This window comes from Specibacter sp. BI4 (genome assembly GCF_056680095.1).
The window spans coordinates 3,726,987-4,187,185 of the sequence record NZ_CM155265.1; the positions used below are offsets into that span (position 1 = coordinate 3,726,987).

The window sequence follows — 460,199 nt, forward strand, 5'->3', positions numbered from 1 at the left end:
GCCATGAACCAGCCACACCCGCAGGAAACCACGACGCCGCCCGCCGGCCCCCGCAAGGTGGTGGTGGTCGGTGGCGGTCCCGCCGCGCACCGCTTTGTCGAGGCGATGCAGTCCCGCGGCCTGGACAACTGGCACATCACAGTCCTCACCGAGGAAGTCCACGCCCCGTACGACAGGGTGGCACTGAGCCAGGCGCTCACGGACGTCGGGGTCGACCTGACACTTGGTGAACTTTCCATGTGGGAGCACCCTTCAGTCGCCCTTGTCCGCGGCGCCGAGGTGGCCGGCATCGATCCGGCCGCCGGCACCGTCCAGACCATGAACGAGGGCGCCGTGACCCACTACGCCTACGACGAACTGGTCCTGGCCACGGGCTCCGACGCCACCCGCCTGGGCATTCCGGGGGCCGAGCACACCCATGTGTACCGCACCCTGGAAGATGTGTGGATGCTGAACCAGCAGGTGGCGGCCCTGACCGAGAAACTCGGCCGCACGGTCAAGACGGCCGTGATCGGCGGCGGCCTGCTCGGCCTGGAGGCCGCCGCCGGGCTCATCAAGCTCGGCGCCGATTCCGTGGTCATCAACGGCGGCCGCTGGCTCATGAACGCCCAGCTCGATGAGGGCGCCGGCCAGGCCCTGGGTCGTTTGGTTGCCGCCAAGGGCATGGCCGCCTCCATAGGCTCCTACCCCGCCGAGATCCAGACGGACGACGCCGGCCAGGTCACCGGGGTGCTCCTGGCCAACGACAAAGTGGTTGCCGCGGACCTGGTGGTTGTCTCAGTAGGTGTGCGCCCCCGCGATGAGCTGGCCCGCGACGACGACGGCGTGGCCCACAACGGTTTCGAGCTGGGCCCGCGCGGCGGCCTTGTCATCACCGACGGCTGCGCCACCACGGTTCCTGGCGTGTGGGCCATAGGTGAGGTGGCCAACTTTGACGGCATGTGCCTGGGTCTTGTGGCTCCGGCCAACACCATGGCCGAGATCGTTGCCGACAGGCTCCACGGCGGAAACGCCACCTTTCCCGGGTTCGACACGGCAACCAAGCTCAAGCTTTCCGGCGTCGACGTGGCCAGCTTTGGCGACGCGTTTGCCCGCACGGAGGACAGCCTCGAAGTTGTCTATGCCGATCCGGCCCGCGGCGTCTACCAAAAGATCGTCACCAGCCCCGATGCAAAGACCCTCCTGGGCGGGATCTTCGTTGGTGACGCTTCGCCGTACACGAGCCTGCGCCCGCTCCTGGGCCGGGAGTTGCCGGCCGAACCGGGCGCGTTCCTTTCGGCAGCCGGCGGTGGTGACGCTCCCGCCGTCGAACTTCCCGACGACGCCATCCTGTGTTCCTGCAACAACGTCTCCGCCGGCAGCGTCCGCGACGCCGTCAACGGCCGCGGCAGCTGCGAGGGCGCCGCACCCGTCCAGGACCTGCCCGCCCTGAAGGCCTGCACACGGGCCGGAACCCAGTGCGGATCCTGCGTGCCGCTGCTCAAAAAGCTCATGGAAGGCGAGCTGGCAAAATCGGGCATCGCCGTCTCCAAGGCCCTGTGTGAACACTTTGACATGTCCCGTCCGGAGCTCTTCGAGGCGGTGCGGGCACTGGAATTGACCAGTTTCCCCGACATCCTGGCCCGCTTCGGCGTCGATGAGACGGCCAGGGCCGGGCGCGGCTGCGATATTTGCAAGCCCACGGTTGCCAACATCCTGGCCAGCCAAAACAGCGCCTACGTCCTGGACGAGGGCCGCGGCACCTTGCAGGACACGAATGACCGCGCGCTGGCCAACATGCAAAAGGACGGCACCTACTCGGTTGTCCCGCGCATCCCGGGCGGGGAGATCACCCCCGACAAGCTGGCAGTGATCGCCAAGGTGGCCCAGGACTACAGCCTGTACACCAAGATCACCGGCGGGCAGCGGATCGACCTCTTCGGCGCCCGGCTGGAACAGCTGCCGGAGATCTGGAAGATCCTGGTGGACGCCGGCATGGAATCCGGGCAGGCGTACGGCAAATCGCTGCGCACCGTGAAGTCCTGCGTTGGTTCCTCCTGGTGCCGCTACGGCGTCCAGGACTCGGTGGCCATGGCCATCAAGCTGGAGCTCAGGTACAGGGGCCTGCGCAGTCCGCACAAGTTCAAGCTTGGCGTGTCCGGCTGTGCCCGGGAGTGCGCCGAGGCGCGCGGCAAGGACGTGGGCGTCATCGCCACCGCCGACGGCTGGAACGTCTATGTAGGCGGGAACGGCGGCGCCACACCCGCCCACGCGCAGCTGCTGGCCAAGGACCTCGACGACGCCACGCTCATCAGCTACATCGACCGCTACCTGATGTACTACATCCGCACGGCCGACCGGCTCCAGCGCACGGCCCGCTGGCAGGAAGAGCTCGACGGCGGCCTGGCCCACGTGGTCGATGTGGTCGTCAACGATTCCCTCGGCATCGCCGCGGATTTGGAGGCGGCCATGAATGCGCACGTTGGAAACTACGAGGACGAATGGGCCGCCACCTTGGCCGATCCCGAACGGCTGCGCCGTTTCCGCTCCTTCGTCAATGCCCCGGACACCGTCGACGACTCAATTGTGTTTGTCCCGGAACGCGGCCAGATGCGCCCGGCCACCGAGCTTGAAAAGGCCGGCGCGGACACCCCCGGCGGCCCGGTCCTGATCGCCACCCACATCCCCGTCCGCGGCGCCGGCCCGGGCCTCAACGAAGGGTGACACCCGTGTTACGCACCCGACGCACCCGACGCTCCGGACACATCACGCTCGTCGGCGGCGGGCCCGGCCCCGCCGACCTGCTCACCCTTCGCGCGGCCAAGGCACTGGCGGCGGCCGACGTGGTTTATTTTGACAGGCTCGGCCCCACCGAGGGCCTGGCCGAACTGGCGCCGCGGGCCACCTTTGTCGATGTGGGCAAGACGCCCGGACACCACAAGGTCCCGCAGGAGGAGATCACGGCCAGGATGATCGACGGCGCCCGGAACGGCCTGCATGTCGTGCGGCTCAAGGGCGGGGACCCGTTCGTCTTTGGCCGCGGCGGGGAGGAAATGGCCGGCGCCGTGGCCGCCGGCATCGCTGTCACGGTGGTGCCCGGCATTTCCAGCGCCATCTCGGTCCCGGGAGCGGCGGGCATTCCCGTCACGCACCGCAACGTCAGCCACCTGTTCACTGTTGTCTCCGGCCACGCACCGCTGGCCGCCCATGAATACACGCACCTGGCAGGGCTCGGCGGCACCATCGTGGTGCTCATGGGCATCGGCACCCTGCCCTCGCTCGTTGCCGGGCTGCGCCTGGCCGGGCTGGCGAATGTTACGCCGGTTGCCGTCGTGGAGAGCGGTTTTAGTCATGCGCAGCGCACGACCACCGCCACGCTCGATAGCATTGTGGACGCGTCGTCCACGTGCCGCAACCCCGCTGTCATCGTCATCGGGGATGTGGTGAACCTGGCCGGCAGGAACGGCCTGGCCATCCCGAACTTCCTCGCGGATGCCGGTTTGCAATCAGCGTGAAGGAATCCATGAACCAAGCAACACCACTGTCCGGGCACCAGCCGGCAACGCCTGCCGCGCCGCAATCTGCTGCGCCGTTGCGCGGATTCCGGATCGGCGTCACGGCCCACCGCCGGGCCGGCGACTTGATCGAGGCACTGGAACGCCGCGGCGCCCAGGTGCTGCACGCACCCGCACTGAAGATCGCGCCCGTGGCGGACGACGAAGCGCTGCGTGCCGAAACGGCCGCAGTGCTTGCCGCCCGCCCCGACGTCGTCATGGTCACCACCGCCTACGGGATGCGCCGCTGGGTCGAGGCCGCCGACGCCGCCGGCCAGGGCGAGCAGCTGCTGGCCACGCTGGCGGCGTCCGCCATTTACGTGCGCGGCCCCAAGGCCCGCGGCGCCGTCCGTGCCGCCGGGTTGGACGATGCCGGCATCAGCGCCGATGAAACTACGGCCACCCTGACGGAGCTGGTGATTGCCGCCGGCGTCCAGGGCAAGACCGTGGCCGTGCAGGTCCACGGCTACACGGATGTGACTGCGCTGGAGCGGCTGCGCGCGGCCGGTGCCCGGGTGCTGACGGTGACCCCGTACCGCTGGGTCACCGCGGAGGACGCGGACAAACTCCCCCAACTGGTCGAGGCCGTCATCAACCGTGAGCTCGACGTCCTCACGTTCACCAGCGCCCCGGCCGTCGACGCGGTGCTGAGCACCGCCGATGCCATGGGCCGCGGCACCGAGTTTCGCCGGGCGCTGCGCCGGGACCCCGCACGGAAGGACGGCCTCGGCGCCGTGGTGAGTGCCGCCGTCGGACCTGTCACGGCAGCCCCGCTGCTGCATGCCGGCATCACGCCGCTTGTCCCGGAACGGTTTCGCATGGGCGCCTTGATCAGGCTGGTGTGCGAGCATCTCGAAAGCGCCGGGTCGCTGCGGGCGGAAAGTGCCGGGTCCGTGTTGGAGGTGCGGGGGCAGTCGCTGAGCGTCGACGGGATACCCGTGCCGCTGGCGCCAGCCCCACTGCAGCTGCTGAAGGCGCTGATGGCCGGCGGCGGGGCCATCAGCCCGCACAGCGAACTGTCCGCTGCCATGGGCATGGGCGACACCGACCACGCCCTGCACATGGCCATCAGCCGCCTGCGGGCAGCGCTGCCCGACCCGACCATTGTCGAAACGGTGCTCAAGCGCGGCTACCGCCTGCGCAGTTAGCCCAACGCGTATGGCACGATTGGCTAACGGACCGAACACATCTGGAACCACACGCACCTGGAACCACACAGAAAGGCCACACCATGACGCCGCAGACCACATCCACACCCCAGGATGACACCGCCGGACTTGCCGCCTACATCGACCACACCCTCTTGGCGCCCCAAGCCAGCCGGGACGACATCCTGAAGTTGTGCAAGGAAGCCGCCAAGCACCACTTCAAGTCCGTCTGCGTCAACCCCGTCTGGGTGGAAACCGCCAAGAAGGCGCTGCTGGGAACCGGCGTGCTGACGTGCACGGTGGTCGGCTTCCCGCTGGGGACGCACAACACGGATGTGAAGGTTTTTGAGGCCCGCGGCGCCACGATGGACGGCGCCGACGAGGTGGACATGGTCATCAACATCGCCTCGGCCCGCGCACTGGACAGGGACGCGCTCCTGTCCGACATTTCAGCCGTGGCCGAGGTCGTCCACGGTGAAGACTCGTTGTTGAAGGTCATTATCGAAACCGCGCTGCTCAGCGACGCCGAGAAGGTGCTGGCCTGCCAGGCCGCCGTCGAGGCCGGCGCCGACTACGTCAAAACCTCCACAGGCTTCAATGGCGGCGGCGCGACGGCCCAGGATGTGGCGTTGATGCGTGAAACCGTGGGACCGGACATTGGCGTGAAGGCCTCGGGCGCCGTGCGCACACGCGAAAAGGCACTGGAAATGATCGCCGCCGGGGCGACCCGGATCGGCACCAGCTCGGGCATCGCCATCGTCACAGGCGGCGCAGGCACGGCAACATACTAATCCGTACTAGGATTGTCGGTAGATCATCGCGCCGGTCACCCGGTGCTCCCACTCAGCTCCCCACCATGGGGCAAGGAGGAACCGTGTCCAACAGCAGTTACCGTCGCGAAAACAGCCTGGTGCAGTCAGTCGTTTTGTTCGTCGTCTTCTTCGCCTTGTTCCTTGGCGGAATCTTTGCCTTCTCCTACTGGAGCCTGGAGAGCTTTGCGCACGCATTCGTGCCGGCCGGCCTGGGCATCGGACTGTGTTTCCTGTCGTTGTGGGTTCCCATGACGTTCATGGGCCGTTCCAACTCCGCCGGTGAGTAACCAGCCCCGCTTCATCTGGCGCGGCGAAGCCGCCCACCATCTGACCCGCAGAAGTGGTCGCTGAATCAACTAGTCTGAGTTGATTCAGCGACCACGTCTGCGGGTTGGTTTTTTAATGCACGACGGCGGGACGCACCTTTGCGGCCCCGGCGCTTCCGGGATCAGGCGATTCTGATGTCGGGCACCGCCCGGACCGGACTCACGGGCTCCGCAGCAGAATGCGAGGATGCCGCCTCGACGCCCACAACTGTCGCCACCAGATCGTCAATTGTCTCTTCCATCCAGGCAACAGCCTCATCACTTTCACGCAGTGACGATTCGTTGGGTGCGAGCAGTGCGGTAATGGCCAGGTAGCTGCCAAGTTTGCGCTTCAGCTCCGCGACGAGTCGCACGAGATCATCGGACAATTGTTCCTGTTGGTCCAAATGAAGTAGTGCAGGCTCCTCTGCCGCATCGTCTCCAAGCACGCCCGCCGTTGTCAGGGACTGGGCCAAAAAAGTCTGCTTCACATCATCAATGCGCGGCACGCCGGAGACGGCTTCTTCGGTGCCCGTCAGTGGATTCATGACGCGTCACCGGCAGCCGCCAGAAATAAGCCAACGGCTCGTGTTGTTGTGATTTTGAGCAATTCAAACCCCGACATTGCGTCACTCCCCTTAGTAAATTACGACAATGGAACTCGCGCCGGGGTCTGGGGCCGATACTTCACTTTAGTGGAATGCACGCTGCTTGGATAGGGACCGCCGGCATCCGCCTGAACGCGGCGTCGCGGAAGAGGCATAGGCTGTAGTAACACCAGTTGTCCCGCAGTCCGTTCAAAGCACTCTGACAAAGCCCAAGGAGGTGCGGCCCTGTGCCTCGCAATGCCTGCCCAGATGCTGCATCGTGCACCTTCACCGCTGCCGCCGCCGTGCACGAAGGCACCACATGATGGAACCATTTCCGCCGGGATTCGAGCGCTTCGCCGCAGAGTTGTGCGCGAATTTCCTGTTGAAGCTGCCCATATCCGGAATCTCCTTGTCAGCCTTTCCCGGAAATGCCCCGGAGACCTCGATTTGCGCCAGTGACGCGGTCTCCGCCCGGATCGACGAGCTGCAATTCGATTTGGGCGAGGGACCGAGGTGGGAGGCCCTGCAAACCCGCAGGCCGGTGCTGCTCCCGCATGTAAAATCGGATCGACATTCCGCATGGCCCGTCTTTGCCAAGGCTCTTTTGGACTACGACGTCGCAGCCATCTTCGTGTTTCCGCTTCAGCTGGGGGCCATAGACCTGGGTGTCATCGAACTCTACAGCTCAACTCCCGGGTCCCTCAGCCCGGTTGATCATTCGTTGGCGATTCAGCTCGCCGATGCCGCCGCGTGGCAATTGTTGCGGCATATTTTGACCGTCACCCCCGTCGCCCCCGGCGGCGAGGGTGGCCTCGGCGATCCTGCCCGCGAGATGTCCCCGCTGTCGCGCAGGGAAGTCCATCAGGCGACAGGCATGGTCCTGGCCCAAGCGGGCACGTCAGCCACTGATGCGCTTTTGCTGTTGCGCGCCCACGCTTTTTCCCAGGGCCGCACCGTGCGCGAGGTATCACGCGATGTGGTTAGTAGAATATTGGACTTCACACCGCAAGGGGGGGACGATGCCAGCGCTTCCGTGGAGTAGAATCCGAGTATGGCGATCTTAAGCCGCGCCCGGCGCGTGAGTGCCGCTTTCGTAAAGATAGCGGATACCTTGGTGGCTGACTACGATGTCGTCGACCTGCTTCACACCCTTGTTGATGAATCAGTCGCCCTCCTCGATGCAGCCGCTGCTGGTCTCCTGCTGGTGGATCCTGCAGGTGACCTTCAAGTCATGGCCTCCACTAGCGAGGAAAGCCAACTCGTGGAGGTGCTCCAGCTGGAGGCCGGAGTTGGACCGTGCGTCGATTGTTTCCGTACGGGCACCGTTGTCGCGATCAATGACATTGCCTCAGAGGGTGCCCCGTGGCCTCACTTTCAGGCCGCCGCACTTTCCCAGGGCTTCGTGTCGGTTCATGCAGTCCCGATGAGACTGCGGGGCCACACCATCGGCGCCCTGAACCTGTTCCGTCACGAAGCAGGGCCACTCAGCGCCGAGGATGCAGCCATTGCCCAGGCGTTTGCGGACGTCGCCACCATCAGCCTTCTGCAAGAACGTGCCTTGCGGGAAAGCGACGTGGTCAACGAGCAGCTCCAGCGGGCCCTCAACAGCAGAATCGTGATTGAACAGGCCAAGGGCGTCATTGCGCACACAGCCAACGTCACCATCGATGAAGCCTTCACCCTGCTGAGGTCCCATGCCCGTTCACACAGCCAGCCGCTGTCGGAAACGTCCAAAAATGTCGTGGACCGCACCATAACCATCACCGCCTGAGGGCACTGCCTGCCACGTTCGCGGGGACCGTTTCGAAGATCGCCTCCAGCACGCCCTGCGCCCATGTGAGCACCTCGGCGTCGGCCAAATCGCGGCCCCCGATCCGTGCGGTCTTGGGCTTGGGGATCAACACCGAGTTCAACGCCGGCTTCACCATCGATCCGGGGTACATGCGGGTCAGCCGCATGACCTTGGATTCGGGCAGGTCGGCAGGGGCAAACTTGATGAAGTTCCCCTGCAGGGCCACGTCCGACAGTCCGGCGGCCCGTGCCAGGACCTTGAAGTGGGCCACAGCGATGAGGTTGACGGCGGCCGGGGGCAGCTCGCCGTACCTGTCCTCCAGTTCCGCCTGAACCTCGGCTATGCCTTCCACAGTCACAGCCGCGGCAAGCTTCCGGTAGGCCTCAAGGCGCAGCCGCTCCCCCGGCACGTAGTCGTGCGGCAGGTGGGCGTTGACAGGCAGCTCAATCTTCATTTCGGCCAGCCGCTCTTCGCCCTCGCCGCGGTATTCGGCCACCGCCTCGCCCACCAGCCGGATGTACAGGTCAAAGCCAACACCCTGGATATGGCCCGACTGCTCCCCGCCGAGCAGGTTGCCCGCCCCGCGGATTTCAAGGTCCTTCATGGCAAGGGCCATGCCGGCACCCAGCTCGTTGTGGGCAGCCACCGCCTTCAGCCGCTCAAGGGCCACCTCACCCAGGGGCTTGTCCGCCGGATACAGGAAGTAGGCGTATGCGCGCTCCCGCCCGCGGCCCACACGCCCGCGCAGCTGGTGCAGCTGCGAGAGCCCGTAGTTGTTGGCCTGCTCCACAATGAGCGTGTTGGCGTTGGAAATGTCCAGGCCGGTTTCAATGATGGTGGTGCACACGAGCACGTCAAAGCGCTTCTCCCAGAAGTCAACAATGATCTGCTCCAGCCGTGACTCGGACATTTGTCCGTGGGCCACGGCAATGCGGGCGTCGGGAACCAGCTGCTGGATGTGGGCGGCGGTGCGCTCAATCGATTTAACCCGATTGTGCACATAAAACACCTGGCCCTCGCGCATCAGTTCCCGGCGGATGGCGGCACCGACCTGCTTGTCGCTGTGGGCCCCCACATAGGTCAGCACGGGGTGGCGCTCCTCGGGCGGGGTGGCCAGCGTCGAGGTCTCACGAATGCCCGTCATGGACATTTCAAGCGTGCGCGGGATCGGGGTGGCACTCATGGCCAGCACGTCGACGTTGGTGCGCATCTTCTTCAGCGCTTCCTTGTGCTCAACACCAAAGCGCTGCTCCTCGTCAACGATCACCAGCCCCAGGTCCTTGAACGCGAAGTCCTTCGACAGCAGCCTGTGCGTGCCAATGACCACGTCCACGGTCCCCACCCGGACACCCTCCACGATCTCCTTGGACTCCTTGGTCGTCTGGAACCGCGACAGCGGCCGGACCTGGATGGGGAACCCGGAGAAGCGCTCGTTGAACGTCTCGAAGTGCTGCTGGGCCAGCAGCGTGGTGGGCACCAAAATGGCCACCTGCTTGCCGTCCTGGACAGCCTTGAAGGCGGCACGGACGGCAATTTCGGTCTTGCCGTAGCCCACGTCACCGGAGATCAGCCGGTCCATGGGAACTTCCTTCTCCATGTCCGCCTTGACCTCGTTGATGGCCACGAGCTGGTCGGGCGTCTCCACATAGGGGAACGCCTCCTCCAGCTCAGCCTGCCAGGGCGTGTCCGGCCCAAACGCGTGCCCGCGGCTTGCCATCCGTGCGGAATACAGGCGGATGAGCTCGCCCGCAATCTCCTTGACGGCCTTGCGCGCCCTGCCCTTGGTGGCAGCCCAGTCCGAACCGCCCATCTTGGACAGCGCGGGCGCGTCACCGCCAACATAGGCCGTCACCTGGTCCAGCTGGTCGGTGGGCACAAACAGCCTGTCGCCCGGCGCCCCGCGCTTCGACGGCGCATATTCCAGGACCAGGTATTCACGCAGCCCGGCCGCGCCCCCAACACCGGCCCCGGGCACCTTGCGCTGGATCAGCTCCACAAATTTGCCGACGCCGTGCTGCTCGTGGACAACATGGTCGCCCGCCTGCAGCTGGAGGGGGTCGACGGCGTTCCTGCGCTTGGAGGGCATCTTGCGCATGTCCCGGGTCGAGACGGCGGAGGCCCGGCCGAGCAGGTCGGCCTCGGTCAGCAGTCCCAGCTTCAGCGAGTCCAGGACAAAGCCGCGGCCGGTGTCCGCCGTGGTCACCTCGATGATGCCCGGCTGCGGTTCCGCATCCAGGGATTCAACGCGCGACGCCGGGATGTTGGCTTCGTGGAACAGCTCGGCCAGGCGCTGGGCCGGGCCGGGGCCCTGGGTGGCCACGACCACGCGCCACTGGTCCTTGATCCGTGAGCCGATGAACTCCATCATTTCGGCCACGTCGCCGCGGTAGCCGCGGGGTTCGCGGGCGTGCAGGTTCATCACGTCAGTGGTTGTTTCCAGCTCTTCGTCCTGGGCCAGTGCGCTCATGGTCCACCAGCTCACTCCGTGGCCAAGGGCCGCCTCACGGGTTTCGGCCAGGGACTTGAATCCGGCCGAGGCCAGGTCAATGCCGCCCCCGCCGGAGAGGGAGGCCGAGGCCAGGTCCAGGGGTGCGCTGCCGCCGTCGGAAGCCGTGGACCAGGCCGCTTCCAGGAACTCCTCGTTCGTTGATTCCAGGTCGTGTGCCCGGGCACTGACCTTTTCCGGATCCAGCACCACCGTGATGGAGCCGGCGGGCAGCAGTGACGTCATGGCAACCATGCCGTCGACCAGGGCCGGGGCGAGGGACTCCATGCCCTCCACGGCGATGCCGCCGGCAATTTTTTCCAGCATGGCTGCGGCGGCAGGCATGCTGTCCTTGAGCTTCGCTGCCCGGCCCATGACAGTCGGGGTGATCAGGATTTCCCGGCACGGCGGCGCATACAGTTCGGCGGGGTGGGCGATGCTGCCCTTCACCGAGGTCAAGGTGCGCTGGTCGGCGACGCTGAACCAACGCATCGCTTCCACCTCGTCGCCAAAGAATTCGATCCGGACCGGGTGGTTTTCGGTGGGCGAGAAGACGTCAAGGATGCCGCCGCGGACGGCAAACTCGCCGCGGTGGGTGACCATGTCAACGCGGGCGTAGGCGGCATCGGCCAGCCTCTTGATGAGTTCGGTGAACGGGATCTCCTCGCCCACCTTCACCCGCACGGGCACCAGTTCGCCCAGGCCGGCCACCAGCGGCTGCACAACCGCACGGATGGGTGCCACGACCACCCGGAGGCGGGTCCCGGCGTCGAGCTCGGGATGCGCAATCCGGCGCAGCACGGCAAGGCGGCGCCCCACGGTGTCGGAGCGCGGGGACAGCCGCTCGTGCGGGAGGGTCTCCCAGCTGGGGAACTCTGCCACGGAGCCCTCGGGCAGGTAGGAGCGCAGGGCCGCCACCGTGTCCTCGGCCTCGCGGCCGGTCGCAGTAACGGCAAGGACGATCCCCACCCCGCCGGGTGCGGCGGCAGAAGTGGCAGCCGCGGCAGCAGTGGCACGCTCGGCCAGCCCGTCGGCCACCTCGGCCAGGAGCACGGGGCGCATCCCGGCTGGGGCGCTGAAGGCCACGTCGGTGCTGCGCGTGGCAGGATCTGCCGACGCGAAACTGCGCACCCGGGCGAAGACGGGATCAGCTGAAAGTGCGGTCCGCAACCCTGCAAGACTCATGGGCGATATTCTCCTCATTGCTTCCCGTGCCGGACAGCACGAAAGCCCGGAATTCCAAAGAAGTCCCGGGACCATTTCCAGCTTACTCGCAGGAGGCCCGGCCTTGGTATCCTAGGAACTGCCCCAAACACACCCCCTATCTTGGAGGAACCATGGCGCTTGCCGCCTCAACGACTCTCTCGGCCCCGGCCCAGCGTGTGACAGAAGTTTTTGCCAACGCCGATTTCATCAAGCATGTCAGCGAAACTGTGGGCGGGGAGCTGAAGTCGTTCACGATCAGCGGACCGACCACCGGCGCGTTCACCACCAAGACGGTGCGCACGCTGCCCACAGCACGGATGCCTGACATCGCCAAAAAGGTGCTCGGTGAAACCTTGACCGTGACGCAGGACGAGTCCTGGAGTGCGCCGGCCGCCGACGGCTCCCGCACCAACACCATCAAGCTTTCAGTGGCCAAGGCACCCGTGGATGTTTCCGCAGTGCAGAAGCTGGTTGTTGCCGGCGACGCCACGGTGGTTGAGCTCACGGGTGAGGTCAAGTCGAGCGTGCCGTTCCTCGGCGCGAAGATCGCCTCCGCCGCCGAACCCGTCATCGGCCGCGCCCTGAACCTGCAGGCAACACTGGCGCAGGAATGGCTCAACACGCACTCCTGATGTTCCACGCTTAAGCACGACGGCGCCCGGCTCACCCGGGCGCCGCTGCCGCTGGAAAAGAACACAGCAGATGGCGCACAAACCTGGTTTGTGCGCCACAGCTGTTTAAGGGACCCGTGCACCGTGCAAGCAGCCGTGAGAATCAACTGTCCACGCTGCATGGTCCGCCACGCCTGAACACTTGCTTTAATACCCGTTTAACTTTTTTCGGTACGCGTCCTATTGACGCTTGGTTTCCGGCCCGCCATCCTGTAAACAGCACGCCGAGGCCACCTTCACTAAGACTGTGCCAATGGGCTCCACAACCCCACGGAGACACTCGGAAGGCCATCAACTCGGACCAGACAAAAGTCAACGGAAGGCCGCCAAACCTCGGCTCCGAATTCGTGCAGGTTGGCATAGGAAGCGAGTTCCAGATGTTACGCAAGGCAATGCACCACCGTGGCAGTCAAAGACCCTTCACCACGAAGAAACGTGCCCAATGGGCCGCCAAATTGACAGCCTCGGCCATAGTCTTTGCTCTTGCCGCGTTCTTCGTGGGCGCCGTCGCTGCCCCCGCGCAGGCCGCGGCACCGACAGTTGTAACTCTCTCGTTCGACGATGGGAACGCGGATCAACTCACTGCAGCCACCATCATGCAAAACAACGGACTGCACGGAACTTTTTACGTGCCCTCCGGTTATGTCAACCAGCCCGGGTACATGACGGTGGCCAATCTCCAGACCTTGGCCGCTGCCGGGCATGAGATTGCCGGGCACACTGTGACCCACCCGGATCTGGCCACGCTGCCAGCGGATGAGGCGACCCGGCAAGTCTGCAACGACCGCGTCAACCTGAGCAACTGGGGATTCCGCATCACCAGCTTCGCCTATCCCTTTGCTTCCCTGACAGCAGCGACTGAGACCATCGTAAAGAACTGCGGGTACAACAGTGCACGCGGCCTGGGCGACATCTCAACTCGATTTGGCTGCAACGGCTGCCCACTGGCGGAGACCATCCCCCCTGCCGATCCCTACATGATCATGGCCCCCGACGAGGTGGACAACACGTGGAAACTGGCAGACCTGAAAAAAACTGTCACCCAGGCGGAGACGGCTGGAGGATGGGTCGAGCTCACCTTTCACCACATCGGCACAGGCAGTACCGACCCGCTCACCATTTCACCGTCGCTCTTCACCCAGTTTGCCACGTGGCTAAAGACCCGCCCCGCAACCACAACGGTGAAGACCGTTGACCAGGTGATTGGCGGCACCGTCAAGGCCCTGGTCTCCGGTCCTGACGTGTCCGCAAAACCCGTCGGCAGCAACATGGTCACCAATCCCGGGCTGGAAACCCTGACGAACAATGTGCCGCAATGCTGGCAGAACGGCGGCTATGGCACCAATACCGCAGCATTCAGCACGGTGTCTCCCGGCCGGACGGGAACCCGGGCCGCGAAACTGACAGTGACCAGTTACGCAAATGGTGATGCGAAGTGGCTGCCGGCGTTGGATCTGGGAGGCTGCTCCCCCAACGCAACTGCCGGTCACACCTACACATTGTCTGGCTGGTACAAGTCCAACGCCCCCACCCAAATTGAGGTCTACTACCGGACCGGCCTGGGATCATGGGCTTACTGGACGGCCAGCCCATTCTTCACAGCCGCAACCACCTATCAACAGGCCTCGTGGACCACACCGCCGCTGCCCGCTGGAGCCAGCGCCATCAGCTTTGGCCTGAATCTTGTCAGCAATGGAACGATCACCACTGATGACTACGCCATGTTTGACGGCGCCGCAGTTCCGCCACCACCGCCGCCGCCTTCGGGAACCAACCTGGTGCAGAACGCGAGCCTGGAAATCGCCGGAACTGGCACGCTGCCGCAATGCTGGCAAGCGTCAAGCTACGGGACCAACACCCCTGTCTTTAGCGCCAGTACCGCAGCACACACCGGAGCCAAGGCAGAAACTGTGTCAGTGACCGGGTATGCGAACGGCGACGCGAAGCTGCTTCCCAGCCTGGATGCCAGCAGCTGCGCACCCGCGGGAATTGCCGGACACACCTATTCGATGCGGGCCTGGTACACCTCATCGGGTCCCACGCAATTTGCCGCTTATTACAAGGCCGCCAACGGCACGTGGACCTACTGGACATCGAGCCCCTGGTTCGCTTCAACGCAGAGCTACGTGCAGGCCGTATGGGCAACCCCCGCGCTCCCTGCCGGAGCCACCGCCATCAGCTTTGGCCTCAACGTCTTCCAAAACGGGACACTGACCACTGATGACTACGCACTCTATGACACCGTCGGGGCGCCTGCTCCGTAAGGCCGGAACTCACCAGGGGCGCGCAGCACGGCCTAGTGGACCAATCGGTAGCCGACGCCCCGAACCGTTTTGATCCAGCGCGGTTCACGCGGGTTGTCGCCCAATTTACGGCGCAGGTTTGCCATGTGGACCTCAATGGTCCGTTCGTCGGAATCGCTGATGTACGTGCCCACGTCGTATTCTTCCCCGCGAAGCCGGCGCACCAGGTCTGACTTGCTGCGCACCTGTTTGCCGCTGTCCACCAGTGCGTGGAGCAGGTCAAACTCGGTGCGTGTCAGCTCCAGCTCGGTGCCGTCCACCTCCGCGGTCCGGTCCCCGCTGTTCAGGACCAGGCCGTTGACCTCCTGCGCATTGCTTGGCTCTGGACCGCTTGGGGTTTCCTCCAGGGGATCACCGTCGGGTTCCGGATTTCCGGCAGTCACCGTGGCGCTCTCAGCTGCGGCGGCTGGCGAACTGCCACCGGCAACCCGCGGGCGGCGCATCATGGCACTGATCCTGGCGCGCAACTCCCGGGGTCGGAACGGCTTGGTGATGTAGTCATCGGCACCGCTTTCCAAACCGAGCAGGGTGTCCATTTCATCGGCGCGCCCCGTCAGCATGATGATGTAGGCATCGCTGAAAAGCCGGATTTGCCGCGCCACCTCAAAGCCGTCAATGTCAGGCAGGCCCAGGTCCAGGGTCACGACGGAGGGGTTGTTGGCCCGGACCGCTTCCACACCATCAGCGCCGTTGCTGGCAGCATGGACCTCAAATCCTGATTGATTGAGGATCACGCTGATAAGTTCCCGGATATCCTGGTCATCCTCAACGATGACTGCCACACGAGGATTGTCCATTTTTCCCTCACTAAACTTGCTAAGACCGTTTGACATGCGCGCCTGATAGGCGGTTTCCGGGCTCCCAGACCCGGTTGTACCTCCAGTATGGCATCATCGGATGTGGCGGCCTCTTGGTTCTTCCCATTCCGATCATCAAGATTGTGAATCAGCCGCACCAATGTCCCACAGCGGCCAGCGCACCGGCTTCGGAAGAAGTACCTGTCAACGGGTGTAATCCTGATCTCGAACGCCGTGAATTAGGCGCCCGACGGCGGAACGCTCACCGCGCGTGCGTGGGCGGATGGAACCGATCCCTGGTGTCGGGTCAAGGACACCAGCCCCGGCAGGAGAGCTTTCGAACTAGCCGGCGTGCTCAAGAAGTTTTTCCGGGCGGGAACCGCGGCGGCACTTTAACCACGGCGAGCCGACAAGGGGTGGTTGCCACCCTGGGTTTTGTCATTCCAGCGTGTGCCATCGAGTCATGACTGGCTGGTGGTGATCACAAAACAGTGGTTCCGGTGGGCTGATAATCGACTGTTTTGTATACGGGGTCGCCAGCCTGGTTTCCGTTCATGGGCATGATGCGAATCGAATACCGCCCGTAATATGCACCCTGAGGTGCCGGAACTCCCTGCTGGTCAAATACGCGTGGCGGGAAAATAATAGTGACGCCCAGCGTTGCCGGCGCAAACTCCGCCCCGTAGCTTGAGGCCGTAGTTGTGGATTTGACGGTCACCAAATACCTGGTGGCGCCGCTGGCCGCCGTCCAATTGACCTGGAGAACATTGTCATTGGGGCGCGGAGCCATGGCAGCCGTGCTGACCGCGAAAGCACCCAGGGGCGATTGTCCCACAGCGCCCGTGGAGCAGCTCCAAGCTCCCTTGGCTGTGTACAGGAGAGTCGTGTAGATCGGGTCACCGGCGACGGCGCCATTGAGCATCGCCTGAATTCGAAGAACATACTCCCCCGAGTCGGAGGGGTTATTGCCCAGTGAGCGGCTGAAACTTGAAGTAGTAATTGTTTCCGTCGTCGAGTAGCCAGCCGCGGACTTCAACTTGAATGACACAACATAGCTGATGCCGGGGGTGGGGTCCTTGGTCCAGCTGAAGGTAAAGGTGCCAGAATTTCCGTTGGTGCCGCACGTAACTGGATTCGCACTCCACGCCGCAGGCACTGCCGTGTAGCTGGGGTTTGGCAGGATGTTCGCTGCTGGGGACGGCGGCACCGTGGGCGTCGGGGTCGGAGTGGGCGTCGGAGCCGGGCTGGTGGTGGGTGCAGCCCCTGCCGTGATCCCAATGGCAACCGTGGCGCTCTGGTTCCAGGTGGCAATCGCTGCTCCGCCCGCGCCCAACAGGACGATGAGGAGAAAGACCACTGCTGCCGTGGTGAATACGGGCACTCTGCGCAACCCGCGGTTGGCATGCCGTGAACTGCCACCCCTGTTCCCTTCTGGTTGCTGTGGCCCTGCTGAACTCATCTGGTTATGCTCCGTTTTCGAGATATGGCGAATATGTACAAGCATCCGCTGACCGGCACAATCCAGGTCCAGGGGTTGTAAGCAGTGGCTTCCACACTACTTTGCAGCTGGCGGAACACGGAAGGGGGCTTCCGGCAAGCCCAGATCCATGGTCAGACGGAGCACGGCCACAGCGGCCAGCGGCCAACCATCGATGAGCGGAGCGCAGCCGCCGGCGGAGAGAGACGCAGCGGCTGTGGCGCTGTGGCCTGGAGATCGGGCTCGCAAGTGCAATTGCCCTGGCGGGACAGATGTTCTTGCCGTGCCGGTGTTGCGAACGGCGAGGGCGAGGTGTGCTGTTTGGCTGCTGGCGCTGCAGACCCAAATGAGCCCCCGCCGTGATTTTCCTTGAACATGGCCTTTTGTGCTCCTAAACATTGTTGGCATTGCGTCGGTGGCGATGTTGCCACCGACGCGGGACTTTGTGGGTCAGCTGCTGTGTCGATCCGTTTTCTTGTTGCGGCTCTTCTCAACGGCACCCTTGATCATGCTCAAGGCACCAAATCCGATGAATCCCACGGCGAGAATGGGTAAAATGACGTCACGTTGCTGCCCCACCGCGTTGGCAACAAAACCCATGTACGGCACTGCGTAGAACAGCTTGCCCTTGACCTGAACCTCTTGGACGGCCGATGCGTCCGCCAGGGAATTATTGTCGCCCTTGGTGGTCAGGACCCGCGCACCAGCCTGGGTCGCTCCCACGGCGGTGATTCGGTGGGTGATGACATCGGGTTTTCCTGACTCGATCTGGTAGGTAATGATGTCACCGACGCGAAGATCGTCGAATGGTGCGGGCTTGACGACCAGGAAAGTTCCTGGAGCATATTTGGGGGCCATGGAATTGGTCAGCACCGAGTATGTCTGTGATCCGGTGGCCAGCGGAACTACTATCATCACCAGGGCAGCGAGAGCCGCGGCGAGCAGCAGGACATAGGACACTCCGCGGCCAATCATCAGCAACAACCCGTCGCGGTGCTGTTCAGCGGCCGCGTTCCCGCGGCTGGACTCCACTGGGCGGGATCGAGCAGAGGTGTTGGCTGGACTGGTAACAGACACGGTGTTCCTTCTTAAACTTGGTTGACGGTGATCGGGATGGCGATCTGTGCCGTTTGACCGCCGAGGCTGGCCGGCATGCTGGCATCGAGCGTGAGCTGGAAACAGAACACACCAGTGCCTGCCTTCGCGATGTCGGCTGTTGACGTCCCGAACGATGCCGCCCCGACATACAGTTCCGGGTGGTTGCACTCAGCCAGCGATGTCGCGGCCACCACCCTGAGCGCCAGGTAAGGCGCCAGCGGCGATCCGGCATTGTTGTTGATGACAGGTGCCGCTGTGCTTGCACGAACGGTAAATTCCCCGCCGGCATTGGTCACATTGCCCACCTGCACACCTGCGTAGGTGCTTTGTCCCGGGATGACAACCCCGGCGGGTGTGGTGCTCAGCGACAGCGTTGCTGCCGTCCCGTTGTCCAAGGTCATGTTGGTGGTCCGGCTGGTGATGGTGTCCGCCAGGCTGATCCGAAAATCAGCCGCCTGGACAGTCCCGGCGTTGGAACTGGCACCCGAGTTCCAGAGTGCGTAGCTTCCTTGGACGGTGAACAGCGCCAGCATCACCGCAATCAGCACAAGGCCGGTTGCTTTCAGTGCGTGGGTGCTTTTCATGTCTTCTTCCGTCCGTGGGGTGGTGGTGTGCCGAGCGGGCCAGGCACACCACCGGGGTCTGCGTTGCGGCTACTTGGTGTTGCTGTTCACCGGGGCCTGCTGCACGAGCTCGTAGCCGATCCCGCTGAGGTCAGCGGTGGCCTTCACGGAGTTCCGGCCTGTGGTTGATTTGTTGAAGGTGAATGTGGTCGACGCCGTGACGACTCCGCTGTCTGCAGCATGCAGATCGGTTGCCGGCAATACCTCTGTGGTGTCGCTCTTCTTCAAAGTCGTCGCCGACACCGTTGCGTTGGCGCCAAATCCGTCGTCGACGGAGGTGCCTCGAACTGTCAGCTTGGCAACCATCAAGTCACCTGACAACGTCACGTTCAGTGGCTGCGTGTAAGTCAAGGTGTCGCCGGGAACCACTTTGTAGTCGGCAACGGTGACCACAGTGCCGGAAGCATTCGTCCACACACCTGCAGTGGCCGGAACCAGGTTCAAGTCACCGGCAACAACCTTGCCCATGGAAGCGTCGCTCGCCTGGTTCCAGGTAGCCAACGTTCCGCCGCCACCAGCCAGCAGGACGATGCCAACACCTGTTGCAATTGCGCCTTTAGCCATCTTGTTCATTGTGAGACCCCTTGTTTGTGTTCTTCTCAGCAGGTGTGCCTGCCGATGAGAACAACAATGCCGCCACCACATCAAGAAACAGCACCAAAAACCCGGAAGATCTCCCTAAGAAAGCCGCAGGAAACCTGCCCGATCCTCAAGACGAAAGAGGAGATCAAGGCCGCCTCAAGCCTGATCAAGGAAATTTTCAGATTTGCCTTCAAAGACCTAAGGCACCGGAGTCCGATTTTTGCCCAGTGTGACATTATCGATAACGACAGCTCATTGCGCCCGGCGCGCGGTGGCCAAGTTTCTCAAGGTGCCTCACGGGCCGCCGTGTTGTCGCACGGCAGCCACACACTGGCAGAGCAGCAACGTTGAAGGATGGAAGAAATAATTATGCCCACCGGCGTGCGGGACCAATTGGACAGTCATCTTTTCCTGCCGCACGGCGCGCGGAAGCGGGTCTTCCTGACGCAGCTGCCCCTATCCCTGGTCATGGTGGTTGCCGTGATTATTGCCGCTGTTGTCTATCCGCAGTCATTTCAGCAGCCCTTGTTTTTGGCCGCCCTCATGATGCACGTCATCTTGTTGCTGGCAGCTTTTGCCATTCCGTGGGGAAAGCTTCCGAAGAGTGCATTCCTCGTCATCCCGTATTTGGATTTTTTGGCCATTGCCCTATTCCGCGGAGGAAATGAGCAGTTCCTTTCAGCCGTCGGCCTGTTGGTCTTCTTTCCCGTTTATTGGCTGGCGTCGTCAGGGGTGGCCAAACGAACTTCCGTCGTTGTCAGCGTGGTTGCTGCCTTGCTCATCGTGTGGTTTCCGATCCTGACTTCCCCCAGCGGTTTCACGCCGGCACAGCTGGCCAGGCCGCTGCTTTTCCCAATAGTCGTCCTCGCCTACGCCACCACCGTGGTCGCAGTGACGAACGCAATGAACGTCCAACGCAAGGCGCTGGTAGCAAAGGATGGTCTGCTGCGGGCCTCGTTGGAGACGAGCCGGCAGCGCGAGCGGCTATTGGAAACGGTCGTGGATGCGGTTGCGGTCGGCTTGGTTGTGGTGGATGCAGACGGCAATGACATGCTGATGAACGCTACACAGAGAGCCCTCCACCAGTTCGCACTCCCTGACGACATTGCCGATCCGGAGGAAAAGCAGCTGCTGGTTTTCGCCGCGGACGCTGTTACGCCAGTGGTTGCAGAGGAACGTCCTGTTCGCCGCGCCGTTAGGGGTGAAGAATTCACCGACTATCTGGTGTGGCTGGGCTCTGGAGAAAAGGCACGGGCAGTTTCCACCGCGGCACGACCCATGAGGGATGCGCAGGGAAACTTCGACGGTGCCGTGGTCGCGTTCCATGACGTGACGGACATGATGGCTGCCTTGGAGGCCAAGAACGACTTTGTCTCCAATGTTTCCCACGAGTTCCGGACCCCTCTGACGTCCATCCAGGGATATTTGGAAATGGCTCTGGATGATCCAGGGCAGTTGTCTCCGGAAGTCCGCAATTACCTGACCATTGCCTCCCGGAATGTGGACCGGCTAAATTCCTTGGTTGCGGATTTGCTGACCACCGATTCGGTGACGCTTCAAGTGGCGCGGACTGACGTTGCCCAGCTTGTCGCCGACAGCCTGGGTTCGGCGGCTCCGGCGGCAGAGAACAACAGGGTCACACTGGGCTCCCAGGTGCGGGCACCACTGGAGGCGTTCATCGACGGCCGCAGGATTGGGCAGGTACTCGACAACTTGGTGTCCAACGCGGTGAAATACTCCCCCGACGGCGGTGCAGTGACGGTGCGGGCATGGGCGAAAGGTGCCGATCTATGCTGCGAGGTTCAGGATACGGGCATGGGCATGAACAGCGCGGAACAAGCTGAGGTTTTCACCAAGTTCTTCCGATCCAGGTCAGCCGTGCAGCGATCCATTCCGGGGATCGGCCTGGGGTTGATGATTTCCAAGGCGATTATTGCGACGCACGGCGGCACCATCAGCCTGCACAGTGAGCGTGGGGTGGGCACCACCATCAGTTTTGTGCTGCCAGGATGTCTGTCCACTGTCAACGGAAACACCGGGATGCCGCACCCCGTCGAGCAAATCGAACCCTCAAGAAATGCTCAAGATACTGCACAAAGCCGCTAACATCCTGTCCAAAAGGTTAGGGGTTAAAGTCCCGATTCCGGCTCGTTGCTTAAGCTTCACGCAAGTTGCGGACAATTAGCCAAATAACACATCAAATCAACGCTTCGGGGCATTAGAGTTAATAGTCAGCACAAGGTTTAACTCAGCCGCAGCAGACTGTCAGGAGGCATACGGAGAGCATGGTTACCACTAAATTGCCTCTCGTGTGCAGCGCGACTTTGCGCTCACTTGAAGATTCCCTGGACGGCGAGCGGGCCCTATGCCGCAACTTTGTGTGCCGGTACGTAGAAATGTGGCCCGGGCGTTATGAACGCATCCAAGACGCCGTAGCATCCGGCCACACCAAGGATGCCCTGGATGCGGTTCTGAGCCTGCGCAGTTCCAGCACAATGGTGGGGGCTGCCCGTCTGGGAGAACTGGTCAATGACCTCGTACGCTTACTGGAATGTGGGAGTCACGCCGCCGCTGCCACGAAACTGCCGGCGCTCCGGGTGTGCGGGAATCAGACCGCTTGTCACTTGACAGCGTCCTACGTCGACGTGGCCTGACCTCAATATTCGGGCTGCTGGCTACCGGTCTGGCGCCTTCGCGGCTGAGCCCGCTGGCGAGTCAGTGGCTTCGGCCAGAGAAGGCCCAGAATTCCGTCCAGCAAGCCCATAACCGTCGGTAATAGGCCTTCACCAGGCTTCAACGACAGCTTCATTGACTGAACGTTTGCCTCGGCCGCCCAGCCCGTCATCGGCCGTGCGCTGAACCTGCAGGCAACACTGGCGCAGGAATGGCTGGACAAGCACAGCTAAATTTTTCATTGCGCAAACAGATGGCGGCGGGTTGTCAAACCCGCCGCCACCTTTTTGTTTGGCACGGTTTCGGTTTGGACCGACGGCTCCGGTGTCTAGTCAGACAGTCTGACCCTAACCAGGGTTTGCAGAACACGTCAGTCGGTATTCCCCAATCAAGCCAAGCACTATGGGAGTTGTTGCCTTGATCTTTGTAAAGCTCGTGGGCGTAGACACCCAATTGCCGCCGTAGCTAGCGGTTACGGTGATAGTGAAATATGACGTTAGGCCGAGAAGCGCACCAATCAAGGAGCCCAGTAACCCGGAAGTTCCTGCGCCGATTGCAGTCTCAAATGATGTATCGACCCCAGAGATATCCACCGTTTTGGTCATGCCACCTGACTTAATGGCACCGCTGCTGTTGGTTTCGACTGCAACGATCCGATAACCGGTGGGCGACTGGTTCGGGGCTACCCACGTAAACCGTAGCTTGGCAATGTCATTGCCGGCATTCCCACAGTGCATGTTCGTCGGCGCGGCGGGAGTTACGGAAGTCAGAGCCGAAGACGCCGCGGCACTGCTGGCCCAGGCCGCCTGGGTAGCCTCAACCCGGTTCACAACCCCGAGCGGGACCACCACAGCAAGGGCTGTCACGATCGCACCTATCCCCAACCATGCACGACGCCGGGTTCCCGACCGGGCGGGCTCCGGTTCCGTTGCGCCGTGCCCACCACTGCTGGGACGATTGTCACCGCCTTCCTGCGAGGGCCGCGGTGCCGGACGGAAAAACGCCACGTAGACAAGGTAGGCGCAGAACAATCCACCCAACAGGAACATCCAAGGCGAAGCCATCCAGCTGGCAAGATAGCCCAGCCCCGGAATGCTGAACAGCACCCTGTGGGCTGTGGCCCCGGTGTAGGGCTGGAGGTCGGCCACACCATTGGCGTCGCCCTTCAGCACCAGCCCGGCAGAAGGATCGGCGGACACCACCCGGTGCGTGATCCGGGTTCCGTCGGCTGCCACAACGGAGACCACCTCGCCCGGTGAAATCTCGGCAGCAGCCACGGGAACGGCAAGCGCCAGGGAACCCGTGGGAATCGCCGGCCCCATGGAACCGGAGGTAAAAATCAAGGGTTTCAGTCCAAAAACAAGCGCCAGCGCGGCCAGCACCAGGCACAGTGAGCCCAAGACGGCCCCGGCGTTGAACAAGATGCGTTCCACTGTCGTCCGCTGCGATTTCCCGGTCATGGTCCCCACGTCAGTTCAGCCCTGCCGTCGCAGTGAACGTCAGCGTGACAGTGGTTGAGTTGCCCTGCAGTGTGCCGGGTGCCGTCAGCGGCAGCGAATACTGCACACAGAGCGTCTGGTCCATGCCGACTTCCAGCTCCGGGGGTGTTGCTCCAGCGGCAAAAGGACCATTGTCGGCTTTCGTCAGCACAACTTCACCATTGCAGGTGGCTCCACCAACAACGCCTCCGTTGGTCACTTTCACTGCCAGGCCCTTCCCTAGTGTTCCGCTGTCTTTCTCCGTAATAGTTCCGGAAACTGTGTACTGCGCATTCAAGGTGCCGTTGTTCTTCACGCTCACAACAGCGGCCTGGCTCATTCCCGGATACCAATCGCTGCCACCGATGGGCAGTTCATAGTTCTCCGACGCAGTGTCCCCCGTTGCCCCCACGCCGATGCCGACAGTACCCGCAGCAATGGTCGCCGTTGCCGTTGCTCCCCCGGTCCACGCAGCCAACGTTGAGACGGCACCGAAACCGGCCAAGAGGCCCAGAGACAGCAAGGCCTGCACCTGTCGGACGCGCCGCGGGCTGCGCAATGTGAGATTGTTGCGCAGGGACAGACGCCCACTCAGTGGTCGAATTCCGCGCACACTCGGCGCCGCCGCGTCGTCCCTGCTCGCTTCGTGAGTGTTCACAGGCCATCTCCTTCAAATCGTGCCGGCACACCGTCAACGGCTTCGTCTTTCCGGCGGCTCCGCTTGCGCGTGCCGAGCCATGCCCCGGCACCGCCCAGCAGCAGAGCAAGGGCCAGCGGCCACACTCCGGCGGTGGCCCCAGTGTTCCCCAATGTGTCGGGTCCGACAGCATCGGGAACAGCAGCATTGCCTCGTGGTTCCCCACTCCGGCCAGGCACCGACTCGCTTACGTGCACGCGCAGCTGCACGGCTTGGGTCTGCCCCTGGCTGTTGTTGCCCGACGACGCGGGCAGCGACAGCCGGACAAGCAGCGAACCCGCAGCCCCTGGATCCAGCGAGACTTCGGACTGGGGCGCCTGGCCGGCACCCTGCCACGCGGGCTCCCCTGGCGTCAGCGCGGCGACGGAGATGTCGACAGCCATCGCATTGTCGTTGCGCACCCACAGCTTTTCCTCGATGGTCTCCCCGGGCACCAGCTTGGGCGAGTGGGCAAACAAATCCGGTACGGCTGTTGAATAGTCCACGCCGTCGGGGCTGTAGGCAAGGGCGGCTTCATTTCCACCCTGTGCCACATCCACTTCCGATGCCCCGACGAACGTCGCCGCACCCATTTCCACAGCGGCCGGTGGGGTTTGGGCGGAAGCGGGTGCCGCCGTCGTGCTTAGGAGTGCAAGGCCAACTGCCGCCATTGCGGCGCGGTGCCGGCGGGTTGATGGCGTCATCGCTTGGGGCCCTTTCGGAGTCGGTCGCGCAGGGCACTGGCGCACATGAACGCGGCATAGCCCAGCAGGGCGGCCACCGTCAGGCCGAGCAGCAGGGCGCGCTGCTGCCCGGTGATGGCGGAGTTGACGAACCCCAACAGGGGCACCGAATACCAGAGGCGGCCGCGGATCTGCTCGGGCAGGATCGGTGCATCGTTGGTGTTGTTGGCGTCGCCACGGAGGGTGAAGCGCTGCTCCCCGCCGGTGGTTGCCCCGACGCCGACCACCCTGTGGGTAACGACGCCGGGTTCGCCGGATTTGAGTTGGTAGGTGACGACGTCGCCGGGGCGGATTTCCAGTGGGCCAACCGGGCGGACCACGGCCAGGGTGCCCGGCGGCAGGCCAGGACGCATTGAACCAGTCAGAACCGTATACGCCGTCGCTCCGCCAGCCCGCGGGATCACGATCATGACTGCCACCAGCGCCAGCACGACAAACAGCACCAGCCACGACGCCGTCTGGCCGATCCACCACATCACGCCGGTTTTTTCACGCTGTGACTTTGCCGCGCGACGGCTCATGGGTGCGGCGTGTGGTGCTTCTGTCGGGGGTGCCGTGGCGTCCACGAGCGCCGGGGCCGTCATTGCCGGCCGCCCCGGAATTGCTCGGCCCGGAAGGCGAGCTGGAGTTCAAGGGTGCCGCCCGCCGCTGCCTGCTGCGCAGTGTTGGGCAAGGCCACGCGCACGCACAAAATCTCGCTTGCACTGCCGGTGTCAAGGTTTCGGGGCGCGGCAAAGTCAGCTGCCGCGCCCAGCGGTCCTTGGTACAGGGCGGCGCCGGGGTTTGGCGTGCCGGCGTCGCAGTCCACGGCATCGGCCACAACGTGCACCGAAAGCTCGACGGCGGCGGTCAGGGCCGCATCCGCCGCACCCGGCGTCGGTGTGGCAGAGACGGCACCGTTCAAGGTGTAGCGCAGGTCCGCTGTCCCGGTGTTGCTGATGGTCAGCGGCGCCTGGACGAACCCGCCGGGGGCCAGCGTGGACGTATTAAGCTCCGTGAAGACGTAAGTCTGTGAGCTGATTGTTCCGTTGCCCGCTGCCAGCGACAGGGTTCCGGTCTTGATGATGCCGGGTTCGAGCTGCCCCTCGGCACGCCAAAGTGCGGCCGTGCCCTGGGCGCTCATGAAGAGCACCAAAAGCACGGCCGCTGCTATGGCGGCCTTCAGGGGTTTAGGCATGCTGACACCCGGGATTCGCGCCTGGTTACGGGCGGACCTGGTTCAGGTTCAGGGACAGGGCCGTCAGGTCGATGGGCGTGTTCATGGTGGTGTCTGCAGTTGAGCCTGCGGTGCCGGCGGCAAATGCCACGGTGATGGTGACCGGGACCTCATAGCTTCCCGGCACGGCGAACGACACGACACTGCCGGCAACCGTCAGATTCGGGTCGGTGGGTGCGGCGGTAACTGTGACGGTGACGTCATCGGCCAATGCCGCAGGAACTGCGTCAAGTGTCCCCACTGTCAGTTCGCCCTTGAGATTCTTGCCGTCTGCACCGATGGTCACGGTCTGGGCATAGGTAACGGTGTCGCCCGGGACGATGTGGTCCGTAGCCGGATCAAAATCTATGGTTGCCGCGTCGACGCTGGTGTCGGTCCAGACGCCTGCGGCGGTTGCGTCAAGCGTCAGGCTGCCGGTGGTTACAGTGCCCGCGTCAACATTGTCGCTCCCAGTCCAGAGTGCCATCGTGCCGGCTCCCCCAAGCAGCAATGCACCAGCAGCTCCGGCGGCAATGGCAGCCTTCATAACTTTCTTCATGATTGTTTCCTTAAACTAAAAATCATGCCCCCATTAGGCAGTCTGTTCCATTGAAGCCCATCGATGGTCGAAACGTCTGCTGCCAAACGGCTAGACCTTGGCGTCGAATGGCTTACGAATTTACCCGCCCATCTCCTTCGACACGCTCCGGGCTCGCCGGTGGGCCGGCCAGGCCCACCCCCGCTCCCATGTAAAGTGGACAAAAGGTGCGCCGGGAAGTCTGGTCGGCAATGTTATTGGTGAGCCCAAAAGGTTCATCGTCAATCATGCAATCGAAAGCAGCAGCACCTATGAAACCAGCTCACCGTCCCCGCATTTTCAGCCGTGGCAGCTATGGTGAATCCGTTCGGATCAGCACCATCCTGCGTTCCGAAACAGTGGGCGGGGCCCTGTTGCTGGCAGCCACCGTAATCGCCCTGGTCTGGGCGAACTCCCCGCTGGCGGACGGCTATTTCAGCCTCCGCGACTTCCGCATCGGCCCGGAATCCCTGCACCTGAACCTGTCCCTGGGCACTTGGGCGTCCGACGGCCTGCTGGCCATCTTCTTCTTTGTCGCCGGGCTGGAACTCAAACGGGAGTTTGTGGCCGGCGACCTGCGCAACCCGGCCCGCGCCGTCGTCCCCATCGCCGCAGCCGTCGGCGGGGTCATCGTCCCTGCCCTGTTCTTTGTGGTGGTGAACCTTTCCGCCGGCCCGGAAGTACTCAAGGGCTGGGCCATCCCCACCGCAACCGACATCGCCTTTGCCCTGGCCGTGCTGGCAGTCATCAGCACCCACCTGCCCAGCGCCCTGCGTACCTTCTTGCTGACCCTGGCAGTGGTGGACGACCTCATCGCCATCGCCATCATCGCCGTTTTTTACCCGGGCGAAATGCAGTTCCAGTTCCTCGCCCTGGCCGTTCTGCCGCTGCTGGCCTTCACCTGGCTGGCGCAAAAGCGCATCCGCTCCTGGTACCTGCTCATTCCGCTGGCCGCCGCAACGTGGGCCCTGGTCCACGCATCAGGCGTCCACGCCACTGTGGCCGGCGTGCTGCTGGGCTTCGCCGTCCCCGTCATCCGCAGCGCAAAACGCGGCGGACCGGACGCGGGACCCGGCATGGCCGAACACTTTGAACATCTCATGCGCCCCATTTCCGCCGGCCTGGCCGTGCCGCTGTTCGCGTTCTTCTCCGCCGGAGTTGCCCTGGGCGGCATCGCCGGGCTCAAGAGCGCCTTCGCCGACACCGTGGCCATAGGCATCGTGCTGGCCCTGGTGGCAGGCAAGTTCATCGGCGTCCTAGGCACCACCTGGCTTGTCACAAAAACCACCAAGGCAGAGCTCGACGACGGACTGGCCTGGATCGATGTTGTTGGCCTTGCGCTGTTGGCAGGGGTGGGCTTCACCGTCTCCCTGCTGATCAGCGAGCTCAGCTTCGGCAGCGAATCCCCCCACTACAGCCATGCGAAGGTGGCCATCCTGACAGGTTCGGTGATCGCGGCGCTGCTCGCCGCCGTCGTGCTGCGCAGCCGCAACCGGCACTACCGCAAGATTGCTGAACTGGAGGAACTGGATGAGGACAACGACGGCATCCCCGACATCTACCAGCAGCGTCCCGACCAGCAGTAGCTGTCGGCCCTGGATTGGATTGTTGTGAGCACCTTCAGCCACAAAGTGGCCATCATTGTTGCCGTCGTCTACTTTGCCGTGCTGGCGGGCATCCTGTTCTGGCCGTCGCCGGTGGACAGGCCCATCGACAGCGCCCTCACTGCGGTCATCCAGTGGCTGCACACCCACGGCCTGCCGCAGTGGTTCATCGGCTACCGCAAGGTTGAGTTTGCCGCCAACATCCTCTTGTTCGTCCCGTTCGGGATCGTTGCGGTGCTGCGCCTGCCCCGCAGGCGGTGGTGGTTGTCCGTCGTCATTGCGGCCGCCGTCTCCGGGCTGGTTGAGCTTGCGCAGGCCACCTTGCTGCCCGACCGTGTCCCCGCGTTGAGCGACATCATCGCCAACACCTCGGGTGCCTTCATTGGGGCGCTGCTGGTGTTGTTCGTGTGGTCGGTGCGCAGGCGGCGGGCGCTGCGCACCGCACGCGGCACCGTTTAGCCGGGGCTGAACTAGCGTGTCTGGTTCAGCGCGTCCTCGGCTGCAACCCAGGCCAGCATGGCGCACTTGACCCGGGCAGGGAACTTCGAGACACCCGACAATGCGGCTGCGTCACCGAGAATTTCCTCATCCGCCACCAGCTTTCCGCGGGAGCGCATGACCTCGCGGAAGCTCTCGATCAACGACGCCACCTCGGCCCGGCCAAGGCCCACCACCATGTCGCTGAGGATCGAGGCCGACGCCATTGAAATGGAGCACCCGTCCCCCGCCCAGTGAATGCCGGCCACCTCGTCTCCTGCAGTCTCAATCCGCAAGGTGATCTCGTCCCCGCAGACCGGGTTGAGCTGGTGGCACTGGCCGACATTGGCCGGCAGGTGCAGCCCGTCGAGCTGGTCCGCGGGCAGGTCGGCACCGCGGCGGGTCTTCGACTCCTCCAAAATGATCTGCTGGTACAGCGAATCCAACGCGCTCATGCCTGCGCCCCTTCCACGCCAAAGTAGCCGCGCACCCCGGCCACCGAGGCCAGGAACGCGTCAACATCGGCTGTTGTGTTGTACAAGTACGTGCTGGCGCGGGTTGAGGCGCTCAAGCCGAGGCGGCGGTGCAGGGGCTGGGCGCAGTGGTGGCCCACGCGGACGGCGATGCCGGCAGCGTCAAGGTACTGTCCGACGTCGTGCGCGTGCACCCCTGCCACCTCGAAGGAGGCCAGGCCTGCCCTGGGGATGCCCGACGCCGGACCCAGGACCCGGATTCCCGGTATCCCTTCCAGCCCGGCCACCAGGCGCTGGCCCAGTTCCGCTTCCCAGGCATGGATGCGCTCCATCCCGGTTTCCTGCAGGTAGTTGGCGGCTGCGGCCAGGGCCACGGCCTGGGAGATGGGCTGGGTGCCGGCCTCGAAACGCTGCGGTGACGGCAGGTAGGCGGCCTCCTCCATCGTCACTGTGGTGATCATGGACCCGCCTGTGAGGAAGGGCGGCATGGCATCGAGCAGTTCGGCCCGGCCGTAGACGCCGCCAATGCCCGTCGGGGCAAGCATCTTGTGGCCCGAGAACACGGCGAAGTCAACGTCGAGGGCCTTGACGTCAAGGGGCAGGTGCGGGGCCGACTGGCAGGCGTCCAGGACAACCAGGGCGCCAAACTTGTGGGCCATGGCCGTCAGATCGGCAACCGGGTTGATGACGCCTGTGACGTTGGAAACGTGGGTGAAGGCCAGGACCCTGGTGTTCTTGTTAATGAGGGCCGCGGCGGCGTCCATGTCCAGGGTGCCGTCGTCGTGAATGGGGATGAAGCGCAAGGTGGCGCCGGTGCGGCGGCACAATTCCTGCCACGGGATCAGGTTGGCGTGGTGTTCCATCTCCGTCACAAGGACTTCGTCGCCGGCTGTCAGGGCGAACTTCTTCGCAGCCTCGGAGACCTTGCCGACGCTTGCATTTCCAAAGGAATAGGCAATCAGGTTCAGCCCGGCTGTGGCATTTTCGGTCCAGACCAGCTCGTTGTCATTGGCGCCGATGAATGCGGCAACGGCTGTGCGGGCATCCTCAAACGCGTCAGTGGCCTCCACGGCGAGCGAGTGGGCGCCGCGGTGCACAGCGGAATTGCGCTGCTCGTAATATTCCTGCTCCGCCTCCATGACGCTGAGCGGGTTTTGCGAGGTGGCCCCGGAATCAAGGTAGACCAGCGGCTTGCCATTGACTTCTTGGTCAAGGATGGGGAAGTCGTTGCGGATCCGGCCCACTTCCGTATCGGTCAAGGGCCCGGTGTGGTCGTGCACGGTGGTTTCTGTCACCAAAATTGTGCTCCTCGGCAATAGTGCGTCTGGCCGTTGTTCGAACGGCTCCGGACACAACTGAATACGTCACATCCATCTCACCTAATTGTTGCATTGATTGGTTGTGGTGGCATCTGAGGGGTGGCTTACCTTGTCTGCCGCGCCTCGTTGCCGCCGCAACATCCCATCCAGGCGTGGTGGAACTACGCTGGGGTCATGTTGAGACTTTTGGCGCACGGGCAGGGAGCTTCAACGCCTGGCACGGAATTCGGCAAACCGCTGGCTTCCGCGGCCGCGCCGCCGTCGGACCCCACGCCCCTGAAAAAGCACCTCCTCGAAGGGAACGCATTGTGACAAGGATCAGGGCCGCCGTCGTCGGCGGCGGAATCATTGGGACGGCAGTGGCCCGGGAGCTGCTGGTATCCGGCCTGGCCGCCGAGGTGGTCCTGTATGAAAAGGAGGCGGAACTGGCCGCCCACCAGACCGGGCACAACAGCGGCGTGGTCCATGCCGGGCTGTACTACGAACCGGGGAGCCTGAAGGCCCTGCTGTGCCGACGCGGCGGGGACCTGTTGCGTGAACTGGCCGGTCGCAGGGGCGTGCCGTTTCAGGAGTGCGGGAAAGTGGTGGTGGCACGCACCGACACGGAGGTCACCCGGTTGGACGCCATCTTTGAACGGTCGGTGGCCAACGGAGTGCCGGGCGTGCGGATGATCGGCAGTGCTGAACTGGCAACCATTGAGCCGCATGCCCGCGGACTGGCCGCCCTGCACTCCCCCACCACGGCCATCACCGACTACAAGGCGGTGACCCGGGCACTCGCCGCGGACTTCACGGACGCCGGCGGCACCTTGCGGCTGGCCCATGAGGTTGCCTCGGTGGTGGACGCCGGGGCGCAGTCGACAGTGACCGCCAACGGCAAAACCGAGTCCTTTGACCTGGCCATCAACTGTGCCGGGTTGCAGTCCGACCGCCTGGCCGCCAGATCCGGCGACGGCAGGAACCCGCGGATCGTGCCATTCTTTGGCGCCTACTTCCTGCTTCGTCCTGCCAAACGGACGCTCGTAAACGGCCTGATCTACCCCGTCCCGGACCCCAAATACCCTTTCCTCGGCGTGCACCTGACCAAACGCATTGACGGCGAGGTCATGGTGGGTCCCAACGCCTTTCTGGCAGGCGGTCGCGAGGCATACCGGAGGCTGGAATTCTCGGCGCCGGATCTTGCCGAGGTGGCCTTTTTTGGCGGGTTCTGGCGCTTTGCCGCCGGAAACGTGCCGGCGGCATTCCGCGAGGCCAGGACAGTGGTGAGCACTCGCGCATTTGTCGAGGCTGCCAGGGCCTACGTCCCCGAGCTGGCTGTGGCCGACGTCGTGCGGGACCGCAGGGGAATCCGCGCGCAGGCGATGAATCCCGACGGGTCGCTGTTGGACGACTTTGTCATCACCGGCAGCAGCCGTGTCATGCACGTGCGCAATGCGCCCTCCCCCGGCGCAACATCGTCGATGGCAATTGCCGAACACATTGCGGGGCGGGCCGGCGGCAGGAGTTTCACGTAGGGATTGTGTCAGTCGGCGGGCGCAACGCAGCCTTTCCTGGCGCCACTGTCGCGAGAGCACCATTGGCGCAATCGCCGATTCCGGCTACTTGTATTGCCACCATTAAATTGCTCTGGCGCGCCTCAAAAGTGAGTACTGTTCCCGTCGTCGTGTGAGTAGAAAGACACTCAGATCGTGAGTGTGGGACTTAACTTCGAGTAACAAAGCACTCTATCGGCAACATTTTGAACTACCTAACATCCCCAGTAGAGCACCAATGCCGCAGGTGGATTATGCCTACGGACAATGCTCCATTTAAGGGCCGAACAACCGGCCCGAAGTGGATATCCGGGGGTTCCAATGTTTGGCATCAACCTTGTACGCAATCCTGTTGCAGTTCGGAAGAACGGCCGATTAACTGAGGGCCCCACACGGCACACGCGCGCCCAGGACAGTCTCATCTCCCACCCTTCACAGGAACCGCACACCTGGGCCATCATCGGCGGGGCAAACGTGGACCTGCGCAGCTTTGAGGGTGCAATTGCGGAAATCATTGCCGCTGCGGTGGCGCCACGGGCCAAGCCATTGGCCGTGGCATCGGCCAACCTTGACCATGTCCTGCATTTTGGGTCCGGGGGCCGGTGGGAGGGCTGCCTGGATCCGAGCGGGAGCGTCAACTGGTTGTCCCTTCTTGACGGGGCACCGCTGCGGAGTAAGGCTGCGATGCTGACCGGGCACGAGTGGCCGCGACTGGCTGGAAGCGATCTCATTGATCCCCTGCTGGACAGGGCGGAGACCGAAGGACTGCGCGTTGGTTTTCTTGGCGGCAGTGAGCTTACTCAGCAGCTCTTGAAACTAAAGCTGCAGGAATGCAGGCCAGGGCTGCAGGTGTCTGGATGGTGGGCACCTGAGCGTGACGCCTTGGCATCCCGCGAGCTGTCCACAGAGTTGGCCGCGAACATTGCCCGGTCGTCCACCGATATTTTAGTGGTGGGGCTCGGAAAGCCCCGCCAGGAACTGTGGATCAGCCAGTACGGAGCCCTGACGGGCGCCCCTGTTCTGCTGGCGTTCGGGGCCGTCGTGGATTTTCTGGCGGATCGGATCAAACGCGCCCCGGAGGCTGTTTCAGCCGCCGGCATGGAATGGGCTTGGCGCCTGGCCTTGGAGCCCCGCCGCCTGGCCAACCGCTATCTGGTCCAAGGCCCGGAGGCCTACCTACGCATGAAACGGGTCAGCAGCGTGGGCGGGGCACCAACCATCTCCCCGGCTTTCGGATGGTCCGACCCCGACCACCAGAAACAGCTCGAAATCGCGACGTCAGCTCAGTCCCCCATGGCAACCACCGGCCCCAAGACCGGGACTTTTGTTGCCAGGGAGGATCTGGCCGAGGTGACAGTTGTCCTCGTCACCTACAACAATGTTGAAGACATCAACCCACTGCTCGAGTGCCTGCGCATTGAAACGAAATCCCAGTCCCTCAAGGTGGTCGTGGCCGACAACGGCTCAATCGACGGCACCTTGGACCGCCTCGCCGCCCACACCGATGTGATCCTGGCGGAGACGGGCGGGAACCTGGGCTATGCAGGCGGCATCAATGCGGCACTGGTACAGGCGGGCCCGCACCATGACGTGCTCGTCCTCAACCCCGACCTGCGCATCCTGCCCGGCGCCATCAGGACCCTGCGGCGCCGCATGCGCGTTTCCGCGGCCGGCATTGTGGTCCCGAAACTGCTCGATGGTGACGGCACCATCTACACGTCGCTGCGGCGGGAGCCCAGCATCAGCAAGTCACTCGGGGATGCCGTGTTCGGTGCGAGGTTCGCCGGCCGGCCGGAGTGGCTGAGCGAAATCGACTACAACGAGGAAAGCTACCACTACCCGCACCCCATCGACTGGGCAACGGGAGCTGCCGTGCTTGTCTCCGGGGAGGTGGTGGCGAATGTGGGCGATTGGGATGAACGGTACTTCCTGTACTCGGAGGAAACCGACTACTTCCGCAGGGTTCGGGAAACCGGCAGGAGCATTTGGTTTGAACCGGCGGCGAGCATGGTTCACAGTCGAGGTGGTTCCGGTGTCTCCGCGGACTTGGTCGCCCTGATGGAGATCAATCGGGTCAGGTACGCCCGAGCCCACCATTCGGCTGCCTACGCCTTCGGCATCCGGGCCATCACGGCGATGGGTGCCATGGCCCGCAGCTACAAAGCCGGTGAGCGCAAGGCATGCCTCGCCCTTTTAGGTCTCCACGGCTGGAACGGGCTTCCCCACGCGTTCCCGGCGCCCGGGCTGCGGTTGGTGCCCGTTGCACCGGCACCCACAACGTTTCCTGAAGGGGCAGTCATCATTCCAGCACACAATGAAGCAGCCGTCATCGCCCGGACACTGCGCCCGTTGAGCAATTTGGCAGAATCCGGTGCCATTGAAGTGATAGTTGCCTGCAACGGTTGCTCCGATACGACGGCGACCATAGCCAGGTCGTTCCCGGGCGTCAAGGTCTTGGAGCTGGCCGAACCTTCCAAGAGCGCTTCGCTGAATGCGGCCGACGCAATCTGCACCCGCTGGCCCAGACTGTACCTGGATGCGGACATTGAAGCCACCACCGATGCCGTGGCCGCAGTGTTTGAGCATTTGCAGGGTCCGGATTCCTATTCGGCCCGGCCCGCCTTCTCCTACGACACCACGGGTTGCAGCTTTTTGGTGAAGGCCTACTACCGCGCCCGGGCGCGCATTCCCTCCCTGCACGAGCATCTGTGGGGCGCAGGGGCCTACGCCGTGAATGCGGCAGGACACCAACGGTTCCCGCTGTTTCCGTCAGCCACAGCGGATGACCTGTACGTCGATTCACTTTTTGCCGGACGGGAGAAGGCCATCCTGGCAACTGTCCCTGTCATTGTCCGCACGCCAACGTCGGCGAAGGCACTCCTCAAGACGCTGCGACGCATTTACCAGGGGAAGGACGAGCTGAACCCGGGCCAAAGTGAAAGCAGCGGGCTTGGCAACCTGTTCCGTTCCGTCAACGGATTTCAGCCGGCCTTCGACGCCGGCGTGTACGGCTCAGTGGCTGTGCTGGGCAAGCTTCACAAAGGCAAGTCGCTGACACGGAACGGGGGGTGGGACCGGGACGAAAGCAGCCGAAGAGGGTGAATTGTGCGGGCGACCAGGTCATGGCAAACGTTGTCCTGTCACACGTGCTGGCGCCTCGTCACTGTTCCCGATTGATCTGCCGACATCGTGCATCGTGATCACCAAGACGGGCCTCCGCGGCCCATGCCATTGCTCCGTGCGCCTGCGGGACGCCCCTCACGCCAATCAAACCGGGTACCCCACGAATCCAACACGAGTACTGCCGATAAACATCGAGTAGTCCACTACCCTAGTGCCGCACTCGGAGCCAGAATAGGCTCTGTTTCGATAGGTCTCAGCAGTGCTCACTCTCGATATTTACTTCTGTGCGTGGCTGGCCGGGACCCGTCAACAAGAGACGTCCGACAAGGCGGTTTGTCGCTCGACCGAGAGAAGCAAATGAAGAAGTCCATGATGCACCAGCGAATTCGCCTGGATCGAGGCGAGGCCTGCAGTTTTTTTCAGACCGCGGTTTTACAGTCGGCGACAGAGAGCTGTGACCCTGAGATGCCGATGTCTCCATTGCCGCGGACCTGGACAGAATCTCCAGTGCAAAGGCGTCTCAATGTGTAGCCGCTTCAAGGCATCACCCAACTGCATCTCAATTCGTAATCCGTTTGCAGGGGACGGGTGGCGATGAACGACTTGGCCATCGACCATGTATTCATTACCCGCTTCAACGTCCCCACGCCCGGCAGGGAAGGGCTCATCAGGGCCAAGGACGGTTGGCTGAAGGACAGGATCGAACTTTTCGAGCGTTTCTGTGTACCGGCCATGGAGGCGCAGTCACTGCAAAATTTTCACTGGCTGGTGTATTTCGACCCCAATAGTCCCCAGTGGTTTATTGACTGGCTTGAGGAAGGTAAATCCAACCGCCGCTTCAGGGCCGTATTCCGTACGTCCGTTTCGCGCGAAGAGTTGGTCTCCGACCTTAGAGAGACCTCCGAAGCACATGGGAGCGTCCTCCTGACTACCAATCTTGACAACGACGATGGACTGGCAGTGGACTTCGTCCAACGGTTGCAGAATTCTGTCACATCACCGACACGAACAGCCGTCTACCTTGTCCAGGGGCTAATACTCAGTGGCACGTCCACATACTTGAGGTCAGACCCCCGAAACGCTTTTTGTTCGGTAGCCGAATCGTGGGACGAACCAGTCACAGCATGGGCCGACTGGCACAACCGGCTCGAGCTCACCATGCCGGTGCAAGAGGTCTCCGGCCTGCCTGCATGGCTGCAGACAATCCACACCAGAAACGTCAGTAACACAGTCCACGGACGATTGTGCAATTCCACAGCGTTCGTTCAATTGTTTCCCTACGCGCTAAATAAAATGAAGGCGCCAGGCCAAAAGGCACTGCTCATTGACTACATGATTGTCAGTCCGATGCGCGTCCTCAAATGGAAAACACGTACGGTCACCAAACAGTTACTTATTAACCACCTTGGAAAGTCCAACTTCGACAACCTAAAGAACAAAATCGCTGTCATTTATGATGCCGTCACCTCAATATCTAACCGGACGACGAATCCAAGATGGTCTCAAGTTGGTAAGAATCGGGGAAATAATCATGAAATTAGCTGAAACACTTAGAACTTTAGGACGGCGGTGGTACATCGTAGTATTCGGTCTCGTTCTAACTCTGGGGATGACGATGTTTATTGAGGCCAAAGTCCCCACCACATATCAAGCCACGGGCAGCATTCTCCTAATGCCGCCTGAGGCCACCGTCGGCGCCAAGGGAAATCCCTACCTGTGGTTGGGTGGACTCAATACGGCGCTGGATGTTTTGGTACGGCGAACGTCCGCTGTAGAAGTCAGCGCACCCATCCTCAAGAAATATCCAGATAGTGAAATTTCAATTGCTTCCGACCCAACCACGTCTTCTGCGATCATTCTGGTCAGAGCGGATGCGCCAACTGCGGATGATGCTCTCAAATTACGGGATGAAGGCATGGCATCCGTTGTTAGGACCCTGGCTGTCATGCAGGACGAGTCCACAGTTAAGGAGGATTTGCGCATCCACGGCGAATCGTTGGTCATCGACGGGAAGGCAACGCCGAAAACCAAAACTCGCATGCAATTGCTGATAATCGCTGGGGGCGGCGGAATTGCGGGGACTCTATTTTTGGCCAGTTTGATTGACGGCTGGTTCATGGACAAGCGCCAGCGAAAAGCGACCAACGCCAAGATTCCACCACCCGACAAGCCAGCCAAACCTGGCGCGCCCAAACCAGGTCATCCAGCACCGCAACTCACAACTCACCAACTCCCCGTTCCGAATGAAGCTGCTGCAATTCGCAGGCAGGATAGCCGGGTCCTGGCCACACACAACAGCCAAGCCAGGGACGCGGAGTCGGCGGGTACTCCCCTGAAAATTCCATGACCGTCCATAATCTAATGCGTCTCGTCATCCGGCGCTGGTACATTTTTGTGCTGGGCCTGGCCTGCGCCATTACGGGATCGATCGCATTGAAATCCGAGCCTTGGACCTATGTGGCCAACACTGAATTTGTCATGAATTCTCCCGTGAGTTCACTGGACTTCGAAGCTCCAGAAGACACTCGGAACACTCTAATATCATTTGCCGACGTAGTCTCCCGTAAATTCAATGCCGAGGAGTTTACACAGCCTCTGTCTTCACCGTCAGCTACACTCTTCGGAAATGGACTGCGCAAAGGAACCTCCGTGAAATTGTTAAACAGCGGGACACAGTGGCAATCATCCTATTCTGGACCGGTCATTTCCGTGCAAGTAATTGATTCAACCGATGCAGCCGTCCAACAGGAGTTGGACGATATTGCCGTGAAAATTAAAAGAATAACAAAAAACGTCCAAGATGAACTCGGCGTGGCAAATAACTCTCAAATCAGCGCTGAAACCGATCCGACCAGAACCGTCATTAGTGCCTTTGGTCCAACGAAGACAAGCAGAATAAAAGGGGTAGTTCTGCTGATCTGTCTCTCCCTTGGCATCTCAATGTTGATCGCTCGGGGACTGGACAGTTGGGTTTCTCGTAAAACATGCCGTCAGTCCACCGCGACTGGCGAATTATCAGCGAGGAATGCCACGGGGATTAGTCGCCAAAGCGTGGCGGACAAGTGAGTCAGAGCTTGTTCAAGTCGCCCGCAAGACCGCCACGGCACGGCTTTGACGCGGTCAGTTTCCTCTCGATATACCTACTCCTTTTCGCCGCGATTCCCTCATACCTAACAATCCCCGCTCTTGGCTCAATCGGACGACTATCAGTTCTTTGGGGGTTGGCAGGCATCGTATGGTGGGCAACTTACAAGCTTCAACTGACCCGCACCGGCGAAACAACAGCCAATCCTGTCAAGGTGGCTGTCTTGGTCCTCATCTGTGCCTTGGGAATCAGCTTCGCCCTGGCAAATCTCCGCGGGCTGCCTTCATCGTCATCGACGACTGCCGACAGCAGCCTCATCAGGCTCCTCAGTTGGGCAGGAGTTGCCCTGGTCGCTCTCGACGGCATTCACGACCGGGAGCGTCTATATACACTGCTGCGACGGATTTCGCTGGCTGGAGGACTGATGGCTTGTTTGGGAATAGCTCAATTTGTGACGGGCCAAACGCTCGTCGATTCACTCACATTGCCCGGCTTTTCGGTTAGCCAAGAGATCGGCAACGTTCAGGCCAGGGGAGATTTCACCCGCGCCGCAGGCACCGCGACGCACCCTCTCGAGTATGGTTCGTTGCTTTGCATTGTCTTGCCGTTGGCAATTGCACTTGCCATGACCGACCGAAAAAGACCACTGTGGAGACGATCCTGGCCCGCCATCATCATCACGTTGGCAGTGATCCTGTCAGTATCTCGCTCAGCACTCATAGGCGTGTTCGTTGGCTTGATTCTGATTCTTCCGAGCATGCCGCCGAGGCTGCGATGGCTGTCGGTGGCCGCCGGATCAATCGGAATCACAGCATTGGCCTTCGTCGTCCCAGGACTGCTCGGAACCTTGCGCGGCTTATTCGTCTCGATTTCAAGCGATTCCAGCACCCTCTCTCGAACAAATAGCATCGATGATGCGATTCAAATTGCGTTGCGGAACCCCTTCTTTGGCGAAGGCTTCGGAACGTTTCCACCCACTGAGCTTATATTGGATAATCAATATCTATTAATTTTAATTGAAGGGGGCATTATCGGAACTTTGGCCCTTTTGGCGGTTCTGCTGACGGCAATCTTTTCTGCATGGCGCGCCCGGAACCTGAGCAAAATATCTGATCACAAAATGGTTTACTCAGCGGCAGCCGCAGGTACAGCCTCAGGGCTGTTCCTTCTTGCCTTCTTCGACGGACTGTCGTTCCCCATCACTGCTGGCGGGCTATTCGTCATGGCCAGCGTTTGCGGCGTCCTGTTGAAACTGGAAACTACGGAACACAAAACATCGACGAACAACTCGACGTGCGTCGGCGGCGTTGAATAACGGGGCTGAATTGGCGCCTGCAACATTTACGCCGACGGGGCTGGGATCGACGACCTTGTCGTGTTGGACAGCCCTTGGATATCACCGTCGGGAACCCAGTTCCGAGACCTCCAGTGCGTTGAGTCGAATGCGTTCTATGAACGTTTCCAGTCCATGATATTTTTCGACATGTGCCCTACCCCGCCGGCCCATCGCTTCCGCCGCTTCCGGATTGCCCAAAAGCTCCTCAAGGACCCTTCTCAGTTCTGCAACATCTCCTGGCGCAACGAAGCGGGCGTTCTCACCGTCTTTGATTACATCCACTTGACCAGCCGTTTTCGTGGCGACAACGGGGCGCCCCATCGCCATGCCTTCAAGAATCACGTTGACACCAGCATCAATGTCGGAAGGCTGCAATGGGATGACAACAATCTTGGCTGACGAATATGAAGACCGCAGTTGAACAGAGCCCATCTGCTCAATCTCCACGGAATCGCCCGTTCCCAGGGTCTCCCTCACATCCGTCGTATCAATTCTGAGTCCTTTTAACTTGACGACAAGGGAGGCGGCAATGCGGATCGGGAGTCCGAGGACTTCCGCCGCTTCGATAAGGGTCGGGAAGTCTCGCTGCGTCGAACCAGCAGAAAAGATACTCTCTCGCACTGATTCGATGGGGCGGAAAAATTGCAGGTCTACTGGATGATGCACCAGTACGACTTCCTCGGGCTGGAAACCAATGAGATTTACCGCCACCGAGCGTTGCACGGAACTCCATGTGACAATTCGGTCGACACCTTTACGGAATACCCTCAGCGGAAGCCTAACTACGGGTTTGGACATCCAAAACATCATAGCCAGATGCGGTGTGGGTGTCCGAAAAAGTACAAATAGGGCCGCAACGGCGACTGTATGCCGTTCCGACCACGTAATCACTACGTCATAGGAACCTGCACGGCGCCTTGCTTCCAAACCTTGTGCGGCGAACGTTGGGATAAATTTGTACACCCAACCTCGAATGCCCGTCATTGCTTCAATGCTCGCTTCGTCCACCACGTCACACTTAAGTGTTCGTTCAAAGAGAGTGCCCCGAGGCGCTTCACCGCGCTGCTCGCTGGAGACGCGCTCACTGAGATTCGCAGTTGAGCGGCCGCGGGTCTTGACCAACAAGATGCGCAGGGACGTATCCTGAAAGTTCTCCATTATTTGACCTCCGGTGTCAGTCCGGCTGACGAACCTGTCACTCCAGGGATGAAGCCCTTTGCGACCTTCAACTCGTCCGTTTCACTCAAGAAGGAGCGCTCCAGAATCTCTGCAAAGCGAGTACCCACCGATCCCCAACCTTGACGAATGTCAGCGGACTCCCTTCTCGTTTGAAGCGACTCGCGATCCATAAGGACAATTCTTGCCAACCCCAAGGCAATACCTTCCGGAGTTGGACTGACCCACATTGGCCCGTCAATGGTCAAGTCCATTCGCGCCATGACAGAGTCATTTACAACGGGAATGACTCCGGCAGCCAACATCTCTTCCGCGGCCAGCGATATATTCGTGAATGACAGCGCAATGCCGGCAAGCGTTTTTCCATACAGCGAGTTCAATGTCGCCGGCCGGATGCTGCCGTGCACTGTAACTGGAATGTTCCACCCGCTGGGCCGGTCACCGACAACATGTATCTCTTGATCCGGGTGATTGGCGTGGAATAGTTCCAAGGCCCTTTTCGCGAGCCAGTATCCCCGGCGATCAGCGTGCTGCTTGGCGTAAAACACGATGCCGCTTCGGTGGACAGGCTCCACCGAAGCAGTCTTGTAAATGTCGGTGTCACATCCAAAGGGAACGATGTGATCTGGGGCTACGCCAGCAAATGATTCTAAGCTGTGCGCCACCATCTGACCCAACGCAATTGTCGTGAATTCAAAACGATATGTGCTCTCTGCCAACTCCCACAGTGCCCCTCGTGGATAGAAGAATGGCTCATAGTCCTGCACAAAATAGAATCTCCTTAACGAAGCATCTGCTCGGCTGGCAACGACATGAGCTGTTTCCCATGAACTTGCCACAACTGCATCGAGCTCCACGATCCGTGGTCGAGCGCTTCGAATCTCTGCCTTTAGGTCGGGCCAAGCGGACCGGATCGTCTGAGCGTGCCGCTGGACATCCTCAGAGTCACGATCGTAGAGATAGATGAAGCACTCATGCCCGCGTTCCTCCATGGCTTGAACCATGCGAAACAAGGTTGTGTGCCCACCAGAACCCGAGCTCGGCGGCAAACATACCCATCCGATACGCAGCCTCCCGGGTTCCATGGATGTGGGGGCGCTCCCCGGGGAGACGCCTTCACCTTGTACAGCAAAATTGACGTCCTCCCAAAGGAGCGGAAAATCTGTGTTTGGCCACCCATAGAAGGCCTCTGCCCGACGCGAAAATCGTTGCACTGCCTTGCTTGCAACTGCTCGAACACCATCCCGTCGAAGCACGCGCCGGACGGATCTTAGTTGCTCTTTTCCCGACATTGAAGACTCTTCCTCCCATAGTTAAACAAGCCACACCAATAGTTGTTCTCTAGAAGACGCCGGAGCGGTGCCATCGAAACCACTCCAATTCGTTACTCAGCCGAAATCTGAGTCGCCTCCATAGGCTGCCCATGCGGCCAATCGCTGAGAGGCCCTCACGGTCACTGCGTCGTTGAACGTGTTTGTACTCAGGAGTATGTTCAATTCCGGCCGCCGCGCGTACAGCATGTTGTAGATATGGTTCAAAGACGTCCTCCGTGGAGAGCCTTGCATCCAGGGCGTGACTCGCGGCTGACAAAGCTGTCCTGGCCAATGCCCATTGAGCCTGCTCGCGCAGAGTCGCGGCGTTCGACAATTCGCCCGCCTTGCCGGAAAACAGTGCATCAAAGGCCAACATGCGTTGTTCAATGTCCACCATGCTGTCGACTTCCCGTGCCGACAGGCTGTCTTCGTGCTCTCGATGCCAGGCTTGATCCGCCCCGTGAATGTAGGCGACGTCAGAAAAGGCGGAGATCCTCAACCAATGTTCCATGTCGTGGCTGTGTTTCAACGGCGCTTGATATCCGACTTTTTCCACAACCGAACGGCGCATCAAGACTTCAGGTGAGGTGATGACGTTTCGCCCTTGGCGGCATCTCGCCTCGAGCCACTCAAGCCCTGGCCATACGGTCCATTTGGTTGGCGCAGTCCGAGGCTCCGGGAGGTTCACTCCACTGAAATGCAGCGGGTGCCCGTAGACGAGTCCAACCGTTGGGAAGTGTTGCGCCACTGAGACCGCACGGGACAGCGAACCTGGGGTCAACAGGTCATCAGCATCAAGCCGCACCAGGAATTCCCCGGATGCAATGGCCGCGCCGTCATTGAAAGATGCCACCGTTCCACGATTTTCACTATGGGCGATGATAGTGATCGACGACCATTTGCTGGCCAAGGCTTTTGCCACCGCGAGGCTCTCATCAGTTGAGGCATCGTCGACAATGATCACATCAACGACCACACCGTCCTGTGTTCTGGCGCTCGCCACAGCCGCTCCAAGGAAGCGTGCGTAGTTGTAGCAAGTGATCACGACTGTAACTGTCGCGTCGCCGACAGCAAGTGGCAACGCGCGGGACCTTGTCTTGCACGACAGCCCCCGAGTCGGTTCAAGAGTCATTTTTCGTTCTTTTTCCATTGATGGATCCCTTATATTTGAAATGCTTGGCGGCCAGGAAGCGCACTGAACAACTCATCGAAGTGATCAAATTTCAACGCCCAGCTTCTGGCCCCTGCGTCCAATGTCCGGCGCAACATTTTCTGTCGTTTCAGCACCGTTGTTCAAGGCATTCCGGACGATTCGCCAATACCACCGCCCCAGCATGAGGACATAGGCAGCACACCCGGCAAGACCGCCAACGCCCAACGCCAGTAGCGGAGTTGAAATGGCTGCAGCGACAAAATGTGCGCTGGTCCAGGCCGCGATGCCTGCAAGAATGGGCGGCCAAGCTGCATGGGCCAGAGCCTTAAGATTTGCTTCTGTGCCTCGCAGCACCCACAAATACGCTGGCAGTACGACAACGGCCCCGACAATGACATGCGCCCAACCGCCGCCGACGATTCCGAATTGATGCGTTCCCCACACCATGGCTGGAATGAGTGTGCCAAACCAAATTACCTGGACCCACAAGACTGCAACCGATTTTCCGTTGGCCAATAGATATGCCGCCCAGACATCAAAAATCAGGCGCAGGGAACCAAATAATCCCAGCGCTGCCAAGACGGGAGCCGCGGCACCCCATTTTTCACCGTAGATGAATTCAATGAGCGGTTTGGAAAGCACGGCCAGAAGAATTCCTGCGGGCAACCCGATGCCCCAGGTCAGCCCAAGCGCAGTGGTTAAATCTTGTCCACCTTTCCTACCTGCTGAACGAGAAAAGGAGGGTAGTGTTACGGATCTGATGACTTGTCCCAGCGCGCTCATGGGCCAATTGGAAATATTGAACGCTAAGACGTAGAAGCCCAGCGACACCGGGCCGGCCCATCGCGCAATCACCACATTGTCGATGCTCAGCAAGGCCCACGACAATAAATTGGCCGCCGCAATGGGTAGTCCAAACTTGAGGACAGATCCAATAAGTGTCCGATCAATCCCGAACCTGATGGGCTGGCGGGCCAGCATGAATTGGACGACAAGGGCACATGTTTGTGCTGCGAGTCTGGCATAGGCGAGTGAAATTACGCCCATGCCCAGGTTTAGGAGAATCAAGGTGACAACGGTGCTTACCAAGAAATCGACGATTGAAACGGAGAAGAGTTTCTTCTGTTCAAAATTCCGCTGCAATGTGGCGTAGGGCACGACACCGATGCCACTCAGAACCAGGGTAAACGACAAGATGAAGATCACTTCGCTGGCGTCAGGGCTCCCCAAAGTGTTGGCTATTGCTTGGCTCGAGAACGCCATGCTTCCCGCGAAGATCAAGCCCGTAATCAGACCCAGAGATGCCACCGTTGGTGCCCGTTTCGCCGGGTCCGCGCTTCGGATGAGGTCTGCGCTCAACCCGAAATCCGCCAGTGTCATAAGGATTGTCTGGACCGTGAGCGCAATCGCGTAGACGCCAAATTCTTCCGGAGAAAGTATCCGCGCCAGCACGATGCCCATCGACAGAGTTCCCAGCCTCATCACGAGGTTGCTAACGCTGCTCCACGCCAAGGCATTCTTGACCGTGGGCATCGACGGCACCAGTGATCGGTTCATTTCGGACCGCATTCAATGACCTGATTGATGGTTGTCACCAACAGGTGCCTGCGCACGGCCGCATTCAGATCTGTGGATTCACTCATATCCCATACCGCCGCCACAGCCTCCAACGCATGGACCATCTGACCCGGTCGATTGCCAAATACAGTTTTCGGGCGAGCGGGTTGGGGCCCCCGGCCTGCCCTTGCCAACGACTTGCCAGCCACGTCCATCCTCGAGGCTCTGCCCCTTCGTCGTTGAATCCCGCTGCGAGGGCTGTCAGCTCTCGCTGCCCGGCGCCCGCATAGGCCCCGCCGGAGTGGAATGCAACTGTCGCGGTCCGCGACGACTCGCGGGACAGGGCCGACCGGACCTTGGCCTTCATTTTGGGTTCGTTGTGCAATTGGGATCCGTAGGCTGAGAAGAACGCTTCGAACACCCTCGACCTGCCCTGGAAATCATCCACGATCCCGTTGAAATCGGTCATGTGCATGTTGTTTCCGTGCACCCGGTAAAAGGCCTGGTCGGGGCCGTTGACCCGGCCAACGGCCCCGAACATTGCAGCCTGCATCCATAGCAACATGTCTGCTGCGTGCGGGTGGTCTGGGTCGTAGCCAACCAGGTGATCCATTATGTCTCGCCGGACCATTGCCTCGGGGTTGACGATGAGGTTTGTGCCCCTGGTGCAGATTCTCTGAACCCATTCCTCGCCCTGCCAAATTGTCCAGCTTCGAACACGGCTGCGTGGCACGGGGAGGTGGGACTCAAAAGATGGGGCATACCCATAGACAAGCCCAACTTCGGGGTGAGCTTCCATTAATGCTGCAGAACGTCCCAGCGATCCTGGGGCCAGGATGTCGTCTGCCGAGAGCAGGACAACATAGTCACCGGACACTCGCTTGAGTCCATCGTTGTATGTGGCAATGTGTCCTTGGTTGGCCTCATGCGCAACCACCGTGATTCTGGAATCTCCAGCCTCAAGCTCCCGTGCGATCTTGATGCTGCCGTCCGGCGACGCGTCATCGACGATTATTATCTCAACCTCGACTCCTGGTTGGCATAGGACACCTGCCACGGCGTCAGGAAGAAAATGCCCATAGTTGTAACAAGGAATGACCACGGAAACCAGAGGCTTGGACATGGGCAGCTGGGGGCGGACGATTTTCATGCCCTGGCCTCCGTTCCCATCGACGTCCCTGAACTGGCGCAGGCCAGGTCATGGTGCCCAACTTGTGGTTGTCTCTGCCGTGTCGCCTGTGCGAGCGCCTGCACGACCCGCTCCTGCTGCTCCACGGTGATGTGCGGAAAGATCGGCAATGACAGGATCCGGGACGAGGCAGCCTCGGCCACCGGAAAATCTCCCAGCCCCTTGCCTGCATAAGAAAAAGCCTTGGTCAGGTGGATGGGTGTCGGATAGTGAATGCCGGCCCCAATGCCGGCGGCATTGAGCTGTTCCAGGACGGCGTCCCGGTTCGCCACCTGGACCACATACAGGTGCCACGCGTCCTCATAATCAGGCCGGACAGCCGGCACCATGACGCCGGGCACGGCAGCCAGCAGGTCGGTGTATCGGGCGGCAGCTTCGCGCCGCAGCATGTTCCAGCGCGGCAGCCGCTGCAGTTTTGCATTCAGCACCACGGCCTGGATGGTGTCCAGGCGCGAGTTCATCCCCACTACGTCATGGACGTACTTTGCCGAACTGCCATGGGCGCCCAGTACCCGCACCATCGAGGCAATCTCGGGATCGTTGGTTGTCACTCCCCCTGCATCCCCGGCTGCCCCAAGGTTTTTTCCCGGATAAAAGCTCGTGGCCGCGGCGGTGCCGAATGAACCGGAGACCTGCCCTGCCCGCTGTGCTCCCTGGGACTGGGCCGCGTCCTCAATGACCGGTACCCCGGCGGCGAGCGCAAGCTCCATGATCTCGGGCATCGGCGCCAGCTGGCCAAACAGGTGGACGGGGACAATTGCCTGGGTCGCCGGGCCAATGGCTTCGGCAACCTTGACCGGGTCAATCAGCAGGTGCACGGGATCAACATCCACAAACACCGGCACCGCCCCGATGCGGGCCACCGCCTCCGCTGTGGCGACAAAGGAGTTCGCCGGCAGAATGACTTCCCCGCCGGCACGCACCCCGCATGCCCGAAGCGCCAGTTCCAGGGCGTCGGTGCCATTGCCAACTCCCACGCAGTGCCTGGTCCCGGTGAACTGCGCGTAGGCCTTTTCAAAGCGGTCAACGGCAGGGCCGCCGATGAAGGCCGCCGACCACAGCACTTCTTCAATTTCCGCGCTGATTTCGTCAGCGATTTCGGCCTGCTGCACCTGCAGGTCGACCAGGGGGATCAATTCCATGTCAGCGTTTTCCATTCTCAGCAGTCCTGTCCGTCGGTGTTGTCCGGCCACCCAGCCGGCGGGCCGGCACGCCGGCCCAAGTTTCGTCGTCGGGCATGTCCTGCAACACGGCGGCGCCCATGCCCACTGTCGCCCCGGACCCTACCGAGAGGTGCTCCCGCACGCTGGAGTTCATGCCCAGGTAGGCGCGGCGGCCGATGTGGACACCGCCACCCAGGGAAACCCCGGCGGCGAGCGTGGCGAAGTCGTCCACTTCGTCGTCGTGCGTGAACGTTACATTGGGCATGGCCACCACGTGGCTGCCGAGCCTGACACCGGCCGTCAGCACCACATTGGCCAACAATATGCAGCCCGCCCCGATCACCGAATCATCGGAAACAACCACCGACTTGTCCACCACCGAGGTGTACCTGACGCTGCCGATGCCCAAGCCGGCCAGCACGAACGCGATCTTTTCGCGTGTGGCACCCTTTCCGGCACACAGCACAAATGAAGCAGTCGGGTAGGCGGTGGCGTCACTGATCCGCCCCAACACCGGGACCCCGTCAATCCGCTCCCTTGAGAGGCCAGGATCGTCATCCAGAAAACCAACGACACCGTCGATGCCGGAGTTTCGTGTTGCGGCCAACACTTCACGGGCAAGTCCGCTTGCGGCGACAAGAATCAGTGCCGTCATGTCGATTTCTCCCCCGCGGAGCGCACCGCATCAATGACCCTGTCCAGGTCCCCCGCATCCAGCTGGTGATAGACCGGCAGTATCAGCGTGTTGTCGGTGAGCCTGTTCGTATTTGAAAGCTCGGCAGGACCGGTGTCCCTGCCCGCATACGCCGGCTGCCGGTGGGCGGCCATGATGCCGCGGCGGGCCGAAATGCCGCGGTGGGCCAAATGTTCAAGCAGCCCTTCCCGCGTGGTGCCAAATTCCGGGAGCACCTCCAGCCAGAACGACTGGAAGTTGCTGGTGCCGTGGGCCGGGTCGCGGGAGAGCCGAAGCCCCGTCAGGCCTGCCAGCCCCTCCGAGTAGCGGGCGGCAATGTCGCGCCTGCGCTGCACGGCCTCCGGGAGCCTGCCGAGCTGAACAATGCCAACGGCGGCCTGCATGTCTGTCATGCGGAAATTGAAGCCGATCTCGGTGTATTCCTCCGGCGGTGCCAGCACTGATGAGTGTCTGCTGGCGGCCGACGCGCTCATGGCGTGCTCGCGCAGCTTGGCCGCCCGCTGCATCCAATCCGCACGGGATCCCGTGAGCATGCCGCCCTCCCCCGTTGTCAGGATCTTGCGGGGGTGGAAGGACCACGCGGCAAGTTCGGCCCCTGCCCCGACCGGCCGGCCGTGATAGGTGGATCCGGCGCCGCAGGCGGCGTCCTCAATAACTGTTATGCCCAGCGGGTCGCACAGGGCCCGGATCGGTTCAAGGTCAACCGGCATGCCGCCCTGGTCAACAACAATCACCGCCCGTGTTTTCGGCGTCAGTGCCGCGGCAATGGTTGCGGCACTGAGATTCCCGGTTTCAAGTTCGACATCGGCAAAGACAGGCCGCGCCCCCACATAAGTTGGTGCGTTGGCTGTGGCTATGAAGGAAAAGGAGGGAATGACGACGTCGTCCCCCGCCTTGATGCCCGCCACCACCAGGGCCAGGTGCAGCGCCGTCGTGCAGTTGGAGGTGGCAACGGCATGCTGTGCCACCTGCGCCGCAGCAAACTCTGTTTCAAACTGTGCCACTTTGGGCCCCTGGGCAACCCAGCCTGAGGCAATGACATCTGCCACGGCCTCGGCTTCCTCGATGCCAAGCCACGGTTTCATGACGTTGATGCGCGGCAAAGTGGCGGAAGTCGGTGCTGTGGGGGTGGCGGCAATTCCGGCGTCGAGACTCATTGCGCACCAGCCGCCCCGGAGCCCACCAGGCGACCGGCCGCAATTTCATCCCGCAGCGGTTCCCACCACGAGACAAGCTGGCGCAGGCCGTCTTCAAGGCCGGTGGTTGCGGTGAAGCCAAAATCCCGTTGGGCGGCTGAAACGTCGGCCAGGCGGCGGGCCACACCGTTGACTGCCCTGTCCGGACCGTGCTGAACGGGCACGTCCGAACCCATCGCAGCCAGCAATGCCTCGGCCAGGCCAAGGAGGCTGGTTTCGGTGCCGCTGGCAATGTTGTAGGCACCCTCGGTGACGTTGCTTGCCGCAGTCAGAATATTGGCACGGGCGATGTCCTGCGTGAAAACAAAGTCCATTGTCTGCTGCCCGTCGCCAAAGATCAACGGCGGCCGGCCGTCGGCAATGCGCTCCATCCACCGGACCAGCACCTCCGTGTACAGCCCGTGCACGTCCATGCGCGGGCCGTACACGTTGAAGTAGCGCAGGAAGACGCAGTCCAGGCCGTGCATCGCCTTGAAGCTGCGTGCCATGCCTTCGTTGAACGACTTGGCCGCACCATAGAAGGTGTCATTGTTGTGGTGGTGGTGTCGTTCATTTGTGGGGAATTGTTCTGCCATGCCGTAAACGGATGCACTTGAGGCGGCAATGACCTTGTCCACCTTGTGGGCCGCTGCGGCCTCCAGGACGGTAAAAGTGCCATCAACCAAGACTTCCAGTGCCAGCCTGGGCTCTTCGGCGCATTGGGTGATCCGGATGGCGGCCTGGTGGAAGACCAGGTCCTTGCCGCGGGTGACGTCGTGAACCAGGTCCCTGTCGCGCAGGTCGCCCTCCACCAGGTTGACCTTCCCGCTGGCCAGCGCATCGGAGATGTTGGCCCGCCGCCCGCGCACCAGGTTGTCCAGCACATCGATATGTGCGGCTCCTGCCTCCAGCAGCTGGTCGACGATGGTCGACCCGATGGTTCCGGCCCCACCTGTGACAAGTACTGTTGCCCCTTGCAAATCACTCATCGTGTTCCCTCCAATTGAGATTCATAATCAGCAACACGGCTGTGTTCGCCCTCTGTTGCCAAGCTTCTGCTTGCTGCTTCAAGCACTGACAGGACGCGCAGCCCTGACATGCCGCCTGTTCGTGACGGGCGCTGACCGTGGATGCTGTCCGCGAATTCCTGGACCATCAGGCCCAGTGCTTCCTTTTCAGGGAGGGCCGGGGACCAGGTGTCGCCGAGCCGGTAGGACACGGCCTGCGCCTTGCGCTGGGCTGCCGAGGTGGATCCCTTCTCAAAGTTCACTCCCCTGTCGTAGACGCTGATGCGCTGCTGGGGGTTGAGGTCATCCCAGACGAGCGTCCGCTTTGATCCGCCAACAACCAGCTGGCGGATCTTGGTGGGGCTGAGCCAGTTCACGTTGATGTGGGCCATGGCGTTGTTGGGCAGTGCGAATGTCAGGTGCCCCACGCAGGATTTCCCCGTTCCCAGGGGGTCCGCGCCCTGGGCTGCGACAGTTTCGGGCCGCAGGCCGCCAGGGAGGATGAAATCGATCACCGACAGGTCGTGGGGGGCCAAGTCCCAGAAGACGTCAACATCCGGCTGGATCAGCCCCAGGTTGATCCGCACCGAATCAATGAACAAGACCTCACCCAGCGCATCCTCGGCGATCAGTTCCCTGATCTTCAACGCAGCCGGCGTGTAGCAGTAGGTGTGGTCAGCCATGAGGGTCAGCCCCGCAGCTTCAGCAAATTCCACCATCTCCACGCCTTGTGCCCAGTTCGCTGCCAAAGGTTTCTCCACCACCACGTGTTTTCCTGCCCGCATGGCGGCCATGGCCACACCGTGGTGGGTGCGTGCCGGCGTCGCAATGGCAACAGCGTCAACATCAGTGGCTGCCAGCAACTCGTCAAGCGACGCAAACACAGGGACGTCCCCCAACGGCCGGGCGATCTTCAATGCCCGTTCAACATCCATGTCCACAATGGCGCACAGTTCCCATGCCGGGCTTGCCTTAAAATTCCTTGCAAGATTGGGCCCCCAATAGCCGGCACCGATGACGGCAACCTTGAGGGTTGGTTCTTCCTGCAGGAGGTTCAGCTGCTGCAGGGGGTGGGGAATCGAGACCATGGCAGTAATTCCGTTTCTTTTCAGTTGAGGCGTCCACAGCTGCGTGCGGTGGCCTTAATATGCGCCAGCTGGCGCGGTGACGGCTTTGAAAGTGCGCCACAGGATGACGATGTCCCCTGTGAGCGACCAGTTCTCCACGTAGTACAGGTCCAGGCGGACCGCCTCATCCCAGGCAAGGTCGGAGCGCCCCCCAACCTGCCACAGCCCCGTGATGCCCGGCTTGATGAGCAGCCTGCGGTGGGTGGGCCGTTGATACTGGGCCACTTCGGATGCAAGCGGAGGGCGGGGGCCCACCAAACTCATTTGACCTGTCAGCACATTCCAGAACTGCGGCAGTTCATCGAGGGAAAACTTCCGCATCCAATGCCCACAACGGGTGACCCGGGGGTCATTCGACATTTTGAACAACACTCCGGCTCCCTCATTGCCGTCTTTCAACGCCGCAAGCCTCGTCTCGGCGTCGACAACCATGGACCGGAATTTCACCATCTTGAACGCTTCCCCATTGCGGCCCACCCGTTCCTGAAAGAACAAGGCCGGCCCGGGGTTGTCCAGCCTGACAATGATTGTCAGCAACAGCAGCAGCGGTGACAGCACCACCAGGGCGACGGTCGCCAGGACAATGTCCATGGCCCTCTTGAATACATGCTTGCCGCCTGAGTACTGCGGCAGTTCCACGTGCATCAGCGGGAGGCCCTCCACGGGCCTGAAATGCACCCGGGGCCCGGCAACATTTGTCAGGCTTGAGGCCAGCACGAGCTCCGTTGACAGGTCCCCCAAGCGCCAACCAAGTTCCTGGATGGCCTTTGGCCCGCCTGGCAGGGCGCCGGCCACCACCACTGCTTCCGCACCGGTCTTGCTGACGACGTCGGAGATGTCGGCCATGGTGGAAAGTACGGGCACCTCGTACCACGGTGGCCGCAATTCCATCCCGGGCTGCAGGGTTGTCAACGCAGCTCCTGCCACTCGGTAGCCGGACGACAAATGGCTGCGCAAATGACCAATCACATATTCCACATCCTGCGGGTTGCCCAGGACAACCACATTGGACAGGGACTTTCCGGAGCTGCGCTGGCGCCCCAACCACCGGCGCCACGCACACCGGCTGCCGACCAGCAGCACAATCCCCAGGGGAACGGCCACGGCGAAGAAGCCGCGGGAAATTCCAATCTGGAACACCAACATAACCATTGCCATAATGCCAAAGGCCCGCAGCGTTGCGTGGGACACTCGGCGGTATTCAGTCACGCCGACCCCAAAGACGCGCTTCTCCCTTGACCGGCACCACGCCAAGTCCACATTCCACAGGACCACGACGGCAAGGCACAGCCACAGGTACCCGGCTTCGGAGACCGCCGTGGAGCCGTGTGCCCCTGCGGCACCGAATCGCCACAGGTACGCGACAGCAACCACCACGATCGTGACCACTGCATCAGCAAGCCGCAGCCTGTTGGCGTAACCAGCTGACCACGTCGCACGGCTGCCGTGGGTGGTGGCTGAAATATTTGCCGGGTGCGCATCCCATACGCTGTGCTTGGGTCCCATTCCCTTGAACGTGACGTACTTGTCCTTGGCGATGCGTGCCTGGTGGAACGATGGCTTGCGCAGGTGCGGAAGAATCTTCTGCTCCGTCATTGCGCGCACCGCGTCCGAGTTTCCGGCGACCCGGTTCCGCACTGCGTGCATCTGGAAAAGAAAGGAGCCGACGGCGGCTGGGGGAAAGCCTTGGTCTCAAGAGGCTTATCCGTCGCCGGCTCCGAATGTGGAGTCCAACCATTGCTGGCGGACAGTTTGTCTGCTCGCTGGGACCAGCTGAGCGGTGCAGGATATGCAGCGGGGCAGTGAACCTCCAGTGCAAAGGCCTTTCGGCCGTGGGGCATTGCTGTTGAAGCGTTGGAGACCATTGTGAGACCTTCCATGCTGGGACCATCCCAGGTCCTGCTGGGAATAGTTCCAGTCAACGGCAGCGGCAATGGCAATACACGAGTGCTCAACACTCGAACGTTGGCCAATGCAGATACTCTGTTTTGCGCGCAGTACTTGGTTATTCGTCCCAGACAGTAGGCATGCTCCGGAAATTACCTGCAAAATTCCATGGGGAATGCTACTCATGGCAAAGGGGAGCTGCCAGGCGGTTTAGTCAGCGATTCAGTTCGGGTGAAGCTTTTAGAGTGCTTCAGCCAGTTCTTCCCGGGTGGAAATGCCAAGCTTGCTGTAGGACCTGTACAGGTGGCCTTCAACCGTGCGCAACGCCAAGGTGAGCCTGTCGGCAATTTCTCTGTCGCTCATCCCGCTGGCGGCAAGCCGGGCCACTTCATGCTCGCGCCGGGTCAACAGCGCCGGTGTGTGATTGCTGCCGGTGCCCCCGTCCGGGCCAAGGTCGGACGCAATCTTGCGCAGGTCCTTGCGCACACTTGCGGCCTGCGCCCGGGACCCATTGCCGTCCAACAGGAGGGCGGATTTTGACAGTGCCAGCTTGGCGAAGCCGAACACGCCGGCGCGGGCCAGCAGCTCCCCAACACGGGCCAGTTCATGACCGTCATTGCGGCCGAGCGCATCAGCGTAGCTGGCAATGCTGTGGGCCCATGGACCTTCCACGCCCGCACCAACCTCGGCCACCCGCTGCAGAACACCCTGCTCGCCGAGCTCCATGGCCAGGACGAGGGCATTGAACTCAAGCATGGTCGAACCCGCGGCGCGTGCGGCGTCAGCCTGGGCAAGAAGCTCACCCAGCCCGCCGGCGTCGGGCGCCAGAACATGACGGGCGGCAGAAAGATAGGCACGCTCATGCGCCACCACCACGAACATTCCGGTGCTTTCCACATGTTCGCTGATGAGCCGCGCGGCCAGTACCGGCTGACCCACGCGTGCGGCCGCGTAGGCTGCCATCGCGGTGCAATATCCCAACAGCTGTTGCGGGTCACTGAGCTTCAGGGGGTCGAGCCCGGCCCGCAGAATTTTCAGTGCCTCGGAAGTCTGGCCTGTACGCATCAGCACCATGCCCTTGACAACATTGGCACCCCCGCCAAAGCTAAACACTATGGGGCCTGACTCAACGGAGTGTTGATCGAGAATATCCGAGGCTGCCGCCCAGTCCCCGGCACTGAGCAGCCCCGTCAATAGGCGCAGCAGGATGCTCTCGGGCAGGAAGAATACATCGTTTTCCTCGGAGTGCTCGATGGCAAACGCCTCTGCAGCCCGGCGCGCCCCCTGCTCAGGAAGTCCCTGCACAGTAAGCCGTTCCGAGTCCATCGTCAGGGCCATGGTCAGGTTAAGTTTGCCTGCGGCCGTGGGAAGCCCCTGCTGGGCGGAAAGCAGCGTGGTCAAGGCTGTCATCTCCGAGTACCTGCCTGCACGGGAAAGCGCCAGCAATTCAACCATCAAGGCGCCGCTCCCGGCGTACGCACGGATGTCGCCGGCACGATCCGGATCAGCATTGGCGAGTTGTTCGCCAGCGTCGCGCAGCTCCCGGGCATCAGCCAGAAGCGCGTCCACAGGCATGCCCAGGGCCGATCTGGTGGAGGCCCGCAACAAACTGCCGAACAGCATGTCAGCCACGTCTGCGGGGCGGTCCCGCAGCGATTCCATCAGCAGGAATGCCCCTTGGTAGTCGCCAAGGTTGTATTTGGCCCGGGCCTTGACCATGGTGGCACGGAGCTTGAAGCTCTCTCCCTGGATGTGGGCGGCCAGCTCCAGGGCTGTCGCCGACTGAAACATCTTGCTGGCAAGGATCGCGGCCCGCAGCATGATGTCGTCAGGGACCTCAATACCGGCTTCCATCGCCCAAAGCACCCTGCGCAGCAGCGATTCCTTGTTGGCCGGGACGGATTCGAGACCGCCAATCAGCTTTTCATGGAGCAGGCGGCTTTGGGCCACGGGCACCATGGCGCGGACAACCTGGCCATAGATGGGGTTGGCCAGCACCAGCAGTTCGGACGACGGCGGCCGGCGGCTTATCAGCGGCCAGTCCAGGAGTTCCTTGACCGCCGCGGCGGGGACCAGACGGAGGAGCGAGGTCTCGGCCACCGGTTCCGACAGGGCAACCAGGTTCAGCGCCGCCTGCCCGTCCGGGGACAGGCCCCTCAGCATGGCCCTGACGGCCTCGTCCAGGTCAGGGCTGTGCCCGTGCGGCTCGTAGTGGCCCACCCATGTTCCGCTGCGGTTGGACAGCAAGCCTTGTTCCACGGCATCGGTGACAAGCAGGTTCAGAAACAACGGATTTCCGGCCGCAGCGGACCAATAGTGCCAACTCGTTGCGGGCAGCACCGGGCCGTCAAGCATCGCCTCACAATAGGCGTGCCCCTGCTCCTGGTTGAGCGGCAGCAGCACGATATTTTCAGCCATCCCCGTTGCCCATAATTTGGGCAGCGGTGCGGGCAGCTTGTGCCGGCTGGAATGCGAAAGCACCACATTTGCAGTTCCGGCCATGACCAGGCTGACAACGAGCTCAGCTGTTCCTTCATCAATTGAATGGGCGTCATCGATCACTATCAACGGCAGGCTCCAGCTGTCAGGATCAGCCTCTTGGAGATCCTCCTTCAGCCTGTCGATTTCTGCCAGGATTGCTCGCAGCACTCCCAACTTGAAAGCCTCGCTGGGCGTGTCCAGGCCACCGAAATATCGGGCCAGCACTCCGAAGGGAATTTTTGCCAGCGATTGTGAACCGTGCACCGTCAGGACGGGCACATGGCCCTGGGCCGCCAGCACCAATTTGCGCAGAATTGTGGATGCGCCCAGGCCGCTTTCCGAGGTCAGGAAGACGGCCCGGCAGTCTTCTGCACGGATGGCCGAGGCAATGTCCGCCAGCTCCCCGGCCCGGCAAAATGGCCGCTTCAACACGTGGTTCCTGTCCGGCAATTCCCCGATGCGTCCAGTCACAGATCCACCTGGGCTTCCAGCTCCGCGCGCGAGGTGATCCCCATTTTCGCAAACACCTGGTACAGATGTCCTTCAACTGTACGCACGGACACCCCAATTTTGGCGGCAATGTCCCTGTTGCTCATGCCCCTGACGGCAAGTCTGACCACTTGCAATTCCCGCGATGTCAACGGCACCGTTGTGCTCTGGAACGCGGCGGCCTGAACTGGCGCCGAGGCGTTGAGTCTGCGCCTGGCTTCCCGCAACAAACGTGTTTCAGCCTTGCTTTCCGCCAGTTCCAACGCCTGCTCATTGGCGTGCCGTTCAACTGCAGGCAGGTCCAACGACAAGGCAAGATTTGCAGCATCCAATGCCAGCTGTGCGGAGGCTTCGCTGTGGGCCCGCGCCAACAACACGTTGATGCCTGCCAAGTCGCCCTGGCAGTTGACGGAGATCTCCCCCAAAAAACCATATTGTTCCTTGGCACCGGCGATGATCGCAGCCAACAGACCTGTCGCTGCGGGGGTTGCCCGACCTTGGTCATAGTCAATCCCAGCCTTGGCCACCATCCGGGCCGTAGCCCCGGGATCCCCCAGGGCGTGCTGCGCCAGCGACTGAAAGTAGTCGGCCAATGTCCTGTTGATCCAGACGCTGTGCGGGGAGGATGCAGTTGCCATGTCCAAATATTTCCTGGCTTGTTGTTGCTCGTCCAACTGCGCATAAACATATGCCAAGGCGGAATGGACAAGCACCAGGCTCTTGTAGGTGTCCCGGACCTCCAGCTGGGCTGCGGAAACATGCAACAATTCAGCGGCCTGCATGTGCCTGCCCGCAAACGCGTAAACCACGCCCAAGGCCATTTCCACGACCCCGCCCTTGTAGTGCAGGGCGGGGTTGGAGTACTCGATCGCCTGGTTGAGCGCTGCCTCGCAACGGCGCCACTGTCCGCTCCATGTCAGAGCCAGAATGCGGCCATAGAGATGCCAGCTGTTCATGCGCGAAACCAGGTTGTACCGCGTGCCTTCCTCATCGATTGCCTGTGAAAGCTCGACGGCGTCCAACTCGCGGCCCGTGGCTGCCAGGGCCACCGTGAGAAGGCTTGCGCAGTTAAGCTTGTATTCACGGTCACCGGGGTCCTTGCTGGCGACCTCGAGGGCGTCCACCACTTCGGTAAACTCACCACGATGGATCTGAACTTCAAAACGGGCAACGTTGAGGAACTTTTCGGCTTGCCCGCGCTCCGCTGCGGGCGCCTCCTTAATGCGCAGCTCAGCAGCGGCAAGAACCTCGTTGATCCGGGCATAGCCGTCCGGGACCCAAATGAGGGCAATAATCAGGTCCATGGCCCAGGACGCGTATTCCTTGCAGCCAAGGGTTGCCAGCAGGGCCGGCTCAATCTCTTCAAGCATCTCAGCGGCTCTGTCGTAGTTGGCCATCATGTAGTGGGCCCGGCTGCGCGACTGCACAGCCTGCACTGCCAGGGGGTGGTCGGCCGGGACATGTGCACTGCAGGCCAGCGCCTGCTGGGGGTCGAAATAGTGCAGGGCCGACTCTGCCGCAGCGAGCGCCACGTCAGGTTGCATGACCATGCCGGCCTCGCTGATCCATGCGGCAAAGGTCAATAGTTCCTGAATGTCCAACTTGGTCGCATCAAGTGAGAGCACATCTGTCAGCTCCTGGAAGTACGCGGCCTTTTGGGCAACTGAAAGTTGGTTTCGCACCGTCTCGCCAAAATAGGGTTCGGCAAAAGTCACCGTCTTCCTGCGATCCGGCCCAATCGCCAAAAACCCGCGCTCCTCCATCGCGGTGACCGCATCCGTGCCCAGAACACGCAGCGCCAACGACAAAGGGACGTTTTTAAACAGCGAAAACTTCTCAATGCTTCTGCGCACGGCATCCGTTTCCCGCGCCATGCGGGTCTCGACAAGTTCAAGCAAAATGTCGTCGGAAAACTTGTCCAGTGGTCCAAACGGAACCCAGATGCCATCGTTTGCCCGCAGCACGCCACTGCTGCGATATTCGTGGACCAGGGCCTGCAACACCAGCGGGTTTCCGGCGCTGGCCGTGTAGAGCGAGGCGACGACTGACTCTGCAACCGGTCCGTCCAGTGCCTTGACCAAGAGAGTGCGCACTTCCGCCCTGGAAAACGGTCCCAACCTTTGCTGCGCGAGAAGCCCGTCCTTGATCATCCAGGCCAGATCTTCCGGAAAATCCGCCGCGGTCCGGGCCACCACCAGCAGTTTGGCAGTTCCGCCCAGCACCAAATGCATCAAAACACCCATGCTCAAGTTGTCGATCCCGGGCAGTTCATCGAGCATCACGACTACGGGTTTGCCATGGGCGTCTTCGGTGATCTGCTCCACCAAACCGCCAAGAACAGCTGACGGGCTTTCTGTCTGGCGGGCATTCAGCCTGGCCACGTGCACCGAGAAAATTGAGTAGGGAACTTCTGTTGCTGTGTTTGAGCCAAAGAGCCTAACCACATGGGTTGTGGCACCGAGCCGCTGTGCGACATTGCGTGCGAGCGTACTTTTGCCGACACCACGGGGACCCAGGATGACTGTGCCGTACAGCTGCTGTCCGCCCAGGTGGCCCAGAACTGAGTCGACGTAGTCTTGGCGCACGAGTGATGACCAACGACGCCGATCGGCGGCCCCCATGGCCCGCCGCTGGGAACGCTGTCCCCCTTGTGACGATCGTTGAGATGCGGTTGCGCCCCACGCGTTTGTCATACTCGACCATCCTCCGGGCCACGATGCCCATGCACAATCCAGGTTCCAACTCAAATGGACATGGCCTAGGCCGATTCTAACAGCGATTGTGACACCGCTCTCAGCAAAGGCCCAGCAAATTCAGATATTCCCCTACTGCATCGTGGCCAATTGAAAACGTCGCCTTCTGGGCACCACCTGCTGCGTCGATCGGATGTCGCGGCAGCCGGGTTCAGGCCTGCCGCTGCCGGGGCCGAGTTTGGCTCCCACCCTCAGGGCGCTTGCTCCATGTCGGTGCAGTACGCACACACCGTCACCGCCCATCCCAGTAGTTTTATGCGACTGTGCGGGCAGAACGCAAGTAGCCGGCCGTGCAGCTGAGTAGGAGCCAAGTGTTCTCCAGTGCGGACCACGCTTGGCACCGCCGGCCCTGCGGAATAGCGTGATTTTTATGGAAACTAACCAGTTTAACTTTGAACGCGTATGGCACGGAAGCCGCAGGAGCCATCCGGTCGCATCCTGGCCGGCTTATCTGGTCGAGGCCATCTTTGCGGTCCTGGTCATAGCACTGATGGTTCTGGAACTGGTCATAGCCTAGCCCCAGGGTTTCGTTCGGCGCAGCCGGGGATTAGGTTCGGCGCAGCCGGGGATTAGGTACGGCGCAGCTGGAAGCAGCGTGCCGCCGCTGCCCAAAACGTGCCCACCAGCAGCCGCGCCCGGCCCCCTCCAACTCGGGTCGTGTAGAATAGCGGCAAGTGGTTTGGTGCTGCCCGCAAATTCTGGGGAGAAGTCCGAGCAGCAATTTTGTCCAACCGACACCAACCATGCCGTGTCTCGCAGGCACTGGCACCCTAACCGGTGCCTTTGCTTTTTTTATGGCTGAAACCCGTTCATTCGGACGCCATACACGACCATGTCCCCCACAGATTTGATATTTATTTCAATGAAGTATTTGAACCATTTTCTAATTCTCGGCCTGGTTCTGGCTATTGGCGGCGCCATTGCCATCACAGCCAGCACCACATCGGCCGCCGACGCAGTAACAAAATCATTTACCTGCCTGACGCAGCCAAACCAAGCTGATTGCTCGACCGCGTCACCACAGCCGGCACCCGCTTCGAAGGCCACTGCCACATCGAAGCCCAAAGCCACAGTTGCCCCCAAAAGCACGAACGCTGCAAAGCCGACACCCAGTTCGAAGGCCACACCAAAGCCTGCGGCCACGGTGGCCCCTGATCCGGAGCCCACCACAGCTCCTGCGCCAGTAGCTCCGGTTGCCGCAGCACCGGAAGCCAGCGCGGCTCCTGCACCGGCCGCACCTCCCGTTGCCGCAGCACCGGAACCCAGCGCGGCACCTGCTCCAGCCGCAGCTGCGGAACCCATCGCTGCATCCTCATCGACGTACCCCCTGCACACCAACGTGGTCAGCACCACCTTCTGGGTTGGTGAGATCTTCGACGCCTCCCTGGAAGATGGTTCCCAGGTCTGCTCCACATACGACGGTCAGTGGGCCCTGAGCCACACCGGCGTCAACATGGGCACCACGCCGAGCACGGCTGATGGTTGCGCCGGAAGCGTATATGGGGGCTGCGACGGCGTGAGCTCCGGCAGCGGCGCAAACTTCACCTGCGCCACCGAACGCCGCGATGCCTCGAATGGGTTCTTCCCGAAGTCCCAGCCCACGCCGCTGCAGAACCCGTTCTATCTGGACCTGCCGTACGACGATGTCAACGACAGCACAGCGTTCAAGGAACGTTGCCAGGTGATCCCGTGGGCGGCTGCGGACAACGCTGCCACCGGTGTTGACCATTGCGCTGACTCGAACTACAGCTACATGAAAAACCGTTGGGTGGAGATGACCGGCCCGAACGGCAGCACCTGCTACGGCCAGATTGAAGATGCCGGCCCGTCTTCCGGTTCCCTTTACCATGACGCCAACTACGTCTTCGGCAAGTCGGACGCCCGTCCGGCGAACACAGAGTTCTCCGGGGACGCGTCGCAGGGAGCCGGCATGGATGTCTCGCCTGCCCTCAACGGCTGCCTCGGCTTCGCGGACCTGGACGGAGACTCCGACCACGTGTCGTGGCGCTTTGTTGACAGCGAAGATGTTCCTGCCGGTCCCTGGCAGAACGTTGTCACCGCTTCCGGCGTGAAGTGGTAACCCAAGCAACAATCCCTGCCCCCATGGGTGTGTGAGTTTCACTCACACGCCCATGGGGGTTTTGCTTTGTGCCCGGCGTGTGGGGCTGACCCACACGCCACTTGATTTGGACGAGAATGCTGCCTTCAGGGCGCGCAGGCAAACGAACGCGTCCACGATTCTCAGGAGCGGGAAGAAGGGGGCCATCAGCAGGTACAGGGGTTTGCGAACCGAGACAACGGCCAGAAGGGTCAGCAACAGGTCCGGTATGAACACCCCGAGCAACAAATCCTGCGGACGCAAAATACCCGACAGGAATTCCACCGTCGGAGTTGTGTCGCCCAATGACACCATGAGTGCGGTGACCATGGACACCAGGAATGCCGGAATCAACAACACAAAGAAGACGCAGCTTAACACCAGTTCCAGTATGTAAAGGGCCATCACAACCCAAAAGAGGCTGAACCGTTTCTGGTGCCGACGCACGGTTTGCCAAAACCCCAGAATCCAGCGGTGAATTTGTTTGCTGTAGTCACCGAAGTTGTCTGGATCCTGCGTATAGGCGATGGCCGCCTGTGGATGAAAGGCGATCCTCCCAAGCCTTTTGGCATGAACTTCGAACGTCATGTTGAAGTCTTCAATGACCAGCCCGGTGGCCACGACGTCGATCTTCGCCAAGGCGCTGGTGCGGTACATGCTGGCAAAGCCGGGAACGATCGGCACCACATTGGCAAGGCGCGCTGCCTGACCATACTTCAGCATTAGCTGCACCACAACGTACAGCCGTTCGCGGTAATACACGAGGAACTGTCCCAACCAGGTCGGTGCGGGCGGGTCCATGATGGATTTGGCCCGGCCGGCCACGGCCGCCACATCCGGGTCGTCAAAGAGCGGCAGCCCCGTTTCGAGATAGTCGGCGGCTGGCTGCGTGTCGGCGTCGAGCAGCATGACCGCGTCAAAGCGGTCGCAGAGCTCAAAGTGCCGGATGCCGGCAGCAAGGGCGCCGGCCTTTCCCCGGTTTGGGTCGAGTTCGAGCACATTCACTCCCGCCGTGCGCGCAATGGCCGCGGTGGCGTCGGTGGACTTGTCGGAGATGATGTGGATGTTTCGCAGCGGGACAAGGAGGGAAACTGTACGAATGGTGTCGCTGATGACCAATTCCTCATTGTGGGCTGCGATCAAGACGGCCACCCCCGAAGGCTTGATCCGCACCGTCACGGCCCGGTGCAGCGGGCCGCGCCGGCTCGACATATCAAACTGCCTGTTCCGCGCCAACCCAATCAAGGCAAGCACGCGGGTCCTCGACAAAGGCGTCCGGGCCAGGACGCCGCCGGTCCAGTCGGCCACCTGTTCGAACTTGCTGACGGCTGCCCGCATCAGTCCGATGGTGGACCAGAAGATCGTGCTGATTCCCAGGACCAAAATAATGTAAAGGACTATCATGGGGCCGCTTTCTCCGCCGAGGTATCGAACATGGTGTATTCGTCAGTGACTATCGTGCCGTTGGAGAAGAGGTTGAAGCCGAAGCTGAGGGCCGTCGCGTCGGCAGGCACAGGCGGCGTGGTCCAGGTGTGTTGAACGGGCAGAGTCGGGCTGGCGGGGAACCACGGGCTGGCAGTCCAGTATTTCCAGATGCCCGTCTTGTCCCGGAGGTAAACCATGATTTGGGTGGTTCCGGTTGCGGTGAGCTGGGCTCCCAGCGCATAGGCGTGGCCAGGGACCACACTCGGCGAACATTCACCCAGGTCAAGGGTGGGCAGCACCTTGGCGTCACCTGATTCATAATCTGTGACCTGCAAAAGGGCTGAAGTGTCTCCGACCAGACCGGGGCGTGAGTTGTCGAACACTGCGGTGTTATTCCCATACGAGGAAGCCTGCCAGCACTGCGGCCGGTTCCAAGCCCCGGGCGTTTCGAGTCCCGGATTTTGCACTGCATTCTCGCCGGGAGCCGCTGGTTCCTTGACTGGTCCGGCAACGGCCGGTGCAGCCACCTTCCCGATAATTTCGTGCACTGTCCGCACCGAAACACCGTCGGCCTGCTGGGCGGACAACCAGGCACAGAAGGCGTCAAAAACCTCAGGGTCGATGGGCTTGGCATGGTCAATTTCGGCATTCTCGCCAAAGACAAACTGCAGCCAGCTTCCCTTGGATTCACTGGCAGTTACAGCTGCCTGCAGGTCTGCCAGCGACCACCGCCCGTCGATGCTCACCGTCGCCCGTGTCGCAAACGTGTTGGCGGGAACGACTTGTTCTGCCGGTGGACAATTCTCGCACCCAAGCCTTCCCGACAGTGTCCCCATGCTCCGGGCGCTGTTGTAGCCGCACTCCGCCGGGATTGGTTCCGTTGCGGCGTTGACGGCACCAAACGGAAAGGAAAAGGAGGTGGCTTTAAACCCCCAATCAGACAAGTTGACCCGGTCGTTGCACACCTGCCTCTTTGCCTCGTCAACGCTGATGCTGGTCAAATCCGCCAAGGTAAAGGTGTGCCCCCCGATTTCGTGGCCCGCGCTGGCCAACTCCAGGAGATTGTCGCGGCTCATGTAGCCTTCCTTGCCCACAAAACCGCTGTTGATAAAGTACGTCCCATGCAGGGAATACTTGTCCATCGTTCGTGCCAGCAACAGCTGGCCTGTCGTGCCAGTATCAAAGGTCAGGCTGACGTTGGAGATCCCCGGCGCCTTCAAAGACGGTTTCGTTAGGTCAGTGAGCGGGGTTGCCGACGGAGCGGGTCCCTGCGAGGCTGCCAAGGTGACAGCTGTTGCCGTACAGAGCACGACGGTGACAAGGAATGCAGCCCACCTTTTATCGACGCGCCTGAGGGTGCGTTGCCGCCCACCACTGCGAATTGCCTTGCCACCTTCACCGCTTGACTCCACGCTATCCCCCTGCATTATTGGTGTTGCTGCATGGCTTACTCCCGCCGGCCGCCTCGCCGACGTCGGCAACTCACGATCGAGACCTGTCCTTCACGCTGCGAATCGTGGCACTTCGCCGCCATTTCAGTCTAGGGAGGCCCCTCACACGTTTCACGAGTGCCGGCTACCTGTTTATGACGCTCGGCGGCAGGGCTGGGCGGGCGCAACTGGTGGGAATACCCGGCGGACCACTTGCATGCAGGTGTTTCATACTCGAAAACTGCTCTCATCGGGCACCGCACTGGTTGTGCCCTCCTACAGCTGGAACTTCGTACGGCTAGAATGCAGATGTGGTTCCCTTATCAGGACGAGAGGGGAGTTTTTTGTGCCGGGGACCAATCCGCGGCCGAGCCCGCAAGGAGGCAGATTGGCTGAGGGGAGGCACAATCGTGTCGCATTCCTGGACGCCGGGAGATGGTTCAGAACATTGCGTCAGTTCGTTGCCGGCTATTTTGCAGGCCACGGCTTGAGGCACATCCTGCCTGCCACCAGCGCCGCCGTCATCCTCGCCCTGGTGCTTGTTGGATTCCTTGTGTGGCGGGGCAAGGCAATTGACAAAGAAGCATGGTTTGCCGGCTACGTGGACGTCACCGTGAGTCCGGCCTATGAGATCCAGTCACGGGCTTCCGGTATTGCGAAGAATGTGGTGTTGTCCTTCATCGTGGCCGATCCTGCCAATCCGTGCGTGCCGCACTGGGGCACCGAGTACAACCTCGACGAAGCCGGCGCATCACTTGGCCTGGATGCCAACCTTGCACAATTTCGCAAGCGCGGCGGACACGCCGCCGTCTCCTTTGGCGGAAGCACAAATACTGAATTGGCCGTGTCCTGCACCGATGTGCCGTCGCTGCAGGACGCATATTGGACCGTCATGGACCGCTATGAAGTTTCCACCCTCGACTTTGACATCGAAGGGGACGGGCTGGCCGACGCAGCTGCGGGGGTTCGACGTGCCGAAGCAGTCGAACACGTGCAGACAAAACGTCATGCCCAGGGCAAAATACTGGATGTTTGGCTCACCCTGCCGGTTTCACCCCACGGTCTGACCGACGACGGCGTGGCCCAAGTGGAGGCCATGCTCCGGGCGGGCGTGGACCTTGCCGGGGTAAATCTCATGACCATGAATTACGGTGACAGCCGGCCGCCCGGCCAGAGCATGCTCGAAGCATCCGAGGAGGCGGCCCTGGCCGCCCATTCACAATTGGGCATCATCTACCAGCGGGCGGGACAAGACCTCGACAGCCAATCCGTGTGGGCCAAGATCGGTCTCACGCCGATGATTGGGAGCAATGAGATCGCCACCGACGTTTTTGACCTTGAGTCCGCCGGACAGTTCGCGAAATTCGCCGAGGCAAACAAAGTCGGCCGAATGTCCATGTGGTCCCATAACCGGGACACAGAATGCCATCCCGGGGGTCCGGAACCGGCCTCGGCCTCGCATGTTTGCAGCGGGGTGCCCCAAGAGGACGGCGCATTTGCCGAGGCTCTGGGCCCGGCATTCAGGGGCACATTCAGGTAGGGATCCTAGTTATTCACCTGGCTGGTCGTGACAGTGGCCTTCCACGGCCCGTCGGGCACATCCGAGGCTTCCACGAACTGCCAGCTGACAATGTCATTTTGCCCATCCAACTCGTCGAAAGCCAGACAGCCATTGAGCGCAGGCGAGACATCCATGCCGGCGCCGTTGAATTTCTTGTTGACCGGCCGGGCATCATCGGAGCCAAATACATAGGCTTTGTCGTGGTATTGACCGGGACCGGCATCCTCGACCTGACCGTAGCAAACGTGCCCGTCCTTGACTATCCGGACCCAGCGGTTCTTCATGTAACTGAAATCGCTGTTCGTGGCCTGACCGGCGTACCCGGGATCGTTGGCCCACGGAACGACTGAGGCCCGCTCGGCAAACGCCGTCGGATCGTTGACGTCGTCGTAGGGCAAATCCAGGTAGAAGGGATTCTCAAGGGGCGCCATTGAGCTGGGCTGGTAACCATTGGCCGCAACTCTAGGTTCGGTGCTGCAGCCCGGTGTGAGAACGCCGTCGCACCCCCCGTAGCTGGCCTGCCAATCCTTGTCGTAGGTGGAGTACACCTGGCTGCCATCGGCAGCGGTTGGGTCAAACACTTCGCCCACCCAGAAAGTGGTCGCCACGATGCCGGTGTGCAACGGATACTTGCCGACTGAAGCAGGCGGTGCCGAGCACCCAGGCACCATTAGCAGCACCAGGAGAGCGGCATAAAGTGCGGCCCTGCGCAGCCCGAGGTGTGCAAATGATGGCTGGGTGATCGTTTCATGCATCCTGTTCCTCTCCTGAGGTTCTTGCATTCACCTATTTTCCCCTTTTCCTGGAAACAGCAATACGCACCCAGCACTGCTCACTCCCATGGGGCTAGTGGCTGACGATGGGAATTTTTGTTGATGCCGGCTCCGTGGCGGCGGACTTGCGTTGGTCGTCTGCAACACTGAGGATGATCTCGTCAAGTGTGGTTTTGGGGTCAAATCCCACCAGTTGCAGCGACTTGGTGTTGTTCGGCACGCGGCGGCGCATGTCCTCATAACCTTCCGCATAGGCCTCCTCGTACGGCACCAAGATGATCTTGCTGGGACTGCCCAACAGCTCCACTATTCGGTGGGCCATTGCCAAGATCGAAATCTCGTAGCTTCCGCCCAGGTTGTATGCGTTGCCGTAGGCGCTGGGTTCCGCGGAGATCCGGGTGATTGCCGGAACAATGTCCCCAACGAAGGAGAAGCACCGTGTCTGCAGGCCGTCGCCGTATACCGTCAGCGGTTCACCAGCCAAGGCCTGCTTGATCAGCCGGGGCACCACCATGCCATACCGTCCGGTCTGGCGCGGCCCCACTGTGTTGAAAAGCCTGACAATGGCAACGCGCAAACCATACTCACGCCAGTATGAGTGGGCAAAAGCCTCGTCGATTCCCTTGGCCGCCGCGTAGGTCCAACGGGACTTCAGCGCCGATCCGAGGATGCGGTCCGACTCCTCGTCGAGACTGTCCGACGCGTTCTTGCCGTAGATCTCGCTCGTGGAAGCCAGAAGCAGGCTGGCCCCGGAATCAAGCGCCGCATCCAGCACCACCTCCGTGCCATGGATGTTGGTTCGCAGGCTTTCCAGCGGGTGCTCCACGATCAGGTTCACACCCACTGCGGCGGCCAGGTGGAAAACCCTGTCGGCGCCCTGAACCAGATCATCCACGGCTGCCCGGTCGAGGATGTTGCCCTCGGTAAAGCTGAATTTCGGGTGGTCCATCACTCCGCTGAGGTTCTCGATCTGTCCGGTTGAGAGGTTATCCAGAACGGAGACCTCATCGCCGGCAGCCAACAGGTATTCCACCAGGTGCCCGCCAATGAACCCGGCACCCCCGGTAATTGCAGTTTTCATGCTTGTTCCTTCCTTGTAATTGCCAATGTTCGGTGGATTTCTACAGCCTGATGATGTTCTTGGCGTTCGGCAGCTGATAGGTGGTGTCCAGCACCACCGGCACATCGTCGAGCCAAGCCAAGTCCACGCCGGCGTGCCGGGTGTGGACTATCACCAGGTCCGGGCTCCACTCCGCCGGGTCTTCCAGTGAGACCAAGGCTCCCCCGTCGCCGTCGGGCGCGGTGGGGCACCAGTGGTCGACATAAGCCACCTCGGCGTTCTCGGCCCGGAGAGAGGCAATGATTTCCAGCGCCGGGGACTCGCGGAGGTCTTCGACGTCGGGCTTGTACGCCACCCCGACAATCAAGATCCTCGAGTAGCAGAGTCCCTGGTCCCGGTCCGAGAGTATGCGGCGGGCCCGCTCAACGACATGGTGCGGCCTGCCGGAAATGCCGGCCATGGCACTTTCAATCACCGGACTGCCCATCCTGGACTTGCGGAGCTGCCACAGCAGATAGTGGGGATCACAGGGGATGCAATGACCGCCCACACCGGGGCCCGGGGTGAACCGCATGAAGCCGTAGGGCTTGGTTGAGGCGGCATCGATGACATCCATGACCTCAATATTCAGGTTCTGGCAGATGTCGGCGAATTCGTTGGCCAGCGCTATGTTGACTGCGCGGAACGTGTTTTCCACCAGTTTCGTCATCTCTGCAGCGTCGGCGGAGGGGACCACGTGGACGGATTTTGTGACTGTCTTGAGCAAGGCCTCGGCTACTCTGCCGCAATCCTCCGTGACGCCGCCCACCACACGGGGAACATCCTCATGCGAGAAGGAATCAACACCTGGGTTGATGCGCTCGGGCGAAAAAGCCACGGAGATATTGGACCCGGCAATCAGGCCGCGCGCGGCCAACGGCACTGCCAGCATGTCCCTCGTCGAACCAACATAGGTTGTGGAGGTCAGCATGAGCAGCTGCCCCTCAACCGCATGCTCGACCACGGCGGAGCAGGCCGAGCGGAGAATGCTGAGGTCCGGAACCAGGTATGGGTCCACTGGGGTGGGAACACAGACCACAACGGCGGCGGCCTGCGAAATGAGGGACAAATCCGCGCTGATTACAAAACCTGGATCATCCAAGGCCACGCTCAACCGTGCCTTGTCAGATCCCAAAAGGTCTGCTTCCAGGGAACGAATGACAGCCAACCTGCGCTCTGAAACGTCCAGACCCACGACTTTCCTGCCGGAGGCATTAATGGCGAGCGCAGTAGGCAATCCCACATACCCAAGTCCGACGATCGCGACGTCGTACAAGAAGGGGGTGTCGGTCTTCAGCGGCTCTACCAAGCCGGCCGCACCCTCAGGGAACCATTCTGTCTCACCGAGGGTGGTTACTGCTGCGGTTGATTGGTCCGGTGCTTGAGCTGCAAAAACCAACTCGTGCGTCTCGTCCTTTGTAGTGTGTGTCATAGCGTTCCGACCTCCCCTTATTTTTGAATTGCGTCAATTAATGTATTTGATTGACCCCTGAAGACCTGCAATGATTCTCGACGCCAAGCGCCTGGTTGCCTGCCTCATGGATCTTTTTGGTGGCTGCCAGTATTAACTGTTATTGGATGTCGCCTTCAAATAATTGACGATTTTGTAATAACTAACTCATGCGTGGCCGGAGCGATTCTTGCTGCGGCCAGTTCCGGACAATTTCATCCCATGAGTTCGTTGAATTCACCAATAAAATCAGCCTATGAAACGAATTCACCCTGGACACGAGTGCACCGTACCCGTCTTTGGAACGACACTTTCCTTCGTCCACCAGAGATACGCGGCCCACTACCGCCCAGCACTCGCTTCGCTACCTAAGCCCAACTCCGGACATGCCCCCCAGGGCGGCTGCAAAGTCGTTTGGCTGATATTGATGCCGGCCAGCTTGAGTGCTCGGTCGAGGCAGCTGCGGGCTGCGCGTGTGGCTTTGGCGAGGTTGGATTCTCCTTGGCGTCCGAGAATCGTGATGGCGATGTTCCGCAGGCAGGCCATGACTCGTGGTGCTTCACCACTGCAGACCTGATTATGGTCCGCTTGCCAGGTCACGTCGCGGCGGCAGTGGAGCCCGTTTTCGATGATCAAGTGGTCACGGATCCACGACCCTGTCCCTGCCGTTGGCTGTTCCAACGGTCTGGTTCCCGTTGCTGACCCGTTTCCAGGGAAGGTCGGCATGTTTGCGTTGGGTATGGGGTGTATCCGCCGAAACGACAACACCAGCAAGGTCCTTGACACTGTCAACACCGCCGTCCAATGCGCTCTCGTGCCGCCGCCGTTCTTGGCTCCGCAGGCTTCCTTTGCACCACGAGCAATCGCAGACACCGAACACATCATGATGACCAGCAAATGCTCGAAACGGTGAGGAACCCCGCGTTTCTTGCGCGGATCCGGCAGCTCACACAGAGCAGCTAGGACCTTGCCGGGATCAACCTCCACAGCACCCGCGGCGGAGGTTGATGAGCAAGCCAACGAGAGAAGAGGAAATGCGAAAAATCTTGGCAATCCAACAGCTTGGACATCATCTGGATTTACGGGAGTTCTCACTTTTTAATAGCCACGACACTATTCGCCCCACATATTAATATGACGCCCATTCGTAAATGACCAAGCGCGACCCAGGATACGCCCAAGGTGCGGGTGACCGGAGGGCATTTAACCCACTGCTCCCACCGGTCATGGCGTGTCAGTCACTTATCACCGGACTCGTCTGACGCTCGTGACCAACCTGCGTTGACCCATTGCCAATAGCGGCAGGGTCAATTCCCATGGAGTGGTGTAACCGTTTTGCGCTGCATCGAGAAAAATGCGTATCTTAACTGTTGTTTCCTGCCGTCGTCAGGCCGGGCAATCAATCACAAAAGCCACGACTCAGAGGGAGTATTCGCAATCTCTGACCTGTCCGATATGCCAAGCTTGGCGAAGATGCGGTAAAGGTGGCCCTCCACCGTTCGCAAGGACAGCCCGAACTCATCGGCGATCGCCCTGTTGCTTGCTCCGCCCTGAACCAGGACTGCCACTTTCCGCTCACGACGCGTCAGCTGCGGACCGCTGCTCAAGCGTGCCGCCAACGGGCTGCGCCCGTAGATCAACCGTGTCAGACGGCGCTTGGCCAGCCGCTGTGCACCGTGCAGACGATATTTATCCCCGCGCCTGCTCAGGATGGCCACTGCGTTGGCGGCACTTCGGGCGGCGGCCAATTCGCGTCCGTCACTCTCGGCGTCGTCGCTGAAAGCCAGTAGTGCCATGGGATCCTTTTCGGCCAAGGCCTTGGCATAGGCTGCCGCATGTTCGGCATCCGGGCCCTCACACCGCTGCGCAACCGCCTTCAGGCGCAAGGCCAGTCCCACGTCCCCGGCATGGATTCCCAACGTCAGGACGTCCATTTCAATGTGGACCATGCCCAGCGCCGCGGCCTCATCGGCAACTCGTCGCAGGCTGGTGCGTGGATTGCCTTCAAATGCCCCTCGTGCCGCAAACACATAAGCCCTGGACCGGAGGCACGCCGCCAGGTCCCGGCCAGGACCCTCGGCCTCAAACAGTTCGGCGTACCGCTCGGTTACGGATTCCTTGCCGAGCACTGAGGCGGCATATGCCGTTGCTGCCAGTGCCAGCGGCAGATCGTTTCCCGGGTCCGAATTATGCAGGGCTTCAACAGTTTGAATTAATCCACGGAGGGCGTCGTTCATTGCACCTTGGGCCACATCGCAGAGCCCCGCGGCCAGCTGGCATGTCCCGCCATGGAAAAGCAACGAGGGACCATTGCGTTCCAATTCTTCGTCCACGGCGCTCCGCAGGACGCCTAATTCCCCTGCACTGCACAGTGCTGACAGTTGGCGCCGCAACACAAATTCTTGGAAGTAGATGAGCGAGCCACCGTTTCTTTCCAGTATCCCGGCGGCTTCGAGGTAAAATTTGCGTGCTGTGTTCGCCCGTCCGGTCGCTGTCATGCTCTCAGACAAGAGTGTGCAGGCAACCAGCCTGTTTTCGGAGTACGCGTCCGACGCCGCATGAATTTTAGTCAGTTCGTCTTCCGTGGCCAGGTAGCTTCCGGCCGCGTTCATAACCTGGATTTCAAGCAGCCGCACACTCGCCAGATGTTCAGACACCGATTTTTCCTGCAGCTGGCCCTCGCGCTCCAAGCGGTCGACCGCGGCACGCCACGTCTTTGCAGTGTCGGCGAGCGCAGCATCGTCGCTCCCCGGACGCAGCCCCGCATGCCCGGACAGGGCAGCAGCCATGTGGACCACTTCGGGGCTGGGCGACTGGCGCAGGATTTCACGAACAGCTGCTGACAAGGCTTGGTGTTCCCCTCGCCAATACAGGCTCCTGGACTTTTCAAGACGTGCCGCCTCCATGAGCTGCGGCGCCGCCACGGCTGCCGCCGCCCTTTCAGCCAGCTCGGGCAGACTGGAACGGTTGGCGAGCTGCGCTGCCAGCAGGACGTCGTCGTCGGACATCTCTATGCCATCCTGCAATGCCCAGTCAACGTAGTGAATCAGCGCCGCACCGCTTGCTTGGGATGAATTTGCCAGGGAGATCATCCGACGTCGAATGGCAAGGGTCCTTGCCGCCGGCAGAAGGTCTGCGATTACCTCCGCCATGGACGGGACAGCCAGTGAGACAAGTTGGGACGGGAGGGCGGATATTTCTATTAGCTTGGCCTCCTCCAAACCTTCGACTGTGCTCCGGCTTGAGATCTGGTGGATCATGTCCAAGTCGATGGTCCCGGCAAGGGCAACATACTCCAGTGCCTGTCGTTGCGCTTCGCTCAGCTGCTGGAGTCGGTTTCGGACAACATTGTGTATGAGGGTGGTGGAACCCCGCGGTTCCCTCGCAAGCAACCAGACACCGTTATGCTCGGCCAACGTTCCATTTTCGCGTGCATGCTTGATCAGTTCCAGCAGAAACAGGGGGTTGCCCGCCGCTTGCCGGCACAACAGTGCAGTTGTGATTGGAAAAACCTGTGGTCCAAGAGCGAGGATGCAGAGCTCCTGCATGGTCTCGGGAGCAAGCGCCGTTAATTCAACACTTTTGAGAAGGCCATCGGAACACATGGCCCAAAGTTCGTCCGGGGCGGCCGGGAATGGTTCGCAGAGAAAGAGGAATTTGGCCTGGTTGGCTGCGGCCAACTGGGCCAACAAAACTGCGCTGCTGTCATCAAGGAACTGGGCGTCCTCGATAACAAGGACAGCACATTCATCGGCGCCCGTTTTCAACGCTGTGGCCAGTACCCTGAGAACCAGGGAGGGTGGGCTGGTCCGGCCTTCCGGCATCCCGGTGAGGAACGGTGCCAAGGCGCCATAGGGTTCGTCCGACAGCACTGGAGACGCGAAGGCATGAAACGGACGAATCCTTGCACCGCCACGTGCAAGTACAGCGGCCGCCACGGATGTTTTTCCCATGCCTTCATCGCCGACGATCAAGGCGCCGTGCCCTTCAACGTCCAGGAGCGAGCCCAGGACTTCGTCGATGACGTGGCTGCGCCCAAGAAGGCCGTCCTGCATGTGAGGCTTTGCCACTACCATTCCCCCTTGGCCTGTTCCAAGGCGAGCTGCAGCTCGGAGCGTTCGGATATGCGCAGTTTTCCGAAGATTTGATACAGGTGACCCTCCGCAGTCCGGATGGACACATGCAGTCCCGCAGCGATGTCCTTGTTACTCGCACCGGCGGCTGCCATGGCGGCAATTTCCAGTTGTCGGGAGGTGAGCGGCTGTCCGTCGCGTGCCCGCTTGGTGTTGACGTCCATGTTCCGGCGGCTTGAATCCATGAGGCCGGTCAGGTGCCGGTGTTGGCGTTGGTCGACTGACCCCAGTGCCAACGCAGCCTCGACGGCGTCGACCACGGCTGCGTCGTTGCCGTCCTCAGCGGCAAGCTCGGCTGCAAGCGCCAGGACACCAACATCGCCTGTCAGTCTTCCCTCGGCAAACGCCCGGTAAAACGAGCTGCAGCCGGCATCGCACCTGTCAGCGGCAACCATGAGCCGCTCAGTGATGCCGGCGGCACCGAGCCGGAGTGCCAGGCCCAGCGACGCGACTTCCCAACTGTCGCGTCCAGCCTCCAGGTCCGCATCTGCCATGTGTAGCAATTGCGCGATGCTGCCGGCCCGGTCCCCCAACTTTGCCCTGGCTTCAAGTTCAAAGTAGCGCCCGACTCGTCCCATCAGCCACGGTGCACCGCCTCGATAGCGCTTGAATTCTGCAAGGTATCGGGCAGCGGCATCGTTGTCTCCCGAAAGGACCGACGCGTATGCCGCCGCTGACAGTGCCAGACCCAAGGCCCCGTTTTCGTCCCGCAACCGCAACTGGGCGATTTCCGGCAGCAAAAGGGACAGACCGTGGCCGCCGTGTCCGCGGGCAACTGTCAGCAAAGCGACGGAAAGGTCGGTGAAGGAACTGCTGTGAACGCCGGAGTTTTCTGGCGGCTGGTCATGGAATCCACGGGCCAGTTCCTCCGCCGAGTCCAGTCGTCCGGTAGCCAAATTCGTGTAGAACAGGAGCTCTCGTGCCTGTGCGGCACTACTGGGAGGCAGCCCTTCGAAAGCCGCCAGTATTTTGTTCGTGAATCCTGCGGCTTCGGGGGCATGTCCGGACGTGGCCGTGAGCAGGCTCAGGTGGCTCCACAGCAACACCTCAGTGTTATCCCCGGGCTGCCCCTCGCCCGCAAATTCCTGGCTGCGGATGAGATCGGCGATGGCCTCGGAAAAGTTCCCCGTCCAACAGGCAGACTTGGCGCTGGCCAGTGCCAAGTCTCTGCGCAGTGCGCCAATATTTGGTTCGTTTGGCTCTATCCTGAAATCCCGGGAATCGGGATAAAGTTCGCCCCGGACTTTCATCAGATTGGCATCAGCTTCAGCCCACGTGACCTCGGAGGCAACAAGCACCGTCGTCTCCGCCAACAAAAGCCGCACCCATTCAGTAAGTGTGGGCTCCTCGTGTCTGGAGGAATGAAAGGTTTTAAGCGCTTCAGTGGCGGCCTTGCAGTTACCCGAAATCATGAATGCCCTGACCGCCTCGGCCGTCGCATTGATCGTTGCAGGCTGCCGGTCCATGGTCGCAAGGAAACGCAGCGCAAGCCTCGGTCTCATCTCGTTGTTGGCGGTCCGGGCAGCCGACACGGCTTCAACATTGCTTAGCCCACGACCGCATTCCAGCGTCCATTGGGCCATCCCCACACTGTCGGGATCAACAGCAGAACACGCCATGGCTGAAGGGGCGTGGACACTTTCCCAGAGCGAATTGCTACGTCCTGCAGGTACCCGCCCGCGGACAACCAAGGCCAGCAGCGGGCTGCTGGCCTTGACCCTGTTGCCGGCGTCGATGGTGACCATCCCCAATTCCTCCAGGTTATCGACGTCGTGGTCATCGACAATCGCCAAGAGGGCATCGATTGAAATCGACCGGGACAATGCGACAATTTCGAGTGTTCGCCGCTCCGACGGACTGAGCTTGCGCAGCTGATTGACGAACAGCTCGGACGGGGTCCGTTCATTTTCCGCCACCGATTCGTCCAGGCACCACATCCCGTCGAGGCTAACAAGTGCACGTGACTTCGCCATTTCGTCGCTGAGAGCACCCAAGAACAGCGGGTTCCCGCCACTCGTCTCCCACAATTTTCGGCCGGCCAGGCGCGACATGCTCCCGCCCAACCAAGTTTCCAGCGATTTGACCGCTTCACGGAACGAAAAGGGCTCAACGGTTATCTGCCGTACATAGCCGTCCTTCACCAAATTGGATAGTTCACGAGGCAGCGGATCCGAACTTCCACACGTCAACAACAGTCGAATGTGGCCACCTCTGGCAAGTTGGGCCAAGACAACGGCCGAGTGCTCATCCAGGTCATTGGCGTTGTCGACGAGAATACAGACGTCTTTCCCGTTGGACATCGATTGCAGGCGCCCCATGGTGTCCGTCAATACCTGGACCGGGTGACTGGTGTTTCCGGGGTCCGATTCACTGAGGAGGGAGGCCAACGCACCATAAGGCACGGACGAAATTTGAGCACTTGCGTAGAGGCGGACCACCAAGGCAGCCGGCTGCAATGCCTTGACTACTTGTACCGCCAAGTGACTCTTGCCGATCCCGAAAGGTCCTGTCAACAGGATGCCCAGACCCATGGGCGGGTTTGTGCCACAGCCTGCGGCCGGCCCGAACTCTTCAACGATTCCCGTGATCACCGATTCTCGTCCTGCGACCAGCCATTCCATGGGCGTAGCTTGCACCGCGGTCATCTCCCCGTATCTATTCCGCAAAAACTGCACAGGAACTTTCCTTTGCAGCATGCCCCCAATGGAGCGCGATCGTGACTGAGCCGCATGGATTATAGATTCCAAACTTGTTGGACCCTAGAAACCATTCAGTTGTCTGGTCCATGCCAAGCGCGCATGTGTATTTCGACCGACGCTTCACGGTATCCAGTTGCCCACGGGGCTTGCACGAGTACTGGATACCTGTTTCCGAACACTCGAACTACCTGTTTTTGCCCGAAGCTACTTATTTTCAGGCGAAATCTGCAGCCTGGCGGCACTCACGGGAAGTCGTCCACTCGCAAAAACAAGCTGCGGTGCGCATCCGGTCGCATTGGGACCAAGAGGACACCTCCGCCCTGCCGGCTGGCTGTGGCATGGGTGCTTCCTGCAGTGGCGGGGCACATCCACGACACGCGTTCCCCTCTTCGAATCTGAAGTACAGGCTCCACTGCCTGGCAAGGAAAATCTGGACGCCTTCCCGACTAAATTGAGCAGTCTCCAGTCGGGCAGGGTGGAAGCCTTGATCTGACGGACCGCGCGGCCGGAGTCCGAGATCCTGAGTCCGGAGTCCGGAGTCCGGAGTCCGAGACCACCCGGCCACCCCTGTTGCCCGTGCCTGCCACGGAATTTCACGGCGGTGTGGACGGCTTGGAACTGGAAGCCCGTCTGCCCGGCCCCGAAGACTTCGTTGCCGCGGCCGGGTGGTTGACGGCCATGGGAATGCCCGGCTGACACGGCCTGCGTGTTGCACCCCGGGAGACTTGGCAACCTGCCAGCTCGGCAACCAAGTAAATAGTGAGTGTGCAGGCGGGTACTTGGGAGGCGAATGGGCGAACCCTCACAATGTAGTCAAGTAGTGGCCACCCGTGTTTGTCAGGCTCAAAAGGGTTCTACTTGAATTACATTCGGTGGCATGCGGTCGGCTGGACGCGAGCAGTTGGCTTGCAGCGGAACACCAGTCATGTGCCCCGGATGGCGGGCGGCTTCAGGAAGTACTCAGGCAAGTCGAAATGCTGAGAATTCTCCGATGCCACACTCATTACCCTGCGAGGTGCCAGCCACCAAGCTCCCAGTTCGGAACCGGCGGCGGAAAGGCCTTCTGAGACCAAGGCCTTCCCCCAGCCGTCGTCGGTTCCTTCCCCGTCACCTCTCCAATCCAAGGCCGTGCGGACCAACCGCACGCCGCAATCGGCGTCGTGCCGACGTTCCGACATGCCGATTACAGCATCGGGCCAGGCGCCCTCCGCGGTCAGTACGCTGCTGTGCAGGCTGTCCGAATGCCCAGCAGCAGCCATCTTGTCCACGATGAGTTTCACACTTGCCGGCAACACACCGAGGCTCTGGTTGGGTACGTGGACAGTGATTCTCCCCCGTCCACCAAGCCCGAGGCTGCACGTGGCCACCGTCATTTGTCTTTGCAAAGACAAGTAGCGGGTACTCTATGAGGCCCCAATACCCGCACGTACGCTTTTCGACAGATGGCTCGCGTTTCGATGCCAACTGCGGGGGCTTGGGATTCCACAAGAATCGGAAGTTTGATTGGCCGCACTTATCCATCATCCTCATTGCCGACACTGACAGACATCCCCACCTACAGGATTAACGGACGCAACTTGGCGTCCAGGGATGGAACTGCATTGACGGCGTCTTAGAAACTAGGAGTTCCGATGTACCCACGACGAACCGGCCTGATCCCTCAGGCCGACATACCCAAAGAGTCTCGGCCGCTGGTGCGCGGCCCCAACAGTTGGCTCCGCGGCGTCGCGTTTGGCAGTGCTCTGGTCCTCATCACGGGTGTGATGGTCGGTACTGTGGTTGCCGCCCCCGCCCAAGCAGCACCAGGTGACCCCACGGTCATCAGCCTGACTTTCGATGACACCAACCTCGACCAGTTTGCTGCTGCGGCGACAATGACATCGCTGGGCCTGCATGGAACGTTCTACTCGAACTCCGGCTGGATTGGCCTGCCCGAATACATGACTGCCGCCCAACTTCTGCAGTTGCAATCGGAAGGCCACGAAATCGGCGGCCATACGGTCAACCATGCGGACCTGACCGCCGTGTCGGCAACCGAAGCGACAAGGGAGATCTGCAACGACAGAGTGGCCCTGACAAACTTGGGATTCAGGATCACCAGCTTCGCCTATCCCTATGCCAACACCAATGCCGCTGCGGAAGCCATCGTCCAGGGCTGCGGTTATAACAGTGCCCGCGGCCTGGGCGACCTGTTCAGCACCCCAGACCCTGAGGGGGCCGGCTTACCCGCTGCCGAGACCATCCCGCCAGCCGACCCCTATGTCCTGGCGGCCCCCATCGAGGTTGACAGCACCTGGACACTGGCAGACCTGCAGGCTTCTGTCACCAGCGCTGAGGCCAACGGCGGCTGGGTCCCGCTGACCTTCCATCATATTGCCGTCGGAACTGATCCGACGTTGACCATCAGCCCCACCCTGTTCACCGAGTTCGTCACCTGGCTGAAAGCAGAGCAGGATGCCAACCGGGTGAGCGTCAAGACTGTCGACGGCGTCGTTGGCGGCGCAGTCCAGCCCGCAGTTCCCGGCCCGGGGTTGCCCCCGCCACCGCCGGAAGGCACGAACATGATTCAGAACCCAGGGATGGAAACCCTGGTCAACGGCTTCCCCGAGTGCTGGACAGGGACCGGCTTTGGCGTCAACACGGCAAACTACTCGGTTGTCGAGCCCGGGCGTAGCGGAGTCAATGCCGGAAATGCGGTCATGACTGAATACGTCGATGGCGATGGGAAGTTTTTGCAGACCCTGGACACCGGAAGCTGTTCTCCTGCTGGAACACCTGGACACATCTATACGCTTTCGGCCTGGTATAACTCCACAGCTCCGACCCAATTTGAAGCCTATTACCGGTCAGCAGCGGGAGGCTGGGTCTATTGGACAGCCAGCCCGCAATTCCCGGCAACCACCGACTGGACTCAAGTCACCTGGACCACGCCGCCCCTGCCCGCCGGTGCCACCGGCGTCAGCTGGGGCCTGAACATCTTCTCCAACGGCACCATCACCACCGATGACTATTCAATGATCGACGTCACCAACCAGACGGCGTTCACCGCCGCCCCGGTGCCAACAATCACCGGAAATACGGTCTCCGGCCAGCTGCTGACCGCAGTTGCCGGAGCATGGGCCCCGGCACCGGATGCCTTGGCCTACCAATGGAGCTCCAACGGTGCGGCGATCACCGGTGCGACGGCCAGCACTTACACGCTGACCAGCACCGATATCGGCAACACCATCACTGTCACCGTCACGGCCACCAAGGCCGGCTACGCAACGACAGCAAAAACCAGCATAGCCACAGCCGCAGTGACGGCAACTGAGTTCACGGCCGCCCCGGTGCCAACAATCGCAGGAAGCCCGGTTTCCGGCCAGCAGCTGACCGCAGCCACAGGAACCTGGGGCCCGGCCCCGGACGCCTTTACGTACCAATGGAACGCCAACGGTGCGGCCATCACCGGTGCGGCTGCCAGCACCTACTCGCTGACCAGCACCGATGTCGGCAAGACCATCACGGTCACCGTCACCGGCACCAAAGCCGGCTACGTAACGACCGCAAAAACCAGCACGGCCACAGCCGCGGTGACGGCAGCACCGCCGACGGCGTTTACCGCCGCCCCGGTGCCGACCATCACCGGGTCAACCGTTGCCGGACAAAAGTTGACTGCGGTTGCAGGAACCTGGAGCCCGGCCCCGGTCACCCTGACCCTCCAGTGGAAGCGCAACGGTGTAAACATCACCGGCGCGACGGCCAGCACCTACACACTGACCAGCTCCGATGTTGGCAAGACCATCACCGTCACCGTCACCGGAACCAAAGTCGGCTACGTAACGACCGCAAAAACCAGTGCAGCCACCGCCGCAGTGACGGCAGCAGCGCCGAAAGCGTTCACAGCGGCGCCGGTGCCTAAGATCACCGGGCAGCTGGTTTCCGGACAAAGCCTGACTGTGGTGACGGGAACCTGGGGCCCTGCCCCGGTGACCCTGGCCCGCCAGTGGAAGCGCAACGGTGTAAACATCACCGGGGCAACGGCCGCCATCTACAAGCTGACCAGCACCGATATCGGAAAAAACATTACGGTCACCGTCACCGGCACCAAGGCTGGCTACACAACGACCGCAAAAACGAGTGCAGCCGTGGTTCCAAAGTCCCGGGTCACCCGGATCGGAGGGGTCAACAGGTACGCGGTCTCCGCCGCAGTCTCAAAATCGACCTTCTCCCCCGGGGTCAGTATCGCGTATGTCGCCAGTGGAGCCGTCTTCCCTGACGCGCTCTCCGGTGGCGCTGCCGCTGCCAAGACTGGAAGCCCGGTGCTCCTGGCCGCCACCAATGGCATCAGCCCTGAGGTCAACGCCGAACTCGCTCGTCTCAAGCCACAGAAGATCGTGGTCCTGGGCGGCACCGGCACCTTGAGCAACAACGTGCTGAACGTCTTGAAGAAGTACAGCCCGATTGTCACCCGGATCGGAGGGGCCGACAGGTACGCGGTCTCCGCCGCAGTCTCAAAATCGACCTTCTCCCCCGGGGTCAGCATCGCGTATGTCGCCAGTGGAGCCGTCTTCCCTGACGCGCTCTCCGGTGGCGCTGCCGCTGCCAAGTCCGGAAGCCCGGTGCTCCTGGCCGCCACCAACGGCATCACCCGGGAAGTCGCCGCCGAACTCGCCCGTCTCAAGCCACAGAAGATCGTGGTTCTGGGCGGCACCGGCACCTTGACCAACAACGTGCAGAACGCGCTGAAGAAGTACAGCCCGATCGTCACCCGCATCGGCGGGGTCGACAGGTACGCTGTCTCCGCCGCAGTCTCGAAGTCAGCCTTCTCCTCCGGGGTTGATATCGCGTATGTCGCCAGTGGAGCCGTCTTCCCCGACGCGCTCTCCGGTGCAGCTGCTGCAGGGAAGACCGGCAGCCCGGTCCTCTTGTCGGCACCAAATGTCCTGCCTGACACTGTCAAGGCAGAACTCAGCCGCCTTAATCCCAAGAGGATCATCGTCCTCGGCGGTACGGGCACCCTCAGCAACAGCATACAAACTCAGCTGGACGCCTACATCGGTTAGCCCCGACACCGCCGCTGGGTCTGCCAGCGGCGGTGATGGGACCGACTAGCTGGATTACCTCCGGACGTTGGTCACATGCAGTACAAATGCCACGGAACCCGGTGTGGCGGTGGCGCCGTTAGGAGCCGCCACCGCCGTGCCGGACTTGGCGCGGCAGCAGTCGGGCCGTCGCCAGCCCTGAGAATGAGTCTGACAACATTGGGGCTCGCTAATTTTAGTGGTCACTGGTTGGTGGCCAGTCTCACAGATAGGACGCGGACATGGTCAATGAACAGTTTGATCGAATCGCAGTACAGCAGCGCGACTTCTGGGAGGGAGTGATGCGGGAGTCTGATGATTGGGACATCAGAGGGCTAAGTGCCAGCAGGCCCGGTTTGGTGGGCGTAAACGCACGTGAGGTGTCGGCGGACGCATGGTTTTGGTATTGGAATGGATATTGCCCCGCTGATAACCGCCGTTAGTGCATACGGTGTCTGCAAGTGACACGATCACTAACGGCAGCCACTGAAAGGTGTACGGCTCGGTGCAGGGCGTTGTCCATGAAATCCTCGGACCAGCGATATACCTAGTGCAATCATGTCGTTGCTGTTGGGCTTGACTGCTGGTGGAGCCGGGGTTGTTCACCCAACCAGGACTTCACCGAGTCCCGAACACACTGGCCGACGCCCGTTGGCCCCTTGGCTGGGCAGCAACTTGGGCCCTGACTGCGCAGTAACTGGTCTCGACAAAACCCAGTTCAAACAGCCACGCGTTACTTAAATTCGGGGCACATGCTTAGTGGAATTTCTCCTGGGCTGCCAGCAAGCCCTCGGCCACAAGCAGTTCGACAGCGTCGGCTGCGTTGTCTATCAAAAACGGCAGCGCCTTGTTTTCGGTCGACGAGAAGTCGCGCAGCACGTGGCTGGCGGCGTCGGCGCGGCCGGGCGGGCGGCCAACTCCCGCACGGACCCGGTAATAGTCTTTGGTGCCCAGGGTCCGGGAAATGTCCCGCAGGCCATTGTGCCCGCCTTCACCGCCACCAATTTTCAGTTTCACGGTGTCAAAGGGAATGTCGATCTCGTCGTGGACGGCGATGACGTTCGCGGCGGGGAGGTTGTGAAACTTGGCGAGTGCCGCCGTCGGACCTCCATTGAGGTTCATGAAGACGGCAGGCTTGGCCAAAATAAGCTTGTGCCCACCGATCGCCAAGCGGCCGGTGGCAACCAGCGCCTTGGCTTTGTGGGTCTTGAAAGTGGCCCCAAGGCGGGAGGCAAGTTCCTCAACCACCATGTAACCAATATTGTGCCTGTTGCGGCTGTAGCCGGGCCCGGAATTCCCGAGCCCGACTACAAGCCAAGTATCACTCATGTGAGTTGGTGATTACTCTGCAGCAGCTGCTACGGTCTCAACTTCAGCAATGACAACCTGCTCGGCAAAGTGCACGATCAGCAGGTCGACTTCGTTGACAAGCTCAACACCGGCAGGCAGAACCAGTCCGCTGGCCAAGATGTGCTGGCCGGCGGTGCGGCCTTCAATGTCAACCTCAATGCGGCTGGGCACGTTGGTGGCGTCGGCGGAAAGGCTGACTGTCATTTCTTCCTGGTTGACAACTACGGAGGGAGCAGGCTCGCCCGTGAGGTGTACAGGAACGTCAACAATGACCTTCTCACCCTTCTTGACTGTCAGAAGGTCGATGTGCTCAACGATCTGCAGTACGGGGTCGCGCTGGACATCCTTCACCAGGGCGAGGTGCTCAACGCCGTCGACCGTAACGGTCAACAGGGCGTTGGACGCGCGGATGGCGCGAACGGTCAGGCGCTCCGGAAGGACGATGTGCAGGGGGGCTACGCCGTGGCCATAGATAACGGCGGGGATCTGGTCCGCGCGGCGGATGCGGCGTGCCGCGCCCTTGCCGAATTCGTTGCGTGCTTCGCCGATCAGGTTCAAATCTGACATGAAAAAACTCCTTCATACTTTGGGGTGGGCGTGGACTAAACAGGTCAACACAATCCATCAAAGATTCAGGAGCGTAGAAGACCCAGTCGATCACGGACACTCACAAATGGAGCGTCCCTCGCCAAGGTTTACGTCAACAAGTTTAGCAGAAGCACGGAGGGCGGCTGACCGCGGCGTGGGTGATCAACCGGCGCGGAGTTGGCCACCAACTTGGCGCCTGGTGTCACCCGGCGCCAAGTTCAGCATGAACACTGCGCGGAATTTTCAGTTGTCCGCCGTCTTCATTCCCCCACAGCGGTGCGGGCCCCGCATCTTGTCCACATTTTCCTCGACGGGGCTGTTGCCGGCATTGGCGAGTCGACACGATGGCGGGTATGGCAAATGTACGAGCCCCGAACCCACTGTCAGTTGTTGCTGAGATCAAGCGATTCGGCAAAGTTGCCCGCAGAAGGGACCTTCTTGCCGCAGGCTGCACCCCGAAGGCACTTGAGGAAGCGCTCCGGTGTGGACAGGTGAAGAAGGTTGCCCGTGGGCACTACGCCCTGCCCTGGGCAGATCCCCAAGATGTCATTTGTGCCCGCCACCAGGCACGGCCTGCATGCTTCACCATGGCCCGGCAGATGAAGCTTTGGGTCATTAAGGATCCCAAACTCCCACATGCTGCCACCGCCAGTGGACATCCCATTCCTGGATTCGTCGTCCACAGGGTCAGCGGGATCCCGACATTGATGGACGTGCTGCGTCAATGTGTTGCCTGTGGCACAGAAGTGGAAGCCTTGACTGTTCTGGAGTCTGCAGTGGTCAAAAAGCACTGCACCATTCCCGAATTGCGTGCCGAATTTTCGGGGCGCTCGGACGCCCGGGCGCGGGCCATTATTGAGCTACTGGATCCCCAGTCGATGTCGATCATCGAAACGGTGGCCCGCTACTATCTGCGCAAGGAGGGATATAACGTGCAGGGTCAGTATTTCCAGAAGAATGTGGGCCATTTGGATCTGTTGGTGGAGGGCCTGCTTGGAATCGAAACGGACGGGAGGGAATTCCATGACAATTACAACGGCTGGGAGAATGATCTCCAGCGGGACAACTTTCTGGTCATCAACGGACTCTGGCACCTCCGCATTCCCTCATCCGTGGTGTTGCATCGTCCTGACCTGATGATTGAGTGGGTGCGGATGGCCCTGGCCCGAATCACGGGCGGCTGACCGCGGAGTGGGTGATCAACCGGCGCGGAGTTGGCCACCAACTTGGCGCCTGGTGTCACCCGGCGCCAAGTTCAGCATGAACACTGCGCGGAATTTCCGCAAAACGCCAACGGCCGCCGGCCCCTGAGCGGGACAAGCGGCCGTTGGCTGGGAAACAGGGGTTAGGCGTCGCCGTCGAACAGCGAAGTGACCGAACCGTCCTCGAAGACTTCCTTGATGGCCCGTGCCAGCAGCGGCGCAATGGAAAGCACCGTCAGGGTCTCGAAGCGCTTTGACTCCGGGATCGGCAGGGTGTCGGTGACGACGACCTCGCGTGCGCCGCAGTTGGCGAGGCGCTCGGCGGCCGGGTCGGAGAACACGGCGTGTGTGGCGGCGATGATGACATCCTTGGCGCCGGCATCCTTGAGGACGCGCACGGCGCCGGCGATGGTGCCGCCGGTGTCGATCATGTCGTCGATCAAAACGCAGGTGCGTCCCTTAACCTGACCCACCACGGTCTTGGACACAGCCTGGTTGGGGACTGTCAGGTCGCGGGACTTGTGCACGAAGGCCAGGGGCGCCCCACCCAGGCGCTCCGCCCACTGCTCAGCCACGCGCACGCGGCCGGTGTCGGGCGAAACCACTGTGACGGCGTCCTCCCCCACAATCTTGCGAATGTGCTCAGCCAACAGCGGGATGGCAAACAAGTGGTCAACGGGGCCGTCAAAGAAACCCTGGATCTGTGCGGTGTGCAGGTCAACGCTCATGATCCTGTCGGCGCCCGCAGTCTTGTACAGGTCTGCCACCAGTCGGGCCGAGATCGGCTCGCGGCCGCGGCCCTTCTTGTCCTGGCGCGAGTACGGGTAGAACGGGGCCACCACTGTGATGCGGCGGGCGGAGGCACGCTTCATGGAATCAACCATGATCAGCTGCTCCATGAGCCAGTTGTTCAGCGGCGCCGGGTGGGCCTGGATGATGAAAACTTCCTTGCCGCGCACGCTCTCGCCGGAACGGACGTAGATCTCACCGTTGGCAAAGTCGTAGGCCGACATGGGCAACAGCTCTGTCCCCAAACAGCGTGCCACTTCCTCGGCCAGTTCCGGGTGTGCCCGACCGGTTGCCAACACCAGTTTCTTGTCGACGTTATGACTTAGTTCGCTCATGAATCCGCTTTCTCGCAATGGTGGGGTAGTTGAGAAGTTTTAGTTGGCTGCAGTGCCGGCGGCGCTGGGGGCGCCTGCGTTGTTGGCGGCGTCCGCGTTGTTGGCGGCGTCCGCCGAGATGCTGCCGGGCCGGTGTGTCGCGGTCCAGCCCTCGGCGTTGCGCTGCGGGGCCACGGTCAGGCTGAGCGCCCCCGCCGGGACGTCCTTGCGCACAATGGCGCCGGCGCCGGTGAAGGCACCGTCGCCCACGCTTACGGGAGCCACGAACACCGTGTTGGATCCTGTGCGCACGCCGGAGCCGATCTTCGTGCGGTGCTTGTTCACGCCGTCGAAGTTGGCCGTGATGTTGCCGCAGCCGATGTTGGTGTCCTCGCCGATTTCAGCGTCGCCGGCGTAGCCCAGGTGGGAGAGCTTGGAGCCGCGCCCGATCGTGACGTTCTTGGTTTCGTAGAACGCGCCGATCTTGCCGTCCGCGCCCAGAACCGTGCCGGGGCGCAGGTAGGTGAAGGGGCCGACGTGTGCGCCTTCGCCGATGATGGCCCCGGAACCGTGGGTGCGCGTGACTTCGGCTTTTTCGCCGATCTGCACGTCGGTCAAGGTTGAATCGGGACCCACGACGGCGTCGCGCGCCACAGTTGTCGTGCCGTGCAGCTGGGTGCCGGGCAGGATGGTGACGTCCTCGGCGAGCTGCACCGTGGAATCGATCCAGGTGGTTGCGGGGTCAACCACGCTGACACCTGCACGCATCCAGCCCTCAACGATGCGGCGGTTGTGTTCGGTGCCCAGCGCGGCAAGCTGCACGCGGTCGTTGGCACCTTCAACCTGCCAGCGGTCGCTGGTGGAGACCGCGGCGACGCGGCCGCCGTCGTTCCTGGCCAAGGCAAGGACGTCGGTGAGGTACATCTCGCCCTGGTTGTTGTCGGTAGTGACTCTCTTCAGCGCGGTGCGCAGGACGGCCGCGTCGAAGGCGTAGATGCCGGAGTTGATTTCGCGGATTTCACGCTCGGCGTCGGTGGCGTCCTTGTGTTCGCGGATGCCAAGCACTGTGCCGTCACTGGCGTCGCGGAGGATGCGGCCATAGCCGGCGGCGTCGTCGAGCACTGCCGTCAGCACCGTGACAGCATTTTTGTCCTGGTTGTGCGTGGCCACAAGCTCGGCCAGCAGTGCGGTTGTCAGCAGCGGGACGTCGCCGTAGGTGACAATGACGGTGCCGGTGACAAGCGCCTGGGCGTCAAGGGCCTCAAGGGCCTGCTGGACGGCGCGGCCGGTGCCGGGGACGTCGTCCTGGTCCACGATGTGCGCGCTGCCGTCAAGGGTGGCGATATGCGCGGCGACCAGTTCGCGTTCGTGGCGGACAACCACGGCAAGCTTGGCCGGGTCAAGACCCTTGGCTGCTGCAACTGCATGGCCAACCATGGAAATGCCACCAATGGTGTGCAAGATCTTGGGTGTGCGTGATTTCATCCGGGTACCGGCTCCGGCGGCAAGCACAATGACTGCTGCCGGGTTGGTGGTGGGGATGTCTTGGGGGCTCACTAAGTGGCACTCCTGCCCGGACACAAGTCCGTTTTCAAACGTACGCAATGGGAAACTATTCCATGGTACCTGTTTGGCGCAGGTCCCCGAGCTTTTGCCAAGTGGTTCCGCCCACAGGATTCGAACCTGTACTCCACAGCTCCAAAGGCTGGGGTGCTGCCGTTACACCAGGGCGGACCGTGCGCCACTTGCTCTCGCGAGAAGCTCACGAGAATATAGTGTGCCACGGCCATGGCATATTTCGCGACTTGAGAGCCCGCTGGGTTGAGTTTTTTCTGCCGATACGTGGCAAAGGTCACAGGCCAGCGCGGGGCCCTAAAGACGGTTCACCGCATCCCAGGTCTCTGTGCTGAGCGGATCCGGGCCAGGGCTTGCTCCACCCAGCGGAGCATAACCTCGGGCTGGTACATCACCACCGCGGCTGGAATTCTCAATCTCCACATGCCATTGAGGACGTACATGGTGTCGCGACGAAGATCCTCTTTCCACGCTTTCGGGTCATTGTGGTACTTTTCCCCGTCGGCTTCCAACCCCAGAACCCCGTCGACGAGCAGGTCCAGGTGCCCGGCATCCTTGACGTATGCCTGCCCCTGCACGTTGTATCCTGCCCGACGCAGGTGGTATCTGCCGCAAGTTTCAGCGATGGACATGGACTGCGGATCTATCATCGCCACGATTGCCCTGCCGGCAGCACCATCCCTGCCGGCGAATGCGGTGCGGAGGTGGTTGATGGAGCAGTTCTTGTTGACCACCGCCGACTCCAGGATTGCCAGCGCTTCAACTTCGGTGCCACACCGGACACACTGCCGGAGAATGTCCGTCAGCGTTTGGCCTCCTTTGACCCTGTGCACCACACACCCGGGAACCGGCCGCCCGTGGGCTGTGGCAACATGCAGTTGTTTCGGTTCTTCCAGCACCCACAGCCCAAGTTCAGCCGCTTTGCTCAGGCAGGTGCGCCGGGCTTGATGGGCGGCAAGGAAGGTGTCTTGGGCAGAAATTTGCGGAACTGCATATACGCCTCGCGCACGGCGCTGGATCAACCCGTCCGCAACGGCAACCCGGATCTGCCGGCTGGAATATCCGCGAGGCAGCAAATCTTTCTGCCGGGCGATCCCGCCCAGGGAGGCGACAACCGCTTCTATGGGCTGGGGTGCGGTACTTCTGCGGGGACTCATGGCACCATCGTCGGCCAATACCGGCGCTGGCGGCAGCCCCGGCGTCGTCATTGTGGACAAGTGGCGGCGGTGTCTGGGCTGTGGAGGAATTACCCAGCAGCCCCTGTCCCAATCTGCGCAGTGCTGGAGGCTGGCGTGCCGCATAACAGTGTCATGCGGCACGCCAGCCTCTAGTGTTGCGCAGATTAGGACGAGCAGCCCGGAACGCCGCTCAGACCAGGCAAATCAGCGCCACAAAGCCACCAAGTGCAGGCGGCTACTCCAGCACCTCGGAGGCGCCGAGCCATTCAAGCTCCAGGCCTTCGCGTTCCTTGGCGAGCTTGGCCAGCTTGGCGTTGAGGTCTGCCAGGACGTCGTAGTCGCCAACACTGGCAGCCATTTGGGCGTGAACCTTCGCATCGGCGGCGGAGTTCTTGCCCAGCTGGCGCTCCAAACGGTTCAGCACCTTGCGGGCATCGCGCTTCTGCGCCTCGGTGGGCCCGGACGGCGCAGCAGCAGCGGCAGCCCCGGGGCTGGAGGGCGACAGGCCGGCAGCCTCGCGCAGTTCCAGGTACTGGTCAACGCCGCCGGGCAGCCCGCGCAGCTGGCCGTCGCCGAGCAGCGCCATCTGATGGTCGGTGACGCGTTCCAGCAGGTACCTGTCGTGCGAGACCACCACGAGCGTGCCCGGCCAGCCGTCCAGCACATCCTCCACGGCGGCCAGCGTGTCGGTGTCAAGGTCGTTGGTGGGCTCATCGAGCATGAGCACGTTCGGCTCCCCCACGAGCAGGCGCAGCAGCTGCAACCGCCGGCGCTCACCACCGGAAAGGTCCTTCACCATGGTCCACTGCTTGTCCTTGGTGAAACCAAGCTGCTCCACGAGCTGGCCGGCCGTCATGTCCTTGCCGCCCACCTCGAAGGAGCGCTTCTCGCGTTCGATGACCTCGATGACGCGCATGTTCAGGACGTCGTCGAGCTCGTCCACTTCCTGGGTCAGCACGGCTGTCTTCACGGTTGAGCCGGTCTTGACCTTGCCGGACGACGGCGGGACCTCACCGTTGAGCAGCCTCAGCAGGGTGGTCTTGCCGGCACCGTTGACGCCGACGAGGCCGAGCCGCTCCCCCGGGGCCAGGCGCAGCGTGATGTTGTTGAAGAGTTCCTTGTCCCCGTAGCTCAAGGACAGGTTTTCCAGGTCGATGACGTCCTTGCCCAGCCGGGCGGTGGCCATCTTCGACAGCGCCACCGTGTCGCGGGGTTCGGGCACGTCGGCGATGAGGTCGTTGGCGGCCTCGATGCGGAACTTCGGCTTCGCCGTGCGGGCCGGGGCGCCGCGGCGCAGCCACGCCAGTTCCTTCTTGACCAGCTGGACGCGCTTGGATTCCATCACGGACGCCGACCGGTCCCGTTCGGCACGGGCCAGCACGTACGCGGCGTAACCGCCCTCGAACGGGTCAATGATGCCGTCGTGGACTTCCCAGGTGCGGGTGCACACCTCATCGAGGAACCAGCGATCGTGGGTGACCACGACGAAGGCGCCCTCGTTGGCCCGCCAGCGCTGCTTGAGGTGCTTGGCCAGCCAGGCCACACCCTCCACGTCAAGGTGGTTGGTGGGCTCATCGAGCATGATGACATCGTCATCGCCGATCAGCAGCTTGGCCAGGGCCACGCGGCGCTTCTGCCCGCCGGAGAGCGAGTGGATGTTGGCGTGCCAGTCGACCTCGCCCACCAGGGCGCCCATGATTTCGCGGATCTTGGGGTTGGAGGCCCACTCGTGGTCGGCCGCCTCCCCCACGATCGCGAAGCCGACTGTGTCGTCGCCGTCGAGCACGTCAGTCTGGTCAAGGTAGCTGACCTGCACGCCGCCGCGCACGGTGACGCGGCCGGAATCGGCAGTCTGCCGCCCGGCCAGCAGGCGCATTAGCGTGGACTTGCCGTCGCCGTTGCGTCCCACGATGCCAATGCGGTCCCCTTCTTCGAGGCCAACGCTGATGCCGTCAAGGACGGTTCGGGTGGCGAAGGCGACGCTGAGATTTTCCCCGCCAAGCAAATGAGCCACGTGGTACCACTTTCCTTACAAGTATTTATTGCTGATGATCAATTCTTTGCGGCACGGTCTGTCAGGGCACGAGGTGCGCTCCGTGCACGGGCCCTTCCACGGCCCACGCCTCATGACCGTGTTCGGCCAGGGCCGCGGCAAGTTCCCGGGCTTGTTCCGCGCCGGCGGCCAAAAAAGCCACCGTGGGTCCCGAGCCGGAGACCAGCGACGCCAGCGCCCCCAGTTCCTCCCCCTGGGCCAGTACTGCCGTCAGGGACGGGGCCAGTGATTCGGCCGCAGCCTGCAGGTCGTTGTGCAGCCATGTGGCCAGTGCGTGCGGATCCCCTGCCCGCAAGGCCGTCAGGACGCCCGACTCAACCTGCCCGGGCTCATCCACCGTAATTCCGGCAGCCTCCCGCAGATCGTCTAGCGTACCGTAAACCACAGGCGTTGACAGGCCAAAGCGGGCCGGCACCAGCACCCAGTGCAGTGGTGTGGGGGCCAGTGCCGCTGTGAGTTTGTCCCCAATGCCAAGTCCGACGGCGGCACCCCCCAACAGCGCGAACGGCACGTCCGCGCCAAGCTCGGCACCGAGGAGGGACAGCTCCTCGCGGGAAAGTCCCGTGTGCCAGAGCGCGTCGCAGGCGACGAGGGTTGCTGCCGCATCGGCGGAGCCCCCGCCCATGCCGCCGGCGATGGGCACGTGCTTGGTGATTTCCAGGTGGACGCCGCAGGGATCCTCGGCAATGTCCGCCACCAGCATTGCCGCCCGGACGGCAAGGTTGCTGCCGTCCAGTGGAATGCCCGCCAACGACTCAGGGTCAAGTGAACTTGCCTCGCTGATGCTCACGGTAATGTCGGCGGCGGGTGTGCCCGGTTTGGTCGTGGCCGCAATTTCTTCGTAGCGGGAGACGGCCAGGTAGGTGCTGGCCACGGCGTGGTAGCCGTCCTCGCGCAGCGGACCAACCTGGAAGAAGGCGTTGATTTTCCCGGGGGCCCTGACCTTCACGCGGTGCGGTGCCGGCCGCCACAAGGGATCCACAAATGACTCCGCTCCGGATGCTGCGCCGGAGTCGCCTGCCGTTCCTGCGTTGTTCAATGGGTCCATGGGCTAGGCCGTAAAGGGCATCTTGGCTTCGGCGATGCGGGCGAACGCGGCCACGTCAATGACTTCGCCGCGGGCGCTGGGGTCAACGCCGGCCTTGCGCAAATATGTTTCGGCCGCAGCGGCGCCGCCGGCCCAGCCGGCCAGGGCTGCGCGCAGGGTCTTGCGGCGTTGGGCAAAAGCGGCGTCAATCACGGCGAACACGTCCTCGCGCGACGCCCTGGTCACGGGCGGATCGTGCCGGGTGAAGGAGACGAGTCCGGAGGAAATCTTCGGCGCCGGCCAAAACACATTCATGCCAATGACGCCGGCCTTGCGCATTTGTGAGTACCAGGCGCCCTTGACCGACGGCACCCCGTAGGTCTTGGATCCGGGGCCGGCGACCATCCTGTCGGCGACCTCGTCCTGCACCATGACCAGGCCGTGCTGCAGCGACGGGAAATGTTCCAGCAGGTGCAGCACCACGGGCACTGCCACGTTGTACGGCAGGTTCGCGACCAGCGCCGTGGGTTCGCCCGGAAGTTCGGTGATGCGCATGGCGTCAGAGAGCACGACGTCGAGATTGCCGGCCAGGGCGGGGCGGAACGCGGCAACTGTTGACGGCAGTTTCGCGGCCAGCACCGGATCGATCTCCACGGCGACCACGCGGGCGGCTGCATCGAGCAGGCCCAGCGTCAGGGAGCCCAGTCCGGGCCCCACCTCCAGCACTGTTTCAGCGGGGTCGACATTGGCTGCTGCCACAATGCGGCGGATGGTGTTGCCGTCAATGACAAAATTTTGTCCCAGGGTTTTGGTGGGACGCACACCGATTTCCTCCGCGAGGCGGCGGATTTCGGTGGCACCCAGCAGTGGCTGGGTTGCGGGGCTGGGAACAGGGGTGGTCACGCATCCATGGTATCCGCTAACTCGTCCATCTCGTCGCCGCCCGGATGTGAGGTGGGCTGCCCCGGTGCCGGGAAAGTCTCCAGGGTACGACGGCGGGAGGCCACCTTCCCTGGGAAAGTGGCCTCCCGCCGTCGTGCTTCACAAGCACTGCAATGCAGCGTCCGCTAAAAAACGGGCATTGGTGATGCTGGGTTTCTAGCCGGCTGCGTGGGCACAGCCCCAGGGGCTCAGCCCGCGCTGGGCGTAGACCCGGTTGGCGATGTCGATCTGCTGGGCCTTGGTGGCCAGGCTGGCGTTGGGGGCGTAGTCTCCGCCGCCGGAGCCGATCCAGGTGCCGATGTCGAACTGGAGTCCGCCGTAGTAGCCGTTGCCGGAGTTGATGGACCAGTTGCCTGTGGACTCGCACTGGGCGATGGCGTCCCACATGGCTTCGTTGGACATGGCCGGGGCTGCGGCTCCCGTGGGGGCGTCGGCAGCGGCATCGTCACCGGCAGGGTCCTTGGGTGCCTCGGTGGGCTTGGGTTTGGGGAGTTCCTTGCCGCCGACGGAGACCTTTTCGACCACCGGTGCCACGACAACCTTGGAGGCTGTTTCGGTGCGGCTGACGACAACGCCGTCAACCGTCACGGTGCGGAAAGTTTTCTCCAGGCTGCCGGCGACGCCTTCAGTGACTGTTTTCTTCTCGCCCTTGGGCATCTCGGCGTCGACTGTCTGTTCGGTCTCAAACGGGACAGCCTCGGTTTCGGTGGCGGATCCGGCCGGATTGATGCGGGTCACCTTGAGGACCATGTTCTCAACCACGGGTGCGGTGCCGGGTGCGGACAGCTTGTCGGTCTTGGCCAGCTCCACGCCTGCTTCGTCGAGGAGGTCGGAAACGTCCTCTGCAGTGGTTGTCTTGACGGTCTTCTCGCCGTCGGCCACCAGTGTGACCTGCTTGGGCGTGATGATGCTGATGTCTTCGGCGCTGGCAACCAGTGCGTCCGCGGGAACCGAGAGCTTGGCGTTGGCGGCGACACCCAACTGGCTGATCAAGCCGCTGACCTTGGTGGAGGTGGTGGTGACTGTTTGCTCTGCACCATCGAGGCTGACGGTGACGTCCTTGGCCTTGTTGATGGTGATGGTGTCCCCGTCTTCCACTGAGCTGGCCAGTGCCGGGGTGATGTGGTCTTCGGCGGTGACGTTGACGTCGGCCCGCTCGAGCACATTTTCCACCGAACCGCCGAAGGCCCTGACTGAACTTGTCTGGCCGTCAACCACGAGGGTGACTGTCTTGTTGGCGGTGACGAAAGCCATGAGGCCTGCGACGAGAGCCAAAAGGATGGCTGCCTGGCAGGCAAGCTTCAGATAGCTCAATTTGCCATTGACGGTAAGGAAAGAAGACACGAGTTCCCGTAACTACTAGAGCGCCCGGGCACGGAGAAGAGGCGAACAAACGGCAGCACATTTTTACCGCAGAAAGGCACGGATGGCACTGCCAGATTTGCTCTTTCGAACGGTGGCCGCAGACCTGCAGTGAACGGCAGGTCTCGCAGCATTGCATCCGTTGGCCTTCCCCGACCACGGCTAATAGTTCCTCAGCGTAACCTAACCGTGACCTTATGGACAAGGCTTGGTAACGGCGAAGTGATTAACGCTACAGGCTCAGTCGAGCCAGGAGCCGTAGACGGCCTCGGTGTTGTCGCTCAAAAGCTGGCACATTCCGGCCAGCTCCCGGTCCAACAATTCGGCCATGCTTTGCACCGTGTAGGGCAGCATGTAGCTGGCATTGGGGCGCCCCCGGAAGGGGTGCGGCGTCAGGAACGGCGCGTCGGTCTCGGCCAGAAGAAGGCCCGGGTCCGCGACGGCCAGGGCTGCCCGCAGGTTTTTTGCATTCTTAAACGTCACGGTGCCCGAAAAGGACATGTACCAGCCGTTGTCGTTGCATATCTGCGCCAACTCGGCGTCGCCCGAGAAACAGTGGAAGACAAGGCGCGACGGCGCACCCACCTCCCGCAGAATGTCCAGCACATCGACGTGGGCGTCGCGGCAGTGGATCTGCAAGGCCAGGTCGCGTTCCTTGGCGATCTCCAGGTGCCCGCGGAAGGAATGGTGCTGGGCGGATTTGCCGTCCTCGCCGGTCCTGAAGTAGTCGAGCCCGGTTTCCCCAATGGCCCGGATTCTGGGGTGGGCGGCCATGCCGTCGATTTCCGCCAACGCGTCGTCGAGGGCGCCGGCCTGTGCCAGTTCCGGGGCGTCGTTGGGGTGGATGGCCACGGCACCCAACAAGCGCGGGTCTGCGTCAACGGCGGCCACAGTGAAACGTGAAGACGGCAGGTCGCAGCCAACCTGCACGGCACCGGCAACGCCAACTGCCTCGGCGGCGTCAAGTGCCGCGTGCAGATCGACGGGCGAATCACCAAAGTCAAAGTGCGTGTGGTTGTCATACACGGGTATTGGCAACGCCGGCGGGGCCGGCGCGAAGGCAGCCCGGCGGGCGCCGCCTTCCGGCGTGGGCGTTTCCGGCGTGGGCGTTTCCGGACGGTACGGGCGCGGGACGTCTTCAGTGCACATGATTGCCCACTTTACCGGGCCGTTGCCGGGCTGCCGGGACTTTTCCCGGGGCCGGTGGGGCCAAATGCGCGCCAAGCTAGTAGCGTAGGTCACAGCAACCGGTCGCGCCTTGCGCCGGGCACCGATGTGAAAGGTGGGGCATGCACCCGCAGGAGACTTTGCTGGCAAAGGACGGGGCGGCAGCGGCGGGTCCCAAGCCCCCGCTTTTCCGTCCGCGCTCCGCTGCGGCTGAACGCTCCGCAAGCAATGGGGACACGACCGTCGGGACCAGCCCAGGTGCAGGCACGGCAGAAGGCGGCGCGACCATGGATGTGGAGCTATTTGCCCGGTTGAGCGAGAAGATCATGGCCGTGATGAACACCGTCATTGACGGCAAGGACGAATCGGTGCGGCTGGCCTTGACAGTGCTGCTTGCCGGCGGCCATCTGCTCCTGGAAGACGTGCCCGGGGTGGGCAAGACCCTGTTGGCGAAAACCCTGGCCCGGACAGTTGACTGCTCCGTCACAAGGATTCAGTTCACGCCCGACCTGCTGCCCAGCGACATTACCGGGGTGTCGATTTTTAACCAGTCGACGCAGTCGTTTGAGTTCCGCCCCGGCGCCATCTTTGCCAACATCGTCATTGGCGATGAGATCAACAGGGCGTCGGCGAAAACCCAGTCGGCCCTGCTGGAATCCATGGCCGAGCACCAGGTCAGCGTTGACGGCACCACGTACAGCCTGCAGGCACCGTTCATGGTGATTGCCACGCAGAATCCCATTGAGATGGAGGGCACCTACCCGTTGCCGGAAGCCCAGCGGGACCGGTTCATGGCCCGGATTTCCATGGGCTACCCCGACACCGCAGCCGAACTGGCCATGCTGGAATCCCACCAGTCGGTCAACCCGCTGGACTCCGTGCAGGCCGTCGCCACGGATGAGCAGGTTGCCGCCATGATCCAGACGGTGGCGGACATCCATGTGTCCCCGGCCGTGCGCGCCTACACCGTGGCCCTGGGCCAGGCGACCCGGACGAGTTCCGAGCTTCGCCTGGGCGCCAGCCCGCGGGCGCTGCTGCAATTGCTGCGGGCGGCCAAGGCCTCGGCGGCGCTGGCCGGGCGTGGTTTTGTGCTTCCCGACGACATCCGCGATCTTGCGCATCCCGTCCTGGCGCACCGCCTGCTGGTCGAGCGCAGCGCCGCCAGCCAGGGCGTCACCGTCGACATGGTGATCGAGGACCTGCTTGCCCGGGTGCCCGTGCCTGGAGCCGGAGCCGGTTCCGGCAGTGCCGGAACTGCCAGTGCGGTCCGGACGGACGGGCGCGCCGCGAAGGACGCCCGGAACGGCTAGGGGTTCCCTTGTTTGCGATGCGTCCACTCCGTCCCCGGGGCTGGCTGCTGCTGGCCTTCGGGGCGCTGGCCCTGGTGTTGGCCCTGACCCTGGGCCGCCGCGACCTCCTGACGGTGGCCATTTTTTGTTTTGCCCTGCCGGCGGTCGCCTGCACTGTCCTGTATGCGGCCAAGCCCGGCTTCTCGGTCAAACGCACGATCACCCCGAAGTTGGGCCGCGTGGGTGCGCCTGTCGACGTCGTCCTTGATGTGCACGGGCGCAGCCCCGGCGGCTCCCGCACCCATCTGGTCGAGGAACTGCCGTTCAGCTTCCGGGACGTGCCGACCTTCAACCACCCGCAACCCGTGGAGCCGCGCGGACTGCTCAGCCGTTACCACTACACCCTGCACCCCGCCCACCGCGGCGTGTTCACCATCGGACCGCTGCGGGGACGGTTCGCCGACCCCTTCGATGTGGCCTATGTCCCCCGCGCCCTGGACGACGGCGTCCACCTCACCATCGCCCCCACTGCGGTGGAACTGCCCACAATTTCCCTCACCGACGGCAGGGGCCAGGACGGTTCCCAAAGCACCAGGGAACTTGCGCACGCCAGCCACGACGACGCCATGACCCGCGAGTACCGCTACGGTGACCCGCTCCGACGCGTCCACTGGCCGGTGACGGCCCGGCAGGGCAAGCTCATGGTGCGGGCGGAAGAATCTGTCACGACCCCCGAGGCGGCCTTGATCCTTGACCGCCGGGCCCTGGCATTTGGCGAGACGGGCAGGGCGATGGAACGGCTCCAGATTGCCGGCCGCAGCGCTGTGGGACTGCCGGAGCTGCACACGTCGGCCGCCTTTGAGACGGCTGTCGTTGCGGCCCTTTCCGTTGCCACACACTTGCTGGAACGCGGCTATTCCCTGCGCATCCTGGACCATCAGGGGCACCCGGGGTTCGCCTCCTCAGCCTCCGCGGTTGCCCCCGGGCGCGAAGAATTCAGCGGCAGCCAGGGCATGCTCGACGTGGCTGCCGCCCTGGCCGCCCTGGAACTTGCCGAGGCCACGCCCGCCGGCCAGGGCAGCACAGGGCCGGGCCCGGCCGGGCTGGGCAGCACGGGCCAGCGCCTGCCCGGCGATCCCGCACCGGCGCCGGCAGCCACTTTTGGAGACGCCCTGGCCCAAAAACTCCACCACGGCAGGCGGCGCGGACCGCTCGTGGCCGTCACCGGCATGCTCAGCAAGACAGAAGCACTGCTGCTGGCGGGCATGGCCGAATCCTCGCAAAGCTCCTACGCCCTGGTGGTGTGCCAGGGCACCGCCCAGGCGGACGAATCCGTCGGGATCCTGCGCCGTGCCGGCTGGCGGGCCGCAGCACTCACCCCGGAAACGCCTCTTGTGCAGGCATGGATGCAGCTGGGCCAGAACAACGCTGCCTTTGGGCGGACCCGATGACGCGGATGCTCGACGGCAATGGCCCACCCCCTCCCCCACGGGTTTCCGGCCGCGGCGCGCGCAGGCTGTTCGGCGAACCCCGCACCGGCCCCGCACCCTGGGTCCTGGCCTTCGCCGTCTTCGGGGCAGTCATGGGCGCCTCACTGGGCCTGGAGGGAGTGCTGTTTGACCTCAGCTGGTTGCCGCAGGCCGCCGCCGTGGTTGCCGGGACCTTGCTGATTCCGGCAGTGCTGCGGCGCTATCCAACGCTGGGCCCCTATGCCCCGCTGGGGGCGCTGGCCGGCTGGTTCATGAGCCTGACGCTGGTGTTTTTTCCGACCACGGCATTGCTCGGCGTTGTTCCCACCTCGAAAACCGTGACGGCGGCGCTGGAGATGGCGACCGAGGCGTCGAAGGTGATCATGGGCAACAACACCCCGGCGCCCTCGGTGCTGCCCATGTTCTTCTTGATCTGCGCAGGCCTGGGCTTTGCCGCCCTGCTCATCGACACGGTGGCGATTACCGTGGCCATGCCGGCAGCCAGCTCGTTGGGGCTGGTGCTGATCCTGCTGCCGCCGGCCCTGACCACAACGACTGGCATTGGGCCGCTAGGATTCATCGGGGCCGCCGCCGGATTCCTGCTGGTCCTTGGCTGCTGCCGCTGGTATGCGCCGGACGGAAAATTGCGTTCCGGGACGGTCCAGTTCGCCAGCGGCACCCTGTCAAGGGCTGTCGCGCTGGGCGCTGCCGTGGTCGTGTTGATGCTGCTTGCCCTGGCCGCCATTCCCGGATTCACCCAGGGATCGTTCCCGCAGGGATCACGCATTGGCGGGTCGGGCGGCGGGACGCTCCTTGACCCCATGATTTCCCTCGGCGACGACCTGCGGTCACAGTCAAGCCAGGTCAATCTGACGTACCTGAGCAACACCGACGCCGCACAGTACCTGCGCCTGAGCACCTTGGAGGACTTCACCGGGAAGTCCTGGAAACCCTCCGCCTTTCCCGACGGCTTGCAGGCCTCACTCTCCGACCTGAACCCGGAACCGGGCCCGGCCGCCACCGTGCCACGGACAAGCACGCTAACCCAGATTTCCATTGCCGGCCTCGGCAGCGACTGGCTGCCCGCCCCGCTCTCGGCCACCGCCGTCGACGACCTCCGCGGACGCTGGTTGTGGAACCCCGCCACGCAGACTCTCAAGGGCCAAAATGTCTCAACGACCGGGCAGACGTATCTTGTGCGCAGTGAAATGCCCGTCCTCACTCCCGAGATCCTGGACGCCGCAACAAGCGAGCCGAGCGCAGACCTGGACCCGATCTTCACGGCGCTGCCCCGGGACGTACCCCAAATTGTCAGGAGCACGGCCCAAGAGGTCACGGTGTCCGCGCAAACGCCTTATGCCCGGGCCATGGCGCTGCAGGAGTATCTTCGTTCGGGTGATTTCATCTACAGCCTGAGCACACCGGTCGCGGAAGGCTATGACGGTTCGGGCATGGAGGTCCTGGCCAAGTTCCTGGAAACCAAGGCCGGCTATTGTGTGCACTTTTCCGCTGCCATGGCCGTGATGGCCCGCGAGGTGGGGATCCCCTCCCGCATTGTTGTCGGGTACGCGCCCGGCACCCGAACCGCGATGACCGGCGCGTTGGCCGGCCAGGAGCTGCTTGGCTACGAGGCCACCGGCCAAGACGCCCATGCCTGGCCCGAACTGTATTTTGAGGGGCTCGGCTGGGTGCCGTTTGAACCGACTCCCTCCCGCGGTTCTGTCCCTGATTATGCGCAGGAAGACAGTTCCGCTGGGTCGGATCCGCTAAACCCGGTCGCGCCCATCGAGGACGCTGCCGCCACCACGGCCCCGTCGGCGCAGACAAGCACGGCCGCCGGCCCTGCGGGGTTCTCCGAAGCGCCGGCCAGTCCCACCCAGTGGCTGCAGACCACTGTGGCCATCATGCTGGTGCTCCTGCTGCTCGCCGCCCCTGCCCTGGCCCGTGTTCATATCCGACGGCGGCGCCTGGCCCAGGTGCGCGGCGCCGCCGGCCGGGCGGCCGGTCGCCCGGATGACGATGCTCCGGAGGTGGTTGCCTGGCGGGAACTGCTGGCCACGGCGGTCGACTTTGGCTACAGCTGGGATCCTGCCCTGACTCCTGCCCGGCACGCGGAACAAATCGCGGGGTTGCTGGGAACCACCACCCCGGCCGGTCTGGCCTTGATCCTGCACGCTTACGAGCAAAGTGTCTACGGGGCGGGGGCCTCCGGGACGTTGGCAGGGTCCCCGGGCGAGCGGGAGGACCTGGCAGCGGCTGTGGAGACCCTCATCCGGCGTCTGCGCACGGCCGCGACACCCTGGGGCCGAATCCGCGCAGCCCTTGTGCCGACGTCGTTCCTGGAAAAGACGCTCTAGCCCCCCGTCCCAACCCTCTCGCAGCAATGGCGGCCAATTCACAAACGCTCGCGCAGCAATGGCGGCCAATTCACAAACGCTCGCGCAGCAATGGCGGCCAATTCACAAACGCTCGCGCAGCAGACGCAGACGCAGGAGACCGGAAGGCCATGGCTCGGCCTTCCGGTCTCTGGGACTGGCTTCTACTGCGCCTGCAGCCCGCGGATTCCGTCCTGGATGACGAAGGACGCCTTCGTGCTGACGGGAGCTCCGGGCGTTGTGACGTGGTCAAGCGTCCGGAAGTCCGCGGTGAGCGCATCCTTGGTGATCTTGGTGTTCACGTAGCCGCGGTTGTCGTTGTAGAACTTCAGGTGCGGGTTCCAGGCCATGAGCGGATCAGCTGTGGATCCGCTGCCGTTGCCGGTGGACGTGATCGAGGTGCAGACCAGTTCCGAGCCAACCACGGGTGACGCCGGATCCTTGTAATCCACCTTGACGTCGTTGGCCCAGTTGCGGTGCACATCGCCGGTCAGGACGACGGCGTTGCGAACGTTCGCGTCCACCCAGCCCTGGGTGATGCGGCGGCGGGAGGAAGCATAGCCGTCCCAGCCGTCCATGGAGACGTCGTCGATCTCCGGCGCCACGTTCCGGTCCTTCTCGGCGAAGAACACCTGCTGGCCCAGAATGTCCCAGCGCTGTGTGGAGTTCTTGAAGCCGTCCAGCAGCCACTTTTCCTGCTCGGCACCGGTGATGGTGCGGTCCTCGGCCAGGCGCTCGGTGACGTTCTTCTTCCAGCCGTCTCCGGCCAGCTGATCGTCGCGGTACTGTCGGGTGTCCATCATGTGGAAGTTGGCCAGCTGGCCCCACTGGATGGTGCGGTAGATCTTCATGTCGAACCCGGCCGGCACCGATGACGCGCGGAGGGGCATGTTCTCGTAGTATGCCTGGAAAGCAGCTGACCGGCGCTGCCGGAAACGCTCAGTGGTGTCATTGAGCTGCAACGGATCTTGATTTTCGGGAATCTCATCCGCCCAGTTGTTGTCCACCTCGTGGTCATCCCAGACCACCAGCCACGGTGCGACTGCGTGCGCTGCCTGCAGGTCGACGTCGGACTTGTACTGTGCGTGACGCTGCCGGTAACCCTGCAGTGTCGACGTCTCCGGCCCTTCGTGGTTGCGCGGGTTGCCGCCGCCGATCACGTAGCCGCCCTTTTTGTATTCGTACATGTAGTCGCCCAGGTGCAGCACCAGGTCCGGGTGGTCCTCGGCCAGACGCGAGTAGGCCGTGAAATAGCCGTGCTCGTATTGCGCGCAGCTGGCGAATGACATGGCCAACGACGCCGGGGTCTCATGCGGGGCTGGGCTGGTGAGGGTGCGGCCAACCGCGCTGACGTGGCGGCCGGTGCGGAAACGGTAGTAGTACTCGCGGCCCGGGCGCAGCCCGCGCAGCTCCACGTGGATTGAGTGGGCGGTTTCGATCCGCGCATGCTCAACTCCGCGGGCGACGACGGTGCGCATGTTCGCGTCTTCAGCGACTTCCCAGGAGACCGCCACGTTGCGTGAGGGCATGCCGCCCAGGCCGTCTTCGGCCAATGGATCCAATGCCAGCCGGGTCCAGATCACGAAACCGTCCGGCCACGGCTCGCCGGAGGCGATGCCCAGGAGAAAGGGGTCGGTGCGGACGCCGGCGTCGTCAGCCACCGAGGTGGCAAAGGCGGCTCCCGGCACTGCAACAACGAGGCCGGCACCAAGGCCGGCGGACAGTATTGACCTGCGTGAGATGTTATCCATGACAGTGAATTTAATGGCATTAGATTAACACGTTCCGCGGATGTCATGAATGGACGACCAACTGTGCCGCAACATTTACGCCGAGCCTCACTGGCCCGCTCCGAGGGTCTGAATGTGACGCCTGAAACCCTCGATGAGACTTCCAAACGAAAGGACGGCCCGCGGGCTAAATAGAATCGTGCAATGAGTGAGACCATCGCCAATTCCGTGACCCTTCGTTTCCTTGCCGCCCCCACAGACGTTGGGCACAGCGGCTCCGTGGATGCCGGCACCGTGCTCGAGTGGGTGGACAAGGCAGCCTACGCGGCCGCCGTCGGCTGGGCCAAGGCCTATTGCGTGACGGCCTACGTGGGCAACATCCACTTTGCGGACCCCGTCAACAGTGGCGACATGGTGGAAGTTGAGGCGACAGTTGTTTACACCGGACGGTCGTCGATGCATATTCGCACTGTGGTGTCCTCGGGCGATCCGAGGGGCCGCATCCCCACGATGCGCAGTCAGTGCATAGTTATTTTCGTCGCCGTGGATGCGGACGGCAAGCCCATGGCGGTGACATCGTTTGAGCCGGCGACGAACCAGGAAATTCTTCAGCGCAAGGATGCGCTGACCCGGATCAAGGTCCGGGAAGAAATCGTCGATGCCATGAAGGCCCAGGAATATACCGATGCCGGCACAGCCGAGCGTGTTGTCCTGAGATTCCTTGCGGCACCCACGGACGTGAATTGGGGCGGGAAGGTCCACGGCGGGATTGTCATGAAGTGGATCGACGAGGCCGCCTATGTGTGCGCAACCAGGTACTGCGGGAATGACACCGTGGCCGTATTCTCCGGCGGCGTACGTTTCTACCGTCCGTTGCTGATCGGCCAAGTGGTCGAAGTAGAGGCCCGGCTGGTTTACACCGGGACGAAGGGCATGCACATCGCCGTGCACGTCCGTTCGGGAGATCCCAAGAGCGGCGAGATGAACCTGACTACCTACTGCCTGACAGTCATGGTGACAAGGGACGACGCCGGCAACTCGGTTCCGGTTCCACCCTGGGTTCCCGTCGCCGAAGAGGACAAGCGCCTGCACGCCCACGCCCGGGACCTGCTCGAAATTCGTGGCCGGGCACCCGGGAACAGGCTCCCCAACCACTTGTTGCCGGTTGAACGTCCGACGGCGCAGCGCACGGCAGGTGGGTCCGCTCCGGCCTGAAGAACTGCGGCGGCAGCGTGGAAACCCCTTTCCTCCCAAACGCTCGCGCAGCTATGGCGGGTCAAACAGCAACGCTCGCGCAGCTATGGCGGGTCAAACAGCAACGCTCGCGCAGCAATGGCGGGTCAAACAGCAACGCTTCCCCACCTCAAAGTGGGGAAGCGTTGCTGTTGACGATGACTACATGTTGTCCGGGTTCGGGAAGCCGATGTACTGCGTGTACAGGTATTCCTCGATGCCTTCGACGCTGCCTTCACGGCCCAGGCCTGACTGCTTGACGCCGCCGAACGGGGCAGCGGCGTTGGAGATGACGCCGGCGTTCAGGCCCATCATGCCGGTCTCGATGCGGTTGGCCATGCGCAGGCCGCGGTTGTGGTCCTTTGTAAAGACGTAGGCGACCAGGCCGTATTCGGTGTCGTTGGCCAGGGCGACGGCCTCGTCCTCGTTTTTGAACGTGACAATGGGGGCGACCGGGCCGAAGATTTCCTCGGTAAGGATGCGGGCACCGGGCTCGACCCCCGTCAGAACTGTGGGCTGGTAGAAGTAGCCGGGCCCGTCGACGGGTGCGCCGCCGGCAATCGCGGTTGCGCCGTCGGCCAGAGCGTCGGTCACGAGCGAGTGGACCTTGTCCCGGCTCTTGCCGTCGATCAGCGGCCCGACCTTGGTGGCGGGATCGGTGCCGCGTCCGGTCGTCATCCCGGCCATCTTGGCGGCGAACTTGGTGGCGAATTCACCGGCCACGGATTCGTGCACGAGGAAGCGGTTGGCTGCTGTGCAGGCCTCGCCCATGTTGCGCAGCTTGGCGGCCATGGCACCCTCGACGGCGGCGTCCAGGTCGGCGTCCTCGAAGACGAGGAACGGGGCGTTTCCGCCCAGTTCCATGGAGGTGCGCAGGACGTTGGTGGATGCGTCGGCCAAGAGGCGCTTGCCTACGGGCGTGGAACCGGTAAAGGAGAGCTTGCGCAGGCGGGCGTCCTTGATCAACGGTCCGGTGACTCCGCCGGCGTCGGTGGTTGAGACGACGTTGAGCACTCCGGCAGGCAGGCCCGCTTCAATAAGCACCTGGGCAAAGAGGAGGCTGGTCAGGGGTGTGAGGTTTGCGGGCTTGAGCACCATGGTGCAGCCGGCGGCGATCGCGGGAGCGATCTTGCGGGTTGCCATGGCCAGCGGGAAGTTCCAGGGCGTGATCAACAGGCAGGGGCCCACCGGCTTTTTCTGCACCAGGATCTGCTGGGTGCCATCGGGGTTGCCGGAGTAGCGGCCAAAGGAGCGCACGGCCTCCTCGGAGAACCAGCGCAGGAATTCGGCACCGTATTTCACTTCACCCAGGGACTCGGCCAGCGGCTTGCCCATTTCAAGTGTCATCAACAGGGCAAAGTCGTCGGCGCGGGCGATGACCAGGTCAAAGGCGCGACGCAGGATCTCGGCGCGTTCACGGGGAGCCGTTGCGGCCCACCCGTCCTGTGCGGCAACTGCGGCATCGAGGGCGGCCGCGCCATCTACGGCGGCGGCGTCGGCAATTTCCAGGAGCACCCTGCCCGTGGACGGATCCTCAACACTGAATGTCGCACCCGCGGCGGCATCGCGCCATTGACCATTGATCAGCAACCCGGTGGGAACACTTGCCAGCAAGGCGCTTTCGCGCTCATTGAGTTCGGTGGCGGCTGTCACGGTCATGATGACTCCTTTGTCTGGTGCCGCTGCCGGGGCGCTGGACTCGGGGTTTGACCCTGCGGTTCCTGCTGCGGCCCCCGTGGCAGTGCGGCTGCGTATGGTGCGTTCAAGTTCACCGTAGTTCGCGGAAGACAAAAGTGTCTACGCTTGCACGCACTGCCAACAACGGTTTCGCTGTGCATTTGTACAACCGGGCAGGCGGGGCCGCGGACCGGCGCCGGGCACCCGACGCCGGCGCCGAACAGGCTACTTCCGGGCGGCCAGCACGGCGCTGTACAGTTCACGCTTGCTGACGTGGACGTCGTGGGCGATCACGGCAACAGCCTCCTTGAGCCGCATGCCTTGGGCGATGAGTGCGTTGACGGCGGCCACCTGGTCCTCGGGCGTGCCGGGGTCGGAGTCGGGGGCGCCGCCCACAACAATGGCAATTTCGCCGCGGATCTGGGTGGTTTCGGCCCACTCAAGCAGCCCGGAGAGCGGCTTGCGGACGACCTCTTCATAAGTTTTCGTCATTTCACGGCACACGGCGCCCGGGCGGGCAGGGCCAAAGGCCGTGTGCAGCGCCCGCAGCATGGCTTCGAGCCTGTGCGGGGCTTCGAAGAACACCATGGTGCGCTTTTCGACGGCCAGTTCGTGGAGCCTGCTGGCCCGCTCCCCCGACTTGCGGGGCAGGAAACCTTCAAAACAAAACCTGTCGGTGGGCAGCCCCGACAGGGCCAGGGCCGTCAGCACGGCCGAGGGTCCGGGCGCCGCCGTCACCTTGACGCCCGCCTCGACGGCTGCCGACACGAGGCGGAAGCCGGGGTCGGACACCGACGGCATGCCCGCGTCCGTCACCATGACAAGGGTTTTTCCGTCCTGGACCTTGGTGAGCAGCTCGGCAGTCTTGGTGGCTTCATTGTGTTCGTGGTAACTGATGATCTGCCCGCCGACCTTGATGCCCAGGCTCGTCACGAGGCGGTGCAGCCTGCGGGTGTCCTCGGCTGCCACGACGTCGGCCGCCTCCAGCCACGCGATGAGCCGCGACGAGGCATCCCCCATGTTTCCAATCGGGGTGGCGGCCAAAACAATGTAGCCCTCCCCCGGTTTTGCGGCCGGGGCCAAGCTTGAATCAAGGGGTTCTTCGACCATTTCCGTGGCTTGTTCTGCGTTGTCGGGGCCGGGGCCAAAGTCATCTTCCATGACACCAGCGTAGTAGGCACGGGCTGCACGGCGCACATGGGTAGCATTGACTCCGTGCAACCCCACGCAATGGATACCGCAGCGGCGGCCCCGGACCCTGCCGCCGCCGGCGTGCCCGAATCACCGAGCCGTCGCTGGCAGACGTCCGACGGCGGTTCCCCCGGCAGTGCCCCCGGTCCCGGAGGTGCCCCCGCTCCAGCGGCACCCATAAAGAGCGCGGGCCAGCGCTGGGTTCGTGATCCGGCGGCAGCCTTCACCCGGTCAAGCCTTGCAGACAGGCTGCTGGGGACGCGTTTCTCCTTCTTCAGCACGCCTCCCAGCATGCGCCTGTGGTTTTGGCTGGCACCGGCGCTCACGGCACTTATTGGCGGGGTCCTGCGCTTCGTCCGCCTGGGCCAGCCGCCGTCGCTGGTCTTCGATGAAACGTATTACATCAAGGACGCCTACAGCTACCTGCAGAGCGGCTACGAACGCAATTGGGCCGACAAGGCCAACGACCTCTTCAACCAAGGCAACTTCACCAGCCTCGAAAGCACCGCCGAATACGTCGTCCACCCGCCCGTGGGCAAATGGATGATCGCCTTCGGCATGTGGATTTTCGGCCCCGACAGCACCTTCGGCTGGCGCTTCTCCGCCGCCCTCGTGGGCACGCTGTCCATCTTCGTCCTGGCCTTGATCGCGCAAAAGATGTTCCGCTCCACCATTTTGGGAGCCGCCGCGGGCCTGCTGTTCGCCGTCGACGGGCACGCCATCGTCCAGTCGCGCACCTCCCTGCTGGACATCTTCGTCATGTTCTTCGCCCTGCTTGGCTTTGGCGCCGTCCTCATGGACCGTGATGACGGACGACGACGGCTGGCGGCCAGGCTGTCCTCCCTCGCCGGGGCGGATGGCAGGGTTGCGGCCAGGGATCTGCTCTACGGTCCGTGGTTGGGCATCCGCTGGTGGCGCCTGGCCGCCGGCGTGGCACTGGGTTTGTGCATTGGCACCAAGTGGTCGGGCCTGTTTTTCCTTGCCGCCTTTGGCCTGCTGAGCGTTATTTGGGACATGAACGCCCGCCGCATTGCAGGCATCAAGTACTGGATCGCGGGTGCCATCTGGAAGGACGGCATGGTGGCGTTCATGAGCATGGTGCCCGTCGCCGCCGCCACCTACCTCGCCACCTGGACCGGCTGGTTCATGTCTAAGGACGCGTACGACAGGAACTGGGCGGCCGAGAACCCCGCGGGCAGCTGGGGCTGGGTTCCCGATTCCCTGCGGTCGCTGTGGCACTACCACTCAACCGCCTACAACTTCCATACGGGGCTGGGCTCGGACCACCCCTACAAGGCCAACGCCTGGTCGTGGTTTGTCATGGGCAGGCCGACGTCGTTCTACGTCAAGAACTACGAAAACGGCGACGCCGGCTGTGCCGTGGACAAGTGCACGGCAGCCATCACCAGCGTCGGCAACCCGTTGATCTGGTGGGTGGGTTCACTGGCCATCCTGTTCCTCATCGGCGTGTGGATTGCCAAGCGCGACTGGCGTGCCGGCGCGATCCTCCTGGGCTTCGCCGCCGGGTTCCTGCCCTGGCTCTTCTACCCCACGCGCACCATTTTCTTCTTCTACGCCATCGCCTACGAACCGTTCATGATCCTGGCGGTCGTCATGGTCCTTGGCATGGTCATGGGCAAGATCGGCGACCCGCCGTGGCGGCGCCAGCAGGGTGCCATCATCGTCGGCATCTTCCTGGCCCTCGTCGTGGCGGTCAGCGCCTACTTTTACCCCCTCTGGGCGGCGGAAATCATCCCGGAGGAATACTGGCGCCAACACATGTGGCTCCCCAGCTGGATCTAATCCCCGGCGGCGTGGGCCCATCCCACCCGCTTAAAGCAGTACGACGGCGGCCAACCCGGCCGCCGTCGTACTGCTTTAAAAGCCCTTGCAGTGTGTGCCTGGACAGTCGATGTGGTTAGGCGGCCGCGTCCGGCTGGGCGGCCCTGCGGCCCGGACGCTTGGCCTTGCTGACGGCTTGGCGGCGGTCCTTGGTGGGCCAGGTGAAGGCCAGCGTCAGTGAGGAAACCACCAGCACGAACGCGCCGATGAAGATGCCCGCATCCATCCAGAACTGGCTGGGGAACAGTCGGATCAAGGTGTCGTCGGTGAAGAACGTCCAGGTGCCGTTGGCGAAGAAAATCTTGTGGAATTCCGTGAAGAACTGCTCCCAACCGGCCACGGCCAGCACGCCCAGGGCGAGGATCACGACGAGGGTGGCGATGGAGCCGGCGAAAAGGCCGCGGCGGATCCCGCCGGGGGTGCGCCGTGACAGGTACACCATGCCGATCACCATCACGATCGCCAGCACCAACCCCGCGAGGAACGCCAGGACAATGACGCCCTTGACGTCGGCCATGTGGCCAACCTCCCGGGCCAGGAACAGCGGTTTTCCTGCGGCGTCGACAAGGTCGCCCAGATACCGTGGCGCGGCGAAGTTCAGCAGGTAGTCGATCGTGTAGGAACCGTAGGTCAGCCGGTCGTCGGTGGTGAAGCCAAAGGAGTCTGCGGGGAAGCCGGGGCGGTGGTATTCAGCCCAAAGGAAGACCGAGGAGGTGACCAGGCGGATGGCGAGCACCAACAGCACGATCGGATAAAACACGGCAATCAGCACCTGGAACACGCGTGTCAGCACCGGTTTGGTGTTGGCAGCCTTTTCCCTGGCGGCTTGACGTTTGGCCACGTCCTCGGCCGATGGACGAAGCGTGATCATGCTTGTGGGGGTCCGCTCGACGTGCACCGGGGCGGACGTGTCTGCGGCGCTGATGCTCTTTGTCAGTGTGGCGGCAATCTCGTCGTCGCTGGGCAGGCGCGGCATCCTGCCGGCTGGGCGCATGGGTTCGGGATCGGCGTCGGCGGCACCGTCGATCTTGATCCTGGTGGTTGCACCGGTCGCCGAGGGGCTCGTGGATTGCGCGGTGGCGGTACGACGCGGATTGGTCTTGTCGACGGCACGGAATCGTTCGGTGGCCGCAGGCTTTCCCGTGGCTGCGGGCTGTTCGGCAGCCGACTTTCCCGTGGCCGCGGGCTGTGCTGCCGCAGCTTTCTCCGGTGTTGTGGACCGTTCGGCCGCAGCTTCAGCAGCCCGGTCCGACGGGGTTGTGTTCGGTGCCGCGCTGCCGGCTGATTCCTGGGGCTTTGAATTCTCGGTCACAAGTCGAAAGGATACCGGCCACCCGGCACTGCCGGCCGCTGCCACCCCGCGCCGATGCCAAAATGTCACCAGATACCCAGTCCGCACCCAGCTGGGACAGCAACGCTCCCGGATTGCGGGCACGGGCCGGTGGCTACTCCGCAGGGGGCGGGACCGCGTTGCCAAAGATCCTGCCGTGTTTGGGACGCGCGGAGGCAACCGGTGCGGATGCGTGAGGCGCGGATTCGGGCCGCACCGACACTGGCAGGGCCCTGTCGATCGGTGCCGGCACGGGACGTTTGGCGGAGAACCCGGCACTGGGAGATTGGCGCCGGATGCCGTTGATCACCCAGGGCACAAGATACTCGCGGGCCCAGAGGACGTCCCCTGCACGGGCCTCACGCCAACGCTTCTCCGGGAGCGGCTTTGGCAGCAGCGGCACAAGTGAATGGGGCACATTCAGTGTTTCCAGCACCATGGCCGCCACAGCGTGGTGCCCCATGGACGAAGGGTGCAACCGGTCCTGGCTCCACATCCGCGGGTCATGCAAATTCGTCATCACCCACAGGTCGGCGATCAAGGCGTCGTGGTGTTCGGCAATGCTGCGCAGGTTCTCATTGTAGATGGCAATCTTCGTGCGAAATTGTCCCAGCACCGTTGACCTTCCCGTATCAGGGCCGACAAAGATCAACACATTCACGCCCTGGAAGCTCAGGGTTTCAACCGCGCCGTCGACAATGGCCGCCAATTTATCCGGGTCGGCGCCCGTGTGCAACAGGTCGTTGCCGCCTGCCTGGAATGACACCAGGTCCGGTTTCAGTAACAAGGCCCGGCCCAGCTGGCTGTCGACAACCTCGTGCAGCACCTGCCCGCGGACGGCCAGGTTGGCGTAGGCAAAGTCAGCAACACCAACACTGAGCTCCTCGGCAACACGGTCCGCCCAGCCACGATACGCCCCGGGACTGCGCGGATCCGGGTCGCCCAGGCCTTCTGTGAAGGAATCTCCCATGGCAACGAATCGGTGCCATGGGTGGCGTGGCAGCATGCGCGGTTGGCCGCTTCCTCCTCCGCCTTCGGTTTCGAGTCCCATGACCCCATACTCCACCTATCCGGGGCTGGACGGCAGCACGGGTTTTTGCGCAAGCCCGGGTACGTGTCCTCCAGCCCCAAATACACGTTGACAACCGAGCACGTCAGTCAAATACTCAAGGCAAGATGTGTTTAGCATCCGTGACCGGTGAGGACTGCCCTGATGGAACGTATAAATGGCACGGGAAACTCTGGCAGGGTGAAAGAAGTCAAGGTCGGCGGGCTGGCCGGTCGTGCTTCCGGCGTCTTCGATGGACGGCCGCCGCTGGTCCTTTTGCACGGCTTGTCATTCAACAGGGAAATGTGGAACCCCGCCTTGGATCTCCTGTTTGAATTGGATCCCGAGCGCCAAATTCTGGCTCTGGATCTCCCTGGGCATGGACAGTCGGATCCGGCGCCGCGCTACGAAATCGAGGCCGTGGTGGGAATTGTTCATGGCGCCGTGCAAGAGGCCGGTTTCGTTGAACCGATCGTGGTTGGACATTCCTTGGCCGCCATTGTGGCCACCGTCTATGCCGCGACGCTTCCGGTTCAAGGCGTCGTCAACGTGGATCAACCCCTGCAAACCGCAGGGTTCGCCGAGCTGCTGCATTCGCTGTCCGAACAACTTATGGGCCCGGGTTTTATGAATGTCTGGCAGGGTTTCAATGCCAGTTTCCATCTGGAACTCCTTCCCGCGGAAGCCCAGGAACTCCTGCGCAACACGTGCCACCCCACACAGCAACTTGTCTTGGGTTATTGGCGCGAGGTCATGGACCAAACGCCGGAATTCCTGCGCCGCATGACTGACACCATGCTCGGGGAGCTTCGGGCCAAGGCGGTGCCCTATCTGGTCATTGCCGGCACCGAACCCGAGGCCGCTTACCAGCAGTGGCTTGCAGAGCGACTGCCACAGGCAACCATCGAGGTTTACCCGGCAAGTGGGCACTTCCCACACCTTGCCGATCCACACCGTTTTGCAACAGTGTTGGCAGCTACGGCCCCCGCCGCATGAGGTGCTGCGTCCCTGACGGACAAGCCAGCCCCAGCGGCAGCCTCAGGCCGAGCGGACGGAGGCTCCGGCGTCGTCCGCGGAAATATCCCCCGTCTCCCCTGCGCGCACGGCCCGGCCACCCAGGATCAAGGTGTAGGCCCAGTAGCCGGCCAGGACCAGGGCACCGATGGTGATCTTGGCCCAGACCGGCAGCGGGCTGGGCGTGACGAAGCCTTCCACGAGTCCGGAAACAAAGAGGACCAGCACCAGGCCGGCGGCGACGGTGATGAGCGATCGGCCTTCACGGGCCAGCGAATTGAGGCGGGTTTGCGCGCCTGGGCTCACCCACGCCCAGAAGATCCGCAGACCGGCGGCGGCGGCGATGAAGATTGCGGAGAGCTCCATGAGGCCGTGCGGCAGGATGTAGCTGAAGAACACGTCACCACGATCAAAGGCGAACATGACCCCGGCCGTCATGCCGATGTTTTGGGCATTCATGAAAATTGAATACGGGATGAAGACCCCGGTGATCCCAAACGCCACGCATTGGGCGGCAATCCAAGCGTTGTTGGTCCAGACCGCACCGGCAAATGAGGCCGCCGGGTTTTCCGAATAGTAGGCCACGAAGTCGTGGTCGACGAGCTGCTGCAGTTCCTTGTCGCTGCCCATGGCCGCCATGACGCCGGGATTGCCCGCCGTCCACACGGCAAACAAGGTCCCGATGACAACAAAGACAGCGCCAATAATCACCGTCAGCCACCGCAGCCGGTAGAAGGCGGCGGGCAGCGAGATGACAAAGAACCGTGCGGTATCGACAAAGAAATTAGACTTGGCGCCCGTGAACCGGGTCCTGGCATTGGCGAGGGTCGCGGACAACGAGGCTGACAAGGCGCTCTCCGCCGCCACCGAACGGATCAAGGACAGCTGTGCCGACACGCTTTGGTACAGCTCCAGCAGCTCGTCGGCCTCGGCACCGCTCAGGCGCCGCTTCCGGGCAAGCAGCTTCAGCCGTTCCCATTGCGGGCCGTGCACTGTTGTAAAGGCATCCATGTCCATTTGCCCCAGCCTATCGGTCGTGGGCACCGCAGCGTGGATAGACTGGTTGAATGTCCGCCATCATCACCGGCGAAGCCGTCGTCCTTGAGCTTCGGCCCGCATCTTTTGCCGCCCGTTCACTCGCCACCGCCATCGACGTCCTGGCCACCCTCCTCGTTGGTGTGGGACTGTTGCTGCTCCTGGCCGCGCTGCCCTTTGTCGTTGACATGGCCGCCGTCAGGGCGATCATGCTTGTTGCAGTGGTGGCATTGCTTGTCATTGTGCCCATCACGGTGGAGACGCTCAGCCGCGGCAAGTCGCTCGGGAAGCTTGCCATGGGCCTGCGGATTGTGAGGGACGACGGCGGGTCCATCCGATTCCGCCACGCCCTGATCCGTGCTTTGCTGGCAGTTCTTGAAATCTATATGACGTTGGGCTCGCTGGCCTGCATGGTGTCCTTGTTCAACGAAAAGTCCAAGCGCCTCGGTGACATGCTGGCCGGAACGTACGCCATCCGTGACCGCGCGCCCAAGACTGTTCCGCTGCAGGTCGCGGTTGCCCCGCAGCTGGCCCAATGGGCGGCCCTGGCCGACATTGGCCGCATGCCCGACACCCTTGCGCGGCGCATCTCGATGTATCTGCGCCAAGGCCCGGCCATGGCCCCCGCCTCACGCCATTCCTTGGGCGTGGAACTGGCGAATGAGGCAAGCCTTTACGTCGCCCCGCTGCCAGCCGCCGGAACCGACCCGGCAGTCTTTCTGTCGTCCTTGATTGCCGAACGCCGTGAGCGCGAATTCAAGCGCATGAGCGTTGCGGCGCAGCGGGCGGCCTCGGTGCGCGGACAGCTCGAACGCCACGGCGTGCAGGCCAAGTAGGTAGAACCAGTAGCGCCATCCAGCAAGCAAGAAGTGCCTGAGTGGCGCCCTGATGCGTAACAAGTACCTGCTCAATTGCGATGCTGAAAACTGGGCATTTTGTGCCCCGAGGCTTCCGTCTGCCCTCCCAATCCGCGTACTCGGATGACAAAATAGAGTACTCATTTTGGGTAAACCAAGTACCCGGAAACCCTGATGTCGTTTTTGGCGCCCAACACCCCATTTTTCATCCAACGACATCGTAGAAGCGAGCCGTCGGAAAGCGCTTCCCGCCTTTGTTTGAGTGGAACTCTGCGAGGATTCCAGGCCCAGAAAAAATGGCCCGAAAACTAGAAATCCACCACTCTAGACGGGGCCGCCGGCATAGCGTTTAGTTGTTCTCAGCCGGGGGAAAAGATTTCACCGGGTTTCAAATGAAGTACCAAAGCTGGTCTCAAGGTCTCTCGCAAGGTCTCATTAAACGGTCTCTCAAAAGCCTGCATATTTGGTCTCTCGCATTCCCCTTGGACCTGCCTACGGTCTTCGACCAATTGGTCACTCTTATGAAAGCAGACAATCCAATGTTGAAGTTCTACGTAACCTTGCAGTCCATGTTCATCGCCGGCACCGACCGCTTCCGCAGCGACAACGAGAAGGGCGCAACCGCAACCGAGTACGCGCTGCTCGTTGCCTTCATCGCCCTGGTGGTTGTCGGAGGTGTCACCGCGTTCGGCAGTGAGTTGAATGGCTTCTTCAACGAATTGAGCGAGAAGGTGAAAGCGTTCTAGTAACGCTCATCTACCCGTTGGTTGGTGCGCCACATTGTGGCGCACCAACCAACGAACACAATCCTTTCCGCAACATTACTCAACTGTTGCAATTCAAAATAATGATTCAACTATTCGAGCTGTCGGGTGCGGTCCACTAATTACGGACCCGGTGGAATTGACCAACAATTTCTGGGGTGGCGTAATGAAGAACCAACAATCAGAAAAAGGCGCGGCGGCTGTCGAATTCGCCCTCGTGGTTCCTTTGCTAATCTCCCTCATTTTCGGGATCGTGCTCATGGGTGCCGCCTACAACGCGCAGATCACACTCACTCAAATTGCCCGGGCCGGCGCCCGCAGCATGGTGATCAATGGCAACCCCGGAACTGCGCGGACAGCCGCCATGGTCAATGTAGTGGGCCTGTCTGGTTTCAATCCCAGCAGCAACATTCAGTTTACTTCTGGCACGTGCCTAGCCGGCACTGTGATGACGGTGACGGCCACATACCAGGTCCCCGTTCCATTCAGCCCTCCGGGCTCCACCATTCTTGGCAGCAACCCAATTACTCTGACCGGAAAAGCGAGCATGCGATGTGGCGGTTAGCAGCCCTGCGGGTGACAACTCCCCGCAACACCAATCCTGAGCACGGCGCCATCAGCATCCTGACAGCAGTCTCCATGGTGGTGTTACTTTTTGTGGTCGCCCTGGTGGTCAATGTAGGAATCTCCTACACAGAAAAGGCGCAGCTGCAAAATGGTGCCGACGCGGCGGCCCTGGCCGTTGCTAACATGTGCGGTGACCGGGCCACCACCACTCCCTGCGCGGCAGGCGTGGTCGATGCCACTCTGCAGGACGAGGCCAACAAGATGGTGAATGGCAATTCCAATGACGGCAGCAGTTCTGTGGTGCTGACCATGGGTACTGGAACCGTCACAGCTACCGTGTCAACTGTCAGCAGCGACGGCAACAAGATCGTCCTGCCCATCTCCGGCGTCAACGCAACAGTCAGAGCGCTTGCCGCCGCCAGCTGGGGCGGCGTCAAGTCTGGAGCTCCAATCCTCCCACTCACTATTGGTGCCTGTGAACTCAATCCCATGGACGGAACCGACCGGGTGCTGGTGGTCCACGGAAACCAAAAATGCGCGGCCTGGAACACCTCTTCCGGACTCAACATGCCTGGTGGTTTTGGCTGGCTCACAATCGACGGTGGATGCCACCCCACAGTCACGATCAACGATCCATGGGCGGATTCCGACAACGGAAACAGTGTTCCGAATGCTTGCAAGTCCTTATTCACCACCAGTCTCGCCGGCCAAAGCGTCTTGATACCGATTTTTGGATTCGCGGACGGCACCGGAGCCAACGGTAAATACAAGATCATCGGGTGGGGGGTCTTTGTCGTCAAGGGGTGGAATTTCCCAAGCCTGACATACAACTGGACGGCTAACAGCAACGTCAAAGGTCTCTACGGACATTTCATCAAAAAGCTCACCTACGAGGAAGGCTTCACCTTCGGGGGCCCACCTGAATTCGGCGCTATAGGCGTCTCACTAACCAAATAAACAATTGAATGGGGCAACACCATGAAAACACGCCTTCTGGGGGGCATCGCAGCAATAGTATTAGCCATTCTTGGCACTGTGATGTTGGTCAGTTATGTAAGTGGCGCCGATGCTCGCGCAGCGGAAGGAACCGAAACAACAAGTGTTGTGGTGGTTCTGAAGGAGATCGCAGCCGGCACCGCGGTCTCAAGTTTTGGGGATGCAGTATCCACGAAATCCATTCCCAAAAATTTGGTGGTGGACGGGGCGTTGACGGACCTCAAATCGGTCCAGGACAAGGTTTCCGCCATGAAGCTGCTCCCGGGCGATCAGGTGTCTGATCTCCGCCTCTCCGATGCCGCAGCCTATACAGGGAGCAATCCCATCAAGGTTCCCGACACCATGCAGGAGCTGAGTTTCTCCGTTACCGCCGATCGGGTGGTGGGTGGACAGCTCAAGCCGGGCGACAATGCCGCATTGTTCCTTTCGTACAACGCGGGCATCGAACCAGGTACGGGTGAAATCCCCGCGACACAATTGACCCTGCGCAAGTCGTTGGTCGTTTCCATGCAGGCCGCAGTTCAGGGCGCTTCAGATACTCCTGCCGATGGCAGTACACCGGCCCCCTCAACGGCGCCGGAGACAGTTGGACCGGCCAGTTGGGTAGTGACTGTGGCTCTCGCCCCGGCAGACGCCGTCAAGTTGGTGCATGCCGCAGAATTTGGGCATGTTTGGGTAGCCAAGGACGTGTCCGGGGCAACCGGTGCATCGCCGGCAACGCTGTTCAAGGGAGATGTTTTAAAATGAGCCGTTTCAACGTCATCACCACTGTCCCAGAGTTTGAGCGGCGGGTACGGTCAGCAGCCAGTGGAACGTTGACTGGAACAGTGCAGTCCATTCCCAGTGTTCCTTTCCCCGCCGGCCCCGAGGAAATTTTGGAAAGGCAGACCGGAGAGCCCCTGGAAGTCATTGTGGTGGGTCCCGGTGTCCCGTTGGACAAGGCCATCAAGTTGGCTTCCGTATTCGATCTCATGTTCCCGGAAATCAGCGTTCTACTTGTTCACGAGACCACCGAGGCCCTTGCCCTGCAAGCAATGCGAAGCGGCGTACGTGACCTGCTCAGCCCGGATGCAGATGTCGATACGATTCGGGTCATGCTGGAACGTGCCAGCCTGGCCGCGGCCAGCCGTCGACGCGGGATGACGCCGGCTCACGAGCCGGAACGCCAGCAGGGCCGTGTCATTGCCGTCATGTCACCCAAGGGCGGCGTTGGAAAAACCACTGTCTCGACGAATCTCGCCATCGGCTTGGCCAAACTGGCACCAATGTCGGTGGTCCTTGTTGACTTCGATGTCCAGTTCGGTGATGTCGCCTCGGGACTGCAACTCAACCCGGAACATACCCTCTCGGATGCCGTCAACGGTGCTGCTGCCAATGATTCCATGGTCCTCAAGGCCTACTTGTCCGTCCACCCGTCCGGCATCTATGTTCTCGCCGCGCCAATAAGTCCCACTGAATCGGAACATATCAGCGGGGAGCAGGTGGGACGGGTGCTGTCCCAATTGGCCTCCGAGTTCGCTTATGTGGTGGTCGATTCCTCCCCCGGCCTGGGCGAGCACGTCATTGCCACCCTGGAACGGGCCACCGACGCCGTATGGGTCTGCGGCATGGACATCCCCAGCATCAAGGGCCTCCGGGCGGGCCTCGGCGTGCTTCACGAGATCGGCCTGGTGCCTCCGGGGCGTCACGTGGTGCTCAACTTTGCTGACAGGTTCAGCGGTCTGCGGATTCAGGACGTGGAGGAAACCCTCGGAATCCCTGTGGATGTGGTGCTGCCCAGGTCACGGAGCATACCGCTTTCCACCAACCGCGGTGTTCCGCTGCTGCAGGACAACGCCCGCGACGCTGCAGCCAAAGGCTTGCGCAAGCTCGTTGCGCGCTTTGATCCCAAACTGTTGGCCCAGCCACAGAAGAAAGTACACAGGAGGGTGGTCATCTCATGAATCTCACAGAACGTCTTGCCGCCGTACGCGGAGAAACACCCAGTCCCGTCCAACAGATGCCGGCGCCAACGGCCCAAGCCACGGCAGGCTACCCTCATCCGGGCTTGTACCTTCCACCCAGCTCCGGCATTGAAGGTCAGCCGGGATCGGGAGAAGCTGCCGCCAGCCGGCAGCCTCTGGCGGACGGGCTGGCCGGGCTCAAGTCCCGCGCCACCGAATCCCTGTTTGAAAGGCTCGGTGCCCGGCTCAGCGATCCCACCATGGGCGAAGATGAGCTCGACAAACTTGCAGCCTCGGAGCTTGCCGTCATCATTGCCGAAGAGCAGGCTGCGCTCTCAGGCGAGGAGCGGCGCCGGCTAATCAAGGAGGTCTCCGACGACGTCCTGGGCTATGGCCCACTCCAGCAAATGTTGGACGATCCGACCATCACCGAGATCATGGTGAACGGTACGGACGCCATTTACATTGAGCGTCTGGGACAAATTACCCGGACATCACACCGCTTTGCCAACGAGGCCCAGCTGCGCAGGGTCATTGACAAGATAGTCTCCAGGGTGGGCCGCAGAATTGATGAGTCGTCTCCCCTGGTCGATGCCCGATTGGAGGATGGCTCCCGCGTCAACGTGATCATTCCGCCGCTTTCGGTCAACGGACCAACCATGACCATCAGGAAGTTCAGCCACGTTCCACTGACAGTCCAGAACCTCATCGACTTCGGGACGCTCTCAACGGAAATGGCTGAGCTGCTCAATGCCTGTGTCTGGGCGAGAATGAACATTCTGGTTTCCGGTGGAACTGGCACAGGAAAGACAACGCTCCTGAATGTCCTGTCTTCCTTCATCCCGCCCACCGATCGCATCATCACCATTGAAGATGCTGTCGAGCTGCAATTGCAGCAGGAACACGTGATTCGCCTTGAGAGCCGGCCACCCAACATAGAAGGAAAGGGTGAGGTTGCCATTCGCGATCTGGTCAGGAATTCCCTGCGCATGAGGCCCGACCGCATTGTGGTGGGTGAGGTTCGCGGGGGTGAAAGTTTGGACATGCTCCAGGCTATGAACACCGGCCACGATGGCTCCCTCTCAACTGTTCACGCCAATTCCCCAAGGGACTGCATCGCCCGTCTCGAAACGCTGGTCATGATGGCCGGGATTGAGCTCCCCCTCCGGGCAATTAGAGAACAGGTCTCCTCCGCTGTGGACTTGATCGTCCAAATCACGAGGCTGCGCGATGGCACCCGCCGCGTCACCCATGTGACAGAAGTTCAAGGGATGGAAGGCGACGTGGTCACCCTCCAAGACGCGTTCCTCTTTGACTATTCAGCCGGCGTGGATGCAAACGGCAGGTACTTGGGCAAACCAGTTGCCACGGGAATCAGGCCACGGTTTGTGGAGCGGTTTGCTGACTTGGGCATTCAGATCTCACCGCATATATTCGATGTTCCTGTTGAAGGAATAAGACGATGAATCCGGCCTACATCGCTGTCGGCGTTCCACTTTGCCTGACTGCACTCCTCCTTCTCGTGTTTGTGGTGTTCAAACCCAAACACGGGAGGGTCTCCAAGGAACGGTTGGCCAACAGTCAACAAGGCGCCAGACCAGGCCAGGCGGATAAGAAACTTGGGCAAGTCACAGAATCAACCATTGATGCCATCAATGGCTTGCTCGACCGCCGGGGCGTCCGCTACACCACCGGCACGGCGCTGGAACTGGCGGGAATCAAGACCCGCCCGGCGGACTTCATCATCTGGGTCGTCTCCGCCACCGTGGTGGCCGTCCTGGTATTCTTCTTGCTGGAAATTCCAGTACTGGGTTTCTTCATGTTGCCCTTGATTCCACTGCTCGCATGGGCCCTGGTCCGGATCAAGACGGACCGTCGCAGGTCTGCTTTTAACGACCAGCTCGGAGACACCCTGCAACTGCTCTCCGGTGGCCTACGCGCTGGTCACAGCATGATGCATGCCATCGATGCGGCGGCCGCTGACTCCGATGCCCCCATGTCAGAGGAACTTTCCCGAGTGGTCAACGAGACCCGCCTGGGCAGGGACACCGGCGATTCGCTCCTTTCAACCGCCACCCGGATGAAGAGTGAGGATTTCAGCTGGGTAGCCCAAGCCATCGAGATCAATCGAGAGGCCGGCGGAGACTTGGCAGATGTATTGGATCATGTGGGCGACACCATCCGAGACCGCAGCCAAATCAGACGACAGGTGGAAGCCCTGAGCGCCGAGGGCCGCATGTCAGCCCTTGTCCTTTTCTGCCTGCCTTTCGGGGTAGGGACCATCATGTTCTTCATGAATCCAAAGTACTTTTCCGTTCTCTTCGAGTCATTGCTGGGAATTGCATTGATTATTGTTAGCGCCGTGTTGCTGGGTGTGGGCGCCCTCTGGCTCCGAGCCGTCGTCAAGATCAAGTTCTAGGGGGAAATCACATGTCACCCATCGCATTTGCAGCGATCCTGCTCATAACACTTCCGGTTGGCCTGCTTCTGTTTCAGGCCCTCGCGGCTGATACCGGAACCCGCAAACTCGTCCGCCAAAATCTCCTGACCGGCCCCGCGCCGGCCAAATCCAAAAAAGTCAAGACGCCCAACGATAACCTCAACGAAATTGCGCTGCGGTTGGCACCAAAATCGTACGTCGGCTGGCTCAACCAGTTGCTCCACCGTGCCGGACGTCCTGCTGAGCTGCCGCTCCAGCGCTTGTTGGTTATCAAGCCCTTGCTGGCTCTGATGGTTCTTCTGGTCGGATTCCTGTTCTTTTCCAGGGACCCGGGGAAACTTGGCCTTCTGCTCTTGATCGGAGCCACAGTCCTTTCGTATTTCACTCCCGACGTCTTGCTTGATTCGAAAGCCAAGACGCGACAGGAAGCGATCACGCTGGAGCTCCCCAACACCTTGGATCAAATGCTCATTGCGGTGGAAGCCGGATTGGGATTCGAATCGGCCATGGGCCGGGCTGCTTCCACAGGCAAGGGGCCGCTGGCTCTTGAGCTCAAGCGAACCATGCAGGACATCCAGATGGGCAGGACCCGGACTGATGCTTACTGGGCCTTGGTGGAACGAACCCAGGTTAAGGATCTGAAGTCATTTGTCAGGGCGGTTATCCAGGCTGACAAATACGGCATTGCTATCGGCCGCGTTCTACGGACCCAAGCCGACGAACTGCGAATGAAGCGCCGCCAGCGGGCCGAAGAAAAGGCCATGAAGATTCCGGTCAAGATCCTTTTCCCGCTGATCTTCACCATCCTGCCTGTGCTGTTTATCGTGATGCTCAGCCCGGCCATCATCGGCATCGTGAACCTCTTCACCAGTGGCGGAATCTAACCCACCACCAGCGCCACCAGCGCACCGGCAAGCATGAACGGTCCGAACGGGATCTGTGTCTTGCCGGTGCCTTTGCGTGTGACGATGAGCGCCAGGCCCCACACCGCGCCGAAGAGGAACGCCAGCACAGTCCCCCACAACAAGGCGTGCCAGCCGATGAAACCCAGGTAGAGACCCAGCACGAAGGCCAGCTTCACATCCCCGTACCCCATGCTGGACGGGGAAACCAGCCGGAGCACCACATACACGGCCCAGCTCACCACGGCGGCGAGAACAGTGCGCAAGGCGGCTCCGCCGTCGAGCATGAACAGGCTGGCCGACACCAGCAGCACCCCGGCGACTGCGGCCGACGGGAACACGATCCGGTTGGGCAGCAGCTGGTGCTTGATGTCGATCACGGTCAGCTGGGCCGCCATCACCAGGTAATACAGGCCGGCAATCAGGACCAGCCAGAAAGCCACCGGAGTCTCGGTCCACAGGTCCCGCAGCAGGGTGATCATAGGCCCGATGCTACGTTATGGACGCCTGCCGTGCGTTACCGTTACCGTGAGGCGTACTGCTCGAACGGAATGTTCCAGTCACCAAATCCGTCGGTCGGGGCGATTGTCTCGTTGGGTGTGCCGACGGTGTTCACGAGGTCGCCCGGGCGCATGTTTTCAAATACCCAGCCTGCACCCTCCGCCGACAACCCGATGCAGCCGTGGGACAGGTTCGCAACACCCAGGTACGGCATGGCAGATTCGGTGGCCTGGTGGATGAAGATGCCGCTGTTGGACAGGCGGGTGGCGAATTCGACGTCGACCGAACCATAGTCTCCCGGGTCGCCGGGCTTCAGGCCGATGCTTGCGGCCTTGAACGTTGCGTACCGCTGTTTGTCGGCTGTGACCACCATGGTGCCGGATGCCGATGGGAAGTCTGGATCCCCCAAGGTGGCGGGGAAGGTCTGTGCAACCTGGTCGTTAATCAGGATGCTCACGCTCTTGCTTGCCGCGTCAGCCTCCATCACGACCTTGTTGCCAATGTTGACGTTGTAGTTCTTGTTGAAGTTGGCGATCATGCCGTTGCCAATGTCCATGCCCAGCAACTGCATGTCGACATTGATCTGCGAGTTGGCGGGCCAGTAGTCGGCGGCACGGTAACGAACCAGCTGGTCCGTGTACCAGTGGAATGCCCCCACCTGGCCGGTGCTGGTGGTGACCTTGATGGCGTTCTCCACGGCTTCCTTGTTCACCACGGGTTCGCTGAAATTGAATTCCAGCGGTTGGGCCACGCCCACTGTTGAGTCGGCGCCCGGGTACAGGACCGCGTCAGCCACGTGCGATGCCGGAACGGTGTTGAACGTGCTGACCTCGGTGCTCTTGGCCCCTGCAGTGTCAGTGACGGTGACGTCGAACGTGTAGGCAGTGTCAAATTTCAGGGGCGTCGTTGCAGTCCATTTTTTGCTGGCGGGATCCAGCTCGCCGTCGCTGACGGCGCCTGTGGCTGTTTCCTTCAACACCGCCTGGTACACGGTGCCGTTGGCTACCTCGGCAACCACGTCTGAGACCGGATTCACGAAGGTTGCGCCCGTTTCAGGGCTCAGTGCAATCGTGGCCGGGATGGCGGCAACAGTGGGTGTTGGTGGCGCCTCGGGGCTTGCGGACGAGGTGGAGGCAGGATCAGGGGCAGTGCCGGCCGATCCCGGTACCACGGAGCAGCCGGCGCCGCCGGCCGCGATGCCAAAAGCAACCAGGGAGACCAAAGCGACCCGCCAACCGCGACGAGGTGTCCGGGTCTCTCTCAACTGAGCCATGCAATCTCCCCAATTCGGTGGATTTATTCCACAATCGCCAACAGTGACGCATGCAACGCCAACTTATCATTTTACGCCATGGGCACAGCTGAGGGGGCCGCCCACCACTACGACGGCGTCACATTTCCATAACCAATGGGTGTCCGGCGGTAGTTCTACCGCTGTGCGTACTCGGCGAAGGGGATGTTCCAGTCACCAAAACCGTCAGTGGGCGCAATGGTCTCATTGGGGCTGCCCACCACGTGGACCAGGTCGCCGGTGCCCATATTGCTGAACACCCAGCTGGCACCCTCAGCCGACATGCCGATGCAGCCGTGCGAAAGGTTGACCTTGCCAAGGAACGGAGCGGCGCTGTCGGTTGCCTGGTGGATGAACTCACCGCTGGGCGTCAGGCGCGAGGCGTATTCGACGTCGACCTCGCCGTAGTTCGCAGGGTCGCCGGGCTTCAGGCCAATGGTGGAGGCCACAAAGTGGGCGTACCGCTGTTTGTCTGAAAGCACCACCAGATAGCCGGACGCGGAGGGGAAGCGCTCATCCCCCATGGTGACGGGGTATTGCTTCACCAGCGCGCCGTTGATGTAGATGCTGGCTTGCAGATTCGCGGCGTCGGCCACCATTTCCACGCGGTTTCCAATCTGGACGACGTTGGTCTGGTTGAAATTGCCGATCTGTCCTGCACCAAAGTCAACGCCGAAGAGCTTCATGTCGACGGTGAGCTTTGTGTTTGCGGCCCAGAAATCTTCGGCACGGTATCTCAGCAGGGTGTCCGAGTACCAGCGAAAGGCGCCCTTCTGGCCGGAGGAGGCCGTAATGGAGATGGCCTTTTCCACGGCTTCCTTGTCGGTCACCGGTTCGCTGAACGTGAATTGCAGCGGTTGCGCCACACCAACTGTGGTGCCCGTTGCCGGGAACATGGCCAGGTCGGCTTCGTTCGACGCCGGCACCGTGCTGAAGGTGCTGACGGTTGTGTTGCGGTCACCATTCTCGTCTTCGGTGGTGACGTCGAAGGTGTAGTTGGTGTCAAATTTCAGCGGCGCGCTGCTGACCCATTTGCGGCCGCTGACAAACAGCTCGCCGTCAGTGTTTTCGCCTGTGGCTGTTTCCTTCAGCACGGCACTGTAGACAGTGCCGTTTTCGGCCAAGGCCGTGACCTCATCAACCGGGTTGACGAGGGTGGCGCCGGCTTTGGGGGCCAGGGCCAGGTTCACGGGCTTCGCCGCGGGCGTGGTTTGGTCCGCCGATGGCGATGCGGTGGCTGTCTGGCCGGCTTCGGAAGGCGTCGTTGGCTGCCAGGGGTGTGCCGTTGCCGCGCCGACGCCACCGGCGGCAATGGCCACGGTAATCGCTGCGAACAAGGCAATCTTTAAGCCCCGGCGGGGTTTCCTGGACTGATCCGGCTGAGGCATTCGTACTCCCGCTTGGTGGGCTGTCCCACAAGGTTGGCGTCTGTGTCTGGTGGTGTTGCCGTCCAAATCTTACGCCTGCGCGACGGGAAATGCGGTCTCATTCCCTTCCGAAACAGCCGGAGCCCGTATTTTTCCGGCCCAGGAAGCTTGTCAGTTTTCGCTCCGCAGATGGCTTGGTCCGGTCCTCCGGCGGGGAGTCTCAGCCGTGCAGGTATTCCAGCTGCGCCTGAACGGACAGCTCCGCTGCCCCCAGCACATTGGCCGGCACGTCGGCGTACACCACGGCAACCACGTCGGCGGCGCTTGGCTCGGCGCCGTGCTGAGTCCGCAGGACTTCGACAGCCGCGCGCACCTGGGCCAGCCGCTCCTGTCGGTGGCTCTGGTACCCCATCACCGCGGCGGAGAGGTCCGCCAACACGGGCCCGTGCCCGGGCAGGGCGGGCATGGAACCCGTTTGGGAGCCAAGCCGCGCCAGCTTCTCCAGCGATTCCAGGTAGTCCCCCAGCTTGCCATCGGGGTGATCCAGCACCGTTGTCCCCCGACCCAGCACCGTGTCTCCGGTCAAGACCAAGCCGTGGCCGCCGTCGTTCTTCACCACAAAACAAAGAGAATCGCTCGTGTGTCCCGGGGTGGCGAGCACCTCCATGGTGAGCCCGCCCACCTGGATGAGTTCGCCGTCGTGCAGGGCATTTGCGCCGTGGCAGAACTCCGGCAGGGCCGCGCGCACGGGGGCGCCCGTCAGCTCATGCAGCTGGGCGCTGCCGTCCGTGTGGTCGCCGTGGTGGTGGGTCACGAGGATCAGCTCCACGGCACCCGCCCCGGCAAGCTCGGCGAGGTGGCCCTCTTGCAGCGGCCCCGGGTCAACCACGACGACGCTGGCGGCACCGGGAGCGGCCAAGACGTAGGAATTTGTCCCGTCGAGTGTCATCGGACCGGGGTTTTCGGCACGCCTGCGCCGAACATTGTCTCCTACGGTTTCCCAGCGTGAGGTCATGGCGTCCTTCCAGCGGCAGCGGCGCTTCAGTAGCGGTAGTGGTTGGGTTTGTACGGTCCCGCCGGATCCAGGTCCAGGTATGCGGCCTGTTCCCCGCTGAGCACCGTCAGTTGGACGCCGAGCGCGGCCAGGTGCAGGCGGGCGACCTTTTCATCGAGGATCTTGGGCAGCACGTACACCTCGTTGCCGTACTCGGACGCGTTGGCCTTGGTGAAAATTTCAATCTGGGCCATGACCTGGTTGGTGAAGGAGTTGGACATGACGAAGGACGGGTGGCCAGTGGCGTTGCCCAGGTTCAACAGCCGGCCCTCGGACAGGACGATGATTGAGCGTTCCGCAGCGGTGCCGGCATCGAAAACCCACTCGTGGACCTGCGGCTTGATCTCAACTTTTGCCACGCCGTTGACCTTGGCAAGGCCGGACATGTCGATTTCATTGTCAAAGTGGCCAATGTTGCCGACGATTGCCTTGTTCTTCATCCTGAGCATGTCGGCGGCCATGATGATGTTTTTTCCGCCGGTGGCCGTGATGAAGATGTCGCCCTGGCCAAGCACGTTCTCCAGCGTGGCAACCTGGTATCCGTCCATGGCTGCCTGCAGCGCACAGATGGGGTCAATCTCGGTGACGATGACCCGGGCGCCCTGACCGCGCAGCGCCTCGGCCGAACCCTTGCCAACGTCGCCGTAACCGCAGACGACGGCGACCTTGCCGCCGATGAGCACGTCGGTTGCGCGCATGATGCCGTCCGGCAGGGAGTGGCGGATGCCGTACTTGTTGTCGAACTTGGACTTGGTCACGGAGTCGTTGACATTGATTGCCGGGAAGAGCAGCTTGTCCTCAGCTGCCAGCTGGTACAGGCGGTGCACGCCCGTGGTGGTTTCCTCGGTGACACCGTGGATCCGGCCGGCGATGCGCGTCCACTTGTTTTTGTCTTGCTTTAGGGATTCGCGCAGGACGGCCAGGAAAACGGTGCCCTCCTCCGACTCATCCTCAGTGGTGTCCGGGACTTTGCCGGCGGCCTCAAACTCGGCACCCTTGTGGACCAGCATGGTGGCGTCGCCGCCGTCGTCCAGAATCATGTTCGGTCCCTGGAGGGAGGCCCCATCCGCGTCCTCGCCGGCTGCGGGCCAAGTGAGGATTTGCTGGGCAGTCCACCAGTACTCCTCCAGGGTTTCGCCCTTCCAGGCAAAGACCGGGACGCCTGTGGGATTTTCCGGGGTTCCGGCGCCAACCACAACCGCAGCGGCTGCCTCATCCTGGGTGGAGAAGATGTTGCAGGAAGCCCAGCGGACCTCGGCACCCAACGCCGTCAGTGTTTCAATGAGGACGGCTGTCTGCACCGTCATGTGCAGGGATCCGGCAATGCGGGCGTCCTGCAGTGGCTGGATGTCGCGGTATTCCTCGCGCAAGCTCATCAGGCCGGGCATTTCAAACTCGGCGAGGCGGATCTGGTGGCGTCCGGCTGCGGCCAGGGAAATGTCTGCAACCTTGTAGTCGGACGGCATCAGGGTCACTGGGGTGGAATCGCTCATGAGAAATCTCCTTTGCGGGTTCGGTAGTGCTCTCTGCTGGTGCCGCCTGGCTACGTCAAACGTTTAGGCGGTGATTTGTTCGGGACGCAGCAACAAGGCAATGCCTTCGTCGATCGTGTACCGGAGGGGAATTCCATCCGGCCCGTTCACTGTGCTGACAAGTTCTTCGCCCTCTTGGACAAGTGTGGACCCGGTGACAGGGCAACGCAGCACCGACATCAACTTTTCGTTAATTTTCGCCATGATTTCCGTTTCCTGAATTGTTCAAGCCCGCAATGGATTAATCGCGCAGAATGCGCAGGTGGCCGCGTCGGCCGGTGTTTGCGCTGCCCGGTACGTGGACCGGAGGTTCGAGGCTGCCCCGGACTTCACGCCTGGCTGCACCGGCGTCGACGTCGTCAGGGTCGGCATTTGCGGCTTCCCGCACGGCGTCGGCCAAAGCGAGGAGATCGTCCGGTCCCGGCATGGGCGGCTTGTCTGAACGGGCCAGGTGGATGACTTCCCAGCCCAGGGGTGCTGTCAGCCTGGCAGAATGCTTGGCGCACAGGTCGTAGCAGTGCGGCTCGGCAAAGGTTGCCAAGGGCCCCAAAACAGCTGTTGAATCCGCATACACGTACGTCAAAGTGGCCACGGCCGATTCACGGCAGGCGGATCTGGTGCATTGACGAAGAGTTCCCACGGTTCCCAAGACTACCCTTACCGCGTCGATATTTCCCCTTGCCCGTTCCCGGGCTTACAGTGAAATGATGAAGTTCAATGCCCGACACAGCGAACAATCGTTCACCGTGTCCCTGGATCCAGAAGATTCCGGTCACGACCAGCCGGCACCGGCCAAGGGTCGCCCGTTCCTGCGCCGACGCCGCGACAGGCATGGCCGGGGGCTGCGCGGGGCGCTCGTGCCGGCTTCACTGCCTGCATCCCGCACCCGCAGCGAGGAGTTTGAGGACCTTGTTGTCGATTCGGCCGACCGCCTGCGCACCCTGTGGCCGGACGCGCTGGCCACCGTTGAATACGTGGTTGACGAGGTGCCGGACCAGCTGGAAGCGCTCATCGCGTCGGGGGCCCAGGCACCCCTGGGCAAGTACACACTCGGGACTCCCGCTGCCGGGGACACCCCTGCCACGCCAACCGTCATAGCCATCTACCGGCACCCCGTTGAAGTGCTGTGCGATACTCCCGGTCAGGTGCGCGAATTGGTGCACGAAGTGATGGTCGAACAGGTTGCTGGTTTGCTCAATATCGAACCCGGAACCGTTGATCCCCTGTTCCGCCGCTTCCGCGGCCACTGACGCACCCAGTTCCAGCCGATTTTCGACTCCCACCGCCCGCAGCGCCGGCTTCCACCGCTGTGTCACTGCCCGGGAACGAGGCGGGGGCCGTTGTGGTGATTCGCCCATGGCCGGCCATGGGCGAATCACCACAACGGCCCCTTGGTTCTTAAAATCTGTCCGTACCGGCAGCCAAGGACCGCTTCGGCCCCCGTACCGACGGCTCCACTCCCCCGCAGCCAAAGGTCGTTCAGCGTTTGCGGGTGGGGTCAGTAACCTGTCCTGATGTTGATGGCCTGGGTGCCCGCCGTGGTTGCGGCGATGGGCAGCACGGCAATGTTGGCGGAGTCGTTGTTGCCCAGCAACTGGGTGCCATAGGTGGCCTCCCCTGACGCTGACACCAGGACTGCCGCCGTGCCGGAACCCAACAAGTCAGACGGGTTCACACTTGCCGTGATTCCTGCCTTCAACTCAATGTCCTTGGCCTTGCCCAGGACACCGCTTTCGGAGATCGGCACAAGGTTGACGGTGGCGGCCCCGTCAGGAGCCGAGAACACCAGGTTGGAGGTGGCATTCTGCGGGACCGAGACGAGGTGGTTGCTGCCCAGCCGCTCCGTCGAAGGCACATACGCGATGTCGACAGCTTCACCGGTCTTGGTGGAGTTGACGAGCCGTGCCGTGGCTGCCACTGGCTCGTCGGCACTGATGCTGAGCGAATAGGTGCCCTGCGGCAGCCCTGCCAGTGGGAGCTCGCTGACTTTTCCTGCGCCGGCCGTGAAGACGCCTCCGTTGGGCAGGGCAACCTGGCCATCGGAGCCGTATGCCTTGACTTCAACGACTGAGTCCCGCACTCCCGGCACTGTCACCGCCAGCGCAGTTGCGGCATCCGCATACCCGGATTGTGCTGTAATTTTTTCTGCATCGCTTGGCTTCTGGACCCGAACCCCTGGAATTGTCAGTGCCGAGGCCGGGGCCTGCACGGGAGCCAGGTAGTCGATGCCGCCTGGTGTGAGCCCGCGCAGAATCGATTGCTGGATCATGGCGCTGACAGCACCGCCGGCGCTTTTCAGGTGCACGCTGAGCAGGCCCTGGTCGGGTGCCAGGCCGGAAAGGACAACCGAACGCACTGTGCCGGCATCAACCACGAGCCCTTTTCCGGCGGGAGCCTGCAACGGTCCGCTGCCGCTGAAGAAGTCCAGTGAAACTGTGGCCGGGCTCTGCGAGGAGTTGGCGATGGAGAGCACCGCTGTCCGACCCACAGTTGTGCTGGCGCCGGACAGCCACATCTCATTGGCGGGTGTTTGGCATGTTGCGGCTGCCAGCCCGGCAAGGTCGCCGTCCTCCGCGTTGACGACAACTGAACCGGAGCCCTGGGATGATTCCTCCGCCAACGGCTGCAGGCGCAGGACAGAGGCGGCGTCCACAGTCTTTCCGCGCGCAACGACAGCCTTTTCCTTGGGTTTGCCATTTATCGACGACGGACTTGCAACCGGTCCAGACGGGGCGTCGGAGACCGTGAAAAGTGGTGAGGACTTGCCGTCAAGGGCCTGCACCGCAGCACCGGGCAGGTCACCGGTGATGCCACTGAGCGCCACCGCGTTGAACAGTGTCTTGGTGTCGGAAGTGCTCGCCGAGAATTCCGGATCAGCTCCCGCGTCCGATCCTGCCAACAGTTGCGTGGGGCCCTGGCAGTTGGCCATGGTCTCCCCCACCGGCAACGGGTGCGGCACCGGAGTGGTTTCAGTTGTGGCGTTGGCGCCCGGATACAAAGTACCGGCCCCGACGACGCCGACAGCCAACGCCAATGTCGCGGCCCCCGCCAAAACGGCCGGCCAACGACGACGGACCTTGGCCTTGGCGCCTCGCACACGTTGTGCGCCCGCGGCCTTCGCGCCACTGGCGGCTGCTTTGTCTGCAGGCGCGCTGCTTCGCCCACTGGCCTTGGGACCGGTTTTCCTGCTCCGGCCGGCCTTCTCGCCGCGCGCCGTCTTGCGGCCGACGGTGGCCGCCGGTTTGGCGGGCGCCTTTTCGGCAGCTGACTTTTCGGCAGGCGTCTTTATGGCGGGCGCCTTGTCGGCAGGCGTCTTTTCGGCAGGCGTCTTTATGCCGGGCGCCTTGTCGGCAGGCGTCTTTTCGACACCGGCAGCCGGCCCGGCGGTCCCGTTCTTCGGCACCGATTCACCGTCAGGCAGATTGTCTCCTGCGCTGTTGTCCTTGATCTCAGGCACCTCTACCAACCTTTTGCAATGATGCTTCGTCCCTGTATGCCCCGGTGCGTCCGCGCCGCGCGCGCACTGGCACAGCCAGCAGCAGTGTCAGCCCAAAGAGGACCAGCTGCACCAGCCCCAGAACCGTGTTCATCGGATGAACATAACGAATTTCCAAGTGACCCGCAGCGGCCGGCAGCTCGAAGGCCTGCGCCCAGTCCGCACTGACAGCCTTGAGCTGTTTGCCGTCCAGCCATGCCTGCCAGCCTGGATCGGATTTTTCGGCCAGCACGACCCGGCGTTCGGCCTCGCCGGCCGGAATGTCGGCAGAAACGTTTTGTCCCTGCGACTCCACGGGGGCAACGGCACCGCCCTTGGCATCCACGAGCCTGACACGGTTGACGACGTCGCTCAGTCCGGCGTTGGCGTAACCCGGCTTCACCCGCCACAACCAGCCCGATTCGGTGGGGCCCACGGTGTCCAGGCCTGGAACGGCTTCAAGTTCCCCTGCCAACAGCTCCGCGGCCGTGTCACCTTGGCGCAGCACCACGAAGCCCACACCAAGGTCGAGCAGCCCGGCGCTCGGATCAATGCCGGACTTGGACAGCATGGCAGCGACGCTGTTTTCAAAGGCAGCCGTTGCAGCATCGCTGTCACTGATGACTGCTGCACCCGGTTCGCCGGTGATGCGGGCCGCGGTGGCAATGCTCGACATGGCATCCAATGTCGTCCCGGCACCCTGCATCAGGGCTGCCTCCACACCGCCGTCGGGCAGGACCGTCATGACTATGGTGCGGCTGGCCTCTGGCCCTGCACCCCTGTCGGCTGCCGTTGCCGGAATTGTTCCGGCGGTGACGGCCTGCGGCAGGAAGGGCCCCGTCAGTGCTGCCGTATTTTGTTGGGTTGAGAATTGTTGTGCGCTCCAGAGACCCAGGCTTGCCAACGGTGCGGCGACAAGAAGCACCGAGAGCGTCACAGCCGTGCCCTTGGCAATCCTGTGCTGGTCCTGGCCCCATTGCTTCGGGTCCGCCTTGCCTGTACCGGCTTTGTCCGTGCCGGGCTTGCCGGCCGGCACGTGTGCAAATCCACCGGATGCGGGGTTCCACGCGCGGCGGTGGACGGCCTCAAACCCCAGCACGCCCGCACTCAGCAGGGCGAAAAAGGCGAGCGAGACGGCCGGTCCGTTGAACGGTGTGACAAGGGTGACGCCGTCGAACGCCACAGCAATGAACTTGCCGGCATAGGCCGCAGACAGCGCCAGCAGTGCCACGAGCCAGAGTGTCCGCACAGTTGCCGCACGGCGAAGCGGGAGCACAAGTGCCGCCACGGCAGCGAAAATGACGGGCGCGCCAATGAGGAACATTGCGACCCAGGTCCACCACGGGGCGGAGACAAGGGAGCCCAGTCCAAGGACCCCCTGCGTGGCGTCGATCCGCTCGGGGAAGCCCAACAGCTGCTGCCAGAGCGGTCCGGGTGCGGAGGCCAGCGGCACACCGGGATCTGCCAGGAGGGCGCGGGGGTTGGCCCATGCGGACCAGACAAATGGAATGAATAGCGCAGCCGGGGGCACCAGTGCCCACCAAATTGTCTTGCCGCGCCTGCCGAGCAGGAGTGCGACGGCCAAAATGCCCACCACTGACACCGGCAGCAGGCTCGGGGCCGCTGCCGTGACTGCCGCGAGGGCCAGACCTGCGGCAGCTGCCGCCGTCCAGGACGTATTGCCGTCGACGCCGGGACGTCCCATCTTGGCAATGGTTGTCACCTTGGAGCCGGCCAGTGCGCCCGGGATGATGACTTCCTTGACTTCCGGGCCCACGGCACCGCCAACGGCCCGGATCAGGCCAAGCATCACCAGCGGGATGAGCACGTGGGCAAGAAGCGCACCAATCCGGCCTTGTCCCATGGCAACAAGCAAAGCAGGGGCGCCGGCCCACGCCAGGCCGGCCACAATGCGGGGCCACCGCTGCCGGGTGAGTGCACCGGCGGCGAGCCAGGCGGTCAGTCCGGCAATCGGAAGCGCCAGCAAGACAAGCCACAGTGCGGCAACAGAACCGTTGCCGCCCAGGGAGCCAAGCATGGCAAGAACAAAGTTAAAGGGGTTGCCGCGTCCGGGGAGCCCGGAACCGAGGGAAACCCACCAGTCTGTGGCATGCTGCCACACCTGGCCGATCTGTGCTGTCACCGGCAGCATGGCTCCGCCGGTCAAGGCTGGGACGCCAAGGAACCGCGAGAGTGCGGACAGTGAAAGTATCGTCAGGAGCACTGCCAGGGCCAGGGCGCCGACGATCGGTGCCGTCTTGACGGCGGCCAGGGGCGCCACCGTTTCCTGGTGGGTTTCGCCCGTTGGTTCCAGGATCGATCGGCCGTCCAGGGCACCCTGCGGGGTTTCCTCATCCGGGCCCACGGATTCACGCAACATTTTCACGTGCGCACGTGCAACCCGGTTTTCAACCATCAGGCCCTTGTGCACGGACCTCGGCTGCCTCCGCTGGCCCGCCATTGACTTCCTGCTCCGGTGCAGGGTGACGGGGCGGACAAGGCCGGCACATGTGGCCGCGAACATGCGGACGGCATGGCCTGGCGCCTTCAGGACAAAACCGGCCACCAGCCAGTAGATGGCGGCAAGAAAAGTGCCGGCGACAAGGAACGGCACGGCCCAGGCCTGGGCATGCTTGAGCCGCAGGAAGATTCCGGCCTTGCGTGCTGCCACGGCGGATCCCATGGCGTTGGGCCTGTGCACCACATGGAACATGCGGGCTTCGGGGACAATCAGGACCCTGTCGCCGGCCAGCCGGACACGGGCGCAAAAGTCCAGGTCGTCACCGGGGCCCGGCAGTGCCGGGTCAAGGCCACCCATATTTTCAAAGACGTCCCGGCGCACCAGCATGCCGGCCGTGTTGACGGCGAACATGTCGGCCCGGTGGTCGTATTGGCCCTGGTCCTGCTCGTCAAGGCCGACAAGTGAAAACCTGTCGTACCACTGGTTGGCCCAGAGCCCGACGTCGACAAGGCGCCTGTGGTTGTCCCAGTCAAGCTGCTTGCAGCCAACAACAGTTGCTGTGGTGGTCCGCTCGGTGGCCTCCAGCAGCAGTTGCAGGGCGTCAGGAGCTGGGGCGGCGTCGTCCTGGAGCAGCCAAATCCATTCATTGCCGCCCCGGAGTTCACCGTCCAGGACTGCGACGCCGGCGGCGCCGGCGACGGGTGCGGCGGGCGCGCCGCCTGCGGGCGCGGCAGTGCGGGCAGACGCGGCCGCGCCGGAGCGTACGGACGCGCCGGCGGCGGAACGGGTGCGCCCCTCGTGTTCAAGCACCGCATTAACAGCAGCACCGTAGCCTTTGCGCGCGTCAAGGGAGATGACGTTGCGTTCGCCCAGCTCCTTGCGCAGCAACTCCCCCGAATTGTCTGTGGATCCTGCATCGGCAGCCACGACGTGGTCGGCTGAACGCGTTTGCGAGGCAAGGGCCTTTAAAATTGTGGGGAGATAGGCACCGCCGTTGTGGGCAACCAAAACGGCCGTGACTTTTACTGCTTCAAGAATTAGACCGCTCGCTTCCGCAGCCGCCGGCGCTCTCGCTCCGACAGGCCACCCCAGATTCCAAACCGCTCATCGTTGGCAAGAGCGTATTCAAGACACTGCGCCTTGACGTTGCAGGCGCCACAAACTTTTTTGGCATCCCGCGTGGAGCCGCCCTTTTCAGGGAAGAATGCCTCCGGGTCAGTCTGTGCGCACAGTGCATCAGTCTGCCAGCCTAGTTCACCTTCGTCGCTGAAGTCTTCAAGCTGGGGATGCAGGCCGATCCAGACCGGCTCGTTGTCCACTCCCTCGACGACCGACGGATGGGTCACAACCGGTTCGCCAACCTCATGGGAGGTCAGGAATGCCGTTGCAGCATCTTCCAATGCCTGGCGGTTTTCGCGTTCATGAAACGCGGCCGCACCCGGGTCGGCCGGGTCCACGTACCAATTCGTCGGCACGCCACGTGACTGGTAGGAAACGCCAGCCTGCGCAGCCACGGAATCGTTTTGAAGATTTGTCACACTCAGCTGAGCTTGCCCCATGGTCGTCCTCCTGAATGTTGCCGCCAATACTGCTTCCCGAATCCTCGGTTCCGCAATGTGCGAATTGCAGTGCCAATAACAGCGGTTCGTGGGTCTAATTACATCCATGTAAGTCGCTCACGTCAAGCCGCGGTAGATGATAACCACTGTGGAGCAGGTTCATCCCTCGCGCCACGCCCGGCAATTTCATACCAATACATGCGCGTCATTACGCCATTGAGCGCATGATTTCCCGTGTTCCTGCACTGTTGTGGCCCTTTTTCGGGATCTTTTCCAAGACGTGCCCGAATGAAAGAGACCCAGATCACCTCAGCTGCTGCAATTCGTCCAATCGATGGGGATGTGGCGGACGTGGAAAGATGATGAATTATGAACCTGCGCCCGAACAACTCCAGCCGCCCGGCGTCCGCCACCGAGCTCCTCAATTCCTTCCGCACCATGAACCCGACCTCCCCCCGGCTGTCTTGGTACGGCCCGGATTCTGAACGCGTTGAATTCTCAGGCCGTGTGCTGGACAACTGGGTGGCCAAGACCGCCAACTACCTTGTTGACGAGCTCGACGCCGAACCCGGCACCGTCGTGGCCGTCGACCTTCCGCTGCACTGGCGCTCCCTTGTCTGGCTGCTTGCCACGTGGGCCGTGGGGGCCACGGCCACCACGACGGGGGCGGCCGCGGCCGCCGGTCCCGCCAGCGTTGCCGGGGCGGGCATTGTGGCCTGCACCGACCCCGCCGGCGCCCACGAGCGGTTCGCAGGAATAGTCCCGGCCCCGTTGATCGTGGCTGTGGCCCTCCCGGCCCTGCAGATGCGCTGGCTGGGTGAGCTGCCGCCCAGGACGCTTGACTATTCAGGGGACGTGCGGGCACACGCGGATGAATTCTTTGCCGACGATTCCCCGGCACCAACACAAATCGCCTGGCAGCACGGCCCGGCCGGCACAAGCTATGGGCAGCTCCTCCTGCCGGACGTGCAGAACGTGACGGATGACGCCGCCCAGGCACCCCAGCGGGTGCTGCTGCAGGTGCGCGAGGGGTGGGACGTCGTCGTGCCTGCAACGCTCAAGGTGTGGGCTGCCGGGGGTTCCGTGGTCCTGCTCGACACAGGTGTGGAAGCCACAGACCACCTGCGCAACAGCGAGAACATCACACAGGGTTAGGGCGGCGGAGTCAGGCCTCGCGCTCGGTTTCGAGAATCTTGTGGTCGTCGGCAAATCCGGGATCCTGGTCAAGCTCGTCGGTGAAGACCCAGAACCTGTAGGCGAAGAACCGGAAGATGGTGCCCAGGACCAGGCCGATGACGGAGCCGGAGATGAAGTCGGCGGTGGTGGATTCAAAGCCGAGCACCCAGTGGGACACGTAGACGCAGGCCGCAGCAATGCCCATGCCGATGCCGTTCATGATGATGAACAACACCACTTCGCGCAGCACGTTGGCCTGGCGGCGGTGGCGGAACGTCCAATAGCGGTTGGCGAGCCAGGAGAAAATGGTTGCCACGGCGGCCGCGATGATCTTGGCCCTGGTGGGGTGCGCACCCATGCTGCCGCTGAGCAGCCACAGGTAGATGCCTGTGTCGATGATGAACGCGACACCGCCGACCACACCAAATTTGGCGACTTCACGCCAAAAAAGGCCCATCAGGCCCTTGATGCGGTTGGTGAGTGATTGGTACATGGTCCTCCGTCGGGCTACTGGCCAAAACGGACGCAGCACGCCCCAGCCTTCATAAAATACTAAGCCCTCCATGGACAGGAACTGTCCCCGCAGGATGCCAAAGCACTGGGAATTTGCCCACATTTGTCGGTGAATACCGGGGCACGGGCGGCTCAAAGGCAGGAACCGGGCAGACTTTCGGTACGCTGGTGACTGTGACTTTTCCTGTAATCGGTGTTGTGGGCGGCGGGCAGCTTGCCCGCATGATGGCCCCAGCAGCCGTGGCCCTTGGTTTTGAATTGCGTGTCCTGGCTGAATCCCCCGACGTCGGCGCCGTGGCTGTTGTGGCCCAGGCTCCCGTCGGCGACTACACAGACTTGGACACCCTGCGCGCTTTTGCCCGCGGCGTTGACGTGCTCACCTTTGACCACGAACACGTCCCCAGCGAGCATTTGCAGGCGTTGATAGCCGAAGGCGTCAACGTCCAGCCGCGGCCCGACGCATTGCTCAACGCGCAGGACAAGCTGGTGATGCGTGCCGCCATTGAACGCCTTGGCCTGCCCAATCCGGAGTGGTCGGCGGTGGCCTCCGTGGCCGACATTGCCGCTTTTGCCGACACACACGGTTGGCCTGTCGTGCTGAAGATGCCCCGCGGCGGGTACGACGGAAAGGGCGTCAAGGTCCTGCGCTCCGCAGCTGACGCTTCCGCGGCCGCCGACTGGTTCGACGCCATGAATCCGCTCCTCGTGGAGGAAATGGTGGGGTTCTCCCGCGAGCTCTCCGCGCTGGTTGCCCGCACCCCTTCCGGTGAATCCCGCGCCTGGCCGGTGGCGGAATCCATCCAGGTGGAGGGTGTCTGCGACGAAGTGATCGCCCCGGCACCCGACATCGCTGCCGAGGTTGCCGCTTCCGCCCAGGCCGCGGCGCTGCGCATCGCCAACGAACTCGGCGTCACAGGCGTCATGGCTGCGGAGCTCTTTGAAACGCCGGGCCGCGCGCCCGGTTTCCTCATCAACGAGCTGGCCATGCGACCCCACAACACCGGGCATTGGACCATGGACGGGGCGGTGACAGGCCAGTTTGAGCAGCATTTGCGCGCCGTCCTGGACCTCCCGCTGGGCTCCACTGATGCCTTGGGCGACATCGTCGTCATGAAAAACTTCCTCGGCGGGGCCAACCAGGACCTTTTCGGCGCCTACCCCGCCGCGCTGGCCGCCGAACCGACCGTCAAGGTGCACAGCTACGGCAAGTCGGTGCGGCCGGGCCGGAAGATTGGCCACGTCAACGTGATTGCTTCCAAGCACGACGACGTCGCCACCGCCCGCGCCCGCGCCGCCACCGTGGCAAACATCATCCGTGACGGAGCACAAGGAGACACCAATGTCTGAATTTTCCACCCCCACGGCCGGGGTGCCCCATGGCGGCGCCGCGGCTGACAGTTCAGTGGCTGCCGGCGCCGTGGCAGGCAATGCACTGGTTGGCATTGTCATGGGTTCCGACTCCGACTGGCCTGTCATGGAAGCGGCCGCAGCGGCCCTGTCCGAATTTGGCATTCCGTTTGAAACGGATGTTGTCTCGGCACACCGCATGCCCGCCGAAATGATTGCTTACGGCCAAAACGCCGCCGCCCGCGGCATCCGCGTCATCATTGCCGGCGCCGGCGGCGCCGCGCACCTGCCCGGCATGCTTGCGTCGGTCACGACGCTTCCGGTGGTGGGTGTTCCCGTCCCGTTGAAGACCCTGGACGGTATGGATTCCCTGCTGTCAATTGTGCAGATGCCCGCGGGAGTCCCGGTGGCCGCCGTTTCCATTGGCGGTGCCCGCAACGCCGGCCTGCTGGCCGTGCGCATGCTGGCCTCCGGCACCGATGAACTGGCAGCCGGGCTGGCGTCAAAGCTGGTGGTTTTTGCCCAGTCGCTCAACGACCAGGCGTCCGCCAAGGGCGCGGCCCTGCGTGAAAAGGCCGGTGCGACCTATCCACTCGCGGTGCTGCCGGAACTGGCCGGCACGACGGAGGGTGCGGGCCAGAACGCATGAGTTTCAGCAGCCCCAAGACGTCCAGGGCCTCGAGCCGTCCGCCTGTGTTGACAAACCCGGTCCGTTATCCGGAATCGGCGTCGGCACCCGTGCGCTCAAAAAGGGCCTGGTTCCTGCTGCTGCTGACTTTGTTCGTGCCCGGCTCCGCCCAGGTGGTTGCCGGCAACAAGCGCCTGGGCCGCATTGCCCTGCGCTGCACCTTCGCCGCCTGGGCATTGGTGATTGCCGCCGTCGTGCTTGCCTTGGTAAATCGCGAGGCCCTGCTGAACCTGTTCACCACGCCCTTGACGTCGCTGCTGGTCATTGTGCTGTTGGCGGCGGCGGCTGTGGGCTGGGCTGTCATGTTCCTGAACACGCTGGCGATCATCAAGCCGGCCATGCTGGCACCGGGCATGCGCGCCCTGGTCAGCGGGGCACTGGTTGTGCTCATGGTTCTCACCAGCGGCTCACTCGGTTACGGGGCGCTCCTGATCAGCTCCGGGCGCAATGCGATTTCAAACATTTTCCAGACGGGCCCCGACATGGACCCCGTCGACGGACGCTACAACTTCCTGGTCATGGGGGGCGATGCCGGGGAAGCCCGCAGCGGACGCCGGCCCGACTCCATCATCGTTGTCAGCGTCGACGCCAAAACCGGCCAGGCCGCGACCATCAGCATTCCCCGAAACCTGCAAAATGCGCGGTTCTCCCCCGATTCCCCGTTGTGGGGCGTGTACCCGGACGGGTACAACTGCGGCGACAACTGCATCATCAACTCCCTCTACACGGATGTCACCGACAACCACGCCAACCTGTATCCACATGATGCGGATCCGGGCGCTGCCGCCATGAAGGACGCAGCCGGCGGCGTCCTGGGCCTGAAAATCCAGGGCTATGTGCTCATTGACATGGCAGGCTTCTCCTCACTCATCGACGCACTGGGCGGGGTCAAGGTCAACGTCGGCGGCTGGGTGCCCATCAGCGGGGACGACGTCGGCAACGGCCTGCACCTGCCGCCCACCGGCTGGATTTCCCCGGGTGTGCAGACCTTGAACGGCTACCACGCGCTGTGGTACGCCCGCTCCCGGGAATGGGCGAATGACTACAGCCGCAGCCAGCGCCAGCAATGCATCCAGTCCGCCATTCTGGCCCAGATGGATCCTGCCACCGTCCTGACGAAGTTCAACGCCATCGCCGCGGCAGGCGCCAAGGTCATGGAGTCCGACCTGCCTGCCGGCCAGCTGGGCAGCTTCGCCTCCCTGGCGCTGAAGGCCAAGTCCCACGACCTTCAACGGCTGACCATCGGCCCGCCGGACTTCCCGCAGGACATGCCCACGTACCCCGACTTCGACGTGATCCACAAGCGCGTGCAGGAAATGCTCAATCCGGCACCCCCGGCGGATCCGCCGGCCGGCGGGGACACCTCACCGGCAGCGCCCGATACGTCGGCGGCCGATCCCGCGGCCGACCCGGCAGCTGCTCCGGCTGCGGATCCGGCTGCGCCCGCCACCGAGACCCCGGCACCCGCCGCGCCGTCACCGGAGCTCACAGCCGAATACCTGCAGCAACTTGCCATCACCGGCGACGACGCGTCGCTGGCAGCACTGCTTGGCAACAACGGAACCTGCTCCCCCGGCTAAAAGCCATGCCCGTGCCGGGATGCCGGCCACGGGGTGGCGGGTGCCGCGCCACAGCTTGGCGGAGCCCGGCCGCAACCACGTTCAATCGATCTACAGCTTGCCTTGGACCAGGAGAAACTTCGTATGTTTGCACTCACCAATGTCACCCGTGACTACCCTTGGGGTTCCACCACTGCCATTGCGGAACTCCTGGGCACCGCACCAAGCGGCGGCCCGGAAGCTGAACTGTGGATGGGGGCGCACCCCGACTCCCCGTCCATTGCCAACACTCCTGACGGTCCCGTCGCGCTTGACCGGCTGATCGCCGAACACCCCGTAACGGCCCTGGGCGAAGATGTGTATGCAGCCTTTGGCGCCAAATTGCCGTTCCTGGCGAAGCTGCTTGCCGCCGACAGGGCACTGTCCCTGCAGGTGCACCCCACGATGGCCCGAGCGCAGGAACGCTTTGCGGCCGAAGAGGCCGCAGGAATTCCCAGCGACGCCGCCCACCGCAATTACAAGGACGACAACCACAAGCCGGAAATGCTCCTGGCCCTCACGCCGTTTGAGGCGCTTTGCGGCTTCCGCCCCTGCGCCGAGGCCGCCGAGCTGTTTCGCACCCTTGGCTCGGCCATCGAGGCCACCGGTGCTGAGGTTCCCGAGCTGCTGGGCCGGGTGGAAATGACGTTGAACTCACGCATGAGCGCCCCTGCCGTGGTGCGGCGCGCGTTTGAAACCTTGGTGGGCGGCGGCGCCGAGACCACTGCCCTGGTTGAGCTGGCGGCTGCCGCCCTGGAGGCGGCTGACTTGGCCGGCACCGAGCTGTCGCCCGGCCTGCGCACTGTGATTGAGCTTGCCAAACAATATCCCGGGGACTCCGGCGTCCTTGTCTCGCTGCTGCTGAACCGGCTCTCGCTGCAGCCAGGGGACGCCATTTTCCTTCCTGCCGGGAACATCCACGCCTATTTGAGCGGTTTGTGCATTGAGGTCATGGCGACGTCGGACAATGTCTTGCGCGGCGGGCTGACGGGCAAGCATGTCGACGTGCCCGAACTGCTGGCAACAGTGAATTTTGTCCCCGGCCCGCCCCCGGTGGTCCCCACCCGCGTGACCGACCTGGGGCAACAGGTGTGGGAACCTCCCGTCACGGAGTACGTCCTCCAACGCGTTGAGATTTCAGCAAATTCGGCACCCGTGCCACTGGTCCAGAATGGTCCCCTGATCGTGCTCGCCGTGGCCGGCTCGGTGTTGCTAGATTCCCCGCGCGGCGACATGGTGCTCGACCGCGGCCGCTCAGTATTCGTGCCCGCCGCCGAAAACCCCGTCATGGTCCATCCCCACGCCACCGGTGAAGACTCGGTGCTCTTCGCCTTCACCTGCAAGGGGGTCGACGCATGAAACCGATCCTGCAAACTGCCATCTGGGCGGAGTTCCAACGCGAGTTGGGTAAGACCGTCCACGAAGGGGAAGGGCCCGGCTGGAGTTTTTTGGCCGTCGAGGAAAAGACCCCGCTGGGCATGTACCTGTACTCGCCCTACGGCCCGTGTGCCGACGGCGAACTGGCACTGGCCCAGGCCCTGCAGGCACTCTCGGTGTTGGCCCGTTCCGTGCAGGCCCACTATGTTCGGGTGGAGCCGGTGGCTGCAGGCCTGGGCGCCGACGCCGCAACCCTCCTGGCAGCGCGGGGCCTGGTCAAGGCCCCTGCCGACGTCCAGCCGCACCTAAGCTGGAAGGTTGACCTGCGCCAGGACGAGGCGGACCTGCTGAAGGGGATACGCAGCACCAGCCGGAACCTGTATCGCAACATCCATAAAAAAGGCGTCAGTTTCCACGTTTCCACCGATCCGGCTGAACTGCCGATCCTGCTCGGCTTTCTGGCGAAGGTTTCCGGACGTGCGGATTTCACCGCCCAGACCGACACCTACCTGACGAAGGCGGCAGAGGTGCTCATGCCTGCCGGCGCGGCCAAGCTTTTCATCGCCCGGCTCGAAGGCACCCCCATCGCCGCCGCCCTGTCATACGACACCGCCGACACCCGCGTCTACGCACACGCGGCCGCCGACGACGCGCACCGCAAGCTCAACGCCGGCATTCCACTGCTCGTGACCATGATGCTTGATGCGAAGGCCTCGGGAATTGCCGAGTTCGACATGTGGGGTGTCAGCCCCGAGGACGAGCCGGACCACGCCTGGGCTGGTTTCTCCCGGTTCAAGCGCTCCTTTGGCGGCACCGAGGTGGAGTACCCGGGAACCTGGGACCTGCCCGTGAACCGGTTGATGTACACCGTCTACGGGGCCAGCCGGAAGGCACGGTCGATCCTGCGGGGCGCCGTGAAAACTGCACGTGCCACCCTCGGCAAGGCCAAGGCCAAGCTCAGGAGACGCTGACGGCGGATCAGCCGGCGCCAAGTTCACGCTGGACTTGGCGCCGGGTGTCACCCGGCGCAGGGTTCACAGGGAACTCTGCGCCGAATTTTCCGGGTGCCGGTCAAGGGGCCGCCGGCTCGAGCGTCCGTGCGCTGGGAAGGTGCGGACCGCCGTCGTGCCCCACCACTTTCAACCATGGCAGCCAGCCGGACAGGAATCAGCTGCGCCGGGCGTAAGTCTCCCATTTGTGGGCCTGGTGCTCGCCCTCGACAAACCTGATGGTCCCCGACTTGGAGCGCATCACGATTGACTGGGTCAGGACCCTGCCCTTGTCGTAGCGCACACCCTTGAGCAGGTCGCCGTCGGTGATGCCCGTCGCCGCAAAGTAGCAGTTGTCACTGGTGACCAGATCGTTGGTGGAGAGGACACGGTCAAGGTCGTGTCCGGCGTCGAGCGCCTTCTGCTTCTCGTCATCATCGGTGGGCCAGAGCCGGCCCTGGATGACGCCGCCCAGGGTCTTGATGGCACAGGCTGCCACGATGCCTTCGGGCGTGCCGCCAATGCCCATGAGCGCGTCCACCCCGGTGCCGGAGCGGGCGGCCGCGATGGCGCCTGCCACGTCCCCGTCGAGGATGATCTTGGTGCGGGCACCGGCCTCGCGGATTTCCGCGATGAGCGGCTGGTGGCGGTCGCGGTCAAGGACCATGACGGTGAGCTGGTTAATTTTCACGCCCTTGGCCTTGGCGATCAGGTGCAGGTTTTGCTTGACCGGCAGGCGCAGGTCAACCATGTCGGCAGCCTCGGGGCCGGTGACGAGCTTTTCCATGTAGAACACGGCCGAAGGATCAAACATGGTGCCGCGTTCGGCCACGGCCAGCACGGCCAGGGCGTTGTTGATGCCCATGGCAGCCAGGCGGGTGCCGTCGATGGGATCCACTGCCACGTCGCACTCGGGGCCGGAGCCATCTCCCACCACTTCGCCGTTGAAGAGCATGGGGGCTTCATCTTTTTCACCCTCGCCGATGACGACAACACCGTTGAAGTGAACGGTTGAAAGGAGGGAGCGCATGGCATCCACTGCGGCGCCGTCGGCCAGGTTCTTCTCACCGTAGCCAACCCAGTGGCCGCCTGCGATTGCGGCAGCCTCGGTGACACGCACGAGTTCAAGGGCCAGGTTCCGGTCCGGCTCGTCGTCGCCCACGGCCAGTGACCGGGACAGTTGTGAGTAATCCATCTGTGATGCTTTTTCAGCCACGTATAAACCCCGTTGTTCTGGTAGATGCAGTCTTGCAGTGCGCGACGGTGCGCACCCCTGCCGTATTTTCGCCTACCCAGCAATCATAGGCGAACCCGCCGCCCGATCCCGGGTGAGCTGCGCCACGTCCGTGCCCGCGTGGTAAATTGCCGGCGCAGATCTGGGAAGATGGACAGGTGAGTGATTCAAGCCCTACCCCTCCCGTCAAGCCCGTTATTGCCGCCGGTGCCGCCAAGCGGGCCAACGCCTCGGTGGTTGGCATGCTGTTGGCCATGTTCTCAACGGTCGCCATTGTGTTGGTCATTGTGTGGCTCAACCCGCAGCCGAAGGCCGATAGTTACCGGACGCACATCGATGTTGCCGCCGTTGCCGGCCATGCTGCCGACACGGCCGGGTTCACGCCCGCGGCGCCTGCGCTCCCCGACGGCTGGTCCGCCAACTATGCGCGCTGGAATCCGCCGGGCGCCGACGGCGTGGCGTTTTGGGACGTCGGGTATGTTACGCCAACCGACACTTTCATCGCACTGCGCCAGTCAATAACGGCAAACCCCACGTGGACGGCCACCCAGGCGCAGAACGCCCCTGTTACGGGAACCCGCAACATAGACGGCCACGAGTGGGAACTCCGTGATAAACCTAAGGGCGACCGCAGTTTGGTCCTGGTCAGCGGCACCACCACCATCGTGCTCACCGGCGCGGCGGACTTCGAGGACTTTGACGCCCTGGCGGCCGGGTCCACGAAATCCCTCGACACCGGAACCGGCAAACAAGGCCCCGACAGCAAAGCAAGCACCATTCCCACACCAAAGGACAGCACACCATGAGCGGCGGAGAAGACGGCAACATCAACGCGGTGACAGAGCATCCCCACACTCCTGCGGATGCCTGGAGCACCCTGATGTCCGGCAACGCCCGGTTTGTGGACGGCACATCCAACCACCCCAACCAGGATGCCGCCCGACGGGCCTCCCTGCTGTCCACGCAGCAGCCCTTCGTCATGATTTTTGGCTGTTCCGACTCCCGCCTGGCCGCCGAGATAATCTTCGATCTGGGCCTGGGCGACGCCTTCGTGGTGCGCACCGCCGGCCACGTTGTTGACAACACGGCCCTTGGGTCGCTGGAGTACGGCGTGGAATACCTGGACGTGCCGCTGATTGTGGTGCTCGGCCACGACAGCTGCGGAGCCGTCACGGCCACCAAGGACGCCGTCGCCACAGGCAATATGCCCGTCGGATTCGTCCGCGACCTCGTGGAGCGCATCACCCCCTCGGTGCTTGCCTCCCTGCGCAAGGATTCGGACAGCACGGTCAACAACATGGTCGAGGAGCACGTCAAGCAGACGGCCGCGCGCCTTGTGGAGAACTCCCCCATCATCGCCAGCGCCGTCGCCCGCCAACGCACCGCCGTGGTGGGCTTGACCTACCGCCTCAACGACGGCACCGCAGACCTCGTCTACAGCAACGGTTCCATCCACCGGTAACCACAGTTTTTCTGATGCCCGACGGCGGAAGCTGCCTTCCGCCGTCGGGCATTCCTGTGCCGGGGCGGGGTTGGCAGGGGCCTCTGCAGCGTGCGCGTGAAGCGTGCGCGGGCGGTACACGGTTTTTAGCTCCGGGCGCGGCGGCGATATGGTGGATGCATGACTGATACTGCCGCGGCCCCCGCACAAGAATTCCGCATTGAACATGACACGATGGGCGAGGTCCGGGTTCCGGCGAACGCCCTGTACAGCGCACAGACACAGCGCGCCGTTGAAAACTTCCCGATTTCGGGCATGACACTGGAGTCGGCCCACATTTCGGCACTGGCACGCATCAAGAAGGCTGCCGCCACGACGAACGCCGAATTGGGCGTTTTGGACGCTGAACTGGCAAGGGCCATCGAGGCTGCCGCCGACCTGGTGATCGCCGGGGACTTCGACGGCGACTTCCCCATCGACGTATTCCAGACCGGTTCCGGCACCTCCTCGAACATGAACATGAACGAGGTCCTGGCGACCCTGGCCAACCGCGCACTCGTTGCCGCCGGCTCGGACAAGGTTGTCCACCCGAACGACCACGTCAACGCCTCGCAGTCCTCCAACGACGTGTTCCCCACCTCGGTCCACGTAGCCGCGACCTCCGCCTTGATCAACGACCTGATCCCGGCCCTCGCATACCTGGCCGAGTCGCTGGAACGCAAGGAAGCCGAATTCGCCACTGTGGTGAAGTCGGGCCGCACCCACTTGATGGATGCCACCCCAGTCACGCTCGGGCAGGAATTCGGCGGCTACGCCGCCCAGGTCCGCTACGGCATAGAGCGCGTTGAGTCCTCCCTGCCCCGCGTGGCGGAGGTCCCCCTCGGCGGCACCGCCGTAGGCACCGGCATCAACACCCCCGCAGGCTTCCCGCAACGCGTCATCGCCTTGTTGGCCCAGGATTCCGGCCTGCCGCTGACCGAGGCCCGCAACCACTTCGAGGCCCAGGCCAACCGCGACGGCCTCATCGAGGCATCCGGCCAGCTGCGCAACATCGCCTACTCGATCATGAAGATCAACAACGACCTGCGCTGGTTGGGCTCCGGCCCCAACACCGGCCTGGGCGAAATCTCGATCCCCGACCTGCAGCCCGGCTCCTCGATCATGCCCGGCAAGGTCAACCCTGTCATCTCCGAGGCCGCCATCATGGTTGCCGCCCAGGTCATCGGCAACGACACCACCATTGCCCTGTCCTCCACGAACGGCGCCTTCGAGCTGAACGTGGGCATCCCGGTCATGGCCGCGAACCTGCTGCAGTCCATCCGCCTGCTGACCAACACCAGCCGCATCATGGCCGACAAGATGATTGACGGGCTGACAGCCAACGTTGAGCGCGCCCGCTTCCTGGCCGAGGCGTCACCGTCCATCGTGACACCGCTGAACAAGTACATCGGCTACGAAAACGGTTCCAAGATTGCCAAGCACGCCATCAAGGAGGGCCTCACCATCCGTGAAGCCGTCCTGGCCCTGGGCTTCGTTGACCGCGGCGAAATCACCCTGGAGCAGCTGGATTCCGGGCTCGACGTGCTCGCCATGACAGTCGCCCCGCAGTAATCCCACGCCCTCGGCGTGTTTCTGCCAGGGTACGACGGGCGGGAGGCCACCTTTGCACAAAAGGCGGCCTCCCGCCGTCGTACTTTAAGGGCAGTAAGTGGCAACAACCACCCCCGGACCGGCCCGGCTGCGCCGCGCGTCCCGCCTTCCCACGCCGGTGAGGCTAGGATCACACTCATGGACGCACCGGCGAAGATCGATACGTGATTGTGGGACCGGGACCGCCGCCCCTTGACCGGCGGGTTCCGGGCCAGTCGGTCATGGCCGAGCTCTTGGCAGCCCGCGGGCGTGACCGTCCGCGGTCCCGGCTGGGACGAATTTTTGGTGCCGATCCCCTCAGTGCGGACAGCCGGCCCTGGTATCTGGGCGCGCTGGGTGAGATCGAGGTGGGGAAACTTCTTGCCCGGCTGGGCCCCGGCTGGACGGTCCTGCATGCGGTCCCGGTCGGGTCGGGCACATCCGACATTGACCATGTGGTGATTGGCGCCGCGGGCGTTTTCACCATCAACACCAAGAATCATGCCGACAAGTCCATATGGGTTGCCGGCCGAACTCTCATGGTCTCGGGCCAGCGGCAGGGCCACATTCGCGATTCGGCCCATGAATCGGCTCGTGCCGGCAAGCTCCTGGCCGCGGCAGTGGGAACCACCGTTCCGGTTGCGGGGGTCATCGTCCTTGTCGGAGCCAAGGAGGTGAACATCAAGGCTGCACCCACCGGCACCACGGTATTGACGGCCCGCCAGCTCCTGCGCTGGCTGAAAAAGCGCCCGCCAGTGCTGGCTGAGGACGCAGTGGCCCGCATCGCCGCCGCCGCCAGCCGCCCGGAAACCTGGCATTGGGCGCCACGGGATGCCGGCAGTGGCGCCGAGGTTCAGGACGGGTTCAGCCAGGTCCACGAGGCTGTGCAGGCGGCCCGGGGCCGCAAAAGAGGCTGGGGTTTCGCCGGCATGGCTGCCGTGCTCTTCGCAATCGTCGCCCTGATCACCGCCAGTCCAGGCATCATGGAAACACTCATGCAGGCCTTTAGCACCTGAGGGGCCGGCGACTTGGACCGGCCACAGTCATCACATTCGGCAAGCGACCATCCGCACGATGATTGGAATTGGGGAATCAATGGAACAGACTTGGCGGCCCAGCAACTTCGGCAAGCGCTTTGGCCGCTCCGGAGACTGGGAAGTTCACCTGGATGGTTCAGCGTTGCTCCTTCGCACGGGGAAGCCCCGGCCGGATTCCGCGGCGGAAACCACCACACGAGCCTCCATCTCCGAGGTGACCCAGCCCGCCCACCACAGGGGCATCTTCTGGGGATCCGCCACCTTTGCACTGCACGGGCGCCCCATCTCACTGACGGGGATGCGGAACCGGGACGCCGCCAGCCTGGCCCTTGCCCTCGGCACCGCAATAGGGAACCACCATCAGCTGCAACTGGCAGCACGGGTGGTGGCCTGGGCCGCGGCGTTCCAGTCGGCCATACGGGACCAATTTGCATCGACGGGTTGGCTGGGGAGGGACTTCAGGAACCATTGGCAGGCAGCGCGGCCCGCAGGCGAGCTGGCAGCGCTGCTGGACGATCCCGATTCCACCCTTGCCCGGCGCCTCGGCGTGCAGCCCGCCCAGGTGCGGGACGCCGTCGTACTTTGGCAGGCCGAGCTGCGCACCCACCTCACCCAACTGAACGAGCAACACCTGCTGGCCGAGGCCGCGGCCGCCAAAGACTTTTTTGACCGGGTGGAACGTTCTCCGCTGACGGCCGAGCAGATCCGTGCCGTGGTGTGCTTCGACAACCGGGTGCAGGTGATTGCCTCGGCAGGTTCGGGCAAGACCTCAACCATGGTGGCCAAGACCGGCTACGCGCTGCACCGAAAACTGGTGCCGGCCGAGAAGATCCTCCTGCTGGCATTCAACGCCGACGCCGCCAAGGAACTGGAACAGCGGATCCGGGACAGGCTCGTTCCCCTGGGGCTGCCGGGAGAGCGCGTCCATGCGAAAACCTTTCACGCCTTTGGACTCGAGGTCGTTGGTCAGGCGACGGGCCGAAAGCCGTCCCTTGCCCCGTGGGTCAGCGACGGCACCGACGAGGCAAAGCTGGGGCACCTTGTGGCCAGGCTCCGGGACACAAACCCGGGGTTCCGCCGGCAATGGGACCTGTACCGGCTCGTGCTCAGCGGAGGACAGCCGGATCCTGCCCACGGCGCCGCTTCCGGCGGGGAATCCGGCGCCGCTTCCGGCGGCAAGCCCGCCGATTTCCGGACCCTGCAAGGCGAGGTCGTCAAGAGCCACGGAGAACGGCTGATCGCAGACTGGTTGTTCTACAACGGCGTCGGCTACGTCTACGAGCGGCCATACGAGCACGAGACCGTGGATGCCACGCATGTGCAGTACCACCCCGACTTCTACTACCCCGTCATCGATGCCTACCACGAGCACTTTGCCCTTGACCGCACGGGACAGCCGCCGCCGGAGTTCACCGGCTACCTCGACGGCGTCAAATGGAAACGGTCCGTCCACCGGAAGTTCGGCACCACCCTGCTGGAAACGACCACGGCCGAGCTGTGGGACGGGCACGCGTTCGAGCTCCTGGCCGAGCAGCTCACGGCGCGTGGAATCAGGCTGGACCCGAACCCGGACCGGCACGTCCCCGGCCAGGAACCCATAAAAAACAAACACCTCATTAGGACGTTCCGGACCTTTCTCACCCATGCCAAAAGCAACAGGCTCGACGGCGGACGCCTGCGGGAGCGTGTCGGGGCGTGGGCGGGGACGCCATGGCACTACCGGCACACCGTCTTCCTGAACCTCTTCGAATCCATCCGGGCCGCATGGGAGCAGGAGCTTTCGGACGCCGGCGTGATCGATTTCGAGGACATGCTCACGCTGGCCGCGGACCATCTGGGGGCCGGACACTGGGATCCCGGGTACGAGCTGGTCATGGTCGATGAAATGCAGGATGCCAGCCATGCCCGGGCCCGGCTGGCGGGGGCCCTTGTCGGCAAGCCCGGCCGGATGCTTTTTGCGGTCGGGGACGACTGGCAGAGCATCAACGGCTTTGCCGGCTCCGACCTGTCGGTCATGACGGACTTTGACCGGTGGTTCGGTGAAGCGGAGACGGTCAGGCTGGAACGGACCTTCCGGTCCCCGCAGTCCATCTGCAATGTCTCAAGCGCCTTTGTCCTGAAGAACCCCGTGCAATTGCGCAAGCACGTGGTGTCTGCAGCCCCTGACCGTTCCCCCTCGATCATTGCCGTGGCTCTCGCAAGCGCCGACCACTATCAGCGCATCGTCCACGCCCACCTTGAAAAGCTGGCGGCCCGCATTGCCTCCGGTGAGGTTCCGGCAGGTTCAACCGGAAAGGTGACGGTCCTTGTCCTCTGCCGCTACAACCATGTCCTGCAAAAGGTGCGGGACACGGCCGGTCCGCAAGCGCGGGGCGTGGACCACGGGAAACACCTTGACGTCCGGTTCCACACCGTCCACGGTTCGAAGGGGCTTGAGGCCGACTATGTCATCATTCCGGGGCTGACCAACGGCACCTACGGTTTCCCCAGCACCATTGCGGACGACCCGGTGCTGCATCTGGCCAAGCCCGCCAGCGACACATTCCCGCTCGCGGAGGAACGCCGGCTCTTCTATGTGGCGCTGACCCGCGCCAAACGCTCGGTGCTGCTCCTGACCGTGGCAGGGAAAGAATCGCAGTTCCTGCTGGAACTCGTCCGGGACCACAACATTGCTGTGCTGAACGCCGCGGGAAAAACGACGACGGCCGTGCGTTGCCCGGCCTGCGGCGCTGGCCAGCTTGTGCGGAAAAACGGGAAGTACGGCGCCTTTTTCGGGTGCAGCCGGTACCCCGAGTGCCGCCATACCCAGAAACTGGCGGCACCGCCGAGATAGGGCGGACGTGCGGCAGTCGCCGAGGACGGGGTGGGAGGCCACGCCCTCGGCGTGTTTCTGCCAGGGTACGACGGGCGGGAGGCCACCTTTGCACAAAAGGTGGCCTCCCGCCGTCGTGCTTTAAGATGGTGTGATTAACTGCACTGCGAAAAGATTTTGCACTCTGAGGAAAATAGTGCAAACTTTTACCTTGTGACTGAAAGTGCAAATTCCTGCCAGGCCCAAGGCCTGCGTGCCCGCAAACGCGAGGCCACCCGCTCCGCCATCACCAAGGCGGCGCGGATCCTTACTGCCCAAAAGGGCCTGAACGGCTTCACGATTGAACAGTTGTGCGAAGAAGTCGGAGTGTCGCGGCGGACGTTCTTCAACTACTTCCCGTCGAAGGAAGACGCCATCCTGGGCCACCTGCTGGATGAGTTCCCGGCAGACGCCATAGCCGCCTTCGAGGCCGGCGGCTCACCGGAGTCGGGTGTGGAACGCGGCCCGCACGGCCTGAGCACCACACTGCTGCGCGACCTGCACACGCTCACCTGCGCCATGGTTGACGAGCTGGACCTCACCCGCGAACACATCACCGACCTCCTCGCCGCCATGAAGATGGAACCCCAGCTCATGATGAAGATCGTGGGCAGCGCCCATACGCGCGAGCAGGAATTCGCTGAACTCATTGCCCAGCGCGAACAGCTGCCGCCAGACGACCCGGTAGCCGGCATGGCCTCAGCCCTGTTCGGCACGTGTTCCCACCGCGCCGCCCAGGCCTTCTTCTCGGAGGAGAACACGTCCTCTTACGCGGACCTGCTGGCCGCCAACCTCCGCTCGGCCCAACAACTTTTCAACTTTTCATTATTAACCTTCGAAGGATCTCGATGAGTACAGCGCTAAAGGCAGGGCAGCCGCTCCTGTTGACTCAAAAACGGATCTGGATCATCTTCTCCGCGTTGATCGCGGGCATGCTGCTCTCCAGCCTCGACCAAACCATCGTCTCAACAGCCATGCCCACCATCGTGGGCAAGCTCGGCGGCGTCGAACACCAGACCTGGATCACGACGGCCTACCTGTTGGCGACCACCATCGTGATGCCGATCTACGGCAAGCTCGGTGACATGCTCGGGCGCCGGAACCTGTTCCTGGCCGCCATTGCCATCTTCACCCTGGCCTCCATCGGCTGTGCCTTTGCCACCGATTTCTGGGGCTTTGTGATCTTCCGTGCCATGCAGGGCCTCGGCGGCGGCGGCTTGATGATCCTCTCGCAGGCCATCATCGCCGACATTGTCCCGGCCAATGACCGCGGCAAGTACATGGGCCCGCTCGGCGCCATCTTCGGCCTGGCAGCCGTTGCCGGCCCCCTGTTGGGCGGCTACTTCGTGGACCACCTGACCTGGGAATGGGCCTTCTACATCAACATCCCGATCGGCATTGCCGCCTTCATTGTTGCGTTCTTTGCCCTGACCCTGCCCTCCAAAAAGGCCACGAAAAAGATTGACTACATGGGCGTGGTGTTCCTGTCCATCGCCACCACCTGCTTGATCTTCTTCACCGACTTTGGCGGCAAGGCCGACGGCTGGACCTCCCTGACAACCTGGACCTGGGGCGCCGGCATGATTGCCGCCATCGCACTGTTCATCTTCACCGAAGCCCGCGCGGAAGATCCCATCATCCCGCTGTCGCTGTTCAAGAACCCGATCTTCCTGAACTCCACAGCCATTGGTTTCGTGCTGGGCATGGGCATGTTCGCGGCCCTGGCGTTCGTGCCGACGTTCCTGCAAATGTCCACCGGCACGTCCGCGGCCGTTTCCGGCCTGCTGATGCTGCCGATGATGGTGGGCCTGATGGGCACGTCCATCTGGTCCGGTATCCGCATGTCCAAGACCGGAAAGTACAAGGCGTTCCCGATTGCCGGCGCCTCACTGACGATCATCGCCATGCTGTGGCTGACCACGCTGTCCGCCGACACCGCCATTTGGGTCATTTGCGCCCAGCTGTTCGTGTTTGGTGCGGGCCTGGGCCTGATCATGCAGATCGTGGTGATTGTGGTGCAGAACTCGGTGCCGGCCGCGCAGCTGGGCACCGCCACCAGCACCAACAACTACTTCCGTGAGGTTGGTTCGTCACTGGGCGTGGCCGTGTTTGGTGCCATGTTCACCACGCGCCTGGCCGAATCCCTGACGGAGGTCTTCGCGGCTGCCGGTGCCTCGCCGGAGGAGGCCGGCGGCGCCATGTCAACCCTGGATCCGCAGGCGCTGCACAAACTGCCGCAGACTGTCCAGGACGGCATCATCACCGCCTACGCGGACTCCCTGGCGCCCGTGTTCTGGTACCTGATCCCCTTCATGGTGATCGCCCTGGTGCTGGCCATCTTCATGAAGGTCATCCCGCTTTCGGACACGTCCGGCATGGTGGCCCGCGGCGAGGCGGTTGGCGGCGCCGAAGCCGAGCGCCTGGAAGCCGAGCGCCTGGCGGGCACCTCCTCCGAATCCTCCTCTGGCTCCTCCCCCGATTCCTCCTCTGGCTCCTCCCCCGATTCCTCCCCCGACGGCACGGACACGCTGCTGCTGGCCGAGGAACCCCCGGAGACTCCCCTGGATTCCCCGGACTCCCCGTAGCCTCGCGCTGAGAAGGCGCGTGCCGCCGTCGTACTTTTCCAGGTACGACGGCGGGACGCGCCTTTTCTGGTTAACCCGCCTTCGCCGGGGCTGCTTCGGGTGATTTCCGGGCACTGAGCCAACTGTGCAGAATCCATATGCCACTTTTAGGGGCTGTCGCCGCCCCACCCCCGAATCGAAACAGCAGCTAACGCGGTCATCCGCCCCGCTCCCGAATCGAAACAGCAGCTGATGCTGTGATCCGCCCCACCCCCGAATCGAAACAGCAGCTAACGCGGTCATCCGGTCGGAATCGCAACATCAGCTGCTGTTTGGATTCTGAAATGCGTCCAGAGTCGCCCCGGGCCTGTGGAAAACTCCGGATGCCGGGCAGCAAACTGGGCCAAAATGGAACCATGGTTGTCCGTCCCCGCAAGCTGGAACTTTTGGCCCGGCGGTCCTTCACCTTTGGTGAGGGACTCTCCTCCGGTGCCACGCGCGGCCATCTGCGCGGCAAGGACTTGAGCACACCCAGCAGGGAAATCCGGGTTCCCCGCGGGCAACGACAACCATTACTGGACCGGGTGCGCCCTTACCTTGCTTTGTGCCCGAAAGGCTGCATCTCCCATGTGACAGCAGCGCAACTGCACGGGTTTCCGTTGCCCTGGTTCGACGATGAAATCAGGACGGTTCATCTCACCCGGCCGGCACACTCGGCCCAGCCGCGGCGCAGGAATGTGATCGGCCACAGCAACACGCTGGCGCCCGACGAAATCATGTACCTGGACGGAGTCGCAGTGACAACGCCTGAGCGAACATTTCTGGATCTAAGTGCCTTGTTGAGCTTGGATGATCTGGTGGCCGTGGCAGACTTCATGGTCTGTGAGCACGAGCGTCCCTTTGGGCTGTCGAAGGCTGCGATGGTTCCAGCGCAAACACTCCGCTCCTACATCTCGGGCAAACGCAATTTGAGAGGTCTCAGCGACGCCAGATCTGCCTTGGAATTGATGCGGGTTGGTGTGGACTCCCCTCCGGAGACGCGGTTGCGCCTGCTGCTGCAGCACGCAGGGCTGCCGGAGTTCACCACCAACTACGCAATCGAGGGTGATCCTGAGGTGTGGCCGGATCTTGCCTGTGAGGAGTTCAAGACCAGCGCTGAATACGAAGGCGAAGTCCACAAGACCCCGCAGAAGCAGCTATTTGACCGGAACCGTGATGAGCGGACGGCCGCCCGCGGTTGGCTGCAGGTAAAGGTGTACAAGGAGGATATGCGCCGCGGCGACGCCTACGTAGTGGAGATGTTCAAGCGTGCCCTGCGGAAGCAGGGCTGGCAGGGGTGACCGGTACTTAAGTAACCCGGGGTCCACTCACATCGAAACTGCAGCTGATGCTGTGATCCCACCGGAATCGCAGCATCAGCTGCAGTTTGGAATGTGGGAGGCGCCAAATTCGGCTGCTTACGGGCGGGAAGTGCCCCGCGACTGCCCCGGACACCGCACCCAATGCCGGGATCCAACGAATATGCGTGCGCTAGCGCTGGAAGTGGGGTTCGCCGTCGAACGTGAGCGCGCGCTGGATGCAGTCCAGGTGGGCGGGGCGCAGCGGGGGCAGCTCGTCCGTGGCAAACCAGCCGACGGCGAGGGATTCGTCGTCGTTCACGCGGGCGGTGCCGCTGATGTGGCGGCAGATGAATTCCACATTCAGGAAGTCGCACACGTCCCCGTTGGGAAAGGTCACCGGTCCCACGGAGGCGACGCCCATCAGGTGCTCGATGGCGGCAACAACAGCGGTTTCCTCGAAAATTTCCCGCAGCATCCCTGGGCCGGCTTCCTCCCCCGGTTCCAGGATTCCCGTGATCAGCGCCCAGCCGCCGGTGTCGGAGCGTTCACCGAGCAGCACCCGCCCGGCCGCGTCGAACACCACGCCGCGCACCCCCGGCAGCCACAGCGGGTCGTGGCCGATCTTCTCGCGCAGCTTCGTTATGAATTCCGGTGATCCCATGTCTTCAGCCTAATGCCCAACGACAACTGCGGCCCGGACAGTTGTCCGGGCCGCAGTTGTCGTTGGGAGTGTGAGGATGCAGCTGTCAGCCCCAGGGGATGACGCCGACGAGGATGCCCACTGTCAGCATGACCAGCGACACCACCAAGGCGCGCCACAGAACTTTTTTGTGGTGGTCGCCAAGTTCGACCTTGGACAGCGAGACCAGCAGCAGGATGGCGGGAACCAGCGGGCTCTGCATGTGGACCGGCTGGCCGGCGATGGAGGCTCGGGCCATGGCTGCCGGATCGATGCCGAAGTGTGCCGCGGTTTCGCTGAGGACGGGAAGGACCCCGAAGTAGAAGGCGTCGTTGCTCATGAAAAATGTCATGGGGATGCTCAGCAATCCGGTGATGACTGCCATGTACGGTCCCATGGAGGTGGGGATGACGCTGACGAGCCAGGCGGCCATGGCATCGACCATGCCCGTGCCGCTCAGTACACCGGTGAGCACTGCGGCCGCCATGACCATGGAGACCACGGCAACGATGCTGCCGGCGTGCGAGACAAGCGCCCGGGCCTGGTCCTTGACGTTGGGGAAGTTCACAATCAAGGCCACGGCCGAACCAACCATGAACACGTACGGCAGTGGCAGGATGTCAGCGACAAGGGTGACCATGATGGCCACTGTCAGGGCAAGGTTGAACCAGAACAGCTTGGGCCGCAGCGTTGACCGGTTGGGGTCCAGCTGCGAATCGGCCAGCGAGGTGTTGACGCTTGCCGCATCCTCGTTGGCAACGGCCAGGACCTGTGCGTCAAATCGTTCCTGCGCGGCGGAGCGCGGCTTGACCTCGGTCAGCACGGCCGTCCCGGTCCCGCCCGAGCCGGCCGTTGAGCTGCCGGCGTTCGCAGCGGCGGGGGTGCCGCCGTCGTGCTTGGAATTGCTGCTGCCGGAACCGCCACCCTGGGCATCGGCGGCGTCGCCGGTCCACAGGCGTCCCGCCAGGGCCAGGCGGCGTCGTTCGCGTATGCCCAGGTGCCAGGCGAACAGGAAGATGACGATCATGCCGGCGATCAGCGAGGGGATCATGGGGACGAATACTTCGCTGGGCGAGACCTTCAGTGCGGCGGCTGCGCGGGCTGTGGGGCCGCCCCACGGCAGGATGTTCATGGTGCCGTTGGCCAGGCCGGCCACGCAGGTCAGCACCACCGGGCTCAGCCCCAGGCGCAGGTAGATCGGCAGCATCGCGGCGGTGGTCAGGATGAAGGTTGTGGAGCCGTCGCCGTCAAGGGAGACGACGGCGGCCAGCACCGCGGTGCCGACAACCACCTTGGCGGGGTCGTTGCCCAGGGTGCGAAGGATGAATTTCACGAGTGGGTCGAACAGGCCGACGTCGATCATCATGCCGAAGAACACGATCGCGAACATGAGCAGTGCGGCCGTGGACGTCAGGCTCTTCATGGAGTCCATGACCATGTCGCCCAGGCCCAGGCCGGCCCCGGCAAACAAGCCGAAGATGGTGGGGACCACGATCAGGGCCACAACGGGCGTAAGTTTCTTCGTCATGACCAGCGTCATGAAGACCGCTATCATGGCAAAGCCAAGGATGACCAACATAAGAACTCCTTTGTACCGGGCCGCGTTTGTGACCTGCTTGATTGAACTTATAGTGATTTGAATCACGGGCAGGGTTAAGTCCAGTTGACCCAAGTAGTGCCCGTTGAACACGTTTAGCCCATAAAACCCGCCAGCCGGCCGTGCGTCGCGTAGCATTGCTTCGCACGGCCCTGCTGGCGGGGCCTGCCCTGGGCAGCCATCACTCACCACGAAGGAGGAATCTGTTGAAACCGTCTCGCGCCACGCCCCGGCTGCGGTTCTCCACCCGGGTCCTCCTAGTCCAGCTGGCAGTTGTGGCCGCCGTCGTGCTCATCACCGCTGGCACCTTCGCGGCCCTCACGTACGGGTGGCTGGGCCAGCAGGCCGAGGCCCGGGCACTTGCCGTGGCCCGGACAGTTGCGTCCTCGGAGGATGTCCGCCGGGAGACAGCCGCCCTTGCCGCCGCACCCGCCTCGACGCTGACACCCGAAAACCTTGCCAACGGTCCGGTGCAGCAGAACGCGGAGTCGGCCAGGGAGCGCACCGGTGCGTTGTTCGTCGTCGTGACTGACGACGCCGGACTGCGGCTTGCGCACCCGAATCCAGCCCAGCTGGGTGAAAAGGTTTCAACCGACCCCTCGGTCGCACTGGCCGGCGGCGAGGAGACGTCGCAGGAACACGGCACGCTGGGGCGTTCGGCCCGGGCCAAGGTCCCCGTGTACGCCCCGGGCACCCCGGGCACCCCGGGCACCCCGGGCACCGCCGGCACCGCCGGCGCGAAAGCTGTCGTGGTGGGCGAGGTCAGCGTGGGTTTCTCCAGCGACGACATAGTTGCCGGCATGCTCCGGAACGTGGCGCCCGTGGCACTCATAGCAGTATCGTCCCTGGCACTTGGGGCCCTTGCCTCCGCCCTGACGGGCGCGCGGCTCAGGCGGCTCACCCTTGGCCTCGAACCGGAAGAAATCGCGGGGCTGGCGCAGGACCAGGAAGCTGTCCTGCGCGGCGTTGACGAGGGGGTCATTGGCGTGTCCGAAAATGGCGTCATCACGGTGTTCAACGACGGTGCGCGCAGGCTTCTGGCCCCCGGAGCCACGGTGAACTTCAGCGGCGTCCCCCTGTCCGGAAGCGGCTTACCGGAGTTCCTCGCCACCGCTGCCACGGTTGCCGGGGCGGAGGGCGAATATGGGCCATCCGAGCATGTGCTGGGCGACAGGGTCGTGATTGTCACGGCCCGTTCCGTGCGGTTTGGCGGCAGCAAGTTTGCCAAGGCCCGCAGGCCCGGGGCACCCGGCCGATCCGGTGACGGCGCCCGCCCGCTGGGCACTGTCATCATGGCCAGGGACCGGACCGAGGTCCAGGCGCTGACGCGGCAGCTGGATGCCGTCAACGCCCTTGGCACGGCCCTGCGGGCGCAGCGGCACGAGTTTGCCAACCGCCTCCACACAGTGGCCGGGCTGCTCGACATCGACCGGGCCGCGGAGGCGCGCGACTATGTCGGGGCGATCATGTCCAACGGCCCGCTGCAGTACCCGGCGCAGGATCTGGGCAGGCTCAGCGACCCGTATCTGGAGGCATTCATCGGCGCCAAGAGCATCGAAGCCCATGAACGCGGCGTTGAGGTGCGGATCGGGGCTGACACCTTGATCCGCGGACACATCACCGATCCCCAGGACGTGACGGCCGTCCTCGGCAACCTCCTCGACAACGCCATTGCCGCCGCGGTGGCGGGGACGTCGTCCCACAGGTGGGTTGAGGTGGAACTGCTGGATGAACACACGCCCGACGGCGGGACCCTCCACCTGGTGGTTGCCGACTCGGGTGACGGCCTGGCCTTACCGGCAGGCGGCACCGGAATGCCTGACACCAGGGAGCTCATCTTCACGCCCGGTTATTCAACCTCGCCGGAGGATCCACGCACGACCGACTCCGCAGCAGGCCAGGGTGTGGGGCTCGCCCTTGTCAGGCACCTGGCCCGCCGCAGGGGTGGCGACGTCTGGGTCGCCGACGACGGGGCACCCAATTCCCACGGCGCAGTGGTTTGCGCCAGGCTGCCCGGCGTCGTGGCGCTGGCACCCCTTGCAAAGGAGACACCATGAGCAACGAATTCAGTGTGTTGATAGTCGAGGATGACTTTCACGTGGGGCGGCTGCATGCCGGCTTTGTCGACGCCGTGCCGGGTTTCCGTGCACTGCCGCCCGCCCCCACTGCCGCGCAGGGGCTCAAGGCCATACACTCCGAGCAGCCTGATTTGGTCCTGCTCGACGTCTACCTGCCGGACGCATCGGGGCTGGACGTACTCGGCGGCATCGATGTCGATGCGATGATGCTCAGTGCCGCCTCCGACCCCGAATCGATTCGCAAGGCGCTGCGCCGCGGCGCACTGGCCTATCTGATCAAGCCCTTCTCGGCCGAGCTGCTGGAGTCGCGCCTGCGCGGCTATGCCCGGTACCGCCGCCTGCTGGCGGAAACCGGCACCCTGGCGCAGGACAGGCTGGAAACTGCCTGGCAGGCGCTGCATCCGACGTCGGCGGCTGCGGGGCAAAAATCCGGTTCGGCCACCGAGGCTGCCGTCCTGGCCGCACTCGCCGGCCGCGGGGACCAGTCCACTGCAGACGTTGCCGAGGCTGTCGGCATTTCCCGGACCACCGCCCAGCGTTACCTGTCTGCCCTGGCCGACAACGGCGCAGTCGCCATCTCCCTGCGCTACGGCACCACGGGACGGCCCGAACACCGCTACAGCGTCGCCGCGCAGTAGCCCCGGGCGGGTTCAGCCCGCAGGGACGATCGCCATGACTGCCAACGCCCCGAGCAGCATGGCCGGGCCAAACGGGATGGTCGACTTTGCCGTGCCACGGCGGCTGGCGATGAGCACAATCCCCCACAACCCGCCGGCAACGAATCCAGCCACCATGCCAAGAACAATGTGCTGCCAGCCGAGAAAACCCAAAAACAAGCCCAAAACGCCCGACAGTTTTACGTCCCCAAAGCCCATCCCTGCCGGATAAACGGCCCACAACACCCAGTAGACAGCCGCCATGGCCACGGCGCCGCCGAGCGCGGAGACCGCAAGGTGCGGCATTCCGGCCAGGAACGCTGCCGCCAGCAACAGCACCCCTGCAATCGGGTAGGCCGGAACCACAAGCCTGTTGGGCAGGGTGTGGGTGCGAATATCGACAATGCTCAGCCGCACTGCGAGCCACAGCAGATACAGGCACGCGGCCAGGGCACACAGGAACGCCGCTGTGCTGTGTGCCGAGATGTCCGTCAGCCGAGTGACCATAGCGCGATGCTACGCCATGGTCCGTCCCGGCGGGGTCCATTTGGCGGGCCCGGGGCTAAGCTGTGGATATGAGCGCCTCCCCTTACACTGCCGATACTTTTCGACACATCTGCCGATCGTCTCCATGGCGTTGGCAGACCGTGCGCTTTGAGCTGCACCGAAAATTTCCCAACACGGCCGACGGCGGCGCCGGCAACAGTTGGGTGCCAGGCAATGCGGGCGTTGCTGCGGAAGCCGCGGCGCCGGGCACCGACCCCGCCTTGACCTTGAACTGCTGGGTCCGCCGCCCGGGAGCCTTGCGCGTTGAGACCCAGGACGGAAAACTGCTGGCCAGCACCACCAAGATCAATGAGTCAAGGGACTCCCTGTTCATCAGCGGCAACCGCAAACCGTGGCTGCTGCAGCCATCGCTTGTCAATCCCGTCAAGGACGATGCCGGGTTTGTTGTGCGCCGCCCCGAGGCGCGCTATGGCGAGCCAGCCTATGGCTCCGGCAGGGCCGCCGCAGCACTTGACCCGGTGGAACTTGCAGGTGAACGCCCGGTACCGCTGGAGGCGCCCTTTGCCAATGTGGCCGAGATCGAGGACATCGCTACGGTCTCCCACCATGGCCGGGCCGCTGTCGAGGCCGTGCTGACACCGAACTCGAGCTATCACCCGCTCTTTGCCGACGCCCCGTTGTTGTTTCCGGGACGCACTGCCGTCCGGATCGACCTGGACACAGGAATTTGCGTTGCGTCGCAGTCGCTGGACGGGGAAACGGCGGGGGCCGGGCACTGGATGGTGCTTCTCGGCATTGACGAGTACATGCTTGATGATCTCTTTGAAGAGGTGAGCATGGGCCTGACGGACGTTCGGGCACACATCCCGTGGGACCTGGGCCCGAACGCCTGACCCCTCCCCCGCAACATCGGTGTGGCAGTTGTTGGACGAGTCCAACAACTGCCACACCGAACTTTTTTGGGGTGTCGGGAGGACTGGCTAGACCTCTGCGCGCTCCAGCATTTCAGTCACCAGCGCGGCAATGGGTGAGCGCTCCGAGCGGGTGAGCGTCACGTGTCCAAAGAGCGGGTGCCCCTTCAGTGTTTCCACTACTGCTGCAACGCCGTCGTGCCTGCCAACCCGGAGGTTGTCGCGCTGGGCGACGTCGTGGGTGAGCACGATCTTGGAGCGCTGGCCGATGCGGCTCATGACTGTGAGCAGCACGTTCTTCTCCAGCGACTGCGCCTCATCCACAATGACGAACGAGTCGTGCAGCGAGCGACCGCGGATGTGGGTCAGCGGAAGCACCTCCAGCATGCCCCGGGCCATGATTTCGTCCATGAGGTTTTCCGAAACCACCGAACCCAGTGTGTCAAAGACGGCCTGGGCCCACGGGTTCATCTTCTCGCTTTCGGAGCCCGGCAGGTACCCGAGCTCCTGGCCGCCCACCGCGTAAAGCGGCCGAAACACCACCACCTTGCGGTGCTCGTTGCGTTCCAGGACAGCCTCCAGGCCGGCACACAGGGCCAGCGCGCTCTTGCCCGTTCCGGCCCGGCCGCCAAGGGACACGATGCCGACTTCCGGATCCAGGAGCAGGTCCAGCGCCAGCCGCTGTTCGGCCGACCGTCCGTGCAGTCCAAAGACTTCCCTGTCGCCGCGCACCAGGCGGACCTGCTGGTCGGAGCCAACCCGGCCAAGGGCCGAACCCCTGTTGCTGGTGATGACAAGCGAGGTGTTGACGGGCATGGCGGCAGCGTCGGGAATGGGCACCGGCTCGTGGTTGTACAGGGCAGTTATTTCGGCTTCGGTTGCATCAACCTCACCCACCCCCGTCCAGCCCGAGTCCGGCACGAGTTCATTGCGGTATTCATCCGCAGCCAGTCCCATCGCCGAGGCCTTGACCCGCATCGGCACATCCTTGGACACCACTGTGACGTCGTGGCCTTCATTGGCGAGGTTCTTGGCAACTGCCAGGATCCGCGAATCGTTGTCCGCCGCGCGCATGCCCGCCGGAAGCACCTCCAGCGAAACGTGGTTGAGCTCCACACGGAACGTCCCGCCGTCGTGCCCCAGGGGAACGGGGGACGACAGCCCGCCATGGAGTTCACGCAGCTCGTCGAGCAGGCGCAGCGCCGCACGGGCGAAGTAGCCCAGCTCCGGGTCGTGGCGCTTGCCCTCAAGCTCCGAAACGACCACGATCGGCACAACCACCTGATGTTCGGCAAAGCGGGTGATGGCCCGCGGATCCGACAGCAGAACAGAGGTGTCAATGATGTAGGTGCGCAATTTCGCCGCCGTGTGCGGACTTTGTGCATGCTGCTCAAGGTTCATGGTTTCAACCACGTCTACTCCAGCCCTCCGGACCGTCAAGGCGTCCGGATTCCAATCGGTACGTCGGGCGGAGTTGCCCTCCGTTATGCCTAAGCTACGCCGCTATTCCGCACTCCGGCGGCGCCACGCCACGGCGGCAAATGAACGTTGGGTAACCGTTGGCCGAACGCTGGACTTGTCAGAGCTCGACACGGACAGCCGGCGGGCGGGGCGGGCTTTTGCGCACATAGTTGTTGAAAATGACCGCCAGCACCAGCACCGCCACCGCAATCCACAACGCATTCAAGTTCAGCGCCAGGTACGCCAGCCCGCCAAGAATCGACCCCGTCGTCAGCGAAATCCACAGCACCGCATACCTGCGCCACAGCCATTTCTCGCCTCCGGTCAACGCATTGGCAATGTGCTGGCCCATTTTCACGAGCGTGCCTGTCATGTAGGTCAGGCCGATGCTGACCTCGCCGTCCCGCTCAAAAATGACGTTCTCGGCACCCATCGCCAGCGCCATCATGGCCGGGGCCAGCCAGCCGCCAAGGCCCAGGTCAAAAAGTACGACGGCGGATGCCAGTGCCGCTGTCACGTACAGCAGGACTGCCATCCGCTTGCGTGCCGGGACAAGCCGGCGCAGGATCGAGGCCGACACCACCCCCAGCAGGAACGCGCCCACCATGCCGAAGGCGAGGATGAAGCCGGCCCAGTTGCCTTCAGCCAGCGCCGTCCCGCCGCGGGTGGAGTTGCCGCTCATGAACGAGACGAAGTATCCGCCCAGATGGATGAAACCCACGGCGTCCACAAATCCGGCGGCGCTTGCCAGGACGGAGGCCAGGATCATTTCGGAGCGGTGGTGGCTTTGCAACGGGCGGGGCGCTAACTGCCAAAACGGCGGCTGCGGCCGGCGTAGTCGCGCAGGGCGCGCAGGAAGTCGATCTTGCGGAAGGCCGGCCAGAGCGCCTCGCAAAAGTAAAACTCGCTGTAGGCGCTCTGCCACATCAGAAATCCTGAGAGGCGCTGCTCGCCGGAGGTGCGGATGACCAGGTCCGGGTCGGGCTGGCCGCGGGTGTACAGGAACTTGGAGATGTCATCGACTGTCAGGCTGTCGGCAACCTCGGCCATGGTGCGCTCCGCTGCGTCGGCGTCGTGCAGGAGTTCGCGGACGGCGTCGACAATTTCACGGCGGCCGCCATAGCCGATGGCCATGTTGACGTGAATGCGCTCCTTGGCCGGAACGCGCGCCGTCAGCGAGGACAGCCGGGCGGCCAGGTAGTCCGGCAGGAGTTCCGGGGCGCCCATGGCGTGGACGCTGATGTCGGCGTCGGCGTCGAGCAGGTCAAGGGTGTTGGCGATGATGCCCATGAGCTCGTCAAGCTCTTCGGGCGAGCGGCTCATGTTGTCGGTGGAGAGCATGTACAAGGTGACAACCTTGATGCCCAGGTCCTGGCACCAGCCCAAAAATTCCAGAATCTTGTCCGCACCGGCCTGGTGCCCCTGGCTGGTTGGCGCGTTGAACTGCTTGGCCCAGCGGCGGTTGCCGTCAACCATGACGCCGATGTGCGCCGGGACGCTGCTGAGGTCAAGGGACCTGGCCAGCCGGCGCTCGTAAAAGTTGTACAACAGCTTTGGCATCCGCACAGACCCGGTGGACAGCCGCATACCAGTGCACCGGACCTTTACAAATAACGGCCCTGCGGCCTGCGAATCTTGCTAGCTCTAGGTTACCCGCACCGTCCGCAAAATCTCGCCAAGCAGCCGGAAAGGAGTCGTTACCCACCGGTAGCTTACGGTCCGCTGCGTTATGCTTTCCCCATGAACACCCCTCCCGGCGCCGAGTTGAAACCATCCTGGCGGGGCTGGCTGCACGCCGGAACTGCACCGCTGGTCTTGATTGCCGGCATTGTGCTGGTGGCACTTGCTCCCAGCATCCAGGCCAAGGTCACCTCCGCCGTCTACGTGGCCACCGGCGTGCTTCTTTTTGGTACGAGTGCGCTATATCATCGGGGCAACTGGTCCCCCACGGCCCGGGCCACGCTCAAACGCCTTGACCACAGCAACATCATGCTTGTCATCGCCGGTTCCTATACGCCACTGTCCTACCTGATGCTGCCGCGCCCCACAGCCACCCTGCTGCTGTGGATGATTTGGATCGGGGCCCTGGCCGGCGTCTTGTTCCGGGTTTTATGGGTGGGTGCTCCCCGCTGGCTCTACGTCCCCATTTACGTGCTGCTGGGCATCACGGCGTTGTTCTTCCTGCCCGAATTCTGGGCTGCCGGTGTGGTGCCGACGCTCTTGATTTGTTTGGGCGGCGCCATGTACATTGCCGGGGCGGTCATCTACGGCATTAAGAAACCTAACTTCAGCCACCGCCATTTTGGGTTCCACGAACTGTTCCATGCCCTCACGGTGGCTGCGTTCGCGACACACTTTTTGGCCGTCGTGCTGGTGGTGTTCGGCTGACCGCCCCCACCCTGGATCGAAACAGCAGCTGATGCACTTTCCAAGCGCTTTCCAACCCCACCCTGGATCCAAACAGCAGCTGATGCACTAATTTCGGTGCCAGAGCAGCATCAGCTGCTGTTTCGAATGCAAAAATCGCATCATCCTGCATCTCGACGTTGAGGCAGCCCGGCAGCCTGGCCCAATATGTTCTACTCCATGTCTCCGGAGCCGCGAAGTGCTGGAATTAACCATGTAGTCCACATTCCCAGACGCTTTCGTGGACAGCAGCGCACCCCAAGCAGCCCCACGTTCAAGTGACACTTGGCCAGGCAAGAATCCCATGGGGCGCCAGCGGCCGAATGACGCACCCGCGGCACTAGAGATCCGGCTATAGCCCAAGGCACATGCGTTGATGTGCCAACGTCGGCTGGGGCGGCGATGAATACGGGGACGATGCACGAACCGGAATGGCCGGTCCCACCAGTGACGACTGCACCCTTGCCATCTCGCCTTGTCAAGGACGTGGTGAGGATGGGCCAGCCAGGAATGCTGACGCCCAGGAAGCGGAACCTTTACCGAACCTCGGCGCCCAGGGCGAGGTCGAAGCCGGCGCCATTGCGCGCCAGCCCCATCAGCAAGAGGCCGGCCGACTCGAGGATTGGGGCCGCCTGCAGCCCACCTGCGTCGAGGGCCCGCAGTTCCAAGCTCTCAAGGAACGCCGCGACAGTCGACTTCGCCTCAGCGCTGTCGCCCGCGATGAACGCGTCCAGCGGCGTGCCCTTCGAAAGAACGTGGCCGAAGATCGTGTTCAGTGCCTTCACGACATGCGCGCCCTCGGGAGCGACAGCCGCGATCTCCTGCGCAGCCGAACTGGTGGTCACGAGCCCACTGGCGTCGGCATTGAACGGATTGGAGATGTCGACGAGGATTTTGCCGGCCAGCGCATCACCGTAGTTCGTGACCGCATCAACCACACCGGCATATAGGACGGCCATGATGACGATGTCACCCGCCGGCTTTGCGCCGAACGTGCCGACGGTGGCTCCATTGCCGATCTGGTCGGCGAGCGCCTGAGCCTTGGCGGCTTTGCGACCCAAAATCTCAACGGTGTGGCCGTGCTTGGCTGCCCGGGTGCCGATGGCGGTGGCCATGTTGCCCGATCCGATGATACTGATGGTGCTCATGATAATGCTCCTCAGTGGTGTCTGGGCGGGTACCAAGGTCAGGCACCTCTCGCTCTGCCTTCCACAACCGGAGAAGTCCGTCATTCTATTCCGGAAGGGCGCCTCAATTTTGGCAGACGCCCTCACGTCCCGCCGCCCGGGTGCACGAGCGGGTCCTGGACCGCGCAGAAACGAAGGCCGTTCCCGCTTATCGTCGGTGGACTGTCGGAGTGAGCCACAGCAACGTCGGGCAGGTGAGCAGGCCCCCGCCCAAAGATGCCCCGTGCAGAGAGCCCGGGTGCTTCGGCAAGCTCATCGCCGCGGCGCAGGCCAACATCGCCGTCCAGGGCGTGGATGCCTTCTTGGAAAAGACCCCACGCGACGCTCCGGCAGCAAGCGGGGCGCCTGCCTTGGCGCTCCGGCATCTCCACACAGTGCCCGTATGTCCACGCCATTATCTGCCACGCTCACTTAACACTTGGGCAGGCGGCACAGCCGCCATAAGCTCGTCAGATGCCCCAAACCACTCCACACGCAGCACCTCAATTCAAAACTTTCGAGGACGTTGCGCCGCCCGAAGTTTGGGCTGATGTGACATCTCTTTTCACTGCTGCGTTCTCTGCTGCCCCCTACTTCGAGGATCCGGTCGAGCTGGACTCCATTGCCAGTTGGGGCCCGGAACAACTGGCGCAGCGGGGTGGTCGGCTTGTAGTTGCCTACGTGGCCGGAGTGGTCGCGGGCATCGCACTTTCCCATGGAATTGTTGACGACCAGCCATGGCAAAAGATCCTGGCGGAAACAACTGGGCCCGCCGGTCAAAACCAGGCCATGGCCACTCCGCCGGAAAATCTGGTGGTTATTCAGGAACTTGCTGTTTCCGCGGAGCTTCGCGGCCGAGGCATCGCCAAGGAATGCGTGCGCAAGTTGCTGGCAGACAGACCGGAAACTCATGTGGTCTTGGGCGTCTATGGCCAGGCCGACGCAGCTTACGCAATGTACCGCACGTGGGGCTTCCAGGATCTTGGCATAGTGGAACCTGCCGACGGCTCAGTCACCTTGCGCGTATTGGGAGCCCCGCTTCCCTGGCCGGCTCCAAAGGAAGACACCCAAGCAGCTTCACGCTGATATTTGCCTTGGACAGCCTCTCGACGAGCCAAGACCAGCCGCGGTCAAGCATTTTGTTGTCCGGCAGGCCGGCCAAGCTGCGACATCGCCTCAGCTGCAGGAGCGTCCGCCAAAACACCCCATTAAGTGCAGGAGCGTCGGGGAAAACACGCCTGTATGTGCAGGAGCGTCCGAAGGGAGGAAGAAGGCGGCTAGAAGCGGATCGCGTCGATGACCTTGACGCGGATGGCCACGAGCGCCGGAATGGCGCCCGCGAGGGCACCCACCAGCACTGCCGAGCCCAGGCCCAGCAGCGCAGCCTCCAGCGGGAACGACGGATAAGCCAGCAACCCCGGCGCCACCTTTGATTCCACCCACGGGTTCTTCACAACCGCCACCGCCAGCATGACGCCAAGCGCGCCCGCAACCGTGGTGGCCACCACCGACTCCATCATGACGCCGGTGAAAATCCTTCCCGAGGTGGCCCCGAAACTGCGCCGGATGCCGATCTCACGCACCCTGTACCTGACGGTGACCATGGAGATGTTCAGCAGCCCCACGGCCCCCAGCAGCAGAATCAGCGCCGCAATGCCTGAAACCATGAGCTGGACCATGGCGAACGGGTCGCCGTAGGCCGCGTAGTCGCTGCGGTACACGCCCACATCGAACTCCGGCATCGCCTGGGCCATGTCGGCCTGCAGCACCGATGTCAGTTCATCGGCCATCTCCGGCGGAACCCAAATTCGCAGCTCCCGCCCAAAACCTCCGCCGTTCGGATCACCGCTCATGCCAGCGTCGGCCGCTGCCCCGGTGAGCATGAACGCCCGCGGCATCTCCTCCGGGTACCTGTTGGGCATGACGCCGATCATGACAGCGGTGGCGCCGGCCACGCCGAGAGCTGTGACCTGCGGGTCCGTGGTGAGGCTGGGTCGTCCCGCAGCGGTGTAAAACGCTTCATTGACGACGACGGCGGGAGCCAGCCGGTCGGCGTCGTCAGGTGCAAACCACGCACCTTGGGAGACGTCCACCCTGGTGATGTCACCATAGGAGGGGTCCACCGCCATCAGCTCCACCGACTGCACACCGTTGGGGAACTGGAAGCGGCCCTGCATCTGGGTGACGCGCGAGGCGTGGGTGAAGCCGAAGCGCTCCACCGTGGCGTCAAGGACCCGATCAGCCGCGGAAAAGTCGCTGCCCATCTCACCGCCGCGAGGGAAAATGGACACGGACAAGGTGGCCTCGCGGCCGCCGTTGCGCTCGGAGTCGAGGCGCATGCCTTCCCGGGCGAGGTTGCCGACGCCCACCACTGTGGTCAGCACGGCCACGGAAAGGGCAACGCCCACGAGGGCCAGCAGCACGCGGGTCTTGTGGATGCGCAGTTCGGACCACGCCTCCACCATGGTGGAGATGAACGCCGTCATGCGCCAACCCCCGCAAGCGCCGGGTCGGTCAGGGCGCCGTCGGTGGCTGTGAGCACGCCCGCGTCCAGCCGGTAGCGGGTGCGGGCACGCGCCGCAACGTTGTGGTCGTGAGTGATGGTCACCAGGGCGGCGCCGGATTCGGTGGCAATGGTGTCGAGCAGGTCCATGACGGCCTGCCCGGTTTCCACGTCGAGGGCTCCGGTGGGTTCGTCGGCCAGGATCAGCCGCGGCCGCCGGACGAGGGCGCGGGCAATGGCCACGCGCTGCTGCTCGCCGCCGGAAAGCATGTGCGGCTGGGTGCTCGCGCGGGCGGCAAGGCCCACCCGGTCCAGCATGTCCATGGCGATCGTGCTGCGGCGCCAGAACTCCCTGCCGGTGCCGTACATGAGCGGTGTCATGACGTTCTCCAGGGCGCTGCGGCCCGGGAGCAGGTTGAACTGCTGAAACACGAAGCCGATGCTGGAGCCGCGCAGCTTGGCGCGTGCATTGTTGCGCAGCTTCGCCACGGGCGTGCCCTCAAAGTGCATGGTCCCGGTGCTGGGGGAATCCAGCACGCCCAGGATGTTCAACAGTGTTGACTTGCCGCAGCCGGAGCGGCCAACGATCGCGGTGTGGTCTCCCACCCGGATTTGCAGGTCGATGCCGCGCAGGATGTGCAGTTGTTCATCATCCGGCAGCAGAACGGTGCGGGTGACGTTGTCCAGGTCGACCAGGGGCGGGTTTGCGCCGTCCGCCTCGCCCTCCCTGTTTTCAGGAATTATGCCAGTCATGGTCAGCCGCCGATCATGCCGCGGCCGGGCATCTGGCCCTCAGGCAGTACGGCATCCACGCCGGGCACGAATTCAAGCACCGCATCACCCTCGGCGAGGCCCTCGACAATCTCGACCTGCTCGCCGTCGTTCAGGCCAAGGACCACCTTGCGCTCCTCGGGCACCCCTGCCCCGTCTGCCGAGGGAAGCCAGACGAGACCGTTCTGGACGCTGCCTTTCACCGCCGTCAGCGGCAGGGTCAGCACGTTCGGGGATTCCCCCGCAACAAGGGTGATGGTGGCGCCGAGTCCCGGGAAGACAGTCACGTCGGCCGGCACGGCACAGCTGACCTGCCCGGATCCTTCGCCCTGTGCCACGGTGCCCGCGGCGCCCATGCCGGTGCCCGCGGCGCCCATGCCGGGAGCAGGGTTCTGGCCACTGTCGGCGGCGGTGTCCTTGTTGCTGAGCTGCACGTTTTGGCAGGCGAATGGTGCCGGGCCGTTCGTGACGGTTCCCGTGGCCGTGGCGGGCTTGCCCAACAGGCGGAACTGCTGTGCCGTGGTCAGGGAACCGGTGATGGAAAAGCTGCCCGGGGCGACGGTTCCGGCGTTCTCGCCGACGCTGACTTCCTGGTCCTGCAGCACCGTCAGGGTGTCGAGCGTGCCGGTGGCCGGTGCGAGCACATCGGTGTAGCTGTAGACCGGGGCAGGGGGCGCGGCTGGTGTGGCCGGTTCATCCTCGCCGTCGTCGGAGGTTTGCTCCGGCACGACGGCGGTGGGATCCGGGGGAACTTCGGCGCGGATCTGGAACAGCTTGTCCCCGGCAGCAACCTGGGTGCCTTCTTCCGCGAAGAAGTACACAACTTTTCCCACGGCGGTTGACCGGACGGGCACGGCGGCGTCACTTTGCACGGCCCCCGTCAGCTCCACCGTGTTCGTCACGGTGCCGCGGGAGGTTTCAATGACGGGTGCCTGGACGCTGGCACCGGGAACCATTTGTTCACCCTGGTCTTTCAGACCGTCAAGGAAGGCCATTTTGACCAGTGCTGCGGCGATGATGCCGAAGAGCAACAACCACAGGATTGGAAAAACTATTCGGCGCAAAACTCTCATGCTTGATTTCCTTCCGGAATTCCCCCACAAATCCCCGGACGGAGAGGTGTATCTGATCAATCTAACCGATAGTTTGCGTATTGCAGGGTAAGCAGTGACACAATCAGCGCAACAATTGCCGCAATTCCGGCACACCGTCAACGGGGCGGGCACACACCATGTTCCGGCAGGCATAGGCCAACGGCGCCACGGAGGCGTCGGAGCGACGAGCCAGCGACCGCCCTTCAAGCAGCGGCACAGGTGCAACCCCAACGCCGTCCCACACCGCCACAACGAGGCCCGGTTTTGCCGAGCACCACGCCTGGTGCACCAGCGCGTCCCGTTCCTCCCCGGCGGGTCCAACAACAGCAACTTCCAAGGGGCCCGAATCCATCGCCAGCGCAGCACCGAGCAGTCCGCCGGCCGAGCGCGGAGCCCGCCGGGCGAGTTCCGGAACACTGGCCAGCATCTCCGACGCCATGGCCCGGTGGCGCCCGGAACCCGTATAGGCAGACCACGCGATGAAGGCCTCCGCCATCATGGCCACGCCGCTTGCCGTTGCGTTGTCGAAGGGATCGGCGGCGCGCGAACCAGGCACGGCCCCGTCCGCACCGTCCCCGGCACCCCGGTTCAAGACCACGCCGTCGGCAATGAACTCCTTCTCCATGGCCTGGACAAGTTCCCCGGCAAACGTGAACCAGCGGGCGTCCCCGGTGGCCGCATACAAGCTCAGACAGCCGTTGGCGCAGGCCGCGTAATCCTCCAGCAGGCCCTTGATGCCGCGCGCCCGGCCTGCATGGGACACCCTGTGCAGCGTCCCGTCCCAGTGCACCGAGCGCAAATATTCGCCAAGTTCGACGGCGGCCGCCAGCCAGTCCGGCTCCTCCAGCACCATGGCTGCTTCAGCAAGCGCCGACATGAGCATGCCGTTCCAGGCCGCCACCACCTTGTCATCCCTGGCGGGCATGACCCGTCCGGCCCGCGCAGCCAGCAGGGCGGGCTTGATTCGCTCCCACTGCTCTTGTTCTTCCCGGGTCAGGGCCCGGCCCGGATGAAACGGGCGGGCCTCCTCCGCGCCGGCACCCCCGCCGGTTCCAGTTTCAGCTCCGGTTTCGGCACCCCCGGGCAGCCCCATCGTGCGGGCCACAGCCGCAGCCAGCTCGGCAGCCCCGGCAGCCCCGGCGGCCCCGGCGGCCCCGGCGGCCCCCGCCCCGGATGCCGGGGTGTCACGGGCGGCCGCTGCAAGGTCGACGGCCGTCCACTTATAGCTGGCACCCTCATGGTGCACGCCGTCAACGACGGTGTCGGCGTCCAGCGACGACGCGAACGCCCCGCCCGGCAGCCGCATCTCCGCCATGAGCCAGCCAACGGTCGCAGACACGGCGTCCCTTGCCTCGGCGGCACCCAGCGGCACGGGACCGCCGTCGGCCGGATCCTGGGGAGTGTCCCCGGCCAGCCGGATCCAGTGGACGAGCACGCGCAGCAGCCCGGCGTTGTCGTACAGCATTTTCTCGTAGTGCGGTTCAGACCAGTCGGCCGTGACCGAGTAGCGGGCAAATCCGCCGCCCAGCCGGTCAAACAGTGCAGAGCGGACCATCGCGCCCATCGTCCGGCCCGCCAAACCAGCCGCCTGCCCGGAGCCAACGGCCTCGGCGGACGTGGACATGGCGGCGTGCCGCAGCAGGAACTCTAGCCCCGGCGTGGGCGGGAACTTCGGTGCCTGCCCCAATCCGCCATGCACCGGATCCTCGGCCCGCAGCATCGCGGCGACAGCGAGTTCCACCGGCTCCTGCCAGTTGTTTCCCTGCCCCGGTTGAAGCTCGACGGCGGAGGGTGCCTGCGCCGTTGGGCCCGCCGATGCACGCACCTGCCACAGTGGCTGCGCCAGGGTCTCGGCCAGGGAGTCAGCCGTCTTCTCAACCTGGTCCCGGCGTTCCGTCCAGGCCTCGTGGACGGCGGCAAGGACCTGGGTGAAGGCGGGGCGTCCGGGCCCGGGAACGGGAGGGAAATACGTGCCGGCGTAAAATGCCTTGCCGCCAGGGGTCAGGAAGACGCTCATGGGCCAGCCGCCCTCGCCGCTGAGGGCCTGGGTTGCCGCCATGTAGGCGTCGTCCACGTCGGGGCGTTCCTCACGGTCAACCTTGATGGAGACAAAGTGTTCGTTGAGATAGGCGGCTACAGCGGGATCCTCAAAGGACTCCCCGGCCATGACATGGCACCAATGGCAGGCGGCATACCCCACCGACAGAAAAATGGGTGCGTCACGTGCCACCGATTCGGCAAAGGCGGCAGCGTCAAACGGCTGCCAGTCCACCGGGTTTTGCGCATGCTGGCGAAGGTAAGCGCTAGGTTCACCTGCCAGCCGGTTCATCGCAGAACTCTACTTTTTGTCCGGATCGGATGCATCAGCGGATCCTTCTTGCGGCGCTTCACCCGAACCGTGCTCGGGTGTCCGGGCCGGAACTGAAGTGCCGTCGTCGTCCCCCCTGATGGGAATGCCCATGTGCTCTGTCGCGGGGCCGTGTGAACCGCCCCTGCGGTTTTCCTCAACCTGGTCCCGGTAGCGGACGCGGCGAATGCGCTTGGTCATGTCGCGGATGAGGAAGAACATGACCACCACAATGGCGAAGGTGATGATGAAGCCCAGCAAGCCGGGGGTGATTTGATCCTCGGTCAGGCCCGGGCGCAGGCCCGGCTGGGTGGGGATGGCGGGGTCGGTGGCGGCAAGCAAAATCAGTGAGTGCACAATTCGTCTTTCGTTTCATCCCCGACAGGCTCGGTGCCTGCCGGAAAACGTCCACTGTCTATCGTAGGCCAGCAAACAGGTCGTTCTCGGGCTCGGCAGTGGGAACGCGTGATTCGATCAGCGAATAGTCCTCCCAGGGCCACACTTTCCGCTGCATTTGCGGGCTCACGGCGAAGAAGAACCCGTCGGGGTCAACCTGCGTTGCATGGGCGCGCAGGGCGTCGTCGCGGGTCTCAAAATAGTCGCCGCAGTCAATCTGCGTGGTGGTCGGATGCGCGCTGACCGGCGGCGTGTGTCCCTCGGTGTCGGCCTCCAGCCAGGCGGCCAGGCGCTCGGCGTAGGGCGAGTTCAGGCCGGCCTCCTGCAACGCGAAGTGCAGGGCACGGAAGCGCTGCGGGTTGAACGCCAGGTCGTAGTACAGCTTGGCAGGCTCCCACGCATCCCCGGTGCCCGGGTACAGCTCGGGGTTTCCGGCGGCCCTGAACGCCTCCACGGCAACCTTGTGCGCCATGATGTGGTCCGGGTGCGGGTACCCGCCGTTCTCGTCATAGGAAACGATCACGTGCGGCTTGAAGCGGCGCACCAGCCGGACCAGCGGGGCGGCGGCAATCTCCAGCGGTTTCAGGGCAAAGCAGTTTGCGGGCAGGTCCGGCAGCGGGTCGCCTTCCGGCAGGCCGGAGTCGGTGAATCCCAACCACTGGTGCTGGATGCCGATGATCTTGGCAGCCGCCGCCATTTCAAGCCGGCGTGCACCTCCCATGTCACGGCCCGAGTGGGGGTCGCCCATCAGGGAGGGGTTCTGGATGTCGCCGCGTTCCCCGCCGGTGCATGTGGCAACCATCACCTCAACTCCTGACGCCGCATACGACGCCATCATTGCCGAACCCTTGCTTGCCTCATCGTCCGGGTGTGCATGAACCGCCAAAAGACGCAGCGGCTGCGTTGCTGGACGCTCGTTGTTGTTCACGGAGGCTACCTTCATTTCTTGTGGAACTGCGGGTCGGGGAAAGGCGGGGCAAAATCGGGGTGCCAAATGAACGCTAAACTTGCCTTAGTCCAACGCCTCGTCAATTGGGGCGGCCAGACCGCGGCAACCCGCGGAACAGACACAAGTGGATGCAGTGACAACTTCTGATTCTCCAGCAGCTACCAGCCTAGCCAATCGATACGGCACACCCAAGCGGCGGGTGTCCAAAAAATCCCAAAAAATTCTCTTGCTTGTCGCAGCTGTGCTGGCCCTGACGTGGGTTCTCTGGGTGACCATTGGCGGAAACACGGGAGTCTCGCAAAAAATTGTCAGCTACAACGTGGTTGACGACACCATGACGACTGTGGACCTGGCAGTGACCAAGGCCCCAGCCGACACGGCCGAATGTGCGCTCAAGGCCATGAACGACGCCTACGCGGTGGTGGGCTGGAACGTCATCACCATCGGCCCCAACGGCAAGGACGCCGGGTCCGAAAATGGCCACACGACAGTAGTCCGCGGAGACATTCGAACGGATTCACCGGCCGTCACCGGAGTGGTTGAATACTGCTGGATCGTGAAGTAGTTGTAACACCCGCCACCCAGTTCTTGGGTTTCTCCGCCTTATTGACTAAAGTGGTCTCTATTACCATCTGCCCCGCTTGGCCAACCCTTGGATTTTCAGCGCGTGGATTGTGCATTTTGCTTTCGTGCACACGCCTGAGCTTTCAGTGGATGGCCTGCTGCGGGGCCTTTGCTTTTGTACATTCAAGGAGAACTACGTGCCTACCACCAACAGTGCGCCCTCAGCATGGCTCACCCAGGAAGCCTTTGACCGCCTGCAAGCTGAACTCACACAGCTCTCCGGCCCCGGCCGTGCTGAGATTGTCAGCAAGATTGAACAGGCTCGCCAAGAAGGCGACTTGAAGGAAAACGGCGGCTACCATGCTGCCAAGGATGAGCAGGGCAAGATCGAAGCCCGCATCCGCCAGCTCAGCGAAATGCTGCGCAGCGCCCGCGTTGGCGAAGCACCGGCTGACGACGGCGTCGTCGAACAGGGCATGGTGGTTGTCGCCACGATTGCCGGCGATGAGACCACTTTTCTGCTGGGCAGCCGCGAAGTTGGTGCGGGCGACCTGGAAGTTTTCAGTGAGCGTTCAGCACTGGGCGAAGCCATCATGGGCAAGAAGGTCGGCGACAAGCTGGACTACCTTGCACCCAACGGGCGCACCATTGACGTGGTCATTGTCTCGGCGAAGCCGTACCAGAACCTCTAAGGGCTGCCACACCGCACAACCTGGGTCTCCCGGACTCGACCACCACGGTCCAGCCCGGGAGACCCTCGTTGTTTAAGGCGCCGGCTGATTATTGGGGTTAGTGCACGACGATCGGCTGGAAACCCTCGGACCGCAACGCCGTCAACACCAGTTCGCAGTGTTCGTGCCCCTTGGTTTCCAGGTTCACTGTGATCGAGACATCGCCCATGGAGATGGAGCCGCCCACGCGGGTGTGGTCCACGCCGGTGACGTTGGCGTCATTTTCGGCGATGATGCGTGAGATCGTCGCCAGCGAGCCGGGCCTGTCATTGAGCATCATGCGCACCGTCATGAACCGGCCGGCGGCGGCAAGCCCGCGCTGGATGACCTTGAGCAGGAGCATCGGGTCGATGTTGCCGCCCGAGAGGACGACCACTGTGGTGCCGGGATTTTCAATCTTTCCCTCCATGAGCGCAGCCACGCCCACGGCACCCGCCGGCTCCACAACCATCTTGGAGCGTTCGAGCAGGAAGATCAGCGCCCGGGCCAGGGAGTCCTCGCTGACGGTGACGACGTCGTCGACAAGCTCACGGATGATGGAAAACGGCAGCTGCCCGGGACGGCCCACGGCAATGCCGTCGGCCATCGTTGAAACCTTCTTCAACGGCACCAGCGCATCCGCGGCCAGCGACGGCGGGTACGCCGCAGCGTTCTCGGCCTGCACCCCGATGACCCGGATCTCGCGGCCAAGCTCCTTGGCGCGCGCCTTCACGGCCACCGACACCCCTGCCAGCAGCCCGCCGCCGCCAACACCCATGATGATGGTGTCAACGTTGGGCACCTGGTCCAGGATCTCCAGCCCAATGGTGCCCTGCCCGGCAACGACGTCAACATTGTTGAACGGGTGCACAAACACGGCCCCCGTCTCGTTGGCGTAACGCTCGGCTTCGGCCAGGGACTCGTCCACGTTGTTTCCACGCAGCACCACTTCGGCGCCGTGGCCGCGGGTGGCCGCAAGTTTCGGCAGCGCCACACCCATCGGCATGTAGATCCGCGCCTTGATGCCCAGCGCCTTCGCGGCCACCGCCACGCCCTGGGCGTGGTTGCCTGCCGAGGCCGCCACCACACCGCGTGCGCGTTCTTCTGCGGACAGCTTGGCCATCCGCACGTACGCGCCGCGAACCTTGAACGACCCCGCCCGCTGCAGGTTCTCGCACTTGAAGTACACTTCCGAGTCGGTCATTCTGCCCAGCGCCCGGGAACTCTCAATGGGTGTCACGGCAATAATCTCCGCCAACAACTCCCGTGCCTGTTCTACATCTGCAAGGGTCACGGGGAGATTGCTGGTTGCGTTCACGGTACTTTTCTCTTTCTCTACAAAACGAATGGAACAAAAACTGTGCGCCCGGCCCGGTTTCCCGGCCAAGCCACCCACGGCCCCAAACCTGACTGCGCAGGGTCCAGGCGGGCTGGGCCTGTTGGCTTGGGCCAGCTGGTTGGGGCCGGTTGGTTTCGGTCTATGGTGCCGGCGGCTGGCGTCCGACGTCGGATCAGGGAAAATCTTCTGCGCCGGCTTGGCCGGCACCCTCCCGGGCAACGCCGGAGGCCGCGCCGGTTCCGGCTCCGGCACCGGTGCCACCGCCGTCCGGGACCACTTGCGGCAAGCCGTAAATGTCGGGAAGCTCCGGGTCATGTTCCCAGCCCCGCCCGGAAATGTAGCGAATGAAGGAATTTGCCACCGCCAGGAGGGGCACGGCAAACAAGGCGCCGAGGATGCCGGCCACGCCGGAGCCCGCGGCAACAGCCAAGATGACAGCAACCGGGTGCAGGGAAACGGCCCGGCCCATGATGAACGGCTGCAGCAGGTGGCTTTCGAGCTGCTGCACGAGCAAAACGATGCCGAGCATGATGAGCGCATTGACCCAGCCGTTGGCGACGAGGGCCAGCAGAACGGCAACGGCACCCGTCACCAGCGCACCGACCACGGGAATGAATGAGCCCACGAAAACCAGGACACCCAGCGGCAGCGCCAGCGGCACCTGAATGATGGCCGCACCGGCGCCGATGCCGATGGCGTCGACGGCGGCAACGAGTATCTGCACGCGGGCGTAGTTGCCCAGTGACACCCAGCCGCGGCGCCCGGCACCATCCACGGCCGGTCGGGCCCGGCGCGGGAAAAATTTGACGGTGAACGCCCAGATGTCCTGGCCCTCCAACAGGAAGAACAACAGGATGAACAAGGTCAGCAGCAGCCCCACACTGAAATGGGTGAGGCCGCTGCCCACGCCCAGGGCGCCCGACAAGATGGCATTCGTGTTGTTTTGCAGTGCCGCCAGCGCCTCGTCGAGGTACTTGGTCATCTGGTCGTTGCTCAGCGCCAGCGGCCCGGTGGTCAGCCAATCCTGAATCTTGATCAGGCCCTTGATGGCCTGCTGGCTCAGGTCTGAAAAGCCCACGATCATTTGCCGTCCGACGAGGAACAGCGCGCCCAACACCACGACGACGAGACCGACCTCCGCGATCGCCACGCTCAGGCCCTGGGGCAGGCCAATTTGCTTCATCTTCTTGACCAGGGGCCGCAGCAGGGAGGCCAGGATGGTGGCCACCATGATCGGGATGAGCAGGATGGTGACCTTGCTCAGCAGCCAGATCAGCATGGCGGAAACTATCAGCACAATGGCGACCCGCCACGACCAGGCAGCGGCCACACGCATCCCCACCGGGACCATTGAAGACTCTTCCAGCGGAGTGTGCAGTTGCTGCTGTTCTTCGGGCGTCATAGCTCAATAATTCCCCATGAGCGGCGAATACTGTAACCGGCGCCCATCCATTGGGCGGACCGGGACCGCAGCGGCGCTCACAGAACCGCTTCCACGCCCCAGTTCATGGTGAAGGACTCCCCCGCTCCCAGCCACCTCAGGCCGTCGCCGGAGTTGAACGCGTTGGCCGGCCCCGTCATGGGTTCCATGGCAACAGCGAGGGAGCGGCCGGGGAATTGCTCCGTGACGTACACGTGCACATGGCTGACGCTTCCGTCGTGCCACAAACTCACGCTGCGCCCGTCCGGGCCGGACAGCGTGTGCCGGGCAACGCCGTCGTCCGTCTGCAGATCGGTGAAGGCCGTGTCCATCACGGACTCCGGGACTGGCCTTCCCCCGCGCAGCTCGTACCGCCCGGACACCGCTGCCGTCCCTGTCGGAATCATGCGGTCGTTGGCGGGCAGGTAGCTGTCGGCATGGACCTGGATGCGCAGCTCCTCCGGCGCAACGGTGCCGAGCCTGAAGTAAGGGTGCGCGCCAAGGACGAACGGGGCCCGGCGGGCGGAGTCGTTGACAAGGGTCTGGGAGACGCGCAGGTGGCCGGCGCCATCCAATTCGTAGCGGACCTGGTGCCGGGCCAGAAACGGATAGCCGTGCTGGGGATGAATGACAGCCTCAAGCAGCACATGCGCGTCGCTCGTCTCGAGGGCGTGGTAGCCGGTGTTGCGCAACAATCCATGGATGGCGTTGTTGCGGGCAACCTCCGTAATGTCCAGCTGCTGCGCGGCCCCGTCCAGCTCCCACAGCCCGCCGTCGATGCGGTTCGCGAAGGGTGCAAGCGTGATTCCGGCAGCACCCGGGGCGATGGCGTCAAGGGGGTAGCTCTCCACAAGGTCCACACCGCCCCTGTCATAATGACGCAGCCCGGCCGCCAGTGAGGTAACAATGGCCGTGGCATCCGCACGTCGCAAGGTGAACTGGGTTCCGGTGGCTGCCCGCGGTTCCGGGGCATCATTGGGGGTTGTCATGGGGATTAGAGTACAGCTTATCGATCGTTCGCAACACAACATTTCCCCCGGTTGGGTTCAAATCCACCCACTTTCATGTAAGATTTTGTTTGAAAGTGTTTATATTGTTCCGAATTAGAGTAAGGGGCCCCCATGCTGGCACCAGAGCGCCAATCGCGCATCCTCAAGGAGCTGCAGCTGCACGAAGCTGTGCGCGTGGCCGACATTGCGACGGCCTTGAATGTCAGCGAAATGACCATTCGCCGCGACATTGAGGCCCTCGACCAGAACGGGCTGGCCCGCAAGATCCACGGCGGCGCCATGCGACTCGCGCGGCTCAGCGCCCTTGAGCCCGGCTTCCTGCTCAACGTCGACAAGCAGCTTGAAGGCAAGCTTTCCATTGCCCGGCAGGCACTGGAATTGGTCCAGCCCGGGATGACCCTGGCCCTGACCGGCGGCACCACAACGTACCAGCTCGCCGTCGCCCTGGCCGCGGAGCTTGAACGGCTGGGCAGCCTGACGGTCGTCACCAACTCCTTGAAAATAGCCGAGCTGCTTTACCTCCAGCAAGGCAGCTCAGACTTGAAGGTCATCGTCACAGGCGGGGAACGAACACCGTCCGAAGCCCTGGTGGGCCCGGTGGCGCGCATGGCGCTGAACCACCTGAACACAGACATTTGCTTCATGGGCGTCCATGGCTTGGACACCGACCGCGGCCTGACCAGCCCGAACCTGCTTGAAGCCGAGACAAACGCGGCGTTCATCGAGGCCACCACGCGCCTGGTGATCCTGGCTGACAGCACCAAGTTCCAGGTCCGCTCACTGGGTTCGATTGCGCCCCTGAGCGCCGTGGACACCATCATTACCGACGACGCCGTCAGCACAGCCGCCGCCGAACTGTTCACGGCCCGCGTCCCCCACTTCATCACGTCCCCGACTGCTGCCGCCAACACCCCCAGGAAGACCTCATGACCACCCCCACCAAAACGCTTCTGGCCGACGGCCGCGAACTCATCTACTTCGATGACGGATCCGTGGCCAAGAACCATGCAGCCCCCGACACACGCCCCCTCGACCCCCGCTCGGAGGCAAATACCGGCGAGCTGCGCTTTGACGCCCTCACGGGAGACTGGGTCGCGATTGCCGCCCACAGGCAGACCCGCACCTACCTGCCACCTGCCGACCAGTGCCCGCTGTGCCCTACAACCGGGGCGAACCTCTCGGAGATTCCCGACTCGGACTACGATGTGGCAGTTTTTGAGAACCGCTTCCCCTCGCTGGGACCGGCCGTCGGCCCGGTGCCGGAACTCCCAGTCTGGGGAACGCAGGGCCGGGCGTTCGGCCGCTGTGAAGTGGTTGCGTTCACCCCCGAACACACCGGCTCCTTCGGCGGACTGTCGACCGAACGGGCACGCACCGTCATCGACGCCTGGGCCCACCGCACCGAGGCACTCAGCGCGCTGCCCGGGGTGAAGCAGGTCTTCCCCTTTGAAAACCGCGGCCAGGACATCGGCGTGACACTCCACCACCCGCACGGGCAGATCTACGCCTACTCCTACGTGCCGCCGCGCAGCCAAGTCATGGCCGCCGCCGCCCGGAAGTTCTACGACGACAACAACGGCACGGCCACACTCCTGGGTGACATAGTGGCCAAGGAATCAGAATCCGGTGAACGCATGATCGCCCAGGGCACGCACTTCAGCGCCTATGTGCCCTTTGCCGCCCACATGCCCCTGGAAATCCATTTGACCCCGCACCGGCACGTGCCCGACTTTGCCGCGCTCAACGATGCCGAGCGGGACGAGCTCGCCGTCATGTACCTGGATGTGCTGCGCACCCTCGACAAGCTGTACGACACCCCCACGCCCTACATTGCGGCCTGGCACCAGGCGCCGCTGGATGCGTTGCTGCGCCCGGCAGGCCGTTTCCACCTCGAACTCACATCCCCGCGCCGGGCAGCCGACAAGCTGAAATTCCTGGCCGGTTCCGAAGCCGCCATGGGCGCCTTCATCAACGACACCACTCCCGAGCAGACAGCGGCCATGCTGCGCCGCACCTCCGCAACATTGAAAGCAGGACAGGCATGAGTGCCTCCATCGATGCCGCCCGGATCGCCGCGGCCTTCGAGGCCGCCTATGGCGCAGCACCGGACGGGGTCTGGTCGGCCCCCGGCCGGGTCAACCTGATCGGCGAGCACACCGACTACAACGAAGGTTTCGTGCTGCCCTTCGCCATTGACCGCAGCGCTGTCGTGGCCATCCGCCGGCGCGAGGACACCACCGCGCGGCTCGTCTCCAGTTACGGCGACCAGGGCGTTGTCACAGTGGACCTGGACACGCTCTCCCACGACACCATGGGCGGCTGGACCGCGTATCCCCTGGGCGTTGTGTGGGTCATGCGCCAGATGGGCATCACCGTTGGCGGCTTTGACCTGTATTTGGAGTCAACCGTGCCCTCGGGCGCCGGCCTGTCTTCCTCGGCCGCCATCGAGTGCGCCGTCGCCACAGCCTTCAACGAGCTGGAATCTGCCGGCCTGAGCCTGAACGAGCTGGTTCTTGTGGGCCAGCGTGCCGAGAACGAGGTTGTTGGCGCACCCACAGGCATCCTCGACCAGTCGGCGTCGCTGCTCTCCACCGACGGCCATGCTCTGTACCTTGACTGCCGCACGCAGGAGTCCAGGCTCGTGCCGCTGGACCTGGCGGCCGCCGGGCTGCTGATCCTCGTCGTGGACACCAAGGTCAGCCACGCCCATGCGACCGGCGGCTACTCTGCCCGGCGGGCCTCCTGCGAGCTGGGTGCCGAGGTGCTCGGTGTGCGGGCCCTGCGTGACATCACCGCCGCCGAGCTGCCCGAGGCCGCCGGCCTGCTCGATGAGGAGACGTTCCGACGGGTGCGCCACATCGTGACCGAGAACCAGCGCGTCCTTGACACCGTTGCGGTGTTGGACGACGCCGGACCGGCCGCCATTGGTGCGCTCCTCACCGCAAGCCACGCCTCCATGCGCGACGACTTTGAGATTTCCTGTGCCGAACTGGACCTCGCCGTTGACACCGCGCTGGCCCACGGCGCCCTGGGTGCCCGCATGACCGGCGGCGGCTTTGGCGGCTCGGCAATCGCCCTCATCCCCGCAGCCGAGGAAGCACAGGTGGGCGCCGCCGTCGTCCAGGCCTTTGCAGAGGCAGGCTTCGGGGTCCCCGACATCTTCGCCGTCTCCCCCGCCCCGGGAGCCCGCAGGATCCGCTAACCCCAAACCCCTCACCCGCCACCCCCTTAAACCCTTAAACCAAAGTGACCCGCAGTTGTGGTTGTTGGATCAATCGAAAACGATTGATCCAACAACCACAACTGCGGGTCACTTTGTTGGGGAGGGGCTACTTGAGTCGGTAGTCCCTGTGCTGCTGGTGTGCTTTTTCAATCTGTTCAAGGATCTCTTCGGAGTCCTTGTGCTTGTCGCGGAACTTTACTTCCATTGTCTGGATGGTCTTTTCCTCGACCATGAGCAGGTTGTAGACCCGCTCACGCTCGGCCGAATCTGCCGTGTAGTCAAGGTCAAGGTAGCTGTCGGCGTGGCGCCGGGCGTTGTTCAGGACAGTCTGGGCCTTGCCCGACTTGCTCACAAGCGAGCCGATAATGGTGATGGCCAGGACGCCGATGATGACGATCAGCGAAAGGCTGGTGCTGATCTCGAAGACCGGAACGGGCTCTCCGCCGTTGATGAACGGCAGGTTGTTCTCATGCAGTGCGTGCAGCACGAGCTTCACACCGATGAAGGCCAGGATGGCGGCGAGGCCGTAGGACAGGTAGATCAAACGGTCCAGCAGGCCGTCAAGGAGGAAGTAGAGCTGGCGCAGGCCCATGAGGGAGAACGCCGTCGCCGTGAAGACGATGTACACGTTCTGGGTCAGGCCGAAGATGGCCGGAATCGAGTCCAGTGCGAACAGCAGGTCGGTGCCGCCAATGGCGACCATGACCAGCAGCATCGGGGTGAGGACCTTCTTGCCGTCAATCTTGGTGACGAGCTTGTCGCCGTCGTACTTGTCGGAGGTGTTGAACAGGCGCTTGGCCAACTTGATGATGAAGTTGTCGGCGTCGTCGCCTTCGCTGTCCTCCTCCTTGAGCAGGTTGCCTGCCGTGATGAGCAGGATGATGCCGAAGATGTAGAACATCCAGGACCAGGTGTTGATCAGTGCGGCGCCGGCAAAAATGAAGCCGGTGCGGGCGATCAGCGCGAAGACAATGCCGAACAACAGAACCTTCTGCTGGTCTTCGCGCGGAACCTTGAAGCTGGACATGATGACAAGGAAGACAAACAAGTTGTCAACGCTTAGGGCCTTTTCCGTGATGTACCCGGCAAAGTACTCCCCACCCATGGTGGGTCCGCCGAAGATGAACACTGCCACACCGAAGACAACTGCCAGGCCAACATAAATTGAGGACCAGATGGCTGCTTCACGCAAGGTGGGAATGTGCGCCTTGCGGATGTGGAAAAAATAATCAAAGGCCAGAAGGCCCATAATTATGACAATGGTAATGCCCCAGATCAGAGGGGATACGTTCATGAGCTGCTCTCGCTAGATATTTACAACGGGTGTTGCTTATTTCGGTTTTTGAAAAGTCAGGCTATGGAAACAACGCCCGGTCCCCATGGGGCCGGGCGTTGCCAAAGTAATTTTGCGACAGGACGTCTAGTCGTTGCCACGCAAGATGGCCAGCAGGCGCAGGATCTCCACGTACAGCCACACCAGTGTCACCGTCAGGCCGAAGGCCGCCGTCCAGGAGTACTTGGTGGGCACCCCGTTTTGCACGCCTCTTTCAATGGAGGTGAAGTCAACGATCAGTGAGAACGAGGCCAGGCCGATGGCCAGCAATCCGATGACAACACCGAAGGGGATGTTGGTTCCGGGGATGTCCATGCCATTGATGCCCCAAGGGGTGTTGGTGGCTCCGAACATCATCAGGCCGAGGTTGATCAGCGAGAACAGTGCATAGCCGGACAGCGCGATGATGAAAAAGCGCGTCATCTTCGGGGTGGCACGGATCTTGCCATTGCGGAACAGCAGCAAGGTCACGACGAACACACTGAGGGTGCCAAGGACTGCCTGGATCGCGATGCCCGGGTAGATGTTCTCCAGCAGGCCCGAGAGCGCCCCGAGGAACATGCCCTCAAAGAGTGCGTAAGCAAGGATGAGCGCCGGCGAGGGCTGCTTCTTGAACGAGTTCACCAAACCAAGGACGAGGCCAACGATCATGCCCGGCCACATCAGCACGGGTACGATCCAGCCAAGGGCCGCACCCACCAGAACCAGGGCGAGGGTGAAGACTGTCTTCATGATGACGTCGTCGTACGTCATGCGGCCGGTCTGTGCGGCGTTGGCGGACGGCTTGCTGTACATGTCCTGCAACTGCTGCGCGGACAACTGCGTCTGGGCAGCCATGGTGTCGGCCCCGCCGTTGACGAAGCCGCGCTGGGACGAGGGTGTGTCCTTGAAGTTTTTGTTATTGGCAAAAACCGGATTACCACCAAGGGCCATGATGCTGTTTCCTCCTAAATAGGGGGTGAAGATATTTACTAACTCTATCAAGTCAGCCGCCGGGAGCCACTTTTTTATTCCCCACGGCCCCCATTGTCAGCCCATTCCCAGCAAACGTTCACCCATTGTTCGCTTAAGGCGCCTTATGCGGGCCGGGAGCCAAGCTTCCCCGTGAAGGGAAGGGCTTGTCCGCCGACGGCGCGGGCTGAGCCCGTTGTGGCGTGCATCAGGGTGGGGCGCCGGGCAGCGGCCACGAACCGCCTGCCCAACTTGCTTCGTTTCGACGCCGTATGGCTTCCGCACATTGGCGGTCTTTCTTGGTACCCCAGGTGGGACTCGAACCCACACTTTACAGATTTTAAGTCTGGTGCCTCTGCCATTGGGCTACTGGGGCGTGGCCGAAAAACTGAACCGGCTGCCGTCAACATTACTGGATGGGCAGCCCGTGCAGGAAACCGGTCGTCAGAGTGAGTTGAATGGTTCGGAATATTTAAAGTGTCCGTGCAGGCCGGGCACAAAGGCGTCCAACGCCAACGCCATGAAATGCGATCCCCACGACGGGTCCGGGGAGGCAATCCCCATGGAGTCCGCCGGCACGAAGCCAAAGCGCGGATAGTACTCGGTGCTGCCCAGCAGCACGATCGTTTGCTCGCCCATGGTGTTGGCTGCAGCGATGGTGGCGTCCATCAAGGCTGTGCCGATGCCTTGCCTTTGGTATCCCGGCAACACGGCTATGGGACCCAATCCCAACGAATTGGCCGCCCCGATCCAAGCCCGGGTGGTGATCACATATCCCAGGATTTCTCCCCGCTCGGATTCGGCCACGAGCGACAGCTTGGGGAGGTACTCGCGCGCCGCAAAAAGCTCCCGCAGCAGCCGTGCCTCAACGGGCTCGGGAAACGCAGCCTCCACCAGGGCCAGGACTTCGGGCCTGTCCCCGGCATGTTCACGACGGATAATCATCAGCTCAGTCTAGTGCCACAAGCTGCCACCGCCCCGGCCGCGGCAGCCGGGCAGACAAAAGCGGCCCTCCGCCACAGTCTGGGTGCAGACTGTGGGGAGGGCCGCCGTCGAACGCGGTTCAGCAGCGGTGGCTACTTGCTCGCGGTTGCTTCTTCCTTGGCTTCAACCTTGGGGGCTTCAGCTGCGGGGGCCTCGACCGGCTTGGCAGCAGGCTTGGGCTTCGGTGTGGCAGCGGAGACGAACGTGGCGCGGGGCGCCTGCAGGTTCTCCAGCTGGGCCAGATCGCGGCCGGCGATCATGGTGACGAACCAGTCCGAGAGCACGCGGATCTTGCGCTCAACGGTGGGCATGGCCAGTCCGTGGTAGCCGCGGTGTGCAAGCCATGCGGGCGCACCCTTGAGCTGGATGCCCATGATCTTGGCAACACCCTTCCACTGGCCGAAGCCGGCAACGGCACCGAGGTTCTTGTGCTTGTAACCCTTCAAGGACTTGTTGAACCGGCTGGCCCACAGGTTCTTGGCCAGGCGCTTGGCCTGACGCAGGGCGTGCTGGGCGTTGGGGACGCAGGTGCCGTCCGGCAGTCCGCCGGTGACATCCGGGACAGCCGCAACGTCGCCGGCGGCCCAGGCGTTTTCGATGACACCGAATTCGCCGGAAACCTGCAGGTTCCCGTTCACGGAGACGCGGCCGCGGGGCTCGATCGGGAAATCGGTGGAGCGAACCATGGGGTTGGCCATGACGCCGGCGGTCCAGATCAGGGTGTCGGCATCGAACTGCTGGGCCAGGGACTTGTCCGGCAGGTTGATGAGCTTGAGGTTGGATTCCTCGGCGTTGTCCAGCGAGGTGTTCAGCAGAACTTCAACGCCGCGGCCGCGGAGGTGCTCGACAACCCACAGGGCCTGGGATTCGGTGACCTCGGGCATGATGCGTCCCATGGCTTCAACGAGGACGAAGCGCAGCTCGGACTGCTCCACGCGGGCGTTGAGCTTGACGGCGGCGCGTGCCATGTCTTCAAGTTCGGCGATGGTTTCAATGCCGGCGAAGCCGCCACCGACGACGACGAAGGTCAAGGCGCGCTTGCGCTTGGCCGGGTCGGTCTCCGTGGAGGCCTGCTCGATGAGGGAAAGAACCTGGTTGCGCAGTGCAACGGCTTCCTCGATGGTCTTCAGGCCGATGCCGGATTCGGCCAGGCCCTTGATCGGGAAGGTGCGCGTGATGGCACCTGCAGCCACGACGACGTCGTGGTAGGTCAGCTCGAACGGCTCGCCGCCGTCGGCCGGGGCCACGACTGCCTTGCGGTTCTCGTGGTCAATTGCCGTGACGGAACCCTGGATGAGCTCGGTCTGCTTCAGGTGCTTGCGGTGGGAGACAACCGCGTGGCGCGCCTCGATGTTTCCGCCGGCCACCTCGGGCAGGAACGGCTGGTACGTCATGTAGGGCAGTGGATCGACCAGGGTGACGATGCCACCTGATTTTGCGATCTTCTTCTGCAGGTTGAAGGCCGTGTAGAGGCCGACGTAACCGCCGCCAACTACAAGGACGCGCGGACGTGCTGAAAATGTTGGAGTGATTGCCATAACTCCATAATACAGTTCTTTGTGAAAATATTCACTAGCCAACTGCACAACGGCTTAACATAGCGGTTGTTGGCGGCTTTTGGGCAGCGCAGGGCAGGGTTCCGCAGGGCCGGGTTGTGGCCGGCAAGACTGCGCAGGACAGGGTTGCGGCCGGCGAGTGGGCCTAGTGTTTGTGGCTTGCCTTGGCGGGACGGCTGTCGCGCCTGCTGGACAATGTTTCCGGGGCCGGCTCCGATGCCGCGTCCGACGCCGGCTTGGCCGACTTCCCGGCGGCTGCTGACGTTGCAGCCGGGGACTCCCCCTCGGCGGCTTTTCCGCCGCCGCCCGAAGTTCCGTCACTTCCTGAACTGCCGCCGGAACCGGATCCGCGGTTGGGGCCGCCCTTACCGGGGCCGCCGGCTTTCCCGCCGCCGCCCGCACTAGCACCGCCGGAACCTGCAGCACCTTCCGGCTGAGCCAGCCGTCGTCGTGCAAGCAGCACATGCGAGGTCCCGCCCGCACCAATCAGCACGAGCAGCCCAACGGAGCCGAGGACCAGAACTTGGGGCAGCGGGCTGCTGCTTTGCTCCGCCGGAATCGCCACAGGGGCGGCCATATCAGTCAGGGTTGGCTTAGGCTGCGGCACAGCCTCGACCGCCCCGCCTTCTTCGGCGGGCGGGGTGACCTCGCTGCGCCGGTGGACGTGAATCCACTCCGCAATGCTTCCCAGCGGATTTGCCTCGACCACGGGCACCTCGGCGCTCAAGGCCGCCTCGGCGTCGAGAATCCCATATCCGTAAATGGCGTTGGGCACACCTTCGCCCTTGGGTTGGGCCGTTGCAATGATCCTGTTGATGACCTGGGCCGCGCTCATCTCGGGGTATTTGGCGCGGATCAGCGCCGCCACGCCCGAGACGATCGGGGCGGCACCGCTGGTGCCGCTCCAGCGGGCGTACCCACCGCCGGGCAGTCCCCCGGCGAGATCCTCGGCCGGGGCGCTGACACCGATGCTGATGCCCTGGGAGGAGGAGTCGACGCTGGCGGTCCCGTCCTTGTCGAGGCCGCCCACGGCCAAAATTCCCGGGATGGTGGCCGGGGCCCCCACCTGTTCGCTGCCGGTTTTCCTGTTGCCGGCGGCCGCCACGATGACAACGTCTTTGGATTCGGCGTACGCGAAGGCGTCGTCCCAGCTTTGCGGCCAGGCCGTTGAGGTGCTGCCGAGGGACATGTTGATGACCTTCGCCCCATGGTCCACAGACCACTTCACGGCAGCAGGGATCTGGTCGTCAATGTTTTTGCCCGCGGGGTTGTCGCCGCCAAGCCACACGGAAACGCTGAGCAATTCTGCCTTGGGAGCCACACCGATGACACCGTCAGTGCCCGCGCCGACGGTGGGCTTGGCCGGCGCCGTCGTGCTGGGTTTGGCTGTTGACTTGGTTTTCGCCTTGGCTGACGGGGTGGGGGTGCTTGCCTTGTGACCGCGGCCCGCCAGCATTGTGGCCACCAGCGTGCCATGTTCGGGTTCGGCGCCGATGCCCTTGGTGCCGTCGGCGTTGCCGGCCCCCGACATGTCGGTGCCGCCCACCACGGCCCCCTTGAGGTCGGCGTGGGACTTGTCGATGCCGCTGTCGATGATGGCTATCTTGACGCCTTCACCCTGCGAAACGTCCCAGGCCTTCTCGATCCCGGAGTTCTGCAACCAGTACTCGCGGTTCCGGATGTCGTCCGCCGATGCCGCCGGGGCGGCTGCCACCACCAGCGATCCCGCCAGGGCAAGCGTCATCAACGCGGCAGCGATGGGACGCAACCGTGGGCCTAACTGCATAAACGCTCGTTTCCGTTTGTTACCTGGGTCAGCTGCTGGCCGCACCCAGTGCGATTCCGTCCAGAATATCGTGTTCGCTCGTCGTTGCCGATTCCAGCCTCCCTCCACTGAGCTGCGCCAGGCGCCGCAGCACCGTGCGCCAGATCAGCGCACCCGCACCAATGACGTCGACACGCCCGGGATGCATGAAGCCAAGTTCCGCGCGTTGCGCGCGCGTCATGGCAAGCAATGCTGTCGCCGCGGCGTCTATTTCCGCAAGAGGCACGACCGCGGCATGAATCACCTCGCTCTGGTAGCTCGCCAACCCGAGGGCGTGCGCCGTGATGGTGGTGATTGACCCGGCCACACCGACAATGCCATCGACTTCGCCAAGCGGGACCACTGCCTGGACTTCCGCGAGCTTGTCCTCGATGGCGGCTTCGGCGGCGGCAATTTCCGCCGGGGTGGGGGGATCGCTTTGCAGGTAGCGTTCGGTGAAGCGCACACAGCCCATGTTGGTGCTGAGCGCACCGCGGACGCCGGAGGCATCGCCCACGACAAATTCGGTGCTTCCGCCGCCAAGGTCGACGACGAGTACGTTGCGGTTTTCAAGCATGGGCAGGACACTGACGGCGCCGGCGAAGGACAACGCTGCCTCTTCGGAACCGCTGACAACCTCGGGGGCCACGCCCAGCCGCGCCTCGATGCCTGCAATGAAAACGTCGCGGTTGCCGGCGTCGCGCGTGGCGCTGGTCGCAACAAAGCGCACCCGTTCCACGGCTGCCGAGCGGATCAACACTGCATAGTCGTCAACGGCGGCAAAGGTGCGCGTCAGCGCTTCCTCGGCCAACATGCCTGTGACATCCACGCCCTGGCCCAGCCTGACAACCCGCATTTCGCGGTGCATGTCGGTGAGGTGCTGGCCGCCGTCGCCGTCCTGGACGACATCTGCAATCAACAGGCGGATGGAATTGGTTCCGCAGTCTATGGCGGCAACGCGCATGCGGCTCAGCTCCCCTGTTGGTTCAAATGCTTGACGTGGCGGCTTAAATCCTTGTTGGGAACCGGCGCCCCGTCGTCCCAGGCACCTGCACAATGGCAGGTGTCGGCCGTCCACCACTGCGCCACGGCGGCAAGTGCCTCGTCGCCGAGCGGATTCACGCCGGGACCGGCTGCCAGGGCGTGGCCGATCAGCACGTGCAGGCATTTGACGCGCGACGGCATGCCCCCTGCAGAAATTCCCGCGATCTCCGGGACCGGGCCGGTGCCCGCACGCCCACCAATGGCTTCACGGGCCGCAATGTAGCTTTCATGGGCCTTGAGGTAGGCGGCGGCCAGCTCACTGTCGCTGCCGAGCCTGTCAGTCATTTCGTTCATCAGGCCAGCAGCCTCCAGGCGGGAAGCCGCAGCGGTAATGACGGGATGCGTCAGGTAGTACGTGGTGGGGAAGGGAATCCCGTTGCTGAGCCGCGGGGCGGTGGCTGCCACCAGCGGATTGCCGCACACGCACCGTGCCGGGATCTCAACGACGTCGCGCACCGGCCGGTTGAGCTGGCGGCTGAGGGTGTCAAGGTCGTGCTGGGTGGGGACGCGCCCGCCTGAGGCGGAGCTTGGCGTTGCGGGCACGGGGGCCTTTCCTGAAACTGTCGTGATGCGCACTGGCTCAGTGCCGTGGTTGCCGGCTGGAGCTGTGGGCGAATTGTGGTGTGGCGATTGTGTTCAACCAGTTATTTTAGCGTGCCGCCGTCAGTGCGGTTTCCGCCGCCTGCCTCAGGCGAAGCCCGTTTCACGTCCGCTGGGCGTGCGACGCCGGCAGGCACGCCCAATTGCCTGGTGTGCAGGACAGCGGCTGTGGATCCATGCGAACGGCTCAGGGCGCGGGCTCGGGTTCCGGGGCCGGCTCGGGCGCCGGGGCGGCTGGTGCGGCTGGCGCAGCAGGCGCAGTTGCCACCTCAGCGGACTTTTGCACCGCGCCCCACAAGCTGTCCACCCACGGCTCGACCGACAATGAGGTGGCGTTCTTGGCGGTGGTCGCCTGGACGGCTGCTGCCTTGGCAGCGTCGGCCGAATTGTCCAGGGCCTCGACGCCGTTCGCCCCGTACACCCAGTATCCGGTTTCCCCGGGCATGAGCATGCTCACCCTGTCGCGGGCCTGCTGCTTGATGTAGGCGGGGTCGTCCCAGCGGGCCAGTTCCGACTTGTAGGCGTCCTGCTGGATTTCCTGGGCGGCAATGTCTTCGTGCAGGGCGGAGATTTCGGCCCGCTGTTCCAGGAAGGTGTGGACGTTGGGTGCCAGCAGCAAGGTCACAACGCCCATGGCCAGGCCCAACACCAGGAGCCGTCCGGAGAAGGACCGTGCAGGCACCGGGCTGTTGCCGCTGTCATGGACCACACCGTCCTGGTGGCTGCGGCTGTTGGGCCCGGATGCGCGCTGCCGCACATTTTTGGCGCCTGCTGCACCGGAGCCGGCCTTGGCGCCGGTCTTGCCGTTGCCTGTTGTGCCGCTGCCTGCCTTGCCACCGCGGTTGGTGGGCGAACCGCCCGCACCGGGTTCCGGCGTCGTGCTTGGCAATGCAGCTTTTTGTGCAGCCTTGTCCGCGGCACTGCCAATGCCGGCCGGGAACGTGGCTTTTGGCACCGAGGGCCGTCGCGTGGCCATGCTTCTCCTAAGGACTTCTGCCGATCAAAACGTGCGCCACCTGTGTTCGCCGGACAGCAACTGTTTCCGGAGACGACAAAGCCGCGACAGCGAACCAAGGTGTGTGTTCCACCTTAGCCAGCTGCCGCGGCTCTTGTTGCTATTTAGCCCTTGAAACGCGGGAACGCGCTGCGGCCTGCGTAGCGAGCGGCGTCGTCGAGCTCTTCTTCGATGCGCAGCAGCTGGTTGTACTTGGCAACGCGCTCGGAGCGGGCCGGGGCACCTGTCTTGATCTGACCGGCGTTGGTGGCAACGCAGATGTCGGCAATGGTGGTGTCTTCGGTTTCGCCTGAGCGGTGCGAGGTGATGGTGGTGTAACCGGCGCGCTGGGCCATGGACACGGCGTCCAGGGTCTCGGTGAGCGAGCCGATCTGGTTGACCTTCACCAGCAGCGAGTTCGCGGTTGCGGCCTCGATGCCGCGGGAGAGGCGCTCGGGGTTGGTGACGAAGAGGTCATCGCCAACGATCTGGACCTTGTCGCCAATGGCGTCGGTCAGGGTCTTCCAGCCTTCCCAGTCGTCTTCATCCAGGGGATCCTCGATGGACACGAGCGGGTAGTCGGCGACGAGCTCAGTGTAGTAGGCGCTCATCTCGGCGGCGGAAAGTGCCTTGCCCTCGAACTGGTAGGCGCCGTCCGTGAAGAACTCGGAGGAGGCAACGTCCAGGGCCAGGCCAATGTCCTTGCCGGCTTCGTAGCCTGCACGCTTGATGGCTTCCAGGATCAGGTCCAGGGCAGCACGGTTGGACGGCAGGTTCGGCGCGAAGCCGCCCTCGTCGCCCAGGCCGGTGGAGAGGCCCTTTTCCTGCAGCACGGACTTGAGGTTGTGGTAAACCTCAACGCCCCAGCGCAGTCCTTCGGAGAACGTGGCTGCACCCAGGGGCACAATCATGAATTCCTGGATGTCAACGTCGGAGTCGGCGTGCGAGCCGCCGTTGAGGATGTTCATCAGCGGCACCGGCAGCACGTGTGCGTTGGGTCCGCCCAGGTAGCGGTACAGCGGCAGGCCGGCAGACTCTGCTGCGGCACTTGCCACGGCCAGGGAGACGCCCAGGATGGCGTTGGCGCCGAGCTTGGCCTTGTTCGGGGTGCCGTCCAGTTCCAGCATCATGGAATCGATCAGGCGCTGGTCAGTGGCGTCAATGCCTTCAAGTTCCGGTGCGATAACTTCCAGGACAGCCTCAACTGCCTGCAAAACACCCTTGCCCTGGTAACGGCCCTTGTCGCCGTCGCGGAGCTCCACTGCCTCGAAGGCACCCGTGGATGCACCGGAGGGAACGCCTGCGCGGCCCATGGCGCCGTCGGTCAGGAGAACTTCAACCTCAACTGTCGGGTTTCCTCGGGAATCCAAGATTTCGCGTGCATGAATGGCTTCAATAAGTGCCATGTATTGCTCCTAATAGTCAGCTTTGTAGTGTAAATGTCGACCACGCTGTCGCCTCAATGGTAGCCGACCAAGTGACGGGGCACTCATTGCTACGCTCACAGCGCCATTGTGGCGGCGCCGGCGGGTTGTGGACCGCCGGGCCGCTGGGCTGCTGGGCAAAAAAATCGGCAAACGTCTTGCCCAACCGAATATAGCGATATATCGTTAAGTATCGCAACGTAAATACTGCGACATGACAACACATCAGCGGCCAGCCTCTCAGACTGCCGCCACCGGGCCGGATGCGCCGATCATCTTTGATCCCCGCCATCTGCAGCCTCCATAAAACCATTCACGCAGGGACAGGCAACACACCATGAAAAACTTCAACTTTCCACAGGAAAACAACGACAACCAACGTGACGAACACCGCGGCCCGCGCTCACGGCGCCACCATGAAAGCAATTCCCCCACCGGCGACGGTGAATTCACGGAACCCGCCGGATGGTTCCCCGGCGAGGACCCGCGCGGCGGCAAGCCCGGCTTCGGGCCGGGCGAAGACCCCGAAGCCAACCCGGACGACGGTGGTTTCGACAGCGGATTTGGTCCCAGGCGCAGCAGATTCGCGGCCGGCTTCGGCCCCATGGGCTTCGGTCCCCGCGGACAGCGTGGCGGTCCCGGCGGCGGACCGCGTGGCGGTCCCGGCGGCGGGCCCAAGGACGGCGGCCCGGACTTTGGACAGGGGTTTGGACCAGGATTCGGGCCCGGCTTCGGCCACGGCGGTCCGGGACTTGGCGGGCGCGGCCGCCCTGGTTTCAGGACCGGCTTTGGACAGGGCGGGCGGGTCCGCAAGGGCAACGTGCGCAGCGCCATCCTGTCCCTGCTCAGCCAACACAGCTACAACGGCTACGGCATGATCGGGGCCATCGGGGCCCACACCGACGGCGCCTGGCGCCCCAGCCCCGGCTCGATCTACCCGGCATTGGCGGCCCTGCAGGCCGAGGGCCTGATCGAGTCAACCGGCGACGGCAAGCGCACCGAATTCGAGCTGACGGAGGCCGGCAAGGCCTATGTGGCCGAGAACATCGAGGAAATGGCCCGGGTCTGGGCCGACGTCAACCAGGAGGCCGGCGCCGGGACGGAGCTGCGCCTGAGCATGGGCAAGCTCACCGGAGCCGTCCAGCAAATCGGCATGGGCGGAACCGAGGAACAGCTCAAGACCGCCACCGAAGCCCTCGACGCCGCCCGCCGCACCATCTACAAACTGCTGGCCGACTGAACCAGCCCGCAACAACGATGGCGGGAGTTGCTGATCCCCGCCGGTGGCGTGCATCCGGTGCCGGTCAGCAACTCCCGCAGTCGCGCTTAAACGCCCTGCTGAAACTCACGCACGGCCGTGCGCAGGGCCCGCTCGGCATCCATCCCTCGCTGTTGGGCAAGGCGGACGACGTCGAACAGCACCTTCCCGAGTTCTGCCTCGGTCCCGATGTCCCCACCCGGGTTACCGGGCGGCTCCCCCGCCCTGAGGCCTGCACGTTCGGCCCGCTCAATGGATTTCTGGGCCATCGCCAGGGCCGGCAGTGAGCGGGGAATCCCGGTGAAGGGGCTGGCAGTCGCGGCGGTACCGGAGCTGGCACGTTCGGCCGCCTTGACGCGTTCCCAGGTTTCCTCGATTTCGGCGATGGTGGCCGGGAAGCTGTCCTGCAAGGCGCCGTCGGCCTGGAATACATGGGGGCTGCGGCGGATCAGCTTCTCACTCAGTCCGCGGGCCACATCGGCGAGGTCAAAACTGCCGTCCTCCTGGGCCAGGCGGGCATGCAAGACCACCTGCAGCAGGATGTCGCCCAGTTCGCCGGCTATTTCCTCCCTGCGGCCCGCCTCGAGAGCCTCAATGAGTTCATAGGATTCCTCCAGCAAATACGTCGTGAGGGAGTCGCGTGTCAGTGCCGCAGTCCAGGGGCAGTGTTCACGCAGGGCTGCGACGACGTCGGCAAGGCGGGCCATCTCCAGTTGGCTGGAGATGGCCCGCCCGCCGTCGTGCTGCCCGGTGCTAGTCGTCAAGCTCTGAATCGCCCCGGCCGGGGCCGTCGGCGGCACCGAAGGCCTCAAAGTCTTCCGAGTCTTCGAAGTCGTCCATTTCCTCCATGGCGTCTTCGTAGTGCTCGATGATGAAGTCCGCCAGCTGCTCTCGGGCTTCGATGGGCAGGAACGTTGCGTGGACGGCGTTCAAGGTCATCTCGAGCACCGTGTCCAGGCCATAGCCAAACGTCTCAACGAGCAGCCCGAATTCTTTGGTCAGCGTGGTGCCGCTCATGAGCCGGTTGTCGGTGTTGACTGTGACGTTGAAGCCAAGCTGGTGCAGCAGGTCGATGGGGTGTTCGGCAATCGTGGTGCCGAAGGAGGCAACGGCGCCGGTCTGCAGGTTCGACGACGGACACAGTTCCAGCGGGATCTGGCGGTCGCGCACCCACTGGGCCAGGTCGCCCAAGGTGACGGTGCCGACGTCGTTCCCGTCCTCTTCCTGAACGTCCAGGTGGATGTCTTCGGCGATGCGCACGCCGTGGCCCAGGCGCAAGGCGCGGCCGTGGACCAGCGCATCCTGAATGCTGTCGAGCCCGGCAGCCTCCCCGGCATGGACGGTGGCGGGGAAGTTGTTTTCGGCCAGGAACGTGAACGCCTCGGTGAAGCGCGAGGGCAGGAAACCCTCCTCGGCGCCGGCAATGTCGAAGCCGACCACGCCGTTGTCGCGGTGGCGCACGGCAAGCTGGGCGATCTCGGCACCACGGTCGGCATGGCGCATGGCCGTGACGATCTGGCCGACCTCGATGTAGCCGCCGTCCTCATCGACGGCATCCATGCCTTCCTCGAGGCCTTCCTGGACCGCTTCGACGGCCTCGTCAAGGCTCAGCCCGGCGGTGAGGTGCTGCTCGGGCGCCCAGCGGACTTCGCCGTACACCACGCCGTCCTCGGCCAGGTCTTCAACGAATTCCCGGGCCACGCGGACCAGCGAATCGTGCGTCTGCATGACGGCAACTGTGTGCTCGAAGGTTTCGAGGTAGCGCTCAAGCGAACCCGAATCTGCCGACTGCACAAACCAGGCGCGCAGCTCCTCGGGGTCGGTGGCCGGGAGTGCATGACCCGTCTGTGCCGCCAACTCGATGATGGTTTCCGGACGCAAACCGCCGTCCAGGTGGTCGTGCAGGGATACTTTTGGCAACGATTTGAGGTCCACAACGGGGATGGACGTGGCAGCGTGCTCTGAAGTTGGGTTAGTCACAATCCCCACTCTAGGGATGTGTCCGGCACTGCGCTAGTTCGGCGCGCTAGGCGTGCTGGCCGGCAACACCTGAGACACCGGTCTTGACGGCCACCGGCTGGCGCCCCTCGCACCCGGTTTCGGCCACCATTGTTGGGACTGCGCCTGTGTTTGGCGTGGGGAAGGCGGCGGAACTTTCGACGTCGGCCCCTCCCCGGGGCGCCTCCCCCACGTTCGCCGTGGGCGCAGCCGGTTCATCGCTTCCGGCAGTGTCGGAGGTGGTTGCGGCGACACCGGTTGCGCTTACCTCGGTGACGGCGGTCGCGGCCACGGCGACACCAACAGGGCCGCGTCCGCTTGCGGGCTCTGTATCGGAGGACCCGTGGCTGCCGGTTTCGTCGCTTCCGGCTGCCACTTCGGCAGCGGCGGCGAGCAGGGCAGTTTCAGCCTCGACCCGGGCGGCGTGCTGGGCTGCCATGAGTCCCGGCTCGGGGCGCGGCGCCAATTTTCCGCGCTTTTCCAGGTAATGGTGCAGGTACTTCATGGCGTGGTCCACCACAAAGCCGATGGCTATCGCGAAGGCAATGGCGATTCCCACACCCAGCAGCGGATTGTCATGGACCCATGCACCGGCAAAGGTTCCCACGGCCACGGAATACCCGGCCCACGTCACGACGGCAATTCCGTCCAGCAAAACAAAGCGGCGCCACGGAAAATGGGTGGCGCCGGCGGTGAAATTGACTGCAATTCTGCCCACGGGAATGTAGCGTGCGGTGAAAATCAAGATGGCTCCACGCTTCTCCAGTTCCTTGCCGGCCCAGGCAAATGCCTTGGCGCCGCGTGGCCTGCGCATCCATTTGAAGCGTGTGGTGCCCAGCGTCTTGCCCATGAAGTAGGCAATATTGTCACCAATGATGGCGCCGATCGACGCGCCGATGATCAAGAACCAAATATTGGGTTGCCCGGTGCGGGCGGAAATCGAGGCCAGCGCCACAATGGCCGTCTCGCTGGGAAGGAACAAAAAGAATCCATCAATCAGGCAAAAGAGACTGACCAACGGGATCACCCACCATTGGGCTGCGGAATGTTCAATCAGAAAATTGATTTGACCGACGATGTGCAAAAAGTCCACCCTGGACGGTTCCTCTCCTGTGGTGGTTGTGTGTTCCAAGTTTCCCACGCAGCGGGGCTGCGGGTATCCACCCAGCGGACGATATTTCTGAACTATTTTCGCCCGCGTCTACTGCTTTGGTCGCACGGACGAGCGAATTCGCCAGCGCTTCTTTTGCCAGGACGATTTATCAGCAGTGGTTGAGCTTTCGGCAAGGCCATGGCACCGCCTGCGCGAGCGTTCCGAAAAAACGCGCCAGAGCTGAAGGAGCATTGCTCAGGCGATGCGGTCGATGATGAGCTGGTTCGCCGGCCGGGACCCCTCGGGGGCTATCGTCACGGCACCTTCAAGCGCCTCTTTGGCCCGGTCAAACTTTTCCGGAGTGTCGGTCAGCAGTGTCATGAGCGGCTCGCCGGCACGCACCAGCGCACCCGGCTTGGCATGCATGCGCACGCCGGCCCCCGCCTGGACCACATCCTCCCTGCGGGCACGCCCGGCACCGAGGCGCCACGCGGCAACACCCACGGCCATGGCATCCAGGCCGACAAGCACGCCGTCGGCCGGGGCGTAAACAACCTCGGATTCGCGGGCCACCGGCAGGGCGGCGTCGGGGTCGCCGCCCTGGGCTGAAATCATCCGGCGCCAGACATCCATGGCCCGCCCGTCCCGCAGCGCGGCAGCGGGGTCGGCGCCGCGGATCCCGGCAGCTTCCAGCATCTCCTCCGCCAGCTTCACCGTCAGCTCCACGACGTCCTCCGGACCGCCGCCGGCCAGCACCTCCACGGATTCCTGCACCTCGATGGCGTTGCCCGCCGTCAGGCCCAGCGGCGTGGACATGTCCGTCAGCAGCGCCACAGTGTTCACGCCGGCATCCTTGCCCAGGGCGACCATGGTCTCGGCCAGTTCCCGGGCCATGTCCACGTTCTTCATGAAGGCGCCGGACCCGACCTTCACGTCAAGGACCAGTGCTCCTGTCCCCTCGGCAATCTTTTTGCTCATGATGGACGAGGCGATCAACGGAATGGCTTCGACAGTCCCGGTGACGTCACGCAGGGCGTAGAGCTTCTTGTCAGCGGGCGCCAGGCCGGTGCCGGCGGCGCAGATGACGGCACCCACGTCCGAAAGCTGGCGCATCATCTGCTCGTTGCTGAGGTCGGCGCGCCAGCCGGGGATGGCCTCGAGCTTGTCCAGGGTCCCGCCTGTATGGCCCAATCCCCTGCCGGACAGTTGTGGCACAGCCGCGCCAAATACCGCCACGAGCGGGGCCAGCGGCAGGGTGATCTTGTCCCCCACCCCACCTGTGGAGTGCTTGTCGGCTGTTGGCATGACGGCACCCCGGGCGTTGCGCAGCCCGCTGAAGTCAAGTGTGTCGCCGGAGGCGATCATGGCCGCCGTCCACTGGGAAATTTCCGCCCGGTTCATGCCATTGAGCAGGATCGCCATGTTCAACGCGGCCATTTGCTCCTCGGCGATGGTGCCCCGGGTGTAGGCGTCAATGGTCCACCGGATCTGGTCGGCGCTTAGCGTGCCCTTGTCCCGCTTGGTGCGGATGATGTCAACGGCGTCAAAGGTGGGGATTGCAGGGGATGCGCTGTTCATGGTGTGTCCGTCCGATTCTCGGTGCTGGCTGTCAGGAGTGGATTCCAGGGCTGGAACTGTTCGCGGTGGCTTGCTTGAGTCAGTGGCTTGCCCCACCGGGTGCGGCCGCGACCCGGTCCAGGTCCCGAGGGCCAAAGGCGTCCGGCAGGACCTGGTCCATCGTCTTCACCCCGGACGAGGTCATCAGCCGGGTGTCCGCCGTGCTGAATTCAAACAGGATCTGCCGGCAGCGCCCGCACGGCATGAGGATGGCACCCTGGCCGTCAACACAGTAAAACTCGGTGATGAGCCCGCCGCCGTGCATCCGTGCCGCCCCGATCATGGTGCATTCAGCACACAGTGTCAGCCCATAGCTGGCATTTTCCACATTGCAGCCCGCAACGATGCTGCCGTCCTCCAGCCTGGCCGCAGCCCCCACCGGAAACTTGGAATACGGCACGTAGGCGTTGGCGAGCGCCGCGGTGGCGGCCAGGCGCAGTGGTTCCCAGTCGACGTCGGACGTGTTCATTTCCCGCTCCTTGGCATGCTGTGGGTCATTCCTTTACGTAGGGTTCGCCGTCGGCGGCCGGGGCCATGGCCTTGCCGACAAAACCGGACACGGCCAGGATGGTCAGCGCGTACGGCAGCATGGCCAGAAATTGGCCGTCGATGGGGGTGCCGGCCAGGGAGAGAATGCTTTGCAGGTTTCCTGCCACGCCAAACAGCAAGGCGGCAAGTGCGGCACCGATCGGGTTCCAGCGCCCGAAGATCAACGCCGCCAGGGCGATGAACCCCAGGCCGCCTGTCATGTCCTTGCTGAAGCTGCTGACGGCAACGAGGGTGAAGTAGGCGCCGCCCACTCCGGCGACGGCACCGCCGGCCAGCACGTTCAGGACGCGCGTGCGGTTGACATTGATGCCCACGGTGTCGGCGGCCTTGGGGTGTTCGCCCACGGCACGCACACGCAGTCCCCACTTGGTGCGGAACAGGCCAAACCAGAGCGCGACAACAAGGATCAGCATGAAGTAGCCAATGATGGACTGCCGGAACAAGGTGGGGCCGATGATGGGAATCTCGGAGAGCAGCGGGATGGGGATGTTCGGCAGGTGCGCCGGCTGGTTGAAGATGGTCTCCCCGTCAACCTTTGTCTTCATGATTTTTTCAAACAGGAACCCTGTCAGCCCGGACACAAGCACGTTCAACACCACGCCCACAATGATCTGGTTCACGACGTATTTGATGCTGAACACTGCAAGCAGCACCGAGACGAGCACGCCCGCGACGGCTGCAGCAAACAAGCCGGCGAAGGCGTTGTGCGTGATGGAGGCTACAAGGGCTGCGGTGAAGGCGCCCGCCAGCAGCTGGCCCTCGATGGCGATGTTGACAACCCCGGCCCGTTCGGAGAGCACTCCGGACATCGAACCAAACACCAGCGGCGTGGTGATCAGCATGGCGCCCGTAAACAGGCCGACCAGCGTGATGTTTTGGGTAGTGGTGCCGCCGATGATCCACACCATCAGGCCCACAACAAACACCACGGCGAAGCTCATGACCACCCAAGTGGCGATCTTGCCGGTTGACTTGGTCTGGGTGTAGGCCAGATAGGCCAGGCCCACACAGACCACCGAGACAATGATGCCCATGGCCTTGGCCGGGAGGACCAAGTTGGGCACCTGCCAGGCGTCGCCGTCCTGGGAGATCCGGAAGGTGGCTGTGCCGCTGGGGCCCAGCACAATGAAGACGACGACGGCGAACAACGCCAGCACGCCGAGCAGGATCGGCATTTTCCAGCTGCGCACTGCGACGGCGTCGTTGACCTTCAGTGGTTTGCTCTTGGCTGTGATGCTCATGCTGCTACTCCTTCACGGCTGACGGCCTTGATCCGGAACATGGAACGCACCAGCGGCGGGGCCGCAATGAACAGCACAATCAAGGACTGCACCACTGCGACGATGTCAATGGAAACGTCGGCGTTGATGGCCATTGACGTGCCGCCAGCCTTGAACGCACCAAACAGGATTGCGGCAAAGAACGTGCCCCACGGTTTGGAACGCCCGAGCAGGGCGACGGTGATGGCGTCAAAGCCGATGCTGCCGGCAATGTCCGAGTCAAGGAGCTTCTCGGTCCCTGCCAGCTGGGTCACCCCGGCAAGTCCGGCCAGGCCGCCGGAGATCAGCATGACGGTGATGTAGCCGCGGGAGACCAGCATGCCGGCCGTGCGGGCGGCCCGAGGGTTGGCGCCAATGGCACGGTATTCAAAGCCCAATGTTGACCGGTTCAGCAGCCAGGCGACGACAAAAACGGCCGCCACGGCCAGGATCAGGCCTGCGTGCACGCGGTAGTTGGGGCCCAGGAGCAGCGGGAACATGGCGCTCTCGTGCATGCGGGGACTGATGGGGTTGCTGCTGGAGGGGTCCCGCAGCTGGTTCTTGAGCAGGTACAGGACGAGGGAAACGGCGATGTAGTTGAGCATGATCGTCACGATCACTTCGTGCGCCCCGGTTTTGGCCTTCAGGAAGCCGGCGATGCCGCCCCACAGTGCGCCGCCGATGGCACCTGCCAGGACCACGGCCAGGAGGTGGATGCCCGGGGGCAGCTCGATCATGAAGCCGACGACACCGGCAAAAGTGGCGCCGAGGATGATCTGGCCCTGCGCACCAATGTTGAACAAGCCCACGCGGAAGGCGAGCGTCACAGCCAGTCCGGACAGAATCAGCGGTGTGGCGAACGTCAGGGTTTCAAAGATGCCCAACCGCCCCTGCCAGGTCCGGGATCCCGGGTCATAGGTGGCACCGCGCCACAGGGCGCCATAGGCTTCCGAAATGGACGCCCAGATTGCCTGGAAGGTGGCACTTGGATCACCGAAGAAGTACCCCAGGGCGCTGGTCACCCGCGGGTCGGTGAAGGCGATGAGGATGCCGCCAATGACAAGGGCGACGACGACTGCAAGAACGGAGATCATCGCGTTGCCGCTGACGATTTCACGCATCAGCTGGCTGCCGTGGTCTTCCTTGGCAGGCTTGTGCGCCGTGTTTTTCTTGTCCGGCGTGGTTGTTGCCGGGGTTCCCTGGCTGTCCGGGGTTCCCCCGGGAGGCTGGATTTCGGGACCGCTCATGGCTGCACCCCTTTTCCGTTGTCGCCGTTTGTTGTTCCGGAGTCCTGCTGCGCGTCCATTTGCTCCTGTGCTTCTGCTGCGGGCAGCCCGGCCATCATGAGGCCAAGCAGCGCGCGGCTGGATTTACCGGGCACGATGCCCATGAGGCGTCCGGCGAAGAGAACCGCAATCCTGTCGGCCAGTTCCAGGACCTCGTCCAGTTCCGTTGAAACGATGACAACCGGGGTGCCGGCGTCACGTTCGGCCACGATGCGTTTGTGCAGGAACTCGATGGAGCCCACATCCACGCCGCGGGTGGGCTGGGAGGCGATGAAAAGTTTCAGGGGGCGGGAGAGCTCCCGCGCCAGCACCACTTTTTGCTGATTGCCGCCCGACAGCGTGTCCGCTGCGTCCTGGGCGGACTGCGCCCGGACATCAAACTCGGCAACCTTTTCGACCGCATTTTTCGCGATGACGGCCCTGTTCAGTGTCCCGGCGCGGGAATACGGCGCCTGCTTGTACAGGTCCAGGACCAGGTTCTCGGCGATGGACATCTCGCCCACCAGCCCGTCGTCCTGCCTGTCTTCGGGCACAAATCCAACGCCCGAATCCAGGACCTGGCGGACGCTTTTGCCGAGCAGTTCCTTCCCGCCAAGCGTGATGGAACCCCGCACGTGCTTGTGCAGGCCCAGGACCGCTTCGGTCAGTTCGGTCTGCCCGTTGCCCTGCACACCGGCGACGGCGAGGATCTCACCTTGGGCGACGCTCAAGGTGACGTCGTCCAAAAGCCGCTGGCCGACGTCGTTCATGACTGTCAGGTTGCTGACCTTGAACGTGACCTCGCCGGGGGTGGCGTCGGCCTTGTCGAGGGTCAGGTTGACGGCACGGCCCACCATCATGGCGGCCAATTCGGTGGTGGGGGTTGACGGCGGGGCGGAGCCGACGACCTTGCCGCGGCGGATGACGGTGATGGTGTCCGAGACGGCCTTGACCTCGCGCAGCTTGTGGGAGATGAACACGATGGACGTGCCGCCGTCCCGCAGCTGGCCCATGATGTCCATGAGTTCGTCGGTCTCCTGCGGGGTGAGCACGGCCGTGGGCTCGTCCAGAATCAGGATTTTGGAGTTGCGGACCAGCGCCTTGATGATTTCCACGCGCTGCTGGACGCCCACAGGCAGGTCCTCGACGAGTGCGTCCGGGTCGACGTCGAAGCCGAACTTGGCCGAGATCTCGCGGATCTTCTTGCGCGTTTCCTCCAGGTTGAGTACGCCGCCAAAGGAGGTGGTCTCGGCACCCAGGGCCACGTTTTCGGCCACGGTAAACACCGGCACGAGCATGAAGTGCTGGTGCACCATCCCGATTCCGGCCGCCATGGCATCCGACGGCCCGGAGAACTTCACGGGCTTGTCGTCGACCAGGATTTCCCCGAAGGTTGGCTCATAGAGGCCGTACAGGACATTCATGAGGGTGGATTTCCCGGCCCCATTTTCGCCAAGCAGGCTGTGAATCTCGCCGGATTCCACCACCAGGTCGATGTGGTCGTTCGCCACCAGGGAGCCAAAGCTCTTGGTGATGCCCCGAAGTTCTAATTTCAACGTGTTAACCCGTCTGCGGATTGTTGGATCGTGGCCAAGGCAATGTCATTGTTGCCTGCCGGCCACAGCATGATGTGGGTGGCCGCGCTGCGCCCCCTTGCCGCACAACAGGACGGATCCGGTGGTGCGGCACGGGGGCGCAGGATGGGCTGCCGGGCAGGGGGCGCCACAGCCAGACTGTGGCGCCCCCTGGGGTTGCTGCCTACTTCGGGCTGGACTTGGACTCCACCTTGATGGAACCGTCGACGATGCCCTTCTTGATCTCCTCAAGCTGCGTCTTGGTGTCGGCGCTGACGGCCGCGTCCAAGTCGTGGAACGGGGCCAGGGCCACGCCCTTGTTCTCGAGGGTGCCGATGTACGGTGCCGGGTCAAACTTGCCGTCCAGGTCGTCCTTGACGATGGACTCCACTGCCTCACCCATGGTCTTGATGACCGAGGTCAGCATGATCGACTTGTATGTGGGGGCGGTCAGGAAGCCGTCAGAGTCAACCCAGATGAGCTTGGCATCCTTGCCGCCCTTGTTCGCGGCGAGGATCGCGTCACCGGCACCCTTGCCGAGCGGGCCCGCCACCGGCATGATCACATCGGCACCTTCGGAGAGCAGGTTGTTGGTGATCTTTGTGCCTTCCTGGATGATCTCAAAGGTGTTGGCGAACGAACCCTGCTGGGACGCGGAGTCCCAGCCCAGGACCTGGACGTCTTTCCCCTGCTTTTCGTTGAAGTACTTCACGCCTTCAGCAAAGCCGTCCATGAAGATCGTGACGGTGGGGATGTTGATGCCGCCGAATGTGCCCACCTTGCCGGTCTTGGTTACCGAGGCAGCCGTGTAGCCGGCCATGAATGCCGCCTGGGCGGTGTCATAGACAACGGGCTTGACGTTGTCAGCCACGATGCTGTTGTCATCAACAATGGCGTAATGCAGGTCCGGGTTGGCCTTGGCAGCCGACTTGGTCGCCTCCGCCAGCAGGAAGCCGACAGTGACAGTGAGGTTGCAGCCTGCGCTGGCCATGGTGGCCAGGTTCGGCGCAAAGTCCGAGGTGGCGTCGGACTGGGCTTCCTTCATCTTGATGCCCAGGTCCTTGACGGCGCTTTGCATGCCCTCGTAGGAGGACTGGTTGAATGACTGGTCGTCGAAGCCGCCCGAGTCGGAGACGATGCAGCCGAGGAAATCGGCTGCTGCAGCGTTTTGTGTGCCGTCGCTGCCACCGGCAACCGGCGGGGCCTCACCGCAGCCTGTGAGCAGCAGTGAAACGGCACCCACCGCCACAGTTCCGATGACGGCTCCGCGTTTGACGGACTTGACGGTGGTGTGAAGCAAGTTTCTCAAGGTTCCTCCATGGGGTGTGTGGACGCAATACGGGAAGGGCGACCAATGTAAACACGAATTAGTCCTGCACGACCCGAACAACACTGTTCCGGCGTGTGAAAAAACACGGTTACCTCGACGCACCCCGGCAATGCGGCGCTATTGAACACCATAGTGTCAGTTCACTACCAGCCGGTAGGGCGTTAAGGGCTGCGGTGCTCATCGTTGGGGAACCGTTACACAACGGCTCGGACAGGCATGAAAAGCTTGGCAAATTAAGTGCGCGTCAAGCGCTTCAAGCCACTGTTTGCGCTATACTTCCGAATGCCTTGGCAACCCGTCCTGGCTGCCGCGTGGTCGTGGCCGGCAGGCCCAAAAGGCTGCCGCGGGACGAGGATCCGAAGCTCCGTGTCCCTCATCCGAATGTCGAGTCACCCTGGTGTCACCATTCCGGATTTCACGTCACCAGCCATTGCCACGGTTGTGGTTGGCAGCGCGGGTTGAACTCTCGTGCCGGTGGTTGCTTGTGCGTCCCGTGGCAGGAACCGCTCAGCGGGCCGGCTGAACGGTCAGATGGGATGCAGGGGCAGATAGGGCGGGCCCACTTCATGTCTTCAGCCCGCGCAGGAATCCGCGGAGGTCATCAATGAGACGTGCCGGTTCTTCGAGGGCGGCGAAGTGACCGCCGCAGCCATCGATGTCGTTCCAGCGGATGATCGTGTTGGTTTGGCTCGCTTGTGATCGGATGCCGACGTCGTGCGCGAATTGAATCGCAGCAGTCGGCACCCCGGAGTTTGTTGGTGCTTCGCCCCATGAGTTTTGGGCGTAGCCAACGTAGGCGGATGAGCCGCCGCTGGCAGTGAACCAGTACAGGGAGGCGTTCGCCAGGATCCAGTCACGTCCAAGGATCTGATCTGGCATGGTCTCAAGTGGCCAGGTCCAGGCACGGAACTTGTCCAGCATCCAGGCCAACTGAGCAGCAGGCGAGTCGGATAGGGCGATACCTACGAGGCCCGGCCGGGTGGATTGGATGGCAATGTAGCCGTATTCCTCTTTCAGGAACGTTCCGATGCGCGCCAGCCGGTCGACCTCAAGGGTGGTCAATTCTGCTTTGGTGTCCTCATCGATGTTGCCGTGGAAGCCGAGCGCTCCGTTGACGTGCACGCCGATCACCCGCTCGGGTGCGACGCGGGCAACCTCAGGAGAGATTGCGGCACCAAGATCTCCGCCCTGCACTGCGAATCGATTGTAGCCAAGGCGGTCCATCAGTTCGACCCATGCCGCAGCAATGCGCGCGGTGCTCCACCCGCCGCTTTGAAGCGGAGTGGAGAACCCGAAACCTGGCAGCGAGGGGATGACCAGGTGCATGGCATCTGCCCTGTCGCCACCATGGGATTCCGGGTCGGTGAGCGGGCCGATGAGGTGAAGGAAATCGAGAAACGACCCGGGCCAGCCATGCGTGAGAAGCACCGGAGCCGCATCCGGCACGGCAGAGCGGATGTGGGCGAAGTGGATCTGTTGGCCGTCGATGACGGTCGTGAACTGGGAGATCGTATTTAGCTGCGCTTCAAAGGCACGCCAATCGAAATCCTCGGCCCAAGCGGTGACGAGTGCATGGAGGTAGCCGCTGGGGACGCCCGTGTCCCAATCATCGTTAGGCAGTGGCACAGGCGAACGGGTAGCGCGAAGCCTGGATAGGAGATCGTCGAGCTCTGTTTGCGGGATGGCGATTCGGAACGGAGTGATGGTGGACTCGTATGTGGTGGTCATGGGAACACTGTTGCAGGCAAGGCGGACAGCTCTTGTCCTCTTTCTGCACGATGATGGAGTTATGTGGGATACATCTGGACGGCTGCTGCGACTGCTGGCACTCCTGCAGCGGCGATGCGATTGGAACGCGGAGCAACTCGCTGCAGAACTCGCAGTGACGCCACGAACTGTGCGGCGGGACATCGGCCGATTGCGAGAGCTGGGCTACCCCGTCACCGCCGTCTTAGGTGCCGGTGGCGGATATCAACTCGATGCCGGAGCGACACTGCCACCCCTGATGTTTGACACTGACGAAGCCGTAGCCGTGTTGGTCTCTCTCCGGGGCATGGTCGCCAACAACGCCGGCGGCACCACCGAAGGCGCCCTGAGCGCGTTCGACAAACTGCACCGTGTCATGCCGCCCAGATTGCAGCCGGTCGTCAATGCATTCCAGGACCACTCCAGCACCCTCGACTTAGGAACAGCAATCGGGGCAGCGTCGGAGCCAGTCAACATCACAACGCTCGCGCTCCTGGCGCGCGCCTGTCGCGAACGCCGACAGGTCTTGTGCCGCTACCGCCGCCACTCCGGCGAGACGGGAAACCGGCAGCTCGAACCGCTGCATTTAGTGCACACGATGGGCCACTGGTACCTCATCGCCTACAGTATTGAGGCGGACGGATGGCGCACCTTCCGGGTCGACCGGCTCATCGATGCAGAGCTCTCGAACAAACACAGCTACCCGCGGAACCCTCCAGCTGCAGACCTTCACGAATATGTCACGTCGCAACTGGCAGTGGGATGGCGGCGGGTCACCGGGACCGTCCGAGTGCACGCCCCCAGTGACATGGTCGCCCGGTGGATCAAACCGGCATGGGGAACAGTGACCATGGAAACGCCTGAAACTTGCATTGTGAATGCCGGCGCCGACAGCTACCAGGCTATGGCCAGATGGCTGCTGCTTATCGGTGCCCGCCTCACTGTTCTGGAGCCGGCCGAGCTCCGAGCAGCATTCACCGATCTCGCGGAAGACGTTGCCCGCATCGCCGCCGACATCCCAGCCCAAGAACGCGCCATGTGACGAACGCCCAGCGGGCCATCGATGGGTCCGAAGGAGATTGTTTACCTGTCACCTCGTCGTCAATGAAAAACCCTCGTTTTTCTCACCCATTACTGATCGTTTCTAATTTCCATCAGATTCCCATCACCAGGAAGGTGACACGAATATGGGAACGCCGGGGAACTAGCCGCCAGCGTCGTCGCAGGAAAAAATGAGCCGCCGCTGACAGCCGGCTGGCGATACTACTGCGAGGCTGCACCCCGGAGGGTGCGCAGGGCCGCCGCGCCGAGCACGCGGATGCCGACGGACAGGGCCCGTTCGTCCACAATGTAGTCGCCGCGGTGCAGGTCGTATTCCTCACCGCCCGGAACATGGGTGCCCAGGCGCATCAGGGACCCGGGGATTCCCTGCAGGAACCAGGCAAAATCTTCGGCTCCCATGGACTGGGGTGCCAGCACCACGGAGTCCTCGCCCAGTTCAGCGCGGGCTGCGGCCTCAATGACGGCTGTTTCATGTTCCGAGTTGACGACCGGCGGCACACCGCGGGTGTGTTCCAGGTGCACGTCCACACCGAAGGGTGCGGCAACCTGCTGCACGACGTCGTCGAGCAGCTCCCCTGCCGCATGCCACGCCTCGCGGTCGAGGCAGCGCATGGTTCCACTCATGACGCCGTGGCCCGGGATGGCGTTCGGTGCCGAACCTGCATGGATCTGCCCCCACACAACCGACACGCCGCTCCGGACGTCAACACGGCGGGACAGGACGGCCGGGACGCTGATCGCAATTTCTGCCAGGGCGAACACCAAGTCCTCTGTCAGGTGCGGCCTGGAGGTGTGGCCGCCGCGGCCCGACAGCTCAATCTTTATGGTGTCCGAGGCGCTGGTGATGGGCCCGATGCGGGTGCCGATGGTGCCCACTTCAATGCGGGGGTCGCAGTGCAGCGCCAAGATGCGCGGCACGCCGTCGAGCGCTCCCTGGTCGATGCACGACAGGGCGCCGCCGGGCATGGTTTCCTCCGCGGGCTGGAAGATGATTCTGATCCGGCCGCCCAGAGGGGTGTGCTCATGCATGCTGGCCAGCACCAGGGCGATCCCAAGCATGGTGGCGGTGTGGAAGTCGTGACCGCAGCCGTGGGTGACTCCGTGGTTGCGGGAGGCAAACGGCAAGCCGGTCTCCTCAACAATGGGGAGGGCGTCGATGTCCCCGCGCAGGGCAGTGGCAATGGGGCCTTCACCCACATCAACCATGACCCCTGTGCCGTCAAGCCGTCGCGGCGACAGTCCGGCCGCGACCAGGCGGTCATAGATCTTGCCCGATGTCCGGAATTCCTGGAACGACAGCTCCGGGTGGGCGTGGAGGTCACGGCGGAATTCAATGACTTCTTCCAGCAGTGGTTCAAGCCACGGGCCTACGAGCTCAGCCGGTTCAGTTTCCAGGGAGTAATTGCGCACAGTTCAAACTCTAACCATGTCAGTGCCCGGGCACAGCATCGGCGGCGCCGCGTTACTTCCTGCACTTCTTCCACCCAAAAACCAGCTAACCCGCAGATATGGTTGTAATATCGCCAAAAATCGGTTGATTAACAGCCACAACTGCGGGGTAGATGCAAGGGTGGTGGCGCGGCCGGGGGCTACAGGACGTCGATGTCGCCCTTGGCCTTGAGTCCGTCAACAGCGCGCTTGACGAGCTGTGAGTGGGCCCGGGTGGTGACAAGGAGTGCGTCGGGGGTGTCCACCACAACAACATCCTGGATGCCGATCAAGGCAATCACGCGCTTGGTGTCGGTGACGACGATGCCCGTGCTGTCCTCGGTGAACACGCGTGCGCCTTCACCTATGACCTTCACATTGTTGTTTTCCTTGGCACTGCTCAAACGGGCGATGGCGGCAAAGTCGCCGACGTCGTCCCAACTGAAGTCGCCCGGAATCACTGCCACGTCACCGGCGTCGGCTGCCGGTTCCGCCACCGCATAGTCGATGGCAATTTTCGGCAGGGTGGGCCACACCCGGTTCTTCACGGCGATCCGGTCCGGGGTGTCCCAGACGCGGGCAATTTCCATCAGGCCTTCATAGAGAACAGGTTCATTGGCCTTGAGGTGATGGAGCATCAATTCGACCGGGGCCACAAACATTCCGGCGTTCCAGTTGTATTCACCGCTGGCAAGGTACTGTTCGGCGATTTCCTCGCTGGGCTTTTCCACAAACTTCACCACCTTGTGGGCGCTGGGTGCGCCGGCAATGTTCAGCGGTTCGCCCGTGCGGATGTAGCCAAAGCCTGTTGATGCGTGGGTGGGCTTGATGCCGATGGTGACAATCTTGCCCGTGGCGGCCGTATGGATGGCCTCGCGCACAGCGTCCTGGAATTTATCCACCGGGCTGATGACCTGGTCGGCGGCAAAGGAACCCATGATCGTTGAGGGGTCGCGCGTGAACAAGATGGCGGCAGCCAAACCAATGGCCGCCCCGGAATCCTTCGGCTCCGTCTCCAGGACCAGGTTCGCGTCGGCTATCTCAGGAAGTTGGCGGCAGACAGCTTCACGGTGCGCCTCCCCCGTCACCAGCAGCACCCGCTCGCCACTGAGCGGCTCCAGCCTGTCATAGGTGGCGCGGATCAAGGTGCTGCCACTGCCCGTGAGGTCGTGGAGGAACTTCGGTGCGGCAGCCCGCGACAACGGCCACAGCCTCGTACCAACACCGCCAGCCGGGATCACGGCATAAAACCTGCTCAGGGGGTCCGTGGCGGGCTGTCCGGACTCTACCAAATTTTGCGTATTCATCACCATAACCATATGCGATGCCCCTGCCGGAACAGGTGAGACTTGGGTGACTGGCCGGAAACCTCCGCCCACGGTCGTAGGCCGGGCCGCCGTCGTCGAACTTTGATATGCATGCCAAGGCCTTATACAGCATCCATTTGAGACACACCTGTGATTTGCCGCATAGAGCAAGGAGTGCCTAAGTTGAATATGCTGTTAGCTAAGCCTAAATTTAGGCTCAAGTATGAGTGCTCACGCCGTGTGCGTTTCCCCGCGTGGAACCACGCCAACGCAACGGTGACGCAGGGAAGGTTTAATCAGTGCCGACAAAACCAGCTGGCACTCTGTATCGCGGCCGAGAAGGCATGTGGTCCTGGGTGGGACACCGAATTACCGGTGTAGTGATTTTTATATTCTTGTTGGTGCACGTTCTCGATACCTCATTGGTGAGGGTTTCCCCAGAGGCGTACACAGCAGTCATTGGGGCGTACAAAAACCCCATTATGGGATTGGGCGAGGCAGGCCTCGTCGCAGCAATCGTGTTCCACGCCTTCAACGGCCTGCGCATTATTGCCATCGACTTTTGGAAAAAGGGTCCGAAATACCAGCGTCAGCTGCTCTGGGGCGTTCTTGCCCTGTGGGCCGTGACAATGATTCCATTCTTGATCCGCCACCTCACCATTGTCTTCTCCAATTTCTTCGGGGGGAACTAAATGAGTACCAACTCCATCGCGGCGCCGCGCTCCAACAGCGCCCAGTCGCCCAAGTACACGCGCAGCAAGGGATCCAACTCAAGTTTTGAGATGTTCGCGTGGCTGTTCATGCGCCTTTCCGGCGTCGTGCTGATTGTGCTGATCTTCGGCCACTTGTTTGTGAACCTGATGGTTGGCGACGGCATCCATGCCATCGACTTCGGCTTCGTGGCCGGCAAATGGGCGGATCCGTTCTGGCAGATCTGGGATCTTGCCATGCTGTGGCTCGCCATCCTGCACGGCACCAACGGTGTCCGCACCATCATCAACGACTACGCCGAGCGCAACGGCACCCGCATGACCCTCAAAACGGTCCTCTACGTTGCAAGCGCCGTCATCATCGTGCTGGGCACCCTGGTCATCTTCACCTTTGACCCCTGCCCTCCCGGTGCCGTCATTGATCTTCCGTCCTTCTGCACCGTTCCCTAATTTTTTGCGGGGAAAAGTCCCGGACGTTGTTGCTCCGGGGATGTACGAAGTGAACACCAGCTTTTAGCGCAGTACAGAGAGAAAGAGCATCCAGTATGCAGGTCCACAAATACGACGTCGTAATCGTCGGGGCCGGTGGCGCAGGAATGCGTGCCGCCATTGAATCCGGCCAGCGTGCCCACACCGCCGTCCTGACCAAGCTCTACCCCACCCGCTCGCACACAGGTGCGGCCCAGGGCGGCATGTGTGCAGCCCTGGCCAACGTGGAAGAAGACAACTGGGAGTGGCACACCTTTGACACCGTCAAGGGTGGCGACTACCTGGTTGACCAGGACGCCGCGGAGGTCATGGCCAAGGAAGCCATCGACGCCGTGATCGACCTGGAAAAGATGGGCCTGCCGTTCAACCGCACGCCCGAGGGCCGCATTGACCAGCGCCGCTTCGGTGGCCACACCCGTGACCACGGCAAGGCTCCGGTTCGCCGTGCCTGCTACGCCGCCGACCGCACCGGGCACATGATTTTGCAGACCCTGTACCAAAACTGCGTCAAGCACAACGTTGAGTTCTACAACGAGTACTACGTTTTGGACCTGCTGACGGTTGATGAGGAAGCCACCCGCGAGGATGGCACCATCTACCTGCAGAAGAAGATTGCCGGCGTCGTCTCCTACGACCTGGCAACCGGCGAACTGCACGTCTTCCAGGCCAAGTCCGTCATCCTGGCCACCGGCGGCGCGGGCAAGGTCTTCAAGACCACGTCCAACGCACACACCCTGACCGGCGACGGCATGGGCATTGCGTTCCGCAAGGGCATCCCGCTGGAGGACATGGAGTTCTTCCAGTTCCATCCGACGGGTCTTGCCGGCTTGGGCATCCTACTCTCCGAGGCTGCACGTGGCGAAGGCGCCATCCTGCGCAACTCCGAGGGTGAGCGCTTCATGGAGCGCTACGCTCCCACCATCAAGGACCTGGCCCCGCGCGACATCGTGGCCCGCTCCATGGCCAACGAAGTCCGTGAAGGCCGCGGCTGTGGCCCGAACAAGGACTATGTGCTCCTTGACCTGACCCACCTGGAGCCGGCCCACATTGACGCCAAGCTCCCGGACATCACCGAGTTCGCCCGCACCTACCTGGGTGTGGAACCGTACACGGAGCCGGTCCCGGTGTTCCCCACGGCCCACTACGCCATGGGCGGTGTTCCCACGAACATCACCACCGAGGTCCTCCAGGACAACGACACCATCATCCCCGGCCTGTATGCCGCCGGTGAGGTTGCCTGTGTCTCGGTCCACGGCTCCAACCGTTTGGGCACCAACTCGCTGCTGGACATCAACGTCTTTGGCAAGCGCGCCGGCGTGGCTGCTGCCGAATACGCCAAGGGTGCCGACTTTGTTGACCTGCCGGAGAACCCGGAAGCTGACACAGCCGCCCTGTTGGACCACGTTCGCACGTCCGACGGCGGCGAAAAGGTTGCGCTGATCCGCAAGGATCTGCAGGACACCATGGATGCCAACATGCAGGTGTTCCGCACGGCCAAGTCCATCGACAAGGTCCTTGCCGACATTGCCACCTTCGAGGAGCGTTACTCCCGCATCACCGTCCAGGACAAGGGCAAGCGTTTCAACCTTGACCTCCTGGAGGCCGTGGAGCTGGGGTTCCTGCTCGAACTGGCCAAGGTCATGACGGTTGCCGCCCTGCACCGCCAGGAATCCCGCGGTGGCCACTACCGCGAGGACTTCCCGGACCGTGACGATGAGAATTTCATGAAGCACTCCATGGCTTACCTTGATGCGAATGTCACGGTGGAAAGCTCCGCGGAGTCCATCGCCGGGATCCGCCTGGAAACCAAGCCTGTTGTTGTTACGCGTTACCAGCCGATGGTGAGGAAGTACTAATGAGCGCCATAGAAACTGCCGAAACCGCTCCGGAGCCGGCATCAAAGATTGAATTGCCAGCACACCTTGGCGGCGGCGGGGAAATCCCCACGTTCGACGTCACCCTGCGCGTGCGCCGCTACGACCCCGAATTCTCGGAAGAGTCGAAGTGGGAAGACTTCACCATGACCATGTACGGCACCGACCGCGTGTTGGATGCCCTGCACAAGGTCAAGTGGGAGCAGGACGGTTCGCTGTCCTTCCGCCGTTCCTGTGCGCACGGTGTTTGCGGTTCCGATGCCATGCGCATCAACGGCCGCAACCGCCTGGCCTGCAAGACCCTGTTGAAGGACCTGGACACGTCCAAGCCCATCACGGTTGAGCCCATCAAGGGCCTGCCCGTGGAGAAGGACCTCATTGTGGACATGGAGCCTTTCTTCCAGTCCTTCCGCGAGGTCATGCCGTTCCTGGTAAACCGTGGCCACGAGCCGGCCAAGGAGCGCCTGCAGTCCGCCGAGGACCGCGAGCGTTTTGACGACACCACCAAGTGCATCCTGTGCGCCGCGTGCACGTCATCCTGCCCCGTCTTCTGGACCGACGGCCAGTACTTCGGCCCGGCAGCCATTGTGAATGCGCACCGCTTCATCTTTGACTCCCGCGACGACGCCGGCGACATGCGCCTGGAAATCCTCAACGACAAGGAAGGCGTGTGGCGTTGCCGCACCACCTTCAACTGCACCGAAGCATGCCCCCGCGGCATCCAGGTGACGCAGGCAATTGCCGAGGTCAAGCAGGCCATCCTGGCCCGCCAGATCTAGGCTTCACCGCACCGTCTGTTCCCGCATTCGCCGGGACAGTGAAAGCGCCGCTCCCTTGTGGGGCGGCGCTTTTGTGTTGCCCCCGCCGTCCCCATCCCTCGGATCCTCTCCCAACGTCTCCCCCGGCGCCCGCCGGGCCGATCAACCCCTGTCCGCCGCCTTTCATGCGGGCGGTGATGGCAACGAGTCCGGCCCGTGGATCCCGGCGATGTCGGACAGGGCGATGCGCAGTTCACGATAGCGTTCGCTCCCCAACGCCTGGGACCACCGCTGCTCGGTGTCCGCAATGATCGCCAGGGACAGTTCGACGGCGGCTGTGCCGGCCGGGGTGAGCGTCACAATCTTGGCCCGGTTGTCGGCCGGGTCGGCCGCCACGCCAACGTAGCCCTCGCGTTCCAGGTACCGCGTGAACTGGCCGATACCCGCCTTGGTGATGCTGGCGCGCTCGGCCAGCTCGGTCAGGCGCAGCCCATCAAGGGGAATTAGGGCCATCACCCGGTAGTGTGAGGGCCGCAGACCTGGAATGGACCGGGCATTCAGGGCACTGCGCAGGGGCTCGAAGGCTCCTGCAAGCAACTGTGCCATGTCGGGCAGACTGTCAGCGGAAACTTGGTCATTGACAGGATTCATAAAGTAACTTTACCATTATTTAAGTAAAGTTGATTGACCATTTCCGGCTCATTGATGGGCCATCTCCCCAGGAGTGCGCCATGCAGGACACGCGGTTGGACAACATGGACGCACTGGGTGTGGCCGCATTGGATGCCGGGAAGATGGCTGGGGTGGCAGCCGCTGCGCTGGGCCACCCGGCCGTGGAGCTGTGCTCCGCCAGCGCTGCGGTAATTCCCTTTCCCACATTCAACATGACCACCGGTGGCCTGTGGCGGGTCGGCGGGATGGCAAGCACCGGCGGCCCGGCGGAGCGATTCAGTACGGTGGCCAAGCTCATCCAGTCCCCCCTGTTGTGGCCGGGCATCGCCCAGGTTCCGCCCGAATTCCGGGACGCACTGGTGCGCTACTATCCGTGGCACACGGAGGCTGAGGTCTATGCCTCGGAGCTGGCCGCGTCCATGCCTGCCGGAGGTCGGTTGCCGACGGTGTACCTGATCGAGGATCTCGATCCACAGCGCACAGTCATCTGGATGGAAGACATCTCCGAAGATCCGGATGCGGAGTGGGATGACGCCCGCTTTGCCCGCGCCGCCGCCCTGTTGGGGCGGCTGGCCGGCAGCAGCGCTGTGCGGCACCGCGGCCCGACCCTTTCCCCGGAAAGGGATGCGGAGCGGATGCGCCTGTTCTTGAACGGCTATTGCAGGACGATCTTGATTCCCAGCATCCTCGGCGGGGAGCTTTGGAAAGTTCCGGCCGTGGCGGAAGTGGCCACGGCGCCGCTGATCGCCGGGCTCCGGCAGCTGGCGGGGCGGGCCTGCGAGCTGGTCGAGGAAGTCAATGCGTTGCCCGTCTTCCCTGCCCATGGAGACGCGAGCCCGCAAAACTTGCTGGCTGGATGCACCACGGACGGAGCGGCGGACTTTACCGTGATTGACTGGGGCGCGTACGGAGGCGCCTGTGCAGGCTTCGACCTGGGGCAGTTGCTGGCGGGATGGGTCAACCAGGGCGTCATGGACGGCGAGGATCTCTACCGCTTGGAGCCCCTGTGTTTCACCTCGTATTGCGAGGGCCTGTCGGAGTCCGGCACCGATGTCGCCGACGCCGTGGTGCGGCGCGGCCATGCTGCCACCATGGCCCTCTTTACGGGGTTGTCGGCCGTGCCCTCCCAGCGTCTGACGGAAGAACCCGACTCGGCAGAGCTGCGCACCTTCATGGCCGGCAGGGTGGCGATGGCCAGGTTTGTGCTCGAGCTGCTTGCGTCCACGGAGTGATCCGTCAAGAACACTGTGTTTATAAGCGGCGCCACCTCGATCTACCTCGGCAGACACCACGGCGGCCTTCTTGCCGTCGTGCCTTGAGGTCACACCTCGGAAGCGGGCGGCGATGCGGAAACATGGGAATGCGGACGCAGGTCCGCTGCCCGGACGGCAGCGATGGCCGCCGAGATCAAATACACCTGGCTCAGCAGGAAGAACCAGACAAAGAGACCAAGGATCACGGCAAAGGGTGCCAGCAGGGCGTTGTTGGTGACGCCGTTGAGCAGCACGGCGCTGAAGAATCGCAGGACGGTCGCACCAAAGCCGGAAAATATTGCCGCCAGGAACAACACCCGCCGCGGCATCCGCACCCGGGAGGCCATGCTGAACATGATGATGGCCACGGCGAAGTCCAGGAAGAACATTAAAATGATGGAACCAAGTTGGGCTGCGGCGCCGGACAGGAAGCTCCCCCAGCCAAGGAAACCACCTATGCTGTCCACTGCCGCGGTGCTGACCACTCCGAGGGCGCTGGTCAGGATGAGTGCCACCGCCAGCACCAGCAGGGTGCCGGCGTCGCGCAGCTTCGACAGCACCGGGTTGGTCCTGTCGCGGGCGAGCCCCAGCAGCGAACGAATGCCCTCGCGCAGGCCGTTGATCCAGCCCATGGCCGTGACGAGCAAGGCAACCAGCGACACAATCAGAGTCAGTCCGAACCCGCCATTGCCCAAGAGGTCTTCCGGCGTGGCCAGGCCGCCGTCGCCGGTGTCAATCAGCCCCGGGGTGGTGCCTGCGACGAGCTCGATGACGGCATCCCGGAGCACCTCATTGTCGGCGGCAACCATGCCGAAGATGGCGAATCCGGCGACCAGCATGGCACCGACGGAGAAGAACATCAGGTAGGCGTTGCCGGCGGCCAGCAGGGGCCCGCGGCGGCGCGTATACAGGTTCCACACCCGCAGGGGAAACGTCTGCCCGGCCCGGGCGTTGAGCCACTGCATCAGGGCGCCGGCCTGCTGGAACAGCCCGCCGGTGCTTCGGGCCCTGCCGAACGCGCCGTGCCTGGCGGCGGTCCACGCGGTCAAGGCCGTGCGGTCAAGCGGGCTGGGCGGCGGCTTTGCCGGGGCACCCAGGGGCTTCTTCGCGCTCACTCCAGGGGCGGCAAAGCCGGGAAAATGGGCCGGTTCCGGCGCACTCCTAGTGTTTGCCGAGTCCTCCAAGACTCAACTCCTCACGCAGGGACCATTTACCGGCGAGGTAGTCAAAAAGTCCTATGCTACTGACCTCAAAGTCGGCTGAAAAGTCCGCCATGTCGGCCTTGGCCCGGGCCATTGCCGGTTCCTCAAGGTCATGGGCGATCGTGAGGTGGGGATGGAAACCAAACTCCAACAGATGCTCCACGGGCCCGTCCACCAGTTGGTCGTGCAGCGTGGTGCAGGCCCCGGCGCCGGCGTCCACATTCAGGAACACCACTGGCGAGACCGGCTCGAATGTCCCGGTGCCGCGCAGCGACAGCGTAAAGGGCTCCCCCGTGGCGGCCACCTTGCGCACGTGCTCCGCCGCATCTTCCCAGGAATCCTTCGCCCGCCCCGAGACCAGGGTGATGTGGGGAGGCACGACGTCGGCAGCCTGGCCCGTGTAGAACGCTCGCCTTGCGCTGAGCTCGTCCGCGAGGGCCGGTGGCAGCGAAATGATGACCCCAAGGCTGTTGGGGTGCGGGGCCGGGGATGACCCGCTCTGACCAATGCCAGGCATGTTTAACCAACCACTCCGGCGGGAGGCAGGAAGCCAACCTTGGCGTAGACGTCTGCAAGCGTCACCGAGGCGATCTCCCGGGCCTTTGCGGCACCATGCGCCAGCAGTGAATCAAGTTCGGCCGGGTCGTCAAGGAGTTCAAGGGTGCGCTTCCGGATGGGAGCGAGCCTGTCAACGACGGCCTCTGCAACATCGGCCTTCAGATGCCCGTACATTTTACCTTCGTAGTCGGCAACGAGGTTCTCCACGGATTTCTGCGTCATGGTGGACAGGATTTCCAGCAGGTTCGAGACGCCGGGCTTGTTCTCCCGGTCGTGGGCAACCACTGTGCCGTCGTCGGTGACGGCCGACTTGATGCGCTTGGCGGTGACCTTGGGGTCATCGAGAATGTTGATCAGCCCGTTGGGACCGGAGGCGGACTTGGACATTTTCGACGTCGGATTTTGCAAGTCATAAATGCGCGCGCCTTCCTTTTGAATGAAGGCCTCCGGGACAACGAAGGTGTCGCCAAACCTGAAGTTGAAGCGCTTGGCCAGGTCGCGGGCCAGCTCCACGTGCTGGCGCTGGTCATCGCCCACCGGGACGCCCTGGGGGCGGTAGAGCAGGATGTCGGCCGCCATGAGGACCGGGTAGGTGAACAGGCCAACGCTGGCAACGTCCTGCCCGCCCTTGGCCGATTTGTCCTTGAACTGGGTCATGCGCGACGCCTCGCCGAAGCCGGTAATGCAGTTCAGCACCCAGGCCAGCTGCGCATGTTCGGGCACATGGGACTGGACAAAAAGCGTTGATTTTTCCACGTCAATGCCGCCGGCAATGTACTGTGCCGCCGTCTTGCGGGTGCGGTCGCGCAATTCCGCCGGGTCCTGCTCCACGGTGATGGCGTGCATGTCCGGGATGAAAAACAGTGTCTGGTAGTCGTCCTGGGTTTTGACCCAGTTGACCAGCGCGCCCAGGTAATTCCCCAAGTGCAGGGAGTCGCCGGATGGCTGCATGCCCGACAGTACGCGCGGGCGGGCGGAGATTTCACTCATGGAAGGGGGCGTCCTTTAGAACTTATAGTCGACGACGAGCGGGGCATGGTCTGAGAAACGGCTTTCGTAGGACTCAGCCCTGTCAACAACTGACTGGAGCGCCTTTGCCGCCAGGCCGGGGGTGGCCATGTGGTAGTCGATGCGCCAACCGGTGTCGTTGGTGAAGGCTTGTCCGCGGTTGGACCACCACGTGTAGGGCCCGTCAACCTCGCCCGCCAGTTCACGGGCAACGTCCTTCCACCCAATTTCCTCGCCGAGGAACCTGTCAAAGTAAGCACGTTCTTCGGGCAGGAACCCGGCGCGCTTGACGTTGCCCTTCCAGTTCTTAATGTCCAGTTTCGTGTGTCCGACGTTCAGGTCGCCGACCACAAGGGCGTGGTCGTTGGCTGCGGCAAGCTGTGGCAGGCGTCCGATCATGGTGTCGAGGAAACGGTACTTGTCGACCTGCTTGGGGGTGTCGACCTCGCCCGAATGCACGTAGGCGCTGACAACGCTCAAGGTTGTGGGCGTGCCGTCGGAACCCGTGAGCACGTAGTCCGCTTCAACCCAGCGGCCGGTGGTGGCAAAGTAGTCTTCGCCGATGCCGATGCGGGTGGCCACAGGCTCCAAGCGGTCCTTGCGGGTGGCGATCAACACGCCCGCCCTGCCCTTGGCTTCGGCTTCAGCGTGAAGCAGGTGCCATTCCTCGCCGAGGAAGCCCTCGACTATGGCATCGGGAGCGCGCACCTCCTGCAGGCACAGAATGTCCACATCGCGCGCTGCCAGCCACGGGCCCATGCCGTTCCTGTAGGCGGCACGGATGCCGTTGACGTTTACGCTTGCGATCCTCAATCGACCGTTTTCAATACTGTTGCTCACTTGTTCCACCTTACCTGCAGGGCCCAGCGTTTCCGTGGTCCCAAAACGTGTTTCCATGCCATGGCCGGCCCCGGTGGTCCCGGCGGACGGCCGCTGTGTGGCCGGGCCCCGTTGTGGCTGCCCGGCACCTGGACGATTAGTCGATGATGACGCCGCTTACGGGCTCGTCGTCGGGACCGGTTCCCGGGGCAGCCTTTGGAGCTGCGGTCGTGCCGGACTCCGTGCCCGCACCGCCGCCAGTTGCTGTGCCCGCTGCTGCTGCGTCCGCTGCTGCCCGGCGCCCGGCGTCCTTCTTCGCCATGGCCGCATCCATCTTGGCTTCCTGGGCTTCCCAGTCCGGGTTGATCATGCCGCGGCCATTGGTGGCGGTGATCTCGATGGTTTCCAGGGCCCGCGCCACCATTTGCTCGTCCTTGCCAAGGTATTCGTTGACCACCCCGACCTGGACGCTGATGATCTTGAACGAGTGGTCAAGCTTCATCTCTCGTGCCTTCTCGGCTGAGCGTGAGCCGGAGTCCTGCGACACAAGCCGGGTGCCGCCGTCGGACGGGGCACTTTCACTGTTGTGCTGGGCCATCTGGGCTTGCGCCAGAGCCACCTGGCGGGCGCCAAACGCTGCGGCCTTGTGCACCCCGATGTAGACCGCTGTAGACAGTGCCAGCCAGCCAAACGCGATGGCGGCGATGACCCAGCCCAGCACCGTGCTGTTGTTTGCTGCGAAGACAAGGGCCACCAGGAAAACGATCGCCAGCACAATGGTGCCAACGCCAGTGAATTTGCCGGGTTTGGTCATTTTGCCGGTTCCAAGAGAAGTCATGGATCCATTCTCTCAAACTGCTGGCCCTTCCGGCTCCTGCTTCCACCAGCGGCGAACGCGAACACCTGGCTGGCGGCTCGTGTCGTGGCCATAACCACCGAAAACCACCGAAACCGGGCCCAACCCGCGAGAACGGCGTATCTTCGGGGGCATCTCGCGAGTTCGGCCCATTCTCACCAAATTCGCCTCATCCGTTCGCGACTTGGCCCCGTTCTCACGCATCGGCTGGCCGCTCCGGCGTCATTTGAACGGGTTCCAGGCCGCAAACGGGGCCAGCGCTGACAGCCCGGCGCGCAGGAGCAGGAACCCGGCGATCCCGGCAACCCACAGCAGCGTCCCACTGGCGAACCTGCCCATTTTTCTGCTGACACGTTGCAACAATGAATCCAGCCTGCTGCCGAGGGCCGCCCGCAGGCCCAGCATTGCCACTGCAGGAATGAGCATGACCAGGCAATACACGGCCAGCACCGCAATCCCGCCCGACAACGGCAGTGTGGAGTTGGACAACACGCCGATCGCCACCAGGTAGGGCAGCATGGTGGGAAGCTCCAGCAATCCGGCAATCAACGCCAGCCCCACGATGCCGCCAGGACTGCGCAGCGCCCGGGAAAGCCGCTGCTGCCACTTGAGCTCCACGGCCGGGGTTTCCTCCGCAGCTGCTCCGCCCGCCGCCACCGAATCCTCCGTCGCCTGTTTCCCGGCAGGCTTCGCCATCAGCGCGTAGGCCAGCAGGGCGCCGCCCCCAACCGTCATGGCCCACTGGATGGCGGGAATCTGCGTCAGCGAATCGGCGCCGAGCCCGCGGATGACCCAATCGGCCCCGTTGAGCACCAGGATGCCGACGATCAGGTAGAAGCCGGCCAGCACCCCAAGATAGAGCAGTATCCGCGGGGCAAGGCGCTTGGCGTCGGGGCGCAGCAGCAGCCACAAAGGGATCAGGAGGGTGCCGATGCTGGTGCTGTCGATGAGTGCCAGAACGGCCAATTGTGCATAGATTGCGATGGTCATGGAACCAGCCTGCCAACGCATGCCCCGGATGGCGTCGTCCATTGGAGCCACCAGGTGGTCATACCTTAGTTGCACCAGTGCGTGTTTCGTTTGCCCGTGCCTGCCGCACCACGGAAGATTGGGGACATGGAAGAATCCGCAGCGCCCGCCAGCCGGGCATCCGGCCGCCTGATGCGCCTGATCAGGCGCCTGGGCGGGCGCTTCATGCGGCTCGATGTGCGCAGCATGGGGAAATTCAAGGTCGAGGACATGGCACTGGCCGGCGGCTACTTCGCCCTCTTTTGGATCCTCGACGCCGTCAACCTCACAGCCTTCGGCGGCCTCAAGGTGGAGGCGCTGGCATCCGCCTGGCCGGCCATTGCGGTGCTCGGGTGCATGGGCGTCCTGTTCCGCCGCACCTCCCCCACCGCCATGGCCTGGATGTGCGGCACCGCGGCGGCGGGCCTGCTTTTGGCCGGGCAGGCCGGGGCGTTCCTGCTGATTTTTGAGTTCTTCTTTTCGCTGGTCCTCTTCGGCACCGCCAAGGCCGCCTCGCTGGCGTCGCGGGCATCCTGGGCCCTCACTGTGCTGCTGCTCGTTGCCGCTTTTGCCGTCTCGGGCAATGCCGGCATTGCCGTGGCCGCGGGCGTAATGGCCGTCGTCACCGTGCTGACCCCCGTGGAATGGGCCGGGAACCTGCGCAAGGCCAACCAGCTGGCGGAGAGCGAATCCGCCCGCGCCGACGCGGTCCATGACGCGGCGCAGCAGCGCATTCTGGCCGAGCGCAGCGCCCATGACCTCGCCCTTGAACACGAACGCCAGCACATGGCCCGCGAACTCCACGACGTCATTTCCGCCCGCCTCTGCGCCATCGCGCTGCAGTCCGGCGCCGCCCTGCATGCCACCAAGGATGCCGCACAGGAATCGCCCGGCACCATGCTGCTGCGCCAGATCCGTGCGGAAAGCGTCTCCGGCCTGGCCGAGCTCAACACCATGATCCGCCTGCTGCACAGCGGCGCCCAGTCGGAGGCGCCCGGCCGGATCGCCGATCTGCAGGCCCTGGCAGAGGGCTACCGCTCAGCAGGCATGGGATTGGATTTCACCAATTCCCTGCACGACGGCGGCCATCACCTGCCGCTGCCGGTGCAGACCGCGGTGTACCGGGTTGCCTCCGAGGCACTCGCCAATGCGGCCCGGCACGCACCCGGGCAGCCGGTGCGCGTGGCGTTCGGCACCTCAGCGCCTGCGGCAGTGGTCGGGTCCACCGACACCGGACGGGAACTGCTGTTGACCATTGATTCCGGGCTCCCCGCGGGGCCGGCCATCCGGTCAGCTGGAACGGGGACGGGGACGGGCCTGCCAAGCATGCATTTCCGTGCCTCGCACGCCGGCGGAACGCTCACGGCCGGTCGGGACTGCGGGCAGTGGCGGGTGGCTCTCCGGTTTCCCGCCGGGGGCCCGGGCGAAACGGCCCGGGCCGGCACCACCTCCGAAGGACACCCCCGATGACGCAACCAGTCCCAACGCAGCCGGACACGGCTCAACTGAACATGGCTGGCCCGGACCAGCCCGGTGCGGGGCCCATCACCGTGCTGATTGCCGACGACCACGCAGCCATCAGGCTGGGCATGCGCATGGTGGTGGACACCGCCGCCGACATGAAGGTAGTGGGAGAGGCCGGTGACGGGGCAACCGCCGTCAGCATGGCACGGACGTTGCGGCCCGACGTCGTGCTCATGGATTTGCGCATGCCAGTCCTCGACGGGGTGGGGGCAACGGAGGCGGTCTGCGGCGAAAAGCTGTCCAGGGTGCTGGTGCTGACCACCTTCGACCACGATTCGTACCTGTTTGGCGCCCTGCGTGCCGGGGCCGACGGATTCCTGCTCAAGACTGCGGAGCCGGAGGCCATCACGGAGGCCCTGCGGCGCGTCCACCAGGGCGACCAGGTCATTGCCCCGGAAGTCACCGCGCGGATCGTCGCCGCGGCGCTGGCCGAGGGAAGCGGACCTGCAGCCCCGGTCGCGGAGCCGGATGGGCTGCACCAGCTCACGGACCGGGAGCGCGAGGTTTTTGACTCTTTGGGCGACGGCCTGACGAACTATTCGATCGGCCGCCGGTTGGGGATTTCCGAGGCCACCGTCAAGACCCACGTGTCCCGGGTGCTGGCGAAACTGGGGCTGCAGTCGAGGGTGCAGGCCGCGTTGTACCGCCACAGCTGATGCCCGGCACGGCGCCTATTTCTGGCCGGAGCGCAGGACCTCCAGCCGTGTCCGGTATTCGGTCTCGTCGATCTCGCCGCGGGCGTAGCGTTCCCGCAGCACGGACTCGGCGCCCTGATTCTGGTGCCACTCACGGCTGCGGCGCCACCGGCGCGGGCCCAGGAAGATGAACAGCCCAATCACCACGATCCAAAACAGCGGGATGAGCAGGAACCAGGGTCCCGGCCCCCATCCCCAGCCGTGGTTCATGGCAGGGGCTGCGAGCGCGGCCTGTGAAATGAGTGTGGCAAGCATGGTGTGCCTCCAAGGGTTGGTTGCCGCCGTCCGTCGGCGTTGGTCCAACTCTTCCGTTTTGCACGTTCGACGGCGTCTGCCGCAGGGAGGCTCTTTGGCCCGCCTCCCTACTCCCCGGGGATGCAGCCATCTGCTGCGGAAGTGCCGCAGGGCGTGCCTCAGGGCGTGCGGCTACCCGTTCCGTCCCGGGCGGACCAGGCCGGATTCGTAGGCGGTGACCACCAGCTGGACGCGATCGCGCGCCCCGAGCTTGGCCATGATGCGTGAGACGTGGGTCTTGGCCGTGAGCGGGGTGATGAACAGCCGTTCGGCGATCTCCGCATTGTTCAGCCCCTCCCCCACGAGCGCCAGCACCTCGCGTTCGCGTCCGGTAATCGCATCCAATGACGGGGCCGCACCCACACGCGGCGCAATGGCAGCCATGGCGCCCATGAGCCGGCGCGCCACCGACGGCGACAGCAGCGCGTCGCCCTCCATGACAACGCGGACGGCGCGCAGCAGTTCCTCCGGTTCAGTGTCCTTCACCAGGAATCCGGCGGCACCCACCCGCACCGCCTGCACAATGTACTCATCCAGTTCGAAGGTGGTCAGGATGATGATGTGGGTCCCGGGCAGTGCCGTGTCGGACAGGATGCGGCGGGCGGCGTCCAGGCCGTCGCCGCCGGGCATGCGGATGTCCATGAGGATGACGTCCGGGTGCAGTGTCCGGGCCAGGGCGACGGTGTCCATGCCGGTGCCGGATTCGCCGACCACCTCCATATCGGCTTCGGCATTGAGCAGGGCGCGGAAGCCGGCCCGGATCAACGTCTGGTCGTCGGCGATCAGGATCCGGATCATGGCGCCACGTCCGACGGCGGTTCGCCCACCCCGGCGTCTGCCACACCGGCATCTAGCAGCGGCACGAGGGCCGTGACGAGGGTGCCGGGATGCATGTCGGCAATGTCCAGGGTGCCGCCTATGGCGGCAAGCCGCTCGCGCATGCCGCGCAGGCCGTTGCCCTCGGGGGCGCCCCGCAGCCCGCGGCCGTCGTCACGGACACTGAGCAGCAGGTGTTCCACATTGGCACCGCCCGCTTCGCGCCCGTCCCTGGAGTCAGCTCTGGAATCAGCGGCGGAATCTGGTGCGGGGCCTGCCTTGTGCATTGCCTGCACTTTCTTGGGCGCTGCCTGCACCGCCAGCCGCACCACCACCTGGGACGCCCCGGCATGCCTGACGACATTCACCACGGCCTCCTGCACCACCCGATACACCGCTGCCTCCCCCGCAGGAGCCAGCCGTCCGCGCAAAAGCCCGGGGCCGCCGTCGTACGTCAATTCCGCAGCCAGGCCCGCACCCTTGACGTCGTCCAACAGCTGTGGCAGCCCGGCCAGCGTCAGCCCGGGCTGCAGGGGCGCATCCCGGCGCAGCACGCCCAGCAGCTCGCGGACCTGGTCGAGGGCATCCTTGCTGCCGGCCTTGATCGCCTCGAGTGCGGGCTTGAGCTGGGCGGGGTCGCGCTCGGCCAGGTGCAGTGCCACGGAGGCACGGACATTGATCATGGACAGGGAATGGGCCACGACGTCGTGGATGTCGCGGGCCAGCGCCAGCCGGTATTCATCCTCGGCCCGCGCCTTCGCCGCCAGCTCCTTGGCACGCCGCTCCGCAGCCCGCTCCCGCCGCAGACGCAGGCCCTCCCCCATGAACACGAGGATGACCAGCCAACCGGAAACGGCCGAGGCGCGGACGAAGTCGGGAGAGCCGCCGCGCACGGCAGCCCAGATGAACACGGCGGTGACGACGGTGCCTGCCACCGACCAGCTGAACGCCCGGCGGCGGGCGGCGGTGGCGAGGATGAGCGCGAGGCCCAGCGACAGGGGAACCGGCCCCCACGGGTAGCCAAGACCAAGGTAGGCGGCCGTGATGGCCAGGGCACCGCCAAGCATTGCCTCGGGGGCGCGGCGGTGCAGGAGCAGCAGCGCCGGGCCGGCCAGCAGCAGCACGACGCCGAGGCCGTCCAGCGGGTTCGCCAACGGCTGTCGCATGGCGGCAAAGTGCGTTCCGAGCAACTGCAGCGCGGCGGCGGCCACCGCAAGCACCACTATTGGCCGGGGGCGGCGCGCAGATTCCATGAATTGAGCGTAGTCCCGCGCGGGGCGGCGCACATCACCCCTGGCGTGCATGGCCCGTACTCCCGCGGGAGCATGCGGTGAGGGGAGACGCCGCTGGCCGGCCTGAAGCCGGGCAGCGACCGTGCAGCTCAATCCGGACCCCATTCATTCCTTGCCGCAGCCCACGAACAGGCGCATCATGGTGGAAACGGGTTGAGGGAAGGGACAATGACATGTCGGGAATCCAAGGCCGGGCGCGCTGCAGCATCGCGCCCCCGGATCTGCTGGGGCGGCTGGCCGTCGAGGGGACGCCAAAACAACGCGAAGCCGCCGTCCGCGCCCTGGCCACCTCCGCCGCCATCCGTTCCCAACGCGCCGTCATGGGCAGGCTGAACCGCCAGCTCAAGGTGAACCTCGGGCAGGGACTGGGCCTCGGCGTCGCCCCTGACCGGCGTCTGACCGTCTACGACAACAAAACGAACGGCAGGGCCTTCCTGCCGGGGGTGCGGGCGCGGGACTGGGGGCAGCCACCGGTGGAGGATGCTGCCGTCAACCAGGCCTACGACGGCAGCAGTGCCACCTACGAGTTCTACCGTGATGTGTACCAGCGCAACTCCCTTGACGGCGCAGGCCTGGAACTTGTCTCCACCGTCCACTACGGCGTCGCCTTCGACAACGCGTTTTGGGACGGGGCCCAGATGGTTTACGGCGACGGCAGCGGACGCATCTTCCAGGTCGGCGGGCTGACCCGGGCCCTGGATGTCATCGGCCACGAGCTGACCCACGGCGTCACCGAACTGACAGCCGCACTGGTCTACAGCAAGCAGGCGGGGGCGCTGAATGAATCCTTCTCCGACGTCTTTGGCTCACTCGTGAAGCAGTACAGCCTGAAGCAGGCAGCATCGGACGCCGACTGGCTCATTGGCGAGGGGATCCTGGTTCCCGGGCTGGGGACCGCCCTGCGCTCGATGATGAATCCCGGAACCGCCTACTCCGGCGACCGGCAGCCGGGCCACATGGACGACTACGTGGACCTGCCCGACAACAACGATCCCCGCAACGACAACGGCGGGGTGCACATCAATTCGGGCATCCCCAACCGCGCCTTTGCGCTGGCGGCCACCGCCATCGGCGGCAACGCCTGGGAGAAGGCAGGCAAGATCTGGTACACGGTGCTGACCACCCGGTTGCGGCCCGACTCGCAATTCGACGAGGCCGCCCGGGCCGCTGTCGCCGTCGCCGGGAGCTTGTTCAGTTCCACCGAACAGGACGCGGTCCATGACGCGTGGAAACAAGTCGGTGTGCTGTCATGAGGTTGATCATTTTCCGGGGGGCAGGCTTGGCGGGCATGGTTGCCCGCACCGAACTCGACGCCAAAGCCCTGCCGCAGGCCGCCGCGAAGACATTTGCCGTCGAGGTTGACCGCGCCAAGCTGCGCGAGGAGCCCCCTCCCCCGCCGGAAAAATCATGGCCCGATGCACAACTCTACGAACTCTGCTTGGAGGAGGCCGGTCCCACCATCAACGTCCGCTACAGCGACGAGAGCCTCCCCGAACAGGTCCGCCTGCTCGTGGCCTGGGTGGACGGGCGCCCCGAACGGGTCGAGTCGATCGAACGTTGATACCCGCCACAACAAAAAGGAGGCCGACGCCGGAACCTAAGTTCCGCCGTCGGCCTCCCCACGCCGGCAACAGCTAGTCGCGCTCTGCGGCCTCAACCACGTTGGCCAGCAGCATGGCGCGGGTCATCGGACCAACGCCGCCCGGGTTCGGGGAGATCCAGCTCGCCACCTCGGCGGCCGCCGGCTCCACGTCACCGGTGACAACAGCTTTTCCGTTGCCGTCATCCACGCGGCTCACGCCAACGTCCAGGACAATGGCGCCGGGCTTCAGGTCGGCGGCCTTGATCATGTGCGGCACGCCGGCGGCGGCAACCACCACGTCGGCCTCGCGCAGCTCGGCTGCCAGGTCCTTCGTGCCGGTGTGCGCCAGAACCACTGTGGCGTTGATGTCGCGGCGGGTCAGCAGCAGGCCCATGGGACGGCCGATCGTGACGCCACGGCCAACAACCACCACGCGCTTGCCGTTCAGTGAAATGCCGTGGCGCTCCAGCAGCACGACACAGCCCTTGGGCGTGCAGGGCAGCGGGGACGTCATGGGACGGTTCACGTTGGCGACCAGGCGCCCCAGGTTCATCGGGTGCAGGCCGTCGGCGTCCTTGGCCGGGTCGATGGCTTCAAGCACCACGTCCTGGTCAATGTGCTTCGGCAGGGGCAGCTGCACGATGTAGCCGGTGCAGGAGGGGTCCTCGTTGAGCTGGCGGACGGCGGCCAGGACTTCATCCTGGGTGGCCGTTTCGGGCAGGTCGATGCGGATGGACTTGATGCCAACTTCGGCACAGTCCTTGTGCTTTCCGCCCACGTACCACTGGGAGCCCGGATCCGAGCCAACCAGGATGGTGCCCAGGCCCGGGGTGACGCCACGGGCGGCGAGGGCCGCAACGCGTTCGGTCAACTCGGCTTTGATGGCTGCGGCTGTGGCCTTGCCATCAAGGATTTGAGCAGTCGCCATTTCTACCATTCTTCCTGACCGGGGTACAGGGGGAAGTTGGCGGTGAGTGCCTTGACGCGGGCGCTGAGGGCATCAACGTCTGCGCCGCCCTTCAGGGCTGCCGCGATGATCTCGGCAACCTCGGTGAACTCCGGGGCACCGAAGCCACGCGTGGCCAGTGCCGGGGTGCCGATGCGCAGGCCGGAGGTGACCATCGGGGGGCGGGGGTCGAACGGCACGGCGTTGCGGTTCACGGTGATGCCCACGCTGTGCAGGAGGTCCTCGGCCTGCTGGCCGTCAAGCACCGAGTTGCGCAGGTCGACCAGGACCAGGTGCACATCGGTGCCGCCGGTCAGCACGGACACGCCAGCTTCGGCAACGTCGGGAGCGTTCAGGCGCTCGGCAAGGATCTTGGCACCTTCCAGCACGCGGGCCTGGCGTTCCTTGAACTCCTCGCCGGCGGCAACCTTGAACGCCACGGCCTTGGCGGCGATGACGTGCATGAGCGGGCCGCCCTGCTGTCCCGGGAACACAGCGGAGTTGAGCTTCTTGGCCCATTCCTTCTTGGCCAGGATCACGCCGGAGCGCGGGCCCGAGAGGGTCTTGTGCACGGTGGAGGTGACGATGTCGGAGTACGGCACCGGGCTCGGGTGCAGGCCTGCGGCAACCAGTCCGGCAAAGTGGGCCATGTCGGTCCACAGCAGTGCGCCCACCTCGTCGGCGATGGAACGGAACGCGGCAAAGTCCAGCTGGCGCGGGTAAGCGGACCAGCCGGCGATGATGACCTGGGGCTTCTCGGCGATGGCCTGGGCGCGCAGCTTGTCCATGTCGATGCGGAAGGTGTCGGGTTCAACTTCGTAGGCGGCAACCTCGTACAGCTTGCCGGAGAAGTTCAGCTTCATGCCGTGGGTCAGGTGTCCACCGTGAGCCAGGGACAGGCCCAGGATCTTGTCGCCGGGCTTGATCATGGCGGCCAGTGCGGCGGCGTTGGCCTGGGCACCGGAGTGCGGCTGGACGTTGGCGTACTCGGCGCCGAACAGGTCCTTGACGCGCTCGATGGCCAGGGTTTCTGCCACGTCAACGTATTCGCAGCCGCCGTAGTAGCGGCGGCCCGGGTAGCCTTCGGCATACTTGTTGGTCAGAACCGAGCCCTGGGCTTCAAGGACGGCGCGGGGGGCGAAGTTTTCGCTGGCGATCATTTCCAGCGTGTCGCGTTGGCGGCCAAGCTCGTCCTTCAGGACGGCGGCGATTTCCGGGTCAAGCTCGGAGAGCGGGGCGTTGGTGACGGACTGGGTGGGGGAAAAAGACACTACAGACTCCTGAGTGGACAGCACGAAAAAACTCTTCTTGAAAAGGTTATCGCCAAACCCCTAGGTATTGGCTTACGTGACCTTGCGTCCCAGGCGTACGATCGCTTTGGTCTTCGTTCGTGCTGCTCCCCGGTGGTGTCCCACCTCATCGCCAGTCGCAACCCCTTAATAGTAATACAGGGCCGCAATTCGACGGTAACGTTGGATGGGTGACTGACTTGATTTCCCCCACAGATGCCTCCCCCGCCGCTTCGCGCGGTTATGTGCTGACCCTTTCCTGCGCCGACCAGCCTGGCATTGTCCACGCCGTCTCCGGTTCCCTGCTGGAGGTCGGCTGCAACATCACCGACTCCCAGCAATACGGCAACCCCGACACCGGCACGTTCTTCATGCGGGTCGCCGTTGAAACCTCGACGTCGTTCAGCCGCCTCCGCGAACACCTCGAGCTGGTGGCTGCAAGGTTTGCGCTGAAGTGGACGCTGCACCGTGCGGGCGCCCCGGTCCGCACCTTGATCCTGGCCTCCAAGGCGGCGCACTGCCTGAACGACCTGCTGTTCCTGCAGCGCTCCGGCACCCTGCCCGTGGAAATCCCCGCCATCGTCTCCAACCACATGGACCTGAAACCGCTGGCCGACTTCTACGGCATCCCCTTCCACTACATCCCCGTCACAGCCGAGACGAAGGCAGACGCGGAAGCTGCACTGCTGGAATTGGTGGCGGAGCTCGGCGTCGAACTTGTTGTCCTGGCCCGCTACATGCAGGTGCTCTCGGATGATCTTTGCAACCACCTCACCGGCCGCGCCATCAACATCCACCACTCGTTCCTGCCGTCCTTCAAGGGTGCCAAGCCGTACCACCAGGCGCATGCCCGCGGTGTGAAGATCATTGGCGCCACGGCCCACTACGTCACGGCGGCGCTGGATGAGGGGCCCATCATTGAGCAGGAAGTTATCCGCGTTGACCACGGCCACTCGGTGGAGCAGTTCGTCTCCATGGGCCGCGCCGTCGAGGCCCGCACACTGGCCCAGGCGGTGCAGTGGCATGCCGAACACCGCGTGCTGCTGGATGGGCACCGGACGGTCGTCTTCGACTGACCCACCTTCGGGAGGGGTCCACCACCCGGTCCCACCGCCCGGGAGCCGTCTGTCAGCGGTTTTCGAGGGCGGGCAGCGCCGGCTCGACGGGCGCGGCGGACAGCATCTCGTAGTCGGGTTGGGACAGTGCGGCCACCCGCGAGTGGCGGCGGCCGTAGGCGAAGTAGGCGATCAAGCCCACGATCATCCACACCAGGAACACCAGCCAGGTCAGGCCGCCAAGGTTGATCATCAGGTACACGCACATGAGCGCGCCGAGAATCGGCGTCACGGGGTAGAACGCCGCCCGGTAGCTGCGTGTGAGATCGGGGCGATTGCGGCGCAGGTAGATTACGGAGATATTGACAAGGGCAAAGGCGAACAGGGTCCCAATGCTTGTTGCGTCCGCCAGGGCGCCCAACGGCACCAACCCGGCCGTCAGCGCTACGGCGATGCCAACGATCAAGGTGCCTGCGACAGGGGTGCCGCGCTTGGCTGAAATCCTGCCGAACACCTTGGGCACCAGGCCGTCGCGCGACATGGAGACGAGGATCCGGGTCTGGCCATAAAGCACGGCCAGCACAACGCTGGTGATGGCCAGCACCGCACCGATGGCGAACACGGCGGCGATCCATGGCTTGTGGGTGATTTCCTGGAGGATCTGGACCAGGGCCGCTTCGGTGCCCTCGAACCAGGTCCATTCGCGGGCGCCGACGGCGGCAACGGCCACCAGAACGTAAATTGAGGTGACAATCACCATGGAAAGCATGATGGCCCGGGGCAGGTCGCGCTGCGGATTCTTTGCCTCTTCGCCCGCTGTGGACGCCGCATCGAAGCCAATGTAGGAGAAGAACACCCGGGAGGCCGCAGCAGAGACGCCGGCGGTGCCCATGGGCAGCAGCGGGTCAAAGTTGCCGACATTGAACGCCGTGAAGGCCACGGCGCAAAAGAACAGCAGAATCACGAGCTTGATGAACACAATGACGGTGTTGACCCAGGCGCTCTCCCTGGCACCGCGCATGAGCAGCACCATGGACAACAGCACGATGGCCATGGCGGGCACGTTCATGACGCCGCCGGAACCGGGCGGCTGGGACATGAAGTCGGGCAGCACCCACCCCAGGCCCGCGACGGATTCATTGACGTACTGGCCGGCCCCCACGGCCACGGCGGCCACTGACACCGCGTATTCCAGCACCAGGCACCAGCCGCAGATCCAGGCCATGCCTTCACCCAGCGTGGCGTAGGTGTAGGAATAGCTGGATCCGGACACCGGCACCATGCCGGCCATTTCCGCGTAGGAGATGGCGGAAAGCAGCGCCGCAACGCCGGCGATCAGGAACGAAATGAAGATGGCGGGCCCGGCCATCGGCACAGAATCGCCAAGGATCACAAAGATGCCGGTGCCCAGGGTTGCGCCGACGCTGATCATGGTCAGCTGCAGGACGCCGAAGCTCCTCACCAGCTTGCGCCCCTCGGAGCCGTTGTTGGCCTCCTGGACCATTTGCGCAATGGGCTTGCGCCGCAGCAGCTGGCGGCCCAGCCCCAGAGCAGCACCGGAACCGCCGCGTGAGCCCGTCGTCGCAGCGCCCGGCTCATCAATCGGTGGCATCCCAGGGTTTCCATTCTGTGTGGCCGGGATGGCAAATGCGGCTGCCATCCCTGCGATTTCCAATCCCCTGCAGCAGCCATCAAGGCGCCGTGGACGCTCATGCCGCTGTGCCCGTTGGGCAATGCGGACAAGGTCTCCGGCGTTGAGTTGCCAGGGGCAATCGACACACAATCCTACCGTGCCACCTCAGCCCGCCGGGGGCAGTGCCGGTGGAAGGTGCAGTGGATTGTGTCACGGCCGATGCCCACCCACCACAAATAATCTCCGCACATGGACAAACTATGGAGCCATTGGCCACCCGGACGGCACGACGGCGGGACGTTGCCGTGCGCTGCTCCCCCGCCTTGCACCCACCTGCTGCCGCGCCCTGCGTCAGCGGCGCACCGTTGTCCAGGCGCAGCGGCGCGCAGCGGGTCCCGACGATTCGCCAATCCGATTCGCTAGGCTGGGGGCATGCAAACTCACATCCTGGGGAAGACCAACCGCACCGTGTCCGCCGTCGGACTTGGCACATGGCAGCTTGGCGCCGACTGGGGTGACGTCAGCGAGACCGAGGCCCTGTCAGTGCTCACGGCCGCAGCCGACGCCGGCGTCACGTTCTTTGACACGGCTGATGTGTACGGGGACGGCCGCAGCGAGCAGGCCATTGGGCGCTTCCTCAAGGAGCGCGGCGCCGGCCACGGCATCACCGTCGCCACGAAGATGGGCCGGCGCATGGAACAGCTCCCGGAAAACTACGTCGTGGCGAACTTCCGGGCGTGGACCGAGCGCTCCCGCAAGAACCTGGGCGTGGACACCCTCGATTTGGTCCAGCTGCACTGCCCTCCCACCGCGGTTGTGACCTCGGACGAGGTTTATGACGCGCTCGACACGCTGGTGGCGGAGGGCGCCATCGCCAACTACGGCCTCAGCGTCGAAACGTGCGAGCAGGCGCTGGCCGCGATCGCCCGCCCCAACGTGGCAACCATCCAGATCATCCTCAACGCCTTCCGCCTGAAGCCCCTTGACCAGGTGCTGCCGGCGGCCCGCGAGGCCGGCGTCGGCATCATCGCCCGTGTCCCCCTCGCCAGCGGCCTGCTCTCCGGCAAATACACCGCAGCCACCACCTTCGCGGAGAACGACCACCGCAACTTCAACCGGGACGGCAGCCACTTCGACGTGGGCGAAACGTTCTCGGGCGTGGACTATGCGGTGGGGCTGGAGGCCGCGGAGAAGTTCTCGGCACTCGCCGCCGAAGCAGGCGGCACCACCGCGCAGGCTGCGCTGGCCTGGGTGGCGCAGCTCGACGGCGTCTCAAGCGTCATCCCCGGAGCCCGGTCCACCGGCCAGGCCGCGGCCAATGCCGCAGCCGGGGCGATGCCGCCGCTCGGCGCCGGGTTCAACGCCGGGGTCCGGGACATCTACGACTCCCTCCTGCGCGCCGACATCCACCCCCGCTGGTAGCCCGCCCGAACCGCCTGACCCTGCCCAGCCCCTGCCCAGCAACGACAACGCCCAAGAACGGACCAGCCATGAATCAATTCATCACCCTTGACGGCAACACACCCGAAGTCCACGAAAGCGCCTTCGTGGCCCACACCGCCGTCGTCATTGGGGCCGCGTCCCTGGGCGCCGACTCCAGCGTCTTCTACGGCGTCGTGGTGCGCGCGGACACCAACACCATCACCGTGGGTGCGGACAGCAACCTCCAGGACAACGTGGTCCTGCACGCCGACCCCGGCTTCCCCACCAAGGTTGGCAACGGGGTCAGCGTTGGCCACGGTGCCATCATCCACGGCTGCACTGTGGAGGATGACTGCCTGATCGGCATGAGCGCCACCATCATGAACGGTGCAGTCATTGGCGCCGGATCATTGGTGGCGGGAGGCGCCGTGGTTTTGGAAGGCGCCATCATCCCGCCCGGCTCGCTGGTTGCCGGCGTGCCCGCCAAGGTGCGCCGCGAATTGACCGCCGAGGAAGTGGAACATCTGAAGGACAACGCCCGGAACTACGTCGCCCTTGCTCGCAAGCACAAGGCAGTCCAGTCCTAGCTCGACGAACCGCAGGCATGCCCCACTTAGTTCATAGATTGAATTTGGTAATAAATCTTGTGTTAACTTCTTGACTGCACGATGAACATAAGGCACTCTCGTTTGTATGCCCGACGACCAAAAACCCACCACGCCGGCCCACCGGCGAGCCCGTAACCCCGGCTCGCAGTCCGCGCTTAGAAGTCGAAATCAACAGCGGCTCACGCAACAGCTGCTGAAGGGCGGCCCGGCAACCCAGGCTGATTTAGCCCGCAGCACGGGCCTCTCCACGGCCACGGTGTCCAATATCGTCAAGAGCATGGCCGCCGCGAAGCTGGTGACCCTCACACCTGTCACCAGTTCCGGGCGGCGGGCAATGTCGGTTCGCTACAACGGTGACAGCGCCATTGCCGCGGGCATCGATTTTGGCCGCACCCACGTCCGTGTGGTCCTGGCCAACACGGGATATCACGTGCTGGCCGAGGAGGAAGCACCGCTGCCACGGGGCCACCAGGCAGCAGAAGGCATCCAGACCGCCTCCCGTTTGCTGGATAAGCTCTTGAAAAAGGCAAGCATTTCCCGCTCCCAACTCATCGGCGCCGGAGCCGGCATCCCGGGGCCCATCGACAGCCGCAATGGCAAGGTGATTCGAGGTGCGATCCTGCCCGAATGGGTCGGCATCAACTTGCATGATGAGCTGGAAAAGGCGCTGGAAATCCCCGTCTTCGTTGATAACGACGCCAATCTGGGCGCCCTCGCCCAACTCACGTGGGGCGATCAAGGCACCGTCCAGAACCTGCTGTTTATCAAGATCGGCACCGGCATCGGCGCGGGGCTGATCCTCCGCGGCGAACTTTTCCACGGCAGCTTCGGTGTCACAGGGGAAATTGGTCACGTGACGATTGAGGAGCACGGCATGGTTTGCCGCTGCGGCAACCGCGGCTGCCTGGAGACGGTGGCCTCCACGGCCACCATGGTGGACTTGCTCAGCAGGGGGCAGGACCGCCTCATTTCGACGGCGGACATCCTCAGCCAGGCGGCTGCGGGAGAACCGGCAACCCTGCGCGTGCTCGACGACGCCGGCATGGCCATTGGCCGCGCCTTGGCCAATGTGGCGAACCTGATCAGCCCCGACGTCATCGTCGTCGGAGGTCCACTGACCGAGTTGGGTGAATTGTTCCTGGAGCCCATCCGCCGGGGGCTGCTGCGTCATGCCGTGCCCGTCATTGGTGACAGCATTGGGCTCAAGATGTCTCATCTGACGTCCCGGGCAGAGGCCCTGGGCGCCGCCGCATTGGTGTTTCAAAACGAGCCAAGTTCGATCATTTCTTAAACCGTTACCATCTCGTAGCGTTAAAGACTTGACCACAAGCATGTGAGCTAGTTTACTTTTCGAGTACAGGTTAATGCCTGTACTCCGCGAACTCAGTATTTTCCGCGGGCAAGGAAGCCCCGCCGTCCAGTGCGAACCCTGGCGGGGCAAAGACAAAGAAGTCAGTTGTGGAAGGCGTAAGCATTATGGTGTCCGCGAACCCCGTCATACTCGAGATGCGATCCATCACCAAGGAATTCCCTGGTGTGAAGGCACTTTCAGATGTATCCATCACCGTTCGTGCCAGCGAGATCCACTCCATCTGTGGCGAAAATGGTGCAGGCAAGTCAACTCTCATGAAGGTCCTCTCCGGCGTCTACCCCCACGGCAGCTACGACGGCGAGATCGTGTTCCAGAGCTCCGTTTGCGAGTTCAAGGACATCCGGGCCAGTGAAAACGCCGGGATCGTCATCATCCATCAGGAACTTGCCCTGATCCCCGAACTTTCCATCACCGAGAACATTTTCCTGGGCAACGAACCCACCAAGTTCGGTGTCATCAATTGGGCCGAGGCCCGCCTGCGGACCATGGAATTGATGGCCCGCGTTGGCTTGAGCGAGGATCCCGACACCCCGATCAAGGAAATCGGTGTCGGCAAGCAGCAGCTCGTTGAAATTGCCAAGGCGTTGAACAAATCGGTCAAGCTCCTCATCCTCGATGAGCCGACGGCTGCCCTGAACGAGTCCGATTCCCAGCACCTGCTGGACCTGATCCGCGGGCTCAAGGGCAAGGGCATCAGCTGCATCATGATCTCGCACAAGCTCAACGAGATCGAGCAGGTCTCGGATTCCATCACCATCATCCGTGACGGCAAGTCCATCGAGACCCTCGATGTGAAGGCCGACGGCGTGGATGAGGACAGGATCATCCGCGGCATGGTGGGGCGAACCCTGGAATCCCGTTTCCCGGACCACACGCCCAAGATCGGCGAAGTGTTCTTCGAGGTCAAAAATTGGACCGTGGCGCACCCCCAGATCGCGGACCGCCTGGTCTGCAAAAACTCAAGCTTCAACGTTCGCCGCGGCGAAATTGTTGGCATTGCCGGCCTCATGGGCGCGGGCCGCACCGAACTGACACGCTCCATCTTTGGCCGCTCCTACGGCAACTACCTTTCCGGGCAGATCATCAAGGACGGCAAGGAAATCACCCTGCGCAATGTCCCGCAGGCCATCAAGCACGGACTTGGCTACGTGACCGAGGACCGCAAGACGCTGGGTTTGAACCTGCTCGATGACATCAAGACCACCACGGTTTCGGCCAACCTTGATGCCATCTCAAAACGCACAGTGGTGGACCGCGACAAGGAATATTCGGTGGCAGAACGCTACCGTAAGCAACTCCGCACGAAGGCGCCCAGCGTGGACGAGGGCGTCTCGAAGCTCTCCGGCGGAAACCAGCAGAAGGTTGTCCTCGCGAAGTGGATGTTCACCGACCCTGATCTGCTCATTCTCGATGAGCCCACCCGCGGCATTGACGTGGGCGCCAAGTATGAGATCTACGGGATTATCCAGGCGCTGGCCAACCAGGGCAAGGGCGTGATCGTGATTTCGTCTGAACTGCCCGAGCTGCTCGGTATTTCGGATCGGATTTACACCATTTTTGAGGGCGCCATCACGGGTGTTCTCAACAAGAACCAGGCAAGCCAGGAAACGTTGATGAAACGCATGACCGCTGCCGCCAAGTCTGCCTAGATCCAGGGAAGAAAAAGGACACCCCCAATGAACATCTTCAAACAACTCTTCGGCGGCAATTCACGCCAATTCGGCATGATCTTTGCCCTCGTCGCCTTGGTGCTCTTCTTTCAGTGGAGGACGGATGGGTTGATTCTCACCCCTGACAACGTCATCAACTTGATGAACGGTTACTCCTACATCCTGATCCTTGCCATCGGCATGGTGCTGGTCATCATCGCCGGCCACATTGACCTCTCAGTGGGTTCCGTCGCTGCATTTGTTGGCATCGTCGTGGCACTGGTCATGCGTGACTGGGGCCTGCCCTGGTACATGGGCATCGTCGTCGGATTGGCATTGGGCGCCGCCATCGGTGCGTGGCAGGGCTTCTTCGTGGCCTTTGTGGGCATTCCCGCCTTCATCGTGACTCTGGCCGGCATGTTGCTGTTCCGCGGCGCCAACCAGCTCTTTGGCGAGTCATTGACCATCCCCGTTCCCAAGGAATTCCAAACCATCGGCGCCGGTTACCTGCCCGAAATTGGCCCGAACACCGGCTACAACAACCTGACGCTCCTCATCGGCATCCTCGGTGTTGTGGCCCTGGTCTGGGGAGAATTCCGCAGCCGCCGCAAGGCTGTGGCGCTGGGTTCCGACGTCAAGCCGCTGTGGGTCACCGTCACCAAGGTTGTGGTGTTCGCCGCCGTCATCCTTTATGTCACCTACCTGTTCGCCACCGGCCGCCCCGGCACGTCCTTCCCGATCCCCGGCATCATTCTCGGTGTTCTGGTCCTGATTTACGGCTTCATCTCCTCCCGCACCACGATTGGCCGCCACGTATACGCAGTGGGTGGCAACCGCCACGCCGCCGCACTCTCCGGCGTCAAGAGCAAGCGCACCGACTTCCTGGTCATGCTGAACATGTCCATGTTGGCCGGCCTGGCCGGCATGATCTTCGTTGCCCGTGCCAACGCCTCCGGCCCGTCGGACGGTGTTGGCTGGGAACTCGATGCCATCGCCGCCGTGTTCATTGGTGGCGCAGCCGTCACCGGCGGTGTGGGCACAGTGGTCGGTTCCATGATCGGTGGTTTGGTCATGGCCGTACTCAACAACGGCCTGCAATTGCTGGGTGTTGGATCCGACTGGACCCAGATCATCAAGGGCCTGGTTCTCCTGGCAGCTGTCGTCTTTGACGTCTACAACAAGAGCCAGGGCAAGGCGTCCTTCATCGGCTTGATGATGAAGAGACTTGGCGGCAGCAACAACCCCGATCTTGAAGTGGCCGAACCGCTCAAGGGCACCATCAAGACCGAGGCCTAAAACTTCCTCTTCTTTTACAAAAACCCAACAGAAAGCGAAGCACCATGTTGAAATTCAACAAGACGGTCAAGACAATGGCCGTTATCCTGGCCGCATCATCGCTGGCCCTTACCGGTTGTGGCCGGGCAGAGACGCCCGCGGCCTCAGAAGGTGCTGCCGCAGGCTTCGCCGCCGATTCCCTGATCGGTGTGGCACTGCCGAAGAAGACCAGTGAAAACTGGGTACTTGCCGAAAAGCTGTTCAATGACGGGCTCACAGGCGCCGGTTACAAGGCAGATGTCCAGTTCGCCAACGCTGGAGTTTCCGAACAGCAGAATCAAATCACTGCCATGGTCACCAAGGGTGCCAAGGTCATCATCGTCGGCGCACTGGACGGCGGCCAGCTCGGCACCCAGCTCAAGCAGGCCAAGGATGCCGGTGCAACCGTGATCGCCTATGACCGCTTGCTCGTGAACACGCCCGATGTTGACTACTACGTTGCTTATGACAACTTCAAGGTCGGTGAGCTGCAGGGACAGGCTCTGCTGGACGGAATGAAGGCCAAGAAGCCCGAAGGCCCGTACAACATTGAACTCTTTGCCGGATCCCCGGATGACGCCAACGCGAAGGTCTTCTTTGACGGTGCCATGAAGATTCTGAAGCCGAAGATCGACGACGGAACGGTTAAGGTCGTTTCGGGCCAGAAGACCTTCGAGCAGGCTGTCACCCAGGACTGGAAGGCAGAAAATGCGCAGAAGCGCATGGACACCCTCCTTGTCGGCAGTTACGGCAGCGAAACACTTGACGGTGTTCTCTCCCCGAATGACACCCTGGCACGCGCCATTTTGACCTCGGTCAAGGCTGCAGGCAAGGCCACCCCGACGGTGACCGGCCAGGATGCGGAAGTTGAGTCGGTCAAGTCCATCATGGCCGGGGAGCAGTACTCCACGATCAACAAGGACACCACGGCCCTGGTCCAGCACGCGATCCAGATGGTCAAGGACCTGCAGGCTGGCAAAACCCCTGAAATCAACGACCCCAAGTCCTACAACAACGGCGTGAAGGTCGTTCCGGCATTCCTGCTGGTTCCCCAGATCGTCACGAAGGAAAACGCTGCAGAGCAGTTCGCCAACGACAAGGTGCTGGGTCCGCTGACCAAGTAATCCTGCCCCCAGGCGACAGAAACGCCCAAGGCCCTGTCCGGCGTCGTTCTTAATGACGACGCCGGACAGGGCCTTGGGCGTTCTCGCTCGCTCCCGGGTGCCTCAGTTGCGTTTTTGGCACGCGTGGTCGGTGCCCAGCCGGGCGGCAGGTGACGGTGGTTCCGGCCACCAGCAGTGCGGCAACAATGAAGATGGGTATCCGCCGGCCGGTGCTGGTGCGGTGCCAGATGCTGCGCAAGCGCAGCTCCCTATTTGGCCTGCCGGCTGACCATCTCGTTGATCCAGATGGGCGCATAGGGGGAGGTGCAGTTGGGCGGGGTGGGGTAGTCCTTGAGCACCTCGAGGCGCTCACCAATTTCCAGCGCGCGGGCCCGCAGCTGCGGGTTTTCAATGCCAATCTGGGCCAGGCAATTGTTCATGGCCCATTGGAGGCGGTCCGGGGCGGACTTCATCCGCGCCTCGATGATGTCCAACAGGCCGGGCAGGTCCAGGCCTTCCGGTGACTTCACAATGCGTTCGCTGGTCAGCGCCCAGCCGGACGCCGCAACCACCGGGTCGGGGTCGGCAAACCATGCCTGGCGCAGCTCCTCTGCGTGGGCGCTCTTCTTCACCACGTAGTTCACGAGCCAGTCGTTGACCTTGGGGATGTGTGCCTGGCGCAGCATCGTGTCCAGCTCCTCCGCGGTGAAGGACTTGGGCCGGAACATCAGCAACGCCACCAGCCGTGCGGCGGTGTCGCCGGTGGCCCACAGCTCGCGGGCAAGGTCCTGCTGGGCCTTCAGCCGCTTCGCAATGGCACGCAGCTTGCCAAGGTTGACGCCGTGGTCGTCGCCGTGCTTCTCGTTGATGGCGCGAGCCTTGGGGTCCTCGAGCGCCGCCAGCTCGGCCAGCACCTGGGCCACAGTCGTAGCCGTCTCAGTCGTTTGCGCCATGTCAGTCTCCAATTCCAAGGCAGATGCGATTCATCCTACTGGGCGGAGCCGACCTTCGGGCGGCGCCAGCAAATCGGCCAGCGCCAAAAGTGTATTCGACGGTTTTCGTCGAAGCGCTTGTCATGTTTCCCCGCCGGCGGTGCATTGCTGGCAGAATGTGCGAATGAGCACCCCACGATTCGTCGGACGTCCCGACTGGTACACCACATTCAATCCCGAAACCCTTGCCGCCACCGGCACTCCCCTGCGCTGGGGCGTGATTGCCACCGGAAACATTGCCGGCACGGTTACGGCCGATCTGGCGCTGCTGGAAGACGCCGTGCTGCAGGCAGTGAGTTCGCGCAGCGAGAAGGGCGCGGCCGGGTTCGCCGCCCGGTATGGCTTTGCCACGCATTATTACGACGGCGGATCCGACGGCCTGGGTGCCCCCGGCCACCTCCAGCTGGTGCAGGACCCGGAGGTGGATGTGGTGTACATCGCCACCCCGCACGGGCAGCACTTTGATGTGGCACGGGCCGCCCTGGAGAACGGCAAGCACGTTTTGTGCGAGAAGGCGTTGACCATCACGGCTGCCGAGACGCGCGCCTTGATCACACTGGCGCGGGCCAAGGGGCTGTTCCTGATGGAAGCCGTGTGGGCACGGTTTGTGCCGGGCTACCAGCGCGCCCTGGAGATCATTGCCGCCGGCGAAATTGGTGAGGTGAAGTGGGTGCAGGCCGACCTCGGCTTTGTGGCGCCCTCGGATGAATCGTTGCGCATCTGGGCCCCCGCCGACGGCGGCGGGGCGCTCCTTGACCTCACCGTCTACCCGCTGCTGTGGGCGTGGGGAACACTGGGCCGGCCGGAGACGGTGTCAGCCACCGGCACGCTCACCTCCTTTGGTGTGGACGCGCAAAACACCATCACGCTCAGCTACGCCGGCGGCGGGCACGCCCAGCTGATCAGCCACCTGACCTCGCAGGGACCCAGCCGGGCCACCATCTCCGGCACCCTGGGATATCTGGAAACGGTGGATTCGCTGAACAACCCCCGGCAGCTCCTCATTTCCGGACCCGGCGACGCCAAACGCACCGAAACCTTTGACTACCCGGGCAGCGGCTACACCTACCAGCTGCGTGAAGTGACCCGGTGCATCCAGGCCGGACTGACCGAGAGCACGACCATGCCGCTGGACGATTCACTGGCGATCATGGAACTGTTCGACGAGGTCCGCCGCCAAATAGCTGTCAGCTACCCCAACGACGCCCGCACCGACCTCTAACCCTCCCCCTCCCAAACGCTCTCGCAGATATGGGGCACTTTTTCCCAACGCTCTCGCAATGGACACTTCTCACGGTGCGGGCTTTGCGAGAGCGTTTCGAAAATAGCCGCCATTGCTGCGAGAGGGTTTGTTGGGGGACGACGGCGGGACGCCGCCTTCCGGCTGGAAGGTGACGTCCCGCAGTCGTGCTTGGCGGCGCGAGCTCAGCCGACGCCCAGGTAGGCCTCCTTGATGGCCGGGTTGGCCAGCAGCTCCTTGCCCGTGCCGCTGTGCGTGATCTCGCCCGTTTCAAGGACAAAGGCGCGGTGCGCCCGGGCCAGGGCCTGGTTGGCGTTCTGCTCCACCAGCAGCACCGTGGTGCCCTGGGTGTTGATCTCGGTGATGATCTTGAAGATCTGCCGGATGAACTGCGGGGCCAGCCCCATCGAGGGCTCGTCCAGCAGCAGCAGCTTGGGCCGGGACATCAAGGCCCGGCCGATGGCGAGCATCTGCTGCTCGCCGCCGCTCATGGTGCCGCCAAACTGCTTCTCGCGCTCCTTCAGCCGCGGGAACAAGGTGAACACGCGGTCCAGGTCCTCAGCCACGCCGCTGCGGTCCTTCCGCCCGAAGGTGCCCATGTCCAGGTTTTCAAGCACCGTCATGGCCGGGAAGATGCCGCGCCCTTCCGGCGCCTGCGAAATGCCCTGCACGACCCTGATGTGGGCCTTCATCTTCGTGATGTCCTCCCCCATGAACTTGATGTGACCGCCCGTGGGGTTGAGCAGCCCGGAGATGGTTTTCATGGTGGTGGTTTTGCCGGCGCCGTTGGCACCGATCAAGGAGACGATCTCGCCCTCGTCCACCGTGAAGGACATGTTGTTGATCGCCCGGATCCTCCCGTAGTGGACTGAGACGCCGTCCAGCTCAAGCAAAGTCATCTTCAGGCTCCCCTAGGTAGGCGGAAATCACGCGAGGGTCTTCACGGATGTCGTGTGGCTTGCCGTCGGCGATCTTCTTGCCGAACTCCAACACCACAATCCTGTCCGTGACGCCCATGACGAGCTTCATGTCGTGCTCAATCAAGAGGACCGTGTAGCCGTCATCCCGGATGGTCCGGATGAGCTGCATGAGCTCTTCCTTTTCCGCCGGGTTGAATCCGGCGGCCGGTTCATCCAGGCACAGCACCTTGGGGTCGGTGGCCAGCGCCCTGGCAATTTCCAGGCGGCGCTGGCTGCCGTACGGCAGATGCCGCGACAGTGTGGCTGCCTGATGGCCGATGCCAACAAACTCGAGCAGGGCCATGCCGCGCTCGATCGAGCTCTTTTCCTCCCTGATGTGCCGCGGCAGGCGCAGCAGGGCCCCCACCACGCTGGTTTTGTGCCGGGCATCCAAACCAACCACAACATTCTCCAAGGCAGTCATTTCACCAAAGAGGCGGATGTTTTGGAAGGTGCGGGCCAACCCTGCTCGGGTAATTTTGTGCTGCTTCATGCCATTGAGCAGCCTGCCCTCCAGCAGCACCTGTCCGCCGGTTGGCTTGTAGACACCTGTCATCGCGTTAAAGCAGGTGGTCTTGCCGGCGCCGTTGGGGCCGATCAAACCAAGGATTTCACCGCGCTTGATGGTGAAACTGACGTCGTCCATGGCCAGGAGCCCGCCGAATTTCATGGTCAGGTTCTTGACCTCCACCAAATCTTCTCCGACTTCGACGGAAAACTTTCTGTCGGGTGCGACGGCCTCGGCCGTTTCCAGGTCGACGCCGCCGGCAAGCAGTGCTGCTTCGTCCACTCCGCTGCGCGGATCCAATGCCTCGCTCATGATGGCGCCCCCTCAGCCTTGTGTTTGGGCGACGGCAGTGTGGCAGCCGCGCCGGGCCCGCCCGGCTTGTCCGGTGCGCTTGGCTTGTCCGGTGCGTCCGGCCTGCCGGAATCCTTGGCGTACTGGCGCCTGACTGCAGCATACGCCTTGGTGCCGTAGGCCAACAGCCGTTGTTTGGCCGGAACCAGGCCCTGGGCACGGTAGATCATGATGAAGATCAGCGCTATGCCAAAGATCAGGAACTTGTATTCGGCAATGGCCGTAAACCGCAGCGGAATATAGGCCACCAGGGCACCGCCAAGAATGGCGCCAACCTTGTTGCCCGAGCCGCCCAGGACAACTGCCGCAACAAACAAAATGGAAGTCACGACGTCGAACTTCTGGTTGTTCACGAAGCCAACCTGGCCGCCCATGAGCGCCCCGGCCAAGCCGCCAACACCGGCGCCGAGCGCGAACGCCCACACCTTGTACTTGAACGTTGGTACGCCCATGGTCTCGGCGGCGTCCTCGTCCTCGCGGATGGCAATCCAGGCACGGCCGACGCGGCTGCGCTCCATGTTGCCGACCAGGAAGAGCATGATGATCAGGATTGTCAGCGTCAGCCAGTACCAGGGGGTTCCATTGGAGTTGGCGAAAACGGGGATTCCGTCGGCGCCGACACCGGGAGGGTGGCCCACGTTCTGGAAGCCCGGCTGGCCCTTCATGGCCGGAATGATGGTGGCAAGGATGCGCACGATCTCACCAAAACCCAATGTCACGATGGCCAGGTAGTCACCGCGCAGGCGCAGCGTGGGCAGGCCCAGCAGGACGCCGACAAACATGGAGACCGCAATGGCCACCGGGAGCGTCCACAGGTACGGGATCTTGATGAACGCGGAGTCCGGGCTGGTCAGCATCGCCGCCGTGTAGGAGCCGACGGCGAAGAAGGCAATGTAGCCGAGGTCGAGCAGGCCGGCGTAGCCAATCACAATGTTCAGCCCGACAGCGACCAGCGCGTAGATTGCCATGAGCTGGCAGGCCAGCGGCCAGTCGTTGCCTGGTTCGGTGGTGATGAAGGGAATGTTCATGACGGGCAGCAGGAACGCCACGATCACGATCGGGATGAGGACCAGCCACTGATTCTGGCGCGGCATTTCCCGCCACCTGTCACTCCACGCACCAAATTTACTGTTCGCACGCGGCACGGCCGCACTTGAGCCAAGCGGCACTCCCAAGGCGTCCGAGGCGGCTGTGCCCTGTTCGGATTTGGCGGTTGGCAGCGGCTTTGGACCGTCTGACATGCTCATGCCTTGCTCCTTCCAAGCGAGGTGCCCAGGATTCCTTGGGGGCGGAACAGGAGAACCAGCACCAGCACCAGGAATGCGACGACGTCGGTCCACTGGGAATTGCCCAACAGGATCTGCCCGTAGTTGCCGATCAGGCCCAGCAGCAGCCCGCCGAGGAGGGCGCCGCGGACGTTGCCGATGCCGCCCAGGACGGCGGCGGCAAAGGCCTTGATGCCGAGAATGAAGCCGCCGTTGTAGACAACGCCGGAGGGGATTTTCATGGTGTAGAACAGTGCGGCCGCGCCGGCGAGGATGCCGCCGATGACGAACGTGGTGATGATGATCTTTTCCTTGTTCACGCCCATCAGGGTTGCCGTGTCCGGGTCCTGGGCCACGGCGCGGATGCCGCGGCCGGTGCGGGACTTGCTGATGAAACGTTCGGTGATGACCATCATGATGACGGCGGCCGTGACGATCAGGATCTGGTCGTTGTAGATGAAGGTCCCGAACACTTCAAAAATCGGCGTGACTTGGAACATGGTCAGGGCCTGTTCCGGAACGGGCCCGCGCCAGAGGAAGATCAGGTACTGGATGGTGAAGGAGGCACCAATGGCCGTGATGAGGAAGACCAGGCGGGGTGCGTTGCGTTTGCGCAACGGTTTATAGGCCAGCCGTTCAAGCAAAAAGGCTGCCAGGGCGGCGGCTACGATGCCCACGATCAACGCCAGCAGCAGATTTATGACGATGGCGCCCACATCAAGATTCGGGGCGGACGGGCCGAAACCCAGAAAGGAAAGAGTGAACCACACGCCGAAACAGCCAATGATGAAAACTTCGGAGTGGGCAAAGTTGATGAGGTTCAGTACGCCGTAAACGAGGGTGTAGCCCAGAGCCACCAGGGCGTAGATGGAGCCAAAGGTCAATCCGTCAAAAGTTGCGGACCAGAAGTTCTGCCCCAACGCCGCAAAATCCAGCGTAATCCAGTCGCTGGCCGGTGGTGCGGCCAAAAGTATGGTTGGAATCATGGGAGGTTTCCATTTCGTTCCCCGGCGTCCGGCAGGTCATGTCGGCGGCCGAGGCAAGTTGAAAGGTGGGCTATTGGGTGCTTGCACGGCAATGCTGTGGGGCGGAAATCCTCCCCACAGCATTACCAGCCATGAGGGGGGTTACTCCCCGATGGCACCGATGGGAACAATCTTGCCGTTCTCCGTCTTGTAGCCGTAGACAGTCGGGGCCTGAAGCTCGCCCTTTTCGTTCCACTTGTAGTGCTTGCTCAGACCGTCCTTGTCGTAGGTCTTGACCCATTCGAGCAGTGACGCTCGGTCCTGGTTACCGGCGTCGATGCCTGACAGCAGCACGGTGGCTGCGTCGTAGCCTTCAATGGAGTACGTTCCCGGGTCGATGCCGGCAAGTGCCTTGTAGTCCTTGGCGAAGGTGGGGAGCAGCTCGCCGGGGATGCAGGGGCAGGTGAAGTACGCGTTGGCGGATGCGTCGCCGGCCTGCTTGATGAACTGGTCATCCTTGAGCCCGTCCGGACCAACGAACGTTCCCTTGTAGCCCTTGTTCACCAGCTGCTGGTCAAACGGGGCGCCTTCGGCGTAGTAGCCGGAGTAGAAGACGGCGTCGGCCTTGGAGTTCATGATCTTGGAGATCGTGGCCGAGAAGTCCTTCTGTCCCTGGGTGACCTTGTCGGTGCCCACCAAGGCGTCACCGAGGCCATCGGCGGTGGTCTTGCCCAAGCCGATGCCGTACTCGGAATCATCCTGGACGATGTAGACCTTCTTCGCCCCCAACTTGCCCGTCATGAACTTGGCAGCTGCCGGGCCCTGGACCGCGTCGTTGCCCAATCCGCGGAAGAACGTGGTCCAGCCGTTGCCGGTCAGGTCCGGGTTGGTGGCTGCCGGTGTGACATGGACCAGCTTGACCTGCTCGAAGATGTTGCCGGTGGCCTTGGACTCGCCCGAGAACGGCAGTCCGACAACCCCAATGATGCCTTCTTCCTTCGTGGCCTGGGTGACCGGGCCGGTGGCCTTGTTGGGATCGCCTTCAGTGTCAAACTTCTTGAATACGACCTGGCAGTCGGCGTTCGCGGCGTTGTGCTCGTTGATGGCCAGCTGCACGCCGTTGAAGATATTGATGCCGAGCTGGGCGTTGGCACCTGTCTGGGCACCAACGTAGGCCAGCGTGGTGGTGGCGGGGCAGGTGGCCTTGCCGTCGCCGGCGGGCAGGACCGCGTCCTTTGGCGTGTCAATGGTTGTCAACGCCGGAATATCGATGGAGGAGCCTCCTCCGGCCGCCGATGAGCTTCCGCCCTCCGGGGCAGCGGTGTTCGCACATCCAGCCATCAGCATGCCAAGTGTGGCTGCGGCAGCCAGTGTGGTCATAACTCTATTGCGGTTCATTTATGCGCCTTCCGAGGCTAGCATCAGGGCCCGTGGAACGTCGTCGTCCCACGTAACCGTTGGCTTCACGTGATTTGACCTTACTACCCAGTATGTGAGACGGGACACATATATCCGTAAAGATCTGATAACGGATGCTGGTTTTGCGCCGGGAGGGCCGACGGCGGTTGCTTGGGCAAGAACTTTGCCGTGTCATGCCCCTCCACCGCCCTGCCCGGCAGCTGCCGCAGCCTGTCCGGCGTCGTGGTTTTCCTGTGACAGCCGCCGGTACTGGCGCGAGCACAGCGCTGCCAGCGCCAGAAGCACGGAGGCGAGTCCGGAGACCAGGAACACCAGGGCGATGCCGCGGGCGTCACCGCTGCCCAGCAGCCATTCCCAGCGCTGCGCACCGGCTGGGGAATTCATATAGGGGATGATCCAAAATTCGGCCAGCGGTGCAATGATGAACGCCGTGACGGGGGTGGCTGCGGCTTCTACGGTCATGGCCAGGCCAAAGACCCTCCCCTGCGTCCTGGCCGGCACCACCTGCTGGATGACTGTTTGTTCAGCCGCCTCCACTGCGGGCATCAGGATCATGAACAGCCACAAGCCAACCGCGTAGAGCCACCACCACTCACGCAGCGTGAACACGGCTCCCAACAGGCCCGTGCAGGCCACCAGGACAAGCATCGTGCGCAGCGGTTTTCGGCCCAGTCCGAACTTGGCCACGAGCCCGCCTCCGACGATGAATCCGGTGGCTGTCACGCCCAGCACCACGCCCCAGACCTCCACGGGGAAGAGCATCAGCCCGTAGGGGTCCATGAGCGCCATGTACACGCCGCCGGTGAGGTTGTTGAAGGTGGTGAAGATGATCAGGGCCAACAGCCCACGGGTGGCACGGACGGCCGCAAATCCCTGGCGCAGTTCGGCACGTCCGGTGCCCTCCCCCTCGCGCAGCACCTTGGGTTCTGGAATCGAAATGGCCAGCAGATGCGCCAGCACGACCACGCTGGCGGCTAGCGCAATGATCATGGTGCCGCCCATGCCCAGCATCCCGATGGCCAGGCCGCTCAAGACGCTCGTGACGAGGAAGGCGAGGCCTTGGACTGCCCCGACCATGCCGTTGGCATTGGCCCGGCGTTCGGCGGGCACAAGCAATGTCACTGTTGTGGACAGGGCGATGTTGCGCAACTGCTCAATTACGGCGCCGACGAGCAGGACCAGGGCAAACACCCAAAACCACACGCCCGAGATGTTCAAGAGCACGTCTGCAGGCACCAGCAGGAACATCAGGCCCGCGAGACCAAAGAATGCGAGGGTGCAGAGGGCGGAGCCCAACATCACTGCATGTTTTCGAAAACGGTCAACGAGCACGCCGAAGAACAGCCCGAAGATTGACACGAGCAGCATGTACGCGCCGCCGACGAGTCCCGTCGCCAGCACCGACCGGGTCTCAAGGTAGACCCAGAAGGTCAGCGCAAACCACAGAAAGCTTGTTGTCACGTTGGCAACGGCCGTGTTGACCAAGACGTGCATGAACGTGCGGTTACCGTCTTCGGGCGCATCAGCCCAGCCGGCGTTTTCCACGCCGGCGGTCGTGTCATCTGCGGCGGCGGCCGCTTCCCGGGACATGTCTCAAGCCTAAAACCAAGGGACCCTGCACCGATAGCCTTCTGACCCCAGGATTCCCGGATTCAAGCGGACGACGGCGGATGAGCCCTGCAGGTGCCGGCGTTGGACCGGGCAGGTGCCGCATTGGCCCCGGGACCGCCCGGGCATGAAAAAACCCGCCCCAGTGGTGGGACGGGTCTTTCCTGTGCCCATGAGCTTCCGGAGGTAATCGAGCTTCCGGAGGAACCGTTAGGACAGCGTTGCGATGGCCTTGTTCAGCAGGGCCGACGGACGCATGATGGCTGCGACCTTGGTTGCGTCGGGGCGGTAGTAGCCACCCAGGTCAACGGGTGAGCCCTGGACGTCGGCGAGTTCGGCGATGATCGCGTCCTCGTTGGTTGTCAGGTCCGCTGCCACTGCCTTGAAGGCTGCGGCCAGTTCGGCGTCAACTGTCTGTGCGGCCAGTTCCTGGGCCCAGAACTTGGCCAGGTGGAAGTGGCTGCCGCGGTTGTCGATCTCGCCGACCTTGCGCTTCGGGGACTTGTTCTCGAGCAGGAACGTGCCGGTGGCGCGGTCCAGGGTGTCGGCCAGGATCTGCGCGCGGGCGTTGCCCTCGGTCACGGCAAGGTGCTCGAAGCTGACGGCAATCGCCAGGAACTCGCCGAGCGAATCCCAGCGCAGGTGGTTTTCCTTGATGAGCTGCTGGACGTGCTTCGGGGCGGAGCCGCCGGCGCCGGTCTCGAAGAGCCCGCCGCCTGCGATCAGCGGAACCACTGAGAGCATCTTGGCGCTGGTGCCCAGTTCCAGGATCGGGAACAGGTCCGTGAGGTAGTCGCGGAGCACGTTGCCGGTGACGGAGATGGTGTCCTCGCCGCGGCGGATGCGTTCCAGGGTGAAGGCGGTGGCCTTTTCCGGGGACATGATCTGGATGTCCAGGCCGTCGGTGTCGTGGTCCTTGAGGTACTCGTTGACCTTGGCGATGATGTTGGCGTCGTGGGCGCGGGTCTCGTCCAGCCAGAAGATGGCGGGGGTTGCCGAGGCGCGGGCGCGGGTGACGGCAAGCTTGACCCAGTCGCGGACCGGGATGTCCTTGACCTGGCAGGCGCGCCAGATGTCGCCAGCTTCGACGTCGTGCTCGATCAGGACGGTGCCTGCTGCGTTGACGATCTGGACGGTGCCGGTTTCGGACAGCTCGAACGTCTTGTCGTGGCTGCCGTATTCCTCGGCTGCCTGCGCCATGAGGCCCACGTTGGGGACGGTGCCCATGGTGGTCGGGTCGAAGGCGCCGTGGGCGCGGCAGTCGTCGATGGTGGCCTGGTAGACACCGGCGTAGCTGCTGTCGGGCAGCACTGCCAGGGTGTCGTGTTCCTGGCCGTCGGCGCCCCACATGTGGCCGGAGGTGCGGATCATGGCGGGCATGGAGGCATCAACGATCACATCGGAGGGGACGTGGAGGTTGGTGATGCCCTTGTCGGAGTCGACCATGGCCAGTGCCGGGCCGTTTTCGTAGCCCTTCGCGATGGCGGCTTCAACACCGGCACGCACTTCCTCGGGCAGTTCACCCAGGCCGTTGATGATGGTGGCCAGGCCGTTCGCCGGGCTCAGGCCTGCCGCGGCAAGCGCTTCGCCGTAGTTGGCGAAGAGCTCCGGGAAGTAGGCCTTGACCACGTGGCCGAAAATGATGGGGTCGGAGACCTTCATCATCGTGGCCTTCAGGTGTGCCGAGAGCAGGATGCCCTCTTCCTTGGCGCGGGCTACCTGAGCTGCCAGGAACGCATCCAGCGCAGCGGCGCGCATGACGGTGCCGTCAACGATTTCGTCGGCCAGCACTGCGAAGGAGTCCTTCAGCACGGTGGTGGTGCCATCGCCGGCAACGAACTGGATCTTGATCTTGTCATCGGCTTCGATGACAACTGACTTCTCGTTGTGGAAGAAGTCGCCCTCGCCCATGGTGGCGACGTTCGTCTTGGAGTCAGCGCTCCAGGCGCCCATGCTGTGCGGGTTGGCCTTGGCGTAGTTCTTCACTGACAAGGGGGCGCGGCGGTCGGAGTTGCCTTCGCGCAGCACCGGGTTCACGGCGCTGCCCTTGATCTTGTCGTAGCGGGCGCGAACGTCCTTTTCCTCATCGGTGGAGGGGTCGTCCGGGTAGTCCGGAAGCGCGAAGCCCTGGCCCTGAAGTTCGGCAATGGCCGCCTTCAGCTGCGGGATGGAGGCGCTGATGTTCGGCAGCTTGATGATGTTTGCATCCGGGCTCTTTGCCAGGGCGCCCAATTCAGCAAGGGCGTCGTCGATGCGCTGTTCTTCGGTGAGGTAGTCGCCGAATACTGCAATGATGCGGGCTGAGACCGAAATGTCCCGGGTTTCCACGTCCACTCCGGCGGTGGAGGCGAAGGCCTCAACAATCGGAAGGAGTGAGTACGTGGCCAACATGGGCGCTTCGTCTGTCAGGGTGTAGATAATTTTGGCCATGGGTGGGCACTCTCCTGCGAAAATTCAGTGGATAACTTCAGAATCTGGTGAGATATCTTTCCCTACCTAACTTACCCGAGAGCGCGCGTTTGCCTGCTATCGGAGGGCCTTAGGTGACACTGCCCTAAGTGAACTTAGCCTCACTTGGCGTGCACGGAATTCATTTCCGCAATAGCGTGTAGCCATGGAACTTAAGGGAAAACTCGCAGAAGCCGTCAACGACCAAATTACGCTGGAGATTCAGGCCGCGGTGGTTTACCGCCAGCTGGCCATTGAAATGGATGTTCAGGATCTACCCGGCATCTCACGCTGGTTTCTGGCCCAGTCGGCCGAGGAACTTGTGCACGCACAGAAGTTCACCGACCACATGACAGACCGCGACGCCGCCCCCAAGATTGGCACGATCACGGCTCCGGATGTCTCCATCAACACCGTCCTTGAGGCGTTCGAGGCGTCCCTGGCGCACGAGCAGAAGGTCTCGGAGTCGATCCGCAACCTGTACCGCATGGCCCAGCAGGAGGGCGACATCGACTCCATCCCGTTGTTGAACTGGTTCATCGAGGAGCAGCTGGAAGAGGAAGCCACAGTCGGCGAAATCATCGGCCGGGTGAAGCTGATCGGTGCCGACGGCAACGGCCTGCTGCGCCTGGATGCCGAGCTGGGTGCCCGCAAGGAAGGCGCCGAATAGCCTCCCCGCGCAACGCTCCCTCACGTTAGGGGCTGTTTCTCCCGACGCTCTCGCAGCAATGGTTGGATTAAATGAAACGCTCTCGCACAGTGAACTGCTCCCCGGAAGTTGGACTGAGATATTCAGTTCCGACTTCCGGGGAGCAGATCAGAGTGCGGGAGCGTTCGTGTTTTCCGCCCCGGATGTGCGCGAGCGTTTAACAGGATGCGACGGCCAGATTAGTGGAAGAAGTGGCGCGCACCCGTGAAGTACATGGTGATGCCGGCTTCGTTGGCTGCCGCGATCACTTCTTCATCGCGGACCGATCCGCCCGGCTGGACGACGGCGCGGACACCGGCGTCGAGCAGGATCTGCAGGCCGTCGGCAAACGGGAAGAACGCATCCGAGGACGCCACGGCGCCGATGGAGCGCTGGGCCGAGGCACCGGTTGCACCCGAGGCGCCGCCAGCCGCGTCAACATCGGATTCCACTGTGACGCCGAGCGTGTTGGCGCGTTCAACGGCCAGCTTGCAGGAGTCGACGCGGTTGACCTGACCCATGCCGATGCCCACTGCTGCGCCGTTGTTGGCGAGCAGGATGGCGTTGGACTTGGCTGCGCGGACGGCTGTCCAGGCGAACTTCAGGTCCGCGAGGGTGGCGTCATCGGCGGCTTCGCCGGCGGCGAGGGTCCAGTTGGCGGTGTCATCGCCGTCGGCGTCGACCTTGTCCGACATTTGCACGAGCATGCCGCCGGAAACCTGGCGGACTTCAGCCGGGTAGCGGCCATAGCCTTCCGGCAGCGACAGCAGGCGGATGTTTTTCTTCTTGGACAGGATCTCCACGGCTTCGGGCTCGAAGTCCGGTGCGATCACAACTTCGGTGAAGATGCCGGCCACGGTGCGGGCCATGGCTGCCGTGACGGTGCGGTTCGCTGCGATGACGCCGCCAAAGGCTGAGAGGGGGTCGCAGGCGTGGGCCTTGGCGTGGGCGTCGGCGATCGGGTCAACGGCGTCGGGCGAGGCCACGGCCACGCCGCACGGGTTGGCGTGCTTGATGACGGCCACGGCGGGCTCGTCGAAATCGAAGGCTGCGCGCAGGGCGGCATCGGCGTCGACAAAGTTGTTGTAGCTCATGGCCTTGCCGTGGAGCTGGTCGGCCTGGGCGATGCCGGCCGGCGCACCCTTGTCAACGTACAGCGCCGCCTGCTGGTGCGGGTTTTCGCCGTAGCGCAGGACCTCGGAGCGTTCCAGGGAGTATCCGGCGTAGGACGGCCAGTCGATGATGCCGTCGCCGTCCTCGTCGAGGAACTGGGCAGACGTCCAGGCAGCCACGGCATTGTCGTAGGCGGCCGTGTGTGCGAACGCCGCTGCGGCCAGGCGCTGGCGGGCGACAAGCTCGAAGCCGCCGGCCTGTGCGGCGGCGATGACGTCGGCGTACCTGGCAGGGTCCACAACCACTGCCACCGAGGGGTGGTTCTTGGCTGCGGCGCGGACCATGGAGGGCCCGCCAATGTCGATCTGCTCAACGACGGCGTCCTGCCCGGCACCCGAGTTCACGGTGTCAACAAACGGGTACAGGTTGACCACGACGAGGTCGAACGGCTGCACGTTCATGTCTTCAAGCTGGCGGACGTGGTCCGGGAGGCGGCGGTCGGCAAGAATGCCTGCGTGGACCAGCGGGTGGAGGGTCTTCACGCGCCCGTCAAGGGCCTCGGGGAACCCCGTCACCTCTGACACTTCAGTCACGGGGACACCGGCGGCGGCAATCTTCGCTGCCGTTGAACCGGTGGAAACAATGGCGACACCGGCGGCGTGCAGGCCGATGGCCAGCTCTTCCAGCCCTGTCTTGTCGTAGACCGAGATCAAAGCCCGGCGGATGGGAACACGGTTATGCGGAACGCTGGTCACAAGAAATCTCCAGGGGTGGCTCGATGATGGCGACACATAAAGTTTAGGCCACATCGGCGCCGGTAGGATTTCACCCATGACTTCAAGTGAGCCGCAGCACGCACCGTCACCAGAATCCGCCCCGCCGGCCGGGCATTCCACAGAACTTCCGGAAGACCTTCCGCGGCTGGTCAATTCAGTCATCCTGCCGGGTTTTGTGGGCACGACTGCACCACCGTGGCTGGTGGCGGCCCTCGGCAACGGGTTGGCCGGCGTCGTGTACTTTGGCCACAACATTGACCCGGACGCGCCGGGGCAGGTGGCTGCCCTCTCCGCCGCCATCCGGGCCGCGAACCCGGATGCCGTGATCGGCGTCGACGAAGAGGGCGGCAACGTCACCCGCCTGCAGGCCCGTGACGGCTCCACCATTCCCGGTGCCGCCGTCCTGGGCGCCGTGAACGAGCCGGCCGCCACCAAGGCAGCCGGCCGCGCCATCGCCCGCCTGTGCCGCGACGCCGGCATCAACCTGACCATCGCCCCGGTGGCCGACGTCAACACCAATCCGCTCAACCCCGTGATCGGCGTGCGCGCCTTTGGTGCCAATACCGCCCTCGTCAGCACCCACACGGCCGCCGCGGTGTCCGGCATCCAGAGCCTGCGCGTGGCGGCGTGCGCCAAGCACTTCCCGGGGCACGGCGACACCGTGGCGGACTCGCACATGGACATTGCCCGCGTGAACCTGACCATGGCACAGGTGGCCGAGCACCACCTGCCCCCGTTCAAGGCCGCCGCCGACGCGGGCGTTGCCGCCATGATGAGTGCACACATCATCATCCCCGAACTGGGCGATGCGCCCGCCACCTTGAACCCGGCTGCGAGCGCACTGCTGCGCGGGATGGGCTTTGAGGGCGTGTTGATCACCGATGCGCTGGACATGGCCGCCGTCAGGGCCACCGTCGGCCCCGGCGAGGGCGGCGTGCTTGCCCTGCTGGCCGGCAACGACCTGCTCTGCGTGGGCAACCCGCTCAACGCCTACACCACCGGGCGCGACGACGAGTCCTGCTACACCGAGGTGTATGACGCCGTGATGGCTGCGGCCACGTCCGGACGCCTGCCGGTGGAGACCCTGCGGACGGCGGCGGGCCGTGTGCAGGCGCTGGCCCGGTGGACCGCCGCTGACGAGACCGCCGGGGATTCCCGGGGAACGGACGACGACGTCGACTGGGTTTCGGTGGCTGCCCGCGCCTGCCGCACGGACTCGCCGGGCGCAAAGCCCGTGCTCACCGGAGCAGGCACTGTCACCCTGGTTGACGCCCGCACCGGGCACAACATGGCCGCCGGACCTACAGGGAACTTCCTGGCCACCGCCCTGGGCAGTTACGCGGTGACTGTCATTGGGTCCGCGGCACTTGCCGAAACGAACATGGCCGCAGCCCAGTCCGAGGGTGCGGTCCTGGTCCTGATGGATTCACTGTCGTCCCCCGGGCAGCAGGAATCACTGGCGAACGTCCTCGCCGCCGCCCCGCAGGCCGTCTGCATCAATGCCGGGTTGGCCCCCGAAGCACCGAGCGCCACGGCAACGATTCACGCCCACGGCTTTAGCAGCGTCACGGCCAAGGCTGTGGTCAGCCTGCTCGAGGCCTAGCCCGCTGCAGGGTTGGTCTCTGCAGGGCTAGCCCGCTGCAGGGCTGGTCCCGGCAGAAAGGATCAGCCTTGGGTGCGGTTCTTATTGACGGGCCCTTGGACGGCTTGATGGGTGGCCTCAAGTGCATCCACTGCGCCATCGAAGCATTGCTGGGCAATACCAACAAAAAGGCAGTCCACCACTGTCAACTGTGAGATTCGGGAGGCCATGGCTCCGGCACGGAAAGGGGTTTCGCGCACAACTGTCAGCAAATGCATGGCTGCCGCCTTGGCGGCCGATGAATCAAAGACATTGGTGACGACAAGTGAGTCCGCACCACGGGCCCTGGCTGTGCGCAGGAACTCCACAACAGAGTTGGTCTCGCCTCCGTGTGAGAAAGCAATGGCGACGTCACCGGGTCCCATCAGGGACGCGCCCATGAGCGCATTGTCCTCGTTCGGGAATGCGTTGGCATTCAGCCCAATGCGAAAGAGCTTATAGCGCAGATCCTCTGCCACAACGGTTCCTGAACCCACGCCGTAGAGGTTGATACGCCGCGCGGCCGCGATTGTTGTGACGGCCTTTTGCAGGACCGCCAAATCCAGGTTTCGAGTGGTCTCCTCGATGCCCATCGTTTCGGTGAATCTGATCCGGGCAACCGTCTCCGCCAGCGATGAGCCCGGGTTGAGGTCGCCACCAAATTCGGGAGCAGGCGCCTCCTCCGAGGCAGCCCCTTCGCGGCCAAGCTCGGTGGCCAGTGCAAGTCGCAGCCCGGCATACCCTGTGAACCCGATGGCCTGGCAAAAGCGGACCACGGAGGGATCCGAGGTCTTGCTCAGCTGCGCCAGCTCGGAAATGGTGTGGTTGAGCACCCGCGAGGGGTCGGCGATGATTGCCATGGCAACCCTGGCCGACGCTGGCGGCAGCGATGGCAGCCTGGATTGGATCGTGGACTGAATACTCACCGTACGCCTCCTTGCGTTGTGTTCCGTCAATGGTTCCGCAGGCTTGGACACTGGCGCCCAACGCCCGCGAAGAATATACTCAAAACTACATGTAGTTATTGACTTACGAAACTTATTACAGCATTGTAAAAAACTTTCATGAATGACCTATCAATCCCTCCCACACGAATGGACGCCGTGAACACCCCAGACGCTGCGGCTGCACTGCGAACCGAGCTCGCCTCCCTGACCACCGAGGCGTCCAATGACAGCTATCCGGATCTTGCCGCGCTCAGCACGGCGGAGCTGGCGGCGGGCATGAATGGGGAGGATGCCCTGGTGCCGAAAGCCATAGAGCGGCACCTGCCCGCCCTCGCGGCCATCATCGATGAGATTTCCCACCGGATGCTCGACGGCGGCCGGCTCATCTATGTGGGGGCCGGCACCCCCGGGCGGATGGGCATCCTGGACGCCAGCGAATGCCCGCCAACCTTCGGAACGGACCCGTCCCTCGTGGTGGGTGTCATTGCAGGTGGCCGAAAGGCAGTCAACCAGGCTGTGGAGAACGCCGAGGACAGCGAGGAGGCGGCCGCGGCAGACATGGCCGAGCTGGCATTGACCGCGAAGGACAGCGTCATCGGCCTCGCCGCGTCGGGACGCACGCCGTACGTCATTGCGGCCATCAAGGCCGCGAGGGAAACGGGGGCATTTACGGTGGGTTTTTCCTGCAACAACAATTCCCCGCTGGGCGCCGCGGCCCAGGTCCCCCTTGACATCGAGGTGGGCCCGGAATTTCTCAGCGGCTCCACCCGGCTCAAGTCAGGTACCTGCCAAAAACTAGTCTTGAACATGGTCAGCACCATCACCATGGTCCGCCTGGGAAAAACGTACAAGAACGTCATGGTGGATCTGCGGGCCACCAACGCCAAGCTGCACGCCCGCAGCGAGCGCACCTTGATGAAGGCAACCGGGTGCGACGCCACGACGGCAACCTCGGCCCTGGCGGCTGCCGATGGACATGTCAAGGCGGCCATCCTGGCGATCATGACCGGATTGCCGGCCGGCAGTGCCGCGGCGCTGCTGGCCGGCAACGGCGGTTACCTCCAGAAGTCCATTACGGCTGCCGGCCGATCTCCAGCAGCTGGACCCGCGGCGGTTCGACCGGGGTCATCGTGATGCGAAGCTGCAAGGATCCGTCGCGAGCCGGCAGCTCCCATGCCACGGCGGCGGGAGTCTCCCACCGCTCCGACGTGCGATCGCCAGTGGAATCAAGGAGCTGTCCGACGGCGGCGAGCGCGGCATCGAGTCCGGCCCGCCTTTCATCCCACGGCAGGTCCTGGCCAACATTGGCGCCAAAGATTTCCGGGCGGATGACTGGCGTTGGCGTCCGAACCAGCTCTTCAACCGCCGCCATGGCACGGAGGGTCTCGGGCCACGGCACAACAGGAGCCCCTGGACTGGCCCGAACTTCTGTCTCATTCTGGTCCTGTCCATCCGAAACCGCCGCCGGAGTCCACTCAAGCAAGTCCTCCAGCAGTGCCCGCACGGCGAGGCCAACCCCAGAGTAGGTGGCGTTTTCAAAACCAATGACAGCGGTTCCCTGCCCCGGATGCCAGCGCATGTGGGCACTGAAGCCGGGATATCCGCCCGAATGCCCCACCACCGTGCCGTGCACTCCGTGCTGTTGGACCACGAGGCCGTAACCGTAACCATTGACGGTGCCGTCGGCTTCCACAGCCCCTGTCACCTGATGCATGGTTTGCATCTCCCGCCGCGATTCCCTGCTGAGCGGCCCGCGGCCGGTCCCAACCTCACCGGTCCCAACCTCACTGGTCCCAACGTCAAACGCATCCGACAGCCATGACGCCCAGCGGCCAAGATCATCCAGGGTGCTAAAGAGCCCTCCGATCGCTGAGAAAACGCCGGGCCCGGTCATCGGCAACGCCGTCCACCCATACGCCTGTGCATCCGGCGTCCCGGACGAGCCTGCACTGAATTTCTTGCGATATCCGGTGGCCACCCCCGTGGCCGATGACGTGCCGGCCGCGATGCCTGCCAGCACTGCCTCCCTGCTGAACGCGGTTCCGTCCAACCCCAACGGTTCGAGGAGCTCGCGTTCAATAAACGTTGTGCAGGCAACTCCTGACACCCTGGCCACCACCTCGCCGAGCATCGCATATCCCAGATTGGAGTACTCGTAGGCTGAGCCCGGCCGGCGAACCAGCCGCACGCCGTCGGACATCAGGGACGCAAAGTCCGCCCGGCCCATGCTCTCCTGGCGATCCGCCCAGGGGTCATCGGTAGGCAGACCGGCCGACATGCTCAGGAGCATGTGCAGCGTGACCGCCGTGCTGCCGGGAGCATCAGACCACCCGATGACGTTCAGCTCGGGCAGATGGGCGGTGACATCGTCGTCAAGATGCAGCACTCCCCTGTCCCGCAGCAACAAGATCGCGGCGGCCGTAAAGGACTTGGTGCAGGAGGCGATCCTGAAAGCCGTCGTGGTTTCCGGGGAGGTTCCCAGCGGGCACGCCCGGCCAGCCAGGCCCTTTCCTGTCCGGGCGCCGCGCGAATAAGCGGCCAAGGCGGTCCCCGGCGCCCGCCCCTCACCCAGGCGGGCCTGCGCACATTCCTCAAGTTCCATCGTCGCCAGCCGTTCTTGTTCGCAATGCCATCTAGACTGCACCCAGAAAATCTTCCAGGATGAGCTGGCCGGTGACAAGGCCGGCCACGGGAACCCGTTCATCAATTCCATGCACGCCCGCCGGGGTCCGCCCCTGCGGGTCTGCCCCCATGGGTGAGAACCCGTAACAGGAGATGCCCAACGGCGCGAAGGCCTTGGCATCCGTGCCACCGCCCATGCAGTAGGGAACCACGACGGCGGCAGGATCGTGACGCGTCAAGGCTGCGGCCATCTCGGCGAACCAGTGCGAATCGGACGGTGAAGACGTTGGCGGTTGGTACGACAAGAATTCCCGGCTGATGCCGTCGCCAAGCAGACCGTCAATCGTCGCCAGGGTTTCCTCCACCGTGCCCGGCAGCGCCCTGATATCGATGTCAGCCTCGGCAACTCCGGGAATGACGTTGACCTTGTAGCCCGCACGAAGGACAGTGGGGGTGGATGAGCTGCGCACTGTCACCGCGGCTACGGCACCGGCACTCCCCATGGCCTCGATTGCCGCCTGCACACCCTCCTCGCCGGTGAGATCCGCCGTGAAGCCAAGTGCCGCCGTCGTACGTTCAATGTAGGCGCGCACAATGGGAGTCAGGGTCAGCGGCCAGCGGTAATTGCCAACCCGGTCCAGTGCAGAGACAAGGATTTTGACGGCGTTCGGTTCCACCGGCCGCGAGCCATGCCCGGAAGTCCCTTTGGCCCGCACGCGGATGTGCAGGGTGCCCCGTTCGCCCACGGCCACCGGATAAAGGTTTACGGGGGCGCCATCCGCGCCGGCAAGGATGGTTGCGGCGCCACCGGATTCCCCAATGGCAGCCTCGACGCCGGCGAAGAGTTCCGGGTGTTCCTTGACCAGCCACAGGGCACCATGGTCGCCCTTGTCCTCTTCATCGGCCACGAACGCCACCACGATGTCGCGGCGGGGTTTGGTTCCTGCGTTGGCCCAATCCAGCAAAGTAGCCAGTGTCATGGCCACCATGTCCTTCATGTCCGAGGCCCCGCGCCCATGGACGTAGCCGTCCTTGATGATCCCGGCGAATGGGTCAAAGCTCCATTGTTCGGGCTCGGCCGGCACCACATCCAGGTGGGCGTGGACGAGCAATCCGGGCAGGGAACTGTCCGTTCCCGGCACCCTGACGACTACCGAGGAACGCTGGGCATCCGGCCCCAGCAAAACCGGATCATAGCCCGCCTGGTGCAACAGCCCCCAGATGAAATCGGCAGCGTCCCGCTCCCCCCGGCTGTTGCCTTCACCGAAGTTCGTGGTGTCAAAGCGGATGAGTTGGGCACACAGCTCGGCTACGTCCTGCTTCACGGGTTCTCCTCGTGGTGGTTTTTTGTAAAGAAAGAACTTTCTCTAGTAATCGTAAGTGGTTTGCATTACGTTTGGGGAGTTCGTAACTCAATTACGCAGTGTGTTTCAAACGATCCGGGTCGTGACCGAACAAGGCCGACCCGCGCGTTTCACAGCTGAGGGGAAAATAATGGTCTTCCGCACATCCACCGACTCACCGATCCGCAGTTCCCAACGGAAAGCCGGCTCCCGCAGGCCACGTTTGGCTGGCTGCGTCCTGGCACTTTCCCTGGCACTGGCCCCGCTTGCGGCTGCCCCTGCGGCCATGGCCGCCACGGACGATGCGGGCACAGGCACCATCTTGAAACTCGCGCTTACAGGGGACATCGATTCCCTGAACCCGTTCAAGGCCATCCTTGCCTCGAGCACCAACATCCTTGCCCTGGAATACCAGAGCCTGGTTTCCTATGGCCCCAAGGACAACGAGGAAATTCCGGGCATGGCCGACAAGTGGGAGACCTCCCCTGACGGCCTGGTCTGGACCTTCCACATGCCCAAAGACCGCAAGTGGAGCGACGGCGAGCCCATCACTGCCAAGGATGCCGCCTGGACCTTCAAGGCCATCGCGAGCAACGATGCACTGAAACAGGCCAATGGCTCCCTCCTGGAGAGCGTTGCCTCGGCCGAGGCCACCGACGACGAGACCCTGGTGGTCACCCTCAAGGCTCCCCAGGCCCCCAACCCGGGAACCCAGCTGCCCATCATGCCGGCCCATATTTGGTCCGAGGTTGATCCGGAAAGCTTCGCCAATGACAAGGACAGTGTGGGCTCGGGCCCCTTTGTGGTGACCAAGTACGACAAGACCTCCGGTGTGACGCTCAAGGCCAACCCCAACTACTGGCAGGGTGAGGCCAAGATCGCCGGCATCACCTACATCCCGTACAAAAACACCGATGCGGCCGTCCAGGCCTTGAAAACCGGTGAGCTGGACATTGTCAACGGCCTGACCCCGGCACAGTACAACGCCCTGGACGGTGTTGCCGGCATCACCACCAATGCCGGAGCCGGCCGCCGCTACCAGGCAATTGGCATTAATCCCGGGACCCAGACCGCCGACGGGACTCCCATGGGAGATGGCAACGCTGCCCTTCACGACCTGAAGGTGCGCCAGGCAATCGTCATGGCCGTTGACAACAAGACCCTGCTGGAAAAGGTCCTGCAGGGCCTGGGCCAGCCCGCCACCGGCGAGGTCCCCGCCGCTTACCCGTTGTACAACTGGAAAACGGACACGGTACCGCTGCAATACAACGTCGAGGCGGCCAACAAGCTCCTTGATGAGGCTGGATATGCCAAGGGCACCGATGGAATCCGTGTGGACAAGGACGGCAAGGCGCTCAAGCTTCGCCTGACGGGCCGCAACACCGATGCCACCCATCAGCAGATGGCCGATTACATCAAGCCATGGTTGAAGGAAATCGGCATAGACGTCGAAGTTTCCATGAAGTCTTCCGCCCAGGTCAACGATGATTCCACCGTCGGCAACTATGACCTGTACTTCACGGGCTGGGGCATGGGACCGGAGCCGGACTACCAGCTCTCCATCAACACGTGTGCATCGCGCCCGAACGAAGACGGAACCGGTGCCACGAGCGAAAACAACTACTGCGATCCCGCCTACGATGCCATTTTCCAGGCACAGCACGTGGAATTGGACCAGACCAAGCGCAGCGCGCTGGTGTCCCAGGCACAGGAAATGATCCACAAAGCTGCCGTCAACAACGTCATGTACTACGCCAACTCGCTGGAAGCGTACCGCTCCGACAAGTTTGAACCGTTTACGACCCAGCCCGAGGTCGACGGCGTCATCACCGGCCAGAACGGCCCGTGGAGCTACTACTTCGCCACCCCCGTGGCGGCCACTTCCGCAGACTCCGCCGGCGGCTTCAACGCAGCCTTGGTGGTAGTTCCCCTGGTCGTCATCTTGCTCGCTGGTGGCGGATACGTTCTGTACCGCCGCCGTCGCACCACCTCCGACGATCGCGAGTAATCCATGTCAGCATCACAACTTGTCGGGGCGGAGCCAGCCCAGGACATTGATGAACCGGGCCGCGGTTCATCGTGGCCACGCTATATCCTCAAAAAAGCCGGCGGTGCCCTGTTCTCCATGGTCATGGTGGTGGTTCTGGGCTTCTTTGCCTTCCGGATCCTGCCCGGAGACCCGGTACGCTCCTTGGCTGACGGCCGGCAGGTCAGTGCCGAGCAGATGGACATCCTGCGCAAACAGTATGGACTGGATCAATCGGTCCTGGCGCAGTTCTGGCGGTATCTGACCGACCTGGTGCAGGGAAAGCTTGGCGAGTCATATACCTACAACCGGCCGGTCATGGAATTGATCCTTGACCGGATTGGTCCCACCTTGTTGTTGACCGGCACCGCGGCCGCGCTGTCAGTGGTGCTGGGTCTGTGGCTTGGCCAACGAACGGCATGGCGCCGCGGCACCATGTTCGACAAGGCCCACACCGGCATTGCACTGACCCTCTGGTCGGTCCCCACCTTTTGGCTGGGGCTGCTGATGTTGTTGGTTTTTGGCGGAATGTTCCACTGGTTCCCTACCGGTGGAATGTCGACGGCGGGCAGTACTGCCACCGGGATTGCCCATGTCTGGGACGTCGCCAGGCACCTGATGCTGCCCATGCTGACCATGGTGGCGGTGGTCTACGCCCAGTACCTGATGGTCATGCGGGCCTCCCTGCTGGAGGAAATGAGCGCCGATTACCTGGTGACAGCCCGGGCCAAGGGCTTGCGCGAAGATGAGGTCCGGCGCAAGCACGCCGTCCCCAACGCGCTGCTGCCAACTGTCACACTGATCTTCCTCACCTTGGGCGGCCTCATTGGCGGCGCCGTAACCGTTGAGACTGTGTTCTCCTGGCCGGGCCTTGGTTATCTGACCTTCCAGGCGCTTTCCGCTCCCGATTTCCCGCTCCTGCAGGGAACCTTCGTAGTCTTTTCGTCGATTGTGATCATCATGAACTTCTTCGCAGACATCTTGTACAGGATCCTTGACCCACGATTGCGGACAGCATGAGCGCGCCTGCAGGTCAGTCCGCCCGGGTGCCCGACACGGCACCCAAGGTCAATGTTGCAGCAGCACGGCGGCGCCAGCGCGCCGGCGAGGTGTGGCGCGAATTCCGCTCCAACCGCGCGGGCCTGACCGGCTTGATCATCTTGCTCGCTGTCATTGCGCTGGCCTTGCTGGCCCCCATTCTGGCCCCGGAACACACGCTGGATGTCACCAAAATAGCCGCAGGGCAGAATGAACCCCCCTCGTGGGCGAACCCCTTGGGGACCGATCCGGCCGGCCGGTCCGTTCTGGCCATGCTGCTCTGGGGAGCCAGGGCCTCGCTGTTGGTCGGCTTCGCCGCCACGGCCATGTCCATGATCATCGGCACTGTGGTGGGCATGGCAGCCGGTCATTTCTCGGGGTGGACGCAGGCCGGATTGATGCGCCTGATCGATTTCTTCCTGGTGGTTCCCGGATTGGTGCTGGCCATTGTGCTCTCCGCCGTCATTGGGCCGGGTGTCGCCACCATCATTGTGGCCATCGGCATCACTTCCTGGGCAGGGACTGCACGGGTCGTCCGTTCGCAAACGCTGACGGTGGAATCCAGGGCGTATATTGAACGCAGCTGGGCATTGGGCGCCTCACACGCCCACGTCATCAAAAAGCATGTGCTTCCGGCTGTCATGCCGCTGGTGCTGGCCAATACGACACTGACGGTGGGCTCGGCCGTAATTTCCGAATCCACGATGGCTTTTCTGGGACTCGGCGATCCGAGCACCATCTCGTGGGGTTCCATGCTCAAGATGGCATTGGACACCGGCGCTGCCACAGGCGGGTTCTGGTGGTACGTGCTCTCCCCCGGGCTTGCCATTGTCGGGGTGGTATTGTGCTTTACCTTGGTGGGCCGCGCCCTTGAATCAGTCATCAATCCAACGTTGAGAGGCCGCTAATGCCACGCCTGGAATTTGTGGATCTATCAGTGAAATACCGCACCCAAACAACCATTGGTCCCGGTGAATTGACGGCCGTGGATGGGGTGAACCTCGTGGTGGAACCAGGTGCCACCTTGGGCCTGGCCGGCGAGTCCGGCTGTGGAAAGTCAACGCTGGCCATGTCGGTGCTGCGCCTGTTGCCGGCAAACACCCGCACCACCGGCAAGATCCTGCTGGGCGAGGAAAACGTGCCCGATTTGGGGTGGGGCCGGCTGCGCGCGGTGCGCTGGACCGAGGCCGCCATCGTTTTTCAGGGCGCCATGCACTCACTCAACCCGGTCCGCAAGGTGCGGGACCAAATCGGCGAAGCCCTGCTGGTCCATGCCAACGGCGAGCGGGCCAAGTACAAGGAAGAAAAAGTTCGGGACGCCCGCGTGGCCGAGTTGCTCAAGCTGGTGGACCTGTCCCCCGCCAAGGGCGCCAGTTACCCGCATGAGCTCTCCGGCGGCCAAAAGCAGCGCATCATGATCGCCATGGCGCTGGCCTGTGAACCCGAATTGATCATCGCCGATGAGCCAACCACGGCACTGGATGTGGTGGTCCAGGCCCAGGTCCTCAATGTGCTCAGTGAACTCGTGGCCTCCCGCGGTTTGTCACTGATCATGATCAGCCACGACCTCTCGGTATTGGCTGCAACGTGCGAGCGCATTGTGGTGATGCAGCGTGGCAAGATCGTCGAGGACGGCCCGTCCGAACAGATCATTCGCCATCCCCGGCACCCACACACGCAGGCCCTGGCCTCGGCTTTTCCCTTGATCGGTGATCCGGCGTCACGCCTCCGCCTGCCCTCGTATGCGGCCCCCGCGGCCCCTGCCTACGCTGCCGGCGGGGTGGCTCCGGAAGGAGGCAGCGACGTCGTGCTTGAGGCTCGGGATGTCAGTGTCACCTTTGGCTCCAGGAACGGTGGGACCAGGGCGGTCGACGGCGTGACCCTCTCCTGCCGCCGCGGCGAAATCACGGCCCTCGTGGGGCAGTCGGGCTCCGGCAAGACCACACTGGCCCGCACCATGCTGGGTCTCCAGGAGCCCAGTTCGGGTGCTGTCCATTTCGAGGGGAAGCCGCTCAAGCACCGGCGCAAGGACCTTAAGGCGTACCGCAAGTCCGTGCAGTTTGTGCTGCAGGACCCGTCGGCCGCGCTCAATCCCAAACACACGGTGTACGAGGCCGTCGCGGAGGGCCCCAGACTGCACAAATTGCCGGGCGATGAACGTGAGATCGTTGCGCGGGCACTGCGCCGGGCCGAACTCAACCCGCCCGAACGCTATCTCGCCACCATTCCACAAGAGCTCTCCGGCGGCCAGCGCCAGCGTGTGGTCATTGCCGGGGCGCTGGCACTTGACCCGGAATTCCTGGTGGCGGATGAACCCGTGGCGAGCCTGGATGCCTCGGTGCGTGCCGACATTTTGGCCCTGCTCCTGAAATTGCGCTGCGAATCCGGGCTTGGCGCCCTGGTCATTACCCACGATCTGGGCCTTGCCTGGAATATTGCCGACAGGGTCGTGGTCATGTTTGAGGGCAGGATTGTTGAGGAGGGTCCCGTGGAACAGGTCTTGCTGGATCCGCAGCACGAATACACGAAGAAACTGCTCAGCGTTGTCCCGACGGCGCAGGCAAACGACGTGGACCAAGCCGACCTGAGTGGTGTCAAGTGAGCCGCGCAAAGCTGCCGGGCCCGCTGCGGGCCGGGGACAGGGTGGGGCTTGTCTCCACGTCGGGGGCACCCACACCGGAAAACGTGGACCGGGCGGTGGCACTGCTGGAATCGTGGGGGCTGGTGCCTGTGCTGGGCGAGCACATTGTGGCCACGCACCCCCGGGCAAAGTATTTGGCAGGCACCGATCAGCAACGCGCAGCAGATCTGCAAGCTGCCTGGTGCGATGACTCCCTTGCGGGCGTATTCATTGTGCGTGGCGGGTACGGCACCGTGCGACTCCTGGATCACCTGGACGCAGCCGCACTGCGGTCCGCCCGGGCGAAACCGTTGTACGGCTCCTCCGATGTCACGGGTGTGCACGAGTTTTGGGCCGAAGAGCTGGCGCTGCCCACCTGGTTCACGCCGATGATCGCCACCGGTTCATTGCTTGATGACCCCGCCGCCACGGAGAGCCTGCGACGCGCCGTTCTTGAACCGATCACAGGGCGCAGCTTCACCACTTCAACCGCCGAGACGATGGTGCCGGGAACCGTTCACGGAATAACCGTTGGCGGCAATCTGAGCCTCCTGGCCATGACCATGGGTGCCCACAGGCGGCACAAGTCCTCCAACGCCGGCCGAATTGGTTTGCTGGAGGACGTCACGGAGGACATTTACAAACTCGATGGCCTGTTGCAGACACTGTTGCGGGCCGGCTGGTTTGACGGCATGGCCGGGTTGGCGTTGGGGTCGTGGAAGGACTGCGGCGAGTTGGCCGACGTCCGGGCCCTCTGCGAAGAGCTCCTGGTTCCGCTGGGGATCCCGTTGGTATGGGAGTTGGGGTTCGGCCACGACACGGGCGCCCACAGCATCCCCATGGGGGTTCCCGCCACGCTCATTGCCGATGAGTCGCCCCGGCTCGTTGTGCAATGATGCGCGCACAACCAAGTGCCCTCGCGGGCGTGCTGACAGGGCTGCTGGACGACGCAGTGGCCGGGGGCGTCACGCCGTCGGCCACGTGCGCCGTCGTGATTGGCGGGCGCCCGCAGCCAGTTGTTGCAGCAGGTGCGGCAACGGCCGCCACCTACTATGACCTGGCATCGATCACGAAGGTTTTCACGGCCGTGACCGCGTTGTCCCTCGTGGACAGCGCCGTGCTGGCCCTCGACGAGCCGGTAGGCGCCTGGCTGCCTGCCTTTGCACGGGGATCCAAGTCGGCCGTGACCCTTCGTCATCTCCTCACACACACGTCCGGACTGCCAGCGGTATGGCCCGGCTGGCGAACGGCGCTGGCCGAGGGCACCGGATTCCACCGAGCCAGCCTCCTGACGGATCTGCTTGCACTGGATCCCACGGCTGCCCCCGGTACCCGCTTTGACTATTCCTGCGTTGGCTACAACACCGTCATGGCATTGGCCGAACGGGCGACCGGACGGCCGTGGGCCGAGCTGGTCGGCGAGCGGGTGCTGGGGAAACTGTCCCGACGCAATGGCGGCCCAGGAACCTTGGAATTGACGGGCACCCCCGATCCGGGGCTCTGCTCCCCCACCGAGTTTCAGCCGGAATACGGCCGGGGCATGGTGCAGGGCGTTGTCCATGACGAATCGGCGTGGTCGCTGGGCGGCCTCGGCGGCAATGCCGGCATGTTCGGCACAGCCGCGGGGCTGGCTGCCTTTGGCGAGGAAGTCCGGGCCGGCCTGCCGGGCATTATCAGTGCGCGCATGGCCGCTGAAATGTGGCGGAATCAGCTGCCGGAGGTGCTGGGCCACCACCTGGCTGCAGGCGGTCCGGGCTACGGACACGGTTTGGGTCTGCGGATCGGGCAAGAGTCCTGGATGGGCACCCATCCCGCCGCCCATGGGCACAACGGCTTTACCGGAACTTCCCTGCTGATGGACCGCGACGCCGGCATCACCGCGGTCCTGTTGACCAACCGCGTCCATCCCAGCCGCACGCTTTCAGATGCCACCCAACTGCGCCGCGCCATCGCGGACGCCGTGTACGCCGCAGCCTAGGCACCAACTGACCAGCCCCACCCAGGACAAGAAAGGTCCCCATGTCCCTTACCTCCGATTACAGCGACGGCGTTCCCACTGTCTCCTTCCACCTCATGGACATGGCGGGAACCGTCTTGGCCGAACGCAACCCTGACGTGACGTTCTACTCCGCCAGCACCATCAAACTCGGGGTCTTGGTCGCGGCCATGCAGGCCGTGGAACGCGGGGAGCTGTCCCTGGACCAGCCGGTTGTTTCCACACATGCCTTCAAGAGTGGCGTTGGGGCCAACACCCCGTTTAGTTTTGACCCCGACGACTACGACGAGGGGCTGCCTCCCGAGGGGAGCCTGACCACGCTGCGAACGGTGCTCGAACGCATGATCATTGTTTCCTCCAACGAGGCAACCAACCTGGCCATCGAGCTTGTGGGCTTCGCTGCGATCAATGCGTCACTGGCTGCCTGCGGGGCCCGGAACTCGTTCATGGACCGGCTTTACGGTGACATGGACGCGTTGGCTGCGGGGTTGACCCACCAGGTCACCGCCCGGGACCTGGCGAAGATCATGCACACCGTCTTGAGCGGGCGCGCCGCCGGCCCGGAATTGACGGCCATCATGATGGGCTGGCTGCGGGCCCAGGAGTATCCCGTGATCGGCCTCGAGGCCCAAGCCTTGGCGCCGGAATCTGATTGGGGAAGCAAGTCCGGGTGGGTCACGGGCATCCGGCACGATGTTGCCTTTGTGGCCCCGGCAAGTGATGCCCCGGCAGCAGGGGCGGCCCCATCCCAGGGCTACATCCTTGCCGTCTGCACGCGGGCTTACACCGAAGACGATGCCACCGAGGTGGTCCGCTCCCTAACCGCCATGGCCCACACCATCGCAACGCCCAACTGAGCCGGCTCCCGTTGCACCGGGGCTAGGACAGTCCTGTGATCCCCAGCCCTGGCGCCGGGGAGAGCAGAATTTCCGATCCCCTGTATTGGGCTCCACCGGAGACCGGCGACGCAGCCAGCCAGAGGCCGCCGTCCAGGTCCTGGGCCATGGCGGGCAGCGTCGAGGCAAAAGACGCGGCCGCGGATATGCCCACACTGCTCTCGAGCATGCATCCCACCACAACTCCCAGACCGGCATCTGCGGCTCGGTCGGCAAGCCTTTTGGCGTGCCGCAGCCCACCGGTCTTGGCCAGCTTGATATTGATGAGCGAGGCCGCGTTGTGCTCCAGCAAAAGGTCCAGATCCGCGCAGTTCCAGACGCTCTCATCCGCCATGATCGGAAGGTCGACGGCGGCGCTCACCTTGGCGAGTCCCGCCCAGTCAGCTGCCGCCACCGGTTGCTCAACAAACTCCACACCCACGTCCGCCCTCTCCAGGCCCCGGATGAACGCGATGGCCTGCTCGGGCGTGAACGCTTGGTTGGCGTCGACCCGCAGGATCGGGCCTGCCCCCACGGCAGCACGCACAGCCACCATGGCCCCCAATGGGTCGCCGGCAGCATTGAGCTTTACCTTGAGGCAGCTGAACCCCTCACTGACGTGCTGGCGGGCCGTCTCCGCGAGCACCTCCGCTGAGGCAACGGACAGCGTCATGTCGGTCAATATTGTCTTCGGCTCCGCGGTGACCCCGCCAAGCCGGCCGCTGAGGTGCCCAGCCAAGGAAACCCCTGCTTGTTGGGCGGCCAGGTCATGGAGGGCACAATCCACGGCCGCCCTGGCAACGCTTGGTTCGCGGCTTTGTTCAACGAGCGCCAATGCGTGCTCCATGTCGTCAGCACCCGATATCAATGACCAGAGCGGCCCATCAACCGAGGTCATGACCGCATCCGTCGTCGTCTTGGTGACAACGCTGATGGGTGCCTCGCCCCAGCCGCTCAATCCGGCGCAGTCACGCAGTTCCACGATCACCGTTTCCAGCTCCACGGCGCTACGCACCGCGGTGGTAAACGCCCGGCACAAGGGCACCTTGATGCGGTGGGCGGTGACGGATGCAAGTCTCACGGAAACAACCTCTGAGTAAATAAAGTACCAATTCATTCTTAGTTTAGTAAATGATATTCGTCACGCTGTGCGACTCGGGTCACTTTGCCGGATAATCTTGAGGCAGGTGCAAAGCCAGACGTGAACAAAGGACCCCATGAGCATCCCAACAGCCATCTTGACCGGCGACCGAGTTGTGCAGGAGCTACCGTGGCGCTGGAAAGTGCAGGGCAGCATTTTCCTCATCGGCGGGCTCGGGTTCATGTTCGACGCCTGGGATGTGACGCTCAACGGCTTCCTGATTCCGCTGCTGTCCAAGGAATGGGGGCTCAGCCCGGGGCAGGCGGCGTGGATAGGCACGGCCAACCTGATCGGCATGGCCGTGGGCGCGTTTGCGTGGGGGTCGATTGCCGACATCATCGGGCGCAAGAAGGCCTTCACCCTGACGCTGCTGATCTTTTCCATCTTCACAGTGCTCGGCGCCGTCTCGAACGAGATCGTGCTGTTTTGCGTGTTCCGCTTCCTCGCGGGTTTTGGGCTGGGCGGCTGCATTCCGGTGGATTATGCGCTGGTGGGCGAGTTCACCCCGCGCAAGCACCGCGGGCGGGTGCTGACGGCGATGGACGCGTGGTGGCCCATTGGCGCGTCGCTGTGCGGTGTGGTGTCGGCCGTCTTGATGGCCTCGTTTGGAAACTGGCGCTACCTGATGCTGGTCATGGTGCTGCCCGCGCTGCTCGTGTTTTGGGTGCGCATTGGCGTTCCGGAATCGCCGCTGTACCTGGTGCGGGCCGGCCGCCCTGCCGAGGCAAAGGCCGTCATTGAGTCCCTGATCCGCCGGACCGGCGCAACGGTGGGGCCGTGGACGCTGCCCGATCCGGCCACTGCGCCGAAGCTGTCGCTGGGAAAGATCACTGACCAGCTCGCCGGCTTGTGGCGGTTCAACTGGCGCATTACAGGGATTGCGTGGTCGCTGTTCCTGACCATTTTGCTGGTGTATTACGGCGCCCTGACGTGGATGCCGTCCATCCTGGTTGCCACGGGCTACGCGCAAAACAAGGCGTTCATGGCCACTGCCGCCATGACAGGCATTGGCCTGTTGGGTGTCATCGCCGCGGCGCTGCTGGTTGAGCGCCTCGGCCGGAAGTGGATTTTGGCCGTGACGGGTCCGTTGGCGGCACTGTCGCTGGTGATTTTCGCCCTCGTCCTGGACGCCCCCCTGGCCGCGCAAATCTGGCTGCTCGTGTTTGGCTTTGTCATCCAGGTGGCCATCCCCGTGCTGTACACGTACGTGTCCGAGCTCTACCCCACCCATTTGCGGGCCACCGGTTTCGGCTGGGCCTCCACGATTTCGCGGGTGGGCGCGGGGCTGGTGCCGCTGATCTTCGGCTCGCTGCTGTGGCCGGTTCTTGGTTTGCCGCTGACCTTCGCGCTGACTGGCGGGCTGGTCGTGCTGGCAGTTGTCTGGATGGCGTTCTCGGCCCCGGAGACGAAGGGCGCGGCGCTGGACTAACGGACCCGGCGGGCCGCTGGCCTAGTCGCCCAGGATTCCTCCACGTTGAACAGGTAGTCTGTTGCCGACGTTGAATTCCCCAGTTGATTAAGGACCATCCATGAGTGCCCTGCTTCCCACCGCCTTTGCCACCGCCGGACTGCTCGGCGGCTACCAGACAGCCCGCGCCACGAAGAACCGCCAGCTCGGCGGCGCCGTGCTGGCAGCTGCGGGCACCGCTGCGTTCCTGGGCTGGAAGAAAAACGCCGGAGCTGGCACCGCCGCCGCCCTGGCCACCACTTATGTGCTGGCTTTTGGCGCCTCCCACCCGCTCGCCAAGAAGATGGGCGCCTGGCCGGCCGTGTACACGGTCACCGCCGCAACAGCCCTTGCCTCCCTGGCATTCGGCCGCGCCCGGAAGTAACGCCGGGAAGCGGCACCTGGAGCAAGGCAGGGACGTGACGCCGAACGGGGCCGATGCACCGTCCGGTGCGTCCGGCCGTAGAATCTAAACTAGCTTTCATCCCCGGCAACCCCGCCACCGCCACCGCGCCACCGACAAAAAGGACTCCATGGATCTCGCAGCCGACACCACCGGCTTTCTCGCGAGCATTTGGATCTATTTGATTGGCGGCTCGTTTGTGATGGCCTCCGCCATCCTGCCGCCTGTTCCCAGCACCACCGTGTTTGTTGCGCTGGGCGCACTTGCCGGGCTCGACGGCGGACCGAAGGCCCTGCCGCTGGTGCTTGCCATGATGGTCGGGGCCATGGCCGGGGACCTGCTGACCTATTGGCTGACCAAATTATTTGGCCACACCCGCTGGGGCTCGGTCCGCGGGCCACGGCGCCAACGAGCGGTTGATGCTGCCACGCGCAGGCTGACACATCGGCCCTACATGTTCATGCTCACCTCAAGGTTCATCCCGCTGGGCCGGCTCTCCTCCAACATCGCGGCCACCGTTGCCGGCTATCAGCTGCGGGCGTTTACGGTGTTTTCGCTCGTGTCAGCCGCTGTCTGGTCCCTTTACGCCGTCGGCGTCGGCATCCTCACGCAGTACTGGCCCGGCATCTCGACGCAGGTGGCGGTGGTCATTGCGATCGTTTTTTCCATCGTCCTCGGCTGGCTCGTCGGCAAGGTCTCTTCCTGGTTCCTTGACAGGAAGAAATCACGCTCGCCCTCCGCCAGCACCCCTGAGCAATCCCCACTCCCCTGACCCGTCCCCACAGATCCACTTTGCCGTTGTTGGACGAAATTGGCGCAGGAAAGCACTTACCTGCCTAATAACTGCAAACTCGATCCACAGAGCGGGTCAGGCGCGGGCGAGTTCGCCCAACACCTGGATGAGCAGCTCGCGTTCGGCCACCTTGATGCGTTCGTGCAGCGAGTCCTCGGTGTCGTCCGGGAGCACGGCAACCGGTGTCTGGGCGATGATGGGGCCGGTGTCCACGCCTGCATCGGCGAAGTGGACGGTGCAGCCGGTGACCTTCACGCCGTAGGCCATGGCATCGCGAACGCCGTGGGCGCCGGGAAACGACGGCAGCAGGGCCGGGTGGGTGTTGACGTAACGCCCCTCGAAGGCGTTGATGAACGTCGGCGCAACGATGCGCATGAAACCGCTGGAGACTACATAATCGGGCTTGTAGGCGGCAACGCGTGCGAGGAGCGCCGCGTCCCATTCGCCACGGGTCGCGTAGTCCTTGAAGTTAACAACGAACGTGTCCAGGCCGGCGGCGGCGGAGCGCTCAACGCCGAAGGTGTCCGGCCTGTCAGCCCCCACTGCGGCAATCTCAAGGGGAAGGCTGCCGTCGGCGACTGCGTCGATCACGGCTTGGAGATTTGAACCGGTTCCGGAAACTAAAACAACTATGCGCATGCCCACAATTTTAGGGGCAAGGGCCCGCAGGCCCTATTCGGCGGCTTCTTCATTGCGGCGCAGGAGCGGCAGGCCGTCGCGTTCGCCCTCGAGCCACGGGGCCAGCAGCGACCCCAGCATGACGCCGACCGCCACCTCTGCACCGACCCACAGTGCCGCGGTGCTTGGGTCCGGACCCACCTGGGTGAACCGGCCAATGCCCAAGGAACCCTGTGAAAGCCAGAACAGCACCCAACTGAGGGCCAGCGCCACAATTCCGGTCACCAGGCTGAGGAACAAGGTGGATCCGGGCAGCGAGAGCCACCGCTGGCGGACTTTGAGGGACAGCCACTCGTCAAAGTGATTCTCTCCGGCGCGCACAAACCACCAGCCGGCAAGCAGCCCGGCCAGGACGGGGATGAGCAGGGCCGCAAAGCCCCACGTCAGGGCGCCTGTGGGCAGCGCTGCAAGGACCGGGATGGGTGGCACTGGTGCAACCGCGGTGCCCAGGGGAGAAACTGTCGAACCGACACCGAGGTTGAACCCGTCGCCGCCGGCCCAAGCCAGCGACCAGATGGCCAGGTTGGGCATGAATGCCAGCTGCGACAGCGTCAGCGCCGCCCCGCCCATGGCACCCGGACGCAGCGCCTGGTAAACGCCAATGATGTCGCCCCAGCGCGCGGCCAGGTTCACCGCCAACAAGAAGGCCGAAAGCGACACAGCAGCCATGACGGCAACGAAGCCCGAGCGCAGCACGGTCCAGACATAGGATCCGGCCCAGCGCTGGTCCTGGCTGGTCCTGTCAATCCAGTCCGCGGCGCTCATGCCGATCAGCCGGCTCCACGAACCTGCCTCCAGCCGTGCACCAATAATGAGTCCCGCGCCGGCCGGGACAATGGGAATCAGCGTGCTGGCCAGCAGCGGCGCATCAATTCCGGGGGTGCTGCAGACAAAGCCCGTGGCCAGTCCGGCCGCCGCATAGACGGCAACTGCGCTCAGTAGCGGCTGCCACAGCTGGTCTGTGTAGGAAGCTCTGGCCAGCCTTCTGCCGGCCCGCCACGAGAGGAAAAAGGGAATCAGCACCAGCCCCAGTGGCAGCAGGCTGAATATGCCCGTTTCCACCGTCGCTGAGCTTGGCCCGCTGGCCACTGTCACGCTGAGGGGCACGCCGTGTCCCAGTAGCCAGATCTGGCCGGCCAATCTGGCAACGACCGAGGGGTCCTTCTCGGAAAAACCGCCCGCAAGCCAAGTGGCGGCCAACGGGACAGCCACGATCAGGGCAGAAATTACAAACATCTGAGCAGCCTCAAATGCCCCTTGCAGCCACAGCGGCATGGGAATCCCGTCGCGTTGGCGCTTGGCCGCATTCGTGTTCATCGTCTTCAATGGTGCCACATGGCGGGCCCCGGAGCCGCGCACAGCGCCGGTGGACTGCGCCACTTTAAGTGCACCTTTGTGCAGCGGCGCCACCTACCCGTGCTGAGGCCGAACCCGGTGGCGCTATTTGGCAGGTTCCTGGCGAACGTGGATCGTGCCTGTTGCCGGCCGCTAACCCGCCTCTAATCCCGATTGGTCGCCAGCCAATAATCCGCGGCAAATTTGTTTGTTAAAGACAAGTAGGGCCCGGGATAAATCCCGAACCCTACTTGTTCAAGCCCTAAGGACTAAAGAATGCGCGGTTGCCCGCACGTTTTCTTTAGAATTAGATAGCCTGGATGTTGACTGCCTGAGGACCCTTCGGACCCTGCTCAACATCGAAGGAGACCTTCTGGTTTTCTTCGAGGGAGCGGTAGCCCGAGGAGTTGATCGCGGAGTAGTGCGCGAAAACATCCTGTGACTGGTCATCGGGAGAGATGAAGCCGAAGCCCTTTTCAGCGTTGAACCACTTGACGGTACCTGTTGCCATTATTTCTATTTCCTTCTGAAGTTGGAGATTCCGCCCGACCTTCGGGCCTCCGTTTACGGTGTAAGTCCGCTTCTCCAGAAAAGCGACGTCTGCCCGAGGGCTGGCATCGCTTCAACTACAAAAAACGCAACACTACAACTACGTCCAAGTATACATACCAAATGGCGGAAAGCCATTAAATCTTGAGAGGCGCATCACTTGGCTTGGTGCGAGACTGTGAGAAGTCTGGGAAAACGTGGAGTTTCCGGGGTTCCCAAAGAAGTTCACCGTGACACGTCACTCAAAGTTTCCTTGCCGTTCATCCGTCATGTCGGAGAAGTTGCTGATGCCGGGGATGCCCGACGTCGAAACCAACCATCCCGGCTCCCCGCACCCCAACTTTTCCCGGCAGCCAGTTCACTCCTGCAACGGGCTGACCCACTGCCGGGTCCTTCCGTCCCTGCCCTGAGAGTGTTCGGCCCGTCCGCGTCGACCTCCCCCTCAGGTGCCACCGACTGCTGACGTATAGTTGGGGCCAATGTGCCGGGAACCAATCCGGCAGACACCAATTGTGAGACGACTCGGGCGCGGGAGGACAACGGATGCGAAGGACCGGTTCCTTTATCCGCCTGGCCGCCCACGGAGTACTGCTGGCTTTCGCAGCATTCGTACTGGTCACCGTTGGCTGCACAGGCACCAACGCCTCCCCCGGTACACAGGCCGCGTCGGCCATCTCACAGCCGCTCACTGTTACAACCCCGACCGTCGGGCGCCAATCCACCGCCCACTCCACCGGCCAAAGAACCACGGCGCGGGATACCTCCGGGCAGGTGTTGACGGCATGCCTCCCAGGACGGGACAAGGCCCGGGTTGAGAGCAATGCTGTTGCCCCGACCTTGGCACATATGCAGGATTCCGCGGGGAACTGCAACTCCGGACTTCCCGACCGGGCACGGGCGGATACCGCCGCGGCGCAGTTGTCGGACAGGATTCCGGCGGCGTTGACACATCTGGATCTTGGGATCGTCAGGACGTAGACCTCGGTGCACCGGCACCCGCCCCAGCATGAAAAGCATGGGTGGCTGTCCGGCGTCGAACGTGTCCCTATATATGTACGCATGGTGCGCTGCCGCCGGCCCGGATTCCCGCGGCCGCGGAAGTGCTGCACCTGCGCGATCCTGAAAGTTTCCCCTTGAAAACGATCATGAAAACGAAGAAGACCCGAAATGTTGTCCTGGCCCTGGCCCTGGGCGCCATCCTCGTCCTGGCCATTATTTTTGTCGGCGCTGCCGCCGGTGATAACCGGCTGAATTCCGCCAACCCGACAGTGAAACCCGGTTCACCGCCCGCCGGCACCTCGTCCGGCAATCAGGCTCCGGAGTCGGGGCCGCACCTGGAGCGGCGGACTCCGTCAGATCCCCTGGCACTCGGCGCGGTTGACGCGCCCGTGGTCATGATCGAGTACTCGGACTACAGGTGCCCGTTCTGCGGTGTGTATGCGCGCAAGACCCAGCCCGAAATCGTCAAGAAGTACGTTGACACCGGGCAGTTGCGCATTGAATGGCGCGACCTGCCGGTATTTGGCGAATCGTCGGTGAACGCGGCAGTGGCCGCCCGGGCCGCAGCCGCGCAGGGCTTGTTCTGGGAGTTCAATGAAGCCGTCTACGCGGCAGCGCCCGAGAAGGGCAAGGCCGAACTGACCGAGCCGGTGTTGTTGAAGTTTGCCGAACAGGTCGGTGTGCCGGACCTGGCAAAGTTCACGGCGGACCTGAAGGACGCCGAACTGCGGTCCCTGGTCAAGGCCGATCTGGCCGAAGGAACGGCGTTGGGGTTGAACAGCACACCCACTTTTGTCATCAACAACCAGGCGATTCCCGGGGCCCAGCCGCTGGATGTCTTCGTCCAGGTGATTGACGAAGCATTGGCGCAGGCCAAGTAGCCGTGGACATTGGATACACGGGGGCGTTCCTGGGTGGAATCCTCACCCTGCTGAGCCCCTGCTCGGTCATGTTGTTGCCGGCGTTTTTTGCCTATGCTTTCGCCAGCCCCACCAAATTGCTGGGCCGCACGGCACTGTTCTATGCGGGCCTGCTGACGACTCTGGTGCCCCTTGGCCTGCTGGCCGGCCTGGTCGGGTCCCTGGTGATGCAAAACCGGAACGTGCTGATCACGGTTGCGGCCTGCGTCGTGATGGTCATTGGGGTGCTGCAGATCATCGGCGTTCAGTTTCCCGGCCTGAGCCGCCGGGCCGGTGCCGACGGCACGTCCGCAGTCTCGGTTTTCGTACTGGGCTCGGTCTATGGCGTCGCGGGTGTGTGCGCCGGCCCCATCCTGGGCTCGGTCCTGGCTGTGGCAGCGGCCGGCGGCAATCCGCTCTATGGCGGATTCATGTTGGCGATTTTTGCGCTGGGCATGGCCCTGCCGCTGGGCATCCTGTCCTTGTTCTGGACCCGGTTCCGGCTCGGTGAGCGCGGCTGGCTGAAACCGCGGCGCTTCCAACTCGGTCCATGGAAAAACTCCGTGTGGATGGTCGTTTCCGGGTTGCTGTCGATCGGCATTGGCGTGCTGTTGCTGGCCACGCAGGGCACCGCTTCGCTGGGCGGGGTGCTGGACATCGACACGCAGTTTGCGGCGGAGTCGTGGATTGTGGGGATCTCGTCAAAGATTTCCAATGTTGGCTTCGGCATTGCCGCGCTGCTGGTGCTGCTTGCCGCGGGCGGCGTGTACCTGTGGCGGTCCCGCCGGGACGACCGCGAGGCAGACCGCGAACGCAGCACCTCGGAAAGGAGCTGACATGCTCCCCAGCATCATGGGCAATTTGCGCCGCTGGCCGCTGCGGCGCTGGGCGGTCTTCGCTGCGACGGCCCTCGCGACATTTGTTGTGGTCGCCATTCCGACCGTCTTGATCCCCAACCCGTTCTTTGCCCGCGAAATTCCGCCCACCTGGTGGTCGCACGCGGCGTTGGGCATCACGTCGCTGCTCACCGGCTTGCTGGTGGCCACCTATGTGGCAACCCCCATCGCCCGTGCCGGTGCCACGAGCAAGTCCGGCGTTTTCGGGTCGTTTTTGGCGTTCTTTGCGGTGGGTTGTCCTGTTTGCAACAAGCTGGTGTTGCTGGCGTTGGGCACAACCGGGGCCATGAAGTTCTTCGAGCCGGTGCAACCTGTTCTGGCGCTGCTGTCCATCGGACTGCTCATCTGGGCAGTGCTGCGCCGGATTTCCCAGGAGAATGCGTGCCGGATCCCCGTGGCTGCACGTTAGCAAGGCACGACGACGTTGCCCACCCTTCCTGCAACCAACCTCCCTGGGGTGGTTGCGCGGTCGGGGCTGCGGGAGGGGCGGGCTGCGGCTCGGGCGTGCTGCCATCGTCGACTCGACTCACCCGTCCCGCAGCTCCCCCAGCCACTGCGCCACCTCGGGCCAGAGCCCTTCACGCAGGCCGCGGCGGAAGAAGCCCATGTGCCCAACCGCCGCGACCCCAATGTCGGCGGGCGCGTACGTCCGACGCTCCACCTCTGCTGCGGTCAGGCGATCCGTGATCGCGTCAATCTGTTGCGGTGTCGCCCAGGGATCGTCGCTGAATCCAATGGCCAGCAGCGGCACGGTGACGGCTGCCGCCCGCTCGGCAGCGCCCATGGTTGGGTCGTCAAAGAAATACCCGGGCAGCCGTGACCAGCGGCCCCATTCCTGCATCGCGGCCGCTGGAATATCCTCGCCCAGACCCAGCTTTTTGCCGGGTATGTAACCGAAAATCCTGCCGGCCAGCGGCCCCGCAACATTGAGTGTCAGCCACACCTTGACCCGCTCCGGCAAGGCAGGAACGGTTGCTGTGACCCCAGCGTGGGAGGCAATGGACACCATTGCGCTGAGTCCTTCCACTCCGGACCCCAGTGCCAGCGCGTGCCCGCCAACGCTGTGGCCCACGGCGAACCTCGGCAGTCCGGGGAATCGTGCGGCTGCCCATTCCGCGACATCCGGGACGTCCTGGTCCATCCAGTCCCGCATGCGCAGTCCGCGAAGGTCCTTAGGGGCGCCGGACCTGCCGGTGCCGCGGTAGTCGTACGTGACAACGGCATAGCCCTGCCCCGCCAAATACTCTGAGAAACCCGAATACAGCCGCTCGGGCACAGCAGTCGCAGGATGGATCACCACCAGCGCCAGCGGTTCACCATTCGACGGCGTCCGCAAGGTGCCCTTAATCCGTTCACCGCCCCGGGACGCAATAGACAGATCCGTGGCGTCCACCGCACCATTCATCATGTTACTCATGAGTAACATAGTAGGTCGCGCCCGCCGCTTTGTCAGCAGGTGGTCCAGCAGCTGATCCCAAGCAGCTACGCCCGCGCCAGGATTCCCGCCAGGTCGGCCGACGCCGGGAGGTTGCCGTAGTTGAACGAGCGGTCGGCTCCCAGCCGGGAGACAACAAACGCATCCGACACCGCTAACGGGGCAAAGCGAAGCAGCAATGACGCCTGCAAAGCCAACGCCAGCTTTTCCACCACGTTGCGGGCCTGTCCGGCAAAGTCCGCCGGCGCCGACCGCATGGGTGCCAGCTGCTCCTTGAGCCGGGCGGCAAAGTCGTCAAAGACCGGGTGCGCACCCGATGCCACGCGCAGGTCAGCGAAGAACGCATCCACCGATTCGGGTTCGGTGGCCATGGCCCGCAGCACGTCCAGGGCAATGACATTGCCGGTTCCCTCCCAGATTGCCATGACCGGCTGCTCCCGGTAGCGCATGGCCAGGGGGAAATCCTCTATGTAGCCGTTGCCGCCCAGGCACTCCATGGCTTCGTAGGCGTGATTGGGGCCGCGCTTGCACACCCAGTATTTGGTGACCGCCGTCGCCAGGCGACGGAACGCGCGTTCGGAGGGTCCGGCGTCGTCGTCAAAGGCACGCGACAGCCGCATGCTGACGGCGGTGGCGGCCTCGGATTCCAGCGCCAGGTCGGCCAGCACATTGGCCATGGCCGGCTGATCGATGAGACGGGCGCCAAACGCGCTGCGGTGGCGGGCATGCCACACGGCCTCGGCCACCGATTGGCGCATGCCGGCGGCCGTGCCAAGGATGCAGTCCAGCCGGGTTCGGCCCACCATTCCCATGATGGCGCGCACCCCGCGGCCGGGCTCACCGACCCGCCAGCCGGAGGTGTTGGCGAATTCAACCTCGGAGGAAGCGTTGGAGCGGTTGCCCATTTTGTCCTTCAGCCGTTGGATCAGGAAGGGGTTCCGGTCGCCGTCGGGCAGCACACGCGGCACCAAGAAGCAGCCAAGTCCCGCCTCCTCCTGCGCCAGGACGAGAAAGGCGTCCGACATGGGTGCCGAGCAAAACCACTTGTGGCCGGTGAGCAGGAAGTGCCCGTCGGCCGGCACCGCACGGGTGGTGTTGGCGCGGACGTCCGAACCGCCCTGTTTCTCCGTCATGGCCATGCCAAACAGTGCGCCAGGCTTGCCCGCCCTGAGTTCGGGGTCGTAATGGTGCGAGAACAAACGCGGCAGCCACTCCCCCGCAAGCTCCGGCGCCCCGCTGAGGGACTCCACCGCAGCGTGGCTCATCGAAATGGGGCAGGCATGGCCCGGTTCCACCTGTGCAAACAGCATGAATTGCGCCGCACGCAGCGCGTTGGCACCCTTCCCGGGGGACTCCCACGCGGAGGTGTGCGCCCCGGCAGCGACGGCCTGCGAAATGATGCGGTGGTATGAGGGATGGTAGTCGACCTCGTCGATCCGTTGCCCGTATTTGCTGTGCGTGTGCAGAATCGGCGGATTGCTGTGCGCCAGCCGGGCGTCCTCTTGAAACTGCGCTGCACCCACGACGGCGCCAGTTGCCTCAAGTGCGCCGGTCGTCTTCGCTTCGCCAACAGTTTGCAGATACTCGGCAAGCGGGACGTTCGCCGTGTACTCGTTGATGTCCACACGGGGCGGCGGCTGGTTGAACACGCGGTGCGTCTCACGACTTGCTGGCGGGCTGCTTGCGAGGGGTCCGGCGGTCATGCCGGCATCTGTGGCGGTCATGGCTACAGGCTACGCCGTCCGTCAAGAGTGGGGCACGGGTGTCGTGGACGCCTGACTACCCAGCAAGCTGCCGAAATTCTCGGCGTTACCCGACCAACAATCGTCCGCTTCCTGGACGCCGGCAAGATTCCATTGGAAAAGCCCGGGTCGCATCGCAGAATCAAGCTGGAAGACGTCATGGAATTCAAGGCTTCCCGCAAAGCGGAACAGTATGGGGCTCTGGACTTGATTGGCGTTGCCGACGATGAGGATCCGACCATAGTCCTGAACCGGTTGCAGAAGGCGAAGGTCTTGGCTCGACAACGCCGCAGTGAACAATCAGGCTGACCGGAGTTTCAGGAAAAGGCACTCTTGCCGGCGACCTCAAAGGGAATGGTCGAACCATTGATCATCACGGCTACAGATTATCCGGCAGCTCCTCACCCGAAGGTCTTATGCCTGCGAGCCCCACTCGGAGATGATTCGCTGCGTTTGGCCGTCCGGGACGCCCTCAAAGAAGTGCTCCAGGACATCGCCGAACACAGCAACATCCGGCGCAGCCGTCTGAAAGAGGGTCATTGATGAACGCAATTTCATGGCATCAACCTCGCCCAGTATGCCTTCCGCAGATCGTCCGGGAATCGAGAGCAGCAGGCCGGCGCATTCACGCAGCCGTAATCCCAGAAGGGGGTGGGTCGCATAATCTACAGCCTCGTCCATCGAAGCAATGGCATAGAACTGGGCAGTGGGGCTGGCTCCCAGCCCGCTTGCCTGCGGAAACACGAACCACATCCAGTGCCCCGTCTTGCGCCCGGCACCCAGCTCAGCCTTAACGCCGTCGTATATCCCTTCCTGCGCGTCAAGGAAGCGGCGAAGGTCAAAATTCATGGCACGCCCGGTGCAGAAACTCGGCCACCTCGCGCGGGCGGGACAGCACCGGCGCGTGGCTGGAGGCAATTTCCGTAATGGAGGCACCCATGCGCTCCGCCATCTCGCGCTGCAGGAGCGGTGGAACGCATCGGTCCTCCGTGGCAACCAGATAGTGGTTCGGCAGATCCAGCCAGGCTGGCGGGCCGACCTTCACCCGGTCGAGCCCGATCCGCACCATCTTTTGCGTAGCGGCGGCAATGGCGATGGTCTCTGGCGGCGCATCGGCCGCCAACAGCTGGCCAAAGCCTGCCCGGTTGATGTAGGTGTAGTCGCCCGCCACCACAACGTGCGTGGAGATCAAGCTGCCGGGATATTTGCGGGACAACCTGCTGACGGACTCCCCCTCGGCAGGGGCAAACGCGGCAACGTACGCCAACGCGTGCACTGTATCCACGCCGCGGGCAGCTTCACCAACCACGGCACCGCCATAGGACCAGCCCACCAGCAGCACCGGACCGGAAACGCTGGCGAGCGTGCGGCGGACGGAGGCAACGTCGTCGTCAAATGATTCAAGATTGAGCTGTGCGGCCACCGGATCGTGTCCCATCGAGCGGAGTTCAGTGATGACGCGTGCCCAGCTGGATCCGTCGGACCACAGGCCGTGGACCAAAACAATCGTTGCCATGGCGGCGCCTCTCCGTTGAAGTTGCTCCCAAGGTATCAGGGCACGGTCGATTGCCGCCTGATTGTCACTGCTCCCGTCGGCGTTGGAGCATGTTGATCCAGAAACTGCACCCGGACGAGGTGGCCGGCGCACACACCCAAGAAGATGCTGCGTCATTGGGAAAGGCTAAGGCTTCGCTGGCGCCGCCCGAACGTGCATGCGCTCACCCTGTGGGCCAAAAAGTGTCAGGAACTCCACGCTCCCCAACGTGGCCCGGCCAAACCAGTGCGGCGTGCGGGTGTCGAACTCGGCGGCCTCGCCTTGTTTCAGGACGAAGTCCCGCTCCCCCAGCACCACGCGCAGCTGCCCCCGCAGGACGTACATCCACTCGTAGCCTTCGTGAACCTTGGGCTCGGGCTGCAACAGCACTGTACCGCCGGGAATCAGATGCTTGAACGCCTGCATCCCTCCGGCACCCCGGCTCAGCGGCACGATGGTCTGGCCATGGCGGATGACGGGCCGCAGGTGAATCCGCGGATCCCCGGTCGCGGGCGCGCCCACCAGCTCATCGAGCGGCACCGCATAGCTGCGGGCCAGCGGCAGCAGCAATTCAAGGTTTGGCCGGCGCTGCCCGGACTCCAACCGCGACAACGTGCTGGTGGAAATGCCCGTTGCCTCGGCCAATTCAGCCAATGTCCAGCCCCGCTGCAGGCGCAGCGCCTTCAGCCTCGGCCCAACGCTTGTCAACACTTCTTCGGTGTCATCACTCATGAGGCAAGCTTGCCATTCCAGCAACAAACATTGCCACGTCGACATGCCTGGGCGCACGCTTGAAGGACACAGCAACCCATTAGAAGGCGGACATCATGCAAGACGTAATCATCATCGGCGGCGGGGCAGCTGGACTCAGTGCGGCACTCCTCCTGGGCCGTTCGCGCCGGTCCGTGACCGTCATCGACGCTGGACAGCCTCGCAACGCACCGGCGCACGCCGTGCACGGTTTTCTCACGCGCGACGGCGTCGCTCCCCTTGAGCTGGTCCGCCAGGGCCGGACTGATCTGGCACCATATGACGTGCGCGTCGTTGAGGGAACAGTTGTGGGGGCGCAGCGCCTGGACAGCGGCTTCCGCGTTTCACTCGAGAGCGGTGACGTCCTTGAAGCCTCGCGGATCCTCGTCACCACAGGGCTGGTGGATGAGCTGCCCGACATCGAAGGACTCAGCGAACGCTGGGGCAAGGACGTGGCCCACTGCCCGTACTGCCATGGTTGGGAGATTCAGGATCAGGCCATTGGTGTCATCGGCAGCGGGGCCATGGCTGTCCACCAGGCGCTGCTGTTCCGCCAGTGGTCCGCCAACATCACACTGTTCCTCAACGACGCACCCCAGCCCACCGCCGTTGAACTTGAACAGCTGGCCGCCCGAGGCATCACCACAGTTGAGGGGAAAATCGTCAGGGTTCACGCTGTGGATCATGCGGTGAGCAGCGTCGAACTGGCGGACGGCACCAGCCATCCGGTCCAGGCGCTCACCGTCCAGTCACGGGTCATGGCACGGGCAGCCTTCCTGAGCGAACTGGGTCTGGTGCCGGCGCCAAACCCATTTGGGGAGATCTTGGAGTCCGACGAGACGGGGCTGACAGCAGTTCCCGGTGTGTGGGCGGCCGGCAATGTCACGGACATGAAAGCCACCGTGCTGGCCGCGGCGCAGACCGGGGCGAACGCCGCGGTAGCCATCAACATGGACATGATGGCGCAGGAACTGGCCGAAGCCGTGGCCGAACATCAAACCGACGCTGCGGCGGTTCGTCCGGAAGAATCCTTGGGCGCCCCGGTCGGACGATCGGAGCCCCTGGTCGGCGCCGCAGGTTGATCGGCGCCGACCAAAGGCGGGGAGCAACCGTCGGCTGGGTCTTCAACTGGCCTGGTGATGATTGTGCCGCTCAGTACCCTGTGTCTGGGTTGCTGGTGAGGTAGTCGTTGATGGTTTCTTCGTCGAGGGCGGCTTGTTCTTCGTCGTTGGCGAAGATTCCCGGTGGCGGTTCCGGGAGGGCTTGGTCGTAGGGGTTGTAGTCCTGGTCGGAGCCTGGGATGTCGGCCTCGTCCAGGAACTCAAAGTCCAGGAAGTCCAGAGGATCCTGGGGGTCGGCGGCCTTGTCGGGGTCGCCGAGGCTGTCGGGGTTGGCGGTGGTTTGGGGCTCGGGGGTGTCGTGGAGGGCTTGCGCCCTGAGGTTCTTGTTGATGTGTTGCATTAACCATTCCGGGTAGACCGGTGGTTGCGTGTCACCAATCTTCGGCGGGTAGTACCGCCCGGTTGGTGAGGTCCACCCGACACCCCCGTTGACCATGACCGGTGTCCAGCCACGCAGGCGCACCGCTTCTCGTTCCGGGCTTTGATCAGTCCGGCACTCCCCGGTACGGGTCCTGTCGTCCTTGAAATGCTTCAGGACGTGGTGGCGATGACACAACGTCTGAAGGTTGTCGTAAATGGACCGGCCACCGTGTTCGAACTTCTTGATGTGGTCGACCTCGCAGTTCGTGGCCTTCACCAAACACCCCGGAAACTGGCAGTACTCATCCCTGATCTGCAGCATCGTACGCATCGCTTTAGCAATCCGATAACGCTCCGGGGCCACATCAAGGGGCTCATTGCTGATCGGATCAACCAACACCCGCAACAACGACGGAGCCCCTGCCGCCAAGTGCCGGGCGACTTCCATGCTGATCGGCCCCGACCCCTCCAACCACGCAGGCTCATTCGTCGCCCCCAGCAACGACAACACAGGAATCAACACCACCGGGGTGACCTGCGGCATCGGCGGCCACACCGGCCCCACCGGACTGTTGCCGGTACTGCTGCTGCTGGTGGCGGCACCGGTGCCGGTGGCTCCGGTGACCGTACTGGTGTTGGTGTTGCTCGCAGTTGTCCCCTCACCACCGGTACTGGAGCCCAGGCCCGCACTGCTACCGCTACCGCTACTGGTGCTGGTGTTGTTTGTGTTGGTGGGGGCTGGGGTGAGGGTTGGCGGTATCGCTGTCGGGTCCCAGTCGGGACCGTTACGGATATCGGGGTCCTTGAAGCCGGGATTGGAATAGTCTGGGTCGTCAAAGACAGGTATCAGCGCGGCAGGGATCTCCACAGCACCAAGATCCGGGTCCGGGCCAGGGTCCGGGGGCATCCCGCCGGCTGCCGGGTCTGTGGGTGCGAACCACGGCCCCTGGCCATCACCAGCCACCACCACGACAGTGCCCGCAGTGCCCGCAGCGCCACCAGCGGCGGTGCCGTCAGCCCCGGTGGTGGCAGTACCGGAAGCGGCAGTGGTGTCTGTGTTGGGTTGGGCGGGGGCGTGGATCTGGTTTTCGGCCATGGTCTGGTGCAGTAGCAGGGATGCGGCGATGTCGGCGCGGAGCTGGGTCAGGGTGCGGTCTTCGTGGGGGCCCTGGGCTGCTTGGGCGGTTTGGGTGCATTGATCCCAGATACCTTCAATGGTCGGTGCCGGTGCGTACAGGCTCAGCCATGACATCCCGTCCCGGGAATGCCTTATCCCCAGGCGCCGCTGGCCATATTCGCGCCGGGTCCGCGGGGTGATCGTTTCCGGGTAAAACCGTTCACGCCGGCGCCGGGCCTTCTCCCTGAAGCTCGGCACAGTGCAATCGACGGCCTTGCCCAGCAAGAACTGCTCAAACCCATCAATCGTTTCCTGTGGTGATCCGGTCTCTCGCAGCAAGCTGGTTTCCTCAGCGATGATCACCGCGTAGTCCCAACCCAACCCGCCACTGCTCAAGCACGCCATCGTGGCCGGTAAATACTTCACGAGCGTGCCCGCGTGCAGGATCAATTCCCCCGCGACACTCTCGGACACCGAGAGGATCCCCGCCAGATCGGCCCGCATCGACATCTGCGCCAGGTCCCCCTGCCACGCATCAACACCAAGAATCCCACCCTCGAGCACGGCCGTGGACTCAAGGCGGGCAATCAACACCGCCGCCAGGGCTGCGCACTGATTCTGATGCTTGTGCAACGCCGCGATCGCGTCCGTGCAACCATCCATCAACGCCCGCACACCCTCCAAACGCGACCCCACACCACCAGCAGAACCAGCGGAGTCACCAGGGCAAGCAGTGGCAGGAGAGTCAGAAGGGCCGGAAGAGCTGTCAGTCTGGTGGCCGGTGCTGGCGGACCCGGCAGTGTCAGGAACCTCGGCAGTGCCGGCAGAGGGGCCACCAGCAGTGCGATCGCGGCGGCTACCACGGCGGGGCTCGGGAAGCGGCAAATCAGGCAACCCGGCCAGCGCAGCAATGTCAGAGGCAAGAGGTTCAATAGTAGGAAGAGCAAGCCCGGCAATCAGGTCCGCCACACTCACTGTGGTGGATGAACCATCCCGGCCGACCGGGAAATTCTCTGAACTGCCCATACCACTATTATAGCCTTTATGTCTGGGAAGCAACACGGTTATCCACAACTTCCCAAATATATTTCTGAAGGCTACACGGCACTAATTTGTGTCACTAATCCTCAGTCGCCAAGGTGAAGCAGGGATCTCCTCGGCGTTTTTTTGACCAGAGGAAGGCCTGGGGACGGCATGCGTCTGCGAATCCATGAGGGAAAGCTGATCGCGTTCATCATCGGTCAGAATCAGCTCGTCCAAGGGGTCGTCCAGTGCATGCCACGCCCGGACTCAATCACTCAGTCGAAGAGTTAAAGACGCGGGACACTAATCGCAGAGAAACACGCCGGCGCGGTACCCGTAGTCGCGTTCAAGCTTGTCGATGCCGTCCGGGTCGTGGCTTGTCAGAGCCTCCTGAATGGCTTCCGGCGGTACGGGGAATTCGGCGTTGAGGTGTTTGAGCGCCCACGCATTGCTGGTGAAGGCCCATTCAAACACCAGCAGGGCGCCAATCACGGCGGCCCAGGTCAGCACATGCGCAGGTGTCCACGGGATTTCGCGGTTCAACGGGCCGAACACCAGGGAGTGTGTGGTGAGCATGGCGAACGCGACGGCAAAGAATCCGGCAAACACGGCCGCCTCCGTGGCCCCGAACGACACTCCAGAACGAATGAACCAGCGCCGGCGAAGCATGAACTGCCAGTACACGGCGGCGTTGATGATGGTCAGGACCGTGTAGAGCCACAGGGCGGCAAGCGTCCACCACGGGACGTCGTCAACCATGGAAGGAACCAGTAACGTGCCGGCCAGCGCGAGCACGGCAATCAGGTTTGGCGGAATGCCGATCAGAAAGCGTGTCCGCCGTGCGGCCCGGGGCGTTGTGGGGCCGTCGGGATGCGTTTCATCCGCCATCCACTGCGGAACGTAGCGCATGCCCAACGCCGCACTGCCAGCCACCGTGCCGTCCGGGCCCGGCTCCGGCCGGGTTGCGGCATCCTCGTCACTGACGTGCTCGCCCGGGACAGGTTCGTCAGCGATGTTCACAAACGTCTGGCCGAGGTACCGGCGCTCGAGCAAGATCCGTTCCTCGACAAAGGGCCGCTCCGGGTCGGTCCACACATCAAATTCATTGCCAATGGCCGGCGCCCAGACAGGATAGTCAAAGAACCGGATCCGGCTGTTTTCCAGCCGATCTCCCGTGCGGTATTCCAGCTCGATGTGAAACATTGCCCTGTTGTCGACAATGAATCTCTCGTTCGTCACCGCCACCACAACGCCCACCGAATGGTTCCCGCCGGCCACAATGTCCCCATGCGTCCGCTGCTCGACCTTGGCCTGCCGCCACATGATCTTGGCCAGCCTGAAGACCTTGACCGCGGGAAGCAGCAGCAACACCGCCATCCCTGCCAGCAGCAGAAAGCCCAGCCAGTGTTCGGTGACGGCACGGATGACGGCAGCCCCAATGAGGCCGGCAAGCAAACCCGTCAGCACCGAGGCGAGGGCCAACCGCCTGCCGCGGCGCGACACCACCGTGTGTCCATGGTGGTCTGAGGTGCGTATGACCACCCCATACCCCAGCACGTGCTTGAAGTCCTTGCCGATCTGCTTTCCCAGGCCAAGAGCACCCACCACGCCGACCACGAACAGCAGGGCCGGCACAAAGTGGGCGACGTCGTCGAACACGCGGTTGATTTCAAACGGCGAGAAAAATCCGAGCATCGCAACAGCCAGCGCCCAGAGGGATGCCACCAAAATGCAGGAGCGCAGGGTTTTCATCACGTAGCCCGCCCACACCACGGGCGACGTCGGCAGCGGCACCGTTTCCGAACCCGGCAATGCCCGCGACATCGGATACGCCATGACCGCCCCTCCAGTTAGCTGAACTTTCATTGTGCCCACGGGAGGCAGCGATGTCGAGTTGCGCCACGGCTTTTCCGGACACGGCCGACGGCGCCTGCCGGACCGGGTGCCCCGGGCACGCACCCGGTCTCCATCCGCCCGCCGGCGAACAATGAATCGACCCGTGAGATGTGGCGGTTAAGAACGTATCCAAGTCGCCACAGCTCACGGGTCGAGGGCCCACGGGTTCGGTCACCGCAAAAGCTACGGCCGCATGTCGCCGGTTTCAATGTAGCGCTGGTGCCAGGAGAGGGCCTCGCCCATCAGGTGCGGGGTGTGCTTGCCGTAGGAGTCACGCAATGCACGCTCGAAGTAGTCCTCGAGCATCGGCTTGTAGTCCGGGTGTGCACACTTCTCGGTGATGAGGCGGGCGCGCTGCTTCGGTGCTAGGCCGCGCAGGTCGGCCAGGCCCTGTTCGGTGATGATGAGCATGGTGTCGTGCTCGGTGTGGTCGACGTGGCTGGCCATCGGCACAATCGCGGAGATCCGCCCGTCCTTGGCGGTGGACGGGGACATGAAGGCGCTGAGGAAGCCGTTGCGGGCGAAGTCGCCGGAGCCGCCGATGCCGTTCATGACGTGCGAGCCCACCACGTGCGTGGAGTTCACATTGCCGTAGATGTCGGCTTCGATCATGCCGTTCAGCGCGATGCAGCCCAGGCGGCGGATCAGTTCGGGGTGGTTGGAGATTTCCTGGGTGCGCAGCAGGATGCGGCTGCGGTAGAAGTCAACGTTGCGGTTGAACTCCTCAATGCCTGCCTCGGACAGGGAGAAGGAGGTGGCGGAGGCGAACTCGATGGTGCCGTCCTTGATCAGGTCCAGCATGCCGTCCTGGATGACCTCGGTGTAAGCCTTGAGTCCGCGGTAGCCGCCGCGGGAGAGTCCTGCCAGCACGGCGTTGGCGATGTTGCCCACGCCCGACTGCAGCGGCAGGAGCTTGTCTGTCAGGCGCCCCGTCTTGATTTCACCGTCCAGGAAATCAAGCAAATGTGAGGCGATCTGGTTGGAGGCAGCGTCCGGCTCGGCAAAGGCGGAGAGCCTGTCGGGTGCGTCGGTCTCCACCACGGCGATGACCTTATTAACGTCAACGTTCAGGTACGGCTGGCCAATGCGGTCTTCAGGCGCCGTCAACTCGACAGGCTTGCGGTGCGGCGGCAGGGCGGTGCCGTAGTACACGTCATGCATGCCTTCCAGTGCCGCCGACTGCTGCGTGTTCACCTCAAGAATCACGGCGTCGGCCATGTCCAGCCAGGTCTTGTTGTTGCCCACCGACGACGAGGGAATCAGCGAGCCGTCCTCCCGGATCCCCACCACCTCGATGATGGCGATGTTGATGCCGCCATAGAAACCGAACCAGGTGTGCTGGGCCACGTGGCTGAGGTGGATGTCCATGTAGTCAAGTTCGCCGTCGTTGATCCGCTTGCGCAGCGCCGGGTCGGACATGTACGGCAGGCGCAGCTCCATGCCGCCAACCTTGGCCAGGACGCCGTCGAGCTCGGGGGCCGTGGACGCGCCTGTGAGGACCTTGATCTTGAACGATTCGCCCTGTGCGTGCGCGGTTTCCATCTGGGCTGCGAGCGCCTGCGGGACGGCCTTGGGGTACCCGGCACCGGTGAAGCCGCTCATGGCAACAGTCATGCCCGGCTTGATCAGCGCGGCTGCCGCCTCGGCAGACATGCGTTTCTCCAACAATCCAGCGTGGCGGATACGATCGTGCACAACGGCCCTCTTTCAAAACTTTTCCCGAGACATCCGGCAATGTCACCCACACCACTATAGGGCGGTGACGCAGAATACACCCAGCCGGGCGTCCCGTCCATAGTTTTCAACAAGATTATGCACGACGGCGGCACGCACCTTTGCAGCGCCAGGGCACCTGGCGCCGTGGCCGGCAGGCGACGCACCCCCAGCCGGCCGGTCGCAAGACCACTCTCCGGGAGGAACCAACACAACTACACTGGACAGGAACACGGCATTGCACGGCCCCACCGTGACAACGGCAAAGGACGGCCCCGAAATGAGGGAATGGTTGTGGCGGTACAGGACAGCCGCCATCCCGCTTGCCATAGTCCTTGGCGCTACGGCGGGATTCCTCGCCTATCTCGCCAGCGGGACCGACTGGCCGCCTGCCCTCTTTATGGTCGTGTTCAATGCGTTGTGGTGGACGGGCCTCTTCTACTTCAATGCGAGGACTGCCCGAAAACGGAGGAATTCCCTGGAAGCGCGTGGCATCATCGCATTCATCCGCTATCCAGGATCGCGACCGGGATCATTGGACGACGCATGGGCCTTCGGCACCGCCGAATGCCAGTCTCGGAAGATCATCTTCCAAGAAATCATGTCCGGCACTGACGTGTCATTGGGAAAGCCAGTAAGGCTGGATGTCGTCTCCGTTGCCGGCAGGCGGGGGCCCAGCGGCCATGGCACCAGCGGCCACAGGCCGGCGAACCTTTTGCCCCCGGGGCTAAATGTGCTGACACTTGCCTTGGTCCGCGGGAACGTGGAGATTGCCGCAGAACCCTCGGCCCTTGCCCGGATGGAGCAGGAAGTTTTTCGGCCTGACCCGGCGGCTTGACGTGCTCCTGTGGATCAAAAAGCTGCTGGGGTGCCACCGTCCAGGGCATGCTTGGGCCATCCGTTCGTCAGCCTGTGCACCGGAACAGCCCAGGGGTCAGCCTCGGGGCGCCGCCAGCCACACTGCGGCGGCGGCAAGAATGAATAAGACGATGTTCAGGCCGATCTGGCGGCCTTCACCCCGGAACAGATGAAGGCCGATCGCGCCGATCTGCAGTAGCGCGAGCCCGGCGGCTGCGGCAATGGCCAGCCAAGGGTGGATGCCAGTCAGTGGAGGCAGGATCAGGCCGATGGCGCCGAGGATCTCAAGTGTGCCGATGGTTCTGACAGCCACCATCGGCGCCTGGCCCACCCACCGCATAACCGATTTCAGCTGCGTCTGGGTCCGAACGAGCTTCATACCTCCGGAGTAGAAGTACACGAAGGCAAGCAGCCCCGCGATAATCCAGTAAGCGATGGGCATACGGCTCCCATTCAATAGACACCATTTCCATGTGAGCCCATCATGCGTCAACGTGGAAGCCGCGGCAAGGCGCGGCCCCCTGCTTTGCTGGGTGCGCGCTACGGGGCCGCGCTCCAGCACAACGAACTCATGATCCCCAGCCGATGCTGGTAGAAATAGAGCATGACTGATACTTCCAGCCACCCGGCTGCACACGGCGAGCACCTGCAGCCAGAACGTTCACAGCTGGTTGGGACAGTGGTTTCGCTCATTGCGTGGCTGGTGGTGGCGCTGCCGATCATCCTGATGTCCGTCATAATCTTCGCCGAGGTCATGAGGCCTGACCGCGGAATGTGGGACCCCCGCAACATCGCCCTCATGCTCATCGGCGCCGTCCTGATGTTCGCCATGATCGCGTTCCCGCACTTCCTGGGCCAGGCCGTCAGGTTCCGCGAACGCGCCATGTGGCGGTCGGCCACCATCACCGGCGTACCCACCGTCTGCGTCGTCCTGTATTTCGTGTTTCGCTGGGTTACCAACCTTGGCTAGGGACTAAGCCCCACAGGTCCACGGCAACCCCGCCACGGTAAATTCCGCCAGTCTCTTGAGGTCTCAATGTCATATCCCAATCAGCAGCCGCCGGTGCCCCCATACCAGCCCGTGCCCCGCATGCCACCAGCGCCGGTCAGCAAGGGTCGAAGCTTCATCTGGATCATCCTTATTGCCCTGGCAGGGTGGGCGCTGTTCGCCGTTCCAGCCCTCTGGCTCTTCTTTTCCTCATTGTTCAGCATGGGCACGGGCCCAGGTCTGGGCGGCGGCCGCCCGGGAGCGCAAACTTTCGTTGTCTTCAGCCTTCTGTCTGTTCTCTGCATGCTCTCCTCTCCCATCCTGCTGGGCTGCGCCACCACGTTCCGTCTGAAGAGCTTGTGGATCGTCGGCATCATCACCGTGATACCTGCACTTGTCGGGGCCGCAATCATTTACTTGAACCCCTACTTCTGAGCCAGCAGATGGCCTGCCCCGCGCCGCGACAAGGCCAGTATCATCACAGGCATCGGCCACTGTCGCACCAGCGTCCCAAACCGGCTCCTGACATGGGTCACGGGCGTTCCGTCCGTGCTCGCCGCGGGAATCCTGTACCTGACCATGTTCAACGGGGCCCGTTCATGACCGTCACGACCTAACACAGCCCACTTTCAGCACGGCATGCCAGAATATTTCCATGCCCCGTCCCCACCGCGAGATCCCGTCCCAGCGACTGGCGGTCTCAGTTGTCCAAACGCCCAAGCCTGCAGCCAAGCCCCACCGCAAGGTGTGGTGGGCCGTTGGCATCACGCTTGCAGGGTGGGCGGTGCTGGCCTACCCGGTGGTTTTGCTGGGGCTGCTCTCATTCATCGTCCTGACAGGGACGTACGACGGCACCGTGACCGCGGGCAGCGTGGCCGTGGGCCTAGTTGGCTTCCTGGCCACGCTGGCCATGGTTGCGTTTCCGCTGCTGTTGGGTCTTGCCGTGAAAGCACGACGCCGGTCCCTTTGGGTCGCGGCGACTCTCACGGGCGCGCTGTCCGTCGCCGCCTGCATCTACCTCACGGTCGAGTGGCTGATCCCGCTGGGCTGACACACGGGACTGACCCGGCCCCGGGGTCACCCGGCAGCTCAACTGATTTAACGCCGTCGTGCTTAATAAAGGTGGTTGCCTCGGGGTCGAGCCGGGTCCGCATGACCTCGATGGCCTCGGGGTTCTGGTCGACCAGTACGAAGCGGCGGTCCAGCTCCAGTGCGGCGGCGCCTGTGGTGCCGCTGCCGCCGAAGAAGTCGAGCACCCAGTCGCCGCGCTCGGTGCTGGCCTGGATGATGCGGCGCAGGATGCCGAGCGGTTTTTGGGTGGGGTACCCGGTCTTCTCCCTGCCATTGGGTGAGACGATCGTGTGCCACCAGGTGTCGGTGGGCAGTTTGCCGAGCGCCACTTTTTCGGGCGTGACCAGCCCGGGCGCCATATACGGTTCGCGGTCGACCTCGGCGCTGTTGAAGTAGTACGTTTTGGGGTTTTTGACGTAGACGAGGATGTTGTCGTGCTTGGCGGGCCACTTCTTTTTGGAGCGGGCGCCGTAGTCGTAGGCCCAGATGATCTCATTGAGGAAGCTTTCGCGGCCGAAGAGTGCGTCGAGCAGGACCTTGGCGTAGTGGACCTCGCGGTAGTCGAGGTGGAGGTAAAGGGTGCCGTCGTCGGCGAGCAGGCGCCAGGCCTCCTCGAGCCGGGGTTCCAGGAATTCCCAGTAGTCGCCGAACGAGTCGTTGTAGCTCAGGGCCAAGCCCTTGATGGTGTCGTAGCTGCGACCCTTGAAACCCACACGCGAGCCGGTTTCGCTGCGCACATTCGTCATGTTTTGGCGCGTCTGGACCTTGCCGGTGTTGAAAGGCGGGTCGATGTAGATCAGCCGGAAACTCTCATCAGGGAGTGTCCCGAGGAAGCTGAGGTTGTCCCCTTCGACGACGAGGTTTTTTCCCTCCGGATGCCAGGGTGTTGCAGGGGCAGTGCCCAAGGGGGAATCGATCGCATCCGTTGTCATGCTTCAAGGCTAGCGGGGCTGCTTGCAGGGCAGAAACCGGCGCGGCTATCAGTCTTCCCCCAGGACGACACCGAGCACTCCCTGGCACCGCAGGCGCCAGCCTGGGTCGGCATGCCCGGAGGTGACGGCTAGCCTTCGTCCAGGCTGCAGACTTCATCCGACACCTCGGCGGTGATGAAAAGACTCGTGGTGCCTTTCGATGAAATGCGAAGTGTGGCGCCGTGGCCATCTTCTGCACTGATGCCTGTCCAACCACCAGGGATTTTGTCTTCCTTGGTGATTGCGGGGAAGTCGGCATCTTCAAGAGTGCTGGCAATCGTTTCCATGACAGGCTTCCATCCGTCGGCCAGACTCCTCAAATCATTGTCCGATTCAACGCGGCCGGTATACAGAACGCACCGGCCTGGCGTGTAGTCGTGGACGGTGGGGGTGTCCCCTTCATGTGCAGCCAGCTCAAGGCCGGGATAAACAGAGTTCAGAACGTCACTGATACCAGCGGTCAGCTGCTCGTATCGAGGCGCGGCTTCAGCCGCGGGCAGCCGCTCCGGCGCAGGTCGCGCCACGAATGCGCACCCGGAAAGACCAACCAACAAAGCGAGCACCGCCGTTGCCGATAACCCACGTTTGACTACACAATTCACCATCTGCCAAGCCTATCTGCGGGCTGTCAGTTGGCCATGGGCAGAAGTATCCACTGGCGTTGCCCAGTCTGGGTTTGAAGCGACTCTCCACCCAAGTCGAAGTGCCGGCGCCTACGCCCCGCGCAGCACGTCCTTTGTGGCGTGGTCGTAATGGAAGGTGACCGGCCCGCCGTCGTGTGTGAACTCGTGGTTGGCACCGCCCAGGACGCCGAAGGCGCCGTAGTTTTCATCCCACGAACCGTTCAGTACAGCCTTGTAGCTGTACTTTCCGGCGGGCAGCTCGGCGGTAAGCAGCCAGGTCCCGCTCTTCTGCAGGGACATCTGGAGGCTGCTGTGCGCAGGGTCCCAGTTTTTCGCTCCGAGAGCTTCGCCAAACGTCCCGGCCAGAGCCACCGATGCGGGCTGGTCTGCCTGTATGACGGTGGACTCTTTTGCTTGCTTGTCAGCGGCGGTGGCGGTTGTCTTGGTTGACGCCTTCTTGGCGACGGGCTTCTTGACTTCAGTCTTGCTGGCGGCCTTTTTGGCGGGGGCCTTGGCTGCTGGTTTTTCAGCTGGCTGTTCCGGCAGCGGGGTGCCAGCCGGGATCAAGGTGCCGCTGCTCAGTGCGTCGACAAGCTTTTCGACAGAGTTAAAGGCAACGGTTGCCCGCAGCCCATTTTCCGTGATTTCCCAGCCGCTGCGGCCCTTCGTCATCCAACCGGCCTTGACCAGATCTGCTGTGGACTTCGTCAGGTTCTTATGTCCGCGGGGAATGCCGCCGCTGAGAAGTTCTGATTCTTCCTTCGTGAAGGGGATGCGCTTGGCAGCTTCCGCCAGTACCTCTCCCCCGTTGGGCTTCTCATCCAGCCACGATCCGGCGGCCATGATGTCAAGGACTTCTTTGAGTCGGCGGTTGGTATTGTCACGAATGGTCACGGCTGATCTCCTATGGAAGCGGGGTACATGTCCACTCTGGCACGGAGAAGAGTTACGCGACAGTAGATGACGCAACGCAGTGACAGATTTAAAATTCAACTGACATCTAATCCATACGGATCCCTCAGATCACAGTGAACGCGGTAGAGGAATCTGGCGACGGCCCCCGACTTTCACAGGGCACCGGCTCCCAGAAAATCTGTTGATCGGCTTCGTACCAGTACGATCGGAAGACTAACTCTCCGTGCTGTACAGCTGGTCTTAAGCCATCCGAGGCCCTGAAGGCATGGCGCGGTGTGCACATCCGCAAAAGGTGTCAGATGGTCCAGTGAATATGGCACACAAGTTTGCCTGCGTCATGCGACCCCGTGGACTGAGCTCAGCGGATTCCACAGTTCGGATTCGGCACTCGTCGAGACTGCTAGCCTGGTCGATTATGACGAGTCTCGATTCCCAACCCAAAACCAAGAAGCGCATCCACGTTGTTGGAGCAGTTTTAGTCGACGGTGATACCGTCCTGGCAGCGCAACGTGGCAAGTCCATGTCGCTCGCTGGCATGTGGGAGTTCCCTGGCGGCAAGATCGAGCCTGGAGAGTCTCCCCAAGAGGCCCTGCAGCGGGAACTCAAGGAAGAGCTTTTGTGCACTGCCGAGATTGGCGATCATCTCGAGACAACCGAGTACGAATACGATTTTGGCATCGTCATCCTGGCGACCTATGTTTGTCGCCTGTTGGTAGGCGTCCCCCAGCTAACTGAGCATGACGACATCCGCTGGGTTCCTGTACCCGACCTACCATCGCTGGACTGGGCACCCGCTGATATACCTGCTGTCGATCGGCTTGTACGGGAACACGGCAAATGAGCTTCGGATTCGCCAGCGTCGTTCAGGCTGACACCGCATTCGGATTCATCGACGCCACTACAGAATCAAATCAACTGTTCCATCCGGTTCTCATTTCCAATGAGGATGAGAATACGATGCTGCGCGCCATTCGCCAGGAACTGCAACGTTCCAAGCACTTCGTCATCTCTGTCGCATTTATTACTACGGGATCCATCGCACTGTTAAAGCAGGCGCTCCTTGATTTCCAAGGAACCGGAGTCATCGTTACGTCGACTTATCTGGATTTTAATTCCCCGGACATGTTCCGGGAGCTGCTCACCCTCGACAACGTCGATGTGTTCATTCATCCCGGCACCTCCGGCGGATTTCACGCCAAAGGCTACGTATTCAACCAAGAGGACGCTACGACGGCCATCGTCGGAAGTTCCAATCTCACTTCCAGGGCCTTGCTTCAAAACTTGGAATGGAACCTCCGATTTTCCGCACTGCCGGGCGGTGACATCGTTGAGCAGCTCCATGACGCCATTGAACGGCAAGTGGATGCTTCTCGGAAACTCACGGCATCCTGGATTGATGAGTACGAAGAAGCGTATGTCCAGAATTCACGAACTCTGGTTGAGGACCACCCGCCTGCACTGGATCCCGATGCCTTGGTGCCCGCGCAAAAGATCTACCCAAACGTCATGCAGATTGAGGCCCTGGAGGCCATAAACGAAGTTCGAGCGTCGGGCGAATGCAGAGCAGTTGTAATTTCAGCTACCGGTACGGGCAAAACAATCCTCGCGGCATTGGATGTTCGAGACGTCAACCCCAAGCGAATGCTCTTTGTGGTCCATAGGGAACAGATCCTCGACCGCGCCATGGAAGAGTTTGGACGAGTACTCCAAGTCCATCCCCGCAACTTCGGCAAATTTGTAGGTCCTCGGCGAGAGATAGAGTGTCAGTACGTCTTCGCGACCATCCAGTCCCTGTCCAAGACTGCAGTCCTGGAAACAATCGACAAGGAGCATTTCGACTACATCTTGATTGATGAGGTCCATCGCGCTGGCGCAGGGAGCTACCGACGTCTAATCGACTGGTTCCAGCCAGATTTCCTGCTGGGACTCACAGCCACGCCGGAGCGGACCGATGATTTCAACGTCTTCGAACTGTTCGACTACAACGTTCCGTACGAGATTCGGTTACAGGCTGCACTTGAAGCTGAGATGCTGGTGCCGTTCCATTACTACGGTGTGACCGACTACGTTGATTCTGGCGGCACAACAGTCGACGAGACATCGAACCTTGCCCGTCTGGTGGCGCCCGAACGCGTTTCCTACCTCGTGCAGGCGATCAAAACTTATGGCCACGTCGGTCCTACTCGAGGGCTAATGTTCTGTAGCCGCCGTGACGAGGCATTTGAGCTCTCCCGCCTGCTGAATGACTCTTTCGTCAATGGCGCAAAACTCCGAACGCAAGTCCTGACTGGCACGGACTCCATCGAAGTCCGGAACAACACTGTCAATCGCCTCGAATCGGGGGAACTCGATTACATCTTGACGGTTGATATCTTCAATGAAGGCATCGACATACCGTCGGTCAACCAAGTGGTCATGTTGAGGCAAACCAAGTCAAGCATCATTTTCACACAGCAGCTCGGACGTGGACTGCGCAAGGCGCCCGGCAAAGACCACCTTCGTGTCATTGACTTTATTGGAAACTATGCGAACAATTTCCTCATTCCGATTGCGCTAATTGGCGACAGTTCACTGAACAAGGATGTCATCCGTAAAAAGTTGATAAACGCTGACCAAGCTGGCACCATATCGGGTCTTTCCAGCGTCAACTTTGACGAAATTGCACGCAAACGTGTCCTGCAGTCGTTGGCAAACACCTCTCTGGACAGCATGGCCAACATTAAGGCAGCCTTCAATGCGCTGAAGCATCGGCTTGGGCGCCCGCCCCTGCTGCTCGACTTCGCCCGCTTCGACAGTGCCGATCCAGTTGTCGTGGCCACAAAGAGCAAAAACTATTGGATCCTGCAGAATAAGCTAAAAGCGGAACTCGTCGTTCCCTCCGAACCAGAAGCGGCGCTCCTCAGTTTTCTGTCAACCGAAATTCTCAATGGAAAGCGTGCGCACGAGCTCTTGCTGCTCCAACGTGTACTGTCGAGCGGAAGTTTCAGCCGAGATGAGTACCGTGATCTGCTGGCGTCACAGGGGTGTGCCCACGACGACAAGACCATCGATTCAGTTCAGCGCATTTTTTCTCTCGAATTCTTCACCGCACTGGAACTGAAAAGGTACGGCAATGAGCCAATCATCGTATTCGCGGACGGCTCCTTCAGCTTGTCCGAACACATCCGTGCCTTGATGGAAAAATCCCCGCTGCTTCAAAAACATGTCGATGATGTTGTAGCCACAGGGCTTTATCTGTCCCGCCACCGTTACCAGCGATCAGGACGGCTGGAAGTCGGCAAGATGTACTCACGCAAAGACGTTTGCCGTCTGCTCAACTGGAAGTCCAATGAATACAGCACCATGTACGGCTACAAGGTGGATGAGTTTTCACAGACGTGCCCGATCTTTGTTACCTACCACAAGGCCGACCACGTATCGGAAAGCACCCGCTACGAGGATGAACTCGTAGACCCGTCAACACTCAAGTGGTTCACGAGGAGCAAACGAACACTCAAGAGTGCCGAGGTTCGTGCCATTGTCGGCGGGGCGGTCCCGCTTCATGTCTTCGTAAAAAAGGACGATGCAGAAGGATCTGACTTCTACTATCTGGGCCAGGCTAGCTCGAGCGATGCTGTGCAGACGACGATGTCCAGCGACAGTGGCAAAGAACTCGATGTAGTCACCATGGACTTGGACTTCGTGAGTCCCATTGACGACGGACTCTTTGAGTACATAGCTGCACCGACCCACCAGACGTCGTAATCGCGCAGCTTAAGGTCCTGACATCGGTAGATTGATAGCAACGTCACCCATCACCGAGAGGACCCACCTTGCGCCTCATTCCACCGGAGCCCGACTTCACTGACGGCCAGCTCGCCGAGAAAGCCGTCTGGGATGTTCTGAAAGTCGAACTGCCAGAAAGCGTGGTACTGACCCACTCCGTTCAAGTGAGGCACGGCCGGGCCGAGCATGAGATCGACATTCTTGTGCTCTGGCCAGGTGTGGGTATTGCTGCCATCGAGGTCAAGGGTGGCCTCGTCAGCAATGAAAACGGCCAGTGGTTCCAGTCGGACAGGGCAGCTGGCAAGCGCAAACTTCAGGATCCGCTTGCCCAATCGCAGGGCTCCGCGCACGCTTTGAAAGACTGGCTGGCCGACCAGATGGGTTCCCTGTTGACGAGCCGCTTCGTCTACATGGCTGCCTTCCCCTATTCCGCCATGTCTCAGGAATGGGTCAAATCAGGCAACCCACGGGCGCTCTTTCTAGACAAAGACAACCTCAAGAATCCAGCTGATAAAATTCGGCACGCGATCGAGAGCGAAGGCGGCGGAACTGTACCCTTGGCGCCGTCGTTCTTGGAAAGAATCCTGCCCCACCTTGAGGGGAGCTTGGAGCAACCCGACGGGGATGCTGCGGGCCATGAGGAGGACGAGGTTGTCCAGGACCACCTGACTGAGCGGCAGGCCGTTTTACTATCCGCAACGCGGTCTCTTCCCCGCATCAGATTCACCGGCGGCGCAGGCAGCGGCAAGACGTGGCTGGCCGTGCAGAAAGCACGGGAGCTGTGCAAGGACGGCAAGAATGTGGGCTTGTTCTGTTATAACCAGGGCTTAGGAATGCATCTGGCGAGTCAGGTGTCGAAGTGGCGCAGCGCCAAGCCAGGTTTCACGGGCGAATTCCACGAGTACGTGCTCTCGCTGGGCGTTCCTGAAGGCATTGGCCAGAAGTACTTTGACGTTGAGATGCCCAGGCTGCTCAGGGAACTGGCGGCAGACATGCCGCACCATGAAAAGTTTGACGCGATCATCGTGGACGAGGCTCAGGACTTTGCACCGAGTTGGTGGGAGGCCCTTCGGGCATGTTTGAAGGAACCGGATGAGTCCGCGATCTACGCGTTTATGGATGACCGGCAGGATGTCTACAAACGCTGGGATTCAGCCAAGGCGCTCCAGGACCTGACTACGATCCACGTCGACGATAACCTCCGCAACACCAAAAAGATTGCCGAGACGTTCAAAAGCTTTGCCGGTGACTGTTTCACGCCGCGAGGCAGCACCGGTCTGGCCGTTCGCCGGGTGGAATGCTCTCCGGAGGAGGCCATGGACGTGGCCAGTGACTGCGTAGACGCACTAATCGCCGATGGCTGGGACAACAACCAGATTGCCTTGTTAACCACTAAATCCAGGCACCCGATCCATCAGGAACACTTCGATAGTCACACCATCGACGAGTACTGGCGGGAATTCCATGCCAACGAGACCGAGTTCTACGGACACGTTCTGGGCTTCAAGGGCTTGGAGCGCTCGGTGGTGATTCTCTGCGTTGACGGTTTCCGCGACATGGACCGCGCGGCCGAACGGCTGTACGTGGGACTCTCGCGTGCGCGCACATTGCCTGTGGTTGTGGGCGACTCCGAACAGCTGCGCGAGACCGGGGGCAACCAACTGGATCTGGCACTTTCGCGGGCGCAGCCGTGGCGCCCCTAATGGCGCGCCGCACGGTGCTGGCCGCGGCGGGGCTCGCAAGCCTGGCCCTGGCTGGCTGCACCAGAGATGCTCAAGTGACGAACCCTCCCTCTGGAGCGGCACCCCAGCCTTCGGCGAGCACTGGACCCCGCGCCAGCAATCCGCCGTCGAACTCTTCTTTTCTACTGGCGACACTGGCACACAGTGATGGGATCGCCCGGATCAATCCCGAGAACCAGGATCCGGGCGCCGTTGAGTTTCTGACGGTGGGTGCGGCTCCGTGGGGCATCGGTGCCCATGCGCCGGGCAATGCCGCGTATGTAGCGACGGCGGAAGGCCTCGCGGTAGTGGATCTGGCGACGTTCACGCGGCGGTCCCTTGTTCCGTACCTGCACCCGGCGCCGCGCATCACCCAAGGCGAGTACCGGCCGGGCGGTTTGGGGCTCGCGGTGGCACCCGACGGGTCCGCGGTATATGTCGCCGTTGGCACCGATGTGCAGACGACGCACCTAGAAGTGTATGACGTTCAGCGCGGGACATTCACCGGGTCCGTGCAGGTGGGCTGGCGGCCGTTCGACGTTGTGGTGGCGCCCGACGGTTCGTGGGTGGCGACGATTGACCACGACAGTTTCACCGTCACGGTGGTGGATCCGGCTTCCCTGCGTGCGACGACGACCGAGATTGCGCCGTTCGGCACAGAGGGCGGCCTGGCGTCGTGGGAGAAGATCCACTATGCCGCCGTCGACACCGACGGGACGATCCTGTTGCCGGTGCAGGGCAAGGTGGTGGTGCGATTGGATCCTGCGACGGGTGAGACAAGCACTGTGCCGAGTGTCGCAAACTCCCACTCCCACGGCACGGCACTGGCCGGCCGGCTTCTGCTCACCGTGGGGACTGGCTCCTTCGGCAATGCGACCGGGAACCCGAACCTATCCGTGCTCAATTTGGACACAGGCGAGGAGCGGATCGCGCCGCTTGATGTGCCGCATGAAACCGTCGTGGCGTGGGCTTCGGATTCCGAGGACGAGTGGGCGGTTGCTGCCGGCGGCAACACCCGCGATCAGGGCTGGAACGGTCTCACGTTTGTGCGACTGTCCAACTTCGAGCAACGGCGGCTGGACATCCCCGGGTATCCGCAGGTTGTGGTTTCGTACAGCGGCACATAGTGGACGTGTGGCCGCGTCATGATTCCGCACATTCGGCTGTTCACCTAAAGTTTTGTAACTCCATTGAATGTCAGACCCCCTCCCTATCCTGAGATCACCATCACACGCCGGTGGTCGCTGCAGGAAAAGGGGACATTATGTCGCAGGTAACTGACACACCAATTGAGAATCACGCCGTCGTTCTTCAAAGCAGTTTGTCGCCCGTCTCCAACAACATTCCCGCTGCGGCCGACTACGACTTCCTTTACCCGTGGCAGCAGGAAGCCCTCGACGCCTGGCACGACAATGCCCGCCGCGGTGTCATCGAGGCTGTGACCGGTTCCGGCAAGACCCGCCTTGGTGTCGCCGCTGCCCATGAGGCAGTTCGGCAAGGCATCAAGGTGCTGATCCTGGTGCCCACCGCTGAGCTCCAGCGCCAATGGCTCGCCACGTTGAACCGCGACTTTCCCGCCGCTTCCACGGGTTCTCTCGGCAATGGTCGGACTGACTCACTGGACGATGTGGACGTACTGGTCGCCATCGTCCACTCGGCCGCCACACACCAGACTCTGCGGGCGCACAAAGCCGGGCTGCTGATTGCCGATGAGTGCCACCGCTACGCCGCACCCCTCTTCGCCGCGGCGCTGGGGCAAGGGTACAACTGGCGCCTCGGCCTGACCGCCACATATGAGAGGACCGACGGCGGCCATGAAGAAACGCTGTCACCCTATTTTGGCGGGGTGGTCTTTAACCTCTGGTACGACAGAGCACTGCGAGATGACGTCATTGCGCCATTCGACATTGCTCTTGTTGGAGTTGAGCTCACACCTTCGGAGCGGACCGAATACGACGAGTACTCAGACGCGATGTCTGAGGCTGCCCGCTATTTGAAGCAATACGCCAACGTGCCACCAACACCGTTCACCGCGTTTATTGCCGCCGTTGCTGCATTGGCGGCTTCTGCTTCTCTCACCGCCGAAACTGGTCTGGCCCGCAAGTATATGAAAGCCATGTCGGCACGGAGGTCGCTTCTGGCCGAAACGAAAACCAAGGGACTGGCCCTGGCCGCTCTGCATGCGCCAGTCGTAGAATCCGGCGGCACCCTGGTCTTCACCCAGACACAAGCATCGGCCCGCAGCGCCCAAGAGATTTGCCGCACGGTAGGGTGCACCGCAACAGCCATCTACAGCGGCATGCGACCAGAGGACCGCAAACAAGGACTCGTTGACTTCAGCAATCGAGACGCCCAAGTGTTGGCAGCGCCGCGCATCTTGGATGAGGGCGTCGACGTTCCCGAGGCAGATCTAGGCATCATCGTTGCCGCCAACGGCAGCCAGCGTCAAATGGTTCAACGGCTGGGCCGCGTGATCCGTAGAAAGAAGGACGGTCGCGTCGGGCGACTAGTTGTTCTGTACGCGATGAACACCGTTGAAGATCCCGCCGTGCAAGGCGAGGAGTTCCTCGGCCGGGTTCTCCCGTTTGCGCGCCGGTACGAGTTCTTTGCAGTCTCAACCGACGTCCAGAAAATTGAGGACTTTCTACGGTACCCCGAACCGGACATCGCTCCTGAAGGGCCAACTGCTGGCGGAGCCGGTGAAGGTGCTGGCGAGCCAGCGCCACGCAACCACGGCCCTGATGTCACACCTGATCGCCCAGCACCGCTCTTTGACCTGCCCGAAGACGACGATGAGCCCGCCGAGCTCCTGACCCGGGTGGTGGGTTTCTCAGACGATATCGTCAGCGACTACCTGAAGAGGATCGGGAAGTTCACTCTTCTCGATGCTGCCGCTGAGGTGGACCTTGGACAAGCCATCGAGGCGGGCTTGATGGCCACCTATAAATTGAAGAATTTGATTTTGAGTTCACGTCGGGAACGCCATGACTTGGAAACTCTGGCGAGATTGGGCGACAGCGCCCGTGAAACCATGGTGAACGCCAATTTGCGCCTTGTCGTTTCCATCGCGAAAAAATACACGGACCGCGGTCTCGACTTCATCGACCTCATCCAAGAAGGAAATCTGGGACTGCTTCATGCAGTCCAGAAATTCGACTACACCTTGGGCAACAAGTTCTCGACCTACGCCACCTGGTGGATCCGTCAGGCAATTACCCGTGCCATTGCCGATCTTGGGCGCACGATCCGTGTACCAGTTCACATGACGGAACTCATCAACAAGTTTCTGACCATGCGGCGACGGCTGACAAGTGATTTGGGGCGGCCAGCCACTCCGGAAGAAATGGCCAAGTACCTTGGTGAATCCCCCGAAAAGGTTGAACAGGTTCTGAACTATGCCAAACCCTTGTTTTCGCTTGATGTACAAGTTTCCAATGGTCGCGGCGGTACGGAATCGCTGTCCGAGCAGATCGTAGATCCTTTTGAAGTCACGGCCCACGAGTACGTCGAACAGGCCGACATGCTGGCGGCAGTGCATGGCGTCCTCGATACCCTCAGCGAACGCGAAGCCGGTGTATTGTCGATGCGCTATGGCCTGCAGGACGGAGTCGCCAAGACCCTTGAAGAAATTGGCCAGGTCTACGGCGTCACCCGGGAACGCATCCGCCAGATTGAATCTACGACGATAAAGGCTCTCAGGGCGCCCGGCCGCTGCGACGCGCTTCGTATCTTTTTGGATGCCCCTGAACCCAAAGCGGAAGTCCATGAAGCCTGAACTCCGTGAGTGTCCGGCGTCGTGCTTCATGGGCAGGACAAGATGTCCATGAGTGCGCCTATGGTTAAGTGACTTGCCGGCGACAACTTTCCTGACAGCTACGGAGGCTTCCGCATGACCGACCTTTCGAGTGCGAGCGCCAACATTTTGATCGCCGATTTCGTCAACATTGATGCGGCCGGCAAGGTCAATGTGATTGGTGGCGGGATCACGTTCCTGGGGTCGGATGCAAAGACGGGCCAGACCGCGCCGTTCTCGCTGTTTGTGAGCGTTTCCGTGAGCATTCCCGCCTTTGATGAGACGCGGGCGGCCGTGGAGGTGCTGCTCGTGGACACGGACGGACGGGCCGTCACGGTTGCCGGTGCGGAGGGACCGAACGTGATGCGGTTCAACCAGTCGGTCGATTTCAGGCACTCCGTGGCTCCCAATGTGCAGCAGCCGCCGATGGGCTTCCCGGGGAGTTCGAACGTGGTGCTCAATTTTCCCGGCGGGTTGCCGCTGCCCGTCGGCGCAACGTATGAATGGGTGGTGCTGCTGGACGGGGCCCGGCTGTCGTCGACCACGTTCTTTGTGCCGGGGACCGTGGGGTAGCTGCCTTGGCGTGGCCTCTGGCTGCACTGAGATCAGGTCTGTTCGACAGCAGCGGACGGTGCGGAGTCCGCCGTCGTACTTGGGAAGGCGAACGGCGCCGAGGGAGCAGACGCCGCCGATTGCGGCGAAAAAGCTCTGGCGGCCCCACCTGCCCGGGGCTAGGGTGTGGATATGCGCAAGAACCCAGATTATGACGACAAGGACCTGATCAACGAGCCCGCGGATCGCGACCCCTTGGCCGAGGTTTACTCGGAAATGGTGACGCCGGACATCGAGGAGATCAACGAGCACGCGGCAACGCTGGCCGCGGAGGACGAGACCGAGTCCGACACGATGTAGACGCGGGCGCTCAGCCGGCCTGGCCCAGGGTGCTGGCGATGCTTGCAGGATCTGCGAGGACCGGGGCGAACGCCAACTGTGCGGCACCGATCATCATCAGGTCCAGGCCAAGCTCGGCACGGGCGAACCTGACGTCGTCCCGCGCGCCTTGAAGCGTTTTGCCCCGCACCCCGGATTCAAGCCGCTCCTTGGCAATCACGTAAAGCGTGCCCAGAAAACCGCCCAGAATGACAAGCTCGGGATTGAAGATGTTCACTGTGCCGCGCAAGGATTCGGCCAGGAAGTCGACCTGGCGGTGCACCAATGCCAGCAGGTCCGGGTCCGGTCCCCCGGGCCGGGCAAACTGGGTTGTCAGCACGTTCTCAAGCTGCTCGCTGTTGGCAGTCTCCAAGCCGACGGCGTCAAGCAGCGCGGATTGCCGGACCTCGGTTTCCAAACATCCATACGCGCCGCAGTAGCAAAGAACCCCGGCAGAATTCACCAGTGAATGCCCAAACTCGCCCGCAAAACCACTGGCGCCCGGAAACTGCAGGCCCCTGATGACGATGCCGCCGCCAATGCCGCTGGCCCCGCCATTGAGGTAGATGTGTTCGCGCGCCCCGCGGCCGGCCCCGAAAGTGCTTTCGGCAACGATTCCGGCGGATGCGTCGTTGGAGGACACCACAGGCAAGCCAAGCGCGTCACTGAGCATGGCCGAAAACGGGACGTTGTGCCAGCCCAGGTGCGGCGCAACAACGACTTCCCCGTCCCAGTCGCGAACCAGGCCGGGCAGGGCGACCCCGACGCCGACCGTGCGGAACGAACTGTCGAGCTCGCCGCGCATGCCCGCCACCACGGCGGTGACAATGTTGACGACTTCCTCCGGCGTCTGCACCCGGGCGGTGTCGTACCGGATCCGTTTGAGCACCTCACCCGACAGGGACACCAGTCCGATGGTGACAGCGTCAATTTCAGGGTTCACGGCGATGGCCACAATGTCCTTGCGGGGAACAATGACAGGGCTCGGCCGGCCGGCATGGTGGGCAGCGCCGGGTTCCTGCTCATCCACAAGGCCCAACTCGACGAGTTCGGCCACGAGCCCGCCGACGGTTGAGCGGTTCAGCCCCGTCAACCGGGTGACGTCGGCGCGGGAGACCCGCCCCTGGACATGGGCGAGCCCCAGCACGAGGACGAGATTGTTGCGCCTCACGTCTTCGAGGTTTCTGCCCCTTGGCCGGGGACCGGGTTGAGCCTGTTCCGTCAACGCCACTCTGTTCACCTCTTTCAATGCCTAAATCCTTCTAAGAATACTGTGCACATCCCGCCTTCACCCCTAGCAACCGGCGCCCCTTGGGTCGCTCTGCCACAGTGCCGTGGTCGGCACGGCCGTCACCGCAACCGGATCAAACACTGTGCATTCGAAGGTAAAAACCAGAATTCTGATCGTCTTGACAACTTAATAGGCGTGCCCAGCGCCAAACGGCACAGTTCCGCCTTATACCTGAGATCGTACAGCAGAACGTTCACCGGAGCAGCCCTTGACGCCAGCAGTTTCTTGGCTTATGTTTTTAGTCAGAACATATTTATCGAGACGCACATCACCACTGGAGGAATCCCATGGCATTGCAGCCAACACGCGAAGACAAGTTCTCATTCGGCCTCTGGACCGTGGGATGGGAAGCACAGGACCAGTTCGGTTCCGCCACCCGCCCCAAGCTGGACACCGTTGAGGCAGTCAACCGCCTCAGCGACCTGGGTGCCTACGGCCTGACGTTCCACGACAACGACCTTTTCCCGTTCGATGCCACCGCCACCGAGCGCCAGCACGAGATCGACCGCCTCAAGGGCGCACTGGACTCCACCGGCTTAATCGTGCCGATGGTCACCACGAACCTGTTCAGCCACCCGGTCTTCAAGGACGGCGGCTTCACCTCCAACGACCGCGGTGTGCGCCGCTTCGCCATCCGCAAGGTCATCGAAAACATCGACCTGGCCGCCGAGCTTGGCGCCGAGACCTTTGTCATGTGGGGCGGTCGTGAAGGCAGCGAATACGACTCCGCCAAGGACATCCGCGGCGCCCTCGAGCGCTACCGCGAGGCCGTCAACCTTTTGGGCGACTACGTCACCGACAAGGGCTACAACATCCGTTTCGCGATTGAGCCCAAGCCGAACGAACCCCGCGGCGACATCCTCCTGCCCACCCTTGGCCACGCGATGGCGTTCATCGAAACGCTGGAACGCCCCGAAATGGTCGGCATCAACCCGGAGACCGGCCACGAGCAGATGGCCGGGCTGAATTTCACCCACGGCATCGCCCAGGCGCTCTACCAGGGCAAGCTGTTCCACATTGACCTCAACGGCCAGCGCTCCATCAAGTTCGACCAGGACCTGGTGTTCGGCCACGGCGACCTGCAGAACGCCTTCTCCCTCGTCGACCTGCTGGAAAACGGCGGCCCCAACGGCGGCCCGTCCTACACCGGACCGCGCCACTTCGACTACAAGCCCTCACGCACCGAAGACATCGACGGCGTCTGGGACTCGGCTGCAGCCAACATGCAGACCTACCTCCTGCTCAAGGAACGCGCCACCGCATTCCGCGCCGACCCCGAGGTCCAGGCAGCCCTGCTTGCCTCCCGCGTGGAAGAGATCAACGAGCCCACCCTGAACCCGGGCGAGGGCTGGGAAGCCCTCCGTGCCGACAAGGCCTCCTACGAGGACTTCGACACGGAATCCTACTTCGGCGGCAAGGGCTTCGGCTTCGTCAAGCTGCAGCAGCTCTTCATCGAGCACCTGCTCGGCGCCCGGTAACCCCATGGCGCTCGTTGCCGGGATCGATTCCTCGACCCAAAGCTGCAAGGTTGTCATTCTCGATTCCCGCAACGGGCGCACCCTCCGCACCGGCCGGGCATCCCACCCGGACGGTTCGGAGGTCCACCCCTCCCACTGGTGGTCTGCCCTGCAGGAAGCCATGGCCGACGCCGGAGGGCTGGCTGATGTTTCCTCCCTCGCCATCGCGGGACAACAGCATGGCATGGTCCTGCTGGATGCCGAAGGCCGTGTGGTTCGCGACGCCCTGCTGTGGAACGACAACCGTTCAGCAGTTTCGGCCGATGCCCTGATTGCCGAGTTCGGCGCCGCAGCCCTGGTTGAGCGCTGCGGCTCGGTACCCGTTGCATCGCTCACAATCACCAAGGTCCGCTGGGTCCGCGACAACGAACCGGACAACGCAACGCGCGTGGCCGCCGTAGCACTCCCCCACGACTGGCTGTCCTGGCGCCTGCGCGGCTACGGCCCCGCGGACGAAAGCCCGCTGGGACCTGACCTTGAACAGCTTGTCACTGACCGTTCCGATGCGAGTGGCACCGCCTACTGGTCCCCCGCGCGTGAAGCCTACGACCTTGAACTGTTTGAGGCGGCCTTTGGCCGGCCCGCGCGCGAAGCCGGCTCTGCCGGCCAGGCTGGGACGCACGTTGTGCTGCCCAAGGTTGCTGCGCCGTCGGACGTCATCGGCACGGTGCACGCGGACCATGCAGGCGGCAGCAGGATCGTGATTGGCACCGGAGCCGGCGACAACGCGGCCGGCGCCCTGGGCCTTGGCATCACCGCCGGCGACGTGGTCATTTCCCTGGGCACCAGCGGCACGGTGTTTGCCGCGGCAGCTGCTGCGGTCAACGACCCCTCGGGAACGGTGGCCGGCTTTGCCGACGCCGCCGGCGCCTACCTGCCGATAGCCGTCACCTTGAACGCGGCACGCATCCTCAGCTCCGTTGCGGGGCTGCTGGACGTGTCCTTTGACGAGTTCGCGGATCTGGCATTGGCGGCCGAACCCGGCAGTGGCGGCGTGGTGCTTGTCCCCTACTTTGAGGGCGAGCGCACCCCGAACCTGCCCAATGCGAAGGCCAGTTTCCACGGCCTGACCATTGCCTCAACCACCCGGGCCAACACTGCCCGGGCAGCCATCGAGGGCATGCTGTGCGGGCTGGCCGACGGGCTGGATGCCGTCACGGCGTCCGGTGTCGGCGCCGAGCGGCTGCTGTTGATCGGCGGGGCGGCGCAAAACCCGGCCGTGCAGGCCGTGGCGGCCCAGGTGTTTGGCGTGCCGGTGATCGTGCCGGCCCCGGGCGAGTATGTTGCCCGCGGTGCGGCCGTCCAGGCCGCATGGGCGCTGGACGGCGCTCGGCCGGACTGGGAACTGGATCTCGAAGCGGCACCGCCGACGGACCACCACCCGGTCATCCGCGAGCAGTACGGCAAGTTTTCCGGCGCCTGAACGGCTGCGCCCAACTCCGCAACGGGTGCCCCCTTCGCACGGAATGCAGTGGCTTGTCTGCCCCTGCATTTCCGGCGGAGGGGGCGCCCGTCTGCTTTGATCCGGCGGGCCACACCACTGCGCCTGCGACCTGCCCTGGTGGCTTTTTGGCGGCGTGGACGGACTGCGCCGGGACCGGTCCTGAGCCTGCCACGGGCCCCTGGAAACAGTGACTTGACACACGTGACGTGTCGTGAGTTACACTAAACAAGAATGTTAGCGCTAACAACCACTGTTTGCGCGGCCTCCCCACAGTGGGACAACATCCCAGCACAACGCAGGACACCTACCAGCCCATGGCAATGACGCGCACGGGGCGTAAAGGAACTCACCATGAAACTTAAGACATTGATCGTTGGCGCCTTGGCCCTCGGCCTCACCCTGGGAACCGCAGGCTGCGGCACCCGCGGCGGGGCTCCGGCTGCCGAAGACGGCTCCGTCGACAACACAGGGGCCCTGATCGGGATCGCGATGCCCACCAAGACCTCCGAACGCTGGATCAAGGACGGGACCGCCATCCAGCAGTCCCTTGAGAAGCTTGGCTACAAGACAACCCTCGAGTACGCCGATGACAAGATCCCGCAGCAGGTCCAGCAGGTGAGCAACATGATCACCAAGGGCGTCAAGGTCATGATCATCGCCTCCATCGATGGAACCGCCTTGAGCGACCAGCTTGACGACGCCGCCAAGGCAGGCATCAAGGTCATCGCCTATGACCGCCTCATCAACGGCAACGCCAACGTGGACTACTACACCACCTTCGACAACGAAAAAGTCGGCGTGGAACAGGCCACCTCCCTGCTCACCGGCTTGGGAATCCTGGACGAAAGCGGCAAGGAAACCGGCGAAAAAGGTCCGTTCAATGTGGAGCTCTTCGGTGGAAGCCCGGATGACAACAACGCCACCTTTGTTTACAACGGTGCCATGAAGACGCTGCAGAAGTACCTTGACGACGGCACCCTGGTGGTCAAGAGCGGCCAGACAGGTTTCACCCAGATTGCCACGCTGCGCTGGGATCCGGCGACGGCACAGAAGCGCATGCAGAACCTGATCGCCAGCTCGTACTCGGACGGCGAAAAGGTTGACGGCGTGATGTCGCCCTATGACGGACTGTCCATCGGCATCATCTCGGCATTGGAGTCCTCGGGCTACGCCACCGACGCGCTGCCCGTCATCACGGGCCAGGATGCTGAAGCTGCCTCGGTGAAGTCGATCATTGCCGGCCAGCAGTACTCCACCGTCTTCAAGGACACCCGGCAGCTGGGTGAGCAGGCCGTCGCCATGACGGACGCAATCCTCACCGGCAAGACACCGGAGGTCAATGACACCACCAGCTACGACAACAAGGTCAAGGTCGTTCCGACCTTCCTGCTCCAGCCTGTCGTTGTCACGAAGGACAACTACTCCAAGGAACTCATCGACAGCGGTTACTACAAGGCCGAAGACCTCAAGTAGCTAAACCTTCCGGTTGCGGCGGCCCCGGCCTCCGCAACCGGACCGAATGACATTCCCATCACGAACGCGAAATGAAGGTCCATCGTGACATCAACGATCCTTGAAATGCGTGCCATCACCAAGACATTCCCGGGGGTCAAGGCCCTCCAGAATGTTTCGCTGGAGGTCCAGCGCGGACAGGTGCACGCCATCTGCGGCGAAAACGGTGCCGGCAAGTCCACACTCATGAAGGTCCTCTCGGGCGTCTACCCGGAGGGAACCTTCGACGGCGAAATCTGGTTTGAGGACACCCTCTGCCAGTTCAAGGACATCAAGTCCTCCGAGGCTGCCGGCATTGTCATCATTCACCAGGAACTGGCACTGAGCCCGTTCCTGTCCATCGCCGAAAACATCTTCCTGGGCAACGAGCTCTCCGCCAGGGGCTTTGTCGACTGGAACAAGACCAATCTGGAGGCATCGAAGCTTCTGGCCCGGGTGGGACTGAATGACCATCCCACCACCAAGGTCTCTGAACTCGGCGTCGGCAAGCAGCAGCTGGTGGAAATCGCCAAGGCCCTCTCCAAGCGGGTCAAACTGCTCATCCTGGATGAGCCCACGGCGGCACTGAACGACAGCGACTCGGAAAACCTGCTCAACCTGATCAAGCATCTCCAGGGCCAGGGCATCAGCTCGATCATGATCAGCCACAAACTCAACGAGATCAAGGCAGTGGCCGACAAGGTCACGATCATTCGCGACGGACAAACCATTGAAACCCTTGACATGCACGCCGATGAGATCTCGGAGGAACGCATCATCAAGGGCATGGTGGGCAGGGACCTGAGCAGCCGCTACCCGGACCACACGCCAAGCATCGGCGAGGAGCTGCTGCGCATTGAGGACTGGACCGTCCACCACCCGGTGGACCAGGGCCGCCAAGTCGTCAAGGCGGCAAACCTGAACATCCGGGCCGGCGAAATCGTTGGCATCGCCGGCTTGATGGGTGCCGGCCGCACAGAGCTCGCCATGAGCGTGTTTGGCCGCAGCTACGGGACCAACATCAGCGGCCGGCTCTACAAAAACGGTGTTGCCATTGAGGCGCACACCGTCGCCGCCGCCATCAAGCACGGCATCGCCTACGCAACCGAAGACCGCAAGCATTACGGGCTGAATCTGCTGGACAACATCAGGCGCAACATTTCCGGTGCCGCACTTGCCAAACTGGCCCGCTGGGGCTGGGTCGACAGCGCCAAGGAACATGTGGTGGCTGAAGGCTACCGCAAAAGCATGAACATCAAGGCGCCCGGCGTTGGCTCCATCACGGGCAAGCTCTCGGGTGGAAACCAGCAAAAAGTCGTCCTGTCCAAGTGGATGTTCACCGACCCCGACATCTTGATCCTGGATGAACCGACGCGTGGCATCGATGTCGGTGCGAAGTACGAGATCTACAGCATCATCAATCAACTGGCTGAGGAAGGCAAGGGCGTTCTCGTCATCTCCTCGGAACTGCCCGAGCTGTTGGGCATTTGCGACAGAATCTACACCCTGGCTGAAGGTCGCATCACCGCCAACGTGCCACGGGCCGAAGCCACCGCCGAACACCTCATGCAATTCATGACTCAAGCAAAGGAGCAGGACATCTGATGACTGCTGTCCAATCCGCCGTACGTTTTCTCACCGGCCAACTGCGCCAAGTGGGGCTCTTCATCGCCCTGATCGTGATCATCATCTTCTTTCAGATCACCACCAACGGCATCACCCTGGCCCCCATCAACGTTTCCAACCTGATCGTGCAAAACAGCTACATCCTCATCCTGGCTGTCGGCATGGTGATGGTGATCATCGCCGGTCACATCGACCTGTCCGTCGGTTCCGTGGTGGCGTTTGTCGGTGCCATGGCCGGGGTCATGATCACCCAGTGGCACATGCCCTGGTGGTTGGCGATCATTGCCTGCCTGGTGCTCGGCGCCCTGGTGGGTGCGTGGCAGGGGTTCTGGATTGCCTACTTCGGCATACCCTCGTTTATCGTCACCCTTGCCGGCATGCTCACTTTCCGCGGGCTGGCACAGATTGCCCTTCAAAACCAGCAGATCTCCCCCTTCCCCGACGAGTTCAGGGCACTGGGCAGCGGCTTCCTTCCCGACCTTGGCGGCGGCACCTCCTTCCTGGAACCGCTGACTGTCATCCTTGGTGTTCTTGCCGCCCTGGCGTTTGTCGTCTCCGGCATCAAGCAGCGGGCAAACCGCAAGAAGTACAACCTCGAAGATGAACCGTTCCAGTGGTTCGTGGCCAAGATGGTGTTCACCACCGCCTTGATCCTGCTCATCGCGTACTTGCTGGCCAGCTACCGCGGCACCCCGATCGTCCTCCTGGTCATGGGCGTGCTCATGGTGGGTTACTCGGCCGTGATGGCCAACTCCATTTGGGGCCGGCACATTTATGCCATTGGCGGCAACGCCCACGCGGCCGAACTCTCCGGGGTGAACACCAAGCGTGTCTCCTTCACCTTGTTCATCAACATGGGCGTCCTGGCCGCCCTGGCCGGCCTGGTGTTCACGGCCCAGCTCAACCTGGCCAACCCCAAGGCCGGCGAGGGGTTCGAACTTGACGCCATCGCCGCCGTCTTCATTGGCGGCGCGGCCGTCACTGGCGGCATTGGCACGGTGGTCGGCGCCATCATTGGTGGCTTGATCATCGGAATCCTGAACAACGGCATGTCGATCATGGGCGTTGGCACGGAATTCCAGCAGCTCATCAAGGGCCTGGTGCTCCTTGCCGCCGTCGCCTTTGACGTCTTCAACAAGCGCCGCGCCAAGGCTGCAATCAAATAACGCCCCCGAGGGTCAACTGTGTGGTTCCGTGCCTGTTGCGGAGCCACACAGTTTTTTGTTGTCCGGGCCGCGGCGTTACCGCTTCGCTGTTGCCGCCGGCAGCTTTGGGGCGAGAGGCTTCTTCGGATCGCGGTCGGCAAATCGCTGCTGCAGCATGACGGCGCCAACAATGATGACGCCCTTCACGATGGCCTGCACCGAGGTGGACAGGTTGTTCTGCGTGAACACGTTGATCAGGGTGGAGAAGAGCAGCACGCCCAGAACCGTGCCCATGATGGACCCGCGTCCTCCGACCAGCAGGGTCCCACCAACCACGACGGCGGCGATGGCGTCGAGCTCGTACAGCGTGCCGTGTGTGGAACTGCCCGAGGTGGTGCGGGCCATCATCATGAAGCCGGCGATTCCGGCGGTGAGCCCGGCCAGGCCGTAAAGGTACGTGGTGTGGCGTTTGACGTTGATGCCGGCCAGGCGCGCGGCCTCCATGTTGCCGCCAATGGCAACAGTGCGGCGGCCAAAGGTGGTCCGATTGAGCAGGAACCAGCCCAGGGCAACCACAATGGCAAAAATCCAGATCAGCATGGGGATCCCGAGCAGGTTCCCCGACAAGGCCGACTTAAAGCCGGTGACATCAACTATCTGGGTCTTGCGGTTGGCCAGCAACTCGGCCAGTCCCCGGGCCGCGACCAGCGTTGCCAGTGTGGCTATGAACGCCACCACCTTGCCATACGCGACAACGACGCCGTTGAGCAGCCCCACCAGGGTGCCGGCCGCCATGGCCGCCAGCACCATGACGATCCAGTGCGTGTCGGAGGCGAATGCCTGCACCCAGGACAGTGTTGCGACAACTGAGGACAGGCCCATGACGGAACCGACGGACAGGTCGATGCCGCCTGCCGTGATCACAAAGGTCATGCCGATGCTGATGACGCCGATGATGGAGGCCTGGCGCAGGATTACCATCAGGTTGCCAACACTCATGAAGCGCTCACCGGCCGTAAGGTAGCCCACCAGCACGAGCAGCAACAGGGCAATGACGAGTCCCAGCGACCTCGCGCCGGGACTGCTGAAGAAGCTGGAAAGTGGGTTCCCCTGCTTCAACCCGGGGCTAGCCCGGCCTGGCTTGTCCGGGGCCGGCGCACCGCCGTCAATAAGATCGGCCGGCTGCTTGTGCTCGCTCATGCTGCGGTTCCTTTCATGACCATGTCAAGCACGTCGTGCTCATCGATGGCGGCTGCTGGGGAGCTGTGGATGACACGGCCGTCGGAAATGACCAGGACCAGGTCGGAGAGGCCCAGCACCTCATCGATTTCACTGGAGACAACGACGACGGCGGTGCCGGCGTCGGCCAGTTGCCGCACCAGGGCGTAAATTTCAGCACGTGCACCAACATCGACTCCCCGGGTTGGTTCGTCCAGAAGCAGGAGTTTGGTGCCGTGGACCAGCCAACGGGCCAGCAGGATCTTTTGCTGGTTGCCGCCGGAGAGGGTCCTGGTGATCCTGTCCGGATCCGCCGGGCGCAGTTCAAGGGAGTCCATCTGTGCGTGGGCAACACTGCGTTCCGCCCTCTCATTGAGCAGTCCGCCCTTGGCCCAGCGCGCAAAGCTGGCAAGGGTGACATTGCGGTAGATTGGCTCGTCAAGGATGAGCCCCTGGCTCTTGCGCTCCTCGGGAGAGAGGCCCATTCCGGCTGCAACGGCTGACTGCACAGACCCCGGGGCCACCTTGTTGCCGACGATCGCCACGGATCCGGTTGAGGATTTGCGTGCGCCGTAGATCGTTTCCAGAATCTCCGACCGGCCCGAACCCACAAGACCAGCCAGGCCAACAATTTCACCGGCCCTGACCTGAAAACTTACGCCGGCAAAGACACCCGGCAGGGCCAGGTCCTGCACGTCAAGGATGACGGGTGCGTCCGGCTTGACGGTCCCTGACTTGGGGAACACGTTGCTCACGTCCCGGCCCGTCATCAGCTTGATCAGTACCGAGGTCGGTGTGGACGCAACAGGGAGATTTGTTGCCACTGTCCGGCCGTCCTTGATGACGGTGATGCGGTCACCAATCTTGCGGATCTCCTCAAGCCTGTGCGAAATGTAGATCACCGCAATACCCGCGGCACTGAGATCGGCCACCACACGGAACAAGTTGCCGACCTCATCCGAGTCCAGGACAGCCGACGGCTCGTCCATGACAATCAGCTTCGTGTCGTGCGAGAGCGCCCTGGCCATGCTGACAATTTGCTTGTTGGCTGCGGAGAGGGTGCCAACTTCGGCTGTCACAGGGATTTTGCTGTGGCCCAGCCGGCTCATCAATTCCCTGGCCTTGCGGATGCTGGTGCGCCTGTCGATAACGCCGGCCTTGGCGTGTTCATGGCCAAGGAAGATATTTTCAGCCACGGTGAGTCCGTCGACAACATCGAGTTCCTGATACATCGTGGCAATGCCGAGTGCAATGGCATCCTGCGGACTGGCGATGGTGATGGGTTGGCCCTGCCAAATTATCTGGCCGTCGTCGGGCTGGTAGGCCCCGGAGAGGGTCTTGATGAGAGTTGACTTGCCGGCACCGTTCTGGCCCAGCAGGCAGTGGACTTCCCCCGGCAGGACTTCCAGATCCACGCCCTTGAGCGCCTGGACCCCTGAAAACCCCTTGGTGAGTGAGCGAACGGTCAGCAGTGGACCCGTATGAGCGGCAATGGTCATAGAGGCAACATAACAGCAGCTTCTAAATATTGCACTAGTTTTTTTCGAAGTGTTTCTTGAAAGTTACCGCAATTCGGTTTGTTCACTAAACGTACCAATGTAGATTTCGGGTGGCTAAAGTTCCGTTGAAATCTCTATCAATATCCAAAAATGCCTGTTATGTTGCTTGAGACGTCAAAGTGGACTTCACGATCAAGAGATTCTTCTTCGCTCGGTAATTTCCCTCCGCACTGACGGCTCACACCAGCTACACCAAATCATTTGGGTCAGTTCATATTTGGAGGAATCAAGATGCGTGAAAACCGTTCACTGCGCCACCGGATGCTTCTCGCCTCGGGCGCCATGCTGGCCGTCGCCGGACTGCTCACAGCCTGCACGCCGGGAACACCGGAACCGGATCCAAGCGCCAACAACAATGCCGGCGAGACCAAGGCGGCGAAGAAGCCAGGCGACAAGGTCACCATCGGCTTCTCCGGCCCCGCGGCCGACCACGGCTGGATCGGTGCCATCAGCACCGCAGCCTTGGACGCGGCCAAGCAGTTCGACGACGTTGAACTTGTCGTCTCCGAAGGCACCAGCGACGCCAGCCTCCAGATCAGCCAGATCGAAACGTTCATCAACAACAAGGTGGACGCCATCGTCATGCTGCCCACCGACGGCGCCGCGCTGACGGACGTCGCCATCAAGGCCATGGAAGCCGGCATCCCCGTGATCAACGTTGACCGCGAATTCAGCAGCACCTTCGCGGCCCGCACCACGGTGCTCGGCGACAACTACGGCATGGGTGTCAGCGCCGGAACCTATATTTGCGAACAGCTCGACGGCAAGAAGGACGCCGTCGTTGCCGAAATCGCCGGCATTGACAGCCTGCCGCTGACCCAGGACCGCAGCCGCGGCTTCAAGGAAGCCCTGGAAGATTGCGGCCTGAAGGTCAACAACCGCGTCGCCGCCGACTTCACCGTCCAGGGCGGTGAAGCAGCAACGTCCCAGCTGCTCTCCTCGGCTCCCAAGATTGACGCCATCTGGAACCACGACGACGATCAGGGCATCGGCGTCCTGGCCGCCATCTCGGCAGCCAACCGCAGCGAATTCTTCATGGTTGGCGGCGCAGGTTCCAAGAACGCCATGGAATCCATCAAGGCCGGTGATTCGGTCCTGCAGGCCACCGTGATTTACCCGTCGACGCAGGCAGCCGACGGCATCGTCCTGGCCCGGCTGATCGCCCTGGGCGAGCCGGCATCAGACCTGATCACCCAGGGCGTGCCGAACCGGATCGTGCTTGACGCCCCGGTTGTCACCAAGGAGAACGTCGACAAGTACATCGGTGCCGCCTTCGCCTCCTAGCCAGGGCCACCCAGTCAGCTCCCGGTGTCCGCGGCAGAAAACCCGCGGACACCGGGCGGCACGGCCCGCCGACCGACACACATGATGCATTAAGGAGACTTAAGTGAGCCGTCCAATCACCTTGTTTACCGGCCAATGGGCCGACCTGCCCCTGGAGGAAGTGGCCAAATTGGCCTCGGAATGGGGGTACGACGGACTGGAAATTGCCTGCTGGGGCGACCATTTGGACCCCTGGCGCTGGGATGATGACGCCTACGTCAAGGAAAAGCAGGCGCTCCTTGCCAAATACAATCTCCAGGTTTACGCCATTTCCAACCATCTCAAGGGCCAGGCAGTCTGCGATGACCCCATAGACCAGCGCCACCGCGACATTCTCCCCGACGTGGTGTGGGGCGACGGCGACCCGGAGGGCGTCCGCCAACGGGCCGCCGAGGAAATGCAGAACACCGCCCGGCTGGCCGCCAAGCTGGGCGTGAACACCGTCATCGGTTTCACGGGTTCAAGCATCTGGAAGTACGTTGCCATGTTCCCGCCCGTGTCGCAGGAACTGGTCGACGCCGGCTACCAGGACTTTGCCGACCGCTGGAATCCCATCCTGGATGTTTTCGACGAGGTGGGCGTACGTTTTGCGCACGAAGTCCACCCGAGCGAAATTGCGTACGACTACTGGACGACCAAACGCACACTTGAAGCCATCGGCCACCGCAAGGCATTTTGCCTGAACTGGGATCCCAGCCACTTCATGTGGCAGCAGCTGAACCCGGTGGATTTCATCCTGGAATTTGCCGAGCGCATCATCCACGTCGACTGCAAGGACGTGAAACTGCGTTTGGGCAACGGCCGCAACGGCGTGCTTGGCTCACACCTGGCCTGGGCAGACCTGAACCGCGGATGGGACTTCGTCTCCACCGGCCGCGGCGACGTCCCCTGGGAGGCAAGTTTCCGTGCCCTGAACCAGATCGGCTACGACGGGCCCATCTCGGTTGAGTGGGAAGACGCGGGAATGGACAGGCTCCTGGGTGCACCCGAGGCGCTGGCCTTCGTGAAGAAGAACGCCTTCCCGGCACCGGAGGCTGCCTTCGATTCCGCGTTCAAGGCGCAGTAATCGCTCACGGAACGCCCGGGCATGGACGTGCTCAGCTACGATAGGGCGCGCCGGTTTTCCGTATCAGCGTGTCACAAAGGGGTGAATTGAGGGGCAATGCCGGAACTTTCAGCAACAAAGCCAACACGCAGGGGCAACAACCTCGACGACGTCCGACGCAACAACCTAGCCATGGTCCTGAACCTGGCCCACGTGCAGGGCCGGCTCTCCCGGGCAGACGTCACACGTGCCACCGGATTAAACAGATCCACCATTGCCGGGCTGGTTGCCGAACTTGTCTCGCTGGGCTTGGTGGAAGAACAAGAACCAGGCACGACCCACCTTGCCGGCAGGCCCAGCCCGATCATTGTCCCGCGCGAGGACGTTGTCGCCATTGCCGTCAACCCCGAAATTGATGCCGTGACCATTGGCCTGGTGTCGCTTTCCGGCAAGGTCCTCAAGCGCATCCGCTACGACACCGCCCGGGTGCCGACACCCGAGGAAGTGGTCAACATTGTTGGCGCCGTCGTTGCCGGCATGCGGGGTGAACTCGACACTTCCTTCCGAACCGTCGGTGTTGGCGTCGCCGTGCCGGGCCTGGTCCGCGAGCACGACGGCGAAGTTGTTTTGGCTCCCCACCTCGACTGGCACAATGTGCCGTTGTCGGCCATGCTCAACAAGGCCCTGGACCTGCCTGTCGTTGTGGCCAACGACGCCTCAACCGGCTTGATCGCCGAGAGCACTTTCGGGGCCGGACGCGGGGCCAGGGACCACATCTATCTCAACGGCGGCGCCAGCGGCATTGGTGGCGGCATCTCCATCGGCGGCATTTCCGTCACGGGCACCAGCGGATTCGCCGGCGAGATCGGCCATACCCTGGTGAATTCCGACGGCGGCCTGTGCCACTGCGGACGAAATGGCTGCCTGGAAACTGAGGTCCGGCAGGCACCGCTGCTTGCCGCCTTGAACTTGGCATCCACCGACATTGAGAAATTGGATGAGACCCTTCTAAGCCAACTCGCCAAGCCGGAGGCTGCCGCGCCGGAACTGCTTGAACTTGTCCACCAACAAATCGACTTCCTTGCCGAATCGCTCTGCAGCGTCGTGAATTTCTTCAACCCCGAGCTGATCATTCTCGGCGGTTTCCTGGGCACACTCCACGCCGCCGATCCTGATCGCATGGAAACAGCAGTGAAGTCCAAGGCCATGATTGGGCCGCGTGACGACGTCCGCTTCGCCAGGGCAGCCCTCGGCGCGGACCTGCTGCTGGTGGGAGCTGCCCAACAGGCCTTCGCGGCTGTTTTGGCCAACCCGGCAAGCATCGCAGGGACGGGCGGGGCAGCCGAAACAGATCCGCCGAAGGCCGCCACCGGATAGGGCCGCTCCACGCCGATGCCCAAGGCCCCGGGAAACATTCGCTGCCGAAAAGTCTGGCATTCTTGAAGCACCATGGAAACAGCCTCCAACACCCCGCGCACCGTGTCCGTCCGTTCCGCGCCCACCCGCGTGCTCGGGGCGGTTGCCCTGGCGTTTTGTGCGTTCTTTGCCGTGAACCTGCTCCTGACCGGAACCCCGGCCTCGATCTGGGATTTCCTGCCGTGGCTGCTCTTCGCGGCGTGGGGTGTTTACGTGCTCCTGTGGCGGCCACAACTGCTGATCCATGCCACCGGCCTGAGCATCCGCAACATCCTGCGGGACCACGAAATCCCCTTCTCCGAGCTCACCGCCCTGCGCGTCATGCAAAACGTCAGCTTTGACACCACAGCCGGCCGCATCCCGAGTTGGGGTGCACCGGGGTCCGGCAAGTTGGGCCCGAAAATGCTCTCCGGCACCGGCGGCGCCCGCACCATGGCCGCCCTGCCGCACACCCAAACGGCCGTCCAGACGGCCTGGGACGCGTGGGAACGCGGCAACACTGCATCCCTGAAGCACGACGCCGGTTCCCCCTCCCCCGCCGCCCAGCCCGAACACCAGCCCGGCAGCCAGCACAAGGTGGCCAGCGGCTGGAACCTGCCGGCCGTCGTCGTTGGTGTCCTGCTGCTGGCGCTCGCCATCGCCAGCACACTGACGTAGCTCGGAGAATCGCAAGGCACACTGACGTGGGGCACACTGCACCCCGGCGCAGGGCCCGTAAATGCAGGGCACAGGGAAAAGGCCCGGTCCGCTCATGGTGAGCGGGCCGGGCCTTTCAGGTGGAGCTGCCTAGGACTTGAAGCCCACGGTGGTCCAGTCGATTGATTCGAACTGTCCGGCACCGTAGTTGACCAGGTCTTTCCTGACACCATAGGTGTTCGGTGTCGGGGTCAGCGGGATGACAGGGGTGTAGGCGAAGATCGCCTTGTCGATCTCGTTGGCCAGCTTGATGCGCTTGGCCGGGTCGAGCTCTGCGTTGGCCGCGGCCCACATGTCGCCGAGCTTTTCATCGGTGAGGCCGGTGAAGTTCTGGCCGGCATCGACAGGGTAGAAGATCGACTCCGTGGAGGCCACCGGGTACGCCGTGCCCGACCAGGCAAAGCCTGTCAGTTCAAAGTTGGACTTCAGCACGTAGTCGGAGAAGAACTTGTCCTCCGGAACCGTGTTGTTCTTCAGGGTGATGCCGACAACTTTCAGGTTGGCCTGGATCTGCTTGAAGATCTGCTCTGACACTGGGTTGTTGGCATCGAGGGTGTACGCGATTTCCAGCTTGGCGCCGTCCTTTTCCTGCGTGCCGTCGGCTGCCTTGGTGTAGCCGGCTTCCTTCAACAGGGCCTCGGACTTGGCGGTGTCGAACCCGATGACCGACGTGGCGTTGTCTTCGTAGCCCTTCTGGCCGGGCATGTAGATGTAGCTGTTCTGGCTGGCCACCGGTGCACCGATGGGGCTCAGGCGGCTGGCAGAAATGGTGTCCCTGTCAATGGCACGGGCCACTGCCTGGCGGACCTTCGCATCCATGAGCGGTCCCTTGGAACCGTTCATGGTGACGTGGTTCCAGGTCAGTCCGCCGGACTGCTGGATGGCGCCGTCGGCGCGCTTCTTGGCGGTGTCGTAGTTGTTCTTGTTGGTGCCGATGCTGACCGCGTCGAGTTCCTTGTTGGCGTAGGCCTGGGCAAGGGCGTCACGGGAGACAACCTTCATGATGATCTTTTCCAGCTTCACCTTCTGGCCCCACCACTTGTCGTTGGGAACCAGTGTGACAACCTGGCCGGCGGCGTCCACGTCACCGACCTTGTACGGTCCGCTGGCGGGCACCGGCTTGGACTTGTAGCCCTCGTTGAAGGCAGTCACGTCGGAGGCAATGGCTTCCGGCAGCACGGCTGTCTGAACCGCGCCGGCGGTGCTGCCGCCCAGGATCGAGGGCCAGTCGGCGTTCTTGTTCTTGAACGTGATCTTGAAGTCGAAGTCCGTCTCGCCCTTGGTGACCGACTCAATGTCCTTGTAGACGTTGTCGCCAACAATCTGGTAGTCCTTGTTGGTGCCGTTGTTCGCCTTGATCGTGGCGTCATAGTCCTTGTAGGTGATGGGTGTGCCATCTTCCCAAACGGCCTTCGGGTTCAGCTTGATCTCAACAACCTGCGGGTCCTCACCGGCCAGCTTCACCTCTGTGGCGTAGTCGGGGTTCAGTTCCCAGCCTCCGTCGACGGTGTTGCGGACGGGGCCGCCTGTGGTGGGATCCAGGATTTCACTGCCGGCCTTGACGTTGCCGTCAACCTGCAGCGTGTTCCAGTTGTCAGGCATCTGGTCAACGGCCAGCGTCAATGTGCCGCCGTCCTTGACAGCTGCATAGTCGGCAACGGTCCAGGCCGTGGTGGGCAGCGCCCCTGTTTCGGCAGCGCCCTTGCTGTTGTCCACGACGGGTTTGTCGCCGCCGCCACCGCCGCCGGCACTGCAGCCGGTGACGGTGAGGGCCAGCGCCAGAACTCCGGCGCCCACCATCTTCTTGATGTGTTGCATTGTTTCCTCCCATTGAATGATCCCCGGCGGGCAAGTGGTGCTGGCCCGCCGGGACTGTGGTTGCGGTGAGACTTTTCGGGTGCTCATGGTGTCGCGGTGCTCATACTGTTCCCGAGGTCATGAGGTCTATGTGTTCGGCATGGTGGCATGCCACGAGGCTGCCGTCGACCGGACGTTCGCCGGGGTCGTCGTTGCGGCAGCGTTCCTGGCCGGCGGCATCCAGCAGCCGGTACAGCGGGCAGCGGGTGCGGAAGTTGCAGCCGGCGATGTCCTCCGTGGGGCTCGGCAGGTCGCCGTCGAGGATGATCCGGGTCCGGCTGCGCTCCACCGCCGGGTCCGGCACCGGTACCGCGGAGAGCAGCGCCCGCGTGTAGGGGTGCTGCGGGTTGTCGAAGATCTGCTCCGAGGGACCGCTTTCCACGATCCTGCCCAGGTACATGACGGCCACGGTGTCAGCGATTTGCCGCACAACCGCCAGGTCGTGGGCCACGAACAAATAAGACAGCCCAAGTTTTTCCTGCAGGTCCTGCAGCAGGTTGATGACGCCGGCCTGGATTGAGACGTCAAGGGCCGACACCGGCTCATCCAGCACCACGATCTTGGGGTCTGTGACAAGCGCGCGGGCAATGCCGATGCGCTGGCGCTGGCCGCCGGAGAATTCGTGCGGGTACCGGGACGCCATGGACGGGTCAAGTCCCACCAGCTCCAGCACATCCCTGACCTTCTGCAGCCGATCCTTTGCCGGAATGCCGTGGACTGTCAACGGCTCCGCCACAATTTCCTGGACCGGAAGCCGCGGATCCAGGGAGGCCATGGGGTCCTGGAACACCACCTGGATGTCCCGGCGCAAAGCCTTGCGTTCTCTGGCGGACAGCGTTGCCACATCACGGCCGTTGATCGTGACCTGCCCGGCCTGGGGCTTGCCGAGTTCCAGAATCTCCATGATGGTTGTCGACTTGCCGCAACCGGACTCGCCGACCAGGCCCAGCGTCTGGCCGGACCTGATGTCAAAGCTGACGCCGTCGACGGCCCGGACGGTGCCGATGGTGTGCTTGAACACCGAGCCCCTTGTCAGCGGGAAGTGGCGTTTGAGCGCAGCAACTTCCAGCACCCTTTCCGGGGCGACAGCGGCCCTTTCGGCGATGGCCACCGGCGTCGGCACCGGGTACAGTTCGGCCCGGTTGAGCCCGCCGCCGGCAATCTCAGCCACCCGCAGGCATGCCGAGGCGTTCAGCGGGTCGTCCCCAATGATTGTCAGCGGCGGCTCCGTGGTGCGGCAGGCGTCAATGGCCACCGGGCAGCGTGGCGCGAACGGGCAGCCGGGTGCCAGGTTGCTCAGCTGCGGCGGCCTTCCCTCCAGCGGCACCAGCCGGGTGTGCCCGGCCGTGGCCAGGTTCGGCATGGAGCGCAGCAGCCCGATGGTGTAGGGCATGGACGGGGCGCGGAACACCTGGTCCACTGTCCCGGTCTCCACGATCCGCCCCGCATACATGACGGCGAGCCTGTCGGCGTTGCCGGCCACAACACCCAAATCGTGGGTGATGAGCACCACCGCGGCGCCGGTCAGGTCCTTCGCCTTCTGCAACACCTCGAGGATCTGCGCCTGGATGGTGACATCCAACGCCGTCGTGGGTTCATCGGCGATGATCAGGCGGGGGTTGTTGGCAATGGCGATGGCAATCATGGCGCGCTGGCGCATGCCGCCGGAGAATTCATGCGGGAAGGCCTGGGCGCGGCGCTCCGGATTGGGGATGCCCACCACCTTCAGCAGTTCCACGGCCCGCGCATTGGCGGCCAGCTTCGAGAGCTTGCTGTCGTGCAGCTGCAGGGATTCGGCGATCTGCGACCCGATCGTGTAGACGGGGGTCAGTGCCGACAGCGGATCCTGGAAAATAATGGAAATGCCCTCGCCGCGCAGCTTGGACATCTCCCTGTCACTGCGGCCCAGCAGCGACTTGCCCTCGAAGAGGATGTCGCCAGTGACCTTCGCGGACGACGGCAGCAGCCCCATGACGGCCAGCGAGGAGACGGACTTTCCCGAGCCCGACTCCCCCACAATGCCCAGGAACTCGCCTTTGTCCACGTGGTAGCTGACGCCGCGGACAGCAGTGACAGCACCGCTGGGCTGCGGGAACGTGACGCTGAGGTCGCGCACCTCAAGCAGGTGCTTGGCCGGGTTCGACGGCGTGGGGCCGCGGCGTGCGCTGGTGCCGGCCGCCGGAGTGGCCGGCTTTCCGAGCTGAATCACTGTCGGTTTTTCGGTTAGCTTCTCAGTCACGGTTGACTCCGGAGGTTGGGTCGACGGCGTCGCGCAGGGCATCGCCGACAAGGCTGGCCGAAAGCACCGTAAATACGAGGATGGCGGCGGGGAAGATGAACAGCCACGGGCGGGTTGCCGCGGCACCCTGGCCTGCGGCCAGCAGTGTGCCCAGCGAGACGTCGGGGGCCTGGATGCCGAAGCCAAAGAAGCTCAGGGTGGACTCGCTCAGGATGGCGCCGCCAACTCCCAGCGTGGCGTCGATGATGAGCAGCGAGGACACGTTCGGCAGCACGTGCCGGCGGATGATGGTCCAGGTGTCAACACCCATGAACCGGGCCGCCTTGATGAAGTCACGTTCGCGAAGGGACCGTGTTTGGGCGCGGATCACCCTGGCCATGATCATCCAGCCAAAGCCTGCCAGCAGGAAAATCAAGGCCACCCAGGACAGCGACTTGAAGATGGGGCTGAGGAGGATGAACAGGAACAGGCTCGGCAGCACCAGCAGCAGGTCGATGACCCAGACGATGCCCCGGTCCCACCAGCCGCCCAGGTAGCCGGCAACGGCTCCGACGATGCCGGCAACAATGGCCGCCAGCGGTCCCACGAGCAGCCCGATGATCAGTGACTTGCGCAGCCCGACGATGGTTTGGGCGTAAATGTCCTCGCCAATGTCGCTCGTGCCGAACCAGTGCAGGCTTGTCGGGCTGGAGCCCATGTTGTACACGTCAAGGTCTGTGTAGTTCCAGGCATTGGGGGCCAGCCCAAAAATGGCCCACAGGATGATGGTGCCAAGACCGACGATGCCGACCCAGAAGCGCGGTGTGCTGCGCAGCCGGGACATCACCAGGCGGAAGCGGGAGACCGGCTTTTTGGAATGGACTATTTCGGGGTTGGCGGCGGCGGCGTCTGCGATCGGAATTTCCTCAAGCATCGACATGGCTACACCCTCACTCTCGGGTCGAGGGCTGCGTACACAATGTCGGCCAGCGTTCCGGCGATCAGGATCAAGATGGCGTTGAACAGGATCGCCCCGGTAAAGGCATTGATGTCACTTTGCGAAATGGCCTGGACAAGCATCTCGCCCATGCCGTGCCAGCTGAACACGAGCTCGGTGACGGCGGCACCGGCCAGGACTGTGGCGAAGGAGTAGGCAAAGTACGTGGACATGGGGATCAAGGCCACCCGGACGCCGTGGCGGACAAGCGCCGAACCGCGGGTGCGGCCCTTGGAGCGTGCGGTGCGGATGTAGTCCGCGGCCAGCACGTCCAGCATGGCGCTGCGCTGGTACCTGGAATATCCGGCGGCGCCCATGAGTGCCAGCGAAATGGTGGGCAGCAGCAGGTGTGCGGCACGGTCCCAGGATTGGACCCACCAGCCTCCGTCGAGCCCTGCGGTGTATTCGCCGGTGAAGTTGATCAGCTGGATGCCCAAAACGTTGTTGAGCGTGGTGGCCACGATCATCAACAAGATGCCCAGCACAAAGGAGGGGGTGGCAAGAATGGCGAAGGAGGCGTAGGAAATCGCCTGGTCGCTGAGCTTGTATTGGCGCACGGCACCCCATACGCCGATGGCGACGCCGACGAGTGCGGCGATGATGGTGCCCAGGATCAGCAGGCGCAGGCTTGTGCCCGCGCGGGCCGTCATCTCGGTGATGACGGAGGTGTTGTGGATGGTGTCGCCGAGGGAACCCTCGGTCACGAGCCGCACGATCCATGCCCAGAGCCGCTCAATCACGGGGGTGTTGGGGTTGACGCCCAGCTTGTCCAGGATGGCGTTGATGGTCTCATCGGAGGGCCGGGGATTTCTGCCCAGGTACCGGCTGGCGGGGTTCAGGATGAGGCTGGCCAAAACATATGCACTCAAGGTCGCGATGGCCGACAGGACCGCGTAATTGATGAATCGCTTTGCTATGAAGCCGATCAACGGATCAGCCTCCACAGCGCAGCGGAAGCGGCATCGCACCGACGACGCGCCATCCGCTGCTTGGGTGGGTGCAGTGGCATTTAATCATCCTTAAAGCTGGCTCGCTGGCATGGCCCTGGGTGACGGCCACGCGGCAGCGGGATTGTTCGTTTTCCCGGCGAAAAGGGGAAGTATGATCCCCGTCACGCATTGTCAAGCCAATGTACCCCAGGTCACACGAGAGCTTGATCCGCCAAAAGCAGCCACTGACCAAAAGGACTACCGCTCGGTAACATGCCTCGGTGCCGAGGACAGAAAAATGCGCGAAACCATGCGGTGTGGCGCCTTTCCGGAGCCGAAAAAATGTAACAAAAGCGTTACCTGTCCAAAAGGACAGGCCCCTCCCGGACAGGGGCTGCCGATGCCGCGACGCCTGCCCTACGTCCGGCATGCCTGTAGGGGACCGGCCGCCTGGTCAGGCGGCCGCCTTCTCCTTGGCCGCCTTGGGAACAACGGCACCGACCGAGTCGGCGGAGAGCCGCTGGGCCAGCCAGATTGGCACGATCGAGATGATGATCAAAACCACTGCCACAACGTTGACCACGGGAGCCTGGTTGGGGCGGAACAGGTTCTGCAGAATCCAGATCGGCAGCGTCGTGTCGCCCGCCCCGATGGTGAACGTGGTGACGATGATTTCGTCAAAGCTCAGCGCGAACGCCAGCAGTCCGCCGGCAAGCAGGGCTGAACGCAGCTGCGGGAACGTCACGAGCCAGAAAGTTGTGAAGAGCCCGGCACCCAAATCAGCGGATGCCTCTTCCAGCCGGGCGTTGGTGCGCCGCAGCCGGGCGATCACGTTGTTGAAAACGGTCACCATGCAGAACGTGGCGTGGGCGATGACCACCGTCCACATGCTCAACGGCACACCCAAGATTGTGGTGAACATGTTGTTCAAGGCGATGCCTGTGACGATGCCGGGAAGGGCGATGGGCAGGATGACAAGCAGGTTGACCACCTCGCGGCCAAAGAATTTGTACCGCTGCAGGGCCAGGGACAGCAGCGTCCCCAACACCAGGGAAATGACTGTGGAGACAACTGCCACCCACAAGGAGGTGACAAGCGCTTCGCGGACACCCACCGATTCGAAGGCCCGGCCCCACCATTCAAGGGTGAACCCCGTGGGCGGCCAGCCGAACGTCCGGTCCGCGTTGAAGGAGTTCACCACCACCAGCAGCAGCGGTGCGTAAATGAAGAGCAGGACCAGCCCGGTGATGACACCGAGGATGATTTTGGCACTCGTGGAAAGTCTCATGGCTGTCTCCTACAGGCTGTTCAGGGCGCCGGTGCGGCGGACCACGAAGAGGTAGATCATGATGATCACGATCGGGATCAGGGACACGGCCGAGGCAAACGGCAGGTTGTTGGCGGCTCCCACGTTGGCGTAGACCACAGTGCCGAGCATCTGCGTCTTGCCGCCGACGATCTGGGCCGTGATGTAATCGCCCAGGGACAGCGAGAAGGTGAAGATGGTGCCGGCAATGATGGAGGGAACCAGGATGGGCAGCATGATCATGCGCATGGTCTTCAACGGTTTGGCACCTAGATCGGAGGAAGCCTCCAGCAGGGAGTCGGGCACCTTTTCAAATCCGGCGTGGATAGGCAGGATCATGTAGGGCAGCCAAATGTAGGCCAGGGTCAGGATCACGGCGGTCTCGGAATAGCCGGGGCTCGAGGCCCCAATGGGGGCGCCCAGCCATTCCAGCAGGCCGCCGTCGGCCAAGACATTGCGCCAGGCATATGCCTTGACCAGGTAACTGGCCCAGAGCGGCATGAGCACGGCAATGACCAGGATCTTCTGCCACTTGGCCGTGGCCACCTTGGCGATGAAGAACGCGATCGGAATGGCGATGACCATGTCAATGGCTGTCACTGCCAGCGCAATCCAGATGGTGCGCAGGGTGATGATTTGGTACACGGGATCGGTGACAACCTGGATGATGTTGTCCAAGGTCCAGGTGGCGGAAACCTTGCCGGTAAACGTATCTACTGTCCAGAGTGCCGTGATGAGCAGGGCTGCGAGCGCAGCCACGTACACCAGGATGAGCCATCCTGCCGGAGCCGTCAGCAGCCCAGCGAGCCGGATCCGGGGTGCACGGCTGAGGAACGCTGACAGGGTGTTCTTCTTTGCCCGGGGTACGACGGCGTGCCCCGGCGGGATGCCAGGGTTCGGCTTGGTGCCGGGCGGCGTCTGTAGTGCCATGTCCTCTTACCTTTGATTCCTTGAGACTTGGGATGGCGTGTGCGGCGGGTTCGGGAACGGCCGCCGCACACACCGGACGGGGGAAGGGCGTGTCAGCCCTTGATTTCGGTCCAGGCCTTGGTCCATTCGGAGTAGTCAGTGCATTTGACGTCCGTGCGCCCGTCGATGCACTTCTCCACCGGTGTGGTCCAGTACCAGATCTTCTCGGCGTAGGCGGCGTCACCTGAGTGGTAGGTGGCGCAGTGTTCCTTGTCCTCCGTCAGGTCACAGGCCTTGGGGTTGGCCGGTGACTCACCGAAGTACTCGGCCACCTGGGCGTTGGCTGCGGGGCTGGCGATGTAGTCGAGCCATTTGTAGGCACAGTTGACGTTTTTGGTCTTGGAGCCGATCATCCAGGTGTCGGACCAGCCTGTTGCACCCTCTTCAGGCAGGACCGTCTCAACCGGGGCGCCGTCGGCCTTGGCAATGTTGGCGCCCACCTGCCAGGTGGTGCCGATGACCGAGGTGCCGGAGGCAAATGACTGCACTTCCTTCACCACGTCATTCCAGTACTCCCCAACGTGCTGGCGCTGGTCCTTCAGCAACGCCACGGCGGCGGCGAGCTGGTCGGCGTCCAAGGAGTACGGGTTCTCGATGTTCAGTTCCGGATTGTGCTTCATCAGGTAGAGGGCGGCGTCGGCGATGTAGATGGGTGAATCGTAGGCGGTGACCTTGCCGGTGTTGGCGGAGGCACCCTCAAACACCGAACCCCAGGAGGTGGGTGCCGGGCTGACCTTGTCCGTGCGGTACATCAGCAGGTTGGCACCCCAGCCGTGGGGCATGCCGTAGTTCTTGCCGTCCACCGTGTTCCAGGCCTGGTCCTTCAGGAACGGGTACACGTCAGGGTAGTTCTTCAACAGCGACATGTTGACGGGCTGCACATCCCCGCCGGCCACCAGGCGCAGTGAGGCGTCGCCTGAGGCGGAGATGACATCGTACTGGCCTGTGCGCATGAGGGTCACGGCCTCGTCCGAGGTGCCGAAGGGTTTGAAATTGACCTTGCAGCCGGTGTCCCCGGTGAACTCGGAAACCCAGTCAACGTTGGGATCGTTGCTGCCGTCCTCCACATAGCCGGGCCAGGCGAGGATGGAAAGCTGGCCCTCCCCCTCCCCGATGGATTCGGCCAGCTTGTTCGTGTCGCCGCCGGAGGAGGTGCCACAGGCTGCCAGCGCCAATGCTGCAGCAGCCAGGGTGCCGATGACCTTGAGAGTATTTTTCGTTGCCACGGTCTTGCTCCTTAATGTCTGAAAATTGAAGTCGGAAAGTTGGATTGCCTGCTTGCTCAGGCCGCGTCAGGGAGCCAGACGGCATTGTTGTCCGCCCAGCTCACCGCCACGTTTTTGCCCACCAGGGCTTGTTCGCCCGGGAGGTCGGTGTCCACCAGAACGACGACGGCAGGGCCGCCCTCGAGCGCCACCCTGACCTGCGTTGCGTGCCCCACATAGACCAGTGAGGTGACGGTCCCGCGGAGGGAGGTGACGCCGTCGTTCCTGATTCCGGTGTCAAGGCCGTCCCAGTGCACCGTGAGCCGCTCGGGCCGAAGCACAAACTGGCTGTTCCTGCCGTAAAGCGTTGCTGCCACGTCCGTGCCGAAGAGGTTGGAGGTGCCAACGAAATTGGCCACAAACGCTCCTGTGGGGCGCTGGTAGATCTCGTGGGCCGTCCCGATCTGGGCCAGCCTGCCGTTGTTGAACACGCCAATGCGGTCGCTCATGGTGAGGGCTTCCTCCTGGTCGTGCGTGACGAAGATGAAGGTGATGCCCAGCGAGCGCTGCAGTTCCTTGAGTTCGATCTGCATTTGCTGGCGGAGCTTCAAGTCAAGTGCGCCGAGAGGTTCATCCAGCAGCAACACCTTGGGTTCGACGACGAGTGCCCGGGCCAGCGCCACGCGCTGGCGCTGTCCACCGGAAAGCTGGGAGGGCTTGCGCGAAATGAACGTGCCGAGCTGGACGCGTTCCAGCGCCTCAACGGCCCGTTCGCGCCGTTCGACCTTGCCCATGCCGCGCACCCGCAGCCCGTACGCCACGTTGTCCACGAGCGACATGTGCGGGAACAGCGCGTAGTCCTGAAATACGGTGTTGACGTCACGCTGAAACGGGGCCTTGCCGCTGACGTCCTGCCCCTCAAGCTCGATGGTGCCCGAGGTGGGCAGGTCGAAGCCGGCGATGAGCCGCAGCACCGTGGTCTTGCCCGAACCGGAGGGTCCGAGCATGGAGAAGAACTCACCCTGGCGGATGTCCAGGTCCACACCGTCAACAGCCCTGGTTTCACCAAAGCCCTTGGTGCCAAAAGTTTTGGTGAGGTTGCGCAGCCGGATGGCGGGGACCTCCGCGACGGCGTCCCCCACGGTGCCCCGGGAACGGGAGGAGGTACTTGGGCTCATGGTGCACGCCTTTCATTTTCTGGTCAGGGACAGTACTTCCGCACTGTGATGTGGGACACAATGCGGTGATGTTGATAAATACTATTACTTAATATGATTTATGTATAGTCCGCCGGGGAAATCGCCGGTACGATGATTCAAACGCCGTAAAATTGTCCTCCCCTGCTACCCGGGAAGCTGGTATCCGTGTCCCTGTCCCCACTCGGCGCCTCCCGCAGCCTGGCCGCCGTGTTCACTCCCATCAAGTCCGGCGGGCTGGTTGACGAGGTGTGCAGGCGCATTGAACTTGCCGTGGAATCCGGGCTGCTGACCAGCGGGCAGCGACTCCCCAACGAGGTTGAGCTGGCTGCCGCACTTGGCGTTTCGGCAGTGACGGCCCGCGAGGCGCTGTCGCAATTGCGCGGGCAGGGCTTGATCAGAACAGTGCGCGGCCGCAGCGGAGGCAGCTTCGTCACTGAGAACTCCTTCCCCTCGGCCGTGCGGGCCAGGGAGACCCTGCAAAACCTGACACGGCTGCAAATAACCGATCTGGGCCTGCATTTGCAGGCGATTGCCGTGGCCTGTGCGGGGGTCGCCGCCAAACGCTCAAGCGTTGAGGACATCGAATCGCTCCGGGCCTACATCCGCCCCGAAACGAAGCCGGGCGAAACTGCCACGGCGTTTGCGTGGCGTTTGAACTCTGCCGAATTTTTGCTGGAGATCGCCTCGGTTGCGCGGTCCGCCAGGCTGGCCAGGGAACTGCTGCGCCTGCAGGAAGCCGTGGGCACCATGACCTTGCTGCCCTTCGAAGATCCGGGGTTTTGTGAGAAAACAGCAATATTGAGCGGGGCCATCACCCAGGCCATCGCCGCCCACGATTCCGTGGCAGCTGAAGAGCGCACCAAGGAATTGACCACTTCCACCACCAATTGGCTGCTGGCAGAACACTCCCGCAGCGACAACTGAACCACGCTCAGTAAGGCATCCTTATGAACGCCAACGACGCAGCGCACATGACAGCAGGAGTTGAGGAACTCGCAGCCTTGATTGCAGGCTTGGAAGAAAAGCTGGCCGGGTGGGCGGATTCCACCAGCAGCTGGCTTGGTTCCCCCGGGAAGATCACCGGTACCGGAATCGACAAGTTCATCCGACCCACTGTTGTGCAGTTCCTGCGCGAGCCGGGCTCGATGATGGCCGGCGCCGGGTTCGTCGCAGCGGCCGGACTGCTGGGTGCGGACAGAAGCTTCATCGCCTGGTGGCAGGGCGAAGACATGGAACGCGTTGACGCACTGGCGAATTTCAGCCCGCAGTCAATGAGCCGCTACGTCAAGGCCGAGTGGTTCAAGGTCCCCATGGCGACGGGCCAGCCCCACGTCACCGGCCCCTACATCGACCTGCTCTGCACCGACGAATACGTACTGACCTTCACCCATCCCATTTTCAGGGAGGGTGTGCTTGCCGGCGTGGTCGGACTGGATGTCACGGCGCAATCCCTGGAACGGGCGACCCTGGGCATCCTGCGGGGAATCGGACCCAACGCCGTCCTCGTCAATGCGGGCGGGCGCAGCATAGTCAGCGCCTGTGCAGACGTGGACGCCGGGGATGTCGTGGCTGCCGCCGAAGGCGCGCGGGAATTCGCAGTGGGCCGCCAGTTCAAGATCTATACAGCCACCGCGTAACGTTGGCCTGCCGCAGCAGGCAGCCGCTTCCCGGAGGTAGGGTAAGTCACTAACACGATCTGGCAGGACCGATGGGAAGGAGCAAGCATGCCTGCGCAAAAGAACAGGAACAAGCTCCCCCTGCCGGCGGAACCCGCTGCGCCGGCCCACGCTGTCCGCCGAAAGAGCGGCAGCGCCCTGGCCCGGATGCTGGTTGACCCGCAACGGTCACACACCGTCGTCGTTGTTTCCTACATCCCGGAGGACCCCCTGCGCATCGACGCGCAGCGGGTTGCCGCCGTCGTCGGTGCCGGCGCCCAGGTGTTTGAAGTGGCCAACGGCGTCGAAACGCACCAGCTGGAACGGGGGCTGCCTGCGCGCCTGCAAATATTTGGCACCGGCGCCCGCGTCTATCCGCACGGGGACCGTTGGACGGCCAGGATGACGCGGCCGCACGTTCCCCGGCGCGCATCCCAACTGGCGGCCCTGTACGAGACCCTGGAATGCGAGGTCGTGGCTGCTGAGCAGTTCGATCCAGCCCCGCAGCCCGCCACTGCGCCCATCCCCGTCGTTGCCGAGGCAGTGGTCAGGGGCTTCCTCGCCGGCGGACGGGCCCTGCTGGAGCTTGTGCCGGGCGGCGACAAGGCAGTCATCCGCAGCGAGGACCTCCTGCCGGGGATCCCGCTCGACTGGCTGGTCAGCAAGGGCCAGACGCTCACCGGCACCCTTGACCCGGCCAGCCACGTCCTCGACATCAAGGAACTCCTGCTCCCCCACGCCTCGCCCGTCACCAAATACAGCAACGGCGACGTGGCACTGGCCCGGGTCAAGTCCGTCTGCCCCTCGCACGCCACAGTCCACCTCTGGCCCGGCAGCGACTTCCGCATCGGCGTGGAACGCATTTCCTCCAACGACCTGGATTCCGCCGAGGACCTGCTGACGGAGGGCGAGGTCGTGCGCGTGCGGGTCCTCTATGACCACGGCGCCGTCCGCCTGTCCATGCTTGACGTGGACGACGACGAACCGGCAGTCCCAGCCCCGCCGCTCCTGCGCGGCGGCCCGCCCTGGCTGGCCAGCGACAGGCCCTACGCCAGCCTCTTCACGCCCGGTTCCCCCGTTGCCCCACAAGCCCCGGACGATCCCGGCGCTGCCGGCGAAGGCGAGCTGTCCGGCGTCGAACTTCCCGGAAAGGAAGAGCTGCTCAGCCCGGCCCAGCGGCGCACCGCCCTGCAAAGCACCCAAATGCAGCTGGTTTCGGCGCGGCGCACCATTGCTGATTTGATGGCGGCGGCAAGGAAGCAGGGCGCCACTGACGAGGTGGCCCGGGCGCTGCAGGACCAACTGGAGGATGAGCGCCGCGGTGCCGCCGAATTGGCGCGGCTGCTCAACACCGCCGAACACCAGCTTGAGGCGCTCCGGGACGATCTCACGAAGACCAAGTCCGCGCTGGTGCAGCTGCGGCAACAACGGCGGTCGACGACGTCGCGCTCTGAACTCGTGTCGGAGACGCTGTTTTTGGATGCTGCCGAACAATTCGGCTTTGATCTGCGGCTGGCCTGGGCACAGGCTGTTCCCGCCGGGGACAAGGCCACCCACCCGCTCGGAAGGTACACCTGCAGCCCGCATTTCCTGACGTCGTGGGCCGTCCTGACCGAACAACAGCGCGTCAAGGCCCTGCGCGCCGTGGTCGACCTGGTCGCCAACAGGACGGGGCCGCTGCGCCGGCGCGAACCGCATGTGCTCAGGCTCAATGACGGCGCCCAGGCCGGGCCCACAATGCGCGGCGGCGACGTGTGCATGCGCCTCTATGTGGAGCAGGGAACGGCCGGGGCGCTGCGCCTGCACTACTGGAAGCTGCGCTCGCGTGGTTTTGAGCTGCATGAGGTTGTCCCGCACGACGTGGTGAAGCCGTAAACTGGTCTGTCATCGAGCCGCCAAAGGCGGTTCCCGGGACTTGAGGAGTGGATCCTGCGATGGCAGCATCCTTTCGTTTTTCCGCCGGCAAATTGCTGCTCGGCATGGGGTTGGCTGCGGCCCTGATTGTTGGCACCACGGCTTGCACCGAGGAGAATTCGGCTGCCGCAACGGTCGTCTCCGTGACGGACGGGGACACCCTGGTGGCCACCGTGGACGGCGAGAACCAAAACATCCGGCTGCTGAACATCGACGCCCCGGAAACCAAGGATCCCAACGAGCCGGTGGAATGCCTCGGCCCTGAAGCCGGAGACTTCCTCAAGGAGCTGCTTCCCGCCGGCACCAAGATCACGCTCCAGTACGACGTCGAACGGACGGACAAGTACGACCGCACCCTGGCCGCTGTGTTCACCTCCGATGACACCTTTGTCAGCGCCGAAATCGCGCGGGCAGGGCTCGGCACCGCTGTGTCCTTCGGGAAGAACACCAAGTTCCTGCCGCGGGTGCAGGAAGCGGAAGACGGGGCGAAGGCCGGGGCACGGGGCATCCACGGCCAAGACGTTGACTGCACCTTGCCCGCACAGATCGCCGCTGCCACCGCGGCGTTGGAGGCCGCCACGGCGACTGGTGCGGCTGCCGGTGGTGCTGGTGGTGCGTTTGGGACGGCTGCGGCTGCAGGCGTCGCAGTTGCGGCCGCGGCTGCGGCGGTTTCGGCAGCAAAGTCACTCCTGTCGGTGCTCAAGGCCGGGACGTCAGGCACTGACATTGTCCGCTGGTCGGCCTTCGACGCCGGTGAGCTGGCACTGCAAGTCAGCCGTCTTTCGGCCAATATTGAGGACGGCGAAAGCAACCTCGCCGCGTTGCAGAAAGCAGAATCAGCGCTGACAAAGGCCGAGGCCGACGCCGTGAAAAAGGCGGCAGCGGACGCCAAGGCCAAGGAAGAAGCCGTCGCAGCGAAGGCTGCAGCTGAGGCTAAAGCGGCGGCTGCGCAGGCCCAAGCGGAAGCAGCTGAAGCGGAACGCATTCGCAATCTGCCTCCCGTCTACGTCCCTCCAGCCCCTGCACCGTATGAGCCACCAGCTCCGGCGCCGTACGAGCCACCGGTGCAGGACTCCGGCGGCGACTACCCCGGATACACTGGTCCTCGTTGCTACTTGCCCGGGGGAAAGACATATCGGCCGTGCTAGGGCTGATGCGAGCGGAAGGAATTGTGCCCACCATGGGTCAAAACATTGAGTTGGTCAGGTTGCTGGATGACAGCGGATCCGAGATCGGGACGGCTGACAAGGCACTTGTCCACACCGCCGAAACGCCACTGCATCTCGCGTTCTCCTGCCACGTTTTTGACGCCGACGGCCGGACGCTGCTGACCCGCCGGGCACTGTCCAAGCTCACTTGGCCGGGGGTCTGGACCAATTCCTTCTGCGGGCATCCCGCTCCCGGGGAAACCTTTGAGGAAGCCATCGTCCGCCGTGCCGGGATGGAATTGAACATCAAGCTCACGGGAATCAAGCCCGCACTGCCCGGGTTCCGCTACCGTGCCACCGATGCCTCCGGCATTGTGGAAAATGAGGTCTGCCCCGTCTTCACAGCCGTCTATGCCTGCGACGGCGACATCTCGCCGAATCCCGAGGAAGTGTGCGACTTGGCGTGGACGGATGTTGTTGACGTGGAAGAATCCGTTGCGGCCACACCCTTTGCCTTCAGCCCTTGGCTTGTCCAGCAACTTGCCGAAGGTGTTTACACCGGCGGGCGCCTGCCGGCCTGACAGCTGACTGCATCAATACCGGGTGGCGACGCCATGCGCCCGTCGCCGCTATCCTGCGTTTCTAGCGTGCTGCCACCATGGCGGCACTGTGCTCCCAGAGCTGCAGCGCAAGGGCGGGGTCTTGCGCCAGCGCACTGACCTTGGCCGGTTTGCGTTTCGCATAGTACTCCCCGGGCGTCCAGTCGACACCCGGCTGGGTGGTGGCCAGCCACACGAGCGTGTCGGCGCCCTGGGCAGGTGCAAGCATGAACCGCTTGGCAAGGGATCCGTAGGCCCACCGCATGAGCCGGGTGGACTCAGCCGAAAAGTTGCTGCCCACCACCCCTGGATGGAAGGCCGCAGCGTTGACTCCGTGGTCACCGTACCTGCGGTGCAGTTCCCTGGTGAATAGGATGTTGGCAAGTTTCGCATTCCCGTAGGCAGCATTAATGCTGTAGTTCTTTTCAGCATCCAGGTCGTCAATGTCGAACTTCGCCATGTGCCTGTGGGCGGCACTAGAGGTGTTGATGATGGTTGCCCGGCTGGCCACGAGCTGCTCGATCAACAAGGTCGTGAGCAGGAACGGCGCCAGATGATTGACCTGAAACGTCTTTTCATGGCCGTCGACGGTGACCTCCCGAGGCCCCATGATGCCGCCGGCATTGTTGGCAAGGACGTCTATGCGTGGATACTTCTGCGCCAAGTCCGCAGCCAGCGCCCGGACCTGGGCCAGATCCGTGAAATCGGCCAGGAAAAAGTCAGCGTCCAGCTCCCGTGCGATCGCCTTGGTTTTCTCCGGCGAGCGTCCAACCACCACGAGGGTGTCCCCCGGGTAGGCCAGCATTTTTGCCGCGGCCTCCCCGATCCCGTCGCTGGCACCGGTAATAACTGTTGTGCGTGACATGTCGCATCCTTAGAACAATTTTCAGCATACATCGGCTCCCGCCAAAACGGCTCCGACGTTTCTCCCCGGTTGTCCTGCACAAGACCCGCTCTCCGGGCGTTCCCTCCGTGCCGGCGCGGATCAAGAACCGACATCAAAACGTGGATGTGCCCGGGATCGGTCGACGTCGGAACGCCTGACAGTTAGGCTGAACCCCAACGTGGCGTCCGTCATCGCGAACGCTTCGCCGAAGTGAACTTGGAGGGGTGGCGATGGACGACACACCGGCTGGAACACCACAGCCGTCGGCATGGGAGGTACTCGCTCCTGTCATTGATCTGGTCACCCCCTTGGCTGTCCGCGCTGCTGCAACCCTGCGGTTGGCCGATTTCATGGGCGATGGTGCGATGTCCACCGACGAACTCGCCCGACAGTCGGGTGCGAACCCCGATGCGGTGGGCCGGTTGCTGCGCCACCTCGTAAACCATGGCGTTTTCACCGAACAAGAGCCGGGGTTGTTCGCCCTGAACAACAAGTCGGCACTGCTGCGTTCGGATCACCCCTCCGGCATGCGGGTGGCCCTTGACCTGGAGGGATTCGGCGGGCAGATGGACCTGGCATTCACCGGGCTGCTGCACACCTTGCGCACAGGCGGGCCTGCATGGGAGACAGTTTTCGGCGAACCATTTTGGGAGTATCTGTCCTCGAACCCCGCAATGAGTTCGTCTTTTGACGAGGTGATGACTGCCGGGGCGGAATATGTCGCTGATGATGCGTCCGCGTACGACTGGCCTGAGGCCGGACTTGCCGTCGACGTCGGTGGCGGCGCGGGGGCGCTCCTGGCCGCGGTCCTCGAGTCCCGCCCTCGGCTGCGAGGGGTGCTCGTTGACCTGCCCGACACAGTGGCACGCGGCCGTGACTACTTGGCTGGCCGGGGCCTCCAAGACCGCAGCGAGGTGGTCGGACAGAGCTTCTTTGACCCGCTGCCACCCTCCGGTGACGTCTACGTGCTCAACAGCGTCCTGCATGATTGGAACGACGCGGATGCCGCGGCGATCCTGCGCCGCTGTGCAGACGCTGCCGGGCCCGAGGGGCGGGTGGTGATCATCGAGGAGAACAATGATGACGTCAACCGCACCAATTTTGCCGAAATGGATCTGCGGATGCTCGTGCTGTGCGGAGGTCGTGAGCGCACGCTCGCCGACTACACGACGCTTATGGCTGCAGCGGGGCTCACGGTGACCGGCACCCGCACCACCGAATTGGGCCAGTTGTGCATCGATTGCATCGCCTCCCCGCTCGCTTGATGACAGCCGGACCACCGGACCGGCATTGGTGTGTCAGCGGCCGCCGTCAATCATGCGGGCGACTTTTTGCTCCAAGGCTGCGATGGTGACGTCGGGAAGGACTATCAACCCGTCCAATTCCTTGCGGGCCCGCTTGTAGGCAGTTTGGCGCTCGGCGGGGGTTGCGGCCTCATCCTCTGCGATCTTGACGAGCTTTCGTGCGGTGCCCAGGCGTTGCCGCTGGTCGTCGCTGAAGGCCGAGTCCTTGATCCTGTGGGCTTCCTTTTCCGCCACCTCAAACGACACGGCAAAGGCGTTGACAGCATTGCGGTAGTCGTCCCAACGGCTCTTGGCAGTAACCTCGGCGCCATCCAGGGGACGCAAGCCGTCGGCGTCGCGCTTTGCCCGCAGAAAGGCAACCGTCAGGGGTTCCCGGACGTCGCTCATCATGGGAAAGTCAATCATTTTGCCGACGTCGAGTTCGTAGTCCAGCCAGCGCCGGTTGACGGCGTCGTGCTCATCCATGAGCTTGGCAACGTCCGCTGCTGAGTAACCCTGCTGTCCAGGCGACTCCTTCTGTGCAGACTCACCGACGTGCAGCTGGGGTGATGCCGCGTCCAGGCCGGCCAATTCCGGGTGCTGGAGCCTGTACATTTCGATTTTTCGCTCGTGTCCGCGTTCGCGCGAGGACAGGAGTGCTTTGAACCCACCGGCCACCATGCCGCCAAAGGGGAAGAGCAACCACCAATATCCGGCGAAGAGTTCAGGAAATGACATGCCTCCATGGTGCCACTTTGGCACCGGCCCACCAATAGTTACGCACGGCGGGTTGCACCGGCACTTCCCTGTCCTCCCGGCGTGACGATTCCCCGGATCCCCGTGGAGGCGTTGCGGAGCAGCTGAAAGGCGACCTCGGTGATCCGTTCGGTGTTGTCGGTGGTGCCGCCGAGCAGCGCGTCAAGGAGGATGTTGTTGACCCCGCCCACCATGGCAACCGCCGTCAGCCGGGCAAAGTCCAGGGCCTCGGCCAGCACCAAATCCTCTGCGCTTGCCGTGAGCGGCCGTTGCGCTTCCTTCGGATCGACACCGCTCAGCAACAGCAGCAGACGCATCGACTCTGCCGCAAACGCCGTCATGGACCGGTGGCGTTTTGCTTCAAGTTCGACCGAAACCCCAACTATCTCCACGAGAATGATTTGTACATGGCGCGGGTCGCCCAGCATAAAGTTGACCACCGCGGCAAGTCCGGCCCTGACCGAATCCAGCAGACCCTTCTCCGGAGCCCACAATGCCTCGGTCACTTCCCGCATGAGCTGGGTGGCCAAGTCGTCATACACGGCGGTGAGCAATTGCTCCCGGGACTCAAACGACTCATAGAAGTACCGCTCGCTGAGTCCGGCACTTTGGCAGAGCGTCTTGATCTTCGCCGCGGGGTAGCCGACTGTGCCAAAGACGTCGATCCCTGCTTCGATGAGCCGGCCGCGCCTTTCCATCGCCCGTTCCGAGGACTGCATGCCCGAGTAACGCCGGCCCAAGTCCGCCACGGCGGAGGAATGGGCCGGGGCGTTCGCTGCTGGCCTGGGGGCATGTGTGGTCACACGCCCAGTGTAGTGGAGAGGGCATGCGCCCCCACGGCCTTGCATTGCAAACCCGCCTACGGGACGCCCAGCACGTACCGCTGCAAATCCCGAAGCGTTTGGGTCATGTGGTTGTCCATGGCGACCCGGGACCGTTCCGGGTCCCGCAATGCAAGGGAACGGAGGATCTCTTCATGCATCTCAATGGCGTTTGCCTGAATTTCGGGCACCTGTGAGGTTTCCTCGCGGCGGCTTTCCAAGACGCGGCGCAGGGGCTCAAAGAGCACTGAGACAAACACATTGCCGGAGGACTGCAGGATGACGTCATGGAACGCCAGATCGGCTTCAACAAACGACGCCACGTCCCCGGAGCCACGGGCGCCGCGCATCGCCTCAACGTGGGCACCCAGCTCCCCCAGGGATTCATCGGTGATTCGTACAGCAGCGAGTTCGCAGGCACCGGTTTCCAGAATGCGCCGGAGTTCGATCAGCTGGACGGCGGCAGCGGCAGCGTCCTTGCCTTCAGACAGGACCCTCAGCACGGCCTCCAGGGAGCCCCATTGGCTCAGCGGGTTTACGAAGGTTCCCCTGCCTCGTTCGACGCGAAGAATTCGCTGCGCCGTTAACGTTTTCATGGCCTCCCGCACTGTCATGCGGCTGACATCGTGCTGGGCGCCGAGCTCGAGTTCGCCCGGCACCAGCGCACCGGGGGCAAACTCGCCGGCCACGATCCTGTCCAGGAGGTCGTCGGCCACCACCCCTGTCAACGATTTGCGTGCCATGGTCCCCCTTTGGCAACTCCGTTGCCGTCTCTGTGTGATGACCATTGCGTGGTCGTGCAACCGCCCTGGGTTGGCTGCTGTGCGGATGAAAAGGCAACGCTTCTGCCCCATTTGCACTGTGTTTGTGCCATATGCCACAATAACATTCAATGTTAGATGTCAGACATCTTACAAAAGATAACTATTCACGATGAGGTGCCCAGTGGTTCTTGAGTCAGACTTGCTGTCCCGTTTTCCGGCCGAAGTTCCGGTGCCTGCCGCAATGGTTGCGCAGCGGGTGACCGATTCCGGCCGCATCCTGGTGGTCCTTGACGACGATCCCACCGGCACCCAGTCGGTGGCGAACCTTCCCGTCCTGACCCGCTGGGACGTCGAGGACTTCAGCTGGGCCTACGCCCACCGCATCGAGGGGCAGCCGGCCAATGCCATCTATGTCCTGACCAACACCCGGAGCCTGGATCCTGCCGAAGCGGCCGAACGAAACCGCGAGGTCGTCAGCAACGCGCTTGCCGCCGCGGCCCAGTCAGCTGTCGCAGTAGGCTTTGTCAGCCGCAGCGACTCGACCCTCCGCGGCCACTACCCCCTCGAACCGGACACCATTGCCGCAACATTGCTGGCGAGTGGGGCCGGGAGTGTTGACGGCGTGGTCATCGTGCCAGCTTTCCCCGACGCCGGCCGGATCACCATTGGCGGAGTCCACTACACGCGCGCCGAGGGAGGCGCCCTGATCCCTGTCGGTGAGACCGAGTTCGCCAAGGATGCCACCTTCGGGTACGCAAGCTCGCGGTTGGACAAGTACGTTGAGGAAAAGTCGCAGGGGCGTTTTGCGGCTGCCGACGTCATCGTTGTTGACCTGTTCCTCCTGCGCACGGGCACACCGGCGGAGGCTGCCGTTGCAATTGCCGACGCCATCGAAACCGCACAGGACTCGCGCCCGATAGTGGTTGATGCCGTGACCGAAAACGACCTCCGGATATTGGCGCTGGGACTCGACGAGGCCGAACGACGTGGCAAATCCTTGATCTACCGTGTTGGTCCGCCGTTTGTCCGGGCCCGCATTGGACAGGAGATCCGCGCCGAACTCAACGCTGCTGAGATTTTCCCTGACACCGGGACCGCCGCGGTTCCGGCAACCGGCGGCCTGATTGTGGTTGGCTCGCATGTCGGCGTCACCACCCGCCAGCTGGCGGCCTTGGGCGAACAGCACCGGTCCGCCAAGACCGTTGAAATCAACGTGGAAAAGCTTCTGGCGGCCGAGGACGCCTCTCACCTGGACGACGTCGTCGCACAAGTGGGTGCGGCACTCGCCGGGGGCGACGTGATTGTCCATACGAGCCGTCTGCTCATCAAGACCGACGACGCCGCAGCGAGCCTGGAGATTGCACGCACAGTCTCGGCCGCCGTCGTGCAGGTGGTCAACCGCACGCTGAAGGCAACTCCGCCCCGTTTTGTGATCGCCAAGGGCGGCATCACGTCCTCAGATGTCGCAGCACACGGGCTCGAAATCCGCCATGCCATTGTGCGCGGCCCCATGCTCCCCGGCATTGTGTCCCTTTGGGAGCCGGTGGGCGGGCCGGCTGCGGGCATCCCCTACATCGTTTTCGCCGGAAACGTCGGTGACGACCAGTCCCTGGCCGATGTGACCCGCAAGCTCAGCAACACCTTCTAAATCCCTTCCGTCCGCTGGCCGGGCCGTGTTCACATACTTCCAAGGAGACCACCATGCCTGAAAACTACACAGTCGCCGTCCTCGGCCTGGGCGCCATGGGCCTGCCCATGGCCACCCGGCTCGCCACCCAACTCACCGTCCATGGCTTCGACATTGCTGAACCCCGGCTCAAGCTGGCCGCCGCGGCCGGCGTCAACACCTTCGAATCGGCCCGTGCCGCAGCCGACGGGGCCGACGCCCTGCTGTTGGCCGTGCGAAATGGCGAGCAGCTCAATGAGGTGCTCTTCGGTGCCAACGGTGTCGCTTCCGCCATGGCCAGGGGATCCGTCGTGATCCTCACGAGCACCGTCGGAACCGAAGCCATCCCGGACACCGTGGCCCGGCTTGCCGAGTACGGCGTCGAGTTGGTTGATGCCCCGTTGTCCGGCGGGCCCGTCCGCGCCGGCGAGGGCGATCTGCTGATTGTCGTGGGTGCCACCCCCGAGGCGCGGAAGCAGGCGGCACCAGTATTGGAACTGCTGGCCTCCACGCTGTCGATCGTTGGGGACAGCCCCGGCGACGGACAGGCGCTGAAGACAGTGAACCAGCTTCTGTGCGGGGTGCACATCGCCGCAGCAGCGGAGGCCCTGGCCTTGGCGGCTGCAATGGGACTGGACCAGGCCAAGACCCTGGCCGCGCTGGAAGCAGGCGCCGCCGGCTCCTTCATGCTCTCCAACCGCGGGCCGCGCATCCTTGAGGCCTACGACGAAGGCGGAGCCGAAGTCCTGAGCCGGCTCGACATATTTGTCAAGGACATGGGCATCGTGGGCAAGGCCGCCCGGGCCGCCGGCATGGCGGCTCCCGTGGCCGCAGCCGCCGAACAGCTGTACCTGCTGGGCCAGGCCCAGGGACTTGCCGCGGCGGACGATTCAGCCGTCATCAAGGTCGTTGCCCCGACCCGGCGCCACGCAGGCTGATCCACACACAACCGCACTGATTCACACCGAGACTTCATATTGTGGCGAAGGAGACCCCGGCCAATGAACACCTTGTTTTCCCGCTGATCATTGCTGCGGCGGGCGCCGTCCTGCAGTTGGTCATGATCGTCCGTTTTAAAATCCCCGCCTTGTGACGCTGCTGGGTGCCTGGTGTGTGGGTGGTTTTCAACGTTCAGTGGCTATTACAGCATGGACCGCTACACTTCACGGTGGCACCCCGTGAAGTGCCAACACGCCTGGGAGGCCGAAATTATGAAGAATTTCCTTCTTGTCCTAACGGGAATGTTCGCCGTGGTTACAATCGCAATGGGTATTTTCGCTCTTACTGCCCATCAAGGAATCATCGGCCTTACTCTCGTCATTCTGCTCGCCACGGTGGCTTGTCTGACGCTGCTGCTGGCAGTTCGCCAAAAGGAAACAACCCACAAATAGCATGGGTCAACTTCTTCCCCGCGCATATTTGGAGAAGATCCACAACGGAATATTTCACCTGCCCGCGGGCCGGGACCACGACGCGGAGCCGGGGCTGATGCACTGTGATTTCCCAGAATTGTGCAAGCACGAGAAACTTTGAGGTTGCCATGTTCGTTCGGTTCCAATCCCCCATTACCAACAGGCGCGGGCTGAACACTGGCGTGTTTGGACTTGCCAATGGTCTCGCAGATCTTGGCAGCCTCAGTGACGTCGAGCGGGCTGCTTGGAGAGCCAGAAACGACTGGTTCAACGCGGCCGCCACGCACCTATTGGAAAGAATCGAGCCCTATCTCAACATGCTGAGAATTCACGGCATCGAGTGTGTCAAAGTGGTCAGCGACGATCCCGGGGAGGTCATCCATGAAGATGCCTTCCAGGTGGTCGTAGTTCCGCGCCGAGCCTGAGATTGACCGTCGGCACCAATTTCGAGTCCGCAGGAAAACAGATGCAAGCATTTGTGTTCCAGCTGCATCGATGCCCCGTCAGTCGATCCCGGATTGCCACCGGCAACCGTTCCCGAGGTGCGTGGGTCCTGCCACAAAGCCCCATTGCCTCATAAGAACTCTGGACTGAGTTAGTTCGTCCTACAAAAGAAATGGACCTAATTCAGATATCACCGAACGGAAATCTGCCATTTGACGTCGGCAAACTTGTCTTTGGCATATATGGTGACGATATTTTCACCAGCATCAATGGTTACCGGCGTATTTTGAAGCTCTTTGTCGCAGATAACAGTATGAAGATTACTCTTATCAGAAGAGCCAATTTGAAAGACCACGGACCCCGGCGAATCGCATACCACATCTAAATCCGCAGTGCCGGCAACATCGGAACTGAAATTTGTTCCCGTGGCCGTAACGATGTATTCATAACCACTAGTTGCCAGCCCCTTCGCTCGTGTCGGCAGCGATGTCCCCGCAACTTCTTGACTGTGCATATCCGTAGACTGTGCACTCTCGATAGGTGTCGTTGATTCAGGCGAAGGGGTGTCCGAACTGGGTGTGCAGGCCGACAGGCTGAAAACAAGCACTCCCGCTGAAACGCATGGCCATACAAATTTCCTCAACAGTTGCGACATAGCGACCTAACGTTCCGAGTAGTTGGACCCAACGTTATAGTACACAAGCTTTCCACCAGCCTCCGTTGTCGTTCCACATGAAATTGTGGTTGTTTGCACATCCCAGAAGACGGTGTGATCGTCCCATATTTGCCCGGGCCGATGTCATGCGAGAAGGTGGTTCCAGTTGCCAGGGTCGACGTGTTGGCCCACGCGTGTGAGACCGTTCCCGAGACCTATCCAAAAGCAAGATTCACGTCTGCGGTGACGCTGCCGGTTGTTGTTCCAGTCTTGCTTTCCGTCGACGTCGTCGTTACAGAGACTGAACCGCCAGGTCCATTTTCAAAGGATTGACCGCCGGCGGGAACGAAATTTGTCGAGTTCGAGGTGATGACTATATCTCTCGAATAACCACAATTTGAAGGGCCTGCGGTATCGGCGTTTGCAGCAACGACTGAACCCATGACCATTGCAACGCTGGCCACGGCAACGAATGTTGATCTGACAATTTTCTTACGAAACATGTCAATTCTCCCGTGCATTTGTTGCCTTTGAATTGAGACCAATTCGCGCTCAACCCTAGCTCCATCAAATGGACAAAACAACCCCGGGTGAACGAATATTTCAAAATGATCGCATCAACGACCGTCTCAAATTTCCTCCCGATGAGAGCGGGGGCTGTGAGCATCCGGGACTCGAGATCCTGCACTCTAACAATTAGTTGCCGCTCAATTGTGTTGTTTCTGATCGGCATCGCGGCCCCATGACTATTCCCATGGAGTCCTTTTGGTACGGTTTCCGAGTCTTCATCGGCAATCCTTGCGCTGTCCCCTTGGCGGCCATGGCCAGCCATCCCCCACCGTGCGGGGCTAATGCCCGGACGACGTGGCGTCAGCCCCGCTGGATGGCCAGCGCCTCGTCCAGGACACGACCAAAGTTCTCGGCATCGTGGGCAAATCTGCCCAGGAACAGGCCCGAAACATGGTTCAGTTCCGGCAGCAAACCGGGCTTGGCGGAGCCCCCGTAAATGATGGGCAGTTCGGCCAGCCCGTGCGGAGCGAGCAGCCCGCGCAGTGCGTGGACAACACTGGAGATGTATCCGGCATCCGCCGGCTCCGGGGCACCGATCGCCCACACCGGTTCGTAGGCAATGATCATTGACCTTGCGGCCTCCCAGTTGCCGGCCACTGCCGCGGCAATTTGTTCATGCACGAACTGCGCCGCCGCCACAGGCGTTGAATGGCCGGGTTCCCCGACGCAGAGCAACGGCCGGATGCCCGCCGTCACTGCGGCAGCAACCTTTCGCGCCACCATGGCATCGTCTTCAGCGAAATGCTTCCGCCGCTCGGCGTGTCCGAGCTCCACCATGCCCACGCCCAGCTCCGCGAGCATTGACGGGGCCACTTCGCCGGTCCACGGCCCGTCGGCCCAACCCGCATTCTGTGCACCAAGGACCAGTGGCGTTCCGGCGATGATCTCTGCCGCGGCGGGCAGCACCGGAAACGAGGGAATGACAAACGGGACAACCCGCCCGGCCGCAAGGCCCGGGCGGGTGTCCACTTCATGGCGCAAATTCCGCAGCCAGTCCAGGCTGGCACCGTATCCCATGTACATCTTGGTGCTGGCTCCGACGTACATGGGAGTCTCCGCCTGGTTCTTTCTGGAGGGGTGGGACTGCGTCATTTTCCAATTCACTTTCACTTGCTGGTTGAAGCTGCGGCCTACTTGTCGAGGAGGTCGTCTGCCTTGCTCGAGAAGCGGCGGGTGCCCCACATCATCACTGCTGCCACGAAGGGCAGGATGCCCAGTGCGACGAGGCCCATCGCCCCTGATTCGGAGGCAAAGGTCTCGTTGACAGCGGTACGCATGATCGGTGCCACGAATCCGCCCAGGTTGCCCAAGGAGTTGATGAGACCGATGCCGGCAGCGGCCGCTGTTCCGGTGAGGAACGCCGTCGGGTAGGACCATGCGATGGGGCCGATGGCGAGGAAGCTGCAAACTGCCAAGGTGATGAAAAGGATGCCCAGGGCCGGGAGGTTGTTTGCACCCGCCCAGGCCGATCCGAAAATGCAGAGTCCTGTGGAAACAAACAGCCACGTACCCAACACGCGGCGGCGGATCACCGTGGATGCGTACTTGCCGATGAAGTAGCAGGCAAATATGCCGAAGAACCACGGCACAGCTGCGAGCAACCCTACTGCCAGACCAACCTTCTGGCCCGTCAGTTGCGCGACCTGCTGCGGCAGGTAGAAGGTCACACCGTAAACGGCTATCTGCAGGCAGAAGTAAATGAACGTGAAGTACCAGACACGACCATTGGTCAGCGCGGCCATGACACCTGAAGGGCCGGATTCCTTCTTGAGCCCGTCTTCCTGCTCCATGACCGCCGTGAGGGCGTCCTTCTCTTCCTGACGGAGCCATTTGGCTTTCTGCGGCCCGTCGATGAGCAGGAAGAACGCGAAGATGCCGGCGACGATCGCGAGGGAACCTTCAACGAAGAACATGACCTGCCAGCCATGAACGCCGGGTACCTGGTCACCAATGTTGATGAGCCAACCGGACAACGGTGAACCGATGACCTGGGAGAACGGCTGTGCCAGGTAGAAGATGGCGAACATCTTCACTCGGTGCTTGTTCGGGAACCAGTCGGTAAGGTACATGATGACACCGGGGAACAGTCCGGCTTCGGTCACACCGAGCAGGAAGCGCAGTGCGATGAAGGAGCCGTCACCCTGAACGAACGCGAAACACGCAGAGACGATGCCCCAGGTGATGGCGATGCGGGCAAGCCAAATCTTGGCGCCCACCTTCTTCATCAGCAGGTTGCTGGGGATTTCAAAGATTGCGTAGCCGATGAAGAAGATGCCGGCACCGAGAGCGTAGGCTCCGGCGGTGATGCCCCGGTCCATTTCCAGCGCGGACTCTGCGAAGCCAACGTTGGTGCGGTCCAGGAACGCGACGACGTACAGAATGACCAGCATCGGCATGAGCCGGTAGGTCGCCTTCTTTATTGCTGATTTCAGCGCTGGGGACTCCAGCGCTGTCGTGTCGTGCTTAGTTAGAGCTGCCATACGTAACTCCTCGTTGAGTCAAACTTTTGAAAGATATTTCGGACGCGTTCGCAAGGAACGCTGTTGGTTTGGGTTAGCGCGGGTAGGTCATCAGGACGATGGCGACACCACAAATGACGATCCCTACCAGCAGGTACAACTTGCGTGCCAAGGTCCACTTGGCGGAATTCTCGTTGTTCATCGAAGCTCCTAATGCATGTACAGTCCGCCATCCACGTTCAGCGTCTGGCCGGAGATATAGCCGGTGTCCTCGCTGATCAAGAAGTGGATGGCTGCTGCGATGTCCCGGGTGCTTCCCACCCGGTTGACGACGAGGTCCTTGACCAGCTCGTCCTTGCGATCGTCCGAAAGTGTGCCGCCCATGATGTCGGTGTCAATGGGGCCGGGAGAGATCGCGTTGACGGTGATGTCGAAGGGGCCCAATTCCCGGGCAGTGGATCGGGTCAAACCAATGACGCCGGCCTTCGCCACGGAGTAGGCCGTCTTGGAGAACGTTCCACCGCCACGCTGTGCCGACACCGAGGAGATGTTGACGATGCGCCCGATCCGGTTCTTCACCATGGACTCAGCCACACGTCGGGTTGCGTAGTGAACACCGTTGAGATTGATGTTCAGCACCCGGTTCCACTCTTCAGGGGTTACTTCCAAATACCCGACGGGCGAGCTGACACCTGCAACATTTGCCAGCGCAACGATCTGCGGCAATTCTGCTTCCAACTCGTCAATGGCCTTGCGCACGGAGGTTTCGTCGCCGACGTTGGCGCCAACACCGTGGGCCTTGACCCCAAACTCGGCGGCAACCGACGCGGCCACCGACTTGCAGGCAGCATCATCGAGATCGATGATGCCAATGTTCCAGCCATTTTCGGCCAGGTAGTTCACGGTTGCCCGGCCGATGCCACGTTCAGAGACGGCACCGGTGATGATGGCGGTGCGTTCTGCCGGGAACTTTCCAGCTGTTTCAGACATGGTTTCTCCTAGGAATGTGTGATGATCGACGGCGTTTAGTGAATCGGTGCCGGACCGAGGTCTTCGAGCAATGCCGACATGGCCACGTACGCCTTGTTGCGGTACGCGATCAGCTCCGCGGTGCGTTCGGCGGGCACGTTCAGGAAGCCCGAGCCGGTCTTGGTGCCTAGCTTGCCGGCCGCAACCAGGTCGCTGAGGATCTTCGGTGTTGCGAACCGCTCCGGGAAGCCGGTCTGCAGGGACTTGTAGCAGAAGTCGTAGACATCCAGTCCTGCCATGTCGGCAATCGCGAACGGGCCAAAGAACGGCAGGCGGAACCCGAAGGTCGTGCGGACCAGGGTGTCGACGTCGTCGGCCGTGGCGATCCCCTGTTCGACCAGCTGGGCGGCTTCGTGGAACAGGGCATACTGCAGCCGGTTGAGGACGAAACCGGTGACGTCCTTGACGACGGCCGTCTGCTTGCCGGTGGAGTGGACCATGTCGCGGGCCGCACCAACGGTGGCGCTGGATGTTTCAGCGTGGGGAATGATTTCCACGCCGGGGATGAACGGCGAGGGGTTGGAGAAGTGCACGCCCAGGAAGCGTTCCGGGTTGACCACGGGCTCGGCCAGCTCGGCAATCGAGATGGTTGAGGTGTTGGAGCCGATGATGGCGTCGGGGCGTGCTGCCGCGCTGATCCGGGCGAGGGTCGCGTGCTTGATGGCGAGTACTTCGGGAACTGCTTCCTCGATGAAGTCGGCGTTGGCAACGGCTTCTTCGATGTCCTTGGCGGCCCACAAGTTCTTGCGCAACGTCTCGGTGGCGCCTTCGGGGAACAGCCCGTCGGCGACAAACTGGTCTGACTCGACCAGGAGTCGCTCGTAGTTCTTGGCCGCAATTTCCGCCGAGACGTCGGACAGGGCCACGCGGGCTCCGCCGAGGGCCAGGACCTGGGCGATTCCGCCGCCCATGTAGCCCGAACCCACTACGGCAAACTGCAGCTGCTTTTCGGTGTTTTCTACGGTGTCGCTCATGATCAAACTGCTTTCGTGTAAGTGGGTTCGTAGGAGCAAATTGCTTCGACTTTTTCCGCCGAAGCGGAGGACTCGTCAAAGGTGTAGGCCAGCCATTCGGTGGCGAGCTTTTTGGCAAGCTCCAATCCGATGACGCGCTGGCCCATGGTCAACACCTGTGCGTTGTTGCTGAGCACAGACCGTTCCACAGAGTAGCTGTCATGGGCTGTCACTGCACGAATGCCGGGGACCTTGTTGGCGGCAATGGCCACGCCGAGCCCGGTGCCGCAGATCAGCAGCGCCCTGTCGGCCTCGCCGTCGGCAACTTTTCGGGCCGCGTCGACGGCGACATGGGGGTACGCCCGGTTGTCGTTGGTGCCGACGCCGATGTCCAGCACCGACTCGACCCGGGGGTCCGCTTCGAGCAGGGCCTTCAACGCGTTCTTGTATTCAACCCCTGCCTCGTCATTTCCCACGACGATGCGAAATCCTGTTGTGTTCTGGCCGCTCATGCTCGCGTCCCACTTTCCATTAGTTCGTTTTCAAGGTGTTGGCCCAACCGCTCCACGATCAAGCTGAAGGAGACAGCCCCGGGATCGGGGTGCCCCAAACTCTTTTCGGCCAAGGGCCGGGCCCGTCCCTTCAGGGGACGAAGTTTGGCCGTTTCCGCAGCAGCGTCCTGGGAGATGACAGCGGCTGCTTTCAGCGCAGCCACCACGGAACTCCCCGCCGCTATGGAAGCGAGGAACGCATCCCGGAACGGCAGGATGGCATCGACCATGGTCTTGTCCCCCGGTTCGGCCTTGCCCAGCGTGGTGATGGCATTGCTGAACGCCTGAACGGCGCCGGCCGCATCCTTGCTGGAGTAGGAGTCCTGATTGCCGAGTGCTGCGGCGGCGGCGATAAATGCCGTCCCCCACAACGCACCCGAGGTACCCCCGGCCTTCTCCGACCAGGCCTCACCGGCAGCTGTCAGCACGGCAAGAACAGACGCACCGCCGTCCAGATCGGCCGCCTGCTTGGCAGCTGCACTGGCAGCATCCACACCGCGGCGCATGCCGATGCCGTGGTCGCCGTCGCCGGCAATCGCGTCAAGGTCCCCCAGCGCCTCTTCGTGTTCCATGACCACGTCCCGGATGGCCGACACTGCTGTTACTGCTTGGCGGCCCAACGCGGCCGCGGCCGGCGTCGGCGTTTCCAGCTGTGCCGATTCGGCCTCGTCAGCGGCGGCCACGCTGCGCTGTGCACGCGGGGTGGCGTTGCCCTTGCGGAAGGCCGGGGTGTCTGCGGGTGCACCCCAGTATTCCTTCAGTTCCTCGTCGAGCCACAGCAGTGTCAGGGACAAGCCGGACATGTCCAGGCTGGTCACCAATTCACCGCATTCGGGCTCAATGATGCTCAGCCCCGCGTCGGTCAGGAGCTTCTCAACCCTGCCAAACAGCAGGAACAGCTCGTCATACTTCACGGTGCCCAGGCCGTTGACGATCACGACGACTTCGGTGCCCGCTTCGTCCGGCTTGTCGGCCAGCAGCCGCGAGACCAGCAGCTCGGCCAGCTCGGACGCCGTCGGCATGGGGTGTTCGGAAATGCCCGGCTCACCGTGGATGCCCAGGCCGAGCGCCATCTTTCCGGCGGGCACATGGAACAGTGCCTCATCCGCGCCCGGCAGGGTGCAGCCGTCAAAGGCCACGCCCAGTGAGCGCGTGCGGTGGTTGGTCTTGATGGCCAGACGTTCGACGTCGTCCAGGTTCAGTCCCGCTTCGGCAGCGGCGCCGGCGATCTTGAAGACCGTCAAGTCCCCGGCGATGCCGCGGCGCTTTTCGATCTGGTCCAAGGGCGCACTGGCAATGTCATCTGTCACGACGACGGTGCGCGTTTCAATGCCCTCGGCGTTGAGCCGCACCTGTGCCTGGCCGAAGTGCAGCACGTCGCCGGCGTAGTTGCCGTAGCTGAGCAGCACTCCGCCGTTCATGCTGGCGGCCTTGGCCACCCGGTAAATCTGGCCGGCGGCCGGTGAAGCAAACATGTTGCCACAGGCCGATCCGGCTGCGAGGCCGGCACCCACCAGGCCGGCAAAGGCCGGGTAGTGGCCTGAACCGCCGCCAACGACCAGGGCCACCTGTCCATCGTTCATTTCGGTGGACCGGACCACGCCGCCATCCACCCTGGCAACATACTGCCGGTTTGCTGCGACGAAGCCGTCAAGCGCATCGTCGGCGAATTCGGCGGGATTGTCGAATATCTGAGTCATGATTCCTTCTTGAGTCCTGTGCGTTGGCTCTGGCTGGAGCACGGTTGTGGCGCGCCCCGGGCCGGTGTCTGGCTAGTGCCTAAACGGTGAGCAGCGAGGCTGCCGGTGCGGGAAGCTGGCGGCCCTGTGCGACCTGGCTGGTACCGAGTGCGTAGCCATCGGTCTTCGGCAGGATCTGTGAACGCAGGTATTCCTGGTTGCGTGCCGTAACGCTGAGGCCGTCTCCACCGTAGTGCTCGGTGCAAATGATGCCTTGGTAGCCAACGGAGATGGCAACCTTGAAGGCTTCGCGGTAGCTGATCAAGCCGCTTTCCATGGGAGCGGGCATGGCCACGTACTGGCCGCGGGCCACATTCTCATCACGGATATAGTTCTTCACGTGCCAGTAGTTGGAGTACGGCAGGGTCTTGGCAACCACTTCGCGCCAGTCCTCGATGGGGCGGTGAAGGCGGATGAGGTTTCCAATATCCGGGTTGAGACCGACATTGGCCAGGTCGATGTCCTGCACCAGCTGCACGGAGGAATCTGCGGTGCCCAAGTAGGTGTCCTCGTACATTTCCAAGGAGAGCAGGATGCCAACCTCGGCTGCGTGCTGGCCGAGTTCGCGGAGACGGGTGACTGCCTTGGTCCAGGTTTCGGTGTCCCCCACCGGATCAACGTGGCCCTGAACGGTCCAGAACCACAACTGCTTCTGCTGCTCGGCCGTAAGTGCCTGGTGGAGGCCTACGGAGACAACTTCGCAACCGAGCGCCGCGGCGGCGTCAATGGTGCGGTGGCTGTACGCCAGGTTTGCTTCCCAGTTGGCTTCTTCGATGATGCTGCTGCGGATGGCGGAGATGACAGGAATGCCGATGCCGACATGATCTGCGGCCGCCTTGAACTCCTTCAAGCGCGCCTCGCCGAGGTCTCCGGGCCGGACCCAGCTGTCTGTCAGGTCGGCATTTGAAAAGCCCGCATCCTTGACTTCCTGGAAGACGTTTGTCCAGGCCGAAGCGTCTGCATCGTTGATGTGCAGCCCGTTGGCGTCGACGCCGGGGAACTGGAGCAGGGCCGCTGTAATGGGCCAGTTTTCCGCTGTGTATGCCATCTGTGTAACTCCCAAATCGTAATCATGTTTCCTATAGGATCTATCATTACGAAGGGATGCGGATATGTCAAGCGTCACATCGAGCCGACCGGCAGGGCGCCCCAGACAGGCCAATTCCGGCCCTGCCGGCTTGGGGCCGCGGCCCCACGATTCACCGGATTTGCTTGACCAGGCCCGCATTGTGGGGCGATTCAGGGGCGGGGCCGGCCCGGGTGTCGCCATGCGTGTGGCCGGCCACCAGCAGGGCAGGCAGCAGGCAACACTGCCGGGCCGCGCACGTCAAGACATGGTGTCTCGACGGGCTCAGCCCGGCAGTGTCGGAAACAAGTTTTGGCGTCCGGAACGGCGCACGCTGGCAGCATTCGCCACCGCGGCATTCGGAAACAGCCAAATGGAGGGCCTGGAGTTGCCTCGTACTACGGTTCCGGCGCGTCAGCCATGGCCCGGCCGCGAACCCGGGACACATGGTCAGTCATCATGGCCGCGGCAAGGGTCGGATCCCCTGCCTTGAGGGCATCGAAAACTGCATGGTGCTCGGAAATTGCGTGCTCGGCATCGGTGATGCCGACTCCGCCAAACAATCGAAATCGTTGAACTTGGCCACCCAGCGTGTTGTAGGCGGCAAGCATGAAGGGATTGCCGGAATTTTCCGCAATCAGGCGGTGGAAAAGTTCATCGGCATCGAAATAGTCGCGAAATTCGGCAAACGAGGGGCCCCGTGGTGCTGTCTCCAAGTCACGGATTGACTGCTCCAGCGCAACCAGGGTCTCCGGCGTCATCCGCTCACACGCCAGCCTGGTTGTCACGGGTTCAATGGCGAGCCGGGCTTCCATCAACAGGGCGAAATCCTCGGCGGAGAACAGGGGCGCCACCTTGTACCCCTTGAGCGCGACCCTTTGCACCAATCCTGTGTGCTCCAGCCGCGCCAAGGCCTCCCTGACAGGAGTTGGTGAGACTTCCAAATCCCTGGCAGTCCCATCAATGCTGACCGAGGCACCCGGTTGCAGCCGCCCATCCATGAGGGATTCCAAAATTTCATCATAAACGTGATCCGCCAGCACTTGGCGGTTGATGGCATGGGATCCAGACGAAGGCTTCATGGTGTTAAATCCTATAGGATTCTCTGCTGCTTGGCGGAAGGAGAGCGAACAGTCCCGAATTTACAGCATGTACAGCTATTTTTTTGACGTCCTGCCCGCTGTGACTGCCCCTGCGAGAGTCATCATCGGATTATGCCCCGCGGCTGCGGAAGCATGAAACAATGAATTTGAAACATTATGACAGCCAGCACAGCTTTTCATCGCAAGCAGCACCAGGACGGCGATCAGGATCAGCCAGTCCCTGCTGCCAAAGCCACACGCCAGATTCCTGACCTGCCGCGCAGGTTTTTCTTTCTCACCATGGGTGCTGCTGCCGCCACCACGGCATTTCAGGCCAACATCGCAGCCGATGCCAGACTTACCGAGCTCACCAAGTACCGCATCACGACACCTGACAACGAGGAAAACAAGACTGCGGCGCTGAGATTTCCGGGCAAAACCTGGTATTTGCTGGGCGGTTTCCGCGTCAGCTACCGCGAGGCCGGTCGCAAGCTGAAAGCCCTGCAACCGGCCATGAACCAGCGGGCGTCCGCCTCATACATTGGCTACTCCAACGAGGGTATCGACATTGCCCAGCTGTTCATCGCCATCCAACGCGACGTTTATGAACGCAAGATCGACACCGTCTACTTTTATGGGGACAGCTTTGGTGGCATGGCCGCCGTCGTGCTGGCGTCCCTGCTGACGCAATCGGGCATCCACGTCAAGCTGATTGTGATGGGCTCAAGCCCCAGCAACGTCTCCGACACCCTGGACCCGGGCAAGGAATACATCTCGCTGGCGGGCAGGATCGTTCCCTATCTGGGCCTGCTGGGCCGCTTGAGCGCCGGAATCTGGGGCGGGCTGGCCAACCCGAACGGCCAGAGCATGTACCATGCGGCCCGCAGCGGCATCTCCAGTTCCTTGGACCCCAACAACAACTCACTGATCTTGAGCACCACCCAGGCCACCTTCCTGCAGGCATTCCCGCGCCAGTACGACGGCGGAGTTCCCACCACCACCGGGATCGGGCTGATCTACGACCCCGATGATTTCATCGTCAACGCTGCGTCAGCGATCCGAGGCTGGGAGGCACTTTTGCCGCGCAATCCGCATTTTGTCTACGACGTCCCGGACACAGGCCATGCCAGCCCAGAGATTCACCCCGACGTGTACCAGACCGCACTGACTGTCGTGCTGGACAAACTTGATCCGCCACCGTTGACGTCAAAGCCCGTGCAACCCATTTTCTAGACGCGGCCGTCCCTGCCGTATCTGGCGGCAGGGCCCCGGGGGCTGTTGTGCTCATTCGCGCCCGGCCGGCCACGGGCGAAAGACCGCAACAGCCCCCTTGCCCAGGAGACTTGTCCGCACCTGAAGCGCATGACCGTGACGGCCCCGCGATTAGACAGGAGCGGTCAGCACGGGCGGGGCGGGGTCAGCGGCGCTTGGCGTCAGCGGCGCTGGGTTTGCGCCAGCAGTTCCTCGAACGGCAGCGAGGTCATCTTGTCGAGTTCGTGCTGCGCCCGCTTGTCCTTGTGATTGCCCGGCACCACCCGTGGACCGCCAGCCTGGGCGGGCCCGGCGGATGCGGACGGGGAAGCATTGCTGCCGGCCGCCGTCGTGCCTGGCAATGCGGTGCCAGGCACGGCACCGCCAAACTCTGCGGCACCAGCCTGCGGGGCGTTGGCTGCCAGGACCGCCGCCAGTTCCGCGGCGCCCTGCCCAATCCGGCGCTCCAAGGTGTTGGTGCCGGAGCCACCCCAATCTTCGGGCGAGGCGTAGATGGCTGTGGACATGGTGTGGGCGCGCAGGTAGCTGAACAGCGGGCGGATGGCCATGTCCAGGACCAGTGAGTGGCGCGGTGAGCCGCCCGTGGCGCCGAAGAACACGGGCATGCCGTCAAGGAATTTGGGGTCGAGCACGTCGAAGAACGACTTGAACAAGCCCGAGTAGGAGGCGCTGAAGGTGGGTGTCACGGCAATCATGGCGTCGGCTTCCTCGACGCGGCGGACGACGCCGGCCAGTGCAGGCCCGGCATAGCCGCTCACCATGTTGTTGGCGATGTCGGTGGCGTAGTCGCGCAGGTCAACCACGTCGAGGACGGCACCGATGCCCATGGCTGACAGGCGCGCCAGGACGTCTGCGCCCATCTGGTCCGCCAACATGCGCGTGGACGACGGAACCCCAAGACCGGCCGACACGACCACTATCTTTTGCTGCACAACTACCCCTCCGGGACTCTCCAATATTTCATGCGTTTGCATCTACTGGGGTCAACTTGCCGGGGCGGGAAGTTATTCCCCGGAGGGCCGTCGGGAGCGTGCAGAGCGTGGGCGGAGCGCCGTCGGCAGTGCCGGCCTACTCTTGCGCCCCGCCGTCGGCCGCATCCCTGGCTGCCATGGCGGCACTGTGGTGGGCGATGACGGGGTGCGCACCGGTGAAGCCGTCGCGGGACGCTGCGATCTCGTTGATCCGCCCGCGGCTCAGGTACCAGCCGACGACGAGGGCCGGGATGATGACAACGATGGAGGCGATGGTCCAGGTGCCGACGGGGCTGTCGAACGCCATCAGGACCAGCACTGCCAGCAGGAACGCCAGGGTCAGGTATCCCGTGTACGGGGCGCCGAACATGCGGAACGCGGGCCTGATGGCCTGGCCCTTTTTCGCCAGTCGGTACAGGGCCAGCTGGCACAGCACAATCATGGCCCAGGAGGCGATGATGCCCAGCGCCGCCATGTTCAACACAATCTCAAAGGCCTTCGCCGGGACAATCGCGTTCAAGATGACGCCCAGGAACGCGACGGCAGCCGTGAGCAGGATGCCGCCATAGGGCACACCGCGGCTGTTCAGCTTGGCAGTGAATTTCGGCGCCGAGCCGGACATGGCCATCGAGCGCAGGATCCGGCCGGTGGAGTACAAGCCGGCATTCAGCGAGGACAGTGCCGCCGTGAGCACCACGAGGTTCATGATCGAGTCGATGCCCTCGACACCGATGGAGCCGAAGAAGGTCACGAACGGGCTCTCCCCCGCCTTGTACGCGGTGTACGGCAGGAGCAGCGACAGGAGCACGAGCGAGCCGACGTAGAACACGGCGATGCGGACAATGACTGTGTTGATGGCCTTCGGCATGACCTTTTCCGGGTTCTGCGTTTCCCCGGCAGCGGTGCCGATCAGCTCAATGGAGGCGTAGGCAAACACCACGCCCTGCATCACCACAACGACCGGCAGCAGCCCGTTGGGGAAGAATCCGCCGTTGTCAGCGATCAAGCTGAACCCGACCTCCTGCCCCGCCACCGGGGTGCCGAAGATGACGAAGTACGTGCCCACCAGCAGGAACGACACCAACGCCACAACCTTGATCAGGGCAAACCAAAACTCCATCTCACCAAAGACCTTCACGGAGACAAGGTTCAGCCCCAGCACCAGCAGCAGCGCGCCCAGCGCCCACACCCACTGCGGCACCCCGCCGATCCACGGCACGTATTTGGCGAAGAAATGCATGTAAAGCGCGACGGCGGTGATGTCGACAATCGCCGTCATCGCCCAGTTGAGCCAGTACAGCCATCCCGAGACGAATGCAGCCTTTTCCCCGAAGAACTCCCGGGCATACGAGACAAAGGAGCCCGATGACGGGCGGTGGATGACAAGCTCGCCCAGGGCCCGCAGGATCAGGAATGCAAAGAAACCACAGATCGCGTAGCTGAACATCAACGCCGGGCCGGCCCCGGCCAGGCGCCCGCCCGCCCCCATGAACAGCCCGGTGCCGATGGCCCCGCCAATGGCGATCATCTGAATCTGGCGGGACTTCAATCCCTTGTGCAGCCCAGCGTCCTCTGCGGTCAACGCGGCGCTGGGCAAGTCTTGAACTAAATCAGAGGTTTCGGTGTTTTCCTGCTGGTGCATGCTTGGAATCCTGTTCTGAAGGGGTGCGGCCGGCCCCATTGCCGGCCGCAGTGTTGGTGGCGCGGGGCAGCTTAGTCGCCGAGGTTGGCGAGGTGTTCCGGCCGCAGCAGTTCGTTGAGCTGGTCGGCGGTGAGCAGCTTGTGCTCCAGGACGAGTTCGGCCACGCCGCGTCCCGAGGCAAGTGCCTCCAGCGCGATCTTGGTCGACACCGAGTAGCCCAGCACCGGGTTGAGTGCCGTGACGAGGCCGATCGAGTGCTCGACCTGGGCGCGCAGCTTGTCCTCGTGCGCGGTGATGCCCTTGACGCATTTGTCGGCGAGGGTGGTGCAGGCGGCTTCCAGGTGGCGCATGCTCTTGGTCAGGCTGTGCACAATGACGGGTTCAAAGGCGTTCAGCTGCAGCTGGCCGCCCTCGGCAGCCATGGTGATGGTGACGTCGTTGCCGATGACCTCGTAGGCCACCTGGTTCACGACCTCAGGGATGACCGGGTTGACCTTCCCGGGCATGATCGAGGATCCAGCCTGGACGGCAGGCAGCGTGATCTCGCCAAAGCCGGCGCGCGGTCCGGAGGAGAGCAGGCGCAGATCATTGCAGATCTTGGACAGCTTCACGGCCACGCGCTTGAGCACGCCGGAGAGATGCACGAAGGCGCCGACGTCCTGGGTGGCCTCGATCAGGTCAACGGAGGTGGTCAGCGGCAGCCCGGAGATTTCCACCAGGTGGCGGCACGCCAGCGCCGAGTAGCCGACCGGTGCGTTCAGGCCCGTCCCGATCGCGGTGGCACCGAGGTTGATCTCGTGCACCAGCAGCGTGGATTCGGCCAGGCGCGCCCTGTCCTCCCCCATCGTGACGGCGTAGGTGTTGAATTCCTGGCCCAGGGTCATGGGCACCGCGTCCTGCAGCTGGGTGCGGCCCATCTTCACCACTGTCCGGAATTCCACTGCCTTCGCGGCAAAGGCGTCGCACAGGTATTCCATGGCACCCACCAGCGATTTCGCCGCGAAGATGGTGGCCACGTTCACGGCCGTCGGGTAGACGTCGTTCGTTGACTGGCTCAGGTTGACGTGGTCGTTCGGGTGCAGGAACTGGTACTCGCCCTTGTTGTGGCCAAGGATTTCCAGGGCCCGGTTGGCAATGACCTCGTTGGCGTTCATGTTCGACGACGTCCCCGCACCGCCCTGGATGACGTCCACCACGAACTGGTCGTGCAGTCCCCCAGCAATGATCTCCTGGCAGGCGGCGATGATGGCCCCGGCACGGACGTCGTCGAGCAAACCCAGCTCCTGGTTGGCCTGTGCGGCGGCCTGCTTCACCATGGCCAGGCCGTTCACCAGATGGGTGTTGTAGCTCAGCGGAATGCCCGTGATCGGGAAGTTTTCCACGGCGCGCAGCGTGTGGACGCCCCAGTAGGCGTCAGCCGGAACGTCCCGGTCGCCGATCAGGTCGTGTTCGCTGCGGTGGGTTGCCGTTGCGGTGAGCGGGTCGGAAACAGGCGTGGCTGAAATGGTCTCTGGCATGGTTCTCCTTATTGGCGGGGCGCTCCGTTGCGCCGGTGATGGGATTGGTTAGCTGGTTGTTGGCAGGCCCCGGAGTTCACCCACGGGGCGGCCTCCGCCCAGGACGGGCAGGTTGTTGAAGGGTGCCAGGGCTGCGGGGTCCACGCCCATGGCCAGCAGTGCCGGGACTGCAGCCGGCATGCGGGCGCGGTCGCCGCCGTCGGAAATTTTCAGGGCAAGGGAGCTGCCGTCTTCGAGTGCGATCACTTGGATGCCCTCGAAACCGTCCTTGGCGAGCAGTCCGGGGACGGCCATCATCAGGGCGGTGACGTCGCGGCCGCGGCCTGCCACCAGGACGGGGTGCTCGCGCATGGCGTCGGCCACCCGGCGTTCCGGTGTGCCGGGTGCGGCGGTGGCCATGCGGCTGAACGCGCGGGCCATGCCTGTCAGTGACAGCCCGAACACTTCCGTGCCGCAGCCGTCAGTGCTGACCGCGGTGATGGATTCGCCTGTCAGCTCGGCCACGGTGTCGCGGATGAGGGCTGCGAGGGGGTGGTCTGCGTGCAGGTACGTCTCCAGCGGCCAGCCGTTTTTAACGCAGGTGGCCAACAGTGCGGCGTGCTTGCCGGAACAGTTTTGTGCCAGCTGCGTGGGCCCGTGCCCGGCCCGCAGCCAGGCTTCGCGTGCGGCCACGCCATAGGGCAGGTCCGTGGAGTTGCGCAGGTGTTCCGGGGCCAGTCCGGCGTCGGCCAGGATCTTCTCGGCTGTTTCCTGGTGCTCGACGGCGCCGGAGTGGCTGGCGGCGGCCAGGGCCAGCTGCTCCGTCGGCAGCTCCAGGCCGGCCCGGAGCATGGCCACGGCCATCAGCGGCTTCAACGCGGACCGGGGGTACATGCGGGCGGTGGGCTCCCCGCGCGAGAGGAGGGTCCCGCCGTCGTGCTTCAGGGCAATGAGCGAGCCATAGTGGACGCTCTCAACGAGCTCGCCGCGGGTCTGCACGGCGAGGGCTTCGTGGGCGGGGAAGTCGGTGTGGCTCATGCTTGTTGTTCTCCCATGATCAGGCTGAGGGCGGTGTCGACGGCGGACAGGTGGGTGGCCATGGCCAGGCCGGCGTCGCGGGTGCTGCCGCGGGCGATGGCCTCGAGGATGCGCTGGTGCTCGGCGTCCGACAGGCGTGCCCGGCCGGTGATGAGGTTGATGGTTTCGGATTGGTTCACCATCGCGTCGCGGATGTCGTTGACGACGCTTTCAAAGACGCCGTTGCCGCTGGCGCGGGCAATGGCGCCGTGGAAGGCGGCGTCGAGGTTGACCCAGATCACGGGGTCGTCCTCTTCGGCCATGAGGGTCAGGATGCCGCGCATTTCCTCGAGCTGCTCCTGGGAGCGGCGGGTTGCGGCGAATTCGGCGGCGGGCACTTCGATGTGCGGGCGGGCTTCCATGAGGCTGCGGGCCGAGAATTGGCCGAGGACCAGGTCGCTGGATGCCCGGCTGGCGATGACGAAGGTGCCCTTGCCGGTTTGAGTTTCGGTCAGGCCCAGCGCGGTGCAGGAGCGCAGTGCCTCGCGGATCACGGAGCGGCTCACGCCGTATTGGGATGCTAGCGCGGTTTCGCTGCTGAGCTTGGTGCCGACGGTGAGCTGGCCGTCCTCGATGGCGGAGCGGATGGCTTGGAATACGGCCTCGGCTGCGCTCACCCGGACGATTTGTGACTGTCCGGCTGTCCAGTTGTCTGACAGGTTCATGCTTGAAACTATGACAGCCATCACAGCCTGCTGTCAACACGCCCCTCCCGTCATCAGACGCTGTCGCAGCAATGGTTGGTTTACAGACGACGCTGTCGCAGCAATGGCGGCTGGATCGCGAACGCTCTCGCACTGAATGCGAGAGCGTCATGGAAAACCCAACCATTGCTGCGAGAGCGTCTGGAGGAGGACTGCGGGGCGGCGGGTTAGTGCATGCTGAACTGGTACGCCTCGGGGACGTCTTCACCCGGGCACACCCGGCGCCAGAGTTCGGTGATGGAGTTGACCCCTTCGCGAAGGTCGGGCACCTCCACGCCCGCCTTGAGAATGGCGGACGCCGCAGCAGCGTCGCCCGAATCCGCGAGCGCGCGGGCTTGCAGGAAACGGACACGGCCCAGCATCGCGAGCGGTTCCGGCGCGGCGGACAGCAGGTCCAAGGCAAGGTCGGGCTGCCCGTTGTCCAGCGCCAGCGTCATGGTTTCAATGAGCAGGTTGCGGATCCCCGGCTCGAGGGTGCAGGCGACGGCACACTCGGCCAACCCTTCGGCGGCATCCCCCGCAGCCAGCAGCGCCAATCCCAGCCCACGGTGGGACAGCGCCCGGCTCCGTGCGCTCAGCTCGGCACCCGCGGCAAAAGTGCCCTCCAGTGCCTGGCGGTACAGCGAAGCCACAACGGCCAGGTCCCCCGCCGACGCGGAAGCCCGTGCATGAATCATGACGGCGTGGTGAAATGCGCCCTCGGCACTGGTGTTGCGGCCGGCCGTGAGCAGGTCTTCCCAATCCAGGCCGCGGACGAAGGACGACGCCCCAGCAAATGGCTGGCGGGGCGCCTCTGCCGACGACGCCTCAAAGGGCTTTTCCACAATGCCCTCGTTCGCATTCAGAAGCTCAAGCCACGGCGCCTGGTCGGCCGTCAGCGTCTCGACACCAAAGGGGGTTCCCGTCTCGTCGAGCCAGTCCATCTTGGCGTGCCGGCGGCGGGGCCCTTCGAGGGCACCCCAGCCATGGCCGGCCACCAGCATTTCCGCAGGCGGCAGATCTGCCCAGCGTCCGGCGTCGGACAGGGCCTCAGCAATGGCCTCCTCGGACACCAGCGCCTCCACCCGCTCAGCCCCATGGGCGACAGCCGCATCCCAGGATCCGGCGGCGAGCGCGGGATCAAGTGCCGCGTTGCCATACGCCTCAACCCACTGCCAGCTGGCACCGGCGGGCATGGACACGTGCTCAAACTGGGTCTGTGCCAGGCCGGCCTGGATCTCCGCATAGCGCCGCGGCTCCCCTCCAGGCTCGCCGGAGCCCGACGGTGTGAGCCACTCCTGCCAGCGGTGCCCGCCCACACTCTCGCCCCACACGAACAATTTCCGGCCCCGCAGCTGAGGCGAGGAAATGAGCGCAAGCCCATCTCCGGCGTCGTCCGCGGCAACCTCCCAGCGCCGCTCCCCCGGTGCAATGTCAAAGAAGAAGTCCACCGCCTGCGCATTCTTCACCGGGAAGGTGCAGTCGCTGCCGTGGAAATTGGTGGGGTCAACGCGCGCCATGGAACCGTCATAGTCGGTGGCGTAGGCCTGCTGCGCCGGGGCAAGCACGCGCGTGGCCGGCGTCTGCGGCACGGCGGCGTTGGTCCACCAGTACATCGGGACGGTCTTGTCGTTGGGATTGCGGATGCGCACCGCCGTGAACACCACCTTCGACTCGGCCGGCAGCCACGCGTCGATCTGGAACACCACCTCACGCAGCCGGTCGAACTCCCACATGCGCAGCACGTCCTGCCCCTCCGGCGTGCGCACGATGGCGGTGTGCAGCGGCACGCTGGAGGTCGGCGAATGCCCGCGCGTGCCGATGTTCCACTCGATGCCGCCGGCAAACCACGCATTGCGCAGCGCCAGGTTGGCGAACTGGATGCGGTCCTGGGTGTGCAGCAGCGCCTTGCCGGTGGCCTTGTCCGTGAGGTCCCAGAGCCTGCCGCCCAGCTGTGGCAGGAAGGTCGCCTTCAGGTGCGCATTTTCAAGCACGACGGCGGTCAGTTCCGCAGCGCTGGTCTCGCGCGTGTAGTTTTCCTGCATCGGACAGGGGAAGATGTTGTTCACCTTGCCCCACCGCGCCCCGGCCAAAATCTCCTCCGGAATTCCTGCACCCACCGTGTACGGGGGCTCAAGGAGCGGCTGCACGGACGGCAGGGGCGATTCCCCGCCCAGCTCGGCCAGCTCAAGGGGCCGGGTGGTGACGGTGAGCGTGGAGGGGTTTGACATGCGGCGTTCCATTCCCGAATTTTCATGGCGGCAGGACCCAAGTGGCAGCGCTGCCCGTGCTTCACTGCTGTGAGCCTATCGGATGAGGACGGACCCAGGGCCGGCCGGTGCCGGTGCCGGTGCCGGTGCGCAAGCCGCCTGGGGGTGCCGGCGGCCCAGGGCGCGCTCCCCTACTGGCTGAGCTGCGCGGAGCGCAGGACTGCGACATTCATTGAATGCCTGGACCGGACGTGCGCACTCACAGTCCAGGCGGCATCTCGTTTCGGCGGGCGACCATCTTCATGACACTTGCGCGGCCGATCGCAGCACTCGCGGCGGTCCATAAACTCAGCCAGAGCACGCTCAGCCCCGAGTCGCTGTCGAAGGAGATGCCGGCAATCACGGCCATGACAGCACCGATGCCCAGCGTAAACACCAGCACGTGGAGCCGCTGGTCACGCACGCGGCGCAGGAGTGCGGCGATCACGATGGCGAGCGGCAGCCCGATGATTGCCGCAACGGGAAAGCCATACATCAATGCAAGGGGCAGGAAATACCATGCCGTCATGATGTCTCCCGCGCTCACGACCGCGGCCGTCGTCAGGCCCAGGCAAAACACAAGGAACGTCACGATCCAGCCAGTCAGCAGCGCGGGGGCGCCGTAGCGCATGCTGAAGCTGTCCTCCTTCTCCCACCGCGCAGCCTGCTCCGTGGCGTGCGCCTGCTGTGTGTCGGGCTCCTCCTGTGCAGGGCTTCCGGTGTCCGTCACGGCGCCACCGCCATGCCGTTGCGCCCGCCGTGATGCACATTGATGTCTGCGAGCGCACCGGCCAGCTCCGGATGCTGCCAAGTAAATCCGGCGTCCTCCAATTTTCGGGCCGACACCCAGCGGCTCTTCAACACAAGCTCGGTTTCCGTGCGGATCAGCACCGCCCCGATTTTGAGCAGCCAGGCCGGGGCGGGCAGCCCAAACGGCCTGCGGTTTGCCCGGCGCACGGCCGCCATCAATTCGGCGTTGCTCACCACCTGCGGGGCTGCGATGTTGACAGGCCCGGTGATGGCGCGGTTTTCGTGCAGGAACACGATGGCACGGAACACATCGTCAATGTGGACCCAGCTGTATTTTTGCCCGCCATCGCCCATGCGTCCGCCCAGCCCCAGGCGCGCCAGGTTGTTGAATGGGCGCATGACCCCGCCGCCAGGGCCCATGACGATGGTGATGCGCAGTGGAATCCTGCGCGTTGTTGGGACGGCCGCCGATGCGAGCGTTTCCTCCCAGCCCCGCGCGACCTCGACGGAAAAGCCTGAGCCAAGTTCGCCGTCGTACTCATCCTGCGGCCGGTCCCGGGCATCGCGGTAGATGGTCCCGGTGCTCGCATTGAACCAGTCCCGGGGCGGGCGGGCGCAGGCGGCGACGGCGCGGCCCAGTTCGGCGGTGGTCTCGCGGCGGGAGCGGATGATTTCCGCCTTGTTCCCCGGAGTGTAGCGGCAGGAGACGGATTTGCCGGCAAGGTTGATGAGCAGCTCCGCGCCGTCCAGCAGTGCTGTGATGGCCGCGGTGTCGCCCCACACGGCGTCGCCCGAGCGGCCCACCGTGCGGACCTGCCACCCCGCGGCGGTGAACTGGCGCCGAAAGTGCCTGCCGATGAACCCCGAGGCTCCGGCGATGACGACAGTTCTCATGACTGCACCCGGGCCTTGAGCGCCAACGCTTCCTCGACCATCGGCTTCACCACGGGCAGGCGCGAAAATGACACCAGCCGGGCGATGAGCGGCGCGGCGCCGTCGATCAGGGTCCGGGTGCGTCGCTGCTCCCCGGAACGGTCGTACACCCAAAAAAGCACGACGCCCATGTATGCCAGCCACAAAAGTTCAGGCAGCTGGGAGCGCAGGAATGGCGGAACCTTGGTGCCTTCAATGACCTCACTGAAAATTCCGACGGCGTCCTCCCTGGCAAGGCGCGACGCCTCGCCAAAGGGGCTGACGGCCGACTGCGGCGGAAGGGCGCTGCCAATGAAGGCGCCGCCGAAGTCGTGGTACGGGGCGAGTGCGTCCACGCCAGCGTGCAGGGCTGCCTTGAGCCTGTCCCCCAGACCGCTGGCATTCGCCATGGCTGCCGTTGCGGCGACCCGCTGTTCGGCCACTGATTCCCGGTACAGCTCGAGGACGAGCTCATCCTTGGACGCGAAATAGTAGTAGGCGCTGCCCAGGGAGACACCCGCCTCCGTGGCAATGGCGCGCATGGTTGTCTTGGCGAATCCCTTGGTGCGGAACATGCCCAGGGCCGTATGCAGCACCAGTGCCTTGGTTTGTGAGCTCTTGCTGTCCATGCGGCATTCCCCTGACTTTCGAACGTGTTCAAATACCAGTAAAGCATGATTTATGAACGTGTTCAAATATAAGGGGTGGGTGCCTTCTTATCCGAAGCACCCCGATCTCCGGCAGCACCCCGCCGGCACACACTTGAGCAGGAGCCAGTGGAACTCCCCAGGGCCGCTTCCCCGCGCCCGCAGGCGGAATCCAGCCGGCCCGAACGGCCCGCGAAGTCCCAGAAGTGGGTAGCATCGAAGTACGAGGTGTCGAGGAGTGTGGCGAGATGTTTGAGAGATTCACCGATCAATCCCGGCGTGTTCTGGTACTGGCCCAAGAAGAGGCCCGGGTGCGCAACGACGATCACCTGGGTACGGAGCACCTCTTGATTGGCCTCATTCTTGAAGGCAGGGGCATTGCCTCGAAGGTCTTCAAATCCCTGAACATCTCCGCGGACAGCGTCCGGGAGGAAATTGGGGTGATTGTTGGGGAGGGACAGCGAACGGCAAACCGCACTCCCTTCACTCCGGACGCCAAGGCGGCGCTGGAATACGCACTGAGCGAATCGAAGTTGCTCGGTCACGACTACATTGGCACCGAGCACATCATGCTGGGACTGATTCGCGGCGGCAAGGGCGTTGCCATCCTGGTGTTGGAAAAGCTTGGAACCAGCCCGGCCCAGGTCCGCCAGCGGGTCATACAGAATTTGGCCGGCCACCACGATGACGGGCCCGAAGACGCCTGATTCCATGTTCCACACGGCATGATGAACCCATGAAGATTGAACTGACCCGTTTCCGGGTCCGCAAGGGTGCCAAGGCCGACGTTGACGAGTGGCTGCAGTTCCTCAACGAGAACGCCGCCGCAGTTCGCGAAACGCTCGAGGCTGAACAAAACTGAAGACCTCTCTCCTCGCGTCACGATGACTCCGGAGCGGGTGGAGTCGGTCATGAAACCACTGGCAGCAGCGCCCGTTGGTCAGCTCACGGACCAGACCCCGAGCTCGTTTCCGCTGGGATCCCGGAAGTGAAAGCGTCGCCCTCCCGGGAAGTCGTAGGGCGTCTCGGTCACCTCGCCACCGGCGTCGTGGACCGCTTGTACGCTGGCCTCCAGATCCGAGGAATAGAGCAGAACCAGCGGTCCGCCTGAGCTCACTTCCGCATCCAACCGAAAGCCGCCGACCTCCCTTCCTTCCGCCGCCCCTGTGCCTTGAATGCCGACGTATGCGGGGCCCGGGCCATAGTTGTTGAAGGCCCATCCAAAGGCGCTGCCATAGAACGATTTGGCGGCCTGAATGTCAGTAACGCCAATCTCGATGTAGTCGAAGGTGTGGTGGGTGTGTGCAGAATTTTCAGCCATGCAAGGGATTCTACGTGCCGGCCGCGATGACGTTTCAGTAATCCCGGGCTCTCCGGCCGCCGCCACCTCCGCTGGTCAGCTCGCCTTTGAACAGCGCCGGCGCACCGGCAACGCCATTGCCCATGTTGTGCACGGCTGGCAGTATGGCTGCATGGCGATCGAAGTTCGTCCCGCAACGGTGTTTGACGACGTGCGTGCAATGGTGGGACCCAAGCGGCCCGATGCAAATGTGTGCTGGTGTCTCAGCTATCGCATCCCGTCGAAGCAGAACCTTGCGCTGCGCGGTCCCGAGCGAGGGGCCCTCGTGAAGGAGCTGCTCGGCCAGGATCCTCCGCCGGGGGTGCTCGCGTACGACGGCGACGAGGTAGTCGGATGGGCCGGCGTGCATGCCCGTGCCGACACCAGCTTCGCCCGAAACCGCAAGATACCGCATGTGGACGACCTTGATGTGTGGTCGGCCTGGTGCATCAGGGTGCGACCGGGACATCGCGGACAAGGCATCTCGCACCATCTGCTCGCGGGAGCCGTGCAGTTCGCCCTCGACCACGGCGCCCCGGCAATCGAGGGCTATCCGGTGGACAATCGATTCCCGCGCGTGCTGATGCGGAGCGAGCTGCGCTGAGCGGACGAACCGTCTAGTCCGAGGCTGGCAAGCCGCCTGCGGGCACTTCGGATACAGCGCAGTTTCGAAGACCGCCCATAAGAGGGCCCTTCAGCGGATATTTCCCTTGTCGTTCATCCCTGCCGGGAATGGAGCGCGAAGGATTTTCGTCCACCGTGATCGACGATATGCAGGGCCAGGCGAAGGGCTGCACTCATTTTCCGCCAGATCCAGGCTTTCCTCGATGAGCGCATCATGCAGGGGGCGGACGAAGAGCGGCCAGGTAAACAGCGCTGTCCCGCTCGGCGACATGGAAAGATCGTGCCGGAGCAGCGTCGAGTTCTCTGACAGGCGGACGGCTGTGAAGGAGTGGCGCCCCTTGAAACCTGCAGGTTTGGTGAACTGAAACTCAACCCGCCGACCGGGCTCGTAGTCCGTCACGACATAGCGGACAGGCGCATGGCCGGCCACGCGTTCCGTGGCCACAGGCGATCGTTTTTGCCGGCGAGTGAATCGCCTACTCCGGGCGGACGGCACTGAGGCAGAAGGGGTGCCCGGCAGGATCCAGCAGCACACGCCATTGTTCGGGGGCGGGCTGATGCGCAGCCTGTGTTGCGCCCAGGGTGAGGGCGGCTTCGGTCGCCGATTCCACGTCGTGAACTGCGACGTCCAGGTGCATCTGCTGGTGCTGGGGGCCATCAGGCCACGAGGGCGGAACGTAGGCGTCCACGCGCATCAATGTGAGCATGGGACCTGCCCCCGCCAAGGCAATCACTCCACGGTCGGGAGTGGCAAAGGCTTCCTTGAGGCCCAGCAGGTGCGCATAAAAGGCTGCCAGCAGATCCGCATCCGGGCAGTCCAGGGAAATGGAGGCAAGGTTTCCGACGGGTGTAGTCATGAACCAAAGCTACCGGTTCATGCCCGCCGGGGCGGCCCGGATTCTCAGCCGGCTCAGTGCACGCGGCGCAAATGGCTGCGCCCAACGTTTTTAGGCTGTGAACGCCGCGGCAATCAAGACGGGGGTCTGCCGGCCAGCCCAGGTGAGCGTCAGTGCAGCTGCACGCGGAACGGTCCCCGGTGCATCCACGTCCTCCAGCTCCAATTCCCGCAGTACGGCGAAATTAAACGCACCGACTGGAATGCTGGTGACCCCGTCTGTCGTTCGCGGAGCGCCGACGCTCAAGTCCGGCAGTTCGACGTCGGCCGTTCCGGTGCTGCTGAGCCGGGCGGTCTCGGGCAGGCTTTCCAGCGCATCCCCCACGACCAAATTCTCCGCTGCCTGCGTCTTGCCCGCGAGCAGGGCCGCAGCGAGTTCGTGCACGTAAACGGGGTCGGCCGTTGCATCATACACCCAGCGCCGGCCCAGAACCGAGTGCTCCATGGTGGTTATAAGGAAGCCTTCAGCGCCGGCCAGCGGCGCGCCCCGGTAGCTCAGCGGCACCTGATAAGTCCGCCCGCCGGCCCCCACCACATGCGTTTCCATGCCGACCTCGCCCGCCGGATCGTCAAAACGAAACGCGCCCAGCCGAACCAGGTCCGCAGCATCTCCGACAAACCACGGCTGGGCTGGCAGCCACTGGCTCAAAAGTTCGGACTTTGACGGACTGAGTTCAGCATCATAGATAGTGGCCATGCCCCCAGCTTAGATGGCCCACCGGCGCCGGCCCGTGCACAACCCGGCGCCCCGGCAGGAACCGCCCTACGCGACCTTCTTCCGGTAAGCCACCATGGCGAAAATGTAGGCGACCAACAGGATGCCAACACACCAGGCGAGTGCAATCCAAATGTCCGCGCCCACCGGCTGCTTCGCCAGCAGGTTCCGAAGGGTGTTGACGATGGAGGTCACCGGCTGGTTCTCGGCAAACCAGCGCACCGGGCCCGGCATCGACTCGGTGGGCACAAATGCCGAGCTGACGAACGGCAGGAAAATGAGCGGATACGAGAACGCGCTCGCCCCGTCCACAGACTTTGCCGTAAGCCCGGGGATCACGGCTATCCACGTCAGCGCCAGCGTCAGCAGGACTAGGATCCCGGCCACGGCAAGCCACGCCACCAGCCCCGCCCCCGAGCGGAACCCCATAATAAGGGCAACAAGCACGACGACGGTTACCGAGACCATGTTGGCGATAATCGAGGTCACCACGTGCGCCCACAGCACGGACGACCGGGCAATGGGCATGGACTGGAAGCGCTCAAAGATGCCGCTCTGCATGTCCAGGAACAGCCGGAACGCCGTGTAGGAGATGCCGGAGGCTATGGTGATGACCAAAATGCCCGGCAGCAGGTAGCTCACATAGGAATCTGAGCCCGTGTGGATCGCGCCGCCAAAGACGTAGACAAACAGCAGCAGGAAGGCGATCGGCATGATGGTGGTCGTAATGACGGTGTCCATGCTGCGGGTGATGTGCCGCAGGGACCGGCCCAGCAGAACGGCGGTATCGGAGATAAAATATGTGCTCATGATGGATCCTTAATCCGTTGTGATGGCGCCACGTTCCGCACCCGCACCGCCGTCGTTCCCGCCAACAATGGCGAAGAAGACGTCTTCGAGGGTGGGCTGCTTTTCGACATATTCAACCTTGACCGGCGGCAGCAGCGCCTTAAGTTCGGCCAGGGTGCCGTTCACGATGATGCGCCCCTCATGGAGGATCGCAATCCTGTCGGCCAGATGCTCGGCCTCGTCGAGGGTTTGGGTGGTCAGCAGTACAGTGGTGCCGTGGCCGGCGAGTTCCTTGATGGCCGTCCAGACCTCGATGCGCGCCTGGGGGTCCAGCCCCGTGGTGGGTTCATCGAGGAAGATGACCTGCGGACTCCCGATCAGGCTCATGGCAATGTCGAGCCGGCGCCGCATGCCGCCGGAGTATGTCGACACCTTGCGTGCGCCTGCCTCCGTTAGCGAGAAGCGCTTCAGGAGGCCGTCGGCAATGGCACCCGTTTCCTTCAAGTGCCGCAGCTTAGCCACCAGGATCAGGTTTTCGCGCCCTGTAAGTATCTCGTCGACGGCGGCGAACTGGCCCGTGAGGCTGATTGACTCCCGCACGTCGCCCGGCGCGGAGGTGACATCGAAACCATTGACGGCGGCAGCACCGGCGTCGTGCTTCAACAGGGTCGAAAGGATGTTCACGATGGTGGTCTTGCCGGCGCCGTTGGAGCCGAGGAGGGCGAAGATGCTGCCGGGGGCAACGTCGAAGTCCACACCCCGCAGCACATGCACATCCTTGAAGGACTTTTTCAGGCCCGACACGGTGATGGCAGGCGCCTGGGACTGGTTGGCGTTCATGGGAGTCCTTACATTTCCGCGTCGGAGATGCTGTCGATGGCATTGATCAGGCGCTGGCGCTCCTTGTTGATCCACTGGCCCTCGGAATAGTTGGCCAGGAAGGTTTCGACGAACTCGACGGGGTCGGTGCCGACGATGCTGCGCACCGGGGTGCCGTCCGCGGCGGCCTGCCCGATAAGGTCGCCGAGATCATCCAACATGGTGAGCATGACCTGGCCGTTGCTGATGTTGCCGAAGTACATCAGGTAGCGTTCGATCGCCTCAGCGGCCGTGCGGTACTGGGCCGGCAGCGCCTTCACCTGTGCCTTGTGTTCGCGGTATTGCTTCTTTTGCTCGAGCGATCCGGTGACCGTCTCGATCCATTTTGCAGCCATTATTTTCTTCCTCCCTCGCGGAGCTGTTCGAGCCTTTCGGCCACGAAGCCCCATGTTGTCCAAAATTCCTCAAGGTCTGCGTGGCCTTGCGGGTTGAGCGAATAAACCTTGCGCGGCGGACCCTTTTCCGACGGCTTCTTTACGACGTCGACCAGCCCGTTGCGCTCGATTCGCACCAAAAGTGCGTACACGGTGCCTTCGGCGATGTCTGCAAACCCCCTGGCCCGCAGTTGCGCCGTGATCTCATAGCCGTACGCTGGCTGGGTCGCCAGAATCGCCAGGACTATGCCCTCCAGGGTGCCCTTGAGCATCTCTGTCATTTGCTTTCCCATGGAACACCTCCTTCTTCTACTTAGTAGTGTTGACTACCAGTACATAGTAGCGTTAAGTAGCCGGGATGCAACAGGGCGTGGCAGGAATCTTTCCGGATTATTTTTCGAAGGGCTTCGGGCCTGCGGACCGAACGACATCACCCATGGTTCGCGCACCTCGCGCCGCACGCAGGGTTGCACCCAGCTCCCGCCCCCGCTTGATTTCTTCCGCCGTGAGCGGCACCGCACCATGCCTCTCACGCCACTGCCGGCATAGTTATACCGGTAATGTTTTACCTGCAATGTTTTACCGACTGGCGGAAGGCCGGATCCCATGATTGAACTGCATTCCATGAAAGTGCTCGAGGAGATGAAAGCCGCCGGCAGTTTTGTTTCCTCAACACTGACAGCATTAAAGGAACGTGCCGCCGTCGGCGTTGACCTGCTTGAACTCAACACCATGGCCCACGACCTCATTCGTGAGCGCGGGGCCACATCGTGCTACCTCGACTACGCACCGTCATTTGGCTCCGGGCCGTTCGGCCACGTCCTGTGCACCTCGGTCAATGATGCGGTGCTCCACGGACTGCCACACCCCTACCGGCTGCGTGACGGGGACCTGCTGACCCTCGATTTTGCCGCCACTGTGGATGGCTGGGTGGCCGATTCCGCCATCAGTTTCGTGGTGGGAACCGCGCGCCCGGAGGATCTGGAACTGATCGAGCTCACGGAACGCGCCCTCGAGAAGGCCATCTCCGTTGCCGTTGTGGGCAACAAGATGGGCGACATCTCCTATTCCATCGGCAGCGTTGCACGCGAAGCAGGCCTCAAGGTCAACATGCAATTTGGCGGGCACGGCGTGGGCCGGACCATGCATGAGGAACCGTTCGTCGCGAACGACGGCAGGCCCGGCCGTGGCATCCGCCTGCAGCCAGGGCTTGTCATCGCCATCGAGCCCTGGTTCATGCGGGGCACCGACAAGCTGAGGATGGCCGACGACGGCTGGACCCTGCTCAGCGCCGACGGCAGCCGCACCGCCCATTCGGAACACACCATCGCGATCACCGAGGACGGGCCGCTGGTTCTGACACGCCCCGGATTCTAGGCACTGCCCCACCGGACATGCAGAAGATGCCGATGCCTTAGCGGCAACGGCATCTTCTGTATCTTCGGCGGGTGGACGGCGTTCGCCAAAGGTGAGCGAGCGTCGGGTGAGGGGCTAGATGTCCAGGTGGGTGGGGCCGAACATCTTCAACAGCACATCAACCACGACGACGTTCGGGCCGTCTGCTGCAAAGGCCGCCGTGAGCGCTTCCCCCACGTCTTCGGGCTTGACGCGCCGGGCCGGAACGCCGAAGGCCTCCGCGAGTTTCACGAAGTCCGGCCGGGCCAGCTCGGTGTGCGTGGCCTTGCCGAAGGTGTCGATCATGTACTCACGCAGGATGCCGTAGCCGCCGTCGTCAACAATGAGCCAGGTGACGGGGGCATTGTGCTGCTTGGCCGTGGCCAGTTCCGAGATGGAGTACATGGAGGAGCCGTCGCCGGCAACGGCCAGCACGCGGGACGGCTTGCCCAGGCTCTGCAGGCCGAGTGCACCGCCGATGGCTGCCGGGAACCCGTAGCCCAGTCCGCCGGCACCCTGGGCGGAGTGGAATTCCCCGTCCTTGGAGTCCCAGCAGCTCCAGCCCCAATAGGCCGAGATGGTCATGTCCCAGAACGTCTGCATGTCAGCCGGGACGGCGCCGCGGATGTCGGCCATGAACTTGCGTTCGAGGGTGAGGTCCTGCCCGTCGAGACGGGCCTGCACCTTGGCGAGCGTGTCCTTGACGACGGCCTGCGGGGTGGCGCCGTGCCACTGCGCACGCTCACCGTGGGGATCAACCAGCGCCTCATCCAGCGCCGTCAACGCCTGGCCGGCGTCGGCCCGGATGCCCAGGGCCGGACGGTTCGACTCGAGGACGCGCGGTTCGGCGTCGATCTGGATGATCCGTCCGCGCGGCACCATGGTGAAGTAGTTGCTCGACACCTCACCCATGGAAGAACCGATGACAACGAGCACGTCGGCGTCCTCCAACACCTCGGTGACGTATCTGTCCTCCATCCACGACTGCAGCGACAGCTCATGGTTCCAGGGGAACGCGCCGTTGCCGCCGGGCGTGCACACCACGGGGGCGTTGAGCTTTTCGGCGATCGCGAGCAGCTGCGTCTGGGCACGCCCGCGGCGCACACCGCCGCCGGCCACAATGGCGGGACGTTCGGCGGCCGACAGCCACTTAACGGCCTCCCTGACCAGCTCGACGCGCGGCGGGTTGTCAAAGGGGTCGGCCAGCGCATCCTCGACGGCCGGCACGAAGATGGGATCCAGCAGCACGTTTTGCGGCACTTCGATCCAGACCGGGCCCTGCGGGGAGGACACAGCTTCAGTCCACGCGTCCTGGATCGCCGAGGGGATGCCCGAGGCGTGCTGGATCAGGCGCTGGCTCTTTGTCACGTTGGCCGCGGAGGCTTTTTGGTCGTCGAGCTGGTGCAGCATCCCTTTGCGGCGGGCTCCCAATCCCTCCAGCGGGATTTGGCTGGCCACAACAATCATGGGCACGCCGGTGGCGTACGCTTCCTGCAGGCCGGCGAGGGCTGTGAGCGCCCCGGGCCCGGTGGACAGAAACAGGACGCCGACTTCCCCGGTGGCCCTGGAGTAGCCGTCGGCCGAAAACGCCGAGTTGTTCTCCACGCGGGAGGAGACAAAGTGCAGCGGCGAGCGGCTGAGCGCATCAAAGAGGCCCAGCGCGTGCTGGCCGGGGATGCCGAACACGGTTTTGGCGCCCAGGGCGGTCAGTGTTTCAACAACAAGGTCGCCTCCGTTGCGCTGGACTTCGGCGGTTTCCTCAACCGCAGCCGCTTGGGTGTTTGTCACTTGGTGCCTCCCTGGGTGGTGGCGGTGGGCGCAAAGCCGGCCGGCCGACGTCGTTCTTCTGCATCAAGGGCCTGCGCGGCGTAACCGTTGGGAGCGCCAAACCTGTCACCTGCAACATGGTTGTCGGCCATCAACGTGACGAGCTCAAAGCCCACGTGGCTGGCGGCGATGCCGGTGATTTCCGCGTGGTCATAGGCTGGGGCGACTTCCACGATGTCGGCGCCGACGAGGTTCATGCCGCGGAAGCCGCGAATGATTTCGATGAGCTCGCGGCTGGTGATGCCGCCAGCTTCGGGGGTGCCGGTGCCGGGTGCGTGTGCGGGGTCCAGGACGTCGATGTCCACCGAGATGTACAGCGGGCGCTTGCCGATCCGGTCGCGGATCTTCGCCACGGTTTCCAGCACGCCCTGGTAGTAAACGTCCGCGGCCGTGACGATGCCGAAGCCGAAGCGGTGGTCGTCGTCGAGGTCCTTCTTGCCGTAGAGCGGGCCGCGGGTGCCGACGTGCGAGATGGCCTCGGTGTCCAGGATGCCTTCCTCAACGGCGCGGCGGAAGGGGGTGCCGTGCGTGTATTCGGCGCCAAAGTAGGTGTCCCAGGTGTCCAGGTGGGCGTCAAAGTGCAGCATCGCGACGGGTTCGCCGGCACGTTCGGCGGCGGCGCGCAGCAACGGCAGGGAGATGGTGTGGTCGCCACCGATGGTCAGCAGCTTGGAACCGCCGGCTGTCAGGTCCAGCGCGTTTTGCTGGATGGTCTCAATGGCTTCGTTGATGTTGAAGGGGTTCACGGCCATGTCGCCGGCGTCGGCCACCTGGCAGTTTTCAAACGGGGAAACATCCCACGCCGGGTTGTACGGGCGCAGGAGGCGGCTGGCCTCGCGGACGTGGTTGGCGCCGAAGCGCGCGCCCGGGCGGTAGGAAACGCCGCTGTCAAAGGGGACGCCCACGACGGAGACATCAGCCTTGGCGACCTGGTCCAGCCGCGGGAGGCGCGCGTACGTTGCGGCGCCCGCATAGCGCGGAATTTGGGAGGAATCGATCGGGCCGAGGTTGCCGTTGGCCTCGATGCGGAGCTCTTTCATGGAAATCCTCGTCTCTCAAGCGGATTCCCGGAGGTGCCGACACAGTAGACATGCGTCACATCCGGACAGTTGTTCACCATCGTACAACTGATGTTGCCTAATGGGAACCAAAAGTTTCGCAGGGAATACATTCTGTGGATTTGGGTGCCTCCGCGGGAGGGCTCCCGGCGCTGCGGACCACTCCCCCGGCGTGCACCAGCGCCTGGGCCGCGAATCAGCTGATGGGCAACAGCTGGTTCGCGGCCCAGGCGCTGATTCGTGGACTGCTCCCCACCGCAGCAACCCAATGCCGCGGCTTAGGCGCTGATCCGTGGACTGCTCCCTACCGCAGCAACCCACGACGGCGGCTTAGGCGCTGAATCGTGACGGCGCCTCCCGCTTCGGCCAGCCAGCAACCCGCGGCCGCACCAGCGCAGCACCATTCCCGTACCTGTCCCGCAGCAACCGCCCACGGCGCCCCGGACTCCGGATGAAAATTGGGCGTTAAGATATCGTCAAGACAGGGGTCGCGGGGCCCCGGCCGGTGCTAGTCTCCATTAGCCGCCAGAGAACGGCGACGAAACGAAAGGCCGCCTGTGACATCCCCCGCCAAAGCACCTGAAGACCCCGGCGCCGCTGTGAAGCTCCGGGGCAAGGCGGCCCTGCGCCAATGGCTGCTCGAGGGCCTGCCGGAAAGTTCGGGCAAGCGGCAGGGCCCGCACGGCAAGCCCGATGCCGGCCACGTGCGCCATTCTTGGTGGCGGGTCATGTGCCTGACCGGCCTGGACTACTTCTCAACCCTGGGCTACCAGCCTGCCATCGCCGCCCTGGCCGCCGGTGTGCTTGCTCCGCTGGCCACCATCGTGCTGGTGCTCGTGACACTGTTCGGTGCGCTGCCGGTCTACAAGCGGGTGGCCCGTGAAAGCCCGCACGGCGCCGGCTCCATCGCCATGCTTGAACGGCTGCTGCCGCGCTGGTGGGGCAAACTCTTTGTGCTTGCCCTGTTGGGGTTCGCGGCCACCGACTTCATGATCACCATTACGCTCTCCAGCGCCGACGCCACGGCACACGTGATTGAAAATCCCTTTGCCCCCGACTTCCTGCAAAGCCACAACATCGGCATCACGCTGGTGTTGATCGCCGGGCTGGCTGCCGTCTTCCTGCGCGGCTTCAAGGAGGCCATCGGAATCGCCGTGGTGTTGGTGGCAATCTTCCTGGCCCTGAACCTCGTTGTCATCGGAGTCGCCCTCGTGGCGGTGACCGGCAGCCCGTTACTCACCGCCGACTGGTGGACGGCACTGACAACCCAGCACGGCAGCCCCGTCATGGTCGTCGCCGTCGCCCTGTTGGTGTTTCCGCGCCTGGCTCTGGGCCTGTCCGGCTTCGAAACCGGCGTGGCCGTCATGCCGCAGATCAAGGGCCGGCCCACGGACACGGAAGAGAATCCCGAGGGCCGCATCAGGGGCGCCCACAGGCTGCTGACGACGGCGGCGCTCATCATGAGCACCTTCCTCATCACCTCCTCCATCGCCACCACTGTGCTGATCCCGGCCGCGGAATTCCAGCCCGGCGGCGCCGCCAACGGCCGTGCCCTGGCCTTCCTGGCCCACGACCTCCTCGGCGAAGGCTTCGGCACCGTGTACGACATCAGCACCATCGCCATCCTGTGGTTTGCCGGGGCCAGCGCCATGGCCGGCCTGCTCAACCTGGTCCCGCGCTACCTGCCGCGTTTCGGCATGGCACCGGAGTGGGCGGCAGCCGTGCGCCCGCTGGTGCTGGTGTTCACAGTCATCGCAGTTCTCATCACCATCATTTTCAAGGCCGACGTCGATGCCCAGGGAGGCGCCTACGCGACCGGTGTGCTGGTGCTCATCACCTCTGCCGCGATCGCAGTGACGCTGTCGGCCAAGCGGAAGGGCGAGCGGGCGAAGGTGGTCGGCTTCGGCGCCGTTTCGGTGGCGTTTGTGTACACGACAGTGGCGAACTCCATTGAACGCCCTGACGGCCTCAAGATCGCGCTGCTGTTTATTCTGGGCATTGTCGTTGTCAGCCTGCTCTCCCGGCTGCGCCGCTCCTTTGAGCTGCGGGCAACATACATTCGCATGGATGAGGCGGCCATGAATTTTGTGGCGACAGTTGATGAGGGAACCATCCGCATCATCTCCCACGATCCCAAGACCCGCAGCGCCGCCGCCTACAGGCGCAAGCTGGCGCACGCCGCAATGGTCAATGAGATGGGCGATCCACGCGACGTGCTGTTCATGGAGGTCATTGTCGATGACTCCTCCGATTTTGAAACGGCGCTGGAAATTCGTGGCATCACACGGCACGGCTTCAAGATTCTCCAGGTTCATTCATCCAACGTGCCCAACACCATCGCCGCCGTCCTGCTGCACATTCGCGACGTGACCGGCCTGATCCCGCACATTTACTTCCGCTGGACCGAGGGCAACCCGATCAAGAACCTGCTCAAGTACCTGTTCATCGGCGAGGGCGAAATAGCGCCGGTGACCCGCGAGGTCCTCCGCGAGGCCGAACCCGAACTCATCAAGCGGCCCTGGGTCCACGTCGGCTGACGGGCAATGGGCCCACGCGCCCGAGGGTTCCCTGGCCGAGGCACGAGGTTAGGGAGGGCGGGCAATGGGCCCGCGCGCCCGAGGGTACCCTGGCCGAGGCACGAGGTTAGGGAGGGCGTGGGGATTACCAGCGGTTGTGGACGTCCTCGGCCCAACCCAGGATGCCGGCCACACGGATGCGGTTTCCGTCGCTGTCGGCGATCTCGCCGTCGTAATGGCCGAAACACTGGTGGGTTTTGTTGCCCAGGATCCCCAAATTGATGACGGAGACCTTGTCGTAAAACGGTGTGAAGACCAGGTCCGCCGATTGTCCGTGGATGTGCCACGGCGCGAGGAAGTCGGTGTTGCTGTAGTCCCACACCAGGTTTTCGCTGATCTTGTGCAGCCGCCCATCCACCAGCAGCGAGTTTTCGGTGGCACCGGTGCCGTCGGTCCACTTGGATCCGAGCTGGATGCCGATGACCTTCCCGTCGGTGGTGCCCGAACCGGCGCCCCAATTCCAGTTCATTGAGTAGGGCCAGCGGCCGCGCCCGTGATCGAGGACGGCCCACGATTCGCCCGCCGGAAGGTTGACGGTGCGCCCGCCAACGGACAGGGTTCCGCTGGCCGGACGGGCCACATCCTTGACCGTGTATTGGAACTGGCGGTCATTCCACGGCACCACCACGCCCAGGGATTCGTGGCCTTCGGGGCGGGCGGCCATAACGTCCAGCCGCACCCGGGGTGTCTGGGCACGCAGCCGCGTGCCGCCCGGAACCTCCGCAATGTCAATGCTCAGATTTTTGGTCTGCGCCCGGGCGGAGCCATCCCCCAACGACGGCGGCAAGGTGGCACTGCCGCCCAGAATGCCCGTCACGTTTGCGCCAACCGTTTCACCGGTGCCCCGGTCCAGCACCCACAGTTCATGCACGGCTGCATAGTCCAGCGAGGAAACCGTCAGGGACACAATGTGTGTCGGGGAGGTGACGGCCCAATACTCCCAGCGCTTGTTCCGCCCCCACCGCTGGTGCCCGCGGCCAATGCCGGAAGTGTCGTGCAGCGGGATGCGCGTCCACCCCACAGCCGCCGGGTTGAGCCGCCCATTGGGGAGGGTCAGGGCGACCGGGGCCGTAATTTCCGTTTCAACCAGCATGCCCGCTGTCATGGCGCTCCTCGCGTATCTTCTGCTTGTGGGTTAAGGGCCGGGCGTGGGCTCAGGGTCAGCGGCGACCTGGCTAGCTTGAGCCCGACCCCGAAGCCGCGGGGACCAGGATCCACAGCGCCTCGACGGGGTGGGCCGAAAAATTTTCCCAGCTGTGCGGCTCACGGCCGGGAAATGACAGTGTGTCGCCGGCCTTCAACTCATAGGAGTCCTGGGTCATGCGCAGAGTCAGCTCGCCGCTGATGATGTGCAGGACATCGACGTCACAGTCGACCGCGTAAAGTTCAGCTTCACCGCGCCCATATGGCTCAATCGTGGCACCGAGGATCTGCAGGCGCCGTTCCGAGCGTGAGGTCAGCAGCCGCTCAACGATCCCCTCGCCGCCGAGGGAGATGCGCGGACCTTCGCCCCGCCGGGTCAGGTGGGTTTCCGGGGCGGCGAACAGGTCGCCAATGGAGATGGAGAGAACTTGGCACAAGGTGACCAGGGAAGCCACACTGGGTGAGGTCAGGTCACGCTCGACCCTGCTGAGGAATCCCTTCGTCAATCCGGTCGCGCCGGCCACATGCTCAATAGTGAGCCGCTGGTCCTGTCTGGCGGCGCGGATCCGCGACCCAATGGCCACCGGGCCGGCGCTTGGTTCCAGGGGCAAAGCTTTCATTGCGGCTCCTTACACCACCAATGCCACAAGGTTTTTAAGCGGCATATTGACTGTAACTACCATCACAGTTTAGCCTAATAGACAACAGATGTTGCTTTATGGGCAATATTTTTGGGGGATCCCTATTACTTAGCACACTGGAGCATCTCGTGGACCTAAACATTGCCATAGTCGTCTTATATTTGGTGGCCATGCTGGCCTTTGGCTGGTGGGGCAAATCACGAACCAAGAACAACAGCGACTTCCTCGTCGCCGGCCGCCGCCTGGGCCCGTTCCTCTACACAGGCACCATGGCCGCCGTCGTCCTCGGCGGTGCCTCCACGGTGGGCGGGGTGGGGCTCGGTTACAAGTTCGGCATCTCGGGCATGTGGCTCGTGGTCGCCATCGGCGTCGGCGTGCTGCTGCTGAGCCTGCTCTTTGCACCCACACTGCAGAAGCTGAAGATCTACACGGTCTCGCAGATGCTGAGCCTGCGCTACGGCCAGGAAACCACCAAGGTTTCGGGCATCGTCATGCTGGCCTACACCATCATGATTTCAGCAACGTCCACCGGCGCCTACGCCACCATCTTTGTGGTGCTGTTCGGCTGGGACCGCTGGCTGGCCATCGCCGTCGGCGGGGCGATCGTGTTGGTCTACTCCACGATTGGCGGCATGTGGTCCATCACCCTCGCCGACCAGGTGCAGTTCGTCATCAAGACTGTGGGCGTCTTCCTGCTCATGCTGCCGTTCGCATGGAACGCCGCGGGCGGCATTGACGGCATCCGTGAGCGCGTGGATGCCAGCTTCTTCCAGTGGGACGGCATCGGCACCCAGACGATCATCACCTACTTCGTCGTGTACACGCTTGGCCTGCTCATCGGCCAGGACATCTGGCAGCGCGTCTTCACGGCCCGCACGCCGGAAGTTGCCCGCTGGGGCGGTGCCACGGCTGGCATCTACTGCATCCTCTACGGCGTTGCCGGCGCACTGATCGGCATGGCAGCCTCCGTGGCCCTGGCCGGCCATGTGGAACTAAAGGACGACGTGTATGCGCTCGTCGCCACGGACCTGCTGCCCATGGGCATCGGCGGCATCGTGCTGGCCGCTGCCGTGGCAGCGATGATGTCCACCGCATCCGGCTCGCTCATTGCCGCCGCGACGGTGGCCCGCAAGGACGTCATTCCGTTCGTCGCCAGCTGGTTCGGCAAGGACATCGACAATTCCGATTCCGCCAACCCCGAGCACGACATCAAGGCAAACCGCGCGTACATCCTGATCATCGGCGTGCTCGTGGTGCTGATTTCCATTGTGGTCAACGACGTGGTGTTCGCCTTGACCATCGCCTACGACATCCTCGTCGGCGGCCTGCTCGTGGCCATCATCGGCGGCCTCGTCTGGAAGCGCGGCACCGGTCTGGGCGCCGCCTGGTCCATGGCTGTTGGCTGCGTCGTCACCATCGTGTCCCTGGTCATCTACGCCACCGGCATCATCCACAGCGCCGACGGCATCTACGCCAACGAGCCGATCTACTTCGGCCTGGCATCCTCGCTCATCGTCTACGTTGTGGTGTCCCTGCTGACCCCGGAAACCCCGGCCCACATCCGCAAGGCCTGGGACGACCGACTGGCCGCGGCAGCCACCGACTCCAACCCCGACGAGGAGCACGCCACCCTGGCAAAGTAGCCCTCGCATCTGCCCCGCAGAAATGGTTGCAAAGTCAACTGATTTAGGTTGAATTGGCAACCACTTCTGCGGGGCTGTTTTGTTTGGGGCCGACGGCGGGACGTGTGGCAGAGCACCTGAAGATGGCCACGCTCCGCGGTGGAGCTGAAGCCTTGCCGGTGTGTTTCGTCATCCGGAACCGCCTTTCAGTGTTCCAGATGGCCAACCGCCAACACCAGTGGATCGTATCCACCGGGGCAATATCCCGACTTTCTTTGTGTACAGTTGGATACATCACACGCAATGGGTATTCTTAGTGGCACTCGAAGGAATACTCCATTCGAAGAATCAGCAACTGCCAGTCCGCAATCACGCCATAACCAGCTTGTGCAGAACCCAGTGACCGGACCCGTTCGCCTAGTCGGGAGATTCATGCCAACGCCATCAAGAGCGATGCGCCACGATGGAGATTCCATCTATCGCGAACTTCGTGCAGAGATTCTGGCTGGCGCCCTGCCACCGGCGACACCGCTGAGAGAGGTCGCAATCAGCGAGAGGTTTGGCGTGTCGCGCACTCCAGTCCGCGATGCCCTCCGCAGGCTCAAACACGATCGCTTGCTCGAACAAGGCGCCCGCGGGCTGCAAGTCCATCAGGCCACGGCGCAAGAAGCCATTCAGGTCTATGACGTGCGCATCCTCTTGGAGCAAGAAGTGGCTGGCCAGGCGGCCATCTCCCGTGACATCACCGACGTCGTTCGCCTTGAAGGACTTCTGGCGCGCGATCTTGCCCTCGTGAATCCCGACGACGCCACCCGCGCCTCAACCAACTTGGAATTCCATGCAGCCGTCTGGGCCGCAGCCCATAATCCGGTCCTCGAAGATCTCCTCCAGAGACTCTCCACCCATCTGATTCGCACCCCGCACTCTACGCTCTCGGTAGGCCATCGGTGGCAGGAAGCTCTTGCCGAACACAGTCGTCTCGTGGACGCCATTTCATCCAGAGATGAAGCCAAGGCCAAAGAAGTCTCCAGGGCACATATGGAAACAGCACGCGCACTTCGTCTGGGATTATTACGCGATTCAGTATCACTTTAATTCCGGCGCGTAACCGCCGGACATTCCTCGTTCCACGACGCCAGCCGGAGACTCAACCAGTCCTGCTGGATTAATTTCCGCCCCTCCCCTTGCCGTGACCGACATCACCGTGTCACACTGTATTTCAATGTATACAGTCGTATCCAGTCAAAGGAGATAGATCATGACAGCGATTACAGAAACCGACACCATCGTCGAGTTCCGCGGCGTTGGAAAACGCTTCGGCACAATGCAGGCCCTGTCCAACATCAACCTGTCCGTTGAACGTGGCGAAGTCGTTGTCATCCTCGGTCCCTCGGGATCAGGAAAATCAACCCTGTGCCGCTGCATCAACCGCCTCGAGGTCATCGATGAGGGGGATATCCTCATCGACGGCCATGTGCAGCCATTTGAGGGCCGAGAGCTGTACAAATTCCGCACCGAAGTGGGAATGGTCTTCCAGTCCTTCAACTTGTTCTCCCACAAATCGATCCTCGACAACATCACCATGGCGCCACGTAAGATCCGAGGGATCGATAAGAACACAGCCGAGGCTCGGGCCCGCGAACTCCTCAAGCTCGTAGGAATCGAGAACAAGGCCGGCAGCCGGCCGTCCCAGTTATCGGGTGGACAGAAGCAGCGCGCAGCCATCGCCCGTGCCTTGGCCATGGAGCCGAAAGTTTTGCTTTTTGACGAGCCAACATCGGCACTTGACCCTGAGTCCACACAGGAAGTCCTTGCAACCATGAGGAGCCTGGCCCAAAACGGCACCACGATGGTGGTCGTCACTCACGAGATGTCCTTCGCCCGAGCCTTCGCGGATCGAATCATCTTCATGGCCGAGGGACAGATCGTCGAAATGGCAGATCCGGAATCGTTCTTTACCAATCCCCAGAGCGAACGCGCCAAAGCGTTCCTTTCTTCCGTTCACTAATTACCCACTGTCCCCACCCACCACTCGTTGATGCGACGAAGCATCACTTTTGAGGAGCCACAATGAAGCGCACTCGTTTACTCTCAGCTTTGGCCATCATGGCCACCCTCGCCCTTGGCATCACAGCATGTGGCAATGACGCTCCCGCAGCGACTGGCCCGGTTCAGACCTTCCCCGCAGGTAGCACCATGGCGAAGATCCAGGAGCGCGGCAAGGTCATCGTTGGCGTAAAGTTCGACCAGCCGTTGTTCGGTGTCAAGAACCCCGTTTCCGGCACCATGGAAGGCCTTGACATCGAGATGGCCAAAATTCTGGCCAAGGATCTCACCGGCAGTGCCGACAACATTGAATATGTAGAAGCTGTCACGAAGAACCGTGAAGCATTCATCACTCAGAACAAGGTGGATGTGGTTATCGCATCCTATGCCGTGACCGAGGCCCGCAAGAAGGTCGTGAGCTTCGCCGGACCGTACCTTGAGAGCAATGTTGCTCTTCTGGTTCGCAAGGATGACACTTCTGTTGACAAGTCGGAGGACCTCGCCGGCAAGTCGGTGTGTTCAACCACCGGTGCCCGCGCCTCACAATTGATCGGAGAAGCCGTCCCGGACGCAAAGCTGATCCTTTTCAGCACCTACAGCGAGTGCGCACAGGCCTTGAAGGACAAGCGCGTTGACGCCGTCACGACAACCGAGGCAATTCTCCTCGGCGTCCAGTCCCAGAACCCCGACGCGTTCCGCATTGCCAGCGGCCACTTGGCAGACTCTGAAGAATTCGCCATTGGTTCGGCCAAGGATGACACCGTGTTCCATGACTACCTGGACAGCGTCCTCACCAAGGCCATTGCCGACGGCGAATGGCAGAAGGCGTACGACGCCACCATCGGCAAGGTCAAGCCGGGAACAGTAGTTCCCCCGAAGATCGTGCTCTAGGACCTCCCATGTCTTTCCTTTTCAATCACGCAGGCGACTTCGGCCAGGGCATTTTGCTTACCCTTGGCTTGGTCATGCTTGGCGGCCTCGGATCCCTGGTCCTTGGAACGCTCATTGCCGCCCTGAAAACCAGCCCAATTCGGGTGGGTAGGGCCGTAGCATCGGCATACATCCTGGTATTCCGAAACGTCCCCTTGCCGGTGCAGATGGTGTTGTTCGTTTTTGGCCTCCCACAGCTCGGGATCCAATTCTCGCTTTACTCTTCAGCAGCCGTTGCCTTGGTTCTCTACACGGCACCGTTCGTGGCGGAGACCATCCGCGCCGGTCTCAACACGGTAGACCAAGGGGAATTGGAGGCCAGCCGAGCTCTCGGCTTCACCCCTCTGACCTCCATGCGGCTTTTGGTGCTCCCCCAGGCCTTCGCTTCCGTAATCCGACCGCTGGGCAACGTTTACATCACCATGCTCAAGAACACGTCCGTTGCCGCCCTGATCGGCGTCGCCGAACTGACGTTCCTCTCGGACAAGCTTGCCATTGACGAAGCCTCGCCGTTCTTGGTCTTTGCAGGTGCAGCAATTTGTTACCTGGTCATGGGCCTGGTTATTGGCCGGCTCATCGCAGCAATCGACAATAAGGTGGCGTTCAGCCGATGACTAGTAAAACTCTCTTCGATCCCGCAGGACCTCGCACCAAGCGACGCCACCTGGCAATTGAAATTGTTGCTGGCTTGGCATTAGCGGCCCTCGCCTACCTCGTGTTGGCCACGCTGACCAAAAAGGGTGCCTTCAGCGCCGTGGCGTGGGCACCCTTTAAGGAGCTGGGACTCTGGAAACTACTCGGCGAAGGACTGTGGAATAACATTGCCGCCGCCCTGGTGGGTATGGTTCTCTCCCTTGCTGTGGGCTGCATCCTCGCCTTTGGCCTGGTCTCCACTCACAAGTTGATACGCCGACTAAGCCGCGTCTACACGGATGTCTTTAGCAGCATCCCGCTGTTGCTCCTGCTCTACTTCACATCATTGGTCCTGCCGAACTACGGGCTCAAATTGGGTGACTTCTGGTTCCTCGTCATTGCGCTGACTTTATACAGTGGTGCCGTCATTGGTGACCTGATCCGTTCCGGTATCGTCGCATTGCCGACGGGACAATCCGAGGCCGCGCTCGCCCTGGGCTTCTCCCATGTTGGAACTCTTATGCGGGTGCTGCTGCCCCAGGCTTTGCGCTCCATGAGCCCGGCTCTGGTCAGCCAGCTGATCATTCTCTTCAAGGGGACGGCCTTGGCCTACGTACTTGGCGGGTACATGGAACTACTAAGATCAGCCACTGTCATCGGCCAGTACTACACTCAGTCCCTCCTGCAAGCCCAGTTTGTTGCGGCCATCGGCTTCCTCATCATCAACGTCCTCCTGGGTGCCTTGGCGGATGCCCTGGAGCGGCGACAGCGCCGGCTTGAAACTCAAGTTTCTCCCATCGCCAGCATTCCCCCCATCTTGTTGCAAAACAGATAACCGAGTCTTCCTCGAGGGTTCAGCTTCCTTTTCCGATTCAATGTATACAAAAGAATACTTCCGTATTCAAGTCTAGAAATGAGACACCATGACTACTCAAAATTTCGATCAGTCAGCACAGTCCATCGACGCAGATGTCATCGTGGTCGGTGGAGGTAACGCCGCCTTCACCGCAGCACACGCAGCAGCCGAGCGTGGCCGCAAAGTTCTGTTGCTGGAAAAGGCTCCAAAGGATCTGTTTGGCGGTAATAGCTTTTACACGGCCGGAGCCACACGCATCCCTCACAACGGTCTCGCGGACCTGCAAAGCTTCATCGACGACGATGACCGGCACGCGGCGACCGAGGTACCGCCCTATTCCGCGGCCGAGTACACCTCAGACCTCGTCAAAGTGACCGAGGGACGTAATGATCCGGAGCTGACCGCCGTATTGGTCGACGAAGCAGCCGATGGTCTGCGTTGGCTCAACTCGCTGGGACTCAAGTACCGCCTGATGTACGAACGCCAGGCTTACAAGCGCCCCGACGGCACCTTCCTCTTTTGGGGCGGGCTGCATGTTGGCAACACCGGCGGCGGTGAGGGGCTCATGGCCGATCATGTTCGCGTAGCCGAGGAGATCGGCACCGAGGTTCGATACAGTCAGGACGTTTTTGGCCTGATTCAGGAAGGCGACACCATCAAGGGCGTCAAGGTCCGCCAGGCCGACGGTACAGTCCAGGAAATCCGGGCCGAGTCCGTCATCCTCGCGGCCGGCGGTTTCGAGGCCAACTCCAGGATGCGTCAGGAAAACCTCGGGGATGGCTGGGAAAACGCCAAGGTCCGTGGCACCCCATTCAACACGGGTGAAATGATCACCGCAGCCCTGGATTCCGGTGCCGCAAAGGGCGGAGACTGGGGCACCTGCCACTCAGTCCAGTGGGACGCTTTCACCGCCAAGAACGAATCAAACCGGGAACTGACCAACCGGCTAACCCGTCAGAGCTACCCCTTGGGCGTCATCGTCAATCGCGACGGCAAGCGCTTCCTTGACGAGGGTGAAGACTTCCGCAACTACACCTATGCCAAGTACGGCAAGGTAATCCTCCAGCAGCCCGGATCCATTGCCTACCAGGTCTTCGACGCCACCATTCGCCCGGCATTGCGCACCGAGGAATATGACATGCCCGGCATCTCGGTGGAGCAGGCCGACACGATCGAGGAACTGGCCTCCAAAATCAACGTCCCGGCCGAGGCTCTGGAGAAGACGATCAACGATTACAACACTTCAATCGACACCTCTGTCACCTTGGATCCCACAGTGAAGGACGGTCGCCGCGCGGACACAGTGCCCGTCAAGAGCAATTGGGCTGCACCGCTCATCACCGCCCCGTTCTATGCATACGGCGTCACCTGCGGCATCACGTTCACCTTCGGTGGCTTGAAGTCAGATACCCACGGCCGCGTTCTCAATGGAAGCGGAGAATCCATCCCCGGCCTGTTTGTCTGTGGTGAGATGCTCGGTGGCCTTTTCTCCACCAACTATCCCGGCGGCTCCGGCCTGGCTGCGGGTGTGGTCTTCGGCCGCCGCGCCGGAACCCTGGCCTAAAAAATAGCCAAGTACAGGGGCGGTGTCGAGTTCACTCCCAATACCGCCCCTGTACTGCGACGGGTCAATGGTCGAGTGACTGGCAGGTTGCCAATGCGATCGGTACCCACGACACCTGACCGTCCCCACGGCAGCAGGTCCAGAAGCTGCCCTGGTGCCCGGAAGCGTTGCGAGCCGGGCACCCATGGCAGCAATGGCGGAGGTCTCGGGCAAGACAGTTGTCTCACGGGCGGACTCTCGAAGCTGAACAGCCTGCAGCTGCTGCTGCAACCAACGCGCGGGCAGTTCCATCGTCGAGGGTGCAGCTGGCTCAACACGCGACGGCGGCAGGTGACGTAATAAATTACGTCACCTGCCGCCGTCGTGCTTAAAAGACGTAGTGTGGGGGACAGCTTCAAGAGATGCGGCACCAAGCTCCGACTGGTCGCACACCAACCCCATGCTTCACGGGTGGTTCGGATGAGGAAGTGACCGGCGGAAAGCTCCGTTCGGTAAGAGCAAGCAAAGGCTTCCAACATGACTTTCACTTCCGTGGCCCCCGCAACCCGGCGCAAGACTGCACGGCCCACCAGCATCCCCGTCCTTCCGGCCGTGGACCTCAACCTTGGTTCCGTGTCCTTTGCGACGCCCGGTGGCTACCACCAGTACTGGTCGGGCGAGCCCGTCGAGTTGGTCGACGCACTCACACAGGCCGTCCGGCCGGCCCAGTGGATACCGGAAATCGCCACCCTGGTTATCACCGTGGCGCAGACCGGCGTCAGGGCGGGGCGCCGGATCGGCTTTGGGCTCACCGCGCACTGACGCGCCAGCGGCTCGGCTTGGGGCGCAGTTGGCTGGGCCCACAACTCCGAGCGGCCCCCAGCTGAGACGCGCCAGCGGCTCGGCTTGGGGAGGAGTTGGGGACTATTCGATTTCGGCGATCACAGACCCCTGTGCCACTTCGTCGCCTTCCTGGACCCGAAGCCGGACGGTGCCGGCAACGGGTGCGTAAATCTCGGCGTCGACCTTGTCAATGGCAACCTCGGCGAGCAGGTGCTTCTCCGCGACCGTGTCGCCGTCGGCCACGTACCAGGTGGCCACGACGCCGGGTTCGGAGGCATCCCCTGTCATCATCGGAAACAGGACTTCATTCATGCAGCTACCGCCGTTCGGACCGCGGCCTCAATGCGAGCGGCCGTTGGCAACACAGCATATTCGAGTTCGTGGGCGTAGGGAATGGGCACGTCCGGCACGCACACGCGGCTGAAGTGCTTTAGGAGGGCGGGGTCGTGCTCGGTGATGGTGGCGGCAATCTCCCCCGACAGCCCAAATGACTGATAGTCCTCGTCGACCACAATGACTTTTCCGGTCTTTGCTGCCGTGGCGATGACGGCCTCACGGTCCAGCGGCACCAGCGAGCGCAGGTCCAGCACCTCGACACTGATGCCCTCCCCCGCCAGCTTTTCCGCCACGTCCAGGCTGTGGTGCACCGACAGCGACAGCGTCACGATGCTGACATCGGTGCCCTCGCGAACCACATTGGCCTTGCCGATCGGAACCTCATAGTCCTCTTCGGGCACGGCGCCGATCGAGCGCTGGTTCTTCGCCATCCAGGCCAGGCCCATGACGCCCTTGTGGAACATGTACACCACGGGGTCGTCGGAACGGATGGCCGCCGTCATCAATCCCTTGGCATCGTATGGGTTGGACGGCACCACAACCTTCATCCCGGGCAGGTGCGCAAAGGTCCCCCACAGCGTCTGCGAGTGCTGGGCACCGTCGGAGTAGCCGCCGCCCACAGCCGTCATGAGCACCATGGGGACGCGGACATTGCCGCCGGATTCATAGTGGATCTTCGCCATGTGGTTGTAGATCTGGTCCATGCAGACGCCGAAAAAGTCCACAAACATGAGCTCCACGATGGGCCGCATGCCTTCCACGGCCGCCCCGATGCCGAGCCCGATGAACGCCGACTCGGAAATGGGCGTGTCAATGATCCGCTCGGGACCGAATTTCTCCAGCAGGCCCGTGGTTGAGGAGAAGATGCCGCCGTAGGCAGCCACGTCCTCCCCCATCACAAACACCGAATCGTCCTGCTCCATCGCCGCCCCGATCGCCTCCTGCAGGGCCTTGGCCGTGTTCAGCCGGCGGCTGCCCGGGTCGGGTTCGACGGGCAGTGCCTTTTGGGCTGCCGTGCCCTGCACCGAGGTGCCGTCCGTTGTTGTGCTCATGACTGTTCACCTTCCACAAATACGTATTTGAGTGCCTCGGCCGGGTTGGGCACCGGTGCCGCCTTGGCATGTTCGACGGCGTCCTCCACCTGGGTGCGTGCGGCGGCTTCCATGTTGGCCACCTCGGCCTCGGTGACGAGTCCGGCGTCGACCAACTTCTTTTGGTAGGCGGGGATGGGGTCATGGTCGGGGACGTCGGCAAGTTCCGGCCGGTAGCCCTGGGCGTCGCCCTCGAAGTGGCCCCAGAGGCGCAGTGTGTGGACCTCGATCAGGCTCGGCCCTTCGCCTGCCCGGGCCCGTGCGACGGCCGCGCCGACAGCGGCATGAACGGCTTCGACGTCGTTGTTTTCAACACGCACGCCCGGGATGCCGTAGCCCGCGCCACGGACGGCATTGGAAGGCACCGAGGTGGAGGCGTTCCGGTGGACGGAAATTCCCCAGTCGTTATCCTCAATGACAAAGATGACGGGCAGCTTCCACAGGGCCGCCAGGTTCAGCGACTCATGGAAGGGGCCGGCATTGGCGGCACCCTCACCGGCGACCGCGACGGCAATGTTGTTGGTGCCGGCGCGCTTGAACGCAAACGCCTGGCCGAGCGCGGCGGGGAATCCCTCCGCAACAATCCCGGAGCAGGAGAAGTGCGTGGCCGGGTCAAAGAGGTGCATGTGCCCGCCGCGTCCGCGCCCCAATCCGGACTCCCGGCCGAAGATTTCACCGGCCAGCGAGCGGAGGTTCATGCCCTTGGCGATGGCCAGGTGGTGCGGGCGGTGGGTTGCTGTGAGGGCGTCGCCTTGTTCGAGGTGGGCGCAGAGGCCGGCGGCCACCGGCTCCTGCCCGGCGGCGAGGTGCATCTCACCGGGGATCAGGCCCTTCCCAATGTCAAAGCCCGGGCTCTTGTCCGCGTGGTATTCGCGCAGGATGGCTTCCTCAAATGTCCTGATCAGGATCATCTGGCTCAGCATCCCGCGGCGTGTTTCGGCGCTGAGATCCGATGCGACCTCAGCCGTTTCCGTGGTCATGGCGACTCCTTTGTCCAACTCTTTGTCCAACTCTTTATCCGGGCCTTGCGTGGGACCGTGCGCCAACACCAGGCGGCGGCTGTCCCTGTCTTTTGAGCGTAAGCCTGTTGGCGGCGGGGTGGGACGCTTGTTATTTCAGCCCGTGAAATGTTCGCCCTTGACCGGGGCCGGTGTGGCGCTTGGATTCACACCGAGCACGACCGCCAGCTGTGCGGCAGCGCCTTGGAGAACCTTGGCGCACTTCTCGCGTTTCGCGCCCAGACCCCCGCCGGCTTCACCGCCGGACTTCACCGCTCCGGACGATCCGGCTCCGGACTTCCCGGCTCCGGACTTCCCGGCTCCGCACGGGAAGGATACAGCCAGGGAGCCGAGCCAGGACGGCGTCTCCACCGGCACGGCCAGGCAGTTGAAGCCCAGCGCGTATTCCTGGTCGTCCACTGTCACCGTAGGGCCCAGTTCCAATTCACGAAGGAACTCCCGGGGTGAGCGAACGGTATAGGGAGTCAGTTCCGCCAAGGGATGGCGGGTGATGTAATCCTGGCGGGTCGCGGCATCCAGTGCGGCCAGGATTTGCTTGCCAAAAGCGGTGGCGTGGGCACCATCCTGCAGCCCCACCCACAGTTCCACGCGGGGCGTCAGCCGGGTGTCGACAATGTCGACCAGCTCAATCTCGCCGTCACAGAAGCGGCTCAGGTAGGTGGCCGCACCCAGTTCCTCGCGGATTCCGTTCATGATGGTGCGGCTGCGGGCGAGTGCGACGGCCTGGCTGTCGACCGCCACCGCCGGGTGCGCCGGACCCAAAACATACCCGTCGCGTTCGGCCGCCACATAGTTCGAGTGCGCAAGCGTGCGCAGGATGTTGTAAGTTGTGCCCAAGCTCAATGCCGTCGCCCGCGCAATGGACTTCGCGGACAACGGGCGTGATGCCGAACCGATGCAGTCCAGGACGTTTATGGCACGGCCCACCGAGACAAGCAACGTTCCGGTCTTTTCAGCACCGGCGGTTGTGACCTGCATCTCTGCGCCTCCACTGCCAGATTACAACAGTTCCACGCCGATTCTAAGGGCCCGGTCGGCTCCCGTGGCAGGGCACGGACGGCACCCGCGGCAGGGCACGGACGGCACCCGCGGCAAGGCACGGCCGGGGACCGCGACTGCTTGCATCAGTGCTGCGGCCGGCTGGCAGCTTTCTTTCTAGCTGCCGCACTGGTGGAAGCCCAGGTGGCACCCAGCACCGCAGCGGTGCTGGAGGCCATGACCAGCATGCCCGCGTTTCCCTTGACGAGTCCGGCAATGAACAGAGCCACCATGCAGGCGATTCCCATGGCCATGCCGATCCGCATGACGCGGGTGGCGTAGTAGTCGTGGGTCTTGGTCTGTTGCGTGGTGGCCATGGGGTTCTCCTCGGTTGAAACATCTTGTTGGGTTGAAGCAATGACACAACTCTACGCAAGTACTTTCCATTGCGTCAAGTACTTTCTCAATGTTTCTTTTGGTTGAATTTTCCGGTGCGCCGAAACTTTTTCACTAGGAGCCCCAGCCGAAAAACCGCATGAATCCGCGCTACAGTAAGGGCTGACTTTGAGGAGCAACCCCAGTGCCTGAACGAATTCCCACACCGGCAGAGATTAAGCGGTGGCGCCAATACCTGGCCGATGAACGCGCCGAAGCCTCGGTCTACCGGGACTTGGCGAAACGCCGCGACGGCGAAGAGCACGACATCCTGATGGCCCTGGCAGCAGCTGAAGGACGCCACGAACAACACTGGCTGGACCTGCTCGGTGACCATGCAGGGCCGCGCGTGCGGCCATCATCGCGCAACCGGCTTCTAGGGCTGCTGGCCCGACGCTTCGGCTCCGTGTTTGTGCTGGCACTGGCGCAGCGTTCGGAGTCCAGGTCCCCGTATGCCACCGATGATGATGCCACCGACGCCATGGCCGCTGATGAATCCATCCACGAGGAGGTGGTTCGCGGGCTGTCCGCCAGGGGCCGCAACCGGCTCTCCGGTTCCTTCCGGGCCGCCGTCTTTGGCGCCAACGACGGCCTCGTCAGCAACCTTTCCCTGGTCATGGGCATGGCGGCCACAGGCGTTGGCAGCCAGGTGGTGTTGTTCAGCGGCATCGCCGGCCTGCTGGCAGGGGCGCTGTCGATGGCTGCCGGGGAGTTTGTTTCAGTGCGTTCCCAGCGCGAATTGCTTGACGCCTCGCAGCCGACCCGGATCACACTGTCCGCAGCTCCTTCGCTCGACCTGAAAAACAACGAACTTGTCCTTGTTTATTTGGCGCGCGGCATGTCCCGCGGGGCGGCCGAGCACCGGGCAGCCGAGCGCCTGGGACAATTTACCTGCGATTGCGACCCCAGCTTGTCGCTGCAGTCGGAAAACTTTGAATCTCCCGGTGAGCTTGAAACCCTTGGCACGGCGTGGGGCGCAGCAAGCTCCAGTTTCAGCTTCTTTGCCTCCGGTGCCATCATCCCGATCATCCCGTTCCTGTTCGGCATGACAGGGATCGGAGCCCTGGTGCTTGCCTGCGCCCTGGTCGGCTTGGCATTGCTGGGCACGGGCGCCGTCGTTGGCTTGCTGTCCGGGGCATCCCCGCTGTGGCGCGGCTTACGGCAGCTGGCCATCGGCATGGGTGCCGCCGCCGCAACGTACCTTTTGGGCCTGCTCTTTGGCGGCGTGGTCGGCGGCTAACAACCCGCTCATCGAGTGGACCTGCTATTTTGCTGGCAGGCTCAGCCGTGGTTTCCCGCGAGGAGCCCGCAGACCTCGTCCACGGAATCCACCAGGTGCACGAAATCGTCCATGGCCCGCCCGGCAGCCAGTGTCTTCAGCAGCGGCAGCACGGGCATCTCAACCTCCCAGTATTTCCTGCCGACCAGCACCATGGGCGCCACCGCCCCATCGGCCGCGTAGTAGTTCTCGCAGGCGTCCTGAAAGATCTCCTGCACCGTGCCGGCGGCTCCGGGCAGAAAGACTATCCCGCCACGCGAGCGGTCCAGCAGGATGGCCTCGCGCAGGGAATTGGTGAAAAATTTGGCGATCTGTGTGGAAAAGACATTGGGTGGCTCGTGGCCGTAAAACCAGGTGGGGACCCCCAGCGTGTCTGCCCCCGCGGGATACTCCTCAAGCACCCTGTACGCAGCCCTCCCCCACTCGGTGACCGAGGGGCGGAAGCCGGGGACGGCTGCCAAGGTGAGCAGGGCACTTTCGAGGGTCCCGGCGTCGTACGGGGAAAGGTACGCGCCCAGATTGGCGGCCTCCATGGCACCGGGACCGCCGCCCGTCGCCACCAGGAATCCGGCCTTGGTCAGGGTCCGGCCCAGCGCGGCGGCCTGGGCATACTGGGCGCTCCCCCGTGCCGCGGCATGACCTCCCATGACCCCCACCACCGGCCCGTGCGCCTGCGTCAGGAAATCATCGAGGGCGTCGGATATGGCACGGTCGTGCATGGCGGTTGCCAGTGTCGCGTGCAGGGCGGGGGCGTGGCCGGCCTGCATGGTCCACTGGTAAATTTTGGCATCCGGCACGTTTTCGTATTCTTCGGCAGCAATCCCGGCAAAGAGCTCGGCGCCCGTGTAGAGGTGGCCGCGGTAGGCATCGAAGGGAATGTGCGGCAGCGGCGGGAAGATCAAGGCGCCCCGGCCGCGCAGCAGGTCCTCGGTGCCTGCGTCGAAGGTGCAGCCCATGAAAATGGCGCCGGAGGTGTGCAGCGCGGCCAGATCCGCCGACCGCCCGCGCAGGTCCACCGACTGGAAGTGCCAGCCGTGCATGGATTTGGCACCGCCGGCCACCAACCGGTCAAAATGGTCGAGGTCTTCAATTTCAATGTCGCGGGCGTGGGGTGCCAGGGGTGCGTTCACGCCTCCAGCCTAGGCCAGGACCGGGAAATCTCCCGCGGCGGCACAGGCTGTGGCGAATCGCGCTTAGTCTGGAAGTGACACGTTCATGTTCGACGCCGGCCCCGGCCACGCGCCAACCCCACCTTCAGGAGCACCCATGCAGGAGATCACCGCAGCCGACATCTTGGCCGCAGACCCGGATGTGCAAATCATCGACGTCCGCGAAGCCCCGGAGCTGGCCACCGGCATGATCGAGGATGCCGTCCACATTCCCTCCGGCTCGGTGCTGGAGCGTGCAGGCGAGCTGGACAAGTCGCGGCGCGTCATTGCCGTCTGCCACGGCGGAGGGCGCAGCGGCCGGGTCGCCGAAGCCTTGACCGGGCTGGGGTTCAATGCCGACACCCTCGTTGGCGGCATGAGCGGGTGGGAGGCCCAGGGCCTGCCCACGGTTCCCCCGCAGCAGTAACTGCCCAAGCCGTCCGATATCAGCCATTGAACTGCGCCGGGTTGGGGCCCGTGCGGCCGTCACGCTCGAGCGCATCCAGTGCAGCAAGTTCGGCGGCGGACAGCTCAAAGTCGAGGATGTCCAGGTTCTCGGCCATGCGCGAGGGGGTGACGGACTTGGGGATGATGATGCGCCCCTGCTGCAGGTGCCAGCGCAAGATGACCTGGGCTGGGGTGCGTCCGTGCGCTGCGGCAATGGCCAGCACCGCCGGATCGGTCAAGACGGCACCCTGCGCCAGCGGGCTCCACGCCTCAGTGGCAATGCCGTTCGCTGCATTGAACGCGGTTATGTCCCGCTGTTGCAGCGCCGGGTGGTTCTCGACCTGGTTCACGGCCGGGACGGTTCCGCCCAGGGCAATGAGCCGCTCAAGGTGTTCGGGCAGGAAGTTGGAGACGCCGATGGCACGCACCCGCCCGGCCGCCGCGAGTCCTTCCAGGGCCTGCCACGATTCCAGGTACGCGTCCGTTGCCGGAGCGGGCCAGTGGATCAGGTACAAATCGAGGTAGTCCAGGCCCAGCTTGGCCAGGCTGTCCGCATACGCAGCCAGTGTTGCCTCGCGGCCCAGGTCCGCGATCCACACCTTTGAGGTGATGAACAGCTCGTCGCGCGCCAGTCCCGAGGCCGCAATGGCCCGGCCCACGCCCTCCTCGTTGCCGTAGACGGCAGCCGTGTCGATGCTGCGGTAGCCTGCTGCCAGCGCAGCTGTCACGGCCTGTTCGGTTTCGTGGTTCGGGACCTGAAAGACGCCAAAGCCGAGCTGCGGCATGGCCACACCGTTGTTCAACGTGATGGTGGGAATGGAAGTCATGGGGGTTCTCCTTATGGGGATGATGTGGTGTTGATGGTGGAAAAGTGTGGCCCGGGCGCTCACGCCTGGGTAGGCACAGGGGTTTTCTGTGCGGGAAGTTCGACGGCGGTTGGCAGCTTGGTTTCCTTGGCCGCCAGTTTCCGCCCGTCGGCCGCCGCGAAGGCCATCACGACGATGGCCAGCAATGTGAGCCCGGCACCGGCCCAGATGGGTGAGGTATAGCCAAGCCCTGCCGTGATGGTGACGCCACCGAGCCAGGCACCCACCGCGTTGCCAAGGTTGAACGCCCCGATGTTGGCACCGGAGGCCAGTGTTGGGGCGGCCGCAGCATATTTCATGACCCGCATCTGCAAGCCCGGAACGGTGGCGAACCCAAACCCGCCCATGAGGAACAGGGAGGCGATGGTCATCGGCTGGTTGGCGGCAGTGAGTGCGAACAGGGCGAGAACGACCAGCAGGGCCGACAGGACGATCAAGAGCGTCTTGTCCACGTTCTTGTCTGCGGCCTTGCCGCCGAGCGTGTTGCCGATGAACAGGCCCACGCCGAAGAGGATGAGCAGCCACGGCACGGTGGTGGCAGCGAAGCCCGTCACGTCTGTCAGCGTAAAGGCAATGTAGGTGAATGCACCAAACATGCCGCCATAGCCAAGCACTGTGACCGAGATGGACAGCCACACCTGGCGGGACTTGAAGGCCCGCAGTTCCCCGCGCAATCCGGCTCCGCGTTCATGGTGGAGATTCGGGACTAGGGCCAGGATGCCAATCAGCGAGATCACGCCGATGGCCGTGATGGCCCAGAACGTGGAACGCCACCCGGCATGCTGGCCCAGCAATGTTCCAAAGGGTACGCCCAGCACGTTGGCGGCCGTCAGCCCGGTGAACATGATGGCGATGGCGCCGGCCTTCCTGCTCGGGGCCACCATGTCGGCTGCCACGACGGCACCAATGCCAAAGAACGCTCCGTGACAGAGGGCGGCGATGATGCGCCCGATCATCATGGTGGTGTAGTCCGGCGCCATGGCGGAAATCAGGTTTCCCACAATAAAGAGGACCATCAGGCCGGCGAGTACGGGCTTCCGCGGAAGCCGGGTCACGGCCGCCGTCAGGAAGAGCGCACCAATGACGACGCTCAGGGCGTATCCGGAGATCAACCAGCCGGCGGCGGCCTCGCTGACCTGGAAATCTGCGGCGACGTCAGGGAGCAACCCCATGATGACAAATTCGGTGAGTCCGATGCCGAACCCGCCAAGTGCCAATGCGATCAGGCCGAGAGGCATGATTCTCCTTCAAAGACTTGGGAATGTGAAATAAGCAGCGTAAGCTCATAGTTGCAGGCGCTTCATAAATTGTTGCACACGCAAGTACCCCGCGCAAGCAACTAGTTTGTTTTGTGCCGCACCACACATGTCACGAAAGGACTGACCATGGGCATCAGGGACGACGCCGTTGAAATTCGCGCCCAGGGCTGGCGGACACTTGCCGCCCTCCACGGACTGATTGAAAACAGCATGGAGAAGGCGCTGCAAAGCACCGCCCAGCTTTCCGTGGTGGAGTATACGGTCCTCGACGCCCTGAACCGACAGGACGGCTGGCACATGCGGATGCAACAGCTGGGCCGTGCCACAGCCTTGAGCCCCAGCGCAACCACACGGCTTGTCAATCGCCTGGAAGACCGCGGGCTGCTCACGCGCATCCTGTGCGCTGACGACCGTCGCGGCATCTACACCGAGCTGACAGCTGCCGGATCAGCACTGCTGGACGGCGCCCGGCCCGTCCACGACGAAGCCCTGGAGTGTGCCTTGGCCGAGGCCGCAGCCCTGCCCGAGCTGGCACCGCTGGTCACAGCGCTCCCCCAGCTCCACGCCGTCGTGCCTGCCAGCCATTAGCCAGGCAGCGGCTCAACCGCGGCTGCCCTTTTCGTTTTCTGAAAATTCCGCGCAGAGTTCAGGCTGAACTTGGCGCCCGGTGACACCAGGCGCCAAGTTGGTGGCCAACTCCGCGCCGGGTGACCGCCAGGCTCCCCGCGGGCAGGCGGGCCGGCCGCCCAGGCCGGGACGCGCCGTCGTGCCTGGCCGTTGGAATCAAAACACAAAAAGCGCGGCCGCCCCACTGAAAAACAGTGGAGCGGCCGCGCTTTTACGCTTCTAAAGAAGACTTACAGTGCTGCGAAAACTTCGCGCAGCAGTGTTGCGGTCTCGGAAGGCGTCTTGCCAACCTTGACACCGGCGGCCTCGAGGGCTTCCTTCTTGGCCTGGGCCGTGCCTGCGGAGCCGGAGACGATGGCGCCGGCGTGGCCCATGGTCTTGCCCTCAGGAGCGGTGAAGCCGGCAACGTAGCCAACAACGGGCTTCGTGACGTGGGCCTTGATGTACTCGGCTGCGCGCTCTTCAGCGTCGCCACCAATTTCACCAATCATGACGATGGCCTTGGTTTCCGGGTCAGCCTCGAACGCAGCAAGGGCGTCGATGTGCGTGGTGCCGATGACGGGGTCGCCACCGATGCCGATCGCGGTGGAGAAGCCCAGGTCGCGCAGCTCGAACATCATCTGGTAGGTCAGGGTGCCGGACTTGGAGACCAAGCCGATCGGGCCCTTCTGGGTGATGTTGTTCGGCGTGATGCCAACCAATGCTTCGCCGGGGGTGATGATGCCGGGGCAGTTCGGCCCGATGATGCGGGTGATCTGCTTGCCGTCGTCATCTACCTTGGACTGGGCCAGTGCCCAGAACTCGGCAGCGTCCTGAACCGGCACGCCTTCGGTGATGACAACAACCAGCGGAACGCCGGCTTCGATGGCCTCAACGACGGCGTCCTTGGTGAAGGCCGGCGGAACGAACACGATGGAGACGTCGGCGCCGGTTTCGGCAACAGCCTCGGTCACGGTGCCGTACACGGGCAGTTCAACGTCGCCGTGAACAACCGTGGTGCCGGCCTTGCGTGCGTTCACGCCGCCAACTACCTGGGTGCCGGCCTTGAGCATCAGTGCTGTGTGCTTGGTGCCTTCGCCGCCGGTGATGCCCTGGACGATGACCTTTGAATCTTTGTTCAAGAAGATGGACATAAGTTTCTAAACCTCTACTTCGAAGCGTTGGCGAGTTCGGCAGCCTTGTCGGCGCCCTCGTCCATCGTGGCGGCCAGGGTGACCAACGGGTGGTTGGCTTCGTTGAGAATGCGGCGGCCCTCTTCAACATTGTTGCCGTCGAGGCGGACAACCAGCGGCTTGTTGGCGGCTGAGCCCAGCTCTGCCAGTGCGCCGACGATGCCCTTGGCAACTGCGTCACAGGCGGTGATGCCGCCGAAGACGTTCACGAACACGCTCTTGACCTGGGGGTCGTTGAGGATGACGTCCAAACCAGCGGCCATGACCTCTGCGGATGCTCCACCGCCGATGTCCAGGAAGTTGGCGGGCTTGACGCCGCCATGGTTTTCGCCGGCGTAGGCAACAACATCCAGCGTGGACATAACCAAACCGGCACCGTTGCCGATGACACCAACTTCGCCGTCGAGCTTGACGTAGTTCAGGTCCGCAGCCTTGGCCTTGGCCTCCAACGGGTCAGCCGCAGCAGCGTCTTCGAGTTCCAGGTGGTGCGGGTGGCGGAAGTCGGCGTTCTCATCGAGTGAGACCTTGCCGTCCAGGGCCACAATGTCGCCCGCGCCGGTCAGAACCAGCGGGTTGACCTCAACGAGGGTGGCGTCTTCCTTGACGAAGACGTCCCACAGCTTGATGATCGTGGCGGCAACCTTCGGGGCCAGTTCGGCGCTGAAGCCTGCGGTGGCGACGATTTCGTCTGCCTTGGCCGCATCGATGCCAACGGCCGGATCAACGGCGACGCGGGCCAGGGCCTCGGGGCGCTCGACTGCAAGCTCCTCGATCTCCATGCCGCCTTCCACCGAGCACATGGCCAGGTAGTTGCGGTTGGCACGGTCCAGCAGCACCGAGAAGTAGAACTCCTCGGCAATGTCGGCACCCTGGGCAATCATGACCGTGTTGACGGTGTGGCCCTTGATGTCCATGCCCAGAATATCGGTGGCGTATCCGAACGCCTCATCAGCGGTTTTGGCTACCTTGACGCCGCCGGCTTTGCCGCGGCCACCAACCTTTACCTGTGCCTTGACGACTGTGACGCCGCCAATCTTTTCGGCTGCTGCCTTTGCTTCTTCAGGGGTTCGCGCCACGATGCCGGCCAACACGGGTACGCCGTGAGCCTCAAACATGTCGCGCGCCTGGTATTCAAACAGGTCCACGGATTTGTGTCCTTCTACGTCGAAGAGTGATCTTGCGGGGCGTTGACCCCGTTTCACACATTACCGCTTCGAGGCAAAAGCACATATTTGGCATCTTGGCCACTGCCATGGCCAGTTATTCGGCTCACAATTGCCGTCCCTTGACGCACGACGGCGTGGCCCTCCTCGCACTGTCGGCGCCCCCGCCGCCGGGGTTGCATCAGGTCCGGCGTGGGCGCCAGAAGCGTGCCGGTGGTTATGCCGGCGCGCTGGCGGGTGCGGGCTCTTTTGGCTTGGCTGTTTTCTCCGCGGCCTGCTCCGGGCCGAACAGTTCGTACTTCTCCGCCGAGACGAAGAAGCCGGCCCCGTTGGCCAGGTTGGCGCAGGCAACGCCGTCGTCCAGTGGCGCGCAGCGGTAGCCCCCGGCGTCCATGGCCTGCCCCGGCGCCAGTACCGGGATGTTCGCCATTGTCTCGTTCATCGTTCCGCCGGCGCCAAAGGCCGCTTCAACGGCGGTGACACCCGCCCGGCAGCCACCATAGCTGGCCTGGTCGGGAGTGAGCAGGACTGTGCCGCCAAGGTAGCCGATGTTGGTGCCGGCGCAGCTGTCCCTGACATCGGCAGCCTTGACCCCCGGGTAGCCGGCAAGCTCGCAGTTCACCACGGGGATGAGGGCCGCTGCTGCGTTGGAGCTGTCGGCAAAACTATTGGGCTCCCACGGATGGTTGACATTTCCCGCCCTCGAGGAGGTGAAAACGCAGGCAATGTTGCGTGAATCCGTCACAAACTGCGGCAGTTCCTCGGAACTGCCGTCGTCGGTTGGTTTCTCGACAGGCGTTGCCTTGATCCTGTCGACGTAGCTCTGCGGCGTGCTGGAGCTTTGCGTGGCGGTGGGCTGCCCGCCGCCCGCGGGCACAGTGATGCATCCGGAAAGCGCTGCAGTGAGCGCAACGGCGAGCAGGGCTGCAGCGGCGCCGCGGCGTGTGGAACCCACAGGCTAGCCCTCCACCTTCACCAAGGGCGCGTAGCGCAGCAGAAGGCGTTTTTCGCCAATGTCGAAGCGCACCTTGGCCACTGACTTGTCTCCTGCACCAGTCACTTCCAGCACCGTGCCGTTGCCAAAGCTCGTGTGGTTGACCTTGTCGCCAACACTGACGGCAACAACTTCCTTTTGCGGCTGCACGCGGCCGACAGCCGCCCGCGCCGAAATGCTCGGCGGCAGCGCACCGGAATCGCGTCCGCCCACGGCCGAGCCGGCTCCCCAGGACGACCCCGAATACCGGCTGGCGCCAAAGTCCCCGCCCACGGGCGCCACCCGCGGGGTGCCCTCACGCTTCCACTCAATGAGCTCGGCCGGGACCTCGGCAATGAACTGGCTGGCCGGGTTGTACTGGTTTTGGCCCCACATGCTGCGCATTTCCGAACGGGTCAGGTACAGCCGCTTGCGTGCACGGGTCAGCCCCACATACGCCAGCCGCCGCTCCTCGGCGAGCTCCTTCGGATCGGTTGCGGAGCGTGAGTGCGGGAACAAGCCGTGCTCCATCCCCGTCAGGAACACCACGGGAAATTCAAGGCCCTTGGCCGTGTGGAGCGTCATAAGTGTCACCACGCCGAGCCGCTTGGCCTCGGCCACGGCTGCTGCCGCCTCGGCTTCGGAGCCGCCCGGTGCGTCCGGGATCTGGTCGGCGTCAGCCACCAGCGAGACTTGTTCAAGGAACTCCCCCAACGTCCCGTCCGGATTTTCCTGGCCAAATTCACGCACGACGGCGAGAAGTTCAGCCAGGTTTTCCACGCGCGACTCATCCTGCGGATCGGTGCTCTTGCGCAGTGTTTCCAGGTAGCCGGTCTGTTCAAGGACGGCTTCCAGTGCGGTGGCGGGGGTGGCCGTTGCAGCCACCTCGCCCAGGTCCGACATCATTTTGGCGAAGGTGTTCACGGCATTGAGCGAGCGTGAGGCGATGCCGGGGGCTTCCCCTGCCCGGGCCATGGCGGCCGAGAAGGATATCCGCTCCCGCTCCGCCAGCGCTGCCACGGCGCCTTCTGCGCGGTCGCCAATCCCGCGCTTTGGTTCGTTGAGAATCCTGCGCATGTTGACGTCGTCGTCCGGGTTGACGAGGGCGCGCAGGTAAGCGAGGGCGTCCTTGATTTCCTTGCGCTCGTAGAAGCGGGTGCCGCCAACCACGCGGTACGGGAGCCCGACACGGACCAGGATGTCCTCGATGGCGCGGGACTGGGCGTTGGTGCGATAGAAAATGGCGACATCGCCGGGGCGCAGGTCTGTTTCGTCCTGGAGCCGGTCGATCTCCTTGGCGATGAACCGGGCTTCCTCGTGTTCGGATTCGGCCACGTAGCCGACGATCTTTTCGCCGTCGCCCTCCGCCGTCCACAGCCGCTTTTCACGGCGGTTGGGGTTGCGGGAGATCACCGCGTTGGCGGCGCTGAGGATGTTCTGGGTGGAACGGTAGTTTTGTTCCAGCTTGATGGTGTCAGCGCTGGGGTAGTCCTGCTCAAACTCGACAATGTTGCGGATGTCGGCGCCGCGGAAGGCGTAAATTGACTGGTCGGAGTCGCCGACGACTGTCAGTTCCGCAGGCGCGACGGCGGCAGGGTCGGCCTGGTTGCCGCCGGCGTCGGTTCCCACGATTTCCCGCACCAGGGCGTACTGGGCGTGGTTGGTGTCCTGGTACTCGTCCACCAAAACGTGCCGGAAGCGTCGCCTGTAGTAGTCGGCCACGCCGGGGAAGGCGCGGAACATGTACACGGTCTGGGCAATCAGGTCGTCAAAGTCCATGGCGTTGGCCTGGCGCAGGCGCTGCGCATAGCCCTTGTACACCTCGGCGACGGCGGCGGCGAAGGGTTCGTTGAAATTGGTGCTGAGTGAGTTCTCTTCTTCGTCGATCAGCTCATTCTTCAGCGCCGAAATCTTGTGCATGATGGCCTTGGGCGCGAACTTCTTTGGATCCAGGTCCAGGCCCTTGGACACCAAGGTGATGAGCCGCAGCGAATCGGCGGAGTCGTAAATGGAGAAGTTGGAGTTGAGCCCGATCGTCTTGGCCTCGCGGCGCAAAATCCGCACGCACGACGAGTGGAACGTGGATATCCACATGCTTTTGGCTGCGTCGCCAATGAGCGCCTCGATGCGTTCACGCATTTCAGCGGCGGCCTTGTTGGTGAAGGTGATGGCCAGGATTTGGCCGGGATGGGCCTGCCCGGTGGCCAGCAAATAGGCGATCCGGTGGCTGAGCACGCGGGTCTTGCCCGAGCCGGCGCCTGCCACAATCAGCAGCGGCGCACCTGTGTGCACGACGGCGGCTTCCTGCTGCGGGTTCATGCCTTCAAGCAGTTCGGCCGGATCCGGCCAGCGCCGGGCCGAGCTGATGCCCTGCTCCCTCGAGGGGGCGCCGCCGCCCTGGCCGTCACCAGGTGTGGGGCCGCTGCCGGGGGTCGGGCCGCTGCCGAATTCGGGCGCGTCAGCTCCCGGATCGTCCTGCTCAAAAGGCTGCCAGACGGGCAGCCCGGCGCCTGAACTGAGCGTGGGTTTGGGCTTTTGGGGGTAAGGGTCAAACAACATATCCATGGTGCAATCCAGTGTAGTTCGCCCCGCTGACATTCCCCACGCCCCGCCCGAATGCGTGGCTAGCCGCGCCTGTGGGGCCGCGGTGGCTCCCCGGCCGTCCGGGCTGGCTGGCGCGAGAACCCCGGGCGGCTGGTGTGGCCTTTCGCCGCCGGTACGGACAAATATCCTGGCTCCGGGGGCCGCTGTGGTCATTCGCTCATGGCCGGCCGGGCTCGAATAACCACAGCGGCCCCCGCTCCGCCAAAAGGTGATCAGCCGTGCAGAAAACGCCGCTTCCAGCCACTGACGCAGTGCTGAGTGAGCAGTTCGTGCCCCTGAAACGCAGTCGGGGTCGTATCCGCGGCCACAAGTGCGTGGTCGTGAACACGAAGTCACGAACGCGCGGAGGGCTGCCGCTCCCGCGTTGCAGCGGCTAGGACGGGAGGGAACCCTGTTCCAGGGCCGCCGCCAGCTGCGCCACCGCACCGGCCGGGCCGGCCACGAACCAGTCCAAATCATTGACCCGCACGACGGCGGTGTCCCCGCCGGCCGCCCGTACGATCCCCTTGCCGGGGAGCCAGTCCCAGGACGGGCAGCTGTGCTGGAACCAGGCGCCCAGCTCGCCCTGGGCCACCCGTGAGAGGTCGCAGGATCCGGAACCCATCATGCGCAAGGTGGCTGGCAGGACGGCTGCGCCCTGCCACGGCACGGCTGCCCGGGGCTCGGCCAGCCAGCCCGGGTGGATGTACGTTCCGGCCGACAGCCGGCCAATGTCATTTCCGGCAGCCACGCTGATCGGCTGGCCGTTGAGCGTGGCAGGGCAGGTGGTTCCACCCATCCACAGCTTGTCTTCCTCAGGCTGGTACACCGCGCCAAGCAGCACCTCGGCGTCGGTGAGCGGGTCCGCCGTCGTGCCTGGATCCTTGGCTGGTGCGGCCAGGGCCAATGCCGCGCACCAGTAGGTGGAGCCGGCGGCAAAGTTGTATGTTCCGTCGACCGGGTCGATGACCCAGCAGCGGCCGGAGGTGCCTTCGTGTCCGGCACCCTCCTCGCCCAGGATGGAGTCGTCGGGCCGGGCCGCACGCAATTCTTCGAACAGATATTGTTCCGCGGCGAAGTCGGCGGCCGTGGCGAAATCGGCGACCCCGCCCTTGACGTGGCTGCCGGCGCGGAGCTCTGCCAGGCCGCCGGCACGTATCGACCGGGCCAGGGATCCTGCCGCGCGCAGCAGTTTCGCCGCCAATTCGCTGTCGGTGGGCGATGTGTTTGTTTGGGTTGCCATGGGTCCAGCCTAATCCGGACGATAATGGATCCATGGCTAAAACTCCCGCCCAACGCGCGGCAAAACATGGCAAGGGTGCCACACCCCCCAGCATTCCCGTGGTCAACACCAGCACCGGGCGCTCCCCGCAGAAGGCGCAGGGCAACGCCAGCCTGATCCTGATCGTCGGCGCCGTGGCCAGCCTGCTCTTGTTTTGGTACTTCCACATGCTGACGCTGCAGCAAATGACTGATCTTTCCGATGGGCTGGCCATGCCGCAGTCGATGGTCTTTGGTTTTGACGTGGCGCATGTCGAGGCGCTGCGTTCCGCCATGGACGCCGACGCCCTGGGCCAGTTGAACTATGTGCAAAAGACGGCAGGGACCTTGTTCGCACTGGTTTTCGCCTTCACGGGCGTGACCATGATCGCTGTGAACGTCGCCAAAAAGGCTGTCCGCTGGGTCTTGTGGATATTGCCGATCGCCTTTGCCGGCATCTCGCTGTGGGCCAACGCGGCCATTGACTCCATGTTGGGTGCCGAAACCTTGAACGAGGGTTCCGTGTCACTGGCCTCCGCACTGGTCTCCGCCAGTTGGCTGCTGCTGGTGCTCACACTGGTCGGCATCGGTGTGGCACTGTTTGCCGGCCGGACGAAAAAGGCCGCCCCGGTTCAGGACTGACGCCTTCCGCCGGGACGGCAGTCCTGGAGGACGGGCCCTCGTTTTTTCCTTGGATGCCAGTTCCGCTAGGCTGGGTGACGCGCCTCTGTAGTCCAATGGATAAGACGGCCCTCTCCTAAAGGGCAAATCCGGGTTCGATCCCCGGCGGGGGCACTTTTCCTGCCCGCATGCGGGTGCGCCGGCCAGTGACAGGCATTCATCGGTTTCTGGACAGTGAAGGAAGGACCAATGGCACCGCACAATGGCCCGGCCCCCGCGTCCGCTTCGCAAGCCCACACAGCCGGGCGCGGAGTCGCCGTTTCCGTGACCGGCTCTCTGCTTTTCGCCGTCATTTTCCTCATCGCAGGCCTGCTGCCGGGCTGGGGCGCCGAGGAAATCTTCGGCTGGCGCGTACTGCTCACCCTTGTCACGCTTGGCTGCATCCTGCCCTTCATGGCCTGGGGCCGCGCCGAGATCCGTGCGGTGGCTGTGCGGGTCCGACGTCGTCCATCCCTGGCATTGCTGGGGGTGTTTGCCGCCGGGCTCGTGGGCGTCCAGCTGTGGCTGTTCATGTGGGCGCCGTTGAACGAGATGGCACTTTCGGTGTCCTTCGGCTATTTTCTGCTGCCGCTGAGCATGGTCGTGGTGGGGCGGGTGTTCTTCGCCGACAAGCTCAGTCCCCTGCGGAAACTCGCTGTTGGCGCCGCCGCCCTGGGGGTGGCGCACGAAGCGTTTTCCGCCAGCGGACTGGCGTGGCCCACGCTCGTGGTGTGCCTGGGCTACCCCGTATATTTTGTGTTGCGGCGCAAGATCGGATTCGACAATTTGGCGGCTTTTGCCGGTGAGCTCGTGGTCCTGCTGCCTGTTGGCCTCTACTTCATCGCGGTGGGACCGCATGGCTTGACCTCCGGCGGGCCCGTCGACACCGAGGGGATCTGGGCGACCTGGTCGATCGGCATCCTTGGCGGCATCGCCATGGCCCTGTACCTGCTGGCGAGCAAATGGCTGCCGCTGTCGTTGTTCGGGCTGCTGGGATATGTCGAACCGGTGCTGCTGGTGGGCGTGTCCGTCTTTCTCGGCGAAACCCTTGGCTGGTCCGCACTGCTGACGTACGGGCCCATCCTGTTGGCGCTGGTGTTCCTGGGCGTCGACAGCCGGCGCAGCGCCCCGCCCAAGCCCTAGCCACTGGCGATGACGCATTGTGAGCGTGGGGCCGGCGGCAGGAGATGATGGACCCATGAGCATTGCAAAAACCATCATCTTGTTCGCCTTGGCGGCTGTGGCCGAAATTGGCGGCGCATGGCTTATCTGGCAAGCGGTGCGCGAGGACAAGGCGTGGTGGTGGGCAGGGCTCGGCATTGTGGCCCTCGGCGCATATGGCTTCATTGCCGCGATGCAATCCGACGCGAACTTTGGCCGGGTGCTGGCCGCCTACGGCGGAGTGTTCATTGCCGGTTCCCTGATCTGGGGCATGATTGTCGACAAGTTCACCCCCGACCGCTGGGACGTCATCGGCGCGGTGGTGGCCCTTGCGGGTGTCAGCATCATCATGTTCGCCCCGCGGGCCGCCTAGTCCGCGCCGTCAGATCTGCCGACAACGATTCCTCGACGGGAAAGAAGACAGCCCGCGGGAGAAGTAGTGCTCAACTCCCAACCCGGATCCTTTATTATCAAGTTGACAATAAGTGATGGCGGCCCCTACGCTCAAGTTACCGCCACAACGGCGGGTACATACGGAGGAGCACCCCATGGCCACCATCAAGCGATACCCCTGGATCAACCACTTCCTCGGCAGCCCCACCGGATATGTCATTCACCTGCAGAAGGGCAAGGTCCGCCACCAGGGCGTTGGCCAGGCATTCTGGTTCCGGCCGGCCGCTTCGGTGTTGAGTGAAGTGCCAGTGAATGACCAGGAACTGCCCACACTCTTCCATGCCATCACCCGCGACCACCAGGACGTCAGCGTCCAGGCCAATGTGACCTACCGGTTCAGCGATCCGGTCTCGGTTGCCAGCCGCCTCGATTTTGCCCTCCAGCGCGGCGGGGCGGCAACCACCGCAGGATCCGAGCAGGTGGCCACGATCATCGGCCAACTGTGCCAAAGCCACGCGATCGACCAGATCGCCGCCACCACGCTGGCCCAGTCGCTGGAGCGCGGGGTCAGCGAACTGCGCACGCTCTTGACTGGTGCACTGCAGGCGGATGCCCGGCTGCAGTCAACAGGCATTGAGATCCTGGGCGTGCAGGTCCTGGCGGTTCGGCCCGAGTCCGACGTCGAGCGCGCCCTGCAGACGCCCGTCCGCGAGCACCTCCAAGCCGAGGCCGACAAGGCGGTCTACGAACGTCGGGCGGTCGCCGTCGAACGGGAACGGACCATCTCGGAGAATGAGATGGCCAGCCAGATTGAGCTGGCAGCCCGCCGCGAGCAGCTGGTCTCCCAGGAAGGCGCCAACGCCCGGCGGGAGGCTGAGGAACAGGCAGCGGCCGGCCTCATCCGGGCCCAGTCCGATGCCGAGCGCCAGGGCATCGCCGCCACGGCCGAGGCCAATCAAATGATGCTGGTGGGCGAGGCAGCCGCAGCCCGGGAAGCAGCCACCATGGCCGTCTACAAGGACATGGAACAGGCCACCTTGCTGGCGCTGGCATTCCGCGAAGCCGCCGCGTCGCTGCCCAACATCAACAACTTGACCATCACCCCGGATCTGCTCAGCGGGGCCCTGTCAGGCTTGTTCCAATCACCGGGCACAGCCGCCGGGACGACCGCCCTGCCCGCTTCAGGACGCTAGCACCATGGCTGCTCCCCGCCTCGTAATCGTCCACCGCCGCACCGAGTTCCAGGAACTGCTCGACCGGCACGCCACAGCCGGGCAGGCGGAGTTTTTCCTCCGCAGCCGGGGCAGAACCCTCCAGCCCGTCCAGACCCAGCATGAGGTCATCCTTGCCGCGCTGGACCGGATGAGGGCGGCGGTGCCCGCCGATTGGCGCCGCGCGGAAGTGGAGCGTGCCGATCTCAGCCGGTTCATGTTCACGGCCGACGACATCGTCGCCGTCGTTGGGCAGGACGGGCTTGTGGCCAACACGGCCAAATATCTCAGCGGCCAGCCCGTTCTGGGGGTCGATCCCGAACCCGGCGTGAATGCCGGAGTCTTGGTCAGGCACACCCCGGGCGGCGCCGCCAAGCTCTTGGCCCGGATCGCGGCCGAAGGCATTTCAGCACTGCGCTGCCAGGACCTGTCGATGGTCAGCGCCCGGCTCGATGACGGGCAGGAGTTGTGCGCCTTGAATGAAATCTTCATCGGCCACACCTCCCACCAATCCGCCCGCTACCAATTGACGACGCCGGATGGCCGCGTTGAGCGGCAATCGTCCTCCGGGCTGATTGTCTCCACCGGGACGGGCGCCACCGGCTGGTGCGCATCCATTGCCCTGGAACGCGGCGGACGCCCCCTCCCGGCACCGTCCGATCCCCGGCTGGCCTGGTTCGTCCGGGAAGCCTGGCCGTCGCCGGCCACTGGCGCCACGTTGACCGAAGGACTGCTGGAGGCCGGCGAGCCGCTGCGGCTCAGGGCGGCCTCCGACCAGCTGGTCATCTTTGGCGATGGGATCGAAAACGACCGCCTCACAGCCTCATGGGGGCAGGAAATCACCGTCCAGCTGGACCCCCGTCCGCTGCGCCTGATGTAGCCGCGGGCCGTACCTCTCCGGCCAGCCGCCGTCCGGCTCGGCTGTAGGATCGAAGGCGTGAAAAACATCCTCAGCGTCTCGGCCGTGTGCATTTACGATCAAGACGGCAGGCTGCTGACAGTCCGCAAACAAGGAACCAGCAAATTCATGCACCCCGGCGGCAAGCCGGAGCCCGGCGAATCCGCCGCCGAGGCAGGAGCCCGGGAGCTGTCCGAAGAGGTGGGCCTGGACATCGCCGCCGCAGACCTTGAACTCCTGGGCGTGTGGCACGGCACCGCCGCCAACGAAGCCAACACCGACATTGCAGCGACAGTGTTCACCGCGCCCGGGCGCTGGGACGCCGAGGCAATACGTCCGGCCGCCGAAATCGCCGAGCTGCGCTGGATGCAGCTGGATGCCGCCGCGGACTTTGACGACCTCGCCCCGCTCCTGACCGACTACGTCCTCCCCCGCCTCAGCAAATAGCCTGCCCCGACAAGGTGCGGCACGACTGAGCCCACGCCCGCAGGGTTCCTTGGCCGAGGAACGAGGTTGGCGAGCGGGTGGGGAGAACACCCGCCGTCGTCCATACAGTCCCTTGAAGTCAGCCTTCGTGCGGTCCGAGGTGGCTGTAGGCGAGCTGGGCGAGGGCCGCGGCCTGGTCGCCGAGGACGCCGTCGTCGAAAAGCACACGAGGCGAATGGTTGAACTCGGCGGTGGCCAGGTCCGTGCCCTCCGGCGAACAGCTCAGGAAAACAAACGTCCCGGGGACTTCCTGCAGCACGAGTGAGAAATCCTCAGACCCCATCAGGGCCACCCGTTCCTCGCCAAACTGCCCGCGCAACACCTTGATGGCGGCCCCGGCACTGTCGGCATCGTTGCTCGTCACCGGGTAGGTGACCACGAATTTCACGTCGGCGGTGCAACCGTGCGCGGTGGCAATGCCGTCGGCCAGCTGCTTGGATTCCGCGGCCAGCTTGTCCGTGGAGGCCTTGGACAGGGTGCGCACGGTGGCTCCCAGGGACGCCGATTCGGGGATGACATTGAGCCCCTCGCCGGCGGACAGCTGGGTTACCGAAATGATGACCGGATCAAAGGCGTTGAATTTCCGGGTCGCCATCGTCTGCAGGGCCGTGCCAATTTCCAGCAGTGCCGGGACGGGATCCTTGGCGGCGTGCGGCTGGGAGCCGTGGCCGCCAACCCCGTTGACGGTGATGTGCAGTTCGTTGGCTCCGGCCAGGATGGGGCCCGCCTTGGTCATGAAGACACCGTTGGGCCCCGGCCCCACATGGATGGCATAGGCGGCCACGGGCTTGTCACCGGTCGCTTCAAGAACACCCTCAGCCAGCATGACTCCGGCCCCGTTGTACCCTTCCTCGCCGGGCTGGAACATGAAGATGACCTTGCCGGCGAGCTCGTCGCGGCGGGCGGCCAGCAGGCGGGCGGCACCCACCAGGCCGGCCACGTGGAGATCGTGCCCGCAGGCGTGCATGTAATCGTTGGCAGAGGCATATTCAAGGCCCGTCAATTCCTTGACGGGCAGGGCGTCCATGTCCCCGCGCAGGAGGACGGTGGGCCCTTCCACGGCCCCGCGCAGCACAGCAACCACGGAGGTGGTTTCCGTGCCAAGCGTGATTTCCAGGTCCAGGCCGTCAAGGGCGGCAAGAACCTTGGCCTGTGTCCGGGGCAGGTCCAAGCCAATTTCCGGGTTGATGTGGAGGTCGCGGCGAATGGCCACCAAGTCCCCGAGAATTTCGGCTCCGGCTGCAATGAATGACATTTAGTACCTTTCAGGGGGGACAGAAAACACTGCTGTCACCACAGAAGATACATCTTAACAATTCCGTTTGGCTCCAGGCGGGGCCGTCCGGGCTGCTCGCAGTGTCAGTTGCCTTCGGGCACCTCAGCGTCAGCAACCGCGGCCACGGCCTGGGCAAACTGGGTGTCGTGCAGTTCCGCATACCGGCCCCCGCGCACGATCAGTTCGTCGTGGGTGCCGCGTTCCACAATGCGTCCGGCTTCGAGCACGAGGATGACGTCGGCCGAGCGGATGGTGGACAAGCGGTGCGCAATGACAAGCGCCGTCCGGCCTGCCAGCGCCTCGCCCAGGGCTGCTTGAACCGCCGCCTCATTCGTGGAGTCCAGGGCGGCCGTGGCCTCGTCAAGAATCACGACGGCGGGCTGCACCAGCAGCAGCCGGGCAATCGTCAGGCGCTGGCGTTCACCGCCGGAGAGCCGGTAGCCGCGCTCCCCCACCACGGTGTCGAGCCCGTCGGGCAGGGCCTCCGCGAACGCCGACAGCCGGGCGCGCTGGAGCACGTCCCAAATCTCGGCGTCGGTGGCATCCGGCTTGGCCAGCCGCAGGTTGGAACGGATCGATTCGTGGAACAGGTGCCCGTCCTGCGTCACCATCCCCACCCCAGTGCGAAGGCCGTCAAAGGACAGGTCCCGCACGTCAACGCCGCCGAGGCGGACGGTGCCGGAATCGACGTCGTACAGGCGGGACAAAAGTTGCGCAATGGTGGACTTGCCGGCACCGGAGGAACCCACCAGGGCGATGGTCTGGCCGGGTTCGGCGCGGAAGGAAATCCCGTGCAGCACTTCCTCGCCGCCGCGGGTGTCGAGCACGGCCACGTCCTCCAACGAGGCCAGCGAGACTTTGTCCGCGGACGGGTAGCCGAAGCGGACGTCGTTGAATTCCACTGTCAGCGGGCCGGGCGGCAGGGCTACGGTGGCGGGCTTTTCGGAGATCAGCGGTTTCAGGTCGAGAATCTCAAACACGCGGTCAAAGGAAACCAGCGCGCTCATGATGTCCACGCGGGCGTTGGCCAGGGCGGTGAGCGGGGCGTACAGGCGGGTCAACAGCAGGGCCAGCACGACGACGTCGCCCGCGTTGAGCGTGCCGGCGATGGCCAGCGCACCGCCGAGTCCGTAGACGAGCGCCAGGGCGAGCGAGGACACCAGCATCAGTGCCGTGAAGAACACGAACTGCATGATGGCGGTGCGCACGCCAATGTCGCGGACCCGGTTGGCGCGGGAGGCGAACTCGCGGGACTCGTCGGCGGGGCGGCCAAACAGCTTGACCAAGGTGGCGCCGGGGGCGGAGAAACGCTCGGTCATCTGTGTGCTCATGTCGGCGTTCAGGTCAGCGGCTTCACGCCGGAGCCCGGCAAGCCGCGTCCCGAAACGACGTGCGGGAAGCAGGAAGATCGGCAGCAGCACCAGCGCCAGCAGCGTCACCAGCCACGAGGTGTTCAGCATGACAATGAGCGTCAAAATCAGCTGCACAGAGTTCGACACAATGCCCGAGAGCGTGCCGGAGAACGCCTGCTGGGCGCCGATGACGTCGTTGTTGAGCCGGCTGACAAGGGCGCCGGTGCGGGTGCGGGTGAAAAACGCGATCGGCATGCGCTGGACATGGTCAAAGACCGCTGTGCGCAGGTCCAGGATGACGCCCTCGCCCAGGTTCGCCGAAATCCAGCGGATCACCAGCGACAGGCCCGCGTCCAGCACTGCCACGACGGCGATCAAAACCGCCAGCCGCACCACCACGTCCAGCGCGGTCTTCGCCACAATCGCGTTCACCACCTGCCCGGCGAGCACCGGCGTGGCCACCGCCAGCGAAGCGGACAGCACCGACAGCACCACGAAGATCAGCAGTTTGCGGTTGTAGGGTTTGGCAAAACGAATCGTCCGGCGAAGGGTGTCCTTGGAAATCCCGCCGCCGGACGTGTCCGAGCGCATTGTGCTCCAAAGTGAGCTCCAGGCCGCGCCTTCCATGCTCATGCGTGTGGTCCTTAATCGTTAAGAGGGCAAGCTACAAGCCTAATCGTCTTCCTCGGCCCAAGATATTCCCCAGCCGGCAATTTCGCTGCAGGCGCGTGTCCGGGCGCGTATTCCGCCTCCCCAGGCACGACGGCGGGCTGCCGCCGGCTTGCGCCGCCGGCCCACCCACGCGATCATTCCACCGCTTGCCGCCGGCCGGGTAGCCCACCTCAGGCCAGTGAGTCAAATCACCCGCTTAATAAGTGTGTCACATTGTGAAATATTCTCTCTTGTTTTGATGTTTGTGGATGGTAGCGTCCAACTATGGGTGCACCGCGACCCAACAACTTCGCGGCCCGGTGGGTCTTTCACGTCGATTGATCCTGCACAGCAAAGGAACCAGCAATCATGAATCGTCGCAACTTCGGAGTCGTTGGCCTGTTGGCAGCAGCAGCGTTGGTCCTGGCCGCATGTGGCGGCGGCACCGGCGACGACTCGTCTTCCGGCGGCGACACGTCCCTGAGCAGCGTCAAGGACGCCGGCGAGATCGTGTTCGCCACCGAAGGCACCTACAAGCCGTTCACCTTCCACGAAGGTGGTGCCGGCGAGCTCACCGGTTATGACGTTGAGGTGGCCAAGGCCGTCGCGGAAAAGCTGGGCGTCAAGGCCAAGTTTGAGGAAACCCAGTTTGATTCCATCTTTGCCGGGTTGGAGGCCAAGCGCTTTGACGCGATCGCCAACCAGGTGACGGTGAACCCCACACGCCAGGAAAAGTATGAACTTTCCACCCCCTACACGGTGTCCCATGGCGTGGTCGTGACAAAGGAGGACAACACCGAAATCTCCAGCGTCGAGGACCTCAAAGGAAAAACGACAGCCCAGTCCCTGACCAGCAATTGGTACACACTGGCGACCGAAAGCGGCGCCAAGGTTGAAGCCGTCGAGGGTTGGGCGCAGTCGGTGTCGCTACTCAAGGACGGCCGTGTCGACGCCATCGTCAACGACAAGCTCACGGTCCTTGACTACCTCAAAAATACGCCCGACTCGGGCCTGAAGATCGCCGCAACGACCACGGAATCCTCGGATTCATCGTTTGCCTTCCGCAAGGGCTCCACGGCGCTGAACGAGGCTGTCAACACCGCAGTGAAGGACCTGTCCGCCGACGGCACGCTGACCACGCTGAGTGAAAAGTACTTTGGCGAAGACTTCAGCAAGTAGTGCGGCGCGCCGCGCCGGGCAAGCAAACCGCCGTCGTGCCCGCAAGTTAGAGTTCAGCCATGGACTTTGATCTTTTTTGGAGTTCCCTGGGGCCCCTGCTTCTAGGCGCCGTCCAGGGCACCATCCCGCTGACCCTGGCATCGTTTGCGCTGGGGTTGGTGATTGCGCTGCTCATTGCGATGATGCGCATCAGTTCCAACAAACTGGCCAACGGCGTGGGGCGGGTCTACATCTCGCTCATCCGCGGCACTCCCCTCCTGGTGCAGTTGTTCGTCATTTTCTACGGGCTTCCGGCCATTGGCGTGAAGATAGATCCCTGGCCCAGCGCCATCATCGCCTTCTCCCTGAATGTGGGCGGCTATGCGGCCGAGGTGATCCGCGCCGCCATTCTCTCGGTCCCCCGCGGCCAGTGGGAGGCAGGCCACATGATCGGCATGTCCCGGAACCAGACGCTGCTGCGCATTATTTTGCCGCAGGCCGCCCGGGTCTCCGTGCCGCCGCTGTCCAACACGTTCATCTCACTGATCAAGGACACCTCCCTGGCCTCCTTGATCCTTGTCACCGAGATGTTCCGGGTCGCCCAGCAGGTTGCCGCGTTCAGCCAGGAGTTCATGCTGCTCTACCTTGAGGCGGCGCTGATTTACTGGGTGATCTGCTTGATCCTGTCGACCGCCCAAACCCGTGTGGAAAAGAGATTGGACCGCTATGTCGCCCACTGATTCCGTCCTGCATGAGCCGGTCCTGCAGCTTCGCGGCCTGACCAAGGCGTTCGGCACCAACACCGTGCTGCGCGGCATCGACCTCGACGTCCCCCGAGGCAAGGTCGTGGCGCTCATCGGCCCGTCCGGGTCGGGCAAGACAACCATCCTGCGTTCCCTCAACGGCCTGGAGATGCCCGACGCCGGGTCCGTCACGGTGGGTGCCCGCGACGCTTCCGCGGACAAGGTCCACGGCGCTGACGGGGCCCTGACGATTGACTTTGGCCAGGCTCCCGACTCCAAGAAGGGGCGCGCCCAGCAGCTTGCCGCCTTGCGCGACCGCAGCGCCATGGTGTTCCAGCATTACAATCTGTTCCCCCACATGACGGTGCTGCAAAACGTCATCGAGGGACCTGTGCAGGTGCAAAAGCGGCCCCGCGCCGAGGTCGTCGCGGAAGCTGAAAGGCTGCTGGCCCGGGTGGGGCTGCTGGAAAAGAAGGACGCCCACCCCTTTGAGCTCTCCGGCGGGCAGCAACAGCGCGTTGGCATTGTGCGGGCACTGGCGTTGAAGCCGCAGCTGCTGCTCTTTGATGAGCCCACCTCCTCCTTGGATCCGGAGCTGGTGGACGATGTCCTTGGCGTCATCAAGGAACTCGCCGACGAAGGCTGGACCATGGTGATCGTCACCCACGAGCTGGCTTTTGCCCGCCAGACGGCCGACGAGGTCGTGTTCATGGACGGCGGCGTCGTGGTTGAACGCGGACCGGCCAGCCAGGTGCTGCGCAATCCGAAGGAAAAACGCACCCAGGCGTTTGTGCGCCGGCTGCTGCACGAAATCTAGCCGCACTCCCCTCCCCACCGCTTTGGATCCAGGTGGCAGTTGCTGGGGCGGGAGAAGGTTCGGTGGGCGGGCCTGGAACGCGTTGGCAGCGGCATGGGCAGTGCACCCCATCGCCGGGACCGTTGCAGTGACGTAACTTGGTACGAAGTTGATCCCAGTGCCCGTTGTCCGGGCCGTCCGACCTTGCCTCAGGGGAATTTCATGACCGAACCAGCCGCACCGCGTCCCATCGTTCTACGCCGTCTCCAGCTCAGCACCGCCGCATGGCAGTTGTTGTGTGAATCAACCAGCGCCACACTGGGTCTTCCCGCCACCGCACCGGCCGAAGGCGCCGAGTCCCCCGCCGGGCTCAGCGAGGAAGCCGCAGCAGCGGGTTGGGCCGAGCTGAACGCGCTCGACATGTCCCCGGCACCGGGCGAGGTGAGGCGGCAGTGGACGGGCGCCGTCGCACTTCTGTTGACGGCTCCCATCACCGTCACGGCCCGTGCCACCTACAACGGCGTCAGCACCACGAGTGTCCTGGGCCTGCGTGCCGGGCGCGGTCTGGCCGCCCACCAGCGACACCTGTCCGAGCGTGAGGGGCAGGAAACTGTCATTACCGGCAGCGAGGACAGCATGGAAATCACGCTTTTTGACGAGGAAAACGTGTGGGGTGCGACTGCCCGACTGCTGCCGCCCCTTGACGTCGTCCGCGCAGCCGCCAAGGCCGCGCCCCTGGACTCCGTGCCCGCCGTGGTTCTCGGCGCCGGCACCGATCCGGCAACGCTGCCGGAACCGGCGGCCGGCCTGGTCAACGACGAGGACGCCAACATCACGCTCAGTGTTGTGACGGCAGCGGAGGGTCTGCCGGCCAGGGTATGGGCGGGAATGTGGTCGGTCAAGGGCGAGCAGCTGTATTCGGTGACGACCCGCAGCGGTGACACCCCCGAGCTGCGCCTGACCGAGGTGCCGGCCGGACACATCGCCAACGAACTCGTTTATGCCGTGGTTGGCGCGCACGACGCATTGGCTGCGGCCAAGAAGGAGGCAGCCAAATGACCGCCGGGATGCAGGGCCTTGACCCGCAGGACTGCCTGGACCTGGTCAAGTTGCTGAAAAGTTCCGCCCACCAGCTGGACCGCACCGGTGCGCAGCTGAACCAAACCATCGCCCGCACGGGGTGGCAGGGGCCCGACAGCCATCGTTTCCGTTCGCAATGGCCGGGAAACCGCGCCAGGCTAAACGAGACAGCCAAGGAATTGGAGAGCATCGCATCGGTGGTGCTGCGCGAAATTGCCGAGCAGGAACGTGCCAGTGCCGTGGACAATGGCGGCGGTGGCGGGCTGTGGGATGAAATTGTCGACGCCGGGAAGGACCTGTGGGATGACTTCACCGACGGCGTTGGCAATGTTGTTGACACCGTCAAGGACGGCGTCGGCAATATTGTTGATGGCGTCAAGGACGGCGTTGGCAATGCCGTGGACACGGTCAAGGACGGGCTGGGTTGGCTCGGACAAGAAATTCTGGCCAACCCGGTCGTCCACTCAAACCTCAGCTTTCTCGGGAATCTGGGTCATCTGGCAACCATGCCCATTAGAGCTCTTTTTGACGGGCCGCCCTCCACGATTTCCGTTTTGGCGTCGCTGAGCCTTGTTGTGGGAAGCGGCATTGACGCCGCTGTGACAACTGTGACGGGGGGCGCCGTGAATCCGAAATGGTTCGACGACGGACAGGTGGAAGTCAGTGATCCGCAGGCGGTGACCCACAGCAGTGAATCTCCGCTGACGCAACCAAACAGCGTGGCTGCGATTTTCGACGGTGTTCTGGGTGCCTATGCGGCCACGGACGCGAACGGCGACACGACAGCAGGTGTACGCATCGTGTCGGTCATGCAGCCCAACGGCACCAACGCCTACATCGTCAATATCCCGGGCACCGAATCCAACACGGCCAACGGAAACAGCAACCCCTTGGACTACACCAGCAACGTCAGGCTTGTATCCGGACAGTCATCAGCGGCAAGCAGGGCCGTCGCAGAAGCCATGGCAAGGGCTGGCATCCCATCAGACGCACCCGTAATGTTGGCCGGGCACAGCCAAGGCGGCATGATCGCCCAGGAGCTGGCCACCGATCCGAGCTTCACTGAGCAATACAACGTCACCAACGTCTTGACGGCAGGCTCACCCACGCAGCCATACGCAATCGACCCGAACATCGACTACCTGGCGATCGCGCATCCCGCTGACATCGTCCCCATGTTTGATGGCGGGGGTGCCATGAGTGACGGAAGTACCTACCAACAACCGCCCAACGTCCATGTAGTCCCCACGGATAATCCGCCGTTTCCGGGCTCCATCGGCGACTTGATCCCCGCCATGCACGATCAAAACACCTACCGTCAGGATCTGACCCAGACAGGCAAGTATCCTGATATTGGGAGCTTCGAGAACGATCCGTCAACCCAGGTATTCATCACCGATGATCCCAGCAGAGTCTCTGCAGTGGATATTGATTTCAGCCGCAAGTAACACGACAAGGACGATCATGGTGCGCAAAATTGGTATTCTCTTGCTCGTGGGACTTTTATCCGGGCTACTCAGTGCCTGCGGCTTCAGCAGTCCGCAGAAAGTCGGAGACACGTTTGTTGCCGACGCCACGGCTGCCCTGGCGGCCACGCCCGGCGTAGTCACCAGCAAAGTGCGCTACACGGACCCGGGCGGCATGGGCGCCGTCATCAATGTCCGGGTCACCGCTGATCCAGCTGCCGAGCTTGAAACCGTCCTGGCCGACTCGTTGCGCGCCGTTTCAGGGGCGGCAGGGTCGCTCAAGCCGGTGAACAAGGTTGAGTTTTACGTGTTCCCCGACGGCGACGAGGAGAACGGCATCCGCCCGGACACACTCGGGCTGACACAATCCCCCACGGTGGAAGAAATTCGCAACTATGCCAGCTAACCCGACCTTGGTGCTGGACCGAAAAAGCCGTGCAGACAGCAACAATGGGCAAATGCGCCGCCGATTTGGATTGGTCGTTGGCGCATGCATCCTGACGGCCGTGGTGGCGGCTTGCGGAAACGGCAAGACCGGTGATTCCGGTTCCGTGGCAGTGAATCTGAAGGCCGCAATCTCCCAAGTTGCCGACGTCGTGGAAGTGAAGGCAAGATACAACGTCACCACCGGCATGGGGTCCGCCGCCAATGTGCGCATCACGGCCGCGGCCGGGACCGTGTCACTGGAGACGGTTATGCACGATTCCCTCGTCGCCTTTGCCGGCGCTTCTGCCGACATGAGCCCGTCCACGAACATCTCATTTCAGGTGACCGAGGAGGGGCAGGAGAACACCATCAACCCCGAAGCCGTCGGCCTGCCGCAGAAGCCGTCCGCCCGGGACATCATCGATTTCGCCAACAATGCGGAGTAGGGCGAAGCTGACAGTAACGGGTTTGCTAGCCATGGCCGCAATCTTCATACTGTTTCTGGCCGGGTGCGCCGGCACCGGAGCCGGCATGGTCAGGGACATCGACGCCGCCCTCAACGTGGTGCCGGATGTGGAGTCGGCACATACGCAATACAAAAACAGTGCAGGCGTGAGTCGCCGCATCACTGTGCGCATCACCGCCTCCCCCGGTGCCGAGCTGGAGGCTGTTTTGGACGAGTCGCTGCAGGCCTTTGCCGGAGCTGCCGATTCCGCCAGGGGTGCCACGTCCGTGTCATATTACGTCTTCACCGAAGGCGATGGGGAATCCGGCGTCCGTCCCGATGTTCTCGGCTTGAACATTACGCCCACAGTGGATGAGATCCGCGGCTACGCCGGCAAGTAGTTTCAGGCCACGCGCTCCGGGTGCGTGTACACGTTCATCGTGGTGCCGCGGCTGAACCCGACCAGGGTCACCCCGGTGCTGTGCGCCAGTTCAACGGCCAGGGACGACGGCGCACTCACGGCCGCGAGCACCGGCACCCCTGCCATCGCGGCCTTTTGCACGAGCTCAAACGAGGCCCGACCCGACACCTGCAGGATGGTGTTGGCCAGGGGCAGCTGCCTTTCCCGGAACGCCGACCCCACCACCTTGTCGACGGCGTTGTGCCGGCCAACGTCTTCCCGGAGGGTCAACAACTCCCCATCCGGGGAAAACAACCCGGCAGCGTGGACGCCGCCGGTCTTGTCAAAAAGTTTCTGCTGCTCCCGCAGGGTGTCGGGCAGGCCGGCCAGGACCGAAGCGCCGATGAAGGGCTCGTCGACGGGCGCGGACATGCCAAAATGTGAAGATTTCCGCACGCCCTCGATGGAGGCCGTGCCGCAAATTCCGCAGGCACTCGAGGTGGTCACGTGGCGGTGGGCAGCCGGCAGCGGCAGGGCCACATCGGGGCGCAGCTGGGCCTCCACCACGTTGAAGGTCTGTTGGCCATTCTCATCCTCGCCGGCACAAAACCGCAGGGATATCAGCTCCTCCGGCTCAAAGATGATGCCCTCGGAGACCAAAAAACCAGCCACTAAATCAAAATCGTCCCCCGGAGTGCGCATCGTGACGGAAAAAGATTCGTGCCCCAAACGAATTTCCAGCGGCTCCTCAGCCGCCAGCGCTTCCTCGCGCACCACCCGCCGCCCGTTGGCGATATCGATCTTTGTGGCCTTGACCCGCTGCACCAGCCGTCCCATGAAATCCTCCAAATATGTAAAGCGTCTAGGATCAGACTAGATGCTCCACGGCGAAGGGACCCATCATGGCTGGCAAAGCGCCCCAAGAAAACATTGATGAGCAGAAGCTCACAGTTGGCAGTGTACAAAAGAAGGCTGTCGGCATTCCAGGAATCGTGCACGCCCTGGAGATCTCTTTCAAGCAAATGGGGCCGCTGCGGTCAGCCCAAGCCTTGTTGCAGATCAACCAAAAGGACGGCTTTGACTGCATGGGCTGTGCCTGGCCCGAATCCGATAAGCGGCACAAAGCCGAGTTCTGTGAAAACGGGGCCAAGGCTGTCGCCGAGGAAGCGACGAAGAGGCGCGTGCCGCCGTCGTTCTTTGCAGAACACAGCGTCAGCGAGCTGCGCACCTGGGACGATTTCCGGCTGGGCCAGCAGGGACGCCTGACCGATCCCATGTACCTGGCGGAGGGCAGTGACCACTACGTGCCGGTCACGTGGGAGCGCGCGTTGGGGATTCTGGCCGACGAGCTCAAGGCCCTGAAGGATCCCGACGAGGCTATTTTCTACACGTCCGGGCGCACCTCGAACGAGGCCGCGTTCCTGTACCAGCTCATGGTCCGCGGGCTGGGCACCAACAATCTGCCCGACTGTTCCAACATGTGCCACGAGTCGAGCGGCTCGGCACTGACCGAGACCATTGGCATCGGCAAGGGCTCGGTGTCGCTGGAGGACATTTACAAGTCTGAGCTGATCTTGATCGCCGGGCAAAACCCGGGCACCAACCACCCGCGCATGCTGACTGCACTGGAAAAGGCCAAGAAAAACGGTGCCGTGATCGTGGCTATCAACCCGCTCCCCGAGGCCGGGCTGATGCGCTTTGAAAACCCGCAGACCGTCCGCGGACTCGTGGGCGGCGGCACGGCACTGGCCGACGACTTCCTGCAGATCAAGCTCGGAGGCGACCAGGCGTTGTTCCAGGGCCTGGGCAAGTTCCTGCTCGAGGAGCAGCGCCGCACGGGCTCCCCGCACGCGGGCCGCGTCTTTGACACTGAGTTCATCGACGCCCACACCACCGGACTTGGCGAGTACCTGGAGCAGCTCGAGCACGTCACGTGGGCCGAAATTGTCACGGCCTCCGGCCTGAGCGAGGAACAGATCAGGGCCACTGGCGAACGCCTGCTTGCGTCGAAGGCAACTGTTGTCTGTTGGGCGATGGGGCTGACGCAGCACAAGCACTCCGTTGCCATGTTGCGCGACGTCGTCAACGTGCTGCTGCTGCAGGGCAACATTGGCAAGCCCGGCGCCGGCGTCTGCCCCGTCCGCGGCCACTCCAACGTCCAGGGCGACCGCACCATGGGCATCTTTGAGCGGATGCCCGCAGCCTTCCACGACGCCCTGGATGCGGAGTTCTCCTTCGCCTCCCCGCGCCCCGACGGCTTCGACACCGTCGCCGCCATCGAGGCCATGAGGGACGGCAAGGCCGGCGTCTTCCTGGGCATGGGCGGCAACTTCGTCCGCGCCACCCCGGACTCTGACGTCACGGAGGCGGCCCTCAACAAGCTGTCGCTGACGGCACAAATCTCCACCAAGCTCAACAAGTCGCACCTCGTCACCGGCCGCTCGGCCCTGATCCTGCCCACCCTTGGCCGCACCGAGCGCGACACGCAGGCCGGCGGCGACCAGCGCGTCACCGTGGAGGACTCCATGAGCGCCGTGCACGCCTCTCGCGGGCGGCTGGCACCGGCGTCGGACATGCTGCTCTCCGAGGTGGCGATTGTGTGTCGGCTCGCGAAGCTGCTTTTTGAAACGGCCGACGGCGGCATCCGCCCGGGTGCGCCCGTCGCCGACTGGGATGCCATGGCGGGCGACTACAGCCAGATCCGTTCCCACATTGCCGCGGTGGTTCCGGGCTTTGAGGACTTTGAGGCGAAAATCGACTTGCCCGGCGGCTTTGTCCTGCCGCACGGTCCGCGTGACTCGCGCACCTTCACCACGGATTCCGGGCTGGCCCACTTTACGGCCAATGAGCTGGAATACCCGAAGGTGCCCGAGGGACGTTTGCTCCTGCAGACCCTGCGCTCCCACGACCAGTACAACACCACCATCTATGGCAAGGATGACAGGTACCGCGGCATCAAGAACGGCCGGCGGGTGGTCTTCGTCAACCAAAAGGACCTGGACTCCTTCGGCATTGCCGACGGGACCATGGTGGATCTGGTCTCCGAGTGGAAGGACGGCGTGGACCGCCGCGCCCCCGACTTCCGCGTCGTTGCCTATTCCACGCCCGTGGGCTGTGCCGCAGCGTACTACCCGGAAACCAACGTCCTGGTGCCGCTGGATTCCAAGGCCGACGTCAGCGGGACGCCCACGTCCAAGTCAGTGGTCATTCGGCTGGAGCCCGTGACGGCCTAACCCTGTCCGACTTCCGCCACCTTCGCCGGAGGCCCCTCGCGGGCAGTAAGATTTTGCCGCTCGTGCCTCGCAAGCAAAATCCATCCCCGCTCCGGGACCTCCGGCTTCGGTGCCGCCGCGCCGGCCCGGTGGCCGCTCCCAGCCCAGGGCGTCCCACGGCGGCTCAGCCCTGCGTTTCGTGGGCCAGGAGCAGTGGCAGCTTGGCACCCATGGTGCATTCGAGCAGTTCGCTGACGGCCCCATCCTGGCCGTAGAGGTCCGTCAGGCGCAGGCTGATCAGTGTGTTCATCAGCATCCCGTGGGCCAGGAAGTCACGTGCGGGCTCCTCGCCCATGCCAGCCTCAATACGCAGCAGCCGGTAGATGCCCACGAACCCCTCGCGGGCGCGGGCCCCGATGACGGGTTCGTGGCCGGAGATGAACGACTGCATCAACATCAGGAGAATGCCGCGGTCCTGGATCAGGTCTGCATAGGCAAACGACATCAGCGCCTTGAGGTGGGCCTGCCGTCCGGTGCCCCGCTCCGGGCCGAGTGCCGCCACCTTCTCGGCGAGCCGGCCGCCGTCATAATCGGCAATGACGGAACGGAAGCTGTCCATCAGCTTGCCCAGGGATCGGTCCAGCGCCTCGAGGAACAACTTCTCCTTAGTGCCGAACATCCGCACCACATACGGCTGGCTGATGCCGGCCCCCGTCGCCACCTGGGCGGTCGTGGCGCCGGCATAGCCGCGCTCAGCAAAAACCGCCGTGGCCGCTTCCAGGATCAGCTCGCGGCGCTCCTGGGCGGGCATGCGAACAAGGCGGGCGGATGGATCCGAAACTGAAGAGATATCCATGCTTGACATGTTATCAGCTGATAACTAACGTTGCTTTTTAAGTAATCACCTGATTACTTAGTGAAGCTATGCACCTGAAGAATCGAAGCCCATGAAACGCCAAATCCCCACCTGGCTGGCCATCACCGCCGCATCATTGCCTGTCTTCATGGCCACCCTGGACAACCTGGTCGTGACCAACGCGCTGCCGGTGATCCACGAAAAGTTGGGGGCCGGCGTCGAAGAACTGCAGTGGGTTGTCAACGCCTACGCGCTCAGTTTCGCCACGTTCATGCTGTTGGCCGTTGGCCTCGGCGACCGGCTCGGACGCCGCCGCGTCTTTCTGGCCGGGCTTGCCATCTTCACGCTGGCCTCGGCCGCGGCAGCCTTGAGCGCCGACCCCACGGCCCTCATTGCCGCCCGCGCCGCCCAGGGACTGGGCGCTGCCGCCATCATGCCGCTGTCGCTCACCTTGTTGGCCGGATCGGTCAGCAGGGCCCGCCGCCCCCTGGCCATCGGCATTTGGGGCGGCGTTTCCGGCCTCGGCGTGGCCCTGGGCCCGCTGGTCGGCGGAGCCGTGGTGGAGGGCTGGAACTGGCAGGCCATCTTCTGGCTCAACGTCCCGCTCGGCTTCATCGCCGTACCCCTGGTGCTGCTGGGCCTGCCCAACAGCTTCGGCGCCCGGGTCCGTGCCGACGTCGTTGGATTGGCGCTCTCCGGATTCGGCCTGCTGGGACTCGTGTTCGGCATCGTGCGCGGCAACACGGCCGGCTGGTCCAGCCCCCAGGTGCTCGTCCCGCTGATCGGCGGCAGCGTCCTGCTGTTTGCCTTCGTTCTCTGGGAGATGCGGACGACGGCGCCGCTGCTGCCCCTGCGCCTGTTCCGGGACCGCAGTTTCACAGTTGCCAACATCGTGGGCCCGACCTTCAGCTTCGGCATCTTTGGCTCGGTGTTCCTCTTGATCCAGTTCCTGCAGGTGGTCCAGGGCTACAGTCCCCTGCAAGCGGGCGTGCTGACCATGCCGTGGACGCTCGCTCCCATGGTCGTGGCCCCGCTGGCGGGCCTGCTTGCACCTCGCCTGGGCACCCGCACCCTGATGATCACCGGCCTGGCCCTGCTGACTGTGGGCATGTTCTGGCTCGCCGCCGTCCTCAGCGTCAATGTCAGCTACCCCATGATCGTGCCCGGATTCCTGGCCGCCGGGATTGGCATGGGGCTGGTTTTCGCGCCCATGTCCACGGCCGTCCTGGCCAACATGCACCAGGACGACCATGCCAAGGCCTCCGGCACCAACGCCACCCTGCGTGAAGTTGGTGTTGCCCTGGGCGTGGCTGTCCTGACGGCCGTGTTCACCGGTGCCGGCGGGCAGCTCACGCCCACGGGGTTCGTGGACGCCGCCATCCCCGCCGTCTACGTCGGTGCTGCGGTCCTTGTCCTTGCGACCGCCTCAGCTTTGTGGCTGCCCTCGTTGATCCGGGCCCGGGAGCTCGCCGCCGCCATTCCGGATGACAAGCTCGACGGCGGCGCCCACGTTCCGCTGCCATCTTCAGTCAACGCCTGACCCCGGACCTGCAGGAGCGTCTATCGAAAACGCCCCGGATGTGCGGGAGCGTCTGGGTTCACGGGGCGGCGCGGGTTGAGCCAGTCTCCACCCAGTCGCCACCCTTGAGCCAGGCCACTGTCTGTTCCCAGAACGTGTCCCGGTAGCGGCTGTGGAACAAGGCAAAGTGGCCAAGGGTTGTTTCGCCGTAGTCTTCAGGGCGCAGGTGGAGGATGCGGGCCGCACTGTTGGGCGTGTAGGCGACGGCCCTCTCCATGGCCGGAATGGTGGCGTAGGAGTCGTCGTTCGGGGCCAGGGCCAGGATGGGAGCCGTTACGGCGGCCTGGTGCGCGCGCAGGGCGTCCCGCTGGGAGCCGGCCGCCGCCGTCGTAAAGTTCTTGCGGCTGCGGGCCCAGTCAAGGGCCACACCGGCGGGGAGGTCTTCCATCACGCCAAGGCGCCTGGCGGGGAAGTAGCCGCACACGGCAACGAGCGGGACTGTGATGGCGGCCCGGCCCCAGTGGGCGGCCTTGTCCTTGAACCGCAGGTCCCGCCAGTACGCGTGTTGGGCGCCCACGGTGAGAATCCGTGAGAGTCCGGCCGCATGCCCGGCCAACCCCACGCCGAACCCGCCAAAGCTGTGGCCCACAAGGTGCACCGGCAGCCCGGCCGACTGGTCCAGCGCCCAGGCAAGCACGGTGTCGATGTCCAGGGAGCCCCACTCGTACCAGCGCACCTTTTGCCCGCGCAGTGAGCCGCCGCGTGATGCCCCAATCCCCCGATAGTCGAAGGTGACGGCCGCGAAACCGTTGTCGGCCAGAAAAGCAGCATAGCGGTGGTAATAGTTCGCCTTGACGGCGGTGGCACAGGCGATGACGACAGTGCCCAGCCGCGCCACGCCGTCTGGCACCTCGAAGTGGTTTCCCTGCAGCGTGCGGCCGTCCGGACAGGTGAAACTCACGTCCATGGGAGCGCCATCGCGCTGAGCGTCTCACCCATTTTCGCGCCGTGCGGCGGGACAACCATGACGCCGTCGGCCGCTGCGAGCCCGCGCATCATGGCGGAGTCGCTGTTGGCGCACGGAGAGGCAAGGCCGTACACCAGCTTGTACGGCATCAGGCGGGTGGGCCCTTGGTATTCCTTGATGGGCGAGCCACAGGCCACCTCCGTGGTGGCCGGCCGGGGCAGGCTTCCCAGCCTCGCCAGCAGCGGGGCGCCGAGTGTCATCAGGCCGACCATGGCGGCCAGCGGATTGCCGGGCAGGCCCACGATGAAGCGGCCGTCGGGCAGTTCGGCCAGCAGCGTGGGGTGGCCTGGGCGCATGGCGATCTGCGGGACGTGGAAGGTGCCGCCCATGGCCGTGATGGCCTCCCGCAGGAAGTCGGCGCTCGAGTGGCCGGTGGCACCGGTGGTGATGACGACGTCGGCCGGGTCAGCTTCGTCGTCGACGAGGGCGTCCAGCATTGAGGCCAGGGTGTCCCCCGCCCGCTGCAGCCCGACAACGGAGCCGCCCAGCATGGCGACGACTGCGCCAAGCTGCGGGGAAAAAGCGTTCCGGACAAAGCCGGGTTCGGGGATGCCGGAGGGCACCACCTCGTCGCCCGTCAGAACGATTTTTACGGCCGGCCTGCCGAGGACCTGAAGTTCGTCCAGGCCGCCCAGGGCCGCCAAGGACACATGGGCGGGGTTCAACGTGGTGCCGGCCTCAATCAACCGCTCCCCTGCCTCCGCTTCCTGGCTGGCCGGCCGGATGTGCTGGCCATTCTTTGGTTCGCCGGGACGGGCTGCATCACCGCGCACGAGGACCGGCAGTCCGTCGTCGTCTGTGGACAGCGTGCCGGACTCACTGCGCAGCACCGACTTGGCGCCGCGCGGAATGAGGCCCCCGGTGAGAATGGGAACGGCCTGGCCCGCGGTGAGCTTGTCCCCTTTGGCAGCGATGATCCACGGCGGGCTGCCGGCAACAGCCCAGCCGTCCATGGCCGAGGAAGCGTAATGGGGCATGGCGTGGCGGGAGAAGACGTCGGCGCCCAGGATCCGCCCGATGGCCGATGCGAGCGGAACGGTGTGGGCGGGCAGCGGCAGGGCAACCTCCCACGCACGGTCGCGCGCTTCCTGCCAGGTGTGGGGCAGGACGACGGCGGGCGCTTCCACAGCGGACGCACTGTCGTTTGGCGCGCCTCCGGCGTTGGGCACGCTGTCGTTTGGGGCTTCGACGGCGGGCGCCGCATCGCTGGGTGCCACATCGCTGGGAACCGCGGACGCATTGGCCGCAGCGTTGCCAGCCGCCTGGCCGGGCTGGGCCGGTTCCACACGATCCACCATGGAAATGCTATTTCCCGCCGGGGGTTTCGGCAGCGCTGCCGCCAGCTGCCGCATCGGGGCGGCCGGCCGGAGCGGCATCCGGTGCCTCGGCCGCTGGAGCCTCGGGCGCGGGTGCTTCGGCAGCGGCAAGCTGCTTGGCCAAGCCCAGCGCCGCCTTCATGGCTGCAGCCTCGCTAGCCTGGCCCGACCCGGCGGCCAGTCCCGCGGCGAGTCCTGCCACAAACGTTGTCAGCGGAGCCGCGGGGCGCACGATCGAGTGCGCGGCAACCCCTGCCAGGTTCAACACCGCGTGGATGTCAACGTCAATGTCGGCAATTTCAAAGGCTTCAAGCAGTTTCCCGGTCCATGCCTGCAAAACCTCGTCTTGATTTTCCAACTGCTGCCCTTTCGTGTTGGGCGGGCCCGCAGCAATCCCCTGCGCGCGGGCGTCCTCCCAAGTGTCAATGTCCGCCGTCAGACCTGAAGCCACGGCGCATTCCTTGATGTTCACATTAGCAAGCAAGGAGAAAACCGAGGCATTCTCCAGGCGGTGCGCCGCCCGCGCCGCTGCGACCGCCTCCCGTAGTGCGGTCAGCGGATAGATCGCCGCCAACGGCTGTTTCCTCCCGTCCGACACCGCCATGACACCCACATCACCGGGAAGTTCACGCAATTCCCGGGCAAGCAGGCGTGCGACTCCCGCGGCCTGTGGCATGTCGCAGGCCAGCACCAGCACATGCCCGTCCGCACCCCCAAGCGCTGCCAGGCCGGCGGCAATGCCGGCCGCCGGACCTGAAAACGGCGGGTCCTCCTGCACAGTGGCCACGGCGTCGCGGCTTTGCGCACCGTCCAGCCATGCTGCGATCTTTTCAACGGGACCAACGACGGCGACCCGCCCAGGTGCGGTTCCGTCCCTGTCCGCTGTGGCCGACCGGGCGACGGCGGACCGGCCTGTTGCAACGGACGGCACCGGATCAGGCGCTTCCGGGCCGGGCAGGACAGGATCGGGCGATCGTGAGACTATTTGGGCTGCCGCGTCCACGGTTCGCGCCAGCAATGTCTGCCCTTCGAAGATGAGTCCGGCCTTCGCCACCCCGCCGAGCCTGCGGGAGAGGCCGCCCGCCAGCACTATCGCATGCACGGGCACCACGTCGAAGTCATCATGGCTGCCATGATATCCGGCCGGAGAGATGGCAGGGACTGATGCAGGCTTCACTGCACCGAGCCTCCGGCCGGCAAAGGAGTCGTTGTGGTCATTCGCCGCCGGTACAGACCCGCCACCGCCGGGCAGCAATGTCCCAAGACACCTGGCGCACCAGAAAGCGCACAGCCACGCAGATGGCCATGCGCCGCGCCGCCATCGAGCTGGGGCTTGAACACGGCTATGAAAATGTCACGGTGGAAATGAGCTGTGAGCTCAGCACGGTCTCCGCACGCACCTTTCCACTACTTCGGCAGCAAGGAAGACGTGTACGTCAGCCCCACCACGGTCATGCCCACACAGGAGCAGCACAGGGCCTTCGCTGAGGGCAGCGGCTCCGGTTGATCCACCAAACCTCTGAACTTCTCAGCGGGGAAAGGCCCGGATCAGTGAGACCGAGGAGAGTCATGTCGGCTATGTCCTTGACAGGTGCCGCTTCCTCTGCCGGAGCGTGGACCAATCCCCCGACCTTGAAGACGAAGCCCGCATGGTTGTCTCCCTCGTCCCGGGGGCCATGCGCTTCGCGACGCAGAAGTGCGTGGCAGGCAATTTCACCGACACGCGCGAAGAGCTGTCCAGGCCTCCTGTTTCCCGCCCGAGCCCTGCGCAGCATCCTGCTGGTATTTGTCGGACTCATGCTGACAATTGTTCGCGATCTCCACGGTGTCAACGAGATGCTGTGGGTCATCACGATTTACATCCATGCCTCAACGATCATGCTGCCGATTTATGGGAAGCTGGGCGACCTCATTGGCCGCAAGGGCTTGTTAAACGGCGCCATTTCGATCGTCATCGTTGGTTCGATCAGTGGCATAAGCAGGGGCACTGTGCTTGCCGCACTGCTGTTTGCCTGGGTGGAGCACCCGATCATGTCGCTGCACCTTTTCAAGGACAGCAGCTTCAACCTGACCAGGGCGGCCGGGCTGATCACGGGCATCGCCATGTTTGGCACGCTCGCCAACCTGACCATCTGGCTCATCTGCGTCTACCTGGAACTCATGGGCATCGGGCTGGGCACGTCGATGCAGATCCTGGTGTTGATCGTGCAAAACCAGTTCCCCAATTCACAGGTGGGCTTGGCCACGGCCTCGAACAACTAGTTCCGCCAGATCGGCGCATCGCTGGGTTCCGCCGTGGTGGGCAGCTCGTTTGCGCACCGTCCGGCGGACATCCTCACTGAACGGCTGGCCGGGGTACTGCTGCTCTTCGTGGAGAAGATCCCGCTCGCCACCAGCATCAACCGCAGCCCGGCTCAGCCCGAAGCCGGACAACAGGAGCCGGCGCAGCCCGGGCGATGAGTGGCGGTCGGGTGGTGAGTGGCCTCGGCGGTGAGGCACACCCAGCCCTCCCACCAAAGTACGCCGGTGGCAGGGCACCCTCAGCTCCGAAGGCGGCCTCCCGGCGTCGTTACTTGGCCGGACAGCGGCAGCTGGCACACCCGTTAAAAAGCATGAACCCCGTCCGAAGACGGGGTTCATTGCGTAAAAACGTTCTTTAGTGACCCATCGCAATGAAGACGGGACCTGAACCGACGTTGGCGGAGAAGGTGGCTGTTGTGAAGCCATTCCATCCACCGTGTACGGCCTGGCCGTCGCCAATGTAAACGGCGATGTGGGCAACGCCCGCGCCACCGTCTGCGTAGTAAATCAAGTCACCGGGCTGCGCTTCTGCTGCAGAGACCGTGCGGCCCAAGCTCAAGTAGCCAGCGGGCCAGTCGTGGAAGTTGATTCCAGCCGCAGCCAAAGCGTTGCTGGCAAGTGCGGTGCAATCCTGGGCTACGCCAAGCTGGGCCAGTGCGGCGCTGGCGATGGTTGCGCCAATTCCGCTCTGGGTTGCCGGTGCGGGTGCAGCTTCAGGAGTGCTGGTGGTTACTGTCGGAGCAGGTGCCGCAACCGGGGCTTCGGCGACGGGTGCTGCTTCAACAACGGGTGCTGCTGCTTCGACAACGGGTGCTGCTTCATCAACCGGCTCGACAGCAACATCACTGCTCTCTGCCTCTACAACTACCGGCGCTTCAACTACAGGAGCCGGGGTGGAGGTGATGGCGGGGGTGGCGAATGAGATCTTCACCGTGGAAGCTGCCGTGATTACGGAAGCAAGTTCCGTGTTCAGGTTCAGCGTGGTTGCACCGTCAGAAGCACGCTCCACTGTGGGAGTGGCCGCATTTGCTGCGATGCCGGATGTCAATACCAGTCCAGAAGCTGCTGCGATTACAGCAGCCTGACGACCAACCCCGCCGGCATTGGAACTGACGGCTTTCGTGAGGGTGGAGATCGGGCTGGTCTTAACAACCTCGGCGCGGTGGCGCCCGAGGGCAGTATTTGAAGCCAAGAAGGTTTCCTCTCCCAAAGCCTGCGAGGTAAGCTGTCGGATTCGGATGGGAGTCACCCGGCCGCTCCACGTTGTCACACCAAAAGAATTTCTTCTTTCATGCGGCTAAACGCTTCGCGGCTTCACCCCTAGGACTTCTGCTTGACGCGAAGTCCGATTATTGGTTCCCCCGCCCCTGCCAGACGATTGATACGAACGGACCATGAGTAGTGGCAGAGCTAGGCAATCAACCCATGGGCGCCAGCTTGATTCGAAGTTGGCGCGATTACGACGGTACAACAGATTTTTCCCAATGTCACGTTCAGGTCACGGTCCTGTGACTAATCCGTAACTAAAAGTCCCCTGTGGAGGAATTAAAGCCAACCCATGGGGTCAACGGTTTCGTCATTCACGATGACCTCAAAGTGCAGGTGGGGGCCGGTCGAGGCGCCTGTGGAGCCGCTGAGGCCCACCACGTCGCCGCGTTCGACCTTCTGGCCAACCTGGACGGCGTTGCTGCTCATGTGGTTGTAGGACGTTGAGAGTCCGTTGCCATGGTCCACGACCACACGGTTGCCGCCACCGTACTGGTGCCAGCCCGAGAAGGTGACGGTTCCGCCGGCTGCTGCAAGCACGTCGGTGCCGCTCGCAATGGCGAAGTCCTGGCCCGTGTGCTGCTCGTCAACCTGACCCGTGATGGGGCTGATGCGACCACCGAAGGGTGAGCTTGGCACCAGGTTCTTCAGGGGGGCCGCAAGCGTCCCCTTGGCTGCCTGCGGGGCGACCTCGGAAGCGTTGACCTTCAAGGTTTGCTTGAGCTGGCCATCGGGGTTCAAGGCGCTGCCGACCTCGGGTGCGGCGAAGGCAATGGGGACTTCCGCCCCAGCCGTCACAGCAGGCTCTGCTTCCACAGATGCCGCCGTTGCGGTCTCAATGTGGTGGGTGTCGATGGCCTGCGTGGACGGCAGGGTGACTGCCAGGACCAGGCCTGTCGCAGCCATGGCCACGCCAACCTTCTGGCCGGCTCCTGAACGCAGCAGCTGGGCCACTGAAATGTTTGATGGTGAGCTGAGTCGCTCTGCAGCTATTGCTTCGCGGCGGCTTCCCGACAGGGACGCCAGCTCATGAGTTACCGACGACGACGCACGACGGCGTCCCCGCTGTTTAACTTCTGACACTAAAAACCTCTCTATAAAGCACCTGCGAAGTTAGCTGTCGGATTCGGATCAGAGAGTCATGCTTTTGATCCGGCCCAAGCTCCTGGCACACGTCTGGCCATGGCACAGTCCAAAGGAATGGGCCAGCTAAGCGTGTTGCCTTTTCGAGTGTGGGCTTCACCCCAAGGCAGACTGGACGTCTGCCAAAAGTGGTTCCCCCGCCCCTGCCTCAGTGATTACTGTCCATTGTGCGAAGGCAAGGTTAGGTGTCGCAGAATGGTAACGCTTTGGTTACGGCGTCAGATTATTACTATACGGTACAAGCGGTAATCGTAACAATTCCGTTACCGAGATTGTCAATAGTGCTTGGTCACAGTTGAAACTCTAACTCATTGCGACGAACACATGCGAGGCGACCTCGGGCGGCAGCTCCAGTGCCCCTTCGATGTCCGGGACACGAACGGAAATATACTCGCCCACCTGCTCCAAGGAGATCCGCGCGCCGGGCCGAAGACCGCCCTCATCGAGCTGGAGCAGCAATTCCGGCTCCACCTGGATGCGTTCGGAAAGCCTGTGAATGACAACTTGCTGACCGGGCGAATACGTGGACATGGCATCGACAAGAGTGACGAGCCCGGCCGCAAAAACGGGAGCAATCTCACCGCCGAGCTCTTCAAGCCCGGGAATCGGGTTCCCATACGGCGACTCGTTGGGCCTGCCCAGCAGGTCGAACAAACGCTGCTCAACCCTTTCGCTCATCACGTGCTCCCAGCGGCAGGCCTCCTCGTGGACATATGCCCAGTCAAGGCCAATGACATCGGCGAGCAGCCGCTCGGCCAGCCGGTGCTTGCGCATGACCCTTGTGGCCTTGTCACGTCCGGCAGGTGTCAGTTCCAAATGCCTGTCACCGGAAACTATGACCAGGCCGTCGCGTTCCATGCGTCCGATGGTTTGGGAGACTGTGGGGCCGGAGTGGTGCAGGCGCTCGGCAATGCGTGCCCGCAGCGCTACGATGTTCTCTTCTTCCAACTCCAGGATTGTCCGCAAATACATTTCCGTCGTGTCAATCAGATCAGCCACGTCAGCATCCTCCTGGTATTGGGCAAGTTTGGGGCAGGGACTTTCGTGTCTACGTTAGCCTGAATGCAACGATCCCGGGAATCCGAGCCCTCTATCTGGAACCGCTCCCCGGTGCAGAATATTTCTCGGCGACCGGACATTTTTCCGCTGGGGCCGGTTCTACGGCAGAATTGGCAGCAGCCACTGGCACCGTCATACCTTCCATCGCATAATTTTTGGAGCAACTCGTGAGCGAACGCACGCCCCTCACCATTCCCGCCAACCTGCGCCCGGCCGACGGCCGTTTTGGTGCCGGACCCTCCAAGGTCCGCCCCGAGCAGGTGGCGGCGCTCTCCGAAGCCGGTGCTTCACTTCTGGGCACCTCCCACCGCCAGGCTCCCGTCAAAAACCTCGTGGGAGAGGTTCGCCGCGGCCTGAAGCAGTTCTTCAACGCCCCCGACGACTACGAGGTCATCCTCGGCGTTGGCGGCTCCACCGCATTCTGGGACGTTGCCGCATTCGGCCTGGTCGAGAACAAGGCCCAGCACCTCTCCTTCGGCGAGTTTGGCTCCAAGTTTGCCTCGGCCACCAACAACGCACCGTTCCTGGCTGCCTCCTCCATCATCAAGGCCGAGCCCGGCACCCGCCCGGTGCCGGTCGCCGAAGCCGGCGTGGACACCTACGCCTGGCCGCAGAATGAGACCTCCACCGGCGTCGCCGCTCCCGTGCAGCGCGTTGCCGGCGCCGATGAGGGCGCCCTCGTCCTGGTCGATGCCACCTCCGCCGCTGGCGGGCTGGCCGTGGATGTGCGTGAAAGCGATGTGTACTACTTCGCCCCGCAAAAGAACTTCGCCTCCGACGGCGGACTCTGGCTTGGGCTGTTCTCTCCCGCCGCGCTGGAGCGGGCCGCGCGCATCGGCGCCTCCGACCGCTGGGTGCCCGACTTCCTGAACCTGACCACTGCCATTGACAACTCCCTGAAGAACCAGACGTACAACACGCCTGCGCTCTCCACCCTTGTCACCATGAACAACCAGGTGCAGTGGCTCAACGCCAACGGCGGCATCGACTTCGCCTCGGCGCGTACCGCTGATTCGGCCGGGCGCCTGTACTCCTGGGCGGAGGCCTCCCCCGTGGCCACCCCGTTCGTAAGCAACCCCGCGGACCGTTCAAATGTCATTGTCACCATCGACTTTGACGACTCTGTGGACGCCGCAGCAGTGGCCAAGGTGCTCCGGGCCAACGGCATTGTTGACACCGAGCCGTACCGCAAGCTCGGCCGCAACCAGCTTCGCATCGCCACCTTCGTGGCCATCGATCCCGAGGACATCACCGCACTGACCAAGTGCATCGACTACGTGATCGAAAACATGTAGTTATCACCCAAAACACAGAAAAGGCCCCCTCCGGTTCAATCATTGTGAACTGGAGGGGGCCTTTTCTGTGCGTTTCTGCGGGTTCTCGGACTGCTTTCCTACCCGGCCCGCCCTTGCGCCCGCGAACAAGCGCCTGAGCCGCGAACCAGCGGTTGGGCAACAGCTGTTTCGCGGCCCAGGCGCGGTTTCACGGCGGGAACGTCCCCGCCGGCACTAGTTAGTTTGACTCTTCCGACTCGCCGTCGGTGGATTCGTCGTCGTCCGACTCATCTTCCCAGTGCCCCTGGGCGTCAGCGGACTCATCGTCGGCATGCCCGGCCACCGGCCCTGCAGCGGATTCATCGTCCGATGCAGGCAGTTCATGTGCCGGTTCCGCCGGTGCACCCTCTCCCGCTGCGGCATCAGCTTCCTGCTGGTCCTCGGGACGCACCCGATCCGACCACGGCACCCACGCCGGCGCCAGCACTGAATCCTCGGTGGGCAGGAGGCCCACCTCATTGACGGTTGCATCCTTGCCCCGTGAAACCCGGGCCAGCGTGGCAAACCACACCCAACCCCGGTACCCGGGCTTTTGGGACTCAAACAAGTGCGTCACGCACCTGACACCCTCGCTGCGGGCACCCAGGTGCTTGCCGATGTCCCCGGTGCCGGCAATGCTCTGCACTGCGGTTCGGGCGGCCGACACCTCAGCGGCAAGGAAGGCGTCCGGCTTTCCCACCCGCCAAAGGGGCACCCCGGGGCGCGCCTCGGGGATGGCGTCTGAAACTGCTGGAGCGGCTGATTCGCCGGAAAGTTCGGTCATGGTGGGCACCGTCATGCGTCGAAGTTGTCGGCTACCTTGCGCAATGCTGCGGCAATCTTGCTCGCATCACCGTCAGGATACTTGCCGTTGGTCAGGGATCCCACTGAGTGTTCAAGCATGGAAACCAGGTCCTGCACGATCGGGGCGAGGTCGCGTGCAGGCATCCGCTTGGCCTTGGCCACCGATGCGCTGCGGTCCAGGAGCTTGGCAGCCATGGCTTGGGCGCCCTTGCGTCCGTCGGCCACGCCGAATTCCAGCCGCATGCCAGGCTTGATGTCGCCTGCGTCCGCGGGCAGTGCGTTGGCGCGCAGGAACACCTCGCGTCCGTCATCGGCAGCAATGATGCCGAAGCCTTTTTCGTTGTCGTACCACTTCACTTTGCCAATTGGCACTTGCCTTACCCCTTAAAAGTCTTGTTGGCCGGAATCACATGATGCCGACTGTGCGATTGATCGTCGCCGTACCCGGGCCAGGAATCTTGCGGCCGGTACCTTCAGTGACAGATTGCACAGCTCTACTAGCCTCTAGGTTACCGCGTTGGCGAACTTCCGGGGTTTGTGCCGCACCTGTCCGCTGTTAGCGTTAAGTCCATGAGCCCCCATTTTTCCGCCCCGCAAACCGTCAACCGCGGCTGGCAGATGTTCAATTACGCTGCCATGGCCATGGCGTTGGCGGCACTTGTCTGCCTCATCGTCGTGTTGGTCAGCAAATGGGCCGGCGGGTCACCCTGGCCCGGCTTCAACTGGATCTCCATGATCGCCCTGCCGCTGGCATTCCTGATGATGGGCGCCAGCGTCCTGCGTTCGGTGACCATCCGCCGCCGGCTCTAACGTTTCAGCTGAATGCCATGAGCACCTTGGCCGCCCTGGCCGCAGACTTGGCGGACCGTTCCGATGCCGAGTTGTTGCAACTGTTTCGCCTGCGCCCGGAGGCCATGGCCCCGCCGGTCGCCAACTTTGCCGGCCTGGCCAGCCGACTGTCCACCGCGCACAGCGTGGACCTGGCCCTGGACCGGCTGAATCTGCCGCAGTTGCAGGTGCTGGCGGCCTTGACCGCGGGCGAAGCTGCCGAGGAACACGCCCCGTGGCTCCCGGAACTGCAAGCCCTGGCATTGCTGGTTGCCGTTGAGCCCGCCCATAACAAACAGAAGCACGACGGCGGCACCCGCCGCTTTCTCCCGCTCGCCGCCGTGCGGGCCGCCTTGGGCAGGAACGCCCTGGCGGGAGAAGTTCCCGGCGCGTGCGGGAGCCGTCCGACAGGTGGCCACATGGCCGCGGGCAGCGCAGCAGGGGGCGGCAGCGGCGAGGGAGCCACCCCGGGGCCAGTCCTGTCCGGGCCGCTGCATTCCCGGCCACCCGCGGCCACCACGGTTCCGGTTCCCCTCCGGATTCGGGACAATGCTGCAGGCAGCGCCATGGAAACCCTCCTGCGCAGCATGACAGGGCTGGTGGAACTGGCCGGCCACACCCCCATAGAGTCCCTCCGCAGTGGAGCAGTGGGTGTGCGAACCGTGCGAAAACTGGCTGGGGCACTCCAAAGCGATGAAGCACAGCTGTGCTTTTATCTGGAGCTTGCTGCGATGGCCGGGTTGATCCGCTTTGACGGCAGTGCACTGCGTTGGCGGGCAGTTGCCGCCGGATGGCTCGAGCTGGACCGGCCCGGACAATGGCTCGCACTGGCGCGGGCCTGGCGGGACAGCGACAGGCCTGCCACTCGAATAAAGCGGCCAAGCCCACCCTCTCCGTCGCTCCCGCCGTCAGCATTGCCCCAGCCAGGAACCGCAGAGACCCCCGCAGCTGCAAGGCCGCTGGCGCCAGCCAGCCAACACCACCGTGCGCAGGCACTGCGCCGCAGCGTTCTGTCGGCAGTGCGTGACCTCACCGCCACGCCGGCGTTCGCCGCTGCAGCACCAACACTCCACAACCGGGAAAGTGAGGCACCTGCGGCTGATTCCGTCGTGGCGCTCCTGCATTGGCGCCACCCCCGCCAGTTCGAGGAGGTGTCCGAGTTGGTGCCGGGCATCCTCCATGAGACGGAGCTGGTGGGACTCACCGGCGCGGGTGCCCTGAGCGATCCGGGATGCGCCGTCAGCCTCGGGGATTGGGGTGCAGCTGCTGCCGCGCTCCACCATCTGCTGCCGGATCCCATCGACCATTTCGTCATTCAGGGCGATTTGACGGCCGTCGCACCGGGCTACCTCGCACCGGCCGTGGCGGCCCGCCTGAAATTGCTCGCCACTGCCGAGGGGCAGGGCGCTGCAGGGATCTTCCGCTTCAGCCAAACCTCATTGGAAGCCGCCATGGACGCCGGCATGGACGGCAAAACCATTCTCACGTTCCTGCGCGACCATTCGAGCACAGCTGTGCCACAATCGCTGGAGTACTTGATCACCGCCGCGGCCCGCCGCACAGGGGCACGCACGGAACCAGCCCGGCCTGCCGTCGCCCGGGCAGCCCCTCCCCCGCCGGCGGGCAAGCGGAACCCTGGCATCGCCGTCGCGCTTCACCGAACCGCTGGTTCAGAAGGAGCAGCCGGGCCGGAAAGTTTGGCAGGGGCAGGCGGTGCCACGCCCTGGCCGACCGAGGCGGAAGTGACGGCCCAGATTTCGCGCCTGCGCAGCGAGCCGGTGTGGGCCGCCGACGACAGCGGCGAATCAGGTCCGTCGCGTGTCATGGAACAATTGCGGCAGGCGATAGAGGCCGGCGTCGACGTGTGGCTGCAGGTTGTGGATGGTGCGGGGGAACGTGAGCGACTCCGGCTGCGGCCGATATCGCTCGTCGCCGGGACGCTTCGGACCCTGCCGCCCGACGGCGCACTGGAGCGGCGGTTCAGCATTCACCGCATCATGGCGGCCGAGCCCGCGGAACCCGGCAGGACCAGACCACCAGGAGAGAAGGCGCACCATGGCTGACGGCCCCTTGATTGTGCAAAGCGACAAGACAATCCTGTTGGAAGTGGCGCACCCGGAATCCACCGCCGCCCGCCACGCCATCGCCGCCTTTGCCGAGCTGGAACGCGCCCCGGAGCACATGCACAGCTACCGGATCACCCCGCTGGGGTTGTGGAACGCCAGCGCGGCCGGGCTCGACGCCGAACACGTTGTTGACACGCTGCTGCGTTATTCACGCTACCCGGTGCCGCATGCACTGCTGCTCGACATTGCCGAGGTCATGGCACGGTACGGCCGGCTGCGCCTGGAACAGGATCCGCAGCACGGCCTGGTGTTGCGCAGCGACGACGAGTTGATCCTGACCGAGGTCTGCCACGTCAAGAAGGTCGCCGCCCTGCTTGGCGCCCGCATCGATCCGCTGACAGCCGTGGTGCACGGCGCTGCCCGCGGCGAGCTCAAGCAGCTGCTGCTCAAGGCCGGCTGGCCCGCGGACGACCTTGCCGGGTACGTCGACGGCACGGCGCACCTGATGGCGCTGACCGAAAGCACCGGGCCGGATCCGTGGACGCTGCGCCAATACCAGCGCACGGCCGTGGAGAATTTTTGGGCCGGCGGCTCGGGCGTGGTGGTGTTGCCGTGCGGTGCGGGGAAGACCATTGTGGGGGCGGCCGCGATGGCCGCGTCCGGGACGACGACGCTCATCCTTGTCACCAACACCCTCTCGGCCAGGCAGTGGAAGGCCGAGCTGCTCAAGCGCACCACGCTGACGGCGTCGGAAATCGGCGAATATTCAGGCCCGGTGAAGGAGGTCCGGCCCGTTACAATCGCCACCTACCAGGTGCTGACGACGCGGCGCAATGGCAGCTACCCGCATTTGGAGCTGCTCAATGACAACGACTGGGGCCTGCTCATCTATGACGAGGTCCACCTGCTGCCGGCCCCGATCTTCCGCATGACAGCCGAGCTCCAGGCCCGCCGCCGGCTGGGGCTGACCGCCACGCTGGTGCGGGAGGACGGCCGCGAAGGTGAAGTGTTCGCACTGATCGGGCCCAAACGCTACGACGCCCCCTGGAAGGACATCGAGGCGCAGGGCTACATTGCGCCGGCAGACTGCGTCGAGGTCCGCGTTGACCTAGCGCGTTCTGAGCGTCTGGCCTATGCCACCGCGGACGACGGCGGGAAGTACCGTTTGTGCGCCACCTCCCTGGCCAAGTCCGAGGTTGTGCAGACACTCGTGGCAACCCATGCCGGAGAGCAGATCCTGGTGATTGGGCAGTACATTGACCAGCTCGACGAGCTGGCCGCCCGCCTGGCTGCCCCGCTGATCAAGGGCACCACGCAGGTGAAGGAACGGGAACGGCTCTTTGCCGAGTTCCGCAGCGGACGCCTCTCCGTGCTGGTGGTGTCCAAGGTGGCGAACTTTTCCATTGACCTGCCCGAGGCCTCCGTTGCCATCCAGGTCTCCGGAGCCTTTGGCTCCAGGCAGGAGGAGGCCCAGCGATTGGGCCGGCTGATGCGGCCCAAGTCCGATGGCCGCACAGCCCGCTTTTACACGCTGGTGGCCCGGGACACCGTTGACGCCGACTTTGCGGCCAAGCGCCAGCGCTTCCTGGCCGAGCAAGGCTACGCGTACCGGATTATCGACGCAGCAGACGCGGGTGCCGCGGGCGACGCACTCGGCACAGCCCTCCCGCCGAACTGAACCCTCCCGCACCCTCCTGCAGGGCTGAACCCTCTCGCAGCTATGGCGGGTTTTTCACCGACGCTCTCGCAGTAAATGCACCCATGCCCCGCCGGCCCTTCCGGAGTAGGATGACAACAACGGTTCAGCGCCGGAAACACCTGCTACTGGGCGCCTCCGGTCCCATCACAATGGAGGCGTCATGAGCACCGAAGAGTCAGTTGCCGCCCACTACGGCCGAGGGAATGTCCAGAAGCAACTGCTGGGCATCGTCAGTGCTGGCGGGGGCAATCCGGAGAGCTTTTCCCCTGCCGAGCTGCACGGCGCAGACCAGCTCCACATTGGCGGGGCGGACGCCACCACCCGGGTGGCTGCACGGGCCGGCATCAACGCCGGCAGCCGCGTCATTGATCTCGGTTCGGGGCTGGGCGGCGTGGCCCGGCACGTGGCCCATGAGTGCGGGGCGAGCGTCCACGGGGTCGAGCTGACGCCGGAATTTGTTGACACCGCCCGCTCCATCACGGAACGTACCGGAATGTCCGGGCAGGTGTCGTTCAGCCAAGGCAGCATCCTTGCCCTGCCCTTCGGCGACAACGCCTTCGACACGGCATTGATGGTCCATGTCGGCATGAACGTCCAGGACAAGGACAAGGTGTTTGCCGAGGCTGCACGTGTTTTGCGGCCCGGTGGCGTCCTGGCCGTGTACGACATCATGCTTCTGGGCGGAGAAGTCGAGCAGTACCCCCTGCCTTGGGCGGCCACACCCGACATCTCCTTTGTGCAACCCCCGCTTGCCTACAGTGACGGGCTGGTGCAGGCCGGGTTCACCGTGGACCAGGAGGCCAAACCGCTGGCCGAGGGCATCGCATTCCTGGAAAAAGCCGTCGCCACCGGCGGCCCCGCGGGCGTGGACGGCCCCGCATTGGTCAACCTTCTGGCCGCGTTCCGTTCAGGCTTGCTGGCACCTGTGGAGATATACGCATACCTGCCGTGACGATTGACAGCTCCACGGCCCGGCCCGGAAAGCGCATCCAACAACTGCCATCTGGATCTGGCTAGAACACGATTCGCAGCTCCGCGAGCCGGTCAGCGAGCGCGGCGTCTCCCGAAAGCGCGCTGATGCCTGAATCGGGGTCCCGTCCTGACAGGCTCCGGCAAAATTCCACGCCATCAGCCTGCACCCGGCCTTGCCCTGCGGCATCACCCAGCCGCCACGTCCCCTCCAGCTCCCCCGTCAGGAGAAGTTCGACGCCGGGCCCCTCGCCCCACGCTATGGCGGCGTCCCGCACGATCTGCTCCAGCACCAAGGCGTCCGCTGCGGTCCCTGACCGTGGCAGGCCCGCGGCCCGGGCCAGGTCAATACCGTGCAGCCAGGCATCCCTAAGGTAAATCACGTTGAACAGGTAGCCAAGCCGCAGCGGAACATTTCCCGGGGCCATGGTTGGGTCCACGGGAATGCCTGTGAGCAGGGACGGAAAGTTGTGAACACGTTTTGCCACCTTCGGGGCATTCTCCCGGTAACGCCGGCGGAGCTGTTCGATGGGGTCACGGGTGTGGTCGTCGACTTGGACCTGGTTGGCCGCGTCAAGCGGCGACAGGTGGGGATAGCGCCGTCGTCCCCTCAGCCTGCGCCACATGACGGTGGGCACGTGCAGCGCATCCTCCTGGGCGCCCAGCAGGTGGGCTGTCAGATGGCGCACGGTCCAGCCGGCGCAGTCGGTGTCCAGCTTCCACTGGGGCGGGGCGAGCGCATCCAGGAAATCCGCCAGGGCTGTCATGACCGTCAGGTAGGCGTCGGCGGCGGCGTCACGGCCGGTTTGGGGAAGGGTTTTGGCAAGCTTGGCGGTGGAATTCATGACGTACTCCTTCAGGGAGTGTATTGGGCCAGCCACATGGCCATCGCGGGATCCATCAGCCGGGTGTACCGGCCGGACTCTGCGCCGCCGAGCGGTTCGTTGGCCAGTTGTTGGGAAACGACGCCGGCGATCACCGAGGTGAACAGCAAGATGGCGTCTTCAGTGGCGGCGGCTGGAAGTAACCGGCCCCGCTCGACGGCGAGAGCCATGAGCTCCCGCGTTTCAGCCATGAGGTCAACGCTGGGGGCGTAGGCCTGGGCCGAGGGTTCGAAGCCCGGCACTGGACGCCAGACCAATAACTGGGCGCTGACCGGATGTCGCACCAGCCAGCCCACGTAGGCGTGGCCCCCGGACAGCAGTGCTGCCACCGGATCCTCGCCGGCGTCGGAGACGGCCGCCCGCACGGCGGTGGCCAGGTCGGCGCTGCCCTGGGCAAAGAGTGCGTCGTAAAGCGCCATTTTGGAGGGGAAGTACTCGTAGAGCGACGGTGGCTTCATGCCGACGGCACGGGCGACCGCCGAGAGTGACATCCCTGCCACACCGTCGCGGGCCATCAGCTTCACGGCGGCGGCGAGGATTTCCTCAATCGTGGCCTGCCGGCGGAGTTGGCGCCTGTCCTTGAGTACGTCCATCTCCCCAGTGTGCGCCTAATGGCATTAGGAATACAAGAGGGTGTTAGGGGAATTTTTTGGGGCCGCCGCGCACCGGGAACCTCCCCAGGCGTCGATGGCGCAGGCGTCGATTCCTGAGGTGTTCCGGTGTGGCGCGAGGGCTCAGGCCAGGACCGCCTTGAGCGACACCAGCGCCTCGGCAACCGGCGGCAACTCCGGGTGCCAGGCTCGCTCCCATTCCAGCGACACCCACGGATCGGCGATTCCCTGGGCTGTGGCCACGTCGGCCAGCAGGGCCTGCATCCGGACCAGCGGGAGCTCGCCCTTGCCCGGCAGGGTGAGCGTCACGGTGTTGGTTCCCGGATTGCGCACCCCGTCCTTGAACTGCGCATACGCCAGCCAACCGGCCAGCAGTCCGGCCGTGCGTTCAGGCGCTTCGTCATGGCGCCAGGGGTGCATGAGATCCCAAATCACCTTGACCGGAGCATCGGGTGCCACGTGGGCCAAAATTCTCATCAGGTCGCTGGCCCGCGGGTGCGAGTCGTGGGTTTCCAACAGCATCGACACCCCGCGCCTCCGCGCATGGACGGCCGCAGCATTGAGCCGGTGGGCACCGCGTAGGTCCGCAGCCGCCATGTCGTCCGACGGCTGCTCCCCCTGTCGGCAGGGTTCCAGCCCGGCACCGGGAAACACCCGGACCTGCGCGCCGGCCCCGGCATTTCCGGCGGAAAGATCGGCGGCAAGGTCGACGGCGGTCAGCAGCTCTGCGAGCACCGGATCACTGGCGCCGGGGTTTCCCTTGACCCCGGTGCAGGCGCCTGCAGAGTCACCGCTGGTGTCGCCGTCGGCCGGGGTGCCCAAAACTGGCATCGTGGCGCAAACACGCACGTAACTGGCCAGCGTGAGCACCGTCAGCCCGGCGTCGGCCAACCCGGCAGCCACGAAGGCCCGCTGTTCGGCGTCCATGCCGTCGAACACGAACTCACCGTCGGCCGCCCGCAGTTCGAGCCCGGCGGCTCCCGCAGCATGGGCCGTGTCGATGACCTGCGCCAGGGAGTCGCCGGGACACCCCAGGGTGGAAAATGCCAATGGCATGGTGCACCTTTCAACAGCGAATGTACGTAACTCAACCAGACTAGCGCGGAAACCGCTTTCCATCGATGCGGGAGGCACCTCCGCTACGTCTTCATTCCGCCTGCGGAACACCGGCAGGCCCCGGTGGTTGCCCGCCTTGCCAGGGCTGACACTGACCCGCCCGGCCGGACACCCCCGCGCCTGCCGAAAGGGACCGGCAGGAAATCTTTCGCGCGCCCCACTAGCAGCTGGGAACTCACTGGGCGTAAGCTGACAGCACTTACCCACGGAATATCCAGCATATTCCCAGCCAATGGTCGGAGACTGAAATGGTGAAAAAGACCGGACCTGAAGCCAAGCTGCTCGTTGTTGATGACGAGCCGAACATTCGTGAGCTGCTCTCGACCTCCCTGCGTTTCGCAGGGTTTGAGGTCATCGCTGCCGCCAACGGGCGCGAAGCCCTGGCCGCAGCCGAAGAGCACAACCCCGACCTTGCCGTCCTGGATGTCATGCTCCCTGACATGGACGGATTTACCGTGACCCGCCGGCTGCGTGCGGCCGGCCGGCACTTCCCTGTCCTGTTCCTTACCGCCCGGGACGACACCGAGGACAAGGTCACCGGCCTGACAGTGGGTGGTGACGACTATGTGACCAAGCCGTTCAGCCTGGATGAGGTGGTGGCCCGCATCCGTGCGGTGTTGCGCCGCACCCAGCCCATGGAGGACGACGACGCCGTGCTGCGCGTTGCCGACCTGGAGCTCGACGACGACGCCCACGAGGTGCGCCGGGCCGGCAAGACGGTGGAGCTCTCCCCCACAGAGTTCAAGCTGCTGCGCTACCTGATGCTCAACCCCAACCGGGTGCTGTCCAAGGCCCAAATCCTTGACCACGTGTGGGAATACGACTTCAACGGCGACGCCTCGATCGTGGAATCGTACATCTCCTACCTGCGCCGCAAGGTGGACATTGACGCCTCACTGCCCGCCCTGATCCAGACCAAGCGCGGAGTGGGCTACGTGCTCCGAACGGCCGACAAGCGCTAGCGCGCTGCAAATACCTTGATTACGTTGTGGAAGAACGCCTCCCTGCGCTCCCAGCTGGTGGCCATCATCAGCGCGCTGTTGACCGTGTCATTGCTGGCACTTGGCGCCACAACGTTTCTTTTGCTGCATTCCTTTCTGGAAGACCAGATGGACACCCAGCTGACAACGTTCCAAAAATCCATCGTCGAACGCGGCACCGTCGATTCCCAAACCTCCGGCCAATCGCCTTTTAGCTTCGACTACTACGTGGGCTTTCACTACGACGACGGGAACCTGGCCGACCAAAATCGTTCAGGCAAGGACAAACCCGTCTACCCCTCCTACACGATGGAGGAAGCCCAGGCGCTCAACGGCCAGCAGTTTACTGTTGCCAGCACCGACGGCGGCGCCGCCTGGCGGATCAGCGTCATCGCCCCGCAGAAGTTCAACTTCGGACTCTCGGACGTGAGCCAGAACCGGCCCGAATACCTCGGCTACGTAGTGGTCGGCCTGCCCTATGAGAACTTGAACATCACCTTGGAGCGCTTGGCAGTGGTCATTGCCGGCGTCGCCATTTTGGCGGTCACCCTTGGCACCATGATTGCCTATTGGACGGTCACCAGGTCGTTCAGGCCCCTTGGCCGGGTGGAGAAAACCGCTGCAGCCATTGCCGCCGGCGACCTCTCACGGCGCGTTGAAATTGAGAACCCCGCCACGGAAGTGGGCCGCCTGTCGGGCTCCCTCAACACCATGCTGGCCCACATTGAACATGCCTTTGCGGCTCGAACGGCTTCGGAAAAGCGCATGCGCCGTTTTGTGGCTGACGCCTCCCACGAGCTCCGCACGCCTCTGGTGACCATTCGCGGCTTCTCGGAGCTGTACCGCCACGGCGCCCTGCAAACCCCGGACGACGTCGGCACGGCCATGGGCCGGATCGAGAGCGAAGCCAAGCGCATGGGTGAGCTCGTCGAAGACCTTCTCATGCTTGCCCGCATCGACGAACAGCGGCCCCTGCAGCTCAAGCCCGTTGACCTGTTGATCATCGGCCACGACGCCGTGTTGGACGCGCGGGCGGCCGCCCATGACAGGACCTTCGCCGTGGTGGGGCTCGACGGCGGCCCCGGCACCCCCGCGCCCAGCGTCGGTGACGACGCCAAATTGCGCCAGGTCGTGGCCAACCTCATGGGCAATGCCCTGCGGTACACACCCGAAGGCTCTCCCATTGAAATCATGGTGGGCACCCGCGACGACGACGGGCACAAGTTCTCGGTGATCAAGATCCGTGACCACGGCCCGGGCATCTCGGAAGAGGAAGCGCCCCGCGTTTTTGAACGTTTCTACCGGGCAGATTCCTCCCGTGACAGGAACACCGGAGGCAGCGGGCTCGGGCTTGCCATTGTTTCAGCCATTGTGGCATCGCACGCAGGTACAGTCCGCCTGGAGCAGACCCCCGGCGGCGGGGCAACCCTCGTGATAGAGCTGCCGTTCCAGCCCCTTGACGGGGAGGGCACGGAAGCGGAGGGCACTGACGACGGCACGGGTACCGGTGCAGCTGGGCCCGAAGCGGCTGGGCCTGCCTGAGGCTGGGGCACCGGCTCTGATTCCTCCACAGGCGGGCCAGTGGGCCTGGCAGTCCACTGTTTCTGCGGTGCAGGTATCCCCACCAACCAGCGGCTTCTAGGCTGGGAATTGTCAGCGATGGTCAGCCATCCCCAACTCCCAGACAGGGCCCCTCCCATGGCACAGTTCAACGTCAACAGCGACGACCTTGCGCTCAAAAGCACAGCAGTCAAAGGCTCGGTGGATCGAATTCGGATGGAGGTCGACGCCATGAAGCGCAACCTCCTGGACCTCCAGTCCACTTGGACAGGCTCGGCGGCCACCAACTTTCAGGCATTGCTGCAGGAATGGCACGCCACCGAGCTGCGGGTTGAGTCCTCACTCGAGAGCATCAACGGTGCCCTGTCCATGGCTGCAACCCAGTATGCACAAGCCGAGGATGCCAACACCCGGATGTTCACGGCGCGCTAGTCCCCATTCCCTCCTTCACCGCTCGCTCGCAAGCACGCAGCGGGGCCCTCGGGAGCGTGGGCCCAACCACTGCCTCAGCTTTCGCGGGTCCCCTGGTGGAAACGCAGGCGCCACTGTCCGTTGTCGGCTAGCCACAAGGAGCTGCGCAACGTGCTTCCGGTCGGGGAAACGCTGCGATACGTCAGAATGGCGGTGTTGGTGTCCAGCTGGGCCAGTGACAGGACCTGCAAATCAATGCTGGTCGATTCTTCATCGGCGAACATCTCCAAGATCTCCTGCCGGTTCCAGCGTCGGCCGGACGCTCCGATTTCTTCAAAGTCAGGATGCAACAGCTCCCCCGCCCGCAAGGGATCGGACCGGACCGCGGGATCCAGCAGCTCCCGCTCCAGCTGCACAACGGTTTCCAGCGATTCGGACCGTTGCTCCGTGAAGGCCGGATCGGCTTCGTCATCCAGCATGGAAAACAGGTCAGGTTGTTCCAACTCGTCCAGCAGCAAGGCGGTCTGTACGGGAGCAGTCGAAAACTCTCCCGCGGTTGACTTGGAGATCAAGTGGTCAGCATTGCCGTTGGCCGGCGGCTGGCCCGCAGTGGGGGCCGACGTCGCGGCGGCTGATCCTTCGGCGGCGGCCTGACCGGCGCCGGGGAAACCCGGCCCCGGGTTCGGGGCTCGTTTTGCCTGGTAGGCCGTTGCGGCGTCACGGGCTCGGACATCGGCGGCTTCGTTCAGGTCGTGGCCCGCGTGCCCCTTGACCCATTCAAAGGTGTATTTCCGTCCGGCAATGGCTGCATCAATTTCCTTGAGCAACTCGATGTTGAGCACGGGCTTCCCATCGGATTTGCGCCAGCCCTTGCGTTTCCATCCGGGCATCCACTTGGTGACGCTGTTGATGACGTATTGGCTGTCGCACAGGATGTGCAGCGGTTCCTGCGGGAGGTGGGCTGTGGACTTGAACAAGTCCAGGACTGCCATGAGCTCACCCATGTTGTTGGTTCCGTGTGGCCAGCCGCCAGCACCCCAGCAGTTGTCATCGACGTACCAAGCCCAGCCCGCAGGACCGGGATTTCCCAAAGCCGAACCATCGGCAGCAGCAACAATTGTCATGACCCCATACTTTCAGACTCCACTGACATTTAAGTGCAAAGGGTCGCTGCAGCCGCAGTTTCGGGCACACAAAAGGCGCCACCACCCTCGGGGCGATGGCGCCTTTTGTTAGTCGAACGGGTGTTGGGGACTAGAAGCCGCCCATGCCACCCATGCCGCCCATGTCGTCTCCGCCGCCGCCAGCCGGAGCAGCCTTCTCAGGCTTGTCTGCGACAACAGCTTCGGTGGTGAGGAACAGACCGGCAATGGATGCCGCGTTCTGCAGGGCAGAGCGGGTGACCTTTACCGGGTCATTGACGCCAGCAGCCAGCAGGTCTTCGTAAACGCCGGTTGCAGCGTTCAGACCGTGGCCGATGGGCAAGCCGCGGACCTTGTCCACAACTACGCCGGGCTCCATGCCTGCGTTGAAGGCAATCTGCTTCAACGGAGCATCGATGGCAACGCGGACGATGTTCGCGCCAGTTGCTTCGTCGCCGGTCAGGTTCAAGCCTTCGAACGCCGTAACGCCTGCCTGGATCAAGGCAACGCCACCGCCGGGGACGATGCCCTCTTCGACAGCAGCCTTTGCGTTGCGCACTGCATCTTCGATGCGGTGCTTGCGCTCCTTGAGCTCAACTTCGGTTGCGGCACCGGCCTTGATGACTGCAACGCCGCCGGCCAGCTTGGCCAGTCGTTCCTGCAGCTTCTCGCGGTCGTAGTCGGAATCGGAGTTTTCGATCTCGGCACGGATCTGTGCAACACGGCCGGCAATGGCTTCGGCATCGCCGGCTCCATCGACGATCGTGGTCTCGTCCTTGGTCACAACAACCTTGCGGGCCTTGCCCAACAGGTCGAGTGTGGTGTTTTCGAGCTTCAGGCCGACTTCTTCAGCGATGACCTGGCCACCGGTGAGGATGGCGATGTCAGCGAGCTGAGCCTTGCGGCGGTCGCCGAAGCCCGGAGCCTTGACTGCAACGGACTTGAACAGGCCGCGGATCTTGTTCACGATCAACGTGGCAAGAGCTTCGCCCTCAATGTCTTCGGCGATGATCAGCAGCGGCTTGTTGGACGCCATGACCTTTTCCAGAACGGCGACCAGGTCCTTGACGCTGGAGACCTTGGAGTTCACGATCAGGATGTACGGGTCTTCAAGAACCGTTTCCTGTCGCTCAGTGTCGGTCACGAAGTACGCGGAGATGTAACCCTTGTCGAAGCGCATGCCCTCGGTGAGCTCGAGTTCCAGGCCGAAGGTGTTGGACTCCTCGACGGTGATAACACCTTCCTTGCCAACCTTGTCCAGTGCTTCGGCAATAAGTGCACCGATCTCGGGGTCCCCGGCGGAGATGGACGCGGTTGCGGCGATCTCTTCCTTGGTCTCGATTTCCTTGGCGGAAGCGAGCAGCTGCTCGATGACGGCTGCAACAGCCTTCTCGATGCCGCGCTTAAGTGACAGCGGGTCGGCGCCGGCGGCTACGTTGCGCAGGCCTTCCTTGACGAGTGCCTGTGCCAGCACGGTGGCCGTGGTGGTGCCGTCGCCGGCAATGTCGTCAGTCTTCTTGGCGACTTCCTTGACCAGCTCGGCGCCGATCTTCTCGTAAGGATCGTCAAGTTCGATTTCCTTGGCGATGGAAACACCATCGTTGGTGATTGTGGGTGCTCCCCACTTTTTTTCGAGAACAACGTTGCGACCGCGCGGGCCCAAGGTGACCTTGACAGCGTCGGCGAGGATGTTCAACCCACGCTCAAGGCCGCGGCGTGCCTCTTCATCAAATGCAATGAGTTTGGCCATGGAGGCTTCAGTCCTTTCGGGACAGTCATTTCGGATAGAGAGATCCTCATTGCGGCGCCCGCGACGGACGGATTCCCAGCCAATGATCTATTTACACCGGCTGCGAACCCTCGCCCAATGAGGAAAGTTCAATCCTCCGACGGCGGTTGAACAGCTAATAATTAGCAGTCACCACCTCAGAGTGCTAACTCAATAATTAGCACCCGGCACCACAGAGTGCAAGTGGGAAGCCGAGTATCGGCTTGTGGCGAACGCCAGCAGAAGCACACCGGGCAGGCAAAGCCGCACGGTTGCCGGCAAGAACCACCCCCGGGCTGCGTCAACGGAGGCCGCGAACGCGTCATGCCGACCATCTGGGAACGAGCCAGTTTGTATAGGTACGAATCGGCACTGTTTGGCATCGAGACAGTTTGAGCTCCACTTAGCTTGGATTCGATGCCGACAGTCACAGTCGCGACTCACTGGCGGGCTGCTCTTTCGGAGAGCCCCATGAACAGATAGCGTGGTGCCTGTAAGTATTCCGATGCACGCATAAGCAATTTACACCCTGCCTCCCGGCAGCGGCGTGTGCCACAGCACTAGCACCAGGAGACACCATGAGTGAAAATATCAACCCCGAAAAGACTCCGCCGGCCGAGCCCGAGGTTCCTGCCGGCTACGACCAGCCCGCCAGCTATGCCGCCGGCAGCCAGGCACCGCCCAGCTACGAGGCGCCCGCGTCGTTCGAGCCCCCAGCCGCCCCGAGCTACCAGGAGCCGGCGGAACCGCAGGCTCCGAGCTACCCGCAGCCAGGCGCCCAGCAGGGCTATCCGCAGCAGAACATGCAGCAGGGGTACCAGCAGCCGGGGTATGGTGTCGCTCCGGGTGGAGAGCAGAAGTCCAAGGTGGTTGCCGGTATCCTCGGCATTCTGCTTGGCGGCTTGGGCATCCACAACTTTTACCTGGGCAAGAACAAGAACGCCTTGATCCAGCTGCTGGTTTCAGTACTCAGCATCGGCTTCCTCTACCCGGTCATGGCAATCTGGGGCTTGGTCGAGGGCATCTTGATCCTCATCGGCCAGGACGGCTACCGCACAGACGCCAAGGGCATCCCGCTCAAAGACTAATTCCCGGAGCGCGGCGGACCTGTCTGCCGTTGCCGAAGGTATGTAGTACGACGGAGATGGGCACCCTTCAGCAGAGAGGTGCCCATCTCCGTCGTATGTTAAGCGCTGTGCTTGAAGGGTAGTTTTTGAAGTGCAGGCAGCCAGGCCCGCGGCCGGGACCGCCGCACCCCGCATGAGCCGGCACAACAACGGCCCCCACATCATTGACGTGGGGGCCGTTGACATGCGTGGTGAGAGTTAGGCGCCGGGCCCCAACACCACCGAGAGCGGCACTCCCAGCTCTGCGGTGTCGACCACTGTCGGAATGTTCAACAATACACCAAGTGCTTCCGCGTTGGCCTTCTGCTCCACGCCGTTGTAGAAGATTACTGACGTTGTCTGGGGCTGCCCCGCCCAGTTGGCCGACTGCGAAACCGCCCAGCCGTCGGCCGTGACGAGCCCGGAGTACCGTGCGGCCAGCCCGGAGATGCCGGTGGCATTGAAAATTGCCACCGGAGCACTCTTGTCGACCACGGAGTCGGGCGTGGACTCAGCAGTGGGCGACGGTGCTTCCTCAGGAGCTGGTGTGGGCGCTTTCGTGGGAATAGCCGCCGGGGTTGCTGCGGGAGCCGAGGACGAGTTCACCGCAACCGGGGGCGGCGTGGTGTTGTTGAGCACCTTGGGCACGATGAGAAACGCAAAAAAGCCAACGCACAGCACCGCAATTCCAAAAATCATCAACGGCATCAACGAGCGCCTTTGCGGCCCCATCGAGGTCCGGTGGACGCCGTGGCGTGCCGAACTCTCCTCAACGGCGTCGAATTCATCCCGCGGGTATTTACTCATTGTGCAGTGTTGTCCTTGTGGGTACGTTGGGTGAGGGGCGCGTCAGTTGCCCAGCCGGCGTGCGGATCGGGCCTGTTGACGTGACGTACGTAGTCTACGCAACCGTTTGACCAGCATGGGGTCATAGGCCAATGCCGCATCCGTGTCGATCAGGGCGTTCAAGACCTGGTAATAATGGGTCGCTGAAAGGTCGAACATGTCGCGGATGGCCTGTTCCTTGGCGCCGGCGTATTTCCACCATTGCCGTTCCAGGTCAAGCATTTGGCCGTCGCGTTCGCTGATCCCGTCCCGGGATGCCGCCGCTGGGGCCGGGTCCGCCAGGGCATTATCCGCCGGGTCCTGCCCGTGCTGGACTGCATCGGCCACAACAGCCCTCCCTTGAAATTCTCGCGTTCCGGCCCATGGTCAATGGCCCGCTCTGTCCATAATAAGGGCGAATCACAGCTATGTCATTTGGGCTGCTGTGGACGAGCCGCCCGCGGGCTCCCGATGTGCAGGAATGAACGGCGCCGCGATGGACCGCGCGCCCGCCGCCGATGGTCCACAATGGAGACCATGGACAGCACCCCCGGACTCTTTGACCTCCCAGCCCCCGCCCCGTGGGACTCCCGGCAGTTGGAGGCCCTGGCCACCTTGCGCACCGCTCCCCTGACCATGATGGCCACCGATTGGGCAGCAGCACTGGCCCCCTTGGATGCCACCTTGCGCAACTTGGGTGCCATGCTGGCCAAGGAGTACGACGCCGGAACCCGCTTCCTGCCCCAACCCACCCAGGTGCTGCGTGCGCTGGGCACGCCCCTGGCGGAGGTCAAGGTCTTGATCGTCGGCCAGGACCCGTACCCGACACCGGGGCACTCGGTGGGCCTCGCATTCTCGGTGGACAGGACAACGCGTCCGCTCCCCCGCAGCCTGAACAACATTTACAAGGAACTCGAAGCCGACCTGGGCATAACCCCCGCCGCCCACGGCGACCTCACCGCCTGGGCCGGACAGGGTGTCCTGCTGCTCAACAGGGTTCTCACGGTGGCGCCCGGAGCGGCAGGTTCGCACCGCCGTCGTGGGTGGGAAGAAGTCACCGAGGCTGTCATTGCGGCGCTTGCGGCCAGAAACAAGCCGCTGGTCAGTGTGTTGTGGGGCAGGGATGCCCAGCGCCTGGCTCCCCTGCTGGCAGGCACAGCGGTGGTCGAGTCGGTCCACCCCAGCCCGTTGTCGGCGTCGCGGGGCTTCTTTGGTTCCAAGCCCTTCAGCCGCGTCAACAATCTGCTGGTAGCGCAAGGCGCCGTTCCGATCGACTGGGCCATTCCCCATGGCCTAGACTAGTTAGGACAACCTAACTTCACGAGGCGCGAGCGACGCGCCAACCAGGCCGGGCCCGTGTCCGGCAAGAGGAGCCCCCTGTGACAACAGCCGACACCGCCCCTGCCGCAGCACCGGCCCGCGCGCCCCGTCCCCGCGCTCAAATCGCCCTTCGGGTGGTCCGCACCGAACAGCTCAGCCCGCACATGGTGCGTGTCATTGCCGGCGGCCCCGAGCTGGCGAAATTTGAGGCCAAGGACGCCACCGACATGTATGTGAAGATTCATTTCCTGCAGCCCGGCGTGGACTATCCCCAGCCGGTGGATGTGTTCGCGCTCCGGGACACCATGCCGCCCGAGCACTGGCCAGTGACCCGCACCTACACCGTCCGCTGGGTGGACGCAGCCGCACAGGAAATCGCGATCGACTTTGTGGTGCATGGGCAAGAGGGCCTGGCCGGGCCGTGGGCTGCGGCCGCTGCGCCGGGCGACAGCATCATTTTCAGTGGCCCTGGGGGCGCTTTCAAGCCCAACCCCGACGCCGATTGGCACCTGTTTGCCGGCGACGAGTCGGCCCTGCCGGCCATTGCCACCGCGCTGGAATCGCTCCCGGCCGGCGCCCTCGGCCACGCCTACATCGAGGCTGACACCGCCGCTGACATCCAGCCCTTGGAGAAGCCCGACGGCGTTGAGCTCACCTGGGTTTTCCGCAACGGTACGGCACCGGACCAATGCACGGCGCTCCTTGACGCCGTCGCGAACGGGCCGTGGCCGGCCGGTTTGGTCGACGCCTTTGTCCACGGCGAACGTGAATACATGAAGGCGATGCGCGAGCTGTTGTTCAAGCAGCGCGGCCTTGAACGTTCGCAGGTGTCGCTCTCCGGCTACTGGGCCTACGGGCGCACCGAGGACAAGTTCCAGGCCGAGAAGAAGCAGCCCATCGGCAAAATCCTGTAGCCCGCGGCCGGCGTTTTTGCCAAGGTTCTTGCCGACGTTCTTGCCGACGCCGCAGCTGGGGCGCCGAAGGCCGTCCGCGACTCACGGGGCGGACGGCCGCCGAGATGCAAAAGGCACTTACCGCCGGCGGTTGCTGCGCTTGAGCCTGTGGCCGCTGTGGCGGGTGAACGGACGGGCGGCGTTGTCGCCAAGCACCACCCCTGCGGCCACGGCCAGGATGACGACCAAGGCGTTGAAAATGCCAACAGCCCCCGTGACCGAGTCGTCCGGGGTGAGGGTCATGACGAACATGGCCCGGAAGATCGACAGCCCCACCAGCAGGAAAATGATGGATGGAACTGCCACCACCAGTTGTGGCGCCCCCAGCCGCAAGGCTACGAAACGTGCCAGCATGCCAATGACAACGGCGGCAACGGCCGGGGCAAAGCGCCCGCCGAGACCAAATTCCATGCCGAAGTAAAAGACCAGGTAGCCGGCCAGGGCAACGCCCGTCGTGGGCAGCAGCAGCTTGATGGACGTTTGCTCGGCAATGCAAATGGCAATGGTGGCCACGGCCACCAGCACGACCAGCCAGTACAACGGCAGGGATGCTGTCAGGGTCTCCGCAACGTTCAGCCGGTCGGCCCCAAACACCGCACTTGAGACGATGGCCACGGCAATGCCCGCCACAATGGCGCCAAAGGTCAGGAACGCCGACAGGAACCTGCCGGCCGCCGTCACGGGGAACCCGTTGATGGCATCCTGCATGGCCGAGACGAGCCTGCCGGAGGGCAGCATCAGCAAAATTCCGCCCGCCACCACCACTGACGGGCTCAGCGGCACCTTCATCATGAAGCACAGAAGCGCCACGCCGGTGACAATGAAGGAGCTGATCGCTGTGACGAAGAAATCAGGCACCCGCCACTTCCGCAGGACACGGGCGACCTGCCCGGCCAAAACAATTGTCAGGAGCGCCACCAGCATGCCAAAGAAACTGCCGCCAATGACGCCCACAACTGCCGCCGCGAATACTGCCTCAGCCAGGGAAACCATCCAGCGCGGGAACGGTTTGGGCTTCTTGATGATGACGTCCAGGCGCCTGTAGGCGTCTTCCCTGGTGACACCGCCGCTGGCAATGTCGCTGACGAGTTCATGGACCTCGACCAGACCGGCGTAATTGTTGGTCCAGGAACGAACAACCCGCAAGAGGGTGATGGGCACGGCTTCCCGGGGCGCATAGTTGATGATGACCGACTGGTTGGTGATGTCGACTTCAATGTTGCGCAGCCCGAGTGCCGCGGTGACAGCGATGATGCTCGTCTCAACTTCGAGGGCGCCGGCACCGTACCTGAACATGGTCTCGGCCAGGCGCAGCGCAAAATCAATGGTTTTCCGGGCGGATTCCTCGGTCTTGCCCACCTGGATGGTGAAGTTGGCGTAGGGACTGCCGGCAAGCCTCTCGACGATGGTCATGGGCGCCGTGGGCGGGGTCTCCCCCTGAACCAGCTTGCGCAGCACAGTCCGGGCAGCCTTGTTGGGCCGGGCCGGAGCCACCACGGGAATCATGCCTGCCGCCGGCGCAGGGCTGTTGTCAGCCCTGCGCGGCTGAACCTTCTTCATCAATCCGGGATGCATGCGTACGGCCGGCTCGCCGCGGCCCTGGGCGTTTTTGGCCTGGGCGTTCTCGGGCTGGGCGTTTTTGGCTTGGGCACCGCGGCCCTGGGTATTTTTGGCTTGGGCGTCGTCCGCAGTGCCTTGGTCCCGGCTGCTGGGATGGTTTGTCATTCATGCTCCCTGTGCCACTGCTTGCGGCCCGGGCGGCAGGATCTGCTGCCGCCCGCGCCTGAAGAATATTTAGTAGAACTGCCGTCCCGTGCGGCGGGTGTAAAGCTGCCTAAACCCGCGCTCACCGGCCACAGTCCACAATTTATACCGCATGGGGCTGAGGACGAGGTCGTAACAGCCCACAAAATCGGTGACAGTCTTGGAGAAGCTGGTCTTGAACAACCCCAAGCCGTGGTGTGCGTGGGTGGGATCCTTGAGCTGGTGCGACGGCGGCGTGCCGCAGAAGTCGTACTCGACGGCCCCCAGCTCCTTCATGTCGTTGATCGCCACCCACTGGACAAGATGGGAGTCCCCATACTGGCTGCGCTTTTGCAGCGAACCGCCGTCCTTGTAGGTGGCCTTGGCACCGTAGTTGATGACAAAGGCACCCACGGAGGCTTCGCCGTCTTCAAACACAAAATAAAAACGCCCCTGGCCGCGTGTGGCGAACTCGGTCCAGAACTGCCGGTAGTACTCAAAGTCCCGGGCCTGGGTGCTTGCCTTTGCGGCGATGGTCCCCACCATCAGCTCATACATGGTGCGCATGGTTGATTCCGTGGGGTCCATGCGGACCACGTCAACCTCTTCGCGGATGGCCCGGCGCACGGCGTTGCGGCCGCGTGAATGCAGCTTGCGCAACAGCTCATTGGAGTCCGGGGAGATGTCGAGCAATGCCGTGCTGTCATTGGGCTGCAGGTTCGGCACCTTGACCAGGCCCGCACCGCTGAGGACAGCCCGGGCAGCCTCGCTGGACACCACATCGGGCTCAATTTTGGCGGCAAAGACATTGAGCTTTGCGCGTTTCACAAATGTCCGCAACGCAGCCAGCATGGGCGGGATCTGTTCAACCTCAGCCACGTCGGGACCCTTGATGAGGTACCAGAGCTTGCCCAGCACGGGAAAGGACTTTTCCAGCACCAGGTTGTAGCTGGTGCAGTCGGTGCCTTCAAAAACCAGGAATTGGGTGTCCCAGCCGTAGTTCTTCTTGACGGCCGCAAACGCTTCGGATTGGAGCAGGTTGCCACCGTTGGGGTTGGCAGTGACGAGCGTGTCCCATTGTCCAATCTCGGCGGCTGTGGCAAATCGGGCAGTGAATTCTGGCAAGTGACCCTCAATTACGTCGGCATGTGTTCGCTGGTCCCATTCTATACGGGCTTGATTCCCGCAACCCACTCACGGCGCCCCGGCCACTGTTCCCGCCCGGCACAAAAAATCTGCACACCAGCCGCTGGACGGATTCCTGGATTTTGAGCTAGTTTTCGTCCAACGGCTGCATCCTCGATGTGGAAACGTTTGCTTACCGGCGCCGCACCAGGACTTCCGGCTGCGCGGCCGAGGAGGTCTCGGCGTCGTTGGTCACATCAGCTTCAAACTCAGCCATGACGCCAGGCTCGGCTTTCTCCGAGATGTCCACAGGTGCTTCCCTGTGGATCTTGGTCTCCAGCGGGACTTCCTTGACGAAGCAAAGGATGATCGCGGCGATCACGGCAAGGGGCACCATGAAGAGGAACAGCGGGATCAGGGCCTCGTTGTAGGACTCGACCACAAGCTTCTTGATGGGATCCGGCAGGCTGTTGACGAGGTGCGGGGTAAAGGAGCTTGCGCCGCCACCGCCCGTGCCACCGGGGATCTTCTCGGCAACGAGTTCATGCAAACGGGTGGCGAACATGGCGCCCACAACAGCGGAACCGAGCGTGGCACCGACCTGGCGGAAGTAGTTCTGCCCGGCGGTGGCCGTGCCAACGAACTTCAACGGGAAGGAGTTCTGCGCCACCAGTGTCATGATCTGCATGCTGGCACCCAGCCCAATACCCATGATGCCCATGTAGACGCAGATGAGGTAGACGGGTGAATCGGCATGGAGCGTGGCCATCAGAGCCAATGACACAGCCAAAATAATGGAGCCAACGATCGGGGCAACCTTGTAGCGACCGGTGGTTGAGACGCGACGGCCGACAACAACCGAGACGATCAGCATGCAGCCCATCATGGGAATCATGAGCAGGCCCGCCTGAGCTGCCGAGAAGCCTGTGGCCATCTGAATGTACGTTGGCATGTAGCCAAGCACACCGAACATGGCGATGCCCGTAAGCAGGCCGGCAATGGTGGTCAGGTTAAAGTTGCGGCTCTTGAACAGCATCATGGGCATGACCGGCTCACTGGCACGCAGTTCCACGAAGACAAACAGCACACCGGTGACGATGGCGGCGGCAGCGAGGCCCAGGATTTCAGGGGAGTTCCACTCGTACTGTGAACCGCCCCAGGTGCCGACCAGAACAATTGCGGTGGTGGCGAGGGCAATCAGCATCATGCCCAGGTAGTCGATCTTGGGCCGTGTTGCGTGCACAATCTTGGGCACGTGCAGCAGGAAGATGGTGGCGAAGATGGCCAGCACGGCCAACGGCACGTTCATCCAGAACGCCCAGCGCCAGCCCGGCCCCTCGGTCAGCCCACCGCCAATCAGCGGACCGGCAACCGATGAGAACGCGAAGACGCCGCCCATGATGCCCATGTACTTGCCACGCTCACGGGCGGGCACGACGTCGGCAATGGTCGCCTGGGAGAGAATCATCAGCCCACCACCACCGAGGCCCTGGACCACGCGGGCCACAATAAGGGTGCCCATGTCCGGAGCCAGCGCACCGATGACAGAACCAATGGTGAAGATGGAGATTGCAAACAGCAGCATGGGCTTGCGGCCCAAAAGGTCACCCAGCTTGCCGTATACCGGCATCATGATGGTGGAAGCCAGAATGAACGCGGTGATGGCCCACGCCATGTGCTCGACGCCGTTCAGCTCGCCCACCATGGTGGGCAGTGCTGTCGAGAGGACTGTCTGGTTCAGGGAGGCCAGCAACATGGTGACCATGAGGCCTGCGAACAGCAGGATTACTTTTCTTTTTTCTCCGGCGTCAACCGGAGTTTCCACGATGGTTTGGTTGCTCATAGGGATGCTTTGACTGCCTCTCGGAAAATTTCAATGGACTCATCCACAACTTTGATTTCACCGGCGGAGACGGCACTTGGGTCACGGCTGAATGCGAAGCGCATGGCGGCTCCGGCCAGAATCAACAATGCCTTGGCTCCGTCACGGCCACCGGGCAGGCCCACGTTGGCAAACTCGGGATCGGACTCGTCGTAGCGGTCCGCCAGGATTGATTCGACCAGGACCTCCGAGGCGGTGACATGCTGAAGGAATGCCAGCCCGAGCTCCGGATACTTGTTCTTCAATTCCTTGCGGCGCGCCTTTTGCGAGGCCTCCGGGAACATGGAGCGGATCAC

General features: G+C 63.3%; 402 protein-coding genes, 3 tRNA genes, 1 pseudogene and 4 riboswitches (2 of these 410 cut by a window edge). Of the genes and pseudogenes, 180 read left to right on the top strand and 226 right to left on the bottom strand.

Annotation, left to right across the window (positions count from 1 at the left end):
- From nirB to AC1L6K_RS16960, 5 genes are all read left to right on the top strand, one after another.
- Nucleotides 1-2,703, top strand: the 3' portion of a protein-coding gene (gene nirB / locus AC1L6K_RS16940) for a nitrite reductase large subunit NirB (protein ID WP_480950000.1). It extends 6 nt beyond the left edge of the window; 2,703 of the gene's 2,709 nt are visible here — the last part of the coding sequence; its start codon lies off the left edge, out of view; its stop codon occupies nt 2,701-2,703.
- On the top strand, nt 2,700-3,494 hold the full coding sequence (cobA, locus tag AC1L6K_RS16945; protein ID WP_480950001.1) for a uroporphyrinogen-III C-methyltransferase: 795 nt from the start codon (nt 2,700-2,702) through the stop codon (nt 3,492-3,494). Before nirB ends, cobA begins: the two co-directional genes overlap by 4 nt.
- Before the next feature lie 8 nt (nt 3,495-3,502).
- Nucleotides 3,503-4,681: a uroporphyrinogen-III synthase gene (locus tag AC1L6K_RS16950; protein WP_480950002.1), complete on the top strand. Its 1,179-nt coding sequence runs from the start codon at nt 3,503-3,505 to the stop codon at nt 4,679-4,681.
- An 83-nt stretch (nt 4,682-4,764) separates the two neighbouring features.
- Nucleotides 4,765-5,472 carry a deoxyribose-phosphate aldolase gene (deoC, locus tag AC1L6K_RS16955; RefSeq protein WP_480950003.1) on the top strand — a complete coding sequence of 236 codons (708 nt, stop codon included), beginning with the start codon at nt 4,765-4,767 and terminating at the stop codon, nt 5,470-5,472.
- 83 nt (nt 5,473-5,555) lie between these two features.
- On the top strand, nt 5,556-5,780 hold the full coding sequence (locus AC1L6K_RS16960; protein WP_480950004.1) for a hypothetical protein: 225 nt from the start codon (nt 5,556-5,558) through the stop codon (nt 5,778-5,780).
- Nucleotides 5,781-5,941: 161 nt separating this feature from the next.
- Here AC1L6K_RS16960 and AC1L6K_RS16965 read toward each other — a convergent pair whose 3' ends face one another.
- Nucleotides 5,942-6,346, bottom strand: coding sequence for a hypothetical protein (locus AC1L6K_RS16965; protein ID WP_480950005.1), 405 nt, complete (start codon nt 6,344-6,346; stop codon nt 5,942-5,944).
- A 361-nt stretch (nt 6,347-6,707) separates the two neighbouring features.
- Between AC1L6K_RS16965 and AC1L6K_RS16970 the strand changes: the two genes are divergently transcribed.
- Both AC1L6K_RS16970 and AC1L6K_RS16975 read left to right on the top strand, forming a co-directional pair.
- Nucleotides 6,708-7,430: a GAF and ANTAR domain-containing protein gene (locus tag AC1L6K_RS16970; protein ID WP_480950006.1), complete on the top strand. Its 723-nt coding sequence runs from the start codon at nt 6,708-6,710 to the stop codon at nt 7,428-7,430.
- A 9-nt stretch (nt 7,431-7,439) separates the two neighbouring features.
- Nucleotides 7,440-8,159, top strand: coding sequence for a GAF domain-containing protein (locus AC1L6K_RS16975; protein ID WP_480950007.1), 720 nt, complete (start codon nt 7,440-7,442; stop codon nt 8,157-8,159).
- Here the strand turns inward: AC1L6K_RS16975 and mfd are convergent.
- On the bottom strand, nt 8,149-11,850 hold the full coding sequence (gene mfd / locus AC1L6K_RS16980; protein WP_480950008.1) for a transcription-repair coupling factor: 3,702 nt from the start codon (nt 11,848-11,850) through the stop codon (nt 8,149-8,151). The genes AC1L6K_RS16975 and mfd overlap by 11 nt on opposite strands.
- Nucleotides 11,851-12,002: 152 nt before the next feature.
- Here mfd and AC1L6K_RS16985 point away from each other — a divergent pair, with 152 nt between their 5' ends.
- Nucleotides 12,003-12,503, top strand: coding sequence for a DUF2505 domain-containing protein (locus tag AC1L6K_RS16985; protein WP_480950009.1), 501 nt, complete (start codon nt 12,003-12,005; stop codon nt 12,501-12,503).
- Between the two features lie 416 nt (nt 12,504-12,919).
- Entirely contained in the window at nt 12,920-14,806 is a 1,887-nt protein-coding gene (locus AC1L6K_RS16990; RefSeq protein WP_480950010.1) for a polysaccharide deacetylase family protein, read from the top strand.
- Between the two features lie 32 nt (nt 14,807-14,838).
- Here the strand turns inward: AC1L6K_RS16990 and AC1L6K_RS16995 are convergent, their stop codons facing one another.
- The 5 genes from AC1L6K_RS16995 to AC1L6K_RS17015 form a co-directional block, all read right to left on the bottom strand.
- Nucleotides 14,839-15,642, bottom strand: coding sequence for a response regulator transcription factor (locus tag AC1L6K_RS16995; protein WP_480950011.1), 804 nt, complete (start codon nt 15,640-15,642; stop codon nt 14,839-14,841).
- A 481-nt stretch (nt 15,643-16,123) separates the two neighbouring features.
- The gene (locus AC1L6K_RS17000) at nt 16,124-17,023 is read right to left on the bottom strand and encodes a hypothetical protein (protein WP_480950012.1); all 900 of its coding nucleotides are present in this window, start codon (nt 17,021-17,023) and stop codon (nt 16,124-16,126) included.
- A 546-nt stretch (nt 17,024-17,569) separates the two neighbouring features.
- Nucleotides 17,570-18,196 carry a signal peptidase I gene (locus AC1L6K_RS17005; RefSeq protein WP_480950013.1) on the bottom strand — a complete coding sequence of 209 codons (627 nt, stop codon included), beginning with the start codon at nt 18,194-18,196 and terminating at the stop codon, nt 17,570-17,572.
- Between the two features lie 11 nt (nt 18,197-18,207).
- Nucleotides 18,208-18,801, bottom strand: coding sequence for a hypothetical protein (locus AC1L6K_RS17010; protein ID WP_480950014.1), 594 nt, complete (start codon nt 18,799-18,801; stop codon nt 18,208-18,210).
- Nucleotides 18,802-18,870: 69 nt separating this feature from the next.
- The gene (locus tag AC1L6K_RS17015) at nt 18,871-19,404 is read right to left on the bottom strand and encodes an alternate-type signal peptide domain-containing protein (RefSeq protein WP_480950015.1); all 534 of its coding nucleotides are present in this window, start codon (nt 19,402-19,404) and stop codon (nt 18,871-18,873) included.
- Nucleotides 19,405-19,458: 54 nt separating this feature from the next.
- Between AC1L6K_RS17015 and AC1L6K_RS17020 the strand changes: the two genes are divergently transcribed.
- Both AC1L6K_RS17020 and AC1L6K_RS17025 read left to right on the top strand, forming a co-directional pair.
- The gene (locus AC1L6K_RS17020; protein ID WP_480950016.1) at nt 19,459-19,773 is read left to right on the top strand and encodes a hypothetical protein; all 315 of its coding nucleotides are present in this window, start codon (nt 19,459-19,461) and stop codon (nt 19,771-19,773) included.
- A gap of 3 nt (nt 19,774-19,776) precedes the next feature.
- On the top strand, nt 19,777-21,528 hold the full coding sequence (locus AC1L6K_RS17025; RefSeq protein WP_480950017.1) for a sensor histidine kinase: 1,752 nt from the start codon (nt 19,777-19,779) through the stop codon (nt 21,526-21,528).
- Nucleotides 21,529-22,442: 914 nt separating this feature from the next.
- On the opposite strand, the gene AC1L6K_RS17030 is transcribed toward AC1L6K_RS17025, so the two are convergent.
- The 6 genes from AC1L6K_RS17030 to AC1L6K_RS17055 are packed head-to-tail and all read right to left on the bottom strand — an operon-like array spanning nt 22,443 to nt 26,746.
- A complete protein-coding gene (locus AC1L6K_RS17030; protein WP_480950018.1) occupies nt 22,443-23,555 on the bottom strand; it encodes a S24/S26 family peptidase in 1,113 nt (370 codons plus the stop codon).
- Between the two features lie 10 nt (nt 23,556-23,565).
- Nucleotides 23,566-24,231: a hypothetical protein gene (locus AC1L6K_RS17035; protein WP_480950019.1), complete on the bottom strand. Its 666-nt coding sequence runs from the start codon at nt 24,229-24,231 to the stop codon at nt 23,566-23,568.
- Nucleotides 24,228-24,953: an LPXTG cell wall anchor domain-containing protein gene (locus AC1L6K_RS17040; RefSeq protein WP_480950020.1), complete on the bottom strand. Its 726-nt coding sequence runs from the start codon at nt 24,951-24,953 to the stop codon at nt 24,228-24,230. Before AC1L6K_RS17040 ends, AC1L6K_RS17035 begins: the two co-directional genes overlap by 4 nt.
- Nucleotides 24,950-25,576, bottom strand: a complete 627-nt coding sequence (locus AC1L6K_RS17045) for a signal peptidase I (RefSeq protein ID WP_480950021.1) — start codon at nt 25,574-25,576, stop codon at nt 24,950-24,952. Before AC1L6K_RS17045 ends, AC1L6K_RS17040 begins: the two co-directional genes overlap by 4 nt.
- Complete coding sequence (locus AC1L6K_RS17050) at nt 25,573-26,169, bottom strand: hypothetical protein (RefSeq protein WP_480950022.1); 597 nt, start codon at nt 26,167-26,169, stop codon at nt 25,573-25,575. Before AC1L6K_RS17050 ends, AC1L6K_RS17045 begins: the two co-directional genes overlap by 4 nt.
- A 25-nt stretch (nt 26,170-26,194) precedes the next feature.
- On the bottom strand, nt 26,195-26,746 hold the full coding sequence (locus AC1L6K_RS17055) for an alternate-type signal peptide domain-containing protein (protein WP_480950023.1): 552 nt from the start codon (nt 26,744-26,746) through the stop codon (nt 26,195-26,197).
- Nucleotides 26,747-27,012: 266 nt separating this feature from the next.
- On the opposite strand from AC1L6K_RS17055, the gene nhaA reads away from it, so the two are divergent.
- Nucleotides 27,013-28,350: a Na+/H+ antiporter NhaA gene (nhaA, locus tag AC1L6K_RS17060; protein ID WP_480950024.1), complete on the top strand. Its 1,338-nt coding sequence runs from the start codon at nt 27,013-27,015 to the stop codon at nt 28,348-28,350.
- Between the two features lie 24 nt (nt 28,351-28,374).
- Nucleotides 28,375-28,827 carry a VanZ family protein gene (locus AC1L6K_RS17065; RefSeq protein ID WP_480950025.1) on the top strand — a complete coding sequence of 151 codons (453 nt, stop codon included), beginning with the start codon at nt 28,375-28,377 and terminating at the stop codon, nt 28,825-28,827.
- Between the two features lie 11 nt (nt 28,828-28,838).
- On the opposite strand, the gene sufU is transcribed toward AC1L6K_RS17065, so the two are convergent.
- Nucleotides 28,839-29,300: a Fe-S cluster assembly sulfur transfer protein SufU gene (gene sufU / locus AC1L6K_RS17070; protein ID WP_480950026.1), complete on the bottom strand. Its 462-nt coding sequence runs from the start codon at nt 29,298-29,300 to the stop codon at nt 28,839-28,841.
- Nucleotides 29,297-30,613, bottom strand: a complete 1,317-nt coding sequence (locus AC1L6K_RS17075) for a cysteine desulfurase (protein WP_480950027.1) — start codon at nt 30,611-30,613, stop codon at nt 29,297-29,299. The genes sufU and AC1L6K_RS17075 overlap by 4 nt, the downstream gene beginning before the upstream one ends.
- A gap of 332 nt (nt 30,614-30,945) precedes the next feature.
- Here AC1L6K_RS17075 and lhgO point away from each other — a divergent pair, with 332 nt between their 5' ends.
- The 6 genes from lhgO to AC1L6K_RS17105 all read left to right on the top strand — a co-directional run bounded on the left by lhgO (nt 30,946) and on the right by AC1L6K_RS17105 (nt 39,692).
- A complete protein-coding gene (lhgO, locus tag AC1L6K_RS17080; RefSeq protein ID WP_480950028.1) occupies nt 30,946-32,151 on the top strand; it encodes an L-2-hydroxyglutarate oxidase in 1,206 nt (401 codons plus the stop codon).
- 339 nt (nt 32,152-32,490) lie between these two features.
- Nucleotides 32,491-35,271: a WecB/TagA/CpsF family glycosyltransferase gene (locus tag AC1L6K_RS17085; RefSeq protein WP_480950029.1), complete on the top strand. Its 2,781-nt coding sequence runs from the start codon at nt 32,491-32,493 to the stop codon at nt 35,269-35,271.
- Nucleotides 35,272-35,886: 615 nt separating this feature from the next.
- Nucleotides 35,887-36,837: a glycosyltransferase gene (locus AC1L6K_RS17090; RefSeq protein ID WP_480952810.1), complete on the top strand. Its 951-nt coding sequence runs from the start codon at nt 35,887-35,889 to the stop codon at nt 36,835-36,837.
- Nucleotides 36,824-37,639 (top strand): hypothetical protein, encoded by an 816-nt coding sequence (locus AC1L6K_RS17095; RefSeq protein WP_480950030.1) that lies wholly within the window; start codon nt 36,824-36,826, stop codon nt 37,637-37,639. The genes AC1L6K_RS17090 and AC1L6K_RS17095 overlap by 14 nt, the downstream gene beginning before the upstream one ends.
- Nucleotides 37,636-38,358, top strand: coding sequence for a hypothetical protein (locus AC1L6K_RS17100; protein WP_480950031.1), 723 nt, complete (start codon nt 37,636-37,638; stop codon nt 38,356-38,358). The genes AC1L6K_RS17095 and AC1L6K_RS17100 overlap by 4 nt, the downstream gene beginning before the upstream one ends.
- A gap of 155 nt (nt 38,359-38,513) precedes the next feature.
- Complete coding sequence (locus AC1L6K_RS17105; protein WP_480950032.1) at nt 38,514-39,692, top strand: O-antigen ligase family protein; 1,179 nt, start codon at nt 38,514-38,516, stop codon at nt 39,690-39,692.
- Nucleotides 39,693-39,773: 81 nt separating this feature from the next.
- Here AC1L6K_RS17105 and AC1L6K_RS17110 read toward each other — a convergent pair whose 3' ends face one another.
- The 13 genes from AC1L6K_RS17110 to AC1L6K_RS17170 all read right to left on the bottom strand — a co-directional run bounded on the left by AC1L6K_RS17110 (nt 39,774) and on the right by AC1L6K_RS17170 (nt 58,709).
- Entirely contained in the window at nt 39,774-40,871 is a 1,098-nt protein-coding gene (locus tag AC1L6K_RS17110) for a glycosyltransferase family 4 protein (RefSeq protein WP_480950033.1), read from the bottom strand.
- Nucleotides 40,871-41,893, bottom strand: a complete 1,023-nt coding sequence (locus AC1L6K_RS17115) for a rhamnosyltransferase WsaF family glycosyltransferase (RefSeq protein WP_480950034.1) — start codon at nt 41,891-41,893, stop codon at nt 40,871-40,873. Before AC1L6K_RS17115 ends, AC1L6K_RS17110 begins: the two co-directional genes overlap by 1 nt.
- Nucleotides 41,894-42,230: 337 nt before the next feature.
- A complete protein-coding gene (locus AC1L6K_RS17120; RefSeq protein WP_480950035.1) occupies nt 42,231-43,352 on the bottom strand; it encodes a glycosyltransferase family 2 protein in 1,122 nt (373 codons plus the stop codon).
- A gap of 66 nt (nt 43,353-43,418) precedes the next feature.
- Nucleotides 43,419-44,912: a lipopolysaccharide biosynthesis protein gene (locus AC1L6K_RS17125; RefSeq protein ID WP_480950036.1), complete on the bottom strand. Its 1,494-nt coding sequence runs from the start codon at nt 44,910-44,912 to the stop codon at nt 43,419-43,421.
- Between the two features lie 82 nt (nt 44,913-44,994).
- Nucleotides 44,995-46,062, bottom strand: a complete 1,068-nt coding sequence (locus tag AC1L6K_RS17130) for a glycosyltransferase family 2 protein (RefSeq protein WP_480950037.1) — start codon at nt 46,060-46,062, stop codon at nt 44,995-44,997.
- Nucleotides 46,059-47,243, bottom strand: coding sequence for a DegT/DnrJ/EryC1/StrS family aminotransferase (locus AC1L6K_RS17135; protein WP_480950038.1), 1,185 nt, complete (start codon nt 47,241-47,243; stop codon nt 46,059-46,061). Before AC1L6K_RS17135 ends, AC1L6K_RS17130 begins: the two co-directional genes overlap by 4 nt.
- 1 nt (nt 47,244) lies before the next feature.
- Nucleotides 47,245-47,919, bottom strand: coding sequence for a NeuD/PglB/VioB family sugar acetyltransferase (locus AC1L6K_RS17140; RefSeq protein ID WP_480950039.1), 675 nt, complete (start codon nt 47,917-47,919; stop codon nt 47,245-47,247).
- Entirely contained in the window at nt 47,916-49,115 is a 1,200-nt protein-coding gene (locus AC1L6K_RS17145; RefSeq protein ID WP_480950040.1) for a DegT/DnrJ/EryC1/StrS family aminotransferase, read from the bottom strand. The genes AC1L6K_RS17140 and AC1L6K_RS17145 overlap by 4 nt, the downstream gene beginning before the upstream one ends.
- Nucleotides 49,112-50,122, bottom strand: coding sequence for an NAD-dependent epimerase/dehydratase family protein (locus tag AC1L6K_RS17150; RefSeq protein WP_480950041.1), 1,011 nt, complete (start codon nt 50,120-50,122; stop codon nt 49,112-49,114). The genes AC1L6K_RS17145 and AC1L6K_RS17150 overlap by 4 nt, the downstream gene beginning before the upstream one ends.
- Nucleotides 50,119-51,228, bottom strand: a complete 1,110-nt coding sequence (locus AC1L6K_RS17155; protein WP_480950042.1) for a Gfo/Idh/MocA family protein — start codon at nt 51,226-51,228, stop codon at nt 50,119-50,121. Before AC1L6K_RS17155 ends, AC1L6K_RS17150 begins: the two co-directional genes overlap by 4 nt.
- 54 nt (nt 51,229-51,282) lie before the next feature.
- On the bottom strand, nt 51,283-52,863 hold the full coding sequence (locus AC1L6K_RS17160) for a sugar transferase (protein WP_480950043.1): 1,581 nt from the start codon (nt 52,861-52,863) through the stop codon (nt 51,283-51,285).
- A 531-nt stretch (nt 52,864-53,394) separates the two neighbouring features.
- Nucleotides 53,395-56,106, bottom strand: coding sequence for a helix-turn-helix transcriptional regulator (locus AC1L6K_RS17165; protein WP_480950044.1), 2,712 nt, complete (start codon nt 56,104-56,106; stop codon nt 53,395-53,397).
- On the bottom strand, nt 56,103-58,709 hold the full coding sequence (locus AC1L6K_RS17170) for a helix-turn-helix transcriptional regulator (protein WP_480950045.1): 2,607 nt from the start codon (nt 58,707-58,709) through the stop codon (nt 56,103-56,105). Before AC1L6K_RS17170 ends, AC1L6K_RS17165 begins: the two co-directional genes overlap by 4 nt.
- Before the next feature lie 538 nt (nt 58,710-59,247).
- Between AC1L6K_RS17170 and AC1L6K_RS17175 the strand changes: the two genes are divergently transcribed.
- Entirely contained in the window at nt 59,248-59,394 is a 147-nt protein-coding gene (locus tag AC1L6K_RS17175; RefSeq protein ID WP_480950046.1) for a hypothetical protein, read from the top strand.
- 275 nt (nt 59,395-59,669) lie between these two features.
- On the opposite strand, the gene AC1L6K_RS17180 is transcribed toward AC1L6K_RS17175, so the two are convergent.
- The gene (locus AC1L6K_RS17180) at nt 59,670-60,020 is read right to left on the bottom strand and encodes a hypothetical protein (protein WP_480950047.1); all 351 of its coding nucleotides are present in this window, start codon (nt 60,018-60,020) and stop codon (nt 59,670-59,672) included.
- Nucleotide 60,021: 1 nt separating this feature from the next.
- Here AC1L6K_RS17180 and AC1L6K_RS17185 point away from each other — a divergent pair, with 1 nt between their 5' ends.
- Nucleotides 60,022-60,957 (top strand): hypothetical protein, encoded by a 936-nt coding sequence (locus AC1L6K_RS17185; RefSeq protein WP_480950048.1) that lies wholly within the window; start codon nt 60,022-60,024, stop codon nt 60,955-60,957.
- A 42-nt stretch (nt 60,958-60,999) separates the two neighbouring features.
- Here AC1L6K_RS17185 and AC1L6K_RS17190 read toward each other — a convergent pair whose 3' ends face one another.
- Nucleotides 61,000-62,379, bottom strand: coding sequence for a glycosyltransferase family 2 protein (locus tag AC1L6K_RS17190; RefSeq protein ID WP_480950049.1), 1,380 nt, complete (start codon nt 62,377-62,379; stop codon nt 61,000-61,002).
- Nucleotides 62,376-63,812 (bottom strand): polysaccharide deacetylase family protein, encoded by a 1,437-nt coding sequence (locus tag AC1L6K_RS17195; protein ID WP_480950050.1) that lies wholly within the window; start codon nt 63,810-63,812, stop codon nt 62,376-62,378. Before AC1L6K_RS17195 ends, AC1L6K_RS17190 begins: the two co-directional genes overlap by 4 nt.
- A 466-nt stretch (nt 63,813-64,278) precedes the next feature.
- Between AC1L6K_RS17195 and AC1L6K_RS17200 the strand changes: the two genes are divergently transcribed.
- A complete protein-coding gene (locus AC1L6K_RS17200) occupies nt 64,279-65,370 on the top strand; it encodes a chitinase (protein WP_480950051.1) in 1,092 nt (363 codons plus the stop codon).
- A gap of 5 nt (nt 65,371-65,375) precedes the next feature.
- Here the strand turns inward: AC1L6K_RS17200 and AC1L6K_RS17205 are convergent, their stop codons facing one another.
- The 5 genes from AC1L6K_RS17205 to AC1L6K_RS17225 form a co-directional block, all read right to left on the bottom strand.
- Entirely contained in the window at nt 65,376-66,146 is a 771-nt protein-coding gene (locus AC1L6K_RS17205) for a hypothetical protein (RefSeq protein ID WP_480950052.1), read from the bottom strand.
- 91 nt (nt 66,147-66,237) lie between these two features.
- Nucleotides 66,238-67,245, bottom strand: a complete 1,008-nt coding sequence (locus AC1L6K_RS17210; RefSeq protein WP_480950053.1) for a dTDP-glucose 4,6-dehydratase — start codon at nt 67,243-67,245, stop codon at nt 66,238-66,240.
- Between the two features lie 40 nt (nt 67,246-67,285).
- Nucleotides 67,286-68,695 (bottom strand): nucleotide sugar dehydrogenase, encoded by a 1,410-nt coding sequence (locus tag AC1L6K_RS17215; RefSeq protein WP_480950054.1) that lies wholly within the window; start codon nt 68,693-68,695, stop codon nt 67,286-67,288.
- Between the two features lie 1,421 nt (nt 68,696-70,116).
- Nucleotides 70,117-72,783 (bottom strand): LuxR C-terminal-related transcriptional regulator, encoded by a 2,667-nt coding sequence (locus AC1L6K_RS17220; protein WP_480950055.1) that lies wholly within the window; start codon nt 72,781-72,783, stop codon nt 70,117-70,119.
- Nucleotides 72,783-75,521, bottom strand: coding sequence for a helix-turn-helix transcriptional regulator (locus AC1L6K_RS17225; protein WP_480950056.1), 2,739 nt, complete (start codon nt 75,519-75,521; stop codon nt 72,783-72,785). The genes AC1L6K_RS17220 and AC1L6K_RS17225 overlap by 1 nt, the downstream gene beginning before the upstream one ends.
- 1,655 nt (nt 75,522-77,176) lie before the next feature.
- Here AC1L6K_RS17225 and AC1L6K_RS17230 point away from each other — a divergent pair.
- Nucleotides 77,177-80,590 carry a cell wall-binding repeat-containing protein gene (locus AC1L6K_RS17230; RefSeq protein WP_480950057.1) on the top strand — a complete coding sequence of 1,138 codons (3,414 nt, stop codon included), beginning with the start codon at nt 77,177-77,179 and terminating at the stop codon, nt 80,588-80,590.
- A gap of 774 nt (nt 80,591-81,364) precedes the next feature.
- Here the strand turns inward: AC1L6K_RS17230 and pth are convergent.
- Nucleotides 81,365-81,937: an aminoacyl-tRNA hydrolase gene (gene pth, locus AC1L6K_RS17235; RefSeq protein ID WP_480950058.1), complete on the bottom strand. Its 573-nt coding sequence runs from the start codon at nt 81,935-81,937 to the stop codon at nt 81,365-81,367.
- Between the two features lie 12 nt (nt 81,938-81,949).
- On the bottom strand, nt 81,950-82,525 hold the full coding sequence (locus tag AC1L6K_RS17240) for a 50S ribosomal protein L25/general stress protein Ctc (RefSeq protein WP_480950059.1): 576 nt from the start codon (nt 82,523-82,525) through the stop codon (nt 81,950-81,952).
- A gap of 374 nt (nt 82,526-82,899) precedes the next feature.
- Here AC1L6K_RS17240 and AC1L6K_RS17245 point away from each other — a divergent pair, with 374 nt between their 5' ends.
- Nucleotides 82,900-83,730 (top strand): type IV toxin-antitoxin system AbiEi family antitoxin domain-containing protein, encoded by an 831-nt coding sequence (locus AC1L6K_RS17245; protein WP_480950060.1) that lies wholly within the window; start codon nt 82,900-82,902, stop codon nt 83,728-83,730.
- A 161-nt stretch (nt 83,731-83,891) separates the two neighbouring features.
- Here AC1L6K_RS17245 and AC1L6K_RS17250 read toward each other — a convergent pair whose 3' ends face one another.
- The 9 genes from AC1L6K_RS17250 to AC1L6K_RS17290 all read right to left on the bottom strand — a co-directional run bounded on the left by AC1L6K_RS17250 (nt 83,892) and on the right by AC1L6K_RS17290 (nt 94,137).
- Nucleotides 83,892-84,872 (bottom strand): ribose-phosphate diphosphokinase, encoded by a 981-nt coding sequence (locus tag AC1L6K_RS17250; RefSeq protein ID WP_480950061.1) that lies wholly within the window; start codon nt 84,870-84,872, stop codon nt 83,892-83,894.
- Between the two features lie 39 nt (nt 84,873-84,911).
- Entirely contained in the window at nt 84,912-86,408 is a 1,497-nt protein-coding gene (gene glmU, locus AC1L6K_RS17255; protein ID WP_480950062.1) for a bifunctional UDP-N-acetylglucosamine diphosphorylase/glucosamine-1-phosphate N-acetyltransferase GlmU, read from the bottom strand.
- Between the two features lie 102 nt (nt 86,409-86,510).
- Nucleotides 86,511-86,585: transfer RNA gene (locus tag AC1L6K_RS17260), tRNA-Gln, on the bottom strand.
- Between the two features lie 149 nt (nt 86,586-86,734).
- A complete protein-coding gene (locus tag AC1L6K_RS17265; protein WP_480950063.1) occupies nt 86,735-87,583 on the bottom strand; it encodes a type IV toxin-antitoxin system AbiEi family antitoxin domain-containing protein in 849 nt (282 codons plus the stop codon).
- Nucleotides 87,584-87,839: 256 nt separating this feature from the next.
- On the bottom strand, nt 87,840-89,618 hold the full coding sequence (locus AC1L6K_RS17270; RefSeq protein WP_480950064.1) for an ABC-F family ATP-binding cassette domain-containing protein: 1,779 nt from the start codon (nt 89,616-89,618) through the stop codon (nt 87,840-87,842).
- A 61-nt stretch (nt 89,619-89,679) separates the two neighbouring features.
- Nucleotides 89,680-90,705: a 4-(cytidine 5'-diphospho)-2-C-methyl-D-erythritol kinase gene (locus AC1L6K_RS17275; protein ID WP_480950065.1), complete on the bottom strand. Its 1,026-nt coding sequence runs from the start codon at nt 90,703-90,705 to the stop codon at nt 89,680-89,682.
- Nucleotides 90,706-90,708: 3 nt separating this feature from the next.
- Nucleotides 90,709-91,587: a 16S rRNA (adenine(1518)-N(6)/adenine(1519)-N(6))-dimethyltransferase RsmA gene (rsmA, locus tag AC1L6K_RS17280; RefSeq protein ID WP_480950066.1), complete on the bottom strand. Its 879-nt coding sequence runs from the start codon at nt 91,585-91,587 to the stop codon at nt 90,709-90,711.
- A 195-nt stretch (nt 91,588-91,782) separates the two neighbouring features.
- Complete coding sequence (locus tag AC1L6K_RS17285; protein WP_480950067.1) at nt 91,783-92,940, bottom strand: transglycosylase family protein; 1,158 nt, start codon at nt 92,938-92,940, stop codon at nt 91,783-91,785.
- A 288-nt stretch (nt 92,941-93,228) separates the two neighbouring features.
- A complete protein-coding gene (locus AC1L6K_RS17290; protein ID WP_480950068.1) occupies nt 93,229-94,137 on the bottom strand; it encodes a TatD family hydrolase in 909 nt (302 codons plus the stop codon).
- Between the two features lie 305 nt (nt 94,138-94,442).
- Here AC1L6K_RS17290 and AC1L6K_RS17295 point away from each other — a divergent pair, with 305 nt between their 5' ends.
- The 3 genes from AC1L6K_RS17295 to AC1L6K_RS17305 are packed head-to-tail and all read left to right on the top strand — an operon-like array spanning nt 94,443 to nt 99,270.
- Nucleotides 94,443-95,465 (top strand): AAA family ATPase, encoded by a 1,023-nt coding sequence (locus AC1L6K_RS17295; RefSeq protein ID WP_480952811.1) that lies wholly within the window; start codon nt 94,443-94,445, stop codon nt 95,463-95,465.
- Nucleotides 95,466-95,482: 17 nt separating this feature from the next.
- Nucleotides 95,483-96,895 carry a DUF58 domain-containing protein gene (locus tag AC1L6K_RS17300; protein ID WP_480952812.1) on the top strand — a complete coding sequence of 471 codons (1,413 nt, stop codon included), beginning with the start codon at nt 95,483-95,485 and terminating at the stop codon, nt 96,893-96,895.
- The gene (locus AC1L6K_RS17305) at nt 96,892-99,270 is read left to right on the top strand and encodes a transglutaminase TgpA family protein (RefSeq protein ID WP_480950069.1); all 2,379 of its coding nucleotides are present in this window, start codon (nt 96,892-96,894) and stop codon (nt 99,268-99,270) included. The genes AC1L6K_RS17300 and AC1L6K_RS17305 overlap by 4 nt, the downstream gene beginning before the upstream one ends.
- 182 nt (nt 99,271-99,452) lie before the next feature.
- On the opposite strand, the gene AC1L6K_RS17310 is transcribed toward AC1L6K_RS17305, so the two are convergent.
- On the bottom strand, nt 99,453-101,039 hold the full coding sequence (locus tag AC1L6K_RS17310; RefSeq protein WP_480950070.1) for an alkaline phosphatase D family protein: 1,587 nt from the start codon (nt 101,037-101,039) through the stop codon (nt 99,453-99,455).
- Between the two features lie 183 nt (nt 101,040-101,222).
- Between AC1L6K_RS17310 and AC1L6K_RS17315 the strand changes: the two genes are divergently transcribed.
- Nucleotides 101,223-102,233 carry an acyl-CoA thioesterase gene (locus AC1L6K_RS17315; protein WP_480950071.1) on the top strand — a complete coding sequence of 337 codons (1,011 nt, stop codon included), beginning with the start codon at nt 101,223-101,225 and terminating at the stop codon, nt 102,231-102,233.
- Nucleotides 102,234-102,413: 180 nt separating this feature from the next.
- On the opposite strand, the gene AC1L6K_RS17320 is transcribed toward AC1L6K_RS17315, so the two are convergent.
- Both AC1L6K_RS17320 and rsmI read right to left on the bottom strand, forming a co-directional pair.
- On the bottom strand, nt 102,414-103,910 hold the full coding sequence (locus tag AC1L6K_RS17320) for an NAD-dependent succinate-semialdehyde dehydrogenase (protein WP_480950072.1): 1,497 nt from the start codon (nt 103,908-103,910) through the stop codon (nt 102,414-102,416).
- A gap of 243 nt (nt 103,911-104,153) precedes the next feature.
- On the bottom strand, nt 104,154-105,038 hold the full coding sequence (gene rsmI, locus AC1L6K_RS17325; RefSeq protein ID WP_480952813.1) for a 16S rRNA (cytidine(1402)-2'-O)-methyltransferase: 885 nt from the start codon (nt 105,036-105,038) through the stop codon (nt 104,154-104,156).
- Between the two features lie 120 nt (nt 105,039-105,158).
- On the opposite strand from rsmI, the gene AC1L6K_RS17330 reads away from it, so the two are divergent.
- Nucleotides 105,159-106,922: a dolichyl-phosphate-mannose--protein mannosyltransferase gene (locus tag AC1L6K_RS17330; protein ID WP_480952814.1), complete on the top strand. Its 1,764-nt coding sequence runs from the start codon at nt 105,159-105,161 to the stop codon at nt 106,920-106,922.
- 115 nt (nt 106,923-107,037) lie between these two features.
- Here AC1L6K_RS17330 and AC1L6K_RS17335 read toward each other — a convergent pair whose 3' ends face one another.
- Together AC1L6K_RS17335 and AC1L6K_RS17340 are read right to left on the bottom strand one after the other, a co-directional pair.
- The gene (locus AC1L6K_RS17335) at nt 107,038-108,273 is read right to left on the bottom strand and encodes a TIGR01906 family membrane protein (protein ID WP_480950073.1); all 1,236 of its coding nucleotides are present in this window, start codon (nt 108,271-108,273) and stop codon (nt 107,038-107,040) included.
- Between the two features lie 133 nt (nt 108,274-108,406).
- Entirely contained in the window at nt 108,407-109,261 is an 855-nt protein-coding gene (locus AC1L6K_RS17340; RefSeq protein WP_480950074.1) for an SGNH/GDSL hydrolase family protein, read from the bottom strand.
- A gap of 228 nt (nt 109,262-109,489) precedes the next feature.
- Between AC1L6K_RS17340 and AC1L6K_RS17345 the strand changes: the two genes are divergently transcribed.
- Nucleotides 109,490-110,335: an alpha/beta fold hydrolase gene (locus tag AC1L6K_RS17345; RefSeq protein WP_480950075.1), complete on the top strand. Its 846-nt coding sequence runs from the start codon at nt 109,490-109,492 to the stop codon at nt 110,333-110,335.
- A 42-nt stretch (nt 110,336-110,377) separates the two neighbouring features.
- On the opposite strand, the gene AC1L6K_RS17350 is transcribed toward AC1L6K_RS17345, so the two are convergent.
- Nucleotides 110,378-111,370, bottom strand: a complete 993-nt coding sequence (locus AC1L6K_RS17350; protein ID WP_480950076.1) for a stage II sporulation protein M — start codon at nt 111,368-111,370, stop codon at nt 110,378-110,380.
- 50 nt (nt 111,371-111,420) lie between these two features.
- On the opposite strand from AC1L6K_RS17350, the gene AC1L6K_RS17355 reads away from it, so the two are divergent.
- From AC1L6K_RS17355 to AC1L6K_RS17395, 9 genes are all read left to right on the top strand, one after another.
- The gene (locus tag AC1L6K_RS17355) at nt 111,421-112,224 is read left to right on the top strand and encodes an RDD family protein (RefSeq protein ID WP_480950077.1); all 804 of its coding nucleotides are present in this window, start codon (nt 111,421-111,423) and stop codon (nt 112,222-112,224) included.
- A gap of 560 nt (nt 112,225-112,784) precedes the next feature.
- A complete protein-coding gene (locus tag AC1L6K_RS17360; protein WP_480950078.1) occupies nt 112,785-112,991 on the top strand; it encodes a Flp family type IVb pilin in 207 nt (68 codons plus the stop codon).
- Nucleotides 112,992-113,175: 184 nt separating this feature from the next.
- Nucleotides 113,176-113,574 carry a TadE/TadG family type IV pilus assembly protein gene (locus AC1L6K_RS17365; RefSeq protein WP_480950079.1) on the top strand — a complete coding sequence of 133 codons (399 nt, stop codon included), beginning with the start codon at nt 113,176-113,178 and terminating at the stop codon, nt 113,572-113,574.
- Entirely contained in the window at nt 113,562-114,533 is a 972-nt protein-coding gene (locus AC1L6K_RS17370; RefSeq protein ID WP_480950080.1) for a pilus assembly protein TadG-related protein, read from the top strand. The genes AC1L6K_RS17365 and AC1L6K_RS17370 overlap by 13 nt, the downstream gene beginning before the upstream one ends.
- A 21-nt stretch (nt 114,534-114,554) precedes the next feature.
- Entirely contained in the window at nt 114,555-115,319 is a 765-nt protein-coding gene (gene cpaB / locus AC1L6K_RS17375) for a Flp pilus assembly protein CpaB (protein WP_480950081.1), read from the top strand.
- Complete coding sequence (locus tag AC1L6K_RS17380) at nt 115,316-116,515, top strand: CpaE/TadZ family protein (protein ID WP_480950082.1); 1,200 nt, start codon at nt 115,316-115,318, stop codon at nt 116,513-116,515. Before cpaB ends, AC1L6K_RS17380 begins: the two co-directional genes overlap by 4 nt.
- Nucleotides 116,512-117,981, top strand: a complete 1,470-nt coding sequence (locus tag AC1L6K_RS17385) for a TadA family conjugal transfer-associated ATPase (protein ID WP_480950083.1) — start codon at nt 116,512-116,514, stop codon at nt 117,979-117,981. Before AC1L6K_RS17380 ends, AC1L6K_RS17385 begins: the two co-directional genes overlap by 4 nt.
- The gene (locus AC1L6K_RS17390) at nt 117,978-118,934 is read left to right on the top strand and encodes a type II secretion system F family protein (RefSeq protein ID WP_480950084.1); all 957 of its coding nucleotides are present in this window, start codon (nt 117,978-117,980) and stop codon (nt 118,932-118,934) included. The genes AC1L6K_RS17385 and AC1L6K_RS17390 overlap by 4 nt, the downstream gene beginning before the upstream one ends.
- Nucleotides 118,935-118,945: 11 nt before the next feature.
- Nucleotides 118,946-119,839, top strand: a complete 894-nt coding sequence (locus AC1L6K_RS17395; protein ID WP_480950085.1) for a type II secretion system F family protein — start codon at nt 118,946-118,948, stop codon at nt 119,837-119,839.
- On the opposite strand, the gene AC1L6K_RS17400 is transcribed toward AC1L6K_RS17395, so the two are convergent.
- The 7 genes from AC1L6K_RS17400 to AC1L6K_RS17430 form a co-directional block, all read right to left on the bottom strand.
- The gene (locus AC1L6K_RS17400; protein WP_480950086.1) at nt 119,836-120,339 is read right to left on the bottom strand and encodes a prepilin peptidase; all 504 of its coding nucleotides are present in this window, start codon (nt 120,337-120,339) and stop codon (nt 119,836-119,838) included. The two genes, AC1L6K_RS17395 and AC1L6K_RS17400, sit on opposite strands and share 4 nt — an antisense overlap.
- A gap of 41 nt (nt 120,340-120,380) precedes the next feature.
- Entirely contained in the window at nt 120,381-121,631 is a 1,251-nt protein-coding gene (locus AC1L6K_RS17405; RefSeq protein ID WP_480950087.1) for a L,D-transpeptidase, read from the bottom strand.
- A 155-nt stretch (nt 121,632-121,786) separates the two neighbouring features.
- A complete protein-coding gene (locus tag AC1L6K_RS17410; protein ID WP_480950088.1) occupies nt 121,787-123,037 on the bottom strand; it encodes a L,D-transpeptidase in 1,251 nt (416 codons plus the stop codon).
- Between the two features lie 199 nt (nt 123,038-123,236).
- Nucleotides 123,237-124,031, bottom strand: a complete 795-nt coding sequence (locus AC1L6K_RS17415; RefSeq protein WP_480950089.1) for an MBL fold metallo-hydrolase — start codon at nt 124,029-124,031, stop codon at nt 123,237-123,239.
- A gap of 26 nt (nt 124,032-124,057) precedes the next feature.
- Complete coding sequence (gene ahcY / locus AC1L6K_RS17420; protein ID WP_480952815.1) at nt 124,058-125,536, bottom strand: adenosylhomocysteinase; 1,479 nt, start codon at nt 125,534-125,536, stop codon at nt 124,058-124,060.
- Between the two features lie 90 nt (nt 125,537-125,626).
- Nucleotides 125,627-125,806 (bottom strand): hypothetical protein, encoded by a 180-nt coding sequence (locus tag AC1L6K_RS17425; RefSeq protein WP_480950090.1) that lies wholly within the window; start codon nt 125,804-125,806, stop codon nt 125,627-125,629.
- Between the two features lie 37 nt (nt 125,807-125,843).
- A complete protein-coding gene (locus tag AC1L6K_RS17430; RefSeq protein ID WP_480950091.1) occupies nt 125,844-126,242 on the bottom strand; it encodes a DUF3499 domain-containing protein in 399 nt (132 codons plus the stop codon).
- Between the two features lie 67 nt (nt 126,243-126,309).
- Here AC1L6K_RS17430 and AC1L6K_RS17435 point away from each other — a divergent pair, with 67 nt between their 5' ends.
- Entirely contained in the window at nt 126,310-126,852 is a 543-nt protein-coding gene (locus tag AC1L6K_RS17435) for a metallopeptidase family protein (RefSeq protein ID WP_480950092.1), read from the top strand.
- 248 nt (nt 126,853-127,100) lie between these two features.
- On the opposite strand, the gene AC1L6K_RS17440 is transcribed toward AC1L6K_RS17435, so the two are convergent.
- The 3 genes from AC1L6K_RS17440 to AC1L6K_RS17450 are packed head-to-tail and all read right to left on the bottom strand — an operon-like array spanning nt 127,101 to nt 133,097.
- Entirely contained in the window at nt 127,101-129,059 is a 1,959-nt protein-coding gene (locus AC1L6K_RS17440) for a DUF5719 family protein (protein WP_480950093.1), read from the bottom strand.
- Entirely contained in the window at nt 129,052-132,546 is a 3,495-nt protein-coding gene (locus tag AC1L6K_RS17445) for a glycosyltransferase family 2 protein (RefSeq protein WP_480950094.1), read from the bottom strand. The genes AC1L6K_RS17440 and AC1L6K_RS17445 overlap by 8 nt, the downstream gene beginning before the upstream one ends.
- A gap of 29 nt (nt 132,547-132,575) precedes the next feature.
- Nucleotides 132,576-133,097, bottom strand: a complete 522-nt coding sequence (locus AC1L6K_RS17450) for a WhiB family transcriptional regulator (RefSeq protein ID WP_480950095.1) — start codon at nt 133,095-133,097, stop codon at nt 132,576-132,578.
- Between the two features lie 369 nt (nt 133,098-133,466).
- Here AC1L6K_RS17450 and AC1L6K_RS17455 point away from each other — a divergent pair, with 369 nt between their 5' ends.
- On the top strand, nt 133,467-134,252 hold the full coding sequence (locus AC1L6K_RS17455) for a TIGR03089 family protein (RefSeq protein WP_480950096.1): 786 nt from the start codon (nt 133,467-133,469) through the stop codon (nt 134,250-134,252).
- Nucleotides 134,253-134,262: 10 nt separating this feature from the next.
- On the opposite strand, the gene AC1L6K_RS17460 is transcribed toward AC1L6K_RS17455, so the two are convergent.
- A complete protein-coding gene (locus AC1L6K_RS17460; protein ID WP_480950097.1) occupies nt 134,263-134,766 on the bottom strand; it encodes a GtrA family protein in 504 nt (167 codons plus the stop codon).
- Between the two features lie 194 nt (nt 134,767-134,960).
- Here AC1L6K_RS17460 and AC1L6K_RS17465 point away from each other — a divergent pair, with 194 nt between their 5' ends.
- From AC1L6K_RS17465 to AC1L6K_RS17485, 5 genes are all read left to right on the top strand, one after another.
- Nucleotides 134,961-136,133 (top strand): 5-(carboxyamino)imidazole ribonucleotide synthase, encoded by a 1,173-nt coding sequence (locus AC1L6K_RS17465; RefSeq protein ID WP_480950098.1) that lies wholly within the window; start codon nt 134,961-134,963, stop codon nt 136,131-136,133.
- A gap of 100 nt (nt 136,134-136,233) precedes the next feature.
- Nucleotides 136,234-136,782 (top strand): 5-(carboxyamino)imidazole ribonucleotide mutase, encoded by a 549-nt coding sequence (purE, locus tag AC1L6K_RS17470; RefSeq protein WP_480952816.1) that lies wholly within the window; start codon nt 136,234-136,236, stop codon nt 136,780-136,782.
- The gene (locus tag AC1L6K_RS17475) at nt 136,779-138,401 is read left to right on the top strand and encodes an LCP family protein (RefSeq protein WP_480950099.1); all 1,623 of its coding nucleotides are present in this window, start codon (nt 136,779-136,781) and stop codon (nt 138,399-138,401) included. Before purE ends, AC1L6K_RS17475 begins: the two co-directional genes overlap by 4 nt.
- A 123-nt stretch (nt 138,402-138,524) precedes the next feature.
- Nucleotides 138,525-139,778, top strand: coding sequence for a mannose-6-phosphate isomerase, class I (gene manA / locus AC1L6K_RS17480; protein ID WP_480950100.1), 1,254 nt, complete (start codon nt 138,525-138,527; stop codon nt 139,776-139,778).
- The gene (locus tag AC1L6K_RS17485; RefSeq protein ID WP_480950101.1) at nt 139,775-140,767 is read left to right on the top strand and encodes a lipid II:glycine glycyltransferase FemX; all 993 of its coding nucleotides are present in this window, start codon (nt 139,775-139,777) and stop codon (nt 140,765-140,767) included. Before manA ends, AC1L6K_RS17485 begins: the two co-directional genes overlap by 4 nt.
- A 196-nt stretch (nt 140,768-140,963) precedes the next feature.
- Here the strand turns inward: AC1L6K_RS17485 and glpX are convergent, their stop codons facing one another.
- The gene (glpX, locus tag AC1L6K_RS17490; RefSeq protein ID WP_480950102.1) at nt 140,964-141,980 is read right to left on the bottom strand and encodes a class II fructose-bisphosphatase; all 1,017 of its coding nucleotides are present in this window, start codon (nt 141,978-141,980) and stop codon (nt 140,964-140,966) included.
- 197 nt (nt 141,981-142,177) lie between these two features.
- On the opposite strand from glpX, the gene AC1L6K_RS17495 reads away from it, so the two are divergent.
- From AC1L6K_RS17495 to AC1L6K_RS17530, 8 genes are all read left to right on the top strand, one after another.
- Nucleotides 142,178-142,825: a DUF4245 domain-containing protein gene (locus tag AC1L6K_RS17495; RefSeq protein ID WP_480950103.1), complete on the top strand. Its 648-nt coding sequence runs from the start codon at nt 142,178-142,180 to the stop codon at nt 142,823-142,825.
- Nucleotides 142,822-143,481 (top strand): carbonic anhydrase, encoded by a 660-nt coding sequence (locus tag AC1L6K_RS17500; RefSeq protein WP_480950104.1) that lies wholly within the window; start codon nt 142,822-142,824, stop codon nt 143,479-143,481. Before AC1L6K_RS17495 ends, AC1L6K_RS17500 begins: the two co-directional genes overlap by 4 nt.
- Before the next feature lie 159 nt (nt 143,482-143,640).
- Nucleotides 143,641-145,071, top strand: coding sequence for a class II fumarate hydratase (locus AC1L6K_RS17505; protein ID WP_480950105.1), 1,431 nt, complete (start codon nt 143,641-143,643; stop codon nt 145,069-145,071).
- A 203-nt stretch (nt 145,072-145,274) separates the two neighbouring features.
- Entirely contained in the window at nt 145,275-146,105 is an 831-nt protein-coding gene (locus AC1L6K_RS17510; RefSeq protein ID WP_480950106.1) for a nuclease-related domain-containing protein, read from the top strand.
- Between the two features lie 79 nt (nt 146,106-146,184).
- Nucleotides 146,185-148,959 carry a UvrD-helicase domain-containing protein gene (locus AC1L6K_RS17515; RefSeq protein WP_480950107.1) on the top strand — a complete coding sequence of 925 codons (2,775 nt, stop codon included), beginning with the start codon at nt 146,185-146,187 and terminating at the stop codon, nt 148,957-148,959.
- A 192-nt stretch (nt 148,960-149,151) separates the two neighbouring features.
- On the top strand, nt 149,152-149,829 hold the full coding sequence (locus AC1L6K_RS17520; RefSeq protein WP_480950108.1) for a TetR/AcrR family transcriptional regulator: 678 nt from the start codon (nt 149,152-149,154) through the stop codon (nt 149,827-149,829).
- Nucleotides 149,826-151,562, top strand: a complete 1,737-nt coding sequence (locus AC1L6K_RS17525) for an MDR family MFS transporter (RefSeq protein WP_480950109.1) — start codon at nt 149,826-149,828, stop codon at nt 151,560-151,562. The genes AC1L6K_RS17520 and AC1L6K_RS17525 overlap by 4 nt, the downstream gene beginning before the upstream one ends.
- Before the next feature lie 395 nt (nt 151,563-151,957).
- A complete protein-coding gene (locus tag AC1L6K_RS17530) occupies nt 151,958-152,881 on the top strand; it encodes a hypothetical protein (RefSeq protein WP_480950110.1) in 924 nt (307 codons plus the stop codon).
- Nucleotides 152,882-153,071: 190 nt separating this feature from the next.
- Here the strand turns inward: AC1L6K_RS17530 and AC1L6K_RS17535 are convergent, their stop codons facing one another.
- Together AC1L6K_RS17535 and AC1L6K_RS17540 are read right to left on the bottom strand one after the other, a co-directional pair.
- Nucleotides 153,072-153,542, bottom strand: coding sequence for an NUDIX hydrolase (locus tag AC1L6K_RS17535; RefSeq protein ID WP_480950111.1), 471 nt, complete (start codon nt 153,540-153,542; stop codon nt 153,072-153,074).
- Between the two features lie 85 nt (nt 153,543-153,627).
- On the bottom strand, nt 153,628-155,139 hold the full coding sequence (locus AC1L6K_RS17540; protein WP_480950112.1) for a CitMHS family transporter: 1,512 nt from the start codon (nt 155,137-155,139) through the stop codon (nt 153,628-153,630).
- 224 nt (nt 155,140-155,363) lie between these two features.
- Here AC1L6K_RS17540 and AC1L6K_RS17545 point away from each other — a divergent pair, with 224 nt between their 5' ends.
- On the top strand, nt 155,364-157,214 hold the full coding sequence (locus tag AC1L6K_RS17545; RefSeq protein ID WP_480950113.1) for a sensor histidine kinase: 1,851 nt from the start codon (nt 155,364-155,366) through the stop codon (nt 157,212-157,214).
- Nucleotides 157,211-157,873, top strand: a complete 663-nt coding sequence (locus tag AC1L6K_RS17550) for a response regulator (protein WP_480950114.1) — start codon at nt 157,211-157,213, stop codon at nt 157,871-157,873. Before AC1L6K_RS17545 ends, AC1L6K_RS17550 begins: the two co-directional genes overlap by 4 nt.
- A 12-nt stretch (nt 157,874-157,885) precedes the next feature.
- Here the strand turns inward: AC1L6K_RS17550 and AC1L6K_RS17555 are convergent, their stop codons facing one another.
- Nucleotides 157,886-158,398, bottom strand: a complete 513-nt coding sequence (locus tag AC1L6K_RS17555; protein WP_480950115.1) for a prepilin peptidase — start codon at nt 158,396-158,398, stop codon at nt 157,886-157,888.
- A gap of 68 nt (nt 158,399-158,466) precedes the next feature.
- Between AC1L6K_RS17555 and AC1L6K_RS17560 the strand changes: the two genes are divergently transcribed.
- On the top strand, nt 158,467-159,291 hold the full coding sequence (locus tag AC1L6K_RS17560; protein ID WP_480950116.1) for a hypothetical protein: 825 nt from the start codon (nt 158,467-158,469) through the stop codon (nt 159,289-159,291).
- 87 nt (nt 159,292-159,378) lie between these two features.
- Here the strand turns inward: AC1L6K_RS17560 and AC1L6K_RS17565 are convergent, their stop codons facing one another.
- The 3 genes from AC1L6K_RS17565 to AC1L6K_RS17575 all read right to left on the bottom strand — a co-directional run bounded on the left by AC1L6K_RS17565 (nt 159,379) and on the right by AC1L6K_RS17575 (nt 162,330).
- Nucleotides 159,379-160,710 (bottom strand): PhoH family protein, encoded by a 1,332-nt coding sequence (locus AC1L6K_RS17565; protein ID WP_480952817.1) that lies wholly within the window; start codon nt 160,708-160,710, stop codon nt 159,379-159,381.
- Between the two features lie 178 nt (nt 160,711-160,888).
- The gene (locus tag AC1L6K_RS17570; RefSeq protein WP_480950117.1) at nt 160,889-161,539 is read right to left on the bottom strand and encodes a YoaK family protein; all 651 of its coding nucleotides are present in this window, start codon (nt 161,537-161,539) and stop codon (nt 160,889-160,891) included.
- A 35-nt stretch (nt 161,540-161,574) separates the two neighbouring features.
- Nucleotides 161,575-162,330, bottom strand: coding sequence for an isoprenyl transferase (locus AC1L6K_RS17575; RefSeq protein WP_480950118.1), 756 nt, complete (start codon nt 162,328-162,330; stop codon nt 161,575-161,577).
- Between the two features lie 180 nt (nt 162,331-162,510).
- Here AC1L6K_RS17575 and trhA point away from each other — a divergent pair, with 180 nt between their 5' ends.
- Entirely contained in the window at nt 162,511-163,158 is a 648-nt protein-coding gene (gene trhA, locus AC1L6K_RS17580; RefSeq protein ID WP_480950119.1) for a PAQR family membrane homeostasis protein TrhA, read from the top strand.
- 554 nt (nt 163,159-163,712) lie between these two features.
- On the opposite strand, the gene AC1L6K_RS17585 is transcribed toward trhA, so the two are convergent.
- On the bottom strand, nt 163,713-164,360 hold the full coding sequence (locus AC1L6K_RS17585; RefSeq protein ID WP_480950120.1) for an NADPH-dependent F420 reductase: 648 nt from the start codon (nt 164,358-164,360) through the stop codon (nt 163,713-163,715).
- A gap of 456 nt (nt 164,361-164,816) precedes the next feature.
- Here AC1L6K_RS17585 and AC1L6K_RS17590 point away from each other — a divergent pair, with 456 nt between their 5' ends.
- Nucleotides 164,817-165,428, top strand: a complete 612-nt coding sequence (locus tag AC1L6K_RS17590; RefSeq protein ID WP_480950121.1) for a GNAT family N-acetyltransferase — start codon at nt 164,817-164,819, stop codon at nt 165,426-165,428.
- Nucleotides 165,429-165,619: 191 nt separating this feature from the next.
- Here the strand turns inward: AC1L6K_RS17590 and AC1L6K_RS17595 are convergent, their stop codons facing one another.
- The 6 genes from AC1L6K_RS17595 to mca form a co-directional block, all read right to left on the bottom strand.
- Nucleotides 165,620-166,828, bottom strand: a complete 1,209-nt coding sequence (locus AC1L6K_RS17595) for an ABC transporter permease (RefSeq protein ID WP_480950122.1) — start codon at nt 166,826-166,828, stop codon at nt 165,620-165,622.
- Nucleotides 166,825-167,598, bottom strand: coding sequence for an ABC transporter ATP-binding protein (locus AC1L6K_RS17600; RefSeq protein WP_480950123.1), 774 nt, complete (start codon nt 167,596-167,598; stop codon nt 166,825-166,827). The genes AC1L6K_RS17595 and AC1L6K_RS17600 overlap by 4 nt, the downstream gene beginning before the upstream one ends.
- A gap of 2 nt (nt 167,599-167,600) precedes the next feature.
- A complete protein-coding gene (locus AC1L6K_RS17605) occupies nt 167,601-168,689 on the bottom strand; it encodes a permuted SH3 domain-containing protein (RefSeq protein WP_480950124.1) in 1,089 nt (362 codons plus the stop codon).
- A 103-nt stretch (nt 168,690-168,792) separates the two neighbouring features.
- On the bottom strand, nt 168,793-171,039 hold the full coding sequence (locus tag AC1L6K_RS17610) for a thioredoxin domain-containing protein (RefSeq protein ID WP_480950125.1): 2,247 nt from the start codon (nt 171,037-171,039) through the stop codon (nt 168,793-168,795).
- 9 nt (nt 171,040-171,048) lie between these two features.
- On the bottom strand, nt 171,049-171,414 hold the full coding sequence (locus AC1L6K_RS17615; protein WP_480950126.1) for a hypothetical protein: 366 nt from the start codon (nt 171,412-171,414) through the stop codon (nt 171,049-171,051).
- Between the two features lie 58 nt (nt 171,415-171,472).
- Nucleotides 171,473-172,396, bottom strand: coding sequence for a mycothiol conjugate amidase Mca (gene mca, locus AC1L6K_RS17620; protein WP_480950127.1), 924 nt, complete (start codon nt 172,394-172,396; stop codon nt 171,473-171,475).
- Between the two features lie 232 nt (nt 172,397-172,628).
- Here mca and AC1L6K_RS17625 point away from each other — a divergent pair, with 232 nt between their 5' ends.
- Nucleotides 172,629-172,967 carry a DUF4307 domain-containing protein gene (locus AC1L6K_RS17625; RefSeq protein ID WP_480950128.1) on the top strand — a complete coding sequence of 113 codons (339 nt, stop codon included), beginning with the start codon at nt 172,629-172,631 and terminating at the stop codon, nt 172,965-172,967.
- A gap of 196 nt (nt 172,968-173,163) precedes the next feature.
- Nucleotides 173,164-173,658: a transcription elongation factor GreA gene (gene greA / locus AC1L6K_RS17630; protein ID WP_480950129.1), complete on the top strand. Its 495-nt coding sequence runs from the start codon at nt 173,164-173,166 to the stop codon at nt 173,656-173,658.
- A 97-nt stretch (nt 173,659-173,755) separates the two neighbouring features.
- Here greA and ilvA read toward each other — a convergent pair whose 3' ends face one another.
- The 3 genes from ilvA to AC1L6K_RS17645 form a co-directional block, all read right to left on the bottom strand.
- On the bottom strand, nt 173,756-174,994 hold the full coding sequence (gene ilvA / locus AC1L6K_RS17635; RefSeq protein ID WP_480950130.1) for a threonine ammonia-lyase: 1,239 nt from the start codon (nt 174,992-174,994) through the stop codon (nt 173,756-173,758).
- Nucleotides 174,995-175,187: 193 nt separating this feature from the next.
- Entirely contained in the window at nt 175,188-176,417 is a 1,230-nt protein-coding gene (locus tag AC1L6K_RS17640; protein WP_480950131.1) for an AI-2E family transporter, read from the bottom strand.
- A 77-nt stretch (nt 176,418-176,494) separates the two neighbouring features.
- Nucleotides 176,495-177,424: an aldose 1-epimerase family protein gene (locus AC1L6K_RS17645; protein WP_480950132.1), complete on the bottom strand. Its 930-nt coding sequence runs from the start codon at nt 177,422-177,424 to the stop codon at nt 176,495-176,497.
- A gap of 132 nt (nt 177,425-177,556) precedes the next feature.
- Between AC1L6K_RS17645 and AC1L6K_RS17650 the strand changes: the two genes are divergently transcribed.
- From AC1L6K_RS17650 to galK, 3 genes are read left to right on the top strand one after another with little or no spacing between them, the layout of a single operon-like run.
- Nucleotides 177,557-178,375 carry a DeoR/GlpR family DNA-binding transcription regulator gene (locus AC1L6K_RS17650; RefSeq protein WP_480950133.1) on the top strand — a complete coding sequence of 273 codons (819 nt, stop codon included), beginning with the start codon at nt 177,557-177,559 and terminating at the stop codon, nt 178,373-178,375.
- Nucleotides 178,372-179,490, top strand: a complete 1,119-nt coding sequence (gene galT / locus AC1L6K_RS17655; protein ID WP_480950134.1) for a galactose-1-phosphate uridylyltransferase — start codon at nt 178,372-178,374, stop codon at nt 179,488-179,490. Before AC1L6K_RS17650 ends, galT begins: the two co-directional genes overlap by 4 nt.
- Entirely contained in the window at nt 179,487-180,647 is a 1,161-nt protein-coding gene (gene galK / locus AC1L6K_RS17660) for a galactokinase (RefSeq protein WP_480950135.1), read from the top strand. Before galT ends, galK begins: the two co-directional genes overlap by 4 nt.
- A gap of 127 nt (nt 180,648-180,774) precedes the next feature.
- Here the strand turns inward: galK and AC1L6K_RS17665 are convergent, their stop codons facing one another.
- The 10 genes from AC1L6K_RS17665 to eno form a co-directional block, all read right to left on the bottom strand.
- The gene (locus AC1L6K_RS17665; RefSeq protein WP_480950136.1) at nt 180,775-181,962 is read right to left on the bottom strand and encodes a TerC family protein; all 1,188 of its coding nucleotides are present in this window, start codon (nt 181,960-181,962) and stop codon (nt 180,775-180,777) included.
- A 126-nt stretch (nt 181,963-182,088) separates the two neighbouring features.
- Nucleotides 182,089-182,934 (bottom strand): Bax inhibitor-1/YccA family protein, encoded by an 846-nt coding sequence (locus tag AC1L6K_RS17670; RefSeq protein ID WP_480950137.1) that lies wholly within the window; start codon nt 182,932-182,934, stop codon nt 182,089-182,091.
- A 318-nt stretch (nt 182,935-183,252) separates the two neighbouring features.
- Nucleotides 183,253-183,328 (bottom strand) — tRNA-Leu (locus AC1L6K_RS17675).
- 68 nt (nt 183,329-183,396) lie between these two features.
- Nucleotides 183,397-183,897 (bottom strand): GNAT family N-acetyltransferase, encoded by a 501-nt coding sequence (locus AC1L6K_RS17680; protein WP_480950138.1) that lies wholly within the window; start codon nt 183,895-183,897, stop codon nt 183,397-183,399.
- A 131-nt stretch (nt 183,898-184,028) separates the two neighbouring features.
- Nucleotides 184,029-185,474 (bottom strand): NAD(P)/FAD-dependent oxidoreductase, encoded by a 1,446-nt coding sequence (locus AC1L6K_RS17685; RefSeq protein WP_480950139.1) that lies wholly within the window; start codon nt 185,472-185,474, stop codon nt 184,029-184,031.
- Between the two features lie 163 nt (nt 185,475-185,637).
- Entirely contained in the window at nt 185,638-187,278 is a 1,641-nt protein-coding gene (locus AC1L6K_RS17690; protein WP_480950140.1) for a S8 family peptidase, read from the bottom strand.
- Nucleotides 187,279-187,306: 28 nt separating this feature from the next.
- Nucleotides 187,307-188,260, bottom strand: coding sequence for a Ppx/GppA phosphatase family protein (locus AC1L6K_RS17695; RefSeq protein WP_480950141.1), 954 nt, complete (start codon nt 188,258-188,260; stop codon nt 187,307-187,309).
- A 5-nt stretch (nt 188,261-188,265) separates the two neighbouring features.
- The gene (locus AC1L6K_RS17700; protein WP_480950142.1) at nt 188,266-188,883 is read right to left on the bottom strand and encodes a DUF501 domain-containing protein; all 618 of its coding nucleotides are present in this window, start codon (nt 188,881-188,883) and stop codon (nt 188,266-188,268) included.
- Between the two features lie 244 nt (nt 188,884-189,127).
- On the bottom strand, nt 189,128-189,916 hold the full coding sequence (locus AC1L6K_RS17705; protein WP_480950143.1) for an FtsB family cell division protein: 789 nt from the start codon (nt 189,914-189,916) through the stop codon (nt 189,128-189,130).
- Between the two features lie 143 nt (nt 189,917-190,059).
- Entirely contained in the window at nt 190,060-191,340 is a 1,281-nt protein-coding gene (eno, locus tag AC1L6K_RS17710; protein WP_480950144.1) for a phosphopyruvate hydratase, read from the bottom strand.
- Between the two features lie 355 nt (nt 191,341-191,695).
- Between eno and AC1L6K_RS17715 the strand changes: the two genes are divergently transcribed.
- Nucleotides 191,696-192,598, top strand: a complete 903-nt coding sequence (locus AC1L6K_RS17715) for a PadR family transcriptional regulator (RefSeq protein WP_480950145.1) — start codon at nt 191,696-191,698, stop codon at nt 192,596-192,598.
- Nucleotides 192,599-192,684: 86 nt separating this feature from the next.
- On the opposite strand, the gene AC1L6K_RS17720 is transcribed toward AC1L6K_RS17715, so the two are convergent.
- From AC1L6K_RS17720 to AC1L6K_RS17765, 10 genes are all read right to left on the bottom strand, one after another.
- Nucleotides 192,685-193,380, bottom strand: a complete 696-nt coding sequence (locus AC1L6K_RS17720; RefSeq protein ID WP_480950146.1) for a MazG nucleotide pyrophosphohydrolase domain-containing protein — start codon at nt 193,378-193,380, stop codon at nt 192,685-192,687.
- Complete coding sequence (locus AC1L6K_RS17725) at nt 193,370-194,596, bottom strand: adenosine deaminase (protein WP_480950147.1); 1,227 nt, start codon at nt 194,594-194,596, stop codon at nt 193,370-193,372. Before AC1L6K_RS17725 ends, AC1L6K_RS17720 begins: the two co-directional genes overlap by 11 nt.
- Nucleotides 194,597-194,642: 46 nt before the next feature.
- Nucleotides 194,643-195,755, bottom strand: a complete 1,113-nt coding sequence (locus tag AC1L6K_RS17730; RefSeq protein WP_480950148.1) for a DedA family protein — start codon at nt 195,753-195,755, stop codon at nt 194,643-194,645.
- 207 nt (nt 195,756-195,962) lie between these two features.
- Nucleotides 195,963-197,285: a thymidine phosphorylase gene (locus AC1L6K_RS17735; protein ID WP_480950149.1), complete on the bottom strand. Its 1,323-nt coding sequence runs from the start codon at nt 197,283-197,285 to the stop codon at nt 195,963-195,965.
- A gap of 79 nt (nt 197,286-197,364) precedes the next feature.
- On the bottom strand, nt 197,365-197,793 hold the full coding sequence (locus AC1L6K_RS17740; protein ID WP_480950150.1) for a cytidine deaminase: 429 nt from the start codon (nt 197,791-197,793) through the stop codon (nt 197,365-197,367).
- A 25-nt stretch (nt 197,794-197,818) separates the two neighbouring features.
- Nucleotides 197,819-199,114 carry an ABC transporter permease gene (locus AC1L6K_RS17745; protein ID WP_480950151.1) on the bottom strand — a complete coding sequence of 432 codons (1,296 nt, stop codon included), beginning with the start codon at nt 199,112-199,114 and terminating at the stop codon, nt 197,819-197,821.
- Complete coding sequence (locus AC1L6K_RS17750; RefSeq protein WP_480950152.1) at nt 199,111-200,379, bottom strand: ABC transporter permease; 1,269 nt, start codon at nt 200,377-200,379, stop codon at nt 199,111-199,113. The genes AC1L6K_RS17745 and AC1L6K_RS17750 overlap by 4 nt, the downstream gene beginning before the upstream one ends.
- Complete coding sequence (locus AC1L6K_RS17755; protein ID WP_480950153.1) at nt 200,376-201,953, bottom strand: ABC transporter ATP-binding protein; 1,578 nt, start codon at nt 201,951-201,953, stop codon at nt 200,376-200,378. Before AC1L6K_RS17755 ends, AC1L6K_RS17750 begins: the two co-directional genes overlap by 4 nt.
- A gap of 202 nt (nt 201,954-202,155) precedes the next feature.
- On the bottom strand, nt 202,156-203,280 hold the full coding sequence (locus tag AC1L6K_RS17760; protein ID WP_480950154.1) for a BMP family lipoprotein: 1,125 nt from the start codon (nt 203,278-203,280) through the stop codon (nt 202,156-202,158).
- 585 nt (nt 203,281-203,865) lie between these two features.
- Nucleotides 203,866-205,029: an epoxide hydrolase family protein gene (locus AC1L6K_RS17765; protein ID WP_480950155.1), complete on the bottom strand. Its 1,164-nt coding sequence runs from the start codon at nt 205,027-205,029 to the stop codon at nt 203,866-203,868.
- A gap of 61 nt (nt 205,030-205,090) precedes the next feature.
- On the opposite strand from AC1L6K_RS17765, the gene AC1L6K_RS17770 reads away from it, so the two are divergent.
- The gene (locus AC1L6K_RS17770; RefSeq protein ID WP_480950156.1) at nt 205,091-206,089 is read left to right on the top strand and encodes a helix-turn-helix transcriptional regulator; all 999 of its coding nucleotides are present in this window, start codon (nt 205,091-205,093) and stop codon (nt 206,087-206,089) included.
- Nucleotides 206,090-206,310: 221 nt separating this feature from the next.
- On the opposite strand, the gene AC1L6K_RS17775 is transcribed toward AC1L6K_RS17770, so the two are convergent.
- Both AC1L6K_RS17775 and AC1L6K_RS17780 read right to left on the bottom strand, forming a co-directional pair.
- The gene (locus AC1L6K_RS17775; RefSeq protein WP_480950157.1) at nt 206,311-207,519 is read right to left on the bottom strand and encodes an amidohydrolase; all 1,209 of its coding nucleotides are present in this window, start codon (nt 207,517-207,519) and stop codon (nt 206,311-206,313) included.
- A gap of 179 nt (nt 207,520-207,698) precedes the next feature.
- A complete protein-coding gene (locus tag AC1L6K_RS17780; RefSeq protein ID WP_480950158.1) occupies nt 207,699-208,844 on the bottom strand; it encodes a mannose-1-phosphate guanylyltransferase in 1,146 nt (381 codons plus the stop codon).
- 299 nt (nt 208,845-209,143) lie between these two features.
- On the opposite strand from AC1L6K_RS17780, the gene sdhC reads away from it, so the two are divergent.
- From sdhC to AC1L6K_RS17800, 4 genes are all read left to right on the top strand, one after another.
- Nucleotides 209,144-209,536, top strand: coding sequence for a succinate dehydrogenase, cytochrome b556 subunit (gene sdhC / locus AC1L6K_RS17785; protein WP_283530546.1), 393 nt, complete (start codon nt 209,144-209,146; stop codon nt 209,534-209,536).
- Nucleotides 209,537-210,004 (top strand): succinate dehydrogenase hydrophobic membrane anchor subunit, encoded by a 468-nt coding sequence (locus tag AC1L6K_RS17790; RefSeq protein ID WP_480950159.1) that lies wholly within the window; start codon nt 209,537-209,539, stop codon nt 210,002-210,004.
- 95 nt (nt 210,005-210,099) lie between these two features.
- Nucleotides 210,100-211,899, top strand: a complete 1,800-nt coding sequence (sdhA, locus tag AC1L6K_RS17795; RefSeq protein WP_480950160.1) for a succinate dehydrogenase flavoprotein subunit — start codon at nt 210,100-210,102, stop codon at nt 211,897-211,899.
- Complete coding sequence (locus AC1L6K_RS17800) at nt 211,899-212,696, top strand: succinate dehydrogenase iron-sulfur subunit (RefSeq protein WP_480950161.1); 798 nt, start codon at nt 211,899-211,901, stop codon at nt 212,694-212,696. The genes sdhA and AC1L6K_RS17800 overlap by 1 nt, the downstream gene beginning before the upstream one ends.
- Nucleotides 212,697-212,858: 162 nt before the next feature.
- Here the strand turns inward: AC1L6K_RS17800 and AC1L6K_RS17805 are convergent, their stop codons facing one another.
- On the bottom strand, nt 212,859-213,326 hold the full coding sequence (locus tag AC1L6K_RS17805) for a MarR family winged helix-turn-helix transcriptional regulator (protein WP_480950162.1): 468 nt from the start codon (nt 213,324-213,326) through the stop codon (nt 212,859-212,861).
- Nucleotides 213,327-213,406: 80 nt separating this feature from the next.
- Here AC1L6K_RS17805 and AC1L6K_RS17810 point away from each other — a divergent pair, with 80 nt between their 5' ends.
- Complete coding sequence (locus AC1L6K_RS17810; protein WP_480950163.1) at nt 213,407-214,579, top strand: hypothetical protein; 1,173 nt, start codon at nt 213,407-213,409, stop codon at nt 214,577-214,579.
- A gap of 89 nt (nt 214,580-214,668) precedes the next feature.
- Here the strand turns inward: AC1L6K_RS17810 and AC1L6K_RS17815 are convergent, their stop codons facing one another.
- From AC1L6K_RS17815 to AC1L6K_RS17840, 6 genes are all read right to left on the bottom strand, one after another.
- Complete coding sequence (locus AC1L6K_RS17815; protein WP_480950164.1) at nt 214,669-215,715, bottom strand: YihY/virulence factor BrkB family protein; 1,047 nt, start codon at nt 215,713-215,715, stop codon at nt 214,669-214,671.
- A gap of 46 nt (nt 215,716-215,761) precedes the next feature.
- The gene (locus AC1L6K_RS17820) at nt 215,762-216,319 is read right to left on the bottom strand and encodes a 2'-5' RNA ligase family protein (protein WP_480950165.1); all 558 of its coding nucleotides are present in this window, start codon (nt 216,317-216,319) and stop codon (nt 215,762-215,764) included.
- Between the two features lie 2 nt (nt 216,320-216,321).
- Nucleotides 216,322-217,350 (bottom strand): tryptophan--tRNA ligase, encoded by a 1,029-nt coding sequence (gene trpS, locus AC1L6K_RS17825; protein ID WP_480950166.1) that lies wholly within the window; start codon nt 217,348-217,350, stop codon nt 216,322-216,324.
- A 15-nt stretch (nt 217,351-217,365) separates the two neighbouring features.
- The gene (locus tag AC1L6K_RS17830) at nt 217,366-218,217 is read right to left on the bottom strand and encodes an exodeoxyribonuclease III (RefSeq protein WP_480952818.1); all 852 of its coding nucleotides are present in this window, start codon (nt 218,215-218,217) and stop codon (nt 217,366-217,368) included.
- A 127-nt stretch (nt 218,218-218,344) separates the two neighbouring features.
- Nucleotides 218,345-219,025 carry a hypothetical protein gene (locus AC1L6K_RS17835; RefSeq protein WP_480950167.1) on the bottom strand — a complete coding sequence of 227 codons (681 nt, stop codon included), beginning with the start codon at nt 219,023-219,025 and terminating at the stop codon, nt 218,345-218,347.
- A 240-nt stretch (nt 219,026-219,265) separates the two neighbouring features.
- The gene (locus tag AC1L6K_RS17840) at nt 219,266-220,033 is read right to left on the bottom strand and encodes a GAP family protein (protein ID WP_480950168.1); all 768 of its coding nucleotides are present in this window, start codon (nt 220,031-220,033) and stop codon (nt 219,266-219,268) included.
- Between the two features lie 126 nt (nt 220,034-220,159).
- Between AC1L6K_RS17840 and AC1L6K_RS17845 the strand changes: the two genes are divergently transcribed.
- Complete coding sequence (locus AC1L6K_RS17845) at nt 220,160-221,521, top strand: sensor histidine kinase (RefSeq protein ID WP_480950169.1); 1,362 nt, start codon at nt 220,160-220,162, stop codon at nt 221,519-221,521.
- Entirely contained in the window at nt 221,518-222,231 is a 714-nt protein-coding gene (locus AC1L6K_RS17850) for a response regulator (RefSeq protein ID WP_480950170.1), read from the top strand. Before AC1L6K_RS17845 ends, AC1L6K_RS17850 begins: the two co-directional genes overlap by 4 nt.
- Nucleotides 222,232-222,246: 15 nt before the next feature.
- On the opposite strand, the gene AC1L6K_RS17855 is transcribed toward AC1L6K_RS17850, so the two are convergent.
- The 3 genes from AC1L6K_RS17855 to AC1L6K_RS17865 form a co-directional block, all read right to left on the bottom strand.
- Nucleotides 222,247-222,525, bottom strand: a complete 279-nt coding sequence (locus AC1L6K_RS17855) for an SHOCT domain-containing protein (RefSeq protein ID WP_480950171.1) — start codon at nt 222,523-222,525, stop codon at nt 222,247-222,249.
- Between the two features lie 171 nt (nt 222,526-222,696).
- Nucleotides 222,697-223,362: a response regulator gene (locus tag AC1L6K_RS17860; protein ID WP_480950172.1), complete on the bottom strand. Its 666-nt coding sequence runs from the start codon at nt 223,360-223,362 to the stop codon at nt 222,697-222,699.
- A complete protein-coding gene (locus AC1L6K_RS17865; protein ID WP_480950173.1) occupies nt 223,359-224,633 on the bottom strand; it encodes a sensor histidine kinase in 1,275 nt (424 codons plus the stop codon). Before AC1L6K_RS17865 ends, AC1L6K_RS17860 begins: the two co-directional genes overlap by 4 nt.
- 212 nt (nt 224,634-224,845) lie before the next feature.
- On the opposite strand from AC1L6K_RS17865, the gene AC1L6K_RS17870 reads away from it, so the two are divergent.
- Together AC1L6K_RS17870 and AC1L6K_RS17875 are read left to right on the top strand one after the other, a co-directional pair.
- Nucleotides 224,846-225,925, top strand: a complete 1,080-nt coding sequence (locus AC1L6K_RS17870) for a M4 family metallopeptidase (protein ID WP_480950174.1) — start codon at nt 224,846-224,848, stop codon at nt 225,923-225,925.
- Entirely contained in the window at nt 225,922-226,233 is a 312-nt protein-coding gene (locus AC1L6K_RS17875; RefSeq protein ID WP_480950175.1) for a protealysin inhibitor emfourin, read from the top strand. Before AC1L6K_RS17870 ends, AC1L6K_RS17875 begins: the two co-directional genes overlap by 4 nt.
- A gap of 73 nt (nt 226,234-226,306) precedes the next feature.
- Here the strand turns inward: AC1L6K_RS17875 and AC1L6K_RS17880 are convergent, their stop codons facing one another.
- Nucleotides 226,307-227,182: a bifunctional methylenetetrahydrofolate dehydrogenase/methenyltetrahydrofolate cyclohydrolase gene (locus AC1L6K_RS17880; protein ID WP_480950176.1), complete on the bottom strand. Its 876-nt coding sequence runs from the start codon at nt 227,180-227,182 to the stop codon at nt 226,307-226,309.
- 2 nt (nt 227,183-227,184) lie between these two features.
- Nucleotides 227,185-228,471 (bottom strand): serine hydroxymethyltransferase, encoded by a 1,287-nt coding sequence (gene glyA, locus AC1L6K_RS17885; protein WP_480950177.1) that lies wholly within the window; start codon nt 228,469-228,471, stop codon nt 227,185-227,187.
- An 80-nt stretch (nt 228,472-228,551) separates the two neighbouring features.
- A riboswitch (ZMP/ZTP riboswitch) is annotated at nt 228,552-228,640 on the bottom strand.
- 40 nt (nt 228,641-228,680) lie between these two features.
- Here glyA and purU point away from each other — a divergent pair.
- Nucleotides 228,681-229,565, top strand: a complete 885-nt coding sequence (purU, locus tag AC1L6K_RS17890) for a formyltetrahydrofolate deformylase (RefSeq protein WP_480950178.1) — start codon at nt 228,681-228,683, stop codon at nt 229,563-229,565.
- Between the two features lie 52 nt (nt 229,566-229,617).
- Here purU and AC1L6K_RS17895 read toward each other — a convergent pair whose 3' ends face one another.
- Nucleotides 229,618-231,048: an amino acid permease gene (locus AC1L6K_RS17895; protein ID WP_480952819.1), complete on the bottom strand. Its 1,431-nt coding sequence runs from the start codon at nt 231,046-231,048 to the stop codon at nt 229,618-229,620.
- A 561-nt stretch (nt 231,049-231,609) separates the two neighbouring features.
- On the opposite strand from AC1L6K_RS17895, the gene AC1L6K_RS17900 reads away from it, so the two are divergent.
- The 6 genes from AC1L6K_RS17900 (at nt 231,610) to AC1L6K_RS17925 (ending at nt 238,666) form a co-directional block, all read left to right on the top strand.
- Nucleotides 231,610-232,599 carry an aldo/keto reductase gene (locus AC1L6K_RS17900; protein ID WP_480950179.1) on the top strand — a complete coding sequence of 330 codons (990 nt, stop codon included), beginning with the start codon at nt 231,610-231,612 and terminating at the stop codon, nt 232,597-232,599.
- A 68-nt stretch (nt 232,600-232,667) separates the two neighbouring features.
- Nucleotides 232,668-233,186 (top strand): gamma carbonic anhydrase family protein, encoded by a 519-nt coding sequence (locus tag AC1L6K_RS17905; protein WP_480950180.1) that lies wholly within the window; start codon nt 232,668-232,670, stop codon nt 233,184-233,186.
- 106 nt (nt 233,187-233,292) lie between these two features.
- A complete protein-coding gene (locus AC1L6K_RS17910; RefSeq protein WP_480950181.1) occupies nt 233,293-234,498 on the top strand; it encodes an ROK family transcriptional regulator in 1,206 nt (401 codons plus the stop codon).
- 185 nt (nt 234,499-234,683) lie between these two features.
- Nucleotides 234,684-236,228, top strand: a complete 1,545-nt coding sequence (mmsA, locus tag AC1L6K_RS17915; protein ID WP_480952820.1) for a multiple monosaccharide ABC transporter ATP-binding protein — start codon at nt 234,684-234,686, stop codon at nt 236,226-236,228.
- A gap of 27 nt (nt 236,229-236,255) precedes the next feature.
- Nucleotides 236,256-237,524: a multiple monosaccharide ABC transporter permease gene (gene mmsB / locus AC1L6K_RS17920; RefSeq protein ID WP_480950182.1), complete on the top strand. Its 1,269-nt coding sequence runs from the start codon at nt 236,256-236,258 to the stop codon at nt 237,522-237,524.
- A gap of 44 nt (nt 237,525-237,568) precedes the next feature.
- Nucleotides 237,569-238,666, top strand: coding sequence for a substrate-binding domain-containing protein (locus AC1L6K_RS17925; protein WP_480950183.1), 1,098 nt, complete (start codon nt 237,569-237,571; stop codon nt 238,664-238,666).
- Between the two features lie 248 nt (nt 238,667-238,914).
- On the opposite strand, the gene AC1L6K_RS17930 is transcribed toward AC1L6K_RS17925, so the two are convergent.
- Nucleotides 238,915-239,598, bottom strand: coding sequence for a DNA alkylation repair protein (locus tag AC1L6K_RS17930; protein WP_480950184.1), 684 nt, complete (start codon nt 239,596-239,598; stop codon nt 238,915-238,917).
- 163 nt (nt 239,599-239,761) lie between these two features.
- On the opposite strand from AC1L6K_RS17930, the gene AC1L6K_RS17935 reads away from it, so the two are divergent.
- Complete coding sequence (locus tag AC1L6K_RS17935) at nt 239,762-240,859, top strand: Gfo/Idh/MocA family protein (RefSeq protein WP_480950185.1); 1,098 nt, start codon at nt 239,762-239,764, stop codon at nt 240,857-240,859.
- Nucleotides 240,860-241,062: 203 nt separating this feature from the next.
- Here AC1L6K_RS17935 and AC1L6K_RS17940 read toward each other — a convergent pair whose 3' ends face one another.
- The 7 genes from AC1L6K_RS17940 to AC1L6K_RS17970 all read right to left on the bottom strand — a co-directional run bounded on the left by AC1L6K_RS17940 (nt 241,063) and on the right by AC1L6K_RS17970 (nt 250,382).
- Entirely contained in the window at nt 241,063-241,776 is a 714-nt protein-coding gene (locus AC1L6K_RS17940; protein ID WP_480950186.1) for an ABC transporter ATP-binding protein, read from the bottom strand.
- Nucleotides 241,763-242,656 (bottom strand): ABC transporter ATP-binding protein, encoded by an 894-nt coding sequence (locus AC1L6K_RS17945; protein WP_480950187.1) that lies wholly within the window; start codon nt 242,654-242,656, stop codon nt 241,763-241,765. Before AC1L6K_RS17945 ends, AC1L6K_RS17940 begins: the two co-directional genes overlap by 14 nt.
- A complete protein-coding gene (locus AC1L6K_RS17950) occupies nt 242,653-243,942 on the bottom strand; it encodes a branched-chain amino acid ABC transporter permease (RefSeq protein ID WP_480950188.1) in 1,290 nt (429 codons plus the stop codon). The genes AC1L6K_RS17945 and AC1L6K_RS17950 overlap by 4 nt, the downstream gene beginning before the upstream one ends.
- Entirely contained in the window at nt 243,939-244,946 is a 1,008-nt protein-coding gene (locus AC1L6K_RS17955) for a branched-chain amino acid ABC transporter permease (RefSeq protein WP_480950189.1), read from the bottom strand. The genes AC1L6K_RS17950 and AC1L6K_RS17955 overlap by 4 nt, the downstream gene beginning before the upstream one ends.
- Nucleotides 244,947-245,087: 141 nt before the next feature.
- Nucleotides 245,088-246,323: a branched-chain amino acid ABC transporter substrate-binding protein gene (locus AC1L6K_RS17960; RefSeq protein ID WP_480950190.1), complete on the bottom strand. Its 1,236-nt coding sequence runs from the start codon at nt 246,321-246,323 to the stop codon at nt 245,088-245,090.
- A gap of 192 nt (nt 246,324-246,515) precedes the next feature.
- Nucleotides 246,516-247,934, bottom strand: coding sequence for an MFS transporter (locus AC1L6K_RS17965; RefSeq protein ID WP_480950191.1), 1,419 nt, complete (start codon nt 247,932-247,934; stop codon nt 246,516-246,518).
- A gap of 228 nt (nt 247,935-248,162) precedes the next feature.
- Entirely contained in the window at nt 248,163-250,382 is a 2,220-nt protein-coding gene (locus AC1L6K_RS17970; RefSeq protein WP_480950192.1) for an NADP-dependent isocitrate dehydrogenase, read from the bottom strand.
- Nucleotides 250,383-250,566: 184 nt separating this feature from the next.
- Between AC1L6K_RS17970 and AC1L6K_RS17975 the strand changes: the two genes are divergently transcribed.
- Nucleotides 250,567-251,070, top strand: a complete 504-nt coding sequence (locus tag AC1L6K_RS17975; protein WP_480950193.1) for a ferritin — start codon at nt 250,567-250,569, stop codon at nt 251,068-251,070.
- A 218-nt stretch (nt 251,071-251,288) separates the two neighbouring features.
- On the opposite strand, the gene purH is transcribed toward AC1L6K_RS17975, so the two are convergent.
- Entirely contained in the window at nt 251,289-253,034 is a 1,746-nt protein-coding gene (gene purH, locus AC1L6K_RS17980) for a bifunctional phosphoribosylaminoimidazolecarboxamide formyltransferase/IMP cyclohydrolase (RefSeq protein ID WP_480950194.1), read from the bottom strand.
- Between purH and AC1L6K_RS17985 the strand changes: the two genes are divergently transcribed.
- On the top strand, nt 253,033-254,580 hold the full coding sequence (locus tag AC1L6K_RS17985; RefSeq protein WP_480950195.1) for a glycoside hydrolase family 3 N-terminal domain-containing protein: 1,548 nt from the start codon (nt 253,033-253,035) through the stop codon (nt 254,578-254,580). The genes purH and AC1L6K_RS17985 overlap by 2 nt on opposite strands.
- Nucleotides 254,581-254,642: 62 nt before the next feature.
- Here the strand turns inward: AC1L6K_RS17985 and AC1L6K_RS17990 are convergent, their stop codons facing one another.
- Entirely contained in the window at nt 254,643-255,524 is an 882-nt protein-coding gene (locus AC1L6K_RS17990) for a MurR/RpiR family transcriptional regulator (protein ID WP_480950196.1), read from the bottom strand.
- Between the two features lie 138 nt (nt 255,525-255,662).
- Between AC1L6K_RS17990 and murQ the strand changes: the two genes are divergently transcribed.
- A complete protein-coding gene (murQ, locus tag AC1L6K_RS17995; RefSeq protein WP_480950197.1) occupies nt 255,663-256,679 on the top strand; it encodes an N-acetylmuramic acid 6-phosphate etherase in 1,017 nt (338 codons plus the stop codon).
- Here the strand turns inward: murQ and AC1L6K_RS18000 are convergent.
- Both AC1L6K_RS18000 and AC1L6K_RS18005 read right to left on the bottom strand, forming a co-directional pair.
- Nucleotides 256,618-258,147, bottom strand: coding sequence for a serine hydrolase domain-containing protein (locus AC1L6K_RS18000; protein WP_480950198.1), 1,530 nt, complete (start codon nt 258,145-258,147; stop codon nt 256,618-256,620). The two genes, murQ and AC1L6K_RS18000, sit on opposite strands and share 62 nt — an antisense overlap.
- Nucleotides 258,148-258,178: 31 nt before the next feature.
- Nucleotides 258,179-259,492 (bottom strand): M20/M25/M40 family metallo-hydrolase, encoded by a 1,314-nt coding sequence (locus tag AC1L6K_RS18005; protein ID WP_480950199.1) that lies wholly within the window; start codon nt 259,490-259,492, stop codon nt 258,179-258,181.
- Between the two features lie 169 nt (nt 259,493-259,661).
- Between AC1L6K_RS18005 and AC1L6K_RS18010 the strand changes: the two genes are divergently transcribed.
- The 7 genes from AC1L6K_RS18010 to AC1L6K_RS18040 are packed head-to-tail and all read left to right on the top strand — an operon-like array spanning nt 259,662 to nt 268,047.
- Nucleotides 259,662-261,518, top strand: coding sequence for an ABC transporter substrate-binding protein (locus AC1L6K_RS18010; protein ID WP_480950200.1), 1,857 nt, complete (start codon nt 259,662-259,664; stop codon nt 261,516-261,518).
- A 3-nt stretch (nt 261,519-261,521) separates the two neighbouring features.
- Nucleotides 261,522-262,556 carry an ABC transporter permease gene (locus tag AC1L6K_RS18015; RefSeq protein WP_480950201.1) on the top strand — a complete coding sequence of 345 codons (1,035 nt, stop codon included), beginning with the start codon at nt 261,522-261,524 and terminating at the stop codon, nt 262,554-262,556.
- A complete protein-coding gene (locus AC1L6K_RS18020) occupies nt 262,553-263,482 on the top strand; it encodes an ABC transporter permease (RefSeq protein WP_480950202.1) in 930 nt (309 codons plus the stop codon). The genes AC1L6K_RS18015 and AC1L6K_RS18020 overlap by 4 nt, the downstream gene beginning before the upstream one ends.
- Nucleotides 263,482-265,176 (top strand): dipeptide ABC transporter ATP-binding protein, encoded by a 1,695-nt coding sequence (locus AC1L6K_RS18025; RefSeq protein WP_480950203.1) that lies wholly within the window; start codon nt 263,482-263,484, stop codon nt 265,174-265,176. Before AC1L6K_RS18020 ends, AC1L6K_RS18025 begins: the two co-directional genes overlap by 1 nt.
- Nucleotides 265,173-266,090 carry a S66 peptidase family protein gene (locus tag AC1L6K_RS18030; RefSeq protein WP_480950204.1) on the top strand — a complete coding sequence of 306 codons (918 nt, stop codon included), beginning with the start codon at nt 265,173-265,175 and terminating at the stop codon, nt 266,088-266,090. The genes AC1L6K_RS18025 and AC1L6K_RS18030 overlap by 4 nt, the downstream gene beginning before the upstream one ends.
- Entirely contained in the window at nt 266,087-267,172 is a 1,086-nt protein-coding gene (locus AC1L6K_RS18035) for a serine hydrolase domain-containing protein (protein WP_480950205.1), read from the top strand. Before AC1L6K_RS18030 ends, AC1L6K_RS18035 begins: the two co-directional genes overlap by 4 nt.
- A gap of 41 nt (nt 267,173-267,213) precedes the next feature.
- On the top strand, nt 267,214-268,047 hold the full coding sequence (locus tag AC1L6K_RS18040; protein ID WP_480950206.1) for a serine hydrolase: 834 nt from the start codon (nt 267,214-267,216) through the stop codon (nt 268,045-268,047).
- Between the two features lie 22 nt (nt 268,048-268,069).
- On the opposite strand, the gene AC1L6K_RS18045 is transcribed toward AC1L6K_RS18040, so the two are convergent.
- The gene (locus AC1L6K_RS18045) at nt 268,070-269,146 is read right to left on the bottom strand and encodes a mandelate racemase/muconate lactonizing enzyme family protein (RefSeq protein WP_480950207.1); all 1,077 of its coding nucleotides are present in this window, start codon (nt 269,144-269,146) and stop codon (nt 268,070-268,072) included.
- 136 nt (nt 269,147-269,282) lie between these two features.
- On the opposite strand from AC1L6K_RS18045, the gene AC1L6K_RS18050 reads away from it, so the two are divergent.
- From AC1L6K_RS18050 to AC1L6K_RS18060, 3 genes are all read left to right on the top strand, one after another.
- Nucleotides 269,283-270,635, top strand: coding sequence for an MFS transporter (locus tag AC1L6K_RS18050; RefSeq protein ID WP_480950208.1), 1,353 nt, complete (start codon nt 269,283-269,285; stop codon nt 270,633-270,635).
- Nucleotides 270,636-270,735: 100 nt separating this feature from the next.
- Nucleotides 270,736-271,038: a hypothetical protein gene (locus AC1L6K_RS18055; protein ID WP_480950209.1), complete on the top strand. Its 303-nt coding sequence runs from the start codon at nt 270,736-270,738 to the stop codon at nt 271,036-271,038.
- 148 nt (nt 271,039-271,186) lie between these two features.
- Entirely contained in the window at nt 271,187-271,828 is a 642-nt protein-coding gene (locus AC1L6K_RS18060; protein WP_480950210.1) for a DedA family protein, read from the top strand.
- A 96-nt stretch (nt 271,829-271,924) separates the two neighbouring features.
- Here AC1L6K_RS18060 and purN read toward each other — a convergent pair whose 3' ends face one another.
- The 3 genes from purN to AC1L6K_RS18075 all read right to left on the bottom strand — a co-directional run bounded on the left by purN (nt 271,925) and on the right by AC1L6K_RS18075 (nt 274,373).
- Nucleotides 271,925-272,488, bottom strand: coding sequence for a phosphoribosylglycinamide formyltransferase (gene purN / locus AC1L6K_RS18065; RefSeq protein WP_480950211.1), 564 nt, complete (start codon nt 272,486-272,488; stop codon nt 271,925-271,927).
- Nucleotides 272,489-272,521: 33 nt separating this feature from the next.
- Nucleotides 272,522-273,907 carry a cell division protein PerM gene (locus AC1L6K_RS18070; RefSeq protein WP_480950212.1) on the bottom strand — a complete coding sequence of 462 codons (1,386 nt, stop codon included), beginning with the start codon at nt 273,905-273,907 and terminating at the stop codon, nt 272,522-272,524.
- Between the two features lie 262 nt (nt 273,908-274,169).
- Complete coding sequence (locus tag AC1L6K_RS18075; protein ID WP_038467205.1) at nt 274,170-274,373, bottom strand: cold-shock protein; 204 nt, start codon at nt 274,371-274,373, stop codon at nt 274,170-274,172.
- Nucleotides 274,374-274,954: 581 nt separating this feature from the next.
- On the opposite strand from AC1L6K_RS18075, the gene AC1L6K_RS18080 reads away from it, so the two are divergent.
- The 4 genes from AC1L6K_RS18080 (at nt 274,955) to AC1L6K_RS18095 (ending at nt 277,614) form a co-directional block, all read left to right on the top strand.
- On the top strand, nt 274,955-275,389 hold the full coding sequence (locus AC1L6K_RS18080; protein ID WP_480950213.1) for a hypothetical protein: 435 nt from the start codon (nt 274,955-274,957) through the stop codon (nt 275,387-275,389).
- A gap of 167 nt (nt 275,390-275,556) precedes the next feature.
- Nucleotides 275,557-276,291 carry a DsbA family protein gene (locus tag AC1L6K_RS18085; protein ID WP_480950214.1) on the top strand — a complete coding sequence of 245 codons (735 nt, stop codon included), beginning with the start codon at nt 275,557-275,559 and terminating at the stop codon, nt 276,289-276,291.
- A 2-nt stretch (nt 276,292-276,293) separates the two neighbouring features.
- Nucleotides 276,294-277,145 carry a cytochrome c biogenesis CcdA family protein gene (locus tag AC1L6K_RS18090; protein ID WP_480950215.1) on the top strand — a complete coding sequence of 284 codons (852 nt, stop codon included), beginning with the start codon at nt 276,294-276,296 and terminating at the stop codon, nt 277,143-277,145.
- A gap of 1 nt (nt 277,146) precedes the next feature.
- Nucleotides 277,147-277,614: a hypothetical protein gene (locus tag AC1L6K_RS18095; protein WP_480950216.1), complete on the top strand. Its 468-nt coding sequence runs from the start codon at nt 277,147-277,149 to the stop codon at nt 277,612-277,614.
- A 117-nt stretch (nt 277,615-277,731) separates the two neighbouring features.
- Here AC1L6K_RS18095 and AC1L6K_RS18100 read toward each other — a convergent pair whose 3' ends face one another.
- Nucleotides 277,732-278,622 (bottom strand): alpha/beta hydrolase family protein, encoded by an 891-nt coding sequence (locus AC1L6K_RS18100; protein WP_480950217.1) that lies wholly within the window; start codon nt 278,620-278,622, stop codon nt 277,732-277,734.
- A 65-nt stretch (nt 278,623-278,687) separates the two neighbouring features.
- Nucleotides 278,688-280,364, bottom strand: a complete 1,677-nt coding sequence (locus AC1L6K_RS18105; RefSeq protein ID WP_480950218.1) for an acyl-CoA dehydrogenase family protein — start codon at nt 280,362-280,364, stop codon at nt 278,688-278,690.
- Between the two features lie 27 nt (nt 280,365-280,391).
- On the opposite strand from AC1L6K_RS18105, the gene AC1L6K_RS18110 reads away from it, so the two are divergent.
- Entirely contained in the window at nt 280,392-280,691 is a 300-nt protein-coding gene (locus AC1L6K_RS18110; protein WP_480950219.1) for a helix-turn-helix domain-containing protein, read from the top strand.
- 105 nt (nt 280,692-280,796) lie between these two features.
- Here AC1L6K_RS18110 and AC1L6K_RS18115 read toward each other — a convergent pair whose 3' ends face one another.
- The 3 genes from AC1L6K_RS18115 to AC1L6K_RS18125 form a co-directional block, all read right to left on the bottom strand.
- Nucleotides 280,797-281,231, bottom strand: coding sequence for a DUF1810 domain-containing protein (locus AC1L6K_RS18115; protein ID WP_480950220.1), 435 nt, complete (start codon nt 281,229-281,231; stop codon nt 280,797-280,799).
- Complete coding sequence (locus AC1L6K_RS18120) at nt 281,221-281,898, bottom strand: alpha/beta fold hydrolase (protein ID WP_480950221.1); 678 nt, start codon at nt 281,896-281,898, stop codon at nt 281,221-281,223. Before AC1L6K_RS18120 ends, AC1L6K_RS18115 begins: the two co-directional genes overlap by 11 nt.
- A gap of 165 nt (nt 281,899-282,063) precedes the next feature.
- A complete protein-coding gene (locus AC1L6K_RS18125) occupies nt 282,064-282,648 on the bottom strand; it encodes a helix-turn-helix domain-containing protein (protein WP_480950222.1) in 585 nt (194 codons plus the stop codon).
- A 95-nt stretch (nt 282,649-282,743) separates the two neighbouring features.
- On the opposite strand from AC1L6K_RS18125, the gene AC1L6K_RS18130 reads away from it, so the two are divergent.
- Nucleotides 282,744-283,748, top strand: a complete 1,005-nt coding sequence (locus tag AC1L6K_RS18130) for an NAD(P)/FAD-dependent oxidoreductase (protein ID WP_480950223.1) — start codon at nt 282,744-282,746, stop codon at nt 283,746-283,748.
- A 70-nt stretch (nt 283,749-283,818) separates the two neighbouring features.
- Here AC1L6K_RS18130 and AC1L6K_RS18135 read toward each other — a convergent pair whose 3' ends face one another.
- The 3 genes from AC1L6K_RS18135 to AC1L6K_RS18145 all read right to left on the bottom strand — a co-directional run bounded on the left by AC1L6K_RS18135 (nt 283,819) and on the right by AC1L6K_RS18145 (nt 289,878).
- Nucleotides 283,819-285,927, bottom strand: a complete 2,109-nt coding sequence (locus tag AC1L6K_RS18135; protein ID WP_480950224.1) for an HNH endonuclease signature motif containing protein — start codon at nt 285,925-285,927, stop codon at nt 283,819-283,821.
- A 663-nt stretch (nt 285,928-286,590) separates the two neighbouring features.
- A complete protein-coding gene (locus tag AC1L6K_RS18140; RefSeq protein ID WP_480950225.1) occupies nt 286,591-288,123 on the bottom strand; it encodes a hypothetical protein in 1,533 nt (510 codons plus the stop codon).
- Between the two features lie 243 nt (nt 288,124-288,366).
- Complete coding sequence (locus AC1L6K_RS18145; protein WP_480950226.1) at nt 288,367-289,878, bottom strand: acetyl-CoA hydrolase/transferase family protein; 1,512 nt, start codon at nt 289,876-289,878, stop codon at nt 288,367-288,369.
- Nucleotides 289,879-290,176: 298 nt separating this feature from the next.
- Between AC1L6K_RS18145 and AC1L6K_RS18150 the strand changes: the two genes are divergently transcribed.
- Nucleotides 290,177-290,734, top strand: a complete 558-nt coding sequence (locus tag AC1L6K_RS18150) for a hypothetical protein (protein WP_480950227.1) — start codon at nt 290,177-290,179, stop codon at nt 290,732-290,734.
- A gap of 96 nt (nt 290,735-290,830) precedes the next feature.
- Here AC1L6K_RS18150 and AC1L6K_RS18155 read toward each other — a convergent pair whose 3' ends face one another.
- The gene (locus tag AC1L6K_RS18155; protein WP_480950228.1) at nt 290,831-291,196 is read right to left on the bottom strand and encodes a DoxX family protein; all 366 of its coding nucleotides are present in this window, start codon (nt 291,194-291,196) and stop codon (nt 290,831-290,833) included.
- A gap of 162 nt (nt 291,197-291,358) precedes the next feature.
- Here AC1L6K_RS18155 and AC1L6K_RS18160 point away from each other — a divergent pair, with 162 nt between their 5' ends.
- The 3 genes from AC1L6K_RS18160 (at nt 291,359) to AC1L6K_RS18170 (ending at nt 292,793) form a co-directional block, all read left to right on the top strand.
- Nucleotides 291,359-291,724, top strand: coding sequence for a hypothetical protein (locus AC1L6K_RS18160; protein ID WP_480950229.1), 366 nt, complete (start codon nt 291,359-291,361; stop codon nt 291,722-291,724).
- 66 nt (nt 291,725-291,790) lie between these two features.
- The gene (locus AC1L6K_RS18165; protein WP_480950230.1) at nt 291,791-292,177 is read left to right on the top strand and encodes a hypothetical protein; all 387 of its coding nucleotides are present in this window, start codon (nt 291,791-291,793) and stop codon (nt 292,175-292,177) included.
- Between the two features lie 220 nt (nt 292,178-292,397).
- A complete protein-coding gene (locus tag AC1L6K_RS18170; protein ID WP_480950231.1) occupies nt 292,398-292,793 on the top strand; it encodes a hypothetical protein in 396 nt (131 codons plus the stop codon).
- Here the strand turns inward: AC1L6K_RS18170 and AC1L6K_RS18175 are convergent.
- The 3 genes from AC1L6K_RS18175 to AC1L6K_RS18185 all read right to left on the bottom strand — a co-directional run bounded on the left by AC1L6K_RS18175 (nt 292,762) and on the right by AC1L6K_RS18185 (nt 295,301).
- Nucleotides 292,762-293,745 carry a DNA-methyltransferase gene (locus tag AC1L6K_RS18175; protein ID WP_480950232.1) on the bottom strand — a complete coding sequence of 328 codons (984 nt, stop codon included), beginning with the start codon at nt 293,743-293,745 and terminating at the stop codon, nt 292,762-292,764. The two genes, AC1L6K_RS18170 and AC1L6K_RS18175, sit on opposite strands and share 32 nt — an antisense overlap.
- 128 nt (nt 293,746-293,873) lie before the next feature.
- Nucleotides 293,874-294,389, bottom strand: a complete 516-nt coding sequence (locus AC1L6K_RS18180; RefSeq protein WP_480950233.1) for a hypothetical protein — start codon at nt 294,387-294,389, stop codon at nt 293,874-293,876.
- A gap of 108 nt (nt 294,390-294,497) precedes the next feature.
- Complete coding sequence (locus AC1L6K_RS18185) at nt 294,498-295,301, bottom strand: pullulanase X25 domain-containing protein (RefSeq protein ID WP_480950234.1); 804 nt, start codon at nt 295,299-295,301, stop codon at nt 294,498-294,500.
- Nucleotides 295,302-295,737: 436 nt separating this feature from the next.
- On the opposite strand from AC1L6K_RS18185, the gene AC1L6K_RS18190 reads away from it, so the two are divergent.
- From AC1L6K_RS18190 to AC1L6K_RS18220, 7 genes are all read left to right on the top strand, one after another.
- Nucleotides 295,738-296,163 carry a (deoxy)nucleoside triphosphate pyrophosphohydrolase gene (locus AC1L6K_RS18190; protein WP_480950235.1) on the top strand — a complete coding sequence of 142 codons (426 nt, stop codon included), beginning with the start codon at nt 295,738-295,740 and terminating at the stop codon, nt 296,161-296,163.
- Complete coding sequence (locus AC1L6K_RS18195) at nt 296,160-299,066, top strand: DEAD/DEAH box helicase (RefSeq protein ID WP_480950236.1); 2,907 nt, start codon at nt 296,160-296,162, stop codon at nt 299,064-299,066. Before AC1L6K_RS18190 ends, AC1L6K_RS18195 begins: the two co-directional genes overlap by 4 nt.
- A 68-nt stretch (nt 299,067-299,134) precedes the next feature.
- Nucleotides 299,135-300,790 carry an NERD domain-containing protein gene (locus AC1L6K_RS18200; RefSeq protein WP_480950237.1) on the top strand — a complete coding sequence of 552 codons (1,656 nt, stop codon included), beginning with the start codon at nt 299,135-299,137 and terminating at the stop codon, nt 300,788-300,790.
- A gap of 74 nt (nt 300,791-300,864) precedes the next feature.
- The gene (locus AC1L6K_RS18205; protein WP_480950238.1) at nt 300,865-301,935 is read left to right on the top strand and encodes a hypothetical protein; all 1,071 of its coding nucleotides are present in this window, start codon (nt 300,865-300,867) and stop codon (nt 301,933-301,935) included.
- A 137-nt stretch (nt 301,936-302,072) separates the two neighbouring features.
- Entirely contained in the window at nt 302,073-304,583 is a 2,511-nt protein-coding gene (locus AC1L6K_RS18210; RefSeq protein WP_480950239.1) for a sigma-70 family RNA polymerase sigma factor, read from the top strand.
- 114 nt (nt 304,584-304,697) lie between these two features.
- Nucleotides 304,698-305,174, top strand: a complete 477-nt coding sequence (locus AC1L6K_RS18215) for a DUF6941 family protein (RefSeq protein ID WP_480950240.1) — start codon at nt 304,698-304,700, stop codon at nt 305,172-305,174.
- A 171-nt stretch (nt 305,175-305,345) separates the two neighbouring features.
- Nucleotides 305,346-305,513 carry a hypothetical protein gene (locus AC1L6K_RS18220; RefSeq protein ID WP_480950241.1) on the top strand — a complete coding sequence of 56 codons (168 nt, stop codon included), beginning with the start codon at nt 305,346-305,348 and terminating at the stop codon, nt 305,511-305,513.
- Between the two features lie 10 nt (nt 305,514-305,523).
- Here AC1L6K_RS18220 and AC1L6K_RS18225 read toward each other — a convergent pair whose 3' ends face one another.
- Nucleotides 305,524-306,702: an ROK family protein gene (locus tag AC1L6K_RS18225; protein ID WP_480950242.1), complete on the bottom strand. Its 1,179-nt coding sequence runs from the start codon at nt 306,700-306,702 to the stop codon at nt 305,524-305,526.
- 407 nt (nt 306,703-307,109) lie between these two features.
- Here AC1L6K_RS18225 and xylA point away from each other — a divergent pair, with 407 nt between their 5' ends.
- From xylA to mmsB (AC1L6K_RS18250), 5 genes are all read left to right on the top strand, one after another.
- The gene (gene xylA, locus AC1L6K_RS18230; protein ID WP_480950243.1) at nt 307,110-308,300 is read left to right on the top strand and encodes a xylose isomerase; all 1,191 of its coding nucleotides are present in this window, start codon (nt 307,110-307,112) and stop codon (nt 308,298-308,300) included.
- A gap of 4 nt (nt 308,301-308,304) precedes the next feature.
- Nucleotides 308,305-309,762, top strand: coding sequence for a xylulokinase (gene xylB / locus AC1L6K_RS18235; RefSeq protein WP_480950244.1), 1,458 nt, complete (start codon nt 308,305-308,307; stop codon nt 309,760-309,762).
- A gap of 372 nt (nt 309,763-310,134) precedes the next feature.
- Complete coding sequence (gene chvE, locus AC1L6K_RS18240; RefSeq protein WP_480950245.1) at nt 310,135-311,256, top strand: multiple monosaccharide ABC transporter substrate-binding protein; 1,122 nt, start codon at nt 310,135-310,137, stop codon at nt 311,254-311,256.
- Nucleotides 311,257-311,340: 84 nt separating this feature from the next.
- Nucleotides 311,341-312,879, top strand: coding sequence for a multiple monosaccharide ABC transporter ATP-binding protein (mmsA, locus tag AC1L6K_RS18245; protein ID WP_480950246.1), 1,539 nt, complete (start codon nt 311,341-311,343; stop codon nt 312,877-312,879).
- Nucleotides 312,879-314,066 carry a multiple monosaccharide ABC transporter permease gene (mmsB, locus tag AC1L6K_RS18250; RefSeq protein WP_480950247.1) on the top strand — a complete coding sequence of 396 codons (1,188 nt, stop codon included), beginning with the start codon at nt 312,879-312,881 and terminating at the stop codon, nt 314,064-314,066. The genes mmsA (AC1L6K_RS18245) and mmsB (AC1L6K_RS18250) overlap by 1 nt, the downstream gene beginning before the upstream one ends.
- Before the next feature lie 75 nt (nt 314,067-314,141).
- Here mmsB (AC1L6K_RS18250) and AC1L6K_RS18255 read toward each other — a convergent pair whose 3' ends face one another.
- Together AC1L6K_RS18255 and AC1L6K_RS18260 are read right to left on the bottom strand one after the other, a co-directional pair.
- Nucleotides 314,142-315,245, bottom strand: a complete 1,104-nt coding sequence (locus AC1L6K_RS18255; RefSeq protein ID WP_480950248.1) for an ABC transporter permease — start codon at nt 315,243-315,245, stop codon at nt 314,142-314,144.
- Nucleotides 315,242-316,762, bottom strand: coding sequence for a sugar ABC transporter ATP-binding protein (locus tag AC1L6K_RS18260; protein ID WP_480950249.1), 1,521 nt, complete (start codon nt 316,760-316,762; stop codon nt 315,242-315,244). The genes AC1L6K_RS18255 and AC1L6K_RS18260 overlap by 4 nt, the downstream gene beginning before the upstream one ends.
- A 291-nt stretch (nt 316,763-317,053) precedes the next feature.
- Here AC1L6K_RS18260 and AC1L6K_RS18265 point away from each other — a divergent pair, with 291 nt between their 5' ends.
- The 4 genes from AC1L6K_RS18265 to AC1L6K_RS18280 all read left to right on the top strand — a co-directional run bounded on the left by AC1L6K_RS18265 (nt 317,054) and on the right by AC1L6K_RS18280 (nt 321,263).
- Nucleotides 317,054-318,106 (top strand): substrate-binding domain-containing protein, encoded by a 1,053-nt coding sequence (locus AC1L6K_RS18265; protein WP_480950250.1) that lies wholly within the window; start codon nt 317,054-317,056, stop codon nt 318,104-318,106.
- Nucleotides 318,107-318,209: 103 nt separating this feature from the next.
- Nucleotides 318,210-319,211: a sugar phosphate isomerase/epimerase family protein gene (locus tag AC1L6K_RS18270; RefSeq protein WP_480950251.1), complete on the top strand. Its 1,002-nt coding sequence runs from the start codon at nt 318,210-318,212 to the stop codon at nt 319,209-319,211.
- A gap of 96 nt (nt 319,212-319,307) precedes the next feature.
- Nucleotides 319,308-320,567, top strand: a complete 1,260-nt coding sequence (locus AC1L6K_RS18275; protein ID WP_480950252.1) for an ROK family protein — start codon at nt 319,308-319,310, stop codon at nt 320,565-320,567.
- Nucleotides 320,568-320,639: 72 nt separating this feature from the next.
- Nucleotides 320,640-321,263: a hypothetical protein gene (locus AC1L6K_RS18280; protein WP_480950253.1), complete on the top strand. Its 624-nt coding sequence runs from the start codon at nt 320,640-320,642 to the stop codon at nt 321,261-321,263.
- Nucleotides 321,264-321,392: 129 nt separating this feature from the next.
- On the opposite strand, the gene AC1L6K_RS18285 is transcribed toward AC1L6K_RS18280, so the two are convergent.
- The 8 genes from AC1L6K_RS18285 to AC1L6K_RS18320 form a co-directional block, all read right to left on the bottom strand.
- On the bottom strand, nt 321,393-323,120 hold the full coding sequence (locus AC1L6K_RS18285) for an ABC transporter family substrate-binding protein (RefSeq protein ID WP_480950254.1): 1,728 nt from the start codon (nt 323,118-323,120) through the stop codon (nt 321,393-321,395).
- A gap of 100 nt (nt 323,121-323,220) precedes the next feature.
- Nucleotides 323,221-325,275 carry a dipeptide ABC transporter ATP-binding protein gene (locus AC1L6K_RS18290; RefSeq protein WP_480952821.1) on the bottom strand — a complete coding sequence of 685 codons (2,055 nt, stop codon included), beginning with the start codon at nt 325,273-325,275 and terminating at the stop codon, nt 323,221-323,223.
- Between the two features lie 115 nt (nt 325,276-325,390).
- Nucleotides 325,391-326,317 (bottom strand): ABC transporter permease, encoded by a 927-nt coding sequence (locus tag AC1L6K_RS18295; RefSeq protein WP_480950255.1) that lies wholly within the window; start codon nt 326,315-326,317, stop codon nt 325,391-325,393.
- 2 nt (nt 326,318-326,319) lie between these two features.
- On the bottom strand, nt 326,320-327,303 hold the full coding sequence (locus tag AC1L6K_RS18300) for an ABC transporter permease (protein WP_480950256.1): 984 nt from the start codon (nt 327,301-327,303) through the stop codon (nt 326,320-326,322).
- A 454-nt stretch (nt 327,304-327,757) separates the two neighbouring features.
- Nucleotides 327,758-328,591, bottom strand: a complete 834-nt coding sequence (locus AC1L6K_RS18305) for an ABC transporter permease (RefSeq protein ID WP_480950257.1) — start codon at nt 328,589-328,591, stop codon at nt 327,758-327,760.
- Nucleotides 328,592-328,600: 9 nt separating this feature from the next.
- Nucleotides 328,601-329,539 (bottom strand): ABC transporter permease, encoded by a 939-nt coding sequence (locus tag AC1L6K_RS18310; RefSeq protein WP_480950258.1) that lies wholly within the window; start codon nt 329,537-329,539, stop codon nt 328,601-328,603.
- Nucleotides 329,540-329,631: 92 nt separating this feature from the next.
- Nucleotides 329,632-330,804, bottom strand: a complete 1,173-nt coding sequence (locus AC1L6K_RS18315; RefSeq protein ID WP_480950259.1) for an ABC transporter substrate-binding protein — start codon at nt 330,802-330,804, stop codon at nt 329,632-329,634.
- Nucleotides 330,805-330,860: 56 nt separating this feature from the next.
- Nucleotides 330,861-331,961, bottom strand: a complete 1,101-nt coding sequence (locus AC1L6K_RS18320; protein ID WP_480950260.1) for an ABC transporter ATP-binding protein — start codon at nt 331,959-331,961, stop codon at nt 330,861-330,863.
- A 186-nt stretch (nt 331,962-332,147) separates the two neighbouring features.
- On the opposite strand from AC1L6K_RS18320, the gene AC1L6K_RS18325 reads away from it, so the two are divergent.
- From AC1L6K_RS18325 to idi, 5 genes are all read left to right on the top strand, one after another.
- A complete protein-coding gene (locus AC1L6K_RS18325) occupies nt 332,148-332,906 on the top strand; it encodes a FadR/GntR family transcriptional regulator (protein WP_480950261.1) in 759 nt (252 codons plus the stop codon).
- A 23-nt stretch (nt 332,907-332,929) separates the two neighbouring features.
- The gene (locus AC1L6K_RS18330; RefSeq protein ID WP_480950262.1) at nt 332,930-333,619 is read left to right on the top strand and encodes a cache domain-containing protein; all 690 of its coding nucleotides are present in this window, start codon (nt 332,930-332,932) and stop codon (nt 333,617-333,619) included.
- An 87-nt stretch (nt 333,620-333,706) separates the two neighbouring features.
- Nucleotides 333,707-335,512 carry a PspA/IM30 family protein gene (locus AC1L6K_RS18335; RefSeq protein WP_480950263.1) on the top strand — a complete coding sequence of 602 codons (1,806 nt, stop codon included), beginning with the start codon at nt 333,707-333,709 and terminating at the stop codon, nt 335,510-335,512.
- Between the two features lie 59 nt (nt 335,513-335,571).
- Entirely contained in the window at nt 335,572-336,699 is a 1,128-nt protein-coding gene (locus tag AC1L6K_RS18340; protein WP_480950264.1) for a thermonuclease family protein, read from the top strand.
- A gap of 32 nt (nt 336,700-336,731) precedes the next feature.
- Nucleotides 336,732-337,280: an isopentenyl-diphosphate Delta-isomerase gene (gene idi / locus AC1L6K_RS18345; protein WP_480950265.1), complete on the top strand. Its 549-nt coding sequence runs from the start codon at nt 336,732-336,734 to the stop codon at nt 337,278-337,280.
- 61 nt (nt 337,281-337,341) lie between these two features.
- Here idi and AC1L6K_RS18350 read toward each other — a convergent pair whose 3' ends face one another.
- Nucleotides 337,342-338,163: an SDR family NAD(P)-dependent oxidoreductase gene (locus tag AC1L6K_RS18350; protein ID WP_480950266.1), complete on the bottom strand. Its 822-nt coding sequence runs from the start codon at nt 338,161-338,163 to the stop codon at nt 337,342-337,344.
- A 251-nt stretch (nt 338,164-338,414) separates the two neighbouring features.
- Here AC1L6K_RS18350 and AC1L6K_RS18355 point away from each other — a divergent pair, with 251 nt between their 5' ends.
- Entirely contained in the window at nt 338,415-339,449 is a 1,035-nt protein-coding gene (locus tag AC1L6K_RS18355; RefSeq protein WP_480950267.1) for a methyltransferase, read from the top strand.
- Nucleotides 339,450-339,482: 33 nt separating this feature from the next.
- Here the strand turns inward: AC1L6K_RS18355 and AC1L6K_RS18360 are convergent, their stop codons facing one another.
- The 3 genes from AC1L6K_RS18360 to AC1L6K_RS18370 are packed head-to-tail and all read right to left on the bottom strand — an operon-like array spanning nt 339,483 to nt 341,787.
- Nucleotides 339,483-340,205, bottom strand: coding sequence for a hypothetical protein (locus AC1L6K_RS18360; RefSeq protein ID WP_480950268.1), 723 nt, complete (start codon nt 340,203-340,205; stop codon nt 339,483-339,485).
- A 38-nt stretch (nt 340,206-340,243) separates the two neighbouring features.
- On the bottom strand, nt 340,244-341,026 hold the full coding sequence (locus AC1L6K_RS18365) for a TetR/AcrR family transcriptional regulator (RefSeq protein ID WP_480950269.1): 783 nt from the start codon (nt 341,024-341,026) through the stop codon (nt 340,244-340,246).
- A 56-nt stretch (nt 341,027-341,082) separates the two neighbouring features.
- Nucleotides 341,083-341,787, bottom strand: coding sequence for a FadR/GntR family transcriptional regulator (locus AC1L6K_RS18370; RefSeq protein WP_480950270.1), 705 nt, complete (start codon nt 341,785-341,787; stop codon nt 341,083-341,085).
- Nucleotides 341,788-341,989: 202 nt separating this feature from the next.
- On the opposite strand from AC1L6K_RS18370, the gene AC1L6K_RS18375 reads away from it, so the two are divergent.
- The 4 genes from AC1L6K_RS18375 (at nt 341,990) to AC1L6K_RS18390 (ending at nt 345,311) form a co-directional block, all read left to right on the top strand.
- On the top strand, nt 341,990-343,456 hold the full coding sequence (locus tag AC1L6K_RS18375; RefSeq protein WP_480950271.1) for a four-carbon acid sugar kinase family protein: 1,467 nt from the start codon (nt 341,990-341,992) through the stop codon (nt 343,454-343,456).
- 53 nt (nt 343,457-343,509) lie between these two features.
- Nucleotides 343,510-344,412, top strand: coding sequence for an NAD(P)-dependent oxidoreductase (locus AC1L6K_RS18380; protein WP_480950272.1), 903 nt, complete (start codon nt 343,510-343,512; stop codon nt 344,410-344,412).
- Nucleotides 344,413-344,685: 273 nt separating this feature from the next.
- A complete protein-coding gene (locus tag AC1L6K_RS18385; RefSeq protein ID WP_480950273.1) occupies nt 344,686-344,865 on the top strand; it encodes a hypothetical protein in 180 nt (59 codons plus the stop codon).
- Between the two features lie 203 nt (nt 344,866-345,068).
- Nucleotides 345,069-345,311 (top strand): hypothetical protein, encoded by a 243-nt coding sequence (locus tag AC1L6K_RS18390; protein ID WP_480950274.1) that lies wholly within the window; start codon nt 345,069-345,071, stop codon nt 345,309-345,311.
- 209 nt (nt 345,312-345,520) lie between these two features.
- Here the strand turns inward: AC1L6K_RS18390 and AC1L6K_RS18395 are convergent, their stop codons facing one another.
- The 10 genes from AC1L6K_RS18395 to AC1L6K_RS18440 form a co-directional block, all read right to left on the bottom strand.
- A complete protein-coding gene (locus AC1L6K_RS18395) occupies nt 345,521-345,844 on the bottom strand; it encodes a hypothetical protein (RefSeq protein ID WP_480950275.1) in 324 nt (107 codons plus the stop codon).
- 356 nt (nt 345,845-346,200) lie between these two features.
- A complete protein-coding gene (locus AC1L6K_RS18400; protein ID WP_480950276.1) occupies nt 346,201-346,488 on the bottom strand; it encodes a hypothetical protein in 288 nt (95 codons plus the stop codon).
- Between the two features lie 367 nt (nt 346,489-346,855).
- A complete protein-coding gene (locus AC1L6K_RS18405) occupies nt 346,856-347,647 on the bottom strand; it encodes a triose-phosphate isomerase family protein (protein ID WP_480950277.1) in 792 nt (263 codons plus the stop codon).
- A gap of 38 nt (nt 347,648-347,685) precedes the next feature.
- Nucleotides 347,686-349,035 (bottom strand): MFS transporter, encoded by a 1,350-nt coding sequence (locus tag AC1L6K_RS18410; protein ID WP_480950278.1) that lies wholly within the window; start codon nt 349,033-349,035, stop codon nt 347,686-347,688.
- A 189-nt stretch (nt 349,036-349,224) separates the two neighbouring features.
- Nucleotides 349,225-350,004: an SDR family NAD(P)-dependent oxidoreductase gene (locus AC1L6K_RS18415; protein ID WP_480950279.1), complete on the bottom strand. Its 780-nt coding sequence runs from the start codon at nt 350,002-350,004 to the stop codon at nt 349,225-349,227.
- Nucleotides 350,005-350,039: 35 nt separating this feature from the next.
- Complete coding sequence (locus AC1L6K_RS18420) at nt 350,040-351,017, bottom strand: 3-hydroxyacyl-CoA dehydrogenase family protein (protein ID WP_480950280.1); 978 nt, start codon at nt 351,015-351,017, stop codon at nt 350,040-350,042.
- A 2-nt stretch (nt 351,018-351,019) separates the two neighbouring features.
- Complete coding sequence (locus tag AC1L6K_RS18425) at nt 351,020-351,508, bottom strand: ribose-5-phosphate isomerase (RefSeq protein WP_480950281.1); 489 nt, start codon at nt 351,506-351,508, stop codon at nt 351,020-351,022.
- Nucleotides 351,505-353,247, bottom strand: coding sequence for a dihydroxyacetone kinase subunit DhaL (dhaL, locus tag AC1L6K_RS18430; protein WP_480950282.1), 1,743 nt, complete (start codon nt 353,245-353,247; stop codon nt 351,505-351,507). The genes AC1L6K_RS18425 and dhaL overlap by 4 nt, the downstream gene beginning before the upstream one ends.
- 79 nt (nt 353,248-353,326) lie before the next feature.
- A complete protein-coding gene (locus AC1L6K_RS18435; RefSeq protein WP_480950283.1) occupies nt 353,327-354,334 on the bottom strand; it encodes a sugar phosphate isomerase/epimerase family protein in 1,008 nt (335 codons plus the stop codon).
- Between the two features lie 416 nt (nt 354,335-354,750).
- On the bottom strand, nt 354,751-355,434 hold the full coding sequence (locus AC1L6K_RS18440; protein ID WP_480950284.1) for a GntR family transcriptional regulator: 684 nt from the start codon (nt 355,432-355,434) through the stop codon (nt 354,751-354,753).
- A 177-nt stretch (nt 355,435-355,611) separates the two neighbouring features.
- Here AC1L6K_RS18440 and AC1L6K_RS18445 point away from each other — a divergent pair, with 177 nt between their 5' ends.
- The gene (locus AC1L6K_RS18445) at nt 355,612-356,667 is read left to right on the top strand and encodes a hypothetical protein (RefSeq protein WP_480950285.1); all 1,056 of its coding nucleotides are present in this window, start codon (nt 355,612-355,614) and stop codon (nt 356,665-356,667) included.
- Nucleotides 356,668-356,867: 200 nt separating this feature from the next.
- Here the strand turns inward: AC1L6K_RS18445 and AC1L6K_RS18450 are convergent, their stop codons facing one another.
- The 9 genes from AC1L6K_RS18450 to AC1L6K_RS18490 all read right to left on the bottom strand — a co-directional run bounded on the left by AC1L6K_RS18450 (nt 356,868) and on the right by AC1L6K_RS18490 (nt 367,115).
- A complete protein-coding gene (locus AC1L6K_RS18450; protein ID WP_480950286.1) occupies nt 356,868-357,638 on the bottom strand; it encodes a CE1759 family FMN reductase in 771 nt (256 codons plus the stop codon).
- A gap of 136 nt (nt 357,639-357,774) precedes the next feature.
- Nucleotides 357,775-359,319, bottom strand: a complete 1,545-nt coding sequence (locus tag AC1L6K_RS18455) for an amino acid permease (RefSeq protein WP_480950287.1) — start codon at nt 359,317-359,319, stop codon at nt 357,775-357,777.
- Nucleotides 359,320-359,390: 71 nt separating this feature from the next.
- A complete protein-coding gene (locus AC1L6K_RS18460) occupies nt 359,391-360,836 on the bottom strand; it encodes an aspartate ammonia-lyase (RefSeq protein WP_480950288.1) in 1,446 nt (481 codons plus the stop codon).
- Between the two features lie 48 nt (nt 360,837-360,884).
- Nucleotides 360,885-361,853 carry an asparaginase gene (locus tag AC1L6K_RS18465; RefSeq protein WP_480950289.1) on the bottom strand — a complete coding sequence of 323 codons (969 nt, stop codon included), beginning with the start codon at nt 361,851-361,853 and terminating at the stop codon, nt 360,885-360,887.
- Nucleotides 361,850-362,557, bottom strand: coding sequence for a FadR/GntR family transcriptional regulator (locus tag AC1L6K_RS18470; protein ID WP_480950290.1), 708 nt, complete (start codon nt 362,555-362,557; stop codon nt 361,850-361,852). The genes AC1L6K_RS18465 and AC1L6K_RS18470 overlap by 4 nt, the downstream gene beginning before the upstream one ends.
- 206 nt (nt 362,558-362,763) lie before the next feature.
- Nucleotides 362,764-364,806: a DUF5107 domain-containing protein gene (locus AC1L6K_RS18475; protein WP_480950291.1), complete on the bottom strand. Its 2,043-nt coding sequence runs from the start codon at nt 364,804-364,806 to the stop codon at nt 362,764-362,766.
- Nucleotides 364,807-365,044: 238 nt separating this feature from the next.
- Nucleotides 365,045-365,554 (bottom strand): hypothetical protein, encoded by a 510-nt coding sequence (locus tag AC1L6K_RS18480; protein WP_480950292.1) that lies wholly within the window; start codon nt 365,552-365,554, stop codon nt 365,045-365,047.
- Nucleotides 365,551-366,468: a TIGR01777 family oxidoreductase gene (locus AC1L6K_RS18485; RefSeq protein WP_480950293.1), complete on the bottom strand. Its 918-nt coding sequence runs from the start codon at nt 366,466-366,468 to the stop codon at nt 365,551-365,553. The genes AC1L6K_RS18480 and AC1L6K_RS18485 overlap by 4 nt, the downstream gene beginning before the upstream one ends.
- Nucleotides 366,465-367,115, bottom strand: a complete 651-nt coding sequence (locus tag AC1L6K_RS18490; RefSeq protein WP_480950294.1) for a TetR/AcrR family transcriptional regulator — start codon at nt 367,113-367,115, stop codon at nt 366,465-366,467. Before AC1L6K_RS18490 ends, AC1L6K_RS18485 begins: the two co-directional genes overlap by 4 nt.
- A gap of 266 nt (nt 367,116-367,381) precedes the next feature.
- Here AC1L6K_RS18490 and AC1L6K_RS18495 point away from each other — a divergent pair, with 266 nt between their 5' ends.
- Both AC1L6K_RS18495 and AC1L6K_RS18500 read left to right on the top strand, forming a co-directional pair.
- Complete coding sequence (locus tag AC1L6K_RS18495; RefSeq protein WP_480950295.1) at nt 367,382-367,840, top strand: Clp protease N-terminal domain-containing protein; 459 nt, start codon at nt 367,382-367,384, stop codon at nt 367,838-367,840.
- A 29-nt stretch (nt 367,841-367,869) separates the two neighbouring features.
- Entirely contained in the window at nt 367,870-367,995 is a 126-nt protein-coding gene (locus AC1L6K_RS18500) for a DUF6176 family protein (protein ID WP_480950296.1), read from the top strand.
- Between the two features lie 78 nt (nt 367,996-368,073).
- Here AC1L6K_RS18500 and AC1L6K_RS18505 read toward each other — a convergent pair whose 3' ends face one another.
- Nucleotides 368,074-368,454: a VOC family protein gene (locus AC1L6K_RS18505; protein WP_480950297.1), complete on the bottom strand. Its 381-nt coding sequence runs from the start codon at nt 368,452-368,454 to the stop codon at nt 368,074-368,076.
- Between the two features lie 151 nt (nt 368,455-368,605).
- On the opposite strand from AC1L6K_RS18505, the pseudogene AC1L6K_RS18510 reads away from it, so the two are divergent.
- Nucleotides 368,606-369,052 (top strand): annotated as a pseudogene (locus tag AC1L6K_RS18510) (GNAT family N-acetyltransferase); the annotation flags it as partial.
- Nucleotides 369,053-369,166: 114 nt separating this feature from the next.
- Here AC1L6K_RS18510 and AC1L6K_RS18515 read toward each other — a convergent pair.
- The 7 genes from AC1L6K_RS18515 to AC1L6K_RS18545 all read right to left on the bottom strand — a co-directional run bounded on the left by AC1L6K_RS18515 (nt 369,167) and on the right by AC1L6K_RS18545 (nt 373,041).
- Nucleotides 369,167-369,541 carry a hypothetical protein gene (locus AC1L6K_RS18515; protein WP_480950298.1) on the bottom strand — a complete coding sequence of 125 codons (375 nt, stop codon included), beginning with the start codon at nt 369,539-369,541 and terminating at the stop codon, nt 369,167-369,169.
- A gap of 31 nt (nt 369,542-369,572) precedes the next feature.
- A complete protein-coding gene (locus AC1L6K_RS18520; RefSeq protein ID WP_480950299.1) occupies nt 369,573-369,953 on the bottom strand; it encodes a VOC family protein in 381 nt (126 codons plus the stop codon).
- A gap of 90 nt (nt 369,954-370,043) precedes the next feature.
- Nucleotides 370,044-370,688 (bottom strand): CG0192-related protein, encoded by a 645-nt coding sequence (locus AC1L6K_RS18525; protein ID WP_480950300.1) that lies wholly within the window; start codon nt 370,686-370,688, stop codon nt 370,044-370,046.
- 66 nt (nt 370,689-370,754) lie between these two features.
- Nucleotides 370,755-371,516 carry an ABC transporter permease gene (locus AC1L6K_RS18530; RefSeq protein ID WP_480950301.1) on the bottom strand — a complete coding sequence of 254 codons (762 nt, stop codon included), beginning with the start codon at nt 371,514-371,516 and terminating at the stop codon, nt 370,755-370,757.
- A 9-nt stretch (nt 371,517-371,525) separates the two neighbouring features.
- Nucleotides 371,526-372,335, bottom strand: coding sequence for an ABC transporter ATP-binding protein (locus AC1L6K_RS18535; RefSeq protein ID WP_480950302.1), 810 nt, complete (start codon nt 372,333-372,335; stop codon nt 371,526-371,528).
- Between the two features lie 8 nt (nt 372,336-372,343).
- Nucleotides 372,344-372,709, bottom strand: coding sequence for a DUF1048 domain-containing protein (locus tag AC1L6K_RS18540; protein ID WP_480950303.1), 366 nt, complete (start codon nt 372,707-372,709; stop codon nt 372,344-372,346).
- Nucleotides 372,709-373,041 (bottom strand): PadR family transcriptional regulator, encoded by a 333-nt coding sequence (locus AC1L6K_RS18545; RefSeq protein WP_480950304.1) that lies wholly within the window; start codon nt 373,039-373,041, stop codon nt 372,709-372,711. Before AC1L6K_RS18545 ends, AC1L6K_RS18540 begins: the two co-directional genes overlap by 1 nt.
- 313 nt (nt 373,042-373,354) lie before the next feature.
- Between AC1L6K_RS18545 and map the strand changes: the two genes are divergently transcribed.
- On the top strand, nt 373,355-374,125 hold the full coding sequence (gene map / locus AC1L6K_RS18550; RefSeq protein ID WP_480950305.1) for a type I methionyl aminopeptidase: 771 nt from the start codon (nt 373,355-373,357) through the stop codon (nt 374,123-374,125).
- 114 nt (nt 374,126-374,239) lie between these two features.
- Here map and AC1L6K_RS18555 read toward each other — a convergent pair whose 3' ends face one another.
- Nucleotides 374,240-375,931 carry a thiamine pyrophosphate-binding protein gene (locus AC1L6K_RS18555; protein WP_480950306.1) on the bottom strand — a complete coding sequence of 564 codons (1,692 nt, stop codon included), beginning with the start codon at nt 375,929-375,931 and terminating at the stop codon, nt 374,240-374,242.
- Nucleotides 375,928-377,010 (bottom strand): agmatinase, encoded by a 1,083-nt coding sequence (gene speB / locus AC1L6K_RS18560; RefSeq protein WP_480950307.1) that lies wholly within the window; start codon nt 377,008-377,010, stop codon nt 375,928-375,930. Before speB ends, AC1L6K_RS18555 begins: the two co-directional genes overlap by 4 nt.
- 575 nt (nt 377,011-377,585) lie before the next feature.
- Between speB and AC1L6K_RS18565 the strand changes: the two genes are divergently transcribed.
- Nucleotides 377,586-379,565: an APC family permease gene (locus AC1L6K_RS18565; protein WP_480950308.1), complete on the top strand. Its 1,980-nt coding sequence runs from the start codon at nt 377,586-377,588 to the stop codon at nt 379,563-379,565.
- A gap of 124 nt (nt 379,566-379,689) precedes the next feature.
- Here the strand turns inward: AC1L6K_RS18565 and AC1L6K_RS18570 are convergent, their stop codons facing one another.
- Both AC1L6K_RS18570 and AC1L6K_RS18575 read right to left on the bottom strand, forming a co-directional pair.
- Entirely contained in the window at nt 379,690-380,709 is a 1,020-nt protein-coding gene (locus tag AC1L6K_RS18570; protein WP_480950309.1) for a DUF2804 domain-containing protein, read from the bottom strand.
- A gap of 70 nt (nt 380,710-380,779) precedes the next feature.
- Nucleotides 380,780-381,367, bottom strand: a complete 588-nt coding sequence (locus tag AC1L6K_RS18575) for a cupin domain-containing protein (protein WP_480950310.1) — start codon at nt 381,365-381,367, stop codon at nt 380,780-380,782.
- Between the two features lie 191 nt (nt 381,368-381,558).
- On the opposite strand from AC1L6K_RS18575, the gene AC1L6K_RS18580 reads away from it, so the two are divergent.
- From AC1L6K_RS18580 to AC1L6K_RS18615, 8 genes are all read left to right on the top strand, one after another.
- On the top strand, nt 381,559-383,031 hold the full coding sequence (locus tag AC1L6K_RS18580; RefSeq protein ID WP_480952822.1) for a sodium:solute symporter family protein: 1,473 nt from the start codon (nt 381,559-381,561) through the stop codon (nt 383,029-383,031).
- A 411-nt stretch (nt 383,032-383,442) separates the two neighbouring features.
- Nucleotides 383,443-384,105: a GntR family transcriptional regulator gene (locus tag AC1L6K_RS18585; RefSeq protein WP_480950311.1), complete on the top strand. Its 663-nt coding sequence runs from the start codon at nt 383,443-383,445 to the stop codon at nt 384,103-384,105.
- A 163-nt stretch (nt 384,106-384,268) separates the two neighbouring features.
- Entirely contained in the window at nt 384,269-385,018 is a 750-nt protein-coding gene (locus AC1L6K_RS18590; RefSeq protein WP_480950312.1) for an amino acid ABC transporter ATP-binding protein, read from the top strand.
- 62 nt (nt 385,019-385,080) lie between these two features.
- The gene (locus AC1L6K_RS18595; protein WP_480950313.1) at nt 385,081-385,947 is read left to right on the top strand and encodes a glutamate ABC transporter substrate-binding protein; all 867 of its coding nucleotides are present in this window, start codon (nt 385,081-385,083) and stop codon (nt 385,945-385,947) included.
- An 8-nt stretch (nt 385,948-385,955) separates the two neighbouring features.
- Nucleotides 385,956-386,600 carry an amino acid ABC transporter permease gene (locus AC1L6K_RS18600; protein ID WP_480950314.1) on the top strand — a complete coding sequence of 215 codons (645 nt, stop codon included), beginning with the start codon at nt 385,956-385,958 and terminating at the stop codon, nt 386,598-386,600.
- Nucleotides 386,597-387,454 (top strand): amino acid ABC transporter permease, encoded by an 858-nt coding sequence (locus tag AC1L6K_RS18605; protein ID WP_480950315.1) that lies wholly within the window; start codon nt 386,597-386,599, stop codon nt 387,452-387,454. The genes AC1L6K_RS18600 and AC1L6K_RS18605 overlap by 4 nt, the downstream gene beginning before the upstream one ends.
- 88 nt (nt 387,455-387,542) lie before the next feature.
- Nucleotides 387,543-389,039, top strand: a complete 1,497-nt coding sequence (gene tcuA, locus AC1L6K_RS18610) for an FAD-dependent tricarballylate dehydrogenase TcuA (protein ID WP_480950316.1) — start codon at nt 387,543-387,545, stop codon at nt 389,037-389,039.
- A gap of 392 nt (nt 389,040-389,431) precedes the next feature.
- Nucleotides 389,432-389,543, top strand: a riboswitch (SAM riboswitch).
- A gap of 12 nt (nt 389,544-389,555) precedes the next feature.
- The gene (locus AC1L6K_RS18615) at nt 389,556-389,840 is read left to right on the top strand and encodes a hypothetical protein (protein WP_480950317.1); all 285 of its coding nucleotides are present in this window, start codon (nt 389,556-389,558) and stop codon (nt 389,838-389,840) included.
- A 102-nt stretch (nt 389,841-389,942) separates the two neighbouring features.
- Here the strand turns inward: AC1L6K_RS18615 and AC1L6K_RS18620 are convergent, their stop codons facing one another.
- The 5 genes from AC1L6K_RS18620 to AC1L6K_RS18640 form a co-directional block, all read right to left on the bottom strand.
- Complete coding sequence (locus tag AC1L6K_RS18620) at nt 389,943-390,173, bottom strand: biotin/lipoyl-containing protein (RefSeq protein WP_480950318.1); 231 nt, start codon at nt 390,171-390,173, stop codon at nt 389,943-389,945.
- Nucleotides 390,170-391,249 carry an alpha-ketoacid dehydrogenase subunit beta gene (locus AC1L6K_RS18625; protein ID WP_480950319.1) on the bottom strand — a complete coding sequence of 360 codons (1,080 nt, stop codon included), beginning with the start codon at nt 391,247-391,249 and terminating at the stop codon, nt 390,170-390,172. The genes AC1L6K_RS18620 and AC1L6K_RS18625 overlap by 4 nt, the downstream gene beginning before the upstream one ends.
- The gene (locus tag AC1L6K_RS18630; protein ID WP_480950320.1) at nt 391,246-392,268 is read right to left on the bottom strand and encodes a thiamine pyrophosphate-dependent dehydrogenase E1 component subunit alpha; all 1,023 of its coding nucleotides are present in this window, start codon (nt 392,266-392,268) and stop codon (nt 391,246-391,248) included. The genes AC1L6K_RS18625 and AC1L6K_RS18630 overlap by 4 nt, the downstream gene beginning before the upstream one ends.
- A gap of 135 nt (nt 392,269-392,403) precedes the next feature.
- Nucleotides 392,404-393,285, bottom strand: coding sequence for an IclR family transcriptional regulator (locus AC1L6K_RS18635; protein WP_480950321.1), 882 nt, complete (start codon nt 393,283-393,285; stop codon nt 392,404-392,406).
- A gap of 146 nt (nt 393,286-393,431) precedes the next feature.
- Nucleotides 393,432-393,662, bottom strand: coding sequence for a hypothetical protein (locus AC1L6K_RS18640; protein ID WP_480950322.1), 231 nt, complete (start codon nt 393,660-393,662; stop codon nt 393,432-393,434).
- Nucleotides 393,663-393,865: 203 nt separating this feature from the next.
- Between AC1L6K_RS18640 and AC1L6K_RS18645 the strand changes: the two genes are divergently transcribed.
- Entirely contained in the window at nt 393,866-394,960 is a 1,095-nt protein-coding gene (locus AC1L6K_RS18645; protein ID WP_480950323.1) for a VIT1/CCC1 transporter family protein, read from the top strand.
- 41 nt (nt 394,961-395,001) lie between these two features.
- Here the strand turns inward: AC1L6K_RS18645 and AC1L6K_RS18650 are convergent, their stop codons facing one another.
- A complete protein-coding gene (locus AC1L6K_RS18650; RefSeq protein ID WP_480950324.1) occupies nt 395,002-396,129 on the bottom strand; it encodes an LOG family protein in 1,128 nt (375 codons plus the stop codon).
- A 136-nt stretch (nt 396,130-396,265) separates the two neighbouring features.
- Between AC1L6K_RS18650 and AC1L6K_RS18655 the strand changes: the two genes are divergently transcribed.
- Complete coding sequence (locus tag AC1L6K_RS18655) at nt 396,266-396,574, top strand: rhodanese-like domain-containing protein (protein ID WP_480950325.1); 309 nt, start codon at nt 396,266-396,268, stop codon at nt 396,572-396,574.
- Between the two features lie 19 nt (nt 396,575-396,593).
- On the opposite strand, the gene AC1L6K_RS18660 is transcribed toward AC1L6K_RS18655, so the two are convergent.
- Both AC1L6K_RS18660 and AC1L6K_RS18665 read right to left on the bottom strand, forming a co-directional pair.
- A complete protein-coding gene (locus AC1L6K_RS18660; protein WP_480950326.1) occupies nt 396,594-397,421 on the bottom strand; it encodes an aldo/keto reductase in 828 nt (275 codons plus the stop codon).
- Between the two features lie 59 nt (nt 397,422-397,480).
- Nucleotides 397,481-398,698 carry an MFS transporter gene (locus AC1L6K_RS18665; protein WP_480950327.1) on the bottom strand — a complete coding sequence of 406 codons (1,218 nt, stop codon included), beginning with the start codon at nt 398,696-398,698 and terminating at the stop codon, nt 397,481-397,483.
- Nucleotides 398,699-398,845: 147 nt separating this feature from the next.
- On the opposite strand from AC1L6K_RS18665, the gene AC1L6K_RS18670 reads away from it, so the two are divergent.
- The gene (locus tag AC1L6K_RS18670) at nt 398,846-399,307 is read left to right on the top strand and encodes a MarR family winged helix-turn-helix transcriptional regulator (protein ID WP_480950328.1); all 462 of its coding nucleotides are present in this window, start codon (nt 398,846-398,848) and stop codon (nt 399,305-399,307) included.
- 269 nt (nt 399,308-399,576) lie between these two features.
- Here the strand turns inward: AC1L6K_RS18670 and sucD are convergent, their stop codons facing one another.
- The 5 genes from sucD to AC1L6K_RS18695 all read right to left on the bottom strand — a co-directional run bounded on the left by sucD (nt 399,577) and on the right by AC1L6K_RS18695 (nt 406,480).
- Nucleotides 399,577-400,479 (bottom strand): succinate--CoA ligase subunit alpha, encoded by a 903-nt coding sequence (gene sucD / locus AC1L6K_RS18675; protein WP_480950329.1) that lies wholly within the window; start codon nt 400,477-400,479, stop codon nt 399,577-399,579.
- 14 nt (nt 400,480-400,493) lie between these two features.
- Nucleotides 400,494-401,663, bottom strand: a complete 1,170-nt coding sequence (gene sucC / locus AC1L6K_RS18680) for an ADP-forming succinate--CoA ligase subunit beta (RefSeq protein ID WP_480950330.1) — start codon at nt 401,661-401,663, stop codon at nt 400,494-400,496.
- Between the two features lie 235 nt (nt 401,664-401,898).
- Nucleotides 401,899-402,636 carry a hypothetical protein gene (locus AC1L6K_RS18685; RefSeq protein WP_480950331.1) on the bottom strand — a complete coding sequence of 246 codons (738 nt, stop codon included), beginning with the start codon at nt 402,634-402,636 and terminating at the stop codon, nt 401,899-401,901.
- A 3-nt stretch (nt 402,637-402,639) separates the two neighbouring features.
- Complete coding sequence (pcrA, locus tag AC1L6K_RS18690; RefSeq protein WP_480950332.1) at nt 402,640-405,219, bottom strand: DNA helicase PcrA; 2,580 nt, start codon at nt 405,217-405,219, stop codon at nt 402,640-402,642.
- A gap of 412 nt (nt 405,220-405,631) precedes the next feature.
- The gene (locus tag AC1L6K_RS18695; protein WP_480950333.1) at nt 405,632-406,480 is read right to left on the bottom strand and encodes an inositol monophosphatase family protein; all 849 of its coding nucleotides are present in this window, start codon (nt 406,478-406,480) and stop codon (nt 405,632-405,634) included.
- Between the two features lie 32 nt (nt 406,481-406,512).
- Between AC1L6K_RS18695 and AC1L6K_RS18700 the strand changes: the two genes are divergently transcribed.
- From AC1L6K_RS18700 to AC1L6K_RS18730, 7 genes are all read left to right on the top strand, one after another.
- Nucleotides 406,513-407,139, top strand: coding sequence for a hypothetical protein (locus tag AC1L6K_RS18700; protein WP_480950334.1), 627 nt, complete (start codon nt 406,513-406,515; stop codon nt 407,137-407,139).
- 81 nt (nt 407,140-407,220) lie between these two features.
- Nucleotides 407,221-407,292: transfer RNA gene (locus tag AC1L6K_RS18705), tRNA-Arg, on the top strand.
- Nucleotides 407,293-407,367: 75 nt separating this feature from the next.
- A complete protein-coding gene (gene rarD / locus AC1L6K_RS18710) occupies nt 407,368-408,300 on the top strand; it encodes an EamA family transporter RarD (protein WP_480950335.1) in 933 nt (310 codons plus the stop codon).
- 55 nt (nt 408,301-408,355) lie between these two features.
- Nucleotides 408,356-408,691, top strand: coding sequence for a YnfA family protein (locus tag AC1L6K_RS18715; RefSeq protein WP_480950336.1), 336 nt, complete (start codon nt 408,356-408,358; stop codon nt 408,689-408,691).
- Nucleotides 408,692-408,866: 175 nt separating this feature from the next.
- Complete coding sequence (locus AC1L6K_RS18720) at nt 408,867-409,904, top strand: SPFH domain-containing protein (protein WP_480950337.1); 1,038 nt, start codon at nt 408,867-408,869, stop codon at nt 409,902-409,904.
- Between the two features lie 4 nt (nt 409,905-409,908).
- Nucleotides 409,909-410,802 (top strand): diacylglycerol kinase catalytic domain-containing protein, encoded by an 894-nt coding sequence (locus tag AC1L6K_RS18725; RefSeq protein WP_480950338.1) that lies wholly within the window; start codon nt 409,909-409,911, stop codon nt 410,800-410,802.
- 57 nt (nt 410,803-410,859) lie between these two features.
- On the top strand, nt 410,860-411,267 hold the full coding sequence (locus tag AC1L6K_RS18730) for an NUDIX hydrolase (RefSeq protein ID WP_480950339.1): 408 nt from the start codon (nt 410,860-410,862) through the stop codon (nt 411,265-411,267).
- A gap of 118 nt (nt 411,268-411,385) precedes the next feature.
- On the opposite strand, the gene AC1L6K_RS18735 is transcribed toward AC1L6K_RS18730, so the two are convergent.
- Together AC1L6K_RS18735 and AC1L6K_RS18740 are read right to left on the bottom strand one after the other, a co-directional pair.
- Nucleotides 411,386-412,561, bottom strand: coding sequence for a M20 metallopeptidase family protein (locus tag AC1L6K_RS18735; RefSeq protein WP_480950340.1), 1,176 nt, complete (start codon nt 412,559-412,561; stop codon nt 411,386-411,388).
- A 104-nt stretch (nt 412,562-412,665) separates the two neighbouring features.
- Entirely contained in the window at nt 412,666-414,567 is a 1,902-nt protein-coding gene (locus tag AC1L6K_RS18740) for an ABC transporter ATP-binding protein (RefSeq protein WP_480950341.1), read from the bottom strand.
- 387 nt (nt 414,568-414,954) lie between these two features.
- On the opposite strand from AC1L6K_RS18740, the gene AC1L6K_RS18745 reads away from it, so the two are divergent.
- The 8 genes from AC1L6K_RS18745 (at nt 414,955) to AC1L6K_RS18780 (ending at nt 421,100) form a co-directional block, all read left to right on the top strand.
- On the top strand, nt 414,955-415,764 hold the full coding sequence (locus AC1L6K_RS18745) for an amino acid ABC transporter substrate-binding protein (protein ID WP_480950342.1): 810 nt from the start codon (nt 414,955-414,957) through the stop codon (nt 415,762-415,764).
- A 59-nt stretch (nt 415,765-415,823) separates the two neighbouring features.
- The gene (locus AC1L6K_RS18750; protein ID WP_480950343.1) at nt 415,824-416,483 is read left to right on the top strand and encodes an amino acid ABC transporter permease; all 660 of its coding nucleotides are present in this window, start codon (nt 415,824-415,826) and stop codon (nt 416,481-416,483) included.
- Complete coding sequence (locus AC1L6K_RS18755) at nt 416,470-417,303, top strand: amino acid ABC transporter ATP-binding protein (RefSeq protein WP_480950344.1); 834 nt, start codon at nt 416,470-416,472, stop codon at nt 417,301-417,303. Before AC1L6K_RS18750 ends, AC1L6K_RS18755 begins: the two co-directional genes overlap by 14 nt.
- A 201-nt stretch (nt 417,304-417,504) precedes the next feature.
- Nucleotides 417,505-418,341 (top strand): hypothetical protein, encoded by an 837-nt coding sequence (locus AC1L6K_RS18760; protein WP_480950345.1) that lies wholly within the window; start codon nt 417,505-417,507, stop codon nt 418,339-418,341.
- Nucleotides 418,338-419,810 carry a WXG100 family type VII secretion target gene (locus AC1L6K_RS18765; RefSeq protein WP_480950346.1) on the top strand — a complete coding sequence of 491 codons (1,473 nt, stop codon included), beginning with the start codon at nt 418,338-418,340 and terminating at the stop codon, nt 419,808-419,810. Before AC1L6K_RS18760 ends, AC1L6K_RS18765 begins: the two co-directional genes overlap by 4 nt.
- A gap of 16 nt (nt 419,811-419,826) precedes the next feature.
- Nucleotides 419,827-420,234, top strand: coding sequence for a hypothetical protein (locus tag AC1L6K_RS18770; protein WP_480950347.1), 408 nt, complete (start codon nt 419,827-419,829; stop codon nt 420,232-420,234).
- A 52-nt stretch (nt 420,235-420,286) separates the two neighbouring features.
- Nucleotides 420,287-420,700 (top strand): hypothetical protein, encoded by a 414-nt coding sequence (locus AC1L6K_RS18775; protein ID WP_480950348.1) that lies wholly within the window; start codon nt 420,287-420,289, stop codon nt 420,698-420,700.
- 31 nt (nt 420,701-420,731) lie between these two features.
- Nucleotides 420,732-421,100 (top strand): hypothetical protein, encoded by a 369-nt coding sequence (locus AC1L6K_RS18780; protein WP_480950349.1) that lies wholly within the window; start codon nt 420,732-420,734, stop codon nt 421,098-421,100.
- A gap of 2 nt (nt 421,101-421,102) precedes the next feature.
- Here AC1L6K_RS18780 and fdhD read toward each other — a convergent pair whose 3' ends face one another.
- On the bottom strand, nt 421,103-421,936 hold the full coding sequence (gene fdhD / locus AC1L6K_RS18785; RefSeq protein ID WP_480950350.1) for a formate dehydrogenase accessory sulfurtransferase FdhD: 834 nt from the start codon (nt 421,934-421,936) through the stop codon (nt 421,103-421,105).
- A 65-nt stretch (nt 421,937-422,001) separates the two neighbouring features.
- On the opposite strand from fdhD, the gene AC1L6K_RS18790 reads away from it, so the two are divergent.
- Nucleotides 422,002-424,332 carry an FdhF/YdeP family oxidoreductase gene (locus AC1L6K_RS18790; protein WP_480950351.1) on the top strand — a complete coding sequence of 777 codons (2,331 nt, stop codon included), beginning with the start codon at nt 422,002-422,004 and terminating at the stop codon, nt 424,330-424,332.
- Between the two features lie 163 nt (nt 424,333-424,495).
- On the opposite strand, the gene AC1L6K_RS18795 is transcribed toward AC1L6K_RS18790, so the two are convergent.
- Complete coding sequence (locus AC1L6K_RS18795) at nt 424,496-425,167, bottom strand: TetR/AcrR family transcriptional regulator (protein ID WP_480950352.1); 672 nt, start codon at nt 425,165-425,167, stop codon at nt 424,496-424,498.
- Nucleotides 425,168-425,258: 91 nt separating this feature from the next.
- Between AC1L6K_RS18795 and AC1L6K_RS18800 the strand changes: the two genes are divergently transcribed.
- Nucleotides 425,259-426,707 carry a DHA2 family efflux MFS transporter permease subunit gene (locus AC1L6K_RS18800; protein ID WP_480950353.1) on the top strand — a complete coding sequence of 483 codons (1,449 nt, stop codon included), beginning with the start codon at nt 425,259-425,261 and terminating at the stop codon, nt 426,705-426,707.
- Nucleotides 426,708-426,765: 58 nt separating this feature from the next.
- Here AC1L6K_RS18800 and AC1L6K_RS18805 read toward each other — a convergent pair whose 3' ends face one another.
- From AC1L6K_RS18805 to AC1L6K_RS18815, 3 genes are read right to left on the bottom strand one after another with little or no spacing between them, the layout of a single operon-like run.
- Nucleotides 426,766-427,653: an alpha/beta hydrolase family protein gene (locus tag AC1L6K_RS18805; RefSeq protein WP_480950354.1), complete on the bottom strand. Its 888-nt coding sequence runs from the start codon at nt 427,651-427,653 to the stop codon at nt 426,766-426,768.
- On the bottom strand, nt 427,644-429,011 hold the full coding sequence (locus AC1L6K_RS18810; RefSeq protein ID WP_480950355.1) for a molybdopterin molybdotransferase MoeA: 1,368 nt from the start codon (nt 429,009-429,011) through the stop codon (nt 427,644-427,646). The genes AC1L6K_RS18805 and AC1L6K_RS18810 overlap by 10 nt, the downstream gene beginning before the upstream one ends.
- 7 nt (nt 429,012-429,018) lie before the next feature.
- Nucleotides 429,019-430,206 (bottom strand): NTP transferase domain-containing protein, encoded by a 1,188-nt coding sequence (locus AC1L6K_RS18815; RefSeq protein WP_480950356.1) that lies wholly within the window; start codon nt 430,204-430,206, stop codon nt 429,019-429,021.
- Nucleotides 430,207-430,401: 195 nt separating this feature from the next.
- Here AC1L6K_RS18815 and AC1L6K_RS18820 point away from each other — a divergent pair, with 195 nt between their 5' ends.
- From AC1L6K_RS18820 to AC1L6K_RS18830, 3 genes are all read left to right on the top strand, one after another.
- Entirely contained in the window at nt 430,402-430,536 is a 135-nt protein-coding gene (locus tag AC1L6K_RS18820; protein ID WP_480950357.1) for a hypothetical protein, read from the top strand.
- Between the two features lie 290 nt (nt 430,537-430,826).
- Nucleotides 430,827-431,291 (top strand): hypothetical protein, encoded by a 465-nt coding sequence (locus tag AC1L6K_RS18825; protein ID WP_480950358.1) that lies wholly within the window; start codon nt 430,827-430,829, stop codon nt 431,289-431,291.
- A 33-nt stretch (nt 431,292-431,324) separates the two neighbouring features.
- On the top strand, nt 431,325-431,489 hold the full coding sequence (locus AC1L6K_RS18830; RefSeq protein WP_480950359.1) for a hypothetical protein: 165 nt from the start codon (nt 431,325-431,327) through the stop codon (nt 431,487-431,489).
- A 196-nt stretch (nt 431,490-431,685) separates the two neighbouring features.
- Here AC1L6K_RS18830 and AC1L6K_RS18835 read toward each other — a convergent pair whose 3' ends face one another.
- The 3 genes from AC1L6K_RS18835 to AC1L6K_RS18845 form a co-directional block, all read right to left on the bottom strand.
- Nucleotides 431,686-432,522 (bottom strand): NlpC/P60 family protein, encoded by an 837-nt coding sequence (locus AC1L6K_RS18835; RefSeq protein ID WP_480950360.1) that lies wholly within the window; start codon nt 432,520-432,522, stop codon nt 431,686-431,688.
- 4 nt (nt 432,523-432,526) lie between these two features.
- A riboswitch (cyclic di-AMP (ydaO/yuaA leader) is annotated at nt 432,527-432,733 on the bottom strand.
- A gap of 142 nt (nt 432,734-432,875) precedes the next feature.
- Complete coding sequence (locus AC1L6K_RS18840) at nt 432,876-433,679, bottom strand: M23 family metallopeptidase (protein ID WP_480950361.1); 804 nt, start codon at nt 433,677-433,679, stop codon at nt 432,876-432,878.
- A gap of 4 nt (nt 433,680-433,683) precedes the next feature.
- A riboswitch (cyclic di-AMP (ydaO/yuaA leader) is annotated at nt 433,684-433,903 on the bottom strand.
- 139 nt (nt 433,904-434,042) lie between these two features.
- The gene (locus AC1L6K_RS18845) at nt 434,043-434,738 is read right to left on the bottom strand and encodes an iron-dependent transcriptional repressor DtxR (protein WP_480950362.1); all 696 of its coding nucleotides are present in this window, start codon (nt 434,736-434,738) and stop codon (nt 434,043-434,045) included.
- Nucleotides 434,739-434,965: 227 nt separating this feature from the next.
- On the opposite strand from AC1L6K_RS18845, the gene serC reads away from it, so the two are divergent.
- The gene (gene serC, locus AC1L6K_RS18850; RefSeq protein WP_480950363.1) at nt 434,966-436,093 is read left to right on the top strand and encodes a phosphoserine transaminase; all 1,128 of its coding nucleotides are present in this window, start codon (nt 434,966-434,968) and stop codon (nt 436,091-436,093) included.
- A gap of 217 nt (nt 436,094-436,310) precedes the next feature.
- Here the strand turns inward: serC and AC1L6K_RS18855 are convergent, their stop codons facing one another.
- Both AC1L6K_RS18855 and AC1L6K_RS18860 read right to left on the bottom strand, forming a co-directional pair.
- Complete coding sequence (locus AC1L6K_RS18855) at nt 436,311-436,895, bottom strand: DUF3027 domain-containing protein (RefSeq protein WP_480950364.1); 585 nt, start codon at nt 436,893-436,895, stop codon at nt 436,311-436,313.
- A gap of 11 nt (nt 436,896-436,906) precedes the next feature.
- Nucleotides 436,907-437,287: a cold-shock protein gene (locus AC1L6K_RS18860; protein WP_480950365.1), complete on the bottom strand. Its 381-nt coding sequence runs from the start codon at nt 437,285-437,287 to the stop codon at nt 436,907-436,909.
- Between the two features lie 198 nt (nt 437,288-437,485).
- On the opposite strand from AC1L6K_RS18860, the gene AC1L6K_RS18865 reads away from it, so the two are divergent.
- From AC1L6K_RS18865 to AC1L6K_RS18880, 4 genes are all read left to right on the top strand, one after another.
- The gene (locus AC1L6K_RS18865) at nt 437,486-437,725 is read left to right on the top strand and encodes a hypothetical protein (protein ID WP_480950366.1); all 240 of its coding nucleotides are present in this window, start codon (nt 437,486-437,488) and stop codon (nt 437,723-437,725) included.
- A gap of 17 nt (nt 437,726-437,742) precedes the next feature.
- Nucleotides 437,743-439,806 (top strand): helicase-associated domain-containing protein, encoded by a 2,064-nt coding sequence (locus tag AC1L6K_RS18870; protein ID WP_480950367.1) that lies wholly within the window; start codon nt 437,743-437,745, stop codon nt 439,804-439,806.
- Nucleotides 439,799-441,487 carry a DNA repair helicase XPB gene (locus AC1L6K_RS18875; RefSeq protein ID WP_480950368.1) on the top strand — a complete coding sequence of 563 codons (1,689 nt, stop codon included), beginning with the start codon at nt 439,799-439,801 and terminating at the stop codon, nt 441,485-441,487. Before AC1L6K_RS18870 ends, AC1L6K_RS18875 begins: the two co-directional genes overlap by 8 nt.
- Nucleotides 441,488-441,668: 181 nt before the next feature.
- Nucleotides 441,669-442,460 carry a class I SAM-dependent methyltransferase gene (locus tag AC1L6K_RS18880; RefSeq protein WP_480950369.1) on the top strand — a complete coding sequence of 264 codons (792 nt, stop codon included), beginning with the start codon at nt 441,669-441,671 and terminating at the stop codon, nt 442,458-442,460.
- A 61-nt stretch (nt 442,461-442,521) separates the two neighbouring features.
- Here the strand turns inward: AC1L6K_RS18880 and AC1L6K_RS18885 are convergent, their stop codons facing one another.
- The 3 genes from AC1L6K_RS18885 to AC1L6K_RS18895 all read right to left on the bottom strand — a co-directional run bounded on the left by AC1L6K_RS18885 (nt 442,522) and on the right by AC1L6K_RS18895 (nt 445,028).
- A complete protein-coding gene (locus AC1L6K_RS18885) occupies nt 442,522-443,322 on the bottom strand; it encodes a maleylpyruvate isomerase family mycothiol-dependent enzyme (RefSeq protein ID WP_480950370.1) in 801 nt (266 codons plus the stop codon).
- An 11-nt stretch (nt 443,323-443,333) separates the two neighbouring features.
- Nucleotides 443,334-443,954 carry a TetR/AcrR family transcriptional regulator gene (locus AC1L6K_RS18890; RefSeq protein ID WP_480950371.1) on the bottom strand — a complete coding sequence of 207 codons (621 nt, stop codon included), beginning with the start codon at nt 443,952-443,954 and terminating at the stop codon, nt 443,334-443,336.
- A 141-nt stretch (nt 443,955-444,095) separates the two neighbouring features.
- On the bottom strand, nt 444,096-445,028 hold the full coding sequence (locus AC1L6K_RS18895) for a sugar phosphate isomerase/epimerase family protein (protein WP_480950372.1): 933 nt from the start codon (nt 445,026-445,028) through the stop codon (nt 444,096-444,098).
- Nucleotides 445,029-445,339: 311 nt separating this feature from the next.
- Here AC1L6K_RS18895 and AC1L6K_RS18900 point away from each other — a divergent pair, with 311 nt between their 5' ends.
- The 3 genes from AC1L6K_RS18900 to AC1L6K_RS18910 all read left to right on the top strand — a co-directional run bounded on the left by AC1L6K_RS18900 (nt 445,340) and on the right by AC1L6K_RS18910 (nt 448,060).
- The gene (locus tag AC1L6K_RS18900) at nt 445,340-446,050 is read left to right on the top strand and encodes a response regulator transcription factor (RefSeq protein WP_110484446.1); all 711 of its coding nucleotides are present in this window, start codon (nt 445,340-445,342) and stop codon (nt 446,048-446,050) included.
- A 15-nt stretch (nt 446,051-446,065) separates the two neighbouring features.
- Nucleotides 446,066-447,610, top strand: a complete 1,545-nt coding sequence (locus AC1L6K_RS18905) for a sensor histidine kinase (RefSeq protein ID WP_480950373.1) — start codon at nt 446,066-446,068, stop codon at nt 447,608-447,610.
- Nucleotides 447,611-447,766: 156 nt separating this feature from the next.
- Nucleotides 447,767-448,060 carry a WXG100 family type VII secretion target gene (locus AC1L6K_RS18910; protein ID WP_480950374.1) on the top strand — a complete coding sequence of 98 codons (294 nt, stop codon included), beginning with the start codon at nt 447,767-447,769 and terminating at the stop codon, nt 448,058-448,060.
- Between the two features lie 74 nt (nt 448,061-448,134).
- Here AC1L6K_RS18910 and AC1L6K_RS18915 read toward each other — a convergent pair whose 3' ends face one another.
- Entirely contained in the window at nt 448,135-449,163 is a 1,029-nt protein-coding gene (locus AC1L6K_RS18915; protein ID WP_480950375.1) for an RNase H family protein, read from the bottom strand.
- Between the two features lie 130 nt (nt 449,164-449,293).
- Nucleotides 449,294-450,931 (bottom strand): chaperonin GroEL, encoded by a 1,638-nt coding sequence (gene groL / locus AC1L6K_RS18920; RefSeq protein WP_480950376.1) that lies wholly within the window; start codon nt 450,929-450,931, stop codon nt 449,294-449,296.
- Between the two features lie 596 nt (nt 450,932-451,527).
- Between groL and AC1L6K_RS18925 the strand changes: the two genes are divergently transcribed.
- Complete coding sequence (locus AC1L6K_RS18925) at nt 451,528-452,037, top strand: TM2 domain-containing protein (RefSeq protein ID WP_480950377.1); 510 nt, start codon at nt 451,528-451,530, stop codon at nt 452,035-452,037.
- 237 nt (nt 452,038-452,274) lie between these two features.
- Here AC1L6K_RS18925 and AC1L6K_RS18930 read toward each other — a convergent pair whose 3' ends face one another.
- Together AC1L6K_RS18930 and AC1L6K_RS18935 are read right to left on the bottom strand one after the other, a co-directional pair.
- Nucleotides 452,275-452,862, bottom strand: a complete 588-nt coding sequence (locus AC1L6K_RS18930; protein ID WP_480950378.1) for a LytR C-terminal domain-containing protein — start codon at nt 452,860-452,862, stop codon at nt 452,275-452,277.
- A 42-nt stretch (nt 452,863-452,904) separates the two neighbouring features.
- Complete coding sequence (locus AC1L6K_RS18935; RefSeq protein WP_480952823.1) at nt 452,905-453,183, bottom strand: DUF3263 domain-containing protein; 279 nt, start codon at nt 453,181-453,183, stop codon at nt 452,905-452,907.
- Between the two features lie 234 nt (nt 453,184-453,417).
- Here AC1L6K_RS18935 and AC1L6K_RS18940 point away from each other — a divergent pair, with 234 nt between their 5' ends.
- Nucleotides 453,418-454,182 (top strand): uracil-DNA glycosylase, encoded by a 765-nt coding sequence (locus AC1L6K_RS18940; protein ID WP_480950379.1) that lies wholly within the window; start codon nt 453,418-453,420, stop codon nt 454,180-454,182.
- 77 nt (nt 454,183-454,259) lie between these two features.
- Nucleotides 454,260-455,114: a siderophore-interacting protein gene (locus tag AC1L6K_RS18945; protein ID WP_480950380.1), complete on the top strand. Its 855-nt coding sequence runs from the start codon at nt 454,260-454,262 to the stop codon at nt 455,112-455,114.
- Between the two features lie 117 nt (nt 455,115-455,231).
- On the opposite strand, the gene AC1L6K_RS18950 is transcribed toward AC1L6K_RS18945, so the two are convergent.
- The 4 genes from AC1L6K_RS18950 to AC1L6K_RS18965 all read right to left on the bottom strand — a co-directional run.
- Nucleotides 455,232-456,659 carry a threonine/serine exporter family protein gene (locus tag AC1L6K_RS18950; protein WP_480952824.1) on the bottom strand — a complete coding sequence of 476 codons (1,428 nt, stop codon included), beginning with the start codon at nt 456,657-456,659 and terminating at the stop codon, nt 455,232-455,234.
- Nucleotides 456,660-456,947: 288 nt separating this feature from the next.
- Complete coding sequence (locus AC1L6K_RS18955) at nt 456,948-458,021, bottom strand: lipid II:glycine glycyltransferase FemX (protein ID WP_480950381.1); 1,074 nt, start codon at nt 458,019-458,021, stop codon at nt 456,948-456,950.
- A 193-nt stretch (nt 458,022-458,214) separates the two neighbouring features.
- Nucleotides 458,215-459,864: an MDR family MFS transporter gene (locus tag AC1L6K_RS18960; RefSeq protein ID WP_480950382.1), complete on the bottom strand. Its 1,650-nt coding sequence runs from the start codon at nt 459,862-459,864 to the stop codon at nt 458,215-458,217.
- Nucleotides 459,861-460,199 carry the 3' portion of a TetR/AcrR family transcriptional regulator gene (locus AC1L6K_RS18965; RefSeq protein ID WP_480950383.1) on the bottom strand. 294 nt of this gene lie beyond the right edge of the window, so only the last 339 of its 633 coding nucleotides appear in the window; the start codon falls outside the window, past its right edge — the gene reads right to left on this strand; the stop codon is at nt 459,861-459,863. Before AC1L6K_RS18965 ends, AC1L6K_RS18960 begins: the two co-directional genes overlap by 4 nt.

Bases quoted from the DNA above. Each gene is read 5' to 3' on its own strand.
- AC1L6K_RS18740 (WP_480950341.1), bottom strand. From the start codon at position 414,567: ATGAGCATGGAAGGCGCGGCCTGGAGCTCACTTTGGAGCACAATGCGC.
- AC1L6K_RS17870 (WP_480950174.1), top strand. From the start codon at position 224,846: ATGTCGGGAATCCAAGGCCGGGCGCGCTGCAGCATCGCGCCCCCGGAT.
- AC1L6K_RS18470 (WP_480950290.1), bottom strand. From the start codon at position 362,557: ATGAACCTGTCAGACAACTGGACAGCCGGACAGTCACAAATCGTCCGG.
- mfd (WP_480950008.1), bottom strand. From the start codon at position 11,850: ATGAGTCTTGCAGGGTTGCGGACCGCACTTTCAGCTGATCCCGTCTTC.
- galT (WP_480950134.1), top strand. From the start codon at position 178,372: ATGACCACCCCCACCAAAACGCTTCTGGCCGACGGCCGCGAACTCATC.
- AC1L6K_RS17910 (WP_480950181.1), top strand. From the start codon at position 233,293: ATGCCCGACGACCAAAAACCCACCACGCCGGCCCACCGGCGAGCCCGT.
- AC1L6K_RS18050 (WP_480950208.1), top strand. From the start codon at position 269,283: ATGAGCATCCCAACAGCCATCTTGACCGGCGACCGAGTTGTGCAGGAG.
- AC1L6K_RS18890 (WP_480950371.1), bottom strand. From the start codon at position 443,954: ATGGACGTACTCAAGGACAGGCGCCAACTCCGCCGGCAGGCCACGATT.
- groL (WP_480950376.1), bottom strand. From the start codon at position 450,931: ATGGCCAAACTCATTGCATTTGATGAAGAGGCACGCCGCGGCCTTGAG.
- idi (WP_480950265.1), top strand. From the start codon at position 336,732: ATGGGTCAAAACATTGAGTTGGTCAGGTTGCTGGATGACAGCGGATCC.
- AC1L6K_RS18855 (WP_480950364.1), bottom strand. From the start codon at position 436,895: ATGACCGAACTTTCCGGCGAATCAGCCGCTCCAGCAGTTTCAGACGCC.
- AC1L6K_RS18130 (WP_480950223.1), top strand. From the start codon at position 282,744: ATGCAAGACGTAATCATCATCGGCGGCGGGGCAGCTGGACTCAGTGCG.
- AC1L6K_RS18775 (WP_480950348.1), top strand. From the start codon at position 420,287: ATGCGCCGCCGATTTGGATTGGTCGTTGGCGCATGCATCCTGACGGCC.
- AC1L6K_RS18755 (WP_480950344.1), top strand. From the start codon at position 416,470: ATGTCGCCCACTGATTCCGTCCTGCATGAGCCGGTCCTGCAGCTTCGC.
- AC1L6K_RS18380 (WP_480950272.1), top strand. From the start codon at position 343,510: ATGCCTGAAAACTACACAGTCGCCGTCCTCGGCCTGGGCGCCATGGGC.
- AC1L6K_RS18120 (WP_480950221.1), bottom strand. From the start codon at position 281,898: ATGGCAACGATTGTTTTGGTCCACGGCCTGTGGTCCGACGGATCCAGC.
- AC1L6K_RS17790 (WP_480950159.1), top strand. From the start codon at position 209,537: ATGAGTACCAACTCCATCGCGGCGCCGCGCTCCAACAGCGCCCAGTCG.
- AC1L6K_RS17745 (WP_480950151.1), bottom strand. From the start codon at position 199,114: ATGAGCATCACAGCCAAGAGCAAACCACTGAAGGTCAACGACGCCGTC.
- AC1L6K_RS17095 (WP_480950030.1), top strand. From the start codon at position 36,824: ATGAAATTAGCTGAAACACTTAGAACTTTAGGACGGCGGTGGTACATC.
- AC1L6K_RS18330 (WP_480950262.1), top strand. From the start codon at position 332,930: ATGAACGCCAACGACGCAGCGCACATGACAGCAGGAGTTGAGGAACTC.
- AC1L6K_RS17985 (WP_480950195.1), top strand. From the start codon at position 253,033: ATGACTTCAAGTGAGCCGCAGCACGCACCGTCACCAGAATCCGCCCCG.
- AC1L6K_RS17860 (WP_480950172.1), bottom strand. From the start codon at position 223,362: ATGATCCGGATCCTGATCGCCGACGACCAGACGTTGATCCGGGCCGGC.
- AC1L6K_RS18115 (WP_480950220.1), bottom strand. From the start codon at position 281,231: ATGAATTTTGACCTTCGCCGCTTCCTTGACGCGCAGGAAGGGATATAC.
- AC1L6K_RS18165 (WP_480950230.1), top strand. From the start codon at position 291,791: ATGTCATATCCCAATCAGCAGCCGCCGGTGCCCCCATACCAGCCCGTG.
- AC1L6K_RS18880 (WP_480950369.1), top strand. From the start codon at position 441,669: ATGAGCACCGAAGAGTCAGTTGCCGCCCACTACGGCCGAGGGAATGTC.
- AC1L6K_RS18170 (WP_480950231.1), top strand. From the start codon at position 292,398: ATGCCCCGTCCCCACCGCGAGATCCCGTCCCAGCGACTGGCGGTCTCA.
- AC1L6K_RS18010 (WP_480950200.1), top strand. From the start codon at position 259,662: ATGGTCTTCCGCACATCCACCGACTCACCGATCCGCAGTTCCCAACGG.
- AC1L6K_RS18100 (WP_480950217.1), bottom strand. From the start codon at position 278,622: ATGAGTAACATGATGAATGGTGCGGTGGACGCCACGGATCTGTCTATT.
- AC1L6K_RS18075 (WP_038467205.1), bottom strand. From the start codon at position 274,373: ATGGCAACAGGTACCGTCAAGTGGTTCAACGCTGAAAAGGGCTTCGGC.
- trpS (WP_480950166.1), bottom strand. From the start codon at position 217,350: ATGAGTGAAATCTCCGCCCGCCCGCGCGTACTGTCGGGCATGCAGCCA.
- AC1L6K_RS17055 (WP_480950023.1), bottom strand. From the start codon at position 26,746: ATGAAGAAAGTTATGAAGGCTGCCATTGCCGCCGGAGCTGCTGGTGCA.
- murQ (WP_480950197.1), top strand. From the start codon at position 255,663: ATGAATGACCTATCAATCCCTCCCACACGAATGGACGCCGTGAACACC.
- AC1L6K_RS18745 (WP_480950342.1), top strand. From the start codon at position 414,955: ATGAATCGTCGCAACTTCGGAGTCGTTGGCCTGTTGGCAGCAGCAGCG.
- AC1L6K_RS18810 (WP_480950355.1), bottom strand. From the start codon at position 429,011: ATGGTGGATCGTGTGGAACCGGCCCAGCCCGGCCAGGCGGCTGGCAAC.
- AC1L6K_RS17245 (WP_480950060.1), top strand. From the start codon at position 82,900: ATGGCAAATGTACGAGCCCCGAACCCACTGTCAGTTGTTGCTGAGATC.
- AC1L6K_RS17110 (WP_480950033.1), bottom strand. From the start codon at position 40,871: ATGGAGAACTTTCAGGATACGTCCCTGCGCATCTTGTTGGTCAAGACC.
- rarD (WP_480950335.1), top strand. From the start codon at position 407,368: ATGGCACCGCACAATGGCCCGGCCCCCGCGTCCGCTTCGCAAGCCCAC.
- AC1L6K_RS17610 (WP_480950125.1), bottom strand. From the start codon at position 171,039: ATGAACCGGCTGGCAGGTGAACCTAGCGCTTACCTTCGCCAGCATGCG.
- AC1L6K_RS18475 (WP_480950291.1), bottom strand. From the start codon at position 364,806: ATGTCAAACCCCTCCACGCTCACCGTCACCACCCGGCCCCTTGAGCTG.
- AC1L6K_RS18620 (WP_480950318.1), bottom strand. From the start codon at position 390,173: ATGAATGAAGTCCTGTTTCCGATGATGACAGGGGATGCCTCCGAACCC.
- AC1L6K_RS17455 (WP_480950096.1), top strand. From the start codon at position 133,467: ATGAACCTGCGCCCGAACAACTCCAGCCGCCCGGCGTCCGCCACCGAG.
- mmsA (WP_480952820.1), top strand. From the start codon at position 234,684: ATGGTGTCCGCGAACCCCGTCATACTCGAGATGCGATCCATCACCAAG.
- AC1L6K_RS17265 (WP_480950063.1), bottom strand. From the start codon at position 87,583: ATGAGTCCCCGCAGAAGTACCGCACCCCAGCCCATAGAAGCGGTTGTC.
- AC1L6K_RS17040 (WP_480950020.1), bottom strand. From the start codon at position 24,953: ATGACGCCATCAACCCGCCGGCACCGCGCCGCAATGGCGGCAGTTGGC.
- glpX (WP_480950102.1), bottom strand. From the start codon at position 141,980: ATGGATTACTCACAACTGTCCCGGTCACTGGCCGTGGGCGACGACGAG.
- AC1L6K_RS18210 (WP_480950239.1), top strand. From the start codon at position 302,073: ATGTCGCAGGTAACTGACACACCAATTGAGAATCACGCCGTCGTTCTT.
- AC1L6K_RS18530 (WP_480950301.1), bottom strand. From the start codon at position 371,516: ATGAGCACATATTTTATCTCCGATACCGCCGTTCTGCTGGGCCGGTCC.
- AC1L6K_RS18895 (WP_480950372.1), bottom strand. From the start codon at position 445,028: ATGCCATTGGCATTTTCCACCCTGGGGTGTCCCGGCGACTCCCTGGCG.
- AC1L6K_RS18060 (WP_480950210.1), top strand. From the start codon at position 271,187: ATGGATCTCGCAGCCGACACCACCGGCTTTCTCGCGAGCATTTGGATC.
- AC1L6K_RS18600 (WP_480950314.1), top strand. From the start codon at position 385,956: ATGTCTTTCCTTTTCAATCACGCAGGCGACTTCGGCCAGGGCATTTTG.
- AC1L6K_RS17435 (WP_480950092.1), top strand. From the start codon at position 126,310: ATGAAGTTCAATGCCCGACACAGCGAACAATCGTTCACCGTGTCCCTG.
- AC1L6K_RS16985 (WP_480950009.1), top strand. From the start codon at position 12,003: ATGGCGCTTGCCGCCTCAACGACTCTCTCGGCCCCGGCCCAGCGTGTG.
- AC1L6K_RS18795 (WP_480950352.1), bottom strand. From the start codon at position 425,167: ATGGATATCTCTTCAGTTTCGGATCCATCCGCCCGCCTTGTTCGCATG.
- AC1L6K_RS17925 (WP_480950183.1), top strand. From the start codon at position 237,569: ATGTTGAAATTCAACAAGACGGTCAAGACAATGGCCGTTATCCTGGCC.
- AC1L6K_RS18885 (WP_480950370.1), bottom strand. From the start codon at position 443,322: ATGAATTCCACCGCCAAGCTTGCCAAAACCCTTCCCCAAACCGGCCGT.
- AC1L6K_RS18150 (WP_480950227.1), top strand. From the start codon at position 290,177: ATGAGGGAATGGTTGTGGCGGTACAGGACAGCCGCCATCCCGCTTGCC.
- AC1L6K_RS17290 (WP_480950068.1), bottom strand. From the start codon at position 94,137: ATGTGCACTGAAGACGTCCCGCGCCCGTACCGTCCGGAAACGCCCACG.
- AC1L6K_RS18445 (WP_480950285.1), top strand. From the start codon at position 355,612: ATGACAGCCAGCACAGCTTTTCATCGCAAGCAGCACCAGGACGGCGAT.
- AC1L6K_RS18625 (WP_480950319.1), bottom strand. From the start codon at position 391,249: ATGAGCACAACAACGGACGGCACCTCGGTGCAGGGCACGGCAGCCCAA.
- AC1L6K_RS17085 (WP_480950029.1), top strand. From the start codon at position 32,491: ATGTTTGGCATCAACCTTGTACGCAATCCTGTTGCAGTTCGGAAGAAC.
- AC1L6K_RS18780 (WP_480950349.1), top strand. From the start codon at position 420,732: ATGGCCGCAATCTTCATACTGTTTCTGGCCGGGTGCGCCGGCACCGGA.
- AC1L6K_RS17575 (WP_480950118.1), bottom strand. From the start codon at position 162,330: ATGCCAAAGCTGTTGTACAACTTTTACGAGCGCCGGCTGGCCAGGTCC.
- AC1L6K_RS17320 (WP_480950072.1), bottom strand. From the start codon at position 103,910: ATGACCGTGACAGCCGCCACCGAACTCAATGAGCGCGAAAGCGCCTTG.
- AC1L6K_RS17205 (WP_480950052.1), bottom strand. From the start codon at position 66,146: ATGCATGAAACGATCACCCAGCCATCATTTGCACACCTCGGGCTGCGC.
- deoC (WP_480950003.1), top strand. From the start codon at position 4,765: ATGACGCCGCAGACCACATCCACACCCCAGGATGACACCGCCGGACTT.
- AC1L6K_RS18410 (WP_480950278.1), bottom strand. From the start codon at position 349,035: ATGGCAGCTCTAACTAAGCACGACACGACAGCGCTGGAGTCCCCAGCG.
- AC1L6K_RS18630 (WP_480950320.1), bottom strand. From the start codon at position 392,268: ATGACCACGGAAACGGCTGAGGTCGCATCGGATCTCAGCGCCGAAACA.
- AC1L6K_RS17965 (WP_480950191.1), bottom strand. From the start codon at position 247,934: ATGTCCCGGGAAGCGGCCGCCGCCGCAGATGACACGACCGCCGGCGTG.
- AC1L6K_RS17605 (WP_480950124.1), bottom strand. From the start codon at position 168,689: ATGAGAGTTTTGCGCCGAATAGTTTTTCCAATCCTGTGGTTGTTGCTC.
- rsmI (WP_480952813.1), bottom strand. From the start codon at position 105,038: ATGGTCGAAGAACCCCTTGATTCAAGCTTGGCCCCGGCCGCAAAACCG.
- AC1L6K_RS17090 (WP_480952810.1), top strand. From the start codon at position 35,887: ATGAACGACTTGGCCATCGACCATGTATTCATTACCCGCTTCAACGTC.
- AC1L6K_RS18160 (WP_480950229.1), top strand. From the start codon at position 291,359: ATGACTGATACTTCCAGCCACCCGGCTGCACACGGCGAGCACCTGCAG.
- AC1L6K_RS17955 (WP_480950189.1), bottom strand. From the start codon at position 244,946: ATGATTCCAACCATACTTTTGGCCGCACCACCGGCCAGCGACTGGATT.
- AC1L6K_RS18700 (WP_480950334.1), top strand. From the start codon at position 406,513: ATGGCTAAAACTCCCGCCCAACGCGCGGCAAAACATGGCAAGGGTGCC.
- AC1L6K_RS17560 (WP_480950116.1), top strand. From the start codon at position 158,467: ATGAGCGCCTCCCCTTACACTGCCGATACTTTTCGACACATCTGCCGA.
- AC1L6K_RS17945 (WP_480950187.1), bottom strand. From the start codon at position 242,656: ATGAGCGAGGCATTGGATCCGCGCAGCGGAGTGGACGAAGCAGCACTG.
- pth (WP_480950058.1), bottom strand. From the start codon at position 81,937: ATGAGTGATACTTGGCTTGTAGTCGGGCTCGGGAATTCCGGGCCCGGC.
- AC1L6K_RS18385 (WP_480950273.1), top strand. From the start codon at position 344,686: ATGAAGAATTTCCTTCTTGTCCTAACGGGAATGTTCGCCGTGGTTACA.
- AC1L6K_RS18670 (WP_480950328.1), top strand. From the start codon at position 398,846: ATGGGCATCAGGGACGACGCCGTTGAAATTCGCGCCCAGGGCTGGCGG.
- AC1L6K_RS17140 (WP_480950039.1), bottom strand. From the start codon at position 47,919: ATGACGGCACTGATTCTTGTCGCCGCAAGCGGACTTGCCCGTGAAGTG.
- AC1L6K_RS17485 (WP_480950101.1), top strand. From the start codon at position 139,775: ATGAAACCGATCCTGCAAACTGCCATCTGGGCGGAGTTCCAACGCGAG.
- AC1L6K_RS17595 (WP_480950122.1), bottom strand. From the start codon at position 166,828: ATGACGGCGTTCATCTCCACCATGGTGGAGGCGTGGTCCGAACTGCGC.
- AC1L6K_RS18865 (WP_480950366.1), top strand. From the start codon at position 437,486: ATGAGCCCCCATTTTTCCGCCCCGCAAACCGTCAACCGCGGCTGGCAG.
- purN (WP_480950211.1), bottom strand. From the start codon at position 272,488: ATGCGCATAGTTGTTTTAGTTTCCGGAACCGGTTCAAATCTCCAAGCC.
- AC1L6K_RS17030 (WP_480950018.1), bottom strand. From the start codon at position 23,555: ATGACCGGGAAATCGCAGCGGACGACAGTGGAACGCATCTTGTTCAAC.
- mmsB (WP_480950182.1), top strand. From the start codon at position 236,256: ATGAACATCTTCAAACAACTCTTCGGCGGCAATTCACGCCAATTCGGC.
- AC1L6K_RS17640 (WP_480950131.1), bottom strand. From the start codon at position 176,417: ATGACGCCCGAAGAACAGCAGCAACTGCACACTCCGCTGGAAGAGTCT.
- AC1L6K_RS16970 (WP_480950006.1), top strand. From the start codon at position 6,708: ATGATGGAACCATTTCCGCCGGGATTCGAGCGCTTCGCCGCAGAGTTG.
- AC1L6K_RS17905 (WP_480950180.1), top strand. From the start codon at position 232,668: ATGAATCAATTCATCACCCTTGACGGCAACACACCCGAAGTCCACGAA.
- AC1L6K_RS17875 (WP_480950175.1), top strand. From the start codon at position 225,922: ATGAGGTTGATCATTTTCCGGGGGGCAGGCTTGGCGGGCATGGTTGCC.
- AC1L6K_RS17650 (WP_480950133.1), top strand. From the start codon at position 177,557: ATGCTGGCACCAGAGCGCCAATCGCGCATCCTCAAGGAGCTGCAGCTG.
- AC1L6K_RS17900 (WP_480950179.1), top strand. From the start codon at position 231,610: ATGCAAACTCACATCCTGGGGAAGACCAACCGCACCGTGTCCGCCGTC.
- AC1L6K_RS18440 (WP_480950284.1), bottom strand. From the start codon at position 355,434: ATGAAGCCTTCGTCTGGATCCCATGCCATCAACCGCCAAGTGCTGGCG.
- AC1L6K_RS17600 (WP_480950123.1), bottom strand. From the start codon at position 167,598: ATGACTGGCATAATTCCTGAAAACAGGGAGGGCGAGGCGGACGGCGCA.
- AC1L6K_RS17360 (WP_480950078.1), top strand. From the start codon at position 112,785: ATGTTGAAGTTCTACGTAACCTTGCAGTCCATGTTCATCGCCGGCACC.
- AC1L6K_RS17855 (WP_480950171.1), bottom strand. From the start codon at position 222,525: ATGCTTGCCACACTCATTTCACAGGCCGCGCTCGCAGCCCCTGCCATG.
- AC1L6K_RS17810 (WP_480950163.1), top strand. From the start codon at position 213,407: ATGCAGGACACGCGGTTGGACAACATGGACGCACTGGGTGTGGCCGCA.
- AC1L6K_RS18570 (WP_480950309.1), bottom strand. From the start codon at position 380,709: ATGACAGCGGGCATGCTGGTTGAAACGGAAATTACGGCCCCGGTCGCC.
- AC1L6K_RS18320 (WP_480950260.1), bottom strand. From the start codon at position 331,961: ATGAGCCCAAGTACCTCCTCCCGTTCCCGGGGCACCGTGGGGGACGCC.
- AC1L6K_RS17405 (WP_480950087.1), bottom strand. From the start codon at position 121,631: ATGGCTCAGTTGAGAGAGACCCGGACACCTCGTCGCGGTTGGCGGGTC.
- xylB (WP_480950244.1), top strand. From the start codon at position 308,305: ATGGCGCTCGTTGCCGGGATCGATTCCTCGACCCAAAGCTGCAAGGTT.
- AC1L6K_RS17025 (WP_480950017.1), top strand. From the start codon at position 19,777: ATGGAAGAAATAATTATGCCCACCGGCGTGCGGGACCAATTGGACAGT.
- AC1L6K_RS17705 (WP_480950143.1), bottom strand. From the start codon at position 189,916: ATGGCCACGCGACGGCCCTCGGTGCCAAAAGCCACGTTCCCGGCCGGC.
- AC1L6K_RS17120 (WP_480950035.1), bottom strand. From the start codon at position 43,352: ATGGAAAAAGAACGAAAAATGACTCTTGAACCGACTCGGGGGCTGTCG.
- AC1L6K_RS17550 (WP_480950114.1), top strand. From the start codon at position 157,211: ATGAGCAACGAATTCAGTGTGTTGATAGTCGAGGATGACTTTCACGTG.
- AC1L6K_RS18605 (WP_480950315.1), top strand. From the start codon at position 386,597: ATGACTAGTAAAACTCTCTTCGATCCCGCAGGACCTCGCACCAAGCGA.
- chvE (WP_480950245.1), top strand. From the start codon at position 310,135: ATGAAACTTAAGACATTGATCGTTGGCGCCTTGGCCCTCGGCCTCACC.
- AC1L6K_RS18585 (WP_480950311.1), top strand. From the start codon at position 383,443: ATGCCAACGCCATCAAGAGCGATGCGCCACGATGGAGATTCCATCTAT.
- AC1L6K_RS18720 (WP_480950337.1), top strand. From the start codon at position 408,867: ATGGCCACCATCAAGCGATACCCCTGGATCAACCACTTCCTCGGCAGC.
- AC1L6K_RS18280 (WP_480950253.1), top strand. From the start codon at position 320,640: ATGGAAACAGCCTCCAACACCCCGCGCACCGTGTCCGTCCGTTCCGCG.
- AC1L6K_RS17780 (WP_480950158.1), bottom strand. From the start codon at position 208,844: ATGAATACGCAAAATTTGGTAGAGTCCGGACAGCCCGCCACGGACCCC.
- AC1L6K_RS18265 (WP_480950250.1), top strand. From the start codon at position 317,054: ATGCGTGAAAACCGTTCACTGCGCCACCGGATGCTTCTCGCCTCGGGC.
- AC1L6K_RS18750 (WP_480950343.1), top strand. From the start codon at position 415,824: ATGGACTTTGATCTTTTTTGGAGTTCCCTGGGGCCCCTGCTTCTAGGC.
- AC1L6K_RS18940 (WP_480950379.1), top strand. From the start codon at position 453,418: ATGGACAGCACCCCCGGACTCTTTGACCTCCCAGCCCCCGCCCCGTGG.
- AC1L6K_RS16995 (WP_480950011.1), bottom strand. From the start codon at position 15,642: ATGGACAATCCTCGTGTGGCAGTCATCGTTGAGGATGACCAGGATATC.
- AC1L6K_RS17340 (WP_480950074.1), bottom strand. From the start codon at position 109,261: ATGGGAGATTCCTTCACAGAAGGCCTGGGCGACCCGGATCCGCGCAGT.
- sdhA (WP_480950160.1), top strand. From the start codon at position 210,100: ATGCAGGTCCACAAATACGACGTCGTAATCGTCGGGGCCGGTGGCGCA.
- fdhD (WP_480950350.1), bottom strand. From the start codon at position 421,936: ATGGGACGGCTGGTGCAGCGGGTCAAGGCCACAAAGATCGATATCGCC.
- AC1L6K_RS17850 (WP_480950170.1), top strand. From the start codon at position 221,518: ATGACGCAACCAGTCCCAACGCAGCCGGACACGGCTCAACTGAACATG.
- AC1L6K_RS18025 (WP_480950203.1), top strand. From the start codon at position 263,482: ATGCCACGCCTGGAATTTGTGGATCTATCAGTGAAATACCGCACCCAA.
- AC1L6K_RS17330 (WP_480952814.1), top strand. From the start codon at position 105,159: ATGGATACCGCAGCGGCGGCCCCGGACCCTGCCGCCGCCGGCGTGCCC.
- AC1L6K_RS18635 (WP_480950321.1), bottom strand. From the start codon at position 393,285: ATGCAGGTCACAACCGCCGGTGCTGAAAAGACCGGAACGTTGCTTGTC.
- purH (WP_480950194.1), bottom strand. From the start codon at position 253,034: ATGGGTGAAATCCTACCGGCGCCGATGTGGCCTAAACTTTATGTGTCG.
- AC1L6K_RS17695 (WP_480950141.1), bottom strand. From the start codon at position 188,260: ATGCGCGTTGCCGCCATAGACTGCGGAACCAATTCCATCCGCCTGTTG.
- AC1L6K_RS17045 (WP_480950021.1), bottom strand. From the start codon at position 25,576: ATGACGGCCCCGGCGCTCGTGGACGCCACGGCACCCCCGACAGAAGCA.
- AC1L6K_RS18275 (WP_480950252.1), top strand. From the start codon at position 319,308: ATGCCGGAACTTTCAGCAACAAAGCCAACACGCAGGGGCAACAACCTC.
- AC1L6K_RS18125 (WP_480950222.1), bottom strand. From the start codon at position 282,648: ATGAGTGATGACACCGAAGAAGTGTTGACAAGCGTTGGGCCGAGGCTG.
- AC1L6K_RS17155 (WP_480950042.1), bottom strand. From the start codon at position 51,228: ATGGTCTCGATTCCCCACCCCCTGCAGCAGCTGAACCTCCTGCAGGAA.
- AC1L6K_RS17840 (WP_480950168.1), bottom strand. From the start codon at position 220,033: ATGACCATCGCAATCTATGCACAATTGGCCGTTCTGGCACTCATCGAC.
- AC1L6K_RS18085 (WP_480950214.1), top strand. From the start codon at position 275,557: ATGAAAACGAAGAAGACCCGAAATGTTGTCCTGGCCCTGGCCCTGGGC.
- AC1L6K_RS18135 (WP_480950224.1), bottom strand. From the start codon at position 285,927: ATGGATGGTTGCACGGACGCGATCGCGGCGTTGCACAAGCATCAGAAT.
- AC1L6K_RS17895 (WP_480952819.1), bottom strand. From the start codon at position 231,048: ATGGTCCAGGAGGCCAACAACGGCTCCGAGGGGCGCAAGCTGGTGAGG.
- AC1L6K_RS18545 (WP_480950304.1), bottom strand. From the start codon at position 373,041: ATGGGAAAGCAAATGACAGAGATGCTCAAGGGCACCCTGGAGGGCATA.
- AC1L6K_RS17390 (WP_480950084.1), top strand. From the start codon at position 117,978: ATGAATCCGGCCTACATCGCTGTCGGCGTTCCACTTTGCCTGACTGCA.
- AC1L6K_RS18615 (WP_480950317.1), top strand. From the start codon at position 389,556: ATGACTTTCACTTCCGTGGCCCCCGCAACCCGGCGCAAGACTGCACGG.
- AC1L6K_RS16965 (WP_480950005.1), bottom strand. From the start codon at position 6,346: ATGAATCCACTGACGGGCACCGAAGAAGCCGTCTCCGGCGTGCCGCGC.
- AC1L6K_RS17555 (WP_480950115.1), bottom strand. From the start codon at position 158,398: ATGGTCACTCGGCTGACGGACATCTCGGCACACAGCACAGCGGCGTTC.
- AC1L6K_RS18295 (WP_480950255.1), bottom strand. From the start codon at position 326,317: ATGTCGATGCTTGAGGAAATTCCGATCGCAGACGCCGCCGCCGCCAAC.
- purE (WP_480952816.1), top strand. From the start codon at position 136,234: ATGGGTTCCGACTCCGACTGGCCTGTCATGGAAGCGGCCGCAGCGGCC.
- AC1L6K_RS18035 (WP_480950205.1), top strand. From the start codon at position 266,087: ATGATGCGCGCACAACCAAGTGCCCTCGCGGGCGTGCTGACAGGGCTG.
- AC1L6K_RS17880 (WP_480950176.1), bottom strand. From the start codon at position 227,182: ATGGCGACTGCTCAAATCCTTGATGGCAAGGCCACAGCCGCAGCCATC.
- AC1L6K_RS17020 (WP_480950016.1), top strand. From the start codon at position 19,459: ATGAGAACAACAATGCCGCCACCACATCAAGAAACAGCACCAAAAACC.
- AC1L6K_RS17310 (WP_480950070.1), bottom strand. From the start codon at position 101,039: ATGGATAACATCTCACGCAGGTCAATACTGTCCGCCGGCCTTGGTGCC.
- AC1L6K_RS17970 (WP_480950192.1), bottom strand. From the start codon at position 250,382: ATGGCCAAAATTATCTACACCCTGACAGACGAAGCGCCCATGTTGGCC.
- AC1L6K_RS17805 (WP_480950162.1), bottom strand. From the start codon at position 213,326: ATGAATCCTGTCAATGACCAAGTTTCCGCTGACAGTCTGCCCGACATG.
- AC1L6K_RS18655 (WP_480950325.1), top strand. From the start codon at position 396,266: ATGCAGGAGATCACCGCAGCCGACATCTTGGCCGCAGACCCGGATGTG.
- AC1L6K_RS17950 (WP_480950188.1), bottom strand. From the start codon at position 243,942: ATGAGCATGTCAGACGGTCCAAAGCCGCTGCCAACCGCCAAATCCGAA.
- AC1L6K_RS18360 (WP_480950268.1), bottom strand. From the start codon at position 340,205: ATGTCATTTCCTGAACTCTTCGCCGGATATTGGTGGTTGCTCTTCCCC.
- AC1L6K_RS18805 (WP_480950354.1), bottom strand. From the start codon at position 427,653: ATGGACGTGAGTTTCACCTGTCCGGACGGCCGCACGCTGCAGGGAAAC.
- AC1L6K_RS18765 (WP_480950346.1), top strand. From the start codon at position 418,338: ATGACCGCCGGGATGCAGGGCCTTGACCCGCAGGACTGCCTGGACCTG.
- AC1L6K_RS18485 (WP_480950293.1), bottom strand. From the start codon at position 366,468: ATGAGAACTGTCGTCATCGCCGGAGCCTCGGGGTTCATCGGCAGGCAC.
- speB (WP_480950307.1), bottom strand. From the start codon at position 377,010: ATGAAAGAGCTCCGCATCGAGGCCAACGGCAACCTCGGCCCGATCGAT.
- AC1L6K_RS18760 (WP_480950345.1), top strand. From the start codon at position 417,505: ATGACCGAACCAGCCGCACCGCGTCCCATCGTTCTACGCCGTCTCCAG.
- AC1L6K_RS17570 (WP_480950117.1), bottom strand. From the start codon at position 161,539: ATGATCCTGGCCTCCGTCCTGGCAAGCGCCGCCGGATTTGTGGACGCC.
- AC1L6K_RS17500 (WP_480950104.1), top strand. From the start codon at position 142,822: ATGAGCGGCGGAGAAGACGGCAACATCAACGCGGTGACAGAGCATCCC.
- AC1L6K_RS17115 (WP_480950034.1), bottom strand. From the start codon at position 41,893: ATGGTTCAAGCCATGGAGGAACGCGGGCATGAGTGCTTCATCTATCTC.
- AC1L6K_RS18725 (WP_480950338.1), top strand. From the start codon at position 409,909: ATGGCTGCTCCCCGCCTCGTAATCGTCCACCGCCGCACCGAGTTCCAG.
- AC1L6K_RS17135 (WP_480950038.1), bottom strand. From the start codon at position 47,243: ATGGAATTGATCCCCCTGGTCGACCTGCAGGTGCAGCAGGCCGAAATC.
- AC1L6K_RS17150 (WP_480950041.1), bottom strand. From the start codon at position 50,122: ATGAGTGATTTGCAAGGGGCAACAGTACTTGTCACAGGTGGGGCCGGA.
- eno (WP_480950144.1), bottom strand. From the start codon at position 191,340: ATGGCACTTATTGAAGCCATTCATGCACGCGAAATCTTGGATTCCCGA.
- AC1L6K_RS18540 (WP_480950303.1), bottom strand. From the start codon at position 372,709: ATGGCTGCAAAATGGATCGAGACGGTCACCGGATCGCTCGAGCAAAAG.
- AC1L6K_RS17685 (WP_480950139.1), bottom strand. From the start codon at position 185,474: ATGGCAATCACTCCAACATTTTCAGCACGTCCGCGCGTCCTTGTAGTT.
- AC1L6K_RS17845 (WP_480950169.1), top strand. From the start codon at position 220,160: ATGGAAGAATCCGCAGCGCCCGCCAGCCGGGCATCCGGCCGCCTGATG.
- AC1L6K_RS18800 (WP_480950353.1), top strand. From the start codon at position 425,259: ATGAAACGCCAAATCCCCACCTGGCTGGCCATCACCGCCGCATCATTG.
- AC1L6K_RS18915 (WP_480950375.1), bottom strand. From the start codon at position 449,163: ATGACAATTGTTGCTGCTGCCGATGGTTCGGCTTTGGGAAATCCCGGT.
- AC1L6K_RS17535 (WP_480950111.1), bottom strand. From the start codon at position 153,542: ATGGGATCACCGGAATTCATAACGAAGCTGCGCGAGAAGATCGGCCAC.
- AC1L6K_RS17740 (WP_480950150.1), bottom strand. From the start codon at position 197,793: ATGAACACGTCCGACGTCGACTGGGAACCACTGCGCCTGGCCGCCACC.
- AC1L6K_RS18340 (WP_480950264.1), top strand. From the start codon at position 335,572: ATGGCAGCATCCTTTCGTTTTTCCGCCGGCAAATTGCTGCTCGGCATG.
- AC1L6K_RS18535 (WP_480950302.1), bottom strand. From the start codon at position 372,335: ATGAACGCCAACCAGTCCCAGGCGCCTGCCATCACCGTGTCGGGCCTG.
- nhaA (WP_480950024.1), top strand. From the start codon at position 27,013: ATGCAATCGAAAGCAGCAGCACCTATGAAACCAGCTCACCGTCCCCGC.
- AC1L6K_RS17475 (WP_480950099.1), top strand. From the start codon at position 136,779: ATGAGTTTCAGCAGCCCCAAGACGTCCAGGGCCTCGAGCCGTCCGCCT.
- AC1L6K_RS18095 (WP_480950216.1), top strand. From the start codon at position 277,147: ATGCTCCCCAGCATCATGGGCAATTTGCGCCGCTGGCCGCTGCGGCGC.
- AC1L6K_RS17525 (WP_480950109.1), top strand. From the start codon at position 149,826: ATGAGTACAGCGCTAAAGGCAGGGCAGCCGCTCCTGTTGACTCAAAAA.
- AC1L6K_RS17565 (WP_480952817.1), bottom strand. From the start codon at position 160,710: ATGAACCTTGAGCAGCATGCACAAAGTCCGCACACGGCGGCGAAATTG.
- AC1L6K_RS17305 (WP_480950069.1), top strand. From the start codon at position 96,892: ATGACGCGGATGCTCGACGGCAATGGCCCACCCCCTCCCCCACGGGTT.
- AC1L6K_RS18405 (WP_480950277.1), bottom strand. From the start codon at position 347,647: ATGACGCAGTCCCACCCCTCCAGAAAGAACCAGGCGGAGACTCCCATG.
- AC1L6K_RS17350 (WP_480950076.1), bottom strand. From the start codon at position 111,370: ATGGACATGGATGCCTTTACAACAGTGCACGGCCCGCAATGGGAACGG.
- AC1L6K_RS17715 (WP_480950145.1), top strand. From the start codon at position 191,696: ATGAAAAACTTCAACTTTCCACAGGAAAACAACGACAACCAACGTGAC.
- AC1L6K_RS17670 (WP_480950137.1), bottom strand. From the start codon at position 182,934: ATGGCCCTTGGTGGTAATCCGGTTTTTGCCAATAACAAAAACTTCAAG.
- AC1L6K_RS17385 (WP_480950083.1), top strand. From the start codon at position 116,512: ATGAATCTCACAGAACGTCTTGCCGCCGTACGCGGAGAAACACCCAGT.
- AC1L6K_RS17010 (WP_480950014.1), bottom strand. From the start codon at position 18,801: ATGAAAAGCACCCACGCACTGAAAGCAACCGGCCTTGTGCTGATTGCG.
- AC1L6K_RS18715 (WP_480950336.1), top strand. From the start codon at position 408,356: ATGAGCATTGCAAAAACCATCATCTTGTTCGCCTTGGCGGCTGTGGCC.
- galK (WP_480950135.1), top strand. From the start codon at position 179,487: ATGAGTGCCTCCATCGATGCCGCCCGGATCGCCGCGGCCTTCGAGGCC.
- trhA (WP_480950119.1), top strand. From the start codon at position 162,511: ATGAACACCCCTCCCGGCGCCGAGTTGAAACCATCCTGGCGGGGCTGG.
- AC1L6K_RS18790 (WP_480950351.1), top strand. From the start codon at position 422,002: ATGGCTGGCAAAGCGCCCCAAGAAAACATTGATGAGCAGAAGCTCACA.
- mmsB (WP_480950247.1), top strand. From the start codon at position 312,879: ATGACTGCTGTCCAATCCGCCGTACGTTTTCTCACCGGCCAACTGCGC.
- AC1L6K_RS18735 (WP_480950340.1), bottom strand. From the start codon at position 412,561: ATGTCATTCATTGCAGCCGGAGCCGAAATTCTCGGGGACTTGGTGGCC.
- AC1L6K_RS17975 (WP_480950193.1), top strand. From the start codon at position 250,567: ATGGAACTTAAGGGAAAACTCGCAGAAGCCGTCAACGACCAAATTACG.
- AC1L6K_RS17750 (WP_480950152.1), bottom strand. From the start codon at position 200,379: ATGAGCGGTCCCGAAATCCAGCCTCCCGGGGGAACCCCGGACAGCCAG.
- map (WP_480950305.1), top strand. From the start codon at position 373,355: ATGATTGAACTGCATTCCATGAAAGTGCTCGAGGAGATGAAAGCCGCC.
- AC1L6K_RS17680 (WP_480950138.1), bottom strand. From the start codon at position 183,897: ATGATTATCCGTCGTGAACATGCCGGGGACAGGCCCGAAGTCCTGGCC.
- AC1L6K_RS18435 (WP_480950283.1), bottom strand. From the start codon at position 354,334: ATGGCATACACAGCGGAAAACTGGCCCATTACAGCGGCCCTGCTCCAG.
- AC1L6K_RS18180 (WP_480950233.1), bottom strand. From the start codon at position 294,389: ATGGTGAATTGTGTAGTCAAACGTGGGTTATCGGCAACGGCGGTGCTC.
- AC1L6K_RS18825 (WP_480950358.1), top strand. From the start codon at position 430,827: ATGCTGACAATTGTTCGCGATCTCCACGGTGTCAACGAGATGCTGTGG.
- AC1L6K_RS18665 (WP_480950327.1), bottom strand. From the start codon at position 398,698: ATGCCTCTCGGCCTGATCGCATTGGCACTTGGCGGGTTCGGCATCGGA.
- AC1L6K_RS17765 (WP_480950155.1), bottom strand. From the start codon at position 205,029: ATGACCACCACATACGAGTCCACCATCACTCCGTTCCGAATCGCCATC.
- AC1L6K_RS17250 (WP_480950061.1), bottom strand. From the start codon at position 84,872: ATGAGCGAACTAAGTCATAACGTCGACAAGAAACTGGTGTTGGCAACC.
- AC1L6K_RS18770 (WP_480950347.1), top strand. From the start codon at position 419,827: ATGGTGCGCAAAATTGGTATTCTCTTGCTCGTGGGACTTTTATCCGGG.
- AC1L6K_RS17400 (WP_480950086.1), bottom strand. From the start codon at position 120,339: ATGATCACCCTGCTGCGGGACCTGTGGACCGAGACTCCGGTGGCTTTC.
- AC1L6K_RS18255 (WP_480950248.1), bottom strand. From the start codon at position 315,245: ATGAGCGAGCACAAGCAGCCGGCCGATCTTATTGACGGCGGTGCGCCG.
- AC1L6K_RS17590 (WP_480950121.1), top strand. From the start codon at position 164,817: ATGCCCCAAACCACTCCACACGCAGCACCTCAATTCAAAACTTTCGAG.
- AC1L6K_RS18105 (WP_480950218.1), bottom strand. From the start codon at position 280,364: ATGACCGCCACAGATGCCGGCATGACCGCCGGACCCCTCGCAAGCAGC.
- AC1L6K_RS17530 (WP_480950110.1), top strand. From the start codon at position 151,958: ATGGTTGTCCGTCCCCGCAAGCTGGAACTTTTGGCCCGGCGGTCCTTC.
- AC1L6K_RS18595 (WP_480950313.1), top strand. From the start codon at position 385,081: ATGAAGCGCACTCGTTTACTCTCAGCTTTGGCCATCATGGCCACCCTC.
- AC1L6K_RS17940 (WP_480950186.1), bottom strand. From the start codon at position 241,776: ATGACTTTGCTTGAGCTGGACGGCGTCTCAGTCCACTACGGGAGGATC.
- AC1L6K_RS18015 (WP_480950201.1), top strand. From the start codon at position 261,522: ATGTCAGCATCACAACTTGTCGGGGCGGAGCCAGCCCAGGACATTGAT.
- tcuA (WP_480950316.1), top strand. From the start codon at position 387,543: ATGACTACTCAAAATTTCGATCAGTCAGCACAGTCCATCGACGCAGAT.
- AC1L6K_RS17505 (WP_480950105.1), top strand. From the start codon at position 143,641: ATGACTGATACTGCCGCGGCCCCCGCACAAGAATTCCGCATTGAACAT.
- AC1L6K_RS17835 (WP_480950167.1), bottom strand. From the start codon at position 219,025: ATGACTTCTCTTGGAACCGGCAAAATGACCAAACCCGGCAAATTCACT.
- sufU (WP_480950026.1), bottom strand. From the start codon at position 29,300: ATGAGCGCGTTGGATTCGCTGTACCAGCAGATCATTTTGGAGGAGTCG.
- AC1L6K_RS18580 (WP_480952822.1), top strand. From the start codon at position 381,559: ATGCTGGCCTTTGGCTGGTGGGGCAAATCACGAACCAAGAACAACAGC.
- AC1L6K_RS17800 (WP_480950161.1), top strand. From the start codon at position 211,899: ATGAGCGCCATAGAAACTGCCGAAACCGCTCCGGAGCCGGCATCAAAG.
- AC1L6K_RS16975 (WP_480950007.1), top strand. From the start codon at position 7,440: ATGGCGATCTTAAGCCGCGCCCGGCGCGTGAGTGCCGCTTTCGTAAAG.
- AC1L6K_RS17130 (WP_480950037.1), bottom strand. From the start codon at position 46,062: ATGAAAATCGTCCGCCCCCAGCTGCCCATGTCCAAGCCTCTGGTTTCC.
- AC1L6K_RS18455 (WP_480950287.1), bottom strand. From the start codon at position 359,319: ATGCACCAGCAGGAAAACACCGAAACCTCTGATTTAGTTCAAGACTTG.
- AC1L6K_RS18355 (WP_480950267.1), top strand. From the start codon at position 338,415: ATGGACGACACACCGGCTGGAACACCACAGCCGTCGGCATGGGAGGTA.
- AC1L6K_RS18285 (WP_480950254.1), bottom strand. From the start codon at position 323,120: ATGCAACACATCAAGAAGATGGTGGGCGCCGGAGTTCTGGCGCTGGCC.
- AC1L6K_RS17300 (WP_480952812.1), top strand. From the start codon at position 95,483: ATGCGTCCACTCCGTCCCCGGGGCTGGCTGCTGCTGGCCTTCGGGGCG.
- AC1L6K_RS18500 (WP_480950296.1), top strand. From the start codon at position 367,870: ATGAAGATTGAACTGACCCGTTTCCGGGTCCGCAAGGGTGCCAAGGCC.
- AC1L6K_RS18195 (WP_480950236.1), top strand. From the start codon at position 296,160: ATGAGCTTCGGATTCGCCAGCGTCGTTCAGGCTGACACCGCATTCGGA.
- AC1L6K_RS17315 (WP_480950071.1), top strand. From the start codon at position 101,223: ATGAGTGAGACCATCGCCAATTCCGTGACCCTTCGTTTCCTTGCCGCC.
- AC1L6K_RS17690 (WP_480950140.1), bottom strand. From the start codon at position 187,278: ATGCAGTTAGGCCCACGGTTGCGTCCCATCGCTGCCGCGTTGATGACG.
- AC1L6K_RS18415 (WP_480950279.1), bottom strand. From the start codon at position 350,004: ATGTCTGAAACAGCTGGAAAGTTCCCGGCAGAACGCACCGCCATCATC.
- AC1L6K_RS18640 (WP_480950322.1), bottom strand. From the start codon at position 393,662: ATGGCCACCACGCAACAGACCAAGACCCACGACTACTACGCCACCCGC.
- AC1L6K_RS18140 (WP_480950225.1), bottom strand. From the start codon at position 288,123: ATGGCGTATCCGATGTCGCGGGCATTGCCGGGTTCGGAAACGGTGCCG.
- AC1L6K_RS18465 (WP_480950289.1), bottom strand. From the start codon at position 361,853: ATGAGCCACACCGACTTCCCCGCCCACGAAGCCCTCGCCGTGCAGACC.
- AC1L6K_RS18000 (WP_480950198.1), bottom strand. From the start codon at position 258,147: ATGGAACTTGAGGAATGTGCGCAGGCCCGCCTGGGTGAGGGGCGGGCG.
- AC1L6K_RS17215 (WP_480950054.1), bottom strand. From the start codon at position 68,695: ATGACACACACTACAAAGGACGAGACGCACGAGTTGGTTTTTGCAGCT.
- AC1L6K_RS17960 (WP_480950190.1), bottom strand. From the start codon at position 246,323: ATGAACCGCAATAGAGTTATGACCACACTGGCTGCCGCAGCCACACTT.
- AC1L6K_RS18425 (WP_480950281.1), bottom strand. From the start codon at position 351,508: ATGAGCGGCCAGAACACAACAGGATTTCGCATCGTCGTGGGAAATGAC.
- AC1L6K_RS18505 (WP_480950297.1), bottom strand. From the start codon at position 368,454: ATGGCTGAAAATTCTGCACACACCCACCACACCTTCGACTACATCGAG.
- AC1L6K_RS18335 (WP_480950263.1), top strand. From the start codon at position 333,707: ATGCCTGCGCAAAAGAACAGGAACAAGCTCCCCCTGCCGGCGGAACCC.
- AC1L6K_RS17515 (WP_480950107.1), top strand. From the start codon at position 146,185: ATGGAACAGACTTGGCGGCCCAGCAACTTCGGCAAGCGCTTTGGCCGC.
- manA (WP_480950100.1), top strand. From the start codon at position 138,525: ATGTTTGCACTCACCAATGTCACCCGTGACTACCCTTGGGGTTCCACC.
- AC1L6K_RS17395 (WP_480950085.1), top strand. From the start codon at position 118,946: ATGTCACCCATCGCATTTGCAGCGATCCTGCTCATAACACTTCCGGTT.
- AC1L6K_RS17665 (WP_480950136.1), bottom strand. From the start codon at position 181,962: ATGAACGTATCCCCTCTGATCTGGGGCATTACCATTGTCATAATTATG.
- AC1L6K_RS18370 (WP_480950270.1), bottom strand. From the start codon at position 341,787: ATGGCACGCAAATCGTTGACAGGGGTGGTGGCCGACGACCTCCTGGAC.
- AC1L6K_RS17450 (WP_480950095.1), bottom strand. From the start codon at position 133,097: ATGGGGCAAGCTCAGCTGAGTGTGACAAATCTTCAAAACGATTCCGTG.
- AC1L6K_RS18490 (WP_480950294.1), bottom strand. From the start codon at position 367,115: ATGGACAGCAAGAGCTCACAAACCAAGGCACTGGTGCTGCATACGGCC.
- AC1L6K_RS18910 (WP_480950374.1), top strand. From the start codon at position 447,767: ATGGCACAGTTCAACGTCAACAGCGACGACCTTGCGCTCAAAAGCACA.
- AC1L6K_RS18260 (WP_480950249.1), bottom strand. From the start codon at position 316,762: ATGACCATTGCCGCTCATACGGGTCCACTGCTGACCGTTCGCTCACTC.
- AC1L6K_RS17770 (WP_480950156.1), top strand. From the start codon at position 205,091: ATGTGGGATACATCTGGACGGCTGCTGCGACTGCTGGCACTCCTGCAG.
- AC1L6K_RS18155 (WP_480950228.1), bottom strand. From the start codon at position 291,196: ATGCCCATCGCTTACTGGATTATCGCGGGGCTGCTTGCCTTCGTGTAC.
- AC1L6K_RS18310 (WP_480950258.1), bottom strand. From the start codon at position 329,539: ATGGCACTACAGACGCCGCCCGGCACCAAGCCGAACCCTGGCATCCCG.
- AC1L6K_RS17935 (WP_480950185.1), top strand. From the start codon at position 239,762: ATGAGCACCCCACGATTCGTCGGACGTCCCGACTGGTACACCACATTC.
- mca (WP_480950127.1), bottom strand. From the start codon at position 172,396: ATGAAGGTAGCCTCCGTGAACAACAACGAGCGTCCAGCAACGCAGCCG.
- AC1L6K_RS17160 (WP_480950043.1), bottom strand. From the start codon at position 52,863: ATGACGGAGCAGAAGATTCTTCCGCACCTGCGCAAGCCATCGTTCCAC.
- AC1L6K_RS18960 (WP_480950382.1), bottom strand. From the start codon at position 459,864: ATGAGCAACCAAACCATCGTGGAAACTCCGGTTGACGCCGGAGAAAAA.
- AC1L6K_RS17645 (WP_480950132.1), bottom strand. From the start codon at position 177,424: ATGACAACCCCCAATGATGCCCCGGAACCGCGGGCAGCCACCGGAACC.
- AC1L6K_RS16990 (WP_480950010.1), top strand. From the start codon at position 12,920: ATGTTACGCAAGGCAATGCACCACCGTGGCAGTCAAAGACCCTTCACC.
- AC1L6K_RS18350 (WP_480950266.1), bottom strand. From the start codon at position 338,163: ATGTCACGCACAACAGTTATTACCGGTGCCAGCGACGGGATCGGGGAG.
- AC1L6K_RS17050 (WP_480950022.1), bottom strand. From the start codon at position 26,169: ATGCCTAAACCCCTGAAGGCCGCCATAGCAGCGGCCGTGCTTTTGGTG.
- AC1L6K_RS18215 (WP_480950240.1), top strand. From the start codon at position 304,698: ATGACCGACCTTTCGAGTGCGAGCGCCAACATTTTGATCGCCGATTTC.
- AC1L6K_RS18040 (WP_480950206.1), top strand. From the start codon at position 267,214: ATGTCCCTTACCTCCGATTACAGCGACGGCGTTCCCACTGTCTCCTTC.
- AC1L6K_RS18400 (WP_480950276.1), bottom strand. From the start codon at position 346,488: ATGTTTCGTAAGAAAATTGTCAGATCAACATTCGTTGCCGTGGCCAGC.
- AC1L6K_RS18190 (WP_480950235.1), top strand. From the start codon at position 295,738: ATGACGAGTCTCGATTCCCAACCCAAAACCAAGAAGCGCATCCACGTT.
- dhaL (WP_480950282.1), bottom strand. From the start codon at position 353,247: ATGACTCAGATATTCGACAATCCCGCCGAATTCGCCGACGATGCGCTT.
- AC1L6K_RS18870 (WP_480950367.1), top strand. From the start codon at position 437,743: ATGAGCACCTTGGCCGCCCTGGCCGCAGACTTGGCGGACCGTTCCGAT.
- AC1L6K_RS18395 (WP_480950275.1), bottom strand. From the start codon at position 345,844: ATGCACAGTCAAGAAGTTGCGGGGACATCGCTGCCGACACGAGCGAAG.
- AC1L6K_RS17100 (WP_480950031.1), top strand. From the start codon at position 37,636: ATGACCGTCCATAATCTAATGCGTCTCGTCATCCGGCGCTGGTACATT.
- AC1L6K_RS18930 (WP_480950378.1), bottom strand. From the start codon at position 452,862: ATGAGTAAATACCCGCGGGATGAATTCGACGCCGTTGAGGAGAGTTCG.
- AC1L6K_RS17275 (WP_480950065.1), bottom strand. From the start codon at position 90,705: ATGGACCCATTGAACAACGCAGGAACGGCAGGCGACTCCGGCGCAGCA.
- sucD (WP_480950329.1), bottom strand. From the start codon at position 400,479: ATGTCCATCTTCTTGAACAAAGATTCAAAGGTCATCGTCCAGGGCATC.
- AC1L6K_RS18055 (WP_480950209.1), top strand. From the start codon at position 270,736: ATGAGTGCCCTGCTTCCCACCGCCTTTGCCACCGCCGGACTGCTCGGC.
- AC1L6K_RS18020 (WP_480950202.1), top strand. From the start codon at position 262,553: ATGAGCGCGCCTGCAGGTCAGTCCGCCCGGGTGCCCGACACGGCACCC.
- AC1L6K_RS17425 (WP_480950090.1), bottom strand. From the start codon at position 125,806: ATGGCGAAAATTAACGAAAAGTTGATGTCGGTGCTGCGTTGCCCTGTC.
- AC1L6K_RS17540 (WP_480950112.1), bottom strand. From the start codon at position 155,139: ATGTTGGTCATCCTTGGCTTTGCCATGATAGCGGTCTTCATGACGCTG.
- AC1L6K_RS17365 (WP_480950079.1), top strand. From the start codon at position 113,176: ATGAAGAACCAACAATCAGAAAAAGGCGCGGCGGCTGTCGAATTCGCC.
- cpaB (WP_480950081.1), top strand. From the start codon at position 114,555: ATGAAAACACGCCTTCTGGGGGGCATCGCAGCAATAGTATTAGCCATT.
- AC1L6K_RS18695 (WP_480950333.1), bottom strand. From the start codon at position 406,480: ATGGCAACCCAAACAAACACATCGCCCACCGACAGCGAATTGGCGGCG.
- AC1L6K_RS17370 (WP_480950080.1), top strand. From the start codon at position 113,562: ATGTGGCGGTTAGCAGCCCTGCGGGTGACAACTCCCCGCAACACCAAT.
- AC1L6K_RS18420 (WP_480950280.1), bottom strand. From the start codon at position 351,017: ATGAGCGACACCGTAGAAAACACCGAAAAGCAGCTGCAGTTTGCCGTA.
- AC1L6K_RS17735 (WP_480950149.1), bottom strand. From the start codon at position 197,285: ATGAACAGCGCATCCCCTGCAATCCCCACCTTTGACGCCGTTGACATC.
- AC1L6K_RS18660 (WP_480950326.1), bottom strand. From the start codon at position 397,421: ATGACTTCCATTCCCACCATCACGTTGAACAACGGTGTGGCCATGCCG.
- AC1L6K_RS18925 (WP_480950377.1), top strand. From the start codon at position 451,528: ATGAGTGAAAATATCAACCCCGAAAAGACTCCGCCGGCCGAGCCCGAG.
- AC1L6K_RS18080 (WP_480950213.1), top strand. From the start codon at position 274,955: ATGCGAAGGACCGGTTCCTTTATCCGCCTGGCCGCCCACGGAGTACTG.
- AC1L6K_RS17460 (WP_480950097.1), bottom strand. From the start codon at position 134,766: ATGTACCAATCACTCACCAACCGCATCAAGGGCCTGATGGGCCTTTTT.
- AC1L6K_RS18575 (WP_480950310.1), bottom strand. From the start codon at position 381,367: ATGAAAGCTTTGCCCCTGGAACCAAGCGCCGGCCCGGTGGCCATTGGG.
- AC1L6K_RS17380 (WP_480950082.1), top strand. From the start codon at position 115,316: ATGAGCCGTTTCAACGTCATCACCACTGTCCCAGAGTTTGAGCGGCGG.
- AC1L6K_RS17295 (WP_480952811.1), top strand. From the start codon at position 94,443: ATGGATGTGGAGCTATTTGCCCGGTTGAGCGAGAAGATCATGGCCGTG.
- AC1L6K_RS17415 (WP_480950089.1), bottom strand. From the start codon at position 124,031: ATGACCTCACGCTGGGAAACCGTAGGAGACAATGTTCGGCGCAGGCGT.
- AC1L6K_RS17230 (WP_480950057.1), top strand. From the start codon at position 77,177: ATGTACCCACGACGAACCGGCCTGATCCCTCAGGCCGACATACCCAAA.
- AC1L6K_RS17355 (WP_480950077.1), top strand. From the start codon at position 111,421: ATGTCCGCCATCATCACCGGCGAAGCCGTCGTCCTTGAGCTTCGGCCC.
- pcrA (WP_480950332.1), bottom strand. From the start codon at position 405,219: ATGGATATGTTGTTTGACCCTTACCCCCAAAAGCCCAAACCCACGCTC.
- AC1L6K_RS17125 (WP_480950036.1), bottom strand. From the start codon at position 44,912: ATGAACCGATCACTGGTGCCGTCGATGCCCACGGTCAAGAATGCCTTG.
- AC1L6K_RS17175 (WP_480950046.1), top strand. From the start codon at position 59,248: ATGGAAACTAACCAGTTTAACTTTGAACGCGTATGGCACGGAAGCCGC.
- AC1L6K_RS18305 (WP_480950257.1), bottom strand. From the start codon at position 328,591: ATGAGACTTTCCACGAGTGCCAAAATCATCCTCGGTGTCATCACCGGG.
- AC1L6K_RS17865 (WP_480950173.1), bottom strand. From the start codon at position 224,633: ATGGAATCTGCGCGCCGCCCCCGGCCAATAGTGGTGCTTGCGGTGGCC.
- AC1L6K_RS17015 (WP_480950015.1), bottom strand. From the start codon at position 19,404: ATGGCTAAAGGCGCAATTGCAACAGGTGTTGGCATCGTCCTGCTGGCT.
- xylA (WP_480950243.1), top strand. From the start codon at position 307,110: ATGGCATTGCAGCCAACACGCGAAGACAAGTTCTCATTCGGCCTCTGG.
- AC1L6K_RS18175 (WP_480950232.1), bottom strand. From the start codon at position 293,745: ATGACAACGGATGCGATCGATTCCCCCTTGGGCACTGCCCCTGCAACA.
- AC1L6K_RS18590 (WP_480950312.1), top strand. From the start codon at position 384,269: ATGACAGCGATTACAGAAACCGACACCATCGTCGAGTTCCGCGGCGTT.
- AC1L6K_RS17930 (WP_480950184.1), bottom strand. From the start codon at position 239,598: ATGGCGCAAACGACTGAGACGGCTACGACTGTGGCCCAGGTGCTGGCC.
- AC1L6K_RS18220 (WP_480950241.1), top strand. From the start codon at position 305,346: ATGCGCAAGAACCCAGATTATGACGACAAGGACCTGATCAACGAGCCC.
- AC1L6K_RS18950 (WP_480952824.1), bottom strand. From the start codon at position 456,659: ATGATTCCCGTGGTGGCTCCGGCCCGGCCCAACAAGGCTGCCCGGACT.
- AC1L6K_RS17240 (WP_480950059.1), bottom strand. From the start codon at position 82,525: ATGTCAGATTTGAACCTGATCGGCGAAGCACGCAACGAATTCGGCAAG.
- AC1L6K_RS17145 (WP_480950040.1), bottom strand. From the start codon at position 49,115: ATGAGTCTCGACGCCGGAATTGCCGCCACCCCCACAGCACCGACTTCC.
- AC1L6K_RS18460 (WP_480950288.1), bottom strand. From the start codon at position 360,836: ATGCCAGAGACCATTTCAGCCACGCCTGTTTCCGACCCGCTCACCGCA.
- AC1L6K_RS18520 (WP_480950299.1), bottom strand. From the start codon at position 369,953: ATGACTACACCCGTCGGAAACCTTGCCTCCATTTCCCTGGACTGCCCG.
- AC1L6K_RS17820 (WP_480950165.1), bottom strand. From the start codon at position 216,319: ATGCCTGGCATTGGTCAGAGCGGGTCATCCCCGGCCCCGCACCCCAAC.
- AC1L6K_RS18495 (WP_480950295.1), top strand. From the start codon at position 367,382: ATGTTTGAGAGATTCACCGATCAATCCCGGCGTGTTCTGGTACTGGCC.
- AC1L6K_RS17210 (WP_480950053.1), bottom strand. From the start codon at position 67,245: ATGAAAACTGCAATTACCGGGGGTGCCGGGTTCATTGGCGGGCACCTG.
- AC1L6K_RS16950 (WP_480950002.1), top strand. From the start codon at position 3,503: ATGAACCAAGCAACACCACTGTCCGGGCACCAGCCGGCAACGCCTGCC.
- ahcY (WP_480952815.1), bottom strand. From the start codon at position 125,536: ATGCCGTCCGACTACAAGGTTGCAGACATTTCCCTGGCCGCAGCCGGA.
- AC1L6K_RS18875 (WP_480950368.1), top strand. From the start codon at position 439,799: ATGGCTGACGGCCCCTTGATTGTGCAAAGCGACAAGACAATCCTGTTG.
- AC1L6K_RS18525 (WP_480950300.1), bottom strand. From the start codon at position 370,688: ATGGCCACTATCTATGATGCTGAACTCAGTCCGTCAAAGTCCGAACTT.
- AC1L6K_RS17190 (WP_480950049.1), bottom strand. From the start codon at position 62,379: ATGATAGTCCTTTACATTATTTTGGTCCTGGGAATCAGCACGATCTTC.
- AC1L6K_RS17410 (WP_480950088.1), bottom strand. From the start codon at position 123,037: ATGCCTCAGCCGGATCAGTCCAGGAAACCCCGCCGGGGCTTAAAGATT.